Source organism: Paenibacillus sp. JNUCC 35 (assembly GCF_058269095.1).
Window position 1 is genome coordinate 5,172,107 of the sequence record NZ_CM177771.1, and the last position, 337,894, is coordinate 5,510,000.

Below are 337,894 nucleotides of genomic sequence, written 5' to 3' on the forward strand. Positions count from 1 at the left end.
CGCCGCATAAACGGCTCGTCTTTCCTTGAAAAACCACCGGTATTTGAGCAATCCCTTCATGTTCCGGCCCTCATTCTCCACTTACCAGACGGAGCAGATAACGGTGCATATCCGACACCTTTTCGAATTCGTAGAGATTCAGTTCTTCGTTCAGGACGTCTGTATCCAGCAAAATTTCGAATTCGATCAGCAGTTCAAGTACGCCCGACGAGTCCAGCCCCAATTCCTCGAATACCGTATCGGCCGTTACGTCGCCGCGCCCGCTGACGCTGCTTGTCAGTTCAATTACTTTCTCTATCGTTAACAAGAGCCCGCCTCCTTTAAAAATGGTGGTGCAGCAACTGCTCCAAATAGTCCGCTCCGGTTTGTGCCGGCGAGATCGTTTTCCGGCTCTCCGCCCGTTCCAAAGCCTTTTTCCGGTAGCTCGGATCGCCGGTCACTCGATTCACGGCCTGGCGGATGGCTCCGGCATCCACGCTTTCGGCATCCAACGTGACCGCGATTCCCAATTCTTCGCACCGCCGGGCCAGAAGCGGATGGTCGGCGCCCAGAGGAACGATGATCATCGGCACGCCGCTGCTCATCGCCGTCTGGAGGGTTCCGCATCCCCCGTGGGTGATCAGCACATCGGTCAAGGGCAGGAGCGCCTTATGGATCGGCTGGTACGTCGTCCAGCGGATATGCTCCGGCAGCGGCTCCACGCCCTTGTACGGACGCTGCTCGGAGATCACAAGCCGGCAGGGGCCGTCCCGGAAGGCGTCCAGAGCCGCGCGGATGTACCGGTCGGTCGCGATCCGGTATTCCGCCCGCGGTACGGAGGTCGCCGTCGCCAGCACGAGCGGCCCCTCTCCGGGCGGGATGAGCGCCGCCTCTCCGGCAGGGTCATCCCCGCCGGAGAGGCCGCCCCGCGCGCCGGAAGCGCCGGTCGCATCAGACGCCTCGCAGGCCCCCTCGTCCCGCGCACCGGCCGCATGAGCCGAGCGTCGCGCGTCCGGCACGTCGGGGCTTCCCGCCTCGCAGGGGCCGATGATCCGGGTCTGCGGATGAAGCTCCGCCAGCCCCTCGGCCAGCTCGGGCAGGACGGTCACGAGGTGAAGCTCCGGCGAAATGCCTGCGCAGTCCCCTCTCGTCCGCAGGTCGCCGGCCTCCAGACGGCCAAGTCCGAACCGGGCACGGACCCGGTTCAATTCCTTGGCGTAGGCCTTCCGGAGACCTGCGTTGACCGCCGCACGGCCGGGGAGCCACTGCTCCGCCAGCGGGATGCTGGTCTGGAACGAGGCCCAGCGGATGCCCAGCAGCTCGGCTGCATATGCGGGAGCGCACTGCGCCGAGTCCGTGAGAATCAGCTGCGGCCGCATCTCCCGGAGCAGGGGCAGAAGCTCCGCGAGCATCCGGTCCGCGTACAGGTCGGGATATTTGTCCCAGCCGATCTCGGCAAAATTCAGCCCATAGCGTAAGATAAGCTCCCGGTTGGTGCGGCTGCCCAGTACGGTGACCGAGTGTCCCCGCTTTCTAAGCTCGACACCGAGCGCCACGGCGGGGAGCACATGACCGAGCAGGCGCTGGCTAACGAGTACGATGGAAGCCATACGTTCTCTCCTTCACATCACGGGGATTCCGGACTCAAGCTTCTGCCCGGGGGATTAAGCGGCTGAAGCTCCTCCGGAACGAAGAGCCCGTTCTTGCGGACGAGCATGTCGTCGAAGTAAAGTTCGCCTCCGCCGTGCTCTTCCAGTTGGGACAACACCATGTCCCAATGCACCGCGGAGCGGTTGCCGTTGTCGGCCATCTCCAGCGCGTGTCCGATAGCGAAATGGACGCTCCCCGCCATTTTTTCATCGAACAGAAGGTTATTGTACGGCTGCACGATATAAGGATTGAGTCCGATGCCGAATTCACCGAACCTCGAAGCCCCTTCGTCCCCGCCGAGAATCAGGCGGAGCCTCTCCGTATCGTTGCAAGCCGCCTCCACGATTGTGCCCTTCTCCAGCCGCAGCCGGATATGCTCGAACGTCAGGCCCAGGTTCAAGGTCGGCACGTTGAAGGTAATGACACCTTCCACCGAATCCAGAACAGGCGCCGTAAACAACTCCCCGTCCGGAAGGTTATAGCGGCCGTCGCAGAAATAGTTCGGCATGTCCTTGACCGAAAACCGCAGATCCGTTCCGGGCGATACGACACGAACTTTATCGGTACGGCCCAGCAGCGCGCCCAGCGGCTCGGCCCGTTTGGCCATAAGGCTGTAGTCCATCGTGCAGGATTCCATATACCGGGAGGTAAATTGGCCGAGGCTCATTCTGGCCAGCTGGGCCAAACCGTAGGTCGGATATTTCAGGATGACATATTTGGGAATTGCCGCGAAGGCGGCATGAATCGGATACGCCACCTGCTTCAGGTACAAATCGTAGCGTTCGGGATCGATGTCGCTAAGCTCGAAAATATTTTCGTCGGAGCGGATATTGATGCACGCCTCCATCGTTTTGAACCGGTACAAATCCTGCTTAACCCACGCATTCAGCTGTTCTTTCGTACAGCCTATGAGGAGAGATTTTAACTGCTCGATCGTCATGACGCGCAGGAACGGGATAGCCGGGACAGCGTACAGCTCCTCCACAATAGCTTCCACCAGGTCGTCGGCTTTGCCCAGCACATCGACCAGAACACGTTCTCCGGGCTCTACCTTCAGGGAATCCCGGACAATTTTGCGCGCCAGACGTTTGACTTCCTCCGTATTCATTCTTCTTCACCCGCCATTTCCGCCAACGCTTCGAAAAAACTCGTCTCGTTGTCCAATGTTTGCCTAAGATAGGCCAGTACCTTCTCCCGGTAATCCCGGTCCGGCTGTCTTTTCCACTTCATCAAAACGCCCAAAACAAGCGACCAGCACCGGCACACGTACGTAAGCTCCTCGACCCACGCCGGTTTAAGATATCGGGCCGGAACCGCTCCGCGTAATGCGGCCAGCAGCCACAGCTCCCGGAGTCTCCGGTAATAATGGAGATCGAATTCCAACTGGTCGAGATGAGCCGTAAGATCTCCTAGCGGAGCGGTCTCGAATCCCCGAATAAACTGCTCCAGCTTCTCATCCGTCCCCATGTTCGTCACCGACTGCCGGACTATTCCGGCAAACTCGTCTTCCCAATTCCGTTCAAAAGGGGGAGCTGCCCCAGTAACGAATGCGGCTCCCGAGGTAACCGGCTGGCGATCCGTCCAGGCTTCGAAAAACAGGCCGTTCGGAATCCGTCCCGTCATCCCGTCGAAATAAGAGGGAGCTCCGGCGCTGTCTAGCAGCGTAATATGAGTCTCGTCGAAGTCGGTAACCAACGACCAATGAATGACATCATGGATGCCGTAATAGGCGCAAAAGGGCATGTCGAACGCCTTGTAAAAAAGCAGCGCGTACCCTTCCCGGTCAAAAACCGACCGCAGCAGACCCTCCATCTCTTCCGGGGATTCCGGATGACACGTCTCCAGCCGCCACCCCCTCTGCAGGCGAGGTTCGCTGCGTCTCAGCAACAGTCCATGACCCGTACTGTCAAAAGGAGTCAGAAAGACGGGAATGAGTTCATCCGCCCCTTTCCACCTGAGCACTTCTTTAACCGCCAATTGGCGGCAGTCCAGGGTCCGTTCGCTTAACCCGGACTCATCGGGAAACCGCCAGTCGACGGGCTTTCTGTTCTTCCGGAGGGCTTCTCCGAGAGTAGCTCCCGCGGTACTCCCCCGCTTAGCGTCCATCCGTCTTCCCCTCCGTTCCGCTTCCGCACCCCGTCAGCCAAAGGCGCTCGATGATGCCGATCAGCTCGTCCATCGCGGCCGGGTGCTGGTGATAATACCGGACCCCGGACAGCAGGTGGACGGACAAGGGGTTTCCGGGGTTTCTGGGGTTTCTGGGCTGAACGGACTGGCTGACCTGCCGGAGTTCTTCGGACTGATCCATCGGCCCGGGCTGCTCGAACTGGCTGGTCGACTCCGGTTTATCCGGACTTCCAGGCTTCTTGAACTGATCGTTCGGCCCTGCCTGCTCTTGCCGTTCAGGCCGTTCCAATCGGGCGTTCAGCCCAAGCGGTCCAAACCGCCCGAGCCTTCCCAGCTCTCCGATTGTGTCCTCATCGGCTTCGCCGCAGATGACAACCGCTTCCCCCTCGTGCTCGCGGAAAAGCTTCGCGCCATCCAGCCGGTCCAGCTCGTCCAGCATCCGGCTGCCGATGCACTGGCCGTGCAAATACAGCATGTGGCTGCCGAGCCGTGCAAAATAGTCGAGATGGCGGGGATCGAAATCGCTCCAGGTGTAATAATCCATCCCGGGCGCGAGTTCCTGGGAATCGATGCGCCCCGCCCGCTTCATCTGCGCCAGCCTGCCGGAGTCGAACAGTTCTCCGCTCTTGGGCAGGGCTTTCAGAAGCGGGGAAATCAGCACCGGCACACAGGCCGCCTGCCCTTCCCGCCTCAGCTCCGCCGCAGCGAGCAGCGCCACCGCAGCCCCGAGCGCATGTCCGACGAGGTAGATTATCCGTGGACGGCCTTCTGCGCTTACTGCGGCTATAGCCTCCAGCGTATCGCTTACCATGCCCGACAAACCGGCATCGCCCAGTTCCCCTTCGCTGTCCCCGTGGCCCCGGTAATCGAATTGCAGCACACGGGCTCCGTAAGGGGAAAGTTTCTTGCGGAGGTTGGAGAACAGGTAGTTCTTCTCGCTCATCGCCTGCCCCAGTCCCGGCAGCGTAACGATCAGCGGGGCTTCGGGATCCGGCTGTGCAGGCTTTTCATAGATTCCTTTCAAGGTGCAGGTTCCGCCGAACTCCAGCTGTTCCCAGCTCATAAGGTTCCCTCCTTACCTGTGCCGGCCGGAAGCCCGAAGGAGGCCGCAAGCCACCGGAACGATTCGTCCATCAGTTTTTCTTCAAGCCGGACCGAGGTGAATAAATGACCCGCTCCTTCGACCGGGCTAACCCGGTGGCGGGCCGTGCCGGAATAGATGGGATAACGGATCGTTTCCATGTACGCGAACTCTTCCTCGATCAGGGGATCGTCCGTACCGTAAATCAGGAGCGAGTCCGCTTCACAGGCCAGCAGCTCCTGGCCGATATCGATCTGCTGGAGATCCCGGTAGAAATCCATACCGACCCAAAGTCCCGCCCACGGCTTCACCATCGCATCCGGATAGAGCGGATGACGGAAAAACCGGGGCTTCCGGCCACCCGGAAAATTCCCTCCGAATTCGGAGAAGAGCGGGCTCCACAGCAAAAGCCGTGAGATCCCGGTTCTCACGGCCGACATGAGAGCGATGCGCGCGCCATCGCTGAAACCGAGAAACGCGATCCTGCCGGGGTCCACGCCTTCCGTCTCCTTTACAAACCGGAGCGCGGCCAGCGTATCCCTGATTTTCGTGCTAGTCGTCATCTCGTGAAACCATCCGTCGCTGAGCCCGAGTCCGTAATAATCAAAACGGAGGCAGGCGATTCCCCGCTCCGCAAGACGGCGCGCAAATTTTACCGCAAGCCGGTGCACTTCGTAGCGCTCCCCGTTCTTGCCGGGACAGTACACAACGACCGGGCACGGCTGTCTGGCGCTCTCCGGCATATGCAGAATACCGGCCAGCCGGTGACCCTCTACCTCAAGCTCAACGAGTCTTTCCTCCGGGGCGAGCCCGGGCTTGTCCGTTCTCTGCCGCATCCGGTTCCCCCTATGCCAGATATCGGGAGACAATGCCGCAAATGCTGTCAACCGTCTGGAAATTGAGCAAATCGATATCCCCGTCCTCAATCTCGATGTTCAGCTCGTCCTCCAGTTCAACGACCAGACGTACGAAGCTCATGGAATTCATGCCGACCGCTAGCAGATCGGTATTTTCGTCTACCTCCGTATTTTCAACAACCTTGCAAATGCAGGCCAATACGGATGTTTTCAACTGCTGTGCATCCATTTGTCGTCCCTCCTTAATGAAAATTCCCTTCCAGATTTATGGTACATCGCCGCGCGGTTGGACACTCGGGATTACGCCCGCATCCCTCAGCTTTTGTTGATTCAATTCAGGCATCCATAGAGCTGCGGCTCGCCTTTCCTTCTCGAATACTTCCCGGAATGCCGAGCTGATTTTTTCCGGCCCGTCTTTCGCGCCCGTCCGCTGAACCTGCAGCGAAAGCGCCCGGATACGCTGAAGACCTTTGCCGCTTGCCGCATAGAACGACTGGACTTTGCCCATCACGGCACCCGGTTCCGCCTGCATCAGATAAGCCAGACGGCGCTGCATAAACTTGTTGTGCTGGATCATTTTATAAATCATCACGTTCCAGAACGAGTATTCGGCCGCATCCAAGTTCCGCCCCCTGCCGAGCTGATCAAAATAAGACGCCATCATTTCGTGTACCGTATAACCGAGCGCGAAAACCTGCGTACCGCCGCCGTCCGCCCCCGACCGGCCCCGGTCCAGCGCAAAATACAGCCTCCGGGCATCCACCTTTTGCGGAAAAGCCGCCCCTTCTTTCATCGACAGCCTGGAAATCGGGTAGCCGTAGTGGGCAAACCACTGCTGGGCAGGCGTATCCTCCGCGACATGACGGATAAATTCCCGTTCCAGCACGTCGTAATCGACTGCGACCGGACTGTACAACGAACCGCCAACATCAAATCCGAGCAGGTGGAATTGCCTTTTCGCATCGTCAAATCCGTAGATCAGCGCTTCGTGAAACAGGTCCCGCTTGCGGAAATGGTTGGAGCAGGGAATATGCTTCCAGTTCAAATAAAGCAGCACATACTCTCCCGCCCGCAAACAGGAACGGATCGTGTCCGTCCATGTGCCCTCACAGCGTACGGGGTCTTCCTTCAAAATATCCGCGTACACGTCCAAATGGTCTTCCAGACGCAGCATCGGGAACTGCTCGGACATCGCATAATGCATTTTAAGCAGAACAAAGCGGGAGTAGAGCCAGGGCTGTGTGCGCTCATCCGTCATGAGGATGCTGAGCCGCAACTGATGGTAGCATTCCGTCGAAAAACCGGGATCGCGGTGGTACGGGAGCATAATTCTGGAGCCTTGCGGCATTTACAAGCGCTCCCTTATGGCGGACGGCCAATCCGCGGAGCGGTCCCCGTAGTAATAAAGCAGCGCCTGGATCCAGCGGTCGATCCCGTAAGCGGCGCAGCCGGAGTGGAGAATATTCCGTTCTCCGCCAATCCCGAAGGAAGAGCAGAGCACATCGCCGAACAAGTTGAACGAAGCGAGCGACCAGGCCAGGCCTTTGCGGGGTGCTACCCGCAGCTCGTATTTCAGTTCTCCCGCCAGCTGGAACAAGGTCTTGCCCACATCCACGTGATGAAAAAAGTGATCGGCAGCCGTTTCCACAACTCCCGTGAATCCCAGTTCGCAGAACAGTTCCCACGTTTTTTCCGCCAGTTCGTCCCGCGTTTTCCGGACAAAATCGGCATCTCCGACATACACGAATTCGTGCATATCGAACTCCAGGCCGCGCACCTCGTTTATTCTGGAGCGGTGTTCGTGCCGGAAGCAGCGGCCGGTGGCCGCGTATACCACATTGCCGGGCACCGGTCCGGTCTGCTCCCCCAGCTCGTTATATACCTGGAAACAGACACACGGCTGCATGTAAAAGTCGGTCGCGCTGTACAAATCTTCGCGGTTTCCGCCGCTCCGGTGAAACTCCGTAATCCGGTCGATGTCGTGGGAAAGCTCGGACAGCCGGTAAATATTTTGCGGAAAATGCACGGGATATTTGCTCTTCGTCATAATCTCCCTAGACATCAGGGAAGGGTACTTGCGCAGAACAAAACCAGCCGGACCGAGCTTGTCCCGGAACAGCCGTTCCAGTGCGGCCGGAAGCAGAGCCGCTTCCCCTTGCAGATGCACGCCCCCGTTAAAAGAAGAGGCGAACGCATGCGGGTCTCGGGGCCGCTCCACGATACGCGGGTACCCCGGTTCATGGCTGCCGCACTCATGCGCGCCGCTTTGTTTAATCCGTTTTTTCGAAAGCGTACGGACCTTCCGGCTCTCTTCGACCAGCGATTCCAGCTTCTTCCGGAACTGTTCCGTGTCCCCGCCGCTGTAGCTCACTTCAAGCTTTCCGTTGTCAAACGATACATCCGTAATCAGCTCGGACAAATAATACGCGCGATCCCGGACATACTCCGTCTGGGACGGATGCACCGGGCTGAATGGTACGGTTACGATCATTCCCGTCACCTCTTTTTCCTTATAGTTCTTCCACCGGCCGGGATTTTGGCCGGAACCCCCGGCTTTCCAGATAGCGCGTGTTCGCCCGGAGGCCTTCTTCCGGCGGTCTGCCCCGCCGTTCATCCTCGACCGTAATTCCACCCGTGTAGCCGGCAGCGGACAGCTCTGCAAGAAGCTCATCGGCGTTCAAGCTTCCGCAGCCCAAATCCGCGGGACGCATCCTGCGGCGACCGCCGGGAAGGGATTCGCCGCCTTCGTCCGTGATCCAGGCGGCATCCTTCAGATGAATGGCGTGAATCCTTGGCCCATAACGCCGGATCAAGGGAACGGGAGGAATTCCCGCTTCCGCCAGTTGTCCGCAGTCGGGTACGAGACCGATATCCTCCGCCAGTTCCTCCATGGCCCGCTCGATAGAGCCGCTTAGGAACAAAGGGCTCCCCAGATGCGGATGGACCGCCACGCGGATTCCCGCGTCCCGGTAGCGGGCGGCCGTTTCGCCGGTGATTCGGACAAACCGCCGCAAATCTTCTTCCTGCGGAGCTCCCCGGAGCACGTCGGCCGGACCCAAAATAACGGAGCGGTATCCGCTGCGTCTCATTTCAGCCGCAATCCGGCTGTGATGCCAGTACATTTCCCGCTCACGTCCCGGACTGGAGCAGGCCAGGAAAGCGTAAACGGCCGAGACCGCGACTTCGTTCCGGGCCAGTTCATCCGCGAAATGCTGTCCGGCATCGCCCAGGATCATTCCTTCCGAAGCTTCGCAATACGTCCAGCCGTACCGGGTCAGAAGCCGGATTCCTTCGGCGGCATGATGCCTCCACGGCAGAAGCGAATAAGAGAGGAGCGGAGAGATAACTGCCGCTTCGGCAGCCGGAAGGAAGGCGCCAGGAAGGCGGTTCGCAAGGCTCCCGTGGGCTGCCTTCGGTGTGCTCGTGCTCGGGTGAGTTCCGGCGCCGGAGGTTTCCGGGCCGCTTGTACGCTCACTCATGCACATGTCCTATCCCGCCGCCGGCACGGGCTGAAGAAAGGTCCATACGAAAACGGAAAAATCGCTTCCGATTGAACGACCGCCGCGAATTCAGCTTCACCAAGAGTTCCCCCTTCCGGCTCGGGTTCCATCGCTTCCGCGTCTATGCCCGCATCTGTTCTGCGGCACATCAAGTCGCACCACCTGCTGCCGCACACGGTCTGGATACCGTCATCATCGTTTTCACGCACAGTTCCCCTTCTACCCGTCCCTCACCCGCTACCGCGAAACCGCTCTTATCCCGGGTTAGCCGCACGAGAAGTTCCACCGTATCGCCGGGAAGAACAGGGCGGAGAAACCGGGCGGTCCAATCCCCCGTCCGCAGAGCTTCCTTGTCCTCCGGTCTCCCGGAAAGCGCAAACAGCTTTTCAGCCGCCTGCACAATTCCCTCGACGAGCAGCATACCTGGATACACGCTGAAAGCTGGAAAATGACCCTGCAAATAAAAATCGGTTTCGGACACCAGTTTGCAGGCGGTAATTTGCTGTGGTTCTTGCTGTGGTTCTTGCTGTGGTTCTTGCTTCCGGCGCTGTTGCGGCGGCGCCTGCCGGTCCGGCACCCGCCTCTTCTCTTCCTGCCGCGTTTTTTGCAAGGGACCCGCCCTGTCGATCAGTCTCCATGTCTTGCTTCGCTCTGACGCGTCCATCCGCTCACCTCTGCTGTACGTTTTTCTATGCCGTTCCCGGAAGGGAACCTGCGACGGCGACGGTGATAACCGCTCTAATCGCCTCCGTACCGTCGGACAGCCTCACTTCTCCTTCGACAACGGCTTGGGTGGACAAAATGCGGACCGCTCTCACGGTATAATGGAGCGTTTCCTCCCAAGATACCGGTACGGCAACGTGTGCCTTAAGGCCTCCCAGAAGAGGAAATTCGCCTTCCCTGAGCGGCCTCGTCTCCATCTGTACGAACAGGACGGCCGCCTGGGCCAGTCCTTCGATAAGCAGACTGGGCGGTATCAAAGGCTCTTTGCAGAATTCCTGGAACCGGGACGGCGAGTATGAAGCCTGAAGCAGTTTTCCCGCTTCGTAATCCGTAACCGCGCTAATCAGCCGGAGCGGTTCCTGATGAGGCAGGAGCTCCAGCAGCCGGTCCAGACTTCTCTCCCGGCTGTCGGTTGGCTGTACAGATGATCCCGTCTTCATTTTTTGCGTCCCCGGATAATCATTCGTGTGCTTCTCGGAGTCAAGGGAGAAAAGTCCATTCCTCCGTAAACGCCGTCGATCGTAAAACCGGCTTCCCGCAGCATAGCCAGAAGCTCGGTTGCCGCATACAATCTTAGGTTGAGCACGTTGCGGCATTCCTCTCCGTCGCGGTACCAGCGGATCGTTTCCTCCCATCGCCCCGTAACGCTGTCAAATGTCGGAGAGGTCCATACCGGCTGTCCAACCATTTCGTACCACGCTTGCATGCCTGCCTGACGCACCTTCAAATCGCGATTCTCCGTATCGATGACAAACTGCCCTCCCGGCTTCAAGGCCCGAAAAATTTTGCCAAGAATGGCCCGGTCATCTTCTTCGCTGAGGTTATATCCGAACGCGGTTCCGAAATTGATAACGGCGTCGAACCGGTTCTCTTCGGACAGCTCTTTCATATCGCCTAGAACAAAATCCAGCTCCGCTCCTTTCTCTGCGGATCTGCGCCGCGCTTCCTCCAGCAAATTCTCCGAACCGTCCCACGCCGTTACCTGCAGGCCGCAGGCCGCAAGGGGTACCGACAGACGGCCCTGGCCGCAGCCGAAATCAAGCAGGGATGCCCCGTCCGGAAGCTCCAGCAGTTTCAGCAGTTGTCCGATTTCGTAAGCGGTGCGTTCCGGTGTCAGAATGACCTCCGAGAAAAACAAATAGTCGGGGCCGAAAAATTGCTGCCAATGGGTTTGAGTCACGTGAATTCTCCTCCTCATGCTTGTTTCTGTTCGCAGGCTTCTCCTGCTCAATCGCCGGACGGGGCTTGCTGCCCTTCTGTGCATCCGTCTCCTTCCGCACAGCCGTCGGCGCCTCCGATGCGTCCCGCGCTCCCGCGCTTCTCCACACCTTACGCCCGAGATACTCCAGTGCTCCCGAGCTTCACACCTTACGCCCGAGACACTCCAGTGCTTCCGCCGCTTCCTTGCGGCTTTGCGCCTACGTAGGGACGCACCAGCTTGCCCGCCGCCGTCCGCTCCAGTGCGGCCTTCCGCTCCAGCACGTCCGGCAGGAGGCGGCGCTCCAGTTCCGTGGCGGCCAGCGCGCGCATCACGGCCTTCTCGTCCACGCCCGGCTCCGTTACGATCCACGCGTGGACCTTCTGGCCGAGGCGGCTGTCGGCTGCGCCGAACACGACCGCCTCCCTCACACCGCCGCAGGCGAGCAGGGCCGCCTCCACTTCTGCCGGGTGGATGTTCGTTCCGCCCCGGATAATCGTGGAGTCCGAGCGGCCGTAAACATGCAGCCTGCCGCTGCGCACTGCGGCCAGATCGGCCGTATGCAGCCACCCGCCCGCAAGTTTGGCGGCTGTCGCCGCTTCGTCCGCGTAATAGCCCTTCATGATATTCGGCCCGCGGACGAGCAGTTCTCCCTGCTCTCCTTCGCGGAGAGCGCGGCCTTCCCCGTCGACGATCCGGATGTCGACCCCGTCCAGAGGCGTCCCGGCGCAGGACCAGCCTGCCGCAAGCCAGCCGTCCCGCAGGCAGCTGATTCGCGGCGACGCTTCCGTCAGCCCGTACGCGTTCCAGAGCGCGGCCTGCGGAAAAGCCTCCGCAACGCGCTTCAGCTGGAACTCGTGCGCGCATTCGCCGCTTAAGACAAGCTTCCGAAGCGTGCCGGGCTCTGCGCGCTCCGCAAAAGGCGCCAGCAGGTTGGCGGCAGACGGGGTCATGCAGGCAACCGTAACGGCATCCGCCTGTGCCCGCTTCAGCAGGCTCATCGGTGAAGCCGCTGTCGGATGCAGACTAAAGGAACAGCCGGACACAAGTCCCGCCAGCAGTTCCCCGGTAAGCACCGAAGCGTGTACGGGCGAGCGGGCTACGAGCAGCCTGTCGCCCTGACCGAGCCCGAAATAAGCGGAGATGGCGCGCGTGTTGCTGGCGATGTTCGCTTCCGTCAGCATGACCGCCTTGGGCTTTCCCGTCGTTCCGGAAGTGCCCAGCAGAAAAGCCACATCGGCCAAAGCGGGCTCGGCCCGCCGCACAGCCGCCGGAATCCGCTGCACGAGCACACCGCCGTCTTCGCCGACGTTGCCCTCATCCAGCACAAGCGCGTCCGGAAAACGGCTGCGCACGGCACCGCTCTGCCCTTTGTAGCGGGAATCGTCCACCGGCACCAAGGTCACTCCCGTATGCAAGGCGGCCAGCATAACCGGCAAAAACCGCCAGCCGAGCGAAACGCTTGCCAGCAGAACCTGTCTCGGCCTGCCGGCCTCTGCCTTAACGAATCCGAGTTTGCTTAAGGCGGACGCGTTTTTTTCCGACATGCTCCAAACCGAGGCGTAAGAAGCGACTTCCCTGCCGCCGTCCCAAGCCAAGATACCGTCATGTCCGGCGATCTGCCCCATCAGAGATTCCAGCCCGTTCACGGTCAGGCCGTCCCCCCGTGCACGCATTCCTCGACAAGCCGGGCAATATCGCCGACTTTGGTCCGGTCGGTGATTTCCAGCGCATCATCCGGCATCGTAATGCTGAACTTTTCCTCCAGCAGAACCACCAGCTCCATATACCTTAGAGAATCGAAGCCGATTTCGTATAAACTGCGGCTGGCCGAAATGTCTTCCGAATCGAGGACACCGCAGCCTTTGTCGCTCACAAGTTCGATAATCAGTGGCAAGATTTTCATAAATCGGGACGCCTTCCTTCTTTAAAATCGTAAAATCGTTACAATCATCTTCTTTTCCAGTCATACCAATAGAATCCGTATCCCATAAAACTGCTCGGATAACTATAGGCGTAAAGATAAGAGACGGTGTCCTCCTCCTGGGCATCCTCCGCCTGAAGCTCGCCTGGCGCCTCCCCTGCCGGAGATAAATCCGGCTCCGGGGTGTCCTTTTCCACGCTGCCGTCCGGCACTGACCGTCTGCACATGTCGGCTTCCCTCAAACAGCCGGCTCGGCCGGGTTAAGAGGCTCCAGCCTGTGCTTCGTCGGGTTATAGTCGATGTAAATGTAGAATGTGCAGCCGGTCTCCGTATACACGTCATGGGCTTCCTCACCCGTCGCGGTCAGAAAATCCCCCGCTTTCATCACATCATCGTTCAGCCTGACCTCGCCTTCCACCAGGTAGGCGATTTCCCGGCGGGGATGATCGTGGAACGGAATGGAACCCCCCGGCTCCACCTTCACGAGAAATACATAACGTCCGTGCTCCGGATCTTCCCACAGGTAGCACATTTCCGTTCCTTCATACATCCCGCCGTCCCATACCATTTCGTCTTTGCGGATAATCTTGTGTTTCGGTTCCATTGTCGGTTCCATCGTCGAATCCCTCCCGGTCGGATTATTTTCAGGCCATCGCCCGCACAGCTTTTGACACGCCTTCGATAAGAAAATCGGCTTCCTCCCGAGAGACGGTAAGCGGAGGATACATCAGCAGAATGCTGTTGAAAAAATTGCCCAGAATGCCTTCCCTGCGCAGTTCTTCCGTAAACCGCTGGCTCCAGGCCATGGTGACCGGCTCCTTGGAAGCCCCGTCCGCCACGAACTCGACGGCCAGCATAAGGCCAAGCCCCCGGATCTCTCCGACAAGGGGATGATCCGATAAAGCCGCCTTCAATCCGGCGAGGATATACGCCCCTTTGTCCGCCGCATTCCGCACGAGCTGCTGCTCCTCAATCACGTCCAGCGTAGCCAGAGCCGCAGCGCATCCGACGGGATGGCCGCTTTGCGTGGACCCGTGAAGGAATACGCCGCCGTTTCCGAACAGCTCCTCTCTTATTTTCCCGGAGAACAAAGTCGCTCCCATCGGGAAGTAACCGCCGGTCAGCCCTTTGGAGAGCGTCAGCAGGTCGGCTTCCACGCCGTACCGGTGGCAGGCCAGCCAGCTTCCCGTTCTGCCGACTCCCGTAGCCACTTCATCGACAATCAGCAGAATGCCGTATTTGTCGGCGATCTTCCTTACTTCGCGCACGTAATCTTCAGGCAGCACGACGATTCCGTTCACGCCCTGCACCAGCTCCAGAACGATAGCGGCTATCGTGCCCGGATGCTGCTCGTCGATAATTTCTTCCAGCATATCGAGGCAGTAGCGGGTGACGAATGCCGGGCTTCCTTCCATCGGAGGGCGGAAACCACCCGGCGTAGGCGCGCTTATGCAGCCATCCAAGCCTTCGCCGAACATCGCCTGGATGCCCATGTGCGTGATAGAGCCCGAACCGAACGTCGTCCCGTGGTAATTGCCCTCGAGGCTGATGAACTTGGAGCGTCTTCCGTCCTGTCTCGCCAGATGATACTGCCTAGCCAGCCTCATGGCCGTTTCTACCGCTCCGGAGCCGTCCGTGGTAAAGAAGGCCATCGCGTAAGGTTCCCCGGCTAAGCAAAGCAGCTTGTCAGCCAGCTTGGCGGCCAGATCGTGGCTTTGTTCGCAGGTGGAAGCAAAACTCAGCGTTTCGTACTGGCGGGTCAGCGCTTCGATGATCCGGCCGTTGCCCAGACCGACGGACGGAACTGCCGTCGTGGTGTACAAATACGGGCGGCCGTTCCCGTCGAATACCCAAGAGCCTTCCCCCTTCACCAGCGTGAAAAAAGGATCCTGCCGTTCCAGCTCGCCGGCAGGAGGCATATACGAAAACGGATGAAGCACGTTATAGCGATGTGTGGAGCCTGTCTGCATGGGATGGTCTCTCCTTATGACAGATTAGTAATTCTCACATAGTGGGATAATTCGCGCGCTTTGCCGGGTTCGAGCGGGATTTCCGGGCAGGCGGCCCGCTCCAGCTCCGCGAGGCTGATTTTGCCCAGCATAAAATCGAGGAACACGCCAATCTCACGCCGGTTGTGCTTCTCGTAAAAATAAGCATGGCTGCTGCGGATCAGCTGCTCGTAGGCGGCGCTCCTCGGATGCGCCAGGTGGACGTTGACCGCTTCTTCCTCGTAGCGGAACTCGGCGCCCTTCCGAAAAGCGCGGTAGCCGAATTCGAAATGCTCGAAGCCCCACGCGCTGAACTTCTCGTCGAAGCCTCCCAGCCCCCGGTAAAGCCGCACGGGAACGCTTAAATTTCCGCTTAGGGCGGTAATCCAGGGCACCCTCGAATCCGTCCTTCCGTCCGGAGCGAAAAGACGCCGGATCAGCCGGACGTATTGAGGCTGCCGGTCGTTCTTTTGCAGCCGGTAATTGTCCAGCACCTTGTCCCGGTGTGCCCCCGGATCGGGCACGTACATTTCGCGGACCTGCCCGACCGTCAATCCTTCCCCCTGCGCGCAGTAGCGGTCAGCGTGCGCTTTGATAAAACCGGGCCTCGGCATGCGGTCGGCATCGTTGAATATGACCAGCCCGTCGCTTAAACGCTCCACGCCCGCATTTCGCGCCGCAGCCCGTCCGCCGTGCCTGATTTTGACATAATGGACAGGAAGAAGTCCCTTGTAGGCTTCGACCACCGATTCCACGGGTTCGGTGGAACCGTCGTCAACGACCCAGACGGGGCATTCGTTGTACGGCGGCGACTGCAGGCTGAACCCGTGCAGCGTCATACTCAAGGCAAAAGCCTGGTTATGCACCGGAATGACAACGGCGATAGGTACGCTCATGGAATCAGCTCCGAATCTGATGTCAGTCATCTGGCTTAGGTAACTCTACCCCCATCTTAAAGAAAGCGTCGCGCCTTCACTCGGGGACTATTGAGCGAAACGGTGCACAAAGAGCCGAGCCTTCCGTGCCCCTTCCCCTCATAATGAAACCTAAAAAGCCGAGGTGTTTGCATGCTCACAAACGATCCGACCCGCACGGTAAATGCCGTGTATATCGAAGCGCCCATCGAACAGATTTGGGACTGCTTATCCACCCCCAGCGGCTGGAACAGCTACTTGAGCGATATTGCCGCTTCTTCCGAATCCGCCGGCCCCTTCCGGGAAGGCGAAGAGATCGAGCTGGTCATAGGCGAGCTGACGAATCATGCGTTATGTGCAGAAGTCATTGAATTCCGGCGGATTGCCCTGGAAGATCATTTCAAGGCTCTTTTCCCCGACGGGTCCGTATGGAAGTACCGGTTAAAGACGACGTTTTCCCTGGAACCGGTTGAACATATGGTCAAAGTTACGGTTGAGGTCGAAGGCTTTACGGACGATGAAATGCTTCAGTGGGTACGCGAGGGAACGGAAGTCGGCTGGAGACAGTCGCTTTTTAACCTGAAATGCATGCTGGAGCTGGGCATCGATGTCCGGAATGACATTTTCGGCTACCCGAGGCTGGGAATTTTCAATTACACGGCGTCCCCGGAGCAGCTCAAAGCGTTGAATGCCGAAGACACGGGCGGCAATTATTTAAAAGAAGTCTTCCCGAACGGGCCCGCTGCGGCTTCGGGACTTCAGCCCGGCGACCTTCTGACCCATATCGGTGCGGAACCCGTTCCGACCTATTACCACCTGGTAAAAGCCCTTTCCGGTCACTATGGCAAAAAAGAACCCGTCGAGCTTGCCTATATCCGCTGCGGCTCACGACGGACCGCCCGGGTTCACTTGTCGTACGAAGACCAGTTCACCGGCCTGATCGATCCGACTTCCGTCTCGCTTGAAGAGGTCGCCGAAGACCGGAAAAGAAAAGCCCGCCTGTAGGGAAAGCGGCATCCAAGCATCAAACCTGTATCACAGTAAGACCGGATGAAGCCGATCCGGCAACTGTAAACCGGGCACACGCCCGTCGCAGACCAACAAACATGCAGCCTCTCTCCCTAAGGAGCGAGGCTGCATGTTTGTTTTACGTCTGTTCCTGCTTCCACAGGGAACCGGATGCGGAGCGCTGTCTGGCCAGCGTCTCTCTCTTCCTGCGGATGTCGTCGTAGGTTTCCGTCTCCACATCGACAAGACCCGTGAACGTTTCTTCCACCGAAAGGAGAGCCGGCGTCTCTTTCCTTGCCCCGTCCCGGATATATCCGATCCGGATGCGTTCTTTTTTATGATGATACGAAGAGATCACACGCACGAACTCCGAATAATTCGGTGTCGGCGTTTCGTCGAAGGAGACGATCACGTCTCCCTTCCGTAAGCCCGCAGCCGCAGCCGGACTGTTGGGGAATACCTCCATCAGGTAATTGCCTTCTCCCTCCGCCGCCCCCGTTTCCGCGCTTTGATCCGCGTTGACGGTGCAGTTGACCACGCCTAACCTCGGGTAGCTGAACAGTTCGGCCCGCAGGTCCATGCCCAGCTCCACCACCGATTTCAGGTTCATCAGAGAGCGGCGCCAGCCCATTTCCAGACACTCCCGGAACCACTGTCCGTACGTATCCGGTTCGAAGCCCGTCACCTCCAGGGTCAGCTTGACGAAAGCCCCCTCCTGAGCAAGCGTAAAGCGGGTCTGCACGTCGAAACGGTCCGAGCGGCCGTCCGGCGCTATCGATTCATAACAGTCCCTTACGGCAAAAACTTCCCCGTACCGGGACTCGGTCACGACCGGGTGGTTAAGGATGTCCCCGTAGCACAGGGTATATACATCTCCTACGTGGATGTCTTTGGAGGAACCGGTCTTCTCGGCTGTATACGTTAAATAGGTGTTCATGCCTTCCGGCATAGCGATGGAACGCCAAACCTCCGCAATCGGAGCTTCCAGGTAAGTAACGTTGATTGTCCGGTCAAGAGAGCAGGGTATCATCATCGTTCTCCTTTTTCCATTAAATTTACAATTGAATTTACAATTAACTGTGTGTCAGCAAGGCCATCACGTCTTCCGACCTGCCACCCAGTTCCTTGACGAGTCCGGGGAACGTGCACAGCATCCGAAGTCTTTCCTCCCCTTCGTCGGACAACGGTTCAAACCGCCTGCGGAGGGTGACGAGCGAGTGCTCATACTGGGGCCGGACCCGCCCGTGCAGCTTCTCTTCGTAAGCGGTCATCGCTTCCTGCCAGGTTTTGCGGCCTTCTTTGTACTCGCTCAGCTCCTGCGCCAAGTATTCGGCGCAGCAGACCGCGTTATCGATGCCGACGCCCGCGATCGGATGCAAATAGGCAGCCGCATCCCCTACGAGAGCCCATCCGTCGCCGTAGCATTGGCGGATATGACTGCCTAAAGGCCCGATTCCCCGGGGGCCCCCTTCCACCTGCATGCGCCGGAGCCGGGGCGCGAGCGTCCGGATTCCCTGAAGCTTCTCTCTGATCAGGGAGTTCAGCGAGTCCTTGTCGCCGGAGAGCCGAATCCGATCCGTCATGAGCGCAATACAGTGCATCGACCGATCGATCGGATTGCACAGGACGACACTGTCGTCCTTCCAGTACCACTCGACAGCCGGAAGCGCTAGCGGCTCTATCTGCGAGGCGTAGACGTACGTCACGGCACAATGGTTGAGAGGCGTGCCTTCCAGCTGCCGGGCGCCCAGCAAACGGGCGGTCAGGGAGCGGGCTCCGTCCGCACCGATCACGACTTGTCCGTAATAATTCCGGACCGTCCCGTCTTTGTGCGCGCACCGGAATCCGGAGGCCCGGCCATCCCCGTCAAGCAGCGGCCCGATCACCCGTGTTTCCGTAAGCAGCGTAACGGACGGATGCGACAACGCGCTGTCCAGCAAATACCGGTCCAGAAGCTCGCGCCTGAGCCCGATCACCCGCGAAGTCACGACCAGATCCGACTCGAACGCACTCCCGTTCAAATCCACCCTCATCCGAGTTATGGCCGGAGCGCCCGAATTTTCCATCTTGTCCAGAATTCCCAGCCGTTCGTAAACGCCCGTCTCTCCGATAATATGAGTGGACAGGGCGGGACCGGGAGACGCATATTTGTCGATCAGCAAAACCCGGTAGCCTTGGCGGCCGAGAAAGCCGGCCAGCGAAGCGCCTGCGCACCTGGCCCCGGCGATTACAAAATCATACATGGACCGCATGCTCCTTATCCTTGTGAAATGGATAAAGCCAAAGAGACCAGAACTGGTCTCTTTGACACTTTGTTCGTGCGGATATTAGTTGGATTGGAGGCATCCGTACAGCGTGCCCACTTTATCGCCCTGCTCATCGAACAGAGGCACTACGCCGGCGGAGCGGAACGTAGCGTCTTTCGGAGGCAGGCCTGTGATGGTGCCTGTCATGTGGATCGGCTGCTCGTTGTGGAAGCTGCCTTCCGGAGTTTCAACGACCCAGTACAGGAACGTTTCGGCTTCTACGCCGTCCGCGATTTTTTTGCCGAAAGGAATCTTGGCGGAACCTTTGATCGTTTCGCCTTGACCGTGCAGACCGCCGCGAACGTGGATGCTTTGTCCAGGCCACAGGACAGTGGAAGTCGCCACGAGGTCGACGTTCTTGATTTCGATGTCGACCGTGACACCGGACTTCAGGTTGAATTCGGAATCGTTAACCGTGAATTGTGTCGGCTGCGCTTGTACGAAGTGCAGCTCCTCGGAGCGGCCGTCAACAAGTTCCAGGTACGTTTTGCTGTTGGAAGTCGGGAGAGTCATCTCCACCTCGTTAAAATTCATCATGGTTTTCATAGCGGCCATTACAGCTTTCATATGGATTCCTCCTCATTATTTGTGTGTCTCCCGGGGACACCTTTATCATCTCATGAACAGAATAAAATCACTCTGCTTTATGTAGACCGTTTACTCGTCTTTTCTTTACGGCCGCAGAGCTTCAGGTATCTTCCCGGTCCACTTCCAGTACGATTTGAGCCGCCGCATATTCCCCGGAATGAGACAGGCTCACGAAAACGCGGAGTCCGAGCCGGGCGCAGTCCGCAAGCGGTTTGCCGTGCAGCACGACATGAGGCTTTCCCGAAGGCAGATTCACGGTTTCCACGTCGGTCAAGGCATACCCTCCGCCGATGCCGACTCCCATCGCTTTGAAAAAAGCTTCCTTCACGGCCCAGCGGGCGGCCAGATGCTGCCCCGGATCGGCATGTCTCTGGCAGTAGGCCAGCTCGTCGGGCGTAAAAACTTTACGCAGAAACGCGTCCTTCCGCCGGACGTACAGTTCGCCGATCTGCGCAATTTCCTGGATATCCAGTCCGATGCCGTAGATCATAGGCCGCCTCCCCCCGCCTTCCGCGTACTCGTCAGAAGCCTCCTGCACTCGTCGTACGCTTCTTCCGCTCCGCCATAGCCCCGGATCAGTACCGCGTTCCGCAGCTTACGGGCTTTGAGCGCGTAATCGTCGTGCATCATATACCGAGCCAGCCCCCGCAAGTGCTCCGCCGTAAAAACACCGGGCAGCATGTACTCCCCGATCCCCAGCTCGTACACCTTTCTGGCGTTATATTCCCGCTCCGTTTGAGTCGGAACGATAAGCGAAGGGACACCGGCCATGATTGAGGACAGGCAGCTTCCGTGTCCGCCGTGATGAATGAACAGGCCGCATGCTTCCAGCAACTCTTCGGTAAAATACGGGATCACGCGGATGTTGCGGTACTGTCGTTTCCTGAACGCCTTCGGAAGCGGTTCCTGGCTGGCGACCACGACCTGCAGGTCCGTTCCCCCGAAAGCTTCATACACGGATTGAAGCAGCTTCAGTCCCGACGAACCCGACGAATCCCGGAGGCGTCCCGGATAAACGAGCACATAAGGCTCCGCCCCCAGCTTCTCTATCCATGCCGGCCGGGGCGCGTCGATCTTATGGGCCAGCTGTCCGACGTAGCAGACGCCCGGATGCGAGATGGGGTCCGTTTCCGGTATCCCGGGAACGAGATCCAGATCCCCGAGGTTAAGATCCTCCATGGAACGTATGGCCGGAAGCCGCAGCTTCTCCAAAATTTTATTGATCACCGGCGTTACCCTCGGCAAATTGCGGGGAGCGTCTCCCCAGGCGTACATAGGCTCTCCGTACGGATGAAAGCAGGCCTGCGTGATGCTCACCACCGGGATGCCCAGATAACGGGCCGCAATCACCGTATGGGGACTCATATCCGCGACAGCCAGATCGGCCCCAGCCCTCTCCAGCATGGAGATCCGGTGCCGGACCCACGATTCGGCAAACGCCTCGTCCAGCAGCCCCGCCGCCGCATAATAATGATCCAGGTCGTAAAAGACCGGACTTGGCGGAAGCAGCTTTTCCCCAGAAGGCATGGCCGGATCGTCATCGTCCAGATGCGCGTACCCCTGCCTTTTTATAAAAGAAGCGCTGGAATCCCCGTACACGCTGAACGAGACGAAGTCCCCGGCCTGCCTGAACTTATCGGCAATGGGCAGGCTCCGGAGCACCGGTCCCAATCCCCCGCTCAGCCCGAAAAATATACGTTTGTTCATCTCGGCATCCCCCGCTTGTCAGAATCGAGGCTCGTCGTGACATAAAAATCCGCAACGGCCTGGAGCTCTCTGGCCAGATATTTCGCTTGAAGCTTTTCCCCGCAAAATTGTTCCAAGAGTTCGTTCCAATGCCGGCTCTGACCCGGCGAGCAAAGCTCGCGCGACAAGCAGGCGAAAGCTTCTTCGCTGTACCAGGTCCCGAACCGGTCCCGCAGGGTCTGCTCCACTTGCGAAGCGGCCGCCTCTCCCAGCAAATAATTGACATAGTAGACGGGCAGGGTCGTAAAATGGGCTTTGGCCGCCCAGTAGGGATAATCCCATTCATCGGGGCGCCGGATACCCTGGATTTCCTCAACCAGCTCCCACCACAGCTTGTTCAGATGGCGAGCGGGATTCTCGTACAACCTCCGTTCGAATTCAATGAATGTCATCGTCCAGTACAGCTTGAGCAGCATGCTCCGAAGATTATGCCGGTGCAGGTCCGCCGCCTGCCCGTAGTAAACCCTCTCCAGTCCCGCAAATTTCAGCCAGGAGGGCATGTACGTGAGCCGCTCGAACAAGAGCGCGACTCCTTCGCTCAGGCATGTATGGGCGGGCTGCCTCAGCAGAAACGGCAGATCCTCGCGGAGACCCGTTTCGTAGAAGGCGTGCCCAAGCTCGTGAAGCAGCACGGCGACCCCTTCCAGGCTCGGGGCCAGCCCGCAGGACACGCGGATATCTCCCGCCCGGTCGATGTGCAGGCAGCAGTTCGCCTGGCTTTTCATCTCCCGGCTCATTAAGTCCGCCTGATTCAGAACGGACTCCGCTTCCGGCCATCTGTCCCGGAAGAAATCGTGAAGGCGCCGGCGGAAGAAGGCGGTGTCCAGCTCCGGGATGTCTCCGCCCTGCCAGGCGCATTTCTGGGCGAAGGGATGATCGTAATGCCAAGGACGGATCTCCTCCCTGTCGATGCCGAACCGGACGCAGATTTCATCATCCAGCTCGGCTTTGACCGCCCGGTAGGATTCGTCCAGAGCATGCCGGATATCCCCGATCATGCTCTCCACAAACGCTGGCTCCAGCTCTTGCGCCGCCATTTTCATCTCGTAATAATTCCGGTGCCCGTTCTGACGGGCTGCCCGGTTTCTCAGCTTCACGAGCTCGATGAGTCCGGGCGCAACCTCTCCCCCGAGCCGCATGGAGGCCACCCAATGCCGCCTGCTTTCCCCGCTGTCCGTGGAGGCCGCCAACTGTTTCAGGACGTCATGCTCCGGCAGCTTCCGCCCGTCCACCTCCGCCCGGAACGTGCTGATTTTGTAGTGAAGCTCATTCCACTTCGCGGTGATGCTCGTCCTCAGCTCTCTTGACGTATGGAACTCCAGCATCTCGCTGCGCAGCACCTCCAGCTGCCGGTTTTGCAGAGGCGTGAGAATCTCCGCGCCTCCGCTGCTGAGGCTGGCCGCCTGTTCGAACAGCCCGTCCTCGGCCAAAGCATCCTGATAAGCCGTCTCATCTTCGCCGCACCGCTCCGCCCACTGCATGTCTCCCGTCATCATGACCATCCACAGGGCATGCATCATGGAGGCGTACTTTTTTTGCAGGCGTTCATTCGTCTCGTTTAAAAAATCCCCCGCAATCTTGCTCATCCGATTTTCCGACACCCGGACACCTCCGTTCTTATTCTCCCGCCGCTTGTCCTCTCGTTCTCCGGTAAACGGACGGATTGACTCCGACCAGCCGTTTGAACACACGTCCGAAATGAGTCAGATCCCCGTAACCCACCGAGTAGCACACATCCGTTACCGGTTGACCTTCCTGCAGCATGAGTTTGGCCTTCTGAATCCGCTTGTTCATAATGTATTCCTTGAAACCCGTACCGAAATGCTCCTTAAAAAGACGGGAATAGTGACAGCGGCTCACGTAAATGTAGGACGCCACTTTTTCCAGCGACAGATCGTTCTCCTGGATATTTTCCTCGATAAACAGAAGCGATTTGTACAACAGGGGATGGATCGTCGTTTCCTGAACGACATCGGAAGCCGGTTTAGGCAAAAGGCCGATGGAATCCAGAAAAGTCTGGCACAAAAACAGATCCAGCTTGTTCACGTTCAGTAAAATCATCATCGGAGCTTCCATTTCCAGCTCATCCAGTTTCCAATCCGACGGCAGGGCGTCTTCAAAGCTTAGAAAAACGACCAAATCGTGGGGGTTATCTCCGATAAGCTGCACGACGTTCGTAAACCGGCTCTCCGCGATAATTTCCATGTCCCGGAACAAATGAGCAATTTTTTTGTGATCGTCGGCTCCAAGCGTATGGCTGATAATAATGAGCACGTCCATGGGCACCACTCCTTCTCCTGCTAGGTCAGGTCTGTTGACGCCAACATAGTAGCAAAGGCTCCGGGTGTAAGAATCCGATTCCGTTGCTCGTCAATCGGGTTCCTTTGTTCTCATCGGGGGATTGTTGCAGGACGGGCAAATTAAGCTGGACGGGCCGCAAAAAAGCCCGATTTTGCAAGAAGCAAAACCGGGCCGGAAACGGAAAGCTATACAATTAGTTCGGATCGGACGAGCGGATATCCGCGGATTGAGACTCCTGTAATTTGTCTTTTTTGAACAAATACACACGATCTGTGGAATTAAATTCTCTTCTTTCCTTCTTGGTCGGAAGACTCCGGTAATAATCCAGTTCCTCGGGCTTCAGAAAATACGTTTTGACAGCTCCGTTTGCCGCCTTCTCCTCGGTCTCGTTTCCATAGTTAGGTACAATCGTACGTTTCGTCAAATGAATTCGGAACACAGAATCTCCTCCGTTTGTAAATAATCGGGATTTCTACTATTCCCCAATTGTAACGGAATTGCGTCCAGGGTTATCAGCAGTTGTTGTCCAATGATCAGACTTTCTTGCGCTCTTGAAGCCATAAAACCGTACTGACATCCCCTATCTTCCTTTTCAGAAAAAGCGCAGGATCGATTGTTGGCCCGCGTAATCAATCCGCAGCGAAAAAAAACGGAAGAGATCCGCCGGGCTGCTTAAGCCCGAGCGTCTCTCTTCCGTTTTGTCATTTCCCCTACAAAAAAGCCGGCTGACCGACTAGTTTGGCCAATCCCTTGAACTCCAGTTCCTCGAACTTCGTGAGCACCCGCTCGTGATCGATGGCCCAGCAGCACTCTTCCAGCGCGCAGGCGACCGGAACCTTGAGGAAAATCGTCGCCAGCTCCCTGGACAGATGAAGCATATCGAGCTGCGCCTCGATCTTCGCCCGCACCCCTTTCGGAAGCTCGGACAGATTCTCGAGAATCCCTTCGATGGTGCCGTACTGCTGAATAAGCTTCAGCGCCGTTTTCTCTCCGATGCCTTTTACGCCCGGATAGTTGTCGCTGGTGTCGCCCATCAGCCCTTTCAGATCAATGATCTGGGCCGCTGACAGATTCCGCTCCTCCAGCAGCAGGTCCGGCGTGTAAACGGCGTAGTTGCCGTGGCCTTTTTTCATAATAACGACGCTTACGCTGTCGTCCACGAGCTGAAGCAGATCGTGGTCCCCGGTCAGGATGAACACATCCGCCGAATCTTTGTACGCATGCGCCAGCGTTCCGATGCAGTCGTCCGCTTCATAGCCGCTCATCCCTACATTCGGCACTCCGAAACTGTCCACCACTTCTTTGACGAGGTCAAATTGGGGAATCAGGTCTTCGGGCGCTGCGGCCCGGTTAGCCTTGTAATCCGTGAACTGCTCGGAACGGAACGTTTTGGCACCCATGTCCCAGCATACGATGACATGCGTCGGCGAAAAGGTCTGGACCGCGTCCCAGAAATACCGCACGAAGCCGTACACGGCATTCGTCGGCACTCCCGCGCTCGTCCGTTTAATATATCCGGTCACAGCCGATGCGTAGTAAGCCCGGAACAGCAGGGCCATTCCGTCTACCAGCAGGACTGAAGGTCTGGTCTGTGTCACAAATATCTCTCCCATCATGGGCCGAACCCTGATTCTTCCCCTCTATTATATCACACGGGGGCAAGCCTTCCTTTACAAGAAACGGCTGATAGAGTGAACAATTGTTTCCATGTCTTTAGAAAAAGTTCCAGCCCGGCAGCCAGCGCAGCCATCCGGTGTACGAATCATCCACGACAAGACCCGAAAGCAGGGGATAAAATACGGCGAACAGCACGGCTGCGCCGGCCATATACACGTAAATCCACCGTTTCAGCTTCGGCCTGGTCTCAATAAGATGCCGGAGGAAGAAGGTAGTCATCAGAATCATAAACGGAACCATGGCGAAATAATGGTAAATAAATGTCAGCCTCGGTACAAGCATCCAGGGCAGATACTGGGATGCGTACGCAATCAGCAAGAACCGGAGCGGCTTGTTTTTCGTTTTAACGGCGGCCCACAGGGCAAGCAGGACGCAGATAAGCCCAGGCCACCAGACGAGCGGATTCCCGAAGGATACGATGCTCGACATGCTGCCCGGCGGAACGAACTCCCCTTTGTAGTACCAGATCGGCCTGAGCATCAGGGGCCATTCCCACCAGCTTGAAGAGAACGGATGGGTCGCGACCAACCCGCTGTGATAACTGTACATATGCTGCTGGTACGTGACCACATCGGCAAGTCCGTGACCCGGACCCGGCACCAGCATAAACGGAATATAGGACGCCGCATAAATGGCGGCCGGAATAAGTACATAGAAGACCACGCAGAAAAGCAGAGTGTACACCGTATTCCGCGGGAATTTACGAACGATATGCCGCCACCGTTCCCGGTCCTCGTCGCTGCTCTCCCCGGTATGGAACCGCTCGAATACGCCCGGAATCCGCGGCTGTCCGGTTTCACCGGAAACGGCGGATACGCCTGACGCCTCGGCTGCTCCCGCCGGTCCTCCCCCGCTCCATACCGTATCCGGCCCCTCCGCCGTGGATGCCTCACGGCTCCACTCGGCAAGACTGCGGCGCGCCTGCCTGTACTCGCCGAACCGCTCCCAGAGCGACAGGGCGAGCAGCACGGCAAGACCCGCCCCGCCGTAGATCACAATCCACTTGGAGGCGGCGCCGATGCCGAACGTGACGCCAGCCAGCCCGAGCGGAAGCAGCGTTTTGCGAAGCGGTACGTCATAGAAGCTCAGCGTCGTATATCGGTACATGAAGGCAAACATCAGCATGATAAAAAATACGCCGTACACGTCGATGGTAGAAATCCGCGTTTGGGCAAAGTGCATAAAATCGACGGCGAACAGGAACGTCGCCATCGCCGCATACTCCGTCCGGCCGAACAAGCGCTTCGCCATCACATACATGAGCGGCAGCATCGCGACGCCGAACAGCGTGCCGACAATGCGCCAGCCGAACGGGTTCATTCCGAACAGGGCGATACCCGCCGAGATCAGAATTTTGCCCAGAGGCGGATGCGTGCTCTCATAAGGCTCGATCCGGTGCAGATGCTCGTAAGCCGTCCGGGCGTGATAGATCTCATCGAAATAAGTGCCGTCTTTATAACCGGGAGCGGGCGGTACGACCGCCTGCTCATCGAATACTTTCTGGTGTTCCCCGGAATTTTGCGTATCGTCTCCCGGCAGAACGCTGACCGGCAGAGGCGTGTCGGACGTTCCGTCGAAGAAGGCCGCCTCATGCAGGGCGAACCCGGTAGCGAGCGGCGTGATCTTCACATACCGGGCATCCCGTTCCGTCTTCACGACATTCCAGGTAAATACCTTGGTATAATCCGATTTCACGTCGATCGGCTCATTCCAGGTGACGCCGTCCAAGGAGAATTCAAACCGGAATTCGCCTTCTCCGGCGCCGGCAAAATCTTGGATGCGCGTCAGGTGCTTCGTCGCGCCGAGATCGGCGACGACGGCCTCCGTCTGACTCGTGGGCTTCCAGAACGTCTGGGGCGCGTCGAACGACCCCAGGTTGACCAGCGCGATCACCGCGTAGACCACGGTGATTCCGCCCATCAGCCAGCCGTCCTTCTTCGTCAGAAGCGGCTGTCTGGCGGCCACGGCTCCGTCCCGGTCCCACACGACGGAACCACGGTTCATTACGCCGGCAAAGAGACCCTTCCCGGCGTCGGCGCTGCCTTGGGGCCGGGTGTCCGCTCCGGCGGATTTCTTCGCCCATGTGCGCGCAGCCTGCCACGCCATCACGAACAGAATCACGTTCAGCAGGGACACCAGGAGGAGAACCGGATCGTGTTTGGGGATGTGGAACACCCCCTTCGCGCTTTTCCAGAGCACATAGCCCACATTCGCGAAATGCGTCACGGAAAAACCGGCGAACAGCACAAGCAGCCTGCGGTCCTTCGACCGCAAATATGCGGCCAGCAGCAGGAGCAGCCCGTAGAATAAATACCGTTCGTGCATTTTGGTCATCAGCATAAACGCGCTTGCGGCAAACAGGAACCCCGCGTACAGGCCCGCGCCCTTCCTGCCCATGTTTTTGGCAAAGAACACCAGAACGAACAGGAGCGACAGCGCAAACAACAGCGTTCCCCAAGCCCCGTAGGTCAAAGAGAAAAGGCGGCCGTCAACAGACTCGAAATTGCCGCCGAGCAGCGCCAGCAGGTTGAAGGCATTCAGCGAAGCGTACGGATAGGAAGCCAGCGTGCCGAAGTACAGCTTGGGCAGCCAAAGCGGCTCCATCTTCCAGGCGAAAGGCAGGGCCGGCAGCAGGAAGGCAGCCGCTCCGGCGGCTGCGCTGACCGCAAGCTCCCGCCCGAATCCTTTCTGCCGAACCCGCCAGAGCAGAGCCAGCAGGAAGAACGGACCGAACAGCAGGCCCTGCGGTTTAAGCAGAACCGCCAGTCCCAGGTAAACGGCCGCTGCCGGGAACTTTTTGTCCTCCACGCGCAGCAGGGACAGAAGAACGAAAAGCATAAACAGCGAATCCACCTGGCCCCAGGCCGCCGAATTGATCCATACCGCCGGATTCAGCATATACAGCGAAGCCAGCACGGCGGCCTGCCGTACATTTACGGAACGCAGAGCCAGCCGGTACAGAAGAACCGAAGCCAGCAGGTCCGCCAGCATTGGAGGTGTTTTCAGCAGGACCAGAGACAGTCCCGTTCCCCATTCGATCCCGAACAGATGATGGGCGGCGCCGATAAGGTACAGGATATACATATACCCCGGCGGGTAATCCAGAAAATAGCCCGGATCGGTATAAAGATTTCCGAACCCGACCGTAAACGCTCGATCCGCCCACGCCATAAACGTGCGCACATCGGCTTCGTAGCCAAAAACATTCGGAGCCACGAGAAAGCGGATGAGAACGGCTGCCGCCAGCGCCAAAGCGAACATAGCGTGCCGAACATTCGCCTCCTTAGGCATCGTTTCCCCGATTTGCATGCGTTCACTCCTTTACAGCTTTGTAAAATCCAGCGTATTTCTTCCTATTATGGAGGAACGGTCCCTTGGTTGGCAAACACATTTACCTTCGGCGCCTCCGCGCCCCCTGACGACGCCGCGCCTTCTGTACCGGCCTCCGTCCGCAAGCATACAAAAAAACCGGATCTTGGAACATCGCCCCGTTCGGGCAGACGTCTTCCAATCCGGTTGTTCGTTTGTTCGATTAAGCCAGCGAAGCCGATTTTAATCCGTCCGGCTCGATGCCTTCCAGGAAAAAGCCCACGAGCTTGCCGTGTTTGCGCAGAGATTTCTCATGAATGAGATTTAATTTGCCGTTATCGAGCGAGCCGAAAATATAGACCAGCTCCTCATTGCCGTGCGTCCAGTCGAAGCCTTCGAGAATCCGCAGGCAAGACGTCCATTCCGGGTTGTACACTCCGTCACGGAACAAAAACTGGTTGGCATACAGCGCAATGCTTTCCTGCATAACCCGGTTGGCGGAAGTGACCTGGACAAGCCCGGGTTGCTCCGGCATCATCGGCAGAATCGTGTTATAGAACTGGTGTAAAATTTCCACGTACGTGGCCGTTTCCTTGCGGATTTTGCGCTGCAGCTCGTAAGACGACTGCATTTTGCCCGAAAAGAGCATGACCGCCGTCGAATACATCCACGACAGGCACGTGAAATTCCGGTTGAAAGCCGTCAAATTGCTGCGCTTCTCCACGCCGGCCTCTTTCAAGAGCATGTTATGGTCGACAACCTGCTGGATCACGAGATTAAGCGGATCGACGGAGTCGAACGAATGCCCGAGCTCTTTGCTCACCAGCTGCACCTTCGAGTTGATATCCCCGAAAAGCTGCTGCTCTTCCACCTCGTTAAGCCCAATGTAAATTTGTACGGCCAGCTCGCTTTCCATCAGCCCCAGCCGCCGGGCTTCCATCTGCTCCAGCAGACCGCTTACCTGAGCGATTTCGTCGGCCAGCTCCCGGTTGTCCGTTTCTTTGCGGTGCCGCACTCGCAGGGAAGCCAGCTTGCGCTCGGTGCGCTTCACTTCCTTCTGCATCTGTTCATTGACAAACCCCAGAGCCAGAATCCGGTGCTGCCCGTCGATAATACTGAGCTTGGACCCGTGCCTCAGATACAGCTCCTCGCTCGTGCGGGTAAGCTGGCTCACATCGCGAAGCGACAGCGTTACCGGGCCGAAAAAGACCTGGTCGAGCTCGCGCTCCTGGAGATAATTCGAGATTTTACGGCGCTGCATCTTGCTCAGCTTGCGCTGTACAATCGCATCAATCATCGTATAGTTGAGCAGATCCTGCACTTTAAGGGCCACAGTCGCGAGACCGAAACGCTCGCAGAACGGGTGAATCGTCATTCGCAGGCATAATCCATCCATCAGCCGACATCCTCCTTATCGCTGATCAGGAACAGATGCTGCTCCTGGTAGAACGAGCGGATATATTGATAAGCCTTCATAATCCGCGAACGGCGCGGAAGCCGGTCCTTCTCGTCTCCGCTGAAAATCGCGTTCCAGTCGATGTGAGGCAGGATTTTCGTTGCGTATTCCAGCGCGTAACGGTTGAACTTCGCGCTTTTGGTCGCTTCCTCGTGGAAGAAGAGCGCAAGCGCGATTTGAATGTTTTCCGACCAGGCGGGCTCGCCCTTTACCGGCTCCGGCAAATATTTCAGCAGCTGCTGGAAGTAGAAGGAACTGATCGACAGATGATCCGTTACCTCCTCTTCCTCATAATGGTAGCCGTTATTGCGGGCGCCGGACTTCATCCGCCCTTCGAACAGGGCCACCAGAATTTCGATCAGAAGGTGATACGTGAACAGGAATTCCGGCGCTTTTCCACGCTCGGAAAACATATCGACCGGGATGTGCTGCATCACCGGAGCCTTCTCTACGAGCTGCGAGGCGGTCACGTGATAGAAGCGGCGCTGATCCCGGAGAACGGCCAGATTTCCGCCGATTTTGCGCGGAAGCTTGTTAATGTCCGAGAACAGCTGGCGTTCCTGGCGCGCGTCGATGTCCAGATAGATCATCGTCGAGACCGGGAATGCGTACAGACGGCTCAGTTTTTCCGTGATTACTTCCATCCGGTCGTATTCCCTGCGGTCTTTGGCGCGCGCCATCTGGCTTTGAAGCGTTTCCATCAAACGCTGGAAGGCCGCCAGCCTGTGTTGCCCGTCGACGACATATAACTTTTCAATCGGCTGCAGTTGGAACACGCGCTGCTCGGAATCGTAGCTTCCGGCCCCTCTTGCGGAGAAAATAACACCCGGGAAATAAATCGGCTGATGATTATCCAGATAAAGCGAAACATAATCCATCAGTTTGCTGAGATTGCGCGGAATGATAGCACGCTGAACTTCCAGATCCACCTCGTAAATAGAAAAAAGCTTGCTAATAGGCAAAGTTGTCGAAAGCGTCGCTTGTCCAAAAGTTTGGCCGAGCACACCCGGAATTTCCACAAGGGAAGAAGGCTTCTGTTGGGACAGCAGCTCGGACAGCGAAAAGATAGAATCCATAATTAACTCCTTTCAACCCTGTTTCGTAGAGGAATCTCTATTACATTACTCATTCTTGGCATATTTTCCTTCTTTAAAACGGGTTGTTTGGAAAATTTATGTATTTCTCTCTCTTTCGCTAACCGACTGCCATATTTCGCCGATTCTAGACACGGCTTCCCGAAGACGTTCTTCCGGCTGGACAAGCGCTATGCGGACATAGCCTTCACCCTCCGCCCCGAAAGCGTCTCCGGGGATCATCGCTACTCCCGCACGCTCCAATATTTCCCGAGAAATATGTCGGGAAGTCCATCCTTTCGGAATCCTCGCCCAGACGAACATCGTCGCTTTAGGCCGGGGGACATGCCAGCCGATGCGGCGCAGGCCGTCCACGAGCGCATCCCGTCTCCGTTCGTATACCGCTGAAATGGAGGACGGAAACGACGTCTCCTCCTCCAGTGCAATGACGGCAGCCTGCTGGACAGGCAGGAAGACGCCGTAGTCGATGTTGGACTTCAACCGGCGCAGAGCATCCACCGCTTCCGCATTACCGGCCAGAAAGGCGATCCGGCAGCCGGCCATATTGAAGCTTTTGGACAAGGAATGAAATTCCACCGCCCTCTTCTTCGCGCCTTCCAGTTCAAGAATGCTCATCGGTTTGTAGCCGCCATACGCAAGCTCCGAATATGCCAGGTCGTGCACGATCAGAAGATCGTAACGCTCCGCAAAGGCGAGCGCTTTCTCGTAAAAGGCCCGGTCCGCCGCCTCGGGGATCGGATTACCGGGATAGCTCAGCAGCAGGAAGGAAGCCTTCTCCGCCGTTTCCGGAGGGATGCTCTCCAGCTGCGGAAGAAACCCGTTCGATTCCCTTAAAGGCATCAGAACGGGTTGAACGCCGGCCAGAACGAGGCTGGCCGCATAAATGGGATAGCCGGGGTCGGGCACGAGCGCCGTATCGCCGGGATTGCACAGGGCCATCGCCAGATGGGCCAATCCGTCCTGCGATCCCATCAGGGCCAGCACCTCGCGCTGCGGGTCGAGCGTGACCCCGAACCGCCGGTGCATCCAGCCCGCGGCCGCCCTGCGGAATTCGGGCGTTCCCTCCGAGCCCGGATAGCCGTAGGCCTGCGGATTCTTCACGGCCTCCGCCAGGGCCTCGATGACACGCGGAGAAGGCGGAAGGTCGGGACTTCCGATTCCAAGGTCGATGACATCGACGCCGCGTTCCTCCGCCTCCCTTCTCCACTGGGCGACCTCGGTGAAAATCGCCGACCCCAGACTGCCTAATCTTGTCGAGCCGTATGCTTTCATCCGGAACGTTTCCCCCTTGAATCGTCTTGTTTAATAAGCGGCCGCGGGCAGTACCCGGTGGACCCAGTTCATCATGGCCAGCAGATACACGGCGAGTGCGAAATAAGCCACACCGAACTTCCAGCGTGAAGCCGTGGGAACCTCGTAATAGGCATCGTTCTCGAACGGCTCCAGTTCGACATCGAAGTGCAGCACCAGATGCAGGCCGTCTTCACGCGTAACCCGTTCGATTTTAACCACCTGGACACGGTGAACCAATGCCTGCCGGGGCAGGGCGAATTTCGTTTCGAACTCGATCGCGTCCCAGGAGGTATGCACCATTTGCACACCTGCTTCATCTCCGCTCAGCTCGGAGTAAGTCGTAAAAGCAAGGTCGCGCCGGTGATCCTCTCCCGGAATCATATACCCGTGCGCCAGCAAATGGTGGGCCGTCATGTCAAAACGCGGCTGAAAATGCATAAGCTGAGGCTTGTCGTGGAATTTGACGAACTTTTTGTACAAATCCCAGGCGAACAAAGCCCAGATGATCAGGAACAGGAAGCTTCTCAGATAAAGGATAATCGCCAGTCCGCCGATCAGACCGACCAGCCACAGCCAGCGGGTCACAGCGGTCGAGATACGTCCCCCGTCCAGCGGATGGATCGGAAGAAGGTTGAGCAGGTTTAGAAAAAATCCGGTATACGCGATCGAGATCAGCAGGTTGGAGTCGGTGTACACGCCCAGGGCAAATGCCGCCGTAGCCCCGATCGTTCCGAGCAGCGGCCCGCCGTAAGCGATATATGCTTCCGTAACGGCATCCCTGGGATTACGCTTCATGGTAATCAGCGCACCCAAAAACGGAATGAAAAGAGGCGCCGTGACCGGAAGCCCTTTCTTCTTGGCCGCGAGAACGTGACCGATTTCATGGATAAAAATCATCGCTACCAGCCCGATAGCGAACGGCAGCGGAGCAATGATCGCATAACTGGCGATCGTAATCGCGATCGAAATAATCGTCGCTCCGAATTTTCCGAACTTTCCGAATTTCAGCAGAAAAGCCCCGATGGCTCCAAGAACCCAGAGCGGATTTTTTTTAGATGATTTGGACGATTGCTTTTCCGGCAATTCAGTCACCCCTTTCCGGAAACGGACAGTCCCTGCGGGACTTCTCCGTTACCCCCACGCCTTCTCGAAGTCGGCTTCCTTAAAACCTACGGTAACCCGGCTGCCGTCCGTTACGATCGGCCGCTTGAGCAATTTGCCGTTGGATGCAAGCAGGGCGAGCTGCTCGTCCTCCGTCATGCTTCCAAGCTTGTCTTTCAGTCCCAGCTCCCTGTATACTTCTCCACCGGTATTGAAAAACTTTTTGAGCTCCAGGCCGCTGTTGCGGACAAGTACGCGGATTTCCTCCGCGGTCGGCGGCTGTTCCATAATCGGAACGGTTACCGGATCAAGCCCTTTGGCGCGCAGCCATTTCAGGGCGCTGCGGCACGTGCTGCAGTTGCTGTATTCATAAATCGTTACGGACATAAAATGACTTCCTTTCATGGGACAATGGTAGTTGCGGTTTGCGGTTCGCGTATCCGAAAAAAACCTCCGCTGCCGATGCGGCGGGGAGGCTGGTTTTAAAAAAATCTCGGCCTGCTTGCCGTATGCTTTATACGCAAAGTTGCCGGAAAAGTTCCACCGGGCGGCCATGCGGGCAGGCGGCTCGTGGCTGGCGGTCGGCGAAGCCGGTGGCGATAAGCGGCGGAGCGCCTGCTTCCGTATGTCGTAACCGGCAGACATAGTCCTGCCGGCGCGCGGCCGGGTGCAGGCAGGACTGCGACCGGCAGCAGCTTACACACGCACCAGGCAGCAAAGCCCGTTTGCCGCGGAGAGCCTACCGGCAGGCGTCGAGAACCGCCTGCATGTCCGCCGGCAGCGGAGCGGTGAACTCCACCCGCTCCCGCGTGCCCGGGTGGACGAAGCCCAGCCGGTACGCGTGCAGCGCCTGCCGGGCGAGCGCCGGGCCCGCCTCGCCGTCTACTGCCGGGGACGGGGCGGCGGAGGGCGCTCCCGGCACGCCGTCGGCACAGTCCGCTCCCGCGGCCTCACCGGCGGCGAAGTCCCCTGCGGGCGCACGTGCAGGCTCTCCGGCAGCACCGTCCGCCTCCGGGACACCGCAGGCAGCACTGCCTGCCTCAGGGGCACCGCATACGCCTTCTCCGGCGGTACCGCGTGCACCTGCTTCCGCAGAACTGTCAGCTGCGGCACCGCGCACACCCTTCTCAGCGCTTTCCGCAAGGCTGCTGTCACCCGCCAGAGCTTCCGCTTCCGGGCCGTACATTTTGTCACCGAGGAGAGGGTGCCCGAGGTGCTTCATATGGACGCGGATTTGATGCGTCCGCCCGGTTTCCAGCATCAGCCGCACCAGAGTGATGCCGTCGTAGCGCCGCACCGTCTCGTAATGCGTGACGGCGCGGTAACCGGACGGCGTCACGATGCGGACGTGCGGCTGCTCCGGGTCGCGGTCGATCGGAGCGTCGATCGTACCCCGCTCCTCAGCTACCGTACCGTGCACAATGGCCAGATATTCCTTCGTTATGCTGTGAGCGATCATCTGCTCCGAAATCTGCTGGTGCACATACGGATTTTTCGCAATCGCAAGCACGCCCGAGGTTTCCTGGTCCAGCCGGTGAACCGGCCGGAAGCGGACGTTTTCCCCCCGCTCTTTCCAGTGATGCACGGCGGCGTTGGCCACCGTGTTCAAATAATGCCCGTGCGTCGGATGCACGATCATCCCGGACTCTTTATTGACGATAAGCAGGTGCTCGTCCTCATACAAAATTTCAAGCGGAAGGTCTTGAGGCAAAATATCCTCCGACTCTTCCTCCTGCATCCGGATTTCGATCACATCTCCGCTGTTCACTTTGATGCTGATATATTCGCGCTTGCCGTTGACGGTAATCCCCTGTTCCGTCAGCTTGAGTCTGGAGAGCAGTTTCCGCGAGAGACCCATCCGGTTCTGCAAAATCGTTTTCAGATAGAAACCCTCCTCATCGGGAGGAACCACATACGTTAAAGGACTGTAATAATTTATCATTTTTTCCGGCGGAATACCTCGCCGCTGCGGACGTACTCCACATCCGTCTGACCTTCCCTGAAGTTGGCCGTGCGGGCAATCGTGAAGAAGAGATCCGACAGGCGGTTCAGGTAACGGCGTACCTCCACGTTGATCTCCTGGGTGCGGGCCAGCGTCACGACGCGTCTTTCGGCACGGCGGCATACCGTCCGGCAGATGTGAAGCGAAGCGGAACTCCGGCTTCCCCCCGGCAGAATGAACCGTGTAATATCGGGCGTCTCTGCATCGTATTTATCGATCCACGTCTCCAGATTGTCCACCATCTCCGCCGTCACTTTAAAAGGCCGCAGCTCCGTTTTAAGCAGAGCCAAATCCGAGCCGCAGTCAAACAGTTCATGCTGGACCGTAAGCAGGTCTTCCAGCAGGTCGGCAAACTTCTCCGGGTCCATAAAACTCATCGCCTGCCCCAGATAACAGTTCAGCTCGTCTACCGTTCCGTACGCTTCCACCCGTTCGTCGTCTTTATCGACACGTCCGCCGATGACACCCGTTTTGCCGGCGTCCCCTGTTCTCGTATAAATTTTCACCTGTATTCCTCCCGTTCACGCCAAATATCTTTCTTATATTCAGGGTAAAAAATCAACATCGCCCGTTCGCTTCATCAGCTCCGAAAGGCTCTTTTTCTTATCATAGCTTCCCCGGACAGGCAGTGCAAATGGATTCGGTCCGATATCCGCTCTCTCCGGAAACTGGTCCGGACGTTTTTATTCAGCGCTTAATCCCGCTATGTCGTACAAGAGATCCATGTCAATATGTTTGCGGACGTGACCCGCGAGCCGGTCGAACGCTTCCTCCCGCTTTTCGCGAAAACGCAGTTCGGCGGAAAGAGGCTCCCAGCCTTTGCTTTGACGAGCTTCGTTCAGCCAGCATCTGCGGAAATCGTCATTATGAAGAATGCCGTGCAGATACGTTCCCCAGACCCGTCCTTCGAAAGCCGAAGCGCCCTCCGGATGCAAACCGTCCGCCGCACCGGCTTCATCCCCGGAACCCGCCAAGGAAGCGCGAAGGCGAAACGGCCGCTCCGACGTTTCGTCCGTCATCCTTGTCACGCCCATATGAATTTCATAGCCGTCGACCGGCAGATCCGGCATTTGGCGGAAGAGTCCGCAGCTGCCTTCGGCACGAACCGTTTTTTTCTCCGGCGTGAATTCGGTCGCCACCGGCAGAAGGCCGAGTCCTTCCCGGTCCCCCCTATAATCGGATTCCGTTCCGAGCGGGTCCGAAAGTGCCTCGCCCAGCATCTGGTAGCCCCCGCATATCCCGGCAACCCTGCCTTCACCGGCCGCGTGACGGACGATTTTGTCGGCCAGGCCGCTTTCCCGCAGGAAAAGAAGGTCGCTCATCGTATTTTTGCTCCCCGGCACAAGGACGATATCCGGATTCCCCCATTCGGCGGTGCTGCCGACGTAACGCACGGACACATCCGGCTCTTCGTGCAGCGGATCGATATCCGTGAAGTTGGAAATCCGGGGCAGCCGGACGACCGCGATATCGAGCACATCGGGCCGCCGACCGTCCTGCTGTGCGGCCGGAGCCGGTTCCAGCCTTCTTTTGGAATCCAGCGAAGCGGAATCTTCGTCTTCAATCCCCAGCTTCGGATAGTAAGGGACGACGCCGAGTACGGGTTTTCCCGTCCGTTCCTCCAGCCAGTCCAATCCCGGCTTCAACAGGCTGACGTCCCCCCGGAATTTGTTGATGACAAATCCCTTTACCCGCTCTCGCTCATCCGGCTCCAGAAGCTCCAGCGTCCCGACGATGGACGCAAACACCCCGCCCCGGTCGATATCCGCCACGAGGATCACGGGAGCGTCGGCCCATTTCGCCATCCGCATGTTCACGATATCCCGGTCTTTCAGGTTGATCTCCGCCGGACTTCCGGCTCCTTCAAGCACAACGAGGTCAACCGTCCGACGCAGCCGTTCGAGCGCGTCACACACGACTTTCTCCGCCAGGGGCAGGTACGATTCGCGGTAAGCTCTCGCGTCCATATCCTGATAAGGCTTGCCGTGAACAACGACCTGGGAGCGCATATCCTGAGACGGCTTCAGCAGAATCGGGTTCATATCGGTCGTAGCCGGTATGCGGCACGCATCGGCCTGGACCCCCTGAGCCCGCCCGATCTCTTTGCCGTCCGGCGTCACGTAAGAGTTCAGCGACATATTCTGCGACTTAAACGGCGCCACGCGATGGCCGTCCTGCACGAAAATGCGGCACAGAGCCGCCGTCAAAATGCTTTTGCCGACATCCGAAGCCGTCCCCTGTACCATAAGGGTCCTGGCCCGCGTTCCGTCCGTCCCGCTCCCGTTGCCCTCCGGTTGATCCGCTTCACGGTCACGGTAAGTCGGGACCGTACCTGTGCGTCCTTCTGTATGAACGGAATTCCTCATGTTCATCGGCCGCCCCTTTCAAAGGAAATTTCATCGGTTTGAGCCGCTTTCAGCACGTCTGACAAAGCGGCAAGCATGCGCTCGTTATCGCCGCGGAGTTTGACCGCCGTACGGAAATAACGCGTGCCGAGCCCTTCGAAAAGCGAAGCATCCCGGATGAGAACCCCGCGTCTGCCCATCTCTTCTTGAAGGATGCGGACATCGATTAGGCTGTGCTCCGGAAGCGCGCACAACAAATAGTTGGTGTCGCTCGGTGTCACTGAGAGCCCGAGACCCGCAAGTCTGGCGGCAAGCCAGGGACTCTCTTCCTGCAGCCAGCGGATGGTTTTCGCGTGAAAAGCCTCGTCCTCCAGGACGGCGCATCCGATAAGCTGGGCGAAATAATTTACACTCCACGGCACCTGCAGACGGGACATCCGGGCGATCACATCCGGATGAGCGACAATGAAGCCGAGCCGGGCCCCCGGGATCGCGTAAAACTTCGTCATGGAGCGGATCACCGCTACATGCTTGGATTCGGCCGCAAGCCGCAGAAGCGTCACGTTTTTTTCGTCGGGTACGAAATCGAGGAACGCCTCGTCCAGAATGAGCGGATATCCGCTGCCGGCCAAGTCGTTCAGCAGCTCCCGGGAAAGGATTCTTCCCGTCGGATTGTTCGGATGTCCCAGAAACAGCAGATCCGAACGCTTCACGGCTTCCTCGGCATCCGCCCGCTGCAGCAGGAAATCGTGCTCCGCACGCAGCGGAATCCCGTGGATACGGCCTCCCGTTTTAAGCACCGCATCCTCGTATTCGCTGAAAGACGGACGTGCAAGCGCCGTCACCTTGGGCTGCAGAACACGCACGATAAGGTCGATCAATTCGGCGGCGCCGTTGCCCACCAGCACGGATTCTGCGGGAACTCCGTATTTGGCGGCAATTTTTCCTGTTAGCTCCCGGACAGCCGGGTCCGGATACCGGACAATATGTTTCCAGCCTGACCGCAGCACTTCCTCCACCGCACCAGGCGGACCGAACGGATTCATGTTCGAGCTGAAATCCAGAAACTGTTCCCGACCGCGCCCGAACTTTTCCTCCGCCGTCCACACATCCCCGCCGTGTCCGTATCGCTCCAGCATAGTGATCCCCCCACTTTTTTGTCATTTTCTGTCCGTTTATATACAAAAAGGCCGGGAGTCCGACTAACGAATCCATCCCGCCTCTTTTTTGGTTCCTTTCGGAGAGCCCGCCTGCTCCGCACGCTCCTTTTCACCCTGCGGCAAAAAGCCTTTCGAGGGTGTCCGCGTATCTAAACTAGGTCAAATGCAGCACGAAAGCGGCGGCAAGAAGCAGCAGAACTTCCAGCAGCTCATTTAAAGCCCCGTAGGTGTCCCCCGTCAGCCCGCCGAGCTTTTTAGCCATCCAGGCCGCCAAGACTCCTCCAAGCGCAAAGGTGACCATGAGGAGCATAATCCCCCACCATACGGGCCCCGCCCCTTCCAAAACATGCAAAGAAGGCTTGAGCGAAAGCATCCCGCCCGATTCATGGAAAAACGCGACCGCTCCGGCGCTCAGAAATAAGGCGATTGCCGCTCCCAGCAGCGCGAAGGGCTTTTTTTCCCCTTCAAAAAAACCGCCCAGACCGCCTCCGCTCCGCGCATACGGCCATAAAGCCACGGCTGCGGCCATAAAAGTCCGGCTCCAGACCGGAACAAGCAGCAGAATCCAGCTCCCGGTGAGAGCGCCGCCCGTCAGCAGCGGCACCATTACGCTCCACTTGAGAAGCACGACCGCGACACATACAATGACGCCCATGGCTCCGACGCGGCTGTCTTTCATAATTTCCAGCATGCGCTCCCTGGAACGGTGGCTGAGCAGCCCGTCGGCCGTATCCATCAGCCCGTCCAGATGCAGCGCTCCCGTTAGCCCGATCCACAGGCACAGAAGAAGCGCGGCAGCGGGCAGAGGGGGAAGCGTCTTCTCCAGCACCCAGCCGGAGCCGGTAAGAAGGAGGCCCAGGATCATGCCGACCACCGGGTAAAAAGCGAGGCTCCGCCGCAGAACGGCCGGTGTCCACTCGATCCTTACCGGAAGCGGCAGCCGGGTAAGAAACTGGACGGCCGTTATCAGTCCAAACAGCCAGAGCTTTAATTCAGCAGCCAAATTGCGCATAAGACCCCTCCTGCCAGCCAGCCCGTCGCCCCGTAGAGCAGCCGGACCGTGCCGTCGATGTCTCCGCGGTTCCGCGGCCGCAGCGGCCAGCCCATGCGTGCGCGCTCGCTGACCACGGTTCCGTATGTATTGCGCCCGCCCAGCTCGATGCCGAGCGCACCCGCGACCGCCGACTCCGGAATCCCGCTGTTCGGGCTCGGATGAAGCCGGGCGAAACGGCCTATCGAGCGGCCAGCCCGGAAAGCGCTCATCCGCGGCTGTACGGCCGCGGCCAGAATCAGCAGGATTCCGGTCAGTCTGGCCGGAATCCAGTTCATCACGTCGTCCCACCGCGCGGAGGCCCAGCCGAAATGCACATACCGGTCGTTCTTGTAGCCGACCATGGAGTCCAGCGTGTTCGCCGCCCGGTACAGCATCGCCAGAGGCGCTCCGCCGATGAGGGCGTAGAACAGCGGCGAAACGACTCCGTCGACGGTGTTCTCGGCGACCGTCTCCACGACGGCGCGCGTCAGCTCGCCTTCGTCGAGGTTTTTCGTGTCGCGGCCGACGATATAGCCCGTATATTTGCGAGCGGCGGCCAAATCTCCCGCGGCCAGGGGTACCGCTACCAGCCGTGCGGCATCTTTCAAGCCTTTGACGGCTACCGTCGTCGAAATAAACCATGTCGTCACCGCGTATCCCAGCCACGGGTGAATCGCCGCGGCTGCGGCCGTTATTGCCGTCATGACGGTAAATGCGGCCAGCATGACGGCTGCGGCCAGGACAATCCCCCGCCGCTTCAAGGAGCGCGGTGACAGAGAGGCCGCTTGTCCAGCCGTGTCGGCGGATGCGCCGGCCTCCAGCGGCACGCCACCGGCAGCCCCGGTCTCGGCTCCGGTCTCGGCCGGCACCCCTCCGGCGCATTCTGGCGCGTTTTTCCGCGTTGCGTGCTCCCTCCTCAGCTTCCGTTCCAGAAAGCTGATCAGACTCCCGATGCGGATCACCGGATGCGTCGGCCACTTCGGATCGCCGATCACAAGGTCGACGGCAATAGCCGCCAGCATCATCCACAAGATTTCTTTCAGCGAATAAAAAATCATGAGTTCCCTCTATTCAAACCGGTAAGCCCGGCTTTTCAGCTCGACAGGTATTCCGGCGGTCACCAGAAAGACCCGGCCGCAAACTTGTGCCAGCCGCTGATTCATCCGGCCGGCCAGATCGCGGTACAATCGCCCGAGGGGATACTCGGGCACAATGCCGCTCCCCACTTCGTTCGTGACGAGAACGAGCGGTCCCTCGTAGGCTTCAACCGTCCGGACAAGCTCGTCCACGGCGGCATTCACTTGTTCGGCCGCATCCGGCGAAGACTCCTCTTTCAGCAGACGATTGGAAAGCCACAGCGTCAGACAGTCCACCAGGACAACGCCCTGGCTCCTGCCGCCGCTCCAAGCTTTCAGCACGGCGGACAGCTCCACCGGCTCTTCCGCCGTAGTCCACGGGAAGCCGGACTGCTCGCGCTGCGTGCGGTGCAGAGCGATCCGCTGCCGCATCTCCTCGTCCCAGATCTGGGCCGTAGCGAGATAAGTCCCGTGTGCGGCAAGCCGCGAAGACAACTGCTCGGCAAACGAGCTTTTGCCGCTTCTGGCGCCGCCCGTCACGAGGACAGCTCCCGCTCCCGGTGTATGTTCTTGCGCCAGATTCATCAGCCCCGCGACACTCCGGCGCTTTCGAAGGAAGCCATCTCGCGCATGATTTTGCCCGCCGCATCCATGAGCGTGAAGCAGAGCGCAGCCCCGGTCCCTTCTCCCAGTCTCATATCCATATGAAGCATGGGGCTGAGCCCGACCGCTTCCAGCATCCGTGCGTGACCCTGCTCGTGAGACTGATGAGAGGCAATCATATACGGCTGGGACTCCGGAGCCAGCCGTGAAGCAACCAGCGCGGCGGCCGAGGAGATGAAACCGTCGATCACGACCGGACAAGCGTTCTTGGCCGCACCGAGTATGACTCCGGCCAGGCCCGCGATTTCGAGGCCGCCGACTTTCGCCAGCACATCGAGCGCATCGCCCGCATCCGGTTTGTTGACCTCGATGGCTCTGCGGACAACTTCCTGCTTGTGCAGCCAGCGGGCATCGTCGATGCCCGTTCCGCGTCCTACCGCGTCTTCTACGGCGATGCCCCCGAGCACGCTCAGCAGCGCGGAACTGGCCGTGGTGTTGCCGATCCCCATCTCCCCGGTCGCCAGAACCCGCACGCCGCGTCCGGCCAGCCCGTCTGCGACTTCAATGCCGGCGCGGATGGCCTGGAGAGCCTCTTCACGGGTCATGGCGGCTTCACGGGCCATATTGGCCGTGCCTTTCCGGACTTTGCGGGTAAAGAGGTCCGGATGCTCCAGGTCGGCGTTGACGCCGATATCGACGCATACGACCTCCGCTCCCGCGTGCCGGGCCAGCACATTGACGGCCGCGCCGCCCTGCAGGAAGTTCATCACCATCTGGCGGGTCACTTCCTGCGGAAACGCGCTGACGCCTTCTTCGCAGACGCCGTGGTCGGCCGCCATGACGACGATGGCCTTGCGGCTTATATCGGGCATAACCTCTCCGGTAATCCCCGCAAGCTGGCGTGCCATATCTTCCAGCTTGCCGAGGCTTCCCGGCGGTTTAGTCAGATTATCGAGATGGACGGATGCCGCATCCTTCGCTTCCTGACGGAGCGGGCGAATGGCGCCGATTACATCCTGAAGTTCGTTCATGTTTGTTCCTCCTCGGTATGTAGGGTAAGTCGGTATGTATGTAAACCGCCCTGCGGGCGGTCCGGTTTCACTCTATTCAATCTCCCCGGCGCAGCAGGATTTGAGGAATGCCGTGATCCGGATGCTCCAGGACGATCGGTTCCGTCCCGTAGACGTCCAGGATCAGCTCGCTTCTCATAATTTCCTCCGGCGTGCCGATCGATACGCCTTCTCCCTCGTGAACGACGAGAAGCCGTTCGCAGTAGAGAGAGGCCAGGTTCAAATCGTGAAGGACGGCGACCACCGTCAGCCCTTCTTCCCGCTGCCACTGCCGCACGTAGTCCATCAGCTGCATCTGGTAGCCGATGTCCAGATAAGTCGTAGGCTCGTCGAGCAGCAGCAGGCGGGGCTGCTGCGCCATCACCTTCGCCAGCGCCACGCGCTGTTTCTGCCCTCCGCTCAAGTTCTCGACCGTCCGGTCGGCCAACGGCTCCAGATCGAGCCGCCGCATAATCCGGTCGATAAGCGCAGCGGCGTCCTCCCGATCTTCCCCGAGCCAGTTCTGGAAAGGGAACCGGCCCATTTCGACCACCTCACGGACGGTGAAACCGAGCGGAGGCAGCGCATCCTGCTGAAGCACGGCAAGCCAGCGTGCCAGCTCCTTGCGGGCGTAGTCCGCGACTTCCCTCCCCTGGAGAAGAATACGGCCTTTCGTAAGGGGGTCTACGCCGGAGATAAGCCTCAGCAGAGTCGATTTGCCGCTCCCGTTGGGCCCGATGATGCCGAAAAATTCGCCGGGCTTCACCTCGAAACGGATATCTTTGAGCACGCGGGTTCCGCCGAAACTTTTTCCAGCACCCTGCACTTCGATGATCGGTTCCATCAGCTTCTCCCCCATTTCTTCTGTTTGCGCAGCAGATAAGCGAAGAACGGCGCACCCAGAAACGCGGTGATTACGCCGAGCGGAATCTCTGTCGGGCTTAGAAGCGTCCGGGCCAGCGTGTCGGCCCAAAGGACGTAGATGGCTCCGCCAACGGCGGAAAGCGGCACGATCAGCCGGTAATCCGGTCCCGCGATCAGACGGATCAGATGAGGCACGATCAGCCCGACAAACCCGATGACGCCGGATACGGAAACGGCGGCAGCCGTCACCAGTGTAGCGGTGATCAGCACGATCAATTTCGTCCGCTCGACATGGATACCCAGATGGGCGGCTTGACGTTCCCCGAGCGCCAGCAGGTTGAGTGTCCGCGCATAGCTGTAAAGCACAACGAAAGTAACGAGGAAATACGGAAGGAGAACGGTTGTGTACGACCAGCCTTTCATAGCGAGGCTGCCCATCAGCCAGAAAATGATTTCATTGACGACCTGCTTGGACATCGACACGAGAAAAGAAACCACGGAGCCGAGAAACGCCTGCATCACGACACCGGAAAGCAGCAGCGTCTCCATACGGATTTTGCCGTCAGTCCGGGCCAGTCGTAGAACGATCCAAAGCGAAACGGCTCCTGTGGCAAACCCGACGACCGGTATCGTCCACGTACCGAAAAACGTCGTCTGCAGACCGAAGTAAATGACGAACGCCGCGCCGACGCTCGTTCCGCTGCTGACCCCAAGCGTATACGGGTCCGCAAGCGGATTGCGCAGGACGCCTTGAAAAGCGGCTCCCGCTACCGAAAGGGAGGCCCCGACAAGGATGGCCAGCATCACGCGCGGCAGCCTTACCTTCATAATAATCTGCTCTGAGGATACGGGCCAGTCCGGCGTGATTCGGTCTCCGATCCAAGGCAGCTTGCTCCCCAGAATCGAAGCGATCTGACTCACCGGCAGATGGGCCGAGCCCAGCGAAAGACTCAGCACAATAGAAAGAAGAAGGAGTAAAACTCCTACTCCTCCCCAAAGTCCCCATTTAGGTTTCATTTATTTCACCAAGTCCGGATAGATGGCTTTAGCCATTTGCAGGAGTCCCTCTGTCAGACGCGGTCCCGGACGGGTCAGCGTATTCTGGTCGAGACCGATCACCTGGTTGTTTTTAACGGCATTGATTTCGTTCCACCCGCTGCGTCCGCGAATGAGTTCTTCAAGATTTTTCTTCGTTTTGTCATCCACCACGTCTTTGGCGAATAAAATAACGTCCGGGTTCTGCTGGATGATTTTCTCCTCGCTGATCTGCTTCCAGCCCGTAATGTCGGAAGCGACATTGACACCGCCCGCCAGCGTGATCAGCTCATCCATAAATTCGCCCTTGCCGACTGTCCAGCCCGGGGAGAATTCGATGTAGACTTTTTTCTTCTTGTCCGCCGCTACGGTTTTTACAGCATCCGTAACTTTCTGACGGTCTTCTTTCATTTTTGCGACGACTTTTTCCGCCTGTTCCTGATGGTCGGTAATCTGGCCGTAGAGCTGAATATTTTTCATGACGTCGTCAAGCGTCTTAGGCTCCACCTTGAACACGTTGATACCCATGGCGCGCAGCTTTTCAACCGATTCTTTTTTCATCGAAACGCCTGTGAAAACAATGTCGGCTCCCGACGCGATAACCGATTCCTGGTTAGGCTGCGTAATTCCGCCCATTTTCGGCTTCGTTTTCGCTTCCGCCGGATAATCGTCAAAATCGGACACGCCGACGATTGTATCGCCCAGACCGATCGCAAAAAGAGCTTCCGTCTCCGCCGGCGAAACCGACACGATTTTACCGGGCGCTTTCTCGAACGTAAATTCCTTGCCTGTCGCATCGGTTACTTTCAAAGGATACTGCGTTTTCTTCGCGCTCGTTTGCGGAGCCGTGCTTGCCGCCGGAGAGGCCGAGCCCGCCGTCCCGTTATCCGTGCTTTGCTTGCCGCAGGCTGCCAGGCCGACGGCCATCGTCAAAACAAGCAGCAGCAGGGCGTATTTAAAACCCCTAGCGGTTCTTCGATCGTTGTTCATGTTCTCTACTCCCTTGCTGATTTAGTTTGACTTGAGGTTGTCCCACGATGTTCGCGCATGTCAACAAAAAATCCCCTCTATCCGGAGATAGAGGGGATAACTTTCGGAATCACGAGGTGAAACGGCCGTCAGTCGGACGTCCTTTCCGGTTTCGCGCGATCCTCTCCTCGAAGGATATTGTGCTGCAAACCGGCAGGCAGGTCTCCTGACTTACGGATGGCTGACCGTCTTGCCTTCCCATCCGCGCGCGGACAGTGACATCGTAAGACGATCTCCGTATTACAGTGGCGGGACCGTGCCGGATTTGCACCGGCTTCCCTTTTCACCCTGGGCTTCGGCTCCGCTGGAGACGCCGCTTCGGGACCTGACGGTAAACGTATGAGGTTGGGCCTTCAAGTTCATCCCCCATTATAGGCCAAGCGGCGCCGGAAAGACAAGGACTTTAGTCACCGCACCGCTTGCAGTTCCTCGCACGGGCCATAAAGTCGTGGCGGCGCCAAGGCCGTCGCGTCAGGATTTGGCGGCGATCTTTTTGAGCACCTCGAACGACTGCTCGGGATTGCGGCTGTTCACCGCCATGAAAGCAACGAGCCCTTTGCCCTCCACGCCGTTATCCTTCATCCACTTGGAATACTGGAGCGGAATGCCGTACAGGTGCGTCTCCTTCTTGGGCGCTTCGGGCGGATTCTTTTTCTTCCCGGCAGGTTCAATCGTCGCCTCGAGTACGCCCTCCGGATAGTCCTCCTGCTTGAAATGCTCTTCCAGCGGTAAAAATGCCCCTTCGGCCGCATAAATCTTAAACTGTTCTTCGGGGATGATCAGAATACCGTGATTGCCGTATCCCATTTCGACGATCATCTTCTCATTGGAAAAAAGCGGGGACGTATTCAAATAGATGGACGGCTTGTCCCCCACAAGCGCTTTCAACGAATTCTCAAGCTTAAAAGCGGCATCGACCGGTATACCGTCACGGGCCATCATAAAGATGGAAACATCCGCTTTGGGCTGGGCCTTCCCGCACCCGGAAACCAAGACGGTGAATAATAGAAGCAGTACAGCAGCCGAAAACCAGCGTTTCTGTGTCATCGTAATCCCTCCGTTGCCTGATAGCCTGTGCAAACGCTGCAAAAAAGCCGGCATTTACCGGCTCTTCTGGACTAGATTCATATATTCGTTAATCTTATGATCAAGAAGCGTACTCATTTCAATTACGGACTCGGAAGTCATAGCCTCACCGGACTGAACCATCTGTTCCAGTCTGTGCCGCATAAACTGAATTTCTTCTTCCAGGTGAAAGAGGGAGGCTAATTTGGCAGGTCGTTTGGATAACCAGCGTTGATCGGAAACGTCATGGCTGTACCAACCCGAGTTGTCGGCCAGACGATATTCTAAATAAGCCATACATATCCCTCCTTTACCCTAAAGATATCAGTTTTTTCCGATTCTGAAAACTATTTTTTGGACAAGTCTTTACAATTTTTTCACAAAAGACCCAATACGGTCCAAAGCCTCGTTCAGCTGTGAAACGGAAGTCGCATAGGAGCAGCGGACGAAGCCTTCGCCGCCGTTGCCGAACACCTGTCCCGGAACGGCCGCCACCTTCGCTTCGGTCAGAAGCCGCTGAGCGAACTCTTCCGAGCTGAGGCCCGTCGAAGCGATGGAAGGGAACGCGTAGAACGCTCCCTGAGGCTCATGGCAGTCGAGACCGATCTGCCGGAAGCCTTGAACGACCAGGCGTCTGCGCTGGTTATAGGACTCGATCATCCGGTCCTTCTCCTCCAGTCCGTTGCGGAGCGCCTCAAGCGCGGCAATCTGGCCCATGATCGGAGCGCACATGACCGTGTACTGATGGATCTTCAGCATCGCGGAGATCAGGTCCGGATGCCCGCACATGTAGCCGACTCTCCAGCCCGTCATGGCAAAAGCTTTCGCGAAGCCGCTGACGAGAATGGTGCGGTCCCGCATGCCGGGCAGCGAAGCGAAGCTCACGTGCTTGCTTCCGTAAGTGAGCTCCGCATAAATTTCATCGGCGATGACGATCAGATCGTTCTCTTCCACGATCCGGGCGATCGGCTCCCAGTCCTCGTACGTCATGATGCCGCCCGTCGGGTTGCTCGGATAGCTCAGAACGAGAACCTTGGATTTCGGCGTCAGACTTGCGCGGAGCGCCTCGGGCTTCAGCTTGAAGCTGTCCTTCGCGAAGGTCTCGATGCCGACCGGGACTCCTCCGCCGATCGTGACGATCGGGCTGTAAGCGATGTAGCAGGGCTCCGGAACGAGAATTTCATCGCCCGGCGTAATCAGCGCGCGCAGCGCAAGGTCGATCGCCTCGCTGCCGCCGACCGTTACGACGACTTCATTCGAAGGCTCGTATTTTACGGCAAAATTCGTGTACAAATACTCGGCGATCGCTTCGCGAAGCTCAGGGAGGCCCGCATTCGGCGTATAGTTCGTCCGGCCTCTTTCCAGGGAATACACGCACGCCTCGCGGACATGCCACGGCGTCACGAAATCCGGTTCCCCGACGCCCAGAGAAATGATATCCTTGCTCCCGCTTACCAAATCAAAAAAACGCCGGATGCCCGAAGGAGGAATATCCCGGACCAGCGGTGACAAATAGCCCTGCATGGATTTCGGTTTACTTCCGATTTCTTCCTGGTTTATCATCGTCATCGTCCTTTATGGTGAGACCAGCATCCGATGATCATCCTCACGGTCATCAAAAATGATCCCATCCTGTTTGTATTTTTTCAGAATAAAATGAGTTTTCGTAGACAATACCCGGTCCAGTGTCGACAGCTTGCTGGAAACGAAAGAAGACACTTCCCGCAGCGTACGGCCCTCGATCTCCACAAGCAGATCGTAAGCTCCTGACATCAGATAGACCGACTTCACTTCTGGATATAAATAAATGCGTTCCGCAATCGCGTCGAATCCGGTTCCCCGTTCAGGCGTGATCTGCACTTCGATCAGCGCGTTCACCTTGTCGCTGTCCACTTTGCTCCAGTTGAGCACGGTGGCGTACTTCACGATGATGTGCTCGTCTTCCATCTGGCGGATGGCCGCCGTCGCCTCTTCTTCCGTAATTCCCAGCATGGTCGCGATAAGCGCCGGAGAACGGCGGGAATCTTCTTTCAGAATATCCAGAATCTTGTGCTTCAAATCGTCCATCGTCAAGCCTCCTACTAAGAATCGTCATGAATAAGGTCCAATGAAATCAAGCATCGGATAGGGAAAATCGTTATCTTCCATATTACACGCAGCCCCCGCCGAATTCAATAAAAAACGGAAGCGCAAAAAAGCCGCAAGCACGCGCTCCTTGCAGCTTCATCTCCCTGCCCCGGCGAGCGGTGCGGCACCGCCCGGCGGCGCAAAACCGCAAGGTCGCTCCCCTTGCCTGCCGAGGCTTCGGTCCCACCGGCTTTCTGCCTGAAAAGCCTCCGTGTATAGGCATTTCTCCCTATGCCCGGTCTCCGGGGCAGCCGGACGCGCTTATGCGGGTCTTGCCGATCGCGGGAGCCCGCCGTCCTGCCGACTGCTGCATTCCGCTTTAGCCTACTGTGCGGCTGTAGGCCGACTGCTTGCCGCGGAGCAGACGCAGCATGGCCGATTCTATCCCTCTTTTGCGGTAGGAAGGCAGGATAAGGACCGAAAGGGATACTTCGTTCTCCCACTCCACGTCTCCGGTACAAAAGGCGATTCCGACCAGTTTTTGATCCTCGTAAGCGGAAATAAAACGGCCGTTTCCGATTTGCTTCAAACTTTTGCGATCGACCTTCTGGGAAGTTAATTCTGTATAGGATTGTATAAAGGGGTTCAGGACCCATGGTTTAGGCATCTCACCGGACAACGAAATCATTCTTGCAGGCCACCTTTCTACGAACAAGTGAATCTGTGATAATTATACATGATAATGTATTTTTATTCAACGACTTCCTTTCCTATTCCACACCTTTACAAAAAAATCCTATTCTCCTCCGGCAGCATAATCCGGAATATGCTCAGGACAAATTACACCTGCTCTTCCGCTTTCACACCTCGCACAGTTACCAGCGGTGGCGGTGTGTCGTCGCATAACGATGACTTCCGCCCCCAGGCGCCGGAGACGAAACTCTCCGTTCCGTATGTATGCCCCCCACAAAAATCGGTGAGGCATTCCGGAGCTGCTCTTATGCATACAGGGGCTACCGCTTTATTTATAGGGTCCGTCAATTTTCCCGTTCATAGAAATGGACCGCATAAAAAAGAGCTTTCCCCCGGATTCAGGGAAAGCTCTCTTTTTATAGGGACACCGATTACACATCGCATCCTATCCCCGCACGCGCTGTATGAAATCGCTCCGGACGGCAGCCGTATTCAAAGGTACGACTTCGCTCAGCCCGGCATACGGGAATCTATCCTTCCGCGATGCTGCTGCGATGCGGCCGCATCCTGCCGCCTCCGGCGCTTTATTCGCCGAAGATGCCCATGCTGAGGTACCGCTCGCCCGTATCGGGCGCGATGCACAGGACGCGCTTGCCGGGCCCCAGCTTGCGGGCCACCTGGATAGCCGTCCACACGGTTGCGCCCGCGGACGGACCGACGAGGATGCCTTCCTTGGCCGCGAGCTCGCGGGTGGTGCGCAGCGCATCCTCGTCCTCTACCCGGACGATCTCGTCGTAGACGTCCGTGTTCAAAATCTTCGGCACGAAGCCCGGCGACGTGCCGACCAGCTTGTGCGGGCCGGGCTCTCCGCCCGACAGCACCGGCGATCCGGCCGGCTCGACGACGTAGATCTCGATGCCGGGGATCCGCTCGCGCAGCACCTCGCCCGTGCCCGTGATCGTCCCGCCGGTGCCGGACGAAGCGACGAACGCGTCGAGCCTGCCGCCCGTCTGCTCGAGAATTTCCAAGGCGGTGGTCACCCGGTGAATGTCCGGGTTCGCCTTGTTCTCGAACTGCTGCGGGATGAAGCTGCCGGGAATGCCGCGCTGAAGCTCCACCGCTTTGGCAATCGCACCCGGCATACGTTCCGCCGCAGGCGTGAGCACCACATCCGCTCCGTAGGCCTTGAGCAGATTGATCCGCTCCTTGGTCATGTTATCCGGCATGACCAGAATCGCTTTATACCCCTTCGCGGCCGCGTTCATCGCCAGTCCGATGCCGGTGTTGCCGCTCGTCGGCTCGATGATCGTCGCACCGGGCTTCAGCAGGCCGTCTTTCTCGGCCTGCGCTATCAAATTATATGCCGCGCGGTCTTTTACGCTCCCGCTCGGATTGAAGTATTCCAGCTTAACATACACGTCCGCATGCTCTTCGCTTGTCAGGCGGTTAAGCCGTACGGCAGGCGTGTCTCCTATCAGTTCCGCGATGCTATTTACCAGTTTCCCGCTCATTTCCGGTCTCCTCCCCGAAGCACGATTGTTCCTCTTTCCAACGCATTGGGTTCCAAACATATACCCACTATTTTTATAGGAATGGACAGCTCTGTCAAGAGTTTTCTGGATGCAGAACCTTTCTCATAAAGAGCCAGCTCAGAAACGGCGCGCTTCCGATCACAAACAGCAAGGTATTAATTACCATCGTAGAGGTGCTTTGGGAGACAACGGCAATAAACAGCAGTGTACCGAGAATCCGCCCGGCATTCAGCGCCAACTCCCTCAGAATGACGAACTCCTCCCGGTGCCTCACGCTTTCCTCGTCTCTTCCGATCAGATCAAATACGGACGACGTCATAGGAATCGTAAACAGCGGCAGAAAAAGAGACGTCCCGATCCCGAACAGGAGCAGGGTCATATAATTCACTTTCCAGAAAAACGGGAGTATGGCCGCGATGACCATCAGCACCCCGAGGAGCAATCCTCTGCTTCTGTATTTGGGTTTCAGCACACGGCCGACCAGCCAGAAACTGACGAAGGAAACTCCCGAAGTAACCAAGGCGTAGCTTCCGAGCTTTTGCTCGCTCGTCGTCGCGATATACACCAGCAGCGAAATCATAAACCCGAATACGCCTTCGCGGAAACCTTGCGCCATCAAAGCGGCACAAACCGGCCTCCACGGAGTATCGCCCTGCCGCAAATGACGGAAACCGTACGTCCAGCCGTAGGTGCCTTCGATCTTCCGTTTTTTCAGGAAAAAGCTCACCGCCACGCCGAGAACAAAAATACCCAGCGAGATCGAGAAAATAACCCGGTAACCGCTCGTACCCGCCATATGAACGATGATGAGTCCGGAAATCCACGGTGCCAGCATGCCGACGCCCGCTCCCAGCAAACCCGCCCAGCCGTTGAATTTGTCCCGCGTTTCCCTGCTCGTAACCTCGAAGTAGACGATGTTGAACGCCAGCCAGAAAAAACCCGAAGCCATCCCCTGAACCGCACCGAGCAGGAAAATGTAATTCACGCTGGACAGACCCAGCATCAAAACGAGCAGATAAAAAACCGCAGACATGACAACCCCCGCACGGAGGCAGTTCATTTTGTTATGCTCTTTCACCCACTTGCCCGCCACCCAGAAGGTGAGCGCCATCGCAAGCTGATGCGTGAGTGTAAACCATCCGATCATGGCAAAATCGCTCTTGGCTTTCCAGAGGTAGATACTGACGAACGTCCCGGACAAGGCGTTGGCGGCCGCAAAAAGCATATTTTCTATAAGCAGCAGGGCGGACTGGGCATCCAGTCTTCCAATGGTAGGTCTCTTCTTCTGCCCGGCGGAAGCAGGGGCATCCGCTTCATGTTCCCAGGGCTGCGCCGCAGCCGATTCCTTGTCCGCTCCGAGCCAGCCTGCCAGCCGGGAGCGTCCCCGGTATTTGTCCTGCTGCATCCTCAAATCCCTTCCTTTCGAAGCCTGATCTTCCTTATCCTGTCCAAAAGAGGGCCTCTTCAAAGAAGCGGATAGGTTCCGTTTTTTTCCTGTTTCCCTTGCCGCATAACCCCGTTAATACGAAAAATTAACACCGCGTAGAGCTCTCGCCGCAGGATGTGACATCGTATGCAAAAAAAACCGCTGCCATCCTAAGGACGGTTAGCGGTTTACGCTGCCTCTGCTTTAGTTGTCGGTTTGCTCTTTGGACGGATTCAATACGGCCAGAAGCTTCTCGCGGTCTTCTTCCGCCAAAAAAGTCTCGACCTTGAAACAGGACGGACACACGAATACATTCAATTTGTAGCCGGGATTCAGGAAAGCCCTGCCGACCGTCCCCGGTATAACGGGGGTATAACCCGTACCCGCGGTTACCTGCGTGCCCCCGTGGAGCATAAGTTCCCGGCAGGCGGAGCACTCGGGCGCTTCCTCCTGGGTATCGAGCACATTCTGGACAGCTTCGGCGTACTCGTTGGTATAGCCGGCGTCTTCTTCCCAGTCCAGGAAATCATCCGGACCGGCCGCCGGTTCCGCTTTTTCAGCCGGCTCGTCCCCGTCTTCTTCTTCATCCGCACCAAGCCGGATACTGCGATAATCGCTCAGTTCGTTATAGCAGTGCGGACATTCTTCTTCCGGTCCGATCTCCGGGTCCCATACGATTTCCGTCTGGCACCACGGGCATACGGTTTTCAGTTCTTCCTCGTTCACGCCAGTTCACCTCCGACAGGTCAATGATTCATCAAATACCAGACGCCCAGCCCCATAAACAGTACGGCCAGAGCAAATAAAATTCCCCATAAATATTTCATCTTTCGCTTTCCTTTCCGCCATCGCCAAGCGGTCGAAGAGCCGGATTCGGATGCCCTTTAGGGCACGCAAGCTCCGACGACATACGAAATGGAGACGGATATCATCAGCGACAGCAGTCCCACCGCGCGATTGTCTTTCTGGATTTCTTCGTCGATTTTAAAATACGGCGTCAAAAATTCAAAAATAAAATAAGCGGCCATCAATAGAAGGAAGCCGTATCCGGCCCAAATGAGAGAGCGGATAAGCGAATCGTTGTTTTCGATAGCGAACCGGAACAGATTGCAGATTCCGAATATTTTACCTCCTGTAGCCATAGCCACAGAGACATTCCCACGCTTGATCTCTTCCCAGTCATTATACTTCGTTACAATCTCGAAAATAGTAAGAAATACGATAACGGCCACGACCGCCACAGAGAAGTACGCTAACGCTCCAAGGTAAGGATTGCTGACCAACTGATTCACCTCTTCGTACAAATGTATGCCTCCTCCGTCGCAAGGAATGGTAAACAAGGGAAGAGACTGAGAAAATTCTCAGTCTCCGCGTTAGGCATACCGCCATTATATCATGCTTATTGTTTTTTTTCAGCCAGCTTCGCTTTCATGGCCGCAAGCTCGTCGTCGACTCCGTCGTTCTTGCCGAGCTGGTCGAGTTCGTCGTCCAGGCTCTTGCCTTTGGAGCGGAGCTCGCCGCTCGCTTGCGCTTCGGCTTCAAGCTGAAGCACCTTCTCGGACATGCGGTCGAAGCCTTTCGCCGCGTTGTCGGTTCCGAAACCGGACATCGCCTGGTTGATGTGCTTCTGGGCTTTCGCCGCTTCCGCACGGGCGATCAGAAGGTCTTTCTTGTTTTTCATTTTCGTAAATTCGTCTTTCATTTCGGCCAGCTGATTGCGGAGCTGATCGGCATTCGTTTTGGCGATGTCGTACTGGCGCTTCATTTCGTCGAAACGGGTCTGATGCTCTTTCTTGTCTTCCAACGCGCGGCGGGCGAGATCTTCATTGCCCTGCTCCAGAGCTTTCATGGCCTGCTCCGTACGCTTGCCGACCATTTCTTCCGCTTCTTCGTACTGCTGCTTGAATTTCTTCTCGATCGCGATCTGCTTGGCTACCGCCACTTCCGCTTCCTGAATGTCCTCCTCCATGTCTCTGAGGAACTGGTTCAGCATTTTTACCGGATCTTCCGCTTTATCGAGTAAATCGTTCATCGAAGCCATCGTCAAGTCTCTAAGTCTTTTAAAAATTCCCATTTGGAATTCCCTCCCGCTTTCGTTTGAATTGTGCTTTTATAACTTTCATACTTTTTCATACGGGGGACCTTTAAGAACGTTTCAATCATTTCCAAATTATTTTTTCCGGATCTTCTGTCCGGTTACTTTAGTTCAACCACCGTCACACCGTGGCCGCCCTCGTTATAAGCTCCGATCCGGAAACTTTTGACGTGCTTGTGTCTGCGCAGATAGTCCTGGATGCCCGTCCGCAGCACGCCCGTTCCTTTGCCGTGAATGACATACACTTGGGCAAAGTTGTTCAGGAACGATTCGTCGAGGAACCGGTCGAGCTCCATGATGCCTTCTTCCACGTTGGTTCCGCGAAGATCGACTTCCATGCGGATGTTGTCGTCCCGGGTTCTTTTAACCGTGGCGGCAACTTGCTGGACCGGCTTCTTCTGAGGCGACGCCTTGATCACTTCGAGGTCGGTCTTGTTCACCTTCATCTTCATGATGCCCAGCTGTACGGTCACTTCCGACGAATTCACGATTTCCACGACGTGGCCTTTCTGGCCGAGGCTCACCACGCGCACCTCGTCGCCCGGCTCGACCTCCGCCTTGCTCCGCTCGGGGCGCTTAGCTCCCGGCTTGCGGAGCTTCGGCTCGGCCTCGTCGAGGCGGCGGCGGGCCGCGATCAGCTTGTGATCCTTGATCGCGCCGGCCTCTTCCTTCGCCAGACGCCGCAGGTCGGCGATGATCTCTTCCGCTTCGCGGCGGGCCTTGCCGATCGCGTCCTGCGCTTCGCGTTCGGCTTTGAGCAGCACCTTGTCGCGCTGCTCATCCAGCTTGGCGCGCTCCGCGGAGAGCGCCGCCCGCAGCTCTTCGTTCTCGCGCCGGATCTGCTCGGCGCTGTGGCGTTCCGCTTCGGCGGTCAGCCGGTTCTCCTCCAGCGAGGCGATCATCGTCTCGACGCGCTGGTCCTCGTCGCTGACCTGTCCGCGCGCTTTGTCGATAATCGCGCGCGGAAGACCGAGACGCTCCGCGATGGCGAACGCGTTGCTGCGGCCGGGTACCCCGACGAGCAGACGATACGTCGGGCTCAGCGTCTGCACGTCGAACTCCATGCTCGCGTTGATCACGCCGCGGCGCTCGAAGGCGTACGCCTTCAGCTCGCTGTAGTGAGTCGTCGCGATCATGCGGCAGCCCATCCGGTGGATGTTCTCCAGCAGCGAGATGGCAAGCGCGGATCCTTCCGCCGGGTCGGTTCCCGCCCCCAGCTCATCGAGGAGGACGAGACTCTTGGGAGTCATATCGCGGAGAATGCCGATAATATTCGTCATATGGCTGGAGAAGGTGCTGAGGCTCTGCTCGATGCTCTGCTCGTCTCCGATATCGGCGAAGATGCCGTCGAAGACGCACAGCTCGCTGCCTTCTTCCGCCGGGACGAACAGACCGGACATCGCCATCAGGCTGAGCAGGCCGACAGTTTTCAGAGACACCGTCTTACCGCCGGTATTCGGTCCCGTCACGATAATCGTTGTGAAGCTCCCGCCGAGTTCCAGATCGATCGGAACGACTTTGTCGAGCGGAATCAGCGGATGACGCGCCCTTTTCAGCTTCAGGAAGCCCCGGTCGTTCAACTTGGGCAGCGTTGCCTTCATTTCACGGGCAAGTCCCGCCTTGGCGAACGTAAAGTCCAATTGGGCAAGCAGTTCGACGTCCGATAGAAGATCTTCCTCGATTTCCGCAACCTGCGCCGTCAGCATGCGGAGAATTTTCTCCACTTCGGCTTCTTCCTTGAATTTCAGCTCGCGGAGCCGGTTGTTTAGGGTAACGACGGCTTCCGGTTCAATGAAAAGAGTGGCGCCCGACGCGGACTGATCATGAATCATGCCACCGAACGAAGAACGGTATTCCTGTTTAACGGGGATGACATAGCGGTCTCCGCGCATCGTCACCAGCGCGTCCTGCAGCATTTTCTGCACGGACGGGTTGCGGATCATCTGCTCCAGTTTCTCGCGGACCCGCGCTTCGCCCGTCCGAAGCTCGCTGCGCACCCGGGAAAGCTCGCCGCTCGCGCTGTCCATCACCGCCGCGTTGTCGTCGATGCAGCTTTTGATCCGGTCCTCGGTATCCTTGTTGTCACTCAGGAGTTCGGCCCAGCTCAGCAGCATCGGAACAGGATGCTGTTCATCCATCGTTTCAAGAAATTTGCGGAGGCGGCGGCCCCCGTAAATCGTAGTCGCGATATCGAGCAACTCGCTCGGATTGAGCATCCCGCCCACTCTGGCACGGTGCACGGCCGCACGGATATCCCGGATGCCCCCGAAAGGGGCCCCGCCCTTAAGACGGTCGACGGCGAAAGCTTCGTCCGTCGCCTGCAGGCGCAGCTTCACTTCCTCAAAATCTCCGGAAGGTTTTACCTCCGCCGCTTTTGCCGTTCCCAGCGAGGTGGCCGCGTGGCTGCTCAGTTTATGTGTGATTTTATGAAATTCCATTGTCTTAAACGTTTTGGTATTCAAAGCATTCTCCCTCATCACATCTAGTATGATCTCTTTATTATATCCAATCCGGGACGACGAAGCTATGGAGAGTTCTTTTATAACCTCCGGTTCATGCGAAAACGCCAAGACGGGCATGCTAAAAACGTGCATCCTGCCATGACCGCGGCGGGCGTACATTTACGTCTTTCAGTCCCCGGGCCGCAAGATGGGGGAACCCGGTTCAAGCGGGGGAATTAAGCGCAGACCTCTGCTTTGCGCCGTTCCGTCAACAAATCAAGGAGGTGCCTTTCCGATGCGATTTCTCGGTCATGTGATCAGATTTATCGTTTCCGCACTGGTTTTGATGGTTGTCAGCTGGATCGTTCCCGGTTTTTCAGTGGGCGGGTTCATAAGCGCCCTGCTGCTGGCCATCGTCATCGCCGTGCTGGCCTGGATTATCGAAAGCATCTTCGGCAGGCAGATTACGCCGTTCGGACGGGGAATCGTGGGCTTCCTGACAAGCGCGCTTGTCATCTGGCTGTCCCAGTTCATCGTTACGGGCGTACACGCCTCCATCATCGGTGCGATCCTTGCCGCTCTTGTCGTCGGGATTGTCGATCTGTTTATTCCGGTCTCTCCGTTTGACCGAAAAGACAGCCGGCGCAAAAGCACGCACTGACCGGCGGGATGCCGCGGCCGGATTCACGCTCTCTCGAGCGGGATCCGGTCTTCTTTTTTCACATCTTATTCGATGATTTGTCATAAAGGGTTCACTTGTTAGCCGCTGACTTCCCCGCCTTCCGGGTGTATGATGAGGGTGTATGAAACAAAGGGAGGGAAATTTATGAAAAAAACAGCAGCACTGCTGATGGCTCTTGTCCTTGTATTCGCTCTGGCTGCCTGCGGCAAAAAAACGGATACGGCGGCAACGGACGCTAACGCGACGGCAAGTCAGGAAATTACGCTTCAAGCTTCCAACTGGAAATTCGACCAGGCTGAATATAAAGTCAAAAAAGGCGAACCGCTTAAAATTAACCTGGACATCAAGGAAGGCGTTCACGGCGTATCGATACCGGACTTGAAAGTCAGTCTCGACAACAACAGCAAGAGCAAAGTCGTCACTCCGGAGAAAGCCGGCACTTATAACATTCTCTGCAGCATTCCTTGCGGAAGCGGCCACTCCACGATGACAGCCAAGCTCGTTGTAGAATAAAATAAGCCCGTCGGTAATGTCCGGCGAATTTTAAAAAAAGGCTTGCGGTTACGTATCGTTGATACATTCCGCAAGCCTTTTTGTTTTGCAAAGCGGGCGCATCCGCCCCCGGAGAAGCTTCTAGGTTGACCGCCGTCATGCGGGACCGCAGCGCGTGAACGCTTTTCCAGCAAGGGCGGCACACCTGTCACAGTCTGTTCATCTTCGTCCTACGCGCCGGGATGGTTTCCTCTTCTTCTGCGCAGAAGGGTAAAAATACCGAATGCGGCCAGAGGCGGCAGGATCGACACGTAATAGAGCCCTCTTTCGGTCAGTTCGACCGAAGTGAGGTGCCATTCTCTGGCGGCCAGATAGCCGAGAGCGAAAGTCAGCATCGTCAGGCTGAGCTGCAGCGGAACGAGCGGCATCCCGATTTTTTTACGGAATTCACCGAGCCCCTTCAAGGCTCCCATCCGCAGCAGCAGCCTCACCGGAATGCTCAGCAGCGTCTGGGCGAAAATAAGCAGCAGAGCCAGGCTGAGCAAATCTTCCGACTGCTGGAACCAGACACTGTCGGGCAGGAACGTCCCCGCACTGAGAAGAGCCGCATAGACGCACACGAACATAATCAGCAGCGGCAGCAGGAAAAAGAACGTCACGGCCAAAGCCGTTATGACCGACTGCAGAAGGGCGGCGCCCTCCGCTTTTTGTTTTCTACGAATCCATACATAAAACCAACCCAGACATGCTGCAGCCATGATACAAGCTGTGGTCACAACGCTGCCGGCGGCTAACGTCTGTTCCATACGGTTTCTCCCTCCCTTGCTCCACAATCGCATCGTCGTCGCTCGCCGTGACGGAAGCAGGTTTAAGCGGGAGTGCCGCGCGCATCTGCGTAGTCTTGCTTGTACGAGGAGTACCGGTGCAACTTCCAGCCTCCGCGCTTCACGCCGACCGGATCGCTGGAGAGCCGATTAAAATGAATAAAAAACCTCCCTTACGGGAGGAAGTATCCTTGAACTTACATGCTCCGCTGCCACAATTTCCGGGCCCATTCCATAACGTCATTCAGGATGTAAGGAGCAAACCGGGACTGGCCGAGCCTGTCTTGAACATAGTCGGACGGCAGAATTGTCATGATATGAACCGCAACCGCGGCAATCACAAACGCTTCCAGCGCTCCGAGCAGCGCTCCCGTCACCCGGTTAACGGTATGCAAACCAGGCAGCCGGGCAATCAGGTTGAGCATTCTCCCCCCGATTCCAAGGGCAAGCTTTACCAGAAAGAACAGCAGGGCGAAAGAGAGGGCATTCGCGATATAACGCTCCAAATTCAGCCCTTTAACCAAAAACTCATATTTATCATAACCGGAAAAAGAAGAAAGGGAAAGCCATTGCAATAAATACGTGGCAACGGGCTCGTAAAAACGGACGGCGACGTACAGGGCGATAAACAATCCGGCAATTGAAACCAGCTGGGAAATCAATCCCCGCGCGTAGCCGAGGACAAGTCCTCCGGCGATAAGCACGAGGATAGACCAATCCAGTACATTCCAGGAAGGAAGAGTCATTATCCTTTCGGTTCTTCCATCACAAGCTGAATCCATTCGTTATACTCCGTTTGAAGCTTCGCATACTCGTCCTGCAGCTTGCGGTGTTCTTGCTGCAGCTCGTCCCATCGCCCGCTCGTCTGTTCATGCAGACGGCTCATTTCTTTGAGGCCCTGCTCCGCCTGAAGGTGAGCCTGCTCCAATTCCTCCAGCTGATGCCGGAGCAGTCCGCTCCGCTTTGCTTCCGTTCCCAGTTCTTCGGTAATCCGGGTCACTTCCTGGCGGAGTTGTTCGGTTTCTCCGCGCAGGCCGCCGAGTTCACCAAGGCTGGCGCGCTCCTGATCGGCCTGCTCGTCCATAAGCTGGCGGTATGCGTCCAGCTCTTCCTGCAACGACCGGCGCTCCTGCATGGAGCTGTCCAGCTCCCGGCGGATGGACTGCTCCTGCAGCACCTGCTCGTGAGCCATCTGCTGGGTCGCGGCAACTTCGCGGAGGGCGGCCGTCAGCTCGGCATTCAGCGCCTCACCGGACGCTTTCGCCCGGCTCAGCTCCTCGCGCAGCTTCGCCTCTCTTGCGGCCGCTTCGTCCCGGCCGGAAACCGCCGCATGGAGCTGTTCGGCAAGCTCTTCCGCTTTCCGCCGCTCTTCGGCGGACTTGTCGCGCTCGGTTGCCAGCTCGCGTACCGCGGCTTCGCGTGCGGCCTCCAATACGGCAGCCGTTTCCTGCAGCTTAGCGGCCGCCGCGCCCTGGCCTTGCTCCAAATCTTCGAGGAGCGCTTCCGCGTCCTGACGCGCCTGGTTCAGCTCGGCCCGGAGTGTCTCTTCACGTTTGAGGGCTCCCTCCAACTGGGCGGCAAGTTCAGCCGCAGCAAGCCGCTCTTGGGCCGAACGGCCGCGTTCCGACGCAAGTTCCTTGTCGGCCTTCTCGCGGGCAGCGGCCACCTGGGTAAGCATGAGTTCACCCTGCTTGAGCGTTTCGGTCATCTCTTCCTTAAGAGAAGCCTCCAGCTTGGCGCGGTCTTCACGGGCGCGTTCCGCTTCCAAACGCGCTTCTTCCAGCGCCTTCTCCGCTTCACGCAGCCGCTCGTCCGCGGTGCTCCGCCCCTGCTCCAGGTCTTCCAGCAGCGCTTCGGCATCCCGGCGCGCCTGCTCCAGCTCGCCGCGGAGCGCTTCTTCGCGCTCTTCGGCGGCTTTCAGGCGAACCGCCATTTCCTCCCGTACGGAAACCGTGCGAGCTTCCGCATCCCGCTCCGCGGCTTTCGCGGCATTAGCGGCGGCTGCCGCTTCCTCCTGTGCGGCGCGCAGGGCTTCGGTCACTTTCCGCAGCTCCTCGTCCGCCGCGGATTTGTCCTGCTCGAGGTCTTCGAGCAGCGCTTCGGCATCCTGCCGCGCCCCATTCAGCTCCGCACGGAGCGTTTCGACAAGCTTCGCGGCCGATTCGCGTGTCTGCACGGCTTCCTGCCGGGCCGCTTCAAGCGCTTCGGAGGTTTCGCGCAGCTTGGCCAAGGCGGCGGCCTTCTCCATTTCGGCCGCCTCCCGGGCCGCTCTGTCCCGCTCCGCCGCTCCCGCCGTCTCCAGCAGCTCCCGCTCGGCACGTTCGCGTTCCGCGGCAAGTTCGCGCTGATGGGCGGCTTCGGCTTCCCGCTGTGCGGAAGCCAGCTTCTCCGCCGCCTCTAGCTCCGCAAACTCGAGCTGTTCGGCGAAATCTCTCCGGGCGGCCGCCAATTCCTCCGCCGCTTCGCTGCGGGAAGCCGCCAGCTCTCCGGCTTCCTGCCGGACGGCCGCAAACGCCTGCTCCGTCTCGCGAAGGCGCGCTTCCGCGGCTTCCTTCTCGCGCTGGACCGCCAGACGCGCCTCGGTCTCCCGTTCGGCCGCTTCCATCGCTTCCAGCAGATCCTGCTCCGCTCTCTCGCGCTCTTCGGCAAGTTCCCTGCGGAGCGCTTCCTGTGCGGCTTCCGCCTCGCGGCGTGCCGCTTCCAACCGGGCCGCCGCCTCTTTGCGGGCGGCTTCCAGCTCTTCCGCCTTGCGCTCCGCCGCCAGAAGTTTCTCTGCGGCAGCGTTCTCCGCGGCCTCCCGTTCGGCGGCCGCTTCCTTGCGCAGGGCTTCCAGGCGCTCCTCAGCTTCAAGCTGAGCCAGTTCCAACCGCTCGGCAGACTCTTGCTGCAGAGCCTCAAGCTTCTCCGAAGTTTCCAGACGGGCAGCGGCCAGGTCCAGGCGAAGCGCTTCCTGCGCGGCCTCGGCCTCGCGGCGTGCCGCTTCAAACTTGTCCGTCGTCTCCTTGCGGGCGGCCTCCAGCTCTTCGGCACTGCGCTCCGCCGCCAAAAGCTTCTCCGCAGCAGCGTTCTCCGCGGCTTTCAGTTCGGCCGCCGCTTCTCTGCGCACGGCTTCCAGGCGCTCTTCCGCCTCCAGTTGAGCCAGTTCCAGCTCATCCGCGCTTCCCCGCTTCAGAGCTTCCAGCTGCGCCGCGGCAGCTTCCTTCTCTGTTTCCAGCTCGGCCGCTTTACGCTCCGCGGCTTGCAGCGCTTCGGACGCCTCGCGCAGCTTGGCCTCGGCGTCGTCTTTCTCGCGCTGGACCTCTGCACGCGCCTCGGTCTCCCGCTCGGCCGCTTCCATCGCTTCCAGCAGCTCCTGCTCGGCCTTCTCGCGCTCTGCCGCCAATTCCTGCCGGAACGCTACACGCGCGGCCTCGGCTGCACGCTGCGCTTCCGCCAGCTTATCCGCCGCTTCCTTGCGGGCCGATTCCAACTCCTGCGCTTCGAGTACAGCGGCTTGTAATTTTGCTGCGGCTTCGCGCCGCGTTTCCTCCAGCTCCGCTGCCGCCTCCCGTCTTGCGGCGTCGAGCTGTTCTTCCGCTTCCAGCTGAGCCAGCTCCAGTTCTTCGGCTCCTTCACGCTTCAAAGCTTCCATTCGCTCGGAGGTTTCCCGCTCCAGCGCTTCCAGCCGCGCAGCAGCTTCTTCCTTCTCCGCTTCCAGCCCGGACGCTCTTTGCTCCAATGCCTGTAAAGCCTCGGACGCTTCACGCAGCTTAGCCTCGGCGGCCTCTTGGCCCCGCTGGGCCTCCTTGCGCGCCTCGCTTTCCTGTTCCGCCGCTTCCATCGCTTCCAGGAGCTCTTGCTCGGCCCGTTCACGCGCCGCCTCCAGCTCCTGCCGGAACGCCTCGCGTGCGGCTGCCGCTTCACGCTGTGCTTCTTCAAGCTTGGCTGCCGCTTCCTTGCGGGCGGCCTCTATCTCTTCGGCCTCGCGTACGGCCGCCAGAAGCTTGGCAGCCGCTTCGTTCTCGGCCGCCGTCAGCTTCGCCGCCGCTTCACGCCGTGCGGTCTCCAGCTTCTCCTCGGCGTCCATCTGGGCCAGTTCCAGCTCTTCGGAGCTTTGCCGCTTCAGAGCTTCCAGCTGCGCATCGGCCGCCTTCCGGGCCGCTTCCAGATCGGCCGCTTCCCTGCGCAATGCTTCAAGCTGCTCTTCAGCTTCAAGCTGCGCCAGTTCCAACCGCTCGGCAGACTCTTTTTGCAAAGCCTCAAGCTTCTCTGCAGCTTCCAGACGGGCTGCGGCCAGGCTTTCCTCCGCTTCCCGCCGAGCCGTTACCAGCGCTTCTTCGTCATTCCGCAGCCTCGTTTCCGCTGCCGATTTCTCATTCTCCGCCGCTTCTCGCACCGCTTTGGATTCCAGACGCGCCGCTTTGAGCGCTTCCGTAGATTCGCGCAGCTCTTCTTCCGCCGAAGCCTTGTTCGCCTCCAGCTCTTCCAGAAGCGCCTCCGCGTCTTTACGGGATTTTTCCAGCTCGTCGCGGATTTCTTCCAGCTGATCGGCCGCTTCCCGCAGACTCTGCTCGCGCTGTGCGGTTTGTTCTTTGCTTTCGGCCAGCTCGCGCTGCATGTGCTCCCCGCGCTGTTTCATCAGCGCAAGTTCGGTGCGCTGCGTCTGCTCGCGTTCCCCGGCTTCACGGAGCTGCTCCTTCAAGCTCTCCGCCGCGGCTTTTTCAAGTTCGGCCTCCTCCAGAAGCGCTTCGGCGTCTCTCTGGGCCTGCTGGAGCTCGCTGCGCAGCATTTCCTCGCGTTCAGCGGCCTGCTGCGCGTCGGCATTCAGGCGCTCTTCTCTTTCCCGGCTTTCGTCCGCCTCCAGCTTCGCCAGCTCGAGCTCGTCCTTCAGCTGGCGGAGCTGTTCGTCCGTGTGCTTCTGCTCACGCGCCAGCCTCTCCAGCTCGGCCGCAGCCTGCTGCCGATTCTCGTCGGCGGCGGCTTTTTCAAGCTCCAGCTCCTCCAAAAGCGCTTCGGCATCCTGCTTCGCCTGATCCGCTTCCTTCCGGACCGCGGCTTCTCTTTGGGCCGCTTCCGCAAGCTCCTGCCGCAATTGCTCCATCTGCCCGTTCTGCTGCCGCTCACGCTCTTTGGACGCCTGCAGATCGCGCTGGACTTGCTCGCTGCGCTGTTTGACCAGCTGAAGCTCGGCCCGCAGGGTCTGTTCCTTCTCCGCGGCTTCCTGGATTTGTAGAAGAGCTTCCGCCGATTCCTCTCTTGCCTGACCGGCCGCCGTTTTTTCCTGTTCCAGCTGCTCAAGCAGCGATTCGGCATCGCGCTCCGCCTGCCCGATTTTGCTTTCGAGCGTCTTGATTTGCCCCGCCGCCTGCTCCAGCTCCTTTTTCCACTGATCGGCCTGGCGAGCGTCTTTTTCCATCTGCTGTTTAAGAGACGCCTGTTCCCGCTGAAGCTTCTCTGAATTTTGTCTGGCCTGCTGAAGCTCGGCCTTGAGCTGCTCTTCCCGCTTCGCTCCCTGCTGGGCCTTTTCCTTCGCCGCGTTCAACTCCCGCAGATTCTGTTCCGCCCGCTGCTTCGTCTGCTCCAGGGATGCCGTAAGCTCCTGCTGGCGCTTGGCCGCCTTGGCTCCCTGCTCCCGGGCTTCCGCCAGCTCGGCTTTGCGCAGCTGCTCCTCCTGCTGGGCTCTTTCGAGCTGCCCGCGAGCCGTTTCCACGGTTGCGTCGGCCTTGGAAAGCGCCCGCTGCAAATCGTTCAGCCGGCTTTCCGTCTCGCTGAATCTCTGTTCGACTTTGGCTTTCTCATCCGTCAGATTGACGGCCGCCAGCACCGCGATTTTGTAGGTATCGAGTCTCGGATAGCTTTCGGCGATCTGGACCATCTGGTCATTGACTTCCGCCGCCACTTTGCGCACGTAGCCGGGGCTGTTATGGGCTTTCAGTTTATATTCATTTCCATATATATCAACGATGATTTTCGTTTTTTCTTCCGAATTCATGAGATATCCTCCTTCGGTTTAAACACTCGAAATCCGGCCGCCTGCATGGCGGTTCCGGTTGAAGACATCGGACTTTTCCATTTGTTTCCTTGTTTTATAGAAAAAAGCCGGTCCATCGAAAAAGAATTCGATGCGACCGGCCCTATTTCCTTCCGTAACCTTGATATTTCAACGAAAGATCACTTGCGGAGCTCGGCTCCGAAAGCCGATTCCAACGCCGCCACGACACGCGCATGCGTTTCTGTGACTTCTTCGTCCTGAAGCGTGCGTTCGGGATGACGATATACCAGCGCCAGAGCGACGCTCTTCTTGCCTTCGCCCAGACGTTCTCCCGTATAAACATCGAAAACGCGGATGGATTCCAGCAGCTCCGCCGCCGTTTCCGCCGCTAGGCGTTCCAGATCGCCTACCGGTACAGCCGTATCCACGACGAGCGCCGTATCGCGTCCTACCGACGGATAGCGGGGAAGCATGCGGTAGTCCACTTCGAAATCGGCATGCTGGAGAAGCGGATCAAGCTCGGCTTCCAGCACGTAGGTGTCTTCGAGGTCCCGCTTCTTCTGAAGCGTCGGGTGCAGCTGCCCCATGTAGCCGATGGACCGGCGCTCTCCATCCGGAGTGAGCAGGAACAGTTCTGCCGTGCGTCCCGGGTGGAAGCCTTCTTTCTGTGCGGACCTAAATTCGATAGATACGCCCAGGTAAGAAATCACCCGTTCCAACACGCCCTTCAAGTCGTAGAAATCGGCTTTGCGGGCTTTCTGTCCCCAGTGAGCGCCGCTCCAGTTACCGGTCATCGCGATGCTCAGCAGACGCTTTTCCTGCGGCTGTGCGGTCAAGGCCGTCTCCTTGGACAGGAATACCGTGCCCGTTTCGAAAATCGCGACATCATCGTTGTTCCGGTTGCGGTTATAGCTCACAACCTCAAGCAGATGAGGAACAAGGGACGTGCGCAGCGCGCTGCGGTCCTCGCTCATCGGCATCGCAAGCGGGATCGGCGTGTATTCCGGGTAAAGGCCCGGATAATCGGCGGCATTTTCACGCTGTCCCAGCGTGTACGTGATCACTTCGTGCAGACCGCTTCCCGTGAGCAGACGGCGGATAGTCCGGCGAAGGGACTGTTCGCGCGTCAAGGAACCCGGGGTCGTTACGCCCGTCATCAGCGTCATCGGGATGTTATCGTATCCGTACAGACGCGCAACCTCTTCAATGAGGTCAACGTCCCGGGTGATATCTCCGCGGCGACCCGGCACGTGAACGATGAGAGAGCCTTCTTCGAGCAGTCCGTATTCAAGACCGAGACGGTCGAAAATTTCTTTTACCTGCTGCAGCGAGAGATCCGTTCCGAGGTACGTATTCACACGTTCCAGCTTCAACGGAATCTTGACGCCGGAGTAGGCTTGAACGGTCTCCTGCACGATCCCCTGGGCGACCTGGCCTCCGGCGCAAAGCACAAGAAGAGCCGCCGCACGGTCAAGCGCAGGAACGACCGCTTCCGGATTGACTTCCTTCTCGAAACGGAGGCTCGCCTCCGAACGCAGACCGAGCTGGCGGGACGTTTTACGGACGGACGGGCCGGCAAACCGAGCAGACTCGAGCAAAATCGAAGTCGTGCTCTCCGTCACTTCGGAATTCGCGCCGCCCATAACTCCCGCAATCGCGATAGGCTTGATGCCATCGGTTACGAGCAGCATGTGCGGCTCCAGGGTACGCTCCACATCGTCAAGCGTCACCAGCTTCTCTCCTTCCGCCGCAAGGCGGACTTCGATTCTGCCGCCCGCGACCTGATCCGCGTCAAACGCGTGAAGAGGCTGGCCGTATTCCAGCATCACGTAATTCGTAACGTCTACGATGTTATTGATGGGGCGGATGCCCGCCGCCATCAGTCGGTTCTGCAGCCACAGCGGAGACGTGCCGACGCGGACGCCCTCAATAAGGCGCGCCGCATAATGCGTGCACTGCTCGGGTGCGGCGATCGAGACGGAAATTTTATCCTCCGCTTTGACGGTGCTGAAATCGACGTTGATGTTGCGTCCTTCTTCCGGCAGCTTCACCGGACGTCCGAGAATGGCGCCGATTTCATACGCGGTGCCGATCATGCTCAGGCAGTCCGAACGGTTCGGCGTCAGCTCGAGTTCCAGGACACTGTCGTTTAGAACCAGCACGTCCACGATCGGCTTTCCGATTTCGGTATTTTCCGGAAGAACCAGAATGCCTTCCTGAATTTCTTTCGGCAGCAGCTTATCGTTCATGCCCAGCTCTTTGGCGGAGCAGATCATGCCTTGGGATTCCACGCCGCGAAGCTTGGCGCGCTTGATTTTGAAATCTCCCGGAAGTACGGCGCCGATAACGGCAACCGGGACCTTTTGTCCGGCATCCACATTTTTCGCTCCGCAGACGATCTGCAGGTCCTCGCCCGTTCCCACATCGACCGTACACACGTTGAGTTTGTCCGCATCGGGATGTTTCGTCTTCGATTTGACAAAGCCGACGACAACGCCCGACACGCCTTTGTTCAGCGATTCGACAATGTCGACTTCGATGCCGCTCCGTGTCATTTTATCTGCAAGGTCTTCAGCCGTGAAGCCCTGTACGTCTACATAGTCCGACAACCATTGATAAGATACTTTCATCGCCTTTTTCCTCCTTTTTCCCGGTTTATAGGTGGACGAACTGCTTCAGGAAGCGCAGGTCGTTCGTATAGAAATTGCGGATATCCTCTACCCCGTATTTAAGCATCGCTACGCGCTCGGGCCCCATGCCGAAAGCGAACCCGCTGTATTCGTTCGGATCGTACCCGGACATTTCGAGCACCTTCGGGTGAACCATGCCGGAGCCCAGAATTTCAATCCAGCCGGTTTGCTTGCAGGTCCGGCAGCCTTCGCCGCCGCACATCATGCAGGACACGTCGACTTCCGCACTCGGCTCGGTGAACGGGAAGAAGCTCGGACGCAGGCGGATTTGAGCCTGCGGGCCGTACAGCTCGCGCATGAACTGCAACAGCGTTCCTTTCAGATCGCTCATGCGGATGTTCTTGTCGATGACAAGCCCCTCGATTTGCGTGAACTGGTGGGAGTGCGTCGCGTCGTCGTCATCGCGCCGGTACACTTTACCCGGAGAAATGATTCTGACCGGCACGGCTCCTTTGCGGCCTTCCATCGTCCGGACCTGGACAGGGGACGTATGCGTGCGGAGCAGGAGCTCCTCGGTGATGTAGAACGAATCCTGCGTATCGCGCGCCGGGTGGTCCTTCGGCAGATTCAGCGCTTCGAAGTTATAGTAATCGCGCTCCACTTCCGGCCCTTCCACGACGGTGAATCCCATCCCGATAAAAATGTCCTCGATCTCTTCGACGATCTTGTTCAGCGGATGAACGGCTCCCTGCACGGACGGACGGCCCGGCAGGGAAACGTCGATCGTTTCGGCCCGAAGGCGGTTTTCCGTCTCCTGGCGGTCGTATTCTTCCTGTTTCGACGCGATCACTTCTTCGATCGCACCCCGGACGTCGTTGGCCACCTGGCCGATAACGGGGCGCTCTTCCGCGCTTAACGCGCCCATGCCGCGCAAAATTTCGGTCAGCGGCCCTTTTTTGCCCAAATACTTGACTCTGAGATCATTCAGCTCCTGCTGGCTGCCGACAGCGGCCAATTCCTGCAGCGCTTGTACTTTTAACGCTTCCAAACGTTCTCTCATGTGTAATCCCTCCTTTAGATCTGGCAACCCTTGACGGTTTCCGGACAACAAAAAAAGCTTCTCCGCCCGGTAAGGGACGAAAAAGCCGTGGTACCACCCTTGTTAGACCGCCTGCTGCGCAAAATGCCTTCCTGGAAGGTCATCCGCCTCTGACGTGTCTCACTCTTCGAAATAACGGTTCGTAGCCGGTACTCTCTACTGACTGGCCCCAGGCCACTGTTCAAGAAACTGCTCGGGAGCGAACTTCGGCAGCCTGGTTCCACGGGGACGCTCTCAATCTTCGGCGTCTCCTCCCTGTCAGGAAGCACTGCGTACTTTTCTCCTTCATTGCATTTGCTATGGAATTGGTTGCTGCGTTTAACTATGCCACCTATTATATGAAAATCGGCGCGGCGTTGCAAGCCCATTCAATGCCCGCTTCCCTTGCAAAAAAAGAACAGGCGGCGGTTACGTAAGAAGCTTGAGTCCTACGGCCGCCGAAATAATCATGGCGATAAACAGGATGCGGCGCCAGTCTTTGGACTCGCCGAACATAAACATGCCCAGCAGTGTGCCCCCGCACGTGCCGATTCCGGTCCACACGGCGTAAGCCGTGCCCATCGGGATGGATTCCATGGCATAGGACAGCAGCGAAAAGCTGATGCCGAAGCCGAAGAAAAGCAGCGCGTAAGCCCCAATCGTCTTCTTCCGCGCGATCTTGTTCATGGCGAGTACGCCGAAAATTTCCGAACATCCCGCCAATATCAGTGCGGCCCATGCCATCAGGAATTCACTCCTTTCGCCGGTTCTTCCGGTTCTTTCGTCGTGATTTTAAGCCCGATCACACCGCCGAGCAGAATCAGGATAAAGACAATCTTCAGCCAGCTGATCGGCTCCCCGAACACGATCGTTTCCGTAAGAACCGTTCCCGCCGTGCCGATCCCCGTAAATACCGCGTACACCGTTCCTACGGGCAGACGGCTTGTCGCCATCAGCAGCACCCAGAAGCTGAGCAGGATCGCGGCTCCGGTCAATATCCAGGTAAACGCGTCATGCGCATGTTTCAGACCCGAAACCCAGCCGATTTCCAGCAATCCCGCCGCCAGTACATAAAGCCAGTTCCGATTCATAATCGAATTATGCCTCCTTCTTTCCCCGTATGCTCATAAAGGCTCATGAATGGGAGATTCCCCGCCAGTAGACGTCCCACGAAGCCTCCAGCCTTTTATCGTAGCTTTCGGCCGTACCGTAAAGCAGTTCCACAATGATCCCGTCCATCAGACAAAGAAAAGCCGCCGCAGCTTTATCCGGATCGACGCCGATCGCCGAGCGGTCCTCGGTAAACACGGACGTAAGCCGCTCCTCCATCCGGGACAAGTACGTATAAGAGAGCTCTATCGTTTCCCGGTACACCGAGGCCGGCGGAAAGTACATCATCCGGATCCAAAACTTCGTCGAACCGTTATGCTCATACTTGCCGCGCGTATGGGACAACAGCTTAAACAGCTTGCGGTCGAGCGCCTCGCCGCCCGCTTCCAGATGCGAGGAGGCAAATTCCAGCTCGCCGCGGGACGCATCCTGCAGCACACTGAGAAACAATTCCTCTTTGCCTTTAAAGTGTGCGTAAATGGAAGGCGTTTTTATCCCTACGGCTTCGGCGATATTCGCCATGGAGGTGCCTTCGTAGCCTTGTGATGCAAACAAATCGAGTGCTGCGGCCTTGATCCGCTCGGGAGTATTCATGAGCCCCACTCTCCTAACTAACATTAGTTAGGTATAGTATGTCACATTTCCGCTTTGGGATCAAGCGGCATTTTGACTTTGCCTTCATTTTCCCGTTAAATGAAAGAGAATATACCGTTACGGATTCCGGGTCCAACACGGTCAAATACGTACACGGGAGGCTGAAACGATGAAATACCGCACACTCGGCAAGACGGGATTAAAAGTGTCCGTAATCGGCGTCGGCACATGGCAGTTCGGCGGCGAATGGGGACAGGACTTTACGCAGGACGAAGTGGACGCTGTCCTGGACAAGGCAAAGGAGCTCGGAATCAACCTTATCGATACCGCGGAATGCTACGGCGATCATTTATCGGAATCGTTTATCGGCAACTATTTGAGCCGCCGGGGCCGTGAAGGCTGGGTCGTGGCGACCAAATTCGGCCATCATTATCATGACCGCTTTAAACGCGACGAGCGTTTTTCGGCGGAAGATATGATCGGGCAGCTCGACGCCTCTCTGAAAGCGCTGGGAGTAGACTATGTCAACTTGTACCAGTTCCATTCGGGAACGGATTCCGTGTTCGACAACGACGCCCTCTGGACGGCGCTGGACAAGCAGAAGCAGGCGGGCAAAATTCTTCACATCGGCACTTCGATCGCGAAGAACGACAACCTTCATCAGGTAGCCGCCTCCACGCAGGTCGGCTCGGAAGCGATCCAGGTCGTGTACAACCGGCTCGACCGCGCTCCCGAAGAGAGCGTGTTCCAGTCGTGCCTGCAGCAGAACCTCGGCGTGCTTGCCCGCGTTCCCCTCGCGAGCGGCTATCTCAGCGGCAAGTACAAGCCGGGCGCCACTTTCGCCGCCACGGACACGCGCCACCGGCACGACCCCGCCGAGACGCAGCGCAAGCTCGAGGAAGTGCAGCGCATCCGCGAGCACGAAGTGCCGGAAGCGATGGACATGGCGACGTGGGCCCTCGCGTGGTGCTTGAAGCATGACGCGGTCAGCGCCGTCATCCCGGGCTGCAAAAACGTCGCTCAAGTCGAAAGCAACGCGAAAGCGGCGGCGTATCTGAGCGACAACCACCCGCAAGCATGGACGGAAGAAGCGGAAGCTTCCGGCGCATGATTGCGCATGCGAAAAAGCCTATCCGGTTTTAACGGATAGGCTTTTTTGCGTTGCCGTGCGGCACAAGTGCGTCGCGGCTGGGGGCTGCCCTTGGGCATGGCTGGGCCCTATGGAGCCTTGCGGTGCAGCACAGGCACACTGCCGCACTGGCCCGTCAGCGTCCGAAATAATCAATCCGCATCGCTTCCCGCACTTCCCGCATCGTTTCGCGGCCGATGCCGCGCGCTTTGGCTGTGCCGGATTGGAGAATTTCGTCCACTTCGGCAGGCTTCGCCTCGTAATAAGTCCTGCGCTCCCTCATCGGCTCCAGCAGGGCGTTCAGCCCTTCCGCCAGCTTCTCCTTGCAGGCTGTGCAGCTTATGCTCCCCCGTTCGCAGCTCTCCCTTATTTCCGGGGCATCCCCGGCCAGAAACGCCTCATGGTAGGAGAAGACCGGGCAAATCCCGGGATGACCCGGATCGTCTTTGCGGATTCTCGAAGGGTCCGTCTTGGCCTTCTTCAGTTTAGCTCTTATCTCTTCCGCAGAGGCATCGAGCTCAATACCGTTGCCCAGGCTCTTGCTCATTTTGCCGTTCCCGTCCAGACCGATCAGGCGCGGCGTATGGCCGACCAGCGCCCGGGGCTCTTCGAACACCGGCCGGTAGAGCGAGTTGAATCTCCGGACGATTTTGCGGGTCTGCTCGATATGAGGAATCTGGTCGTCGCCCACCGGGACGAGCGTTGCCTTGCAGAACGTGATGTCCGCCGCCTGGCTGACCGGATAACCGAGGAAGCCGTAGTACAAATCGTCGTACCCCCGCTGCTCCGCCTCGCTTTTGGTCGTCGGGTTATGCCTCAGCGAGCTGACTGTGACGAACATCGAGTAAAACACTGTCAGTTCGGCGATTTCCGGAATGAGCGACTGCACGCACAGCACAGCCTTCTCCGGGTCGATTCCGGCCGCCAAGTAGTCCAGCGCGACAAGCCGCAGATGTTTTCTTACCAGATCCGGGTCCTCAAAATGCGTCGTCAGCGCCTGCACATCCGCCAGCAGCAGAAACGTTTCCATCTGATGCTGCAGCTCCACCCGCTTTTTCAAACTTCCGACGTAATGGCCGAGGTGCAGCTTCCCGGTGACGCGGTCTCCCGTTAATATCCGTTCCATATTCATTTCTCCTTTGAATGTCGGTTTCAATTCCTTTTCGCAACTGTTTCAAATCTCCGTCCGTCCTGTTTTCCAGACGCCACCACCAACCGTCTTCCACGGCCATCACCCCCTTTATGTGAAATAAAATGTTTTCGAAGATTAAGGTCCGGAGCGTAAACCGGACAACAAAAAAACTCCGTCCTTAAAAAGGACGAAGTTTCACTTCGCGGTACCACCTTTGTTCGTTTGCCTGGACAAACGCGCTCTAACGTACGGAAAGCGGTCCGCTTTCGATACGGGGTCCCAGGATAACGGCCGGACCTGCTGCCGCCGGCTCCTACTGCCCGCAAAGGGGTTCGGACCGGCACTCGGAAGCCCATTCGGCGCCTGCCTGACACTGATTCTCACCTGCCATCAGCTCTCTGGAGTCCTGCCTGACGCTTACTCTTCTTCTTCATCGTGACGGGTATGCTTTCGGCTTGCTTTTCATCAGTTTATCAGGCTGCGGTGAGGAAGGCAACTGTTTGCGCCGGAATTGTTTACCAGGTTTCGTTTGCGGGTTATAAGTCTTAACGAACCATATTCAGATTGGGGGAGAGTCTTTTGAAAACAAAACTCGTCCTGCTTGCCGCCGTTTCGTGTCTGGCCTTGACCGCATGTGGAGACTATAAGGAGCAAGCATCCCCGCTCAAACAGGGCGGCGCCGCAGATCGTTCTTCCGCCGCCAAAGCGCCGCATTTTGCTGCGTCCCTCGCTCAGGAATACTCCAAAGAAGATACCGTTCAAATCGGCGATGCGAAAATAAAAGTAAGCAAAGTGGAAAAATTTACGGAGCAGGGTCCCGAAACGCCCAACCTGCCGGACGGCGAATTTGTCGTGGTGACGCTGAATATCGAAAATTCGGGGACCAATGAGCTCGCGTACAACCCGTACAGCTTTGAAATGGCCAACAGCAGCGGGATGACCAGCGATAAAGTGCTCGCTTCCTTCTCCGGAGAAACCGGCCTCAAATATGGCGAACTGGCTCCGGGCGGCAAAGTTTCGGGCACTCTGGTGTTCGAGCAGCCTAAGGGCGATCCCAAGCTCCAGCTTCTTCACAAAGAAAACGTCCGGCCGGACAAAGCGGTAAAAATCAATCTGCAATAAATGTGCGATTAAAGCCCGAACAATGAAAAATGCCCTGTTCCGCCGACGGAACAGGGCATTTATTTTTTTTATGACCGGCTTCATTTCGTTTTCTGTAAGCCTGTCCTCAGCAAGCACCTCTTGCGCAGGGGGACTCTTCGGGACACCCAAGCCCGGCCTTCACATGCACCTGGCCTTTATAGCGCTCAGTTCCCGCCTGTACAGTCTTCGGTTTTCTAAAACTTTGCTCCTGCCTGCTTTTCTACCGCGTCTTTGAGCATCATGTACACATCGCCGTCGCTTAACTTCTCTTTATTGGCGATGATGCCGAGGGTCGCTTTGCTGAGCAGCCCGCCGTTTTCCAGCGCGGCCTGCGCTTCCGCGGCTTCAACCTTCAGCCCCGCGGCCTGCGCGATCGTGTAGCTCGCCTGCTGCAGAGTCAGCGTTTTCTTCGCAGGCTCCTCCATCCCTTTCACGGCGGCGGAAGGATCTCCTTGGAAAGAAGCGGCGTACATCCGTCTTACGCTGTTCATCTGGTTCACCATCCGCTGCGCGTTCGACGGATTATCCAGATCCTTAAAGCCTGCGTTGGCATAAGAGCCGTAAGCGATGCCCATAGACACTGCCGCTTTCAGGCCGGGATACGCCTTATGCTTCATAAACGCCGCTTCGTCCAGCTTGTAAGGCTTGAGGTCCATCCCCTGATCGTTCAGCCGCTTCTGCAGCTCGGCGATCAGGGATTTGGATTCCGCCATGGCGCGGAAGGTCGTGCCCTTCTCCGTGGCCAGCTTGGCCGCCGTCCCTGCCGCTTCGCCCTCGGCCATGCCGACGGGGATGACGCGGGCGCTGCCGTGCGCCAGCGTGTCGTAGCTGGCGCTCCGGCCGACGACGAGAAGGCCGTCTACGTTCTGCGGCACGATGCTGCGGAACGGAACCGCGTACTTCGTCGGATGAACGACGACCGCGCCGTTATCGTTGGGCGACGTTCTTTGGATATCCGCCGGATAAGATCCGAAGGCGATCCGGTCCCACTGGTCGCGGTTTTCCAGCAAATCCACGACGCTGAGCCTGTACAGCCCCTCCATGTGGCGGGTTTCGCGCACATACAGCTCGGGAGCGATGCTGTCCAGCTCCACGTTCTTGAATTCATCGAACGTCTTCAAATACTTGACGACATTCGGAATTTCCTTGGCTGCGATTTCCAGCCCTTCCTTCTGAGATTTCGCGTTCAAGCCGTCGATATCGAAAATATGCAGCGCATTGATCAGCACCGTACCGTCAAGCTGTCTGCCGATATTGAGCCCGCGCATCTTCATGCGCTGCTTGTTCAGCGGCACGTAGCCCGCCATCTCTTTGCCGTATCCCCAGGCGGACATTTTGTCCAGTCCCGTATCCTTATCATTGTCGCCGTTCAGCCTTTTGGCCACCTTGCTCCAAACTTCATCCGTTACATTTTTCAGCCGGAACACGGCCGTAACGGCCATCCGGGCTTTTTTATCCCCGATATCTTCCCGTCCGATGGTAAAAGGCACTCCCGCAGCCGCGGCGAAATCCGCATCCTGCGTCGCGTCGATAACGGTTTTGGTGCCGATGGTCTGTTTCGTCCCACCCTGTTTGGTTACGGTGATTCCGGTTACGGTTTGAGCCGCTCCTTCTTGTTTGAGAACCGGTTCCACACTGTACCCGTCCATGGAGACGTCCATGTTTTTCTCATCGGCAACGAGCTTATTGAACGCATTGGCCGCAGTCGTCACATCAAAGGAGTGGCCTTCGGTTTGCTCATACCATTCTTTGAAAATCCCTTTGTTGAAATAATCCGGATTTTTCCCCGGCAAAGTCGACACGGTTTTGTCCCAGTTCATGTCGATGCTGTTCAGCCAGCCTTCCGTCATAAGGCCGCCCAGAACCGTACGCTTGCGGGGTTCGATCAGAAGAGTCTTCAGCCCGCTGCGGGAAGCGGACACGGCCGCGCTGACGCCTTCGGGATCCGTGCCGATTACAATAACGTCGTAGTTGTCTTTCAGCTTGTCGGCCGATACGACTTTGGTCAGCTCCTGCTTGGCCGGAAGCGGCCCCCCGACAGCGGCCTTCCATTTAGAAGAGTAATAATACCAGCCCCCTCCGGCACCCGCCAGAAGGACTAGAACCAGAACGAGTAAAAAACCTTTCTTACCTGTAAAAAAAGAACCGGACATGTTCGCACCTCGTAACTTTCATTTTCATTTTCATTCATTTCATTCTTTTCATGCTTCATTTCGTTATTTCATCGGGTTCAAAACGGCGGTTTTCTGTGTCCGCCTGCCCTTCCACCACATAACCGCACGCCAGCCCAGGACACAATCCAGAATGATGATCAGGGGCATCATCGTGACGTTGTAGCGGTAATCCGCCACGAAGCCGAGACGGATCAGGCTCATCGCGATGACCGTTAGAGCCAGCAGCGTAACGGTCTCCCTCCAGCGCCTCAGTGCGGCCAGAACGGCTATGGCGCCGGACAGCACAAGTGTGCGATGAAGCAGGTTCGCGTTGAACGGGATCACCGGATAATAAGGCTGATGGCCGCCGCCGCGGTAGACGCTCTGGTACACGTACTGCATTTTTCCGATCGTATACCACTTGATAAACAGCCCCGGTTGGGTCGTGAAACCCGCTTTCAACCGGGCTATGGCCAGCTCTTTCTCCGTTTTGCCCGCGGGGTCTACCAGGCTCTCGTCGTTAAACGTATTGTACGGATACGTTCCCGCCCTGAACGGGTTTTCCTGAGTCGCTGTCGCGACCCACTGATGCAGCGTGACGGCATTGCGAATCCACCAGGGCGCAAGCAGCAGCACAACGGCCGCGGCGGAGCAGGCAAACAGCCGGATCGTCCGCTTCCTCGCTTCTTTGTCCCGCAGCCACTGGAACGCGAAGGCCACGGCAATCAGCGGCAGAAATTCCGGGCGCACCAGCACCGTCAGACCGAGCCAGATTCCCGCGGCGGCAGCACGTCCATAAGAAGGCGTTTCGAAAACCCGGATCTGAGCAAGCAGATATCCGAGCAAGAGGAAAATGGCCAGCACCTCGGTCAGAATGGCCCCGTTGGCCCAGACGAACGGCGGATATACGGCCGCGATCAGAAGCGCAATAAGTGCCGTCAGCTCACCGGAAAACCTCCTCGCAATCCGGTAGACGAACCCTAAAGCGGCCAGGCTCAGCAGCGCTTGTATATACCGGACCCAGGGAAGCGGGTCGTGCTCCTTATAATCCGCGATCTCATATACCGCCGCCAAAAAAAGCGGATAACCGGGCGTCACGAGCGCGTTCGGGGTCTCGTCGTTGTAGGCGTATACTCCCGTCTCCAGCAGTTGTCTGACCATCTTATCGTAATTCAGCGAGTCATGGGGCATCTCGTGATCGACCGAACGGAGAAAATCGATCCTCACATAGGCCGCCAGCAGAAAAATTACCGCCAATGCTGCCCATACCCATTTTTTACGGTTCATAATTCTGCTCCTTTCGGCGTTCCCGTGATTTCTAGTATACAAGAGAGAGCTTAAGGCGCTGTTTAGGACCGCTTACCGCCCGCTTAAACCATTCTTAAGAAAACTTAAGGATTTCCCTGCCGATAGAAAAAAAGAAGGCCGCTGACGATCGGCCTTCCTTAGCTGTCTGTTCCGGGTTGTCGTGAAGGCTGCAGAGGGAGCCGCGTTTCGAAAACCGTCTGCTTCCGGTTGCTGCGCGCCGCTATTTCCCCGCCGTGCATCTCGATGATGCTCTTGGCGATAGCCAGTCCGAGGCCGGTTCCGCCTGTGCGGGACGATCTTGACTTCTCCGCCCGGTAAAACCGTTCGAAGATATACGGCAGGTCCGATTCCGGAATGGGCTCTCCGTAATTGACAATCTCCACGACAGCCTCTTGCCCGCTGCGGCTGATTTTGATATCGACAACCTTGCCTGCGCTGCCGTACCGGATCGCGTTGGAGATCAGATTCTCGTAGGCCCGGACCAGCTGCCTGCCGTCCGCCCGGATATAAAGCGTGTCGTCCTCCGCAGTCACCCGGCACGTCATGCCCGCTTTCGTTAAAATCGGGACAAACTCCTCCGCCAGCTGCTTCAGAAAGCCGTAGATGTTCACTTTCTTCATTTCAAGCTCGATGCCTTCGCCGGGCAGCGACGTGTATTCGAACAAGTAGTCGATGAGCTTGTTCAAATTTTTCGTTTTCTCAAAAGCGATGCGCGTATAATACCGGAGTTCGACTTCATCCTTGTACCGGTCCGTCTCAATCAGTTCCAGATAGCCCAAAATCGACGTCAGAGGGGTACGGAGATCGTGCGAAACGCCCGTGATCAGCTCGTTTTTCGTCCGTTCCGCTTTTCTTTCCTCTTCGATGGATTTTTTCAGCTTCCGGGTCATCACGTTGATCGTTTCCGCAACCTCGCCAAGCTCGTCGGAAGAACGGGCCACGATTTCATAGTCCAGATTGCCTTTCGCGATTTCCTGCACGCCCTGTGTGATCTCTTCCAAATACCCGATAATCTTGCGGCTGAAAATAAAAAAATAAACAAGAAACAGCCCGCCCCCGACCACGACCATTACGGGCGTAGAGCCGATGTTGTTAACGACCCAGCGGAGGGGCCCCGAGTAATAGCTGAGGCCGACGATCGATTTCACTATCCGGTAGGCGAGAAGCACGGTTCCCGCAGCGAACACAATGCTGAGAATAAAGATAAAAATAAACTGCCAGCGCACGGTGTGGATAAATTTGTTTTTCAAGTTTGTTCACTCCAGTCTTGCCCCTCCGAGCCGAACTTATTCGATGGTGTAGCCGATTCCCCAGACCGTCTTGATCATTTGAGGACGGCTTGGGTCCTTTTCGATTTTTTCACGGATTTTGCGGATATGAACCATGACGGTATTATTCGATTCAAAAAAAGGCTCGTCCCATACGGCTTCGTAAATCTGCTCCATGCTCAGCACCTGCCCTCTGCTGCGTGCCAGCACCTGAAGAATCGCAAACTCTCGGGGCGTCAGTCTGACCTCGCTGCCCTCCACATATACTTTATGGGTTCCCAAATTAATGAGCAGGTCCTCGATAAGAATTTCATTCTCGTTTTTGGCGGAATGGCTGTTGAGCTGCCGGTACCTGCGGAGCTGCGATTTGACCCGTGCCAGCATCTCCAGCGGGCTGAACGGCTTGATCACGTAATCGTCCGCCCCGATGCTTAGCCCCGTGATCTTGTCGATCTCCTGGCTTTTGGCCGACAGCATGATGATCGGCATATGCTTTTCTTCCCGTATTTTCATGCACGCCTCGATTCCGTCCATCCGGGGCATCATGACGTCCAGAATGATCAGATCGACTTCGTTTTCGTTCAAAAGCTCGAGAGCCTCGGCACCGTCGGATGCTTTCAACAGCCGGTAGCCTTCATTTTTCAAGTAAATCTCCAGAAGATTGGTGATTTCGGTCTCGTCGTCGACAAGTAGAATCGTTCCCCCGTACATATCTGTACCTCCAACACGGCTAACGGTTTGCTTGGATAACCGCCCGTTTTCTGTCTTTGTCCTCAATGATACCATATCCTATTTTGTGGGATTTCTTAAACTATTTTAAGATAAGCGCCCGTAACATAGTAAAAAACCCCGCCCGAAGGACGGAGTTTTCGCTTGGCGCCGCCGGAGCTTCGCCAGTTATGTTTACTTGATGTCGTAGAACTTGTACAAATCGTCGAGAAGCAGATTAGCCGCTTTAACGCCGCCTGCCGTGTTCCAGGTTACGTCGTTTACCTTCTGGGCCTTGCCGTTCTTCACCACGTTCAGGTTCTGCCAGAGCGGATCCTTGGTAATCGCTTCTTCCTGCTTCGTACCGTTGCCGTCGCCCGTTTCATACGTGAAGTAGAACAGACGGTCGGAATCCACTTCCGGCACGCGCTCTTTCGTAATTTCCTCCACGAATGTATCCTTGGCTTTTACAGGCGTACGGGCAATGCCGATCTGTTTGAAAATAATGCCGGTAAACGTATCGTCGAGATAGATGCGGGTTTTGCCGGCCATAAACCGCACGACGGAAACTTTCTCTTTCAGCTTGTCGCCCGCTTTGGACTTGAAGTCTTCAATGCGCTTGTCGAAGTCGGCGATCAATTTCTCGCCGTCCGCTTTTTTGTTCACCGCCTCGGCATAGAGGCTGAAGTTGTTCTTCCACTCGCCGCGCAGCGTTTCGGAGAATACGGTCGGAGCAATCGCGCTGAGCTGGGCGTAAACCTTCTCCTGGCGCATTTTGTTGCCGATGATCAGATCCGGTTTCAGGCTGATGATCGCTTCCATGTTCGGCTGATGCTCGTCGCCCACGACGGTTACGCCTTCCATATCGGCTTTGATGTGGTCGTACCAAGGGTTACCGGTGAACGATTTAACCGCTCCGACCGGCTTGATGCCGAGAGCCAGCAAGGCTTCCGTTCCTTCATTCGTCAGAATGACGACGCGTTTCGGCGCAGCCGGCACTTCGGTCTCGCCCATGGCATGTTTAACCTTGATCGTTTGTTTCGCTGTATCTCCGGGCGCGGGCGATGCCGCTCCCCCATCCGAAGCCTGGTTGCCTTTGCCGCAGCCTGCCAGAGCAAGCGCCATCGCAAGGACGATCAGACATAATACGTAAGATTTGCGTGCTGCTGATTTCATTCGTTCTATTCTCCCCTGTCCGCTCTTGGTGATAATGATTATCATTCACAAGGAATGATACCTTTTTACAGCAAGGTTGTCAACCTGAAACCTTTCGTTTTTTCCGCCAAAACGATCCGTTCTCCTGTGTAAAAGTCTTCCTCTTTTTGCGGGGTTCTCTCGCTTATAGGAAAGGTTCCTTGTATAATTCCACTAGAAAGACCGGACGACAAAATGAACACGCCGGCAACAACGCACAAAAACAAACGAACGGAGCGGCAATGCCGCGCGGCATATCGTGTGCCGTCCTTCCTTTGACCCTTGCCAAGGTACGAGTCCCGCAAGAACCGGACCCGACGGGGGCGCGATTCCATTCCTTCAAAAGGAGAGTCGATATCTCTTGACCATGCTTCTCCTCGCCTGTCTGTTCACCCTGATTATTCACGCGGCCGAAACGTCCGCCTACGCCTTCCGTCTGGCCGGAATCCGGACCGCCAAACTGGCTGTCGCCCTTTCGCTGGCGGGAATGATCGTCCTGATCTCCCGGACTTCGAACATGGTGCAGGGCCTGATGATCTCCGGCATTGCCGATAAGGCCGGACAAACCGATCCCCATCTGGCGCTGGCCCCGTTCCGCTTCGTCCTGATGTCGGCATCGGTCGGAACGGCGGTAGCGATCGTGCTGTTTCCGACGCTCGTCTCCTTGTCGGCGCGGATGATCGCCCATTTCGAAGTCACGGGCTCCATTCCGTCCCTGCTGAAGGCCACGGCCAACGTGCACGGCATCAAGCAGGCCCGCAAGCACCTGCGCCCGCCCCGCCTGCAGATGCTCTCCCGCCTGCGGATCGGCGGGGTGCCCAAACGCCTCGTGCTGCTCAATGTCGTCGTCACGGCCATCTACACGGTCGGCGTCCTGGCGGCCCTATACGCGTCGGCCTTCAGCCCGGACAACAAATCGCAGGCCACCATGTCCTCCGCCCTCATCAACGGCATCGCCACTATTATTATGACGCTGCTGATCGACCCGAAAGTCGGGCTGCTGACGGACCGGGCCATGCACGGCAAAGCCAGCCAGGAGGCCGTAAACAAAATGTTCGGCCTCCTCATGCTGTCCCGTCTCGCCGGAACGATTCTGGCCCAGGTTCTGCTCGTCCCCGCCACCTCGTTCATTCTGTGGGCGCTCACGCTGTTCTGAGCGGGAGACCGGGCGCGGCCGCGGAACTAAAACCGACTGCCGGAAACGGACGGCCAGGCAAGCTGTCAGCCGTGTCGGAAGCGCGGCTGTGTGCGGGAGAACGAACCCGACCGCCGACAGCACAACCGGATAGACCGGACCGACCGTCACCGGACTGTAACGGCTTCCGATAAGAGCTTCGGGGCTTACCCGTATCGCCTCTCTTCCGTCTTCAAGCCCCCGATTTGCTACCGGGGGCTCTTTCACGTATGATGAGGAAAAAATCGCCTTTCAGGGCTATGACGGGACGGTGTTACTCCTATGATCGGCCCCTCCGCAGGGACTGAACGCATCATCGCGCTCGATATCATCCGCGGCTTCGCTCTGCTCGGTATTTTCCTGGTCAATATGCCGACCTTCAGCGGAAGCGAATTTGCGGTCTACCACGGCGCGGACAGGTGGCTCCGGCTGCTGCTCGATTTGTTCGTCCAGGGAAAATTTTATCTGATTTTCTCCTTCTTGTTCGGGCTCGGATTCTACATCTTCATGTCGCGAGCCGAACAGAAGGGATACGGGCCCGGCCTGTTCCGCAGGCGCCTGCTCGTGCTGCTGCTGATCGGCTTCCTGCATTTGGCGCTCTTCTGGAGAGGAGATATTCTGACTCTTTACGCCATCACAGGCTTCCTGCTTCCCGTTTTTTACCGGATGAAGACGGAAACCGTCCGTAAGTGGGGCCTCCTCCTCGTGCTCGGCTACCTGCTGCTGATTCTCGGCCTGCCCGCCCTGATCATCGCGCTGGTCGCCTACGCGAGGGGAGGGATCGATCCCTCCCTGGGAGGCCCTTTATACACGGAAGCCGAAGCCGCCGCAAGCCTTCACGCGTTCCGGACGCTCTCCTGGCCCGACTGGCTGGCCTGGCACTGGCGCAGCGAAGTGTGGGACTCGCTGTCCAGCCAGCTCTCCATGCTGCCCATCGTCCTGGGCATGTTCTTGCTGGGACTGGCGGCGGGAAGAAGCGGCCTGCTCCATGACGTAAGCGCCCACCGGGAGTGGTGGCGCAAGATCCGCCGCCGGTGCCTTGCGCTCAGCCTCCCGCTTTTGGCGGCCATCGCCGCCATTTACGCAATCGGGGCGGAAACCGATCTCAGCCTCGTGACGTTCTTCCTCGTCTACACGAGCGGGTTCACGCTGGCGTTTGTCTACATCGCCGGCCTTGCCCTGCTTCTCGAAAATCCGGTCTGGCAGCGGCGGCTCCGGTTTCTCCAGCCCTACGGCCGGATGGCGCTGACCAATTATTTGTCGCAGACGGTCCTCTGCGTCGTTCTGTTTCTCGGCTTCCGCTTATACGGTCAAGTCAGTCTGTGGCAGGGCACCCTGCTCTGCCTCGTCGTGTACCCGCTGCAGATCGCCTTTTCAGCATTCTGGCTGAAAAGATTCCGCTACGGGCCCGCCGAGTGGCTCTGGAGAAAATGGACCTACGGCCGCCTGTCGCCGGGACGCGGGCAAAGCCGGTGATTAATCTCCGGAATCCCCGGGTCCCGGAATCTCAGAATCTCAAGGAGGGCCCTACTGATGCGCTTGCGGCTAAATTCTGCGGGCCCCGGTCCAACGGAAACCATACACGGCCGGAGGGACGTCAACGGCGTGCAGCCTGCAGCCTTCGTCATCCCGCCGATATTCCCGCCCGGGTCACGCTTTCCCGCTCCGGCCCGCTCTTCCCGGAACTCCGCGGCCGCACAAAAAAACAGCCCCTTATGCAGGCAAGCATAAGGGGCTGTTTTCGCTAGCTAATAAAGCCTGAATTCTTTCTTGTAAACCGCCTCGTCGTCGTTGGAGTCCATAATCCGGACTTCCAGCGTACACTTGCCGGGAAGCGGCAGGTAAGGTCCCTGGGTGTAATAGGTGTACATGTTGTACCCCTCCAGCCAGTTTTCTTCCTGATTCTCCTGAAGCTCCAGCGGAATCTGGATGGGAGCCAGCGTGGCCTCCTCTTCTTCCTTCGGCTCGTACTGGGCGTTCATCTGCACATGCTTGGGCGGTCCCAACGTATCCAGCACCCAGACCGTCACCTTGAACGTGTTGGTGCCCGGTGCTTTCGGAGACACTTCGGCCGTCATATGCACGCTTTTGCCCATCTCGTGCCAGTTCAGCGGCTCATTCGGGGGAGCCGGAGACAAGTAAGTCAGGACGCCGACCACCGCAAGGATAATCAGCATAAAGCTGAAATCCATCTTGTAGAGCTTCGCTGTCGCCTTGTCCCGCTTGTTCTTCATCGTATAGCGCAAGAAGGCTGCCGTCCCTACGACAAGCACGACGACGCCGACCTTAACGAGCATAAGAATACCCCACTGGGTATAAATGACCATATCCAGACTGGGCAGGAATAACAGCGTCAGCACGACGCCGCTCACGGTAAGCGCGATAATCGACCCTAGCGCCGCTCCTGAGAAGCGGCCCAGGAAGGAGGTAAACTCCTCCCTTCTGTTCCGATACACCGCGGCTGCCGCCGTCAAGCCGCCTACCCAGACAGCCGCCGCTCCCAGATGGATAAAATCGGCGGCTACGCTCGCCGAGACGGGCGGGAACGTTACCGCATGCCCGGACATCGCTTTAACCGCCAGCAGCGCGGCCGCCCAGGCATAGTCCAGCCAGGCGGCTCGTCCGAGCAGTACGAAGCCCGACAGAGACAAGCCAAGCGCTACGAGCCAGGAAATACCGATTCCCGTACCCGTCAGCAGACTGCCGAGCTGGGAAAGTCCTCCGTCGCCGAGGAGAGCCTCCACATGTGTAAGAATGACAAAAAGCAAAGCAACCAAATAAAACCGCTGCAGATTCAGCGTCCATTTCGCGGAAACTTCCTGCGGCAGCTTGCGGCCGAATTCCGAGCGCCTCCAGAACAGCCAGCCGGTCAGCGCGAGCATCGCCGCGTACCACAGACCGCGCGCCGCATACTGGATCAGCCCGTCTACGCCCGAGCTGCCGAGATTATGGTTGTGTCCGGCGGACGTGCCGCCCGTGTTCCCGTTCTGCGCGGCGGGCACCGCATTGCCGACCGTGAGCGGATAACTCCCGCCCACCGGGTGACCGTCACCCGAGATGACGTGGTAGGACACCACGTACAGCCCGTCGTCCAGCTTCGGCAGCTGCAGAACGATCCCCGTCCGGTCTTTCGTCATCACCGCCGCATTGTCCGTAACCTTCGCGCCCGACTGGTCAAGAACACGTATATAGTAGACGCCTTCTTCCAACTGCTCGTTAAAGGTCAGTTTGATCTGTTCCGGCGCCTGCGCCAGCGTACTGTTCGGAGCGGGGTCCGTCCCGGTCAGAATCGCATGCGCAAACGCCTCGCGGGGAAACAATCCTCCCAGGATGACGAGCAGGCACAGCAGACCGGCCGTAAAAAAGGCCCGCCGTGCCGTCTTCACTACCTTTCCTTTCATGTTCAGTCCATCCGCCTCCAGTGTCTTTGTAAGTCACGCTTCCCGGACCTTTAATCTCCGGGGAGCGGTTTGCGGCCCGTGTATCCGTCCTGCCGGCTATGATAATAACCGATGCGTTCCTCTCCGCTGCGCCAGCAGAGGAGGACTTCTTCGCCACCCAGAATGGACGGAAAATCCACAAGGCCGGAATCAATGTCCTTTAGCTCGATACCTTGATGATAAAAGTGCTGAATCATTCCGCGGGCTTCGATCTGCAGAAATTCAAGATCGCATTCCAGCTCGAAGAGCGGATCGTACGCTTCTTTTCCGCCCAGCCTGCGGACCGCCTGTCTTTTTTCACGCAGCTCCGCATACTTGTCCTCAAACTTCTTCTTAATTTCCTTGAGACCGGAGATCTGATCCTGTACCGCAGGCAGCAGGGCATTGGCTTCCTCTACCGTAAAATACCGTTTGGCCATTTACTCCACCCCCTAAGATGAGTGTACCAGAAACAGGTTCCCCGAATCGAATGTCTTGAGCTGTCGGCCTCCTCCAGTATACGCGATGAAAAAGGCGGAGAAAGAAAGCTCAGATGACAATTCCATGAAAGAAGGGAGAAGTCCTGCTTCTGTTTCTGTGCTGTACTTTCACAAAAAATTTCATTAAAATCATTTCAAATTCTATTTTCCGAAAAAAGGCGGTGCCCCCATGAGCTTGTCCAAGCAGGATTTTTATATCGTCGATGTATTCGCCGAAAGGAAATATGCGGGAAATCCTCTCGCCGTCGTCATTTGTCCCGAGCCGCTGTCCGTCCCGGATATGCAGAGCATTGCCCGCGAAATGAATTATTCCGAGACTACGTTCCTCCAGCCAGAACCGGATGCGGACGGAAGCTACCGGGTCCGTATCTTTACGCCGAACAGCGAGCTGCCGTTCGCCGGCCACCCTTGTCTGGGGACCGCCTGGATCATCCGTCACCTTTACAGTCCCGATGCACAGGAAATTACCCTGAAAGTTCCCGCCGGAAACATTCCGGTCACCTTCGGCAGCGACGGCGTGCTCTGGATGGAGCAGCTTCAGCCTTCTTTCGGAAGCCTTATTTCCGCTTCCGCCGCAGCAGCGGTAATCGGACTGGAAACGGAGGAAATCGACGAACGCTACCCCGCTCAAGTGGTATCGACCGGCATCCCTTTCCTCCTCATTCCCGTGAAAACCCTCGCTTCCGTGCGCAGCGCGGTTTACCGGGCCGAAGAAGCGGCCGCGCTTCCCGCAGAAGCCGCCGTCCCCGTTATGCCGTTCTGCCCGGAGACTTACGAACACGCGAACGGGATCAACGCCCGCGTGTTCGTCGACGAGCTCGGAGTGCCGGAAGATCCGGCTACGGGCAGCGCTAACGGCTGCCTGGCCGCTTACCTGGCGCGCTACCGCTATTTCGGCGGCCCGTCCGTCGAAACGGCTGTCGAGCAGGGCTATGAGATCGGCCGCCCGTCGCTGCTATATCTGCGGGCAAGCGAAATGGACGGCCGATTCGCCATCCATGTCGGCGGACGCGTATTTTTTACGGCACAGGGGCAGCTCGTGTAAAGCGCTCTTGCTGCCGATGTCCGACCGGGCAATTCGGTCCCCGGCTTACCTTCCATTAAAAAAAACCATTTCCGGCCTGCTGCAGGCTGAAATGGTTTTTTAATTGGATGAAGCGGACGCACGCCCCTCAATCCAGAAGCCGCTTCACGTTCATCTCCAGCTCGACCATCGAGAACGGCTTGGTCATGTACTCGTGAACGCCGAGCTTTTGAAGCGTGTCCATGCTTTCTTCTTTTTTTCGACCGGAAAGCATGATCACCTTGCACATGGTTCCCGTCACGGGAGGCTCGGTGTTAAGACGTTCCAGCAGCTCGATTCCGCTCATTTTGGGCATAATGCCGTCCAAAATGCACAAATCTATGCCGCCTTCGCGGATACGCTCGTAGGCGGCTTCTCCGTCCGCCGCCTCTTCGATGTCAAGAGGCAGGTGCTGAAGGCCCGAGACCACAATGGCGCGCAAAATCTTATCGTCGTCCACGACGAGCAGCTTGGGACGATGCCGGAGGCTTCCCTCGCAACCGGCCGGAGCGGCTTCCGCCTCCTCCTCGATATAGATCCGGTCTTTGCCGTCCTGCTTCGCCCGATACATCGCCCGGTCGGCCCTCAGAATCCATTCGTCTATGGACAGATCCGGGTGCCAGGCCGACACGCCCGCGGAGAACGTAATCCAGTAGTCCTCCCCCTCGTCGGACACGATCGGCTGAAGGTGCGCCATCTTGAGCAGAGCGCACAGCGACTCCGCCGCCGCTTCCGCTCCCGTCCCCGGCATGACCACGACAAACTCTTCTCCTCCGAAGCGGAAAACAAGGTCCGTCGAGCGCATCCGGGTCTGCAGCAAATGCGCGAGACCTTGAAGAACCAGATCTCCCGTATGGTGACCGTGCCGGTCGTTGATCCGTTTGAAATTATCGATATCGATAAAGGCGAGCGAGATGGCGGACGGATAGCGCTGCACCCTCTCCAGCTCCAGCTGAATCTGGTGATCGAAGTACCTCCTGTTGAACACCGCCGTTAAGGGATCGCGGAAGGCCAGCTCTTCGAAATTTTTGGTTCTTTTCACAATCCCGTAAATGCGTGCGGCCAGCTCTTCATATTGAAAAGGCTTCGTCACGTAATCATCCGCGCCCAGATGAAAACAACGCACTTTATCGCTTAAATCGTCACGGCCGGACAACACGATCAGAGGCACCCATTTCAAAGTCGGATCTTCCTTGAGAAAATCGAAAAGCTCATAACCCGACTGCGGATACATCATAAGATCCAGCGTAATCAAGTCGTAGGCCTGCTGCCGCAAGAGCAGCTTGGCGGACGGGACGTCGCTCGCTTCGTCCACTTTGTAGCCGTCCAGTTCGAGCCGCCGCACCAGATACGTGCGCAGCACATCGTCATCGTCTATGATCAACAAGCGCCTTTTGCCGCCCATTGTGTGTACGATCCCGTTTTCCTTCTGTTCGTCCACCTCGAGCTCGATCACGGAAACATCGTGTTCCATCAGCAGATGACGGATATATTCGCTCGTGTGCGTGACGCTTTCATTGACCAGAGGGGTGAAATCCGCCGTTAACGCCGCAGATGGATGAAGGGACTGCGTCCATTCCCACACGCGGACGAGTTCCTCGGCGATTTTGCCGATTCTCCCGAACTGGAACATGGGGGCGCTTCCTTTCAACATGTGAACGATCCGGTACATATCCTGAAGATCCTTCACCTCCGGTGAGGAAGCTATGATCACCAGCAGGTCGTCCATCTGTGCGATTTGATGGGCCAATTCCTTAATGAACAGCCTGCGCCCCTGCTTCAGCAGCCGTTCGTCTCTTCCCTCAGCATCTGCGCCATGCCCCCGGGAGCTCGGTTGATTCATGGTTGAGATTCACTCCGTTCGTAATCGCGTAATCGCGGTCATGCGCCGCCTATAAGAGCCTCCACGGTATCGACCAGCTGGAGAGGGCTAAACGGCTTGACAATATAAGTGCTGACACCGGCCGCAGTCGCTTTCTCGCGATCCTTGTCCAGAGCCTTGGCGGTCAGCAGGATAACGGGCACTTCGCGGTTGATCCCGCCTTCCGAACGCAGCCATTCGCACACCTCGACCCCGGTTTTCTCCGGCATCATGTAATCCAGAATAACCAGATCGTAACGCTCTCTAACGAGCTCGGCAACCGCTTCTTTACCGTCCATAACCTCCGTGATGGCATATCCTTCGTCCGAAAGCGTCTCGGTCAACAAAAACCGGAGTGCGGCTTCGTCGTCTGCGAGCAAAATGCGGTATGGATTCAAGTCCATTCCTCCTGTTCGTCTGCGGTCTGCTCTACACCGATAGGGTTCGATTTAAATTTCCGAAATCCTTCCATAAACCATCCACCGCAACTTTTTATCTATGATAGCACACGAGCCCGATCCGGGTAAAAAAATTTCCAGCCTCTGGGGGAGACTGCCGGAAGACATAGAAAAACGGCGGCCTTAGAGGTCGCCGTTTTATGGTGTCGCGGCAGCTTCTTTGAGCCGCTCGCGTGTTTTTCCAATGATCTTGCGTATGCTGTCTTCCGATAGATGAAACGCCTGAATCAGCTCCAGCACGGTTGAACCGTTTTGGTATAACCGGAATATTTCGCGGTTGCGCCGTTCTATGATGAGGCGGGTTCCGTTATTTTCTCCCCAGCCTGCGCGTTTCTTCTCTTTCTTCGGAACGTAAATGATCTCTCCCTGAATGTAATTCTGCAGCTCTTTAAGCAAGCTGGCCGGAAGAATATCCTTGCCGTTCTTGTAACTCATCGGATGAAAACCTCCTCGAATTGGTCGTGTATGATCCGTACCGCATCGTCAAACGTAGAGGGTCTTCATCTTCCGCACCTGCTATCATTCATAAGGAAAGATATACACGATAGGTATCGTGCCGCAGCTTGTATGTATATACAAACAGGTGAACGGTACTTCCATGATGATAGCAGTTAGAAAATGAGCACCTCTACGGTGACTTTCACTCTTACTGTTTGAACAAATTTCATGGAAACCATCTCCTTTCACCTAATTTTTTTGGGTTTACTATTTCCAATTATATGGAGTCGGCCTGTTTTTGTCACGCACATTTCACATAATTCTTCAGGAAAATAAAAACCGGGGGCGCTGCCGCCCCCGGTTCGACACGGGCTTCCGCTTACGCAGAAGCCACCTCCATTGTCGTGTTCATTGTTCCGAATCACTCCTTTCCTGATAGAGTGGAGCCGGCCGGCTGCATCTCTATTAACGCATATTTGCGGGCCCGTTCTCAAGGGGGAGATTCGTTATAGTCGTTCTTTCCAGCTATTCCTGGAAAACGGAGCAGCTCCGCAGATCCAGACCGGATTCGGCTCTCGCCGTCAGCCGTCCTGCGTCACCTGAAGCAGGACGTGAACGCGCGCCGCACCGCGGGCTGTGCACCCGGCTCCGATGGCCCGGCCGTCCTGCGGCGCCTCACCGCTTGAGCCCGCACGCGAGGCCCTCACGCGCCCCAAAGCGGTCGGACCGCAACGCCCGCCTCATCCAGCGCCGCCCGGACCGAGCGGGCGATGGCCGCCGCGTGCGGGCCGTCCCCGTGCACGCAGACCGTCTCCGCGGTCAGCGGCACGGTCTCGCCGCGCGCGCCGGTCACGGCGCCGTCGCGCACGAGGCGCAGCACCTGCGCGGCCGCCTGCGCCGGGTCGCTCAGCAGCGCTCCCGGCTCCGTCCGGGGCGTCAGGGTGCCGTCCGGCCGGTACGTCCGGTCGGCGAACGCCTCGGCCGACACGCGCAGCCCGTGCGCCTTCCCGGCGCGAAGCAGCTCGCTGCCCGGCGGTCCGAGCAGCACGAAAGCGCCGCCGCTGACGCGCAGCGCCGCCCGGGCGACCGCATCGGCCAGATCGCCGCGTGCGGCCACCATGTGGTACAGAGCGCCATGGGGCTTCACATGGCGGAGAGTGCCGCCTTCGGCCTGTACGAAGGCTTGAAGGGCTCCGAGCTGATACAAGGTCAGCTCGTAGACTTCTTCGGCGCCGACTGCCATCTCCCGGCGGCCGAAGCCGGCCAGGTCGGGCAGCCCGGGATGCGCGCCTACGGCGACGCCTTTCTCCAGGCAGAGCGCCACTGTCCGGCGCATGACGCCGGGATCTCCCGCGTGGAACCCGCAGGCGATATTCGCCGATGAAATGCTCTCCAGCAGCTCCTCGTCCCGGCCGAACCGGTAAGCGCCGTAGCTTTCGCCCATATCGCAGTTCAAATCGATCGATACCATGCCTTATCTCCCCATCCTTGCGCGTACTCCGGTCTGGAGCAGCCTCAGGTTCATTTCCTGGCGCATAAGCTCCGCCTGCGCCTCATGCAGCGTCACTTCCGCGAAACGCACGGACGCTCCGGGAGCAAGCTGGCCCAGAACCGGCAGATCCGCGCTGATGACATGCCCGATTCGCGGATACCCGCCGGTCGTCTGGCTGTCGGCGGCCAGCACGATCGGCTGTCCGTCCGGCGGAACCTGGATCGTCCCGGGCGCCGTGCTTTCCGATACGAGTTCGCCCGGAACGGACAGCTCCAGGGCGGGGCCTTGCAGCCGGCAGCCCATGCGGTCCGACTGGGGCTGCACGCGGTAAACGCTCGCGGTCAAGGCGTCCAGACCTCCCTTGAACCGGCCGGTCTCACTGCCGCGGACGACACGAAGCACCGCAGGGTTCCCCGCCGTCCCCCCAGGTCTGACGGCCCAGGATGCCTCCCACGCGGCCGCCCGGACATCAATGTCTTCGGCGGAAGCCTGAAGCCGTAGCTCTGCCATCATCCGCTCGGCGGCCGGTGACGGCCTGCCCGGCAGCAGCTCGTCGCCCGCCTGAAGCGGCCGTCCTTCCAACCCGCCCAACCCGGCGCGGGTGTAAGTGCTCCGGCTGCCGAGCGCAAGCGGAACGTCGATGCCGCCCGCGAGGGCAAGATAGCCCCGGCATCCGTTACGCCCGCTTCCGAGCGTGAGCGTCGTCCCCGCCCGGATATATACGGGGCGCCAGCCGGGAACGGGTGTCCCTCCGGCGTATACCGCAAACTCCGGGCCGCACCATGCGGCCAGCGTGTCTTGACGCAGCAGCAGCCGCGGGCCCTGGAGCGTCCATTCCAGCACGGCCGCATGCCTGGGATTGCCCGCGAGGATGTTGGCCGCCTGCATCGACAAGACGTCCATCGCCCCTCCGGAAACAAATCCGAAGCGGCGGAAGCCGAAGCGCCCCGTATCCTGCACGGTCGTGTACAACCCCGGATTTTCCACAAGCAGGCTCATCGGCGGTTCCCCTCCTTAGCCGTCTCCGTTTCTTCACGGCAGAGCCGCTCGTAATCCGCTTCGTCTACAGGCACGAAGCGAACCGTGTCCCCCGCCTGCAGCAGCACCGGAGGACTGTGACGCGTCCGCAGCAGATCAAGCGGCGTACGGCCGATAATATGCCAGCCTCCCGGTGAAGGCAGCGGATAGATCCCGGTCTGGCTGCCTCCGATTCCCACCGATCCGGCCGGAATGGCGACCCTGGGATTAGATCTCCGCGCAAGAGCCAGAGAAGAAGGAAGTCCTCCCAAATAAGGGAATCCGGGTACAAAGCCGATCATATAGACCCGGTATACGCCTCCGCTGTGCAGCCGCACAACTTCTTCCGGGCTCATCCCGAGAGTACGTGCGGCATCTTCCAAATCCGGACCGAAGGAGCCTCCATAACATACCGGAATAAAAATTTCCCGTGACGGAGAAGCTGGAAGAACCGGATCCTCCGCGGCACCGGTTTCTAGAACACGCTCCAGATGCCGGCGGACCCAGGTGTAAACGACAGGCTCCCCGCCTGCCAGCATGGCCTCGGTTTCTTCCAGCTCCGAAGGAGAGAAATGCCTGCCGGCGGCCACAGCCGCCTCTACGACGGAGTACCAGACCGTGACTGTCGTATAAGTAGGTACGATCTCGACCAGTCCCGGAAACGGGCTGCGGCTGATCGTCTCCGCCGCCTCCAGAACACGCCGGTGTACTTCTTCGGATATGCTTTCACCCAGACGAAGCACGACGGCCTGGTCTCCAAGCGGTTCGAAAACGATTGCAGAACTGCATTTTGGCTCCACTTTTTGCGTCTCCCCGTTTCAAAATATCCCCTGCCGTGTATTATTTAGTAGACATGAAAAAAAGACCTCTGGCGGGAGATCTTTTTTCGAAAGACGAAGGAATCAACGGATTCCTTATATTTGAATTGTAATGGACCTTTGGGATACGATTCGATCAACCGATCAAACATATTTGTAAGTCGCTAAAACAATTAAACCACACCAAATAAGCTTTGTCAACCATGTATTTCCGACGCGCTGTCCGGACGCTCATACAAATCCAGTTTTTCTTTGAGCGCGTAATTTTCCTGCAGCAGGCGTTTGATAAACGCTTTGTCCCTCTCTTTTTTGTCGAGAAGATCTTTATATTTTTTGAACATGCCCAGAGAGACCATCACTTTTTCTTCGATCTCGTCCATCTCTCCGCGGATGTTCGCCAGGCAGCTCCCCGTAATGCGCGACTTGCTGACAGTCATAATATTGGCCAGCAGTACGTAACCGGTAAGCTGCTTTTCTTTGCCCGCTTCCAAATACGTGTAGCTGCCCTTGAGTTCTACGGATACGCTCGGAATGCCCGCGGTATGCGTAATAGGCGCGATGATCGTGTTCCCGGAATGTTTGTTGCCGACGTCGTTTTGTAAAATGATGCACGGGCGCTCTTTCTCTTCTTCGCTTCCGATGCCTTTTCCCAAATTGCATTTGTAGACTTCGCCGCGGCGCAGGGCACGCGTTTTCGCTTTATCGGACAGGGAGTCCAGATAGATTTTCGTTTTAAGCCACTCCAAGTAATCCTGAATGCGGGTAAGATCCGTTTTCAAAGGGCCACCTCCGTTGTGATTGCGGTTTGCCATGAACAAAATTCCCCTTTCGTGCTGTGTAAGAAATATTCTGTTTTAAGGTAAACTGGGTAACGGATGAATCTGCCGGACACGGATGCCGCTTCTGCCCGAGAAACCATTCCGGATTTCATTCGTTATACTAATGTATAAACCCTTTTTTTACGAAACATTAAAACAGACCCGTTGATCTTTCACTACCCGAAAAAGGAGCTCTTGAAACCGCCGTGACTTGGGAATCTATAAAAAGTGTGCTGACCGAAGAAAATATTGCGCAGCTTTTGTCTCATTATAACTCTCTCGGTCCATTGCCTGGTATTTTGCTGACGTTTATCGAAGCTTTCATTCCCGTTCTTCCGCTGTTCGTGATTGTCATGGGAAACGCCGCGTCCTACGGGCTCGGCTTCGGCTTCCTGTACTCCTGGCTCGGCACGAGTCTGGGCGCGACCTGCCTGTTCCTGCTGTTCCGCAGACTGTCCAATACGGCTTTTATGCAAAAGCTGACCCGCTCGCCCAAATTGCGCAACGGGATGAATTGGATTCATAACCACGGGTTCGGCACGATCTTCCTGCTGAGCTGCTTCCCGTTCACGCCTTCTTCGCTGGTTGTGGTGGCGGCGGCTCTGTCCCGGGTCGAGAAAATGATTTTTCTGCCGGCTATCGTGGCCGGGAAGGCGGTTATGGTGTTTACCATGGCGTTCGTCGGGTACGACATCATGTCTTTTATCCGCCAGCCCTGGAAGTTCCTGATCGTCCTGGTCGTGATCGGCCTGCTTTGGCTGCTCGGCAAAAAATTCGAGACCCGCATGCATCGGGCTTAAAAAAACCTCCGCTGGGGGAAGAGACCCGTTCCGCAGTTGCTGCTTTGAAGCTCCTTGTCGAGGGGCTTTTTTATTTGTAAATCGTGCCGCTCGGGCACGGCTTCAAAAAAACGCATCAAGGCGTAATGGAAGCGGGCGGGCATGGAGTAAATCATTGACAGTTTGCTCCGCTTGTCCGGTCTTTATTCCCGCAGCCGTGAAGGATCGGTCCGTTCCACGCAATCCGCGAGTGTCCGGCAGGACCTCCGGTGACCGGTCACCGTCACGAACGGATTCTCTCCTCCAGAAAGGCCAAGCGGAATATTTGCTTGGGGCGTCCTTTGGAAACGCCGCGTTCTTCGCCGATAACGTCGACAAGCCCGGCATCCTGCCAAGCCAGCAGGAAGCGGTGGGTGCTGCGCACCGTCACGTCGAGGACGCCCGCAAGCTCCTGCGCCGTGTAATCCAGCTTCCCGAAGCGGGTTACGTACGCGACCAGCCGGCTCAGGTAAGCGGGCGTCATTCCCGCCCTCCCCGCTTCCTTGATCAGCTCGGCGTCGAGCAGGGACAGGTCGAAGCGGTTCGGCTCCGTCATCTCCAGCGGACCGATGACACTGCGATCCTCGCGCACGATGAACGTGATATTGCCGCCCGCATCTTTGGAGCGCCGCAGGGCAAGGCGGGCATGCGTACCCGCTTCGTTGGCGGAACGGCCGAAGCCGATGCCTATGCTCAGCGTGAGGTCGTGCATGAGCGACAAATCTTTGGCCAGCGGGATCGATTTGTAGCCGCCCGTCTCCCGCTCGAATATCCCTCTCGTCGTCATGAACAGAAACTCGTCCCCGCCGAGCGTGTTCAGATACCCGTCGAGATGTTCGACGTAGTCCAGCACGATCCGGTGAAGGTCCAGCTTCATCCGCTGCACTTCGTGCTCGGAGCCCGACCTGGCGGCCAGCCTTTCGAATCCGTCGATGTTGATGAACCCGATGACGATCTGGCCCTCTTTGCTCCGGCGCGTCTCCGTGGAGAGCAGCGCGCGCTGCAGCGAAATCGTCATATCGTGCTCGGTCGGGGCGATCCATTCGCTGCGCAGTCCTTCCTTCGTCAGAGCCTCCGCAACCGTCTTCATTCCCGTTAGGGCGACTGTGTCCCCCGATGCCCCTGCCCGGTGGAAGTCGATCAGCTCCTGCAAGTTGCCGTCGCTCTGTCCGCCGTAACAGACCACGTCCATGCCGTTCTCACCGAGTTCCCTCAGCGCCTTGGCTACGACAGGCTCCGTCAGTCCGTCCACGGTCAGTTTCCCGGGGGAGCCGGTATGACCGGCCAGATAGAGCGCACGGTATAAGCCCGTGCCCGTCAGCGGCACATAATGCGCCGGAATCGGGAACGCAACGCTCTGCTTAGCGAGGCGGAATGTGTCCGGGTCCGTAAAAAGCAGCACCTCGGCCTGCTCGCCGAGACGCTGAACGTCCGGTAGCCGGTGCGGCTCCCCTTCCCATTTTAAAGACAAAGGATGAAAAGAAGGAAAAGCTTTGATCGTCTCCTCCGCTTTATCGAGAAGCTCTTCCGGACCGATCAGTCCGATCACGATTTCGTCCCGGCTGGGGGGTCGTTTTATTTCCAAGCTGCACATCCTCCTTGTCCCTGGCCGGATTTCCGCTGCGATAAGCACGTACCTCGGCAATCCGCGTGTTGTAGGCGTTTACATTCTTACTCTATTCTAAAGAAAGACTTCATTTAAAGACAAATCTTTAAATTGTCTTTAATTAAATTTAATGTTCTTTCTTTTTAAAAAATGGTGTGACGAATATCACAGAGGACTTGTCATATCTTAATAGAGAGGTGAGTTTATTTATGTTTGATATACTCATATACCAGAAGCAGAAAGTTAAAGTCATCTGCGGCAATGATACCCTTACCGGTGTCATTTCCAATCACTACGAACAGTTTGGTCTCATTAAGATGGATAACGTCCTTCTGCCGATCGAACACATTCTGATGATTGAAGTTGTGGAGGAAGAGAGCGATCCGTTCTGTTATGCGGTCCTGACCGCTCAACCGATTAATAAAGGAGCTTCCTTACGGGAAATGCTCTATTGAGTGATCCGCAGCCGGCCCTTTGACCCGAGGGGCCGGTTTTGCTATGCCCGAAGGTTTTTTTTCGTCCGGAAAAGGACGCTAAACCCATTAGACGAAAGTTTCTCCAAAAAGTCGCGGTCTGCGAAGAAGAAAATTTCTCTCGCCTTGTTGCTCCGGACGCGTTACGGTATATTGGGTACATCCGTTAAGACAAGAATCATTAATCTATGCAAAGGACGGGCTTTTATGTCGCTTAAAACCCTCAAATGGCTGGCCGTTTGGACCCCTACCCTGTTTATCGGAGGATTCGAGTTTATCCGGCATGAGTTCATGCTGAGCTATATGTCCATGGAAACCGGAAACTGGTACATTACGTTCCTCACTCTCCTCGTCTCCTACATCTTCGCCACCTGGATGTTCCGCAGTATTGAGCGTACCAATAACCGGCTGGCCCGCGAAACGTCCAAACGCGCCGTCTATGAAGAACGCGAGCGGCTGGCCAGGGAGCTGCACGACAATCTCGCCCAGACGCTGTTTTTTATCAACGTGAAGCTGAAGCAGGGGAAGACCGAGGAAGCCAAAGCCGCCGTCTCCGAAATCGACCATCATCTTCGTCAGGCGATTTTCAATCTCCGGACCCTGCCCGAGGAAGGGACCTCCTTCACTCTGCGCATCGGCAAGTGGCTGCAGGACTGGGAAGTGCTGACCGGCATTGAAACCGTCCAAAATCTGCGGGCAACCGACAAAGTTCTCACAGCTGCCGAAGAAGTGCAGATTTTCGCCATCATCCAGGAAGCTTTCACCAATATCCGCAAGCATTCCCGCGCGACCCAGGCTTCTATCGACCTGGAAACGAGCGGCCCGGAATGGTCGCTCAAAATCGCCGACAACGGAGTCGGATTCGCAGAGGACGAATCCCAGCGGCACCGCTACGGCCTGACCATGATGCGCAAGCGGGCCGCCGAGCTCGGAGCCTCGTGGGAACTTCAGTCTTCGCCCGAAAACGGTACGGAGCTGTCCGTCACTTCATCAAGGAGGAAAACCCATGTCAGAGACCTGCTATCGCGTTCTCATCGCGGATGATCATCCCCTTGCCCGCCAGGCAATCCAGAGCTTGCTGGAAGACGATTCTTCATTCACCGTCGTCGGCGAAGCCTATAACGGCGAGGAAGCGATCGCCCTCTGCGGCAACCTGCAGCCGGATGTGGTGCTCATGGATATCCATATGAGCCCCGTGAACGGCCTGGAGGCGACCCGCCAGATCAAACAGCGCTACCCTCACATCCGCATCGTAATCCTGACGGTATCGGACGATGTAGCCGATCTGTTCACGGCCTTCCAGTTCGGAGCACAAGGCTATCTGCTCAAAAATATGGACCCCGACGAGTGGCTCAACTACCTGCACGCCCTGCTCGACGACAATTCCCAGGTGGCCCGCCAGATGGCGGACCGGCTTATGCGGCGCTTCCGTCAATCGGGGACACCGGCCGCCTCCGGCCAGCCCCTGCCTCAGCTTACGGCCCGCGAACATGAAATTGTCCTCTATGTCGCCGAAGGATACAACAACCGGCAAATCGCGGAAAAGCTGCTCATTTCGGAAAACACCGTTAAAAACCATATGAAAAATATTTTCGAAAAGCTCGGCATGGATAACCGCGTTCAGCTTACCGCCTATGCCGTGAAACACGGTATGTCACGAAAAGATCATAACTAGGGGGCAAAAATAGCCCAGTTGAGTCATACTTTCTCCTGTCCGCTTTGGGTACAGTAGAAGTACTACAAGATTGCGAGAGAAAGGGAGTTACTCATGAACAAGCTTAAAATACAAGCGGCCGCCGTTGTAGCCGGTTTGATGCTCTTTGCCGGCGTGGCCAGCGCCCACGTTACCGTTAATCCTGCCGAAGCGACGGCGGGTTCCTATCAGAAATTTACAGTTCGCGTACCGACGGAAAAAGATGTGCCGACTACCAAAATCGAAGTGAAATTCCCGGTAGACGCCGTATCCATCTCGCGTTTCGAACCGAAACCGGGCTGGAAATACGAAATTGCCAAAGACGGAGCGGATAAAATCACGGGTGTGACCTGGACCGCGGAGAACGGCGGCCTCACCAAAACCGAATTCGGCGAATTCAATATGCAGGGCAAAGTGGCCGACAACGCCACTTCCATCGTCTGGAAGGCTTATCAGACTTACCAGGACGGCAGCGTAGTGGAGTGGACCGGCGCCGAAGGCTCGGACAAGCCCGCTTCCGTAACGAAGGTTGCCGCTAAACCGGCCGGCGCAGGCACGGACAGCCACGGCCATACAAGCACGGCGCCGGGCAGCGCCACGGCGGCTCCCGCCCAGCAGGCGAGCGCTTCCGCGAGCAATACGCCGCTGTACCTGTCGATTGCCGCTGTGGTACTGAGCGCGGCTTCCCTTCTGCTCAGCCTGTTCAGAAAGCGCGCCTAAGCGAAGTTATGTTCCGTTTCCGTCCCGCTAGAACGGCGGGACGGAAACGGGAAAAAGCTGCGGGAATGACGATTCCGCAGCTTTTTTTATTCACTTGAAAAGACCTGAACCGCTCTTTACGGCGGTTCAGGTCTTTTTTGCGATACGAGACGGTGTGAGCGGCTTGAGGCGAAGCGATGCGAGACGTCGCGAGGCGATGTAGGCGGAGCGACCCCTCAGAGGCGAGGATCCGCCTACAGCAGCACCCGCCGGCCCGTCTCGCGGCTCTCGTTCGCCGATTCGATGAAGCGGATCACTTCGAGCGTCTCCCTTATGCCGACCGCCGGCTCGCCGCCGCGGAACAGCTCCATGACGCGCTCAAGCAGGCTCGCGTAGAAGGGCTTCGAGTCCGCGGAGATATCGACCGCGCGGCTCCCCCCTTCGCGGTGCACCACCGCACCGAACGCGGGACTGCCCTGGCGGCTGCCGCGCACGGTCCCGATGCGGCCGTCGGCCCAGACGCCGACGATCACCTCGTGCGACTCCCCGGCTGCCGCCGTGACGTGCACGCAGCCCGGGCCAAGCGCGGCGTACAGCATCTCCACCATGTGGATGCCGTACCAGAACAGGCCGGGCTGCGTCGGCTCCAGCGCCAGCGGGCCGAAGCAGTCGGCTCCGGTGACCGCTCCCTTCTCCGAGCCGCCAAGCGCTTCCGTTAAGCCTTCGCCGAAGCGGAGGGACGAGCTGCTCAGGAGCGGAACGCCGTGCCGTACGGCCAGAGCGGCGATCTCCCCGGCATCCCGCGAGCTGACGGCCAGCGGCTTGTCGACGAACACCGGCTTGCCGTACGGGGCAATCTGCCGGAACTGTTCGGCGTGTACCCGGCCGTCCGCCGATTCAAGCAGGATGGCGTCGCATGCCGCCGCAACGGCCGCGGGAGAGTCGGCGATTTCCACGCCGTATTCGCCGCGGAGTTTCTCGGTGAACCCCTGCACGCGGGAACGGCTCAGCTCGAAGTCTTCCGAGCCGCCCGGATAGGCGATCACGACCCGGCCGCCCGGCACATACCAGGGATGGCCCGGGTCGTTGAGCAGTTTCGTAAATTCGACGGCATGCGAAGTGTCCAATCCGATCATGCCGATTCGTAAACTTGGTTGCTGCACCTTTAACGCCCCCGTTCAGCTTTCCCGGCTTATGTAAGCCGCCAGGTTAGTTGTGTAGCGGTTTTTAGAAGGAACTCCGGCAAGAAGACCGGGCAGCCGCAAGCGCATGAATAACCGGCCTGCGTCCCGCTTTGTTTACCGTCCTTCCGAATGCCCTGCGCAGCCGGATCCGCCGTTACCGTGCCGGACTCCCGATACTATTCTGACGGATATGTATCCGCTTGTGATTTCGATTCCGGCACCGGCATTTTCGGCGTCACTGCGCCCGCTCGTACACCCGGAATGTGTAATCATACGGATTTTTCTCATCCCGGATACCGGGCTCGTCGGAAACAAGCGTCCATTCGCCGGGATCAATCTCCGGAAAGAACGTATCGGCTTCAAAGGTATCGTCGATAAACGTCACGTACAGCTTGTCAACGTGAGGCCAGAACAGCAGGAACACTTCCGTTCCGCCGATCACGAAAACCTCCCCTTCCGTGTAACGTTCCAGCACTTCTTCCACCGTATGGACGACTGTGCACCCTTCGGCTTTAAAGCCGCTTTGCCGGGTCAGGACAATATTTTCACGATTCGGCAGCGGGCGTCCGATTGAATCGTATGTTTTCCGCCCCATCAGGATCGGATGACCGGTCGTCATTTTTTTGAAATATTTCAAATCCGCCGGCAGATGCCACGGCAGCTTGTTGTCGATCCCGATCGCATTGTTGCGGTCCATCGCAAAAATAAAAGAAATACTCACCTGACCAACACCTCTTCCTGCGACCCATGCGAACCTTGCGGCCGTTCATGGATCATCCTATTTTCCCGTCTAATCCGGTTCGAAACGGTCTTCGCGGATAGCTCCCGCAATCAGATCGCGATCGGAGCCTTAATACCGGGATGCGACTGGTAGCCGACAAACTCGAAATCTTCATAAGCGTAATCGAAAATAGAATCCGGCTTGCGCTTGATTTCAAGCTTGGGCAGCGGAAACGGCTCTCTCGCAAGCTGTTTCTCCACCTGTTCCAGATGGTTCAGGTAAATATGCACGTCCCCGCCGGTCCATACCAGGTCCCCGACTTCGAGATCGCACTGCTGCGCGACCATGTGCGTGAGAAGCGCGTACGAGGCCAGATTGAACGGCAGACCGAGGAACGTATCGACCGAACGCATCTGGAACATGCACGACAGCTTGCCGTCCGCCACATAGAACTGGAATGCGTAATGGCAGGGCGGCAGCGCCATCTGATCTACCTCTGCGGCATTCCAGGCGCTTACGAGATGCCTGCGAGAATCCGGGTTGGTTTTAATCTGGTCGATCACTTGGGTAATCTGGTCGATAGTCCGTCCGTCCGGTGCCTGCCAAGTGCGCCACTGGGCGCCGTACACACGGCCCAAGTTACCGTCCTCATCGGCCCACTCGTCCCATATGGTGACGCCATTGTCGTGTAAATAGTGAATGTTGGTTTCACCTTTCAAAAACCATAAAAGCTCATGGATAATCGAGCGCATATGAAGTTTTTTAGTCGTCAAAAGCGGAAAGCCTTCCGCCAGATTCATCCGCATCTGACGCCCAAACACGGAAATGGTTCCGGTTCCCGTGCGATCTTCTTTGCGGGTTCCGTTTTCCTTGATATCCTTAAGCAGTTCCAAATACTTATTCATTTCCAAGCGCACCTCGAATCATCGGTTTTCCTTTTTTCCGGATAAAGTCTGTCCTTAGTATATCAGTTTCCTCCTCCCCGGAAAATGAAAAAGAACTTCTCCTTATTCAGAAAAAGTTCCCTATTCTCCGTTCCCTTCCGGCAAACCGGAAAGAAGCGTCCCCTTTCTATGAAGAGAACGCTTCTTTTATAGACCCTGAACAGCTCTGTAGAGGCAGAATCGTCTAGACTTCGGCCCAGATCCGTCTCACGTTATCCATGGCGATTTTGGAGCCTTGTCTGCACTCTTCCATGCCTTCGAATTCGATGGACAGATAGCCGTCGAAGCCGGAACGCTTCACCAGACGCAACACTTCCCACATGTCGATATCGCCCTGTCCGGCAATAGCTCCCCGGAGGTAGTTGCCTGCCGTGGTCTTGAACCAGCCTTCACCCGGATTCCGGTAAGAAGGGCGGAGATAGAAATCTTTGATATGTACAATGGAGGCAAACGGCAGATTTTTCTGCACGGAAGCGACCGGATTTTCATCCGCACACATAAAGTTGCCGATATCCAGCGTCGTCTTGAAGTTCGGGCGGGCCACGCCTTGAACGACGGTAAGCACCCGGTCGCTCGCCTGCACCAGATAGCCGTGATTTTCGATGCTGGTCGTAATCCCGTACTGAGCGGCGTAATCCGCAATCGTCCGGCACGCTTCGATCATGCGGTCCAGATTCGCGTTGAACGTACGGATGGAAACGTCTTCATGGCGGGCCACATCATGGCGCATCAGCTTAACGCCCAGCTCGGCCGCTACATCGACTTCCCGCTTCACTCGGGAAATTTCATTCTGGAAAGCGCCCTCATTTTCCGTCAGGAAGTTGGCTCCGACCGCATAATTGGAAAGCTCGATGCCTGCGGACTTCGCTTTTTCCTTGATGCTTTGCACAAGCTGGGGTTCCCGGGTAAAATCAATTTCCAGCGGAACGACTTCCATATGTTCGCCGCCGTTAGCCGCAATCCAATCCAACGCACTGACATAGTCCAACTCCCCGGCTCTGATGGCACGGTACAAACTGTAAGAGCTTAATCCGATTTTCAAAATGGGCCGCCTCGTTTCTCTGTAAGGGTTATAAGTACACCTGTATCATAGAAAACCGTTCCGCAAGAAGCAAGTTCTCTTCTTCTTCATATAGGAGCGTAATCGGCGCCCAGACCCCCTTTTTCGTAAAAATAGCCCCCTATAATCCCTCTTCCTTCCAAAAGCGGCTCCGCACGGATACCTTGTGACCGATTTCGCTGTTTCCTTTAAAAGAGACGGAGGTAATACAGGGTACGGTAAAAAGTCGTCCGGACTCTGCGTACTGCAATATGACTGGTCCTCCATTTCCCGGACGGTCGGCTTTTACCGGAGGCATCAGGTCATTCCTTCCGGCCGGTTTTTCGATGCCGTTAACGGCGGATAACGGCAAAAAATCCCCGGCTTCCATCAAGGAAACCGGGGATTTGTCTTGCGCGCGACCGGAGCGATTACTACATGCCGGAAACTTGCATTTTTTGCGAGAATTGTTCGATCGTCAGCGTATCGGTAGGAAGAGGCTGCAGGTTAGCCTTCTTGTTGATATTGCTGTACTCGGTTTTGATTTTCGTACCGACTTTGAACGTACCCTGCTTTTCATCGGTGACGTCCAGGTTCGCGTTAATTTCCTGATAAGCCGGGAATTTATCTTTATCGATAGCCGTCAAAATGTTGAATTCGTTGATTTTCAGCACTTTTTTCAGCTCGTCGATCGCCTTCTGGGTATCTTCCTTACTCGAACCGGCGGCAAGTTCTTTCTTTGCCTTCTCGATTTCGGCCGGATCGACTTGAAGCATGTCTTTATACTTGTCGCTAGATACGAGATCCAGAAGCTGCGGAGCTACCTTCTCGACAATCGTTTTGATGGTAGGTTCCAGGTTCTCGTTGGTAATCTGGAATTTCACGACTTGTTTCGCGTCTACGCTCTCGGGCAGTCCCGCGTTTTTCTTATCGACATCGACAAAGTACGTTTTTTCGTCAAAGTTGGTCGTAAAGATTTTCATCGCGTCTTGACCGAACTGCTGCTGTTTCTTCACGTCGATGGCATTTACGTTCACTTTGCCGTCCGTCGTCTGATTCAGCTCGTTGACATCCACGACGATGTATTTACCGACGGTGTCTTTCGGAATAGGCAGAAGCGGAATGTTCGGAACTTTCACATACATCTTGTCTTTGGTCATGACCATAGGCAGGGAAATCTTCATCGGCATGTCGCCTTTGAGGTTGGCTTCCAGCGTCATTTCCAGCTGCATAGGATCGGCCTGGTAAACACCTTTAGCCGTAACATCCAGGTTTTTCAGGAAGTTAGCTCCCATCGCCAAGCTCGGATCCGCTTTAAGCGCGGTTTCCGGGAAATCCAGGTTCAAGGTCATATTCATGTTGAAATCCGCACTGTTCATGGTAGAAGCAGCGGTATAGGATTCCTCCAAAGCCGTTTTCGGTGATTCTTTTTTGCCGCAACCCGCCAATACGATAGTAAAAGTCAATAGTAATACGAGTGCAGACATCCAAATTTTCTTGTTCACACGATTTCTCCTCTCTCTATCCCTCACGATAATTAAGAACATGAACGATTATAATACAGCTTTCAAAGGAAGCAAAGACAAATATTTGTATAAAGGAGGAAATTGAAGAAATCCTGCCCTATTTGGAGTTAACCCGAATGAGGAAGGTGTGAAGCGCCAGGAACGGTTTATTTTGGAAATTGACGCCCTATGCGGAGGTTAGAACCGGATGAATATCCGGGTCACATGGTTTTTCACGGTGTATGGACATACTCGGCCCGGAATAAACCGAACCTTTTCCGCAAAAAGAGCGAATATAGAGCATAACGCTTTATGGAGGAGGTAAAACCGATGGTTACAAAATGGAAGAATTGAAAAGAGCAAAGAAGGCGTCCGCTCCGTCACATGCGGCTTATGCTTATCCCCGACAATTGCTGTTGACCTTCTCTCTCTTACGGATAACGCATGAAACGAAAATGCCCTTACTCCGGACGGCGGAGTCGGGCCCCGGGCAGGAACCGCCGGGTATCCGGATTCAATCCTCGTCGGGATTTTCCCATTTTCTGGAGTATGCCTTATTGGTGATCCAAATCGTTGCCCATAATATCAGACCCGCCAAAGCCAGACCGATAATCAGAGATGCGATCATCATAGCTGCTGCCTCCCTTCTTGTTACCCCCATTGTAGCGAATGAAATGGCAAGATGATAGTGTTTTCACCGCTTAGTCACAATTGCCCCGCGTTGGGTTTTTCAACCCGCTTAAGGTATAATAAAACGTGTTGTATTTCGGGCCTGTCCCGCATAAGGATGCGCCTTTTTTAATTCAAGGAGGAACTACCATGACCCCGAAAAAAAGAATCACCCGGCTTCTGATCCTGGCTTCCGCCGTCGCGCTCTTCGCCGGCTGCGAGAACAGCAAGGAAACGGGCGGGAACTCCCCGGCCGCCACGTCGACTCCGGGTACGTCAGCGGTAACTTCGCCTTCCGCAAATCCGTCCGCAACACCGGGAAGCACGAGCAAGCCGACGACTTCGCCGACACCGGCTTCTACTTCGAAAGGAACCGGAACAGGCAAAGGAACGGATGGCGCGGAGCAGGTGGCCGCCAAGCCGGAAAGCATGACCGTGCTGGTTAATAAACAATTCAAGCTTCCGGACACGTACAAACCTTCCGATCTGGTGTACCCGGATGTGAATTTTGTATTCGCCGAAAAAATCGAAAAGCGCATGATGCGCAAAGAAGCGGCCGGCGCGCTGGAAAACATGTTCGCCGCGGCCAAGAAAGACGGGACACCGCTGGCCGGCGTGTCCGCTTACCGCTCCCACTCCACACAGACGACCCTGTTCAACCGTTACGTACAAAAGGACGGCGAGGCCGCGGCCAAGAAATACAGCGCCGTACCGGGACACAGCGAGCATGAAACGGGACTGGCCATAGACGTTTCGGGCAGCACAGGCAAATGTGCGGCCGAAGACTGCTTCGGCGGAACGCCCGAAGCCAAGTGGCTGGAAGACCACGCCCACGAATACGGGTTTATCATCCGCTATCCGAAGGGCAAGGAATCCGTCACCGGCTATCAGTACGAGCCGTGGCACCTGCGCTATGTCGGCACCCAGATGGCCAAAGACATCAAGACGAAGAACACGACGATGGAAGAGTATCTGAATGCCGTACCGGTAGCGAAGTAACGCCGGATTCTTCGCCGGATTCATCGAACGGGCAATGGAGCCTGCCGAGTCATGACGAGAAAATGCCGCCCCTTGTTTTGAGGGGCGGCATTTTTGTGCGGCCAGGCAGGCTGCTGCGGCCTGACGACGCCAGACTTGGCGGGAGATTGAAACGTCTCCGGCCTTTGGCGCGTATCAGCATAAAAAGAAAGAACCGTTTAGGAACTGCCGCTCGGAACCGGCAGTTGATTTACATAGAATTTTCGTTTGCTCCCGCAGGCAAGCGACCGGACCGTCCCGGCAGGGACGGCTAGCAATCTTCCACCACAAGCGCATAGACAATACCGGGACCGTGCACGCCGATGGTAAGGTCGTTCTCAATATCCGCCGAACGGCTCGGGCCCGATACGAAATGAATCCCGGCCGGCCTCGCTCCGGCCGCCAGCCCGTCAAGCGGACGGAGCACCTCGCCGAGACGCATCTTCATCCGGCTGGCGGGAACCACCGCGACGAGGACCGCCGGAAGCAGGCTGACGCTCCTGCCTTTGCGGGGCGAGGACATCAGCACGACCGTACCGGTATGAGCCGCGGCCCAGTCGGCCGCCACAAGCCCGATGTCGGCTCCGGCAGCGTCTGCCAGCCCGGCCTCCTTCTCCGCGTCCGAGGCATGCTCCGCGTTCCAGACGGTCAGGCGGTCGAGTCCCTCTGCCGTCTCCAGCACGGCCGCTATCGCCTCCAGCTCCGGCTGGTCCTGGCGGATGACCCGCCTCGCCTCCAGGTCGCGGATCAACTGCCGCACGAAAGCGGCCGCCTCCTCCATGGAGGCCAGCTTCTCGGCATGACCGCCCGCCTTGCGCCAGTTATCCATAAAGAGGCGGATGCGCGCGTCTTCGTCCAAATCTACGGCGTTCCAGAAGTCAGGCGCTCCCCGGAACGGTCTTGCCGGGCGCTCCGTTATCCGGGGACGCCCCAGCCGGGAGGCGATGCCGCCCAAGAACGCCTCCTGCTTCCGCCTGGACTCGGCTTCCAGCCTGTTCAGGAAATCAGCGGCGGATTTACTCATGACGGCCGCCCCCTTTCCGGCGGGCGGCCATAATCCGCTCCATGCGGCTCTTCACGTCCGCGTCCATCTCCGGCAGGCTTCCGGCGGCTTCTTCGGCGAGGCTTTTCCATTCCTCGCGGAATGTCTTCGGCGGAAGCGCCGGGGCGTAGCGGTGCGTGTTCCAGCCCTTGAGCGGACCGATTCTCGCTTTGATCACGCCGCCGCGGGCCACGAACCGCTGGCCGAATCTGCCCAGCGCCGCAACCCGCCTCAAGCGCTTGGCATCGGCCATGATATAACCGAAAGCGGACATTCCCGCCTTCTCCGCCGTATCCCCATGGCCCTTCTCGACCTTGCGGCCTCGTAAATAGACCAGCATGTCGTGCAGCGGGATTTTGACCGGACAAGCCTCGTAGCAGGCGCCGCACAAGGTCGAAGCACCGGCGATATCGTCCCACTCGGCCGTGTTCCGGTTAAGCGCCGGGGTGAGGACGGCCCCGATCGGACCGCTGTAAGTGCTGCCGTACGCATGCCCGCCGATGTGCCGGTAGACCGGGCAGGCATTCAGACAGGCGCCGCAGCGGATGCAGTTCAGCAGCTCCTGGAAATCCGGGTCTCCGAGCTGAAGCGAGCGCCCGTTGTCCAGGATGATGACATGCATCTCCTCCGGACCGTCTCCGTCCGGTTCTCTTCTCGGCCCCGAGATGACCGACATGTAGACGGTCAGCTTCTGGCCGGTGGCCGAGCGCGGCAGCAGCGTCGCCATGACCTCCAGATCATCCAGCGTGGGAATGATCCGCTCCATTCCCATGAAGGTGATCTGCGTCTTGGGGACAGTGCTGACCATCCGGCCGTTGCCTTCGTTCTCGAAGAGAACGATGGAGCCGGTCTCGGCGACGGCGAAATTGCAGCCGGTCATTCCGATGTCCGCCTCCAGGAACTTCTCCCGCAGCTTCCGGCGCACGAAGCCGGCGAGCACGGCCGTATCAGGCGGGAGCGTTTCACCCGCTTCTTCCGACAGCAGCTCCGCGATCTGGAAGCGGTTTTTGTGGATCGCGGGAATGATGATGTGAGACGGCGCTTCCCCCGCAAGCTGGATGATATACTCGCCGAGGTCCGTCTCCACCGCTTCAATGCCGAGTTCTTCGAGCGCGCGATTGATGTGAATCTCTTCGGATACCATGGATTTGGATTTCACGACGCTCTTCGCTTTTTGGTGCCGGGCGATCTCCATCGTAATCGAGACCGCCTCCTCCGCCGTTTCCGCGAAGTGGACATGGACGCCCTGCGCCCGCGCATTTTCAACGAAGGCGCCGAGGTAATAATCGAGATGAGCGATCGTATGCAGGCGGATCTGCCGTCCCCGCTCCCGCCATTCTTCCCAGTTTCCCTGCTCGGCGGCCGCGTTCAATTTGCCGGTTTTTAGACGCTCGGTCGTGAACTTGACGGCTTTCCGCAGGAAATCGTTGTTAAGCGCGATTTTCGCCCGGTCTTTCACACTGCCCCCACCGCTAGACATGCTCATCGGCCCGCCTCACTCCTTCCTCCAAAAGTTCCGCCAGATGCATGACCTTAACCGGTCTGCCTCTGTGCAGCAGATTCCCGGATATATTCATGAGGCAGCCCATATCGAGACCGACGAGTACCTCCGCTTCCGTTTCCAGGACATGATCGGATTTCTCCGCGACCATCGCGCCCGATATGTCGCTCATTTTGACGGCAAACGTGCCTCCGAACCCGCAGCAGTCCTCCGCATGCGGCAGCGGAACAAGTTTAAGGTCGCGTACATGCTCCAGCAGGGAGGCCGGTTCGTCCTTGATGCCAAGCAGCCGCGTGCCGTGGCAGGACGGATGGTAGGTGACTCTGTGGGGAAACACCGCCCCGAGATCCGTAACGCCCAGCACGCCGACGAGAAATTGCGTAAACTCGTACGTTTTCTCCCGGAGAGCTTCCGCCTTGGCCAGCAGCTCCGGATCGTCCTGAAACAGTTTCGGATAATAATGCTGAACCATGCCCGTGCACGAGCCGGAAGGCGACAAGACAAAGTCGCTGTCGTCAAACGCTTCCAGCAGAGTCCGGGCCGACTTACGCGCATCGTCCCAGTAGCCGCTGTTAAAAGCCGGCTGTCCGCAGCAGGTCTGCACCTCCGGAAAATGGACCCGGATGCCGTACCGGGCGAGCAGCCGCACCATCGCCTGCCCGACCCGGGGATACACGAGGTCGCTCAAACAGGTGATAAATAAGGAAACCTTCAAGATGAATCGCCCCTTTCGGTTGAAAGCGCTCTCTTTTATATAGAAGAAATACGTCGTGATGATTGAAAAAAAGCCCTTTCCGCTCCGCGAATAAGATGGGGAACGGGCAGGGCGGATACGGCGGCGGCTCAGGAAAGCCGGGTAACCTTTACGCCTTTCTCGCGCAGGGCTTCCAAGCTGTCCGCGCTCGTCGCCGAATCGGTGATGACATGCCCGATCCGCTCCCATGAAGCGACTTGGGCAAACGACTGCAGACCGAACTTGCTGTGGTCCGCCAGCAAAAAAACTTCGTCGGAAATGGCGACCATTTTGGCTTTGACCAGTGCCTGCAGCTCGCTCGATTCGGAAATGCCGCGCGACGCATGCACGCCTTTGCACGACAGGAACGCTTTATCGACATGGTACGTATCCAGGGAGCGTTCGGCCAGCGGACCGGCGTAGGAAAGCGACTGCGGAAGAAGACGGCCTCCGGTGGAAACGACCTGTATTTTCTCCTTGGAGCTGAGCTCCACGGCGACTTGGATCGAGTTGGTCAGCACCGTAAGCGGTTCGTCCGGCAAAATTTGCGCCATATACCACGCCGTCGTGCTCGCATCGAGTATGATCCGGTCGTTCTCCCGGATATGCTTGACGGCTTCCCGGGCGATGCTCCGCTTGAGGTCCGCGTGCACCGTTTCCCGTTCTTTGAACGGAATCTCGGGCTGGGATTCTCTCACGCGGACCGCTCCGCCGTGACTGCGCATCAGCCGGCCTTCGCTCTCCAGCTTGTCGAGATCGCGCCGGATCGTTTCCTCGGTGACTCCGCACAGCTCGCTGAGCTCCGTCACCCGTATGCTTCCTCTTTCATTGACCAGCGCGAGTATTTTCTGCCATCTTTCCGCTACAAGCATCGTGCATCCTCATTTCATGGTTCCATTCTTGCCGAGGCGGGCCTGTTCTTCTGCCGTACGCACGGATGCAGGCATAGTCCGGGCTTCGCCTCTGTTTCTTTTATTGTACAATATCGGACGGGAAGGGACTAGACGAACGGCCTTCGGGCGGCCGCCTACGCCTCTCGAAGGCCGCGGCGGCACAGGCGGGCCGGGGCAGGCACGACGATGGCCGTGTGCAAACGAGGCGGCATTAACCGGGGCGGCGTCACGGCCGTATGCCACGAGGCGGCATCAACGAGGCGGCGTCACGACCGTATGCGGCGAGCCTACATCACCCGGCACAACGTTCCGTCCCTCCGCCACGAGGCAGCTTAGGCGGGTTCGCCGCGCCTCCCTCCGGCTATCGCGTAAACGCCGCCGGAACGCCGCCGTCCACGGTCAGCATGCAGCCGGTCGTCTTCTCCGATTTCGACGAGGCGAAGTAGACGATCGCTTCCGCGATATCCTGCGGATAGACGTTCACGAGCAGCGTCGTCCGCCGGCGGTAATACTCCTCCAGCTGATCCGGCTCGATGCCGTAAGCCGCGGCGCGTTCGCTGCGCCAGCCGGAATTCCAGATGGCCGAACCCTGAAGAACGGCGTCCGGCAGCACCGAATTGACGCGGATGCCGTAGGCGCCTCCCTCGGCGGCAACGCAGCGCGCCAGGTGGATTTCGGCGGCCTTGGCAGTGCTGTAGGCGGAAGCGTTTTTGCCCGCGTAGACGGAATTTTTCGAGCCGACGAATACCATGCTGCCGCCGGTTCCCTGAACCTTCATGATCTTGAACGCTTCCCTCGCTACGAGGAAATAGCCCGTTCCCAGTACGTTCATGTTCAGGTTCCATTCTTTCAGTGTCGTATCTTCAAACGGACTCGATGTCGCCAGGCCGGCGTTGTTCACGATAATGTCCACCCCCCCGAAGGCAAGGACGGTTTCCTTGTATGCTTCCGCGACCTGTTCTTCGCGTGTAACGTCCATTGCGGCGGCTATGACGCGTCCTTGCCCGTACTGCCGGTTAAGCTCCGCCGCCAGCGTCTGCGCCCCCTCCAGATTCAGGTCGGCCAGCACGACGTGGGCGCCGCCCTTCAGCAGCTCGCGGGCGGCCGCGCCGCCTATGCCCCCCGCTCCGCCGGTAATGAACGCCACTTTCCGGGAGAATTCGGCTTCCGCCGGGGCAAGTGTCAGCTTGTACAGCTCCAGCGGCCAATATTCAACGTTATAGGACTCGTTTTCACTCAGCGATACGAAGTTTCCGAGCGCGGTCGCCCCCCTCATCACGGCGATGGCACGATGGTAAAGGGCGCCGCTCACTTGGGCCATTGCCCGACTTTTGCCCGTATTCACCATCCCGAGGCCGGGAATCAGAATCACTCTCGGCGCCGCCTCGAACATCACGTCACCCTCGTTCCTGTTGCGTTCGAAGTAGGCCTCGTACGTTTCCTTGTAAGCGGCGATGCCGGACTTCAGCGCTTCGATAAGGGCCGGAACATCAGCTTCGGCGGGATTCCAATCCACGTAGAGCGGCTTCATCTTCGTATGAACGAGATGGTCCGGACAGGCGGCCCCCACCTGCGAAAGCGCCTGCGCCTCGCGGCTGTTCACGAAAGCCAGTACATCTTCTCCGGCATCGGCCGTCAGCAGCATCTTCCGTTCTCCGCCGACAGCTCCGCGGATGACCGGCAGCACCTGCGCGAGGATCTCTCTGCGTGCGGAATCCGCCAGCGTTTCGTACTTCGCGCCGCCGAACAGCGCAGCGCGGTTCACGCGCGATTCGATGAAATTTTCCGCCTCCGAGATAATTTCGATCGTCTTCTTGTAGCAGGCCGCCGACGTCTCCCCCCAGGTGACCAGTCCGTGCTTTTCCATCAGGACAAGCTCGGCGGCCGGGTTGCCGCGTACGCCTTCGGCGATCATTTTCGAAAGGGTGAAACCGGGACGCACATAGGGCACCCAGACAAACCGGTCGCCGTATATTTCGTGCGCCAGCTCTTTGCCGTTATCCGCGCAGCAAAGGGCGATGATAGCATCGGGATGCGTATGGTCCACATGCTTAAAAGGAAGAAATGCATGCAGCAGCGTTTCGATCGAAGCCCGCGGGTGGCGACTGTCCACCATGCAGTGTCCCAGATAGGCGACCATTTCTTCGTCGGTCATCTCTTCCCGCTCCATAAGCGGACGAATATCGTCCAGGCGCAGGCTCGTGAAATTTTCCGCTTTCATGGACGCAAGGTCCGAGCCGCTGCCTTTTACCCACATGACCTCGATTTCCCGCCCGCGAAAATCCGTGACCGCCGTTTTGGCCGAGGTATTTCCGCCGCCCCAGTTGGCGACCGTGCGGTCAAACCCGAGCAAGTTCGACCGGTACACCAGTTCGTCCAAACCTTTCTTAACGCCTACCGCGATTTCCGCATCCCATAAATTTGCCGTCATTTTGTGCTCCTCCTCAGGAATTGAACGAGTATTGTTTTGCTTTATTTTCATTTGTTTTATTTTATTTAATCATAGCATATCTTTATTTATTTTTGAATCATTATTTTTATGTTTGTTTTTCTTTGGATAAATAAAAAAAGACAAAAACGGGAGGGCCGGTCCTGTCTTTGTCTTTATTTTATGGAGTTGTCTGTATTTTTATTGGCTTGCGGGTTCCTTCTTGCGGTTTAGCGGAAATGGTCCCAGAAGTCCCAATACTTGAAATACTTGGTGCGCAGGAAATACCTCGACGGCAAATGGTCGGCCGGGAGACGGTCGCGCTTCCCCTGTTTCTGTTCATCGCTTCGCTCCCTGTGCTGCGACTGAGTTTCCGTACGGCTTGGCATCCGATTTTCCGGCTGCTTTTCAACCTGATTTGCGGGCCGGTTTGCCGACTTTGCTTTTGTACCATCCGTTCCTTCAATAGAATGGGCTTCCGTCTGGAGATTGACGCAGTGTCTGCCGCAGCCTGTCCCCTCTCCGCCGTTGAAAGCCCCCCTGCATGTCCCGTTCCGGCACATGGCGTTCACCTCTTTTGTAAAATTAATCTCCGAATTTCCATTCCGTCTTGCTTCCTCTGTTTAAGAGTTTGCCGTCAGTCCCGGCTCCGGCGCCGTTTTGCGGGAAGCCCACAACCGGTATGGGATGATCAGAGCAAGACACACAAGAAACAGCGCGTAGAACTGCGGATTCGGAATCCGGTTGATGCGGAAGACGGCGTCCAGCAGAGCCACGAAAAAGGCAAACGCGATGCGGGCGCTCCTTGTCGCAGGCGTGGACTTGGGGTCCGTGATCATGAAGAAGGCAAACAGTTGAAGGGAGGCGCCCATGAGGGGCCCAAGGGCCGCAAACAAAGGCGCTCCGAAGAAGAAATGCCGCACGAACGCAAACAGCGTAAAGCTCCCGAGGAAAGCCAGTACCGCATCCAGCCGGTTGGCGATGTAGCACACCACGATGCCCAGGCACAAGATCAGAATCATAACGCCGATGCCGTTCGTCCACTGCTTGGGAGTACTCACCGCATACTGGGGCAGGGAGTAGAGCATGATGACCATCGCCACGTTGTTCGGGTTGAAAATATGCCCGCCTTTGAATCGGATGGCATATTTCAGCGTGATCGCGATAACGGCGGTGAGCGCATAAGGCCACAGCTGATTGGAACTGAGCAGCAGAGAGATACCGATCCCCGTGATCAGGGCGCTGAGCGGAAACATCCACGTTTTATTTTTCAGCCGGTTCAGAATGATTTCCGTCCCCGTGGTACAAACGACTGCCGCAAAAACCGCATCCCATTTCTGGAAAAAGCCCAGGTACACTTGCCCGGCTATCGCAAAGCTGCTCAGGAACGCCAGAATAAAGTATCTCGGGTCAATCCGGTAATCCCGCCAGGATACGACCGAACGCAGATGCGTATTCATTTCATTGCGCATGAAATTCCTCCGTTATTTCGAAATGGTATGAGCTTGCAGGGACCGACTTAAACGTTAGAAAACCTCCCTTCTCAACATGTGCATAATTCGGGTATCCCCCGTCCGGCAGCACGAATAAAATCCTTTCAATTTATACCCTGTTCCGATTCACGATCTGACTTTATTATAAGGACCGCTGCTGCCCTGCCACTCGGCTTTCCATGCGGATGCGGCTCGTTCTTAAGGATGTCTCACCTTATAAACAAAAGAAGGATACCCGCTCGGGTACCCTTCTCGATTGATCTGTTTGAGGCTCTGCCGCCACTGATTTGTTCGGTTTGTACGTCTCAACTATGCAGAATAGCTTGCCTGAGCCGCCCGGCTGCGCCGACGGTATGAAGGGGCTCATCTCTTGCCAGCGAGCTGCATGACGCCTATTAAATTGCCGTTAAGGTCGTAAAACTTCAGGAATTTTGCGAATCCTCCATCGTCAAAGCTGGCAATTGCGACACTTTTCTCCTTCAAATGTTTCACGAGGTTATCCATATCGCCACTGCTGAAAAACAGGACCGGTTTTAGCTCTCCATCCTTATTGAAACGAACGGGGGAGTAATTCTTCGTTTGCCAAAGCATTAGGTTAGGACCATTATGAACAGAGAGCATGGCGCTCTCACCGTAATGACCGATCACCTGAAAGCCAAAAATTTCTCCGTACCAGTGAATAGACTCTTCCAGATCCGTAACGGGCAATTGAACATGGTCAATCCCACTTAAAAAAGCTTGGGGCATCATGCACCTCCTTCCCTATTACAGGGATTTTTTCCCACAATTGGTTTGATTGTATCTAATCTTATCCGCTTCTCCAAAAGGCGTCAAACTATTGCTGCCGCACGAATTCTTTCATTCGCAAATCCCCGAAAGTATACACTCCCCTAACATTCGGCTCGTACAATGGGAAGAGACCGGCCGCTTTTTCTACCAAACGAGTAAGGAGTTACTGCACGATGCCGTTCAACAAAACCAGACCGACCTCCCTTTTTCTTGCGACGCTGATCAGTTTTCTCGTCATTATAGGATTGTTTGACGGGTTCGACCTGGCGGCCTTCGCTTATTTCAAGACCAAATATCACGGCGAAATTATCGCTCACAACCAGTCCATGCTAAAAAATACCGCCGAAAAATACAGCACGCATTTTTCCCGGATCAAAACGCTTCTTTTCAATACGTACAACGATCCCGGCGTGATCGCTTTCAACCGGCATCTGCAGGGCGCGACGGATGAAGAGCTCCGTTATCTGGAGGCGAAAAGCATCGTTACCCGGCTCCGTTCGGATACCTCGAACCCGCACCTGTTTCTCGACAACCTCGTGGTGTATTTCCTGCCGCACGGCGTCACGCTCGACAAGGACGGCAGCAGCGGTGCGGAAGACCAGTACAACCGGCTGTACAAAAGCGCCGCTTATCTACGAGAAGAAAGATACGGAAGATCCCGTAATCCGCTTCGTCATGGACGCTCCCCGGGACGGCTACGGGGAAGAGCTTTCCCTCGAAAATCTTGCGGACCGCCTCCAGATGTCGAGCGCCTATTTATCGGTCTATATCAAAGAGAAAACGGGAGCGAATTTCAGCGACCACCTGAATGCCATCCGGGTTTCCAAAGCGCAGGAACTGCTGACGGGGACTCAGCTCAACATTGTGGAAGTCGGTCTGCGCATCGGCTACCGGAACATCACATCGTTCAACCGCATGTTCAAAAAGTGGACGGGATAGACGCCCGGCGAATACCGCAGAGCCGCCAAGCTGACGGCTGAGGAATAAAAAAGCGCCCCTCAAGGGCGCTTTTTGCGTATGCGATTGCGATTGCGTTCGTGACTGCGTTCGTGACTTGCGTTCGCTTACGTCAATATCCCTCAACATGGAGGGCTTCCGTCAATTTCTCCGCCGCTTCACGCGTGCGTTCAAAAGCTTCGGTCGCTTCATAATCCGCCGCATTGGCTGCTTTCATGGCTTCCAAAGCCTTCAGCGTAGATTCCGCGGCTCTCGACGCGGCTTCGCGGCTGGCGTGAATCAGCTTGGATAAGGAGCCCGATTCCGTGTTTTCCCTCACGATCTCCGCCATCAGAGCGGCATGTTCAGCCGCGGCCGTAGCTTCGAAACCTATCCGAACCGCCGTTTGCCGGAGTTCGTAGGCCCGGCTGTTTGCCCTGTTCGAAATTTCACGAGCTTCATTCATCAATTCGACATAAGCGGCAATCTTTTCATTTAAGGTCATCCGGTCCCACTCCTATAGGGTGAAATACGAGCTTATACTCCTTCTATATAAGCTATTTAGGGGCAGGTTCAAACTGCGGCCCGCATTGCCGGTCTCCTCTGGGGTACTCCGCTGTCCCCCCGGACTGCTGCATTTTCTCCAAACAAAAAAGGACAAGCACAAGCTTGTCCTTTTTCTTATTCTTTCCCGTCACGCTCGGGCCGACCGGCCTCGTGTGAAGCGGGTTCCCGGGGCTCTTTTGGAATCAGCTCGAAGATCTTGCCGGTTTCCATCGCCTCGATCAGCCTCAGCAGCCACTTGTAATAGTCTATGGCGTGCGCGATTTTGGCTTCGTCCGCTTCCAGCACGGCCTGAAGCTCCGGACTCTCTTCATATTCCTTCTTCATATGCCGCAGTTCGACGAGCGATTTGTTGAGGGCATTCATATTCCCTTCCACCGCTTTACGCCATTTAATGGAGAAAAAATCGCTGAAATTCTGGTACCAGTCCGGTTCCACCTCGTACAGGTCTTTGCGTGTGCCTTTTCCCCATACCTTATCAATCATTTTCAAATCCATCAGCGTCCGCACGCCGGTGCTCATGGATGTCTTGCTCATCCCCATCGTTTTGCTCAGTTCATCCAGTGTGACAGGTCCGTTATTGAAATACATATAACCATATAAGTGCCCGATCGACAAGGTAATGCCGTATAAATCCATATTTTTGCCGATGGAATCAATAACCCGTTCACGGTTTTTTTGAATTTTCTGGCTCTGCTCTGTCGTAAAGCCGCTGAGATCGTTCATGGTTTCCCTCCTGAGGAACAAGCTGCTGCTTCTCAACCTCTAAATTGTATTGTAATCAAAGTCCCCTCGATAAGTAAAGAAAACACGAAAGAAGGAATACGGCGTTATACGGAGCATACTTAACGTATTGTACGTAAAGTTAAAACTGTACAAACATTTATAAGCTTATACGGACTTTGACGGTCAAAAAAGAATGCCGTTACACTGAAACAAGTCAGCAAGCCAGTCAAAAGACCCAGGAAAGGAGGTCCACATGCCTATCATTGAGGTAAAACAACTTACCAAAGTATTCGGATCGGACCCCAAGAGAGCTTTGACCCTGCTGGATCAAGGCCGCACCAAAGAACAGATATTGAAAGAACACAGACTGACCGTGGGGGTCAATAAGGCGGAATTTTCGATTGAACAAGGAGAAATCTTCGTCATTATGGGACTGTCGGGAAGCGGCAAATCGACGCTCGTCCGTCTGTTAAACCGGCTCATCGAGCCGACGGGAGGCCAGGTTCTTTTTAACGGAACCGATGTGCTTAAAATGAACCCCGAGCAGCTCCGTCAATTCAGACGGAAAAATATCGGGATGGTTTTTCAGAAATTCGCTCTTTTCCCGCACCGGACCGTACTTGAAAATGCGGAATACGGACTTGAAATTCAGGGTGTCGAACGTAAAAAAAGAACGGAGATGGCAACCGCATCTTTGAAGTCGGTCGGCCTGGAAGGCTGGGAGAACAGCCTGCCCGACCAGCTCAGCGGCGGTATGCAGCAGCGCGTCGGCCTTGCCCGCGTGCTGGCCAACGATCCTGAGATCCTGCTTATGGATGAAGCGTTCAGCGCACTGGACCCGCTCATCCGCAAGGATATGCAGCTCGAGCTGCTGGAACTCCAGTCCAAGCTCAAGAAAACGATTGTCTTCATTACACATGATCTGGATGAAGCGCTGCGCATCGGAGACCGGATCGCCCTCATGAAAGACGGCTCCATCGTCCAGATCGGCACGCCGGAGGAAATTCTGATTCAGCCGGCCAACAAGTACGTGGAACGTTTCGTCGAAGACGTGGATTTGTCCAAAGTTCTTACGGCGGCCCATGTCATGAAAAAGCCGGAAACGATCTCCCTCGAAAGGGGGCCGCGGGTAGCCCTTCAGCTTATGCGCGACAGCGGCGTGTCCAGCTTGTACCTGACGAGCAAAGGGATGAAGCTGCTCGGTATCGTAACCGCGGAAGACGCCCTTCAGGCTCTCAAAGAGGGCAAGTCGCTGGAGCAGGTCATGCAGCGTTCTATTCCGACTGTTTCACCCGGAACACTGCTGAACGACCTGTTCGAAATGATGGCCGAAACCCGGCTTCCCGTTGCCGTCGTCGACGAGGAGGACCGGCTGAAAGGCATCGTCATTAAAGGAGCGGTGCTTTCGGCCTTGGCCGGAAATGCGGAACCGGAAGCGGGTGCTGTGCGATGAATCTGCCTAAACTTCCGCTCGGCCGCTGGATCGAATTCCTCGAAAGCTGGCTCACCGATCATTTCGGGCCGCTTTTCGGCGCCATCAAAGCGGTCATCGCCGCTATGGTCGGCTCCATCGAGACCGCTCTGACCGCGCTTCCCGCGCTCGTTCTGATCGTTCTGATCACGGCGCTTGCCTACTGGATCGGCCGCTGGCGGATTGCGCTATTCGCGTTTATCGGCCTGCTGCTGATCGACAACCTGGGCTTCTGGGAGCTGTCCATGCAGTCGCTTGCGCTCGTTCTGACGGCGTCCATCCTGTCCATCGTGATCGGGGTACCGATCGGCATTCTCTGCGCGCGGCATACGCTGCTGCAAAATATCGTGACGCCGGTGCTCGACTTCATGCAGACGATGCCCGCCTTCGTCTACCTGCTTCCCGCCGTGTCGTTCTTCTCCCTCGGCGTCGTGCCGGGCGTCATCGCTTCGATCATTTTCGCGATTCCGCCTACGATCCGCCTGACCAACCTCGGCATCCGGCAGGTGCCGGAAGAGCTGGTAGAGGCGGCCGACGCCTTCGGCTCGACACCGGCGCAGAAGCTGGTCAAGCTGCAGCTGCCCATCGCGATGCCGACCATCATGGCCGGCGTGAACCAGACCATCATGCTGTCCCTGTCCATGGTCGTTATCTCCTCGATGATCGGCGCGCAGGGGGTCGGCGCTTACGTATATCGCGCCGTCACGCAGGCCAAGACGGGCGTCGGCTTCGAAGCCGGTATCGCCATCGTCATTATGGCTATCCTGCTGGACCGTCTGACCCAGAATGTGTTTAAAAAGAAAAAATCGAACTAAGGGGTGTCATCGTTATTTTAAAAAAATGGAGTTTGTTGTTGTCCGTCGTTCTCGCCGTTGCACTGGTCGCCGGTTGTTCCACCGGCGGCGGAGCCAAAGGCAAATCCGTCAAGCTGGCGTATGTAGCCTGGGATTCGGAGATTGCCAGCACGAACGTTGCCAAATACGTCCTGGAGAGCAAACTGGGCTACAAAGTCGAAATGCTCCAGGTTGACGCCGGGCCGATGTGGGCCGGTATCGCCGACGGAAGCGCGGACGCCATGGTTGCCGCCTGGCTTCCCGGGACTCACGCCTCCTATCTGGAGAAATATAAATCCAGCGTGGAGGATCTCGGCGCGAACCTGAAAGGCACCAAGACGGGACTGGCTGTTCCCGCTTACATGAAGATCGACTCGATCGAGGATCTCAAGAAAGCCGATGTCAGCGCGTCGCTGAACAACCAGATCATCGGTATCGAACCCGGAGCCGGCATTATGATGTCCACGGAAAAAGCGGTCGCCGACTACGGCCTCTCCGGCTACAAGCTGGTCGAAAGCTCTTCGGCCGCCATGGCTCAGGAGCTGCAAAAGGCTTATAAAGAACAGAAGCCTATCGTCGTCACCGGCTGGACGCCACACTGGATGTTCGCCAAGATGGAGCTGAAATATCTGGCCGATCCCAAAGGCGTCTACGGCGGCGAAGAAGAAATTCACACGCTCACCCGCAAAGGGTTAAAAGAAGACCAGCCGAACGCCTACAAGTTCCTGGACCAGTTCGAATGGACCCCGGACGACATGGCTAAGGTGATGGTCGCGATCCAGGAAGGCAAATCGCCGGAAGATGCGGCCAAAGAATGGGCCGACGCGAACGCCGACAAGGTGAACGCCTGGGTCAAGGGCATCGAATAAAACCCAGGTTCCAAGGAGGCGAACGATGTGCTGCCCCCGGCAAAATCTTATAAAACCAGTCTGTATCTGAGCTGTGCCTGGAATTACAGGGCAGCTTCCCGCGAGCTGGTTGCGCTGCTGCAAACCTACCGGGTCCGGGGCTTCTGCTTCGATACCTTTCTGCTGCCGGAAGATCATCCGGCGGCCGACGCGGATAATGAGCGGTCCCTTTACGAGGCTGTGCGCGGCAAGATGAAATACTGCCAAGCCGTGCTCATTCCGGCCGATGCCCGTCCTGCCTACAGCAGGTGGATCAACAAAGAAATCATCGCGGGCACAAGCGAAATGAACAAGCCGCTTATAGCCGTCCGGCCCCCGGATTCGGGAGAGCCTTCCCTGATCGTGAAGCAGAATGCCGACCGGATTGTCGGCTGGGACGCGGAAGCGATCGTGCAGGCGATCCTGGAGCTGTCCGCAAAATAAGAGAGCAAGCCGAACACCGCTGTCCTCCGGGACAGTGGTGTTTTTTTGTGTACCTTTTTCGGGCGCGATGCGTGTATACAGTAAGGAGGGAGAACATGGACAGGTGTTCGTTAGACCGGATTTATCAAGCCTATTTTAAGGATGTGTATCGTTATTTGTTCTCCCTCTGCCCTCATCATCACACCATTCCGCTCACGATTTCAGTTTCAAGTTTGATAGAAAACAGCGTATCGGGGGTATTCACATATCCGGAACGGGAATAACTACTCTAGTCGACCGAAGAGACGGATGGACCCCTTTAATGGGATTGCAACAAGCTATTTGGACCAATACCTGGCATGGTTTCGCTGCCTTGATAGCAAGGAGCACGAAAATACAACGTCGAATAAAAAGAGAACGAAGAAATGGACGAGGAGTGTTCCTTAATGACAACTAGTAGAACGAATCCTAAGGTTGATGAATTTTTAAGTAAGGCTAAAAAGTGGAAGGAAGAATATGAGAAGTTGAGAACGATCGTTCTAGACTGTGAGCTGACCGAAGAATTTAAGTGGATGCATCCTTGCTACACGTTTCAGAATAAAAACATCGTTTTAATACACGGATTCAAAGAATACTGTGAACTTCTGTTTCACAAAGGCGCCTTGTTAAAAGATGCCCATGGCATCCTAATCCGACAAACGGAAAATGTACAGGCGGCGCGCCAGATTCGGTTCACCGCTGTTCAAGAAATCGTTGAGATGGAAACCATCTTGAAAGCCTATATTCATGAAGCCATTGAAGTGGAAAAAGCCGGTTTGGAAGTGACTTTTAAAAAGAATACAGAAGTCGTCATTCCTGAAGAACTTCAAACTAAATTCGATGAACTCCCTGCCTTGAAAACCGCTTTTGAAGCATTGACGCCTGGACGGCAAAGAGCATACATTCTTTATTTTACTGAGGCCAAACAATCCAAAACTCGAGAGTCCAGGGTTGAAAAATGGATGCAGCAAATTCTCGATGGAAAGGGATTAAATGATTAGTACCGATTTAACATAGCCATTATAAAAAAAAGCGGCCCTCCAAACCGGATGAGGCCGCCTTTTGGCGATAAGCGCTCTTGCTCGTTTTTTATTCGTATTGGCTAAAAATAGCATACTTGCTCTCTCTCAAGCTCTTACCTTGACCCGGCAGGAGGCCCTACGGGCACAAGGTTCGATTTCACGGTATAGCGTACGGGCTCGCTCAGGCGGCCCAGCTTGTTCTTCGCCGTGATCTCGATCGGATTGTCGCCCGGAACGAGCTGAATCTGCTGGGAAACGCTGCCCTTCCCGGCAAGCTGCCCGTTAATATAAATCTCCGGGCTCGGATCGTTGCCGTCCTCCGCTTTAGCCGTCACGGTGACTTTAGCGGCTTTCACCGTCAATGGCGGCTGCTCCGCTTTCACCAGGGGCCGCGGCACCAGGGTCACCTTTTTGCTCACGGTTTCGGAGGTTTTGCCCGACTTGCTCACCGCTTTGAAAACAAGAGGATTCTCCCCTTCGTTCAGTTTCAGCTCGATGCTCCCGTTCTCGATAACCTTGTCGTTGACATACAGCTTTGTATGTTTATCGGGGTCCTTCAGCGAGGCTTTGACCGTCACCGTTTCGCTGCCGGTTTTCTCCTGCAGGTCTCCCACGATAACGACCGGAGTCGGAGCCATCCAATCCGATACGGGCTTCCAAAGTACGGCGATAATGGCGATAAACAGGATCAGGAAAATGGAGCCCCGGAGCACGATTTTCCGTTTGTTTTTGGCCCAGATCCGGGCCCATTTACCGGACTGTCTCAGTCTGACGGTTTCGAACAGAGCCGCGAATGAAGGATTGCCGGTCTCCAGCAGCTTCCGGGACACCGCCTTATTGCGGAAAGCCTGCGGAGCGTGCACATCGAACGCGCGGCTGAGCGCCGCTTTGTAATACGGATGAACGGCGCCCTTCCCGTCCCGAAAACGGATATCTTCCGCCGACCAGGCGGCGAAATCCGTAAACGTATCCGTTCCTTGCCCGGCCGAGGCTACAAAATTCAGCAGCCGTTCGTAATCGTAACCGGGCTGCCGATCCGCACTTCCTCCGGTTCCCGGTTTATGGAAAGCCGTCACCAGCTGCCCGAAACGGGCCGGGGTGACCTCGTTTTGCATCAACTTCTGCAAAAGAAGCTGCGCCCGGTCCAAATCGACAGGGTCCAGACGGGCCATCACATCTTCCGCTTCGGACTGCTTCTTCCCGTCCAGCGTCAGCACTTTGTACGCCGCTTGTAAGACGTGAAGAACTCCTTCCTGATCCCGCGACGCCTGACCGTATAGGTCCGGATTAACCGGATCGAGCAGAAATCCCAAGCTCTCGATATCTTCGATGCCGAGGCCGCTCGGCTTCAAGTCATCCGCCAGCTCCAGATGCACCGCGAGCTTCATCCACCGGCTGAACTGCCTGATGCCGCGGTTCTTCTCCCCGGGCGAATTTTTCCCCAACTGGTCAAAATACGCGGATAATGTCTGAGCCAGGGAAATTTTCTTCCTGACATCCGTCCGCATCAGCCTGCGCAGCGGATCGTAGGATTCTTGGGAGAACAATTCCTCTCCCATTAGCTCTTCGCTGTGCGACTGCCAGAAGCCGATCTCGCCGGTAAAGGCCTGCACCGACTTGACCCGCTTCATCCGATAGCGGATGTAGCCCTCGCCTAAGGCAGGGCTGCTCTTCATCAGCCCGCCGAATACTCCGGTGAAAACAGCCGGGTAAGCGGCCAGCAGGTCCAGCAGCGGAGCAGCGCCCTCGATACCGTCCCCCGCTGCCGCATCGGCGGCCCGCGAGACGAAAATGCCGAGGCAGCGGACTATCAGGGCCTTTACCTGCGGATCGGCAAACTTCTCGTAGCGGATAACGGCTTCCACGTAATCCGCCCCCGCTATGCGGTCCCGATCCGACGCCTCGCGGGTGAGAAGACCGACGAACAGCTCCTTCAGGCGCGGTTTACGCGGGTAAGATTCGGTCGTGAAGAACGACAGAATCCCGTTCATAACAGCGGCCTGGTCCTGTTCGTACAGCTCCGTGCGGCCGCGTTCGACCTCATACAGGACGCACAGCCGGGAATAGGCTGCGGCGCTCAGCACGGTCTGGGTATCCAGCCCGGAGACCGCTTCGTCGCAGAAGTCGAAGTACTTCTGCAGCTCAGCCGGATCGTTCCGGTGAGTCCACACGTAATCCAGGTACGCGTGGTCCTGGGCAGGCAGCTCCGTGTTCAGGAAGCGGCCGCCGGCGAAATCGAAAATGAAATCTTTTTCGATTTTGCGGTCGGGCAGCCGGATGCTCCCCTTTTCCGTGAACACGACGTGCAGATGCTGCTTCGCTTCCGGCTCGCTGTTGAAGGTCATGAAGCCGAGCTGCCGGCGCACCGCGTAAGGAAGGCAGCGGTACACGAGTTCCAGCAGGCGCTTGGCGTAAATGGCGCTCTCGGAGATGTCCGTGTTCAGGGAAATGAACACTTTCTTCTTGTTCGCCACCGAGGCAAGCACCGCGAAGACGAGCTGGCGGAACAGCTCCCGGTCGATCCCGAACGTCTCCAGCAGCTTGTCCCCTTCGCCCGCCCGGATTTCCGGCTCGAACGGGATATCCTCCAGCTCGGGGATTTCCTTGCCGCCCCGGATGTCGTAGCGGCTCTGGAAGCCGCGGATGCCGAAGATGCGGCGGGGTTCGCGGATGAACGCTTCTTTGCGCTCCTTCGGAATCACGTACTGGTGCGTGAAGGAAGCGCTGCGCTGCCCCGTAAAGTCCGTCGCCACGTAGACGCTGCGTCCGATTACGAAATCCCCGTTCTCCGCGTGGTAAGCGACGACCGACTCCGGATACAGCCCGGAGTTTTCTTCCCCGCGCTCCAGAAGTTCCTGAGGCGCCTTATAGACGCAGTAGGGATGCAGCGCCGATTTGATAAAAGAAGGGTCCAGCCCGGGCGACTTGGCGACCGTATCGAACCCTTCGCTTGTGCGGAAGACCCCCTCGCGGTCCCGGGTAAACAGCTGCTGTTGAATGTTTTTCTGCATCACGTCGCATCTCTCCTCGCGATATAGCCCAGCTTATGTAGCAGCCAGATGAACGGCTCGTCGACCCGGGTCGGATTAATGACGCCCGAAATCTGCTTGTTCACGGGATTGGTGCCCAGCGCGGAAACCGCGAAGTAAGCCGTATTCGAAAAATACACGTCCACCGCGTCTTTGAACGGACGGTCTACTTTTTCAATAAAACGGCCGATTTCGCCGTTAATGTTCTCGAACTCCGATGCATCGAGATAGCCCTGGTGGACGACATTGCGGAATACGTTGCTGTTCGGCTGGATGTACTCGCTGTCTTCTTCCTTCAAATACTGGAGCATGTCGCTCTTCGTCAGGACGATCGCCGTCGGAATATCCGTCTTGGAATTGCTCTGGTGGGCGATAAAATTCTCGAACAGCGAAATAACCACCTCGCGCGGCTCGTCGTACCGGTTGGCGAATTCTCCCTGCTCCCCGCCGACATTAATCTGGATTTTGTCGCGTATGCTCCGGATTTGCAGAGGGTCGACGAGAAACAGAATGCCGGAGGAATTTTTGATATGAGACGCATAAATATCGAGGTATTCTCTCTGAACCATGCCCTCGCCCGCCACGTCGAAAAAGACGATCGTCAGCGGAGCCTCGCGCTCATCCTTAAAAACAAACTGGAAAATAAACGGCTCCTGCTGTTCGTTCGGGTTGGTCGATTGCAGCATGCTGCCCCGTTCGAAGATCGGCTCGTGGTAGTGCTGCCGGAATTTGCGGGAAATTTCCCCGCTCAGCGGCATGCAGGCGGCGTTAAAATTCGATGCCGTCGTATGCTGGAGCGTATGGATCAGCGAGGTCATATAGACGGACTTGCCGACCTGCGAAGCGCCCACGATCGAAATAATATTGCTCGGCACTTTACCGGCCGAAATAGGCAGCTCGTTATGACAGTACGGGCACAGGCGCCGTCTGGTCGTTTCCCCGTAACGGTCGGTTACGGCGACGAGCACATTCTGTATATACGTCTTGTACGAGTCGGGAATCGTCGAAGGCAGAATAACGGCCTCCATGTCCACCTCGGACAAATTGAACTTGCGCCTCCAGCTGTTCAGACGCTCATCCTCCTGGAGCATAAAATCATCGTCGTTGTCCTTGATATGACTGGCCCGGAACACGACATCATCCGGCTCGAATTTATTAAAACAATACGGGCAGACGATGCTGTAATAAGGCGGCCGCTCTTTCTCGGGCGGCTTTTTTTCGAAAAGACTTTTCAGATACCCTAGCATGTGCGCCTCTCCTCATTCCTGGATTAGTTCATAAACATCCCCGTAACGGGAATCGGTGAAAAAAAGCCGCAGAAAATCGTGTTTGCCGATTTCGATCTCCGGCAGGGTCTGCGTGCCCGCCTCGAAATCCCGGCGGAAAGGATAGGCGGTGCCGTCCTGCCGTCCCGCCGGATGACCGCCTTCCTTCTTCACGTAACAGAGCGCTTCCTGCGGCACCGGAATCTCGCAAAACAATTGAATTTTCGCGGACTTGTATTTGCCGAACAACCGGCCTCCGTATTTAATCGAATACCGGATCCGGGCTTTGCCCGCGCTGACGCGGATGGCGTTGCCCGTGCCGGTCTGGCGGTACGGAGTCACGCGGCCGTCCTTCATGACGCACGGGAAAATGCGGTAACCCCGCATTCCGATGTACTCCATGCGCTCGCGGTAACCGCCGGCCGCCTTGTACTCTTCCCGCGTAAACAGCTTGAGCTGATGCGGGGCAAGCTGCTCGGGCGGCTGCTCGCTTCCGCTCTCGAAGCTGTACACATAGACCGCGCCGACTTCCTTGGGCCACTGCCATGTCAGCAGACACTCCCCTTCACGCGCCGGCTGCGAAGCCAGCTTCGTGATCCGGTTCTCTTCGTTGATTTCTTCCCATAGCATGCGAATCGCCTCACTTGATCACTAGCCTACTTGTTAGATGCCGTGCGCCGACGCTGCGGCCCCTCTGTGCCGCTAAGTTCCGGAGGGGCTGATTTCTGCGGCGTCCCATGTACCGCCGGTCGTTCAGCGGAACTTCTTGCCGACCGGTGAGCTGTCTTTTCTGCCGTAACGCCCCTCTTCGAGCCGGGCCCGTTGATAATTTTTGCGCAGACCCGAATGGGAATCGCTCGTGCCGACCGGAATGATCAGAGCCCCCAGCGATAATACGAAGGCAAGCACGATGTCCGCCACCGCCCGGTAGAAGAACGGAATGTTCGTTCCGGGCATTCCGGTTTCCAGCACAAGTCCGGCCAGAAGGCCCGCAAGCGTGCCGCCGATGGCAAAGCTGAGCGCAAGATGGCGGTTGTCGAAAATAATGCCCAGCGAAAGGCCGATCAGCGTACCGATCAGCAGAATAAACGCCACCCGCAGGAATGCGTGAAACCCGTCCGAAGCGGCGGCTCCGAGGCGTTCGCCCGCAAGATGCCAAGGCTGCTGGGCCGTGTAGATCTGCTCGAACGCATCCGTGATGCGGTCCGCGCTCTTCACGTCGTGGAAGGATCCGCCCGTCTGCTCGGCGATGCGCTGAAGCAGCTGAATGCCTTCCACTTGTGAATCGTCGATGCCGACCGTATGGACGCTGATTCCCGCCTTAACGAACGGAGACAGCACCTCTGTCGTATTCACATCGCTGTATCCGTCCGAGATCAGGATAACGGAAGAAGAGCTGTCCGCCGCCCCGTCCTTCTTCAGCTGATCCATGACCGTCGTCAAAGCCCGGCCGATATCCGTCTGACCCGTCGGCTCGCCGATCTTGTCCAGCCTGCCGCGGATCTCTTCCCGGCCGGAGCCGGCAAGCTTCGTCAGCGGGGCGATAAGTTGCGTTTCCTCATTAAACGTAAACACCGCCGCACTGTTTTTGCCGTCCATCCGGCCGATCAGAGACTTGGCCGCCTGGAGGCTCTGTTTCTGAGGATCGTTCTGTGACATGCTGTCCGATTTGTCTATGACCAGCACATAGTTTTGCGGCGCCTTCTTCGTGCCGAGCACCTGGAAGCCGTACAGGACTTGAAACAGCGCCCCTGCGATAAACAACATCACGAGCGTGGCCGGAACGAGAAACTTCCAGCCGTCGCCCGCGTAACGCAGACGCCAGTTTTTTCCGTTCAGCTGCGGCGAAATCATTTCCGCCACAAGGCAGAACAGGCCGACAAACAAGGCCAGCTGCCCGAAATAGACCCCCATCAGCACCGTTTCATGCCAGCTTCCTTCCCAGCGGCTCAAAATAAACTCGCCGACGATAAACCCGACGAATCCTCCGATTACGCTGAATAAGGTCAGCAGCGGATTCCATTTTCTCTGTTTCACAGGTCTCCCCCTCTTTTCTTTATTGCCCTACGAGCAGAGTGCTGTCAACTAGCCGTCCTTATGAAAGCTTCGTGCTGTCCGTTCCTGTTTCGGACAGTTCCATGCTGTGAAAGCGATAACCGTTCTCCGTGTACGTCTCATAATAGCGCCTGCTGTTCCGGTACACCATCAGATCCTCCAGCCTGAAGCCGCCCATGAGCCGGAGCTTTTCGATCCCGCCCGGTTTCTTCTCGTGCACGCAGCCGAGCTTATACGTCCGGCTCCCGCCGTCAACCGCAAACGCATATTGGATAAATTCACTCCGCGAATCGCCGAAAAAGTACTTTTCTTCATGACGGTTGCGGTGGGTGGAATGATACACATCGATCCGGATCGCGGCTTCGTTTTCAAGCGTCGTATAAAGATCTCGGAAAAGGTCTTCCTTCGAAAGCACGTCCCGGTTGTCGTAGCTCGCGGCGACATTGGCCCGCTCCAGCAGCTCCGCCTCGAACGTCTGATGGAAAAGGGGATGAACGAGCACGTCCCGGCGGGCCGTGTCCATAAGCTTCCGAAGCCACTGCCCGGCATCCCGGTCGATTTCCACGGAAACGTTCCCCAGGAACCGTTCGTCGAAATAAAACCGGCTCTCTCTGCGCCCTTCCATCTCCGTCAAAATTTGCTTCACCACGTGCTCGTAATACTCGTTGATGTTGCGGCCCAGATAGTCGCTCGCCGCCGTAATTCCACTGCGGCTCGTATCGCGCAGAAGCTTCTCCAGGCTGTCCATCTGCCGGACGGCCGCGGCCGCCCGCTCCCTCAGCTCCTCGAGCTTGTCGAGGTAGGCCGTCATCAGCTTCTGCTTCAGTTCCAGAACGAGCAGGTCGCGTCTTAGGCCGTAGGCTTCATCCAACAGGTAGCGGATCAGATTCTTGACCGAGGCCTTGTCGGATTTCCAGCCGAACAGCGAGCCTTTGCCTATCGGCTGCCGGTCCACGCGTTCGCCGTAAAAATTCTCCAGCTCGCCCCGGAGCTGCTCGGCCCGGTTTGCCGCGTCCTTCAGCTGCTGCCTCAGTTCGCCCGGCAGACTCCGGCTTCCGGCGCCGCCTTCCTCCGCAAGCCAGCCGTTCAGAGCGTAGTACCCGTAAGCCGGGTCCTCTACAATGCGCTCCTTCACGATGCGCTCCAGCCTCTTGGCGAAGCCGCGTTCCGCGAAGGCCGCCTCCGCTCTCTGCCGGACGTTCATGTCGAAAAACCGGCGGGCGCTGTCTTGAAACAACGCAAGTTCCGCCTCCTTCAAGGACATCGACTTCAGCTCCCCGTAAGAAACCGGGTCGTGCATAAGCCCGTACATCTCCTCCACGGCCTGCTCGCGTCCCGGCACGACCGATTCGACCTCGCGGTCCCACAACTGGGGCTCCATGGAGATCAGATCGGGCAGGAGCCGGGCGCCGCCCTGGACGTTCTCTTCCATCTTCTCCCGAACATGGCGGTACAGATGATACAGGACAGTCAGGGCGATCGCCTGATTCGGCCGACTCACTCTGGAATAGCCGGCCGATACGTAGCCGACGCCTTCTTCTCCGGGTGGCGCTATGTTTTGTTTGAAATGCTGGTGATTGTATGTGCCCGCCTTGGACGAATCGCCTTCGTTCTCGGCTTTGATATGCCGGTATTTCAGCAAATTCAGCGAGCTGATCGTTTCGTAGCTGCCTTTCATTCCGTTCTCGGTAAAAATGCCCCGCTCATCCTTGTCGCTCAAGAGATAGACCGTGTCGAAAAGCGGGGAAGGGCCGTGCTGAGCGGGAAGGGTAATGCCTTCGCCCGTCACTTGAAGCGGGCTTGAGAAGGTATAGTCCCTGCTCTGCAGCACGTCCAGCTCTCTGAGGAAGCTGAAGCTCATGGAAGCGCGGAGAGCGAATTCCTCCCCGACCTGCTTCTCTTCAAGCAGCCCGTACAGGTCCACGATCACGGAGCGGAAATGCTCGCCGAAGATCGTCTCCATGAGCGCGGTCAGCTCCGGCAGGAGCACGTTGCAGGGGTCGTCGAGCCGTGTGACGACCGCAATGTTCAGCCTTTGGAGATTCGAGTACAGCCTGCCGAATTCGGAAATCCGGCTGTTCATTCTGCGCAGCAGAACGTTCAGCTCCAGCAGCTTTTCCCGGTTGGAACGGAAGCTGTCGTGGAGGTCCGGCCTTGCCGAGCGCGGATTATTTCCCGGGACAGGCAGCGTCCAGGTGTAGATGTTACCGGCTTGCAGGCCGCTGGGATCACTTCCGTCCGGCCGGCTTCTCTCGCTGCCGGGCCGGCCTCTATAGTCAGCGGCGGCGGCATGTCCGGAACGCTCCTCCGCACTCTGCGGATCGGCCTGCCGCCAATCCCGCGGCGTCCCGCTCTCCTGCTGCGTATGCTGCTTGCCGGACTCTTCGCCGGACCGTTCCGTTCCGACATGGAGATAAACCACCCCCGTGCTGTTGTTCCACCTGCGGTTGTTGATTTCCGCCATCGTCTGCAGGGCTTCCGCCGATTTATCGCCCAGGAACAGAAAAACGAGCGGATGGTGAATGCTGCGCTGCTCATCTCCGTCCAAACCCGTGCTGTCCGTTTCCGCGGCATATTCGTTTGCGAACGCCACCAATTTCTCCCGCATGGTTTCCTCACTCCTATCCTTAGGCGTTATGGCAGAGAAGGACGGTCCGTGTGAACACGCCGTCCCGCCTGCATCCTTTTTATCCGCGGAATAACCGCGAAACCTCTGCGTATTTCTCGCAGTATTTCTCACGATATTTCTTACGGTAATTCTTACAGATTTTTCTTACGGCACTTCACGGTACTTCACAGTACTTCACAGTACTTACGGTACATCGCGGTACTTCCACGATAATTGCAGTGTATTTCCCGCTAATTTCCCTGCTGCTTTTCACGTGATGTTTCCGGCTAAATTTCCGCTGCTTTGTCTCTGCCAGATACTAATCTTCACTGCGCTACTTCAAGCTTTTCACCATGTCGTTTACTTTGCCCGCCACCAGCTTGTAGAACTGGTACATGTCTTCCCCGGCCGCATATTCGGAACGGTCGTAATCGAGCGCCGATTTGGCCTCCTGATAAGAGGCCGCCATGCCTCGCAGCGTCTCCACCAGTCCCGAGATATCTTCGGAAGCGATCATCTCCTGGCTGCGTCTGGATGATTTGCGCTGCAGCAGGCTGAGCCGCTTGGCGTCGAGGGCGCGCATTTTGCTGTAAATCTCGTATTCGACGAATTTGTTCGTCTGCATGAGATTCACGAACGGCTCCCAAGGATCTTCGTCCGCATCGTGGTCGTAGACATACAGAGCGCCCTTCTTGGCGATCGTCGACGTGTACATCGCTTCGATATACTGTGCGACGAATTTTTCCTCGTCCTGGTGGGCGCTGAGGGCCTGCTCCAGCTCACCGATTTTGCGGACGATGCTATCGTACTTTCGCACCTCTTCCCTTACCTGCTTGAGCAGTTCGGGGGAGCGGATGAGATTTTCCTTCGCCAGCTCTTCGTTGACGCTGCCGAAGATATCTTTGCTGCGGTCCGCCTCCAAACCCGTCTGAAGAAGGGCCTTCAGATCGTTGACGCAGCGCTGCAGCTCGCCAAAGTTCGGACGCTGAGAATTCAGCTGGAGATTGTAAGCCGAGAGGAACGCTTCGACATCGAACGGCTTCGTCAGCACGCATTCGTAGCGGTTGATCGTTCCGCTGTCTTCGCCCTTCAGGCGGACGGAGCGGTAATCCACGGCACGGTCGAACAAGCTGCGGACACTCGCGTTGTAGGACTTGACGCGTCCGTTCTCATACGTCTCGCCCCAGGATTTCTCGGGAATCGGAGACGGCAGATACGTCCAGTTCACGCGGTCCGTCTGCACGAGGTGTCGTCCGATGCCTTCCGGCTCGAGAATGGTTCTCTCATAGCTTTCTTCGTAAACCTTAAGCGGCGTATACAGGAAGAGCGGAATTCCGTTCTGGGTATTGAGCCAAAAAATCCGGTTCTTCACTTCGCTCTCTTTAATCGTAAAGCGCGAGTTCGCAATCGCGTTGTCCTGGAAGTTGCGGATGCCCTTAAAAATGTTCGGAGCCTGGACCGGAACCGAGACGAATCCCCAAGACGGGAAGTTGAAATGACCCGAGCTGTTCGTCAGATGGAACACCGGCTTCGCTTCCTCGTACAAGCGGCTTGCGATGCGGCCTTCCACCAGCTTTTCGATGGAATCTTCGTGGCCGTACTTGATGACGAGATACTCTTCCATCGACTTCGTAATCAGCTCGCCGAAGTGATCCGTCAGGAACTCGGAAACGGAGCCGATGACATCGACCTCCTGTTCCTTGATCCACTGGTTGGACTTCTCCAGCAGCTCGTTCGTGAAATCGCGGATCAGCTCGTCCGCATTGCGGTCTTCCGTCACCTGGCCGATCAGCTTCGCGATGTCCGGAACGCTGACCACGTTCCAGTAGTACGTGCGGTTGCCTTTGTGGTCGATTTCCTCGTCGCCTCTTGTGAGGATATCGCCGTTTTTCTCGAAAATTTTGTTGAGTTCGGAAAGAAGTTCCGTAAATACAAGATAAATGCGGGAGTTTTCCTGGTTGATCAGATTGTACAGATCTTCGTAAAACTCGATCATCTGCTCCATCCGCTCACGGTCGGCGTGCAGAAGATACTCCTGAATTTTCGCTTCGATGTAAGCGTCTTTCTTCCGGTCCTTGGAAATGAACGCGCTGCGCGCTTCGGTCATTTTCTGCTCGGAATTTTCCTCGGCCGCCTGGATGTCCCGCGGAATGCGGTACAAGCTTTCCTTAAGCGATTCGATATAGGAAGAAATGAGCTTCAGCAGACAGAAACCTTTGTCCTGCAAAATAATCCGGGACACGTAAAACGGCCCCTGCTCCGGATTGCGGAATATTTTCGTCACCTGCTCGGAGAAGGCTTCCTTCACCTGCCCCGGCAGCTGCTTGCGGGATTTGATGTATTCTTCGCGCGCCCGGGACAAGAAGCTCTGCTCCAGCTCGGTGTCGATGTTCACGACCTGCTGCTTGATCACGTTCGAATAGCTGAGCCGCTCGCTGTTCTGGTAGCCCGGGATCGGCTCCGGCACCCGTTTGTCGAACTCGCGGTGCAGCGAATCGGGATCAAGGCCCAGCTTGTGCGCAAGCTTCTCGACCTCTTCCTGCGAAGGGCCGGCGTCGAACATTTTTTCCATCCGCTTGAAGACTTTGTACGCCAGATAGGTGGTCATTTCCTCGATCGGCAGCACCGCCGAAGAAGCCCCCAGAATGTTGTACTGGTAGTTGGCGGCGTACGCCTTCGGCATCTGGTTGATGTTCGTGCGGATGTTGCTGATATAGTCGTGAATGGCAAATTCTTCGCCGGACTGCTTGTCCTCGCTTGCCATGAAGTTCGTGATATTCTCCGCCGTTACGTTCATGCAGTAGTCGTATGCGTTTTCCAGCAGCTTGCCTTCCAGATTGGTCGCCGAAATGAGGTGCGCCAAGTTGAAAGGCGGCATCGGCGAATTGACCGTCAGGATATTCGCGTACTGCTGCTTGAAGCGTTCCGTACGCTCGTCGACGTTCATCCAGTAGTCGAGTTCTTTGAGCGCCGCGTAGCCGTTCTTCTTGATATACTCGCGCGAATGCTCGGTCAGGCTCTTGTTCGCCAGGTTCACGTCCGGCGTGAACAGATACCCGAGCAGACTGATCTTGTCCACGCCCGCGGAGCCGTAATCGCGCTCCAGAATGCCCCGGACAATGTACGAAATGTCGAGGAAGCAGCCGCTTCCCGTACCGCCGGACAGGCCGGTCAGAATGAACACCATCAGCTTTTTGTTCGTGCCGATGGACAAGGTTTTGATCTTGCGCTCCAGCGTCTGCACGACCTGCACGATCTTCGTGAACAGAAGCAGACGGCCCGCCTGACGGACGCCCGAAGCGCCGTTGATGCCGTCGGTGATCGTCAGCTCCGGCGACAGCCATTCCTTGATGTACGGCTCCAGGATGCTGCGGTTCTGCAGCACGCTGCCGATCTCGGCATTGGACAGGAGCACGAATTCCGTCAGCGGATCGAGCCCGATGCCCTTGTATTTCTTGTTGCGGTCATGCTCGTTCGTTTCAATCGCGAGAAATTCGACGTTGTTCGGCTTCTCTTTCTTTTTCTTCGTAAAAGGATCTTCCGGCAGCTTGAATCGCCGGTTGATCTGGTATTTCAGGCGCAGCAGCGCATCGATGCCCGTACCGCCGAGGCCGATGACGAGCATCGGGTTGTCGATCGTGTCGACGCGGATTTTATCGCTGATAATCCCGCCGCCGAGAGAAACGTCGAGCTGCTGGATATGTTCCCTGACTGTTGCTTTCATATCAAAAGGCCCCCCAAGTGTGCATGTTTTTATTGGATTTCTAGCATTGGCTTATTTAGTTTCTTATTTCAGATATTCCAGCGAAACGGACTTCTGGATATTCGGAACCGTCACGCGGATACGGTCGTTTTTCTTGAGCTCTTTGCCTTTCGCGGCGTCGAACACCCGGCCGCCTTTCTCGATGGTGCAAGCGGACTCGTTAAACAGAAGAAGCGTGTCGTTCGGACCCGGCTTGAAGACGATGCCTTTGGTTTCCGCAAATTCCGGCGCGAGCGAGAGCAACTGGTGGAGCTGAACCTTGCCCTTGAAGCCGCTGAGCTTCTTGTACTGCGGGTTCGTCCGCTCGCCGGTCTCTTCGTCCTTGATCTCCACGACCAGTTGCCCGAAAAAGCCCTTGTTCGCTTTCTTCCAAAAAGCGAGTCCGAACAAGGCGGCCGCCAGCAGGACAACCACTCCGGCGATCCACGAGCCGGTTTTCACCCAATTGACGCCTTTATCGCCGGACGACTCTCCCGAAGAGGAGGCGCCGCCGCTTTTGGCGGAAACAGAGGCGGGTGCGGATTCACGCGTGAAGTTGGCGCTTTCCACCTTTACCTTCACCTCGTAAGCGTGGGAATCCGCGACCTTCCAGCTGCCTTCGATGCCTTTGTCGGTAAGCGTCAAAGGCGCTTCGGACGTCTGCTTCGTGTCCAGGTCGGTGACGACCAGCGAAGCCTTGGCATTCTTGTACAGCTCGGCGTCGGCCGCCTTCTGGCCTCCCGACTCCAGGTGAGCCTTGACGGCGATGCTGTCGCCGGCTTTAGCCGTTTTGGGGAGCTGCGCGTCCAGCACGACCTGCACATCGTAGTTATACACGAGGTTGATATCGATTTTTTCCTTCGGAACCCCTTTTATCTTAAGCGTCCAGTCGCCCTGCGCGGGATTCAATATTTTGATCAGCGAATAGGCGTTTGACGAAGTATAGACGATTTTATCGGACGGAATGTTTTGCTCCTTGCCTTTGGGATCGAGAAGCTTGGCTTCCACCGGTTTGCCCGACATAATGGAGATGTTCGCTTCCAGGACGCTTCCGTTCGGAATCGTCACTTTGACATCCTGAAACTGGCCGTTTGCCGTAAAGCCGTTCAGCGGAACGACTTTCAACTTCAGATGACTCGCATAAATTTCGCTCAAAATTTTCGGCAGATCTTCCGCCGAGCTGGTGACGAACAGCTTGCCGCCCGTTTCCTTGGAGACCGACTCCAGCTTGTCTTTGTTCAGCTTGCCGTCCGCGTTCAGCCCGATGGTGTAAACCGGGATGCCCTTGTCTTTGGCTTTCTGCACGGCTTCGCCGAGCACTTTGTCCGAATCCGCCTGCGATTTGCCGGGATTCAGAGAGTTGTTGCCGTCCGTCAGCAGCACAATCAGGGGCACATGGCCCTGTTCCGCGCCGGATTCCAGCACCTTCACCGCTTCGCTCAGTCCCACCGCCACGTCCGTATATGGCCCGCGCGTCAGCTGGTCGATAAAGGTCTTCAAATCTTTCTTGTCGCCGGCACTATTGATCTTGAGCAGCGCCTTCTCTCTCAAAATCTGGTCCGTGTAAGCGACCACGCCGATCTTGTCTCCCTGCACGGAAGCCATGTCCACAAACATTTTCATCGCTTCGTAGCTGACTTTATGGACGTCGCTTTCGTTCATAGAAGTGCTGACGTCCGCAGCGAGAACGGCGTCGATCTTCGTATCGGTAGCGGCGTCCGCCGCGAAGACTCCGCCCGGCACTGCCATGACAAGCAGCAGCAATGCCAGAGCCATATAAGCGTATCGTTGTAATTTCATCACGGGATCGTTTCCTCCAAAGCTTGTAAGTTTACGCACGGCGGCAGGCGTTGAGAGCCGTCCGCGCTTCTTTTGTAGTAAAATGTAAAAGGTGGTAGAATGTTTGAACATCTCATTCACATCTTAACTTTTTCAAGAAGCTAATTCCACTTTTACGGGGGTCCGGAACCTAAAAATCCGGCAAATTTATGAAATTGTCCGATAGGAGAATGTTATGCTGACGATGATTGTTCTTGCCCTCCTGGTCCTCTTCGTCCTAATCCGCTGGCTCACGTGGATCTCCGCGAAACGCGCGGCCTTGACTACAGAGAGCATCGACCGGGAATTTATGACCGAACTGAACGAAGGTGACCCCTCATGAGCGGCAAAATTCCGGTAGAGCTCCGTAAAGCCCGTCAAACCGTACATACTTATGAACGATTAAAACAGTGCACGCGTTGCGGCACTTATTCCGTGCTCTGGCATGATAACTGCCTCTCATGCGGAGCCGAGCGGAAATTCCTGTCCATCGGGGACATCGTCTCCTCCGTGCTCAGACGCAATATCCAGCGGGATGCCCTCATTCTGGCCGCGATCGCCTGCGCCGCCTTTTACCTCGCCCGCACTTTCCAGGAGATGGCCCTGGCGGCCGGAGCGGGAGTTGTGCTCATCGCCGTCTACGCGCTCCTGCGCAGAAGATACGCCGAGGCGCTGATGAACGCCACGCTGCGCAAGCTGCTGATCGGCGAAAACCGGGGGATCCGCAAAGGCATCCTGCTGGACGTCGACGACGCCGCTTCCGATATGGAGGACGGGGATTTCAAGTCCGCCTACGAGAAGCTGAGGGAAATCGGAACCCTCATAACCGGCAGCCATATCCGCAACCTCAAGGTGTACTGCCTGAACCGGTTTATTCTGCGCAGCGATATGGAGCTGGAACTGGGCGCGCTCATCCCCGATGAGTTCGAGCCCGGCTTCATCGCTTACCTGTACGAAGCGGCCAAAGTCAATCCGGGCCTGGTGCAGCGCGACACCCTCGATTATGTGCAGAAATACCGCGTCCAGATCGGCGGGATGCTGGAAGGGCCGGCGACGCTCGCCCTGGTTGCCGCAGCCGCGCTGCGCGTGAAGGAGTACGCATTCGAGTACGCTTCCCTCCTTTACGATTTCGTGGACGAGCTGCCCCGCGAACGGTTCCTGCGGCTGTGCCGGCTGATGAAGGAGAACCCGGACCGGGCTCCCGAGCTGCGGCAGAAAGTACTTGAAACGGCCGCCCGTAAATACGGGGACGATCCCGAGTTCGAGGGCTTCCTATGAAAGGACTGCACGTTATGCTAGGTTCTACGTACCACCGGTCCATCCGTTACAGAAACGGAGCCATTCTCTTGCTGGTCCTCATGCTGGGCCTGGCGGGATACAAAGGTTACAGCGTCTGGCACAAGACCGACCTGTACGCCCGGGCCGCCGCCGAACAAACCGCAGGCCGCGATATCGAAGCGGAGAACCTCTACATGCAGGCCCGGGATATTTCAACCTTCGATTATAAAAATGACGAAATTGGCGCTGCCCTGTCCGCCCTGCGTCCCGTTACCGAATTGAAGCGCCTGTTCGCCTCGCTGGCTTCCGAAATCGGCGTGACCAACGGGGGCTCGCAGGAACAGGCCCGGCTGCTGCAGGCTTATGCGGCCTATCAGGCCAAGAAAGCGGAAGTCGCCGCCGCAGACGAATCCGCCAAAAAACGCTTCATCGAGCTGACGGACGCCTACAAGCTGGACGAGCAGTTCGCCGCCGCCTTGGCGGGAGCGAAGAAGTCGCTTACGGCCTTGCTCCAGCAGGGAAACGGCACCTCGGCGCAGGAAGGCGAATCCGCCATGTCTCTGCTGCTTCAGCTTCCGGCTTCCGTCTATAAAGACGAGAAAACCAAACGAAAAGATTTGAACGCCCTTTTCCAAAAATATGATACGGCCCGGCTCCAGACGATTTTCAATCAGAACTCTTTCGAAGAAGCGCTCGGGGAAATCGTCCGGATCCGCCAGTTCTACTCGGAACGCAAATTGGAGGCAGCCTGGGTGCTCCCTAAAGCGGAAACCTATGTGCAGAGCACGCTGACCCGGCTGCTGGATGCCAACGACGTACCCGGATTTCTGACTCATGCGAAAACGTTCCAGAATCTGAAAGAGCTCTCCGGCTCTTCCTCCAAAGTGAATGCCTTTATTCAATCATCCTTGCGCAAACAGACGGCCAAAGCGGAGCAGCTTGCTTCCGCAGGCAAGTTTGCGGACGCGATCGCGCTGTACAAAGTGCTCGGGGACTACAAGGATACGGGCAAAGAAATCCGCCAGACCGAGATCCGGTGGATGGCGGCCGAGCCCGGCGTCCTTCTGGCGAAGGCGAAGGACAACGTCCGGTTCGTGCAGACCGCCGGAGCCAAGGGACTCTGGGGCTCCGAAGCGATCGCCGCCGGCGTAACCGACCGCGGGACGCTAGTAACCGCGCGCCTGCAGGCCGACGGCTCGGTCGTCTCGACGGAAGGCGAGATCGCCGGCGGGCCGGCCGTCAAGGCCGTCTCCTTCGCCGACGGGCTGAGCGCGGGCAAGCTCCCGGTCGTGATGCTGGAGAGCCAGTCCCGCACCCGCAATGCCCGCTATACCGCTTACGAAGTGGACGCCTCCAGCTTGAACGTGCTGCTCGACGTGGAAGCCGACGGCTACAAGCTGCAGAGCGCGGGCGTGCTGCTCATCCGCAATCCCGCCGGGGCGGGTGGCGGCGCTGAAGCGGTCTACAAGCTTCAGGGAAAGCAGTACGCGCTGGCGGAAGTTCCGCAGCAGTTGCCGGACCCTTCCCTCGAAGCGAAGGACATCCAGCCGTCCGAGCTCCCGCAGCAGCAGGCGGAAACGGTTGTCCGCCTGCCTCTGGCGATTACCCGGACCGGCAGTGGAACGGCCGTGGCGGAGATGGACGGCCTGTACGTCCTGCTGACCGGCAAGTTCTCCTGGAAGCCCGGCAATGCGGTCGTTACGGGCACCTATGCCGGCGAGACGAAGATTCTTCAGGGCGACCGCTCCGTGCCGGCTTACAAAATCAATGTGAGCCATATCGAACAGTGATTCCGGGCGTACGCTGAAAAAGTGGCGGCTCGGAACCGACAGGATTTACATCATTTGAACTTCTTTATCCATGTTAAAACAACGGCAAAGGACATTCCCCCGTCTAAAGACGGGGAAATGTCCTTTTGTTTGTTTATTGAGCTGAAAGCTGTCCGTATAAAGTCAGCCTTGTAGGACTCATCAGAGTCCTGCCCCTGCCCTACTTCCATTGGAAGGTCGGTTTCAAGCTCTTGATCCCGTCGGACAGATCGTGATACTCCGCGCTCGACTTGGCATCTTCCAGACTGTACTGCACATCGGACGGGTAGCAGATATATACGTGCCGATCCCCTTTCGCGCCCAGATAGACGGTGCGGATCAGTTCGTTGGTCTGCTCGTAATCCTCTTTGAGGCCCGCGTTTACCGAAAAAAGAAGGCCGCCGGCGTCTTTGCTCGCACGATGAATGAACCGGACGGACGTGCCGTCCTCTTCGATGTCGATTTTGCCTTCCCACTCCGCCGGAAGTTTGAACGAATATCCGTACGTCTTGTTAGCGTAAGCCACCGTATTCAGCTTGCTCAAATCATAAACCTCCAAACTGCCGGGGCTGGGCCGCAGACGGCTCTCGTTTACCTTCAGCCGCTGCACGAACGTAACGGCCTCGACCCGGCTCAGCGTATCGTCTTTGCCGAAGCCTTCCGGGGTGCGCGCTTCTTTGCCTTCGGCCAACCCCACATCCAGCAGATAGCGGATGGAATCGTCCACGCTGTAATGTCTGCCCGATGCGCTTGCGAGAAGCTGGGCCGCCCTGCCTCTTGTCAGCGCTTTCCGCGCGGAAGCGTTCCGGTCGATGACGGACGTTTGAACGACCGGCCACCCCAGCCGGCTCGCATAGTCCACGTAAGGCGAGGCCCAGTCGGAACTGCCCGGGTCCGGTTTGAAATCCGTCGGCCGGTAAGCGCGGATCAGCATGGCCAGAAACTCGTTTTGCACCACTGCCTGGGCAGGCTTAAAAGTCCCGTCCGGGTAACCGTCGACGAATTTATCGCCGACCGCCCATTCGATTACGTCTCTGCCCCAGAAATCGCCGGGAACGTCTTTGAACGTGCTCCCTTCACCGTAAGATGCGGAAGCGTAGACACCCGATAAACTGAAAGCCAACAGCGCGGCCGTGGCCGCTTTAGCCCCTTTTTTCATAGCACCGGTCACTCTCCAGTCCCTTTAACGTGTAAAACAAATAAAAAAGACCGGACTCCCTTCCAGAAGTCCGGCCGCTTTCGCCTGATTTGGATGAAATGGAAGACTATTCCATGCTACCAAATTCAGGCGTTCTTTTAAAGTTACAACATTCTCCGCTTTCGTAACCATTTCACGGATCTCCGTTCCGGCACGGGTCAAGCGGTACTCCGTTATTGCGGGTACAGCCGTGTGATGGAAGAAGACCTCCGGGACGACAGCGATTGGATCAGCACCACGATCAGGTAGGCGGCAAAAATCGTAAAGATAAACAGGATCGGGTACATGTATCTTGAGAACTGGACGAACGGAATGTGTACCCCGATCACATACACGACCGTTAACGCCGCCACGAGAATATCCCATCTTCGCCTGATCAAGGCCGCTATAAAACCCGCGACTCCCAGCACGCACAAAATAATATGGAGAGCAAGAACGAAATGGTAAGACATCCCCCAGAAGTCCAGCCAGTAGAACGTCTGCTCGAAAGCCAGAATCGTTTTATCGAACAAATACCATTTGATCGTTTCGAACGGCTTCGTTTTCAGGCTGTACAAAATAATGTGGCCGACTTTCTCCGTAGAGTCGTCATAGACGTCCGGCGAATATTGCGGATATTCTTTAAAAAATCCCGGAGAAGGCTCGCCCGGAAGCACCCCCATCAGCATCGGATTACCCGACGAATCCGTAAACGGGATAAACTTGCCGAAATGGACATAGTTCCGGACCCACCAGGGACTTAACAGCAGGCAGGTGGTCAAAACGATTGTCGCCGTGTACAGAACCATTTTCTTGAATGGGACCCGCCGGATCAGCCAAGTGACGCCGATAATAAGCGGAAATAAAATAAATTGAGGCTTAAAATAAGCGCAAAGGGCCAGAAGAGCCCCGATTGCTATGTATTTGCCGACGGACGGCTTCTTGAGCGCGTACAAGGTCATGCACATCAGCAGCAGGAAGATGATCTGGAAAATCCCTTCCGACAAGATTACACCGCTGGTGTAGTAGTTCGGCGGGTAAAGAGCGGCGATGATACAAGCGACGAGCGCAACCCGGGAATTGAACATGTGCCGGGCGATAACGAACAGCAGATAAACGGAAGCCGCCTGCAGGACACATTGAAAGAGCCTGACGGCGATCGCCGTATTCTCGTAATCCCCGAATATCCACATAAAAAAAGCCAGCATCACGGGAAAGCCCGGCATAATGAACAAGGTCGGGTTCGGATAGCTTTTGTAAACGAGCGTCCCTTCCTCGAGAAGCACCTTGGCCGCATACATATATTTGACGTCGTCATTGTCCATTTTCTCGTAGGTACCCAGTAAAAAAGCGTCTCCGTAATAAAGCGCCGTAAAGGCGGAAACGGCCAATACAATTGCCATGAGCGCATATAAAATTCGTTTTGTTCTCAGGCTTTCTTCCTTTAAAGTAAACATTTTCCTATTCCCCCTTCCTCACCGGATCATCATACACTATCTTGGAGGAAGGGTTCAATACTTTGCCTTTATTTCCAGACGGGACCATCTAAAGGACGTCGGACGTTTCTATTTTACGGATGGACCAGAACGCGCTCAGCACACCGACGGCCGCAAAAACAAGCGGAAGGATATATCCGGCACTCAGCGAGAACCCCATGTTGTTCGAATCGGTGATGGTCACCAGGATGACGGCGGAAATAATCGTCGCGGGGACCGACTTCTTCATCATGCCGAACAGCAGCGGAATCAGACAAATCCCTGCCGCCGACACGGCGTTCAGCAGCATACGCAGAACGTGATCCACGATCATTGGGGCGGTTAACGTTTCGGGCACCATATTCAGCCAAGCGTCCGCCAGCAGAAAAACGCCGGTTACAAACAAGCCGGAGAGGAAAACCGTGGCGAAGGTCCAGAGACTGACCAGCAGCAGCTTGGCTGCCATGATCTTTTTCCGGCGGACCGGGTAGGTGAACAGAATGTTGACCGTTTTGGCATTATACTCCCCGATCACAATCCTGGCCAGAATGGCGGAGGCAAAAATAACGAAGGTGATCTTGACGAACCCGATGATGACACCGAACGCCATCGCATAGTCCTGATAAGCATCAATGACGTTGTCTACCTGTTCCGCCACATGAACACCGCCGATAAGCAGCAGAATCACAGCGTTGGCGATCAGAATGCCCGGGAAGTATCCGCCGATTTTATATTTTTTAAGCTCGAGTTTCATCAATTTAAGCATGGACGCCGCCTCCGTGAATGGATTGCAGGAAATAGTCTTCAAGCGAGCTCGCCTTCTTGTTCAAGGCCTCGATTTCAACTCCGTTCAGAAGCAAAACTTTGGAAATTTCCGCCTGCGAGACTCCCCGTTCGTAAATGCGCATTATTGTATCGCCGACGACTTTGTAATTGCTCATACCGAGCTTGCTTTCCAGCACATAGACCGCTTTGTTGAGGTCCGGCGTAACCACTTCGATATATTCGGTATGTCTGCCCCTTACCTCGTCCATCGGCACCTGTTCAATCAGCTTGCCTTCGCTGATGACGCCGACCGTATCGGCGATTTGTTCGATCTCGCCCAGAATGTGACTGGAGATCAGCAGGGTGATACCGTATTCCTTGCTCAGCATCTTGAAAAGATTTCTCAGTTCCTTGATGCCGACGGGATCCAGTCCGTTAATCGGCTCATCGAGCAGCAGCAGTTCCGGACGGGTCGTGATGGCCCGCGCGATTCCGAGCCGCTGCTTCATGCCGAGCGAGAAGTCTTTGACCGGCTTGCGGTCGATATTTTTCAGCTGAACCAAGTCCAGAGCCTCCCCGATGGCGGCTTTATTATAGAAGCCCATGTATTCGCAGTGGAGCTCCAGATTTTCCAGTGCGGTCAGCCTGTCGTAGAACACCGGATACTCGATAATGCTGCCCATCCGTTTCAGAATCTCGTAAGAGTTCTCCGTCAGTTTTTCACCGAAAATTTCAATTTCGCCGCCGGTCGGTTTAATCAGATTCGCCATCATTTTCATCACGGTCGTTTTGCCCGCTCCGTTCAATCCGAGAAACCCGTAGATTTCCCCCTGCCGGATCGTCATATCGACGTCCGAAATCACTTCTTTGCCGTCAAACACTTTCGTCAGCCGCGTCGTTTTCAGCAGTGTGCCCATTGGATTGACCCCTTTCGTATCTCCTCTTTCTGATTCTTAGTTTAGCTTCCGATTTTCTCTTTTTTATTACTCGATTCTTACAAAAATCTTACGTCCTTCCGTAAGCTATTTTTTTGAGTTTTACGGTGAACGACGTTTTCACGTAAGGCTTGCTGGTCAGCGTAATGACGCCGCCGAGCTTCTCCACCAGCCGTTTCGTGATCGTAAGCCCGAGGCCGCTTCCCTGATAAAGAGGGTTGCGGGAATCCTCCAGCGTATACATGCGCTCGAAAACCCGGTCCTGATGAAACTCGCTGATCCCCTTGCCCCGGTCCCACACCTCGACATAGGCATGCTCCTCGTCCTCGCGCAGAGTGAGGCCCAGCATATTCCCGTCGCTGCCGTATTGGGAGGCGTTGGAGATCAGGTTGTTCAAAATGCGCACAAGCGCCTCTTCGTTCCCCAGCACGTAAACAGGGGTCTCCGGCATCGCGATCACAACCTCCACACCCTTGGACGTCAGCGGTTCATAGAAAGCGAGTATCGTCTGCGAGCACACTTCGTTCAGATGGATACGGTTCAGGGGGATGTCCCGGTCACCGGACTCCAGGCGGGCGAGATCGAAAAATTGATTGATCAGAGCGAGAACTTCCCGGGCTTTCGCATGGACTTTGTCCAGCAGCCGTTCCCGTTCTTCCGCCGGTGTGGACGGATTTTGAATGAGCGTTTCCATATAGCCGAGCACAACCGTGAGGGGCGTTTTGAGATCGTGAGAAATGTTCGCGAGCATTTTGCGCATCGAATCTTCGGTTTTATTGTACGTGGCCGTCATCCGCTGATTGACTTCCACAAGCCCGTTCAGCCCGTTCAGCAGAGCGATCAGCTGCTTGTCGTCCGTCAGATGAAGCAGTTTTCCCTGGGGGACGCCTCCCCTTAAAATCCCGTCTAACCGGGTCGTTATGTAAACGAGGCTTTCGTCCCGCTTTTTTTTGCTTCTGTACTGAACGAAGTGAAGAACGAGAGAAACGGCAAGCAGGGCGAGCAGCAGTCCCGTCCACCCGGTCATTCGCCGAATTCCCCCAGCTTGTAGCCGATTCCCCACAGCGTTTTGATATAAACCGGATTCGACGGATCGTCTTCGATCTTTTCCCTCAGTCTGCGCATATGGACGTTGATGACATTTTCATCCCCGTAATAATCGTCTTCCCATACCGAGCTGTAAATTTGCGCTTTCGTAAAAACCCGTTTGGGATGAACGGCAAACAGTTTCAATATATGAAACTCCTTGGACGTCAGCTTAAGCTCCGACCCGTTTTTGCTTACCGAAAAGTTTTCGAGGTCGATAACCAGCTCGCGAACGCGCAGCACTTCGGGCGGGGCCGGTGTCCGTTCCACGGGTGCGGCTGCCGCATACTGCGTCGCCCTGCGGATCGCCGCTTTGATCCGGGCGGCCAGCTCGATCATGGAGAACGGCTTGGCGATATAATCGTCCGCGCCGAAACCGAGACCGAGCGCCTTATCGACGTCGCCGTCCTTGGCGGACGTAATCAGGACGGGGACGAGGCTCGTCTGCCGCACCTTCTGCAGGAAGTCCATGCCGCCCAGTTTCGGCAGCATCAGATCCAGCAGAATCAGATCGAACGGCTGACCGGCAAACTTGCGGACCGCTTCTTCCCCGTCATAGGCGCGCACGACAATGAACCCTTCCTTCGTCAAATAATCGCTTACCATATCGCTGATCTCCGCATCGTCTTCCACAAGCAGCAGTGTATTTTGCATATTCATCCCGTCCATTCCTGCAATCTGTTTCGGTTGAATCATATCATGTTTCGGAAAAGCCCGGTAGAAAGTTCCAGAAGTTTTCCGGCAAAATAAAACCTGCCTCGTCGTCCTGAGACGCCGGGCAGGTTGTTAAAACAAAGCTGTATTCGGGGAGAATTCGTCCTCCTCAAATCCGGAAAGTGACTGGTGCTTCTCTAATTATCTCCGCATCTCAGCTCCGCCTATTTACAGGATCCCAAGCCGCAGACGGGATTCCGCTTGTTATTCCGCCTATTTACACACCGCGCACACTCCCGGCGCATGTGTGGCGTCGCATGGCGGCGGTCACCCCCATCAGCGGATGACGCCTCCCAGCTTATTCAGCAGGTTAACGGTCACCTGCGCACTTTCGGCGCGAGTGGCGGTGCCTTCCGGCTCGAATCCGTCGGCCGTGCGCCCGTTCACGAGCCCCAGGCGCGAGGCGGCGTCGACGGCTTCCCGCACCCATGCGGGAGAAGCCTCCACGTCGGCGAAACGGACGGGTTCGCCTCCGGCTGCCTTCTTCCCGGCCGCAGCTTCGTACGCCCGTACGATCATCGCCGCCATTTCCTGGCGCTTGATGACCGCTTCCGGCGCAAACTCGGAGGCGGTGACGCCGTTTACGAGTCCGGCCTTGGAAGCTGCGGCAACGGCGCCCGCGTACCAATCCTGTCCGGACACGTCAGAGAAAGTCGGTACTCCCTCCGCCTTCAAATTCAGCAGACGGACGAGCATGGCGGCGAACTCCGCCCGCGTCACTTTCCGCTCGGGAGCAAACGTGTTCTCGGTCATCCCCTCAATCAGGTGCCGGGCCGTCAGCTCCTTGATGACTCCGGCGGCCCAGTGATCTGCGGGCACATCGGCATAGGCTTTGCCGTATTCCAGCACGGCATACGTGCCTAAATGATTCACATCGGCCGAAAGCTTGCCCAGGTGCCAAGTACCGCCGGCATATTCAAGGGCGCCGCTTCCGGCGATTTGATAAATGCCGGCAAGCCTTGCGTCCACGCTCGCGCCGACCGGAAGCTCAATCGTGACCGGCTTCGCAAACTTCGTCAGCTCGCTCGTTTTGCCGTCCTTCGTCGTGACGGTCAGACGGAACTCCAGCAGGTCGCTTCCCGCCGCAAGCCTTGCGCCGGAAGCGGCCGATGCGCTGCCGAGCAGCCTGCGGGCGTCTTCGCCGGCGATCCGTGCCGCGCTCAGCTTCAGCGTGCTGCCTTCCCGCTCGGCCGCCGGCACCAGCTCGCCCAGCTCGCGCAGGACGGCTGCGGGAAGCGTCACCGCCACGTTGCCCGCTTGGACGCGGACGGCGGTGTCGCCCAAGAGCGCGCCGGCATTCCCCGGCAGCGCCAGCTCTTCAAACGGTGCGGACGCCACGAAAGTGACCGCGCCTGCGGCTTTCATCGCCGCCAGCTCTGCGGCGGTGGCGGCAAGCTTGCCGGCGGAGCCGGGCTGCGGCTTCACAGGCGGCTCTACCGGCGGTACGGGCGGAGTTCCGCCGCCATTATCGCCGCCGGAGCCTCCTCCGCTGCCGCCGTCGCTGCCTCCGCTGCCGGAAGCCTTCACCGTCAGCTCGTACTGCGCGGTGAATCCGCCGTAGACGGCGGACAGGACGGTCGTTCCTTCCGTCAAGGCCTTCACCGCTCCATGCGGGTCGATCTGCGCCACGGACGGCCGGCTGCTGCTGTATGTCACGCCGTCCAGCAGGTCGAACCGGCTGTTATCCGTGTAAACCGCGTGGGTAACCGTCTGATCGGTTTCCCCGACTTTAAGCGAACCCTTGCCGGACAGCTCGATGGAAGCAAGCTGACCCGACGGCAGCCGGTCCACCGTCACGGTCGTCTCTCCGTACACATCGGGCGCCGTGCCGCTCGTCGCCCGGATCACCGCGGTACCGAGACCCGCCGCCTGGACCACTCCATCGGCCGTCACGCTTACCGCGCCCGCCGGAGTCGAGCTGTACACGGACCATGTCACGCTCTGGTCCGTCGCGTTAGCCGGTTTGACGGCGGCGGTCAACTTCACGCTTTCTCCTACGGCCAGCTTGAGATTCTGTTGTTCAATTTCAACGGATGCCGGAGGAACCCCTTTCTTATATAAGCTGAATTCGTCCACGACCCGGCCGCCGACCGTTTTCGTCACAAATTTCAGCTCGTCGCCGGTAATGTCGATGGAAGCGTACATTTGCGTCTGCTCCTCGTCGATCACCCGCTGCCAGTCCCGTTTGGTGACCGGATAAAATTTCGGACCGCTGGAACCGGCAACCACATAGGTCGTTCCTTGTCCGTCCGCCACGATCTGGTTATTTTTCATCGGGTACGTTCTCAAATAAATGTGATCATGCCCGTTCAACACGAGATCTACGTTGTTCTCCTCAAGTACAGGAGCCCACAAACTCCGGAGTTCGGCGGTATCGTAGATACTTCCGTACGGACCCCGGTGGAAAATGGCGACCTTCCACTTCTTGTTCGTTTTGGCCAGATCCCGCTTCAGCCATTCTTTCTGCTCTTCATACTGATATTCGCTGTTCAGCACCACAAAGTGAACGTCCTTATAGTCATAGGAAAAGCTGCTGCCCTTCAAGCTGTCCAGTCCGGTGCCCGGCTGGTTGAAATGCGCCAGGAAGTCGCTGTTTTCTCTCGTTCCCATGACTTCATGGTTGCCGATCGTTCCCACGAGCGTCGTGTTCAAAAACGCATCCTGGGCCGCACCGAACCACATGTTCCATTCTTTTTCGTTAAAGCCTTTGTCGACCATATCCCCGGCATGAACCATGAATTCCGCGTCCGGGTTGTCGGCGACCGCTTTTTTCACCGTGTTGCCCCACAAATTAAAACCTGCCTGATCCCCAGCCTGGGAATCCGCAAAATACAGAAATTTCGTATGGTCTCCCGCAAGTTCCGCCGTCTTGAACGTACCCTGCTTGCTCGTATGGCCTTTACCGTCTCCTACGCGGTACACGTAAGAGGTTCCCGGCTCCAGGCCGTCCGCGACCGCTTTATGAATGCGGATCGTCCCGATATCCAGCGTGCTGTACAAGCTGCTGTCTCCCGTAATCCGTTTCACGCCGCTGCCTTGAAAATCCGTAAATTCCGACTGCTTGACGAGTTCGACCACAGTCGGTTCGGTTCCGGGATTCGTATGCCAGATAAACGCGCGCGATGCGGCCGGGTCCGGACCCATGTTCACGCCAATGTTATAAGGCGTCTCGCTCCCTCCGAGGGGGGATACCGCAAAGACGGAAATCGCGCTGTAGGCGTTCCCTTTCGCCGCCTGCAGCTTGTAGCTTTTGACGGCGGCCGTCAGCGCCTGCGTACGGAGCTTGCCCTGAGCGTCCGTCGTTCCGATGGAGGAACCGTCCGCGAGCACCGTGGCCCCTTCGACAGCGGCACCCTGCTCGTCTTTCACGACAAGCTCGGTTTCGTATCCCTGCACGTGACCGTAGTCGTTCCATTCCAGCTTCAACTGGTTTCGGATCTCCGAAGAGAGCGGCAGGCCGAAGAAGGAGAAGCTCGTATCCCCCGTATTCGCAAACGAAACGGAGCCGGACTTAAAGGCGATAAGATTCGTGCCGGCCGCATCCTTCCGGATATCGTACTGAATTTGGCCGATGATATCCTGATCCGTCAGGGAGGCCGTCTGAAGCTCTTTCATTTTCAGGCTTACAAGACCCGCTGCGCCGTCAATGTCCGCTGTCAGCTGTATATCGCTGAGCTTCGGACCGCGGACAAGCCGGATGTTTTCGACTTTACCGGGATCGAAAGCGAAGTCGATGCGGCCGTTTTTGATGCTTGCGGCTTTGATGCCTTTAACATCGAGGGAATACGTTCCGCCCGCATACACATCTTTGGGCGTGTCGTACACAATTTTGGCCGAGCCCGTGTCGACGTTGAACGTCCATTCTTTGGTCGTCTGGTTGCCCGACAGGTCACGGACCGAAACCTTCGCCTGATGGATTCCGTCCGCCAAAGGCGTTCCCGGCGTGTAGTAAATCCGGCCTTCCGGCGGATACAGCGTATGCTGGACCAAGGCCCCGTCGAGATAGAACCGGATTTTGTCCGGATCGATCAGAGTCGTGCCGGGATGCTTGGCGGGATCGTAGCCGTAGTCCTCCCCGTACACTTTGATCGTCGGCAGGTTCGATTTAATCGTCTCGCCTTCGCCTGGCGAGAAATTTTTCAGGAGAGGCGGGTCCATATCGTCCTGCGCAGGCCCGTAAAGCGCCCGGATCTGGTCGACGTAGATCGCTCCGGCGTCTTTCTTGGCCGACGAGGTCTCCATATAGCGGACCGGCATATCCATCGTCAGCGGGAGGGTTCTTCCTTTGGGCACGACGGCCTCCAGGTACTTCCACCCTTTGAAATCGACCCCTACCGTCTGGTCGACAAAATCAAGCGCCACGGCACCTTTGCCGTCGCGCATTTGCGCACGAAGCCAGTGCTTGTTCCCGTCCCCGTATACCCACATGCTGATTTTCTCGGGGTAGCCCGGAATCTGGATAGGCTGGGCGCCGCTTTTTACTTGCAGATAAGCACCCGAGGTTCCCGGCATCCCGGTAAAATCGTAGGCCAGCTTCAGCGAGTTTTTGCCGAAACGCACGAATTCTTCATCCGTTTCGATGCTCACGTTGGTGCTCTTGAACTGGGCGCCCGAACTCGGATTGTAGCGGTCCAGCCCGTTCTCGAAGTCTTCCAGAATAACCGGAGGAACACCGACAGTCACATCCAGAGATGTCTCTACGTTCTTGTATTTGGCATAAATCTTTCCGGTTTTCTCGGTTTCGGCCGTGGCGGTAAAAACCCCGGCGGCGTCAATCGAGCCGATCGGCCCCTCGGTGCGCCACTGAATCCGGCTGTTGTCCGCTTGAACGACCTGCCCGTCACGCAAAGCCGTTATGTTCAGCGTTTCCGAGCTGCCGGACGTGAAGGTTCTTACGGCATCGGCAAATTTAAGTTCGGTCAAATCTTCCACGACTTCCACCTTCCCCGTTCCCGTCAACCCGCCCGAGGCGGCCGTGATGACAGCTTCGCTCGCCTTGGAGCCGGCAGTAAACGTACCGTCCGGGGCAAACGTACCGATCGCCGGATCGATGCTCCATTGCGGAGTCCCGTTAAAAGGTGCGGGATGCAGATTGGCGTCCACGGCAGCCGCTTTGAACGCAGTGGACGAGCCGGTCAGCACACGCTCCGTTTGCGGCTGGACGACCAGTTTATCCGCAGCGCCTTCCGGCGCTTTGTTGACGAGCAGCAGACCGTTTGCGGTTTTGCGTTCCCCGCCGTCGGACGGCGTGTTCAGAATTTTCCGCGTTTTCTCGCCGGGCATCCGCGCCACGAAGGTGGAAGATCCGCCCCCGTCGAGGTTCAGCGCATTGACGGCGCCGAGGTCTTTCATCAGTCGGCCCAGCTCCGTCAAGTCCACGCCTTCGCTGAAGCCCGGCTGACGGCCATCGATTTCCAGCAGGATGACGGAACCGTCCGCTTTCGTCCCGATGGCCGTTCTCGGATGCGCCGCCGGATCGCTGTGCGGCTGGGCGGAACCGTCCTTGACGAGCAGCCCCGAGCCGCCGATGGCCACCCGGACGTCTTTCCATTCGCCTTCCAGCGTAAAGCTGGCGGTGACGTCATCCCCGGGTTTCAGTTGGGCCAGCGTATCCCGGAACTTGCCCGAGGCCGACAGAACCGCCTGATTTTGGGCTAGCGGGGTATTTCCCTTGTTTTTATGTACTTCGGATACTTTCATCACAAGCGTCTGGCCGCTCTGCACGGCTCCGCCCGTCACATCGAGCACCACCTCGTCCCCAAGGTCGTTGGTCATCGTTGAAGAATGAAACTCGGGTGTGTAAAGAACGAGCGACTCCGTTCCCCGCAGCCGGTTGATGTCCGTAAGGGGACTGCTCTGCCCGCCGAACGCAAGGGTCCGGGTCAGCTTCGGGCTCGGCCCGTAAAGACTTGTCCCGTCGGTTTTTATGCCGAAGGCGTACCAGTCCGCCGGGGGACTCGCAAGGATTTCGCCTTCTCCCATAAACAGCCCGGACGGAATTCCCGTAGACATATCGTAAAAATCTCCGTTAACGGCCGTAATGACCCGGTTGCCCGTCCGGTCCGCATCCGCAGCCATTTGGCTGACGCCCTGCATCCCGTACACCTTGCCTCCGGTTTTGCCCGCCTGCAGCTCCAAAGCCGCGTTTTTGGGATCGAACTCTACAAAATGGAGCTTTTCCGGCCCCCGGTCCAGCTTCATATTCATCCATTGGTACGTGGCGCCGGGCCCTATTTCCACCACCCGTTTGTCCACGATTTGCCCTGCCGACGCTGTCGTGCCGGGCACTGCCGCTAATCCCTGTCCTGCCGGCAGCAGGAGGGAACCCAGCATCATTCCGCTGAGAAAAGATGCCAGTCTCCGTCTGTTTTTCGCCATTATCGTCACATACCTCCCAAGCTGGTTCAAAGTTTGTCGTCATTTCCGCATTCCGGCTGTTGAGCAGTGGGCCATGCCAGGAAAGTATACGGTTGTCTTGTAAACTCCACCCCCTATCTTTATAAAGATTTTATGAACCGGGAGCACTTTCATTCATAATTTAGAAATACCCCCACCTTTTCTATTATCAGGGAAAGAAAGCGCTTTTTGAAGTATTATTTTATTATTTAATTTAAATATGGCAAAAAATTTTGTTAATTTTCTCTTTTTGAAAATAAAAAAGACACCGGAACCGTCCCGAGAGACAAAGTTCCGATGTCTTTTGCTTTTGGAAAAGATTATGGCGATTCCGGCCGCTTAGGCGGGTCCGCCCACAAGCTCCAGTCTGACGCCGCCAGGATGACAGCCCTCTTCGTCATAGAAAAGGACCTCGTTGCGCTTCTTCAGCAGGCTGACCGGAATCTTGTAGGATTCCTGGGGACCGATCTGCCAGTAACGGCCCAGGCAAAATCCGTTCACCCACAAAATCCCTTTGCTGAGCCCGTCGAGCGTGATTTTCAGCTTGGCTCCGTCCGGCTCGTCCGCTTGCTCCGCATGGACGCTGTCCGTACGCTTCGAGCTGTCATCGCCGCTATGCTCCGGCCAGTCGAAAGCAGCTTTAAACCAGCGGGGAAGCCTGTCCCGGTCCGGGACCGCCTCCTGTGACGATGCTGCCGCCGCATTCGGCCCAGACTCCAGCTCAGGCTCCGGCTCCAGTGCCGACCAGTTCGCCGCATCGAGCGGATCGGCCGCGCCCGCCGTCACCCAGCCGGAAATACGGGAAGCCGAAGCATACAGGTAAAGCTTCATTTTCGGAATATGGCTGATTCCTTCGGCGTCGAATTCCAGCTCGTTGCAGCCTTCCTTGAGCAGCTCGCCGATGTCCGCCACCCCGTACGGGGCATCGCCGCGGTTCCATGCCGTCTCGTTGTAGAGCTGAGGAACGACCTTCCGCCCGTTCACGCGCAGCCTGGATAAGCCGTACCCGACGATGACTCCGCTGTCGTACTCTTTGCCGGTATGCAGCGTCCGGTACAGGCCGATCCGGCCTTCGATTTCCGGCAGCGCCCGCAAGGAATGCACCCGTCCGGCGCCGTCAACCTGCCAGCCCTCCGTCAAATCGGCGCTTGCTCCGCCCAGGCTCGGCATCGCGCTCAGCCCCTTCGGCTCGGCAAGCGTCTGGGTGAAATTGTAGCGGCCCATATTCTGCACGAGAATCCGCAGGCGGTTGGCTCCCTGCCGAAGCGGGATAGCGAGCGCCGCCGCTCCGATTTCCGTCGTTTGCCCAGCGTACCGGCCGTTTACGTAGACCCGTGCCGGGTCCTCGATGCGCGGAAGCGTGAGCGTACGAAGCGCTTCCTCTGCGGAATCGACCTCGGCCTCGTAAGCCAGGTACCCGCTGAACCGGCCGAAAGACGTGAAATCGAGCGGACCTTCGGCTTCGCGGGCAAATTCCTTCTCGGCATCCGGTTCCTCATCGGCCTGCTGCCAGTCCGTCAGAACCGGGGCCGTTCCCCGGGCCTCCGGAATAGAAGCCGCTTCCGCTTCGACGGCCGCACGGTCCGTCACGGTGATGCGGGCGATTTCCCCGCCGGCGTGTCTCACCGTGATCGTCTGCGGACGTTTCCCGTGGAACAGCGTGAAGACGAGGCGGCCTTCTTCGTCCGTGCGGACGCGCTGCGGCAGCGGACAGTCCGCTTCCAGGCCGGTGAGTCCGGCCGCGGAGAGAACCAGCGCGGACTGCTGGCCCGCCTCATGGTACACGGCGCCTCTGCCGCGGTCGAAGCCTGTCGTGAAGCCGGTCATCGCCTCCAGGGTGACCGGCTGGCCGGCCCCGGTCCGGCCGATTTCCACGCCGCATACGACCGGCAGGATAGCTCCCGCTTCCACCGTATAAGGGAGCGGGGAGATCGGCTTCGCGGCTTGGCCGGAAGCGGAGGCTGCGTGGTCGTGCCGAGCGTCCGCCTGCAGCGCCCCGGCTTGCATGGAATCGTTGTCTCCTGGAAGAGGACATCCGATTCCGAACTTCTGCAGATCGAGCATCCCGTTCAGGCGCTCCGTATCGTCGTTATGAATAAACAGAATCGTGCCCTGCGGGCCGGATTTCTTTTTGGCGGACGAGTGTTTGCCCAGTGGGATAAAGGCCGCGCTGCCGGTCGTTTCCGTCAGAAGCGGCTCCATCCAGCGCACGAAATCATGGACAAGTTTCAGCGCTTTGTATTTGGCCGTGGGCCTCAAATATTCGTCGAGCGCAGCGTCGTAATCGTAGGAGGTCGTCATAAACGTATGCTCCCCGATCGTTCTGCCGCCCCAATGCCCGAAATTCGTGCCGCCGAAAAACATATAATAGTTAATCGCCGTAAACCCCTCGCGAATCAACTCGTACGTCTTGCGTTCCACCTGGGAGGCTGTTTTCTGATTGGCCCGCGGTCCGCCCCACTGCTCGAACCAGCCGATCCAGAACTCCAGGACGCCTTTGGGCTGGTCGGCGAAACGCTCTTCCAGCGTGCGGGCATGTTCCTCGGCATGAGACCAGAAATTGCGGAACTCGACCGCTCCGTCTACAGCGCCGTAGCAGGTAACCAGGGGAACGTCGATCCCCCGTTCTATCAACCCGTCCCGCAAATATTCCATATACGCTTTATCCGGCTTGCCGAGCGCCTGGAATTCATTTTCCACCTGAACCATAATAACGGTGCCCGAATTCGAAAGAAGACGGGGCAGAACGACCGGTACGAGACGGTCCCAGTAGAGATCCACGTAATGCAGGAATTCCCGGTGGAATTTCCGGTACTGCATATCCGGCTTACGCTCCAGCCAGTAGGGCAGCCCGCCCATATCCCATTCGGCGCAAATATACGGTCCCGGCCGCACGATCACGTACAGACCGCGCTCGGCGCAGAGGTCCAAGAACGCTCCCAGATCTTTGTCTCCGCTGAAATCCCACTGCCCTTCCTCTTCTTCGTGCCAGTTCCAGGGAACGTAGGTTTCGATGCAGTTACATCCGGCCTCTTTGGACTTGTCCAGCACCTCCGCCCATTCGGCTCTCGGCAGACGGAAATAATGGACGGCGGCGGATAAAATAAATACCCGTCTGCCGTCGATGATCCAGCTGTTGCGGTCGTATTGTACACGGGTCATGCGCATGTAACCTCCTTATGCGAAAATGTCTCCTTCCAGGAGACATTTTCAATTCGTTATTAAGTTTTTTTCATCTATATCTAACGTTAAAGGAAAAATATTCCGTCCGTTTTTTTACGCTATCTTACGTTGATTGTTTCGATGCCTTCCGGCGTTTTTTTAATGAGCACAACTTCGCCGAAAATTTGAACGCCCTCCACGACGTAAGACATAATGCTCGTCGATGGCGTCTGGTGGCAGACCACCACAATATGCTGCTCCCCCGTACTCGTCCAAGTCAGGCGGCAGGCTTCTGCCGCGGAGTCGGGCACTTTGGCTCCGTTGTAGGTGAAGACGTCCGCCTGCTCTACGACCGGAACCTCCGTCTTTCCGGGACGGACCGGGTAAAGCACCTGCAGCATGGAAGCCGGGCCCGTCGAGCCGCAGGAGAAGGTTACGGCCGGAGCGGGCGTCATCTCGTTATACCGGTAGGACACGCAGGCGTCCTCCGTCCGGACGAGCAGCGGGCCGCGTCCGGCTGCGCCGATGCCCGCGGGTACCGCTCCCTCGCCGGGAGTGGGCACGGTGAGGGAGGCCGGGCCGCCCTCATCCGTTTCCGCCCGCGGCGATGTGTCGGCGGCCGCGTCCGTATGTGGCGGTGTGCCTGCCCCGCTGACGTCTGTGCCCGCCTGTGCCGGAGCACCGGCCGGCGTTTGGCCGGCCGTTATCCCCGCTTGATCGCTGCATCCGGTGCCTTGCTCATCTGCCGCCTCACCTGCAGAAGCTCCGGCGCTGTCTCCGCCGGTCCCCGGCCCCGTTTCCGTCAGAAGAGGCGTCCGCATAACCGGCAGCAAGTGCAGACCCGCCGCTCCGTCCTCCGTCGTAAAGCTGACTCCCCGCTCTTCGACGCGCACCTGGCCGGGCGCAAAGTGGAACCGCTGCTCGAAGCGATGCACGTCCCCGCAGTGGAAGCTGTCGGCCAGCAGCCAGTAGTCCGGCTTGACGAAGATCAGACGGCGTTTGGGGATAACGGGATCGGCCAGATGAAGATAGCCGTCGTGGCTGCCTTCCGCATAGTCGGCCGCAGGTCCCGATGACCACCGGGTTCCCAGCGGAGCCGCAATACGGCCGTAGTCCCACGTGTCGAGGTACTCCGTAAATTCTTTGCCGTCCACGAGGGTCGTGTTGTGGGCGGCTCCCAGCTTGAAATACCGGCGGAACTCATCCCCGCCGTAATACGTGTAGCGGCCGGGGTCCATCAGCAAATCCCGGCCGTATGCGCACAGATCCACATGCAGCATATCCGCATGGCCGTGACCGCCGCCCATCGGCCCGCAGTTCATGCTGGCGAACCGGGCGTCCGGCTCCCAATCCGAGCGCATGACATACTGCCCGGCTTCCTCGAACGCGCGGGATGCCGCTTCCGGCCGTACCGGCGTCAGGCGCTCGTAAGCTTCCGCCTTATGCAGGCCGTACAGCCACAGGTTCGCCAGATCCACGCGGGCGTGGCCGGCGTATTTCAGCTCCGCATCCCCGAACTGGATCGCGCCCGCGGTCAAAGCGTCGCGCATATCGTTGTCGTCGCTGTCGCCTTTCATCAGCTGCCTGCCGCCCGGCTTCACAGAATACAGATTCGCCTTCGCCATGCGCCTCACGGCCGAGATCCACTCGGGATACAATCCGATGCCGTTATTTTCAGCGAGGTGCAGCACGTGCATATATTGGAAGAAAACTTCATTATGGTAGAGCGGGGACTGCTCCCAATGCATGCCGTCCCGGCCGATCTGGAGCGCGGCCGTCTGCCGCAGCCGGTCGGCGCTTACTTCCAGCCAGAACGCCGCATTTCGGAACTCGGGCATAAATACGCCGAGCGCGAAGAGGCCCGCGTTTTCGAGCACGCCCCAGTTGCTGAGACGCCTCCAGGGATCGAAAGCCGCGGCAATATACTCGCCGTGCTCATGCAGCGATTCCAGCATCCGGCCGAGCAGCTCCGCCGTGAACCCCGGATAGTCCCGGAAGCACTCGTACGCCCGGATCCAGTTGATGCAGCGGAGCCCCGCCTCGATCGTCCGCCACGCCAGAGTGGCGGACGCTTCCGCCGGACCGGCGGGCACGGGATTGCGGCGCAGCCAGTCGTCCAGCTGCACGCAGAACGCTTCCGCGTACTTGCCGTCGCCCGAGACCAGGTACGCCTGTCCCAGATCGACCCAGTACGCATGCCGGTTCAGCATGTAAGCCCACTCCACATCGCCTGCGGGCACATGCTGCCAGTCGATGTCCTCCGCGAAGGTGACCGGAACGCAGGTCGGCTCCATGTCCCATTCCCCGCGGAAGAGGAACGTCTTCGCGGCAACGCGTTCGGCAGAAGCCAACACTTCCCGCATGTCTTCCCCGTAATGATTACGGACATGACTCACAAGGAGCTCTCGTTCTTCCCGGCGGATAAACAGCACCGGAGAGGTGCGTGTTTCGTAATGCCTTTTCAGCGTATGATAAGCTTCATTCCGTCTCTCTCCGCCCGGCTCCAAGAGCGCGGCGGCAGCGGCGGCAAGCTCCGGCTGTCCGGCATTCGACCCTTCCCATATCCGGCCGCTCTTCATCCTAAGGTCCGCTCCTTGCGGTCATACCAGTAGCCGGGAATGTTCCGTTCCATACGCATCAAGGCTTCCAGATAATAGTAGTCGCCCCACACCATAAAGTCATCGAGGCCGAGATTTCCCCGTACATGATAGGACCCGTGCTTAAGCAGCCCTTCCGCTTCGGGTTCGCCGGCCGTCGAATATTTTTGCACGAGAGAAGCAAGCGAACGTTCCAGCAGATCCGCGAACTCGGCCCGGTCCGGGTCATCCGGCTCCAGGAGTCCGATCAGCTCATGCAAACCCGCGGCAACGATAGCCGAAGCCGAGCTGTCCCGCGGCGTCTCCGGCGTTACTTCCGCATAGAAATCCCAATACGCCACGGAGTCCTCCGGCAGCTGGGACGCGAAGTAGCGCGCCATCCGCTTGGACGTTTCCAGGTACGCCGCATTGCCAGTATACCGGTACGACAGGGCAAATCCGTACACGCCCCATGCCTGGCCGCGGCTCCATGTGGAACCGTTCGTAAAGCCCTGATGAGTCGCGCCCCCGATCGGCTCCCCCGTAACCGGCTCGAAAAAGAACGTATGGTAAGAGCTGTCGTCCCCGCGCACGAGGAACCGTCTGCTTTTATCCGCCTGAATAACGGCGGTATTGCGGTATTTTTCGTCCCCCGTATGCTCGTAAGCCCAATAAAGCAGCGGCAGGTTAAGCAGACAATCGATAATGATGCGGCCGCCCTCTGTTTCGTCACCCATGGGGCCCCAAGCCTGAATAAACTGCCCCTTGTCGTTCCAGCGTTCGAGCAGCTTGTCGGCCGCCTCCAGCGTCAAATTTTTGGCGTCCTCGTCCCCGAGTAGGATCCACTCCGCTTTGGAGGAAAGCGAGTACAGAAATCCGATATCGTGATGGGCCAGCACCTTGTTCTCTTCCATCCGTTTTTTCATGCCGCTTACGGTGCTCCGCGCCGCTTCCAGAAACACTTCGTCCTTTGTATATTCGTAACAGAGCCAGAGCATGCCCGGCCAGAATCCGCATGTCCATTCGTCGTTATCCCGGAGTTCGTAACTGCCGCCGTCGCTCACGTGCGGGAACTTGTCGCCGAACTTCCCGATATTCCGGCGCGTTTTGAGCACCGCATCTTCAATTGCCGCCTTCCACATGGCCATTCCCCTTTCCCGTCTGAAAACCTGTCCTTTAACAATCTGAGTGTGATGCGTCCATTGTAACGGGAGCCGCACCTCCGACACAGGTGTGATTTTGGCAGGGATGTGCACTATTTTGACCTGGGGTCCCGCAGACGAAGCCCCCTGTGCACGGAAATTCGAGGCTAGGGCCGCAGCCCCGTTAAGGCACCGCCGCCGGTTCCGCAGCATGCCCGCGGGTCTCTCACAAGCCGACGAACGGTCTTTTTTACACAAAAAAAAGAGCACCGGGTTATCTCTCCCGATACTCTCGCGGCGTCCGGCCGGTGTACTTTTTAAACACTTTGGAAAAATAAGTCCGGTCCGAATAGCCAAGCTTGGCGGCAATCAGCTCCACCGGGTCTTCCGACATCTGAAGCGCCTTGCAGGCGATTTTCACCTTGTACCGGTGCGCGTAATCGGTGAAGCTCTCCCCCGTCAGGCGTTTGAAGTACCGGGAGAAATAACTCGGATTCATGAACAGGTGCTCCGCCACGTCGATCGAGCTCACGTTCTCTCCCAGGTGCCGGTAAATGTAATCGTCGATCACCTGCAGCTTCGGCTCTTTCACGGCAGGGGCGGCCCCCGTATCGGCTCCGATCATGAGCCGCTGAATCATCCAGCCGAAGACGGCGAGCGCATCATCGACGTGCATTGCCGTCTGCAGATACGGAATCCATTCGTCTTCCTCCGTGTCCGCGCCGGGCCGGGCCTGCTGAATAATCAGCTGGCGGGCCTTCCGGACGCACAGCCGGTTCAGCTCCTCGGGATCGGCCAGCTTGCCGCACGCCGTCCGGCGGATGCGCTCGATCGCCCCCTCCAGCAGCGCATGGTCGCGATGGGCCGCGGCCGCGCCTATGTCTTCCAGCTCCTGCCCGAACAGCCCTTCCGCGGGCAAATAGTACACCTCCGACCCGTCGTCGAACTTCGGCGCGGCATACCCCGAGTCCGCGTAATAGAAGCGGTACCGGTTCTTGACCATGCTCCGGAAGGTCGGGCCGGCCGAAGACAGTTCCAGCCTTGCCGGGCTGGTTAAAAACCGCAGGCCCACATGCAGAAACCGGTCGCACTTGTCCCGCAGATCGGCCGTGTAATCGTGCAGGTACTGCTTTTCGTTAAACGTCAGCCCAGGCCGGTAATTGAGCAGAATGACGAGAAAATCGCCCGTGTTGAAAACCGTGACGCCTTCGTACGTCTGGGCCACCTCGCACGCGATGTTGTAAACGCCGTAGCGCAGAAGCGGCATGTCCCGGCTCGCGTATTTTTCGGGAAGCCCGGCAAGAGACAAGTGCCCAAGCAGCAGCGCGTAAGCCGGATGCTTCCATTCCACTCCGAGACGCTCGGCGTATCCGAGCAGGCCGTCCGCCTCCGTTCCCTTGATCAGCCGCTGAAACAGAGATTCCTTCAGCAGATCCCGGTTGCGGTTTACGTCCTCCCGGTAAGACACCTGCTCCAGACTGACGACGGACTGCTGAATCCGTCCCACGGACTGCTTCAAGCTTCGGAGAAGCTGGTCTTCCGTCAGCTCGTCCTTGATGAGATAATCGTCGGCGTTAAGCAGCAGCGCTTGTTTGGCATAATGAAAATCCTCGTGGCAGGTCAGAAAAATAATCCGGACTCCCGGCTTGATACTGGAGAACTGGGCGGCAAGCTCCAGCCCGTTCATCTGCGGCAGGCCGATATCGGTCACGACAATGTCGGGCAACAGCTCCTTGAACATTTGCAGCGCCCGCACGCTGGAGTAAGTTTCTCCGGCTACGTGAAGACCGCACGCTTCCCAGTCAATCAGCTTGTGCAAATATTTCAGCATCGGCACATCGTCGTCGATCAGCATGACGTTATACATGGCTCTCCCCCTCCAAAGGTTGAATCGGGAATGACAGCCGCACTGTCACGCCCCCGCTTTCGCTTCGCTCCATTCCCATCTCCGCCGACATGCCGTAGGTCAGCCGCATACGCTGCAGCACGTTAAGCAGGCCGACCCGGCGGTACGAGGACTGCTGGTCCGGGTCTTGGCTTAGCACGGCCTGCAACTCCCGGAGCTGCCCGTCCGTCATTCCTCTGCCGTTATCGGAGATGCAGATCACAATCCGGTCTTCCGCGCGTTCTGCCGTGAGCGCAATGGAACCGCCCTCCTCCTTGTCGACGAAGCCGTGCACCACCGCGTTCTCGACGATCGGCTGGAGCAGCAGCATCGGCATCGGCTGTCTCTCGAGCTCGGCCGGAATCCGGACGGAAAGCTCCAGCGCGAGATCGTTTCTCATGTTCATGATCTCCAGGTAATGCTTCAAGAGCACGCTCTCGCTGCGCAGCGTGGACGGCTCGTTCACTTTCATATAAGCGCGGAGCAGACTGCTCAGCGAATCGATCATCCGCCCGTGCAGCTTATCATCCGACACGTACAGGCTGCATTTGATCGAATTCAGCGTATTGAGAAGAAAATGCGGCCGGATCTGGGCGAACAAGGCCTGAAGCTCCAGCACGCGCTTCTGCTCCTGCTCGGTTTCGATGCCGGCGATAAGCCCGTTGATCTCGTCGAGCATCGAGTTAAAGGAGCGGCCGAGATCGCTGATTTCGTCCCTGCCTTTATCCGGGAAGCGAATGCTGCGGTTCCCTTCCCCGAACTGATGGGCAATCCGCTGAAGCTTGCGGATCGGGCGGTGGAGACTGCGCGCCAGGAAGAAGGACAGCATCAGGAACATGATAATAAACACCGCTACGGCCATGGCGCTGACAAAGAACGTTTGCGTAATTTGTCCCGTTGCCGTTTTCTCCGGCGTCTCGTACACCAGCTTCCAGTTGCCCTGGGCGATGACCGCCTCGCTGCGGATATTCTGCTCCCCCTGTTTTCTCGGAAGCTCCTGCTCCGTATAAGCGATGGAGGCATTGCCCGCGATGCGCTGCCCGTTCTTCTCGAAAAGCGTAAACTGGCCGGAAGTCGACGACGAAAAGTACGGATCGAAGTACGTGCTGGAAATGCCGATCATCAGCGTCCCGAGCAGGCCTCCGTTATCCGTGTCCCGGATGACCCGTGACAAGTAATAATACGTATCCTTGTCCGGACCCGATCCCGCAACCGTTCCGAGCCATTGGATACTGGTCGGGTTGTCCAGCACAATCCGCGGCTTGACCGTCTTCCAGTCGCTCTCCATCTCCGGCAGCGTCTGCCCGCTCCCCACGTCCATATACGGCACGATAAAGCCCGTATCGTTAACCAGGAACAGCCGCACATACTTGTTCAAAGCATTAATCGACACTTGATCGTAACTGTTGCGGATTTTGGTGTACTTGTTGAAATCGTCAAAGGTATGAATACCGGTCATGCCTTGAATTTCGCGAAGGTTATCCCGGATCTCCACGTTTTGCACGTAGAAATGCGAAGCGAAAGAGATGTCGTCCAGCAGCTTCTCGATGTCCTTGGTCATCAGCTGCAAAATCGACTGGTTCGCCGCTTCCATTTTATCCATGGTGGTCCGTTTGATCGTGATGTAAGCGAGCGAGGATACGGTCACGATCGGCAGCAGGATGAAGATCAGGAACGAAAATTGAATTTTGCGGTAAAACGAACTCTGCAGCATGACGCTCCTCCTCTGTCCGGACCTTCGCAAGCGTTTTCGTACCGGGCGTTTTTTTCACTATACCAAGAACGTCCAAAAACGAGCTACGGCAAAAACCCCCAGTTCAGGAGGTCTTTGCCGCATAATCGTCCTTGAATTACTTTTTATTTTTCTCGATGACCTTGTTCGCTTCGTCTACCATCCATTTCTGAACGTCTTCCACTTTCTTGTTGTCCAGAATGAACATGCTGAATCCGTCGGTCAGGATTTTGTCCAGAGCAGCCGCGTAAGAAATGCTGTTCTTGGATGGCGGCAGGGCCTTAATGCCTGCACCGAATAGCGTGTACATCAGGGAATCCACATCGTACAGGTCCTTGTTCTGGCCGATCAGACGTTCCGCAAGCGGCTTGGCATCGCCTTTCTTCCAGCCCGGAAGCTCGGCGCGCGCGTCCGTCAGGTTCGTGGACATGAAGCGCATGAACTGGTAGGCTTCCTGTTTATGCTCGGAGCTTGCACCTACGGACATGTAGTTGCCCCCCATGAACATATCGGTCGAATCGCCTTTCTTTTGAACCGGTACCGGCGCGACGGCCGTTTTGAACGTATGCGGGAATTTTTGCGTATCCCCGATTTCGCTGATCATCCAGGAACCGGACAGCAGCATAGCCGCTTTCTGGTTAAAGAATTCCGCGCGGTAGTTCAGTTTCGCGCCAATGACGTCCGCGTAAGGCTTGGCCGTTTTGTCTTCCTTCTCCATCGCGCGGCGGAGATTGAAGAAATAGGTGTAGGTCGAGCTGTCGAAGTTCGTTTTGCCTTCTTCCGTCAGGAACGGATGCTGCATGTAAATTTGCGCGTCCGGGTTGGCGTACATCGGCCAGTTGTGGAAGTAAGCGCCGTAGCGTTTTTCCGTGCCCTCGCCTTTGTTCAGCTTCTTGGCGTATTCGCGGAACTCGTCCCACGTCCAGCCCAGTTTCGGAACCGGCAGACCCGCTTCATCCAGAGCGTCTTTATTCAGAAGCACGAAGTTGGTCGTGATGTTGTTTTGGATGCCGTAATATTTGCCTTCAAACTTCGGATTGACGAAGTATTCTTCTTCCGGCTTCACGTTGTCTTTAGCGTAAAATTCATCCAGCGGAGCCAGCACTTTGTTGGCTACACGCGTATCCAGCTCGCTGATGCTCGGGAACATGACGACATCGACTTTCTCGCCGGATGTCAGCAGGACGTCGAGCTTTTTGAGAGACTCCAGGGAGTTCCCCGGTACCAGAGAAATATGCTGAACTTTGATGTTCGGATATTTTTCCTGGAATTGATCGATATATTTCTTGGTCGATTGCGCCTGGGTTTCGTTATCCCAGTTGTAATACTTGATGGTGACCGGTTTGCCGGAACTGTCTTTGCCTGCGGAGCCTTCTTCGGACTTGCCGCAGCCGCTGAGAACCGTAATGGCCAACATGACGCAGATAAGTACCCATGCCGTCGCCTTTTTCATTGTGTTGTTCCCCCTCAACCTGTATGTTATTTCCTTTACAATCGGTATTATAGCCCCCGCGCTGGGCAAACGTTGTGCAACAATTTGACTACTTCTGTGAACAATTTTGACTCTGTGCACGATTTTGCGCGTCCGGCGCTATCCTTTCACACCGCCGAGGGCGATGCCCTTGATCACATGTTTTTGCAAGGCGATAAAAATAACCAGCAGCGGGATAATGGCGGATAAAGAAGCCATCATGAGTACCGCGAAGTTGTCCGCATAATCGTCCTTGAAGAGCTGAATACCAAGCGTAATCGGATAAAGTTCCTTGTCCAGCAGGAAAATAAGCGGCATCTGGTAGTCGTTCCACGTCCAGATGAATTTGATGATCGCGACCGTGGCGAGAATCGGCTTGCAGAGCGGCAGCATAATCTGCCAGTAGATGCGGAAGTAACCCGCGCCGTCGATTTTGGCAGCTTCGATGAAGTCGCTGTGTATGCTCATCATAAACTGCCGCAGCAAGAATGTGAAATAGATCGAGAACATCATCATCAGGATCAGCGCCAGATGCGTATCGTACAGGCCAAGCCAGCGGATCAGCAGGAAGCGGGGAATCAGCGTCGCCTGCTCCGGCACGATCATAAAGGTCAGAAGCAGCGTAAACGCGATATTGCGTCCCCGGAAGTTCAGCTTCGTGAACGAGAACGCGGCCATCGAGGAGATGATCAGCGTCAAGGCCGTCACGATGACCGCCAATTTGATGGAGTTAAAATAAAACAGGTGAAACGGGACAGTGCCGGCCCAGACGGCCTTGAAGTTCCCTAACGCGTTCCATGCCTGTGGAATCCACTGGATCGGGAAGACCATGACGTCCTTCTCGTATTTCATGGCCGCCGAGGTCATCCACAGGAGCGGAATGAGAAAGCACAGGGAGAACAGGCCGATAATCACGGTGTTAAACAATTTCCAGAAGTCGAATTTGCGCAGACTCATACGTGCTTCCTCCTATCCGTAGTGAACCTGGCGCTTCTGAATCTGCCAGGAAATCAGAGTGATAATGCCGACGATGGCGAACAGCAGCCACGAAATCGAAGAAGCGTAGCCCATCCGGAAGTTGCGGAAGCCTTCTTCGTAAATCCGGTACACCAGTACCGTGGAAGCGTTATTGGGTCCGCCGCTCGTCAAGAAGGCGATCAGATCGAATACCTTAAACGAACCCATCAGCAGCGTGATAAACAGAAACGTATTCGTCGGGCCGAGCATCGGCATCGTGATTTTATAAAACTTCTGCAGGGAGCTCGCGCCGTCAATGCTGGCGGCTTCGTACATATCGTCCGGGATTCCGGACAGGCCCGCCATATAAATAATGATCTGATAGCCCAGTCCCGCCCAGATGGCGATAATCGCGATGGACAGCAGGGCATACTTCGGATCGGCCAGCCACATCGGCGGATTGTCGATCCCCATGCTTTTCAGAAAGCCGTTAATCGGGCCCAGCGAAGGGTGGTACAAAGCGCTCCAGACCGCGCCGACCGCGATGATCGACGAAATGTACGGAATAAAAAACGCCACTTTAAAATAGCTCTGCGCGTACACTTTCGTGTGAATCAGCACCGCGAGCACCAGTGACAGCGCCATGCCGACCGGTACCGTAAGAACGGTGTAGATCAAGTTGTTTTTGATCGCGGCAAGAACCTTATCGTCTTGAAACATTTCTACATAGTTTTGCAGACCGACGAATTTGACGGAAGACATCCCGCCCAGCAGGTTCCAGTCGCATAAGCTCATATAAAGGGAAAATAAGACCGGGAATAAATACAGCAGCACAATGCCGATCAGCTCCGGGGACAGAAACAGCCAGCCTATCGTCGCTTCTTTCCTCCGGTGATTCCAAAACGGCTTCTTGGGAGCCGACGCGGCCGCCCTGCTCACATTCGAGCTGTCCAGTTTCATACTCAAGCACCTCTCTACCTTGATGGTACCTTCACTATACGATGGCCGGACGGACGGGACCGATTCGGATTCTGACCTAAATGTGCATTATTTTGACTTTGCTTTCGGGGGACGCCTGAAGGAACTCAAGGAGAAAAATGACTGCCGGACGGTTGCCGGAAGGAGATTGAGAAGAAGGGCCGGAAGAGGACGACCGGCTCAGATCCGAGTGTGTTTGAAAAAAACGGCAGCAAGATCAGTCTCGTCAACCTGACGGGAGAGCCTCAAATCCGCAGCAAATAACCACGGTCGCGGCGACCGTGGTTATTCCGGTTTATTACCAGTACCTGAGACAGCTGCTCTGTCACACGGATGTTTTCTCGTCCGCTGGGAACACAAGCCCGATTTGCCTGCGGGCTTCGTCCATAATTTCCATCGCGGTCAGCGAAACCTCGTGGGAATTGACGGCTGATTCCGTCTTGCCGTCCCGGATCAGGTCGATAAATTCCTGAACCTCGTAATACATGTTCCGCGCGATCTGAGGCTGCGTAAGATCCTCCACGGAGCCGTCCCTGTAGCGAATTTCGACTTTTTCCGGCTGGCTGATCTTGTCGATCACCATCGTGCCGTTCTCGCCCTGAATCTCCGAGGACTGATAGGAATGCGTAATTTTCGAATGCATGATAACGGCGTCCATCTCTCCGTACTTGAGCAGCACGCTGCCCTCTCCGTCCACACCCGACTCCAGCAGCATGCCGCCCGCCTTGACGGCGTCCGGTTTGCCGAACAGCTGTACGGCCGGATGCACGCAGTATACCCCGAGATCCATCATGGACCCGTTGGAAAAGACGGGATTGAACGCGTTCAGCACGGTGCCCTGCTTGTACGCGTCATAGCGCGAAGAATACTGGCAGTAACTGCCGAAATACCGGCGTACCGGACCGATTTTGTGAAGATTGTCCCGGATGGCCTTGAAGTTCGGAAGCAGCGTGGATTTCAAAGCTTCCATCAGCAGCACTTTGTTCTCCTTCGCCGCCTCGATCATCGCGCGGAGTTCCCGCGTATTGGAAGCGATAGGTTTCTCGCACAGCACATGCTTGCCGCCCTTCATCAGCACAATGGCCTGCTCGGCGTGAAAAGAATTGGGGCTGGCGATATAGACCGCGTCGAATTCGCCGCTTTGCGCCATGGCTTCCAGGTTCGTATATATATGCGGGATATCGAATTTGTCCGCAAATTGCCGCGCGCGCTCCGCCGTGCGGGAATAAACCGCGGTAAGCCGGAAGCCTTCCGATTCCCGACCGGCATGAATGAGCTCTTCCGTAATCCAGTTCGTTCCTACGACTGCAAATCTGATCATCCTCGTCTCCCTTTCTGTTGAAGCGGTATGTACGTGTTCTAGTTTATCATGGCCGGTACTATCGGCAAAATAGCGGTGGCTTGCACCACATGGGCTTCGATAAAAATGTGCTTAGGCTGCGAAATCGAGCGAAGAACAGAAATCTGAGGCAAAACGGCGACGTGCCGTCGATGCGCGGCCCGCTTTCAGACACGCGCCCGTCAAGCGGCTCGGAACCGCTCTGCGCAGCAAGCTGTTCGATCATCCGGCGGATTGAAGCCGCAGCGGCAGTCCCGTCACGGCACCGGCACAATGCTCACGAAAGCAGGTTCTGCCGGCGCCTCCCGGGCTGCCCGCCCATGCGCAAAAAAGCGCCTACCCGTCGGCTACCGGCGGAAGGCGCTTTTTATGTTTGTGGTCCGTACGCTTTGCGGCCCGGGCTGTATGCGACCGGAGCCGTTGTGAGGCTTCACTCCCGCATAATCAACCGGCTCAGCCGCCCCTTTTCAAAGAAGAAACGTTTCCGGTCGACTTCGCATTTACCGAAGCCGGGAGCAGAGGCCCGAAGCAGCGGAGAGGGCGGAACTACCCCTCTACAGCTTTTTCGCGTCCGGCACCCGCAGCCGCCCGTCTCCCGTAAACCACAGCGGCGCGCTGAGCAAACCGAGCAGCATGGCGGTCAGCGCCGCGGCCGAAGACAGCACGAACATGATCAGAATCTGATAGCGCACCGCCTCCACCGGGTCGGCTCCGGCCGCAATCATGCCGGTCATCATGCCCGGAAGCTGGACGAGTCCCGTCGTCTTCATGCCGTCGATCGTCGGAATCATGCCGGAGCGGACCGACCGCTTGATGGAAGCGTGAATCGCCTGCTTCGCGGTGGCGCCCAAGGCAAGCAGCGCCTCGATCTCTCCGCGGGCCGCTTCCATTTCCCTTTTCATCGCATTGAGAAAAAGGCCTGACACGATCATGGAGCTCCCTATGGTAATCCCGCTGATCGGGATAATAAACTGCGGAATCGCTTCGATGATGCCAAAACCGAGGAGCAGCGACATCGTCACGGCTTCCGTGCAGGCCAAAGCCAGGGCGATCCGGGTTTTAATGCCGGGAATCTCCTTGGCCCGCTTGCTCACGTTCCAGGTAGCGACCGCGATCATCGCCGCCACGATCAAGACCATAAACAGCGGATTCTTGGCATCGAACACCATGTGCAGCACATACCCGACAAACAACAGCTGCACGGCGGAACGTATCGTGCCGACGATAATTTCTTTCTCCAGCCCCAGCTTCTGCCTCATGGACAGCAAAATCGTCACGGCCACAAACACCAATGTGCTGGCCAGCGCAAGATTGGACATCAACACTCCTCCCTTTCCCGGTCCAGACGCGAGATAAAGCGACGCGCCTGCTCGGTCGAAGGCCCCCCGAAGAATTCTCCGGTCTTCGCCGACTCCATCAGCCGCCCTTCGTCCATAAACCATACGAAATCGCTCGTTTGAGCCGCCTGTTCCAGATCATGCGTAATCCAGACAAGCGACGTGCCGCCGCTTTGCGACCAATCGACGAGCAGGCGTTCAGCCGCCCTCTTGCTGCCGGGATCGAGCGACGCCGTTACCTCGTCGAGCAGCATCACGTCCGGCTGAAGGAGCATAGCCCGGACGAGAGCCGTCCGCTGCTTTTCGCCGCCGGACAAATCTCCGCCCTGCTTCGCCCAGTCCAGCCCCTCCAGGCCGAGCGTGGCCATATACCTCTCTGCGAGTCCGCGGTCGAACGGGGTTCCGTGCAGCCTGCTCACCGTCTGTAAATTCTCCTCCACGCTGCCCGGCAGCATAACCGGCTGCTGGGCGACGTAGCATATTTTTTGGCGCCACTCCTGCGGCTTCCAGCCGTCCGAGTTTTTGCCATGAAGCTGGAGCTCCCCTTCATCCGGCCGGTCGAGACGGGCCAGTATGCGGAGCAGCGTCGTTTTTCCCTGCCCCGACGTCCCGATCACCGCAACCCGCTCGCCTTCCCCCACCTCCGCCGAGATATCCCGGAACAAATAATCGGAGGGACGGTCGTGCCGTTTTTTTGAAATACCGTGCAGAATCAGCCTCGTACCCACTATGTAACACTCCCTGCCGCAAACGCCTCAAGCATCCGCTAGTCGTTATCCCCATTATAGCCCGGGACGGACCGGACGAAAATACACGGAGGGAAGGCAATCGTTCCGGGGGAAGCGTTGGAGCCGCGCTTCAACCTCACTTTAACCCGCTCTTTTCTAAACACAAGAGAAAAAAATCCGTGTAACGTTCAGCAGGCAATCCGGACTTATGCCGAATTGCACTTGATTATCCGCCTCAATAAACATAGGCTGTTAAGGATGAAGCTCATCAACTAACCGTTTCGTGAAAGGAGCCGGAGCAGGATGATCCTTTTAAACGGCAGGCTGCGTAACATCTCTCCTCTGCGAGGTCAAAGATGAACAAGATTTGCGTACACATGCGACCTGTTATAGACACCCGCACACGCTTATAATTTGGTTAAATTCACCTTTTACAGATGAGCATGGTACTTCCGCTGTTCCGTGCAAAACAAAAGCTGCGGACCTTTCCGGTTTTCCCAGCAAAGACCGCAGCTTTTTACCTTTCCTATCACTGTTTCTCCAGCTGAGCGGAAGTCAGCCTTTCAACTACAGAGTTTCGTCTGGCCAATGGCTCCAACTACACTTCATTTCAATAGAGCACATATCCGCCAGCGCTTTCCCACAAGATTTACCCCGCTCTAACTTCTCATCCACGTACAGTTCCCAGCGTGCTTGCAGTGTGGCGTCGCAGCCAACGGAGGTATTTCCTTCGGCCGTCTAAAGCGGCCCGCGGCGACTTGGTTGCGGCTGTTACCGACGGGTGTTACCGCCGCCTGTCGCCCTAGCCGTCACCGCTTAGCTGTCGCCGCCGCCCGTCTGCCGTCACCACCCCCGCTCACTCCGGCCGCTCCAGCGAGAAAATCTCGCCGAGCTTGCTGTAGCTGCTGCCGGCGAGCCGGCTGACCGGACGGAGCGCGGCCGGGTCGATGCGCCCTCCGCTGTACAGCTCGTCGGCGATGTGGAAGCGAACCACGCGGCCGATCAGCAGATCGCACGCCGGCGCCGACTCGATGCCACCGAGCGGGATCGACCGCTCCAGCACGCACTCCATGCGGATCTTCGCTTCAGATACGCCGGGCACGGCGATTTTGCCGCTCTCGACGAGCGTCAGTCCTGCAAGCTCGATCTCGCTCTCATCCGGCAGCAGCCCGGCCGCCGTCGCATTGATCGCGTCGATGTACGATTCGTCGCTGATGTGAACGACGAACGCGCCCAGATCCCGTGCGTTGCGCGCCGTATCCTTCGGCTCTCCGTTCTTCCGCTGGACGGAGACGGAGATCAATGGCGGGTTCGCCGCCACGATATTGAAGTAACTGAACGGTGCCCCGTTGACGACGCCTTCTTTGGACAGCGTCGTCACGAACGCGACCGGCCGGGGAATGATGCTCCCGATCAGCAGCTTATACGTCTCGCGTTCGCTCTGGCTTTCCGGATCGATCTCAATCATATTCGCTCTCTCCTTTCCCGCCCGACTCTGCTTCTGGGGCAGGACTGTGACACCGGCGTGGCAGTTCCATTAGGCGGCGCTTCCTGCCCGCAGGATTCTTCGGTTACGCCGGGACCCTGATCCGTGCCTCGCACGCAGCCTCAGCCCTTAAAATGATCCGCAAACCACTGTGCTGCGGCGCCAACTTCCGAACCCGTCAGCTGGTGCCCGTAGTTCTCCCAGTGAATGTCCACTTCGGCGCCCGCCGATTCCAGCAGATTCTTGAGCTCTTCCGTCTCGCCCGGCGTGCAGAGCGGATCGTTCTTGCCCGCTCCGATAAAAACGGGCAGACCCGCGGAATCCGGCAGCTCGATTCCTCTGCGGGGCACCATCGGGTGATGGAGGATCGCTCCTTTCAAAGCCTGCTTGTAATGGAAAAGCAGGCTGCCCGCAATGTTCGCCCCGTTGGAGTAGCCGACGGCAACGAGATTGCCGCGGTCGAATCCGTACTGTTCCGCCGCCTCGTTCAGAAACGAGTAAAGTTCCTCCGTACGGAATGCGAGATCTTCTTCGTCGAATATGCCCTCCGCCAGCCTGCGGAAAAAGCGCGGCATCCCGTTTTCGAGCACGTTGCCCCGGATGCTCAACACGGAAGACTCCGGCGAGATGCGCTCGGCCAGCGGAAGCAGATCGTGCTCGGTTCCTCCCGTCCCGTGGAAAAGGACCAGGACAGGCGCCGCCGGATTGCTTCCTTCACGATACACATGCTTCATCGTCATTGTTTATCCGCCTCCAATACACGGACTTCGATAGGAGGAAGTCCCTTCTGAATAGTTGCCCGGTGAGGTTCATACCACTCCGGCAGCACAAGCTCTTCGCCCAGCGCCTCGAACGGTTCGTCGCGCGTGAAGCCCGGAGGATCCGTGGCGATTTCGAACAAGATTCCGCCCGCCTCGCGGAAGTAAATCGCGTTAAAATACTGGCGGTCGATTACCGGCGTAGGCTCGAATCCGTTCGTCTGGACATGATCTCTCCAGTCCTCGTGGTCTTCGAAGTCTTTGGCCCGCCAAGCGATATGATGGACCGTACCCGATCCGCCCGAGCCTTGAGGCACCACGTCTTTTTTGATATCCACCACGTTGCCGATGTCGCCTTCCGATACGAAACGGACCAGGCCGTCTTCCTCGGCGGTTCTTGTCAGCCCCATAACATGCTCAACGGTATGCATCGTGCTTTCCGGCACCAGACTGTACAGTACCGCGCCGCCGAAGCCTTTGATCGCTTTGTCGGCAGGCACGCCGCCGAACGTCCATTTGCTCTCCGCTCCTTCCGCGCGCTCCACCAGCTCGAGCTCCAGGCCATCCTTATCCTGGAACTGGATGTACGTTTCCGCGAAACGCTCCGTCTCTTGGAACGGAATATCCAGCTTCCGCAGCCGCTCTTTCCAGAAAGGCAGCGCTCCCTGGGGAACCGCATAGGTCACGATGCCGACCTGTCCGCCTCCGATACGGCCTTTGCGCGACGTTGCCCAAGGGAAGAATGTAATAGCCGTGCCCGGGCTTCCCGATTCATTTCCGAAATACAGATGATACACTTCCGGCGCATCGAAGTTGATTGTTTTTTTCACGAGTCTAAGACCGAGCACACCCGCGTAAAAATCAACGTTCGCCTGCGCGTCTTTTACAAAAGCGGTTATATGATGAATGCCTGCTGTTTTTTTCGTCATGATTCAGCACCTCTTCGGTTTTAATATAGGTTGGCTTTACAGGAGAAAATTAGTCGGGAGCTTCTCAAAATGAGTCCTTGCTTACGAATTCGCCGACCGGCTTGCGGTAGCCCCGCGGCCTTTGGCCGGAAACGTCTTCCTTGCCTATGGCAATGAGCAGGGCCGGTACATACCGGTCCGGGATGTTCAGCGCTTCGCGCATCGCGTCCGGATCGAAGCCGATCATCGGGCAGGTGTCCCACCCTCTGTCTTTGGCGGCCAGCATGAAGGTCATCGCCGACAAGCTCGCGTTGCGGATCGCTTCGTCGCGTTTGAACGCTTCGCCTCTATCCTCGTAGAACGCCGTGACCGCTTGGATCGTCTGATCATATTCCTGCTTGGTGATCACGCCCAGATTCAGCAGCCCTTCGTTGATCTTACCGGCCTCGTGATGGGCGTCCATATGACCGAGCACCAGAATCGCGGCCGACGCCATTTTTACCTTGTATTGCTTGTTAGCGGCCTCATATACCCGTTCCTTTACCGCGGGATCCTTCACGACCACGTAATGCGCATGCTGCAAATTAAAAGCCGACGGCGTATATTTGACCAGGCTGAAAATGGCATCCAGTTCCTGATCCGGCAGCTCGACACCTTTCACGAATTTGGTGGCCGATCTGCGTTCTTTTAATACCGTTTCGAAATCTTTCATGATAATCTCTCCTCTATTTCGGCAGTGGTAGGTTTGCGTCTATATCAACCGTCAAGCGGATGCTTGCGGGAAATGTATGTCGGTCGCGCCGGGACTTATTTTGCGGGTATCATGCCGGACAAAAGATCGCTTACGGCAGGTCGATCAGCATGAGACGGGCTCCCGTCTCCGTATGCAGGTCGAGCCGCTCTTGCTCCGTAATGCGCGCCGCGTCCCTGCGGGAGAGCTTGTAAGCGCCGTCCGCCGTGGCTGAGCCTTCGATGACGAAGACGTACATCCGTCTCCCCGGCTTCTGGCTGAAAGTCAGCGTATGTCCCGGCTCCAGCTCGGCCAGATAGAGCGTCATATCCTGATGGATGCGGGCCGGCTTCATCCCGTCACCGTCGGCACCTGCGGCGGTTTCCCGCGACCGTCCCGTTACGACGGGGACCCATTCGTTACGCCGGGTGTCCAGGTCGTAGGAAGCCTGCTCATAGGAAGGGGTCAGCCCTTCCTCATCCGGGGTAAACCAGAGCTGGAGCAGCTCCACTTCTTCCGAAGCCGAAGGATTCGTCTCGGAATGCTTGATGCCGGTCCCTGCGGTCATCCGTTGGACCTCTCCCGCACGCATGATTGTTTTGTTGCCCAGCGTGTCTTCGTGCTGAAGCTCTCCCCGGAGCACCACCGTCACAATCTCCATTTCCTCGTGCTTATGGAAACCGAAGCCTGTCAACGGCTGCACCCGGTCATCATTGAACACCCTCAGCGGCCCGAACTCCGTATTTCCCGGATCGAAATATCCGCCGAATGAAAAACTGTGGCTCGTATACAGCCAGCCGTGATTTCTCGTAATGCGCGCCAGCGCTCCATGTACTTTGATCATGAGAACCGCTCCCCTCATCCGAATGAACTCCACATGAAATCTTAAATTTGATTATCTTAATTTTAAGATAGTTGCCAAAAAAATTTTTAAACCTGCTTTTGAGCCGCCGTGCCCAGCTTTTTGATCAGCCCGATCGCCAGCTTCTTCTCTTCGGCCGTCAATCCGCCCATGCTCGCTCTTACAACCTTGGCATGCTCGGGAAAAATATCGTTAAACAGCGCCGTACCCTGCTCCGTAATCTCCGCATAAGTCACACGGCGGTCACTCGGACACGAGACGCGTCTCAGAAGCTCTTTCTTCTCCAGTTTGTCGATGTTGTAGGTGATGCTTCCGCTGGTCACAAGAATCTTGTCTCCGATCTGCTGAAGCGGAAATTTTCCTTTATGGTACAAAAGCTCCAGTATGGCGAACTCCGAAGGAGACAAACCGTGTCTTTTCATATCCTTGACCGAGCGGTCCATAATGACCTTCTGGGCTTTCGAAAGGACGACAAACAATTTAAGCGCCAAGTCGGTTTCTTCATTTACCAAAGTGCTGTCCTGTTCTTGCATGCGGTTCACCGCCGTTCCGTTGATATCTCAAATTTAAATATCTTTAATTTAAGATAAATATACACCTCTTCGAAAGAGGTGTCAAGCACATTCGCCATATCGGTCCGAAACTTTTTTGCCTGCATAAATAACACAGGCGCCTACTCCGTCGAAGGCCCCAGCGGGATGCGGTACTGCGAGCATTCTTCCACGATATGCTCCCCTTGCGAATAAATCCAGCGGAAGCGGAAGTGACTGCCGCCATAGCCCGTTTTCTCGCGGATATCGGGCACGACTACCGTCTCCATATTGTCCAGCAGCGTCCGCTGCATATCCGTCAGCCTCTGCTCGTTTGCCTTCCGGCGCTCCTCCGCTTCCTCTTCGGACGGCGAAGTCTGGAGGTAATACTCGCGGCCGACCTCTTCGGCGCTCCAATCCTGCGGCAGAGGCGCTCCCGAACCGCGAAATATTTCCTTCACCGTTTCAATCCAATCGTTGTAAAGATCCATTTCTACTTTCAAAATCGGGTCCCCCGTTCTTCCGGCTTTACCGGTTGTCCCTATGATTTTACCCTATTCCGGGGCGTTTTGGACAGAGAGCGGGACGCATACTCCAAATAGCACCGAATTGTGCCGCCTCCGCGGCGGCAAGCTGAAGAATTCTTAACCGGATACTCGGCTGCGAAAGATTCCAAGCTATAATCCGCATTCATTCCAAAACCGGCTTGTATCAAATAAAAAAGAACCCTTCCCCGCGGAAAGGTTCCACTTAATCAACGCTCGCAGGCAATCTGGTCTTTGTCCCGGTCCAGCTTCTTGTTCGCGTCGTAGAGTTCTTTGGAAACGTAAGGCTTGTACTTGGTTTTGCCGCCTTTGTTCTTGGTCGAATCCGAACGGGCGACACCGCCTTTATAGTCTTTGTTGAGTTCCGTGCAATTTTTGTAAGTCTTGGCCGCTTTTGCCGCCGCGTGATCGCTCAAACCGAGAGGCAGGACCACAAACAAAGCTGCCGCAAGTACCGCCGCTAATTTTTTCTTCATCCTCGTTATCCCCTTATGAACGAAATTTTCACGATACAAACCTATCATAAAGGGTCAGGTTATTGTTTCCAATACGTTTTGAGCCTTGTTAGCTAAAAGTTTCATAAAGTTTATACGGCGGTGTCCAGCAAAGCCGCGAATTTGCGCGTCGTCCCAGCGGATGAAGTGAGTCGGATTAAACTTCCTCCAAACTATCCCCGATCCTCGATAACAACCTCGATATCCTTATAGAGGCTATTGTCATAGAGAGTCACATTCCAAACTTTCTTTTCATTGTCCAGAGAGATTTTCTTCACAATCGGGATGCGGGTCTTTTCCAGCTCGAACGCTTTTCGAAGCGCCTCCTCAGGCTCCAGAACCGCGCCTTCAGGCTTCTCCGGTTTTTCTTTAGAGAGGAAGGTTCCGCTTGTTTGTCCCGGATAGGACGTCATGATAACTCCTATAGTCTCAACCGTAACTTTCTCACCTACGTTAACTTGATCCGCAATTCCCGCTATCCAATTCGCATCATAAACTTTTTCGTTACCCAATAAGCCATTTTCCGTATCGCTCACAAGCAGCGCCCGATTCGCCTTCGTATCCTTTTGCACCACATATCCGGTAAAAGTACCTTTTGACTGTTCCTGTTCCGGACTACTTGCGCATCCCGTCAGAACGACCAACAAGAGCATAACTGGCAGGACATTGCGGAGCATTGGACTCCCTCCCTTTCGTTCTTTTATTCCCATATCCTTACAGACTCCGTTTCTTCAAAAAAAGTTTCTCTTCATTCATTCTTCTTCTCTGGTGTAAAAAAAACATAAAAAAGATGCCCGGGATCGGGCATCTTTCTTTGATCGTTTAAGGCGTCCACCAGTTGCCGGACACCATAATCATGCTCAGCACGCGGATGCTGTTGTCGTAATAGTAGCTGTCGGAGGTCGGCGAGTTCACGATATCGCTCCACACCTTGTTCAGCCACGCCTGGTTGGACGAATCCACCATCGCACTAACGGCAAAAGGCGCGGTGAACGCGATCGCGTGATCCGCTTCGATCACCTTGCCGCTGAGCTCGTAGCCCGAAGCGATCTTGGCCGGGTTGCCTCCGGTTGCGGACTGGATCCAACTGTTCATTTTGCGGACCTGGCTCAGCGCCCGGGTATCCCCGCTTATGAGGTAGTCCGTCGCGATCCGCCAAGGCGTCCGGCAGGAGTTCCAGCTGTAGTCGTTGTCGGTCGGCTCCTCCAGGTAACCTTCCGGCGCCGGCGCGTAAGTGCCGTCCGATTTGCGCACGATGAAGTCAGGAAGCAGCCCCGTATTCGGGGAGTTGTTTTTGAACACCGTATTGATCACATTGTAAGTCGTGTCCGACACTTTATCCCAGTTGGCATTGCCCGTGGCGGCCTTAAACGCCTTGAGATGATTCATCATAAAATCGGACGCGCGTGTGCCCGGACCGTACTCGGGATCGCTGTCGGAGGCCCAATCGCCCATCTTGAGATGGAAATACTTCGCGTGCACTTCACGCTTCATGATGGCATTGATAATTTTCATGGCTTCGCTCTTGTAGTTGACCGTTCCCGAACTGCCCCACTGCTTGTCGGCAAGCAGCAGCGCGTACGCGATATCCATATCGCCGTCCGTAGCCGCATCGCTGCCCGAGGTGTCCACGATGTTGCCTGAAGAATCCTTCGCCTGCTGCCACGCCATCAGAGCCGGATCGATCGAACTCGGGTGAGCTTTATAGAAGCGGTAAAGCCCGTCGAAATACGTCTGGGCGTCGGCATCGTGACCCGCCATATAAGCGGTGATCAGCATGCCGTATCCATGACCTTCCGAGCAGGAAACGACGTCCTTCGGTTTCGTTACGATTTTTTCTTTATTATAAAATACGTAGTACTGGTTTGAAATCTTCGGATGCTTGACGAGGTATCTCGATTTCCATTCGTCATATTTCGTTTTGACCTGTTGATCGAGCTGGGCCTGGGTATAATTGTTCGGTTTGATCGTGCCGGACGTATACGAGACATGCTGAGGGAACGGTTTTAGGGCGGCTGCCGCGACTGCGTTAACAGCCTGACTTTGTACCAGGGTATCTTCCGAAGCGGATGCGGCCGGTATACCTTGAGCCCCCGCCATAACCGGAGCGGCCACCAGGCTGCATAACAAACAAGCGGATGCGGTGAATCCCAGTAATGTTTTCTTCATCGTTCATTCTCCTCTCTGATTTGCACTGCGTATGAATCGGACCAGCAACATCCCCGCCCTTTCGCGCGGGCCACCACCTCCCGGAACGCATCGGCCAGACCACACTCCACAGTCCGGTACATAAAAGTTAAAGCGCTTTAACTTTTGGCCGTAAAAAAACAGCTGTCCTTACCTGACCCAACAAATTCGTTAACGAAATTGCGATTTTCAGAGTAATGCGGCAGCTGCTGCGTTTTAATCCCTAACTAAAACTATAAGCGCTTTCAATTTCCTTGTCAACCATAATTTAGAAATCGCTTTATGATTCTTTTGTAAATATTTGTTATGTTTTTAACTTTCCTTATTATCCGGGCAAGCTTCGGCGGCAGATACGGCTTCGATCACATCCGTAAAGGAGATCCCTAAACAACTCCGGACGATATAAGCCGATTCATTAAAAGCTTCCGCTTTATGAGCGTACCTTTTGGCTTGTCCTTTATATCCCAGGGAATCGTAGAGTTTTGCCGTTAGCTGATATTCATTAGCTTGATTAAAAAGCAGGACACACATTTGAAATGCTTTCTCCAATTCTTTCAAGCCTCCAGTTTTCAATTCTATTTTGGTAAAGTTGAGGGGCCAATCCGTTTGACGCCTTCATAAAAATACCGGTTGAAATGAAGCCTTAATTCACCGATACTTTACAATAAATGGGATTCACAACACTCTGATCATACACGATTTGTATAGTTATGTCTATACAAAATAACCGGAGAAGAGCCGACATAGGCTCATCCTTCATGGAATTCGTAAAGCTCCTCCATATGGCAGTCAAGAGTGAAAGCGACTGTGGCGGCCGCATCGAAAGACATCTTCTCCCGATCGTTGACCCAGTTGGAGATTTGATGCCTCGAATAGCCCGTCCTCCGTGCCAATTCAGCCTGTTTCATCCCGGCCCTTTGAAGCAGCAGCCTAAGTCGGCAGTTCCCGCGGGTGTATGCCAACCTTTATTTCTCCCCTCAGTAATTCATGATGTTGGGTTCATTGTATCATTCACGTCATTAATAAGTAAGCGTGCCGACGGCATTTCGGCAAAGATAACAGGTAACGAATCGCAGCACAAATAAAAGAAAAACCCTTCCGTTAAGCGAAGGGTTTCAAAAAAATTGCAGGAACCTTATCTGTCCCCGAGCATCCGCTCATGGAGAAAATCGACGACATGCATGACCTTCATGCTGCCGTCCCCATGACGTTCGTTGCCCAGCTTCATTTGAAGCAGGCAGCCGGGATTGCTGGTCAGCAGATATCCGGCGTCCGTGGCGTTGGCATGGACCATTTTGTGATCCAATATCTGATTGGCCATTTCCGGCTGGGTCAGATTATAGATGCCCGCCGATCCGCAGCAGCGGTCGGCCTCGAACATCTCCACGTACTCGACGCCCGCCACCTGCCGCATAAGCTTCCGCGGAGCGTCGGAGGAGCGCATCACATTGCGCAGATGGCAGGAGTCCTGGTACGTGATGCGCACGGAAGGCGCGGCCGCCGAGACGGCAGGGGGCACGGTTCCAGCGGACGCGGCAGACGGCTGCGCATGCGCAAACGCGTCCTGCGGCGCTGTTCCGCCTGCCGCTCCGGCAGCTCCGTTGCTGCCGGTAGCCGCGCAGGCACCCGCCGCGGCAGCACCCAGGCCGCCCGCCGCGATAGCCCAGCCCTGCTCGGCGAATTTCGGCACCCGGCCGAAGTTGACGAGCAGGTCGCTGACGTCCTTGACGCGGGCGGCAAACCACGCCGCGTCGTCCTTCCACTGCGCGTCCTCATGCAGCAGATGGTCGTACTCCGTCAGGATGGCTCCGCAGCCGCCCGCGTTGGAGACGATATAATCCACGCCGGCTTCCCGGAAGGCGCGGATGTTGCCGCGGGCCAGCGAGCGTGCCCCGTCCGCCTCGCCGCTGTGCGCGTGAAGCGCGCCGCAGCAGTTCTGCGTGTCGGGGATGACCACTTCGAAGCCCGCTTGCGTAAGCAGCTCAACCGTATGGACGTTCGTTTCCGTGAACATCACGTCCATCAGGCAGCCGCGGAAAAGCCCGACGGTCGCGATCTTGGCCCCGACAGCCGCATGACGGCCGCCGATCCGCTCGATCACGCCCCGCGAGGACGACTCCGGCAGAACCTGTTCCATTTCCCTCATATGGTCAGGGAACAGCTTCATGATGCCGCTGGCCCTCGTGATTTTCTGCAGCCCCGAGCGCTGATAGAATCCCAGCGCGCCGCCCAGCAGCTTCATCCGGTTCTGCTTCGGGAATACCGCCTTAAAAGCCGTGCGGCGGGCAAGCTTCACCCAGCCGCGGTGACTGTCCGTGTGATCCTCGATCGCATCGCGCGCCTGCTCGATAAGCTGCCCGTACTTCACGTCAGCGGGGCAGGCAGGCTCGCAGGCCCGGCAGCCGAGGCAGTGGTTCATCTGCTCTTCGAAGGCGGCGTCCGGCGCCATAATCCCGTCCGCGACCGCCTTCATGAGCGCGATGCGTCCGCGGGGCGACTCTGCCTCAATGCCCGTTTCGCGGAACGTCGGGCAGGCAGGCAGGCAGAAGCCGCAGCGCATGCAGTTCGTCAGCTGGTCCTCGTCCAGGCGGAGCTTCAGCTTCTGTGCCAGCGGATTGCTCGTGGTGCATGCTGCTTTCTCAGCCACGGTCGATCACCACCCTTTTGCGTGATTCTTTGGCGAAAACTTTGCCGGGATTGAGCAGATTAAGCGGATCGAACGCCTGCTTGATCCCCTTCATGACCTCAATGCCCGCCGCGCCTACTTTCCACTCCAGGAAAGGGGCTTTGACGAGACCGACTCCGTGTTCCCCGGTAATCGTACCCCCGAGCCGGATCGCCGCTTCGAAAATTTCCTCGAAAGCGGCCTCAACCCGGTGAACCTCCTCCGGATCGCGCGCGTCCGTCGTCGCCGTCGGGTGAAGGTTTCCGTCGCCCGCATGGCCGAACGTGCAGATGGTTACGTCATGCTTCTTGGCGATCCGGTTAATCTCCATCACCATATCGGCGATTTTGGAGCGGGGTACGGTCGCATCCTCCAATATCGTCGTCGGACGCAGCCTTGCAAGCGCGGTAAACGCGCTGCGCCTTGCCGTCAGCAGCTTCAGCGCTTCCTCTTCGTCCGCCGCGACGGCGATGCGGTCCGCGTTTTCGCCGCGGCAGATGTTCTCGATCATCGCGATATCCCGCTCCACCGTGGCGGGGTCGCCATCCTGCTCGATCAGCAGAATCGCTTCCATATCAAGAGGCAGCCCCAGCTTGGCGAAATCATCGACCACCCGGATGGTCGGATTGTCGAGAAATTCAAGCGTGGCCGGGATGATCCGGTTCTCGATAATTTTCGAAACGGTGCGTGCCGCGCCATACAAATCTTTGTACATCGCCAGCATCGTCTTTTTCGCTTTCGGCGGCGGAATGAGCTTCAAGGTCGCTTCCGTTATAACGGCCAGCGTTCCTTCCGATCCGACGAGCAGCTTCGTAAGGTCATACCCGGCCACGTCTTTCATCAGCTTGCCGCCGGTGCGGATAATTTCCCCGTTCGGAAGCACAGCCTCCAGACCGATAACGTAATCCTTCGTCGTTCCGTATTTCAGCCCGCGCAGCCCGCCCGAGCACTCGGCAATGTTGCCTCCGATCGTGGAGATCGACATGGAGCTGGGATCAGGCGGGTAAAAAAGCCCCAAAGACTCCACATGGGTGATAAACTGTTTCGTATTCAAGCCCGGCTGCACGACCGCCGTCAAATTTTCCAGATCCACCTCCAAAATACGGTTCATCCGGTGCATCACCATCACGACCCCGCCCTGCACAGGCACGGTTCCCCCGCACAAATTCGTACCCGATCCGCGGCTGATAAGCGGTACCCGGTGTTCGCTGAGCACCTTCATAATGGCCGACACCTGCGCGGTATCTGCCGGATAAATGACGCCGTCGGGCAGTGACTGGAGCATCGGCGTCCCGTCGTAGGAATGGGTTACGAGCGACTGGGGATCGTCTTTAAACCCTTCCGCGCCCGCAATGGCGATCAATTTTTGTCTGACTTGTTCGTTCAGCAAATTCAGCACCCCTTTTATTAAATCGGTCCGTCTCTGAAAACGTCTTCATTTCCATGCGATTGCTCTTAATGAAGCCATTTAACACTTGAAATAATTTTCATTAATAGATCAGGTCATCTGATGACTTTCTTTACAATTAAGTATACACTAAAATAAATCAACCGGAAGCCGGAAAATAAAATTTTTAATACGGGGGCTTAACAAATGGATGTAAATACGAACGGACGGCCGCTTAAAAGTCATGAATGGGTGTTGAACGATCTCCGGAAGCAGCTGGAGGAAGGACGGCTCGCCGTCGGCGACCGCCTCTCTTCCGTCGTGGACCTTGCCGCACAGTACGGCGTGGGCCGTTCCACGATCCGCGAAGCGCTGAGCGTCCTCAAGGCCATGGGCCTGCTCGATATCCGGCAGGGCGGCGGCACCTTCGTCAAGGCGCTTCCCTCCAAGCCCCCGCACCCGGGCCTGCTGCGCCCGGAATGGGTCGGCCGGGCCGAATCGCTGCGGCACATCCTCGAAGTCCGGCGGGTGCTGGAGACCGGCTGCGCCTCTCTAGCCGCCGTCAGCCGGACGGAGGCCGATCTCGCCGCGCTCTCGGGCACCCTCCGCAGCATGGAGGAGCATCTCGGCGACGAAGCGCTGAGCGAGCAGGCGGATGTCCGCTTCCATGAGCAGATCGCCGCCGCCACGCACAATCCCGTGCTGGCCGATCTGATGGCGTCGCTTTCGCAGAAGCTGCACGACAGCATGAAAGACACGCGGGCGCTCTGGTTCTACGCCGAGCGTTCATCGGCAGAGCGTCTGCTGCGCGAGCATCAGGCCATTTTCGACGCCGTCCGCTCCCGGCAGCCGCAGGAAGCCTCGGCGCGAATGGAGCAGCACATCACCAAAGTGGAGCAGGTGCTCGGGGAGAAAGGCGCCGATGTTCCGTCCCGGTAACGTCACGGCTGTACGGCGCCCTTGCGCCGCATTCTTGTTGAACATTCAGTTACTCGCTTGCAAGGCAAACCCTCTTCGCGATCGTCACGCGACTACGGTGCAGCAGGTTGCCGGCCGGTTTCGTCCGGCCTTTTAGTCGCCCGACGACCTTGCCTGCAATCCACGATTTTTCATTGGATTATGCACGGCACGGCCGGGAGCTCGTCACGCTCCTAACCCGAAAACCACAGGTTCAAGTCCCGTCCCGCAGCCTGGCACGACTCACTTTGCATCCGCGGGTTCTCTCCGCCCGGCGGTAGCGCGTGCCCCGGCAGGCGGACAGCCCGTCACACCCTCCCGCAAGCTGAATAGGATGCTACAAGCAACCTTCGGGAGGGATTGTCGTGCCTACCATCAGCCTTTGCATGATCGTGAAGAACGAAGAAGACCATATCGGGCGCTGTCTTGCGTCCGTGGCGGATCTCGTGGACGAGATCGTCATCGTGGATACGGGCTCCACGGACCGGACGGTCCCCATCGTGCGGGATTATACGGACCGCGTCCATCATTTCCGGTGGATCGACGATTTTGCCGCCGCCCGCAATTATTCGTTCAGCCTGGCCGAAAAAGAGTACATCCTCTGGCTGGACGCGGACGACATATTCGAGGAGCCGGACCGGATCAAACTCGCCGCGCTCAAGAGAGCCCTGGAACCTTCCGTGGATGCGGTTAATATGGTTTACAACCTCGCTTTTGACGAATTCGGCCAAGTATCCGCCAGCATCCGACGCAACCGCCTCGTCAAGAGAAGCTGCGCCTTTCTCTGGCACGGGCCCGTGCATGAATATCTGGAAGTCCGCGGGAGTGTCCGGACGACGGATATCGCCGTCACCCACCGGGCTCTGCACCACGATAACGGCCGCAATTTGCGCATTTACGAAAACCGGCTGGCCCAGGGAGAAACCTTCTCGCCGAGGGACTTGTTTTATTTCGCCAATGAATTGAAAGACCACCGGATGTACAACCGGGCCATCCATTATTACGAGGAGTTTCTCGGGACGGGGAACGGCTGGATCGAGGACAACATCTCCGCATGCGGCAGGCTGGCGGACTGTTTCCATGCGCTCGGAGATGAGAAGCGGGAGCTGGACAGCGTGTTCCGCTCGTTCCTCTACGCAAGTCCCCGCGCTGAATTTTGCTGCCGGCTGGGTTACGTCTTTTTACGGAAAAAGGACTACCGCACTGCCGCATACTGGTACGAGGCCGCTTTGCAGGCGGGCAAGCATACCGATTCGTGGGCGCTGACTCATACCGCCTGCTCGACCTGGCTCCCGCACCTGCAGCTGTGCGTCTGCTACGACCGGCTCGGCGAGCACGAGCTGGCGCACCGACACAACGAGACGGTGCTGGAGTACCGTCCCGGCGACCGTCAGGCTCTGGCCAACAAGACTTATCTCGAAGGCGTGCTGGCCGGAAAAGAAGGAACCCCCGCAGATTAACCCGCGGGGGTTTTGTTTGCATCATTCGCCGAGCACCGCGCGCTGGGAGCTTCGCGCGGCCGGAAGCCCGGCAGTTTATTCGGCTCAGTGCGGGGTCTTTTCATACCCGCGATGAGTTCCCGGCGCGGTACGGCACCGCCTGAAGGCGATCAGCCCTCCGGTTCTTAGATAATATGAACCGCCCGAACCGGTCAGCCGAGCTCCGGAGGTTTCCTCCGCTGACACTAACCCAGCACCGGCGGCTTCCTGCGCGGGCGAAGCTGCTCGAAGGCGTAAGCCAGCTTGATGAGCACGGGCTCCGCGAAAGCTCCCCCCGTGAACATCACGCCGAAAGGCATCCCGCTCCGCAAGTACCCGCCCGGCACCGCGATCGAAGGATAACCGGCCTTGGCCGCGATCTCGTCGCCCGCCGTGTTCGGGAACAGCAGCGCATCGAGCTGATGCTTCTGCATCGCGCAGTCGATCCCTTCCGTCCGGGACAAGCGGAGATCGGCCAGCCGGTGAAGCAGATATTCGGGTTCGGTCAGCTTGCCCGAAGTGGCTTCCGACCGGATCAGCACCTGCTGCCCGTACTTCAGCGCTTCGTCCGCGTGTGCCTCGTTAAAGGCGATTAGCTCCTCCAGCGTATGCACCGGCAGTCCGTCAGGAAGCCTGCCCAGATACGCGTTGATATCCGCCTTAAACTCGTAGTAGAACACCTTCGAACGGTGACCGGACAGCTCTTCCAGCGAAGGAATCTCCACCGGATCGACGATGACCGCGCCCGCCTCCCGGATTTCCTCCAGCAGGCTTTCGAAAAGCTCCCGCTCTTCGTCCGTGAGCGGGTCCAGGTGCTCGCTGCGCGGAACGCCGATCCGCGCGCCCTTCAAGCCGTCCTTGTCCAGATGGATGGTAAAGTCCGGCTCTTCCAGACCGGCCGCGCTGCCTGTCGCCGCATCCTGCGGGTCGTACCCGCAGAGCACGCCAAGCAGCGCGGCGGCGTCCGCCACCGTCCGGGCCATCGGTCCGGCGGTGTCCTGGCTGTGCGCGAGCGGAATGATCCCGCTGCGCGAAATGCGGCCCAGCGTCGGCTTGATGCCGACGACGGAGTTGTGGATCGCCGGGCTGAGAATGGAGCCCGACGTCTCGGTTCCGACGGCAACCGTCGTGACGTCGATGGCGACGGAGGCGCCGCTTCCCGTGCTCGATCCGCCGGCGAACAGGTCCGCCCCGTACGGGTTCAGCACCTGGCCTCCGCGGGAGCTGTAGCCGGAAATCATATCATCGGCCATGAAATTGGCCCACTCCGTCATGTTCGCTTTGCCGAGGATAATCGCCCCGGCTTCCCTCAGCTTTTTGACAAGGAAGGCGTCTTCCCCGGCATAATGATCCTTGAGCGCAATGGAACCCGCGCTTGTATGCATGCTATCCGCCGTCTGAATGTTGTCCTTGAGCAGGACGGGAATGCCGTGGAGCGGTCCGCGGACTTGTCCGAGCCGCCTTTGGGCGTCTGCCGCTTCCGCCAGATGCAGGGCGTCCGGATTCAGCTCCAGGACTGAATTAATGCCGGGCCCCTGCTGATCGAACGCCGCGATCCGTTCCATATAATACCGAACCAGTTGGAACGATGTGCATTCTCCCTGCTCCATGGCATGCTGCAGCCCGGCAATGGTTGCTTCCGCAAATAGAACCATCATGCGGTTCCCCTCTCTTTTTCATCGTTAAGATAAGCTCCGTCTATTTCCCGGTACTCCTCATAATTCCATTATCCCAGAGGGGGGAGCCTACCTACAAGAGTAAGATTCGTTATAGAAAAAAAGGGCCTCCGTGCCGGCAGCTTGATCTCGGCGCAGAACCCTTTTTTATACGGCTGTTCGTATCATCCTTCCAAAAATGCGGCTATCTCCTCCTGAAGGCCGCCCAGCCTCTCCCGGAGGTCTTGGAGGATTCTTTCGTCGGAGATCAGGGAGTAGAGATGGAACGCCCGCTTGTACTGTCCGGCAGCCATGACGAGCTTATGCGACGGTGCGGCGCTTACAGCGCTTTGTGGAACAGCCAGTTTGCGGAAGCGCAGGCCGCTTTGTAAGAAACAGCGCGGGAGACCCGGTTTTGCTGCCGGGTCTTTTCGGCTGCCCTTTCATGCGGCGGCCTCTTTCCGGTCAAACTAACCGGACGGCGGCTTGTTCCTCCCTATCCTCCGCAATCTCACGCCCCCTTCTTCGGTTCCCGCAAGTGGGCTAAGAGGAAGCTCCTAGTCCGCTCCGGAATGGCCAAAGCATAACTCCAGGGACCGGAACAAGATGCCGGATTTCCGGATCCAAGAGCTCCGTACCCGAGATTTCCGAACCCGGAAGCTCCGTCGTGCCGGGAATAATCCGGCTTATTTTCATGCGGATGCCACAATTTTTCAAAAGAATAATTTGAAAACGAAATCAAATGCGTATATATTCTTACATAACGAAATATTTTTACTTTATTACCCGACAACATGTTAACGAATTGAAATAAAAGGAGGCAATCCGAAAATGAACAAACAAGAGCCGCCGGAAACCAAATCCGCGGGAATCGACGAAACCGACCGCAAAATTATCCGGGCCTTGAACGCCAACGGCCGCATTTCCTATACCGACCTAGCCAAAGATATCGGGTTATCGCGTGTTGCCGTCCAGGGACGGATACAAGCTCTGATGGAAACGGGAGTAATCGAAAGATTTACCGCGGTCATCAATCCCGAGAAAATCGGGATCGGGGTCTCCGCTTTTTTTAACGTGGAGGTAGAGCCCAAGTTTCTGCACCAAGTGGCCGATCGGCTGGCGGAAGAGCCTTCGGTGACGAGTCTCTATCATATGACGGGTCCGAGCAAGCTGCATATGCATGGGCTTTTTACGAATCATCAGGAGATGGAGCTGTTCCTCAAAGAAAAGCTGTACCCGCTGCCGGGCATTACGAGTGTGGACTGCCAGGTGCTGATTACCCGGTTCAAAAGCCGTATGGGAATGAGGTTGTAAGATGGAACAGGCTTCCCGCGGGCGAAAGCCCTACTACGAACTGACCTCGGCAATGGTCAAAACCGGCATTCTCGGCTACGGCGGAGGACCGTCCGTCATTCCGCTGATCCGCTATGAGGCCGTCAATCATTACGGCTGGATGGAGGACGAGGAGTTCGGCGAAATTCTGGCCTTGGCCAACGCCCTCCCGGGTCCGATCGCGACGAAGATCGCCGCCTACCTCGGCTACCGGCAGAAAGGCACATCCGGCGCTATCGTCGCCGTCATCGCGCATATTCTGCCTTCGTCGCTGGCGATGATCGCGCTGCTTTCCGTGGTCGGCTACTTGAGCAGCTCCACCGTCGTGCAGGGAATGATCGCCGCCGTCGTCCCGGTCGTGGCCGTGATGATCGGCCTGATGGCCTACGAGTTCGCCGAACGGGCCGTCAAAGGGCTCGGCAAGCCGGCGGGCTTCGGATTTTTCGTGCTGTCGCTGCTGATGCTTGAGGTCATCCATATCCACGCGGCGATTGTCATCATCGCTTTTCTGGCTTACGGCGCGTTTCATTACAAAGCCCTCCGCTGGCTGCGGGGCAAAATGGGCAAACGCGGCACACACCCGGATGACGGAAAAGAGGACGGCTCATGATGGAAGAGTGGCTGAACCTGTTCATCGGTTTTTTCGTCGCCAACGTCCTCGGTTACGGGGGAGGGCCCTCCTCCATTCCCCTCGTGTATCAGGAGGTTGTCACGCATTATCACTGGGCGGACGACCGCCAGTTCTCCAACATCCTCGCGCTGGGCAACACGCTGCCCGGCCCGATCGCGACGAAGATCGCCGCTTACGTCGGCTACGACGCCGCCGGCTGGTTCGGGCTGACCGTCGCCATAGCCGCGACTGTCGTTCCTTCGGCGGTTGCCCTGATCGTGCTTCTGAAGCTGCTTCAGAAGCACCGGCAGTCCTCCGTCGTGAAAGGCATGACGCTGCTCGTCCAGCCCGTCATCGCCGTCATGATGGTCGTGCTCACCTGGCAGATGGCGGAAGGCTCCGTCCAATCCATCGGCATCTGGCAGTCGCTCGGCATTGCCGCCGTCACGTATTGGGCCATGCAAAGGCGCAAAATTCATCCGGCGTTCGTGATCATTGCCGCGTTCGTCTACGGCGGCGTGGTGATCGGGCATTTCGGGATCTGAGAGTGCCCGAAAACGCCATCCCCTCCGCCGCCATCGGTGCCGACGCGCTTCAAAACCAATAACCCCCGGTATTCTCTGTACCGGGGGTTACGTTTATGCTTGCCCGCCGGGCCGAGAGCTGGGTCCGGCTCCCGATACAGCGGAAGTTACACGTAAACGCATAACTTCCGCCCCCTTCCTCCGGGAAGCTGTTCTTTTATTTTGTAAAATGGGATAAATTATAAACTAGATGGACCTTTATGAAAGCCGATAGTCCAGATAGGAAGCAGGTGTAGTACAATGATAGATTTGGATAAATTAGCCGAGATATTTGCTGGCGGTTCCTGCGATATAGAAGGTGCCTACCGTTTAGTCATCCAGCCGCAAAGTAGATTGAGTGATTTCAGGACCGTAAGGCACGGATTTCTTTTTATCATTCGCGGAGAAGCTGAAATGTGTGTGAACGGAACGGTCTACGAATTACTTCCTGGATCCGTATTCCATGCGGCCCCAGGCATGCAGCTGGACTCCCGAGTTATAGGACAATCAGAGTTCGAGTACTACTCACTTTTTTATCGATTGGACAAGTTAGGTGATGACAATAGAGGTCATGAATGCGATTCTCATTTCAAGCTTGAACCTGGAATAAATCCGAGAGTGATACAATTACTGATCATGCTCCATCAGAATGTCCATACACTTGGAGGGATAGGGAAACTTCGTGTCAAGGAATTATTCTTAAGCATCGTGCATCAAGTTCTGGTAGGTTGCAGGTATCGGGAGAATGACAATTTTCCTAATAAAAGAGTGATAGAGGAGGCCATTGCATACATTAACGGGCATTATATGAATCCGTTGACACTCGACGAGTTAGCTGAACTGCATGCAATGAGTCCCAAACGCTTCTCCTACTTCTTTCACAAATATACGGGGTTCCGTCCCATCGATTATGTCATTCATTATCGTATGGAAAGAGCGAGTGAATTGCTTAAAGCAGGCCATTTTCCCATCCGCGATATTGCCGTCAGTGTCGGTTATGCCAATCAGCTCTATTTCAGTAGAGTATTTAAAAAGAAATTCGGTGTGCCTCCCTCCGCATACACACAAAAAATAGAAAATCATAAATAACCACACGGCAAGCCTGGATTAGATAATCATACATATAGCATTCGCGATTTGTGTATTTGCATTTTCTTTAGTCCTTGCTACACTATACACTGATAATGAGAATCATTATTAATATCGCGAAACTATTTTTATGATATAGAAAGGTTGATAGAATTGACCACAAACAGACAATTATGTATTGGATTGTCCTTATCTGCAACTTGGATGAAAGGAGACGGCTGGAGGCGCCCAGACAGCGGTGTGGAAAAAATGGATTCCATTGACTATTACATTGATTTGGCAAAGATGGCGGAGAAGGCAAAGCTCGATTTTCTTTTCAAAGCGGATTATCTTTATGTTAGCCCGCAGATGCTGGGCGACTCCGCTAATTTCGGCAGCCCCGATCCTACCATGATTTTTGCGGCGATCGCTCGTGAAACCGAGCGGATTGGATTGGTTACAACGGTTTCCACCACTTTCAATCCGCCGTATGTTGTCGCAAGGCAGCTTCAGTCGCTGCACTGGCTCAGCAACGGACGTGCCGGCTGGAATATCGTGACTTCGATTGAAGGCGCAGAAAATTTCGGTGATTCACCTATGCCTTCACCGCAAGAAAGATATGCGAAAGCCATGGAATTTACGGATGTCGTACGCAAGCTCTGGGAAAGTTTTCCGCATGAAGCAATTGTGATGGACCGCGAGTCAGGCCTATTTTCCGATAAGGACAAAATTTCCTCCATTCATCATTCGGGTGAGTTTTTCAGTGTCCGGGGACCGCTTACTTTGCCTGCCCATAAATCGGGATCCATTCCTTTATTTCAAGCAGGCGCGTCAGATATAGGACGAAACTTCGCCTCTTCCGTAGCGGATGCTATTTTTGCGGCGATGCCGGACCTTGAGTCCGGAGTGGAATTGCGAAATGATTTGAGAAGAAGAGCCAAGGAACATGGACGCAATCCGAACGCCATCAGAGTTTTGCCCGGATTATATTTTTTCTTGGCTGAAACTCGCGAGGAAGCGCATGAATTACATAAGGCCGCACACGCACATTTGAGTACGGAGCGCAGACATGTATCGCTCAAATCCGTGCTGGGCCTTGATTTAAGCGGCTTTGCTTTGGATCATCGCGTAACTGCCGATATGCTTCCCGATCCGGATCAGCCAGTCCGCAGCCGGACACATGCCGAACTGTTGCGCCGGTATATTACAAACCATCAGCCTACAGTGGAAGAGGTGTTGGCAAGGCCGGAGGTCGTCGGATCGGCTCACTGGGTTTCCGTTGGAACGGTTGAGGACGTGCTGAACGATATTATGGAGCGGTTTGAGGCTGGAGCGATTGACGGATTTATAGCCCTTCCGGGCGGTTCAGAACAATCTATGGAACTATTTTTTGAAAAACTTATGCCGCAGTTGGTTGAAAGAGGCTTGTTCAGAAGCGAATATGCAGGCTCGACTCTGAGGGCACATTTGGTTATTTAACATCTCATACTTATTAAAACATAGGACAGCCCTTCTAAGCTGAAAGCTTGGAAGGGCTGCCCCATTTGTTTAAATAGGAAGCCGATGTCATCACCATAAAATTGGCAAAGTGCATACCCGAGGGGTATGCACTTTGCCGCCTTCAGCAGCCTTCTGCCCGGCCGCACGGCTCAAGTTTCTTTTCTGAAATGCTTCATCAGAAATTTCACGAACACTTCATCTCGGACCAGCCACGCGGCATAATGCCGTTTAATAAAACGCTCCGCTTCCTCGTACGTTTCGTACGAAGCGTCGACTTCTTCGCCGTTAATCTCCATCTTCCACTTTCCGTCAAAGGGATAAAGGAAAAACCGCGTGTCGCCGCGCCCTTCATACAATGTTCCGAAGCTGCTGTTTTTCACGTTGTAGTAGTTGCGGAAAGCGTCCGTGCGGATCGGCTCGACGGAGAACGGCTCGGCCACATAGGCCGGATAAACCTCGTCGGTCAGCGAGCAGCCGGAAGCCTTCGCATGACCGCCGCCGCCGTAGCGTCCGGCCACCTGGGAAACATCCACGTGATCGTGGATGGTCCGGAAGCTGACGCGCTTGCCGCCCATATTCAGAATCGCGATGTAGTCCAGATGCGGGTACTCCTTGCCCAGCTCGTTGCCCAGCTCGGAATGATACGATTCCGCGTGGACAATGCCTACGCAGTAATCGTGAATGAAGGTCTGGACGATTTCCCGGCGTTTTCTCCGGATATAGCGCTCGATTTTACTCTCTTCCATATCCAGAATTTTTTCTTCGAAATCATCGAAAGCGAACGGATCATTTCCCAGAAGACGGGGCACCATTTTCTCCTCGAATTCGTCAATGGACACGAGGTAGAACAGATCGTTCAGCCGCTTGGCCTGCGCGTTGCCGTTCGCCTCCCATTCCCAAGTGTCGTACTGGCGGACCAGCTCGACGAATTCATCCAGCGCCGGAGTCGCTTTCAAAAACCCGTTCCGAAGCAGGTGCTCGTAGAACAGGGACGTCGCGGAAGCGAGCCTGCCATCGGAATACGCCACGGTAACCGCCGCCCATGGATACGCATTGAAGTGCAGCGCCGTCTTATGGTGGTCGATCATGCTGATTTTGCCGCCGGATTGCGCGTATTCGTTCATCTCCTGCTCATTTTGCTCGTTAACTGACAAGTCTGTAATGTAGAGGTACTCGTGCTTGACCTTTCCCTGCCGGGCAAGTTCCAGAAACTTCTGGACCTGGACGTTCAGTCCTTCCACGGAGTTGTACCGGACCTCCGCTTCTTCACCGAACGCGCATTTGGCGAGAATGCCGCAGCCCACTCCGTCCAGGTCGTTATGTGTATACAAATGAATCATCGGACTCCGCCTCCTTGCCGTTAATTCCCGTCCTTCGCCGGGCGGGCTTCAATCCCTGCTAATTTTTCCACAGAACGGCCGGACTATGCAACCCTCTTTCTTTCGCTTCAACAACAAAAGGCACTTCCGCCGGTGAGATACCGCGCCTCGCGCGAGTACCTGGACCGGGAAAGTGCCCTGCCGGAACGGCTCTATTCAATGCCATTGTTGAACGTGCAATCGGATGTTACTCGGTCAGTTGACCGGTTCCTTGCCGGATAAATCCCGCCATTTCACGACGAACTCGCTGTGAAACGCTTCGCCCTTGTATTCGCTGTGCTCCTCCAGAGCGTTCCCGCATTCGCAGGAAATCTGATCGGCCCCGTAATTGTCCGTGCCGAACACGATGCGCTCGTCCCGGTAAGCACGCTGGCCGGGCACCACTTTATGTTCTTCTCCGCAGTTCAGACAGCGGATGACAAACCCTGCAGTCATGCCTTTCATCTCCCCCTGCTCTTATGATTCGTCCAGAAAATCCTTCAACCGTTTGCTGCGGCTCGGGTGTCTAAGCTTACGCAGAGCTTTCGCCTCGATCTGGCGGATTCTTTCGCGGGTGACGCCGAATACCTGGCCGACCTCTTCCAGCGTGCGGGTACGCCCGTCGTCGAGCCCGAAGCGCAGGCGCAGCACGTTCTCCTCCCGCTCGCTCAGCGTGTCGAGCACGTCCTCCAGCTGCACCTTCAGCAGCTCGAACGCGGCGGCGTCGGCCGGAGCCATCGCGTCCTGGTCCTCGATGAAATCTCCCAGGTTCGTGTCGCTTTCTTCGCCGACAGGGGTTTCAAGCGACACCGGCTCCTGGGCGATCTTCATAATCTCGCGGACTTTCTCTACGCTGAGCTCCATCTCTTTGGCGATTTCCTCGGGAGCGGGCTCCCGTCCGAGATCCTGAAGGAGCTCGCGCGATACGCGGCTCAGCTTGTTGATCGTTTCCACCATATGAACGGGAATACGGATCGTGCGCGCCTGGTCGGCGATGGAGCGGGTGATGGCCTGACGGATCCACCAGGTCGCATAAGTGCTGAATTTATATCCTTTGGTATAGTCGAACTTCTCGACGGCCTTCATCAGTCCCATATTGCCTTCCTGGATCAGATCAAGGAACAGCATGCCGCGGCCCGCGTATCTTCTGGCGATGCTGACGACCAGACGCAGATTCGCTTCCGCCAGAATACGCTTCGCTTCCTCGTCGCCCTGCTCGATCCGTTTGGCGATATTGACTTCCTCTTCAGCCGAAAGAAGCCCTACACGTCCGATTTCTTTCAGGTACATACGTACGGGATCATCCATGCGGATGCCATGCGGCAAAGACAGGTCATCCTGCTGCCCGCCCTGCTCCGCCTCCCGGGAGTTGTCTTTCCCCGGTTTCATAAACGGATCTAGTACCGGTTGGAATTGTCCTGCCTCTGTTCCTGTTTGTTGATCTTTTGTCATATGCTCAGCCCCCTGCTTCCCGAAACCGGAATCACGTCCAGTGCATTGTCGTTCTCTTCGTCTGCACCCGCCAAAGCCCCGGGTATTGACCGCAACTGCAACCGCTATAATTATGAGTATTGACACCAAGATGAAATTATGATATATTCTAAATATCTAACCAAAAAATAAGTACTTGTGATTTTATCACAGCTTCCTTTTAAATTCAAGCCCTTTTTCACTTTCCGTGGAAAAGGGTTTTTCTATTTTTTTCTTCTCTTAAATTCGCCGAAAAAAGAATCGGCCTTTCCGCTTTTGTGATAAAATGATTCATATTGTATAGCAGATAAAGAAGGATGAGTACTTTGCGAGAATTGATCTTTCCCTCCAAACAGACCGGTGATTCGCTGCTGTTCACCCAGTCCCATCACGGACATTTGTTTCACCGGATCAAACGGGTTTCCATACTGCTGATTGCCGTCTATCCTTATTACTTCTATGCGGATTTTTTCCTTTACCTGGGCGTTCCCGACGAGGCTTACAGATACGGCTCCATCGGCATACACTTGCTGAGTACGCTGATATCGGTTCTGTTCCTCATCCTGTACCACCTGCTCCGGAATCAGACAGCCGCTTCACGGACGATCTGGCCGCCCCTCCTTGTAACTGCCTACACGGCCCTCTACCTATTTATCGGCATGCTCTCTTCGATCAACAGCCAAAGCCTGACCGGAAACGTAGACGCCTATATCATCATTCTGCTGAGTGCGGCCATAATCCTTCCCATACACCCTAAGAATTTTTTGGTTATTCTATTAATTAACCATCCGGTGTTCCTAGTCCTTCTTTCTATGGCAAACAAAGACAAGTTCGATCTGCTGACCAAGCAAATCAATACGACGGCGACGGCGGTTATCGCTTGTTTTATCGTCCTTACCTTGTATAACCTGAGAAAAAAAGATTTTATCAACACCCGGAAGCTTCGGGAAAACGAGATTCATTTCCGGAAGTTGTTCGCCGTGAATCCTTATCCGCTCGTCCTGTCCCGTATCCGGGACAATACCGTCGTGCAGCTGAACGCCGAAGCCGCGCATTTTTTTCAAATTCCGCTGGACAGCGGTACGCCTGCCGACGCCTCCATTACTTATCCAAGCAGCGCGGACAAGGATGAGATCATCCATGAGCTGCTGCAAAAGGACAGCATCAAGAACCGCATCTGCCAGCTGCCCGTCTCGCCTCATTCCCAGAAATGGGTCATGATCAACTATGAGCTCATTATATACGACAACGAAACGTGCGTACTCGCGGGGATTACGGATATTACGGAGCTAAAAAAAGCCGAGGCCGAGCTGGCGCGCTACGCGTCCCTCGACGCCCTGACCGGTGTGCTGAACAGAGGCCACGGGATGGCGCTTCTCCAGCAGGAACTTGTCCAGCGCGGAGAGCAGGGCGGCGAGCTGGTCGTCTGCTTCGTCGATATCAACAATTTGAAGGAAGTCAACGACCGCTACGGTCACGCCGAAGGAGACTCGCTCATTAACAAGGCGTGCGAAGTACTGCAGAGAAACCTGGAGCCGGAAGATTATCTGTTCCGCTACGGAGGAGATGAATTCGTCCTGGTGTTCCATACCCGGCCGGACGCCGCCGACCTCATCTGGAGCCGCATCCGCGAAGATCTGCTCATTCTTAGCCGGGAGCCGGACAGTCCTTTTCCCGTTTCGGTCAGCCACGGTTTCTTTGCTGTCGGGCCCGGTACGGACATGTCCGCCGCCGAAGTTATCGAAGCCGCGGATAAAGTAATGTATATCGAGAAGCACTCGTACAAGAATAATACGTGCTCCCCTCCGAATACGATGTAACCGTTACGTATCCCCGTTCGCCCGGTCCGGCGCTTTCCCTGCCGGCTAAGAACGGGGATTTTTTTGTTGGCTGTACGGCAATGAGTAGAACGTATTATCTAGGGTTCCTCCGATGACTAGACTAGTTAACTACAGAGAGACGGCAGCTGTTAGCCGAAAGTAAAACAACCACTTGCTATACCGCCCTACAGTTTCAAGCCCCACTCCTTCAGCTCAATGAAGATGGACTCCAACTGTTTTCCCTTGTCGGTTAACGTGTATTCCACGCGGGGCGGCACTTCGGGATACACGGTTCTCACGACTATTCCGCTCTCTTCCAGCTCTCTCAAACGAACCGATAACGTTTTGGGGCTGATGCCCTCCAAAGATTTCAGCAGTTCTCCGAATCTCACCGTTCCGTCGATCAGCAAGTCCCGGATAATAAGAAAGGTCCATTTGCTGCCGATTATCCCCAAGGCCGCCTCGATCGGACACTTCGTACCGGGGGTGCCCTTGCTTAATTTAACTTCTTCCAACGATAGACCTCCCGTTTTTATTGCTTGAATGGAACCAACTATATCACAATAGTTACTTTAGGGAAATAAGGTGAATTAAATATTACTACTTCCCTAAATGAATTATTGGATTTAGAGTAATCATCACCGGCCGCCCTTTTGCCAATCTTACTATTCTCGGCAGAAACGGTCCATCATGACGAACTCAAACCGAGGAGGAAATTTAACATGACACTCGCAGGAAAAAAAATCGTGATTATCGGAGGCAGCTCCGGAATCGGGCTGGAGACCGCGGCTTTGGCCCTGGAGCAGGGGGCCGAGGTTGTGATCGCCAGCCGATCGGCGGACAAGCTCCGCCAAGCCCGGAATACGCTCGGGTCCACCGTTGCGGCCTATGAGCTGGACATGGCCGACGAGCAGGCCGTCAAGGAATTCATGACGCGCGACGTCAAGCGCCTGGATCATCTGGTCGTCACCGCGGCGCAGACTTGGTCCGGCCCCTTCCTTGCCACCGAAACAGCCAAAGCCCGGCAGCTGTTTGACAGCAAATTCTGGGGGCAGTACCACGCGGCGAAGCATGCCGCTCCTCTCGTGACGGAAGGCGGCTCCATCACTCTCTTCTCCGGCGTCGTTGCCTTCAAGCCGATGGCCGGCTCCGCAAGCCTCGGTGCCGTGAATGCCGCAGTCGCGTCGCTCGGCCAGACCCTTGCCCTGGAGCTGGCTCCGCTGCGGGTCAATGTCGTCTCGCCCGGCATCATTAATACGCCTTCCCGTGCCGGCATGGATGACGCGGTTCGCAGCGCTTTCTACGAATCCGTGGCCGCCAGACTGCCGGCCAAACGGGTTGGCCGGTCCCGGGACGTGGCCGAGAGCGTGCTGTATCTGCTCCGCAACAGCTTCGTAACGGGCACCGTCCTCCATGTCGAAGGCGGCCATCTGCTGACTTGACACGCCCGGCGAAAGGCCCGTGAGGCATCGCAGCTTCACCCGGAAATGAAAAAGGAGCCGGCAAGCCATCTGCAGCGATGGTTCAGCGGCTTCTTTTTTACGGAAGACTAGTGGGCTTCTTAAACGCGTGAGAGTCTCTTATCGGCCCGCATACCGGCCCAACTGCCTGCGGGCAAAGGAGTACGGCGAGTTTTTATTTTTCATCCAGGCGTTGCCCTGAATAATCAGCAGGTACGTCCCGATGACAAAGTATACCGAGCCCCACAACCAGTCCATCCCCGAGGCCATGCCCTGAACGGTAATGTACCGGATGTACCATACACCGGCGGGAATATGCAGAACGATGACGGCAAACAAGCCCGGGTTGTAAAGCGTCCGTGCCTTCACATTGGCGAAAATTCCGTGCCAGACCAGTTGGAAGAAGCCCATGAGGATGGGACCGAGCGCCAGCCACACGACTTCCGGGAACAGGATCGGCAGCAGATAAAACACATAAGCGATCAGAAGATTAATGACCATCGCGGATTGCGTGTTCAAAGGATACCGTTCCGGCGAAGAGCTTTGAAAGATGAGGCCGTTAAAAAGACCGGCGAAAGTTCCGGGCCACCGGTATTCTTCGAACTGATGAACGAGAATGGCCGCAAAACTGAACCATAAGATCTTGGTCAGCTCCGGCAGATCGTTCCATGACAGCCCAAGAACAATCAGTACGGCTACTGCCGCTAGTCCGCCCAGGTCCTGCCAATATTTCCGCAAAAAATTCATCCCGTTTCCCTCCAGCCCGGTTAATCCCGGAAATAGTGTTGAAACAGAAGCTCCACCTGCTCTTCGACCGGCGCCACCTGCGACTGGGTCCCGCTTTCCAGGATCGGTTTCATAAGAACCGGCAGGAAGATCGCTCCGAAAATCTGCATGAGCATCCCGGTCAGAAGGCGCGGGTCTTCCTCACGGGTAATCTCACTTAGGGCGGTGCGGACTTTATCGAAACCGATCGTTTTGAGAAATTCCCCGTATTCGTGCTGCGAACTGAAGACGGGAGTGCCCATCGCAATGATCTTGCGAACGAGGTCGGGATACTGCCCGATTACCTGCGCATACCGGATCAGAAATTGCTTCAGCCGTTCCCGGGGACCGCTCCGGGGATCGTCCAGAGCGGTAAAAGCATCCTGGAATCCGCCGAGCAGAACTTTGATGGCTTCGCTGATCAGCCGCTCTTTCGAACCGAAATAATAATTGACGAGCGAAACGTTGGTGTCGGACAAGGCAGCGATTTTCCGGATCGTCACGCTCTCGAATCCTTCGTTCCTGATCAGGGTCAGGGCCGTCTCCAAAATTTTTTCTTTCGTGGACGGATTAAATTTATCCGAGTTTTTCATAAGCGGAAAGTCTCCTTTCAGTCAATTTAAACAATGTTTAAAACGTTGTTTAAATTTATCTTAACAGAAATTTCATGTCTGTTCAATTCGCCCAATCCCCTTGGGGGAATATGAAAAAAAGGACCCGCGGCTGCAGGTCCTTTTCTTCATTTACTTGATTAGTTGACCGTCACGTAGACTTTGGTCGATTTCTTCGCATACGTAACCGTAATCGTGGCCTTGCCTTTGCCGGTTGCCCGGATGATACCGTCTTTCACGTCCACTACACGGATGTTGGAAGATTTCCACAACGCCTGGACCGTAGCGTCCTGCTCGGACAGATCCTCGAACGTTGCCGTAGCCTTCACGTTCGCCGTAGCTCCCGCTTTCAGCTCCACGGTAACTTTGTCGGTTTGCAAGTATTTCAATTTGTCCACATCGACGGGAACCGAAATGCTCTTGCCGCCGAACGTTGCGGAAACCGTCGTGCTTCCCGCGCTGACGCCCGTTACTTTCCCTGCGTTCACATCCGCAATTTTGTAGTTGCTGGACTTCCAGAGGACGCTCGAAGTAACGTCTTTCTTGCTTCCGTCCGAAAGAGTCGCCGTTACTTTGATTTGAACGCTCGATCCGGATTTGGTCGTCACGAAACGCTTGTCCACTTCAAGAGTAGAAACGACGCCGATTTCGACCGGAATCGTAACCGTCTTGCCGCCGTACTTCGCGGTGATCGTCGTTTTGCCGCGGGAGACCGGAGTCACGAGACCGTTATCCACCGTGGCAACTGCCGCGCTGCTGGAGGTCCACTCCGCCTCTTTCGTCACGTCTTTCGGCGTTCCGCTTCCATCCGTGCTCGTAAGGGTGATCAGTTTGTTCTCGCCGAGATCGAAATTCAGGAACGACGGATTCGCCGTCAGCTTGTCCGCCATATCGACTTGAACCTTGAATGTAACCGTCTTGTTATTGAAAGTGGCCGTAATGGTAGACTCGCCGGAAGCGATACCCGTTACCAGACCGGCATCTACGGTCGCCGCTTTCTCATTGGAGCTCGTCCAGGCCGCTTCTTTCGTCACATCTTCTTTGGTGCCGTCCGAATATGTCGCCGTCAGGTCCAGCACCTGAGTACCGGCCTTTTTCAATGAAATGGTGGTCTTGCTGCCGGTGGTCAACGTTTTCAGCACACCTACGGACACTTGAACGACAGCCGTTCTCGTACCGTACTTCGCCGTCACTGTAGCGGCACCTGTACCTACGCCGGTAATCACGCCTTTGCGTACTTCCGCGATGTCCGCGGCGCTGGAGGTCCAGTCGGCTTTCTCCGTTACATCTTCCACCTTGCCGTCGCTGTAGATCGCGTTCAGCGTTACCTTCTCGTAACTGCCTACTTGGAAGTTAACGGTTTTCACGCTTGCTTTGATCGTGTTCGGAATATCGACCGACACTTTAACAGTAACGGTTTTGCCGCCGTAAGTCGCGGTTACGTTGGCTTCTCCGGCTTTACGTGCGGTTACTTTGCCGTCTGTCACGCTGACAATCGCTTCGTTGTCGACCGTCCATTTGGCTTCATCCGCCACGTCTTCCTTCGTATCGTCGGCATAGGTCGCCCATAGGACGATCTGCTCCTCTTTGCCGGTTTGCAGGAACAACGGCTCCTTCTCGGCTTCCAGACGCTTCGGAACATCCACGTCTACGACGACCGAAACGGTTTTCGTGCCGTACTTGGCCGTAACGGTCACTTCGCCCGTAGCATTCGCGAACAGCTTGCCTTTGACGACGCTGACGATATTCTCGTCGCTGGAAGTCCAGTCCGCGCGAGCCGTAATATCATCGGAGCTCCCGTCGGCATAAGTCGCTTTCAGGTTCAGCTGCTCCGTGCCGTTTTTCTTCAGCAGAACCGTTTCCTTGCCCAAGTCCAGCTTGATGGCATTGTCCACGTCTACCTTGATAGACGCCGACTTCGTGCCATAGCTTGCCTTGATCGTAGCTTTACCCGGTCCATACCCGGTAACTTTGCCTTTCAGGACATCCGCCACATTCGGGTTGTCGGATTCCCACTCGGCGATGTCCGAAACATCCTCGGAAGTGCCGTCGGGATAAGTCGCGATTAACGTGATCGCTTCCGAGTCTTTCAGAAGCATGGAGATCTGCGACTTATCGGGATCTACCCGCTTCGCGATTTCGATGCTGACCGGTACGGAAACGATCTGGTTGTTATATTTCGCGGATACGATCGCCGTACCCGAGCTTTGACCTGTGACGAGACCGTTGACTACCGTAGCCACGGAACCGTTGTCGATGTTCCATTCGGCCTTTTTCGTTACGTCTTCGTTCGTACCGTCGTCATAGTAGGCCGTCAGTTTAATTTGTTCGGATTTGCCTTTGCGCAAATCAATCGTTTGTACGTCTTTAATGAGAGAACGGACATGCTTGCTTACCGTCACGTTGACGATAACCGTTTTCCCTTTATGGGTGGCCGTAATGACGGCTTTGCCTTCTTTCTTCGCCGTAACCGATCCCGCATACACGGATGCGATTTCCGGAGAACCTGAGGTCCAGTCGGTTTTAACCGTTACGTTCTCGGTCGCGCCGCTGTCGTAAACCGCGGTTGCCGTAAGGGAAGCGGTGCCGCCTACTTCCAGCGAAAGTTCGTTTTTGTTCAGCACCAGGCTGGTAACTTCCAACGCCATCGCGCTCATTGCGCCGAAGCTGCTCGATACCAGAGTTAAGGTAAGGAATAAAGCCAAAATCCTCATTGCCCGCATCATTTCATCTCCTAGTCTTTGTTCTTGTTGGACAGCCCTCACGGAAACCTGCTTAGACAAACATTCCTTCCGCAACTGTTCAAAAAGCTGACCTTCTTTTCGTGCCGAACCCGAACTGTAATTTCGACGTCCTTGTCGGTACCTGGAAAATGTGATCCTCCTTTTAGGTCAATGGCGTTCGCCCGGCAGAAACGGTAACTTCCGATTAAGCGTTTCATTAACGCTTGACTGGCGGTTTACCCAATTGTTGGAATCCCCTCTTCTAATATCGACAAAAGAGAACAAAATGTTTAGCCTCAATAGAGAACAAAATGTTTAGCCTCAATCTCCATAAACAATCATCCGTGCAGAAAATTTTCGTCCTTTTCCCCGTTCGGCCAAAATAAGAAGAGATTCATGGAATGAACCTCTTCGGGAAAATCATCTGAACTCCCCTTGCTCACAAAAACGCATTGCCCGGCAGCACGTAAAAAAGCCCGAGACTTTGCCCGGGCTTTTAAGATTTTCGTTCCGTTCCGCGCTCAACCCCAAGGTAAAAGGGCCGCATTCCGCTATTACTGCTTCCGGTGCTTTTCGAACAAATCGTTCAGCTTGCGCGCCGCCTCGTTATACGGCTGGATACCGCCGTTATCGACGTGGAAATAGAAATTGCCGTCCGCGAAGCCCAGGTACGTGCTCTGATCCTTCACCATCAGGATTTCCTCCGACTGCTCCAAGTAATAATAAGTGGAGCCGAAACCTTTGAAAACGGCTGCATCCGGAAGCTCGACATCGCCGGACTGAAGCTTTTCATCTACCGCTTTATACATAATCCTCGATGTCTGGCCCTCATAGTAAGCGACATAGAAATTTTTATACTCTTCGGCAGCATCCCCGTCCAGCTCATCCTGCCCTTTCAGGAACGGAGTTCCGAGAATAGCGGAAACTTCCTCTGCCTTCTGTCCCAGATGCAGTCCGTTCAGGACAAATGCCCCGCCTTCCACTCCGACAACCGGCTTGTCGAAGCGCTTGCCGTACTTGCCCGTTTTCTCCATGACACGGTCGATCAGGACGGCCGCTTCCGCGCGGGTAACGGGAGCCTCCAAGGCCAGATCACCTTCGGCACGCCCCTGCAGGATACCCTCTTTTACGCAGAGCGCCACGGCGTCCTCGTCCGAAACCGATTTAAACCTCCATTCCAGCTGAATCAGCTTGCTCACCACACGCACGATTTCGAGGCGGGAAGCGGGATTGAGCATCGTTTTCGGGAAAGCTTCGTCCACAAGACCTATCTCCGACTGAGCTTTATTTAAATAAGCCCCATACCAGGCTGCATAGCTGCCCAGATCGGGTTCGTAAGACGGATCGCCCGCCATCACGGCCATCTTGACGAACTGGATGCCCGTTACCTTCGCATCGGGATCGAACGTTTTCTCGGACACCCCGTCAATCACGTGCATTTGAGACGTGCTGATTAAACTCTCCTGCGCCCAAGGAACCCCGTCAATATCCTCGTAAAGCCAGTGAGCGCTTGCGGGCGACGCAGCCGTGACCAGTACGAGCGCGGTTCCGGCGGCCAGTGCGCTTTTTTTCCAAAAAGACCGTTTCATTCTCCTATGTTCCCCCTCATTGTTTGGATGTGCATTTTATCCCCACATGGTATGCAGTACTTTTCGCGATAAAAGCAGCAAAGTCCTCTCTTAAACGGAGCCAAAGCAACACCAAAAGACCTTTAAAGATCTTTATGACCGAATACTTGTTTGTAACCGCTCTCTTTTCTACAATAAAAAGATGGCCTCTCCAAGGTCATCTTTTTGTGTCCGAGACCAGAGGCAGCTTAACCGGCCCGGCCCCTTCCTTTAACCTTTTCAGGCCCATCTGTCCTCACATACTCACCTGATCGCTTGCGCGCCTCTTCAGGCTCCGCCGGCAGCCTCTTACTGCATTTTCCGCCCGTACACCACGCGGGACCACAGAAAAATCGCATTGCCTACGAGCAGAATCGTAAACTCCCACCCCGTCTTCCCCGTGCTGAAAAAATTATAAAGCCCCCAGGCAAGCAGGGCCGCCGTATAAAAAATAAAAGCAATCTTCGCCGACTTATCCGTCTGATATCGTTCCATTTCATCCGCTTTACGCAGGTTCAGTTTCATAACCTTTTCCTCCCGGTCTATGATGCATAAGCTCTTTTGTGATTTCATTCAAAATGTCAAATATCTTTTACATACCTTCATTATAAAAGAACGGACAGAAATGTCAAATAGTTTTTACATTTTAAAAATCGCTTCCTTAAAAGGAAACGTTGTTCGCGCTTCATCTCGGTTATTCGCGGGATCCGTTAATATCTGGAAACGTCCGTAAGTTGTCCGAAACCCGTTTACCGGCGGAGCCTGCGGGGTAAGGATATGCTGTAACCGGAAGAAAGCTAAGCGAAATGAGAGAATACTGTACGAAACTTGAGGAGGTAGTTCAAAATGGATAAGAAAATTGTTGGTGTTTTCGATACAGAAAGAGAAGCTATTCAAGCGATCGATGGTCTTAAACAGCAAGGTTTCCATGCCGATGATATCTCCGTTATTGCCAAGGATAAACAAGATTCAGCCGATATTTTAGATGAAACCGGAACGAAAGCGCCTGAAGGCGTAGCCACGGGCGCAGCTACAGGCGGCGTTCTCGGCGGCGTGACCGGCCTGTTGGCCGGAATCGGCGCACTGGCCATTCCAGGCGTCGGCCCCTTCATCGCGGCGGGACCAATTGCCGCTACATTGACGGGTGCCGCTGTCGGAGCGGGCGCAGGCGGTATCGTGGGCGGCCTGGTAGGCATGGGCATCCCGGAGGACGAAGCCCGGCAGTACGACAACTATGTCAATGACGGCAAAATCCTCGTCCTCGTCGATTCCGATGCCGAACGCGACGCTCACGTTTACGACACCTTCCGTACGAACCGCTCCCTGAACGCATCCACATACGACGATCAGGTGTTCCGCGATACGGATACCCCGGCCTACGATGTCAATTCGGGTCTGCCTTACAATGCGCCGAATGATGACATTGACCGTTCGCGCCGTCTGTAAGACCGCGCCAAGCTGATCGGACACGTTCCCTATTAAAATAAAACCGAAAGACCCGGTCCTAGTACAAGGACCGGGTCTTTCCTTTATAAACTTCCTGACCGGGTTGACCAACGTGACCAACGCCATGCTAGGCCATATTACAGCCCTTGAGCTTGCCCGATGCGGAGATGCTGTATGATCTAAGACCTGCCGAACCCGGACCGTGAACCTCGCCATTTCGACGGACAAGCCGTCTGTTCCGCCGGTGCAGAATGTATCGAAGGGAGTGGCTTACACTCCGTCTCCGCAAATATATTCGGCCAACGTACGCACCATGGCGCCGGTGCCGCCCTTCGGATCGATACCCCGATCTCCCCAAAGCCACGCCGTACCGCCCGTATCCAGATGAATCCATGGCTTATCTTCGATGAACGCCTCGATAAACGAGCCGCCCATAATCGCTCCCGCCCACTTATGAGCGGCGGCATTTTTGATATCGGCGACCGTGCTTCTCAGCATTTCCCGATATTCGGGAAAATTCGGGAGCTGCCACACCTTTTCTCCCGCTTGTATCGAGGCTTGCAGAACGGAAGCGAGGAAGGCATCGTCGTTCGTCTGGGCGCTTGTGGCGACATCGGCGAAAGAGACGAGAACCGCGCCTGTCAGCGTAGCGATATCGATCAGACGGGTCGCCCCTTTCTCAATCGCATACGTGACGCCGTCTGCAAGAATGAGCCGCCCTTCCGCATCCGTATTCAGCACTTCGACCGTGCGTCCGCTTAAGGTCGTGATAACATCTCCCGGGCGCATCGCAGTTCCGGACGGCATATTCTCGGCGGCCGGTATGACAATCCGCAGGTTGATGCGCGGCTTCAGCCGGCCCACCACGATCAGCAGCCCGAGCAGCACCGCCGCTCCGCCCATGTCGCTGATCATCTCTTCCATGCCGCCCGCAGGCTTGATGGAAATGCCGCCGGTGTCAAAGGTGACGCCTTTGCCGACAAGCCCCAGCACCTCACCCGACGACGGATCGCCGTCGTAGCTCAGCGTAATCATGCGCGGCGGGTTCGCGCTGCCGAGGCCGACGGCCGCGAGCGCTCCCATGCCGCGCTCCACAATCGCCTGCTCATCCAGCACCTCGCAGGCGATTCCGAACTGCCCGGCCAGCTTCTCCGCTTCCTCCGCCAGATCGGAAGGAAGCAGCAGATTGCCGGGCAGGTTCGTCAGGTCGCGCGCATAGTTCGTCGCGACCGCATACGCTTCGGCGGCGGCCACCGCCGCCTGCAGCGCTTCCCCGTTCAGCGCGTCCCGCTGAACGAACAGCTGCGCCGCGGCCAGTTCCTGCCGCGGCTTCGCCTCCCGCGCGTACGTGGCGATGCGGTACGCGCCGAGCAGCAGCCCTTCCGCCACGGTGAACACCGTCTTCGCGGCAGGAGCCGCACCCGCAGGCCGCTCGTCTGCCGCGCCGGTGCTTTGCGGTGCAGACCGCGCGCCTGCCGCCGTCCGTGCATCCGCTCCGCTCACGCCCTGCGCCGCAAGCGGAGCCGCGTACGTCCCGCCTCGCGGAGGCTCAGCCGGGAAGGCTCCCTCCGGCAGCAGCACGGCCAGGCGGCTCAGCCCGAGCCGCTGTGCTTCGCGGGCCGCTTGTACTGCGGCAAGCCGCAGCGTGTCGCGACCCGCCGGCGCCGCACCGAGACCGGCGGCGATCACGTACGGCGCGGCCAGGCGCCCGTATGCCGGAAGCACGGTCACTTCACCGGCGCCTCCTTTGAAGCGTCCGGTCCGCTTCAGCCGGTCCAGCTCAGCCAGGAGCTCCGCCGGCAGATCCGGCAGGCTCCCCGGGTCTTCCCCCTCAGTCGTGAAGAACAGCAGGGCATCCGCCTCCGCCGAGGCCCATCCGCCGCTTTCCGTGATAGAAATTTTCGTATTCGTTGTATAGTCCGCTCTCAACTAAGAATTCAGCCCCTCTCATGCCTCTGCAGCAAGTCTTTCCCTTCAGTCCGCGTTTGCAGTATTCCCGTTCTAAATAGTCAAAACTCCCTCAGGCCGGCGAGTTTATCAGCAACATCGTCAGCGGGGAGCATATGGGCATTCTTTTCTATTGTAATACACCGTCGCGTCAGTTTAAAGGGAGCTGAATCCGGAAGCTTGTCCCCTCTCCAACCTCGCTTTCCACATGAATGACGCCGCCATGGTTTTTGATGATGCGGTAGCAGACGGAAAGCCCCAGGCCAGTCCCGTCTTCTTTCGTCGTAAAAAACGGATCGAACAATTTTGAAAGCGTTTTCTGATCCATTCCTCTGCCGTTGTCTTCTATGTAAATCCATACTTGATGATCCACTTTAATCGTCCGGATGCGAATAAGCCCATGCTCTTTCTGTCCGTCGGACATCACTTCTATGGCATTTTTAACAATGTTGAGCAGTACCTGCTTGATCTGCTTCACGTCCACCCATACGTATAAATTCGGGTCGGATTCGCTTAACTGGATATCGCAGCCTTTTAACAAAGCCTCGCTCTCGAACAGCAGCACGACTTCCTTAATAAGCGAGGCGATCTGGATCTTCTGCTTCACCGGAGCCGTAGGCTTGGACGAATTCAGAAATTCAAAAATGATGTCGTTGGCGCGGTCGATTTCACTTAAAATAATATCGGCGTAATCCTGTTTGCCCAGACGAAGCAGTTCAGGCTGCAAAAGCTGAATAAACCCGCGGATCGAGGTAAGCGGATTACGGATTTCGTGAGCGATGGAAGCCGCGATTTTCCCCAGCATGGCCAGCTTGTCGTTATAATAGACGGATTGCTCGATCCTCTTGAAGTCGGTCACGTCCTTGACGGAAATGAGAATGTCCCCGTCCAGCTCCTCATCGTACTTGGCCGTCACCAGAAAGTGCTGGCCCTTCTCGTCCAGAACTTCCTGAAAGGGCAGCCGGTACACGAACATCTCGCGGTGAAGCTTGATCAGAAGTTTACGCATGCCTCTCGAAAGCTTCCGCAGCCTGACCAGCTCGTAGAACGTGCGTCCGATCATGCTTTTGCGGGGCAGTCCCAGGAATTGGCCGAGCTTTACGTTGGCAAACGAAAGAAAGCCTTCCTGGTCGAATAACGCTATCCCGCTGTCCATATGCTGGAGCACATTCTCATACTTGCTGTTGGACGACTGGTAGGAAGAGTCCTGCATCAATCTGCCGGTAAAGCGCCTTGACGGTTCTTTACCAGTCTGCTCGGATTGAGACGTGCAAAAGGATATCGCTTCACTAAGTATTTGGAACGATTGCTGATAATACAGCACAGCATCTTCAGGTCTGGCAGGACCGGTTAACTCCCGCATGCATCTATCATGCAGAAGAGCCACCTCTTCCGGCAGCATAGAGGAGATAAGCGGCTTGAGGGTGCTGGAATATGAGCGGGCTTCCTCCGGTCCGCTTTGCATCAATTCTTGCAAAACTTGCAGATACATCGTTCGGATATCCGGCATGTGACTCCTCCTAGATTATGCGTGGGGTTGTGTACCCGGCACGACGACACTTTTCGTCAAAAATCAAGGTTTTTTCGTCATTTTCTTACATTTCCTCGCGAATTTGCTAATTATCGGAATCTCACTCATTGTAACATAGGAAGGTTAAAATTACGATACGATTTGGAGCGTAAAAAGAGGAAAATGTAAGATCCCGCCTTAAAAACGGCAGCGCCTGCCGCTGCCGAAATTCACTGTCCCGTCTGGATGTGCGAATTAAATAACCCCGCGGTCGGCGGGGTTATCTTTTCTTATTAGAGCCTGTTTGCAGATGGCCTGCTTATTCGTTCAAGCGTTAAACGGGTACCCGCTCAGCCGATGTTATAATAAGCCGGGCCCTCTTTGGATGGGATCCGGAAAGAATGTCCGCCCTTCCAGGAATCGCGGTCATCCCTGTCGTCCTTCTCCTGATTCTTGTCTTTCTTTTCTTTTTCTTTCTGCTTCTCGCGTTCTTTCTCCCGTGCTTTTCTTTCTCTTTCTTCTTTTTCCTTCTGCGCTTCCTGTTTCCTCTTCAACTCTTCCTGAGCGCGCTTGTATTCCCGCTCCGCTTTCTGACGAAGCCATTCTTCCCGTGCGTTGTCCGCGTTGCCGCTGCCGGTGTAGGTATTCTCCTTCTTCGGGGTCGGTGTAGGTACAGGCGTCACTTTGGTTCCGGAGGCCTTGCCGCCCGTATTCGCCGTGTTTCCTGCAGAATTGTCCGAAGGCGTAGGCGTAGGAACCGGCGTCTTGGAGGGAACCGGCTGATTCTTTTCTTCTTCACCAGGCAGAGCCACGTTATCCTTGTTCCAGGAGCCTTCCTTTTCCATGGCCAGCCAATTTGTAAGGTTGTCTTTTTTGATGGGCTGCGTGCGGTTATACAGCTTCCCCATTCCGCCCATCTGCTTGGCCAGTGTGTAAATGGACATCTCACGCAGCTGATCCAGGCTGATTTCGGTCCCCATACTCTTCGCGTTCAAATAAATCGCGTACTTGCCCGTGGACAACTGATGCGTACCCGCTTCCTGCCGCAGTTCAGGCGGCGCCGCGAAAGCCGCGACCGCATATTTACTCAGGTCGGCATGGTTCGCGAGCAGATGGTCCGTTACCTGCTTCTCCATTTTGTCGGCCAGCAGAACGTCGCTCACCTTGCGCTCGTTGCCTACAACCGTACTCGAAATGATAATATCCCCTTCGCCTTTGGCGAGCGGGCCTTGATCAAGCCAATCCAGAATAACGGAAGCGGCCTGGGTCAGGGGCTTGCCTTCCACATGAAGCGCCTTGGCCATCCGGGCGCCGTCCTGATTGAGCCCTCTGACCTCCCGTACGATCTCCTCATCGTCGAGCGCAAGCTCTACGCTCGGGTTAACGTCCATCGTCACATACGCCGCCACTTTTACCTGGCTGCCCATGTTTAACAAGCCGCCGATGAAGACAAAACAAATAATCGCGGCAGCCGTAAGCCCGGATGTCAGCACCAAAATCTGAGAACGCCCGAATCCCCGTGTCGATTTATAACGGATTTCTTGTCCGACTTGGCAGTTTCGCCCTTTCTTAGAAATGCGCTCGAAACGCCCCTCCTCCGTCATGACAATAATGCTGTTTCCCTTCAGCTCCATGACGATGCCTTTACTCATATGCCTCTCTTCTTTCCTGGAAAGTTTGCTTTGATTGCTCTTTAATATGCAGATATTCTTTGAGATATGGATAGGAGCCGGTGTGTATGAGCGCTATGGCAATCAAATACTTTCGGTTTCGTTCCAGCGTTTTGCGGGAGACGCTGACCTTACCCAGAAGTTCCTTAATAGGAAGCTGCTTTTTGCTAAGCAGAAGACGCATCAGTTCAGGGTCTTCGGAGAGGAGCTTGCCGATCCCGAATAGCATGATACGAGAATCTTCGTGCTTGGGAGAGGCATCGACCAAATCGGTAAATTGAATGGAGAAAACGGCAAGATTGCGGTTAAATTCCACAATTTCTCCGCGGCGTTCTTCTATTCCCTTCTGTTTCTCATACTGTTCCAGCGCTTGATGAATCTCGATGGGATTCACGTAATGATCTTCTTCGTCTTCCTGGTCAAACGCACTGTACGGAATCTGTCCTTTGAACCGCTGCTCCTTTCTCAAATAGTCGATCAGTCTGCGGCGCATCACCGTCTCGGCAAAACCGAGAAACGAACGCCCCATGTCATGGGAGAACTGATTAATGGCTTCGTTAAATGCGGCTAAAGCAATACTAAATTCGTCGTCTCTGGCAGGATCAATATATCTTTTGCAAAAGCGGCTTGCCACCTTGATGACAAACGGCTGGTAATCCGAGATAAACTGATTGCGCAGACGCAGGTCTCCCTGCTGTATTTTCTTCACAACCTCTTCAGGCTGCGGTGCGTTTTTTTGGTGGTGGCTGGACTGACGCTTGCTGCCGAATAACTTCTTAAACAGTACCAGAATCACTGTTCCACCTCACTTATACAATTCGATTTCCAGCAATTTCTTCGGGGGGTCAATCTTTGCTATTATAGCACAAGCTTTAATATCGGCGAAAAAGTTAAGAGATTTCACAGGGTTTTCTCAGAAAAAAGAGCCGAATACCTCTCATCTTCTCAAAAAACGCGGAAAAAGCATAATTATGTTCCAGCATAAGGGTATTAATGGTATTATCCGTAATCTGCAAGATCCATACTACCGCCTGTACCTATTAAAAAAAGCTGTACAAAAGCTCTTTCTTCCAGCGCATTTGCATGAAACAAAAAAAACGGCCAGAGCACCCTCCGGCCGTTTTTTATATGAGAATACCATCTATGATAAGTGCAATTGCTTTGAGGCTTAAGGACTTTGAGGCGTACGGCCTTTAACAAGCTTGCTCCGGCGGCGGCTGAGCACCTGAAGACGTTTTTTGAGCTGGTCCTCCCACGCGCTGTCCCCGAGAGACTTAGCGACCGAAAGCAGATCCAGTCCCATGTCGATCTGGTTCTGGACAATTTCCATCGGTTCCTCTTCCTCGTGGTTCACGCAGTTCTCATAAATAGCCGGTCCCTGCTTGCCTTCCACATAATCGATGAAATCAACCTCGGCGGCACCGTCTCCGTGCGCGTATTCGGCCAGCAGTTCATACTCGTTTTCTATCAGATGATGAACCTCGATCCGGTGACAAACCGGACAGAAAAGGATCGGAACATTGTGAATACTTGTTCGTATATGTTTAAGGGTCCCCTTCGACCCGATCATACTTGCACCGCAGCAGAAACTCATAATACTTCCCTCCCAAGGATCGTCCTGCAGACCTTCCCGGCCTGCGGAAGTGAATTTACGCATGTCGTTTGCATGTGATGCTTTATTTTACAACATTCCTATTCACCGGCACAAAGGAAAATTCCTCTTTTTCTAGCAAAATAGGCCTCGCTCGACTCCGTTTTTGGACCCGCAATCGCAAGCTTATACCCTTCGGGGCCAAGCTTTGTCGCGCTTCTAACTCTAACACGGCCCGCATAAAATAAGAGGAACAGGACTTCCGGGAACTGCGCTAACCATGCCGGAGTCCGTTTTACCACCAGATCGGAGGGAACGTGCAATGACGATTATTCCCATCATTTCTCGGCAGATTGCTTTTGCCAAATTCGAGGGCCAGACCGGTGAATTCTCGGTCTATTACCACACGGGAAAGGTGGAGAATTACACCGGTTTCGACCTGGAAGACATTCAAGCCCTTTGGGACTCGGCGAACCGTTACGATACGCTGATGCGCTTGACGGAATCGCGGCGGCTTCCCCAGACCACCCCTACATGAAGATGACGGACCGGTGGTAAAATAAGCGGCAGTAACCGGACAGCGGGAAGCGGGACACCCTGCCGTCGCTACATTCTCCGGCTTCCTCCCCTCAAAGATTGGGAGCTTCCTTCCGCTGTGCTACAATAGAACCATTCAAAACGATACGGCATACGCCCGGCAAGGAAGAGAGGAATTTACTCTGCACGGTATCCGTCCAATCCATTCCCCGCTGCTGCAGCCCAAGCTCGGCAATGTGCATCTTATGATTCAGCAGCAGACGGTTCTGTTTGTTTACTGGTCGCTTTCATCCCGCCTGGCTTCCATGATCGCCGAGTACGGAACCGAAGCCGAACAAGGTCTGGTATCCGTCCGCATAAGGGGATACGGTGAAGGCTCCAGCGAGTCTGTCGTTTATGAGGTCCGAACCATGCTACCGGCCGAAAACGCCGGTTCCGCCTATATCCGCACGCAAGGCCGGAAGGGTCTATGGCTGGCGGAATTGGGAATGCTGAATGCCAATGACGGCTTTCTTCCTTTATTGAGGTCCGCTCCCGTTAGGACCGGTGACGGTTCCGGCGAAAGTCCGTTCCCGGAAGAAGGGCGGCACAGCGGGAACAATCATCCCCCTTTTCCTCTTCTGCCGGTTGATTTTGACTTCTATTCTACTTACACGATCTATCCGCCGCCCAAACAGGAAGGAGAAAAGCCGTGAGCATATCCCAGCCCGTTCCCGCTCTGCTCGTTTTTCACGCGCATTTGCCTTACGTCTACCGGCCCGACGGCGGTCTCACTCTAGAAGAATATTGGTTTCATGAAGCGATGTGCGACGTCTATTTGCCCTTCGTGGATTGTATGGACCGTCTGCTAAACGGCAAGGTCTGCTCTCCGGTGACCTTGTCCGTAAGCCCCGTGCTTCTGTCTATGTGGGAGAATCCCGAACTGCAGAAACGTACGCGGGAAATATTGAAACGGCGTGTGGAGCTGGGCCGCAAAGAAAAAGAACGGCTTGCAGACAAGCCCGGGCCGGCCTCCCTTGCCTCCCGCTATGCCGGAAGGTATGCGGACATGCTTACTTTACTCGACAAGATAGACGGTAAAATGATCCCGCGGCTGCGCCTGTATGCCGACCGCGGCCTGATCCAGCTGATTCCCGCAGCCGCTACCCACCCTTTCCTCCCTTTGTTCAAAACGGAGGAAGCCGCGTTCGCGCAGCTGTATACCGCCGTGACGGAGTTCCGGCGGTATTTCGGCTTCGCCCCCTCCGGGATCTGGCTGCCGGAATGCGGGTACACGCCCAAGCTGGAGCCTATCCTGCTTAGGCTGGGGCTGCGCTTTACAATCCTGGAGGCGTCGGACGACAAATCCGGAGCCGGACAGGGACCGGCCGCTCCGTACGTCACACCGGACGGCCTCCAGGTTTTCACTCGGGATGCGGCCGCCTCGGCTCTCGTGTGGAGCCGGGATAGCGGCTACCCCGGCCACCCCGATTATCGCGAATATTACCGCGATATCGGGTATGAGCTCAGCCGCGGCACTCCGGCCGAGCAAGCTTACATCCGGCCGTACGTGCTGCCGGATGGCACTCCCGTTGCGACAGGCTACAAGTACTGTCGCATAACGGGCGCCGCCGGGGGCGGAGACGGAGCCGGAGGCGAAGCCCCGTACGACGCCGGCCGCGCCGCGGAGCTGGCCGCCGCGCATGCGAGGCATTTCCTCGCATCACTCGGCGCAGCGGAGCCTCAGGACAGCGAAGCGGCAACGCGCGGAGCGGCCGTCGTTGATGCCGCTGACTCCGCAGCCGATTGGGACGCTGCCGTGCCGACCGCCCAGGCGACAGCCGGGCTCGTCTCCTCCGTCTCCGCTGCCGCCAAACGCCAGCCTGCGGAGGCTTTCCCGGCTTTGGCCCCTGCGGGAGACGCCGCACGGCGAACGCCGGCTGCCTGCACAACGCCGGAAGCCGAGCACACCCGCGCCTCCGGCTGTTATGCTGGAGAAAGCGGGGCCTCCCGGCCGGCCGCTTCCGCTTCGGAGGCACGCCTCCTGCCGCCCCGGCCGGTTGCCGTCTGCGCCTTCGACTTGGAGCTTTTCGGACACTGGTGGCACGAAGGCCCCCTCTGGCTGGAAACCTTGCTGCGCGAAGGTGACCGTGAACAGCGGCGGCAGTATGCCGCCAGCGGTTCGCGCATTGGCTCTTCACTTTGCAATTCGGAGAAGCAGCCCGTGTTTCTTACGCCCTCTCTATATGAGGAGCGCTACGCTTTCGGCAAAGGCACGGCCCCCGTTTTATCCAGCTGGGGACGGGGAGGCGATGCCAGAGTCTGGCTGAATCCGGCTACAGACTGGATGTATCCGCTTCTGCATGCCGCAGAAGAAGCCATGGCGCTGGCCGCCACAAGAGTCGCCCGGACAGACACCGCAGCGGGAACAGCTCACCAAGCCCTCTCTGTGGAACATGACGCCATTTCAAGTTCGGATCCTTTGTCCTTCCATTCCCCTGACTCCGGCCCGGATCGGCGCGATCATGAAAATCTTTCGCACGCCGCTCTCACCGACAGAATTTTACGCCAGGCTGCGCGGGAGCTTATGCTCGCCCAAAGCAGCGATTGGGCGTTTATGATCGAATCGGGAGACATGGCGGGCTATGCCGCCGAAAGATTTCACGAACATAGGAATAACTTCTATCAACTGCTACCGATACTGGATGATATAGATGCGAGACAACCCGCAATTCTTTCGCCCGGGGAGCTAGAATTGCTTCATAGAATGGAAAGAAGCGCTTCTCTCTTTCCCGATGTTAATTGGAGAGCCTACCTCCCGGGGTATCTTTCCGAAACGCTAGCGGATAAAAAACCATCCCAGGCACCCGCCTTTGCCCCCGCCGGTCCTTCTCCCGAAGAGCAAACGGCCGGCGAAGAGCGCGAAACCGGCAAGCCATCCGCCGAAAGTTCACAGGCAAAACCGCCTGCCGCAAACAGCTCCACCGCTGCTCCGAATACCGACAAAAAAGCCCCCCTCCGCGTTCTCATGCTGGCCTGGGAATTCCCGCCTCATCTAATAGGAGGGCTGGGGCGAGCGGTCGGAGACCTTGCATCACAACTGGCCCGTGACGGCCATACTGTGCATGTGATAACATGCCGCCGGGATGACGAGGCCTCGGACAGTCTTTGGAACGGAGTGCACGTTCATCGCGTGGAAGCCCTGCAAAGCTCCGAATCCCCGGCTTTTCTCGACTGGGTGTTCAGGTTGAACATCGCCATGATTTTACGGGTGGAACGTCTGATGGAGGAAAATCAGGAGCTTCGGTTCGATATCCTCCACGCGCATGACTGGCTGGTGTATTACGCCGCCCGTGACTGCCGGCAGGCTCTTCGCCTGCCGCTTGTCGTTACCCTGCACGCAACCGAACACGGCCGCAAGCTGGGCCGGCTGGACGATCCCGTCTCCCGCAAAATTCACGCTGCCGAAAGCAGCCTGGCAGAGCTGGCCGACAACCTTATCGTTTGCAGCGATTCGATGGCGGAGGAAGTGACGTCGCTTTTCAACCGTAAAAAATCCGGCGTGACGGTCATTCCGAACGGTCTTCCTGCCTCTTCCGATGCGGAAAACAACCGGGAGCCGCATCCGGTTCCGGCATGTGCCGGAGATTCCGGACATCCGCAGCGCCGGCCGTTTGCAAAGCGCCGGATTCTATATCTCGGACGCCTCGTCCCGGAGAAGAACATTCCGCTGCTTCTGGCAGCGCTCCCTTACGTCCTGGAGCAGTTCCCGGAGATGGAACTGATCATTGCCGGAACGGGACCGGAGGCGGCTTTTGTCGGCGGGCTGGCCTCTCCCTTCGGAGACCGCGTACGCTTTACGGGCTTCGCCGACGAAGCCGCCAAAGCCGGGCTTTTTGCAGAAGCCGATGTCTGCGCCATCCCGAGCCTATACGAGCCCTTCGGAATCGTGGCGCTTGAAGCGATGAGAGCGGGCGTCCCTCTCGTCGTTTCGGACACCGGCGGGCTCGCCGGACTTGTCGAAGACGGTGTAGACGGTTTCCGGCTTCCTCCGGCGGATCCGCGGGCTTGGGCCGGGAAGATTTGCCTTCTGCTGGGCGATCCGGAGCTTGTGGCTCTTTTTACGAAGCGCGCCTCTGCTAAATTACGCACATACTTTAATATGAAGGAAATCGGAACCGCCACCACGAACGTGTACCAAAGCGCCATAAATTGCCAAAGATCGACAAAAACTTATTGACCTCTTCTTCTGAAAACGGTAACCTTATGGCGAATAACCTGGATTTACCAGTAACCAGTAAGGAAGTGATTTTTTGCCCAGACATTTCGTTGTCGGTAACGGGAAGTTTCTCATCAATCTGGATGAACACTCTTACATGCGGGATTTGTACTATCCTTATGTAGGGCAGCTGAATCATATCGGCGGGTATCATTGTCGTGTCGGAATTTGGGTGGACGGTGCTTTTTCGTGGTTGGACGCGCCTGAATGGCAGTTTCAGCGTGCTTATGTGGAAGACTCCTTAGTGACCGACGTGAAGGCGACGCATCCCGGCCTCGGGGTTACGCTTCGCATTCAAGACGGCGTGCATCAGCGGGAGGATATTTTTCTGAAGCGGATTCAGATCACCAACCATCACTCGGCGGTGAAGGAAGTCCGGGTATTTTTTAATCAGGATCTCGTAATCAACGAGACGGAGGTCGGCGACACTGCCGCCTATTACCCGGCCAATCACACCGTTTTCCATTATAAAAAAGACAAATACTTCATGTTCAACGGAAGTACGGGAACGGACGGCATTTTTCAGTATACGACCGGGGTCAAGCGCTTTTACAATGCCGAAGGCACATGGCGCGACGCCGAGGACGGTCATCTGATGGGCAATCCGATCTCGCAAGGCTCGGTCGACAGCACCATTTCGTTCCGGATGTATGTGCCGCCTTCCGGCGATCATACCCTGTACTACTGGCTGAGTGCGGGCCGCACGCTTGAGGACGTGAAAAAGCTCGATAAGTATGTCAAGGAAAGCCATCCCGGCAAGCTGCTCGACCGCGTTCAGATTTATTGGCAGCGCTGGGTCAACAAGACGGAGCGGTCGTTCGGCGATCTGAGCGGAGAAGTTATCCGCTTGTTCAAGCAGAGTCTGCTCATTGTGCGCACCCAAACCGACGTGAACGGCGCGATTATTGCGGCCAACGATTCGGACATCATGCAGAGCAACCGTGACCATTACAGCTACATGTGGCCTCGCGACGGGGCTCTGGTCGCCTACTCCATGTCCATGGCCGGCCATCAGGCGATGATGGAGCCGTTCTACCGCTTCTGCGCCAACGTGATTTCTCCCGAGGGGTATTTGCACCACAAATACAACCCGGACGGAACCGTCGGATCAAGCTGGCATCCGTATGTACACAACGGGGGCGAGCAGCTGCCGATTCAGGAAGACGAGACGGCGCTCGTGCTGTTCGCTCTCTGGCAGGACTATAAGAAGCACGGCAATCTGGAGCTGGTCCAGTCCCTCTACCGCGATTTGATCCGCAAGGCCGCACGTTTCATGTCCACCTATATCGACCAGGAGCTGAGCCTGCCTAAGCCGAGCTACGACCTGTGGGAAGAACGGTACGGCATCTATACGTTCACCGCTTCCGCGGTTTACGGAGGACTGATCGCCGCGGCTAACTTCTGCAACCTGTTCGGCGATGAGGAACGCAGCAGCCGCTACCGCCATACGGCCGAGAAAATCAAAAACGGCATCCTCACTCATCTCTGGGATGAGAAAGAAGGCCGTTTCGCCCGCGGTTTGTACCAAAAGGACGGAACCTGGGTCCGCGATATGACGCTGGAAAGCTCGGTCTACGGTATATTCGAGTTCGGCGTTCTGCCGGCGGACGACGACCGCGTGGTACGCACCATGCAGGCCAACAAGAACGGCCTGTCCATCAAGACTCCTGTCGGCGGCGTAGCCCGCTATCATCACGATTATTATTTCCAGCGGTCGCAGGATGTGGACCAAGTGCCAGGCAATCCCTGGATCATCTGTACGCTGTGGATCGCCGAATGGGAAATCGAATGCGCCAAGACGCTTGCGGACCTGGAGACACCGCGGCAGACGCTGGAATGGGTCGTAAACCATCAGATGGAGAGCGGAATTCTTCCCGAGCAGCTCGATCCGTATAACGGCGATCCTGTGTCCGTGGCCCCTCTCACCTGGTCGCACGCCACCTTTGTTCTCGCCGTCGTCAAATACTTGAGCAAATATGAGCAGCTTGCGGGAAAATAACCGTGCCTGCTCCTGAAAAAAAACCGCAAGCCGATCTAATTCGGCCTGCGGTTTTTTCAGCACTTTCCTCTTTTATCAGGCGGTCAGCCCGGTCCCTTGCAAAAGAGCAAAGGCCCACTCTCCACCCGAAAAGGTTTTACAGACGCTTTTCGGCGGCTTATAAGAGCTTTCTCGGCCCTCCACGGGCGTGAAGGTCTGCTGTTTTTATCCCCCGCCGCTGTATACGCTTGGACGCTCCGAGCCGCTGCACCGGAAAGACGAAAGGCGCCAAGTCCATACCGGCACCTCATGACCGGCGGCGTCTACAGCCGCTCTCCAAACACTTCGGCATATTTCTCCGCGCTCCACAAAGCCTCAAGCTCTTCCGGCTTGTTCATCTCAATCTGAATAAGCCATCCCGAGCCGTAGGGAAAACGGTTGATATAATGGGAGTTCTTAACCAACTCCCGGTTAGTGGATACAATCGTTCCGGACACCGGCATAAACACATCCGCTTCCGCCGTAACGGACTCCATTGTCCCCAGAAGATCGCCGGCCTGCAGCTCCTCCCCTTCCTCCGGAAGCTCTGCAAACACAATCATTCCGATCTCCATTTGCGCGTAATCCGTCAATCCGATCGTAGCCCGGCTTCCGTCTACCCGGACCCACTCATGATTCGGGGTATACAACAGTTCCTGCGGGATATCCATCCTGCTCCTCCTTTCTTTCCTGAAAGGCCAGGGCTTTCTCAATCGTAACAAAAGCTCCCCGCCCGCCGCCGTTAAGCGGAAAGTGAGGAGCTCCTATAATCAGTCCGTCAACTTACTTTACGGACAGGTTTTTGTCGCCAGGTTTCCAGTTCATCGGGCACAGGCCGCCGGACTGAAGAGCTTGCAGGACGCGAAGAGTTTCTTCTACGCTGCGACCTACGTCGTTGTGGTTAACGACTTGGTATTTCAGTTCGCCTTCCGGATCGATGATGAACAGGCCGCGCAGAGCTACGCCTTCTTCTTCGATCAGGACGCCGTAGTCGCGAGCTACGGATTTCGTCAGGTCAGCCGCCAGCGGGAAGTTCAACTTGCCCAGGCCGTTGTCCTCACGAGCAGTGTTGATCCATGCACGGTGAGAGTGCTTGCTGTCCACGGAAACACCGAGGATTTCGGTTTTCAGATCCTTGAAAGTGGAAGCAGCTTCACTAAGCGCCGTAATTTCAGTCGGGCATACAAAAGTGAAATCAAGAGGATAGAAGAAAAGTACCAACCATTTGCCTTTGTAATCGGAAAGAGAAGCCGTACCAAAATCCGTTCCGTCTCCAAGTGCAGTTTCCATAGTGAAAGCCGGAGCCGGTTTGCCTACCAAACGTTCTGCCATGTCAAAAATTCCTCCTTTGATCTTTTCCTTGTCGAATAATAAAATGGTATCATCCGCCCAAAAGAAAGTCAAGATTATAGAGTCTATTAAATAATAATTATTATAAAAATATGACCAATGTGCAAACATTTGCTGCCATTACGGCCTTCGGCTTCTTGTTTTTTGTTCGCTAACGCGAAGTTTTCAAACGAATTTCTACCTATTATAATAGTGCTCATTTTGCATCCCGACGCCTACATCTTTTCTTTACAAAAGAAAACACGCAGAAAGCAAATTCTCTTCTGCGTGTCGGTATCAAGCATTCTTTTATTTACGGATGGCTGCGACAATCAGGTCGCCCATTTCTTTAGTGCCGATCGCTTTTGACTTATCGACCGCGATATCGCCCGTGCGGTGGCCCGCATCGAGCACTTCCTTCACGGCACGCTCGATCGCGTCCGCCGCTTCGTGGTAGCCGAACGTCAGGCGGAACATCAGCGCTACCGAGAGGATCGTCGCGATCGGGTTGGAGATCCCTTGACCGGCGATATCCGGTGCGGAGCCGTGTACCGGCTCGTACAGACCGAAGCTGCCTTCGCCCAGCGAGGCGGAAGAGAGCATGCCGATCGATCCGGTCAGCATCGCCGCTTCGTCGCTCAGGATGTCTCCGAACATGTTCTCGGTGACGATAACGTCGAAGCTGGAAGGACGGCGCAGAAGCTGCATCGCGCAGTTGTCGACGAGCACGTGCTCAAGTTCGACATCCGGGTAATCCGCGGAAATGCGGATGACCGTCTCTCTCCACAATCGGGAAGTCTCCAGCACGTTCGCCTTGTCGACCGAAGCCAGCTTCTTGCTGCGCGTGCGGGCGATTTCGAACGCCTGGCGTGCGATGCGTTCCACTTCGCTTACGTTGTAAGCGCAGGTATCGACCGCTTCTTGTCCGTTCTCTGTCTCGCGGCGGAATTTCTCGCCGAAGTAAATGCCTCCTGTCAGCTCGCGGACCACGATAAGATCCGTACCGTCAAGCACTTCCGGCTTGAGAGTGGACGCGTCCTTCAGGCAGTCGAACACGACAGCCGGGCGGATGTTCGAGAACAAGCCGAGCGCTTTGCGGATACCGAGGAGGCCCGTTTCCGGACGAAGCTCCTTCGGATTGTTGTCCCACTTCGGACCGCCTACGGCTCCGAGCAGCACCGCGTCGGCGCGCTGGCACAGTTCCAGCGTTTCCTGCGGCAGCGGCGTGCCTTTCTCGTCGATGGCGATGCCGCCGAACAAGCCGTGCTCCGTCTCAAAGCGATGACCGAAAAGCTCCTCGGTTTTCTTGAGAACTTTCTCCGCTTCCGCAACGACTTCCGGGCCGATTCCATCCCCCGCGATGACGGCGATTTTTTTCACGTCTGACATGTTCGTTCACTCCTTTGGATTGTCCGTAGCTGACAGGGCCGTGCTAATCCGATCCCTACTGCATCTCTACTTTCAGTTTTAACACATTTGGTAACGGATGACTAAGATATAAAAGCTATCAGTTTCATAGGAAAAACCTATAAACATCTATTCGAGAGGCCTCCATCCTTTTTTCACTTCAAGATGCCGCTCCCTCCATCCATTTTTTTCATGAACGCAAAAAAGACCCTGCCGGTCCCATCAGAGTTCTTAGCGTTCTCCGACAAAACCAGGCAGGATCTTTTACTAAACTTTAAAAGCGTTATACTTTCGGCGCAGCCGCCAGCAGAGGCTGCAGAACAGCATCCAGGCGTTCGAGGCCCAGCCTGATCTCCGCTTCTCCGGCGTGCGTGTAATTCAGGCGCATGGTGTTGCGTTCCGGCTCGTCGGCGAAGAAAGAAACGCCGGGCACGAAGGCCACTCCCTGCTGAACGGCGGCCGCCAGCAGCACCTGCGTGTCAATGTGCGCCGGAAGTTCCAGCCACAGGAACATGCCGCCCTGCGGATCGTTCCAGTGGACGCCCGGCCAGTTCTTCTCCTGAAGCACCTGCACCATCGTGCGCATCCGCTTTTCGTACTCGACCGAGATCAGCCCGATATGGGCATCCATGTCGAACTGCTCCATCAGCTGGAACAGCGTCATCTGATCGAGGGTGCTCGAGTGCAGATCCGCCGCCTGCTTGGCCTGGGCCATGCTGCGGATAACGGCGCGGTCACCCATGACCCAACCGGTGCGCAGGGCAGGCGCCACGATTTTGGAGAACGTGCTCGTGTACACGACGCAGCTTCCCTCAGGATGCTGATCGAGCGAGAAGATGGACGGCATGATTTCGGTCGTGCCGAATTTCAGCTCGCCGTACGGATCATCCTCAAGGATGAGCACATCGTTCTGACGGCAGGCCGCCAGGAGGCCTTTACGGCGCTCCAGACTCCACACGCGGCCCGCCGGGTTGGAGAAGCTCGGATTCACATACACCATCTTCGGCCGGTGCTGCTTGATTTGGACGGCGAGATCCTCCAAATCCATCCCGTGTCGGTCGCTCCGGACCGACACGATTTTGGCGCCGCGCGCCTGGAATACCTGAATGGCCGCGAGGTAGGTCGGACGCTCGACCAGAATGACGTCGCCTTCGTCGATATAGACGCGGGTAAGCAGATCAATCGACTGCTGGGAGCCTGTCGTCAGCAGCATGTCATCCGGCGTAACCTGCATGCCTTTCGTTGCCATGCGGTTGCAGATGCTCTGGCGCAGCGGAGTGTAACCTTCCGTCAGCCCGTACTGCAGGGCGGACTTGCCGCCCTCCATGACTCTTCCGATCGCTTCTTTGACGGCTTCTACCGGAAAAAATTCCTCCGCCGGAAGGCCCCCGGCAAAAGAAATGATGGACTTGCCCTGCGTAAGCTTGAGAATTTCACGTACAGCGGAGGAGGAAAAAGCCTCCAAAGTTTTTGAGAACCGATATTTCATGATGCCGCCCCTTTCGTGTTAACAAAACACCTCACTTCCGCGCCCGGCGGGAGTGAGGTGCTGCGTATTAAATCAACGTGACATTGCTGCGTTTGGCAGTCGGTGTTTTGCGCTTTTCGATCAGACGGTTCAAGGCGTCAATATAGGCTTTGGCACTTGCCTCCAGAATATCCGTGGAAATTCCGCGGCCCTGTACGGAAACGCCTTTTTGGCCCAAAATGACATGAACTTCGCCGAGAGCGTCCTTGCCGTAGGAAACCGATTTGATCGTGTAATCCTCCAGCTCCACTTCCTCGCCGGTCGTTTTATCGATTGCGTTGTAGATGGCATCTACGGAACCGTTGCCGTCTGCCGATTCTTCCAGCACTTTGCCGTCCTCGGCATGGATACGCACCGCAGCGTTCGGAACGGCTTGGTTGCTGTAAGATACCTGCAGGGAATCCAGCACATATACTTCCGGCGTGCTGACCAGCTTCTCTTCGAGAAGAGCGCGGATGTCATCATCCAGCACGTTTTTCTTCTTGTCGGCCAGATCCTTGAATTTAGCGAACGCCGCGTTCACCTGCTCGTCGCTGAGGTCGTACCCCATATCGACGAGCTTCTCGCGGAACGCGTGGCGGCCGGAATGCTTGCCGAGTACAAGCTTGCTTTCCTTGAGACCGATCGTCTCCGGGGACATGATCTCGTACGTCGTTTTCTCCTTCAGCATGCCATCCTGGTGGATACCCGATTCATGCGCGAAGGCATTGGCGCCGACGATCGCTTTGTTGCCCGGCACATCCATTCCCGTCAATTTGCTGACGAGACGGCTAGTGCGGTAGATCTCGGAAAGCACTAGGGATGTCTTCGCCTGGAAAAACTCCTGACGGGTTTCCAGCGCCATCGCGACTTCCTCGATCGACGTATTGCCGGCACGCTCGCCGATCCCGTTGATGGTGCCTTCGATTTGATCGGCACCGTTCAGAACCGCCGCCAGCGCGTTGGCCGTAGCCATGCCTAGGTCATCGTGACAGTGGGCGCTGAGCTGGATTTTCTCGATGCCCGGCACGTTTTCTTTCAGCGTTTTGAAAATGTTCCCGAACTCGCTCGGATTCAGAAATCCGACCGTATCCGGAATATTCACCACCGTAGCGCCTGCGCGGATCGCCATCTCGGTTACTTCGCAGAGGAAGTCGAGCTCGGTCCGTCCGGCATCTTCCGGGGAAAATTCGATTTTATCGAAATATTTCTTCGCATAGCGGATAGCGGCTTCAGCCGTCTCCAGCACCTGCTGCTTCTCCATCCGCAGCTTATGCTTGCGGTGAATCGGCGAAGTGGCCAAGAACAAATGCAGGCAAGGATCCTGAGCGTGCCTTAGCGCTTCGCGCGCCGCATCGATATCCTGTTCCCGCGAGCGGGAAAGACCGATAATCGTTGCGTTTCTCACTGCGCGGGCGACGGAAGCGACTCCTTCCAGATCTCCCGGAGAAGCGGCCGGGAACCCGGCCTCGATCCGGTCAACGCCCAGCTTCTCAAGCTGAAGCGCAATTTCGACCTTCTCCTGCATGTTGAGATTGACCCCCGGTGACTGCTCTCCGTCCCGGAGCGTCGTATCAAACACATAGATTTTTCTCACTTGCGTTCACCTCCTGAAGCTTGAGTTTTGGCTATCTATTCGGGCAGGCTCAGCTTACTTCTTGATCCAGTGCATCAGTTCACGCAGCTGGGAACCGACTTGCTCCAGCGGGTGCTCGGCTTCGTTTCTACGTGTCGCGTTCATGAACGCGTTGTTGGATTGGTTTTCAAGGATGAAGTCGCGTGCGAATTTACCTTGTTGGATATCCGTCAACACGTCTTTCATCGCTTTTTTCGTTTCAGCCGTGATGATGCGAGGGCCGGTTACATAGTCGCCGTACTCCGCCGTGTTGGAGATGGAGCTGCGCATGGATGCCAGGCCGCCTTCGTACATCATGTCAACGATCAGCTTCAGTTCGTGCAGGCACTCGAAGTAAGCCATCTCAGGCGCATAGCCTGCTTCAACCAGCGTTTCAAAACCAGCTTTGACGAGCTCGCTCGCACCGCCGCAAAGAACGGCTTGCTCACCGAACAGATCCGTCTCGGTTTCTTCTTTGAAAGTTGTTTCGATAACTCCCGCGCGTGTACAGCCGATCCCTTTGGCATAAGCGAGACCGATTTGCTTCGCGTTGCCGGTTGCGTCCTGTTCGATCGCGATCAGGCCGGGAACGCCGAAACCTTCCACATACGTACGGCGAACCATGTGGCCCGGGGATTTTGGCGCTACGAGGAATACGTCTGCGTCGGCAGGCGCTTTAATTTGACCGAAGTGAACGTTGAAACCGTGAGAGAACATGAGCGCTACGCCTTTTTTCATGTTCGGCTCGATCGCTTCTTTGTAAACGCGTGCTTGCGTTTCGTCCGGCATAAGGATTTGGATCACGTCTGCGCGTGCAGCCGCTTCTTCAACCGTGAACACTTCAAATCCGTCGTTTTGTGCGGTGTTCCAGGATTTACCCTGGCGAAGACCGATGATTACATTCAGTCCGCTGTCGCGAAGGTTTTGCGCTTGAGCGTGACCTTGGGAACCGTAACCTACGATTGCGATCGTTTTACCTTGAAGGGATGCGAAGTCTGCGTCTTTTTCATAGTACATAGTAGCTGCCATTGGATAATATCCTCCTTAAATTAAATAACCGTGTATGATTTCCCCATTGAATGGGCCTTTCAGCTTTCAACCGTCAATGAATTACTGATTTGCAGCAGCAAAGAGTTAAGGGCTGAAAGTCCCATTCAAGGGGACTTAGCCGACGAATCGGTCTATCTGATTTCTGCAAAGAACGAAGAATGAAGGTAGAAGGTTAAAAAGTCCGGCGGTATAGGGCCGCTTTACTTGATAGCGCCCCGGATCATCGCGGTAACGCCCGTTCTGGAAAGCTCGCGAATTCCGTAAGGACGGAGCAGTTCAATCATCGCATCGATTTTCTCGGAATCGCCGATTGTCTGGACAATCAGGGAGCTTGGACCGATATCGACTACAGCGGCCCGGAATGTGTCCACGATGCCGAGAATCTCAGGGCGCTGGGCGGGCTCCGAATTGACCTTGATCAAAGCCAGTTCCCGAGCGACCATCGGATTTTTGCTGAGATCGATCACTTTGATCACATCGATCAATTTGTACAGCTGCTTCGAAATCTGCTCCAGCGTATTGTCGTCGCCTTCGGTGACGATCACCATCCGGGAGAGTCCGGTTTCTTCGGACTCTCCCACAGTGATGCTTTCGATGTTGTATCCTCTGCGGCCGAACAAGCCGGATACCCGCTGGAGGACGCCGGGCTGATTGTTAACCAGAATGGATATGGTATGTTTCGTGATCATATTAGTCGTCCTCCCCCATCAACATCTCGCTGATCGTGCTGCCTTGCGTTACCATCGGGAAAACATTCTCGTGCTTGGCAACCACGAAATCGATTAGAACCGGCCCCGGAGTATCCAGAGCTTCCTGCCAAACCCGCTGAGCTTCCTCTTTGTTCGTGGCCCGCAGACCTTTAACGCCGTAGGCTTCCGCCAGTTTGACAAAGTCCGGGCTTCCCGCGAGGTCGATATGGCTGTACCGGTTGTCGTAAATAATTTCCTGCCACTGCCGGACCATGCCGAGCACCTGGTTATTGATGACAACGATTTTGACCGGGATGTTGTTGATGGCGCAGATGGCGAGTTCCTGGGAACACATCTGCATGCCGCCGTCCCCGTTGATCGAGACGACCAGCTTATCCGGGTTGCCCATTTGCGCTCCGATGGCGGAAGGGAAACCGAAGCCCATCGTGCCCAGTCCGCCCGAGGAGATCCAGGAGCGCGGATGCTGGAATTTATAGTACTGGGCTACCCACATCTGGTGCTGGCCGACATCCGTCGTCACGATCGCTTCGCCTTTGGTCGTTTCGTTGATCATCTCGATCACGTACTGCGGCTTCAACACCGTGTCGGAGTCTTTATACTTCAGCGGGAAGTTCCGCTTGTTCTCCTGAAGCCGCTCGATCCAGTTTTCCGATTTGGCCGGCTTCGCTTTCGTGTTGGCGTATTCCAGCACGGAGCGGATATCGCCGACAACCGGAATGTCCGTCTTCACGTTCTTGCCGATTTCGGCGGGGTCGATGTCGATGTGGGCGATTTTTTTCGCCTTCGGCGCGAAGCCGTCCAGCTTCATCGTCACCCGGTCGTCGAAGCGGGAGCCGATCGAGATCAGCAGATCCGCATTCTGAATCGCCTGGTTTGCCGTGTACGTGCCGTGCATGCCCGGCATTCCGACCCACAATTCGTGAGCGCTTGGGAATCCGCCAAGACCGAGAAGCGTCGTCGTGACCGGAATCCGCGTCTTGTTGATAAACTCCAGCAGTTCTTTGGATGCGTTGGAGTAAACGACTCCTCCGCCGGCGATGATAAGCGGCTGTTCCGCCTCTTCGATCGCCTTGATCAGCTTCTCTACCTGCAGCTTGTTCGGATGAACCGTCGGGTTGTATCCGCGGATGTTAACTTCGCTTGCCGGGTGGAACATGGCCGTCTGTGCCGATACGTCCTTCGGAATATCGATCAGCACCGGGCCTTTGCGTCCCGTATTTGCAATGAAGAAGGCCTCGTGAATGATCCGCGGCAGGTCGTTCACATCGCGTACCAGGTAGCTGTGCTTCGTAATCGGCATCGTGATTCCCGTGATATCCGCTTCCTGGAAGGCATCCGTACCAATCGCCGTCGTCGCTACGTTGCCGGTGATGACGACGAGCGGTACGGAGTCCATGAACGCCGTTGCGATTCCGGTTACCAGGTTGGTTGCCCCCGGACCCGACGTCGCGATGCAAACCCCCACGTTGCCAGTCGATCTCGCATAACCGTCCGCCGCGTGAATCGCGCCTTGCTCGTGCCGCGTCAGCAGGTGGTTAAAATCGGAGAATCCATGCATAGCGTCGTAAATATAAAGTACCGAGCCTCCGGGATAACCGAAGACGCATTCCACACCCTCGAGCACCAGGCTCCGCAGCAAGATTTCCGAACCGTTAATCAGTTCCGGCTTGCGCATCGCTTCCATCAATTCCTCTTTAGACCTTTTGGCTGTCCCCACATTCATGAGAATCCTCCTCTCGTTTCGTTTCCATTTTTTAAAAAATCAACACATGGCAGCATGCAAAAAACCCCAATCCTCCCGGCGCCGGAATTCCGGCGTCATACGGGACGAAAGGGGTTTGAATTCTTCCGTGGTACCACCCTAGTTTGTCGTGCGCCTCGCGGCACAGGACCTTAACAGGTTACATTATGTCAGACATAATGCACACTTGGCACGGTAACGTGTGCCGCTCCGATTCTCCCTAATCACCAAGCGTTAAGGCTTAACCAGCCCGCTTACTTTTCAGGAAAACAGCTCCGAGGTGAGCTCGTACAAAGGGATTATGGCGATGGTCTCAGCGTTTCCGATCGCTCTCTGAGCATAAGGGCCCTTATAACTTCGTCCTCTTCATAGCCGATTTCTGATGAGTCTTACAATTTAGAATATTGATTTAGAGATAATTATATGCACGCCGCTCTCTATAGTCAACAACTTTTCTTTAAAATAATTGTAAGCCCGTTTTACAAGCTCTGACAAAAAAAGAATCGCCATGCGAGGTTATCACGCATGACGATTCGGAAAACGCCGGTTTAGGCGTTCACTTTTTGCTTTGCAGCCGTTGCCAGATCAGCGAAGCCTTTAGCGTCGTTGACAGCCAGATCAGCCAGGATTTTACGGTTAACTTCGATGCCGGCCAGTTTCAGACCATGCATCAGTTTGCTGTAGCTAAGTCCGTTTACGCGAGCAGCCGCGTTAATACGCACGATCCACAGTCTGCGGAAATCGCGTTTTTTCGTACGACGGTCACGGTATGCGTAAAGCAGGGATTTCATTACCTGCTCGTTGGCCGTTTTAAACAGACGGTGTTTGGAACCGAAATAACCTTTTGCGAGTTTCAGAACTTTTTTATGACGACGACGGGATGTGAATCCGCCCTTGACTCTTGCCATAATGATGACCTCCTAAACGATTTTGGGTAATGGAAACGAAGTGATTACTTAATTTGTGCAAGGCCTTGCTTCAGGCGTCTAACATCGCCAGGAGCCATAACCGGGTTTGTAGCGAGTACGCGCTTTTGACGGCCGGATTTGCCGCTGAGCAGGTGGTTTCTGTAAGCTTTGTATCTTTTCACTTTACCGGTACCGGTAATTTTAAAACGGCCTTTCAAGCTGCTGTGGGTTTTCATCTTAGGCATCTGGAAGTCCTCCTCAAATAAAATTCATAGGCAGGGCGCGTTTACACGCGCCCGGAAATTTAGGTTGTTGCTTTCGGTGTCAAGATCATGATCATGCTGCGTCCTTCGAGCTTAGGAGCGCGCTCCATGCTGGAGATCTCCTCGGTTTCGGTTGCCAGACGCTGCAGTACTTTTCTTCCGTTCTCGGCGTGAGCAATCTCACGGCCGCGGAAACGGACGGAAGCTTTCACTTTGTCACCGTCGTTCAAAAATTTAACCGCATTGCGCAGTTTCGTTTGGAAATCATGTTCGTCGATCGTAGCGCTCAGGCGAATTTCTTTGATGTCCACGATTTTCTGGTTCTTGCGGGCTTCTTTTTCTTTCTTCTGCATCTCGTAACGGTATTTCCCATAGTCCATGATGCGGCATACCGGCGGTTTAGCCGTTGGCGCTACGTTCACCAGATCCAAGTTGGCGTCAATCGCCATTTGGAGCGCTTCACGAATCGGTTTAATGCCGAGCTGTTCGCTGTCGGGCCCGATCAAACGGACTTCTTTCGCGCGAATCTCATCGTTAACCATGTGATCTTTACTAATATTCTCCACCTCCAACCATTGTTTCCAAGCTTGTTGCAAGGATATAAAAAAGGGATGCGGGCTAACAGCCCACATCCCCACGGTTCGTTTGTTCACACAAAACAAAACGTTGACGTTATTTCATCGTAACCAGCCGACGGAATCGGTCAGGTGAGAAGCGGGCGCCTCTTCTTTCAAAAATATGCAGTTGTGCAATCACTCGTACTACTATACCACTCCGGAGAAGACAAGTCAACTTTATTCTGCTCGAATTCCCGTAAGTTAGCTGACCTGCTTGCTCTGCACTTCTTCCAGGCGAATAACACGCGTATGCTTCGTATGGCTCCACTGCTTGTTGTTCTGCGTGAAGAACGCGTATACGGTAATCGGCCACCAGGACAGCATGAAGATCGGATAAGCGATCAGGTACTTGTACGTCTTGCCGGACGCCTTCTCGATAAACAGCGAGATCGGCAGCATCACATAAATCGAGATGGCCAGGACGTTGACAATCGGAGCCAATTCGTACAGATTCATGTCCGTTCCGCCCGGTACGATGGCTTTGATCCAGATCGCCACGCTCAGGATGGAACCGAAGAAATAGTTATATACGTTAGCCGAATAGAAAGCGGCGTCGATTTTGGTCCAGCTGCGCTCTTTAAGTCCCTGCCACAGAAGCGGGAACAGATAGCGGCGGCAGACGTCGAAGTGTCCCTGCATCCAGCGCAGGCGCTGTTTGACGGACGCTCGGAACGTCAGCGGCTTCTCGTCGTAAACTTTCGCATAGTAGTTCATCGTCGGCTTAACGCCGAGCTTTACGCAGCGCATCGAAAACTCAAGGTCTTCGACGAGGCTCGTCGCGCCCCAGCCGATCTGCTTCAGCAGGTTCGACTCAAAGCACATGCCTGTACCGCCAAGATAGTTGGCGAGGCCCAGATTCGTACGCGGAACCTGCCAGAAGCGGTTCGCGAAATAATACGAGATGGCGTAGGAAGCCGTAACCCAGGAATCGTTCGGATTCTTGGTGTCCAGATAAGCTTGGATGACTTGGGAACCGCTGCACAGGTCGTCGTTCATATGACGCAGGTAGTCGTGGCCGACGAGGTTGTCGGCGTCGAACATCACGACGGCGTCATACTGGCGCGGACGCTTCCACAGCTCTTTGAGCATCCATTCGATGGCGTACCCTTTGCCCCGCAGATTCGGGTTGTTGCGCTCGCACGCATACAGACCGTGGCTGCGCACAATATCGGCGGTGCTGTCCGTACAGTTGTCGCAAATGACGAAAACGTCGTACAGCTCTTTCGGATAGTCCAACTGCTTCAGGTTTTCGAGCAAGGCCCCTACTACTTCTTCTTCGTTATGCGCCGCTACCAGAACTGCGAATGATTTCTGCGGCGGATGCTGCGTTTTCTTTTTCGGACGCTTCCAGCCAAAGAATGTTAGAAACAACTGATAAGCCCCGAATAACACCAATACAATTTGCAAGACCAGCAAAATTGTATCCAGCATCGTAAACCCCCCTTTTAATGTTCACAACAAAGTCTGTTTTTATATTTATCGCTTTGTATGTAACCCATTTTGTTCCATTTGAAGCCATTGTAATCATTTTTTTGTAGAAGCCAATGCAATCGTTCTTGATTGTGACGGGTTTCCATGCTTTTGTCAAAACCCTATTAATGGACTATTTGGTCGGTTCGAACATTTTAGCGCGAAAAGACCCCAGTAAAGTAATCGGCGCTCGTTCTCATGTGCGATTGCGGCTTCTTCCCCCGGTTTTCTACTTTTTTGTGACTTTGGCCTCTGTAAAACTCCAAGTTTGCGGGCCTTTTTTTGGTTTTAATTTTCGGCGGGCCAGGCCGTCTGCTCCATTATAATCGAGCCGCAGGGCCAAAACAACTTGGACGGACTGTCCGGGTGCGGCGCTTATTTCACGATGCCTGCCGCCCTTCGGGCTCCGCCGCCGGCGTCTCCCGCAACCTCCCTATAGCTTTCGTAGAGGGTTGCGAAAATTGAGTCCCAACTCCTGGTAAGCGCGTGCGACCAGCCCTCAAGCGCCAGTTTTCGACGCAGTTCGGGGGTTTCGTAAAGCCTTTGCACCGCCGCGGCCAAAGCGGACGCATCGTCAGGCGGACAAAGCAGGCCGGTATACCCATGCCTGACGTTATCCGCCACTCCGCCGGCGTTCACACCGACGACGGCCGTTCCGGACGCCATCGCCTCCAGCACCACGTTGCCGAACGTTTCCGAGGCGGACGGGAACACGAATACGTCGGCGGCCGCGTAGAGCTCCGCCAGCTCCCTGCCCTCCACGAAGCCGCAGAAGCGGACGTCCGGGTACGGGGCCAGCTGCTTCTCCAGCTCCGCCCGCATGGGACCGTCTCCCGCAAGGATCAGCGCGCACTTCGCGCGGAAAGCTTCTGGCAGATTGGCGAAGGCGCGCACCAGCGCATCCAAACCTTTTTCGGGCGCGAGGCGTCCTACATAGAGTAATACGAACTTGCCGGGCAAAAGGTTGTGCTTATTCAAAACTTTCCGCCTGTCCGTATGAGGGCGGAATTCGGCCGTATCGATGCCCCGCCCCCATAATTCGATACCTGTCAGCCCTTTTGTATGGAGTATTTTACCGGTCGAAGGCGAGGGTACATATATTTTTACACAGTTTTGGTGAAACCAAAGCAGGTATTTCCAGAGCATCGGTTCCATCCATTGGAGGCGGTAATGCGCCAAATACTGGTCGAAATGCGTGTGATAGGAGGCGACCAGGGGGATGCGGTGCTTTTTCCCGTAGTGGAGGCCCGTCAGGCCGAGGTTAAACGGCGTCGCCAGATGGATGAGGGTCGGGCGGAATTCCTTGAGCATCCTGCCGACCAGCAGGGGATTAGGTATCGCCATTCTGCAATCCGGATACAATGAGAAAGGAATACTGTAAAATCGTTCCACGCTCCGGATGCCCGAGGTTCCGGCCTCCCCGGCCGCAGGCGCAAATACGCGGCACACCGCTCCACGGGATTCCAGGTAGCGGACCCAGCGTCCCAGCGTTTTGGCGACCCCGTTGACATCGGGAAGAAACGTATCTGTAAATAACGCGACTCTCATAAGACAGCCCTCCGTTTCCACAGCTCGGATGCCCCCCGGAAACTGCAGTCCGCTGCGCTCCGAGGAGTTTCTCTTCTCGATTGTATAGGGCGTTTGTTAACGAGAAAGCTTTGAAAAGTCATAACCCGGTTAATAACTTGTAAATATCCGGCCGCGGCCTCCGTTGATACTGCGCTAACAAAATGCTTTTATACTGAAGGTGTCCGAGGAAATTCCTCGTCAAAATAAGAAACGAAGAAAATCCATGAAAAATTAAACCTTTCTTAAGAATTAGCAGTCGTTCTCGTTAAGAATTAACAGGTACACTACGGTTGTTAGCTATCAGGGAAGGAGGCATCATCATGAGCAAAGTCGTTCATTGGATGCACCGGCACGAAACACGCATGTTTCTCTATGTCAACCAGCGGTTCCGGCACACCATACTGGATGGTATCCTCGGGACGCTTACTCATCTCGGGGGAGCGACTGCCACCATTGCGATCACGCTGCTCCTGTCCTTATTCGGAAAAGGAGTCTGGCAGATTGCCGGCATTCAGGCGCTCGCCGCCCTTGCGATAAGCCATATTCCGGTAGCCATCGTCAAAAAACTGTATCCTCGCAGACGCCCGTATCTGGTTGTGCCCAATACGAGAACCGGCCGAAATCCGCTGCAGGACCACAGCTTTCCATCCGGTCATACGACCGCCATCTTCTCTGTGATCGTCCCGTTCGCGACCCACATGCCCGTGCTAGGTTTCGTCCTCATTCCGCTCGCCCTGCTGGTCGCTCTGTCCCGCATGTACCTCGGGCTTCATTATCCCAGCGATTGCCTGGCCGGCGCGGTAATCGGCTCGGGAGCGGCTGCTGCCTCCGTTGCGCTGTGGCCTTAAATTGAGTATGGTAACAGGATGGAAATTCATGGATATGAAGGAAAGGTGAATAGACTTGCGCAAAAAAAGAGTACTGCTGTTATCCGAAGGCTTCGGTGCCGGACATACCCAGGCCGCTTACGCCCTTTCCGAAAATATGCGGCAGCTGTATCCAGGCATCCAGACGCGCGTTCTGGAACTCGGCGCTTTCCTTCACCCCACGTTAGCCAGATGGATTTTTTCCGCCTATCGCAAAACGCTTCATTCCCAGCCGAAATTATACGGAAAGCTTTATCGCTTCCAATACAAAAAATCATTGAATCCCATCACGCAAATGGCGCTTCACCGGATCTTTTACGCCCAGACGGCCCAGATCATCACCCAACTGCGTCCGGACGCCATTGTCTGCACGCACCCGTTCCCAAGCATCGTCGTATCCCGTCTGAAACGGGCCGGACTGTCTGTCCCTTTATGCACGGTCATAACGGACTATGACGTGCACGGCACCTGGATTTCGCCGGAAGTCAACAAATATCTCGTGTCTTCCGACAAAGTCAAAACCAAGCTGCTCCACCGCGGAGTGGCCGGCGACAAGATCGAAATCACCGGCATTCCGGTGCATCCCGGTTTCCGCCAGCCTCACGACAAGACGGAAATACGCCGCCGGTTCGAGCTGGCCTCCATTCCTACGGTGCTCGTCATGGGAGGGGGCTGGGGACTCATCGGGGGCGACACCGTTCTGGACGAAATGCTCCGCTGGCGCGACCGAGTCCAGCTTATCTTCTGCTTCGGCAGCAATCAGAAGGCATTGGCGAAATGCCAGGAGGACCCGCGGTTTCTTCATCCTCACGTGAAGCTGCTCGGCTTTACGAACGAAGTCGACAAGCTGATGGAAGTCTCGGATCTGCTGGTGACCAAGCCGGGCGGAATGACCTGCACGGAAGGTCTGGCCAAAGGCATTCCGATGCTCTTCCACAAGCCTATCCCGGGACAGGAAGAGGAAAATCTGCTGTTCTTCACGGAAAACGGCTTCGGGGAGTCCATTTTGTCGGAAGAAACCATCCGCTTGTGGTTCAAAGGTTTATCGGAACGCGGAAACGAAATGCGGCGGATGCGGGAAGATATCCGGGAAAGCTGCCGCAATATGTTCCAAACGGACTACTCTCAAGTCATCATGACGCTTATACACAAAGAAGAACAGCAGTCCGTCTAGGACTGCTGTTCTTCTTTTAGGCGTTCCACGTGTTCGGCAAGAGCCCGGGACCCGAGCACCACTTCCACACGGTGTATATTCATGCCCTGCTTGGCAAATTTCGTTTCGTACTCCGTCATCACGTGATCCGGATTAAACCCTTCTTCGAAACCGCCGTGCAGATCGAGAGAGATGTTCCGCATTCTCAGATCCAGATCCGCAAAAGAATTCAACGAGAATTCGAACAAGGATCTGGAGTCCGTTTTGAAGTGAATTTCGCCGCGATCGTTAAGCGCGTGTTTGTATTTATGGACGAAGCCCGCATGAGTCAGGCGGCGTCTGGCATGTTTCTTCTTGGGCCACGGATCGCTGAAATTCAGGTAAATCCGCTCCAGTTCATTCTCGTCGAAAACTTCTTCCAGCCGTTCGATATTGAACAGAGCAAGCCGGATGTTCTCAAGCGATACATCCACGGCCGATTCCTCGATGCCGTGCGCGATCCGGACTTTCTCGCTCGCTCTGCGGATCAGTTCATCGTACATATCTACCCCGATGAAATTGATCCCGGGATTGCGCCGGCTCATTTCACTGATGAACTGGCCTTTCCCCATCCCGAGCTCCACATGAATCGGATTGCCGTTCCCGAACACTTCCGCCCACTTTCCTTTATATAAAGCCGGTTCCAGAACAATGAGATCGCGCTGCTTCTCGATTGCTTCCCGGATGCCTTTTCTTCCTCTTAAACGCATTGCCTACCTCCCCTAATCCTTATCCGGTCACCTGCAGCCATTCCCTGTGGGATCACGGAAACATGCTTCAAATAATAGACGATTCCCCCGGAAAATGCAAAGGAAAATAAGCATCCGGCAAGCCCCGGAAACGTTAAAAATCAACGCTCTATCCGGCCAAAAGCGTCAGCGGTTAATCAAAACGGCATCCAATTGACGGCGTACTTTGCGGCGCACTTCGGCCGCGGTCCGGGCGTCGTAAGCAAAATTTGCGGTTCCCGCCAGGATCATGGCTTCTTTCGGGGGAAGCTCCAGCGTGATTCCAGTCGTTTCCTGCCCCTGAAGGCCGCTGCGGGTCAGAGTCAGCATCTCTTTTCACCTCCCTGTCAGCGAATTAACAAGTCCGTTCAAGAAGACGGGAAAGGACATCTCCAAAAGAGATGCCCTTCTGCTTCCCGTGGATTAACGGTTATGAATTTCGTTCTCTCTTCTGTTGCGTCCGCCCAGACCGGCCAGACCGACGAGGCCGAGAAGACCGAGCCAGCCCCAGTTCGTATTGGTGCGGGTCGTTCCGTACGTACGGTAAGTGGACGTGTCGTAAGCACCGCGGTTGTTGGTGCCCGTCGTGCTCATGCGGTCCATCATACGGTTGCCGTTGGTACCGACCGTACCGGTCGTTCCGTACGTGCCCGTGTTGACGTTGTGACCCGTACCGTAGGTATTCACGCCGCTGGTTGTGCCTGTCGCTGCGCCTGTCGTCGCACCCGTTGCTGCGCCGTTTACGGCACCGGTAACGGCACCGGTCACACCGCCGGTTACAGCACCTACCGTACCTGTTACGGCGTTACGCCCCGTGCTGTATGCGCGGTTCAACTGATCCGGTGCTGTGGCGTTCGGGTTGACACCGTTCATGGTTGTCCCCGGAGTCGTCGTGCCGGTCACCGTCGTGTTGGTCGTTCCTGTTGTCGAACCTGTTCCCAACGTGCTGGCGTGCGCGGCACCCACCGTAAGCATAGAAGTCAGGGCAACAGCAAGCGTAGCATAGCGAAGCTTTTTCATGGACAGTCCCCTTTCAAGCAGTTGTTTTATTGCTCCCTTAGGATGTCCGACCCGGGTTGCTTTAAACGGGGTACATACTGGCAGAGGAAGGGGTGCATTCCCTTTTGTTTTGGGCTACAATAGGAAAAGTCAGATTGAAAAAGGAGTACTGAAACCTCATGAACGCAATTACAACCGAGCCTCTCCTGTGGGGGGATAAACGGTTTCATACATGGAATTACGAGATGCGCCGCCAGTTCGGCGAGAAGGTATTTAAAGTCATGCTGGACGCGGGTTTCACATGCCCGAACAGGGACGGCAAAATCGCTACCGGAGGCTGCACGTTCTGCAGCGCAAGAGGGTCCGGCGACTTTGCGGGAAGACGCCGCGACGACCTGGTGACGCAGTTTAACACGATCCGGGACCGCCAGCACCAGAAATGGCCGGATGCGAAGTACATCGGCTATTTTCAAGCCTACACCAACACTTACGCGCCCGTGGACGAGCTGCGGGAGTATTACGAAGTCATTCTTCAGCAGCCCGGCGTTGTAGGGCTCTCCATCGCCACGCGGCCGGACTGTCTGCCCGACGATGTCGTGGAATATCTGGCCGAGCTTAATGAGCGCACCTACTTGTGGGTCGAAATGGGCCTTCAGACCATTCACGAAAGCACGTCGACCCTTATTAACCGGGCCCATGACACGCAGTGCTACACGGAAGCGGTCGCCAAGCTGAGAAAACACAACATCCGCACGTGTGCGCATATTATTTACGGACTGCCTCAGGAAACCGATGATATGATGATCGAGACCGGGAAAGCCGTCGCCGCCATGGATGTGCAGGGCATCAAAATCCATCTGCTCCACCTGATGCGCAAAACGCCGATGGTGAAGCAGTACGAAGCGGGCCTGCTGCGCTTCCTGGAGCAGGACGAATACATCAAGCTCATCGTCGATACGCTCGAGCTGCTTCCGCCGGAAATGATCGTTCACCGGCTGACCGGCGATGCGCCGCGCGATCTGCTCATCGGCCCCATGTGGAGCCTGAAGAAATGGGAAGTGCTGAACGCGATCGACGCCGAGCTCAAACGCCGGGATACTTGGCAGGGGAAGCTCTGGACGCCCGCAACCCCCGCCGGACCGGCATAAGCGGAGGACGCCATGGGATTTCTCTCCATTCTGAGCTGCGCGCATAAATGGATCGAGGAACGTGTCCGCCCCGGCGATACGGTGGTAGATGCCACCGTAGGCAACGGAGTGGACACCCTCTTCCTCGCCAGGCTCGTCGGCCGCGGCGGACGCGTGTACGGCTTCGATATCCAGCCGAAGGCGCTGGATACGGCCCGTACGCGGCTGGAACGCGAGCTGGACGACTCCGGCGGCGCGCAGCGGGTCTCGCTTCTGCTGCGCAGCCATGCCGACATGGCGGACGCTGTCCCGGACGACTGTCTGGGACGGACGGCCGCCGTCATGTTCAACCTCGGGTATCTGCCCGGCGCAGATCCCGGGGTAATTACCGTGCCGGCTTCCACGCTGCCCGCTCTGGAAGCCGCGCTCCTACTTCTGCGCGAAGGCGGCATCCTCACCATCGCCCTGTATCCGGGCCACGATGGCGGAGCTTCCGAGGCGCAGGCGGTCGAAAGCTGGGCCGCCGGGCTTCCCCAGGAGAAGTGGAGCGTGCTCTGCTACCGGTTTATCAACAGTGCGGCACGGTCGCCTTACTTGATTGGTATAGAGAAAAAGAAACCGAGAGGAGTACTGAAATGAAACCTTACCCGATTCATTTTCAACCCGATTTTAAACACCGTGTATGGGGCGGCCGCGCCCTGGAGGAATTCGGCTACAAGATTCCCGAAGGCCATGTCGGCGAAGGCTGGATGATCGCGGATCATGCGAACGGCACCTCTACCGTTACGAATGGAGAGCTGAAAGGCCTCGGCCTGGACGAAGTCCGGGAAAAGCTGGGCGCCGAATGGTTCGGTACGAAAGGCGCTTCCGCCGGAAACGGACGTTTTCCTCTGCTCGTCAAGCTGCTTGACTGCAACGACGACCTGTCCGTTCAGGTACACCCCGGCAATGACTATGAGAACCTCGCGCAGGGCGAGCTTGGAAAGACCGAGATGTGGTACGTGCTGGACGCTAGGCCCGGAGCCAAGATCATCTACGGGCTGAAGGACGGAATCACGCGTTCCGAATTCGAAGCGGCCGTTCAAGAGGATCGCATTCTCGATACCATGATGTCCGTGGAAGCCGAGAAGGGCGACAGCTTCTATATTCCTTCGGGTACGGTCCATGCGCTGGGCTCCGGCGTGCTGGTAGCGGAAATCCAGCAAAACTCGGACACGACTTACCGTCTGTACGACTATAACCGCCCCGGACTCGACGGCAAGCCGCGGGAGCTTCATATCGAAGACTCCCTGAACGTCATCGCCTTCGGAAAGGCCGGCGCTACTTTCATGAAAACGATGGACGCTGCGCCGAACGAATGGCTGGAACTGGCCGCTTCCCCTTATTTTGTGGTGGAAAAAGGCATCGTAACCGCTCCGTGGAACTTGTCCACAACGCCGGAAAGCTTCACGCTGCTGATCGCCTGCGAAGGCAGCGGTTCGCTGGAATGGGCGGACGGCTCCCTGGCGATGAAGCCGGGCGACTGCTTCCTGCTGCCGGCCACGCTGGGCGGCTACACGCTAAGCGGCAGCCAGACGGTGCTGCGCTCTTATCTGCCTTAGACCCGAAGCGTCAGGCTCTTAGCCTATAGATAAGCCCCTGCGGCCGAACATAAAAAAAGCCTTCTTCCCTCCGTGCCGACGCACGAAAAGGAAGAAGGCTTTTTAACGTTGTGCGAGACGAAAGGTCTCAACGGGCATGTTCGCCCAGACTCTCCAGAGCCTCTTCGGGAAGCAGCCCTACCCGGACAAGTCCCTTGAGGATGCCGTCTTCGGAGCATGAGTCCGTGATCACATCCGCCACGGCTTTCGCTTCGGGGGCCGCATTACCCATCGCGATTCCCGTTCCTACGCTGGTGAGCATCTGAATATCGTTCAGCCCGTCGCCGAAAGCGTAACAATTTTCGTTCGGAATTCCGACGGCTTTGAGCATTTCCTGAATGCCGATCGCCTTGGAGCTTCCGGCGGGCAGAACGTCAAGAGCATGCTCGTGCCAGCGGATGAACTGAAAATGCGGATACCGCTCCGCGTACAGTTTCTCGGCTTCGGCGTCGCAGAATAAATGTCCCTGAAATACCGCAGAATGTTTGTAAAACTCCGGATCGGCTTCCGGACACGGAAGCTTGAGGTTATCGTAGCTTTCCTTTACATGCGGATGCGAGCTGCTTACGCGAGTCTCGGGGTGGCCGCAGTACGCCAGGGGATGGCCCTGCTCGTCCGCCGCTTGGACCAGTTCCGCAAGCTTCGCGGGATCCATCGGATTCGTATAAATTTCACGGCCTTCGAACAGCACGTACTGTCCGTTAATGGACACGTAGGACGAAATGCCGAGTTCTTCCCTCACATCCTTGAACATGGACGGTACGCGCCCGGTCGCTATGGCCGTAAACACGCCCCGTTCCTGCAGCAGCCTGACGGCTTTACGGGTGGATGCGAGAATCTGTTTATTTTCATCCAGCAAAGTCCCGTCGATATCAAAAAATACGATCGCTCTCTCCATCTCTCTATACCCCTTCCGGTATAAGTTCGTTCTAAAAATCTGTCGAGGTATCAAGGTCTTGTTAAGAAGCCCTCCGCCTCATCTGTAACGCCCCGGAGGTTACGCCGGACGGGGACGTGAAGGCTTGCGAATTAAGCGTAAAGTATGAAATGCTTTTCACGTCAAGTCTCTCTCCCGAAATTTTTGACGCGGACGATCGAGCTGCTTTAAACTGAGGACAGAAAGGAGGCCGGACCTATGCCCAACATCAAGGACATTGCCAGACTGGCCGGAGTCTCCGTAGCGACCGTTTCCCGCGTGCTCAACGACCATCCTTACGTCAGCGAAGCCAAACGCGCGGCTGTACAGGAAGTCGTACACCGCCTTAACTATTCCCGCAATGTGAATGCGGTTCATCTCATCACCGGCAAAACGAACATGGTCGGGGTGGTCATCCCCTACCTTAATCTGCCCTACTTCAACAGCATTATGGAAGGAATCGCGCAGGAGGCGCTGGAAGCCAATGTGCATCTGCTCGTCAGCCAGACGAATTATGCGGCGGATAAAGAGACCGAGCTGCTGAACATGCTAAAGATCAAACAGATCGACGGCCTGCTGATCTGTTCCCGATCCCTGGAGTGGGAAGTCATCGAGGCTTACTCGCAGTTCGGACCGATCATTGCCTGCGAATATATCGAGAGCGACCGGATCTCGTCCGTCCATATCGACCATTACGGCAGTTTCCGGTTGGCCATGCAGCTTCTTCTGGAAAAAGGGCACACCCGCATCGGCTACTGTCTGGGGCGGGGGCACAGCTTTAACAGCCGGAACCGGCGGCGCGCCTTTTCCGACGCCCTCTCTTCAGCGGGTGTTCCCGTCCGGGAGGAGTGGATGTTCTACCAGATCTACTCCATCGAAGACGGGGCGGAGGTAGTCCGCAGCATCCTGGACATGGAGGAGCGTCCGACCGCTCTGCTCGTGGCGGGCGACCAGGTAGCCGCCGGCATCATCAGCGAGGCGGTCAAAAACGGCCTCCGCGTACCGGAGGATCTGGCGATCGTCTCTTTCGACAACCACCCGATTGCGCAGCTGTTCGATATCACCACAATCGACAACCGGCTCGTCGAAATCGGGCGCACGGCCTTCTCCCTGCTGCTGAAGCGGCTGCAGGACCCCGCCAGCCCCGTGGAACACCGGGAGCTGCCGTTCCGCCTCATTGAACGCGCGACCGTGTAGCGCCGCTTCAAGAGTGCCGGGCTTGGCACGGAGCGGCATGCCGTCGGCGCCCGTCTTGCCGCCCTTCCGCTCGGCAGGAGCCCGGCAGCGCGGCGGGCTGCAACAGGCGCCCGGGGCGAAGTTGCCGCGCGTCATGCGGCTTCGCCCCGGGAAGCTGGTCGCGGACCCGGACCAGCCAACATTACCCGGCCGCGTGAGGCTCCTAACATCGGATACGTGATAAATCCGGCAAAAGGAACCGAGCGCGTCGCCTCACTACGAAGCACATGCGCAAACAAAAAAAGGCTCCCGCCCTCTGTAAAAGAGGAACGGGAGCCTTTCTGCCGTGCGCCTGCTCAGTTCCCGGCAGACGCGGACGCCGCCGATGCACGGCCCAGCGGCATCGAATACACGGACGGTCGACCGCCCGCTTCCGGCCGGTACACGGCCAGCAGCAGCGATTCCGCCGAGGTATCGAGCGAGCCGTCCTGCAGGTAGCGCTGGAGGTCGAACGGGACCACTTCGATGACGGCATGCTTGTGCAGGTCCTTTTCGCCCATGCGCAGCTCGCTGAAATTGTCGGAAACTTCATCCGGACGATCCGCGGCTCTTTTTAAATAATCGCTCTGTTCGGCTTTGTCCAGCTTGAAATCCCACCAGATTTTACGCGGCTTGTATTTGTGATTCAGGAAATAATCAAGCTTCATCAGCCCTTCGATAACGTCCATCCGTTTGGTGCCCCGCCAGGTCAGGAAAGCATGAAGCCGGGTGAATAAATCTTCCAGCTGGTGGCCGATTTTCTGCCAGCCTCTTTCCTCCCAGTAATCGCCGAACTCCTGGAAGAAATCGAATGCCGAAGAAAATTCCGAGGCAATCAAGTAGTTCACGGTATGGTCCGTGCGGTGGGCGTTCCAGTATTTCTCCAGCACGTCTTCTACACGTTTGATCCGGATCAGGTCGGTAAACGGCAGAATGTCATTGCCCAGAATCTCATAGGGCGCCTGATCCATGAAAATGTAGCCGTACTTGGCCGCATCGATGCGCAGACCGGTTCCCCGGAGCATTTTCAGGAACCCGAGCTGAAGCTCCTCGGGGCCCAGCGCGAAGACGTCGTTGAACGTTTTGCGGAAGGAGTCGTAGTTCTCCTCGGGAAGGCCTGCGATCAGATCCAGATGCTGGTCGATTTTGCCGCTTTCCTTCACCTTCGTCACCGTGCGGGTAAGCTTGGCGAAATTTTGGCGGCGCTTCACCAGGTTGTTCGTCTCATCGTTCGTGGACTGGACGCCGATCTCGAAGCGGAAAATTCCCGGAGGCGCGTTCTCGGCGAGGAAATCCAGCACTTCGGGCCGCATAATATCGGCCGTAATCTCGAACTGGAACACGCAGCCCTGATGATTGTCAATCAGGAACTGGAAAATTTCCAGGGCGTAATCCCGCTTAATGTTAAACGTCCGGTCGACAAACTTAATAAGTTTGGCTCCGTTCGCTATAAGATACAGGATTTCGGACTTCGTCCGCTCCATATCAAAATAGCGCACCCCCACCTCGATGGAGGATAGGCAGAACTGGCATGAGAACGGGCAGCCCCGGCTCGTTTCGAAGTAAACGACCCGGTTCCCGAGGTCCTTAAGATCTTCTTCGAACCGGTGCGGAGAAGGAATCGCATTCAGGTCCAGCTTCGGACGGCCGGGGGTCAAAATGATTTCTTCCCCTTTGCGGTACGCGATGCCGTACACGAAATGAAACTTCCGCGTAGTCGACAGCTCCTGAAGGAAATGCTTGAACGTCTCTTCCCCTTCGCCCATGACGATAAAATCCACTTCCGGAACGGTGCGCATCCATTCCTCCGTATCGTAGGAGACTTCCGGTCCGCCGAGTACGATGGTCAGATCGGGACGGATTTTTTTGATCATGCGGATGACGCGGAGCGTTTCTTCAATGTTCCAGATATAGCATGAAAAACCGAGCACGTCGGGATTTTTGCCGTATAAGTCCGAAACGATGTTCATCGCCGGATCTTTGATCGTGTACTCCACGATATCAATCGGAAATTCGGGCTCGCTGAATGCCTTCAGGTACCGCAGAGCCAGCGAAGTATGAATGTATTTGGCGTTCAATGTGGCAAGAACGATATTCATGGTCGTTTACAACCTCTTTTATCAATAAAATCAAGGATCGTTCTTATTCTACACGAACCCCGCCGAGTTGACAAAGCGGAGGGATACGGGCGCATGCGCCTTGTCAGCGCGGCGTGTCGAATTCCGGCTCTGTGTCCTCCCACCCGGCGCCCGTCTCGGAAGACCAGGAAGGAAACTGATCGGCGGCGGGCAGGGCAGGCACATCGGCGTACACGTTCCTCCACCGCTCCGCCTGTTCCAACAGCTGCCGCTCCACCTGTTCCTTGCGCTGCATAAGTTCGCCGGGGTCCCCCGCCTCCTGCTGAATCGCCTTGCGGATGCTGGTATGCTCCTGAAGCCATTGGGTTAGCTGGTACAAGATCATGGGCGTCTCCTCCTTTTAAAGCGCTGTCATTTAAGTATCAGGTTGCCCTTTTAGACGCCGGGTCATACTGTTTGGAGAAACCGTAAATCGCAAAACTTGCATATTTTTCTTTTATTGAAACATTTCTCCTGTCCATGCAGTCTAAAGTTTTAAAGCGGCCGGACCTAGTTCACGGATAAACCGGACGGGCCGAAAATTCAGGAGGGATTCGATAATGAAAAGCAAAAAGCCGGTTTTTTATTTAACGGGAGGCATTCTGATCGGAACGCTCTTCTCCCAGACAGATGTGTGGGCCAAGCCTGTAATCGACTATCTTCTTCAAGCGGCGACCTATCCGGTAACCGTTGACGGGCAGACATACAGCTCTCCCGATCTTCCCCTTCTAAATTACGAGGGCAGCACGTATGTCCCCCTGAAATCGTTGGGTGATTTGCTCGGAGCTTCCGTGACCTGGAACGATTCGCTCAAACAAGCGGAAATTCACAAGACCAAGCCATCGGCCGCAAAAGAAGATCTTTCCGTCGCTGCCAAAGATTATTACGGCGCCGTGGAGCAATGGACGTTTGACACCCTTTATCAGCCGGATAAAGGAACCTTAGATGAGAAGGGCCGCGGAGAACTGTTGAAACAGCTCGAAACCGTCTACGGACCGAATCTGGCCGCCCGCTTTTTCGACTACGGCTATATGAAAGAAAGCGACGGCAGCTATCTCTCGCGTCCGGGGGACCATCTTCCCCTGCGGAAGCTGAACCGCAACATCATCGCCACCCATGAGATCGCAGGCGGGAAAACCATCGTTACCATTAAGGGAGAAATCGAATATAACCTGGACGGAAAGACATTCACTGACCGGTACAAACAGCAGTATACAATCGATCCTCTTACGTTAAAGATTATCGACATCGCTTATCTGGCTCTTCCGATCTGAATGCACGGGGCCTTTTATCAAAACAATAAAAGAACCGTTTCCTGTTACGGAAACGGTTCTTTATGTTCAGGCGGTTCCTTTATGACGTCCGCCTTACTCCCACTTGAAAGTAAAACTCGCGATCGCGAAAGCCACGACCATCCAGCCGCCGAGGATAAGGGCCTGCGGCCACAGCACGGTTAAATCCGCCCCCACGTTCATGACCTGCCGCATAGCCGTCGACAGATGCGTGATCGGGATCAGGTTCACGACCGGCTGGAGGAAAGACGGGATGCTGTCCGCCGAGAAGAAGACGCCCCCCAGAAAGAGCATCGGGAACGAAATAAATCCCGCGATCGGTCCGGCGCTTTCCGGTGTTTTCGCCAGCGACGCGACGATAAAGCCGACCGACATAAACGCCAGCGTGCCGAGAATAACGAAAAGCAGAAGCAGCCCCCACGAGCCGTTCACTTTCGTTCCGAAGATGACGGACGCGATGAGCAGAACGATTACCGCCTGCAGTCCGTTCAGCAAGAGCCTCGCCGTGATTTGGGAGGCGATGAACGTGGACGACTTCAACGTGGTGCTCTGCATCCGGCGAAGAATGCCCCTCTCCCTCCAGGAGGCGATCTGTCCCGCCACACCGTTGAGGTTGTTGGACATGATCATCATCGACACGATGCCGGGAACGAGAAAGTCGATATACGACAGCTTCAGCGCTTGAACGCCTTCCGCTTTGACCGTTATCGCCGGCTTGTAGGCGGTCTTCTCTTTGGAGATGCCGTCCGCCACCTGGGCCACGACGGTTTTGCCGAGCTCGGCGGTCATCATGTTCGTCTGGTCATAGTAAACGTTGACGGAGGAGGCCTCTCCCCCCTTGACGGCGGCATCGAGTCTGTTGCCGTATCCGGCGGGGATGACGACCACCATCTGAAGATTGCCGTCCTTGAGCTTTTGGAGCCCCGGAGCCGTGTACTCCTCCTGTTTGAGCTTCATGGCAGGCGTCTTCATCAGAGCGCCGACCAATTGAGCCGACTGGGCCGACCGGTCCTGGTCGATGACGACTCCGTTGATGGACAGGCTGCTGCCCCCTCCGAAGAACGTGCCGAACATGACCATGAAGAAGACAGGGAACAGAAAAGACCAGAGAAGCACCTGCTTGTTCCGGATAAAAATCCGGAGCTGTGCGAGCGTCAATTGAAGGTACGCTTTCATTCTTCTCTCAGGCTCCTTCCTGTCATGTGAATGAACACGTCCTCCAGCGTGGCTGTCCGTGTCAGCAGATCCGTCAGCTTCCAGCCCCGCAGCTCCGCCTCCCGGATCAGGCCGGTGAGCGACTGCTGGAGATGGTCGGTGTACAGCACGAGGGTGTCGCGGGCAAGCTCCACCTGCTTCACGCCCTGGAGCCTGCGCAGCGTGTCCGTCAGCTCCGTCCGCTCCCGCGGGGAAGCCGACTCCGCCTGGGGCAGCCGGAATTCAATCGCGTTCTCCGATTGAAGGCTGCGCACCAGGTTGGCCGGCGTATCCAGCGCGACGACCTGCCCCTTGTCGATCAGGCAGATCCGGTCGCACAGCACGTGCGCCTCGTCCATGTAATGCGTGGACAGGACGATGGTCTTGCCCTTCTCCTTCAGGCGCAGGATAATGTCCCAGAGCGTGCGCCGCGCCTGCGGGTCGAGACCCGTAGTCGGCTCGTCCAGGAACAGCACCTGCGGGTCGTTGACCAGCGCAATCGCGATGGCGAGCCGCTGCTTCTGTCCGCCGGACAGGTGCTTCACGCGGTCACCCGCTTTCTCTTCCAGCGTCATATCCGCGAGCAGGGGGCCGACAGGCACCGATTTCGGATAGAAGCTGGCGTACATCTCCACGATCTCGCGCACCTTCAGCAGATCGAACAGGGAGGTCGATTGCAGCTGAACGCCGATCACTTCCTTGACCTTGCGAAGCTCCCGGATGGTGTCGTAACCCGCAATACGCGCCGTTCCTCCGTCGGGCTTGCGCAGCCCTTCCATCATTTCGATGGTCGTGGTCTTGCCCGCACCGTTGGGACCGAGCAGCCCGAACACCTCTCCCTTGCGCACCTGGAAGCGCACGCCGTTTACGGCCGTGAAGCTTCCGTACGTTTTGACCAGCCCGTCCACATCAATAAGAATTTCGTCTGATATTCCGTCCGTCTGCGGCATTCCCAGCCTCCTTTTTTCCATTTTTATGTACGTTTTGTTCCGGCGGATGCCGAACCAAGTACGAATTTCGCGTTCATTTTCCCAAAAGGAATTCCAGCTTTTCCATTATATCACTCGATCAGACACTTATCACGAGCCCGGGCGGGATGAAAATAATTCCCCAATGCGCTATAGTAAATGGATAGAAGATCCGAAGGAGCCAACCTATGCGAAAACAGCGTCCCCCTTTTAACTCCAAAACGAAACCGGCCAGGCCGGCCGCCCCGAAAACGGACAAAGAACCGACTCAATTCGAAATCGGGCAGCCGGCCGAACTGATGAAATTTTTGCTTGAAAAGCTTGCGAATAAAGGAAGAAACACCGTTAAGGGCATTCTGTCCAGAGGCCAAGTATCCGTGAACGGCAAAAAAACGACCCGCCACGACCATCCTCTCCAGCCCGGCGACCGCGTTACGGTTCAGTGGAGCGTCGTTACCGAAGAGGAGAAACCGATCGGACTGCACATTCTGCATGAAGACGAGGACCTTCTGGTTATCAATAAAGAAGCGGGCCTTCTTTCGATCTCCGGCGGAGACGAGAAGGAATTGACCGCCTATTGGCAGCTGACCGAGCATGTCCGCAGAAAAGACCCGAAAGCGCGTATTTTCGTCGTCCACCGGCTGGACCGGGATACGTCGGGCGTTATGCTTTTCGCCAAGAACGAGAAAACCCAGCAGGCGCTTCAAACTGCCTGGCAGGAGGCCGTGCACGAGCGCTCCTACGTAGCCCTTGTCGAACGAAAGGTCAAGAAACCCGAAGGCACGATCGTCTCCTGGCTGAAAGAAAGCAAAACGCTGCTGATGTACTCCAGTCCCGTGGATAACGGCGGACAGAAGGCGGTCACGCACTATAAAGTGCTGCAGGCTTCCTCCGACTACTCCCTGCTTGAAGTCCAGCTCGAAACGGGCCGTAAAAACCAGATCCGCGTCCACATGCAGGACATCGGCCATCCGGTTGTCGGCGACAAGAAGTACGGCTCCGTGAAAAATACGATCGGCCGGCTCGGTTTACACGCCCGGGTCATCGCGTTCGAACATCCTTCCACGGGACAGCCGATGCGGTTCGAGACCCAAATTCCGGGCAAGTTTCTGCGGGTTTTCGCCAGCAAGCCCACTTCCTAAAAGGAGAATCCCATGAACGGACAATCGAGAAAAAATATCCATGCCGGACTGACCGTCGACATTGTGCTCAAGCAGGATCAGCGTACCGGCAAACGGACGCGCGGAGTCGTGAAAGATATTTTGACGAATTCGCCCAATCATCCCCACGGCATCAAAGTCAGACTGACGGACGGCCAGGTCGGACGGGTCCAGGAAATTGTACAAGAGCCCTGAAACCCTATTGTAAAGCGCCCTGAAAACCAATAAACTAAAAGTAATGAACGCAGTGAGGTGATACGAATGTCAGAAAATCAACAGACACCGCAATCCGCAGAAACACAACCGGCCGAAGGGGCCGAGCCGCGCAAAGTTTCGCTCGCGGAAGCCATGAAACAGAAAATGGCCCAGAAGAAAGCGGCGCAAGCCCAGGCCAACTCCCAGCAGAAGCACCAGGTAACCGGCAATCAGATGATGAAAAGCCAGCAGACCAAGAAACAAAACAATCAAAGAAGACGTATGGGTGTCTAAACTTTGAATGTCATAAGCAGTAGGCAAAGACATGAGGGTTCCGCTTCATGTCTTTATTTTTGCAGGAACCGGCGGTAAATCCGCCTAAACTCCTGCTTCAACATACTTCCGTCGGAGGCTCCAGAAATGTCCATGCTTTTATTTGTGATCGCCGGGCTCGCGGAAATCGGAGGCGGCTACCTCGTCTGGCTGTGGCTCCGCGAGGGCAAGCCTGTCGGATACGGAATCGCGGGCAGCCTTGTGCTCGTCCTGTACGGAATTATCCCGACTCTCCAGGCCTTTCCTTCTTTCGGACGGGTCTATGCCGCATACGGGGGCGTTTTTGTCGTACTCGCTGTTGTGTGGGGATGGCTTGTGGACAAAAAGACCCCCGATTTCTACGATTGGCTCGGCGCGGCCGTTTGTATCGTCGGCGTGTCCATTATTTTGTGGGCGCCCAGAACCTGATCTGACGTCTTGAAGGAGGAGTTAACTTATGAGCTTTCTCGACAGTCTGGTAGAGCAGCGCATTCAGGAAGCGATTCGAAACGGGAATTTCGACAATTTGCCCGGCAAAGGCAAACCGCTCGTTCTCGAAGATTGGTCCGCTGTTCCGGAAGAGCTTCGTTTGTCCTATAAAATCATGAAAAATTCGGGATTCCTTCCCGAAGAAATGCAGCTCCGCAAAGACATGATCACACTGGAGGAACTCCTTGCATGCTGTCATGACGAAGAGGAACGAGGCAAGCTGAAGAAAACACTCAACGCCAAGAAGCTCCGCTTCAATATGTTAATGGAAGAGCGGAGTATGAACCTCTCGCCCGCGCTTGCCCGGTACCGGGACCGGATCGAAACGAAATTTTCCGCAGAACCGGATAAACCGAGATGAACCTTGCTACTCAAAATTTGCTTGAACTTACCCGGGACATCCAAGAGCGGCACGTCAACTTTGCCGTTTCGGACGTAAACTCGCATGTGCTCCGCATCGCGGTCATGACCGGCAATTACCGCTGGCATTTTCATCCCGATTCGGATGAACTGTTTATGGTGCTTGAAGGAGAACTCTTCATAGACTTCGAGGACGGAACGACTGCCTCCCTGAAAGCGAACGACACGCTTACGATTCCGGCGGGCACGGTTCACCGGACGAGAGCGGACGTGCGCACCGTCAAATCTCTGCTTCGAAGCCAAAGAAGCCGAAACGGTTTTCGTGGACGAGCCTACGGGGCAGGCAAAATAAAACGAGCTCTGCAGAATAGGCTGCAGAGCTCGTTTTATTTCTTCACCCAATTTGGCCTTGGGCGAGCCGGGGTTCGCTCGGTTCAACTGGGCCCATTAAAGGGAGCAAGGGGCATCCAGAGGCATTGTTGCACGCCCACAAAAAGCCGGAAATGGTTACCTGAGCCGAAAGCCGCCCTCCGAATGGAGGATCTGGCCCGTAATCCACTCCGCTTCCTCGCCCGCGAGAAATGCGATCAGTCTGGCGGCGTCTTCCGGTCTGCCGATCCGGCCGAACGGGAACTGATCTGCGAGCCCGTTCCGGAGCTCTTCCGTCATCCAGCCGGTGTCGGTCGGACCGGGATTGACCGCGTTGACGGTCATCCCTTTGGGAGCCAGCTCGGCAGCCAATGTGACGGTCATCGCTTCGACAGCGGCCTTCGTAGCCGCATAAGCGATCTCACCCCGCATCGGCCCCAAAGACTGGCCGGATGTCAGGTTAATAATCCGGCCGCCCGATCCCCGGTTAAACCGGCGGCCGAATTCCACGCTGAGCAGGGCGGTGCCCCTCATGTTCACGGCGTAATGGGCATCCAGAGTCGCCGCATCAAGCTTCTCGTACCCGTCATTCACCGAGTAGGCCGCATTATTGACGAGGACCGACGGAAACCCGAGCCGCTTCTCCGTTTCGTCCACAATTCGCTTCGCCGCTTCCGGATCGGACTGGTCGATCTCCAGTCTTTCGCAGCGGATTCCCGACTCGGCCAGCTCCCGCAGAATCGCGTCAGGCCCCTCTTCATCCGCTCCCCACGGCATTCCCTTATCGAATGCGGTCCAGGATGTGAATAGCACATCCATTCCTTTGGCAGCCAGCGCCCGGCATATAGCGGCGCCGATACCGATCCGGCGAGAAACTCCCGTAACGATGGCAACAGGTGCGCGGCCTTCCTTGGTTCGTATAGCAGCCTCATTTGCCGAATCCGGCCTATTTCCGTGCATAAATACCTCCATCCCCTCCTACTAACGTTGATTAGGGAGGGCTTTTTGTTACCTTCAGTATAGAACGGCATCACGATCCCCTGCTGAGATTGTTCGATTATAAAGGAAATTTCCACCGCTCCCTTACATGGGCGGGTCAAATGCGTTATAATGGGACGGTTCTGATGCGCGGCACGGCTTGGAACGGAACAATGAAAGTGCCGGATTCATAACCCAATAAGAAAATCCATATGCTCCGCGCATATGGGAGAGGTTCGCGAACTCCCTCTATAAAAAACTAAGGAAAAACAATATCCCTGGATATTCGGGCACAGCTGCTTAAAAAGCGGGCGCTATGTGTACGTTTTTTTGACGTTCACTTCCGGTTCGCTTTATGATTGCGCTGCGTCCTTCCTTGAGGCATTGTTTTTGTTTTGTTTAAAATGACGGATCAAGAACTCTCTCCATCACCTATTTTTTATTTAAAAGGAGACGGAAGAGCGATGAAACATGAAAAAGCGGTTGTCGTATTCAGCGGCGGACAAGACAGCACGACGTGTCTGTTCTGGGCCCTGAAGCATTTTGGCGAGGTGGAGACGCTCACGTTCGATTACGGGCAGCGCCATAAACTCGAAATCGAGTGCGCGGCGCAGATTGCACGCGAGCTTGGCGTAAAGAACACCGTACTGGACATGAGCCTGCTGAACCAGCTCGCACCCAATGCGCTGACGCGCGGCGATATCGAAATTGAAGAAAAAGAAGGCGAACTGCCTTCCACGTTCGTGGACGGACGCAATCTGCTGTTCCTTTCGTTTGCAGGCGTATACGCCAAAGGGGCCGGGGCCAGACACCTCGTTACCGGCGTGTGCGAGACGGATTTCAGCGGCTACCCGGACTGCCGGGACGCTTTCGTAAAATCCCTTAACGTGACCCTGAACTTATCCATGGATTATCCATTCGTTATCCATACGCCGCTGATGTGGCTGAATAAAGCGGAAACGTGGAAGCTTTCCGACGAGCTGGGAGCTTTCGATTTTGTACGCACCAAGACGCTTACGTGCTATAACGGCATCGTTGGAGACGGCTGCGGCGAGTGCCCGGCATGCAAGCTCCGTTCGGCCGGTCTGCGGAACTATCTTCTGGAGCGCGAAGGAGCCGATGCCCGATGAAGACGCCCGGCGAATTCCGCATCGTAGAGAACCTTCAGCAGTACGGGCAGGACATCCGGCACGAACAGCTCCGTTACCATACCAAGCGCGTCCTCGTTTCCAAAGAATTTACGTTCGATGCGGCGCATCATCTCCACGCTTACGAGGGCAAGTGCAAAAACCTTCACGGCCATACGTACAAAGCCGTTTACGGAATCAGCGGCTATGTTAATGAGATCGGCCTTACGCTTGATTTCGGAGAGATCAAAGACATCTGGAAAACCCGGATCGAGCCTTATCTCGATCACCGGTATCTGAACGAGACGCTCCCGCCCATGAACACCACCGCCGAGAATATGGTCGTCTGGCTGTACGAACAGATGGAGACCGCTCTGCAGTCGGATGAGATGCAGGCGAAAGCCCGGGGCGGCAGGGTCGAATTCGTCCGTCTATACGAGACGCCGACGAGTTATGCCGAAGCGAGACGGGAGTGGATGTCCGAATGAGCGCAAGCCATACAAACGCTGCGGTCCCGTCCCCTCCGCGGACCTTGCCTGCAGCGGGCAAAACGGCGGATGCTGCCGTGTCCCCTCCGGGCAAAGCAGCAGCGGGTGAAGCAACCATCCCCGTGCTCGAAATCTTCGGCCCGACAGTCCAGGGCGAGGGCATGGTCATCGGGCGCAAGACGATGTTCGTGCGCACCGCCGGCTGCGATTATCGCTGCTCCTGGTGCGATTCCGCGTTTACGTGGGACGGATCGGGCGCAGGCGATATCCGTCCGCTCACCGCGGAAGCGGTCTGGGAGGAGCTCGTCCGCACCGGCGGCAGCCGCTTCTCCCACGTGACCTTGTCGGGCGGCAATCCCGCCCTCCTGCGCAGCCTGGGCCTGCTCGTGAAGCTGCTGCGGGCCAAAGGCATCCGCACCGCCGTCGAGACGCAGGGCTCCCGCTGGCAGGACTGGCTGACCGAGATCGACGAGGTCACGCTCTCTCCCAAGCCGCCAAGCTCCGGCATGGAGACGGACTTCGCCAAGCTGGACGACATCGTCCGGCGGCTGAACCCGGACGGCATCAGCCTCAAGGTGGTCGTGTTCGACGAACGCGATTTCGCGTTCGCCCGGGAAGTCCACCGCCGCTATCCTGCCGTCCCGTTCTACCTGCAGGCGGGCAATGAGGACGTCCGACTCGCGGACGACGACCTGCTTCGCGGGCAGCTGCTGCGCAAATACGAGTGGCTCGTCGACCTGACGATGGCGTCCGAGGATCTTAACGACGTGCGCGTGCTGCCTCAGCTTCACGCCCTGCTGTGGGGCAACAAGCGGGGCGTCTGAGACTCGCGGACGGCAGCCTTCCAACGGCACCGTCTTGCAGACATCATGCAGCCGTCCGCCGCTTCTACAAATTAAACCCGGAGGTGCCTTTATGGCCGGAAGAAACCAGGAAGATCTCGATCTCACCCTGCTGGGCAACCAGCAGACACAATATCCGTTTAATTATGCGCCGCAGGTGCTTGAATCCTTTGATAATAAACACCCTTACCGGGATTATTTCGTCAAATTCAACTGCCCGGAGTTTACGAGCCTGTGCCCGATTACGGGACAGCCCGATTTTGCCACCATTTATATCAGCTATATGCCGGACGCCAAAATGGTCGAAAGCAAATCGCTCAAACTATACCTGTTCAGCTTCCGCAATCACGGCGATTTCCATGAGGACTGCATGAACATCATTATGAACGATCTGATCAAGCTCATGGACCCGAAATACATCGAGGTCTGGGGCAAATTCACTCCGCGGGGCGGGATCTCCATCGATCCTTACTGCAATTACGGACGTCCCGGCACCAAGTACGAGCAGATGGCGGAGCACCGCCTGATGAACCACGACCTTTACCCGGAAAAAGTCGATAACCGCTAAGCCGTACCTGACCGAAAATGAGTTCCGGTATTTTCAACGTATCGCCCGCCGATATGCCTAAAGACCCCTTGGGGGTCTTTTTTTCTGCCGATGGGATGCCGATAACTTTGGTATACTAGGAAAGAACACCTAATTGGAGCTGGGTTGAAGGGCTTTCGGAACGGGAAAGGAAAAGAAATGGATAATTTAGGGGACTATTTCAAATCGTTTTTTGCCAATATAAGCACCTTGCTCACATTTACTTATTTAGGCAGTCTGGCTTATAAATATGTTTTGTACCGGGTCCCCGTCAACTGGATGAAAGTGCTGTATATCCTGCTTTCGGTAGCGGCGGGCTGGCTCTCCATGATGTACGGAGCCCGGTTGACCCCGACGGTCATCTTCGATTTAAGATTCGTTCCTATCCTGGCGGCACCCCTGTTCCTGTCGCGTCCCTCCCACATTATGCTCATCGGAATCGGAATCGGACTGACGCGCTTATCGTTCGGCTTGAATCACGCCGCTTGGGCGGGCTTCGGCAATATGGTCATTCTCGGCGTCGTAACCGCGCTGACCAGCGAGCTGCTCAAACGCACCTCTCTGCGTCAGACCGCCCGGATTTTGCTGCTGATTCTTATCGTAAATCTGTTCAATGTGGCGGACATCGCGATTCTCGGGGTATATCCGGTCGCTACGTATCTGATCGAGCTTGCTCCGCTGTCCGGTACGGCGGGCCTGTTTTTCAGCTTTTTCTTTACGTTCATCCTGCACGATTTCAAAGCGGATTTTCTCCGGCGGGAAGCGCTGAACAAGACCAATCGGGAATTGGCCGAACAGTTCCGGCTGGCCGAAGAAAGAACCGCGGAGCTTCAGCAAATTCACGACGAGCTGGAAGTGAAAAACGAAGAACTGGTAGCCGCTTCCCGTTACAAATCCGAATTTCTGGCGAACATGTCTCACGAGCTCCGGACCCCGCTGAACAGCATGCTGATTCTGTCCCAGTTCCTGGCCGAAAATCAGAACGGGACGCTTTCGGAAGAAGAGATTGAATTTGCCGGGATTATTCACAGCTCCGGCCAGGATCTGCTTACGCTGATTAACGATATTCTGGATTTGTCCAAAATCGAAGCGGGACATATGTCCATCACGCCGGGAGAAGTGAACGTCAGCGAAGTCGTCGAAGCGATGACCCGCACGTTCGAACCCGTTGCCGCCCAGAAGGGCCTGTACTTTCACATCCGTTCAACCGGCGTTCCCGACATCATTCATACGGACGAACAGCGGCTTCAGCAGATTTTGAAAAATCTGTTGTCCAACGCGTTCAAATTTACCCAGCGGGGGGGTGTTACGCTTACCTTTTACGTTGAAATGGACGCCCAAGGCATTCAGCATCCCGCCGCCTCCATCCGGGATACCGGCATCGGCATCCGGGCGGACAAGCGGGAGCAGATCTTCGAGGCCTTCTACCAGGCGGACGGTACGACCAGCCGCAAATTCGGCGGAACCGGACTCGGCCTTTCTATTTCACGCCAGTTTGCCCGGCTGCTGGGCGGAGAAATCCGGCTGACCAGTGAAGAGGGAACCGGGAGCACGTTCACCCTCCTCCTTCCTTCCAGCAGCTTGAGCGGTCAGCAGCAGGAGCTTCGGCAGCTCGTGGACGACGCCAAGCTTCCCCGGCTTACGCCGCTTTCCTCTCCGCTTCCGGAGGGAAGCAACCGATCATCGCTCTGACCACCCGGGCCCTTCCTCGTGACCGGGAAGCTCCCGCATCGAAGCCGGCGCATCGGACTACATCACGAAACCGGTCTATAACCACGCGCTCATGATGCCGGTGGAGCAATGGAGCCTCAAGCCCGGCTAAGCTCAGAGAAAAAAGCCTTCTTTCCTTATCGGAAAGAAGGCTTTTTTAGTTCCGGCCCTTGAAGACACGGCCTAGGGCATCCTTGCTTGAACCGATGGACCACAGGGCCATCTATCTTAAAAACCTCGCGCCGGAAACGATAGAGCGGCCGGTGTCCTTCAACCATCCGCGAAAGCGGGCGCCATGATACCATGCGGGAAGGGGGGAATTCCTCCTGCATGGCGGCGGTCCGCTTAACCTGATGGCGAAGAAAGCTAGCCTCCAGCGTTTCCCAGGCTCTTACCCGTGACAAATTAACGCGGAGGCATTTGTCCGGAACCGGAACCCGCTCCCTGCGGAATAAAACCGCTGAGATCGATTCCGAGCCCTTCCGCAAGCCGTGTCCCGTATTCCACATCGGCACGGAAAAAATTGCAGACGGCGCGAAGCTGGATTTGCATGTCCGTTTGTTTGAGGTCGTTCACGAGGTTACCGATCAGGTTAGCGCGTTCTTCCGGCGTAAACCGGCGGTAACGCTCGCCTGCCTGCGTGAAATCATCCGTTTTCTCGATTTTGCGGCGTGTAGTGGAGCCCGTCAGCGGCTTCTCGCTCTCTGCATAGGCGCTTCCCGCTTCTTTCGGCGAATGGTCGTAGGAATTCGGCTCGTAATTGATCGGCGAATGGTCCTGGCGAACCGCCATTTGACCGTCCCGCTGATAATTGCGGACCGGCGCATAAGGGCAGTTTACCGGAATCTGCATGTAGTTCGGTCCCAGCCGGTGGCGCTGTGTATCCGGGTAGGAGAACAGACGGCCCTGCAGAAGTTTGTCTTCGGAAGGTTCGATCCCCGGCACAAGCACGCTAGGCGCAAAAGCCGACTGCTCGACTTCGGCGAAGAAATTTCTAGGATTCTCGTTCAAGGTCATTCGTCCTACTTTAACGAACGGAACAAGGTCTTCCTGCCACTCCTTCGTCGGATCGAGGGGATCGAAGGTGAACTGGTCCAAACGCTCCGGTTCCAGGATTTGCACATTTAGCTCCCATTCCGGATAATTGCCCGCCTCGATAGCGTCATACAAATCGCGCGTCGCGTGATTGTGGTCGCGGCCTCCCTGCTCCTCCGCTTCTTTGCGGCTTAAGGAACGGACACCTTGCAGCGATTTCCAGGTGTATTTGACGTAAACGACCTTGCCTTCCGCGTTCACCCATTTGAAGGCATGCACCCCGAATCCGTCCATTTCCCGGTAGTTGGCGGGAGTTCCGCGGTCGGAGAAGACCCAGGTCAGCATGTGGGTCGATTCGGGAGAAAGCGACATGAAATCCCACAAGTGATTTGGCGTTTGAACATTTGTATGCGGAGCCGGCTTCAGCGAGTGAACCATGTCCGGGAATTTCAGCGCATCGCGGATAAAGAATACGGGCAAATTGTTGCCGACGAGGTCATAATTTCCTTCGGACGTGTAGAACTTAACCGCAAAGCCGCGCGGGTCACGAAGCGTCTCCGGCGATCCGCTCGGATGAATAACCGTCGAGAAGCGGACAAGCACTTTCGTTTCAATGGAAGGGTCTTGCAGAAAAGCGGCTTTCGTATACTCGCTCATACTGGCATAAGGCCGGAATACTCCGAACGCCCCCGCACCCCGCGCGTGCACGACACGCTCCGGAATACGCTCGCGGTCAAAATGGGCCAGTTTCTCCAAAAGATGATAATCTTCGAGCAGCGTCGGGCCGTGAGTACCGGCTGTCTTCGAATTCTGGTTGTCGGCAACGGGCGCGCCTTGATTCGTTGTGAGATAAGGGCGATATGGATTCATTCTGCACCTCTTTATAATTATTATTATATGAAAATGATTATCAATGTCATGACGGTAGTATAGCATCGTCTTCTTGTCTTCGTCAATAGAATGACTATAAAATTATAATAATTTTAATGTGGAAATAAAATCGCCTGAATTTTTACAAATTCCGACGAGAAGGCAATTGCTTTAACCGGCCGTGCTTGTTTACAATAAGAATAATCCGGCGGGAAGAAACAATGTCCAGTCCAGGATAAGAAAGGAAGATTTTACAGGATGTCGAGCCCTATTTTAACAATCGTGGTGCCTTGCTATAACGAAGAAGAAGTTCTCCCGGAAACGGTAAGCCGGTTAAGCGCGGTTCTGGACCGCCTCATCCAAGAAAAGCTTGTCGCCAGAGAAAGTGTGATGCTTCTTGTCGATGACGGCAGCAAAGACCGGACCTGGGAGCTTATCGATCAATACAGCCGTTCCCATGGCTATGTAACAGGCGTTAAGCTCGCACGGAATGCGGGCCATCAGAATGCCCTGCTTGCAGGTTTGATGACGGCGCGGCATACATCGGACATCGTGATTTCCATCGATGCCGATCTGCAGGACGATACGGACGCGATACGCGAATTTGTACTTAAGTATCTGGAGGGGGCCGAGATCGTTTACGGAATCCGCAGCGACCGGACGACCGACACCTGGTTCAAAAAGTCGACCGCCGAATCCTTCTATAAATTAATGCTACGCCTGGGCGTCCAGATTAAGAACAATCATGCGGATTACCGGCTTATGAGCAAACGCGCGCTGGATTATTTGTCCCGCTATAAGGAAGTCAATGTGTTTCTGAGGGGGATTGTCCCGCTCCTGGGACTGCGTACGGCCGAGGTCATGTATGAGAGGAAAGAACGTTTTGCCGGGGAATCGAAGTATCCGCTGCGCAAAATGCTGTCGTTTGCACTGGACGGCATCACTTCGTTCAGCGTTAAACCGATCCGGATGGTGACGGTCACCGGTTTTCTGTTCTCCATTATCAGCCTGCTGGCCGGCGCTTATGCCATTATTTCGAAATTATGGGGAACGACGGCTTCCGGTTGGACTTCTCTTATTTTATCCGTCTGGTTTATCGGCGGGGTGCAGCTTCTTGCCCTGGGGCTGATCGGAGAATATATCGGCAAAATCTACCGGGAGGTCAAACACCGTCCCTTGTATCTCATCGAAAAGTCAATCCCGGTGCAGCAGGACTATGAAGACCCGGCAGACTTTGACCGGGTTCCGGTAGGGGCGGAACGAGCGGGGCGTTAGTTTTTAGACGGGAACCGGCTTTCCGTGAAATTATGGGCATCCGCCCTTTTGCCGAAATCCCAGGACGGGATATCCTGACGTCTAGCTTCAGCACGAGGCTTACCTCTGCGCTGCGAGCCTTATGCCCATAGTCTTGTCATCACACCGTGTGCTTACTGCGCACGGTGTTTTTCTATACGGGCTGCCTCAGGCTCCGAGGCTTATGACTATCTTACCGGACCGGATACCGCTGACCCCTTGATACTCCGGGAACTCTTGGGCATCCTAACCGCAGGAGGTGATAGCATGGCAAGAAGACGAAGCCGCAGAGCCGCTGTTCCCGGAAGCGAACGCAGTCTGGATAAGTTCAAGGGCCAGGTTATGAGGGACGCGGGCTACAACGTGTCCGACGATCAGCCGAACCTGGTTAAATACGAAGTCGCCCGCACCCTTGGAGTGCCTCTGGAGCCGGGCAACAACGGTCAGCTCCGCACCGAGGATGCCGGTAAAATCGGCGGCGAAATCGGCGGCCGCATGGTGCGGGAGCTTGTCCGGATGGCGCAGAAGCAGCTGGCGGAACGCGGCGGACCGAAGTGATCCCCGGAACGCCGGAACGCCCCCTGCAAGGTTGACCGCCCGCAAGTGCGCCGCTCTGCGCGGAGGAGCATGAAGTCGCGGCTCCGTCCTTCACCGGCGGGCCAAATCGGCCCGGATGACCAGACAGCCGTCTTCGCGGGTCATCCGGCATGAACCCGGCCGGATAGGCCTGAACAGGCGGATGATCTGCTTCCCGCCGATCCGGCTGCCGCTAAGGCGGATGCTCGACCTGTCCGCCGCCAGTTCAATCTCTCCCGGGCGTATCCCCGAAGGCTGCTGCACGATAACCTTCAGCCCGTCCCCGCCCTCGGTTATCGAATAGGCAAAAGGCTCCGCCACCTTGACCTTGGCGGTTTGCCGCTTCTTGCTTCCCGCAGCGAGGCCTTTAACCGGCTTTCGGCCGGAAAAGGGATTGGCCGCGGGAAGCTGGGCGGCGGCAGGCTGATCTCCGCTCGCCCGGCGTTTCTCCCCGCCGCGCGGCGGAGTGCCTCCCTGCGCGCTCTGGCCCGCCGGACCCCCGGCCGGTTCGTTTTCCCAATCGGTTCCCATCCACTCCGGAATCCGGTAGCCCGGCATTGCCTCCCGGAGAAGTTTATCCAGCCATTGGTCCAGCCACGCCGTGTTTTCCGGGTCTTCTGAAATCCGTTTGGACAGCTCGGTAAATAAAGACTCCCCGCCTCCGAAAATGGAGGAAAACGAAGGAATCTCACCGGAACGAAATCCGAATTTCCGTTCCCACTCTTTTTCATAGTCGAACTCGCTCTTTCCTCCACTCATCTTCTTCCCCTCTTTCCGCTTGTTTCAAGAAACGCGCCGCATCCCGCCGCCTTATACACACCAGACTATTCCGGAGCCGGACCTTTAGTGTTTAGTCAAGCCCGCCAGCAAATAAAAAAACAGGTCCCGTAACCGGAACCTGTTGTACTGTCTCGCTCTTTACCAGAAAAATCCGGGGCCGCCAAAACCGCCGCCGTAACCGAATCCGCCGCCGAATCCACCGCCGTAACCGAATCCGTTGACAAACGGGGATGTGCCGATGGCAAGCAAATCGAACAAGACGAGAGGAACGAACGCTTTTGTTTGAGCGGTTCCCTCTTGAGGCTCGAGAATCAGCTGGTCACCTTGAATACGTACCAGTTTGCCTCTGACCATGGAACCATCCTTACGGACGGCCACGATGTTCTGACCGACTAGTTTGGACGCGTCATTACGAAGTTTGGAACTCATACCGTATACCTCCCTTTTCAGCGAATCATGCATGCTACCTTACACCATATGCGGCCAGCTAACAGCCCGATTGGATAGCTGTCCCTTCTCCCTGTTTTATTGGGTCAAGGTATTCTTTCCAAGAGAGTGCGAGGAGTGCAAGCAGAAGGAAGGTGTCTTTTTTTCATAGAAAAAAGCCCCCTGCCGGAAGAATCCATCTCCATGCAGAAAGGCTTTTCGCAAAAGGGTAAGCAGGCTTCAGGCCTTGCGGAGCTTGCCCAGTTCCGTTGTGATCGCGTCAATTTCACTAATGCTGAAATTGGGTTTGCTCATCACCAGATCGTACAGATCTTTAAGATCTTCATATTGTTCCTGGCTAAAGTTGGACGCTTTAATCGATCCGCCTGTCGCCATTCTCAGTTTGGTTTTAATTTCGTCGAACATATACTCTACATTCCGTTCCGACCATACCGCCAAATCCAATGCGTTTCATCCTCTCGTTATCCGGTTATGCTTTTATTGTAACACGTTTTGACACCGGAAATCCCGTCCGTTACGATAGAATCTGACCCAAGTCCGGGCTTGACCATGCCGCGCATACAAGAGGATACGCAGCCTGTTCGGCTTCCTAGGCTTCCAATCCTTATTGCACGCCGGTTACAAAAGCCGCAAGGAGGAAATTCGCTGATGCTGCATACCTACGATCTTGTTACCCGCAGACGGGACGAAATGGTTGAAATTACAAACACCGTGGCTAGGCTGGTTCAGGGGAGCAGTCTGGAAGACGGCACCGCCATTGTATACTGCCCTCATACGACGGCAGGAATTACGATCAACGAAAATGCTGATCCCGATGTAAAAAGAGATGTACTCATGCGCCTGGATGAAGTGTTTCCCTGGGAGCATCCGCGCGACCGTCATGCGGAAGGCAATACGGCCGCTCATCTGAAAGCCATGACCGTCGGAGCCTCGCAAACCGTATTTATCCGCGGAGGCCGCCTTCAGCTGGGCCGCTGGCAGGGAATCTACTTCTGCGAATTTGACGGGCCCCGCAGCCGTACGTTTACCGTTAAGCTGATTCGTGATTGACCAGACTGACTTTGGAAGATTCGGAACGGGCCGCCGTGGAGACCATGTTGCTGCACAGCAGCTGCACATGCTCTTCGGCAAGCTGTTCCACCAGCTCGTACGTCTGTCCGTAATGAATGGAATGCGAGATGAATCCGTGCATGGACATGAACAAGTTCCATGGGAGCCGGTATTCCTGATCTTCTTTGTCCGGCATTCCGGAAATGACCTGGCGTACGACCGTGGCAAACAGATCGAAACATTTCGCCTGCTCGGTACGCGAGTACTGGCGAAGCTCCTCGTCCCGGATCATAAACATGATTTCGTAGTGATGCGGGTTCTCCAACCCGAACCGGATAAACTCCATCATCAGTTTCTGCAGCAGGGGAACCCCGAGAACAGCGGATTCGACGATGATTTGCCGCTGCCGCTGCAGAAGTATGCCGAAATCCTCCAGAATGAGCGCATTGAACAGCTCTGCTTTTTCTCTAAAATGATAGTATAACGCGCCATGGCTGTAACCCATTGCTTTAGCGATGCTTCGCATCGTTAAAGCGCGATAACCGCGAGTTACGAATAACTCCCTGGCCTCTTCAAGAATCCGCTCTCTGCTAAGTTCCTGAGCGACTGCCTTCCTCGCCATAAGAATCCCTCCGCTTCGGTGGTGTATGAAATTGTTAGGGTAGCTCGCTATGTTCGATATATGTATGTTCGCCGCGTATGATGTTTCCTTGACCTTGGGTCAAATCGGTAAACCAGTCGGCGAAAGAATCCGCCTCGGCAGATAAGGGATAGCACCGGAGGATAACCTTGTCGGTAAATTCCGTATCGCCCATCCGCATGTTGCGGTTCCGCAGCTCATTCTCCACTTTACCCAGCCAAGTATAATCGATTTCAGCGAGCAGTTCCTGATGACTTACTTTGTAAACGGGCACCGCGGCCTGTATTCCCGCGACGGCGCCATCCGTGTAGGCTCTGATCAGCCCGCCGGCTCCCAGCATAATACCGCCGAAATACCGGGTGACGACTACGGCCACGTTCTTGAGATCCATATTCCGGATCACTTCGAGAATCGGCTTGCCGGCTGTGCCGCTCGGCTCCCCGTCATCCGACTGTTTCTGAATCTCATTTCGTTCCCCGATCATGTAAGCGGAGCAGTTGTGGGTCGCCATCGAGTGTTCTTTCTTCACGCCGGCAATAAAAGCAAGCGCTTCCTCCTCGGACGATACTTGCAACGCCTGACCGATAAACCGGGAACGTTTGATGATAATTTCATCGGCTCCATGCTTCTGTACCGTTCTGTAGGATGCTATCATGTCGCTTCTTCATTCCATTTCCTAACGAATGCGCCTTCTGTTTCATATCATTTTACACAAATCAGAATATTAGTACAATAGTTAATTTAGTTCTAATATTATTTGCAATAAAAAACAGACCTAATCCCGAAGGAAAAGGCCTGTTTTCGTCGAAAATCGGCTTATAGAGCCCGATACCGGTTCTGTCTGGACGAAACTAATCGTTCAGACGAGCTTCCAATCTGGCTTTGTCTTCTTCATAACCGGGCTTGCCCAGCAGCGCAAACATGTTTTTCTTGTAGGCTTCCACACCCGGCTGGTCGAACGGATTCACTCCGAGGAGGTAGCCGCTGATGCCGCATGCTTTTTCGAAGAAGTAGACCATATAACCGAACGTGTGAGCCGAAGTGTCGGGCAGTGTCACGATCAGGTTAGGTACCCCTCCGTCCGTGTGAGCCAGCATAGTGCCCTGGAACGCTTTTTTGTTCACGAAATCCATCGTTTTGCCGCTCAGGAAGTTAAGCCCGTCCAGGTTCTCTTCATCGGTTCCGATGACGATCTCCTCTGCGGACTGGTCTACGAACAGAACCGTTTCAAACAGGTTGCGGTTGCCTTCCTGGATGAATTGGCCCATGGAGTGAAGGTCTGTCGTGAAATCGACGGCAGCCGGGAAGATCCCTTTGTTGTCTTTGCCTTCGCTCTCGCCGTAAAGCTGCTTCCACCACTCCGATACATAATGCAGGGAAGGCTCGTAGTTCACGAGAATCTCCGTGGTTTTGCCTTTGCGGTAGAGCGCGTTGCGGACAGCCGCATACTGGTAGCTCGCGTTCTCGCTCAGCTCGGGGCTCGAGAAAGCTTCGCGCGCGTCGGCCGCGCCCTTCATCATTTCTTCGATGTCGATGCCGGCCACGGCGATCGGCAGCAGGCCTACGGCCGTCAGCACGGAGTAGCGTCCGCCTACATCGTCCGGGATAACGAAGGACTCGTAGCCTTCGCCGTTGGCAAGCTGCTTAAGAGCGCCCTTCTCGCGGTCGGTCGTGGCGTAGATGCGCTTGCGCGCCGCTTCTTTGCCGTATTTTTTCTCCAGCAGCTCCCGGAAAATACGGAAAGCAATCGCCGGCTCCGTCGTCGTTCCGGATTTGGAAATGACGTTTACGGAGAAGTCTTTGCCTTCCAGCAGCTGCAGAAGGTGCGTTACGTATGTAGAACTGATATTCTGGCCGACGAAGTACACGGCCGGAGTTTTACGCTTGTCTTTATCAAGCAGGTTATAGAAAGAATGGGACAGCATTTCAATCGCCGCGCGGGCCCCCAGGTAGGAGCCGCCGATGCCGATCACGACAAGCGCCTCGGAATCGGATTGAATTTGTTTCGCCGCCTTCTGGATTCTGCCGAACTCTTCTTTGTCGTAAGCGACCGGAAGATCGATCCACCCTAAATAATCACTACCGGCTCCGGTTCCGTTATGCAGTTGGTCATGTGCGGTACGGATCGGACCGGCCAGGTAATCTATTTCGTGCTGGGCAACGAAGTCAAGCGCCTTGCTGTAATCAAATTGCAGCTTCTGGGTCAACTTTCTCTCCTCCTCGGTTCTTTTACTTGGTTCTTTCCTCTAGCATACCGCTTCTGTGCCGCTGTCCGCAAGTCACGCGCCCAAGGCATGCTGCCTCTCCGCAAAACGTGCTACAATAGGAAAAACGCCTAGTGCCGTACCTTCACCCGATCGCTTGCGGGGACGGCTTCATAGAACGGATACGTGCGGGCGGGGCCTGCCGGACAACCCTCCGGTAGTATTGCCAGGGCGGCGGATTTATTCTCCGAAAACACCCGGCGCATCGGCTTCGCATGCATTGATTCCTTACTATAAAAGCTTTCCGGACAAACTGCAAGTGAAATTATCGTGTCTGGCGTGACTCTTAACGAGGTGATTAGTGATGAAACAAATCGGATTTATCGGATTAGGCACCATGGGCGCTCCGATGGCCCTGAATCTGCTCCGCAAAGGGTACGCGGTCACCGTATACAACCGCAGTGCCGATAAAGCGGCGGAGCTTGTCCAGGCGGGCGCTTCGCTTGCCGCAACCCCTGCGGAAGCCGTCTCCGGCGCCGAGGTTCTGTTCACGATGCTGAGCAACGATTCCGCCATCGAGAGCGTTTTTTACGGCGAGAATGGGGTTCTGGAGAAGGCCGGTGAAGGCCTTACCGTGATTGATTCGAGCACCGTCTCCCCGGCCCTCAGCCAGCGTCTTCACGCCGATCTGGGCAAACGCGGGGCGTACTTCCTGGACGCGCCCGTAACGGGAAGCAAGCCCGCTGCCGAAGCGGCGACGCTCGTGTTCATGGTCGGCGGAGACCGCCCCGTGTTCGACGCCCAGCACGCGCTGCTGAGCGATCTCGGCAGCAAGGTGCTTTACATGGGGCCGTCCGGTTCCGGCTCCTATACGAAGCTGGCCCACAACACGATTGTGGGCATCAATGCGATCGGCCTGATGGAAGGCCTCTCGATCGCGACGAAAGCGGGCCTTGCCCCCGAGCAGTTCCTGCAGATCGTGCAGGCGGGTTCCGGGAACAGCAAGCAGGCCGAGCTCAAAGGCCCGAAGATCCTCGAGCGCGATTTCAGCAACCAGTTCTCGCTGAAGCTGATGCTGAAGGATCTGCTGCTGGCGTCGGATCTGACAGGCAAATTCCAATTGCCCGCTCCCATGCTGCATGCAGCCACCACCGTCTTCCAGATGGGCCTGAGCAAAGGACTAGGCGAGGAAGACCTGGCCGCCGCCATCCAGTGCTACGAGGAATGGATGAATGAGCGGGTGGAGAAAAAAGGCGAGCAGTAAAGCGCGCCTTGAAACCGGTGGGTACCCACGTAACCGCTGACCGGGCTTGCATCTCCGCTTGCCTCGTGATTTATCCGTCGTGTAGGGACTCGTAACCGTTTAATACGCGTCATTCGTCCATGAATAGCATCGGCATCGCATTCGGTCTATCGGCGTTTATCGCGTACTGCCGCATACCGTGTAAAACAAGCTAGCATAGGCGGAGTACGCTCGCAAGATCCGCAGGAGGCACACGCCCCTGAAACCCGGGCTCCGGTGGACCTTCGTCATGCGAAGCCAAACACCGCGTGCGGAGAGCTCCGCATGGCAAGAAAGGCCCTTCCGAACGCTGCGTTCGGAAGGGCCTTTTCTATTGCCTGCTGTGGCGTATTACGCTGCGTATGGCCTGCACACGCGTATTGTCTGCGTATACCTGCACTGCGTGTACCAGCTGTTGCTGTACTGCCCGCACTGCGTATACCTCGGTCGCATACTGCCCACAGTTTCGTGTACCTGTTGTTGCGTGTACCTCGGTCGCATACTGCCCGCAGTTTCGTGTACCAACTGTCGCGTGTGCTTCGGTCGCGTACTGCCCACAGTTTCGTGTATCTGCTGTCGCGTGTACCTCGGTCGTGTACTGCCCACAGTTTCGTGTACCTGCTGTCGCGTGTGCCTCGGTCGCGTACTGCTCGCAGTTTCGTGTATCTGCTGTTGCGTGTACCCGCAGACGTACTGGCCCGCAGCCGCGGCCGTAGCCGAAAACCTATTCCGCGATGTAAGAGCAGCAGTAATCCGTGACGGTCCGGACTTTCAGCTTGAATTTCGCGTTAGCCGGGACGGTAAACTCCCCTTCACCCTGAATGTCCGTCCAATCGGATTCGCCGGGAAGGAGGACGCTCAGGTCGCCGGCCAGGATTTCCATGATCTCTTTGGAGTCCGTACCGAATTCATACTCCCCCGGAAGCATGATGCCCAGCGTCTTCTTCGTGCCATCCGCGAACAGAACGGCACGGCTGGTCACTTTCCCCTCAAAATAAACGTTCGCTTTCTTGACTACGGTAACTCCTTCGAAATTCGACAACCTGTTCTCCCCCTCGTGATTGGCGGCTGCACATAAGGACGACCCTGTGGAAGCGGTCGTCCTAATGGCATTCCTTTATTTATTTAAGCAGTTCTTTGACGCGCTTGGCGACATTCTCTGCCGTAAATCCGAATTCCTTGATGAGCAGATCGCCCGGAGCCGAAGCGCCGAACGTGCTGATTCCGAGGATAGAACCCTCATCGCCTACATAACGCTCCCATCCGAGCGGATAAGCCATCTCTACGCCGAGACGCTTTTTGACATTCGGAAGCAGGACGGAATCCTTGTACTCCTGGGACTGCTTCTCGAACAGCTCCCAGCTCGGCATGCTGACAACGCGGACTTGAATGCCTTCTTCGGCGAGCAGCTTCTGAGCGGCCACACCGTGTTGAACTTCCGAGCCCGTCGCAAGGATAAGCGCGTCCGGCTTGCCGTTAGGCGCATCGGATACGACGTAAGCGCCTTTTGAGAAGTTCTCGCGCGCATATTTGGCGGAGCCTTCGAGCTGCGGCAGGTTTTGACGGGTCAGAATGAGCGCGTACGGTCCGTCGTTGTGCTCCATCACGTAGCGCCAAGCTTCGCTCGTTTCGTTGCCGTCCGCAGGACGGAGAACGGTCATGCCCGGAATGACGCGGAGAGCCGCAAGCTGCTCGACCGGCTCGTGAGTCGGACCGTCTTCGCCTACGCCGATGCTGTCGTGCGTGAAGACGTAGATCACCGGCTGCTTCATCAGGGCAGCCAGGCGGATCGACGGACGCAGGTAGTCGGAGAACACGAAGAACGTGCCGCCGTATACGCGGAGACCGCCGTGCAGGGAAATTCCGTTCAGGGCGGCGCCCATTCCGAATTCGCGTACGCCGAACCAGATGTTGCGGCCCGCGTAATTTTCCGCGTTGAAGATCGGAGCGTTCTTGATCTCCGTGTTGTTGGAGCTTGCCAGGTCGGCGGAACCCCCGAAGAAGAACGGAACGTTCTTCGCTACGGCGTTCAGCGCGTTACCGGAAGCGGCGCGCGTTGCCAGAGCCTTGTCTTCCGGCGTGTAAACCGGCAGATCGCGGTCCCAGCCTTCCGGAAGCTTGCCGCTTTCGCCCAGTTCAAACTGCTCGGCGAGCTCAGGGAAAGCTTTGCGATAATCGTCGAACAGCTTCTTCCATGCCTGTTCGGCCTGGATGCCTTTTTCTTTAACCGCCGCATAATGCTCGCGTACTTCTTCAGGAACATAGAAATCTTCTTCGTAGTCCCACTTGTAGAATTCCTTCGTCAGCTTGGTTTCTTCCAGACCGAGCGGGGAACCGTGCGGTCCGGCATGTCCGCCTTTGCCGCCTTTGTTCGGGCTGCCGTAGCCGATCGTCGTTTTCACTTCGATCAGAGTCGGACGGGTCGTGTCGGCTTTCGCCTCTTCAACCGCACGGTTGAGGGCTTCCAGGTCGTTCTGCTCTTCTACGCGGAGCACCTGCCAGCCGTATGCTTCGAAACGTTTTTGAACATTTTCGGTAAAGGAAACGTGCAGATCGCCGTCGAGCGAAATGTCGTTGGAGTCGTACATCATGATCAGCTTGCCCAGTTTAAGGGTTGCGGCCAGAGAGACGGCCTCGGAAGACACACCTTCCATCATGTCGCCGTCTCCGCAGATGGCGTATGTATAGTGATCGATAACCGGGTAACCTTCACGGTTGTACAGGCCTGCCAGATGAGCTTCGGCCATCGCCATACCTACGGCCATGCCGATACCTTGTCCGAGCGGACCGGTTGTCGCGTCTACGCCCGCCGTGTGACCGAACTCGGGATGTCCCGGAGTCAGGCTGCCCCATTGGCGGAAATTTTTGATTTCTTCCATCGGAAGATCGTAACCCGTCAGGTGCAAAATCGCGTAAAGCAGCATGGAACCGTGGCCTGCGGACAGGACAAAGCGGTCGCGGTTGATCCATGTCGGGTTGGCCGGGTTATGTTTCATTTGATTCGCGAACAGCGTATATGCCATAGGCGCGGCTCCCATAACGATGCCGGGGTGGCCGGACTTGGCTTTCTCGATAGCGTCGATTCCGAGTGTACGGATCGTGTGAACGGCAAGTTCCTGAATAGGCGTATTGCTTGCAGACATGGTGTATCCTCCTAGGAATGGTCTCGTGTTATACTTGTTATTCTCGCCAACATTGAAGCTTTAGTTCCATTATAAAGCTAAAATCCGAAACCGCAATGTCAGTCCTTGGTGTTAACGCCCGCATGGTGACAAGGAGAGTGAAAAGCGGATGAGCCGCCATTTTTTTGAAAACGGAAACACGCTTGTCCTGCGGGGCTTTGTTTTCGGGCTGGTCCCCGGGGCCGCACTCGCTCTGCTTTTTAAAGCCGTGGAATTCTTTGCAGGTTCCCGCGTCTATACGCTGCTGCTCAATGTCGACTTTATCCCGGGTCTTGGGGGCGATCAGCCTGAATGGTTCGAAATGACCCTGCATCTGTCCGTTTCGGTCCTTATCGGTTTCCTGTACACAATTCTGCTCGGATGTACGGGAAAACCGTGGCTGCCGGGGATCCTGCTCGGTATCTCGCCTATCCCCTTGTTCGTACCTCTTACCCAATTAGCCGTATCGGCGAAAACACCCGTCCTTTCGGATGTAACCGCCATGATCTGGTGGATCGCAGGCCACCTTCTTTACGGCGTGATACTCGCCGCCTTAGGCAAAAAAGCTCTGTTAGCCTCTAAAAAGGAATGAGCCGCTTTAAAGCGGCATAGTCCAGAGGAATGCTCCTTTAATAAAATCCGAAGCGGCAGAGAAGCCTCTTCGGATTTCTTTCTGAATAAGCCCCGGTACGATATCGCTTCACGGCTGCTGCTCTAGCTGAATACGACCGTTTTGTTCTGATGAACGAGGATGCGGTCTTCCGTATGCCAGGAAACGGCCCTTGCCAGGACGATCCGCTCGATATGGCGGCCGATGCGCTTCAAATCGTCGACATTGTCGCGATGGCTGACGCGCTGCACGTCCTGCTCGATGATCGGACCTCCATCCAGCTCCTCGGTCACGTAATGCGCGGTCGCTCCGATCAGCTTAACTCCCCGCCCGTGAGCCTGCGCGTAAGGTTTGCCTCCGACGAAAGCCGGAAGGAAGGAATGATGAATATTAATGATCCGGTTCTGGTAATGTTTGATAAAAGAAGCCGGAATAATCTGCATGTACCGGGCGAGGATGATCAGATCCACCTGGCCTTCGAGCAGCTCCAGATGGCGCTTCTCCACCTCGGTTTTCGTATCCGGAGTTACCGGAATATGGTGGTACGGGATACCGAAAGGCTCGACGAGCGGCGCCATATCCGGATGGTTGCTGACGACCATGGCGATATCCGCGTCGAGATCCCCGGCGCGCCAGTGCCACAGCAGCTCAAGCAGACAGTGATCTTCCTTGGACACGAAGATCGCCAGGCGTTTTCTCTGACTGGCCAGCGACAGGCTCCAGTCCATGGAGAACTCGGCCGCCACTCCGGCAAAATCGGCCTCAAGCTGCGGCTTGCGCTGCTCAAGGTCGGTTAAGTCAAATTCGATCCGGATAAAGAACATGCCGCCTTCCGGATCCATGGTGTACTGGTCCGACTGGACGATGTTCGCCCCGTATTCGGACAAAAATTTGGATACCGCGGCCACGATTCCAGGCCGGTCCGGGCAGGAAATGAGCATTCTGCCGCGGTTTTGTTTACCGGCTGCGCCGGACGTTTTTGCTGCTGCCATCTCTACTGGATTCTCCTTTGTACCTGCAAATTAGTCACCTATCCGGTCCGAGCCGGTGATGAAAACGGCGTTAACCGTTCACTTACAAAGATTTAAGCAGATCTTTGCCGGCAAACCATGCCGTCAGACGCTGATTGATCTGCTCTTCGGACAGCTCCGGGAACAGACGCTCTTCCGCGATCATGTCGTACAGGCGCTCCATCGGTTCGCGTCCGTCCGCTTTCTTGGCTTTCGCGTCGGTTTTGAGCAGCTCCCAGGTTTGCAGGACGAAGCCGCGCGAATCGACTTCTTTCTTCTCGAAGAAGAAAGCCAGCCGCTCCACGTCTTCCGCGAAGGATTCGCCGAACCGTTCCAGGACGGTTCCGCTGAGCAGCGCGATTTCCGCTTCGTACATCGGACGCTGGGTTTTCGGGTCCTTCCCGATCCACGGAGTCTCCAGGATCATCGGCAGGCCGATCAGTTTCTCGTGATGAACGACGCGGTTCATCGCTTCGAAGCCGATCCAGCCCGCTCCGACCGGAGCATGGCGGTCTTTGGACGCGCCGCGCGGATTCTTGCTGTCGTTCAGGTGGACGACCCCGATGCGGTCCAGACCGACCACGCGGTCGAACTGGTCCAGCACGCCGTCCAGGTCGCCTACGACATCATACCCTGCATCGTGGATGTGGCAGGTATCCAGACATACCGTCAGGCGGCCGTTGTCTTCGACCTTGTCGATAATCTGCGCCAGCTCCTCGAAGCTGCGGCCCATCTCGGTGCCTTTGCCCGCCATGGTTTCCAGGGCGATATGCACGCCCGTGTCCTTGACGCCGGCGAGGACTTCGTTAAGCCCTTCCGAAATGCGGGCGAGGCCGTACTCCGCATCCTTGTCCGTAAACGCGCCGGGATGAAGCACGATATTTTTCACGCCCAGATAGTCCGTGCGGCGGATTTCATCCTGCAGGAATTGGACCGCCAGCTCGTACGTGTTGTCTTTGTAGGAACCCAGGTTGATGATGTAAGGGGCATGAACGACGATTTCGCCGATCCCGTGCTCCTGCATGACTTCCCGGCCCTCTTCGATATATTGCGTTTCAATAGGCTTGCGCCGTGTATTCTGAGGTGCACCCGTATAGATCATGAATGTGCCGGAGCCGTACGAGACAGCTTCCCGGGCCGCATTCAGCAAACCTTTGTCGGAAAATGAAACGTGTGAACCGATTTTAATCATAGGGAATAGGCTCCTTGCTTAGTAAAATCTTTTCCCCCTATTTTACAGGCAATGTCGCAAGAAAGCCAGAAATAAGGTATAATTTCAAGAGAGATCCAGTGCTTAAACCTGGCCCAGCGCGGGAATAATAGATTCCGAGGTGACGAGTTTTGAACAACTCCCTGTTTATGTGGTTTATTACTTTCTGGCCCCTTGTCCTCATTGGTCTGATGGCGATCGGCGGTTATTTTATGTTCCGCAAATTCCTGAAGGTGCTGCCGAAGGCCGACGGAAAATCCAAGCTCGACTGGCAGAACTATTACGTGGAGAAATCCCGCCATATGTGGACGGACGATTCCAAAGCCTTTCTTAACAAACTTGTCGCCCCTGTACCCGGCCCGTTCCGTGACATCGCCAAGCACTCCATCGCGGCCAAAATCGGGCAGATCGCCTTGGAAGAAGAGGCGGCGGAAGTTACACGCGAGCACTGCATCAAAGGTTATATCATCGCCACTCCCAAGCGGGATTACCGGAGCCTGATGAATTTCCTCGAACGCGAGAAGATTGATTACACGCCTTACAAACATCTGATCAATTCCTGATTCTTCTATTATACTCGCAGGAAGATTTCAGTAAGTCTGATCGGGATACACGCCAAAAAAACCGCTCGGCCCTCTCGGGACAGGGCGGTCATTTTTTTTTACGCAAAGTCAAAGCGGCACACAACGCGGCGGGATCGGCTGGAGCAGCCAGAGGCCCAGCGCCGGTGAAACGATCCCCAGAAGCAAATAAAGCGAGCTGATCAGCCAGCGGAGCCAAGGCTTCCATGCTTTATCCCCCTCAACAACCATTCCTCTCATCCTACTTTCCCTGACCGGAAGCGTTACCGACTTGGGGAGCATGTAACCCGGTTCTGCTTTACGCCATCAATGGAAGGCGAGTCTCATACTCGTTCAAACGTCCGTGATGAGGCAGATCGTGACAGCTCGTGGTGTTCGAATTCGGGGTTGCACAGCTTTTGCAGCTTGCCAGCGGTACCGACACCCGGTAAAATCCGGTTTTGAAAATATGATCCGCCTGTGTCCGGGACACAATCGAACCGCAGTGAATGCAGTAGACCAAATCCAAAGCTTTCATTCTCACACACCTCTTCATTTTGCTTCTTGTTGTCGCAACTTGTTACATTCTGTATTTGTAAACTATTATAAGATACGTTTTGTAACAAATCAAGAAGTTTTTGGGTGAATCGGTGCGTTTTTACGAGATTTTTGTAGAATTTTTAGAAAAAAATAATACATCGCTATACCCAGAAGGGCACCGCAGGTGTCCAGGATAACGTCTTCCGTCATCGAGGTCCTATGCGACGTAAATTTCTGATGCCATTCATCCGTGACCGCGAAAATGACACAGACCGCCAGCATGATGCCTGTCTGCTTGCGCTTGCTCATCAAGCGGAGGCTTCCGAGCCAATAGCCGGCAAGCAGAGCCAGGATGGCGTACTCCACGACATGGGCCGTTTTGCGTATGAAAAATTCGACATAGCCGTAGGCCCCTAGTCTTTTAACACTTACCACGGACCGGCCGTACTGAAACGATCCCGTAGGCGCTACCTGCTTTAACCTTTGTTCCGAGATATGTTCACGCAGCAGAGGCTTTAAGCTTTGTTTCTGGTACGGCTGCGAGGAGAGATAGAACATGAACGACATCCACGCCAGCACCAGCAGAAGGCGGAACATTTTATTGCGGCCGAGAGCCCTCATAAGCGCATTCACCTGTTTCCGATTTAACGTTTTTCCGGTTAATAAAATAAAGCCCCCTAATATCGCATCCGATATTAGAGGGCTTTGAATCTATCTTTTATCTTATTTATAAGTAGTAAGCAAGGACATTTCCGTCTGATTCACATGCTTAAGCATAATTTGCTTTAAATCGTCCACGTAGGGCTTGACCGTAGGAACCGGCTCACTCTGCTCTTCCACCCTATGTACAAATTGCTCCAACTCCAGCAGCAGCTGACGCATGTCCGGGTTCTGCATAATAGCCTACCGGACAGCGTGCTTTACAACAGAGAGAATATTGTCAATAACCCGATTCTGTTCCGTTACCTGTAGGTTGGAACCTGACGGAATGCACAATCCATTTTCAAATAAATTCTCCGATATACTCTTGTTCTCTTCGTGAGTGTAATAAGAGCAGCCTTTGAACAAAGGTTGCAGATGCAGGGGCTTCCACACCGGCCGAGCTTCGATATTTTGGGACGACAGTTCGTTTATAATTTGGTTGGGGCTGATCCCCGTTGTGGATTGATCAACAGTCAATGCCGTTAACCACCTTGTCGATCTACCAAAGGAAGCTTCCGGCATAAAAGTAAAGCCTTCAACCTCACTTAAAGCTTTTTTATAGCGCTCAAACACTTGTCTGCGCGCATTCACACGTTCATCCAAGACTTGAAGCTGTCCTCTTCCGATTCCGGCTAGTATATTGCTTAATCTATAATTATAACCAAGATCGCTATGTTGATAATGGAGAGCATTGTCTCGTGCTTGCGTAGCCCAAAAACGGGCTTTTTCCAAAGCCTCTAAATCCTCCGAAACCAGCATGCCACCACCGGATGTGGTGATAATTTTGTTCCCGTTGAAAGAAAATATTCCGAATTTGCCAAAGGTCCCGCTTGATTTACCTCGATAAGTTGCCCCCAAAGACTCCGCTGCATCTTCAATTACAGGTACCTTATATTGTTCACAAACGGACAAAATGTTGTCGTAATCCGAGCTTTGGCCATATAAATTCACCACAATGACCGCTTTGGGAAGCTGTCCGGATTTCCGGGCATCCACAAACGCTCTTTCCAATGCGCCGGGTGACATATTCCAACTTTCAGGCTCGGAATCAATAAAAACGGGAACGGCTCCCTCGTATAAAATAGGGTTAGCGCTGGCTACAAACGTAAGCGTGGAACAGAACACTTTATCGCCCGGTTTAACTCCGACAAGTTTCAAAGCGAGATGAAGAGCGGCTGTTCCCGAACTTAAAGCAGCAGCTCCGCCGGAACCGACATACTCCGCAACATCCTTCTCGAAAGCATCAACGTTCGGGCCGAGAGGGGCGATCCAATTCGTATCAAAGGCCTCTTTAACGTAGCTTTGTTCTCTATCCCCGATATGAGGAGGAGAAAGATAGATCCGATTCACTTCTCAGCACCTACCAATTCTTATTATGAATTTTTATTACTTTTGCAGGCACGCCAACGGCAGTACTCCTCGCCGGAAGTGAGGTAGTTACAACAGCTCCCGCCCCTACAATCGTTCCCTCCCCGACGTCGATCCCGGGAAGTACGACTGCCCCTGATCCAACACAGCTTCCTTTTCCAAGATGGACACTGCCCGATACTCTAGCTCCCGGCAGAACGGTAACCTCGTCTTCAAGGTGACTATCATGACCGATACTCGAACAATAGTTCACAATAACATGCCGGCCGATGACAATGTCGGTAGTAACGACACACTGCGCACAAATCATGGTACCCCAACCTATTCGTACCCGTTCGCCTACTACAGCAGTAGGATGAATCAACGTTGCGTAATTATAACGGGAATGTATCTTTTCGATCTTTGCAATAATGTGCTGTCTAACTAAGGGATCACCTACAGCACAAATTAGATGCGTATGGTTAAGAAAGGGATCCGCAAGCTGACTGAGCGTCCCTAGTACATCAACTCCATTTATTTGTTTTCCACAGAGTTCTGCGCGGTCATCTATAAAACCAAGCAACTCCCAGGTCGGTTGATTGGTGTTAATGTCCTTTATCAGTTGAGCGGTTTCCCTACCGTGCCCGCCCGCGCCGATTATAATAATGTCTTTCATAGAGGCGCGTTTCTGCCTTTTTCTTCGAGCCCCATGAAAACCGGCATTGTCACATGACCCGTTTGATTGATCCCCTCGGATTTAAATACTTTTTTTACAGTTAAAAATAGTATTTTAATATCCAGCCAGAAGGACTGATGATCAACATACCAAACATCCAGTTCGAACTTTTCCTCCCACTTAATGGCGTTGCGTCCATTGACCTGAGCCCATCCCGTTATGCCCGGCTTTACAAGATGCCTCCTAGCCTGCTCCGGAGTGTAGCGGGATAAATAATCCATTAACAAAGGTCTGGGTCCTACCAGGCTAAGATCTCCTCTTAACACATTCACAAGCTGTGGAAGCTCATCCAGGCTTAATTTTCTGAGAAACTTTCCAAATGGAGTTAGTCGTATATGATCCGGAAGTAGAGTGCCATTTTCATCCTTTTCATTAGTCATGGTCCTAAATTTGTACACGTAAAAAGGTTTACCATGCAACCCCGGACGCTGCTGCTTAAATAACACAGGGCTTCCCAATTTAGTTCGAATGAGAAAAGCCAGTAACAAAATAAAAGGCAAAAGGAATAATAGACCTGTTACGGATACAAAAAGATCAAATCCTCTTTTTAGCATGGTCTCACCACTCACATGAAATTAATTGTATTTATACGGTTACTGCAGCTTCGACTTTTGAGAACACAAACGCTCTTCCAACAGAATAATACTCCAATTTATGCTGCCGCATGTCAGAAAGGTCAAAACAGTTACGACCATCGATCACTTTGGGTTGATGGAGCAAATCGCGCACACGCTTCAGGTCCATACTCTTGATTTCTTTCCACTCGGTTAAAATGATGCAAGCATCAGCATCTTTAACACAATCGTATAGGTCTTCCACATATCTAACTGCGGATGGAAGATACTTAGATGCTTCATGAATAGCTATCGGATCGTAAGCCTGAACCTCGGCTCCCATACTTACCATGGCCGGGATAAGAGATAAAGAGGGTGCTTCTCTTACATCATCTGTATCCGGTTTAAAGGCAAGACCCAATACGGCTAATTTCTTCCCTTGAAGGGTTCCCAGTGCTTGTTTTAATTTATCCATAATGACCAGGCGCTGGTTTTCATTCGTTTCGATTACAGCTTCAAGAAGCTTGAATTCATAACCGGCTTCGTAAGCGATATGCTTGAGTGCATACGTATCTTTAGGAAAGCAGGAGCCCCCGTATCCTATCCCGGCTTGCAGAAATTTGTTGCCGATTCTGCTGTCCAGTCCCATACCTGAGGCGACCTCCGTTACATCCGCGCCCACTCTCTCACAAATATTGGCTATCGCATTAATAAAGGAAATTTTAGTGGCCAGAAAAGTGTTTGCCGCATATTTAATCATCTCGGCACTCTCTAAGCTGGTTTTGAAAATAGTTGTACGAAAGGGAGCGTGAATTTCGGCTATTACGTCTGCAGCATGTTCACTCGTCGCCCCTATAACCGCCCTTTCCATATTCATGCAATCCTGAATTGCAGAGCCTTCCTTTAGAAACTCAGGATTAGAGACAACATCAAACGTCAATCCTTTATCTGACAAATTTTCTTGAATAATGGATTCAATTAAACGTCCTGTTCCTACTGGTACAGTACTCTTGGTAACTATAATTTTATATCCGTTAAGATGACTGCCAATTGTTCGGGCTACGTCTTTCACATAGCTTAAGTCTGCTTCTCCTGTGACCGACATTGGAGTACCTACCGCAATAAAGATAATATTCGCCTCTCTAATAACCCCCGCTATGTCGGAAGAAAAGGAAAGCCTCCCTTCCTGAACATTTTTAATCACCAATTCTTCCAGACCCGGTTCATAAATAGGAATTTTATAGGCTCTCAACTGCTCGATTTTCATTTCATCAATATCACAGCAAATAACGTGATGTCCCACGTCTGCAAAACAAGTTCCAGAGACTAAACCGACATAACCGGTTCCGATTACCCCAATTTTGTTCATACTAAGTTTCATCCCCTCTGGCCGATAAGTTCCTTTTCGAAAATTTCTCTTAAGTACTGGCAAACATCGGATTTTAAATCTTCCCTTTGGAGAGCGAAGTCAATAGTAGCTTTAATAAAGCCAAAGCGGTCTCCCACATCGTAGCGAACACCCTCAAATTGAAACGCCAAAATATCTTGAATCTCGTTTAATTTGCAAATAGCGTCTGTCAATTGAATTTCTCCACCTGCTCCCGCCTCTTGTGTTTCCAAAATAGCGAAAATTTCCGGGCGCAAAATGTAGCGTCCCATGATCGCAAAGTTCGAAGGAGCTGCTCCCACATCAGGTTTTTCAATTAACGAACGGACATAGACTAAGTTAGGCTCTGCTGCGTTCCCAGTGGAATCAACAATCCCATACTTATGTACATCTTGATCCGGCACCCATTGAACACCGACCACCGAAGATTCATACCGTTCGAAAACATCAATCAGTTGTCTGGTACATGGCTTGCTTGATTGTACAATATCATCACCCAATAGAACGGCAAACGGTTCGTTACCGATGAAGGTCTTGGCACAATGGATTGCATGACCCAACCCTTTAGGCTCTTTTTGTCGGATATAGTGAATATTAGCCATATTAGAAATATTCCTAATTTGCTCTAGATCTTTATACTTTCCTTTTTTATCCAAACTTTCTTCTAACTCAAAAGACTTATCAAAATGATCCTCAATCGCTCTTTTACCTCTGCCGCTGATAATTAAAATATCTTCAATTCCAGATTCTATTGCCTCTTCTATGATGTATTGAATTGTTGGCTTATCAACAATCGGAAGCATTTCTTTAGGTTGCGCCTTCGTTGCAGGCAAAAATCTCGTGCCTAAACCAGCGGCGGGAATAATCGCTTTTTTCACTTTCATACTGATCTCTCCTACCTCTCTGTCTGAGTTACAGCAGCACCTTTGTCTTATTTCTGCTCCGGTAGTATTCAAAGGTTTTGTTAAGTCCTGTATCTATACTTGTTTGAGGCGTCCATCCCAAGAAATGTTTGGCACGGGAGTTATCCAAATAGCTATGCAAGATATCACCATCTCTTGCGGGAGCATATTCGGGTAGATTATCGCTCTGATTGATATCCGCAACGATTTTATAAAGCTCATTAATTGAAGTCGACGAACAGGTACTGATATTTAGCACTGCTCGGCTTCCGTTTCTAAGAGCTAATAAATTAGCTCTGGCCACATCTGTGACATATACGAAATCACGGGTTTGGGTGCCGTCCCCGAATATTACGGGCTGCTCATCTTTTATAAGCTTATCGACAAAAATAGAGACAACTCCCCCCTCTCCCTTCGGAATCTGACGGGGACCATAGACATTGGCATATCTTAAAATCGTGTAGTCTAACTGATATAACTCCGAATACATTCGGATGTATTTCTCAGGCGTATATTTGGAAATACCATAGGACGACAAGGGCTGTACAGGATGATTCTCATCCACAGCCAAGTAGTTAGGACTTCCGTAAACCGCCGCAGATGATGAATAAATAACTTTATTCGTCTTATAATTTCTGCAAAGCTCCAGTAATCGAATGGAGCCAAGAATATTTATAGAAGCGTCCTGCTGAGGATTTTGCAGAGAGCTCTGCACATCAATTTGTGCGGCAAGATGAAAAACTACTTCCGGTCGCTCGACTTTGAAGATATGCTCCATATCGTCGCATTCAATGGCCTGTTCATAAAATTTAACATTAGTAGGAACATAGTCCGCATTACCAGTGCTTAAATTATCTACAATTACAACATCATGTTCTTCTTCAAGCAATTGATCCACCACATGAGAGCCGATAAAGCCTGCGCCGCCAGTAACTAGTATTTTCATATTCCCAGCTCCTTGTATACAACTTCCATATTTGAAATAATTTTTGGAAGGGCAAATTCTTTTTGTACACGCTGTCTTGCATTCAAGCCGAATAACTCTCTGTGCTCTCCATTAAAGAGTAAGGCAGTCATTTTCTGAGCCAGAATCTCGGGACTTTTCACTGGAACCAGATAACCTGTTTCTCCATGAACAACAAGGTCCCTATTCCCCCTGATGGCTGTGGCAACTACGGGAATTCCCATGGACATCATCTCCATAACCGACCTCGGAAGTCCTTCCCTTAGCGAAACTAAAAGACCGACATCCGTAATACTGAGAATCTCAGCAATATCGCTGCGATAGCCCAAACACCGGATGCGGTCTTCTAAATTTTTTATCCTAACTATTTGCTTCATGTCCTCAAAATCGACCCCATTACCCACAAACAAAACAATAAAATTGTCTATTCCGCTTTCTTTTAATATTTCCACAGCCTGGATAACATCCGATTGTCTTTTGTTAGCATTAATTTCAGCTATGTGCGTGAAAATAACTCGGCCCGGAGTAATCCCTAATTGAACCTTGAATTTCTCTTTTGCTGATTCATTGTTTAGCGGGCTATAAAAGTCCGTATCAACACCAACACCTTTGATATAAGCTATCTTCCGCTGAGGTACAATTTTTGCCGCAGCTGCTTGATCATCTGTATTGATTACGATTAATTTATCCGTTCGGAACCCTGCTAACTTTTCAGCCCATTTAAATAGAAAGTTGCCTAGACGGCTTCCGTTCTCGCTAAAATGAAATCCGTGTGCCGTGTACAGAACTTTGGACCTTGTAAATACGCTAGCTACCCTAGTCACAAAAGAAGCAATGGGTGTATGCACATGAATTAGATCATAACTTTCAGTTCGCAGCAGTTTTCGTATAGTAAAAAAAGCCCGTATATTACCTGGGCTCTTAAGACTTCTGTGGAAAGGTATGGGATGAATCGTGACTTTCGGGATATGTTCCAGGATTCTTTGTTGACTGACAATGCTTGTAGCAATTTCTACCTTATACCCTTGTTCCAAAAAATAATTAATATGAGGAATTAGAAAAGCATTTACCGTTGTGTCCACAGTTGTGACAAACAATATTTTTTTCATGTTTCACCGACCCTGCTCAATTGAAGCCGGTAGCAAGGCATCATCTATTTTGTAATAGGTGAGATACCAATCGACAAAATTTTTTAGCCCAGTTTCAAGTTTAGTTGCGGGAGAAAAGCCCGTATCAGATTGTAATTCCTCAATATCGGCATAAGTTTCTTTTACATCGCCAGGCTGCATAGGGAGGAGTTCCTTCACAGCTTTTTTGCCGAGGTGCCTCTCCAATATATCTACAAATTGCATTAACTCGACCGGTTGATTGTTCCCGATATTGTACACTTTGTAGGGTGCCGTTGAACTGCTGGTAGAGTCTTCTTTCCTATTCTTTGGCGGAAGTTTCAACAACCTGACAATTCCTTCGACAATGTCATCAATATAAGTAAAATCCCTTCTCATTTGACCGTTATTAAAAATTTGAATGGGTTTCCCCTCCAAAATCTTTTGAGTAAAGGAAAAATAAGCCATGTCCGGTCGTCCCCAAGGTCCATAAACAGTAAAAAAACGCAACCCTGTTGTAGGAAGCCCAAATAAGTGGCTGTACGTATGTGCCATTAGTTCATTAGATTTCTTGGTAGCCGCATACAGACTAACAGGATGGTCAACATTGTCCTTGACGGAGAACGGAATGCTTTTGTTTGCGCCGTATACGGAACTTGACGATGCATAAATTAGATGCTCTACCTTATGATGACGACAACTTTCCAGTACGTTAGTAAATCCAATTATATTGGAGGTGATATAAGCTGACGGATTTTCTAAACTATATCTCACTCCCGCTTGTGCAGCTAAATTTACAACGATTTTGGGATTGTATTGTTCAAAAACGGAATGAACCTGATCAGCATCTTCCAAGTTAATCTTTTGAAAAGTGAAACTTGTATCCTCAAACCATTTTAGGCGGTCATGTTTAAGATCAGCATCATAATAATCGTTTAGATTATCTATGCCCACCACATCATATCCGATTTCTAGAAGCCTTTTGGAAAGATGAGCTCCAATAAAGCCGGCTGCACCAGTAACAAGTATCATGAACTACATCACCTTTTTATAAGTTTTCGAATAATCGCGAAATTCAGCCCAAAACTCTGTTCTCTTGGCATTTAGAATAAAGTTTGTATACTGGCTTGCGGTTTTAATATTCTTTTCGGCCTCAATGGCTTGCCAATCTTTGTCCTTAGCCAGACGGATTATTTTTTGAGATAATTCGGCTGCATTCCCAGCTTCAAATATACATTCTGCTGAAAGAAGCTCCGGAATTCCTCCTACATTTGAAGCGATTGCCGGAAGACTTCTACTCATTGCCTCGATTAAAGCCCTTGGCAAACCTTCCTGAAAGCTCGGTTGCAAGTAAATATCCAAATCGTCTAACCATTCGAAAACCTTTTGTCCGCTCGGTACAGGTTTGTAAAATTCAATCCGTTCCGAGATTCCCAAGGATTCACTCAATTGCATTAACGGGGAAGGATCTCCCTCTCCTAACACCCTGAACTCGAAGTTCAAATCATTTTTTATTAGGGATAGTGACTTTAAAGCAACATCAATTCCTTTATATTTAGAAGCCATGGACCCTATTAACCCGAATTTTATCGGAAATGAACTCTCCCTAATGCGAGTCAGTTTATTGGAAAAACTATCTTCTGCTATCATCGGAAGTTCAACATTGGAGCAATCAATTTGTTGCCCGTTAGTCGGGTAATGTTTCTGTAAAAACCTTTTTGTTACATACAAAACGTACGGAGCCTTCTTTACTAATGCTTTCGTTTTATAGGTCATGATCGGAGCGTAAATTTTCCCTTTTATGTTCCCGTAATTCCAAAGAGCATCCCACGCGTGACCCACTACTTCAGCTGCCCAAGGCAAGTTTAACTCTTCCGCTGCTTCCACGGCTAAAGCACCAATCTCGCTAGGTAGTCTTACTATTAAAGCATCACATTGCTCTAAGGAAGATTTTATCTTATTGTAGGCCTCTTTGCGTTTGGTTATCATAGATATCGGATCGCTTATGGATGGAACTCCATTAAAGCTTACACCTGGACCGCTTGAAATCTTCCTGTTGTTCAATTCAAGTTTGTTATCGCTAGTTACCATTCTCGAAATAATTCGGATCTCAGAGAATACATTCAAATACCTGCACCACACGTTATAATCAAAATAATTATGGTAGTATTCGTCGGTGCCTTTAAGGTGTTCAATTGTGACATCATATGCAAAAGCTAGCTTCACATTCTCACTACCCTCACCAGTTTATTATTCATTGCTCTATCATCCTTGGTTCCCGGCTTGCGTCTCCGGCTTAAAAAGATTAAACCAAACCAAATTACAAAAATCGGAAAAAAACTGTTCAGCGGAAGAACCAGCAAGAGACTTCCAATCAGAACAGTTAAGACGCGTATAATATTATTACGACTCTTGTCTCCAGTTCTGCATATAAGAGCGATTCCTAATGGTCCCAGCAACATACCAAACCAGCCAAAATTAGCGATCGCTTCTTCCAGCCAACTAGTGGTAACTGTCCAGCCTAAATATTGAACGGAAAATGCATTTTTAAAAAGCGCAGTAGTCACATACACAGGGTAAGGCCAAGGTTTACTTTCCCACATGCTTCTGGGGATGTACATCGTTAAATAAAATAATATACTTTGCCCCCTATATTCCAGAATCTGTTTCTCATCTTTATTTAACTCTGAATATATAGCCAACTTTGTAACACTATCTCTTCCAAAATCGATTCTTGAGTTTGTGTAACTCACTTGCGGGCTTTCATGCATATTACTTGCTCTCACATTATCTTGATAGAAGGAGGAAAATAACAATAAAATAAGCGCGGATAGAATTCCGAATAATGGGATCTTCCAGCCCTTTAAAATACCTTTCTGAATAGCCGACAAACCCAGCATCAGTATAAATATAGCTACAATCGCTCTTTTGCCCTGAAGCCACATAGCTAAACCTACCCAAGGCATTAACACGTAAATTAAATACATCATGTTATGTTTTCGATTCATTAAGAACAATAATACGGACGAAATAATGCTTAAAATGCTAAATAGATGAATCTTCACATGATAATCACTAGATTCTTCATTAAAAAGCTCAGTCACTACAGCACCGTATTTCCAGTAAACACTTGGATCTGGAGAAAAAAGAACAAGAAACAAAGGGGTAATCAACAAAAGATAGAGAATGGGCTTAAATTTCTCAAACTTTAGAAAATCCAGGTTAGAGGCTTCTAATTTAGCATCTGACTTCAATTTGAAGAGTACAAACCAGAAAATTGGAACAACACTCGTATATATAGCATAGATGAGTGAAGTCATCTCACTTCTAGTAGCTAGTTGCAGACCAATTTTTTCCTTGTATTCCGGCTTTCCATAAAGCAAATCTTGAATAAGAGGAAAGGAGAAAAATAAATAAAAAGTTAAATAAACATACAAGATCGAATTTTTCCTACCTTTTGATATTTGAATAAAAACAAATATTAACCAAAATGTCTGCCATATTAATGCCAAGCCATTCATCGTATCTTCCATAGGTTCTCCATTTAATTTTATTCTTAGCTCAGACAAACATGGAATGAATTCAAATAACCTTCGATATGTCTTTCCTTGTATTTCTGAATAAAATCTAACGATCTTTGTTCAAATTCTTGTTTCGTTAAGCCGTTTCTATTACTGAATAATTCTCGTATTTCTTCAACCGACAATGGACTTTCAATACCCAAATTTGCATAGGGGATAACTATCCCCAGTTTTTGTTGAGATAGTACCTTCGAATAATCTCCAACATTTTCAGTGAAAATCGGTATAACTCCTTGAGAAACATACTCAAGTACCTTAGTCGGTGAAGCTACTTTATTTATTTGGGAAGGCCCTCTGAGTACGAAACCATAATCACAAATTTTTAGATAATCAGGCACTTCATTGTGAGGAACTCTTAAAACAGTCCAATTCCTCAGCTTATATTTCTCGGCATACTCCTTAAACAAGTCTACGTCCTTGGAGAGCACAATTAAATGGCTCTTCACTAATACATTCTCAATATCTGCGTATAGTCGTATCGTCGCTTCCGGCATCTGATAATGCTGAGCTTGCCCTAAGTAACAAAATACGACGGAATCATCTTCAATTCTCAAATCTTTTTTTGATTTTTGGTTCAAACTTACTTCCTTTTTTAAAAACAAATTTGAAGGTAACATAGGAAGCACAATTGTTTCCTTCTTATGCTTTAATGCTTCTTTAAAATTTTCAGATACTGTGACCAGGGTTGAGGTTCGGTTAACCGTCACTTTTTCAATGTGCTTGTAAATACGCTCTTTTATTAATCCTCTTATATTTTTACTTGCCTCTCTTGCCTCGATGGGAACAACACCATGATAATCAAAAAATAATGGAATATTAGTTTTTTGCGAAAAGGATGAAAGAAGATACGCAGATACTAAATTTTGACCATAGACAACTTTGGGTTTACCCATATCTTCCATCAGATTAAACAAATGCTGCTCGATCACAAACCTATTTCGCAAAGCCGGTCTTTTAAAAGGAATTTTCTTCCCGATACATAGCCCGTTAAACTCATCCGGTAATATTGTGCTTTCTGGGTAGATCAAAACAATTTTTCCATACCTCTGTGAAAGTAATTCCAATTCAAACAAAACACGCCTTGAATATCCAGAACCGCTTCCAATATCTTGGCCGACAAGCATCCAAATCGAATAATTTGTTTTCATCTAATTAGCCCCTAAAATCAATTGATTTCCACATTGGATAATTGTTTTGCTTTAGAACGCTTGGATAGAAGGAATAAAAAAACCGCGATACTCAAGCAAATAAATACCTGTGAAATGATAGCTGAAAGTGCGGCGCCTTTCCAAGAGAGCAAAGGGATGAGGATTACATTCAATATGACATTGAAAATGACCGCGGCCACTTGGATATAACTTCGGTAAGACTGGTATCCTGCGCCCGTAAGAACATCGCTTAGCGGATAGTATATGGACTGGAGGAGCGGGATTAAAGACAAGTAGTACAAGACTTCCACCGTACTTGCGTATCCTTGGCCCAGAACTAATGGAACCAGAGGAGCGCACATCCAAATTAACACTGCCACGATTAGCCCATACAGAGCAGTGATTTTTGTGATCCTTTTGCCAAATTGATATGTATTTGCAATGTCTTTGGAACCATATCTGAAAAACTTTGCATAGGTTGCCGTCAAAAGAGCTTGAATCGGCGTAAATGTCAGGTTAATAATCTTTGAAGCTGCCGAGTAAATCCCCGTTATTTCAGCGCTAACAAAGCCATTTAGCATGACTTTATCCAATTCGCTATAAATAGTTTTAGACGTTGTTCCTACTGCAAAATGCAATCCATCTTTTATGTCCTCTTTTAAATGAACGAGATTAAATTTAGGGTTCCCCAGTTTTTTCAACACGAGAAAATAGCCTACAATAGCTACGACTAAATTAGTAGATACGTAATACCAAGAGAATATTTCCAAAGTAACTCGCCCATTAATGGTTAAAATAAATAAGATCGAAAGAACTTTCAGAAAACTTACCAGCACATTTAAAAATGCTGTAAAGCTCAATTTTTCAAAAGCCTGGAAGCATTTTCCGAGTATCTCTATGAATTTACCAACTATTAATTCACCCAATGTCAAAAGGACTATGACAAGCAAGGTAGTTTGATATAAATAGGAGCTAATTATGACAGATAAGCTCCCTAAGATAAGGCTGCCCGTAAGCAAAAAAAACAAGGTACTGCCGAAATACTTGGAGAATTCCTCCGGTTTTCGTGCTACTTTCATAATTAACACATTGCTCTCGCCTATATCTATAAATGGGATGATCATGGTAAACAAAGCGATAATCGCCATAAAAGAACCGAAATCTTGAGGCCCCAGCAACTTCGCTAGAAGTATAATGTACAAGGCCTGAAATAATGTTCTGCCTCCTATTGCTATAAACATCCAAATGGTATTGATTCCGACCTTGCTTGACAGCAACCGATTTTTTAATTTTTTTAGTAGCCCCATATAGATATTCCACTCCTGTTTAGTCAAACAAGCGATAGCTCTTTCTCTTGCTCTGTTTTTTCTTCCACGCTTACCTGCTCGCTTCTAAATGTCGGCACAATATCTTGAAGAACTCCGCAAATCACTCCCGGTTCTTCCCTCAGCACCGCTTCCAGCTTTTTAATCTCAAACTCAAGTAATGAACGCTGCAAACTGGAGGGTTTCCCAATAAAAATTCGGTTATGCTTAGTGGAACTAATCCCTTCCTCATCCGTCAGCAGCTCTTCGAACAATTTTTCCCCCGGTCTGATTCCTGAATACTCTATTCTTATATCTATCTCAGGTTCGAAACCGGAAAGACGAATCAGATCTCTTGCGAGATCGTAAATTTTAACCGGAGCCCCCATGTCAAGAATAAAAACCTCTCCTCCCTTTGCCAACGCACCGGCTTGAATGACCAACTGTACGGCTTCAGGAATGGTCATAAAATAGCGGATCATTTCCGGGTGAGTAACGGTAACAGGCCCCCCATTTTTAATTTGCTGCTTAAATCTGGGGATGACGCTCCCGCGACTGCCAAGTACATTACCAAATCGAACCGCAGCAAAAAGAGTACTGCTATTTGTGTTCAAGCTTTGAACGAGCATTTCCGCAATCCTTTTGGTTGTTCCCATTACGCTGGTCGGATTTACCGCCTTATCTGTAGAAATAAGAACAAATCTCTCTGCGCCGTATCGGTCCGCGCATTCCGCAACATTCTTAGTTCCGAATACATTATTTTTAATGGCCTCGGAAGGATTCCGTTCCATCAAAGGAACATGTTTATGAGCTGCCGCATGAAAAACAACCTGCGGACTGTATCGTTGAAAAATCAACTCTATCCGTTCCCGATCCTGGACATCGGCAATCAGAGTTTCGATCGGAAGTTCCGGAAACTTCGTTCTCAATTCCATCTCAATCGTGTAGATACTATTTTCCCCGTGACCCAATAGCAGCAACCTGGAGGGATGAAAGGGTGCAATTTGTCTGCAGAGCTCAGACCCGATGGAGCCACCCGCACCTGTTATGAGAACGGTTTTTTGTTCCACGTAATTAGCGATTCCTTTCAAATCTGTTTTTATGGGCTCTCTTCCCAGCAGATCTTCAACTTCTACATCTCTGATTTCTTTAATGCTTACTTTACCGCTTATGAGATCATTCAAAATCGGGATGATTTTTAAATTGGCTTTCGTTGCCTTGCAGATTTCGATGATAGCGGATAACTCTTTTTTCGACGCTGAAGGAATGGCAATAATAATGTCATGAATTTCATATTTGTTTACGGTATCCATAATGGATTCCCGATTACCTATAACGGGGATTCCGTAGATTTGTGATTTCTGCTTCCGTGGATCATCATCTATAAATGCCACGGGAGCCATAATGGATGCCTGATTTTGTTTTAACTCCTTGGCAATAATACTTCCGCAATCACCCGCTCCGATAATTAAAGCTTTATTCTGATTTTCCTTCTTGCGTTGATAATGATCTGTAAATACTCTCCAGGCGAATCTTACCCCGCCGGTCAGAAACAAATTAGATTGGAGCGCCCCAATAAACACCGACATCGGTATAGTTTTTCCTGTTACCCAGTAAACGAAAAGGTAAGAAACGGCACCTCCAACTAAGGAAGCCCTGATAAGCGAGTACAACTCTCCCACGCTTGCATACTGCCAAATCCGGTTATACAACTTAAAAAGGTGAAAACTGGCCGCAAAAACAAGAAGCGATGTAACAATATAAATCCCAATCTGGTTTTTATACAAATCCGGTATATTCCCATCAAAACGTATGAGATAAGAACAATAAATAGTTGACGCCACACTGATCATATCCATTGCAACGAGTATCAGTTTCCGTTTTTTTAAAACCATTAGGTACCCTCCGCTTTCTCCAGCAAACTTTTATTGAACACAACCGATCAAAACCTCGCAAGCTGCTCGGTCAACAGGATTTCTAGGCTTTTGATTGTTCTCGAACGGCGTTCTTCATTTGCTTTCCTCCATCTGCTTCATAATCTGATAAAAGAACGAGCTATATTGTTTTGAATCAAAACAACATAGCTCGGGCTTTTAATAGAAAACCGGGGCATCGAACCCCTCCTCACATCATCCCTTCGACGATTAACGTCTAAGGCGCATTTCGCACCCACAGCATGACCGAGTGCCTACAGTGATAAAGGTACAGTAGACATAACCTGAGCCGAACAACAGACCGCTTCTTTAAGCTTTTTCGCCGTAATAGTAGTAATAAGAAGACTCTTTTTTGGAGTAAGCTTTGTTGTTAAGCACAACACCGAGAACGCGCGCTTTTACGTATTGAAGTTGCGATAGAGCTTTCTGAGCCCGGTCGCGTTTGACCTTGCCGTGATTGAGCACAAGAACGACTCCGTCCGCTTTGGCCGCCAAGATTTGCGAGTCCGTTACAGCAAGCAGCGGTGGCGAGTCAATAATGACCATGTCATACCAATCGCCGACTTCTTCAAGCAGAGTAAGCATGCGGTTAGAGCCAAGCAATTCAGCGGGATTCGGCGGAATCGGTCCCGATGGAAGGAGAGTCAGGTTAGGAATTCCCGGATCGGTTAAAGCATCCTCAAATCGATCCTGGTTTACGAGTACATGGGTAAGTCCGGAACGGTTAGAGACATTAAATACCTTGTGCAGAGTCGGTTTTCTTAAATCCGCATCAATCAGCAGGACTTTCTTGTTCTCCTGGGCGTAAGCCACGGCAAGATTGGCCGCCGTTGTCGACTTCCCTTCTTCGGGTTGTGCGGAGGTGATGAGAACACTCCGAATTTCCTGATCAATGGAGGAGAATTGAATGTTCGTTCGCAAAGTGCGATAAGCTTCGGCAATATTCGACTTAGGATTGACATGTGTAATTAAGCGGTTATTGGTTAACGCCGGCATAAACCGATTCACCTACAACTTTCTGTTCCGGTTTGGAAGGGACATTACTCGGTGCATCCGAAGCCTTAATCCGGCTGATTACCGCTAATGTGGGGAGTCCGAGATACTGTTCAATCTCTTTTTCCGACTTGAGCGTGTCGTCCAGATACTCCAGCAGAAACGCCAGACCGACTCCGATTAGCGCCGATAAAATGAAGGCGATGATGATATTCATTTTGGGGTTCGGTTTAACCGGAAAAGGAGCTTCTTCCTGTTTCGCCTGATTTAGCAGAGTTACGTTGTCTACCTTCATAATTTGGGGGATATCCGTTTTGAAGACATTGGATATCGCATTCACCAGTTTTACGGCCGTATCGTGACTATAGTCGGTGACTGTGATGGTCAAAACCTGCGTTTCATTAACGGCGCTGACTTTTACCATCGAAATAATCTCATCCGCTGTCAGCTGAAGTTCCGGCAGTTGGGTCGCCACTTTATCCAAGATGGCCGGCGTCCGTATAATCTCTTTGTAGGTATTCACCAGCATGATGCTCGCGCTGACTTCGCTATAATCGATTCTGGAAATTCCCTCCGCCTGATACGAGGAATTTACAATCAATTTTGTACTGGCCGCATACTGCGGTTTTATATAGAAATAACTGATTAACCCCGTCACAAGACAAGAAAGGACAACGATAGTTGCAATCAGCCAAATCCGTTTTCGAATAATGTGCAGGTACTCTTTCAAGTCGAGTTCCATAATGGTTCTAACCTCCAGTGGAGTGAAATGCCTTACTCTTACCATTTTGTATCATTTTCATTCAATAATTGATACGTATTGTATCACACTAAACGTAGAAAGACGGTTTCTACCGAGAGCAGCCTGTTTTTAGTTTACGTAACCGCCGAACGATACGGGAACGGGGCAGATTCTTTTTCTACCGCCTCCATAATCTCAACCAAGTCGTATTCTTCAAGCTGCTGTAAAAACAAATGAATGTCATTCTCGGCCGTCTGGTAAGTCGTCTCATAGTGATCCTGTAAACATAACACAAGTTCATGCACGGTTCTGGCCTCGGAGAGCAGGGACCAAATCATACCGCCTACTTCGTTGACTTTCGTGATGCTTTGCCTGTTCATTTGCATAATCACGTATTCCCCGTCAAGAAGCATGACTTCCGTATCTTGATGGCGCTTGAATTTATTTTCCATCCAGCGAATCTCCTAAACATATTTTTTCATTTTGACTTGACGAGACAAGCGTTTCCACCTTTCAGCATAAACGGATTTAAGATGCTTCCAGCGTGAGGTGCTCCTCACTCCTTCCAATCCAAGCAAAGCGGGGTGCACATAGGGGAAAAGAAAATTGCAGAACCAGGCACCCGTATGTACGGGCCTGTCATATACTTGTGTCAGGTGGTAAAGCAGGATGTAAAGGGCATTCCTAGATCCTTTATGACCCTGCTGCACGTTGCGAATAAGTGAGTAGGACCAGAATGGCGGGACAGATGGTCTGGCCGGCACAATAACCGGAAGACCCGGGAAGAGATAATCAACGGCCGCCAGCACCGTTTTCATTCTTTTCACGGTATATTCCCGAGCAGCCCGTTGGACCACTCCTTTCCTGACAGATTCAACATCTGCATTCTGCAGCAAATGAACAACGTCCAAGAAATAGCGTATGGAATTCATCCTGTGTTGAGAACCGTGTAAACATATACTGTAAAATGTATCCGAATCGTTCATCCTCCGGATATGCACATAGTTCTGCAAAGGAAGGGACTGACTCCAAAATGAGTCGTAATCAATGTCGGCTGTACGAAACTCCACCAGTCCCCAGTGAATTTCAACCGTAATGGGAAGCCGGCCGGCGGCTCCTTCTCTCGTGTATACAACGTGATGGCTCGCATCCGATCCATCAAACCGTTCAAATCCCAAGGTCTCGACAATGGCAGCCGCTGCGGAAAGGTTCTCCGGTCGGATAAGAACGTCAATGTCCGTCGTTCCTCTTACTCCGAACCCGCCGTAATACTGCTCGCTGAAATAGACGCCTTTCATAAGCAGGACCTGAAGCTCCGCTTCCTCAAACAACCGGAGCAGCCGATCTGTCTCTGTCTTGAGAAGCAAGTTCTGGAACAGAGTCGCTTCCGCCTTGCGCTTCAGATGATCCTGGAGAAAGAGGGGGAGCTCACCCAGTCTCCCTTTCTCTTTCAGCATGTGGTACACCTGGGCCGTGATGGAGAATAAGTCCAAGTCTTCGGCGATCTGTCCGTATTCTTCCTCAGTGAAGGAGAATGCACCGTGAACCACATACAGGTCGTTCATAAATCGGATGAGGGGCTGTGTCATTTACAATTCGGACTGCCTGTGTGACCGCCGTTATCGCACGGATGCGGCTTGGACGGCTTGGTCTCGAAAACGATCTGCTGGTGTTTTAAAACAGTCGGTGCGATATACGCCTTCTTCACTAGCTTCACTCCTTGCGGATAATTATTTATGAAAGGGACTCTGCTACAACGAGTATCCGTTTCACACCAAACCGATACAATTCGTATCTACAATACTAACTTTATGATACGATATGTATCTTGTCAAGCGAAAAATGACCAATCCCTACCCTTTAACTCGAATATTGAAGGGCCAGGGCCACAGGGCCCGAGATAGCGACATGTTACGGGCCGGAACAGCCGGCACAATGACTTCGTCACGCGCGACATAGTCCGCGTTAGCCCGGTAGGCCGCGACCTGTTCCGGCCCCACCTTCCGGGCTGCGAGCGCGTAGGCGTCCGCGAGGTGCCATTTCCTGACGACGACGTCGTGTGCGTCGGAGGCCAGGAAATGGACCGCATTAGCGCGGCACAGGCTCAGCGCGAATGCCTGCATCCGGCGGCCGTACTCCCCGGTGAGGGCTCCCGCCGTCACCTGGAGCAGCAGGCCGCCGTCCAGCCACTCGCGCAGCAGCTCCGGCCGGCGCTGGATCTCGCCGCTCCGCTCGGGGTGCGCGAGAATCGGGACGATTCCGCGCACTCCCAGCTCGTGGAGCAGCTCGGCGAAGCCGCCCGGCACGCGGCCGCCGGGGAGCTCCAGCAGCAGATAGCGGGAACCGCCGAGGGTGCAGAGCCGGCCGTCCAGCAGGTCATCGAGAAGCCGGTCGTAGACGCGGATCTCGTGTCCGGGCAGGACGGTCAGGGCGATGCCCCGGCGGTCCAGCGCCTGCTGCAGGAGCTCCACGGCCTCCCGCACGGCCGGGGCTTCGTTGTCGTAGACGCCGCCGTGATGAGGCGTTGCCACGACACGGCTGATGCCCGACGCCGCGGCGTGCTCCGCCATTGTCAGCGCGGCCTCCAGATCCGGAGCGCCGTCGTCCAGCCCCGGAAGGATGTGGCAGTGCAGATCCGTATACATAGGGCCGCCTCCTTCATCCGGATTCCGGTCTGGACCGGTTAAATTTTGCGTGATTTTCATGAAATTTTCATGAAAGTCTGCCTTCATTTTTTCATGAGTGGGCAGAAGTAACCCGGGCTTGGGACGATAGGATGATAGTTAGCGTATGCTTTCCATCTCAAATTATGATACAATCCCAAACATTACATAAGTGGGTAACCACCGAATATAATGTATAAAGTTCTTTAAATTAAGGTAAAAACGGGATAAAAAAAGGGTTTATTACGGCCTGTGGAGAAACATTTTATCGACAAATAGTTGCATTTTGTATCAAAAAATTTATAATTTCAGTATATCGACCTTTCAATGTAATCTCTGACGGGTAACCCATTGAGCCCAATTCAAGCGAGCGGTTGTTAGGTGATACCGGTTTAAACGATTGGCCGACGTGGTTATACTGGTTATTACTTTCTAGTGGAATGAGAGGAATTCTAAGATGAATAAACATGGGGATCGCATTGCTCAACTGCGAGAAAAGCATGCTTTGACTCAAGAAGAGCTGGCCAACAAACTCGGCATATCACGCGCAGCATTATCGCATTACGAGACGAGCCGGCGCGAGCCGGATTTCGAAACGATGAACAAAATCGCGACCTTCTTCAAAGTGTCCGCCGACTATCTGCTCGGAAGAACGACCAACCCGCATGCGGTGCTCGACGAAGATGTAAGAGATTTCGTGAACAGCCTGGAGCTTTCCGACGATAAGATTCTGGAGAAATTCGCACTGTCCATTGACGGCCGCAAGTTGACTGCCGAAGAAGCCAAGCGTTTTATCGCTTTCGTGAGGGCGGAACGTTCGATGTCGGAGTAGGCGGATCGGTTCCGTCTCCCGGACCTCTCGTCTGAAACGAGCTTAGTATAGCCGGGTTCAAGTTCAGCTGGTCCACTAGTTTATGCAGATCGATAACAATTTCATCCGTCATTTTTATGGCACCCTCACCGGTTCCGAAATGGTAATCATACCGAAGCGTTTAGTTCATGAATTTAATTTATGATACATCTTGTATCTGTGTCAAGCACATTTTGTATCCTTTTCAAACCTTTCGACTCCTCCATCCCGGGTGTCGATTCTTTGTTTAGCCGGGATCTTTTATGAAACCGCATACATTATCGGATTATCTGCTGTCGCAGGTCTTTCCGGCTCTTTTCGGAGCCTCCGGAGTAATGAAAAGTAAACGCTCAACCGCTGTTTCTTTTATCGATGCCGATGTATTTAAAAGTTACGGAAGGAGCCGAATGGTTAAACAAGTCGCGAAGGACGGAAATATTCTTCGTTCGCTGATAATAATGGTACCCGAATGTCTTTCGCAGCGTATGCGTGCCGATGTCCTGCAATCCCACCCGTTTGGCGGCTTCGTTCAATATCCGGTAGACGCGGATGCGTTTGATCGGTTTGCCCGTCTTTTGCGAGGGAAACATATAGTCCTCGTCGTCCATATACTGCACATACTCGCCGATGTAGGACTTCAAGGCGTCATCGATCCAGAACGATTTGCTCTTGCCGGTTTTCTCCTCGGTGATGCTGATTTCATTGCGGTCTTTCACGTCTTTCACTCGGAGTCTCAAGATATCGTTGAGATGCAGACCCGAATTAATGCCGATCGTAAAAAGAAGCCAGTCCCGCATGGAATGATTCTTCAGGACGTCCTGAAGTTCTGTAATTTTTTCGGGGTCACGGATAGGTTGGGCCACTTGCATGTAAGAAATCCCTCCATTAAATTAGTTAACCCATGGTATGATACATTTTGTATCAAGGGCATTATAGCACACCACATTTCGTATGCCTAGTCCCTTTGGCGATCTTTTATCATTACTTAATCCTCATGTCCGCCTGCGGGAATGAATCTTTGTATCTAGGTCTAAAGACTTCATTTTGATACGAATTGTATCATAATATCTAAAATAAATCTTCTTTTATTTTTTTGACGGCCTCGGAATCGGGAATCCAGTAGTACAAATTGGAGCCGACAAGCGGGTCTTCATCACGTCCGCTGTGCCCCGGAAGCTGAGTGTAACGGAAGTTGTCCTGACCGACCCCTTTGAAAAGCCAGGCGAGGCTGATCAGATCGGAATCCGAGAAATTCGTATCGAGAATGTCCTTGCGCAAGGAAGGCAGGAGCGTCGCCAGCTGCGGGATTTTATCCGGCTTTAACAGTTCGATGGCAATGGAACGAAGAACTTTGGACTGCTCTTCCTGCCGTCCGAATTCTCCTCCTTCCGCTCCGTAGCGTTCCCGTACGACTTTCAGGGCCGTATCTCCGTCGAAATGCTGCTGCCCTTTCGGAATCGTCGTTTTCTGCCATTTCAGATGCAGGTCTTTCTCCAGCGTAAGGTCTACGCCTCCGACTTTGTCGACAATACGCTTGAATCCTTCGAAATTCGTTTTGGCATAATAATTGATCGGCACGCCGAGAAAATCGCTGACCGTCTGCGTGGCCGTAAGCGTTCCCTGCTGGTTGCCTCCCTTCGACTCCCCCACGATGTGCGCATGATTCAGCTTCGTCAAACCGACTCCCTTAACGGGCACGCGCGTATCCCGGGGCAGGGACAAGATATTGACTTTGCGCTCGGTCGGTACGACATGAACCGCCATCATGACGTCGCTGCGGGAAGGCTCCCCGCTTCGTGAATCGACACCGAGAATCAGGATGTTAAACGACTTCATGTCCGGTTTGGGCGGTTCCTGAACCGGTCCGGGTGTTGCCCCTTCGGCAGTTTGCGGCTGTGCCAATACGGGGATATCCTGATTCTCGAAATGCCTGGACGGGTCCAAGCTCCAGTAAGCCCAGCCGCTGGCCGAAACCCCGATTACGAGAACACTGAGCGCAGCGATTTTCCATTTGGTTTTTTTCTTCAAGAAAGGTCCTCCCTCACTCTTGTCATACGATACAAATTGTATCATCAAACCTTTTGGAAAACAACTGCCTGAGGTTCCGATATTTCCTAAAATTTAGGACTTAAGGTTCAAGGGAAAACTGTCCCATGCCTCCGGCTTCCTCTCTGCCTGTTCGCCTGCCCGGCGTCCGGTCTCGTCCCCCTTCCTCGGCGGATACACAAAAAGCCCGCATCCTTCTAAGGAAAGGACGCAGACTTTTGCTGCCGCCAAGCGGTCTCGCGCTCAGCCTTTAATAGAGCCCGCAAGCAGGCCGCGGACAAAATATTTGCCGAGGAAAATATAGACGAGCAAAGTCGGAAGGGCCGCCAAAATGGCTCCGGCCATCTGCACGTTCCACTGCACGATCTGGCTTCCCGACAAATTTTGCAGAGCGACCATGACGGGCTGCTGCTTCTGGGAAGTCAGTGTCACCGCGAACAGGAACTCGTTCCAGATGTTCGTGAACTGCCAGATGCCGACGACTACGAAGCCGGTAATGGACAGCGGCATAATAATATAGCGGTACACCCCGAAGAAGCCGGTGCCGTCGATCTTCGCCGCTTCCATGATTTCGTCCGGCACGCCCGCGTAGAAATTGCGGAAGATCAGGGTGCAGATAGGCAGACCGTACACGACATGGACAAGGATAAGGCCGGGAATCGAATTGTATAGGTGAATCGTCTGCAGGAACTGAATGAGCGGAATGAGAATGCTCTGGTACGGGATAAACATGCCGAACAGCATCAGGGCAAACAGGGTGTTCGATCCGCGGAACTGCCACTTGGACAGCACGTAGCCGTTAAGCGATCCGAGCAGAGCGGACAGCAGTGTCGCCGGTACGGCAAGATACAGGCTGTTCAGGAAATTCGGCGCAAGCTTGTCGAAAGCGGTCTTATAACCCGAGAAATCCGGATGAGACGGGAGCCTCCACATCTGATCGAGCGTAATCTCGTTCAAGCCTTTGAAGCTGGTCACCCCGAGCACGTAGATCGGCACCAGGTAAAGGCAGGCCATGACGGCGAGCAGCATATAGAGCAGCGAACGGTTGATCTGCGCGAGACGCATCAGCCTTCCTCCTTTTTCAGACTTGAGAAAAGATACGGAACGATCAGCAGCGATACGAACAGGAGCATGATAATGGCGATGGCAGCCCCCTGCGCGTAATGATTGCCGCGGAAGGTCGTCTCAAACATGTAGACACCCGGCACGTCAGTCAGGAACATCGCCCCAGGGCCGGTCATCGCGAAAATGAGATCGAAGATCTTGAGTGAAATGTGCCCGAGAATGATCACGACGCTCACCGTAACGGGCCGCAGCTGCGGCAAAATGATTCTCGTGAACACCTGCCGCTCCGCAGCCCCGTCCATCCGCGCCGCTTCCCGCAGCTCGTCCGGAATCGCGCGCAGCCCGGCGAGATACATCGCCATCGTAAAGCCGGACATTTGCCATACCGCGGCAATGACAACGGCAATCAGGGCCAGCGGCAGGCCGAAGTCGATCAGTCCCCAAGCGATGCTCGGCACGATTTCCGTGCTTGTGTACCACTTCGGGGGGGCCGTCACTCCGAAAGACTTCAGGATGAGGTTCACCCCCGTCGACGGATTGAGAATCCACTGCCAGACGACTCCGGTTACCACAAACGAGAGCGCCATCGGGAAAATAAAAATGTTGCGGAACAGAGCCTCCGCTTTAATTTTCGCGTCCACCATCATCGCCAGGAAAATCCCGATCACCATCGTGGCCGCGATAAACAAGGCGGTAAACATCAGCGTGTTGCGGAGATCCGACTGAAAACGGAAATCGCCGAACAGAAATTTGAAGTTGCTTAAACCCGCGAAGGATAAATCCTTCACCAGTGTATTCCAATTGGACAAAGATACGTATCCCGTCCAGGCGATAAAGCCGTAGACGAACACCAGGATAGCGGCAAAAGACGGCAGCACCATAAGAAACGGCACCCACCTGCCGCCTTTCCGCTTGCGCCGGGGCTTCACACCCCGCTCTGTCTCTGCGGGCACACGCACCGCCGATTCCGTTTGCACAGCCTCCAGCCCCCTTCCGGAAAAAGAAGGTCAGATGGTCGCCCACCTGACCGTTTTCGTTATTTTTTCATGCCGCTCGCGGCTGCGGCCTGCTGCAGCATCTTGGCCGTTTGTTCCACATCGCCTTTCGTGACGAAGATGGTCATCGCCTGGTTGGCTTGAGTCACGAAGCCTTCCGGAGCCGCTGAGCCGTGCGCCATGCTCGGCGTGAGCTTGCTCTTCTTGAACTCTTCGATCGTCTGCTTGCCGTAGGCGTCATACTTGCCCGTATCGGCATCGGTGCGTGCCGGGATCGAGCCCTTCAGCGGGTTGAAGACGTCCTGTCCTTCGACGGAGCCCAGCACCTTCAGGAATTCCTTCACGGCTTCCGGATCTTTCACGCCCTTCGGCAAACCGAAGGTGTCCGTAATGACCATGAAGCTGTTCTCGGTGTTCGGCGTCGCCGCCCAGCCGAAATCTTCATTGGCCTTCAGCTTCAGATCGGTGGTGAAGTAACCCTTCGCCCAGTCGCCCATGATATTCATGGCGGCTTCGCCTTTCGCCACGAGCTGGGCCGCATCCTGCCAGTTGCGGGCGGCGTGGTCTTTGTTCGTGTAAGTAAGCATCTTCTTGAACGTTTCCAGCGACTGCTTCACTTTGGCGTCCTCGAAGGAAATCTCACCCGTCCACAGCTTCTTGTAGTCGTCCGGACCGAGTGTGCCGAGCAGCACGTTTTCGAAAATCATCGTGGCTGTCCAAGGCTCTTTATCGCCCATCGCCAGCGGAATGATGCCTTTCGCTTTCAGCGCGTCGGCCGCCTGGATAAACTCGTCGAACGTCTTCGGCGCCTTCAGGCCGTTCGCGTCGAATATTTTTTTATTGTAAAAGAGGACGTTGCCGCGATGGATGTTCACCGGAACCGAATAAATGCTGCCGTCCTTGCTCACAAGGTCGATCAGATCTTTCGGGAATTTATCCTTCCAGCCTTCCTTGTCGTACAGATCGTTCAGCGCTTCCATCTTGCCGGCCGCCACCCAGCCCGTATTCAGCTCAGCGCCTCCGTGCACCTGGAACGTACCGGGCGGGTCGCCGCCCTGCATCCGGCTGGCAAGCACCGCTTTGGCATTCGTGCCTGCGCCGCCCGCTACGGCCGCGTTGACCAGCTCAATGTCCTTGTTCTTCGTTTTAAAAAGATCAATGAGCCCTTTAAGGCCCGCTTCTTCACCGGCACCTGTCCACCAGCTGAAAATTTCCACTTTCTTGGCGCCGCCTGCCGCTGCCGACGGGGCCGGTGAAGACGTTCCGGGCGTTGTCTGCGCTCCGTTCCCGCCGCTTTCTCCGGACCCGCAGCCTGCGAGCAGTGCCGTACCTATCGTCATGACGGAGAGTACGGTGACCATCTTGCGTTTCATAGGATCGATCCCCTTTTTCGTTATATTTATGAGCTGCATCATCGTTGTATCCGCTTACATAAATATCGTAGCATGAGCTGACGGCCACCGGCTGCGGAATCATCTGCACAAGTTTGTGCGGGTTCTGGAATGATTTGCGGTTTGTGACAGTGCTCTCTGTCTGTTTTCAAAAATCAGCATTATTTTGCGCTGCCAGGTCCTCATCTCCACAAAAAAATCCATCCCGCTATCAAACGGAATGGATTTCGCCGGGCGGCTTCCGCCTTCCCGGTCTGTGAACAAGCGTCTAGGTCTATATTGGGCAAACGTGACGCGGCGGCGAATGACTCTTTCTCTCATGGAAGCATGCGTGCCGAGCTGCACGCTCCGTAGCGGCCATCCTTCACGGCCTGACTTTCCGCCGCGTATCGAGGAAAGGAATCGAAGGGAGCGGATCGGCCCGCTCCCTTCATTTTCCCGGTCTAGTCGTCTACTTTGGCTCCATATGCGCGCAGGAAAGCCGCTCCCTGATGGGCGTCCATGCGGGCCCCTTTTATATCGAGCGACATAAAATCGACCCCGTCCATAAGAGCTCCGCGCAGGTCCGCCCCCTGCATCCGGGATTTGCCCATTCTCGCCCTTGTGAGATCGGCGTCCCTCAAGTCGGCCTTTTCCAGGTTGCAGGAATATAAATCGGCTTCGACCAGCCGGATTCCCCTCATGGCCTGCTTCGATAAATTCGCAAAACGCAAATTCGTGTAAGACCAGTCTCCCCCGGCAATCGTAATTCCGTCCAGAGAAGCCTCGTTAAAATCGGAGCCGATCATCTTACACTCCTCAAATTTGGCAACAAAAAAATTGGCTCCCCGGAACCGGCAGTTGGTAAAAGCGCTCCGCTTATGCGAGGAGGCGTTGAACTGCGCTCCGGAAAAGTCACAGTCGATAAATTGACAGCTCTCGGTCCAGGCTTCTTCCAGACGGGTGCCGATAAAGCGGCATCGTTCGAACGTGCAGTTCCGCAGCTCTCCCTCTCCCAAATCGCGCCCGCTGAAATCCGTACCTGTGTAAGTTTCTTCTATATAAGAATACATAAGTCCTCTTCCATTCTATGAGTGTATACTTGTCAAAAAATCCGCTTTACCACGCAGTTTGTGCAGCTTGCGCGGTTTGCTGCCGGGCCGCCGATGTATCCCCTTCGCACGCCGCGAGCTCCCAGCTCGGCGGGGCGGCGAATGACGGTCGTCAGCCACAGACAACGCCATGGAGCTAACGCCCCCGGTATCCGGTCGGGGATATCCCGGTTACTTTGCGGAATACCCGGCTGAAGTAGTTGGGGTCCTTGTAGCCGACCTCGAAGCAGACTTCCTTCAGACTCAGTTCGTCGTTCTTCATGAGTTCCTTGGCCCTTTCGATGCGCAGGCGGGTGACATAATCGATGAACGTCTCCCCCATATGCCGCTTGAACATTTTGCTGAAATAATGGAGGCTCAAATGCACCCGCTCCGCCGCCTGCTCCAACGTAATCTCCTCGACGAAGTGTGCGTCGATCCAATCCTTGGCCTCCTTCAGCACGGAGGTCGTGCGCTCTTCGCGCTCGCTCAGCAGCCTCCGCGCGGCAAGCTCCAGCTCGCCCGGAACGCCGTGACCTGCCGCGGCGTTTTCTGCCGGGACAGGAGGGCCGCCTCCTGCGGATTCGCCGTCATAAACGCGGACAAACGCAGATTCGTCCGCGTTTATAACGGCGGCGCAGGCTTCGGCGTAGGACCGGCGCAGCCCGGTCAGGCCGTGATGCACTCTGCCGGCGCCGACGGTCGCCCGCCGGCCAAGCCGGCCGCTCACGTAGCCGTGCAGCTTGCTTGCGGCTGCGGCAGGCGGGTCGGGCTGGCCGTGACGCGCCTTCACCGCCGCCGCCCCGTCTAGGCCGCTGCCGGCGGCCAGTGCGGCATTCGCCGCAGCTGCCTCGTGCTGGCTGCTCCCCGCTCCAGTTCCGCCATCCCGGCCGCTTTCGGCCTTCTCCGCGGCCCCGGCAGCCCCGAAGGCTGCGGTTTCACCGCATGCCCGCGCGCTTTCTTCTGCCGAAGCACTCTTCGGCTCACTATGCGAAGACCGGCCGGCGCCGCCACTCTCTTCGCTCTCACCGGGCCGGATCACAAAAACAGCCAGGTGACGGCCCATAAGCGGGCTGACCACGCACGTGTAACGTGAGCGGCACCAGCTTTTGACCGCGTCGTATATATGCTTCCGGGAAGCCGTGTCCCCGTTCTCTCCGCCGCCTCCCCAGAGTCCCGGTCCGCCGCTTACGCGATGCGGCTCCTCTTCCTCGAATGAAAGAACCAGCGCGTAACCCGAAGGATCGGCGGGCAGGGCCAGCAGCTCCAGCAGATCGCTCTCTCCGGTTTCCGAAGTCCGCTCCCGCATCAGATGCATAGCCAGTTCGCTCTCCGCCAACGGTTCCAGACGGGCCAGTTTTTCCGTAGTCTTCAATTCTTCTTCCCGGCGGACATGCTCTTCTTTTAATTCTTGCACAAGTGAAGTCAGGAGTCCAATCATCTGCTCCCGCTTCGCGGGTTTCAACATATAATCCCGGACTCCGATCTCCAGGGCCTGTTTGGCATACGAGAAATAATCATAAGCCGTGACGAGCACAAGCTTCATCCGGGGATGTATGTCTTTTATGCGGCGCAGCGCTTCCAGCCCTTCGATTCCCGGCATTTTAATATCCATCAGCACGATATCCGGCCGGTGCTGCTCGGCTCGCTGAATGGCCGTCCGCCCGTTTTCGGCATGTATCACCTCGAATATGCCGGGCATGGAGCGCGATATCATCCACTCCAGCCCTTCTCTTTCCAGCGCTTCGTCATCCGCGATCAGCAAGCGGTACATAGGCATTCCCCCTTGTCCCGGCACGCTGTCCGGTCATTTCCGGAAGTGTAAGCACCACGGTCGTGCCTTTTCCGGGAACACTCTCAATCTCAATTAATCCGTCCGTTCCGTAAAAAAGCTGCAAACGCCGGAATACATTTTGCGTCCCGAGGCCCGTGGACGGTTTCCTGCCCGCGCGGCTGCGTTCATACCCGGGGGCTGCCTCCGCCAGCGGCGAACCTTCCCCTCCTCCGGGTGAGAAGTTCCCTTCACGCGCAGCAAACCCCGCCCCGTCAGCGGACTCCGATCCATAACGGAGCAAATGAAACCGGGTTTTCTCGTCCATCCCCGCTCCGTTATCCGCCACGGTGACGCGGATGTTCTCTCCGGCCTTCTTGATGCCGAGCCGGATGAAAGCTCCCTCCTCCATGCTTTCGATCCCGTGCATGAAGGCATTTTCCAGCAGCGGCTGAAGCGTGAGGCACGGAATCTGCTGATCCAGCACCCGCTCGTCTATGTCCGTCTCGAACGAGATCCGATCCCGGAAACGGGACTGCTGGATGGCAAAATACTCCCGCGCGTGATCGACTTCCTCGCGAAGGGTAACCGGCTGATCCAGCTTGCGGAGATTATAGCGGAGCAGGTTGGACACCGACACCGTCAGGTCGCTTGTTTTCTCGGCGCCTTCCAGAAGGGCCAGCTTGGACAGCACGTTCAACGTATTGAACAGGAAGTGGGGATTGATCTGGCTTTGCAGCGCTTTTATCTCCAGCTCTTTTACAAGTCTGTCCTTCTCCATATTGGCCTGGTTCTTCGCGATGAGTTCTTTCAAATTGACCTGCATATGCCCGAAGGCGAGCGTCAGGATGCCGATCTCGTCTTCGTTCTGCACGGGCGGCGGGGCCGCGTCCAGGTTGCCTTTGGACATTTGCCTGGCGGCGTGCACCAGACGCCCGATCGGCTTTGTAATGCTCTGGGACAGCCAGATGGCGAAAACCAGACTGAGCAGCATGTTCACCGCGACAAGCGTCTGGCCGAGCATGTTCATTTCGCCCGTTTTAAGCAGCATCTGCCTGTAGAGCGGCTGGTAGAAGCTCAGCTCCAGATCCACCAGGTTCTGGTGTTCCGCCTTGATATAGCCCGCGGTTTTGTCCGCTTCCTCGTACCTCTGGAGATACCGCTGCATATCCTTGCTCTCAACCGCCGTAAGAACGGAATCGGCCGCCCCCAGATAGGTGCCGAGCATGTTCGCGTAATTTCTCCGCGCGAAGCTGTCCTCCTCGCTTCTGGCGTCCGCCTCCAGCCCTTCCTGCAGGCTGCGCAGCTCGTTCTGGAGCGCGACGAAAGCTCCGCGGCCTTCTCCGTTCAGATCGATCAGGTAGCTGCTGAGCAATCTTAGGCTCTCTTCCGTTTTATGGGCGATTTCCTTGTACAGCAAGATCCGGTCCATCGTCAAATGGTAACTCTCCTGGACCGTCCGTCCGCTCTGATAAATAAAAAACGTAACCGAATTCATCAAAATGACAAGTGCCGGAATAAACAGGAACAGCTTCATGCGGATACTCACGGCGCCACCGCCACTCCCGCATTTTGCGGATTCAAGATATCTATTCGGGTAAAAGCAGAATCGGGCAGCGCTTCACCCTGAAAATAGCGGTTCAGCATTTCGACCGACTGGAAGCCCATCGTATACGGCTTCTGGATCACCGACGCTTCAATTTCCTTGCGGGCCAGCGCTTCGCGCGTCTCCGTCAGGTCATCGAATCCGAAAATGCGGACCTGCTCTTGTTTATTCAAGCTTTTGGACGCCTGCAAAATACCGAGCGCATCCAGCGCGCTCGTGCCGACCATCACATCAATGCCTTCCCTGCTGCGCAGCATGTGCTCGGCGGTCTGGGTCGCCTGGATGCGGGAGATGTTGGAGACGCCGACCTCCACGATTTTGAGATTCGGCTCGGCGTCCACAACGGAACGGAAACCTTCCAGCCGCTGCTGCTGGTTGCCGGCCTCATAGCTGCCGATCACCATGCCGATGGACGCGCTGCGGCCTTCGTAAGCTTTTGCCACAAGCTCGCCCAACTGCCGTCCGGATTCCACATTATCGGTGCCGACATAGCTCAACCTTCGGCTGTCCGGGCTGTCCGTATCGACGGTCAGAACGGCGATTTCTTGTTCGACGGCTTTGTCGATCAGTTTGTTGTAAGCTTCGCTGCGGATTCCCTGGATGAGAATCCCGTCCGGCTTACCAGCGATCGCCTTGCCGAAAAGCTCCGTCTGCTCTTCAATATCGTTGCGGTAAGGACCGCTGTACTCCAGCTTGATGTTGTAATGCTCCGCGGCGTCCCTTGCGCCTTTCTCAATCGTCCGCCAGAAAGGGTTGTCCAGCTCCTGGGAGATCATGACCACATGTTTCGTCTTTCCGCCTGGAACCGGCGTATGACCGCGGTCCTGTATGTCCCGGACAATCCCGTTGATCTGGGCGTTTGTATAAGCAAACCTGCCGAGCAGCAGCACGAACAGCGCAAACAGCACGGCGAGGCCGACGGTCCACTTGGACGGGGCCCATTTCTTCACGTTGCTCCTCCTCCGAAAAATCCGGTTTTAGCGATGTCCCCGCCGCGCCTTTTTTAAATTGTATACGGTTACAGTTTGATGGGTATGCCTATTATAGCAAATAAATTCTCCATTTGGTCGGGCGGGGTCGGGGACTTTTTTGTACCAAGGTCGGGCAGCAAACCTAGACCTGAGTCGGTGTGACCGGACACGAACGGTCTATATAATGAGAAACCGAGAGCACTGCACGAGTGATAACGGATTACGGATTTTTTGGAGGTTAGAGAAAAAAATGAACAATCAACCCGTATTGGAAATACGCGGCGTCAACAAGACGATACGCGGCAAAAAGATTATCCAGGACCTGTCTTTCGAAGTGTATCCCGGCGAAGTCTTCGGATTTCTGGGGCCGAACGGGGCCGGTAAAACGACGCTGATCCGCATGATCGTCGGTCTGATGAAAATGAACAAAGGCGACATCGTGATCCACGGACAGTCGATCCAGAACCGCTTCGAAGACGCCATCAAGCACGTGGGCGCCATTGTGGAGAATCCCGAGATGTACAAATTCCTCTCGGGGCAGAACAACCTCGTGCATTACGCCCGCATGTTTCCGGGCGGCATCCCGCAGTCGAGAATCGACGAAGTCGTCGAGCTGGTCGGGCTGAAAAACCGCATCAAAGAGAAGGTCAAAACCTACTCGCTCGGCATGCGCCAGCGGCTTGGCGTCGCTCAGGCCCTGCTGCACCGGCCGTCCCTGCTCATTCTCGACGAGCCGACGAACGGTCTCGACCCGGCAGGCATCCGGGAGCTGCGCGACTACCTTCGCCGGCTGGCCCGCGAAGAAGGCATCGCCATCGTCGTCTCCAGTCACCTGCTGTCGGAGATGGAGCTGATGTGCGACCGCGTCGCCATCATCCAGCAGGGCAAGCTCGTCGACGTGCAGGATCTGCGCGGAGAAGGGGCTGCGCCGAAGGAGACGTCCTATTTCTTCGAAGTTAACGATCCGGCGACGGCGCAGGCTGTGGTGCAGGAAATTGATCCGCACCTGCACGTGACTCCGCATCCGAACGGCATCGAGCTCACGATCGGACGCGAAAGAGCCGCCGACATCGGCGCTCTGCTCATCCAGGCGGGTCTTCGCCTGTACGCGATGAAGCCGCTCACGCAATCGCTCGAAGACAAATTCTTGCAGATAACGGGAAGTGATCAAATTGCTTAACCTCATTCGTAATGAAAATATGAAAATTTACCGCCGGCTGACTACTTGGATTATGGTCATTCTGCTTGTCGGACTGGTGGGGCTGATTTCGTTCCTGATGCACTACGACTCCAGAGACATGAACAGCGCGGACTGGCGTCAGGCACAGACTCAGCGCATCGAGCAATTGGAGAAGATCAAAGCGGACTTTCCGGACAACGCGGCCGATCTGGATCAGCAGATCAAGCTGGCCCAGGAATATCTGAACCGGGATATATCACCGAATCAGGCTGCCGTATGGCAGGCCGTCGGCTCCATGTCCAGTCTGATCGCGGTCATTACCGTCTTCACCGTGGTCGTCTCCGCCGACGCCATGTCCGGCGAATTCTCGAGCGGAACGATCAAGCTGCTGCTGATCCGGCCCGTTTCGAGATCGAAGATCGTGTTCGCCAAATACGCGGCAGGCTTCCAGTTCTCGATCTTTATGCTGCTCGTGTTATTCGCTTCGGCCCTGGCCATTAACCTGGTGCTTTACGGAGGCGCGGGAACAAGCCCGACCGTTCTGGAGCTGAACAGCATGGGAGCCATCGTCGAGAAAAACATCATCACCGACATGCTGAGCACCTACGGGTTCAAATGCGTGGAGCTGATCATGATCGTCACGCTCGCCTTCATGATCTCCACCTTGTTCCGCAGCAACTCGCTTGCGATCGGGATCTCGCTCTGCATCATGTTCCTGGGCAACACGGTCAGCATGATTCTGAGCCGGTACGACTGGAGCAAATACCTGTTGTTCTCCAACATGGATTTGTCCCGCTACCTGCACGGTCAGCCTCTTGTTCCGGGCATGACGATGACCTTCTCGATCCTCGTGCTGGCCGCTTACTTTATCGTCTTTAACGTGCTCACCTGGACGGTGTTCCGCCGCCGGGACGTCATGTAAGCTCCTATTCTTGCATGGAAAAAGCCCGCGCGCAGCCTTAAGCAGCCCTCACTGCCGGCCGCTGACGCGGAACCGGGCCTCCGTCACGGAGCCAGAAAAGCCGCACCCGTTTGTTAAGGGTGCGGCTTTTACGTATGCCGGGCGTCCGGCTGTTCCGCGCAGTACCGGGAGCGCTTCGCGCCCGAACTTCTTACCGGCTGCAGCGGACTGGAGCCGGCGTTCGCAAGCGGCGACGCTTGACGGCAGTCTCCCGTAGTGCCGGTATACTCCCGTGGAGGCAGCGCGAGCGATCAACGGGTGCCGTTCACCTCCCTGCTCCGGGAGGGCTTTTCTCTCTGGCGGAGAATAAACCGGCGCAGGCTCATCCCGCTTCCCCCTAAGAGGAGTTGCGGCGGAGCCAGCGGTAGCTTTTGCGTACGCCGTTCAGAAGCGTGTCCGGCATCGGAATGGGGTGCTTGGACAACAGCGGCAGATACAGGCGGTAGTAGGCTTTCTTCATATCCTCCCACATCGTATCCGGCGTGTCGTCCAGAAAATCGGAAACATCCAGCACTTTCCCGCGTCCGTCTTCCATCATGACATTCTTGGCATGCAGATCCTGCGGCACCAGTCCCAGTCTTCGCGCATAATCGCACGCTTCTTCGATATCGAGAATGACCCGCTCCGGTATCCGTATCCCCGAACGGATGCAATCGTACAGCGTCCTCCCGTTCATCCGTTTCAAGATGAGGTAGGGCTTTTTCGCATAATGGCAGCGGGAGTACGCGGGGTGCTCGCCCAGCTTGCGGTACACTTCGACCTCGTCTTCCCAGCCGTCTCTTCCGGAGGCGTATACTTTAACGACCAGCCCGGGCATGTCCGGATGCGAGACGACAGCCGCGTAATTGCCCGCACCGACTAACTGCCAGGGGGCGGGAAGTTTATGCACCACGACGGGGTCATAGGGATTTTCGCTTTCAAAGTCGAGGCCGGGCAGAAGCTCCCGTTCGATCTTTTGTATCCATGCTTCCATTTTAGTCTCCCAACGAGTTCTTATGCTCTTATTGTAGAGGGTTCCGGGTGCCGATACAATGGACCTTCCGCTTCCGCAAACAAAAAAAGAGCACGGCGCGCCGCACTCTTCCGGTCCAAGGCTGTATGTGCGGAGCTAAACCGGCATGCTTTTATCCGGCGTCTCCGTCTTTGTACTGCGGCTCTGCCGCTCCAGCAGCACTCTGCGCCCCAGGGTCAGAGCCAGGACGAGCATAACCGTTCCCGTTCCTGCGGCAATTCCGTACTGCTGAACCCAGAGCGGCATCCCTTCCGCCTTTTCGTACAGCATGCCCCCGAGCAGGGGGCCCAGGAAAGCCGCCAGCCCCGTCAAGGTGTTGTACATGGCGATAAACATCGGCCGCTCGCCCCTCGGCGTATCCCCGATAATGAAATTGAAAGCCAGTTGGTTGAATCCCCCAGTCCCCGCTCCAAGCAGGATGTGAACCGCAATCAGCACCGGAAGGGCCGGAAGCCAGGCGAGCATCCCCCACAGCAGACACGACAGCGACAAAAGTGGGAGCGTCCAGAAGAGAAGCCGCCGGTTGCTCCACCGCGCGTTAAGATTTCCCCAGACGTAGAAAGAAATCATCATCACAGCCGTCTGCAGCACCGTTAGCACGGAAATCGTCTCATAGCTTACCTGCAGCAGCTTCAACATGACATATGAGAAGAGCGGCACCGCAATCCCTTGTAAAAACAGCCAGAACGACAGGAACGCCGTCGCCCTGATATACGAAGTATCTTTCATAGGGCGCGTAAGCATGGGCAGGAGCCCGCTTTCCGCGGAAGGCTCGAAAGGCGGATTCGGATAAAACAGGTAAGCGATTACATTGAGCACCGCAGCCGTGCCGATCACCAGGTAAAGAACCTCAAACCCCGCCTCGTTACCGAGCTTGTCGAGTATTTGCCCACCCGCAAACAGGCACAGAGCTCCGAGAGCGTTCAGCATCATGTTCCGGATGCCGAAATAACGGGCTCTCACCGAAGACGGCACCATATCGGCCATCAGTGTGGACCAGACCACACCCCCGAAGGCGTTCGAAAGAAAAGCCGACGTATACAAGGCGATGTAAGCCGGAATCCACAAATCACGGTCCAGCAATAGCGGAATCAATCCCGTTGCCGCCCACAGAATCCGGTGAAGCCCTCCGAAGATGAGAATCTGCAGCTTCCGGTTTTTCCATCTCTGCATAAAAAAAGCCATCAGGATCTGACCGGCGTTCACGATCGTCGTCATGGCGAGCACAAGTCCGATCTGTGCGGACGTTGCGCCGAGATAGAGCAAATAACCCGTCAGGAACGGACCGTTGAGAAGGGTTTGAACCACCGTGGCCGGAGCCCCTTCGAGAGTCGCGATCCAAAGATGTTTACGGGTCGGGGTAAAACGGTTCCAGGAGCGGGTCTTGGCCTGCACGTCGGTAGCTCTCCTTTGAGCCGGTGCTGTTTTCCGGCTTCGTCAGCAAAATGGTTGCGTTTACGCGTCGGGTAAAAGAAGACGGACAAAAGAAGACATCTTTTATCCGTTACAGAAGTTCAGGTCCATTATACTGCAAAAATACTCCGCCGTCTGTTCTAAAATCCGGCGAATTTTCTGTCCGAATTAAGGCTCAAATGATTCGCCTTCCTTGCGCTTTTCGCCAGGAGCAAAAACCCACCATTTACTGGCGGCGTAATTCACCAGAAGCAGCAGAACCGTCACCGTCAGCTTGCTAAGCAGCATGTTCCAGCCCAGCACATCACTGCACACATAGAGCAGCAGGTAGGACAGCCCCAGACACAGTCCGTTGACCAGCAGGAACTTTAATGCTTCCGATACCCGCACCGGTTCTTTGCTGGCAAACGTCCATTTCCGGTTCCAGAGGTAGCTGTTCAAGGTCCCGCACAAGTACGAGACCGTCTGAGCCGCTCCGTAATGCAGGTGCAGGCCCGAGAACAGCAGCCAGAACACGGCCCAGTCCACCGCCGTATTGCCGACTCCCACTGCCCCGAAGCGGAGCAGGCGGAGCATTTCCGGGTTAAGCCGCTTTTTTTGCCCGTTGTTATCGTTTGTCACGTGTCAGTTCTTCCCCTTCTCCCGGATTCCGGTCATCCAGTCTGTAATCGCTTCGGCCGTCCGGCGAGTCTGCTCCTCCGGTGAGATCGAAGCCGCATGGTCGCCCTTCTGAGGGCCGTAGCTGCCGAATTGGCCGTGGTTGCCTCCCGACAGGGTCAAAAGCTTGGCGTCCTCCGGCAAGTTCTTCTTGTTCTTCTCGAAGCTGTCGCGGTTAAGCACGCCGTCCTCCGAACCGGTCACGGAGAGAACCGGAAGCCCTTTATCCCGGAGGCTTCCTTTGTCATCGGCGTACGACGCCAGGAAAAACACGCCCCGCAGCCCTTCCGGATGCTCCGCCGCATAGCGGGCCGCCATCACGCCTCCGAGCGAGTGCCCTCCGATGACGAAGGACTCCTCGGGACGGGCCGCCAGCACTTCCGAGGCACGGCCGCCTCCCAGTACCGCCAAATTCAGCGGCATTTTGACGACCACCGTGCGGTGCCCGCGCTGAGCCAGCTCCCGGGCCAGAGGCGCGTAGCTCTCCGGCTTCACCAGGCCGCCCGGGTAGAAGATCACGCCCGGCTCCTTCGGCTCTGCGCCTTCGTAAACCGTTACATCCTTGCTGTCTGTAACGGTAACACCCCCGCCGCTTCGCATGGCTTCGACCGCCGTGCGGTCCGGCCCGTACGGCCGCAGATAGAATGCCGCCGCAATTCCGGCGGCGAGTATAAAGATCACCAGCGCCAGAAGCCACTTTCTTCCGCGGGATCGTCTTTTTCCAGTCATTCTCCGCCTCCTTGAATCCGTCCAGGGAAATTCGTCTTCTCTCCGTTCCAGGCCATCTCTGCTTTGCCGATCCGAACCAATGGATGTCCGCTGTCCTTCTCCGGCCGTTTCCGTCTTCTTCAACGCCTATCGTATCACAGCTCCGCTTCCCGGCCTACCTTATCCCCGGAGTAAGTTTCCGGCAGCCTCGACGGCGGTCTTTTTAAAGGCATCCACGTTCTCTCTACCCACTTCATACACCCCGCCGTCTAGAAACGGCACGTAGAGCCTGCGGACATCATGGACCGCCGTGGCGACCGGCAGCTCCTTCCAAATGCGGACCGACTGGCCGGGCGGCAGCATAAGAAGCAGCCCGGGCTTGTCCGGCATACCCCGGTCAGATCGGCCGTACACTTGCAGGGCCCCTTCGCGGTAGATTCTATCACTTTCTCGGCCTCGTCTATCAGACGTTGATACAGGGAGTCCGCTTGCGGCACCTCGATGATGCGGCCATTCCAGTTGAGAACCACTTTCTCCAGGGTAAGCTCGGCTGAAGGCAGCCAAAGCGAAGCAGCCCCGATCACAGCGATAACTAAGATAACGAGTCCGGTGGACAGCCCTATCCATTTGTTCCGTCGCATAAGATCCCCCTATAGCTTTCTACCCAGTTAAACGGCACAGGAAGGTAAATGTTGCATAATCGGCAGAGGGATGGAAACGTGGCAATATAAAAAGCCAGGTATCGCTGTGCCTGGTTCTAGTAGGGCTGAACGCTGTATCCGTCGCGGCCACAGAAAAAGCAGCCTCCGTAAAGGAGACTGCTTTTTCTGAATCTTGTAAGCGGGTGATGGGAATCGAACCCACGCTACCAGCTTGGAAGGCTGGAGTTCTACCATTGAACTACACCCGCAAAGGTGATTGGAGCGGAAGACGGGAATCGAACCCGCGACCCTCGCCTTGGCAAGGCGATGCTCTACCGCTGAGCCACTTCCGCAAACTTTTCGTTCGAAACATTTCCGAATCGACAAGAGATATCATAACAAATAATTCACGAAAACTCAATCCTTTTTCCGTCTAAATTTAAATCCAATTTTTTACATCCCCTATAAACAAGGAAAAACCCTCATTTCCGCACATAAAAAGAAAGGACCGGAGTAGACTTCTCCGATCCTTCCTCTTTACCTGAATGGCTCGCCTTGCCAATTGCCCTCTTCTCTTTTCACGCCGCGCGCAGCTCCCAGTGCGGGGTATGGGTCGCATAAGACGAATGGTGGCCAATCACACACCGAACGTCCGCCTCGTCCGCTGCTCTCAGGAAAGAGCCGCTTTAGCCTCTTTGAAAGCCTGCGTGTACTGAGCCGCTTTCTTCGCGATCAGGCTGAAATCGCCGGTTTTGGACGCTTCGGTCGTCAGATCCGATCCGATTCCGACAGCGACGGCACCCGCTTTGATCCAATCGGCCAGATTGTCCAAGGATACGCCCCCGGTCGGCATGATGTTTGCCTGCGGCAGAGGCCCCTTGATGGCCTTGATCACGGACGGCTCGTACAAATTGCCCGGGAACAGCTTCACGATATCCACGCCGAGCTCCAGCGCTTCCTGGATCTCTTTGACGGTCATCGTGCCCGGCATTACCGGCACGCGGTACCGGTTGCAGAGCCCCACGGTCGCCGGATTCAGGGAAGGCCCCACCACGAACTCCGAGCCGCTCAGAATGGCCGCTCTCGCCGTTTCCGGGTCCAGAACGGTACCTACGCCGATAATGGCGAATTTGGAGGCGTCCTGCGCCGTGCTGCTGTATGTTTTGGCCAGCTTTTCAATGGCTTGGAGCGCAAAAGGCACCGTCATCGTCACTTCGATGACTTTGATGCCGCCTTCGATGGCCTGTTCGGCGGCTTCGACGACTTCGTCGGGCGTCTTGCCTCTCAGAACGGCGACTACGCCCTGTTCCGTAATTTTTTGAATCAGCTGTATCTTTTTCATGGGTCAGTTCATCCTCTCTCTGTCGGTAAAATCAGTTTCCGCAAGTAAGAGGCGGCGGATACGCCTTTTATCTGATAAGCCGTATGAACCTCAATCAGACTTAACGGCAAGACTGTGCAGCGCTCAGCGCTCGATATGACGGCTTCCCTGAAGCACGGCATCGACTTCCTCACGCGTCGGCAGGCCTTCCCAATCTCCCGGAGCCTGAACGACCAGCGAACCGAGCAGACTGCCCAGCTCCACCGCTTCCAGGTGGCTCTTCCCATGCAGAATGCCGGACAGGAAGCCTGCACAGAAGCCGTCACCTGCTCCAATCGTATCGACCACCCGCTCCGCTTTGACAAAAGGAACGGAGGACACGCGGCCGCCTTCGATCAGGAACGTTTCATCGTTGCCGCCTTTAAGCACGGTCACGGCACGAAGCTTGCTCAGCCTTTCGACAATCCCGTCGAAATCTTCCGTTTCGTAAAGGAGCTGAAGCTCATCCAGACCCGGAAGAAAATAATCGGCCTCCTCCGCCAGGGACAGCAAAGTCTCTCTGGCTTCCCCGATCCCCCAGAGCTTAAGCCGCAGGTTCGGATCGAAGCAGACTTTCACCCCATGCCTTTTGGCCATGCGGACGGCGGCGATCACTGCTTCTTTGCAGCTATCGCTTAGCGCGGGCGTGATGCCGGTTACATGCAGAATTTTGGCCCCGGCTATATAATCTTCATCGAGATCGCCCGGCTTCATCAGACTCATGGCCGAATTTTTGCGGTAGTAGTAGACGGAGGCTTTGCCCGATACCGCTTCCCGCAGCATCAAACCCGTCGGCGCCTCGGACGATAACACGGCCCTGGAGACGTCCACGCCTTCGCCGCGTATTTTTTTGAGGACCATCCGGCCGAAAGGGTCTTTCCCCAGGCGTCCGAACCACCCGACACGATGCCCGAGCCGTGCAAGACCGATCGCCACATTACTTTCGGCCCCGCCGAACGAAGCGGTCAGCTGCGGTGAATATTCAATTCCTTTTCCCGAATCCGGCATCAGTAGAGCCATCGACTCCCCGAAAGTCACCACATCCGGATAAATAGGGGACTGCTCATTGCCTTGCTCCATCGTTTATCCACCTCGACCGTTAGATTCTCGCAGGCTCAGGCATCATCCACAGGCGGCACCCGGCCATGCTTGCTTCATTTAATTCCCGGAAAAATGATCCCTTGTCCGCACAATCATGCGCCGAAAAAGTTTTTCCTTATGGGATTACTCCGTACAGGTTTGTATCTCATCCTTGAATCCGTCATCGGAGAAAGCTCCTGTTCGGATTGGTTAATTAAAAAGAATCCGTTCCCTCTTCATTATAGCAGAAAGGACTTCTTTTTAGGTATGAAAATGTTCATTCAAACAAAAAAACGAACAAAACGAACCTCTCTACCCCATTTCTAACACTTCCGGAAAAAACAAAAAAAGCCTTGATTGCTCAAGGCTTTCTTCGTTGTTGATGCGTAATGCGGACGAGAGGACTCGAACCTCCACGGCTGTTACACCACTAGAACCTGAATCTAGCGCGTCTGCCAATTCCGCCACGTCCGCATGAGGATTTGATGGTGCGGTCGGAGGGATTTGAACCCTCACGCCCATTGGGCACTACCCCCTCAAGATAGCGTGTCTGCCGTTCCACCACGACCGCATAAGACACTTGAAAAGTGAGCCATGAAGGACTCGAACCTTCGACACCCTGATTAAAAGTCAGGTGCTCTACCAACTGAGCTAATGGCTCTTAAAAACTGGTGGAGGCTGATGGATTCGAACCACCGAACTCGTCAGAGAACAGATTTACAGTCTGCTGCGTTTGGCCACTTCGCTAAGCCTCCATGAAACTGGTGCCGTCGAGAGGACTTGAACCCCCAACCTACTGATTACAAGTCAGTTGCTCTACCAGTTGAGCTACAACGGCATATAAGGTTGTCTAAATGGTGGCTCGGGACGGAATCGAACCGCCGACACGAGGATTTTCAGTCCTCTGCTCTACCGACTGAGCTACCGAGCCTTGCATGGTTTGCACCAACCCAATCGGAATATGCGGGATCGATGAACGGTTGTGAAACTTAAATGGCGGAGCTGACGGGATTCGAACCCGCGGTCTCCTGCGTGACAGGCAGGCATGTTAGGCCTCTACACCACAGCTCCAAGTAGTATTCCCTAGTCCCAGGAAAATTATGATTGTCGGACTCATAAAATCTGGATGGTGGACGCTGACGGGATCGAACCGCCGACCCTCTGCTTGTAAGGCAGATGCTCTCCCAGCTGAGCTAAGCGTCCATATCTTCTAGTAGGAATAGAATGACCCGTAGGGGATTCGAACCCCTGTTACCTCCGTGAAAGGGAGGTGTCTTAACCCCTTGACCAACGGGCCTTGATGTTTGTCTTTTTTGGCGACAAGGATTATTGTATCAGAAATTTAAAAGATTACAAGCTTTTTCTTCTATCCAAAATATCCTAGAAATTTCCGCTATATGGGCATGCTGTTTTTGACGACTAAAACCGCAGTTTTTCCAGTAAAATCAAGGGTTCCGGAGGTCACGCTTGAAAAGTGGCAGGACGTATCCGGATCACTAGATGTCAATTTACGAGCCTAATACAGGAACATAAATTCGCATACGCGGGCATGACTTTCACTATGGTCGACCACTGTCATGTGACGCCAAGCACCGCGCGCTGACGTAAACTCCCACACATGTGCATGACTCTATTCATGATTCAGAGAGTGGATAGTTACGCAGACTCATTCATGGCTAAAGCTTTAAAAAAACACGCCCTTGCTCACAGGAGCATCGGACGTGTTTGGTTTGAAGGGATTCTTGCTCAGCTTATGCCGCCGGAACGAAGAGCACCCGCTGTCTGTGCAGGATGAGCATCGCCGGATACAGGCTTGAGCCGTACCGCAAACTGAAAAGCTTGCGGCTCCAGCACATGCGGCGGAAGCTGCTTCGGCCCGCAGCTGTTGCTGCCCAGCCCGTTCTGCTTGTAATCCAGATGAAGCGTGACATAATCGCGCGGAACGAGATCGCACTCGTGGGAGGCCGCTTCCAGGTCCTCCGGCGTGTAGCGGCTGGCCCCGAAGTCAAAGACCGGCTGGCCGGCCACCAAAAGCCCGGAGCCCTGCACGCCGCGCAGGTACGCCCAGCGCACATCGGAGCGGTTGCCGCTTTCCTGCGGCTTTACGTACGGAAAGCGCATGTCGTCGACCGCGGCGTCGTACAAGCCCATCCGCGCGGCTTGTCTGCTGTCCGGGTAAGATTCCCCCGGACCGAGCCCGTACCAGGTCACGCGGTCCATGCTGCCGGGCAGCTCCATCCGCAGGCCGATGCGGGGAAGCATCTCCGGCGGCGTGCCGTCCGGTTCGCCCTGCACGTTCAAATCCACCGTCCCATCGGGACGAACGGTGTAGGCCCACGTGCAGGAGAAGCCCCAGGCGTACACGGGCGGTGCCGTGCGGATGGAGACGGTCACGCGCACGGAGCCGTCCGCGAGCCGCTCCCAGCCGCTGCCGCGCACATCGTCGGCCGCCATGTGCACGCACGCCTTGCGCCAGTCGGCGACAACGTACATGTCGTTGTCGATCGGTGCGCGCCACAAGGCGAGCCGCGGTCCGCCGCCTTCGGCGATCACCGGGGTGCCCGCGTGCCGCCAGGAGGCGATGCGCCCGCGGCCCCGGTCGAAGACGAGCGTGAAGTCCGCTCCCGTCAAGGTGAGCAGGCGGTCCGCTTCTTCGACCCGGATGGCGGCTGCGGCGGCTGCTGCCGGGGCGGGCTCTTGATGCGCAAGCGCCGCTCCGGGTGCGCCTGCCGGCACGCTGGAGACGGCAGCCTCCGGCGAAGTCACCGGCTCTGCCTCTTCGGAGCAGGCATGAAGCGGAAACTGCGCCCACGCAATTTCGTGGCCTTCCTCCGCCCAAGCTGCCGGGGAGGCCAGCACGATGCGCACGGTCAGCCAGTACTCGGCCGGGCCTCTTTCATCTGCCGCAGGCACAGGAAGGGGAATACGGAGAGTTCCCTCTTCTCCGGCGGCCAGGTCCGGCAGCTCGGCCGGGCCTCCGCCGACGAGGCGGCCGTCCGCCTCCAGCTTCCACGTGCAGCGGAAGTTTTGAAGCGAGATAAAATCGTAATGGTTCCGGATAATCAGATCGGCGGCTCCTTCGTTTTTGCCCGGCTCCCATCCTGCGATCTCTACCGATACCGGTTCAATCGTTTTCTTGTATTCCATCAGACCCGGAGACGGCGTGCGGTCCGGCGTTACGAGTCCGTCGATACAAAAGTTGCCGTTGTTCGGCTGATCGCCGTAATCCCCGCCGTAAGCGAAATATTCGCGGCCATCCGCTTTTTTCCGCCGCAGTCCGTGATCGATCCACTCCCAGACGAATCCTCCCTGAAGCCTCGGATACGTTCTGAAAAGCTCCTCATAGTGCTCGAGCCCGCCGGGGCCGTTCCCCATGGCATGGGCATATTCGCATAAGATATGCGGTTTGTCCAGGTCCTTCAGTTCCCCGAACCCGCGCATTTTCTCAGGGGAGGAATACATGGTGCTGAACACATCGCAGGCTTTTCCTTCGCGGTCTCCTTCGTAATGAACGAGTCTCGTTGAATCGTAAGAGCGGCACCACTTGTACATCGCCTCATGATTACAGCCGAAGCCGGATTCATTGCCGAGTGACCACATGATAATCGAAGGGTGATTTTCGTCGCGCATCACCATTCTCCGCATCCTGTCCACATAGGCATGCTCCCAGACGGGATCGGCGCTGAGCCGGTTAGCGTCCCCGATCAGTTCGAAGCCGTGCGTCTCCAGATCGGTTTCGTCCATGACATACAGGCCGTACCGGTCGCACAGGTCGTAAAAGCGCGGGTCGTTCGGGTAGTGAGCCGTCCGCACCGCATTGATGTTGTGCTGCTTCATCATCCGGATGTCCTTCTCCATCGTTTCCGGTGTGACGGTTCTGCCTGTATCGGGGTGATGGTCGTGACGGTTCACTCCGCGCAGACGAATCGCTTTCCCGTTAACGAGCATGAGGCCGCCTTTGACCTCGATGCGGCGGAAACCGGTTTTCAGCGCTGTCGTTTCCAGCACTTCTCCCTCTTCGTCCAGCAGAGTGACGATCAAGTCATACAAATAAGGCGTTTCCGCGGACCATTTGCGGGGTTCCTTGATTTCCGCTTCAATCGTAAATGACCGTTCCTTCTCCGTTCCGGCGATTTCGTCCGTTTTCCCATTGTTTGCGAGCCCGATTTCTTCCCCAGAGCCGATAAGATTCCCCTCACGGTTCTGGAGCTTCCAGGCTAAAGTGAATGGACCTCTAGCCGTGTCGCCCGCTGACACCGTCCAGGTCTGCGAACCGTTCCGGGCGCCGTTTTGTGCACCGGTTTGCGTGCCAGTTTGCGTGCCGTTACGTTCGCCGTTTTGGCCGCCGATCCGCGCAGCGCATCCTGCGGCTTCAGCTACCGTCACAGCCATACGGAGAAGCCCGTGCCTGCATGCTTCATCCAGCCCGGCGTGTACCCGGATATTTTGCAGATGCAGCTTGGGCCGGGCCGTAAGGACGACATCGCGGAATATACCGCTGAGCCACCACATATCCTGGTCTTCCAGGTAACTTCCGGCCGACCACTGATATACCTGCACGGCAAGAACATTCCGTCCGCTGCGGATAAAAGGCGTCAAATCGAATTCCGCCGTCAGCCTGCTCCCTTCGCTGTACCCGACATACTCCCCGTTCAGCCAGACGTTATAGGCGCTGTCTACTCCGTGAAACCCGATAACAATGTCCTTATCCGTCCAATTGTCCGGCAAGGTAAATTCTCTCAGGTAGCTACCTGTAGGATTGTCCGCAGGCACACGCGGAGGGTCAACCGGGAACGGATAGTACAAATCCGTATAATGGGGAGCGCCGTACCCGTGCAGCTGCCAGCAGCTCGGCACAGGAAGCCGGTCCCAGGCGGACGCGTCGAACTCCGGCTCATAAAAACCGACCGGTGCTTCCTCGGGCGAGCCGGTGTACCGGAAAGCCCACGTACCGTTAAGGAGCAGCGTCCGGTCCGAACGCTCTCCGGCGTAAGTAAGAGCCTCTTTCTCTTCTCCGTAGGGAATAAAATTGGCCCGGGCCGGCAGACGGTCCCGCTCCAGCACGTCGAGATTTTCCCAATCCCGGCGCTGCAAATGTAGTTCCTTCATGTCTATGCTCCTCCTGTTTGGGGCTCACCCCTTAAATTGTCGTCCCGTTTGATGATTAAAGGCAGCACACGGCTGCGGAAATACATAAAATTCACGATCAGCAGCACGCCCGCAATGAGAAACGGAGTGTGGTAATCACCTGCATTCATAAAAAAACCCGCCGTCATCGTCGACAAAGACGACCCGATACAGCGGAAAACTGCCCGCATTCCCGCGTACAGATTGCGGTCCTCTTCTCGCAGCGAAGACATGGTTTCGCTGTCGACCAGATTGCCGAGCAGCGAAAAGCTTCCGCTGCGGAGAACGAGCAAGGCCGCAAATACCGGGGCCGGCTGCGCGATCAGGAGCAGAAGAGCCAGCCCCGCGTTTCCGAGGAACGCGCCTGTAAAGGCGGCTTTCGCTCCCCAGCGTTCCATGATTTTGGGAGCGGCCAGCGAAGCGGCAAACAGCACAAGCCCGTTGACCGTATACACGTAAGAAATCAGATCGTCTTCCCATGCCGCCCGGAACTTCAGATACACGTTCATGAACGGGCCGATGAACGAGAAGACAAATCCGATCAGGCAGGCGTTGGCGGCGAGCAGCCAGAGCGACCGCTTGCGGAGCAGCCTGCGGATTCCCTGCGGCAAACGCGGCAGCGAATCCGCCTGCCGCCTTCCGCCTGATACGGACGGCTTCGCCGGCCCCTTGCGGGACGCGTGCTTCTCCTCGGCGCCGCGCGCTGCGCGGCCGGATGCATCCGCTGCCGCCGGTTCCCTGCGCTCGCTGTCTCCGGGGCCGTTATCCCTGATGTCACGGCCCCTTCTGTCAGCTTCCGCCGCATCGCAGTTGCCGTTTGCGGCTCCTCCCGCAGCGGCTTCGTCTCCGGGACGCAATCCGCTCCCGGATGCATCCGCTGCCGCCGCTCCCGGACGGTCGCTGTCTCCGGGACCGCCCATCGCCGGCAAAGTCTCTCCGCCGCTGCCGCCCGCCGCCCGTTCCGCCGGAAGCAGCCGCAAGCGCAGCAGAGACAGCACCGCGATGCACACGGCGGAAGCATAGAGCGACGGGGCGTGGCCTGCGGCCGAAGCGTCCGCCCGGGAGAGTATGCCCCCGACCAGGTTGCCGAGTCCCGTGAATGCGGTGAACACCGCGAACATCCCGTGAAAAGCCCGGCTCTCCTCACGGCGGGATCGGCAGTACCGAAACAAGAGCTGGATTTCCGTGGTCTCGATACACATAAATCCGGCTGACGCAACCGCTTGGGCCGCATACCAGACCGGCAGACTGCGCCCGGTTGCGAATAGGGCCGCTCCCGCGGCAACGAGCATCGAGCCCGCCAGCAGCATGGGCTTGCGGCCGATTTTTCCCGCAAGCATACCGGCGGGCAGCGCACCGATCCCCATGATGAGAATACCCACGGCGGAAATGCTCGCGATCTGGCCGCCGCTTGCGCCGAGAGCCAGCAGGTGAAGATTCAGGGCCAGCGAATACAGCCCGATTCCGATCCCATACAGCGCTTCCGTCGCCAGAAACCGCCTGACTCCGATTGTCATGCTTGTATTGCTGCTGCGAAAACTAAACACATCTGTCCAATCCCCTTGCTGTCCGAAGCTCCCAAATTAACTTCCTTGCTTACTGCCTACTGCTTGATTCTGATAGCTCAGCCTTAGTTCCCATTCACTCCAGCTTCACAGGAACACAAGACCTTACTTGATGCCCGTCATCGAAATGCCTTCCACGATATACCGCTGGGCAAGGAAGAACACCGCAAGCGGAGGCAGACAGATGATCGTCGTTACGGCCATAACCGAAGTCATGTCGACGCCGAACATCCCTTTAAACTGCGCCAGACCGAGCGTCAGCGTATACATGCTCGCATCGTTCAGGAAAATGAGCGGCCCGAGATAATCGTTCCACGTGTCCAACATATTAAAGACGCTGACAAGCACGAGTGCCGGAAACATCAAGGGGATAATGATTTTCGTAAAAATTTTCAGATCTCCCGCCCCGTCGATTTTCGCCGCCTCTTCAAGCTCCGTCGGAATGGTCATAATAAACTGCCTCAACAGGAAAATGTAAAACGCCGAGCCGAACCAGGACGGAACGATCAAAGGCTTCAGCGTATTGATCCAGCCCAGGAAATTAAACTCCATGTATAGCGGGATCATCGTCACGTCCCACGGAATCATCATCGTGGCGAGCACGACCATGAACAGGGCGTCCCGGCCCTTGAAACGGAACCGCGCAAATCCGTAGGCAACCAGCGAGGACGAGATCAGTTGGCCGATGTTGCACAGCACGGTAACGGTCAGGGAATTTTTCAGAAACACATTAAAAGGCTGAATGGTCCACGCCTTCGCGAAGTTTTCCCAGTGAAGCTCGGACGGGATCCATTTGGGCGGATACATATAAACCTCTTCCGGGCTTTTCAGAGCCGTCGTAACGAGCCAGAAGAACGGCATCAGGAACAGCAGCGAGAAAAACAGCAGCAGGGCATATGTGAGTACTCTCTTCATGTCTTCACCTCGCAATCGTCTTTACAGCGCTTTGCGCTTCGTTTTCCGGGCTTTGTTCTTCTTCAGTTCACCCTCGTAATAGACGAACATGGAGGTAGAGCGGAAGACCATCATCGTCAGCGCCAGCACGATCACGAACATGACCCAGGCGTTGGCTGCGGAATAACCCATTTTGAAATATTTAAAAGCGTTCTCGTACACATACATCGCGTAAAAATAAGTCGAATTCAGCGGCCCTCCGCCCGTAAGCGTCAACGCGAGCGTAAGCTGCTGGAAAGCGGCGATAATCGACGTAATCAGGTTGAAAAGCAAGGTCGGGCCCAGCATGGGAAGCGTGATGCGGATAAACCGCTTGAACGCGCCCGCACCGTCCAGTTCGGCGGCTTCGTACAGATCGCCGGGGATATTTTTCAGCCCGGCGAGGAAGATCAGCATCATGGACCCCTGCGCCCACAGGCTTGCGGCGACCATCGCGATCATCGACCAGTTCGGCTCACGCAGCCAATCCGGTCCGGTAATTCCGACCAGGGACAGGAAATAATTGAGAATCCCGTATTCCCCGCTGTACACCCAGGCCCAGATCATCGCCAGGGCAACGCCCGAGATGACGGAAGGCAGGTAGAACACGGTGCGGAAAATACCGCTTCCCCGAACGTTCTGATTGAGCAGAACAGCCAGCAGAAGAGCGATAGCGAGATTCAGCGGCACGAATATGGCGGCAAACCGGACCGTTACGCCTAGGGAATGCCAGAACAAAGGATCATTTGTGAACATATTCACATAGTTTTGGAAGCCGACAAAGGTTCGTTCGCCGACTATGGGCCAATCGTAAAAGGAAATGACGAGCGAAAACAGGAGGGGTCCGAGCGTAAAGGCCACGAACCCGATCATCCAGGGAAGAATGAAGAGGAAGGGGGTTAGCCTGCCTCTTCTCCAGATGCTGCGCCGCACGCCTTTTTGAAGCTGCAAGGTGTTCGGTTGCATGGGCTCACTTCCGTTTCCCTAACGGGTTATTTGAAAAACTTTTGCGAATCGCGCACGGCCGTATCCATCGAATCCTGGGCGTTTTGTCCAAGCATAATCGCGTTGATGGCCGACGTTAAGTTGCGGTTGACTTCGTTCCATTTCGGGCTGAGCAGGAAAGCCGGGGTGTTGTCGCTCGCTTCGAGCATCGTGTAGAACGCCTTATATACCGGGTCCTGATCAAGCTTGTTGCCTTCCACGATGCTTTTGCGCACCGGCAGGTCGCTTGTCCGCAGCTTGATCGCTTCCTCGGAAGCGTAATATTTGATAAACTCCCACGCTTCTTCCTTGTGCTTGGAGTTTTTGGACATCGAGACCGCGGATTCGGCGATTACGCCTTTAACCGGTTTGCCCGGAAAGACCGGCATGGAAACCGTTCCGACATCGACCTTCGCTTCCTTGAAGCCGTCCAGCGGCCAGATGCCGCTCTCCCACATGGCGATTTTGCCCGCTTTGAAAATGTCGTCCCCCGACTGCTGGTTCTTGCCGCCCACGATCACGGCCGTCTTGGACTTGACGAGATCGCCGATCATGCCGATCGCCTCGACCGCCGGTTTGCCGTTCATATAGCCTTCGATCGTTTTGCCGTCATCCGAGATAAAGCTGCCGCCGTTGCTCCAGACGATTCCCTGAAGATCGTACGGATCGTTCTCCGCACGGACTCCGAAGCCGTACTGCTTTTTGGCCGGATTCGTCAGCTTCTGGGCTGCGGCTTTGAATTCGTCCCACGTCCAGCCTTCTTTAGGCTGAGGGACGCCCGCTTCGTCAAACAGCTTTTTGTTGTAATACATCACCCTTGTCGTAAACCCTGCCGGTATTCCGTAAGCGGTTCCATCGATTTTGACGTAATTGAGCAGTCCCGGGTAAAAATCGTCCTGCTTCAGCGTCGTATCGCTTTTCATCCGCTCATCCAAAGGTTCGAGGTTTTTGTAATACGTCGGAAAATCCCACATGTACATCACATCCGGCGCATTGTTGGCTCCGATGGAAGCGGCCAGCTTCTGATCGAATCCGTCTCCGTAGGCTTCCACCTGCACCTTGACGTTCGGATGCTTGGCTTCGAAGTTTTTGGCGATCGTTTCCTGGATTTTGAGCAGATCCCCGGTATCCCAGGTCGCGAAGCGCAGCGTCACCTTGCCGCCATCGCCGGAGTTTCCTCCCCCCTGGGCTTCTCCCTGCTTGGAGCCGCAGCCCGAGAGGGCAAGAGCGGTAACCATCGATCCGGTAAGCGCGAGAACGAGCGTCTTTTTCATAAAGTTCCCCCCATAAACATCTTAGGTGTGATGAGATGAATGCGTTGAATTGACTTCAGTTTACGGTAAATAAAGCGTTTTCAAAACGGAAGAATGTCCGAAAAAAAGTGCCGCTTTGCCCGCTCTCCGGACGGCTCCCGAGGAAGGTGCCAATACGTCCGGCGTGAGGGGGTGTTTTTATCCGGCGATCCGTTACCGGGGAAAAAAAGAAGGCTTCCCTTCCGGGAAACCGCACTGGCAGAGCCGGCTAGCGAGCGTCCGTCATCCGCCGCTCCGTGCGGTAATGACTCGGGGTCTGACCCGTGCAGCGCTTGAACCATTTGCTGAAATATTTCGCATCCGGCATGCCTACCCGGTCCGCGATGTCCTGCACCGTCAGCTTCGAGGCGGCGAGCAGTTCCGAAGCGATGCCCAGCTTCGTGCGGCAGGTGAACGCCACGAAGCTTTCGCCCACCACGCGCTTGAAGAGCGTGCTGAAATGGCTGCGGCTCAGGCCGACCTCATGGGCCGCTTCCGCGACGGAGAGCTGCGAATCCGCCTGCTCGACGATCAGGCGGACCGCCGCCGCAATCGGCTCGGGCCACTCGCCGATGCGCACGCGGTGGCGCGTCTCCAGCTCGATGCGGCCGTGCAGGCGGCGCACCTCCGCCAGCCAGCCGGACGCGCCGGAGAACGCCGCGCCCTCGGTCCAGCGCAGCTGCGGGTCCGCCGCTTTGCGCGCGCACAGGCGGGCGTTCCACGCCTGCCGCTCTCCCTGCGGGACGAGCAGCAGCACATGCTGCCCGCTGAGGGCCGCCGCCGCGCAGAGGCCCGCGGAGGCGAGCCCGGCCGCCAAGCGCGCGGCGCAGGTGGCCGGGCCCGGTGCGGCCGTGGCGCCGGGCGCTTCCGCTTCGGCCGACGCTGGGCCTCCGCAGCCGATCAGGTAAGGCACCGTCGGCTCGCGCATCCACCGCCACTGCCCTTCGAGCAGCCTCTCCAGCTCGGCGGGAAAGCGGTCCCGGATGCCGTGCAGCCATTCGCGGAGCGCTCCTTCCACGCCCGCGGCTTTGTCCGCGGCGGATGCCTCGGCTCCCCCGGACTGTGCGGGCGCCTGCTGTCCGGGCCTGCGGAGCTCGCTGCGGAAGCCTTCCAGGTAATCCCCCAGCTCCTCATCGCTGAAATCGGTTTTGAGCAGATAGCCGGACGCGCCATACTTGATGCCCTGCTTGGCGTATTCGAAATCGCGGTGGCAGCTGAGCAGCAGCGCTTTTGTCTGAGGGGCATACTCCTTGATCTTGCGAATCAGCTCGATTCCCGTCATCCCGGGCATCACGATGTCCGTAATGACCACCTCCGGCTCGTGCTCCAGGAAAGCCTCCCAGGCCCGTGTCCCGTTCGGCGCATCCGCCACAACTTCCATCCCGTAGCGTTCCCAGGGCACCGTGCTGATCAGCCCCCTGCGGATAATCACTTCATCGTCGGCAATCAGTACGCGTATAGTCGTATCGCTCATCCCGTTTCCTCCTCCTTCGGAAGCCTAATCCCGATGCATGTTCCTTTTCCCGGCTCCGACTCTACATCCAGCCCGTATTTATCGCCGAAATGCAGCTTGATCCGCTGATCGACGTTATAGATGCCGATGCTGCGTTTCTTGCGGCCGACCGCATCTCCGGGATCGGCCAGAAGCTGCCGTGCCGCATCGGATTCCATTCCCTTGCCATCGTCGCACACACTCAGCCGGATCGCGTTTCCCTGCTCACGCACTTTGATTTCGATCGTGCCCGCCCCGTCCTCGAACGCATGAAAAAAAATATTTTCCACCAAAGGCTGCAGAGTCATCCGCGGAATGCGAACCTGGTCCAGGGGGATCTCCCCCGTATCGATGCGATAGCTGAACACATGGCCGAACCGGTATTCCTGGAGATTCATGTAATGATGAATCACATCCAGCTCCTCCTTCAAGGTTACCAGCTCACGTGTGTAGTTCAGGTTACCGTCGAGTACCTTGGTCAAATGCAGAATCATCTGCTGCACCTCGGCGTTGCCGGCTATCCGCGCTTTCCACTGGATGGAAGCGAGCGTATTGATCAGCAGATGGGGATTGATCTGATGGTGGAGCGCCCGGAGCTCGGCTTCTTTTTTCTGCCGCTCCACGCGTTTGACCTCTCCGAACAAATCCTGCAGCTGGACAACCATGTGGTTGAAGCTGCGGCCCAAACGCCCGATTTCATCTTCGGAATCGACGACGATCCGGGTATCCAGGCGCCCGAGCGAGACGTCCCGGATGGAATTTTTCATTTTTTTAATCCGCCTAAGGAAACGCACCGAACTGAAGTACGCCAGAACGAAAGCCAACAGAATGGACAAGCTGACGGCCGTAAACGTAAATGTCCGAACGAGCAGAGACGACTGGTAAAACTGGTGGTAAGGCGTCCGCACTTCGATCTTCCAATCGGTCTCCTCCGACTGCTTCGTCCAGACGACATCGTCGTCACGTTTTGTATAGGCTTTCGCCGTCTGATACAGAATGCGCCCTTGATCCGATATGGTCAGGAAAGCGCCCGTATCCCGCTCGTACTCGTGGAACATATCCAGCAGCTTTTCGGCTTTTACTTCGATCAGCACCTTTGCATCCTCCAGCGCCCCGACCTGATTGTGAATCTGGAAAAGCAGGCCGATCACTTTTTCGCCCGGAATGTTGGAGGTGCCGCTGTACTGCTTGGGCTCGTAAATGCTGAACCGGTACCCCGTGCGCTCCTCGCCGAACCAGGGGCTTTCCTCCACGAGATCCGTATTGGCGATGCGCTCGCCGTAATAATAGCCGGACTTCGTCAGGATAAAAATGCCTTTCGTATCCAGCGTTTTATGGGCTTTTAAATACTGTTCGAGCTGCTGCTCTTCTTTAAAGCCCAAATAAGTCGTCGGAATCTCCTCATGCAGAACCGTAAAGTTGGGATCCAGCAGGTAGGACAAAATATCTCCGACGGTATATTTCATCTGAGCCAGCGTCGAATCGATCTGCACCTGCAGCTGGGATACCGTATTTTCCCCGTAACGCCCGAACTGCTCGTTTATTGTCTGCGAAGACTTGGTATACAGCACATAGCCCAGAGACAACAGAGGGATAATGGCGACCAGCAAAATCAGCAGCACCAGCTTTCCCTGCAGGCTCCGGTGTAAACGAATCGGCAGTAGGCCCAGGTGTCTAAACAACGTAATCTCCCCCGCATGCAGTAAAGTAAGCGCTTCCGTAAAATGATTATAGCACGGGAAGGCTGTGTGCACATGCCTCCCCGCGCTCTATGGAATTTGAAATATAACCCAGCAGGGTCCGCTGTCTGAACGTCGTCAGTACGGCGCCCCGCTTCCGTGCGCGGGACCCTTTAGCGGGCGGCCCCGGCCGGCTCGGTTTTTTTGAGATAGGCCCGCCACGTAATGCACCACTCTTTGGGATCGTCGAAGCTGGATTCGTCGATGCGGTGGACGGTGCTGTTATGGGGGGCGCTTTTCACGATCTCCGGATTTTCGTACGCTTCCTGCGAAATATGGCGCAGCGCATCCAGGTACTCGTCAAGATCTTCTTTGGAGTACGATTCCGTCGGCTCCAGTGTGAAAGGCTGCGGAACGATATACGGATGATGACTGGTCCAGTAATGCAGCCCGAAGTCGCACATCCTGCGCTGAACATCCTCCGTCGTCACGCCGGTCTCCTTCGTCAGCTGTTCCCAGCTGTAGCGTACCTGCTCCAGGCGTCCGCCTTCCACATAAGGGGCGCTGGCGCCTCTGATTTTCAGAATGTTCGCGTACAAATAGTTGTTGTTGAGTACCGCTGTTTGAGCCACGTCCAGCAGCCCTTCGGGCCCCAGCGCGCGAATCCAGGCATACGAGCGGAGTACCGTTTGAGCCACGCCGTGGAACATCCGCACTTTGCCGATGCTTTCCGGGGTTTCTCCGCTCAGGCTGTAGCGGCTGCCGTCGTATTCCACGACGGGACCCGGCAGGAACGGCTCCAGCTGTGCCGTCACGCCGAGTGCTCCGGTTGCGGGCCCACCGCACATATGAGGCGCCGCGAACGTCTTGTGCAGGTTGAAGAAGCACATATCGAAGCCCGCTTCTTTCGCCCGCGCAATGCCGAGCAGCCCGTTCGCGTTGGCCTGGTCGTAGAAGCAGATTCCGCCCGCTTCATGCACGACGTCCGTAAACTCACGGATCCGGGGATTGAAGATTCCGGTGTCCTCGGGGTTCGCCACGACAAAACCTGCCGTCCTCTCGGACACCGCGTTTTTCAGCGCCTCCAGATCCGGGAAGCCGTCCTTGTCCGGGTACAGCGTGATGATTTTGTACCCTTTTACCGCGGCGGTTGCGGCCTGGGACGGATGAGAGAAGATCGTCGTGATAATCTCGTCGCGCTTCTCCCCTTCCCCGTTCGCATCGTGATAGGCTCGGACGATGGACGCCATGGCGAAAAGCGCCTGCGTACCGCTGCTCGGCTGGAAGGAGAACCGGTCCAAGCCCGATATTTCTCTCATCGCCAAGTCGAGGCCGTGATAGACTTCGAGCATGCCCTGAACCGTGTCCGCATCCTGCAGCGGATGAAGGTCCATCATTTTGGGGCTGCGGATAAGCATCTCGTTGATCCGTGGAATGTACTTCATGGTGCAGGTGCCTTGACCGATTTCAACGTTGAAATCGGACCCCAGCGTTTCCTGCGACAGGCGCAGATAGTGCCGCAGCACTTTGGCCTGGCCGATCTCGGGAAGGGCCGGTGCCGTCTCTCTGCGCATGGACGCAGGCAGGGCGGACAGGCCGTCGCCCAACTCGGCTTCCACCTCCGGCTCCGCCGCCGGTACCAGAATCCCCCGCTCGCCCGGACGGTGCAGTTCGAATATGACAGGCTCATCCCATTTCGCCTGGTGGAACTTGCGGACCTTGCTGTTTCGTTCGATTCGTTTGATCATGGTGCCGATATCCCCTCTCATCGGTGGTTGATTGTATGGGTTAGTTCTATTGCTTGGCTATTGATTGGTTCTATTGATTGGTTCTATTGATTGGTTCCATTAACCGGTTTCGATAGTTGGTACTATCGGTTGGTTCTACCGACCGATACTGTTGGTTGGTCTTATAATCTGGTTTTATAAGCGGTGATTTTCCGGATCGCTTGCCGTAACACGCGTCTAATCCTCCGGTATCTTCTCCGCCGCTTCTTAACAGAGGATCGTCAGGCCCTTTCCAGCACTTTTTTCAGCGCCTCCGCGAGGGTATCGATATCCTGCTTCGTGTGGATTTCCGTTACACAGTAGAGCGCGCATTGTCCCCATTGCGCAAATTCGGCGGACATGTCCTTGCCTCCGAAAATACCCTGCTCAAGCAGAAGCTTATTAATCTCCGCCACGCTTTTGCCGGTCGAATTAAAGTCAACGACAAATTCCTTAAACGTGGACACGTTGAATTTCATGCTGACTCCCTCGATCTCGGACAGCCGCTTCTTGGCGTACTCCGCCTGCTGAACGATGGTCTGGCCCACCTCAAGCATGCCCTGCGGCCCCATCAGTGCCAGATAGACGCCTGCCGTGATCCCCCACAGCGCGGTCTGCGTGCCGACGGACTCTTTCCCTTTTTCCCGCTTCGCAAAAGAAGTCCGCTCATACGCCACGTCCCCAAAGCCGTACTCGCCTTCCACCGAAGTCGGCGCTATGCCGAACAGGCGTGACGGGTATTCCATCACGTAAGCTTCTTCGTCACGCGAAGCGATGAAACCGGCCTGGCCTCCGCCGTAGTTCATGCGGATGCCAAGAGGCTGCAGGTCACCGCAGACAAGGTCCGCGCCATAGCGGGAAGGCGGCTTCAGGACGCCCAGCGAGATCGGGTCCACGCCGACCGCAAACACGGCGCCCGCCTCCTTCGCGAGCTTGCCGATCGCTTCCCCTTGGACCTCGATGTGACCGAGGTAGGAAGGGTTCTCGATATAGACGGCCGCGGTATCCGGGCTCAGCTTGCTCTGCAGATCGCCCAAATCCAGCAGTCCTGTCGCGGGGTCGCAGCCGACAAGGGTGCAGCGGATTTGCGGCGACAGGTAGTTGCGGATGATAAGCAGGCGGTCCGGATGAGTCGTCGCCGGCAGCAGCACCTCGCTGCGGCCGTTCATGCGCGCCGCCATGCGAAGAGCGGTGGAAGCCGCCTGGGCCCAATCGAACGTCGGCACGTTGACGACGTCCATGTCGACGAGCTCGGCCAGAAGGCTCTGATACTCGAACAGCGCCTGAAAGCGCCCGTGGTCCTCGTACGGCTCTCCCGCATACGCGGTCACGAACTCGGAACGCTGGCTGATCTCGTCGCACACCGCAGGCACGTAATGCTGCCAGCAGCCCGCCCCGAGGAAGTTGAGCCGTTCCCGCGCGTGAAGATTGCGGTTCAGCAGCGTTTCGATGTGGCGCTGCAGTTCGTATTCGTTCAAAGCCGGACCGATTTGAAGCTTGTCGCGGTAGCGCAAAGATTCCGGTACCATGCGGTACAGCTCTTCGATAGTAGCCGCTCCAATCACTTGGAGCATATCCTTTTGTACGTCGGATACCGTGTTCGGTATATATGGATGGGATGAAGACTGCCTGGTTGCCATCGGTAAACCTCCCTGTGTGTGCTGAATGATGGAATAGTAGAATCCTGATGAAAAAGTTAGGGGTAACTTGCCGGTAAAAAGTCGCTCATGTGCGAAATTTAATCGCAAAAGCCTTTTTTCTATGCCGGTTTCACAGAGCGTACTGATCAGTCGATGTTCAAGCATCTGCCCGTGCTGCAAACTACCGGAACACTGCCGCCGGGCTTCTGTTCGTGCCACAGACTTACTGCTCGTCGTTGTCCGGCTTTTGTTCGTGTCACGGACTTACTGCTTATCGCTGTCCCAGCATCTGCCCGTGTTACAGACCCACCTGCTTATCGCTGTCCCAAGATCTGCCCGCCCCCAAGCTCTCTAGCTCAATTCTGCAAATTCTTTGCCGCCAAAAAAGCTTACGCCAAACCTCCGCCGTCCACCACGAGAACCGAGCCGGTAACCCACGCGGACATCCCGCTTGCCAGGAACAGCACCGCGTTGGCGATATCCTGAGGCGTCCCCAGCCTGTTCAGCGGACGCTCCGCGGAAGCTACTAGGAAGCTTGCCTCGTCCCGGCGCAACTGCTTGGCTTCATCGCGCAGAAGCGGCGTATCCGTATCCCCCGGACAGACGCAATTCACGCGGATTCCGGCAGGGCCGTGGTCAATCGCCATTCCGCGGGTCAGGTTCACCACGCCTGCCTTGGCCGCGCAGTAAGCGGCCGCCTGGTCGCCGCCTTTCAGCCCCCAGCCCGATCCCGTGTTGATAATGCTTCCGCCGCCGTTCTTTTCCATTACCGGGATCGCGTATTTGGACAGAAGGAAGGTCCCTTTCAAGGAAACGTCGATCACGAGATCCCACTGCTCTTCCGTCAGTTCCACAACGGTTTTCCGCCGGATCACGCCCGCGTTGTTGAAAACGATGTCGATCCGGCTCGTCTCCCGGACCGCCGTTTCAACCGCCGCTTGGCAGTCTTCCGCTTGTGTAACGTTACACGGGATATACCGGGCGAAATGCCCCTGCTCCGTAAGGAGACGTTCGGCTTCGCGGCCGCCGGCTTCGTTCATGTCCAGCAGCATCACCTTGGCTCCGTTAGCTGCCAGTGTTTGAGCGGCCGCAAGCCCGATTCCCGAAGCGGCTCCCGTCACCAGGGCCGTCTTTCCGGTTAAATCCAGCAGAGAAGTGTTCGTTGGCATCCGATTTACCCCCTTGGTATGTTTTCTTGCTTGGTCTGCTTCTTGGTCTACTTCTTGGTCTGCTTCTTGGTCTACTTCGTGCTTTCGTGCTTGTATCGCTTTCCGTTCCCGTTTTAACTGTCACTGAGGCGCGAGGCAGCCATCCTTACTGCTCCGGACTGCCTGCGAACGCCCCGGCAACCATCTCTTCTTCCCTGCATCTGCCGGCCAGCAGAAGGAAAACGCTCGACGTCCACGTGAACGCCCGGTCGCGCAGCCCCTCACCGGTTACGGCGTCGAAATTCTCCGCCATACCGGACTTTGCCGCCATGCGGCAGAACTTGCGGGCCACCTCCGAGGCAAATTCCTCGTCGCCCGCTCCGCGAAGCCCTTCCACGATCAGCATCGTGGAAGGGGCCCAAATCGGGCCGCGCCAGTAGCCGTCCGCCGCGTAGTACGGGCTGGACGTGCTCTCCGTCGCCAGCCCGTTGCCGGTCAAGAACCGGGCCGGCTGCTTCAAATCCGCGATCACCTTCTCGCGGATAGGGCCGGGAAGCCGGTTGCCCAGCACGATCGGGACGAACGACAGCAGGCTGTCTCCGGCCGAACGCTCGTGGGTACCGGAACGCATGGCCGTGAAGCGCCCCTCTTTCTCGTCCCAGAAGTGCCCGATCAGCTTTTGAAGCAGCTCGGTTGCCCGGGCCGACCAGCGCTCGGACTCTTCATCCAAGCCGAGCCTTTGCGCCGCGACGGCCAATACTTCCATCTGGATGACAAGAAACGCCGAAAGATCCGGGCTCTCCACGGGAATATCCGTCAGGAACGCCGTGCTGTTGTCCCAGCCGCTGTCATTGCCGTGATTGTACTGGGGAATTCCGTCTCCGTCGTCATCGCGGTACCGGAACCACCACGTCGTCCATTTGCCGAGCGGTTCGTAAATTTCCCGAAGCCGCTCATCCGTGACCGCCGACGAATTTTTCATCATCCAGTCCAGTGTCCACCCGTGAATGGGCGGTTTGCAGCAGTTCCAGAGCGCATATTTATCGTTCAAAAAGTCCGGCAGCATCCCGCTTTCATCCTGCCGGTCAAAAAATATCGCAAACTGATCCCAGGCTAAATCCGGGTTCGTCCCGGCCAGCGCCATCGCATTGAAGCAGTGGTCCCAGCTCCATATGTTCGTCATCCAGTTCTTCGACATGTACATCGCGGGACGGGATAAATAGCCGTCCGCGCGTACGACGCAGGACCACGTAATGTACGCGGCAAGCGTTCGCGCTTCCTCCCAATCCTCTGGAGTCCGGATCGTGCGGGAGAGCCACTGTTCCCAGTCCTGGCCCGCCATAGCCTCAGCCTCTTCGTAAGAATATGCGCCGCGCTGTCCGGGGACCGTCCGGTATTCTTCGAGAGACAGATCGAACGACTGACTTTCTCCGCCGGGAACCATCACGAAAGCAATATGCTTGGCACGGAGTCCGCCCCAGACTACATCCGGCTCGAAATGGCCGAGCAGCGGCGAAAGCAGAATCCGGACCTCCCGCGAAAAGCTGTTAAGCTCCCATCCTCTTTCCTGATAAGGAAGGGCGTAATCGTATGCGCTTAGCTCCGCCGTCAGCTTCAGTCCGATCCCTTCGCCTCTGACACGGATGCAGTCCGGCTCCGGAATGCACCATTCCATCCAGCCCGTCCCGCTTTCCAGACGAACCTTGACGGGGGAAGCTTCCACCCTGTAATCGGTCAGCGCTTCCCTGCTCTTCGGATCAATGGGGGTAATGCCGAACAGGACACCGGCCTGCTCGTCGCCCCCGCGGATCATTCGTACGTAAAGCCCTTCGCTGCGCTTTTCGCTTTGCGGCAGCCTCGATAGGGCGAAATAGGAACCAAAGCGGCTGAATGGCACCACAGACAGATCGAAATTCATAGTTGCAGCCCCCCGTTGCTCCTTGGATTCGTAGTTCCTGCTCATGAAGAGAGCGTTTACATAAAATTGTACCGGAAAGAGGAGAATCCCCACACCGACGCTTGTTGGTATCTTCGTGTCATTTTGCACCTGCTGCACCGCGGTTTTAAGCCGGAGGCTCTAAAGGTGCCATTTTGTATGCGGAGATTCGTCTTTTTGTTCACTGCCTTCCTTTATTCCTACCAAATAAAAAACCGCCCGGAGGCGATCTGCCTCTAAGACGGTTACTTTTAAATGCCACGGCTTATAAGATCCGGTCTCTCTTGTGAGCGGCCGCTGCGGCCGGTCCTCTTATCCTTTTGTTCCTCCCTGCAGTCCGAATCCTTTCGACATGAATTTCTGGGACAGCATATACAGAATGACGGACGGAACGGCATACAGGACCGAAAATGCCGCTAATTTACCGTAGTCAGCCATCCCATATTGTCCGAAAAACTGATACAACTTCAAGGATACCGGGAAGTTATCAGGAGACTGCAGAAGGATATACGGAACGAAGAAGTTCCCCCAGCTTCCCGAAAACGTAAAAATCGCTACCGTGCAAATGCCGGGAACCATCAGCGGCGCCACCACCTTGCGGATGCCTGTAAACACGGACGCTCCGTCAATCCAGGCCGCTTCTTCCAGCTCGCTCGGCACCGAGTCCATGAAGTTCTTCAGCATCCAGATGCCGTACGGCATGGACGAAGCCGCGAAAAATAAGGTGACGCCGAAAATGTTGTCATACAGCTTAGTGGTCAGGAACAATTGATACACCGGAACCATAACCGCCGTAATCGGAAGCGAAGTCATGAACAACACGGTAAGCATAAACGGTTTTTTATACTTTAATTGATAGCGGGACAACGGGTAAGCCGCAAGCAGGGCCAGAATAACGACGAGTACGGCTTGGCCCAGAGACATGATGAGGCCGATCATATAGGCCCGCTGATTTTCCGGATTGGCGATCACCTCCGCATAATTCGTCCCAGTCAGCCGCGCGGGGACCTTAAGCGACTGCATCGCGTTGGAATCGACAGATGCCACCAAAACCCACAAAAGGGGCAGAATAAAACAGATGCCGATGAAAACAAGAATCGTATAAGGCAAGATGCGATACATCCATTTACGCTGGCTCGTATTCATACGATGTTCTCCCTTGTAAGTTTACTCTTTCATCGCACGGATATAGAACAGACTGAGGATAATGCCCAGAAGCAGCAGGAGCAGCGATATGGCCGTCCCGTACCCGAGCTGATAATTCACAAACGCCTGGTTGTACATAAAAATAGGCAGGGTTGTCGTCGAGGTTCCCGGTCCTCCTCCGGTCATCGCATAGATGAGCCCGAATACACCCAAAGTCTGCAAAGTAACCAGCATCATATTGGTGGTCAAGGTTCCTTTTATAAGGGGCAAAATAATTCTTATCAAGATCTGCCACCTGGACGCACCGTCAACAACGGCCGCTTCTTCGATCTCCGCGGGCACGTCATCCAGCGCCGCTTGAAAGACGAGCATGGAAAACGCCGTCCCGTGCCAAATGTTAGCCAGAATAATCGTAAGCATCGGAACGGTATACAGCCATGTAACGACCGGAATACCGAAAAACGCCAAGATGGCATTCAAAGTGCCCTCATCCCCGAAAAAGCTGTACAAACATAAAGCGCAAACAATTTCCGGGGTTACCCAGCCTGCCAGCACGATGGTTCCGATCACCCGGCGGAAATGCTTATTTTTGTGCTTCATCAGAAGCGCAATCAGAAAGCCCAGCACCTGCTGGCCGATAACGGCCGATCCGATCAGAAAAACGAGCGTATTCCAGATACTGATCCGGACCGTAGGATCTTGAAACATCCGCACATAGTTATCGAAGCCGGTAAACTTCAGCTCTTTCGCGGCTTCCCCCGTCAACGCCAGATTCGTGAAGGAATAATAAAAGGTCAGCAAAATCGGATAAATAAAAAACACCAGCATAATCACTATCGAAGGAAGCAAAAAATAAAACCACGAAGAGGTTCGTTTTTTCCTATAAAGATCTTGGACCGCCACACTACTCATCCGCATCCCCCTCCCGCACTTTAACGGTACAAAAAACCTGCTCAAGCTTGGTCCAGGCAGCCGGTGCGATGAGTGCCGTCGCATGACGGCAGTCACCCGCTTCTTTCCCGTCCTCCCTGCCGTTTTCCGCATGTGCCTGAGCAGGCAGCCTGTCATTTACTTTTCCGTGATATGCTCCGCGCCTGCAATGCGGGTTACATCCTGCGTATATTTATTTAAAGCAGCCGCGGGCGCTGTCCCCGTTGCCACCGATTCGATCATCGTTTGAATCTGAGTGGACACTTCCGGATATTTATCCTGCGCGGGCCTAAACTCGGCATTCTTCAAATATTCCGTTGCCAGCTCATTAAACGGCATTTTCGTGTAGCCCGGATCTTTCGCTACGTCTGCCCGGACCGTTATATTGCCGGAAGCGATCACGAGCTTCTGCGTGTTTTCCTTATTCAGCGCGTATTTAATAAAATTCCATGCCTCGTCTTTATGCTGCGCATTGCTGGGAATCGACAAGGCCCATCCTCCGGCTAGCGTGATCGAACCCGGGGCCTGGCCTTTGCTTGTCGGCATGGGCGCAAACCCGAGCACATCTTTATAAGCCGGCCACGGTGCCGCCCCTCCCTCCAGATAATTGCCGGTGATCCAGGACCCGTCGAGCGCGATCGCGAGCTTGCCTTTCGGCAAATATTCACGCGTAGCCGTGTTTCCGGCTTGGCCGTTCAGCACTTTGGACAGCGGCGGTCCGAGCTTTTCTTTCGTCACCGTTTCGATAAAACCGAGCGCATCCAGAATCCCTTCGCTCTTCACGATCCATTTTCCGCTCGCATCGTCGTACAACCTCTCTCCGGTACCATAGAGAAGCATTTCGTAAGTCTGCATCGAAGTCGCTTCTCCCGTCGCCTTGCCCATATTCATCCAGATCGGAACCACATCCGGCGCTTTCTCCTTAATTGTCCTTGCCGCGTTCAAAACCTCATCCCAGTTTTTAGGCTGCCAGTTCTCGGGAAGTCCGGCTTTTTTGAAAATCTCCTTGTTGTACCACAGTCCCCTCGAATCCGTATTGTAAGGGACTCCATACAGCTTGCCGTCGCTTGCAGTTACCCCTTTCTTCATAGCTTCGATAAAAGAGCCGTTCGTCCAATCTTCCCACCCCTTCAACCTGTCATCCAACGGTTCCAGGTAGCCCGCACTCGCATCCGAGTTCAGAATGAACGTGTCCTCCGTCACGATATCCGGTGCCGTATCCTTCGATTTCAGTGCCAAGGCTATCTTGGCAAAATAATCTCCCTCGGACGCCTGAATCGGGGTCGGCTTGATTTCCACGCTTTTATCCGGATAACTGGACGCCACTTCCTTGATCCATTTAAACAGAGCGCCCTGCTCACCAATTCCATCGTCTCTATAAGTAATGGTTATCGTTTTAGCGGCCGGGGAATTTCCCGCATCCTTTCCCGTCTGGGTCGGTCCCGGTGTCGTTTTTACGCTCTGGCCGGAACATCCGAACAATAATGCCGAACTTAACAAAACCGCCGCGACACTCCACTTCTTTCTTCTTCCGTCTGCCATGGCTTGCCCTCCTTATTTTTGGATACAGCTGGCTGCTTCAGACAAGATTTTTAAGCGCTTACATAAAGGTTTATTTCACTATATTTTTATAATCCGCTAAAAAGAACTTTTATTTATTATTATCACTGAAAAGTAAAAAGCCGCTCCCCTATAAGTCAGAGAAACAGCTGCTGCAAAATGAACAAGTATGAAGGTAGAGAACCGTGCACAGTTGGTCGACTTGCTCGATCTTCCGCTCGTCTTAACCAGCCGCCAGATATTTCCTCACAGCTCCTAGCGCGCGGTGTGGCATCCGCATGACGGTGGTCGCCGATAGACTTGTCCTACCGTTCGCTCAGCCCTCACAAGGGGCGTAATTTCCTAGTAAAATTCGACTGTGCCTGCTTTTGAAAACATCAAAAAAAGAGCCTCTCGGCTCTTGGTTATATGTATGGCTCCCCGAACAGGACTCGAACCTGTGACAACTCGATTAACAGTCGAGTGCTCTACCAACTGAGCTATCAGGGAATAAGATGGTGGAGCCAAGGGGGATCGAACCCCTGACCTCATCGCTGCCAGCGATGCGCTCTCCCAGCTGAGCTATGGCCCCATTTTGGTGCTGCAGAAAAAATTCTAACTTGTCTTGCGAAATTCGTCAAGCATTTTTTGAGAGGCAATTTCGTAAGTGGTGGGCCCTAGTGGACTCGAACCACCGACCTCACCCTTATCAGGGGTGCGCTCTAACCAGCTGAGCTAAGGGCCCATATGTAACACCTATATAATAGGTAGAAACACGATAAAAGGATAAGAAAAGCCCACCGTTAAGTGGGCTCTTGCTTGGCAACGTCCTACTCTCCCAGGACCCTTCGGTCCAAGTACCATCGGCGCTGGAAGGCTTAACGGTCGTGTTCGGGATGGGTACGCGTGGTTCCCTTCCGCCATCGTCACCAAACAGGTGTCTATTCAGACACACCAGGGTTGCTCCCTGAAAACTAGCAGCGAAACGTGCAGTCGATCCATCCAAAGATCTTGTGGTGCATATGCTTCCGATGTCAGACACTAACGTGTGCTCGTCGCGTATGCTTTCGATGCGGCCTTTCCTGTCGGAAAAGCCTTGTGGTCAAGCCCTCGACCGATTAGTATTGGTCAGCTCCACACATTGCTGTGCTTCCACCTCCAACCTATCTACCTCGTCGTCTTCAAGGGGTCTTACATACTGGGAAATCTCATCTTGAGGGGGGCTTCACGCTTAGATGCTTTCAGCGCTTATCCCTTCCGTACATAGCTACCCAGCTATGCCTCTGGCGAGACAACTGGTACACCAGCGGTACGTCCATCCCGGTCCTCTCGTACTAAGGACAGCTCCTCTCAAATTTCCTGCGCCCGCGACAGATAGGGACCGAACTGTCTCACGACGTTCTGAACCCAGCTCGCGTACCGCTTTAATGGGCGAACAGCCCAACCCTTGGGACCTACTTCAGCCCCAGGATGCGATGAGCCGACATCGAGGTGCCAAACCTCCCCGTCGATGTGGACTCTTGGGGGAGATAAGCCTGTTATCCCCAGGGTAGCTTTTATCCGTTGAGCGATGGCCCTTCCATGCGGTACCACCGGATCACTAAGCCCGACTTTCGTCCCTGCTCGACCTGTA

301 protein-coding genes, 14 tRNA genes, 2 rRNA genes, 1 pseudogene, 2 riboswitches and 1 other annotated feature (2 of these 321 cut by a window edge) are annotated in these 337,894 nt (G+C 55.5%); of the genes and pseudogenes, 64 read left to right on the forward strand and 254 right to left on the reverse strand.

Going from position 1 to position 337,894, the window contains the following annotated elements; genetic code table 11:
* The 20 genes from AC2TF6_RS23350 to AC2TF6_RS23445 form a co-directional block, all read right to left on the reverse strand.
* Positions 1 to 60 carry the 5' end (the start) of an ABC transporter ATP-binding protein gene (locus AC2TF6_RS23350; protein WP_491308718.1) on the reverse strand. It extends 1,746 nt beyond the left edge of the window, so only the first 60 of its 1,806 coding nucleotides appear in the window; it begins with the start codon at positions 58 to 60; its stop codon lies off the left edge, out of view.
* Between the two features lie 10 nt (positions 61 to 70).
* Complete coding sequence (locus AC2TF6_RS23355) at positions 71 to 307, reverse strand: phosphopantetheine-binding protein (protein ID WP_326055455.1); 237 nt, start codon at positions 305 to 307, stop codon at positions 71 to 73.
* A 13-nt stretch (positions 308 to 320) separates the two neighbouring features.
* Positions 321 to 1,589, reverse strand: coding sequence for a glycosyltransferase (locus AC2TF6_RS23360; protein ID WP_491308719.1), 1,269 nt, complete (start codon positions 1,587 to 1,589; stop codon positions 321 to 323).
* Between the two features lie 17 nt (positions 1,590 to 1,606).
* The gene (locus AC2TF6_RS23365; protein WP_491308720.1) at positions 1,607 to 2,737 is read right to left on the reverse strand and encodes an aminopeptidase; all 1,131 of its coding nucleotides are present in this window, start codon (positions 2,735 to 2,737) and stop codon (positions 1,607 to 1,609) included.
* Positions 2,734 to 3,735 (reverse strand): hypothetical protein, encoded by a 1,002-nt coding sequence (locus tag AC2TF6_RS23370; protein WP_491308721.1) that lies wholly within the window; start codon positions 3,733 to 3,735, stop codon positions 2,734 to 2,736. Before AC2TF6_RS23370 ends, AC2TF6_RS23365 begins: the two co-directional genes overlap by 4 nt.
* Positions 3,725 to 4,819, reverse strand: a complete 1,095-nt coding sequence (locus AC2TF6_RS23375) for an alpha/beta hydrolase family protein (protein ID WP_491308722.1) — start codon at positions 4,817 to 4,819, stop codon at positions 3,725 to 3,727. Before AC2TF6_RS23375 ends, AC2TF6_RS23370 begins: the two co-directional genes overlap by 11 nt.
* Positions 4,816 to 5,673 (reverse strand): alpha/beta hydrolase, encoded by an 858-nt coding sequence (locus AC2TF6_RS23380; protein ID WP_491308723.1) that lies wholly within the window; start codon positions 5,671 to 5,673, stop codon positions 4,816 to 4,818. The genes AC2TF6_RS23375 and AC2TF6_RS23380 overlap by 4 nt, the downstream gene beginning before the upstream one ends.
* A 10-nt stretch (positions 5,674 to 5,683) precedes the next feature.
* The gene (locus AC2TF6_RS23385) at positions 5,684 to 5,923 is read right to left on the reverse strand and encodes an acyl carrier protein (protein WP_326052918.1); all 240 of its coding nucleotides are present in this window, start codon (positions 5,921 to 5,923) and stop codon (positions 5,684 to 5,686) included.
* Positions 5,924 to 5,959: 36 nt separating this feature from the next.
* Positions 5,960 to 7,042 carry a hypothetical protein gene (locus tag AC2TF6_RS23390; RefSeq protein ID WP_491308724.1) on the reverse strand — a complete coding sequence of 361 codons (1,083 nt, stop codon included), beginning with the start codon at positions 7,040 to 7,042 and terminating at the stop codon, positions 5,960 to 5,962.
* Entirely contained in the window at positions 7,043 to 8,185 is a 1,143-nt protein-coding gene (locus AC2TF6_RS23395; protein ID WP_491308725.1) for a class-II aminoacyl-tRNA synthetase family protein, read from the reverse strand. It lies immediately after the preceding gene.
* Between the two features lie 19 nt (positions 8,186 to 8,204).
* Complete coding sequence (locus tag AC2TF6_RS23400; protein WP_491308726.1) at positions 8,205 to 9,173, reverse strand: sugar phosphate isomerase/epimerase family protein; 969 nt, start codon at positions 9,171 to 9,173, stop codon at positions 8,205 to 8,207.
* Between the two features lie 169 nt (positions 9,174 to 9,342).
* Positions 9,343 to 9,858: a 3-hydroxyacyl-ACP dehydratase FabZ family protein gene (locus AC2TF6_RS23405; RefSeq protein WP_491308727.1), complete on the reverse strand. Its 516-nt coding sequence runs from the start codon at positions 9,856 to 9,858 to the stop codon at positions 9,343 to 9,345.
* 25 nt (positions 9,859 to 9,883) lie between these two features.
* Positions 9,884 to 10,357 (reverse strand): 3-hydroxyacyl-ACP dehydratase FabZ family protein, encoded by a 474-nt coding sequence (locus AC2TF6_RS23410; RefSeq protein ID WP_491308728.1) that lies wholly within the window; start codon positions 10,355 to 10,357, stop codon positions 9,884 to 9,886.
* Complete coding sequence (locus AC2TF6_RS23415; protein WP_491308729.1) at positions 10,354 to 11,097, reverse strand: class I SAM-dependent methyltransferase; 744 nt, start codon at positions 11,095 to 11,097, stop codon at positions 10,354 to 10,356. Before AC2TF6_RS23415 ends, AC2TF6_RS23410 begins: the two co-directional genes overlap by 4 nt.
* 188 nt (positions 11,098 to 11,285) lie before the next feature.
* Positions 11,286 to 12,764 carry a class I adenylate-forming enzyme family protein gene (locus AC2TF6_RS23420; RefSeq protein ID WP_491308730.1) on the reverse strand — a complete coding sequence of 493 codons (1,479 nt, stop codon included), beginning with the start codon at positions 12,762 to 12,764 and terminating at the stop codon, positions 11,286 to 11,288.
* Positions 12,765 to 12,766: 2 nt separating this feature from the next.
* Positions 12,767 to 13,021, reverse strand: coding sequence for an acyl carrier protein (locus AC2TF6_RS23425; protein WP_491308731.1), 255 nt, complete (start codon positions 13,019 to 13,021; stop codon positions 12,767 to 12,769).
* Positions 13,022 to 13,065: 44 nt separating this feature from the next.
* Complete coding sequence (locus AC2TF6_RS23430; protein WP_491308732.1) at positions 13,066 to 13,266, reverse strand: hypothetical protein; 201 nt, start codon at positions 13,264 to 13,266, stop codon at positions 13,066 to 13,068.
* Between the two features lie 11 nt (positions 13,267 to 13,277).
* A complete protein-coding gene (locus tag AC2TF6_RS23435) occupies positions 13,278 to 13,655 on the reverse strand; it encodes a cupin domain-containing protein (protein WP_491308733.1) in 378 nt (125 codons plus the stop codon).
* 28 nt (positions 13,656 to 13,683) lie between these two features.
* Positions 13,684 to 15,009, reverse strand: a complete 1,326-nt coding sequence (locus AC2TF6_RS23440) for an aminotransferase family protein (RefSeq protein ID WP_491308734.1) — start codon at positions 15,007 to 15,009, stop codon at positions 13,684 to 13,686.
* A 14-nt stretch (positions 15,010 to 15,023) separates the two neighbouring features.
* A complete protein-coding gene (locus AC2TF6_RS23445; protein WP_377629180.1) occupies positions 15,024 to 15,923 on the reverse strand; it encodes a glycosyltransferase family 2 protein in 900 nt (299 codons plus the stop codon).
* A gap of 171 nt (positions 15,924 to 16,094) precedes the next feature.
* Here AC2TF6_RS23445 and AC2TF6_RS23450 point away from each other — a divergent pair, with 171 nt between their 5' ends.
* A complete protein-coding gene (locus AC2TF6_RS23450; RefSeq protein WP_491308735.1) occupies positions 16,095 to 16,946 on the forward strand; it encodes an SRPBCC family protein in 852 nt (283 codons plus the stop codon).
* 142 nt (positions 16,947 to 17,088) lie between these two features.
* Here the strand turns inward: AC2TF6_RS23450 and AC2TF6_RS23455 are convergent, their stop codons facing one another.
* From AC2TF6_RS23455 to AC2TF6_RS23635, 37 genes are all read right to left on the reverse strand, one after another.
* Positions 17,089 to 17,979 (reverse strand): SRPBCC family protein, encoded by an 891-nt coding sequence (locus AC2TF6_RS23455; protein ID WP_491308736.1) that lies wholly within the window; start codon positions 17,977 to 17,979, stop codon positions 17,089 to 17,091.
* Between the two features lie 43 nt (positions 17,980 to 18,022).
* Entirely contained in the window at positions 18,023 to 19,192 is a 1,170-nt protein-coding gene (locus AC2TF6_RS23460) for an NAD(P)/FAD-dependent oxidoreductase (RefSeq protein WP_491308737.1), read from the reverse strand.
* A gap of 84 nt (positions 19,193 to 19,276) precedes the next feature.
* Entirely contained in the window at positions 19,277 to 19,822 is a 546-nt protein-coding gene (locus AC2TF6_RS23465; RefSeq protein WP_491308738.1) for a hypothetical protein, read from the reverse strand.
* 121 nt (positions 19,823 to 19,943) lie between these two features.
* Complete coding sequence (gene acpS / locus AC2TF6_RS23470; protein ID WP_377629187.1) at positions 19,944 to 20,333, reverse strand: holo-ACP synthase; 390 nt, start codon at positions 20,331 to 20,333, stop codon at positions 19,944 to 19,946.
* A complete protein-coding gene (locus AC2TF6_RS23475; protein WP_491308739.1) occupies positions 20,330 to 21,550 on the reverse strand; it encodes a glycosyltransferase in 1,221 nt (406 codons plus the stop codon). The genes acpS and AC2TF6_RS23475 overlap by 4 nt, the downstream gene beginning before the upstream one ends.
* On the reverse strand, positions 21,547 to 23,190 hold the full coding sequence (locus tag AC2TF6_RS23480; protein ID WP_491308740.1) for a M2 family metallopeptidase: 1,644 nt from the start codon (positions 23,188 to 23,190) through the stop codon (positions 21,547 to 21,549). The genes AC2TF6_RS23475 and AC2TF6_RS23480 overlap by 4 nt, the downstream gene beginning before the upstream one ends.
* Positions 23,191 to 23,206: 16 nt before the next feature.
* A complete protein-coding gene (locus tag AC2TF6_RS23485) occupies positions 23,207 to 23,869 on the reverse strand; it encodes a helix-turn-helix transcriptional regulator (RefSeq protein ID WP_491308741.1) in 663 nt (220 codons plus the stop codon).
* A gap of 214 nt (positions 23,870 to 24,083) precedes the next feature.
* Complete coding sequence (locus AC2TF6_RS23490) at positions 24,084 to 24,329, reverse strand: hypothetical protein (RefSeq protein ID WP_491308742.1); 246 nt, start codon at positions 24,327 to 24,329, stop codon at positions 24,084 to 24,086.
* Positions 24,330 to 24,600: 271 nt separating this feature from the next.
* Positions 24,601 to 25,506, reverse strand: coding sequence for a 5'-3' exonuclease (locus tag AC2TF6_RS23495; protein WP_016423859.1), 906 nt, complete (start codon positions 25,504 to 25,506; stop codon positions 24,601 to 24,603).
* A gap of 97 nt (positions 25,507 to 25,603) precedes the next feature.
* Entirely contained in the window at positions 25,604 to 28,876 is a 3,273-nt protein-coding gene (locus tag AC2TF6_RS23500) for a glycosyltransferase family 39 protein (protein WP_491308743.1), read from the reverse strand.
* Positions 28,877 to 29,099: 223 nt separating this feature from the next.
* Positions 29,100 to 30,272, reverse strand: coding sequence for a DNA sulfur modification protein DndB (locus tag AC2TF6_RS23505; RefSeq protein WP_491308744.1), 1,173 nt, complete (start codon positions 30,270 to 30,272; stop codon positions 29,100 to 29,102).
* Positions 30,272 to 31,408 (reverse strand): DNA sulfur modification protein DndB, encoded by a 1,137-nt coding sequence (locus AC2TF6_RS23510; protein ID WP_009676067.1) that lies wholly within the window; start codon positions 31,406 to 31,408, stop codon positions 30,272 to 30,274. The genes AC2TF6_RS23505 and AC2TF6_RS23510 overlap by 1 nt, the downstream gene beginning before the upstream one ends.
* A gap of 96 nt (positions 31,409 to 31,504) precedes the next feature.
* Positions 31,505 to 32,698 carry an aminotransferase class I/II-fold pyridoxal phosphate-dependent enzyme gene (locus AC2TF6_RS23515; protein ID WP_491308745.1) on the reverse strand — a complete coding sequence of 398 codons (1,194 nt, stop codon included), beginning with the start codon at positions 32,696 to 32,698 and terminating at the stop codon, positions 31,505 to 31,507.
* A 30-nt stretch (positions 32,699 to 32,728) separates the two neighbouring features.
* Complete coding sequence (locus AC2TF6_RS23520) at positions 32,729 to 33,802, reverse strand: site-2 protease family protein (RefSeq protein ID WP_491308746.1); 1,074 nt, start codon at positions 33,800 to 33,802, stop codon at positions 32,729 to 32,731.
* A 48-nt stretch (positions 33,803 to 33,850) separates the two neighbouring features.
* Entirely contained in the window at positions 33,851 to 34,207 is a 357-nt protein-coding gene (locus AC2TF6_RS23525; protein ID WP_491308747.1) for an arsenate reductase family protein, read from the reverse strand.
* 352 nt (positions 34,208 to 34,559) lie between these two features.
* The gene (locus AC2TF6_RS23530; RefSeq protein ID WP_491308748.1) at positions 34,560 to 35,762 is read right to left on the reverse strand and encodes an RluA family pseudouridine synthase; all 1,203 of its coding nucleotides are present in this window, start codon (positions 35,760 to 35,762) and stop codon (positions 34,560 to 34,562) included.
* Positions 35,759 to 36,328: a cob(I)yrinic acid a,c-diamide adenosyltransferase gene (locus tag AC2TF6_RS23535; protein ID WP_491308749.1), complete on the reverse strand. Its 570-nt coding sequence runs from the start codon at positions 36,326 to 36,328 to the stop codon at positions 35,759 to 35,761. Before AC2TF6_RS23535 ends, AC2TF6_RS23530 begins: the two co-directional genes overlap by 4 nt.
* Positions 36,329 to 36,505: 177 nt before the next feature.
* Complete coding sequence (locus AC2TF6_RS23540) at positions 36,506 to 38,188, reverse strand: cobyric acid synthase (protein WP_491308750.1); 1,683 nt, start codon at positions 38,186 to 38,188, stop codon at positions 36,506 to 36,508.
* Between the two features lie 2 nt (positions 38,189 to 38,190).
* Entirely contained in the window at positions 38,191 to 39,306 is a 1,116-nt protein-coding gene (cobD, locus tag AC2TF6_RS23545) for a threonine-phosphate decarboxylase CobD (RefSeq protein WP_491308751.1), read from the reverse strand.
* A gap of 175 nt (positions 39,307 to 39,481) precedes the next feature.
* Positions 39,482 to 40,339 (reverse strand): adenosylcobinamide-GDP ribazoletransferase, encoded by an 858-nt coding sequence (gene cobS / locus AC2TF6_RS23550; protein ID WP_491308752.1) that lies wholly within the window; start codon positions 40,337 to 40,339, stop codon positions 39,482 to 39,484.
* Positions 40,315 to 41,418, reverse strand: coding sequence for an adenosylcobinamide-phosphate synthase CbiB (gene cbiB, locus AC2TF6_RS23555; RefSeq protein WP_491308753.1), 1,104 nt, complete (start codon positions 41,416 to 41,418; stop codon positions 40,315 to 40,317). Before cbiB ends, cobS begins: the two co-directional genes overlap by 25 nt.
* Positions 41,419 to 41,427: 9 nt before the next feature.
* Positions 41,428 to 42,021: a bifunctional adenosylcobinamide kinase/adenosylcobinamide-phosphate guanylyltransferase gene (gene cobU, locus AC2TF6_RS23560; RefSeq protein WP_491308754.1), complete on the reverse strand. Its 594-nt coding sequence runs from the start codon at positions 42,019 to 42,021 to the stop codon at positions 41,428 to 41,430.
* Positions 42,021 to 43,070, reverse strand: a complete 1,050-nt coding sequence (gene cobT / locus AC2TF6_RS23565; protein ID WP_491308755.1) for a nicotinate-nucleotide--dimethylbenzimidazole phosphoribosyltransferase — start codon at positions 43,068 to 43,070, stop codon at positions 42,021 to 42,023. Before cobT ends, cobU begins: the two co-directional genes overlap by 1 nt.
* A 76-nt stretch (positions 43,071 to 43,146) precedes the next feature.
* Complete coding sequence (locus AC2TF6_RS23570) at positions 43,147 to 43,932, reverse strand: ABC transporter ATP-binding protein (protein ID WP_491308756.1); 786 nt, start codon at positions 43,930 to 43,932, stop codon at positions 43,147 to 43,149.
* On the reverse strand, positions 43,932 to 44,969 hold the full coding sequence (locus tag AC2TF6_RS23575; RefSeq protein WP_009676079.1) for a FecCD family ABC transporter permease: 1,038 nt from the start codon (positions 44,967 to 44,969) through the stop codon (positions 43,932 to 43,934). Before AC2TF6_RS23575 ends, AC2TF6_RS23570 begins: the two co-directional genes overlap by 1 nt.
* The gene (locus tag AC2TF6_RS23580; protein WP_491308757.1) at positions 44,970 to 45,977 is read right to left on the reverse strand and encodes an ABC transporter substrate-binding protein; all 1,008 of its coding nucleotides are present in this window, start codon (positions 45,975 to 45,977) and stop codon (positions 44,970 to 44,972) included.
* A gap of 178 nt (positions 45,978 to 46,155) precedes the next feature.
* Positions 46,156 to 46,360, reverse strand: a riboswitch (cobalamin riboswitch).
* Between the two features lie 127 nt (positions 46,361 to 46,487).
* On the reverse strand, positions 46,488 to 47,063 hold the full coding sequence (locus AC2TF6_RS23585; protein WP_016423856.1) for a hypothetical protein: 576 nt from the start codon (positions 47,061 to 47,063) through the stop codon (positions 46,488 to 46,490).
* A gap of 54 nt (positions 47,064 to 47,117) precedes the next feature.
* Positions 47,118 to 47,378: an aspartyl-phosphate phosphatase Spo0E family protein gene (locus AC2TF6_RS23590; RefSeq protein ID WP_009676194.1), complete on the reverse strand. Its 261-nt coding sequence runs from the start codon at positions 47,376 to 47,378 to the stop codon at positions 47,118 to 47,120.
* Between the two features lie 69 nt (positions 47,379 to 47,447).
* Positions 47,448 to 48,644, reverse strand: coding sequence for an aminotransferase class I/II-fold pyridoxal phosphate-dependent enzyme (locus AC2TF6_RS23595; RefSeq protein ID WP_491308758.1), 1,197 nt, complete (start codon positions 48,642 to 48,644; stop codon positions 47,448 to 47,450).
* A gap of 12 nt (positions 48,645 to 48,656) precedes the next feature.
* Positions 48,657 to 49,148 (reverse strand): Lrp/AsnC family transcriptional regulator, encoded by a 492-nt coding sequence (locus tag AC2TF6_RS23600; protein ID WP_009676149.1) that lies wholly within the window; start codon positions 49,146 to 49,148, stop codon positions 48,657 to 48,659.
* Between the two features lie 379 nt (positions 49,149 to 49,527).
* Positions 49,528 to 49,836, reverse strand: a complete 309-nt coding sequence (locus AC2TF6_RS23605) for a GNAT family N-acetyltransferase (RefSeq protein ID WP_009676083.1) — start codon at positions 49,834 to 49,836, stop codon at positions 49,528 to 49,530.
* 589 nt (positions 49,837 to 50,425) lie between these two features.
* Positions 50,426 to 51,352 carry a cysteine synthase A gene (gene cysK, locus AC2TF6_RS23610; protein WP_326055113.1) on the reverse strand — a complete coding sequence of 309 codons (927 nt, stop codon included), beginning with the start codon at positions 51,350 to 51,352 and terminating at the stop codon, positions 50,426 to 50,428.
* Between the two features lie 94 nt (positions 51,353 to 51,446).
* A complete protein-coding gene (locus tag AC2TF6_RS23615) occupies positions 51,447 to 52,778 on the reverse strand; it encodes an MFS transporter (protein WP_491308759.1) in 1,332 nt (443 codons plus the stop codon).
* Between the two features lie 225 nt (positions 52,779 to 53,003).
* Entirely contained in the window at positions 53,004 to 53,525 is a 522-nt protein-coding gene (locus tag AC2TF6_RS23620; protein WP_491308760.1) for a hypothetical protein, read from the reverse strand.
* A 158-nt stretch (positions 53,526 to 53,683) separates the two neighbouring features.
* On the reverse strand, positions 53,684 to 54,103 hold the full coding sequence (locus AC2TF6_RS23625) for a DUF350 domain-containing protein (protein ID WP_009676216.1): 420 nt from the start codon (positions 54,101 to 54,103) through the stop codon (positions 53,684 to 53,686).
* A 95-nt stretch (positions 54,104 to 54,198) separates the two neighbouring features.
* A complete protein-coding gene (locus tag AC2TF6_RS23630; protein WP_491308761.1) occupies positions 54,199 to 54,873 on the reverse strand; it encodes a PspA/IM30 family protein in 675 nt (224 codons plus the stop codon).
* Positions 54,874 to 54,995: 122 nt separating this feature from the next.
* The gene (locus AC2TF6_RS23635; RefSeq protein ID WP_491308762.1) at positions 54,996 to 57,356 is read right to left on the reverse strand and encodes an endonuclease MutS2; all 2,361 of its coding nucleotides are present in this window, start codon (positions 57,354 to 57,356) and stop codon (positions 54,996 to 54,998) included.
* 274 nt (positions 57,357 to 57,630) lie between these two features.
* Here AC2TF6_RS23635 and AC2TF6_RS23640 point away from each other — a divergent pair, with 274 nt between their 5' ends.
* The gene (locus AC2TF6_RS23640) at positions 57,631 to 57,996 is read left to right on the forward strand and encodes a phage holin family protein (protein ID WP_491308763.1); all 366 of its coding nucleotides are present in this window, start codon (positions 57,631 to 57,633) and stop codon (positions 57,994 to 57,996) included.
* Between the two features lie 165 nt (positions 57,997 to 58,161).
* Entirely contained in the window at positions 58,162 to 58,530 is a 369-nt protein-coding gene (locus tag AC2TF6_RS23645; RefSeq protein ID WP_009676126.1) for a cupredoxin domain-containing protein, read from the forward strand.
* Between the two features lie 209 nt (positions 58,531 to 58,739).
* On the opposite strand, the gene AC2TF6_RS23650 is transcribed toward AC2TF6_RS23645, so the two are convergent.
* The 8 genes from AC2TF6_RS23650 to AC2TF6_RS23685 form a co-directional block, all read right to left on the reverse strand.
* Positions 58,740 to 59,315: a hypothetical protein gene (locus AC2TF6_RS23650; RefSeq protein ID WP_491308764.1), complete on the reverse strand. Its 576-nt coding sequence runs from the start codon at positions 59,313 to 59,315 to the stop codon at positions 58,740 to 58,742.
* 215 nt (positions 59,316 to 59,530) lie between these two features.
* Positions 59,531 to 60,079, reverse strand: coding sequence for a CvpA family protein (locus AC2TF6_RS23655; RefSeq protein WP_326055079.1), 549 nt, complete (start codon positions 60,077 to 60,079; stop codon positions 59,531 to 59,533).
* Positions 60,079 to 65,304 (reverse strand): hypothetical protein, encoded by a 5,226-nt coding sequence (locus AC2TF6_RS23660; RefSeq protein WP_491308765.1) that lies wholly within the window; start codon positions 65,302 to 65,304, stop codon positions 60,079 to 60,081. Before AC2TF6_RS23660 ends, AC2TF6_RS23655 begins: the two co-directional genes overlap by 1 nt.
* A 179-nt stretch (positions 65,305 to 65,483) precedes the next feature.
* Positions 65,484 to 67,934 (reverse strand): phenylalanine--tRNA ligase subunit beta, encoded by a 2,451-nt coding sequence (gene pheT, locus AC2TF6_RS23665; protein WP_491308766.1) that lies wholly within the window; start codon positions 67,932 to 67,934, stop codon positions 65,484 to 65,486.
* A 25-nt stretch (positions 67,935 to 67,959) separates the two neighbouring features.
* Positions 67,960 to 68,994: a phenylalanine--tRNA ligase subunit alpha gene (gene pheS / locus AC2TF6_RS23670; protein ID WP_454235223.1), complete on the reverse strand. Its 1,035-nt coding sequence runs from the start codon at positions 68,992 to 68,994 to the stop codon at positions 67,960 to 67,962.
* Between the two features lie 447 nt (positions 68,995 to 69,441).
* Entirely contained in the window at positions 69,442 to 69,756 is a 315-nt protein-coding gene (locus tag AC2TF6_RS23675) for a DMT family transporter (protein WP_009676109.1), read from the reverse strand.
* Complete coding sequence (locus AC2TF6_RS23680) at positions 69,756 to 70,103, reverse strand: DMT family transporter (protein WP_491308767.1); 348 nt, start codon at positions 70,101 to 70,103, stop codon at positions 69,756 to 69,758. The genes AC2TF6_RS23675 and AC2TF6_RS23680 overlap by 1 nt, the downstream gene beginning before the upstream one ends.
* A gap of 43 nt (positions 70,104 to 70,146) precedes the next feature.
* Entirely contained in the window at positions 70,147 to 70,716 is a 570-nt protein-coding gene (locus AC2TF6_RS23685; protein WP_491308768.1) for a TetR/AcrR family transcriptional regulator, read from the reverse strand.
* Between the two features lie 169 nt (positions 70,717 to 70,885).
* Between AC2TF6_RS23685 and AC2TF6_RS23690 the strand changes: the two genes are divergently transcribed.
* On the forward strand, positions 70,886 to 71,827 hold the full coding sequence (locus AC2TF6_RS23690; RefSeq protein WP_491308769.1) for an aldo/keto reductase: 942 nt from the start codon (positions 70,886 to 70,888) through the stop codon (positions 71,825 to 71,827).
* Between the two features lie 154 nt (positions 71,828 to 71,981).
* Here the strand turns inward: AC2TF6_RS23690 and trpS are convergent, their stop codons facing one another.
* Complete coding sequence (trpS, locus tag AC2TF6_RS23695; RefSeq protein ID WP_491308770.1) at positions 71,982 to 72,971, reverse strand: tryptophan--tRNA ligase; 990 nt, start codon at positions 72,969 to 72,971, stop codon at positions 71,982 to 71,984.
* A 186-nt stretch (positions 72,972 to 73,157) separates the two neighbouring features.
* Positions 73,158 to 73,420: a binding site (T-box leader), on the reverse strand.
* A gap of 136 nt (positions 73,421 to 73,556) precedes the next feature.
* On the opposite strand from trpS, the gene AC2TF6_RS23700 reads away from it, so the two are divergent.
* Positions 73,557 to 74,099: a DUF4352 domain-containing protein gene (locus AC2TF6_RS23700; protein ID WP_491308771.1), complete on the forward strand. Its 543-nt coding sequence runs from the start codon at positions 73,557 to 73,559 to the stop codon at positions 74,097 to 74,099.
* 215 nt (positions 74,100 to 74,314) lie between these two features.
* Here AC2TF6_RS23700 and AC2TF6_RS23705 read toward each other — a convergent pair whose 3' ends face one another.
* The 5 genes from AC2TF6_RS23705 to AC2TF6_RS23725 form a co-directional block, all read right to left on the reverse strand.
* Positions 74,315 to 76,273: an FAD-dependent oxidoreductase gene (locus AC2TF6_RS23705; protein ID WP_491308772.1), complete on the reverse strand. Its 1,959-nt coding sequence runs from the start codon at positions 76,271 to 76,273 to the stop codon at positions 74,315 to 74,317.
* Positions 76,274 to 76,336: 63 nt separating this feature from the next.
* Positions 76,337 to 77,560: an ArnT family glycosyltransferase gene (locus AC2TF6_RS23710; RefSeq protein WP_491308773.1), complete on the reverse strand. Its 1,224-nt coding sequence runs from the start codon at positions 77,558 to 77,560 to the stop codon at positions 76,337 to 76,339.
* A 158-nt stretch (positions 77,561 to 77,718) separates the two neighbouring features.
* Entirely contained in the window at positions 77,719 to 78,831 is a 1,113-nt protein-coding gene (locus AC2TF6_RS23715) for a sensor histidine kinase (protein ID WP_491308774.1), read from the reverse strand.
* A gap of 36 nt (positions 78,832 to 78,867) precedes the next feature.
* Positions 78,868 to 79,560 (reverse strand): response regulator transcription factor, encoded by a 693-nt coding sequence (locus AC2TF6_RS23720; RefSeq protein WP_491308775.1) that lies wholly within the window; start codon positions 79,558 to 79,560, stop codon positions 78,868 to 78,870.
* Positions 79,561 to 79,752: 192 nt separating this feature from the next.
* Positions 79,753 to 80,733 carry an ABC transporter substrate-binding protein gene (locus AC2TF6_RS23725; RefSeq protein WP_491308776.1) on the reverse strand — a complete coding sequence of 327 codons (981 nt, stop codon included), beginning with the start codon at positions 80,731 to 80,733 and terminating at the stop codon, positions 79,753 to 79,755.
* 385 nt (positions 80,734 to 81,118) lie between these two features.
* On the opposite strand from AC2TF6_RS23725, the gene AC2TF6_RS23730 reads away from it, so the two are divergent.
* Both AC2TF6_RS23730 and AC2TF6_RS23735 read left to right on the forward strand, forming a co-directional pair.
* The gene (locus AC2TF6_RS23730) at positions 81,119 to 81,907 is read left to right on the forward strand and encodes a lipid II flippase Amj family protein (protein WP_036740467.1); all 789 of its coding nucleotides are present in this window, start codon (positions 81,119 to 81,121) and stop codon (positions 81,905 to 81,907) included.
* 300 nt (positions 81,908 to 82,207) lie between these two features.
* A complete protein-coding gene (locus AC2TF6_RS23735) occupies positions 82,208 to 83,401 on the forward strand; it encodes a DUF418 domain-containing protein (RefSeq protein WP_491308777.1) in 1,194 nt (397 codons plus the stop codon).
* Between the two features lie 272 nt (positions 83,402 to 83,673).
* Here the strand turns inward: AC2TF6_RS23735 and AC2TF6_RS23740 are convergent, their stop codons facing one another.
* Both AC2TF6_RS23740 and AC2TF6_RS23745 read right to left on the reverse strand, forming a co-directional pair.
* Positions 83,674 to 85,326, reverse strand: coding sequence for a copper resistance CopC/CopD family protein (locus tag AC2TF6_RS23740; RefSeq protein WP_491308778.1), 1,653 nt, complete (start codon positions 85,324 to 85,326; stop codon positions 83,674 to 83,676).
* A 50-nt stretch (positions 85,327 to 85,376) separates the two neighbouring features.
* Positions 85,377 to 85,784 carry a DUF2203 domain-containing protein gene (locus tag AC2TF6_RS23745; RefSeq protein WP_405080272.1) on the reverse strand — a complete coding sequence of 136 codons (408 nt, stop codon included), beginning with the start codon at positions 85,782 to 85,784 and terminating at the stop codon, positions 85,377 to 85,379.
* A 229-nt stretch (positions 85,785 to 86,013) separates the two neighbouring features.
* On the opposite strand from AC2TF6_RS23745, the gene AC2TF6_RS23750 reads away from it, so the two are divergent.
* Complete coding sequence (locus AC2TF6_RS23750; protein ID WP_491308779.1) at positions 86,014 to 86,889, forward strand: PhzF family phenazine biosynthesis protein; 876 nt, start codon at positions 86,014 to 86,016, stop codon at positions 86,887 to 86,889.
* Positions 86,890 to 87,016: 127 nt separating this feature from the next.
* Here AC2TF6_RS23750 and AC2TF6_RS23755 read toward each other — a convergent pair whose 3' ends face one another.
* The 7 genes from AC2TF6_RS23755 to AC2TF6_RS23785 all read right to left on the reverse strand — a co-directional run bounded on the left by AC2TF6_RS23755 (position 87,017) and on the right by AC2TF6_RS23785 (position 93,770).
* Positions 87,017 to 88,750 (reverse strand): diguanylate cyclase, encoded by a 1,734-nt coding sequence (locus AC2TF6_RS23755; protein ID WP_491308780.1) that lies wholly within the window; start codon positions 88,748 to 88,750, stop codon positions 87,017 to 87,019.
* Between the two features lie 38 nt (positions 88,751 to 88,788).
* Positions 88,789 to 89,166: a response regulator gene (locus tag AC2TF6_RS23760; RefSeq protein WP_009676144.1), complete on the reverse strand. Its 378-nt coding sequence runs from the start codon at positions 89,164 to 89,166 to the stop codon at positions 88,789 to 88,791.
* A gap of 198 nt (positions 89,167 to 89,364) precedes the next feature.
* Positions 89,365 to 89,661: a CD3324 family protein gene (locus AC2TF6_RS23765; RefSeq protein WP_103994553.1), complete on the reverse strand. Its 297-nt coding sequence runs from the start codon at positions 89,659 to 89,661 to the stop codon at positions 89,365 to 89,367.
* A 706-nt stretch (positions 89,662 to 90,367) separates the two neighbouring features.
* On the reverse strand, positions 90,368 to 91,135 hold the full coding sequence (locus tag AC2TF6_RS23770; RefSeq protein WP_491308781.1) for a LamB/YcsF family protein: 768 nt from the start codon (positions 91,133 to 91,135) through the stop codon (positions 90,368 to 90,370).
* 3 nt (positions 91,136 to 91,138) lie between these two features.
* Entirely contained in the window at positions 91,139 to 92,155 is a 1,017-nt protein-coding gene (locus tag AC2TF6_RS23775; RefSeq protein WP_491308782.1) for a 5-oxoprolinase subunit C family protein, read from the reverse strand.
* Positions 92,152 to 92,973, reverse strand: coding sequence for a 5-oxoprolinase subunit PxpB (gene pxpB, locus AC2TF6_RS23780; RefSeq protein ID WP_491308783.1), 822 nt, complete (start codon positions 92,971 to 92,973; stop codon positions 92,152 to 92,154). The genes AC2TF6_RS23775 and pxpB overlap by 4 nt, the downstream gene beginning before the upstream one ends.
* A gap of 215 nt (positions 92,974 to 93,188) precedes the next feature.
* Positions 93,189 to 93,770, reverse strand: a complete 582-nt coding sequence (locus AC2TF6_RS23785; RefSeq protein ID WP_218229052.1) for a type II toxin-antitoxin system PemK/MazF family toxin — start codon at positions 93,768 to 93,770, stop codon at positions 93,189 to 93,191.
* A gap of 245 nt (positions 93,771 to 94,015) precedes the next feature.
* On the opposite strand from AC2TF6_RS23785, the gene AC2TF6_RS23790 reads away from it, so the two are divergent.
* Positions 94,016 to 94,609: a TVP38/TMEM64 family protein gene (locus AC2TF6_RS23790; RefSeq protein ID WP_491308784.1), complete on the forward strand. Its 594-nt coding sequence runs from the start codon at positions 94,016 to 94,018 to the stop codon at positions 94,607 to 94,609.
* 262 nt (positions 94,610 to 94,871) lie between these two features.
* Here the strand turns inward: AC2TF6_RS23790 and AC2TF6_RS23795 are convergent, their stop codons facing one another.
* Positions 94,872 to 96,212, reverse strand: coding sequence for a hypothetical protein (locus AC2TF6_RS23795; RefSeq protein WP_491308785.1), 1,341 nt, complete (start codon positions 96,210 to 96,212; stop codon positions 94,872 to 94,874).
* Between the two features lie 230 nt (positions 96,213 to 96,442).
* On the opposite strand from AC2TF6_RS23795, the gene AC2TF6_RS23800 reads away from it, so the two are divergent.
* From AC2TF6_RS23800 to AC2TF6_RS23815, 4 genes are all read left to right on the forward strand, one after another.
* Positions 96,443 to 96,688: a hypothetical protein gene (locus tag AC2TF6_RS23800; protein WP_491308786.1), complete on the forward strand. Its 246-nt coding sequence runs from the start codon at positions 96,443 to 96,445 to the stop codon at positions 96,686 to 96,688.
* Between the two features lie 225 nt (positions 96,689 to 96,913).
* Positions 96,914 to 97,750: a sensor histidine kinase gene (locus tag AC2TF6_RS23805; RefSeq protein WP_491308787.1), complete on the forward strand. Its 837-nt coding sequence runs from the start codon at positions 96,914 to 96,916 to the stop codon at positions 97,748 to 97,750.
* On the forward strand, positions 97,713 to 98,381 hold the full coding sequence (locus tag AC2TF6_RS23810; protein WP_491308788.1) for a response regulator: 669 nt from the start codon (positions 97,713 to 97,715) through the stop codon (positions 98,379 to 98,381). The genes AC2TF6_RS23805 and AC2TF6_RS23810 overlap by 38 nt, the downstream gene beginning before the upstream one ends.
* 93 nt (positions 98,382 to 98,474) lie before the next feature.
* On the forward strand, positions 98,475 to 99,119 hold the full coding sequence (locus tag AC2TF6_RS23815; protein ID WP_491308789.1) for a YcnI family copper-binding membrane protein: 645 nt from the start codon (positions 98,475 to 98,477) through the stop codon (positions 99,117 to 99,119).
* Between the two features lie 233 nt (positions 99,120 to 99,352).
* Here AC2TF6_RS23815 and AC2TF6_RS23820 read toward each other — a convergent pair whose 3' ends face one another.
* From AC2TF6_RS23820 to AC2TF6_RS23840, 5 genes are all read right to left on the reverse strand, one after another.
* Complete coding sequence (locus AC2TF6_RS23820) at positions 99,353 to 100,261, reverse strand: Gfo/Idh/MocA family protein (protein WP_491308790.1); 909 nt, start codon at positions 100,259 to 100,261, stop codon at positions 99,353 to 99,355.
* A 256-nt stretch (positions 100,262 to 100,517) separates the two neighbouring features.
* Entirely contained in the window at positions 100,518 to 101,003 is a 486-nt protein-coding gene (locus AC2TF6_RS23825) for a dihydrofolate reductase (RefSeq protein WP_326054952.1), read from the reverse strand.
* 110 nt (positions 101,004 to 101,113) lie between these two features.
* A complete protein-coding gene (gene thyA, locus AC2TF6_RS23830) occupies positions 101,114 to 101,908 on the reverse strand; it encodes a thymidylate synthase (RefSeq protein WP_491308791.1) in 795 nt (264 codons plus the stop codon).
* Between the two features lie 223 nt (positions 101,909 to 102,131).
* The gene (locus AC2TF6_RS23835) at positions 102,132 to 102,989 is read right to left on the reverse strand and encodes a sugar phosphate isomerase/epimerase family protein (RefSeq protein WP_491308792.1); all 858 of its coding nucleotides are present in this window, start codon (positions 102,987 to 102,989) and stop codon (positions 102,132 to 102,134) included.
* 431 nt (positions 102,990 to 103,420) lie between these two features.
* Entirely contained in the window at positions 103,421 to 104,491 is a 1,071-nt protein-coding gene (locus AC2TF6_RS23840; RefSeq protein ID WP_491308793.1) for a hypothetical protein, read from the reverse strand.
* Between the two features lie 819 nt (positions 104,492 to 105,310).
* Here AC2TF6_RS23840 and AC2TF6_RS23845 point away from each other — a divergent pair.
* Positions 105,311 to 106,159, forward strand: coding sequence for a M15 family metallopeptidase (locus tag AC2TF6_RS23845; protein WP_491308794.1), 849 nt, complete (start codon positions 105,311 to 105,313; stop codon positions 106,157 to 106,159).
* 289 nt (positions 106,160 to 106,448) lie between these two features.
* Here the strand turns inward: AC2TF6_RS23845 and AC2TF6_RS23850 are convergent, their stop codons facing one another.
* The 9 genes from AC2TF6_RS23850 to AC2TF6_RS23890 all read right to left on the reverse strand — a co-directional run bounded on the left by AC2TF6_RS23850 (position 106,449) and on the right by AC2TF6_RS23890 (position 115,613).
* Entirely contained in the window at positions 106,449 to 107,201 is a 753-nt protein-coding gene (locus AC2TF6_RS23850; RefSeq protein ID WP_491308795.1) for a LutC/YkgG family protein, read from the reverse strand.
* Positions 107,194 to 108,705, reverse strand: a complete 1,512-nt coding sequence (locus tag AC2TF6_RS23855) for a LutB/LldF family L-lactate oxidation iron-sulfur protein (protein WP_491308796.1) — start codon at positions 108,703 to 108,705, stop codon at positions 107,194 to 107,196. The genes AC2TF6_RS23850 and AC2TF6_RS23855 overlap by 8 nt, the downstream gene beginning before the upstream one ends.
* Positions 108,692 to 109,435 (reverse strand): (Fe-S)-binding protein, encoded by a 744-nt coding sequence (locus AC2TF6_RS23860; RefSeq protein ID WP_491308797.1) that lies wholly within the window; start codon positions 109,433 to 109,435, stop codon positions 108,692 to 108,694. Before AC2TF6_RS23860 ends, AC2TF6_RS23855 begins: the two co-directional genes overlap by 14 nt.
* A 128-nt stretch (positions 109,436 to 109,563) precedes the next feature.
* Positions 109,564 to 110,325, reverse strand: a complete 762-nt coding sequence (locus AC2TF6_RS23865) for a DeoR/GlpR family DNA-binding transcription regulator (RefSeq protein WP_491308798.1) — start codon at positions 110,323 to 110,325, stop codon at positions 109,564 to 109,566.
* A 382-nt stretch (positions 110,326 to 110,707) separates the two neighbouring features.
* Positions 110,708 to 112,777 (reverse strand): bifunctional aldolase/short-chain dehydrogenase, encoded by a 2,070-nt coding sequence (locus AC2TF6_RS23870; protein ID WP_491308799.1) that lies wholly within the window; start codon positions 112,775 to 112,777, stop codon positions 110,708 to 110,710.
* Between the two features lie 227 nt (positions 112,778 to 113,004).
* Complete coding sequence (locus AC2TF6_RS23875) at positions 113,005 to 113,337, reverse strand: hypothetical protein (RefSeq protein ID WP_491308800.1); 333 nt, start codon at positions 113,335 to 113,337, stop codon at positions 113,005 to 113,007.
* A gap of 60 nt (positions 113,338 to 113,397) precedes the next feature.
* Positions 113,398 to 114,246: an RnfABCDGE type electron transport complex subunit D gene (locus AC2TF6_RS23880; RefSeq protein WP_491308801.1), complete on the reverse strand. Its 849-nt coding sequence runs from the start codon at positions 114,244 to 114,246 to the stop codon at positions 113,398 to 113,400.
* A 384-nt stretch (positions 114,247 to 114,630) separates the two neighbouring features.
* Positions 114,631 to 115,014 carry a VOC family protein gene (locus AC2TF6_RS23885; protein WP_491308802.1) on the reverse strand — a complete coding sequence of 128 codons (384 nt, stop codon included), beginning with the start codon at positions 115,012 to 115,014 and terminating at the stop codon, positions 114,631 to 114,633.
* A gap of 371 nt (positions 115,015 to 115,385) precedes the next feature.
* Positions 115,386 to 115,613: a hypothetical protein gene (locus AC2TF6_RS23890; protein WP_491308803.1), complete on the reverse strand. Its 228-nt coding sequence runs from the start codon at positions 115,611 to 115,613 to the stop codon at positions 115,386 to 115,388.
* Between the two features lie 31 nt (positions 115,614 to 115,644).
* Here AC2TF6_RS23890 and AC2TF6_RS23895 point away from each other — a divergent pair, with 31 nt between their 5' ends.
* The gene (locus AC2TF6_RS23895) at positions 115,645 to 115,995 is read left to right on the forward strand and encodes a helix-turn-helix domain-containing protein (RefSeq protein ID WP_491308804.1); all 351 of its coding nucleotides are present in this window, start codon (positions 115,645 to 115,647) and stop codon (positions 115,993 to 115,995) included.
* 130 nt (positions 115,996 to 116,125) lie between these two features.
* Here AC2TF6_RS23895 and AC2TF6_RS23900 read toward each other — a convergent pair whose 3' ends face one another.
* Together AC2TF6_RS23900 and AC2TF6_RS23905 are read right to left on the reverse strand one after the other, a co-directional pair.
* On the reverse strand, positions 116,126 to 116,497 hold the full coding sequence (locus AC2TF6_RS23900; RefSeq protein WP_491308805.1) for a hypothetical protein: 372 nt from the start codon (positions 116,495 to 116,497) through the stop codon (positions 116,126 to 116,128).
* 176 nt (positions 116,498 to 116,673) lie between these two features.
* Complete coding sequence (locus tag AC2TF6_RS23905) at positions 116,674 to 117,282, reverse strand: GbsR/MarR family transcriptional regulator (RefSeq protein ID WP_491308806.1); 609 nt, start codon at positions 117,280 to 117,282, stop codon at positions 116,674 to 116,676.
* A gap of 253 nt (positions 117,283 to 117,535) precedes the next feature.
* Between AC2TF6_RS23905 and AC2TF6_RS23910 the strand changes: the two genes are divergently transcribed.
* The 5 genes from AC2TF6_RS23910 to AC2TF6_RS23930 all read left to right on the forward strand — a co-directional run bounded on the left by AC2TF6_RS23910 (position 117,536) and on the right by AC2TF6_RS23930 (position 121,936).
* Entirely contained in the window at positions 117,536 to 118,735 is a 1,200-nt protein-coding gene (locus tag AC2TF6_RS23910) for a quaternary amine ABC transporter ATP-binding protein (RefSeq protein WP_009672078.1), read from the forward strand.
* Positions 118,732 to 119,568 (forward strand): ABC transporter permease, encoded by an 837-nt coding sequence (locus tag AC2TF6_RS23915; protein WP_218228981.1) that lies wholly within the window; start codon positions 118,732 to 118,734, stop codon positions 119,566 to 119,568. Before AC2TF6_RS23910 ends, AC2TF6_RS23915 begins: the two co-directional genes overlap by 4 nt.
* 38 nt (positions 119,569 to 119,606) lie before the next feature.
* Entirely contained in the window at positions 119,607 to 120,455 is an 849-nt protein-coding gene (locus AC2TF6_RS23920) for a glycine betaine ABC transporter substrate-binding protein (RefSeq protein WP_491308807.1), read from the forward strand.
* 27 nt (positions 120,456 to 120,482) lie between these two features.
* Entirely contained in the window at positions 120,483 to 120,917 is a 435-nt protein-coding gene (locus AC2TF6_RS23925; protein ID WP_491308808.1) for a TIR domain-containing protein, read from the forward strand.
* A 425-nt stretch (positions 120,918 to 121,342) separates the two neighbouring features.
* Positions 121,343 to 121,936 carry a YdeI/OmpD-associated family protein gene (locus tag AC2TF6_RS23930; RefSeq protein ID WP_491308809.1) on the forward strand — a complete coding sequence of 198 codons (594 nt, stop codon included), beginning with the start codon at positions 121,343 to 121,345 and terminating at the stop codon, positions 121,934 to 121,936.
* A gap of 134 nt (positions 121,937 to 122,070) precedes the next feature.
* On the opposite strand, the gene AC2TF6_RS23935 is transcribed toward AC2TF6_RS23930, so the two are convergent.
* From AC2TF6_RS23935 to AC2TF6_RS23965, 7 genes are all read right to left on the reverse strand, one after another.
* Entirely contained in the window at positions 122,071 to 124,968 is a 2,898-nt protein-coding gene (locus tag AC2TF6_RS23935; RefSeq protein WP_491311709.1) for a GAP1-N2 domain-containing protein, read from the reverse strand.
* Entirely contained in the window at positions 124,968 to 126,233 is a 1,266-nt protein-coding gene (locus AC2TF6_RS23940; protein WP_491308810.1) for a TRAFAC clade GTPase domain-containing protein, read from the reverse strand. The genes AC2TF6_RS23935 and AC2TF6_RS23940 overlap by 1 nt, the downstream gene beginning before the upstream one ends.
* Before the next feature lie 12 nt (positions 126,234 to 126,245).
* The gene (locus AC2TF6_RS23945) at positions 126,246 to 126,881 is read right to left on the reverse strand and encodes a hypothetical protein (protein WP_491308811.1); all 636 of its coding nucleotides are present in this window, start codon (positions 126,879 to 126,881) and stop codon (positions 126,246 to 126,248) included.
* Positions 126,882 to 127,004: 123 nt separating this feature from the next.
* A complete protein-coding gene (locus AC2TF6_RS23950) occupies positions 127,005 to 128,288 on the reverse strand; it encodes a vWA domain-containing protein (RefSeq protein ID WP_491308812.1) in 1,284 nt (427 codons plus the stop codon).
* 58 nt (positions 128,289 to 128,346) lie between these two features.
* The gene (locus AC2TF6_RS23955) at positions 128,347 to 130,914 is read right to left on the reverse strand and encodes a hypothetical protein (protein WP_491308813.1); all 2,568 of its coding nucleotides are present in this window, start codon (positions 130,912 to 130,914) and stop codon (positions 128,347 to 128,349) included.
* A gap of 334 nt (positions 130,915 to 131,248) precedes the next feature.
* Positions 131,249 to 134,638 carry a tubulin-like doman-containing protein gene (locus tag AC2TF6_RS23960; protein ID WP_491308814.1) on the reverse strand — a complete coding sequence of 1,130 codons (3,390 nt, stop codon included), beginning with the start codon at positions 134,636 to 134,638 and terminating at the stop codon, positions 131,249 to 131,251.
* Positions 134,639 to 134,701: 63 nt separating this feature from the next.
* On the reverse strand, positions 134,702 to 136,456 hold the full coding sequence (locus AC2TF6_RS23965; protein ID WP_491308815.1) for a vWA domain-containing protein: 1,755 nt from the start codon (positions 136,454 to 136,456) through the stop codon (positions 134,702 to 134,704).
* Between the two features lie 214 nt (positions 136,457 to 136,670).
* On the opposite strand from AC2TF6_RS23965, the gene AC2TF6_RS23970 reads away from it, so the two are divergent.
* Genes AC2TF6_RS23970 through AC2TF6_RS23980 form a run of 3 tightly spaced genes read left to right on the forward strand, consistent with a single transcriptional unit; the run spans position 136,671 to position 139,542 of the window.
* On the forward strand, positions 136,671 to 136,817 hold the full coding sequence (locus tag AC2TF6_RS23970) for a hypothetical protein (RefSeq protein WP_491308816.1): 147 nt from the start codon (positions 136,671 to 136,673) through the stop codon (positions 136,815 to 136,817).
* Positions 136,814 to 137,752: a hypothetical protein gene (locus AC2TF6_RS23975; protein WP_491308817.1), complete on the forward strand. Its 939-nt coding sequence runs from the start codon at positions 136,814 to 136,816 to the stop codon at positions 137,750 to 137,752. The genes AC2TF6_RS23970 and AC2TF6_RS23975 overlap by 4 nt, the downstream gene beginning before the upstream one ends.
* Positions 137,749 to 139,542: a hypothetical protein gene (locus tag AC2TF6_RS23980; RefSeq protein ID WP_491308818.1), complete on the forward strand. Its 1,794-nt coding sequence runs from the start codon at positions 137,749 to 137,751 to the stop codon at positions 139,540 to 139,542. The genes AC2TF6_RS23975 and AC2TF6_RS23980 overlap by 4 nt, the downstream gene beginning before the upstream one ends.
* Positions 139,543 to 139,741: 199 nt before the next feature.
* Here the strand turns inward: AC2TF6_RS23980 and AC2TF6_RS23985 are convergent, their stop codons facing one another.
* From AC2TF6_RS23985 to AC2TF6_RS24145, 33 genes are all read right to left on the reverse strand, one after another.
* Positions 139,742 to 140,719, reverse strand: coding sequence for an S-layer homology domain-containing protein (locus AC2TF6_RS23985; RefSeq protein WP_491308819.1), 978 nt, complete (start codon positions 140,717 to 140,719; stop codon positions 139,742 to 139,744).
* 24 nt (positions 140,720 to 140,743) lie between these two features.
* Positions 140,744 to 140,890: a hypothetical protein gene (locus AC2TF6_RS23990; protein WP_491308820.1), complete on the reverse strand. Its 147-nt coding sequence runs from the start codon at positions 140,888 to 140,890 to the stop codon at positions 140,744 to 140,746.
* A gap of 41 nt (positions 140,891 to 140,931) precedes the next feature.
* Positions 140,932 to 142,194, reverse strand: coding sequence for an ArnT family glycosyltransferase (locus AC2TF6_RS23995; protein ID WP_491308821.1), 1,263 nt, complete (start codon positions 142,192 to 142,194; stop codon positions 140,932 to 140,934).
* Between the two features lie 88 nt (positions 142,195 to 142,282).
* Positions 142,283 to 142,978: an ABC transporter permease gene (locus tag AC2TF6_RS24000; protein WP_491308822.1), complete on the reverse strand. Its 696-nt coding sequence runs from the start codon at positions 142,976 to 142,978 to the stop codon at positions 142,283 to 142,285.
* A complete protein-coding gene (locus AC2TF6_RS24005) occupies positions 142,971 to 143,894 on the reverse strand; it encodes an ABC transporter ATP-binding protein (RefSeq protein WP_491308823.1) in 924 nt (307 codons plus the stop codon). The genes AC2TF6_RS24000 and AC2TF6_RS24005 overlap by 8 nt, the downstream gene beginning before the upstream one ends.
* A gap of 88 nt (positions 143,895 to 143,982) precedes the next feature.
* Positions 143,983 to 144,939 (reverse strand): sensor histidine kinase, encoded by a 957-nt coding sequence (locus AC2TF6_RS24010; RefSeq protein WP_491308824.1) that lies wholly within the window; start codon positions 144,937 to 144,939, stop codon positions 143,983 to 143,985.
* Entirely contained in the window at positions 144,936 to 145,658 is a 723-nt protein-coding gene (locus AC2TF6_RS24015) for a response regulator transcription factor (RefSeq protein ID WP_491308825.1), read from the reverse strand. Before AC2TF6_RS24015 ends, AC2TF6_RS24010 begins: the two co-directional genes overlap by 4 nt.
* Before the next feature lie 330 nt (positions 145,659 to 145,988).
* Positions 145,989 to 152,090 (reverse strand): phosphodiester glycosidase family protein, encoded by a 6,102-nt coding sequence (locus tag AC2TF6_RS24020; RefSeq protein ID WP_491308826.1) that lies wholly within the window; start codon positions 152,088 to 152,090, stop codon positions 145,989 to 145,991.
* A 357-nt stretch (positions 152,091 to 152,447) separates the two neighbouring features.
* Positions 152,448 to 155,270 carry a beta-galactosidase gene (locus AC2TF6_RS24025; RefSeq protein ID WP_491308827.1) on the reverse strand — a complete coding sequence of 941 codons (2,823 nt, stop codon included), beginning with the start codon at positions 155,268 to 155,270 and terminating at the stop codon, positions 152,448 to 152,450.
* A 119-nt stretch (positions 155,271 to 155,389) separates the two neighbouring features.
* Positions 155,390 to 157,849 (reverse strand): alginate lyase family protein, encoded by a 2,460-nt coding sequence (locus AC2TF6_RS24030; protein ID WP_491308828.1) that lies wholly within the window; start codon positions 157,847 to 157,849, stop codon positions 155,390 to 155,392.
* Positions 157,846 to 158,988 (reverse strand): glycoside hydrolase family 88 protein, encoded by a 1,143-nt coding sequence (locus AC2TF6_RS24035; protein WP_491308829.1) that lies wholly within the window; start codon positions 158,986 to 158,988, stop codon positions 157,846 to 157,848. Before AC2TF6_RS24035 ends, AC2TF6_RS24030 begins: the two co-directional genes overlap by 4 nt.
* Positions 158,989 to 159,262: 274 nt before the next feature.
* The gene (locus tag AC2TF6_RS24040) at positions 159,263 to 160,855 is read right to left on the reverse strand and encodes a response regulator transcription factor (protein WP_491308830.1); all 1,593 of its coding nucleotides are present in this window, start codon (positions 160,853 to 160,855) and stop codon (positions 159,263 to 159,265) included.
* Positions 160,848 to 162,587: a sensor histidine kinase gene (locus AC2TF6_RS24045; RefSeq protein ID WP_491308831.1), complete on the reverse strand. Its 1,740-nt coding sequence runs from the start codon at positions 162,585 to 162,587 to the stop codon at positions 160,848 to 160,850. The genes AC2TF6_RS24040 and AC2TF6_RS24045 overlap by 8 nt, the downstream gene beginning before the upstream one ends.
* Positions 162,588 to 162,723: 136 nt before the next feature.
* A complete protein-coding gene (locus tag AC2TF6_RS24050; RefSeq protein ID WP_491308832.1) occupies positions 162,724 to 164,058 on the reverse strand; it encodes an ABC transporter substrate-binding protein in 1,335 nt (444 codons plus the stop codon).
* A 138-nt stretch (positions 164,059 to 164,196) separates the two neighbouring features.
* Positions 164,197 to 165,033 carry a carbohydrate ABC transporter permease gene (locus AC2TF6_RS24055; RefSeq protein WP_491308833.1) on the reverse strand — a complete coding sequence of 279 codons (837 nt, stop codon included), beginning with the start codon at positions 165,031 to 165,033 and terminating at the stop codon, positions 164,197 to 164,199.
* A gap of 12 nt (positions 165,034 to 165,045) precedes the next feature.
* A complete protein-coding gene (locus tag AC2TF6_RS24060; protein WP_009672143.1) occupies positions 165,046 to 165,993 on the reverse strand; it encodes a carbohydrate ABC transporter permease in 948 nt (315 codons plus the stop codon).
* Between the two features lie 343 nt (positions 165,994 to 166,336).
* The gene (locus AC2TF6_RS24065; RefSeq protein WP_491308834.1) at positions 166,337 to 167,332 is read right to left on the reverse strand and encodes a Gfo/Idh/MocA family protein; all 996 of its coding nucleotides are present in this window, start codon (positions 167,330 to 167,332) and stop codon (positions 166,337 to 166,339) included.
* Between the two features lie 572 nt (positions 167,333 to 167,904).
* Entirely contained in the window at positions 167,905 to 168,669 is a 765-nt protein-coding gene (locus tag AC2TF6_RS24070; RefSeq protein WP_491308835.1) for an ABC transporter permease, read from the reverse strand.
* Positions 168,669 to 169,415, reverse strand: coding sequence for an ABC transporter ATP-binding protein (locus tag AC2TF6_RS24075; protein WP_491308836.1), 747 nt, complete (start codon positions 169,413 to 169,415; stop codon positions 168,669 to 168,671). The genes AC2TF6_RS24070 and AC2TF6_RS24075 overlap by 1 nt, the downstream gene beginning before the upstream one ends.
* 856 nt (positions 169,416 to 170,271) lie before the next feature.
* Positions 170,272 to 170,883 carry a flavin reductase family protein gene (locus tag AC2TF6_RS24080; protein ID WP_491308837.1) on the reverse strand — a complete coding sequence of 204 codons (612 nt, stop codon included), beginning with the start codon at positions 170,881 to 170,883 and terminating at the stop codon, positions 170,272 to 170,274.
* Positions 170,884 to 171,023: 140 nt separating this feature from the next.
* Complete coding sequence (locus AC2TF6_RS24085; RefSeq protein ID WP_491311710.1) at positions 171,024 to 171,635, reverse strand: alpha/beta hydrolase; 612 nt, start codon at positions 171,633 to 171,635, stop codon at positions 171,024 to 171,026.
* Positions 171,636 to 171,637: 2 nt separating this feature from the next.
* Positions 171,638 to 172,588, reverse strand: a complete 951-nt coding sequence (locus AC2TF6_RS24090; protein WP_491308838.1) for a ring-cleaving dioxygenase — start codon at positions 172,586 to 172,588, stop codon at positions 171,638 to 171,640.
* 64 nt (positions 172,589 to 172,652) lie between these two features.
* Entirely contained in the window at positions 172,653 to 173,279 is a 627-nt protein-coding gene (locus AC2TF6_RS24095; RefSeq protein ID WP_491308839.1) for a nitroreductase family protein, read from the reverse strand.
* 130 nt (positions 173,280 to 173,409) lie between these two features.
* Complete coding sequence (locus tag AC2TF6_RS24100) at positions 173,410 to 174,141, reverse strand: pirin family protein (RefSeq protein ID WP_491308840.1); 732 nt, start codon at positions 174,139 to 174,141, stop codon at positions 173,410 to 173,412.
* A gap of 86 nt (positions 174,142 to 174,227) precedes the next feature.
* On the reverse strand, positions 174,228 to 174,692 hold the full coding sequence (locus tag AC2TF6_RS24105; RefSeq protein WP_491308841.1) for a MarR family winged helix-turn-helix transcriptional regulator: 465 nt from the start codon (positions 174,690 to 174,692) through the stop codon (positions 174,228 to 174,230).
* Between the two features lie 140 nt (positions 174,693 to 174,832).
* Positions 174,833 to 175,192 (reverse strand): hypothetical protein, encoded by a 360-nt coding sequence (locus AC2TF6_RS24110; RefSeq protein ID WP_491308842.1) that lies wholly within the window; start codon positions 175,190 to 175,192, stop codon positions 174,833 to 174,835.
* Between the two features lie 251 nt (positions 175,193 to 175,443).
* Positions 175,444 to 175,710, reverse strand: a complete 267-nt coding sequence (locus AC2TF6_RS24115; RefSeq protein ID WP_491308843.1) for an excalibur calcium-binding domain-containing protein — start codon at positions 175,708 to 175,710, stop codon at positions 175,444 to 175,446.
* A gap of 191 nt (positions 175,711 to 175,901) precedes the next feature.
* Positions 175,902 to 176,405, reverse strand: coding sequence for a DUF3221 domain-containing protein (locus AC2TF6_RS24120; protein ID WP_491308844.1), 504 nt, complete (start codon positions 176,403 to 176,405; stop codon positions 175,902 to 175,904).
* 145 nt (positions 176,406 to 176,550) lie between these two features.
* The gene (locus AC2TF6_RS24125) at positions 176,551 to 177,897 is read right to left on the reverse strand and encodes a family 8 glycosyl hydrolase (protein ID WP_491308845.1); all 1,347 of its coding nucleotides are present in this window, start codon (positions 177,895 to 177,897) and stop codon (positions 176,551 to 176,553) included.
* A 330-nt stretch (positions 177,898 to 178,227) separates the two neighbouring features.
* The gene (locus AC2TF6_RS24130; protein ID WP_491308846.1) at positions 178,228 to 178,464 is read right to left on the reverse strand and encodes a hypothetical protein; all 237 of its coding nucleotides are present in this window, start codon (positions 178,462 to 178,464) and stop codon (positions 178,228 to 178,230) included.
* Positions 178,465 to 178,664: 200 nt separating this feature from the next.
* Positions 178,665 to 178,877, reverse strand: coding sequence for a helix-turn-helix domain-containing protein (locus AC2TF6_RS24135; RefSeq protein WP_016423834.1), 213 nt, complete (start codon positions 178,875 to 178,877; stop codon positions 178,665 to 178,667).
* A gap of 173 nt (positions 178,878 to 179,050) precedes the next feature.
* Positions 179,051 to 180,562 carry a (Fe-S)-binding protein gene (locus tag AC2TF6_RS24140; RefSeq protein WP_491308847.1) on the reverse strand — a complete coding sequence of 504 codons (1,512 nt, stop codon included), beginning with the start codon at positions 180,560 to 180,562 and terminating at the stop codon, positions 179,051 to 179,053.
* Positions 180,555 to 181,970 carry an FAD-linked oxidase C-terminal domain-containing protein gene (locus tag AC2TF6_RS24145; protein ID WP_491308848.1) on the reverse strand — a complete coding sequence of 472 codons (1,416 nt, stop codon included), beginning with the start codon at positions 181,968 to 181,970 and terminating at the stop codon, positions 180,555 to 180,557. The genes AC2TF6_RS24140 and AC2TF6_RS24145 overlap by 8 nt, the downstream gene beginning before the upstream one ends.
* 204 nt (positions 181,971 to 182,174) lie before the next feature.
* Between AC2TF6_RS24145 and AC2TF6_RS24150 the strand changes: the two genes are divergently transcribed.
* A complete protein-coding gene (locus AC2TF6_RS24150) occupies positions 182,175 to 182,906 on the forward strand; it encodes a FadR/GntR family transcriptional regulator (RefSeq protein WP_491308849.1) in 732 nt (243 codons plus the stop codon).
* Between the two features lie 383 nt (positions 182,907 to 183,289).
* Positions 183,290 to 184,384, forward strand: a complete 1,095-nt coding sequence (locus AC2TF6_RS24155) for a tetratricopeptide repeat-containing glycosyltransferase family 2 protein (protein WP_491308850.1) — start codon at positions 183,290 to 183,292, stop codon at positions 184,382 to 184,384.
* Positions 184,385 to 184,608: 224 nt separating this feature from the next.
* Here AC2TF6_RS24155 and AC2TF6_RS24160 read toward each other — a convergent pair whose 3' ends face one another.
* The gene (locus AC2TF6_RS24160; RefSeq protein WP_491308851.1) at positions 184,609 to 186,060 is read right to left on the reverse strand and encodes an amidase; all 1,452 of its coding nucleotides are present in this window, start codon (positions 186,058 to 186,060) and stop codon (positions 184,609 to 184,611) included.
* Between the two features lie 828 nt (positions 186,061 to 186,888).
* On the opposite strand from AC2TF6_RS24160, the gene chrS reads away from it, so the two are divergent.
* The 5 genes from chrS to AC2TF6_RS24185 all read left to right on the forward strand — a co-directional run bounded on the left by chrS (position 186,889) and on the right by AC2TF6_RS24185 (position 191,109).
* A complete protein-coding gene (chrS, locus tag AC2TF6_RS24165; protein ID WP_491308852.1) occupies positions 186,889 to 187,371 on the forward strand; it encodes a chromate efflux transcriptional regulator ChrS in 483 nt (160 codons plus the stop codon).
* A gap of 1 nt (position 187,372) precedes the next feature.
* On the forward strand, positions 187,373 to 187,999 hold the full coding sequence (gene chrB / locus AC2TF6_RS24170; protein WP_491308853.1) for a chromate efflux transporter ChrB: 627 nt from the start codon (positions 187,373 to 187,375) through the stop codon (positions 187,997 to 187,999).
* On the forward strand, positions 187,999 to 188,544 hold the full coding sequence (chrA, locus tag AC2TF6_RS24175) for a chromate efflux transporter ChrA (RefSeq protein ID WP_491311711.1): 546 nt from the start codon (positions 187,999 to 188,001) through the stop codon (positions 188,542 to 188,544). The genes chrB and chrA overlap by 1 nt, the downstream gene beginning before the upstream one ends.
* A gap of 279 nt (positions 188,545 to 188,823) precedes the next feature.
* On the forward strand, positions 188,824 to 189,651 hold the full coding sequence (locus tag AC2TF6_RS24180; protein ID WP_491308854.1) for a helix-turn-helix domain-containing protein: 828 nt from the start codon (positions 188,824 to 188,826) through the stop codon (positions 189,649 to 189,651).
* Between the two features lie 153 nt (positions 189,652 to 189,804).
* Complete coding sequence (locus AC2TF6_RS24185; protein ID WP_491308855.1) at positions 189,805 to 191,109, forward strand: NtaA/DmoA family FMN-dependent monooxygenase; 1,305 nt, start codon at positions 189,805 to 189,807, stop codon at positions 191,107 to 191,109.
* A gap of 170 nt (positions 191,110 to 191,279) precedes the next feature.
* On the opposite strand, the gene AC2TF6_RS24190 is transcribed toward AC2TF6_RS24185, so the two are convergent.
* The 3 genes from AC2TF6_RS24190 to rpoD all read right to left on the reverse strand — a co-directional run bounded on the left by AC2TF6_RS24190 (position 191,280) and on the right by rpoD (position 193,877).
* Positions 191,280 to 192,470, reverse strand: a complete 1,191-nt coding sequence (locus tag AC2TF6_RS24190) for a DHH family phosphoesterase (RefSeq protein ID WP_491308856.1) — start codon at positions 192,468 to 192,470, stop codon at positions 191,280 to 191,282.
* 234 nt (positions 192,471 to 192,704) lie between these two features.
* Positions 192,705 to 192,944 carry a hypothetical protein gene (locus AC2TF6_RS24195; protein WP_231392109.1) on the reverse strand — a complete coding sequence of 80 codons (240 nt, stop codon included), beginning with the start codon at positions 192,942 to 192,944 and terminating at the stop codon, positions 192,705 to 192,707.
* Between the two features lie 21 nt (positions 192,945 to 192,965).
* Positions 192,966 to 193,877 (reverse strand): RNA polymerase sigma factor RpoD, encoded by a 912-nt coding sequence (gene rpoD / locus AC2TF6_RS24200; RefSeq protein WP_491311712.1) that lies wholly within the window; start codon positions 193,875 to 193,877, stop codon positions 192,966 to 192,968.
* A gap of 398 nt (positions 193,878 to 194,275) precedes the next feature.
* Here rpoD and AC2TF6_RS24205 point away from each other — a divergent pair, with 398 nt between their 5' ends.
* A complete protein-coding gene (locus tag AC2TF6_RS24205) occupies positions 194,276 to 195,778 on the forward strand; it encodes a sensor domain-containing diguanylate cyclase (protein WP_491308857.1) in 1,503 nt (500 codons plus the stop codon).
* Between the two features lie 185 nt (positions 195,779 to 195,963).
* Here AC2TF6_RS24205 and AC2TF6_RS24210 read toward each other — a convergent pair whose 3' ends face one another.
* Positions 195,964 to 196,293, reverse strand: a complete 330-nt coding sequence (locus tag AC2TF6_RS24210; RefSeq protein ID WP_491308858.1) for a winged helix-turn-helix transcriptional regulator — start codon at positions 196,291 to 196,293, stop codon at positions 195,964 to 195,966.
* A gap of 207 nt (positions 196,294 to 196,500) precedes the next feature.
* On the opposite strand from AC2TF6_RS24210, the gene AC2TF6_RS24215 reads away from it, so the two are divergent.
* The gene (locus AC2TF6_RS24215) at positions 196,501 to 197,220 is read left to right on the forward strand and encodes an SDR family oxidoreductase (protein WP_491308859.1); all 720 of its coding nucleotides are present in this window, start codon (positions 196,501 to 196,503) and stop codon (positions 197,218 to 197,220) included.
* Between the two features lie 138 nt (positions 197,221 to 197,358).
* Here the strand turns inward: AC2TF6_RS24215 and AC2TF6_RS24220 are convergent, their stop codons facing one another.
* The 5 genes from AC2TF6_RS24220 to AC2TF6_RS24240 all read right to left on the reverse strand — a co-directional run bounded on the left by AC2TF6_RS24220 (position 197,359) and on the right by AC2TF6_RS24240 (position 203,469).
* Complete coding sequence (locus AC2TF6_RS24220; protein ID WP_491308860.1) at positions 197,359 to 197,985, reverse strand: HXXEE domain-containing protein; 627 nt, start codon at positions 197,983 to 197,985, stop codon at positions 197,359 to 197,361.
* Positions 197,986 to 198,005: 20 nt separating this feature from the next.
* Positions 198,006 to 198,596 carry a TetR/AcrR family transcriptional regulator gene (locus tag AC2TF6_RS24225; RefSeq protein WP_491308861.1) on the reverse strand — a complete coding sequence of 197 codons (591 nt, stop codon included), beginning with the start codon at positions 198,594 to 198,596 and terminating at the stop codon, positions 198,006 to 198,008.
* 158 nt (positions 198,597 to 198,754) lie between these two features.
* Complete coding sequence (locus tag AC2TF6_RS24230; RefSeq protein ID WP_491308862.1) at positions 198,755 to 201,337, reverse strand: Ig-like domain-containing protein; 2,583 nt, start codon at positions 201,335 to 201,337, stop codon at positions 198,755 to 198,757.
* A 554-nt stretch (positions 201,338 to 201,891) separates the two neighbouring features.
* The gene (locus AC2TF6_RS24235; RefSeq protein WP_491308863.1) at positions 201,892 to 202,926 is read right to left on the reverse strand and encodes an S-layer homology domain-containing protein; all 1,035 of its coding nucleotides are present in this window, start codon (positions 202,924 to 202,926) and stop codon (positions 201,892 to 201,894) included.
* Between the two features lie 327 nt (positions 202,927 to 203,253).
* Positions 203,254 to 203,469 carry a hypothetical protein gene (locus AC2TF6_RS24240; RefSeq protein ID WP_491308864.1) on the reverse strand — a complete coding sequence of 72 codons (216 nt, stop codon included), beginning with the start codon at positions 203,467 to 203,469 and terminating at the stop codon, positions 203,254 to 203,256.
* Positions 203,470 to 203,790: 321 nt separating this feature from the next.
* On the opposite strand from AC2TF6_RS24240, the gene AC2TF6_RS24245 reads away from it, so the two are divergent.
* Positions 203,791 to 204,390 carry a general stress protein gene (locus AC2TF6_RS24245; protein WP_009672226.1) on the forward strand — a complete coding sequence of 200 codons (600 nt, stop codon included), beginning with the start codon at positions 203,791 to 203,793 and terminating at the stop codon, positions 204,388 to 204,390.
* Positions 204,391 to 204,660: 270 nt separating this feature from the next.
* Here the strand turns inward: AC2TF6_RS24245 and AC2TF6_RS24250 are convergent, their stop codons facing one another.
* From AC2TF6_RS24250 to AC2TF6_RS24270, 5 genes are all read right to left on the reverse strand, one after another.
* Complete coding sequence (locus tag AC2TF6_RS24250; RefSeq protein ID WP_491308865.1) at positions 204,661 to 206,319, reverse strand: leucyl aminopeptidase; 1,659 nt, start codon at positions 206,317 to 206,319, stop codon at positions 204,661 to 204,663.
* Between the two features lie 169 nt (positions 206,320 to 206,488).
* The gene (locus AC2TF6_RS24255; protein ID WP_491308866.1) at positions 206,489 to 207,847 is read right to left on the reverse strand and encodes an ATP-binding protein; all 1,359 of its coding nucleotides are present in this window, start codon (positions 207,845 to 207,847) and stop codon (positions 206,489 to 206,491) included.
* A gap of 350 nt (positions 207,848 to 208,197) precedes the next feature.
* The gene (locus tag AC2TF6_RS24260; protein ID WP_491308867.1) at positions 208,198 to 209,499 is read right to left on the reverse strand and encodes an anti-sigma factor domain-containing protein; all 1,302 of its coding nucleotides are present in this window, start codon (positions 209,497 to 209,499) and stop codon (positions 208,198 to 208,200) included.
* Positions 209,492 to 210,313 carry an RNA polymerase sigma factor SigI gene (sigI, locus tag AC2TF6_RS24265; RefSeq protein WP_009672036.1) on the reverse strand — a complete coding sequence of 274 codons (822 nt, stop codon included), beginning with the start codon at positions 210,311 to 210,313 and terminating at the stop codon, positions 209,492 to 209,494. Before sigI ends, AC2TF6_RS24260 begins: the two co-directional genes overlap by 8 nt.
* A gap of 372 nt (positions 210,314 to 210,685) precedes the next feature.
* Positions 210,686 to 211,111, reverse strand: coding sequence for a hypothetical protein (locus AC2TF6_RS24270; protein ID WP_491308868.1), 426 nt, complete (start codon positions 211,109 to 211,111; stop codon positions 210,686 to 210,688).
* A gap of 319 nt (positions 211,112 to 211,430) precedes the next feature.
* Here AC2TF6_RS24270 and AC2TF6_RS24275 point away from each other — a divergent pair, with 319 nt between their 5' ends.
* From AC2TF6_RS24275 to AC2TF6_RS24290, 4 genes are all read left to right on the forward strand, one after another.
* Entirely contained in the window at positions 211,431 to 211,646 is a 216-nt protein-coding gene (locus tag AC2TF6_RS24275) for a hypothetical protein (RefSeq protein ID WP_009672162.1), read from the forward strand.
* 244 nt (positions 211,647 to 211,890) lie between these two features.
* The gene (locus AC2TF6_RS24280; protein ID WP_491308869.1) at positions 211,891 to 212,340 is read left to right on the forward strand and encodes a DUF4912 domain-containing protein; all 450 of its coding nucleotides are present in this window, start codon (positions 211,891 to 211,893) and stop codon (positions 212,338 to 212,340) included.
* A complete protein-coding gene (locus tag AC2TF6_RS24285; protein ID WP_491308870.1) occupies positions 212,337 to 215,864 on the forward strand; it encodes a 1,4-alpha-glucan branching protein domain-containing protein in 3,528 nt (1,175 codons plus the stop codon). The genes AC2TF6_RS24280 and AC2TF6_RS24285 overlap by 4 nt, the downstream gene beginning before the upstream one ends.
* Before the next feature lie 73 nt (positions 215,865 to 215,937).
* Complete coding sequence (locus AC2TF6_RS24290) at positions 215,938 to 217,902, forward strand: glycoside hydrolase family 15 protein (protein ID WP_491308871.1); 1,965 nt, start codon at positions 215,938 to 215,940, stop codon at positions 217,900 to 217,902.
* A gap of 302 nt (positions 217,903 to 218,204) precedes the next feature.
* On the opposite strand, the gene gcvH is transcribed toward AC2TF6_RS24290, so the two are convergent.
* From gcvH to AC2TF6_RS24355, 13 genes are all read right to left on the reverse strand, one after another.
* The gene (gene gcvH / locus AC2TF6_RS24295; protein WP_491308872.1) at positions 218,205 to 218,591 is read right to left on the reverse strand and encodes a glycine cleavage system protein GcvH; all 387 of its coding nucleotides are present in this window, start codon (positions 218,589 to 218,591) and stop codon (positions 218,205 to 218,207) included.
* Between the two features lie 112 nt (positions 218,592 to 218,703).
* Positions 218,704 to 219,252 carry a peroxiredoxin gene (locus AC2TF6_RS24300; protein WP_009672122.1) on the reverse strand — a complete coding sequence of 183 codons (549 nt, stop codon included), beginning with the start codon at positions 219,250 to 219,252 and terminating at the stop codon, positions 218,704 to 218,706.
* A 306-nt stretch (positions 219,253 to 219,558) separates the two neighbouring features.
* Positions 219,559 to 220,638: a 3-isopropylmalate dehydrogenase gene (gene leuB, locus AC2TF6_RS24305; RefSeq protein WP_103994369.1), complete on the reverse strand. Its 1,080-nt coding sequence runs from the start codon at positions 220,636 to 220,638 to the stop codon at positions 219,559 to 219,561.
* A 301-nt stretch (positions 220,639 to 220,939) separates the two neighbouring features.
* Entirely contained in the window at positions 220,940 to 222,145 is a 1,206-nt protein-coding gene (locus AC2TF6_RS24310) for an aminotransferase-like domain-containing protein (protein WP_009672276.1), read from the reverse strand.
* A 67-nt stretch (positions 222,146 to 222,212) separates the two neighbouring features.
* Positions 222,213 to 223,760 (reverse strand): 2-isopropylmalate synthase, encoded by a 1,548-nt coding sequence (locus tag AC2TF6_RS24315; RefSeq protein WP_491308873.1) that lies wholly within the window; start codon positions 223,758 to 223,760, stop codon positions 222,213 to 222,215.
* Between the two features lie 54 nt (positions 223,761 to 223,814).
* Positions 223,815 to 224,807 carry a ketol-acid reductoisomerase gene (gene ilvC, locus AC2TF6_RS24320; protein WP_491308874.1) on the reverse strand — a complete coding sequence of 331 codons (993 nt, stop codon included), beginning with the start codon at positions 224,805 to 224,807 and terminating at the stop codon, positions 223,815 to 223,817.
* Positions 224,808 to 225,028: 221 nt separating this feature from the next.
* Positions 225,029 to 225,517, reverse strand: a complete 489-nt coding sequence (ilvN, locus tag AC2TF6_RS24325) for an acetolactate synthase small subunit (RefSeq protein WP_326053960.1) — start codon at positions 225,515 to 225,517, stop codon at positions 225,029 to 225,031.
* A gap of 1 nt (position 225,518) precedes the next feature.
* Positions 225,519 to 227,261: a biosynthetic-type acetolactate synthase large subunit gene (gene ilvB / locus AC2TF6_RS24330; RefSeq protein WP_491308875.1), complete on the reverse strand. Its 1,743-nt coding sequence runs from the start codon at positions 227,259 to 227,261 to the stop codon at positions 225,519 to 225,521.
* A 566-nt stretch (positions 227,262 to 227,827) separates the two neighbouring features.
* Positions 227,828 to 228,187, reverse strand: coding sequence for a 50S ribosomal protein L20 (rplT, locus tag AC2TF6_RS24335; RefSeq protein WP_009672035.1), 360 nt, complete (start codon positions 228,185 to 228,187; stop codon positions 227,828 to 227,830).
* Between the two features lie 44 nt (positions 228,188 to 228,231).
* The gene (rpmI, locus tag AC2TF6_RS24340; RefSeq protein ID WP_009672104.1) at positions 228,232 to 228,432 is read right to left on the reverse strand and encodes a 50S ribosomal protein L35; all 201 of its coding nucleotides are present in this window, start codon (positions 228,430 to 228,432) and stop codon (positions 228,232 to 228,234) included.
* Between the two features lie 59 nt (positions 228,433 to 228,491).
* On the reverse strand, positions 228,492 to 228,992 hold the full coding sequence (gene infC, locus AC2TF6_RS24345) for a translation initiation factor IF-3 (protein ID WP_491311713.1): 501 nt from the start codon (positions 228,990 to 228,992) through the stop codon (positions 228,492 to 228,494).
* A gap of 276 nt (positions 228,993 to 229,268) precedes the next feature.
* Positions 229,269 to 230,498, reverse strand: coding sequence for a glycosyltransferase family 2 protein (locus tag AC2TF6_RS24350; RefSeq protein ID WP_009672028.1), 1,230 nt, complete (start codon positions 230,496 to 230,498; stop codon positions 229,269 to 229,271).
* 414 nt (positions 230,499 to 230,912) lie between these two features.
* Positions 230,913 to 232,085, reverse strand: coding sequence for a glycosyltransferase family 4 protein (locus AC2TF6_RS24355; protein ID WP_491308876.1), 1,173 nt, complete (start codon positions 232,083 to 232,085; stop codon positions 230,913 to 230,915).
* 341 nt (positions 232,086 to 232,426) lie between these two features.
* On the opposite strand from AC2TF6_RS24355, the gene AC2TF6_RS24360 reads away from it, so the two are divergent.
* Positions 232,427 to 232,954 carry a phosphatase PAP2 family protein gene (locus AC2TF6_RS24360; RefSeq protein ID WP_491308877.1) on the forward strand — a complete coding sequence of 176 codons (528 nt, stop codon included), beginning with the start codon at positions 232,427 to 232,429 and terminating at the stop codon, positions 232,952 to 232,954.
* Positions 232,955 to 233,009: 55 nt separating this feature from the next.
* Positions 233,010 to 234,146: a UDP-N-acetylglucosamine--LPS N-acetylglucosamine transferase gene (locus tag AC2TF6_RS24365; protein ID WP_009672245.1), complete on the forward strand. Its 1,137-nt coding sequence runs from the start codon at positions 233,010 to 233,012 to the stop codon at positions 234,144 to 234,146.
* Here AC2TF6_RS24365 and trmB read toward each other — a convergent pair.
* The 3 genes from trmB to AC2TF6_RS24380 form a co-directional block, all read right to left on the reverse strand.
* Positions 234,143 to 234,874 (reverse strand): tRNA (guanosine(46)-N7)-methyltransferase TrmB, encoded by a 732-nt coding sequence (gene trmB / locus AC2TF6_RS24370; RefSeq protein WP_491308878.1) that lies wholly within the window; start codon positions 234,872 to 234,874, stop codon positions 234,143 to 234,145. The two genes, AC2TF6_RS24365 and trmB, sit on opposite strands and share 4 nt — an antisense overlap.
* Positions 234,875 to 235,039: 165 nt before the next feature.
* Positions 235,040 to 235,222, reverse strand: coding sequence for a hypothetical protein (locus AC2TF6_RS24375; protein WP_491308879.1), 183 nt, complete (start codon positions 235,220 to 235,222; stop codon positions 235,040 to 235,042).
* A 93-nt stretch (positions 235,223 to 235,315) separates the two neighbouring features.
* On the reverse strand, positions 235,316 to 235,912 hold the full coding sequence (locus AC2TF6_RS24380) for a WGxxGxxG-CTERM domain-containing protein (protein ID WP_491308880.1): 597 nt from the start codon (positions 235,910 to 235,912) through the stop codon (positions 235,316 to 235,318).
* 158 nt (positions 235,913 to 236,070) lie between these two features.
* Here AC2TF6_RS24380 and mnmL point away from each other — a divergent pair, with 158 nt between their 5' ends.
* The 3 genes from mnmL to AC2TF6_RS24395 are packed head-to-tail and all read left to right on the forward strand — an operon-like array spanning position 236,071 to position 238,619.
* On the forward strand, positions 236,071 to 237,039 hold the full coding sequence (gene mnmL, locus AC2TF6_RS24385) for a tRNA modification radical SAM protein MnmL/YtqA (RefSeq protein WP_491308881.1): 969 nt from the start codon (positions 236,071 to 236,073) through the stop codon (positions 237,037 to 237,039).
* Positions 237,040 to 237,051: 12 nt separating this feature from the next.
* On the forward strand, positions 237,052 to 237,657 hold the full coding sequence (gene mnmM, locus AC2TF6_RS24390) for a tRNA 5-(aminomethyl)-2-thiouridylate-methyltransferase MnmM (RefSeq protein WP_491308882.1): 606 nt from the start codon (positions 237,052 to 237,054) through the stop codon (positions 237,655 to 237,657).
* Entirely contained in the window at positions 237,654 to 238,619 is a 966-nt protein-coding gene (locus AC2TF6_RS24395) for a type I phosphomannose isomerase catalytic subunit (RefSeq protein ID WP_491308883.1), read from the forward strand. The genes mnmM and AC2TF6_RS24395 overlap by 4 nt, the downstream gene beginning before the upstream one ends.
* Positions 238,620 to 238,746: 127 nt before the next feature.
* On the opposite strand, the gene AC2TF6_RS24400 is transcribed toward AC2TF6_RS24395, so the two are convergent.
* Positions 238,747 to 239,556, reverse strand: coding sequence for a Cof-type HAD-IIB family hydrolase (locus AC2TF6_RS24400; RefSeq protein ID WP_491308884.1), 810 nt, complete (start codon positions 239,554 to 239,556; stop codon positions 238,747 to 238,749).
* A gap of 237 nt (positions 239,557 to 239,793) precedes the next feature.
* Here AC2TF6_RS24400 and AC2TF6_RS24405 point away from each other — a divergent pair, with 237 nt between their 5' ends.
* Entirely contained in the window at positions 239,794 to 240,771 is a 978-nt protein-coding gene (locus AC2TF6_RS24405) for a LacI family DNA-binding transcriptional regulator (RefSeq protein ID WP_491308885.1), read from the forward strand.
* A gap of 335 nt (positions 240,772 to 241,106) precedes the next feature.
* Here the strand turns inward: AC2TF6_RS24405 and AC2TF6_RS24410 are convergent, their stop codons facing one another.
* Positions 241,107 to 242,888 carry a B12-binding domain-containing radical SAM protein gene (locus AC2TF6_RS24410; protein WP_491308886.1) on the reverse strand — a complete coding sequence of 594 codons (1,782 nt, stop codon included), beginning with the start codon at positions 242,886 to 242,888 and terminating at the stop codon, positions 241,107 to 241,109.
* A gap of 103 nt (positions 242,889 to 242,991) precedes the next feature.
* Positions 242,992 to 243,252, reverse strand: coding sequence for a hypothetical protein (locus AC2TF6_RS24415; RefSeq protein WP_491308887.1), 261 nt, complete (start codon positions 243,250 to 243,252; stop codon positions 242,992 to 242,994).
* Positions 243,253 to 243,466: 214 nt separating this feature from the next.
* Between AC2TF6_RS24415 and AC2TF6_RS24420 the strand changes: the two genes are divergently transcribed.
* Entirely contained in the window at positions 243,467 to 244,180 is a 714-nt protein-coding gene (locus AC2TF6_RS24420) for a stalk domain-containing protein (protein ID WP_491308888.1), read from the forward strand.
* 93 nt (positions 244,181 to 244,273) lie between these two features.
* On the opposite strand, the gene AC2TF6_RS24425 is transcribed toward AC2TF6_RS24420, so the two are convergent.
* Together AC2TF6_RS24425 and AC2TF6_RS24430 are read right to left on the reverse strand one after the other, a co-directional pair.
* Positions 244,274 to 245,374, reverse strand: coding sequence for an ABC transporter permease (locus tag AC2TF6_RS24425; protein WP_491308889.1), 1,101 nt, complete (start codon positions 245,372 to 245,374; stop codon positions 244,274 to 244,276).
* The gene (locus AC2TF6_RS24430; RefSeq protein WP_491308890.1) at positions 245,371 to 246,342 is read right to left on the reverse strand and encodes an ABC transporter ATP-binding protein; all 972 of its coding nucleotides are present in this window, start codon (positions 246,340 to 246,342) and stop codon (positions 245,371 to 245,373) included. The genes AC2TF6_RS24425 and AC2TF6_RS24430 overlap by 4 nt, the downstream gene beginning before the upstream one ends.
* A 206-nt stretch (positions 246,343 to 246,548) precedes the next feature.
* On the opposite strand from AC2TF6_RS24430, the gene AC2TF6_RS24435 reads away from it, so the two are divergent.
* The 6 genes and pseudogenes from AC2TF6_RS24435 (at position 246,549) to AC2TF6_RS24460 (ending at position 249,228) form a co-directional block, all read left to right on the forward strand.
* Complete coding sequence (locus AC2TF6_RS24435) at positions 246,549 to 247,502, forward strand: RluA family pseudouridine synthase (RefSeq protein WP_491308891.1); 954 nt, start codon at positions 246,549 to 246,551, stop codon at positions 247,500 to 247,502.
* 12 nt (positions 247,503 to 247,514) lie between these two features.
* The gene (locus AC2TF6_RS24440; RefSeq protein WP_009672054.1) at positions 247,515 to 247,715 is read left to right on the forward strand and encodes a YwbE family protein; all 201 of its coding nucleotides are present in this window, start codon (positions 247,515 to 247,517) and stop codon (positions 247,713 to 247,715) included.
* 66 nt (positions 247,716 to 247,781) lie between these two features.
* Positions 247,782 to 248,009, forward strand: a complete 228-nt coding sequence (locus AC2TF6_RS24445) for a hypothetical protein (protein WP_009672142.1) — start codon at positions 247,782 to 247,784, stop codon at positions 248,007 to 248,009.
* A gap of 126 nt (positions 248,010 to 248,135) precedes the next feature.
* Positions 248,136 to 248,456: a YnfA family protein gene (locus AC2TF6_RS24450; RefSeq protein ID WP_491308892.1), complete on the forward strand. Its 321-nt coding sequence runs from the start codon at positions 248,136 to 248,138 to the stop codon at positions 248,454 to 248,456.
* A 28-nt stretch (positions 248,457 to 248,484) separates the two neighbouring features.
* Positions 248,485 to 248,877 carry a DnaJ family domain-containing protein gene (locus AC2TF6_RS24455; protein ID WP_491308893.1) on the forward strand — a complete coding sequence of 131 codons (393 nt, stop codon included), beginning with the start codon at positions 248,485 to 248,487 and terminating at the stop codon, positions 248,875 to 248,877.
* Positions 248,874 to 249,228: pseudogene (locus AC2TF6_RS24460) on the forward strand (cupin domain-containing protein). Before AC2TF6_RS24455 ends, AC2TF6_RS24460 begins: the two are co-directional and overlap by 4 nt.
* A 155-nt stretch (positions 249,229 to 249,383) precedes the next feature.
* On the opposite strand, the gene AC2TF6_RS24465 reads toward AC2TF6_RS24460, so the two are convergent.
* On the reverse strand, positions 249,384 to 250,205 hold the full coding sequence (locus tag AC2TF6_RS24465) for an SDR family oxidoreductase (RefSeq protein ID WP_491308894.1): 822 nt from the start codon (positions 250,203 to 250,205) through the stop codon (positions 249,384 to 249,386).
* A 243-nt stretch (positions 250,206 to 250,448) separates the two neighbouring features.
* Positions 250,449 to 250,492, forward strand: a riboswitch (PreQ1 riboswitch).
* Positions 250,493 to 250,687: 195 nt separating this feature from the next.
* On the opposite strand from AC2TF6_RS24465, the gene queC reads away from it, so the two are divergent.
* The 5 genes from queC to AC2TF6_RS24490 all read left to right on the forward strand — a co-directional run bounded on the left by queC (position 250,688) and on the right by AC2TF6_RS24490 (position 254,958).
* Entirely contained in the window at positions 250,688 to 251,353 is a 666-nt protein-coding gene (gene queC, locus AC2TF6_RS24470) for a 7-cyano-7-deazaguanine synthase QueC (protein WP_491308895.1), read from the forward strand.
* Positions 251,350 to 251,838 carry a 6-carboxytetrahydropterin synthase QueD gene (queD, locus tag AC2TF6_RS24475; RefSeq protein ID WP_009672131.1) on the forward strand — a complete coding sequence of 163 codons (489 nt, stop codon included), beginning with the start codon at positions 251,350 to 251,352 and terminating at the stop codon, positions 251,836 to 251,838. Before queC ends, queD begins: the two co-directional genes overlap by 4 nt.
* Positions 251,835 to 252,662, forward strand: a complete 828-nt coding sequence (gene queE / locus AC2TF6_RS24480) for a 7-carboxy-7-deazaguanine synthase QueE (protein WP_491308896.1) — start codon at positions 251,835 to 251,837, stop codon at positions 252,660 to 252,662. Before queD ends, queE begins: the two co-directional genes overlap by 4 nt.
* 91 nt (positions 252,663 to 252,753) lie before the next feature.
* Positions 252,754 to 253,248 (forward strand): preQ(1) synthase, encoded by a 495-nt coding sequence (queF, locus tag AC2TF6_RS24485; protein ID WP_009672067.1) that lies wholly within the window; start codon positions 252,754 to 252,756, stop codon positions 253,246 to 253,248.
* A gap of 177 nt (positions 253,249 to 253,425) precedes the next feature.
* On the forward strand, positions 253,426 to 254,958 hold the full coding sequence (locus AC2TF6_RS24490) for an ATP-binding protein (RefSeq protein WP_491308897.1): 1,533 nt from the start codon (positions 253,426 to 253,428) through the stop codon (positions 254,956 to 254,958).
* Positions 254,959 to 255,381: 423 nt separating this feature from the next.
* Here the strand turns inward: AC2TF6_RS24490 and AC2TF6_RS24495 are convergent, their stop codons facing one another.
* Positions 255,382 to 256,881, reverse strand: a complete 1,500-nt coding sequence (locus AC2TF6_RS24495; protein ID WP_491308898.1) for a catalase — start codon at positions 256,879 to 256,881, stop codon at positions 255,382 to 255,384.
* 258 nt (positions 256,882 to 257,139) lie between these two features.
* On the opposite strand from AC2TF6_RS24495, the gene AC2TF6_RS24500 reads away from it, so the two are divergent.
* Positions 257,140 to 258,156 carry a glycosyltransferase family 2 protein gene (locus AC2TF6_RS24500; RefSeq protein ID WP_491308899.1) on the forward strand — a complete coding sequence of 339 codons (1,017 nt, stop codon included), beginning with the start codon at positions 257,140 to 257,142 and terminating at the stop codon, positions 258,154 to 258,156.
* 285 nt (positions 258,157 to 258,441) lie between these two features.
* On the forward strand, positions 258,442 to 258,732 hold the full coding sequence (locus AC2TF6_RS24505; protein ID WP_218228909.1) for an alpha/beta-type small acid-soluble spore protein: 291 nt from the start codon (positions 258,442 to 258,444) through the stop codon (positions 258,730 to 258,732).
* Between the two features lie 90 nt (positions 258,733 to 258,822).
* On the opposite strand, the gene AC2TF6_RS24510 is transcribed toward AC2TF6_RS24505, so the two are convergent.
* The 3 genes from AC2TF6_RS24510 to AC2TF6_RS24520 form a co-directional block, all read right to left on the reverse strand.
* Positions 258,823 to 259,509, reverse strand: a complete 687-nt coding sequence (locus AC2TF6_RS24510; protein WP_491308900.1) for a hypothetical protein — start codon at positions 259,507 to 259,509, stop codon at positions 258,823 to 258,825.
* Positions 259,510 to 259,668: 159 nt separating this feature from the next.
* Positions 259,669 to 259,959 (reverse strand): hypothetical protein, encoded by a 291-nt coding sequence (locus tag AC2TF6_RS24515; RefSeq protein ID WP_491308901.1) that lies wholly within the window; start codon positions 259,957 to 259,959, stop codon positions 259,669 to 259,671.
* 237 nt (positions 259,960 to 260,196) lie between these two features.
* A complete protein-coding gene (locus tag AC2TF6_RS24520) occupies positions 260,197 to 260,421 on the reverse strand; it encodes a DUF1128 domain-containing protein (protein WP_009672213.1) in 225 nt (74 codons plus the stop codon).
* A 204-nt stretch (positions 260,422 to 260,625) separates the two neighbouring features.
* Between AC2TF6_RS24520 and AC2TF6_RS24525 the strand changes: the two genes are divergently transcribed.
* Positions 260,626 to 261,027: a secondary thiamine-phosphate synthase enzyme YjbQ gene (locus tag AC2TF6_RS24525; protein ID WP_491308902.1), complete on the forward strand. Its 402-nt coding sequence runs from the start codon at positions 260,626 to 260,628 to the stop codon at positions 261,025 to 261,027.
* Here the strand turns inward: AC2TF6_RS24525 and AC2TF6_RS24530 are convergent.
* The 3 genes from AC2TF6_RS24530 to AC2TF6_RS24540 form a co-directional block, all read right to left on the reverse strand.
* On the reverse strand, positions 261,008 to 261,649 hold the full coding sequence (locus AC2TF6_RS24530; protein WP_009672155.1) for a TetR/AcrR family transcriptional regulator: 642 nt from the start codon (positions 261,647 to 261,649) through the stop codon (positions 261,008 to 261,010). The two genes, AC2TF6_RS24525 and AC2TF6_RS24530, sit on opposite strands and share 20 nt — an antisense overlap.
* Positions 261,650 to 261,683: 34 nt before the next feature.
* Entirely contained in the window at positions 261,684 to 262,322 is a 639-nt protein-coding gene (locus AC2TF6_RS24535; RefSeq protein ID WP_009672084.1) for a YigZ family protein, read from the reverse strand.
* A gap of 196 nt (positions 262,323 to 262,518) precedes the next feature.
* Positions 262,519 to 263,874 carry a glucose-6-phosphate isomerase gene (locus AC2TF6_RS24540; RefSeq protein ID WP_491308903.1) on the reverse strand — a complete coding sequence of 452 codons (1,356 nt, stop codon included), beginning with the start codon at positions 263,872 to 263,874 and terminating at the stop codon, positions 262,519 to 262,521.
* A 361-nt stretch (positions 263,875 to 264,235) separates the two neighbouring features.
* Here AC2TF6_RS24540 and AC2TF6_RS24545 point away from each other — a divergent pair, with 361 nt between their 5' ends.
* A complete protein-coding gene (locus tag AC2TF6_RS24545; protein ID WP_491308904.1) occupies positions 264,236 to 265,135 on the forward strand; it encodes an NAD(P)-dependent oxidoreductase in 900 nt (299 codons plus the stop codon).
* 742 nt (positions 265,136 to 265,877) lie between these two features.
* On the opposite strand, the gene ppnP is transcribed toward AC2TF6_RS24545, so the two are convergent.
* Positions 265,878 to 266,195 (reverse strand): pyrimidine/purine nucleoside phosphorylase, encoded by a 318-nt coding sequence (ppnP, locus tag AC2TF6_RS24550; protein ID WP_009672106.1) that lies wholly within the window; start codon positions 266,193 to 266,195, stop codon positions 265,878 to 265,880.
* A gap of 79 nt (positions 266,196 to 266,274) precedes the next feature.
* Positions 266,275 to 268,296, reverse strand: a complete 2,022-nt coding sequence (gene tkt / locus AC2TF6_RS24555; protein ID WP_491308905.1) for a transketolase — start codon at positions 268,294 to 268,296, stop codon at positions 266,275 to 266,277.
* Positions 268,297 to 268,444: 148 nt separating this feature from the next.
* Between tkt and AC2TF6_RS24560 the strand changes: the two genes are divergently transcribed.
* Positions 268,445 to 268,906, forward strand: coding sequence for a hypothetical protein (locus tag AC2TF6_RS24560; protein ID WP_491308906.1), 462 nt, complete (start codon positions 268,445 to 268,447; stop codon positions 268,904 to 268,906).
* Between the two features lie 122 nt (positions 268,907 to 269,028).
* On the opposite strand, the gene purU is transcribed toward AC2TF6_RS24560, so the two are convergent.
* On the reverse strand, positions 269,029 to 269,916 hold the full coding sequence (gene purU / locus AC2TF6_RS24565; RefSeq protein WP_491308907.1) for a formyltetrahydrofolate deformylase: 888 nt from the start codon (positions 269,914 to 269,916) through the stop codon (positions 269,029 to 269,031).
* Between the two features lie 82 nt (positions 269,917 to 269,998).
* Positions 269,999 to 271,126 (reverse strand): deoxyribonuclease IV, encoded by a 1,128-nt coding sequence (locus AC2TF6_RS24570; RefSeq protein ID WP_491308908.1) that lies wholly within the window; start codon positions 271,124 to 271,126, stop codon positions 269,999 to 270,001.
* A gap of 167 nt (positions 271,127 to 271,293) precedes the next feature.
* On the opposite strand from AC2TF6_RS24570, the gene AC2TF6_RS24575 reads away from it, so the two are divergent.
* Positions 271,294 to 271,707, forward strand: coding sequence for a DUF2621 domain-containing protein (locus AC2TF6_RS24575; protein ID WP_042229966.1), 414 nt, complete (start codon positions 271,294 to 271,296; stop codon positions 271,705 to 271,707).
* Between the two features lie 108 nt (positions 271,708 to 271,815).
* On the opposite strand, the gene AC2TF6_RS24580 is transcribed toward AC2TF6_RS24575, so the two are convergent.
* The 22 genes from AC2TF6_RS24580 to AC2TF6_RS24685 form a co-directional block, all read right to left on the reverse strand.
* Positions 271,816 to 271,956, reverse strand: a complete 141-nt coding sequence (locus AC2TF6_RS24580) for a hypothetical protein (protein WP_491308909.1) — start codon at positions 271,954 to 271,956, stop codon at positions 271,816 to 271,818.
* Between the two features lie 67 nt (positions 271,957 to 272,023).
* Positions 272,024 to 272,242 (reverse strand): hypothetical protein, encoded by a 219-nt coding sequence (locus tag AC2TF6_RS24585; protein WP_427518038.1) that lies wholly within the window; start codon positions 272,240 to 272,242, stop codon positions 272,024 to 272,026.
* Between the two features lie 89 nt (positions 272,243 to 272,331).
* Positions 272,332 to 272,865: a VanZ family protein gene (locus tag AC2TF6_RS24590; protein WP_491308910.1), complete on the reverse strand. Its 534-nt coding sequence runs from the start codon at positions 272,863 to 272,865 to the stop codon at positions 272,332 to 272,334.
* A 102-nt stretch (positions 272,866 to 272,967) separates the two neighbouring features.
* Positions 272,968 to 273,126: a hypothetical protein gene (locus tag AC2TF6_RS24595; RefSeq protein WP_170318605.1), complete on the reverse strand. Its 159-nt coding sequence runs from the start codon at positions 273,124 to 273,126 to the stop codon at positions 272,968 to 272,970.
* 21 nt (positions 273,127 to 273,147) lie between these two features.
* Positions 273,148 to 274,296 (reverse strand): DegT/DnrJ/EryC1/StrS family aminotransferase, encoded by a 1,149-nt coding sequence (locus tag AC2TF6_RS24600; RefSeq protein ID WP_491308911.1) that lies wholly within the window; start codon positions 274,294 to 274,296, stop codon positions 273,148 to 273,150.
* Between the two features lie 10 nt (positions 274,297 to 274,306).
* Positions 274,307 to 274,969 carry an acetyltransferase gene (locus AC2TF6_RS24605; RefSeq protein WP_491308912.1) on the reverse strand — a complete coding sequence of 221 codons (663 nt, stop codon included), beginning with the start codon at positions 274,967 to 274,969 and terminating at the stop codon, positions 274,307 to 274,309.
* Positions 274,966 to 275,583 carry a sugar transferase gene (locus tag AC2TF6_RS24610; RefSeq protein ID WP_491308913.1) on the reverse strand — a complete coding sequence of 206 codons (618 nt, stop codon included), beginning with the start codon at positions 275,581 to 275,583 and terminating at the stop codon, positions 274,966 to 274,968. Before AC2TF6_RS24610 ends, AC2TF6_RS24605 begins: the two co-directional genes overlap by 4 nt.
* Positions 275,584 to 275,614: 31 nt before the next feature.
* Positions 275,615 to 276,952, reverse strand: coding sequence for a UDP-glucose 6-dehydrogenase TuaD (tuaD, locus tag AC2TF6_RS24615; protein WP_491308914.1), 1,338 nt, complete (start codon positions 276,950 to 276,952; stop codon positions 275,615 to 275,617).
* Positions 276,953 to 276,960: 8 nt separating this feature from the next.
* On the reverse strand, positions 276,961 to 277,854 hold the full coding sequence (galU, locus tag AC2TF6_RS24620; RefSeq protein WP_491308915.1) for a UTP--glucose-1-phosphate uridylyltransferase GalU: 894 nt from the start codon (positions 277,852 to 277,854) through the stop codon (positions 276,961 to 276,963).
* Positions 277,855 to 277,882: 28 nt separating this feature from the next.
* Complete coding sequence (locus tag AC2TF6_RS24625; RefSeq protein ID WP_491308916.1) at positions 277,883 to 278,818, reverse strand: NAD-dependent epimerase/dehydratase family protein; 936 nt, start codon at positions 278,816 to 278,818, stop codon at positions 277,883 to 277,885.
* Positions 278,815 to 279,945, reverse strand: coding sequence for a glycosyltransferase family 4 protein (locus tag AC2TF6_RS24630; protein ID WP_491308917.1), 1,131 nt, complete (start codon positions 279,943 to 279,945; stop codon positions 278,815 to 278,817). The genes AC2TF6_RS24625 and AC2TF6_RS24630 overlap by 4 nt, the downstream gene beginning before the upstream one ends.
* A 3-nt stretch (positions 279,946 to 279,948) precedes the next feature.
* A complete protein-coding gene (locus AC2TF6_RS24635) occupies positions 279,949 to 280,974 on the reverse strand; it encodes an NAD-dependent epimerase (RefSeq protein WP_491308918.1) in 1,026 nt (341 codons plus the stop codon).
* Positions 280,975 to 280,977: 3 nt separating this feature from the next.
* Positions 280,978 to 282,168, reverse strand: a complete 1,191-nt coding sequence (locus tag AC2TF6_RS24640) for a glycosyltransferase family 4 protein (RefSeq protein WP_491308919.1) — start codon at positions 282,166 to 282,168, stop codon at positions 280,978 to 280,980.
* Positions 282,165 to 283,475, reverse strand: a complete 1,311-nt coding sequence (locus AC2TF6_RS24645; RefSeq protein WP_491308920.1) for a hypothetical protein — start codon at positions 283,473 to 283,475, stop codon at positions 282,165 to 282,167. The genes AC2TF6_RS24640 and AC2TF6_RS24645 overlap by 4 nt, the downstream gene beginning before the upstream one ends.
* Positions 283,476 to 283,498: 23 nt before the next feature.
* Positions 283,499 to 284,671 (reverse strand): glycosyltransferase family protein, encoded by a 1,173-nt coding sequence (locus AC2TF6_RS24650; protein WP_491308921.1) that lies wholly within the window; start codon positions 284,669 to 284,671, stop codon positions 283,499 to 283,501.
* A 17-nt stretch (positions 284,672 to 284,688) separates the two neighbouring features.
* Complete coding sequence (locus AC2TF6_RS24655) at positions 284,689 to 286,005, reverse strand: flippase (protein ID WP_491308922.1); 1,317 nt, start codon at positions 286,003 to 286,005, stop codon at positions 284,689 to 284,691.
* Positions 286,002 to 287,870, reverse strand: a complete 1,869-nt coding sequence (locus tag AC2TF6_RS24660) for a polysaccharide biosynthesis protein (RefSeq protein ID WP_491308923.1) — start codon at positions 287,868 to 287,870, stop codon at positions 286,002 to 286,004. Before AC2TF6_RS24660 ends, AC2TF6_RS24655 begins: the two co-directional genes overlap by 4 nt.
* A 348-nt stretch (positions 287,871 to 288,218) precedes the next feature.
* On the reverse strand, positions 288,219 to 288,905 hold the full coding sequence (locus AC2TF6_RS24665; protein ID WP_491308924.1) for a CpsD/CapB family tyrosine-protein kinase: 687 nt from the start codon (positions 288,903 to 288,905) through the stop codon (positions 288,219 to 288,221).
* On the reverse strand, positions 288,886 to 289,644 hold the full coding sequence (locus tag AC2TF6_RS24670; protein WP_491308925.1) for a YveK family protein: 759 nt from the start codon (positions 289,642 to 289,644) through the stop codon (positions 288,886 to 288,888). The genes AC2TF6_RS24665 and AC2TF6_RS24670 overlap by 20 nt, the downstream gene beginning before the upstream one ends.
* Before the next feature lie 134 nt (positions 289,645 to 289,778).
* Positions 289,779 to 290,096 carry a PqqD family protein gene (locus tag AC2TF6_RS24675; RefSeq protein ID WP_491308926.1) on the reverse strand — a complete coding sequence of 106 codons (318 nt, stop codon included), beginning with the start codon at positions 290,094 to 290,096 and terminating at the stop codon, positions 289,779 to 289,781.
* A gap of 12 nt (positions 290,097 to 290,108) precedes the next feature.
* A complete protein-coding gene (locus AC2TF6_RS24680) occupies positions 290,109 to 291,233 on the reverse strand; it encodes a nucleotidyltransferase family protein (RefSeq protein WP_491308927.1) in 1,125 nt (374 codons plus the stop codon).
* A gap of 264 nt (positions 291,234 to 291,497) precedes the next feature.
* On the reverse strand, positions 291,498 to 292,289 hold the full coding sequence (locus AC2TF6_RS24685; protein ID WP_491308928.1) for a tyrosine-protein phosphatase: 792 nt from the start codon (positions 292,287 to 292,289) through the stop codon (positions 291,498 to 291,500).
* A gap of 475 nt (positions 292,290 to 292,764) precedes the next feature.
* On the opposite strand from AC2TF6_RS24685, the gene AC2TF6_RS24690 reads away from it, so the two are divergent.
* A complete protein-coding gene (locus tag AC2TF6_RS24690; protein WP_009672225.1) occupies positions 292,765 to 293,139 on the forward strand; it encodes a helix-turn-helix domain-containing protein in 375 nt (124 codons plus the stop codon).
* Between the two features lie 368 nt (positions 293,140 to 293,507).
* Here the strand turns inward: AC2TF6_RS24690 and AC2TF6_RS24695 are convergent, their stop codons facing one another.
* From AC2TF6_RS24695 to AC2TF6_RS24735, 9 genes are all read right to left on the reverse strand, one after another.
* The gene (locus tag AC2TF6_RS24695) at positions 293,508 to 294,026 is read right to left on the reverse strand and encodes a tyrosine-type recombinase/integrase (RefSeq protein WP_009672121.1); all 519 of its coding nucleotides are present in this window, start codon (positions 294,024 to 294,026) and stop codon (positions 293,508 to 293,510) included.
* 199 nt (positions 294,027 to 294,225) lie between these two features.
* On the reverse strand, positions 294,226 to 295,185 hold the full coding sequence (locus tag AC2TF6_RS24700) for an LCP family protein (protein ID WP_491308929.1): 960 nt from the start codon (positions 295,183 to 295,185) through the stop codon (positions 294,226 to 294,228).
* A gap of 261 nt (positions 295,186 to 295,446) precedes the next feature.
* Positions 295,447 to 296,268, reverse strand: coding sequence for a carbohydrate ABC transporter permease (locus AC2TF6_RS24705; RefSeq protein WP_491308930.1), 822 nt, complete (start codon positions 296,266 to 296,268; stop codon positions 295,447 to 295,449).
* The gene (locus AC2TF6_RS24710) at positions 296,268 to 297,245 is read right to left on the reverse strand and encodes a carbohydrate ABC transporter permease (protein WP_491308931.1); all 978 of its coding nucleotides are present in this window, start codon (positions 297,243 to 297,245) and stop codon (positions 296,268 to 296,270) included. The genes AC2TF6_RS24705 and AC2TF6_RS24710 overlap by 1 nt, the downstream gene beginning before the upstream one ends.
* A gap of 59 nt (positions 297,246 to 297,304) precedes the next feature.
* Complete coding sequence (locus tag AC2TF6_RS24715) at positions 297,305 to 298,636, reverse strand: ABC transporter substrate-binding protein (RefSeq protein ID WP_491308932.1); 1,332 nt, start codon at positions 298,634 to 298,636, stop codon at positions 297,305 to 297,307.
* 461 nt (positions 298,637 to 299,097) lie between these two features.
* Positions 299,098 to 299,706, reverse strand: coding sequence for a pentapeptide repeat-containing protein (locus tag AC2TF6_RS24720; RefSeq protein ID WP_491308933.1), 609 nt, complete (start codon positions 299,704 to 299,706; stop codon positions 299,098 to 299,100).
* 175 nt (positions 299,707 to 299,881) lie between these two features.
* A complete protein-coding gene (locus tag AC2TF6_RS24725) occupies positions 299,882 to 301,498 on the reverse strand; it encodes a response regulator transcription factor (RefSeq protein ID WP_491308934.1) in 1,617 nt (538 codons plus the stop codon).
* On the reverse strand, positions 301,473 to 303,044 hold the full coding sequence (locus AC2TF6_RS24730) for a sensor histidine kinase (RefSeq protein ID WP_491308935.1): 1,572 nt from the start codon (positions 303,042 to 303,044) through the stop codon (positions 301,473 to 301,475). Before AC2TF6_RS24730 ends, AC2TF6_RS24725 begins: the two co-directional genes overlap by 26 nt.
* Positions 303,041 to 304,051 (reverse strand): substrate-binding domain-containing protein, encoded by a 1,011-nt coding sequence (locus tag AC2TF6_RS24735; protein ID WP_491308936.1) that lies wholly within the window; start codon positions 304,049 to 304,051, stop codon positions 303,041 to 303,043. Before AC2TF6_RS24735 ends, AC2TF6_RS24730 begins: the two co-directional genes overlap by 4 nt.
* Positions 304,052 to 304,322: 271 nt before the next feature.
* Here AC2TF6_RS24735 and AC2TF6_RS24740 point away from each other — a divergent pair, with 271 nt between their 5' ends.
* A complete protein-coding gene (locus tag AC2TF6_RS24740) occupies positions 304,323 to 305,252 on the forward strand; it encodes an ABC transporter ATP-binding protein (RefSeq protein WP_009672176.1) in 930 nt (309 codons plus the stop codon).
* On the forward strand, positions 305,236 to 306,174 hold the full coding sequence (locus AC2TF6_RS24745; protein ID WP_491308937.1) for an ABC transporter permease: 939 nt from the start codon (positions 305,236 to 305,238) through the stop codon (positions 306,172 to 306,174). Before AC2TF6_RS24740 ends, AC2TF6_RS24745 begins: the two co-directional genes overlap by 17 nt.
* Positions 306,175 to 306,222: 48 nt before the next feature.
* On the opposite strand, the gene AC2TF6_RS24750 is transcribed toward AC2TF6_RS24745, so the two are convergent.
* The 38 genes from AC2TF6_RS24750 to AC2TF6_RS24935 form a co-directional block, all read right to left on the reverse strand.
* A complete protein-coding gene (locus tag AC2TF6_RS24750) occupies positions 306,223 to 306,468 on the reverse strand; it encodes a hypothetical protein (RefSeq protein ID WP_491308938.1) in 246 nt (81 codons plus the stop codon).
* An 82-nt stretch (positions 306,469 to 306,550) separates the two neighbouring features.
* The gene (locus tag AC2TF6_RS24755) at positions 306,551 to 307,186 is read right to left on the reverse strand and encodes a serine/threonine protein kinase (protein WP_491308939.1); all 636 of its coding nucleotides are present in this window, start codon (positions 307,184 to 307,186) and stop codon (positions 306,551 to 306,553) included.
* A 135-nt stretch (positions 307,187 to 307,321) separates the two neighbouring features.
* Positions 307,322 to 308,620: an MFS transporter gene (locus AC2TF6_RS24760; protein ID WP_491308940.1), complete on the reverse strand. Its 1,299-nt coding sequence runs from the start codon at positions 308,618 to 308,620 to the stop codon at positions 307,322 to 307,324.
* Positions 308,621 to 308,806: 186 nt separating this feature from the next.
* A complete protein-coding gene (locus AC2TF6_RS24765) occupies positions 308,807 to 309,259 on the reverse strand; it encodes a GtrA family protein (protein ID WP_491308941.1) in 453 nt (150 codons plus the stop codon).
* 3 nt (positions 309,260 to 309,262) lie between these two features.
* Positions 309,263 to 310,024: an alpha/beta fold hydrolase gene (locus tag AC2TF6_RS24770; protein ID WP_491308942.1), complete on the reverse strand. Its 762-nt coding sequence runs from the start codon at positions 310,022 to 310,024 to the stop codon at positions 309,263 to 309,265.
* Positions 310,025 to 310,183: 159 nt separating this feature from the next.
* Positions 310,184 to 310,417, reverse strand: coding sequence for a hypothetical protein (locus tag AC2TF6_RS24775; RefSeq protein WP_491308943.1), 234 nt, complete (start codon positions 310,415 to 310,417; stop codon positions 310,184 to 310,186).
* Between the two features lie 425 nt (positions 310,418 to 310,842).
* Positions 310,843 to 310,913: transfer RNA gene (locus tag AC2TF6_RS24780), tRNA-Gly, on the reverse strand.
* Positions 310,914 to 310,922: 9 nt separating this feature from the next.
* Positions 310,923 to 310,997, reverse strand: a tRNA-Gly gene (locus tag AC2TF6_RS24785).
* A 317-nt stretch (positions 310,998 to 311,314) separates the two neighbouring features.
* On the reverse strand, positions 311,315 to 311,986 hold the full coding sequence (locus tag AC2TF6_RS24790) for a bifunctional 2-keto-4-hydroxyglutarate aldolase/2-keto-3-deoxy-6-phosphogluconate aldolase (RefSeq protein WP_491308944.1): 672 nt from the start codon (positions 311,984 to 311,986) through the stop codon (positions 311,315 to 311,317).
* A gap of 123 nt (positions 311,987 to 312,109) precedes the next feature.
* Positions 312,110 to 313,084 (reverse strand): sugar kinase, encoded by a 975-nt coding sequence (locus AC2TF6_RS24795; protein ID WP_491308945.1) that lies wholly within the window; start codon positions 313,082 to 313,084, stop codon positions 312,110 to 312,112.
* A gap of 390 nt (positions 313,085 to 313,474) precedes the next feature.
* Positions 313,475 to 313,558: transfer RNA gene (locus AC2TF6_RS24800), tRNA-Leu, on the reverse strand.
* A 12-nt stretch (positions 313,559 to 313,570) separates the two neighbouring features.
* Positions 313,571 to 313,655: transfer RNA gene (locus AC2TF6_RS24805), tRNA-Leu, on the reverse strand.
* A 17-nt stretch (positions 313,656 to 313,672) separates the two neighbouring features.
* Positions 313,673 to 313,745: transfer RNA gene (locus AC2TF6_RS24810), tRNA-Lys, on the reverse strand.
* Between the two features lie 8 nt (positions 313,746 to 313,753).
* Positions 313,754 to 313,839: transfer RNA gene (locus AC2TF6_RS24815), tRNA-Tyr, on the reverse strand.
* A gap of 7 nt (positions 313,840 to 313,846) precedes the next feature.
* Positions 313,847 to 313,922 (reverse strand) — tRNA-Thr (locus AC2TF6_RS24820).
* 17 nt (positions 313,923 to 313,939) lie between these two features.
* A tRNA-Phe gene (locus AC2TF6_RS24825) sits at positions 313,940 to 314,015 on the reverse strand.
* A gap of 63 nt (positions 314,016 to 314,078) precedes the next feature.
* Positions 314,079 to 314,155 (reverse strand) — tRNA-Asp (locus tag AC2TF6_RS24830).
* Positions 314,156 to 314,211: 56 nt separating this feature from the next.
* A tRNA-Val gene (locus AC2TF6_RS24835) sits at positions 314,212 to 314,287 on the reverse strand.
* Between the two features lie 22 nt (positions 314,288 to 314,309).
* Positions 314,310 to 314,381 (reverse strand) — tRNA-Glu (locus AC2TF6_RS24840).
* A 449-nt stretch (positions 314,382 to 314,830) separates the two neighbouring features.
* Positions 314,831 to 318,193: a glycoside hydrolase family 2 TIM barrel-domain containing protein gene (locus AC2TF6_RS24845; protein WP_491308946.1), complete on the reverse strand. Its 3,363-nt coding sequence runs from the start codon at positions 318,191 to 318,193 to the stop codon at positions 314,831 to 314,833.
* A gap of 2 nt (positions 318,194 to 318,195) precedes the next feature.
* Positions 318,196 to 319,728 (reverse strand): MFS transporter, encoded by a 1,533-nt coding sequence (locus AC2TF6_RS24850; RefSeq protein ID WP_491308947.1) that lies wholly within the window; start codon positions 319,726 to 319,728, stop codon positions 318,196 to 318,198.
* A 153-nt stretch (positions 319,729 to 319,881) separates the two neighbouring features.
* The gene (locus AC2TF6_RS24855; RefSeq protein ID WP_491308948.1) at positions 319,882 to 320,691 is read right to left on the reverse strand and encodes a carbohydrate ABC transporter permease; all 810 of its coding nucleotides are present in this window, start codon (positions 320,689 to 320,691) and stop codon (positions 319,882 to 319,884) included.
* A 21-nt stretch (positions 320,692 to 320,712) separates the two neighbouring features.
* Entirely contained in the window at positions 320,713 to 321,675 is a 963-nt protein-coding gene (locus tag AC2TF6_RS24860) for a carbohydrate ABC transporter permease (RefSeq protein ID WP_009672205.1), read from the reverse strand.
* 26 nt (positions 321,676 to 321,701) lie between these two features.
* Positions 321,702 to 322,967, reverse strand: a complete 1,266-nt coding sequence (locus tag AC2TF6_RS24865) for an ABC transporter substrate-binding protein (RefSeq protein WP_491308949.1) — start codon at positions 322,965 to 322,967, stop codon at positions 321,702 to 321,704.
* Between the two features lie 247 nt (positions 322,968 to 323,214).
* On the reverse strand, positions 323,215 to 324,459 hold the full coding sequence (locus AC2TF6_RS24870) for a response regulator transcription factor (RefSeq protein ID WP_491308950.1): 1,245 nt from the start codon (positions 324,457 to 324,459) through the stop codon (positions 323,215 to 323,217).
* Entirely contained in the window at positions 324,456 to 326,159 is a 1,704-nt protein-coding gene (locus tag AC2TF6_RS24875) for a cache domain-containing sensor histidine kinase (protein ID WP_491308951.1), read from the reverse strand. The genes AC2TF6_RS24870 and AC2TF6_RS24875 overlap by 4 nt, the downstream gene beginning before the upstream one ends.
* 170 nt (positions 326,160 to 326,329) lie before the next feature.
* Positions 326,330 to 327,904, reverse strand: a complete 1,575-nt coding sequence (gcvPB, locus tag AC2TF6_RS24880) for an aminomethyl-transferring glycine dehydrogenase subunit GcvPB (protein ID WP_491308952.1) — start codon at positions 327,902 to 327,904, stop codon at positions 326,330 to 326,332.
* Positions 327,905 to 328,164: 260 nt separating this feature from the next.
* Positions 328,165 to 329,562: an aminomethyl-transferring glycine dehydrogenase subunit GcvPA gene (gene gcvPA / locus AC2TF6_RS24885; RefSeq protein ID WP_491308953.1), complete on the reverse strand. Its 1,398-nt coding sequence runs from the start codon at positions 329,560 to 329,562 to the stop codon at positions 328,165 to 328,167.
* A 389-nt stretch (positions 329,563 to 329,951) separates the two neighbouring features.
* Complete coding sequence (locus tag AC2TF6_RS24890) at positions 329,952 to 330,731, reverse strand: SDR family NAD(P)-dependent oxidoreductase (RefSeq protein WP_491308954.1); 780 nt, start codon at positions 330,729 to 330,731, stop codon at positions 329,952 to 329,954.
* Positions 330,732 to 330,876: 145 nt separating this feature from the next.
* Positions 330,877 to 332,628: an amylo-alpha-1,6-glucosidase gene (locus AC2TF6_RS24895; protein WP_491308955.1), complete on the reverse strand. Its 1,752-nt coding sequence runs from the start codon at positions 332,626 to 332,628 to the stop codon at positions 330,877 to 330,879.
* A 330-nt stretch (positions 332,629 to 332,958) separates the two neighbouring features.
* The gene (locus tag AC2TF6_RS24900; RefSeq protein WP_491308956.1) at positions 332,959 to 333,792 is read right to left on the reverse strand and encodes a carbohydrate ABC transporter permease; all 834 of its coding nucleotides are present in this window, start codon (positions 333,790 to 333,792) and stop codon (positions 332,959 to 332,961) included.
* Positions 333,793 to 333,813: 21 nt separating this feature from the next.
* Positions 333,814 to 334,704 carry a carbohydrate ABC transporter permease gene (locus AC2TF6_RS24905; protein ID WP_491308957.1) on the reverse strand — a complete coding sequence of 297 codons (891 nt, stop codon included), beginning with the start codon at positions 334,702 to 334,704 and terminating at the stop codon, positions 333,814 to 333,816.
* Positions 334,705 to 334,860: 156 nt separating this feature from the next.
* Entirely contained in the window at positions 334,861 to 336,264 is a 1,404-nt protein-coding gene (locus AC2TF6_RS24910) for an ABC transporter substrate-binding protein (protein ID WP_491308958.1), read from the reverse strand.
* Between the two features lie 431 nt (positions 336,265 to 336,695).
* Positions 336,696 to 336,771 (reverse strand) — tRNA-Asn (locus AC2TF6_RS24915).
* 6 nt (positions 336,772 to 336,777) lie between these two features.
* Positions 336,778 to 336,853: transfer RNA gene (locus AC2TF6_RS24920), tRNA-Ala, on the reverse strand.
* Positions 336,854 to 336,929: 76 nt separating this feature from the next.
* Positions 336,930 to 337,006, reverse strand: a tRNA-Ile gene (locus tag AC2TF6_RS24925).
* A 72-nt stretch (positions 337,007 to 337,078) separates the two neighbouring features.
* A 5S ribosomal RNA gene (rrf, locus tag AC2TF6_RS24930) occupies positions 337,079 to 337,195 on the reverse strand.
* A 164-nt stretch (positions 337,196 to 337,359) separates the two neighbouring features.
* Positions 337,360 to 337,894: ribosomal RNA gene (locus tag AC2TF6_RS24935) — 23S ribosomal RNA — on the reverse strand; it runs 2,383 nt beyond the window's last position.

Excerpts from the sequence above, each read along its gene's own strand:
- AC2TF6_RS23810 (WP_491308788.1), top strand. The coding sequence starts at position 97,713 with ATGTCAGAGACCTGCTATCGCGTTCTCATCGCGGATGATCATCCCCTT.
- AC2TF6_RS24040 (WP_491308830.1), bottom strand. The coding sequence starts at position 160,855 with ATGTATAACGTCATGCTGATCGACGACGATGTGCCGATGCTGAAATAT.
- cbiB (WP_491308753.1), bottom strand. The coding sequence starts at position 41,418 with ATGATTTTTTATTCGCTGAAAGAAATCTTGTGGATGATGCTGGCGGCT.
- AC2TF6_RS24395 (WP_491308883.1), top strand. The coding sequence starts at position 237,654 with ATGAAACCTTACCCGATTCATTTTCAACCCGATTTTAAACACCGTGTA.
- AC2TF6_RS23525 (WP_491308747.1), bottom strand. The coding sequence starts at position 34,207 with ATGTCCGTAACGATTTATGAATACAGCAACTGCAGCACGTGCCGCAGC.
- AC2TF6_RS24255 (WP_491308866.1), bottom strand. The coding sequence starts at position 207,847 with ATGCCGGATATCCGAACGATGTATCTGCAAGTTTTGCAAGAATTGATG.
- AC2TF6_RS24595 (WP_170318605.1), bottom strand. The coding sequence starts at position 273,126 with ATGCGTCAGCTGCTGCTGGAGTTGGAGCAATTTGTACATAGGGTGGAA.
- AC2TF6_RS24870 (WP_491308950.1), bottom strand. The coding sequence starts at position 324,459 with ATGAGCGATACGACTATACGCGTACTGATTGCCGACGATGAAGTGATT.
- AC2TF6_RS24445 (WP_009672142.1), top strand. The coding sequence starts at position 247,782 with ATGTCAGAAAATCAACAGACACCGCAATCCGCAGAAACACAACCGGCC.
- AC2TF6_RS24375 (WP_491308879.1), bottom strand. The coding sequence starts at position 235,222 with ATGCTGACTCTGACCCGCAGCGGCCTTCAGGGGCAGGAAACGACTGGA.
- AC2TF6_RS24705 (WP_491308930.1), bottom strand. The coding sequence starts at position 296,268 with ATGCGTCTCGCGCAGATCAACCGTTCGCTGCTCTATATGCTGCTCGCC.
- AC2TF6_RS23570 (WP_491308756.1), bottom strand. The coding sequence starts at position 43,932 with ATGGAACCGATCATCGAAGTGCAGGGTGCTGGAAAAAGTTTCGGCGGA.
- AC2TF6_RS23720 (WP_491308775.1), bottom strand. The coding sequence starts at position 79,560 with ATGTACGGGGGAACGATTCTACTTGTCGACGACGAGACCGAAATCACC.
- AC2TF6_RS24430 (WP_491308890.1), bottom strand. The coding sequence starts at position 246,342 with ATGCCGCAGACGGACGGAATATCAGACGAAATTCTTATTGATGTGGAC.
- AC2TF6_RS24455 (WP_491308893.1), top strand. The coding sequence starts at position 248,485 with ATGAGCTTTCTCGACAGTCTGGTAGAGCAGCGCATTCAGGAAGCGATT.
- AC2TF6_RS23540 (WP_491308750.1), bottom strand. The coding sequence starts at position 38,188 with ATGAGGAATTCCGTTCATACAGAAGGACGCACAGGTACGGTCCCGACT.
- AC2TF6_RS24125 (WP_491308845.1), bottom strand. The coding sequence starts at position 177,897 with ATGAAGAAAACATTACTGGGATTCACCGCATCCGCTTGTTTGTTATGC.
- pheS (WP_454235223.1), bottom strand. The coding sequence starts at position 68,994 with ATGAGAGAACGTTTGGAAGCGTTAAAAGTACAAGCGCTGCAGGAATTG.
- tuaD (WP_491308914.1), bottom strand. The coding sequence starts at position 276,952 with ATGAACAAAATTGGGGTAATCGGAACCGGTTATGTCGGTTTAGTCTCT.
- AC2TF6_RS24490 (WP_491308897.1), top strand. The coding sequence starts at position 253,426 with ATGGATAATTTAGGGGACTATTTCAAATCGTTTTTTGCCAATATAAGC.
- AC2TF6_RS24205 (WP_491308857.1), top strand. The coding sequence starts at position 194,276 with ATGAGTACTTTGCGAGAATTGATCTTTCCCTCCAAACAGACCGGTGAT.
- AC2TF6_RS24000 (WP_491308822.1), bottom strand. The coding sequence starts at position 142,978 with ATGCTTAAATTGATGAAACTCGAGCTTAAAAAATATAAAATCGGCGGA.
- acpS (WP_377629187.1), bottom strand. The coding sequence starts at position 20,333 with ATGATCTACGGCATCGGACTGGATATCCAGGAAATTGCGCAGATCGGC.
- AC2TF6_RS24675 (WP_491308926.1), bottom strand. The coding sequence starts at position 290,096 with ATGGAAAATAAATTCAAGCGCCATCAAGATACGGAAGTCATGCTTCTT.
- AC2TF6_RS24380 (WP_491308880.1), bottom strand. The coding sequence starts at position 235,912 with ATGAAAAAGCTTCGCTATGCTACGCTTGCTGTTGCCCTGACTTCTATG.
- AC2TF6_RS23955 (WP_491308813.1), bottom strand. The coding sequence starts at position 130,914 with ATGCGGGAGAAATTGGTGGCGTTCGCAAACGAATATGCCGCGGAAACG.
- galU (WP_491308915.1), bottom strand. The coding sequence starts at position 277,854 with ATGAAAGTGAAAAAAGCGATTATTCCCGCCGCTGGTTTAGGCACGAGA.
- AC2TF6_RS24900 (WP_491308956.1), bottom strand. The coding sequence starts at position 333,792 with ATGAATACGAGCCAGCGTAAATGGATGTATCGCATCTTGCCTTATACG.
- AC2TF6_RS23385 (WP_326052918.1), bottom strand. The coding sequence starts at position 5,923 with ATGGATGCACAGCAGTTGAAAACATCCGTATTGGCCTGCATTTGCAAG.
- AC2TF6_RS23640 (WP_491308763.1), top strand. The coding sequence starts at position 57,631 with ATGCGATTTCTCGGTCATGTGATCAGATTTATCGTTTCCGCACTGGTT.
- AC2TF6_RS23445 (WP_377629180.1), bottom strand. The coding sequence starts at position 15,923 with ATGAGCGTACCTATCGCCGTTGTCATTCCGGTGCATAACCAGGCTTTT.
- AC2TF6_RS23430 (WP_491308732.1), bottom strand. The coding sequence starts at position 13,266 with ATGTGCAGACGGTCAGTGCCGGACGGCAGCGTGGAAAAGGACACCCCG.
- AC2TF6_RS24070 (WP_491308835.1), bottom strand. The coding sequence starts at position 168,669 with ATGTCCAATCTTGCGCTGGCCAGCACATTGGTGTTTGTGGCCGTGACG.
- AC2TF6_RS23605 (WP_009676083.1), bottom strand. The coding sequence starts at position 49,836 with ATGATTTCGTTGTCCGGTGAGATGCCTAAACCATGGGTCCTGAACCCC.
- purU (WP_491308907.1), bottom strand. The coding sequence starts at position 269,916 with ATGGCAGCAGCAAAAACGTCCGGCGCAGCCGGTAAACAAAACCGCGGC.
- gcvPA (WP_491308953.1), bottom strand. The coding sequence starts at position 329,562 with ATGGCAACCAGGCAGTCTTCATCCCATCCATATATACCGAACACGGTA.
- AC2TF6_RS24010 (WP_491308824.1), bottom strand. The coding sequence starts at position 144,939 with ATGACCGGGTGGACGGGACTGCTGCTCGCCCTGCTTGCCGTTTCTCTC.
- queF (WP_009672067.1), top strand. The coding sequence starts at position 252,754 with ATGGCCGGAAGAAACCAGGAAGATCTCGATCTCACCCTGCTGGGCAAC.
- AC2TF6_RS23870 (WP_491308799.1), bottom strand. The coding sequence starts at position 112,777 with ATGACGGCAAATTTATGGGATGCGGAAATCGCGGTAGGCGTTAAGAAA.
- AC2TF6_RS24530 (WP_009672155.1), bottom strand. The coding sequence starts at position 261,649 with ATGGCGAGGAAGGCAGTCGCTCAGGAACTTAGCAGAGAGCGGATTCTT.
- AC2TF6_RS24720 (WP_491308933.1), bottom strand. The coding sequence starts at position 299,706 with ATGTATTCTTATATAGAAGAAACTTACACAGGTACGGATTTCAGCGGG.
- AC2TF6_RS24245 (WP_009672226.1), top strand. The coding sequence starts at position 203,791 with ATGGATAAGAAAATTGTTGGTGTTTTCGATACAGAAAGAGAAGCTATT.
- AC2TF6_RS24660 (WP_491308923.1), bottom strand. The coding sequence starts at position 287,870 with ATGGTTTTAAAAAAACGGAAACTGATACTCGTTGCAATGGATATGATC.
- AC2TF6_RS23710 (WP_491308773.1), bottom strand. The coding sequence starts at position 77,560 with ATGAACCGTAAAAAATGGGTATGGGCAGCATTGGCGGTAATTTTTCTG.
- AC2TF6_RS24650 (WP_491308921.1), bottom strand. The coding sequence starts at position 284,671 with ATGAAAACAAATTATTCGATTTGGATGCTTGTCGGCCAAGATATTGGA.
- queE (WP_491308896.1), top strand. The coding sequence starts at position 251,835 with ATGAGCGCAAGCCATACAAACGCTGCGGTCCCGTCCCCTCCGCGGACC.
- AC2TF6_RS24890 (WP_491308954.1), bottom strand. The coding sequence starts at position 330,731 with ATGCCAACGAACACTTCTCTGCTGGATTTAACCGGAAAGACGGCCCTG.
- AC2TF6_RS23730 (WP_036740467.1), top strand. The coding sequence starts at position 81,119 with ATGCTTCTCCTCGCCTGTCTGTTCACCCTGATTATTCACGCGGCCGAA.
- queC (WP_491308895.1), top strand. The coding sequence starts at position 250,688 with ATGAAACATGAAAAAGCGGTTGTCGTATTCAGCGGCGGACAAGACAGC.
- AC2TF6_RS24220 (WP_491308860.1), bottom strand. The coding sequence starts at position 197,985 with ATGAATTTTTTGCGGAAATATTGGCAGGACCTGGGCGGACTAGCGGCA.
- AC2TF6_RS23880 (WP_491308801.1), bottom strand. The coding sequence starts at position 114,246 with ATGCGCAATGAAATGAATACGCATCTGCGTTCGGTCGTATCCTGGCGG.
- AC2TF6_RS24180 (WP_491308854.1), top strand. The coding sequence starts at position 188,824 with ATGATAGATTTGGATAAATTAGCCGAGATATTTGCTGGCGGTTCCTGC.
- AC2TF6_RS24755 (WP_491308939.1), bottom strand. The coding sequence starts at position 307,186 with ATGGAAGCATGGATACAAAAGATCGAACGGGAGCTTCTGCCCGGCCTC.
- AC2TF6_RS24715 (WP_491308932.1), bottom strand. The coding sequence starts at position 298,636 with ATGAAACGCAAGATGGTCACCGTACTCTCCGTCATGACGATAGGTACG.
- AC2TF6_RS23585 (WP_016423856.1), bottom strand. The coding sequence starts at position 47,063 with ATGACACAGAAACGCTGGTTTTCGGCTGCTGTACTGCTTCTATTATTC.
- AC2TF6_RS24570 (WP_491308908.1), bottom strand. The coding sequence starts at position 271,126 with ATGATTAAAATCGGTTCACACGTTTCATTTTCCGACAAAGGTTTGCTG.
- AC2TF6_RS23905 (WP_491308806.1), bottom strand. The coding sequence starts at position 117,282 with ATGAACGATCTCAGCGGCTTTACGACAGAGCAGAGCCAGAAAATTCAA.
- AC2TF6_RS24590 (WP_491308910.1), bottom strand. The coding sequence starts at position 272,865 with ATGAGGGCTCTCGGCCGCAATAAAATGTTCCGCCTTCTGCTGGTGCTG.
- AC2TF6_RS24195 (WP_231392109.1), bottom strand. The coding sequence starts at position 192,944 with ATGACTGCAGGGTTTGTCATCCGCTGTCTGAACTGCGGAGAAGAACAT.
- AC2TF6_RS24525 (WP_491308902.1), top strand. The coding sequence starts at position 260,626 with ATGCTGCATACCTACGATCTTGTTACCCGCAGACGGGACGAAATGGTT.
- cobD (WP_491308751.1), bottom strand. The coding sequence starts at position 39,306 with ATGCTGGAGCGATACGGACACGGCGGGGATGTGTGGACGGCGGAGGAA.
- AC2TF6_RS23855 (WP_491308796.1), bottom strand. The coding sequence starts at position 108,705 with ATGAGCATGTCTAGCGGTGGGGGCAGTGTGAAAGACCGGGCGAAAATC.
- AC2TF6_RS23740 (WP_491308778.1), bottom strand. The coding sequence starts at position 85,326 with ATGAAAGGAAAGGTAGTGAAGACGGCACGGCGGGCCTTTTTTACGGCC.
- chrA (WP_491311711.1), top strand. The coding sequence starts at position 187,999 with ATGGAAGAGTGGCTGAACCTGTTCATCGGTTTTTTCGTCGCCAACGTC.
- AC2TF6_RS23595 (WP_491308758.1), bottom strand. The coding sequence starts at position 48,644 with ATGATAAACCAGGAAGAAATCGGAAGTAAACCGAAATCCATGCAGGGC.
- infC (WP_491311713.1), bottom strand. The coding sequence starts at position 228,992 with ATGGTTAACGATGAGATTCGCGCGAAAGAAGTCCGTTTGATCGGGCCC.
- cysK (WP_326055113.1), bottom strand. The coding sequence starts at position 51,352 with ATGAGCGGGAAACTGGTAAATAGCATCGCGGAACTGATAGGAGACACG.
- AC2TF6_RS24350 (WP_009672028.1), bottom strand. The coding sequence starts at position 230,498 with ATGCTGGATACAATTTTGCTGGTCTTGCAAATTGTATTGGTGTTATTC.
- AC2TF6_RS24845 (WP_491308946.1), bottom strand. The coding sequence starts at position 318,193 with ATGAAGGAACTACATTTGCAGCGCCGGGATTGGGAAAATCTCGACGTG.
- AC2TF6_RS24500 (WP_491308899.1), top strand. The coding sequence starts at position 257,140 with ATGTCGAGCCCTATTTTAACAATCGTGGTGCCTTGCTATAACGAAGAA.
- AC2TF6_RS23910 (WP_009672078.1), top strand. The coding sequence starts at position 117,536 with ATGCCTATCATTGAGGTAAAACAACTTACCAAAGTATTCGGATCGGAC.
- AC2TF6_RS24435 (WP_491308891.1), top strand. The coding sequence starts at position 246,549 with ATGCGAAAACAGCGTCCCCCTTTTAACTCCAAAACGAAACCGGCCAGG.
- AC2TF6_RS24610 (WP_491308913.1), bottom strand. The coding sequence starts at position 275,583 with ATGCTAAAAAGAGGATTTGATCTTTTTGTATCCGTAACAGGTCTATTA.
- AC2TF6_RS23745 (WP_405080272.1), bottom strand. The coding sequence starts at position 85,784 with ATGGCCAAACGGTATTTTACGGTAGAGGAAGCCAATGCCCTGCTGCCT.
- AC2TF6_RS24020 (WP_491308826.1), bottom strand. The coding sequence starts at position 152,090 with ATGGCGAAAAACAGACGGAGACTGGCATCTTTTCTCAGCGGAATGATG.
- AC2TF6_RS23465 (WP_491308738.1), bottom strand. The coding sequence starts at position 19,822 with ATGAAAGCTGTAATGGCCGCTATGAAAACCATGATGAATTTTAACGAG.
- AC2TF6_RS24740 (WP_009672176.1), top strand. The coding sequence starts at position 304,323 with ATGAACAATCAACCCGTATTGGAAATACGCGGCGTCAACAAGACGATA.
- AC2TF6_RS24415 (WP_491308887.1), bottom strand. The coding sequence starts at position 243,252 with ATGATCTTGTACCAGCTAACCCAATGGCTTCAGGAGCATACCAGCATC.
- AC2TF6_RS23515 (WP_491308745.1), bottom strand. The coding sequence starts at position 32,698 with ATGAAAGCATACGGCTCGACAAGATTAGGCAGTCTGGGGTCGGCGATT.
- AC2TF6_RS24095 (WP_491308839.1), bottom strand. The coding sequence starts at position 173,279 with ATGAAAGATTTCGAAACGGTATTAAAAGAACGCAGATCGGCCACCAAA.
- AC2TF6_RS24910 (WP_491308958.1), bottom strand. The coding sequence starts at position 336,264 with ATGGCAGACGGAAGAAGAAAGAAGTGGAGTGTCGCGGCGGTTTTGTTA.
- cobT (WP_491308755.1), bottom strand. The coding sequence starts at position 43,070 with ATGAACGAACTTCAGGATGTAATCGGCGCCATTCGCCCGCTCCGTCAG.
- AC2TF6_RS24855 (WP_491308948.1), bottom strand. The coding sequence starts at position 320,691 with ATGAAGAGAGTACTCACATATGCCCTGCTGCTGTTTTTCTCGCTGCTG.
- AC2TF6_RS24725 (WP_491308934.1), bottom strand. The coding sequence starts at position 301,498 with ATGTACCGCTTGCTGATCGCGGATGACGAAGCGCTGGAAAGAGAAGGG.
- AC2TF6_RS24300 (WP_009672122.1), bottom strand. The coding sequence starts at position 219,252 with ATGGCAGAACGTTTGGTAGGCAAACCGGCTCCGGCTTTCACTATGGAA.
- AC2TF6_RS24090 (WP_491308838.1), bottom strand. The coding sequence starts at position 172,588 with ATGACGAAAAAAACAGCAGGCATTCATCATATAACCGCTTTTGTAAAA.
- AC2TF6_RS24035 (WP_491308829.1), bottom strand. The coding sequence starts at position 158,988 with ATGTGGAAGGCGGCAATTGAAGATGCGGTGCTCAAAACGCGCCGGAAT.
- trmB (WP_491308878.1), bottom strand. The coding sequence starts at position 234,874 with ATGCGTTTAAGAGGAAGAAAAGGCATCCGGGAAGCAATCGAGAAGCAG.
- AC2TF6_RS24100 (WP_491308840.1), bottom strand. The coding sequence starts at position 174,141 with ATGATCAAAGTACATGGAGCGCTGGCGCGCATTACGAGAAATCACGGC.
- AC2TF6_RS23655 (WP_326055079.1), bottom strand. The coding sequence starts at position 60,079 with ATGACTCTTCCTTCCTGGAATGTACTGGATTGGTCTATCCTCGTGCTT.
- AC2TF6_RS23450 (WP_491308735.1), top strand. The coding sequence starts at position 16,095 with ATGCTCACAAACGATCCGACCCGCACGGTAAATGCCGTGTATATCGAA.
- thyA (WP_491308791.1), bottom strand. The coding sequence starts at position 101,908 with ATGAATAAGTATTTGGAACTGCTTAAGGATATCAAGGAAAACGGAACC.
- ilvN (WP_326053960.1), bottom strand. The coding sequence starts at position 225,517 with ATGATCACGAAACATACCATATCCATTCTGGTTAACAATCAGCCCGGC.
- AC2TF6_RS23375 (WP_491308722.1), bottom strand. The coding sequence starts at position 4,819 with ATGAGCTGGGAACAGCTGGAGTTCGGCGGAACCTGCACCTTGAAAGGA.
- AC2TF6_RS23725 (WP_491308776.1), bottom strand. The coding sequence starts at position 80,733 with ATGAAATCAGCAGCACGCAAATCTTACGTATTATGTCTGATCGTCCTT.
- AC2TF6_RS24630 (WP_491308917.1), bottom strand. The coding sequence starts at position 279,945 with ATGAAAAAAATATTGTTTGTCACAACTGTGGACACAACGGTAAATGCT.
- AC2TF6_RS24635 (WP_491308918.1), bottom strand. The coding sequence starts at position 280,974 with ATGATACTTGTTACTGGTGCAGCCGGCTTTATTGGAGCTCATCTTTCC.
- AC2TF6_RS24355 (WP_491308876.1), bottom strand. The coding sequence starts at position 232,085 with ATGAGAGTCGCGTTATTTACAGATACGTTTCTTCCCGATGTCAACGGG.
- AC2TF6_RS24770 (WP_491308942.1), bottom strand. The coding sequence starts at position 310,024 with ATGACTGGAAAAAGACGATCCCGCGGAAGAAAGTGGCTTCTGGCGCTG.
- AC2TF6_RS23755 (WP_491308780.1), bottom strand. The coding sequence starts at position 88,750 with ATGAATCAACCGAGCTCCCGGGGGCATGGCGCAGATGCTGAGGGAAGA.
- AC2TF6_RS24680 (WP_491308927.1), bottom strand. The coding sequence starts at position 291,233 with ATGACACAGCCCCTCATCCGATTTATGAACGACCTGTATGTGGTTCAC.
- AC2TF6_RS24240 (WP_491308864.1), bottom strand. The coding sequence starts at position 203,469 with ATGAAACTGAACCTGCGTAAAGCGGATGAAATGGAACGATATCAGACG.
- AC2TF6_RS23960 (WP_491308814.1), bottom strand. The coding sequence starts at position 134,638 with ATGAAAGCAACAGTCAGGGAACATATCCAGCAGCTCGACGTTTCTCTC.
- pheT (WP_491308766.1), bottom strand. The coding sequence starts at position 67,934 with ATGAAAGTATCTTATCAATGGTTGTCGGACTATGTAGACGTACAGGGC.
- AC2TF6_RS23990 (WP_491308820.1), bottom strand. The coding sequence starts at position 140,890 with ATGGTTACGAAAGCGGAGAATGTTGTAACTTTAAAAGAACGCCTGAAT.
- AC2TF6_RS23935 (WP_491311709.1), bottom strand. The coding sequence starts at position 124,968 with ATGCAGAAAAACATTCAACAGCAGCTGTTTACCCGGGACCGCGAGGGG.
- AC2TF6_RS24505 (WP_218228909.1), top strand. The coding sequence starts at position 258,442 with ATGGCAAGAAGACGAAGCCGCAGAGCCGCTGTTCCCGGAAGCGAACGC.
- AC2TF6_RS24905 (WP_491308957.1), bottom strand. The coding sequence starts at position 334,704 with ATGAGTAGTGTGGCGGTCCAAGATCTTTATAGGAAAAAACGAACCTCT.
- AC2TF6_RS23885 (WP_491308802.1), bottom strand. The coding sequence starts at position 115,014 with ATGCCCCAAGCTTTTTTAAGTGGGATTGACCATGTTCAATTGCCCGTT.
- AC2TF6_RS24080 (WP_491308837.1), bottom strand. The coding sequence starts at position 170,883 with ATGATTGAGATCGATCCGGAAAGCCAGAGCGAACGCGAGACGTATAAG.
- AC2TF6_RS24690 (WP_009672225.1), top strand. The coding sequence starts at position 292,765 with ATGAATAAACATGGGGATCGCATTGCTCAACTGCGAGAAAAGCATGCT.
- AC2TF6_RS23690 (WP_491308769.1), top strand. The coding sequence starts at position 70,886 with ATGAAATACCGCACACTCGGCAAGACGGGATTAAAAGTGTCCGTAATC.
- AC2TF6_RS24560 (WP_491308906.1), top strand. The coding sequence starts at position 268,445 with ATGAGCCGCCATTTTTTTGAAAACGGAAACACGCTTGTCCTGCGGGGC.
- AC2TF6_RS24025 (WP_491308827.1), bottom strand. The coding sequence starts at position 155,270 with ATGACCCGTGTACAATACGACCGCAACAGCTGGATCATCGACGGCAGA.
- AC2TF6_RS24515 (WP_491308901.1), bottom strand. The coding sequence starts at position 259,959 with ATGAGTTCCAAACTTCGTAATGACGCGTCCAAACTAGTCGGTCAGAAC.
- AC2TF6_RS23615 (WP_491308759.1), bottom strand. The coding sequence starts at position 52,778 with ATGCAGCAGGACAAATACCGGGGACGCTCCCGGCTGGCAGGCTGGCTC.
- AC2TF6_RS23800 (WP_491308786.1), top strand. The coding sequence starts at position 96,443 with ATGTTTGATATACTCATATACCAGAAGCAGAAAGTTAAAGTCATCTGC.
- AC2TF6_RS23915 (WP_218228981.1), top strand. The coding sequence starts at position 118,732 with ATGAATCTGCCTAAACTTCCGCTCGGCCGCTGGATCGAATTCCTCGAA.
- AC2TF6_RS23580 (WP_491308757.1), bottom strand. The coding sequence starts at position 45,977 with ATGAACAACGATCGAAGAACCGCTAGGGGTTTTAAATACGCCCTGCTG.
- AC2TF6_RS23900 (WP_491308805.1), bottom strand. The coding sequence starts at position 116,497 with ATGACCTTAAATGAAAAGATTGCCGCTTATGTCGAATTGATGAATGAA.
- AC2TF6_RS24865 (WP_491308949.1), bottom strand. The coding sequence starts at position 322,967 with ATGAAAAAGACGCTCGTTCTCGCGCTTACCGGATCGATGGTTACCGCT.
- AC2TF6_RS23395 (WP_491308725.1), bottom strand. The coding sequence starts at position 8,185 with ATGATCGTAACCGTACCATTCAGCCCGGTGCATCCGTCCCAGACGGAG.
- AC2TF6_RS23865 (WP_491308798.1), bottom strand. The coding sequence starts at position 110,325 with ATGCTTGTAGCGGAAAGATGGCAGAAAATACTCGCGCTGGTCAATGAA.
- AC2TF6_RS24535 (WP_009672084.1), bottom strand. The coding sequence starts at position 262,322 with ATGATAGCATCCTACAGAACGGTACAGAAGCATGGAGCCGATGAAATT.
- AC2TF6_RS23390 (WP_491308724.1), bottom strand. The coding sequence starts at position 7,042 with ATGCCGCAAGGCTCCAGAATTATGCTCCCGTACCACCGCGATCCCGGT.
- AC2TF6_RS24425 (WP_491308889.1), bottom strand. The coding sequence starts at position 245,374 with ATGAAAGCGTACCTTCAATTGACGCTCGCACAGCTCCGGATTTTTATC.
- AC2TF6_RS24260 (WP_491308867.1), bottom strand. The coding sequence starts at position 209,499 with ATGAGTAAAGGCATCGTCATGGAGCTGAAGGGAAACAGCATTATTGTC.
- AC2TF6_RS24495 (WP_491308898.1), bottom strand. The coding sequence starts at position 256,881 with ATGAATCCATATCGCCCTTATCTCACAACGAATCAAGGCGCGCCCGTT.
- AC2TF6_RS24605 (WP_491308912.1), bottom strand. The coding sequence starts at position 274,969 with ATGAAAGACATTATTATAATCGGCGCGGGCGGGCACGGTAGGGAAACC.
- rpmI (WP_009672104.1), bottom strand. The coding sequence starts at position 228,432 with ATGCCTAAGATGAAAACCCACAGCAGCTTGAAAGGCCGTTTTAAAATT.
- AC2TF6_RS24895 (WP_491308955.1), bottom strand. The coding sequence starts at position 332,628 with ATGAATTTCGATCTGTCTGTGGTGCCATTCAGCCGCTTTGGTTCCTAT.
- gcvH (WP_491308872.1), bottom strand. The coding sequence starts at position 218,591 with ATGGATATCCCGCAGGAACTGTTGTATACCCCGAATCATGAGTGGGTC.
- AC2TF6_RS23680 (WP_491308767.1), bottom strand. The coding sequence starts at position 70,103 with ATGAATCGGAACTGGCTTTATGTACTGGCGGCGGGATTGCTGGAAATC.
- AC2TF6_RS23875 (WP_491308800.1), bottom strand. The coding sequence starts at position 113,337 with ATGTGCCGGAACGGGACATGCAGGGGGGCTTTCAACGGCGGAGAGGGG.
- chrS (WP_491308852.1), top strand. The coding sequence starts at position 186,889 with ATGAACAAACAAGAGCCGCCGGAAACCAAATCCGCGGGAATCGACGAA.
- AC2TF6_RS24280 (WP_491308869.1), top strand. The coding sequence starts at position 211,891 with ATGATTCAGCAGCAGACGGTTCTGTTTGTTTACTGGTCGCTTTCATCC.
- AC2TF6_RS24645 (WP_491308920.1), bottom strand. The coding sequence starts at position 283,475 with ATGGAAGATACGATGAATGGCTTGGCATTAATATGGCAGACATTTTGG.
- AC2TF6_RS24115 (WP_491308843.1), bottom strand. The coding sequence starts at position 175,710 with ATGAAGAAAAAATTAGCGGCGGTACTTGCGGCAGCTTTGTTTGTGGTC.
- AC2TF6_RS24695 (WP_009672121.1), bottom strand. The coding sequence starts at position 294,026 with ATGCAAGTGGCCCAACCTATCCGTGACCCCGAAAAAATTACAGAACTT.
- AC2TF6_RS23460 (WP_491308737.1), bottom strand. The coding sequence starts at position 19,192 with ATGTATGATTTTGTAATCGCCGGGGCCAGGTGCGCAGGCGCTTCGCTG.
- AC2TF6_RS24450 (WP_491308892.1), top strand. The coding sequence starts at position 248,136 with ATGTCCATGCTTTTATTTGTGATCGCCGGGCTCGCGGAAATCGGAGGC.
- AC2TF6_RS23410 (WP_491308728.1), bottom strand. The coding sequence starts at position 10,357 with ATGAAGACGGGATCATCTGTACAGCCAACCGACAGCCGGGAGAGAAGT.
- AC2TF6_RS24360 (WP_491308877.1), top strand. The coding sequence starts at position 232,427 with ATGAGCAAAGTCGTTCATTGGATGCACCGGCACGAAACACGCATGTTT.
- AC2TF6_RS24400 (WP_491308884.1), bottom strand. The coding sequence starts at position 239,556 with ATGGAGAGAGCGATCGTATTTTTTGATATCGACGGGACTTTGCTGGAT.
- AC2TF6_RS23675 (WP_009676109.1), bottom strand. The coding sequence starts at position 69,756 with ATGGCATGGGCCGCACTGATATTGGCGGGATGTTCGGAAATTTTCGGC.
- AC2TF6_RS24050 (WP_491308832.1), bottom strand. The coding sequence starts at position 164,058 with ATGAAAAAGGCGACGGCATGGGTACTTATCTGCGTCATGTTGGCCATT.
- AC2TF6_RS24410 (WP_491308886.1), bottom strand. The coding sequence starts at position 242,888 with ATGAATATCGTTCTTGCCACATTGAACGCCAAATACATTCATACTTCG.
- rplT (WP_009672035.1), bottom strand. The coding sequence starts at position 228,187 with ATGGCAAGAGTCAAGGGCGGATTCACATCCCGTCGTCGTCATAAAAAA.
- chrB (WP_491308853.1), top strand. The coding sequence starts at position 187,373 with ATGGAACAGGCTTCCCGCGGGCGAAAGCCCTACTACGAACTGACCTCG.
- AC2TF6_RS23805 (WP_491308787.1), top strand. The coding sequence starts at position 96,914 with ATGTCGCTTAAAACCCTCAAATGGCTGGCCGTTTGGACCCCTACCCTG.
- ilvB (WP_491308875.1), bottom strand. The coding sequence starts at position 227,261 with ATGAATGTGGGGACAGCCAAAAGGTCTAAAGAGGAATTGATGGAAGCG.
- AC2TF6_RS24150 (WP_491308849.1), top strand. The coding sequence starts at position 182,175 with ATGGATGTAAATACGAACGGACGGCCGCTTAAAAGTCATGAATGGGTG.
- AC2TF6_RS24545 (WP_491308904.1), top strand. The coding sequence starts at position 264,236 with ATGAAACAAATCGGATTTATCGGATTAGGCACCATGGGCGCTCCGATG.
- AC2TF6_RS23770 (WP_491308781.1), bottom strand. The coding sequence starts at position 91,135 with ATGGTATCGATCGATTTGAACTGCGATATGGGCGAAAGCTACGGCGCT.
- AC2TF6_RS24215 (WP_491308859.1), top strand. The coding sequence starts at position 196,501 with ATGACACTCGCAGGAAAAAAAATCGTGATTATCGGAGGCAGCTCCGGA.
- AC2TF6_RS23970 (WP_491308816.1), top strand. The coding sequence starts at position 136,671 with ATGCTGACGATGATTGTTCTTGCCCTCCTGGTCCTCTTCGTCCTAATC.
- queD (WP_009672131.1), top strand. The coding sequence starts at position 251,350 with ATGAAGACGCCCGGCGAATTCCGCATCGTAGAGAACCTTCAGCAGTAC.
- AC2TF6_RS24015 (WP_491308825.1), bottom strand. The coding sequence starts at position 145,658 with ATGAATATGCAAAATACACTGCTGCTTGTGGAAGACGATGCGGAGATC.
- AC2TF6_RS23530 (WP_491308748.1), bottom strand. The coding sequence starts at position 35,762 with ATGATAAATTATTACAGTCCTTTAACGTATGTGGTTCCTCCCGATGAG.
- AC2TF6_RS24055 (WP_491308833.1), bottom strand. The coding sequence starts at position 165,033 with ATGAGTCTGCGCAAATTCGACTTCTGGAAATTGTTTAACACCGTGATT.
- AC2TF6_RS23600 (WP_009676149.1), bottom strand. The coding sequence starts at position 49,148 with ATGGACGATTTGAAGCACAAGATTCTGGATATTCTGAAAGAAGATTCC.
- AC2TF6_RS23845 (WP_491308794.1), top strand. The coding sequence starts at position 105,311 with ATGACCCCGAAAAAAAGAATCACCCGGCTTCTGATCCTGGCTTCCGCC.
- mnmM (WP_491308882.1), top strand. The coding sequence starts at position 237,052 with ATGGGATTTCTCTCCATTCTGAGCTGCGCGCATAAATGGATCGAGGAA.
- AC2TF6_RS24510 (WP_491308900.1), bottom strand. The coding sequence starts at position 259,509 with ATGAGTGGAGGAAAGAGCGAGTTCGACTATGAAAAAGAGTGGGAACGG.
- AC2TF6_RS24230 (WP_491308862.1), bottom strand. The coding sequence starts at position 201,337 with ATGCGGGCAATGAGGATTTTGGCTTTATTCCTTACCTTAACTCTGGTA.
- cobU (WP_491308754.1), bottom strand. The coding sequence starts at position 42,021 with ATGAATCTGGCGCAAGAACATACACCGGGAGCGGGAGCTGTCCTCGTG.
- AC2TF6_RS23475 (WP_491308739.1), bottom strand. The coding sequence starts at position 21,550 with ATGAACAAACGTATATTTTTCGGGCTGAGCGGGGGATTGGGACCGGTG.
- AC2TF6_RS23775 (WP_491308782.1), bottom strand. The coding sequence starts at position 92,155 with ATGAGCCTGCTTGTGGAAAATCCGGGGTTGTACACGACCGTGCAGGAT.
- AC2TF6_RS23995 (WP_491308821.1), bottom strand. The coding sequence starts at position 142,194 with ATGTTTACTTTAAAGGAAGAAAGCCTGAGAACAAAACGAATTTTATAT.
- AC2TF6_RS24790 (WP_491308944.1), bottom strand. The coding sequence starts at position 311,986 with ATGAAAAAGATACAGCTGATTCAAAAAATTACGGAACAGGGCGTAGTC.
- AC2TF6_RS23400 (WP_491308726.1), bottom strand. The coding sequence starts at position 9,173 with ATGAGTGAGCGTACAAGCGGCCCGGAAACCTCCGGCGCCGGAACTCAC.
- AC2TF6_RS23485 (WP_491308741.1), bottom strand. The coding sequence starts at position 23,869 with ATGGACGTGCTCATTATTATCAGCCATACGCTTGGAGCCGACGATCAC.
- AC2TF6_RS23590 (WP_009676194.1), bottom strand. The coding sequence starts at position 47,378 with ATGGCTTATTTAGAATATCGTCTGGCCGACAACTCGGGTTGGTACAGC.
- AC2TF6_RS24160 (WP_491308851.1), bottom strand. The coding sequence starts at position 186,060 with ATGATGGTTCTATTTGCGGAAGCAACCATTGCCGGGCTGCAGCATGCC.
- AC2TF6_RS23985 (WP_491308819.1), bottom strand. The coding sequence starts at position 140,719 with ATGAAAAAAGGGGCTAAAGCGGCCACGGCCGCGCTGTTGGCTTTCAGT.
- gcvPB (WP_491308952.1), bottom strand. The coding sequence starts at position 327,904 with ATGATCAAACGAATCGAACGAAACAGCAAGGTCCGCAAGTTCCACCAG.
- AC2TF6_RS24850 (WP_491308947.1), bottom strand. The coding sequence starts at position 319,728 with ATGACAATCGGAGTCAGGCGGTTTCTGGCGACGGAAGCGCTGTATGGG.
- AC2TF6_RS23850 (WP_491308795.1), bottom strand. The coding sequence starts at position 107,201 with ATGAGTAAATCCGCCGCTGATTTCCTGAACAGGCTGGAAGCCGAGTCC.
- AC2TF6_RS23945 (WP_491308811.1), bottom strand. The coding sequence starts at position 126,881 with ATGCTATGGGAAGAAATCAACGAAGAGAACCGGATCACGAAGCTGGCT.
- AC2TF6_RS24625 (WP_491308916.1), bottom strand. The coding sequence starts at position 278,818 with ATGAAAATACTAGTTACTGGCGGCGCAGGCTTTATCGGCTCTCATGTG.
- AC2TF6_RS23510 (WP_009676067.1), bottom strand. The coding sequence starts at position 31,408 with ATGGATTCTATCTTTTCGCTGTCCGAGCTGCTGTCCCAACAGAAGCCT.
- AC2TF6_RS24860 (WP_009672205.1), bottom strand. The coding sequence starts at position 321,675 with ATGCAACCGAACACCTTGCAGCTTCAAAAAGGCGTGCGGCGCAGCATC.
- AC2TF6_RS23365 (WP_491308720.1), bottom strand. The coding sequence starts at position 2,737 with ATGAATACGGAGGAAGTCAAACGTCTGGCGCGCAAAATTGTCCGGGAT.
- AC2TF6_RS24065 (WP_491308834.1), bottom strand. The coding sequence starts at position 167,332 with ATGATCAGATTTGCAGTCGTAGGAACGAACTGGATTACGGAAGAGCTC.
- AC2TF6_RS24310 (WP_009672276.1), bottom strand. The coding sequence starts at position 222,145 with ATGAAATATCGGTTCTCAAAAACTTTGGAGGCTTTTTCCTCCTCCGCT.
- AC2TF6_RS24405 (WP_491308885.1), top strand. The coding sequence starts at position 239,794 with ATGCCCAACATCAAGGACATTGCCAGACTGGCCGGAGTCTCCGTAGCG.
- AC2TF6_RS23660 (WP_491308765.1), bottom strand. The coding sequence starts at position 65,304 with ATGAATTCGGAAGAAAAAACGAAAATCATCGTTGATATATATGGAAAT.
- AC2TF6_RS23765 (WP_103994553.1), bottom strand. The coding sequence starts at position 89,661 with ATGAGTTACAAGAACGGCAAGGATATTCTTCCGGCCAGCTTGCTTAAA.
- mnmL (WP_491308881.1), top strand. The coding sequence starts at position 236,071 with ATGAACGCAATTACAACCGAGCCTCTCCTGTGGGGGGATAAACGGTTT.
- AC2TF6_RS24190 (WP_491308856.1), bottom strand. The coding sequence starts at position 192,470 with ATGATTCATTTGTATACACATAACGACCTGGACGGAGTGGGCTGCGGC.
- AC2TF6_RS24105 (WP_491308841.1), bottom strand. The coding sequence starts at position 174,692 with ATGCAAGAACAGGACAGCACTTTGGTAAATGAAGAAACCGACTTGGCG.
- AC2TF6_RS24420 (WP_491308888.1), top strand. The coding sequence starts at position 243,467 with ATGAAAAGCAAAAAGCCGGTTTTTTATTTAACGGGAGGCATTCTGATC.
- AC2TF6_RS23965 (WP_491308815.1), bottom strand. The coding sequence starts at position 136,456 with ATGAAATTACAACGATACGCTTATATGGCTCTGGCATTGCTGCTGCTT.
- AC2TF6_RS24060 (WP_009672143.1), bottom strand. The coding sequence starts at position 165,993 with ATGAAACTGGACAGCTCGAATGTGAGCAGGGCGGCCGCGTCGGCTCCC.
- AC2TF6_RS23630 (WP_491308761.1), bottom strand. The coding sequence starts at position 54,873 with ATGGGAATTTTTAAAAGACTTAGAGACTTGACGATGGCTTCGATGAAC.
- AC2TF6_RS23405 (WP_491308727.1), bottom strand. The coding sequence starts at position 9,858 with ATGGACGCGTCAGAGCGAAGCAAGACATGGAGACTGATCGACAGGGCG.
- AC2TF6_RS23645 (WP_009676126.1), top strand. The coding sequence starts at position 58,162 with ATGAAAAAAACAGCAGCACTGCTGATGGCTCTTGTCCTTGTATTCGCT.
- AC2TF6_RS24045 (WP_491308831.1), bottom strand. The coding sequence starts at position 162,587 with ATGCTGCAGAGTTCGTTTTACCGCAAAATTCAATTTTCGTTCCTGATC.
- AC2TF6_RS24665 (WP_491308924.1), bottom strand. The coding sequence starts at position 288,905 with ATGCCGGCGTTAACCAATAACCGCTTAATTACACATGTCAATCCTAAG.
- AC2TF6_RS24270 (WP_491308868.1), bottom strand. The coding sequence starts at position 211,111 with ATGAGTTTCTGCTGCGGTGCAAGTATGATCGGGTCGAAGGGGACCCTT.
- AC2TF6_RS24235 (WP_491308863.1), bottom strand. The coding sequence starts at position 202,926 with ATGAAACGGTCTTTTTGGAAAAAAAGCGCACTGGCCGCCGGAACCGCG.
- AC2TF6_RS24275 (WP_009672162.1), top strand. The coding sequence starts at position 211,431 with ATGACGATTATTCCCATCATTTCTCGGCAGATTGCTTTTGCCAAATTC.
- AC2TF6_RS23975 (WP_491308817.1), top strand. The coding sequence starts at position 136,814 with ATGAGCGGCAAAATTCCGGTAGAGCTCCGTAAAGCCCGTCAAACCGTA.
- AC2TF6_RS23575 (WP_009676079.1), bottom strand. The coding sequence starts at position 44,969 with ATGAAACCTAAATGGGGACTTTGGGGAGGAGTAGGAGTTTTACTCCTT.
- AC2TF6_RS23940 (WP_491308810.1), bottom strand. The coding sequence starts at position 126,233 with ATGCTAGGGTATCTGAAAAGTCTTTTCGAAAAAAAGCCGCCCGAGAAA.
- AC2TF6_RS24795 (WP_491308945.1), bottom strand. The coding sequence starts at position 313,084 with ATGGAGCAAGGCAATGAGCAGTCCCCTATTTATCCGGATGTGGTGACT.
- AC2TF6_RS23705 (WP_491308772.1), bottom strand. The coding sequence starts at position 76,273 with ATGTCCGGTTCTTTTTTTACAGGTAAGAAAGGTTTTTTACTCGTTCTG.
- AC2TF6_RS24685 (WP_491308928.1), bottom strand. The coding sequence starts at position 292,289 with ATGTATACGGATCTGCACTGCCACATCCTTCCGGGGCTGGACGACGGC.
- AC2TF6_RS23980 (WP_491308818.1), top strand. The coding sequence starts at position 137,749 with ATGAAAGGACTGCACGTTATGCTAGGTTCTACGTACCACCGGTCCATC.
- rpoD (WP_491311712.1), bottom strand. The coding sequence starts at position 193,877 with ATGAAACCGGGGAAAGACAACTCCCGGGAGGCGGAGCAGGGCGGGCAG.
- AC2TF6_RS23500 (WP_491308743.1), bottom strand. The coding sequence starts at position 28,876 with ATGCAAATCGGGGAAACGATGCCTAAGGAGGCGAATGTTCGGCACGCT.
- AC2TF6_RS24585 (WP_427518038.1), bottom strand. The coding sequence starts at position 272,242 with ATGAAAGCTTTGGATTTGGTCTACTGCATTCACTGCGGTTCGATTGTG.
- AC2TF6_RS23685 (WP_491308768.1), bottom strand. The coding sequence starts at position 70,716 with ATGAATACTCCCGAGCGGATCAAGGCCGCAGCACTCGATTTGTTTGCA.
- AC2TF6_RS23455 (WP_491308736.1), bottom strand. The coding sequence starts at position 17,979 with ATGATACCCTGCTCTCTTGACCGGACAATCAACGTTACTTACCTGGAA.
- AC2TF6_RS23930 (WP_491308809.1), top strand. The coding sequence starts at position 121,343 with ATGACAACTAGTAGAACGAATCCTAAGGTTGATGAATTTTTAAGTAAG.
- AC2TF6_RS24085 (WP_491311710.1), bottom strand. The coding sequence starts at position 171,635 with ATGAAGCATGTGTATCGTGAAGGAAGCAATCCGGCGGCGCCTGTCCTG.
- AC2TF6_RS24440 (WP_009672054.1), top strand. The coding sequence starts at position 247,515 with ATGAACGGACAATCGAGAAAAAATATCCATGCCGGACTGACCGTCGAC.
- AC2TF6_RS24670 (WP_491308925.1), bottom strand. The coding sequence starts at position 289,644 with ATGGAACTCGACTTGAAAGAGTACCTGCACATTATTCGAAAACGGATT.
- AC2TF6_RS24225 (WP_491308861.1), bottom strand. The coding sequence starts at position 198,596 with ATGAAAAACTCGGATAAATTTAATCCGTCCACGAAAGAAAAAATTTTG.
- leuB (WP_103994369.1), bottom strand. The coding sequence starts at position 220,638 with ATGTCAGACGTGAAAAAAATCGCCGTCATCGCGGGGGATGGAATCGGC.
- AC2TF6_RS23440 (WP_491308734.1), bottom strand. The coding sequence starts at position 15,009 with ATGCAGACAGGCTCCACACATCGCTATAACGTGCTTCATCCGTTTTCG.
- AC2TF6_RS23735 (WP_491308777.1), top strand. The coding sequence starts at position 82,208 with ATGATCGGCCCCTCCGCAGGGACTGAACGCATCATCGCGCTCGATATC.
- AC2TF6_RS23815 (WP_491308789.1), top strand. The coding sequence starts at position 98,475 with ATGAACAAGCTTAAAATACAAGCGGCCGCCGTTGTAGCCGGTTTGATG.
- AC2TF6_RS23505 (WP_491308744.1), bottom strand. The coding sequence starts at position 30,272 with ATGGATGGATTATGCCTGCGAATGACGATTCACCCGTTCTGCGAGCGT.
- trpS (WP_491308770.1), bottom strand. The coding sequence starts at position 72,971 with ATGGAACGGATATTAACGGGAGACCGCGTCACCGGGAAGCTGCACCTC.
- cobS (WP_491308752.1), bottom strand. The coding sequence starts at position 40,339 with ATGCGCAATTTGGCTGCTGAATTAAAGCTCTGGCTGTTTGGACTGATA.
- AC2TF6_RS24575 (WP_042229966.1), top strand. The coding sequence starts at position 271,294 with ATGTGGTTTATTACTTTCTGGCCCCTTGTCCTCATTGGTCTGATGGCG.
- AC2TF6_RS23650 (WP_491308764.1), bottom strand. The coding sequence starts at position 59,315 with ATGGAACAGACGTTAGCCGCCGGCAGCGTTGTGACCACAGCTTGTATC.
- AC2TF6_RS23380 (WP_491308723.1), bottom strand. The coding sequence starts at position 5,673 with ATGCGGCAGAGAACGGACAAGCCCGGGCTCGCCCCGGAGGAAAGACTC.
- AC2TF6_RS23360 (WP_491308719.1), bottom strand. The coding sequence starts at position 1,589 with ATGGCTTCCATCGTACTCGTTAGCCAGCGCCTGCTCGGTCATGTGCTC.
- AC2TF6_RS24030 (WP_491308828.1), bottom strand. The coding sequence starts at position 157,849 with ATGAAGAGCGGCCGGATATGGGAAGGGTCGAATGCCGGACAGCCGGAG.
- AC2TF6_RS24465 (WP_491308894.1), bottom strand. The coding sequence starts at position 250,205 with ATGCACGGAAATAGGCCGGATTCGGCAAATGAGGCTGCTATACGAACC.
- AC2TF6_RS24005 (WP_491308823.1), bottom strand. The coding sequence starts at position 143,894 with ATGGGCACACTGCTGAAAACGACGCGGCTGACGAAAGTGTTTGACGGC.
- AC2TF6_RS24580 (WP_491308909.1), bottom strand. The coding sequence starts at position 271,956 with ATGGTTGTTGAGGGGGATAAAGCATGGAAGCCTTGGCTCCGCTGGCTG.
- AC2TF6_RS23750 (WP_491308779.1), top strand. The coding sequence starts at position 86,014 with ATGAGCTTGTCCAAGCAGGATTTTTATATCGTCGATGTATTCGCCGAA.
- AC2TF6_RS23370 (WP_491308721.1), bottom strand. The coding sequence starts at position 3,735 with ATGGACGCTAAGCGGGGGAGTACCGCGGGAGCTACTCTCGGAGAAGCC.
- AC2TF6_RS24120 (WP_491308844.1), bottom strand. The coding sequence starts at position 176,405 with ATGCTCCGCAATGTCCTGCCAGTTATGCTCTTGTTGGTCGTTCTGACG.
- ilvC (WP_491308874.1), bottom strand. The coding sequence starts at position 224,807 with ATGGCAGCTACTATGTACTATGAAAAAGACGCAGACTTCGCATCCCTT.
- AC2TF6_RS23425 (WP_491308731.1), bottom strand. The coding sequence starts at position 13,021 with ATGAAAATCTTGCCACTGATTATCGAACTTGTGAGCGACAAAGGCTGC.
- AC2TF6_RS23495 (WP_016423859.1), bottom strand. The coding sequence starts at position 25,506 with ATGATGGGAGAGATATTTGTGACACAGACCAGACCTTCAGTCCTGCTG.
- AC2TF6_RS23435 (WP_491308733.1), bottom strand. The coding sequence starts at position 13,655 with ATGGAACCGACAATGGAACCGAAACACAAGATTATCCGCAAAGACGAA.
- tkt (WP_491308905.1), bottom strand. The coding sequence starts at position 268,296 with ATGTCTGCAAGCAATACGCCTATTCAGGAACTTGCCGTTCACACGATC.